Raw genomic sequence first — 456,968 nt, 5'->3', positions numbered from 1 at the left:
CGACGGCCGAGGACCCGTCGGTCGGGGAGCTCGTCGCGGTCGACGTCGACGAGCCCGTCGGGGACGAGGTCGAGGTCGACGTCGAGGTGGGCGAGCTCGTCGCCGTCGGCTGCGCGGCGACGACGAGGTTGACGACGCTGCCGACGTCGACCTTCGTCTGCGCCGGCAGGTCCTGCTCGACGACGGTGCCCGGCTCGGCGTCGCCGGTGGTCCTCTCGCTGGTGTTCACCCGGAACCCCAGGTCGTTGAGCTGGTCGGTGGCCTCAGACTCGGACTTGCCGGTGACGTCGGGGACGGTGACCTGCCCGCTGGCCACCTCGATCCCGATGCTCGTCCCCTTCGGCTGCGAGGTCCCGATCGCGGGGTCGGTGGAGACGACCCTGCCCTCGCCGACGCTCGGGTCGTCGGTCGTGGTGACGTTGCCGACGGTGAACCCGGCCCCCGTCAGCGCCGACCGCGCCGCCTCCTGCGTCAGACCCGACACGTCGGGCACCGCGACGGCGTCCGGGCCGGTGGACACGACGACGTTCACGGTGCCGCCGGCCAGGACCGGCGTCCCGGCCACCGGGTCGGTGCTGACGACGTTCCCCTCGGCCACGGTGTCGTCCGCGGCCGTCGTCACCCTCGGTGCGAGGCCGGCGTCGGTGAGCGCCTTCTCGGCGTCGGCCTGCGCCTGGTCGACGACGTCCGGCACGGGGACCGTCACCGGCGTCGAGGACGTCCCGGTCGCCGAGCCGTCCCGGCCGCCGCCGTCGTTCGCCAGCGCGTAGACCGTCCCGCCGATGCCCAGCACCAGCGCGACGACGAGCACCACCCACGGCCACCGCCGGCTGCGCGCGGCCTCCGGGCCGGGGTCGTCGGTGACGCGCGGCAGCGTCCCCGTCGCCGGTCCTGCCGGGACCGCCGGGGCGACGGTCGTCGCCGCCGCGGCCGCCGCGAACCGCTGCGTCGCCTGCTGCGCGGCCGGGTCGTCCGGGAAGCTCGCCCCCCGCAGCGGGCGGCCCTCCACGGCCCGGCGCAGGTCGTCGGCGAAGTCCCCCGCGCTCTGGTAGCGGTTCTCCCGGTCCTTCGACAGGGCCATGAGCACGACCTGGTCGATCGCCGGCGTCAGGTTCGGCACGAGCGCCGACGGCGGCCGCGGCTGCTCCGAGACGTGCTGGTAGGCCACCGCGACGGGCGCGTCCCCGGTGAAGGGGGGCCGGCCGGTGAGGATCTCGTACAGCAGGCAGCCCGTGGAGTACAGGTCGCTGCGGGAGTCGACCTGCTCCCCGCGCGCCTGCTCCGGGGACAGGTACTGCGCCGTGCCCATGACCGCCGACGTCTGGGTCAGCGTCGCGGAGGAGTCGCTGACGGCGCGCGCGATCCCGAAGTCCATGACCTTGACCTCGCCCGCCGGCGTGATCATCACGTTGGCGGGCTTGATGTCGCGGTGGACGATGCCCATGCGGTGCGAGTACTCCAGCGCCCCGAGGACCCCCTCGGTGATGGACAGCGCCTCCTCGATGGCCAGCGGGTGGTCCGAGCGCAGCACGTCGCGCAGCGTCCGGCCCTCCACGTACTCCATGACGATCCACGGCAGCTCGACGCGACCGCCGCCGTGCTCGGTGATCGTCTCGGCGCCGGTGTCGTAGACCGCGACGATCGAGGGGTGGTTCAGGCCCGCCGCGGCCTGCGCCTCCCGGCGGAACCGCGCCTGGAAGGAGGGGTCGCGCGCCAGGTCCGAGCGCAGCAGCTTCACCGCCACGGTCCGCCCCAGGCGGGTGTCGCGCGCGACGTGCACCTCGGCCATGCCGCCGCGACCGAGCAGGTTGCCGACCTCGTACCGGCCGCCGAGCACGCGCGGCGCCGGCAGCCCGTGGCCAGTCGTCGTGTCCGTCACTGCTCTCCCCGTTCCTTCGGATCACCCATCGAGGGCCGCTTCCATCACCGTCTTGGCGACCGGTGCGGACAGCCGCCCCCCGTACGCGCTCTCGGTCGACCCGCCGTCCTCGATCACGACGGCGACCGCGACCTGCTTCCCGCCCTCCTCCGCGAACGACGTGAACCACGCGTAGGGCGGCAGCCCCGTGCCGTGCTGCGCCGTCCCCGTCTTCCCGCCCACCGTCGCGCCGTCGATCTGGGCGCGCGTCCCGGTGCCGTCGGAGACGACCAGCTCCATCATCCGCTGCAGCGTCTGCGCGGTGTCCGAGCTGACCGCGCGCCCCAGCTCCCGCGGCGACGGCTGGTCGATGACGTCGGCCGTCTGGTCGGCCTCGCGCACGTCCGCGACGATGTTCGGCTGCATGACGACACCGTCGTTGGCGATGGCCGCCGAGATCATCGCGACCTGCAGCGGCGTCGCCAGGTCGTTGCCCTGCCCGATCGCGGAGTACGCCAGCAGCGGGCCGGCGACCTCGTCCCCGGTGGGGAAGCTGCTCGTGGCGACCGACGTCGGGATGGACAGCGACTGCCCGAACCCGAACTTCGCGGCCTGCGCGTCGAGCGCGTCCGCGCCCAGCGTCAGCCCCAGCGACCCGAACGCCGTGTTGCAGGAGATCTTCAGCGCGTCCGCCAGCGACACCTGGTCGTTCGGCCCGCACGCCGTGCCCTCGTCGTTCTTCAGCGTGTTGCTCGTCTGCGGCAGCGTCAGCTCCTGCGGCCCGGGCAGCAGGGTGTCCGCGGTGTAGTCGCCGCTCTCCAGCGCCGCCGCCGCCGTGATCAGCTTGAACGTCGACCCCGGCGGGTACAGCTGCGACGTCGCGCGGTTCAGCATCGGCTCGTCCTCGTCGGCGTTCAGCGACGTCCAGGCCTCCTGCTCGGTCCCGCCGTCGTGGCTGGCCAGGGCGTTCGGGTCGTAGCTGGGGCTGGACACCATCGCCAGCACGTCACCCGTGGCGGGGTCCAGCGCCACGACGGCGCCCTTGCGGCCCGCCAGGGCGTCCCACGCGGCCTGCTGCACCTTCGGCTGGATCGTCAGGGTCACGTCCGCGCCCTTGGGCTGCTCACCGGTCAGCAGGCTCGACAGGTTCCGGTAGAACAGCTCGTCGGCCGAGCCGGACAGCACGTCGTTCTCGGCGCGCTCGACCGCCGACGTGCCGTAGCGCAGCGAGTAGAAGCCCGTCAGCGGCGCGTACAGCGGCCCCGCCGGGTACTGCCGCTGGAACTGGTAGGCGTCGCCCGACTCCGCGCTCGTCGCGACCGCCGCGCCGCCCTGCACGAGGATCGCGCCGCGCTCGCGGCCGAACTCGGCGTACAGCTGCCGGGAGTTGCCCGGCATGGCGTTCAGCTTGCCCGCCGACAGGAACTGCACCCACGTCGTGGAGGCGAAGAGGGCGAAGAACAGGAAGGCGACGACGAGGGACAGCCGGCGCAGGGGACGGTTCACAGCGTCCTCACCACCTGCGTCACGCCCGTGTCGCCCTCGGGGCCGTTGCGGACCTCCGCGGCGGGGCGCCGGGCCAGGTCCGAGACGCGCAGCAGCAGCGCCACCACGATCCAGTTCGACACCAGCGACGACCCGCCCGCGGCCAGGAACGGCATCGTCAGGCCCGTCAGCGGGATGACCCGGGTCACGCCGCCGACGACGACGAACACCTGCAGCGTCACCGAGAACGCCAGGCCCGCCGCGAGCAGCTTGCCGAACCCGTCCCGCACGCCGATGGCGGTCCGCAGCCCCCGCTCGACGAGCACCACGTACAGCGCGAGCACCGCGAACAGCCCGGCCAGCCCCAGCTCCTCCCCCAGGGAGGAGTAGATGAAGTCCGAGTTGGCGTACGGGACGGTCTGCGGGCGGCCCTGCCCCAGGCCCGTGCCCGTCAGCCCGCCGTTCGCCATCCCGTACAGCCCCTGCACGAGCTGGAAGCTGGCCCCGCTGCGGTTCTGCGCCGTGAACGGGTGCAGCCAGATGTCCACGCGGGCCTGGACGTGACCCATCGTCGTGGCCGCGAACACCGCCGCCGCCGAGAACATCAGCAGGCCCAGCACGATCCACGACACGCGCTCGGTGGAGACGTACAGCACCGCGACGAACAGGCCGAAGAACAGCAGCGACGTCCCCAGGTCCCGCTGCAGGACGAGGATGCCGATGCTCGCCACCCACGCCAGCAGGATCGGGCCCAGGTCCCGGGCGCGCGGCAGCTGCAGGAGCAGCACCTTGCGGCCGGTCAGGCTCAGGGCGTCGCGGTGCACCACGAGGTAGCCGGCGAAGAACACCGCCAGGCAGATCTTCGCCAGCTCCCCGGGCTGGAACGTGAACCCGGCCAGGCCGATCCAGATGCGCGCCCCGTTCACGGTGCGCCCCAGCCCCGGGACCATCGGCAGCAGCAGCAGGACCAGACCCGCCACGGCCGCCGTCCACGTGTACCGGCGCAGGATGCGGTGGTCGCGGACGAGGACCAGCACGACCCCCGCCGCGACGACCCCCAGCGCGGACCAGACGAACTGCCGGGACGCCGCCGAGGTGCCCTCGGCCAGGTCGATGCGGTGGATCATCACCAGGCCGATCCCGTTGAGCAGGGTCGCCACCGGCAGCAGCATCGGGTCGGCGTGCGGGGCCCGCCAGCGCATCAGCAGGTGCAGCACGACCGCCAGGCCGCCCAGCCCGCCGGCGTACGCGAAGAGGTTCGGCGGCAGCGACCCGTCGAGGGTCAGCCCCACGACGGCCCACGCGCCGCCGGCGATGACGACGGCCAGCACGACGAGCGCGAGCTCCACGTTGCGTCGCGTCGTGGGGTACACGGGCAGGACGGTGGCCATCAGCCGACACCTCCGCAGTCCTCGGGGGTCACGGTCCCGGTGGGGGTGGGTGTGGGGCTCGCCGTCGCGGTGGGGCTCGCGGTCGGGCTCGCGGTCGGGGCGGGGGCCGGGGTCGTCGCGGCCCGGCACGCCGCCGCGAACCCCTCCAGGTTCGTCACCAGCTGCCGCGCGTCCGCCAGGCTGCTCGACGTCACCCGCGCCCGCACCCGGCCGGCCCACGTCGTCGGCAGGTCCGCCACCTCGATCGTCGTGCTCTCCAGCACGTGCGACGTCCGCAACGGCCCCACGTCCTGCGACAGCCCCTGGTAGATCGCCACCGTGCCGCCGTCGGCGCCCACGAAGTACTGCTGCTGGCTCCAGCGCCACACCGCGAAGCCCCCGGCCGCCACCAGCAGCACCAGCAGCAGCGGGCCCGCGACCCACCGCAGCCGGCGGCGCCGGCGCTCGCGGTCGGTCAGCGACGGGCGGCCGGTGCCGTCATGGTCGTCCTCCGAGTCGTCGGACTCGTCCTGCGCGGCGCGCAGCGCGGCGGCCCGCGCGGCGGGGGTCCCCGCCGCCGACGAGCGGCGGGGCCGGTGGAAGGCGGCCGCGCCCACGACCTGCGGCGTCGTCGAGGGCGCCGACCCGCCGCCGAGCTCGACGACGTCGGCCACCAGGCACGTGATGTTGTCCGGGCCGCCGCCGCGCAGGGCCAGCTCCACGAGCCGCTGGCACGTGGTGTCCGGTTCCAGGCCCGCGGCGAGGGTCTCGGCGATCGTGTCGTGGCTGACGACGCCCGACAGGCCGTCGCTGCACAGCAGGTACCGGTCGCCCGGGCGCGCCTCGCGCACCGAGACGTCCGCCTCGTCGTCGTCGCGGCCCGTCAGCACCCGCATGATCACCGACCGCTGCGGGTGGCGCTCGGCCTCCTCGGGGCTGATCCGGCCCTCGTCGATGAGCGACTGGACGTAGCTGTGGTCCTTCGTCAGCTGCGTCAGCCGCCCGTCGCGCAGCAGGTAGCCGCGGGAGTCGCCGATGTGGGCCAGCACCAGCCGCGACCCCGCGCGCAGGACCGCCGTGACCGTGGTGCCCATGCCGGCGAGGTCCGGTTCGGAGTCCACGCGGCGGCGCAGCTGCTCGTTGGCGGCCTCGATGGCGTCGTGCAGGTGCTGCGCGGCGTCGTCGCTGCCGTGCGACTCCCCGTCCAGGACCGACAGCTCACCGACCGCGAGGGAGCTGGCGACGTCCCCGCCCGCGTGCCCGCCCATGCCGTCGGCGACGACGAGCAGGTGCGGGCCGGCGTACCCGGAGTCCTGGTTGGTGGTCCGTCCCAGCCCGACGTCCGACCGGGCCGCGTAGTTCAGGGCGATGGCCACGGGCTACCTCCGGAGCTCGAGCACGGTCTTGCCGATGCGCAACGGCGTCCCGGGCTCGAAGGGGGCGGGGGTGGTCAGGCGGTCGCGGCCGAGGAAGCTGCCGTTCGTGGACTGCAGGTCCTCCACGACCCAGCCGTCACCGGCCGGGCCCGGGGTGATGCGCACGTGCTTGGTGGAGGCGTACTCGTCGTCGAGGACCAGCGTGCAGTCGCTGCCGCGGCCGATGAGGACGGGGGCCTGCCCCAGCGTCAGCGTCGTCCCGCGCAGCGACCCCTCGGTGACGACGAGCGTCGCGCGGGGGCGGGCCGGGGCGGGGGCGGCCTCGACGGGGTCCCGCCGGGGCCGGGCCCGGTCCCGCTCGGTGCGCCGGGTCGTGACCCGGGTGCCGAGCAGGTCGGCGCGCAGGACGCCCACGATGGCCAGGACGAACAGCCAGAGCACGACGAGCAACCCCAGCCGCAGGACGGTGAGGGTCAGTTCGCTCACGAACGGGTCCCCGTCACGTCCAGGCCTCGTCCCGCCGGGCGGCGTGGAACACCAGCTTGCTGCGCCCCACGGTGATCACCGCCCCGTCGTACAGGTCGACCGAGGAGACGCGGTCCCCGTCGACGAACGTGCCGTTCGTGGAGCTGAGGTCGGACAGCCGCGCCCCCGCGGGCGCGACCCGGATCTCGGCGTGCCGGCGGGACACCCCCGGGTCGTCCAGGACGACGTCGGCGTCCGAGCCGCGACCCAGGACCGTGACCGTCTCCGTCAGGACGTACCCGCGCCCGTCGACCTCCAGGCGGGGCCGGCCGGCCTGGTCGGTGCGGGGCGTGGCTGGGGCGACCTTGCCCTTCACGGTGGAGGACAGGACCCGGAAGACGCCCGTCTCCAGGTCGTCGGCCTCGTGGAAGCCCACCCGCACCGGGCCGACGAAGCTGTACCGCTGCTTCTCGGCGTGCTGGGTGACGGCCGCGACGAGCTCGTCGCCGAGGGTGTCCTGCCAGGAGGCGATCTTCTCGTGGTCGGTCGGGCCGAGCTCCACGATGAAGCTGTTGGGGACGAGCGTGCGGCCGCGGGACAGCACCGCCGCGCGGTCGTCCAGCTCGCGGCGCAGCGCGCTGGCGACCTCCACGGGCTGCACCTCGCTGCGGAAGGCCCGCGCGAACACACCGTTGACGGCCCGTTCCACGCCACGCTCGAAGCGGTCGAGCACTCCCACGCCGAGCCTCCCTCCAAGATCGCGCTGGTCGTTCCAGCCCGGGCAATCGTAGCCGGGGACCCCCTCCGCGCCCGTGGAGCGCGGGTGCGCGGACGTGGAGGTGGCGTGAGGGCCCTCCCCGAGCTGGTACGGTTGCTCTCAGCACGCGCGAGTGGCGGAATAGGCAGACGCGCACGGTTCAGGTCCGTGTGCCCGAAAGGGCGTGGGGGTTCAACTCCCCCCTCGCGCACGTGTGGTGGAGGCCCCGGTCAGCAGACCGGGGCCTTCGTCGTTCCCGGGGCGCGGTGCGGGTGCGCGGCGGGGGTTGCCATCGTTGCGACCACGCTGCCGATCATCGGCAGCGTGGTCACAACGATCCCAACCCCCCGCGGCCCCTCAGACCTCCACGGGCAGCCGCATGGCCTTGCGCAGCGTCGCCAGGCCCCGGCTGGCGTTGACCCGCACCGAGCCCACGCTCATGTCCAGGACGTCCGCGATGCGCTCGTCGGACATCTCGTCCAGGTACCGCAGCGCCACGACCGAGCGCTGCTTGGCCGGCAGCGTCCGCACGGCCGCGAGCAGCGCGTCGCGGTCCAGCAGGCGCTGGTGGGCGTCGGCGGCCTCGGCGACGGGCAGGTCCTCCGGGGCCAGCGGGTCCTCGCGGCGCACGGCCCGCCGCCAGAACGACGTGCTCTCGTTGACCAGCATCCGGTTCACGTAGGCGACGGGGTCGTCGGCCGCCGAGACCCGGCCCCACTTCAGCAGCGCCTTGGCCAGGACGTCCTGCACGACGTCCTCGGCGTCGGCGGGGTTGCGCAGCAGACCCCGCGCGAGCCGCTGCAGCGCGGGACCCCGCGCGGCCACGAACTCCTCGTAGTCGAGCCGCTGCCTCACCCCCGCACCGCGTCCAGGCCGGCGGTGACGAGGTCGGCGACCGTCGGGGACAGGTCGTCGGGGGTCGCGCGCAGCAGGTCCGCGGACACGTCGACGACGACGCCCCGGTCCTCGACCACCCCCCGCACGCGGTAGAGGGACTGCCCGTCGCCCCCGTCCTGCACGAGCGCCCAGGCGGTGACGACGCCCGCCCCGGTGGTGCCGCCGCCGACGAGCGTCCACGGGCCGGTCTCCTCCGTCGCCGTCCCGCACGCCGTGACCTGGTCCAGGGCCGTCTGCACGTACGCCGCGGCCCCGTCGGCGGAGAACCGCCGCACCGACTGGGTCACGCCCTGGCGGGAGGCGGGGTCCATCCACTGCGTGGTCCGCCCGCCCAGCAGCGGCGCCGCCGTGAACGGCACGTCGGTGCACAACCCGGCGTCCACGTCCCCCCCTGCGGCCTCCACCCGGTCCTCCTGGCGCACCGCCCCCGGCACGACCGCCGTCACCGTGGCGTCCGGCAGCATCTGCGCCGCCCCGACCGGCGTCCCGGCCGGAGCGGGACCCGGGCCGGCGACGGTGACGGTCGGCCGCGGCGTGCCCCCCGGCAGCCCCCCGGTGACGCCGACCCCCACCGGCACCGCCACCACGACCAGCGCCAGCGCCGCCACCGCGGTGCGCCGCCGCGTCCGCAGCGTCGCCGCGCGCCGGCGCGACCCCGTGAGCAGCTGCTCGGTCCCCAGCGGGTGGTCCGCCGGGTCGTGCCGGCGCAGCGCCGCCGCGATCGGGTCCTCGTCCACTCCTCCACCTTCCCTCCGTCGACTGCCCTGGAGACGCGGCCGGGGCCCCCGGTGTTGCACGGGACCCCCACGGACCACCCGGGCGGTGACCGGCGGGAAGAAACCCCGCCGGGCCGGGGCTGACCCCGTCATGACGGACGACGCCCTCCTCGACCTCGTCGGCTCGACCCGCAACAGCGTCCTCGTGACGCTCAAGCGCGACGGCCGCCCGCAGCTGTCCAACGTCACCCACCACTACGACCCCGAGCGCCGGCTCGTGCGGGTCTCCGTGACCGCCGACCGGGCCAAGGCGAGGAACCTCGAACGCGACCCGCGGGCCAGCCTGCACGTCACGAGCGCGGACTTCTGGAGCTGGGTCGTCGTGGAGGGCGACGCCACGCTGTCGGCCGTGGCGCAGCGCGAGGACGACGAGGCCGTGGAGGAACTGGTCGACCTGTACCGGGCGCTGGCGGGGGAGCACCCGGACTGGGACGACTACCGGCGGGCGATGGTCCGCGACCGGCGGCGCGTGGTGCGGCTGCCGGTGGGCCGGGTGTACGGGCAGCTGCCGCAGTAGGTTCGCGGCATGGCCGTCATCCACCGCGCGCAGCTGAACCCCACGAAGCTCGAGGCGATCGTCGCGTGGCTGCCGTCGCAGCCGTGGAGCGGTTTCTCCGCCGGGGACGACGCCGTCGTCGCGGGCCGGTTCCGGTTCGACGACCCCGCGGGGGAGGTGGGGGTCGAGACGGTCCTCGTCCGCACCGGCGACCGGGTGCTGAACGTGCCGCTGACCTACCGGGGGGCGCCCCTGGAGGGGGCCGAGCCGTTCCTGCTGACGGAGATGGACCACTCCGTCCTCGGCCGCCGCTGGGTGTACGACGCGGCCGGCGACCCCGTCCACGCCGACGTGGTGCGCCGCGCGATCGCGACGGGCGGCCACGAGGCGGACCTGCTGAACGCCGTGGAGGGCCGGTACGAGCCGGGCACCAAGGAGGGTTTCGCCGTCGGCAGCGGGTCGGACGCCGACTCCCCGACGGTGACGTCGGTGCGGGTGCGGACGCGGGGGGCGCTGACCACCGTCAGCACCGGGCACGGGGACCTCGTGGTGCTGCGCGAGGTCGGCACCCCGGCACCGGAGGGGCGGACCCTGCTGGGGACGTGGGGCGGCGGGCAGCCGCAGGTGCTGGTCGTGCTCGTGGGCTGAGGACGCGAGGAGCGGGGCACCGTCCAGGTGGACGGTGCCCCGCTCGCGTTCGGGCTGGTGCTGCGCTCCTGGTGCTGCGGGGTCAGCGGGGCAGGGTGAAGGAGGCGACCAGGTCGTTCAGCTGGGCCGCGGCCCGGGAGACCTCACCGGCGGTGGAGGCGGTGTGGGTGGCCCCGGAGGTGGTCTGGTCGGCCGAGGCGGCGATGCCGGAGATGTTCACCGCGATCTGCTGGGAGCCGGTGGAGACCTCGGTGACGTTGCGGACCATCTCGCTGGTGGTGGCGGACTGCTCCTCCACCGCCGCGGCGATGGTGGCCTGCAGCCCGTCGATGCGGGCGATGACCTCGGTGATCTCGGTGATCGCCGCCGCCGCCGAGGCCGCGTCGGTCTGGGTGGCGTTGACCCGCCCCACGATCTCCTCCGTGGCCCGGGCGGTCTGCTGGGCCAGCTCCTTCACTTCACCGGCGACCACGGCGAAGCCCTTGCCCATCTCCCCGGCGCGGGCCGCTTCGATGGTGGCGTTCAGGGCCAGGAGGTTGGTCTGCTCGGCGATGGAGGTGATGAGCTTGACGACGTCGCCGATCTCGCGGGAGGAGGCCGAGAGGCGGTCCAGGGTCTCCCCGGCGGTGGAGGCGGCGGCCACGGCGTTGGCGGCGGTGGCCGAGGCGTCGGCGGTGGAGGTGGCGATCTCGCGGATCGCCGAGCTCATCTCGTCGCCGGCGGCGGCGACGGTGCCGATGTTGGCGGAGATCTGCTCGGTGGCGGCGGAGACGACCTGGGCCTGGGTGGCGGCTTCCTCGGCGCCGGAGGACAGCTGGGTGGCGACGGTGTTCAGTTCTTCGCTGGAGGCGGCCAGGGTGACCGCTTCGCCGGCGATGCGGCGCATGGTGTCGGTCAGGCGGTCCATGGTGGTGTCCACGGCGGCGGCCAGCTGGCCGACCTCGTCCTTGGTCTGGATGCCGACGCGCTGGTCCAGGCGCCCGTCGGCCAGGCCGCGCACGACGGTGAGGGTGCGGGCCAGGGGGGTGGAGATGGAGCGGGCGACCACGGCGGCGACCACGACGGCCACGACCAGGGCGACGGCCCCGATGACCAGCAGCAGCGTCACGGCGGCGTGGTAGTCGGCCGAACCGTCGGTGGCCATCTTGACCGCGGCGTTCTGCTCGGTCTCGCTGATCTCGTCGAGCTGGGCGAAGACCTGCTTGGTCAGCGGCGTGGTGGTGCTGGCCCGGTAGGCGATGAAGCTCTTCACGTCACCGGCCTTGGCGAAGGTGACCAGCTGCTGGCGCGCGGTGCGGTACTCCTGCACGAGGTCCTCGACCTCGCCGCGGTCGGCCGCGGAGGACGCCGGGGAGGAGTCCAGGTACGCCTTCCACGCGTCGTCGTAGGCGGTGTCGTCGGTCGCCAGCTGCTGCAGCGCCGCCTCGACGTCCTCCGGACCCTGGGCCAGCGCCGCGTTGGCGATGTCCTGCCGGATCACGCCGAAGCCGAACTTGACCGCGCTGATCGTCTGCACCGACGCGATCCCGGACGTCGACATGAGCGACAGGTTCGCCTGCGACGCGCCCAGGCGGTTGATGCCGAGCGCCACGACGGCGGCCAGCAGGACGCACACGACGCCGAAGCCGGCGAAGAGCTTGGAGGCGACGTTCAGGTCGCGGAGTCGGTTCACGGGGACCTTCCGGGGTCGGGCAGCGGACGGACCGCCCGGGCCAGGGGGTCCACCTTCTAGATCGGTCCGAACGGGTGAGGACTTGAGCCCGGGTGGCAGGGTGGGCCCATGGGTCTGATCGCCGTCACGGGAGCCACCGGTCACGTCGGGGGCCGCGTGGCCCGGGGCCTGGCCGCGGCCGGGGTCCCGCAGCGCCTCGTCGTCCGCGACCCCTCCCGCGCCCCCGACCTCGACGGCGCCGACGTCCGCGCCGCCGCCTACGGCGACGGCGAGGCCCTGCGGCACGCCCTCGACGGCACCGAGGTGCTGCTGCTCGTCTCCGCCGCCGAGGACGCCCACCGCCTCGACCAGCACCGCACGGTCGTCGAGGCCGCCGCCGCCGCGGGCGTCCGCCGCGTCGTCTACACCTCGTTCCTGGGGGCCGCGCCCGACTGCACGTTCACCTTCGCCCGCGACCACGCCGCCACCGAGGCGATGCTCACCGCGGCCCGCTTCGGGACGACGTTCCTGCGCGACTCCTTCTACCTCGACGTCCTGCCCGGGTTCGTCACCGACGGCGCCCTGCGCGGCCCCGCCGGGTCCGGGCGGGTGGGAGCCGTCGCCCGCGCCGACGTCGCCGAGGTCGCGCTCGCGGCGCTCCTGGACGACACCCACACCGGCCGCAGCTACGACCTGACCGGCCCGCGGGCGCTGACCCTCGCCGAGGTCGCCGAGACCCTCACGGCGGTCGGGGGCCGGCCCGTCACCTACGTCGAGGAGACGGTGGAGGAGGCGTACGCCTCCCGGGCGGGGTCCGGGGCCCCGTCGTGGCTGGTGGACGGGTGGGTGAGCACCTACACGGCCATCGCGAACGGCGAGCTCGACGTCGTCACCGACGTCGTCGAGACCGTCACCGGGCACCCCGCCCGCACCCTGGAGGACGTCCTGCGCGGTCGCTGAGCGGGACCGCCGGGGCCCGCGCGGGCAGCGCCTAGGGTGGCGCGGGTGCCTGACCTGCGGGAGACCCTCGAACGCCTCGACGGCGCCCCCTACGGGCGGTACCGCTCGCTGACGGGGCGGGAGTGGGCCCTGGCGCGCGAGGTGAGCGCCGTGATGCGGCACGCCCAGGCCGACCCGTTCGCGCCGCCGTCGCGGTGGGAGGTGCGCTGCACGCGGACGCCGTTCGCGGCCCTCGGCCTGGGGTCCCCGGTCCGCCGGCGGGCGCTGGCGGGGTTCCTGGCGCGGTCGGCCGCCGCGCCGCGCAGCCCGTTCCGGATCGACGCCGGTGGTCAGGAAGTGCTGCAGCGCAGCAGCTTCGAGGTGTCCGCGGACGGCTCGGCGTTGCTGCGGCTCGGGTACCACCTGCCGGGCCCGCGTCGCCGCGTCGACGGGTACGACGCCGCCGCCGACCTCACCGGCCACCTGCCCGACCTCGTCCTGGACCGGGTCCTGGGCGTCGACCTCGACGAGGCGCGGGCCTTCGCCGACGCCGTCGAGGACGCCGACCACCTGCGCTCGCTGCTGCCGGGGCTGGGCCTCGTCGCGTTCGTCGCCGACGGGTCGGTGCTGCCGCGCGCCAGCGGCGTCGACGACCGCCCCCTGCCCGGGGCCGTCCCCTTCACCTCCCCGCCGTCGCTGCGCGTCGAGGTGGACCTCCCGCACCGCGGCCGCGTCGCCGGGGCGGGCGTCCCGGCGGGCGTCACCGTCGTCGTCGGCGGCGGGTTCCACGGCAAGTCGACGCTGCTGCGCGCGCTGGAGGCCGGGGTCCACGACCACGTCCCCGGTGACGGGCGCGAGCTGGTCGTCACCGCGCCGGGCGCGGCCGCGATCCGCGCCGAGGACGGCCGGGCCGTCACCCGCGTCGACGTCGGCGCCTTCGTCACGGGCCTGCCCGGGGGGCTGGACCCGCGCGACTTCACCACCGCCGACGCCTCCGGCTCCACCTCGCAGGCCGCCGCGACCGTCGAGGCCCTGGAGGCGGGGGCGCGGCTGCTGCTCGTCGACGAGGACACCGCCGCGACGAACCTCATGGTCCGCGACGCCCGCATGCAGGAGCTCGTCGCGAAGGCGTCGGAGCCGCTGAACCCGTTCGTCGACCTCGTCCGGTCCCTCGCCGACGACCACGGCGTCTCCACCGTCCTCGTCGTCGGCTCCTCCGGCGACTACTTCGACGTCGCCGACCGCGTGCTGCTGCTGGACTCCTACCGCTGCACCGACGTCACTGACCGGGCCCGCGAGGTCGCCGCGCGGCCCACGGGCCGGGTCGCCGAGGCCGGCACCTTCCCCGCCGTCCGCGCGCGGGTGCCCGACCCCGGCGGCGTCGACGCGACCGCGAAGGGGAAGCGGCGGGTCTCGGCCGTCGGCACCGACACCCTGCGGTTCGGGGCGCACGACGTCGACGTGCGCGCCGTGCGGCAGTTCACCGACGCCGGGCAGGTCGCCGGGGCCGGCCTGGCCCTGGACCACGCCGTCGCCGCGGGGCACCTCGACGGCCGCCGCACCCTGCCCCAGGTGCTCGACCTGCTCGACGCCGACCTCGCCGGGCCCGTCGGGGACTGGACCGGCGGGGCCGCCACCGACGTCGCCGTCCCCCGCCGGCACGAGGTCGCGGCCGCGCTGAACCGGCTGCGGGCCCTGCGGGTGCGCGAGCTGCGCGCGCCCTGACCCGATCGGGCGAGCCAGTCCCCGGCCCCGCCCGCCGATGCTCCCTGGGTGTGGACCGGTCACGGACCCACCCGGCTGAGGGTGGCGGCGGTCGTCGTCGGCGTGCTCGCCGCCGGCGCCGCCACCCTGCCCTGGGGTCCGCGCGGGTCCGCGGCGCTGGTGTGCGTGGCGCAGCTGACCGCCGTGGCCGTGCTCGCCGGGGCGCACCACCGGGACGACGAGGGGGCCTCCTGGCGCTGGTGGTCCGCCGCCGTGGCGCTGCTGAGCGTCTCGCCCGTGGTCGACCTCGTCACCGGCACCACCCAGGGCCGGTTCCTCGGGTTCACGGTCCTGGCCGTGATCCCCCTGGTCTACGCCGCGCTCGTGCGGTGGAACCGCTACCGCACCTACGTCTCGGACCCCGGGGACTGGCTCAACGGCTTCAGCGCCGTCCTCGCCCTCACGGCCGCCGGTCTCCTGGCCCAGCGCTGGTTCGGGCTGCTGCCGGCCGGCTGGCCCGAGCTGCGCGTGCAGCTGAGCCTGGCCATCTTCGCCTCGCTCGTCATCCTGCTGGGCACGGCCGTGACGGTGTGCGCCATCGGCGGCCTGCTGCGCGACCCGCGGTCGTGGGTGGTCATGGCCGTCCTCGCCGGGCTCGCCGTCGTCAGCGCCACCATGCGCGGCACCGCGCACGACCTGCAGCGCGGGCAGACCGCCTGGACCCTCGCCAGCCTGGCCGTGGCGCTCGTCTCCACGGTGCCGCCGCGGTGCCGGCCGGTGCCGGCGACCAGCCAGGCGCCCGCGGTCGGGGCGCTGGTCGTGCTCGCCGTCGCCGTCGGGGCCCTGGCCGCCGACGGCCGGGACCAGGGCTGGGCGCCCACGGCCTACGCCTCGATCGCGGTCCTCGGCATCAGCGTGCGGATGGTCCGCCTCGTCCGCGAGCTCGCGCACCTGGCCGAGACCCGCGAGCAGGCCCTCACCGACGAGCTGACCGGCGCCGGGAACCGCCGCGCCCTGCTGCGCGCCCTCGACGCCGTCGCCGCCACCCGCCGGGCGGCCGCGCTGCTGCTGCTCGACGTCGACCGCTTCAAGGAGGTCAACGACCGCCAGGGCCACCACGCCGGGGACGAGCTGCTGCGGCGCGTCGTCACGGGCGCGCGCACGGCGCTGCCCCCCGAGGCGGTCCTGACCCGCATCGGCGGCGACGAGTTCGCCGTCCTGCTGCCCGGCCACGACGAGTGCGGGGCCGCGAGGGTCGGCCGCGCCGTCCACGACGCCGTCGTCCGCGGCGCCGACATCGGCCTGTCCGTCGGGGTCGGGTCGGTGCCCGCCGGGACCGTCGACCCCGACCGGCTGCTGCGGCAGGCCGACACCGCCATGTACACCGCCAAGACCGCCGGCGGCGGGGTCAGCGTCTACGACTCCGAGCTGGACGCGCAGGTGCGCGACCGCGCCCGCCTGGCCACCGACGTCCGGGAGCTGCTGACCGCCGGTGAGCAGCGCCGGGACCGCGAGGTCGTCCTGCACTACCAGCCGCAGCTGGACGTGGCCTCCGGCCGGGTCGTCGGCGTGGAGGCCCTCGTGCGCTGGCAGCACCCCGAGCGGGGGCTGCTGCCGCCGCTGGTGTTCCTCGGCCTCGTCGAGGAGCAGGGGCTCATGGAGGCCCTCACGGTGCACGTCCTGCGCCGGGCCGTCCGCGAGGCCGCCGGCTGGTCCCACGCCGGGGCGCCGCTGCGCGTCTCCGTGAACCTGTCGGCCAGCTCCCTGGCCCACCCGGACCTGCTGCCCGTCGTCGACGGCGTCCTGGCCGCCGGCGGGCTGGCCCCCGGCCGCCTCGTCCTGGAGGTCACCGAGACGACGCTCATGGCCGACCCCGACCGGGCGCTGGCCGTCGCCCGCGCCCTGACCCGCCGCGGCGTGCAGCTGAGCATCGACGACTACGGGACGGGGTACTCCTCGCTGGCGTACCTGACGGACCTGCCCGCGACGGAGCTGAAGCTCGACCGGGCCTTCACGGCGCGCGTCCTGGCCGAGCCGCGCACGGCGCAGATCGTGGAGGCCACCGTGGCGCTCGCGCACCGGCTGGGCCTGCGCGTCGTCGCCGAGGGCGTCGAGGACGAGGACACCCGGGCGGTGCTCGGCGGTCTCGACGTCGACGAGTCGCAGGGGTACCTGCACTCGCGGCCGCTGCCCCCGCAGGACTTCACCCGGTGGCTGGCGGCGCGGCCGGACCCGGCTCAGGTCGTGGGGGCCGAGCCGCGGGAGGTCTGAGCGGCGCCGGACCCGGTGGAGCCCTGCTGGTCCTGGCCGGTCTGGCCGCCGGGGACCTGCCCGCCGGGGAACTGCCCGCCGCCGGGGAACTGGCCTCCCGGGAGCTGCCCGCCGCCGGGGAACTGCTCCTGCTGCCGGCCGGTGCCGGCGGCGTCCCCGCGGGTCGCGGCGTACGCGATGCCGCCCGTCAGGCCCGTGACGACCACGACCGTGGCGATCGCGACGACGGGCCGCTGCCACCACCTGCCCGCCGCGGGCGGGGCGGTGGGGGACGGCTGGGGGACGGTCTGGCTCACGGTGGCTCCTCGGGCGCGGGGGGCACCGACCCGCGCGGACGGTGCCCCCCGACGGTCGGCGGCGTCCCTGTGAACGCGCCCGGGACGGGGTCAGACCCCGGTGGGAGTCGCGTGCCCGGGCGTCAGGTGTCGAGGGTGCGGGTGGTCTCCCCGCTCTGGCGGGCCAGCAGGTCGCGGATCTCGGTGAGGAGCAGGACGTCCTCGGCGGGGGCCTTCGGCGCCTCCACCTCGCCCTTGCGGCGCAGCGCCAGCAGGCGGTTCACGGGGGTGACGATGAAGAAGTAGACGACCGCGGCGACGATCACGAAGTTGATGACGGCGCTGACGATCGTGCCGAACTGGATGCCGACCTCGACGGGCTCCCCGTCCTCGACGATGGTGCGCAGCGGCATCACCCACGCCCCCTCCAGGTCGGGCGCGCCGCCGATGGCGGCGATGATGGGGTTGATGAGCCCGTTGACCAGCGACGTCACGATGCCGGTGAAGGCCGCCCCGATGACGACGGCGACCGCGAGGTCGATGACGTTGCCCCGCAGGATGAAGTCCTTGAACCCGTTGATGAGCTTCACTGTGGTTCCCTCCGACGACGGTTCCCGACGTGCCGAACCCTAGGGGGCGCGATCACGCGCAGCCCGTCCTCACGATCGTCGGGCTGGGCGCCGCCGGGGCCAGCCTGGCGTGGCGGCTGCTGGACGCCGGTGTCCCCTTCGAGGTCGTCGAGGTCCCCGCGGGGGCGCCCGAGCGCAGCCCGGAGCGCACCTGGAGCACCTGGGGGCCGGACGGCCCGGGGCCCTTCGGCCCCCTCGTCTCGGCCAGCTGGCCGCGCATCCGCGTCGTCGGCCGCGACGGCGGGGTCGTCACCGCCGACCTGGGGTCGTGGCGGTACCGCAGCCTGCACTCCACGGTCCTGGACCGCGCCGTCCGGCGGCGGCTGGAACGCGCGGGGGTCGCCGTCCACGAGCGCGTCCTGACCGGCCCGCCGCCGGCGCCGGCCGTCGACACCCGCCCGGTGCCGGTCCCCGCGACCGGCCGGACGCTGCTGCGGCAACACTTCCTGGGGTACCGGCTGCGCACCGCCCGCCCGGTGTTCGACGTGCGGACGGCGACGCTCATGGACTTCCGCACGCCCCAGCCGGCCGGCGGGGTGGCCTTCGGCTACGTCCTGCCGACGTCGCCGACCGAGGCCCTCGTGGAGTACACGGAGTTCTCCGAGCACCTGCTGACCCCGGCGCAGTACGCCGAGAAGCTGGGGGAGTACCTGCAGCGCAGCGGGATCGGGGCGCACGAGGTGCTGTCGACCGAGACGGGCGTCATCCCCATGACCGACGCGGTCTTCCCGGCGTCGGGGCTGCCGGGGGTGCTGCGCTGGGGGGCGGGGGCGGGGTCGGTGCGGCCTTCGACGGGGTACTCGTTCAGCACGCTGCAGCGCCAGGCCGACGCGCTGGCCGCCCAGCTGCCCGGGCCGCTGACGCTGCCGCCGCCGCACCGGCGGCGGCACCTGCTCATGGACTCGGTCGTGCTGCAGGGCCTGGCCGACGGCCGCCTGGGGGACGGGTTCTTCGTGAACCTGTTCCGCCGCAACCCCGTGCACCGGGTGCTGGGTTTCCTCGACGGGACGACGACCCCCGCGCAGGACCTGGCCCTCATGGCCACGGCCCCCCGCGCGGCCATGCTCGCCGCCGTCGCGGCCCGCGCCCTGCCCCGCTGACCCCCTCCCTCCGTGATCGAGCACTTCGGTGATCAAGCACTTCTGTCCACAAGTGCTTGATCACCGAGGGGTGGGGAGGGGAGAGGAGAGTGGGTGGGGGTGGGGTGGTGCTCAGGCTTCGAGGACGGCCTCGACGTCGAGCTCGAGGTCGACCTTGTCGCTGACGACGAGGCCGCCGTTGTCGAGGCGGGCGTCGAACTCGACGCCGAAGTCGCGGCGGTTGATCTGGCCCTTGGCCGAGAAGCCGGCGCGGGTGCCGCCGTAGGCGTCGGGGCCGAAGCCGGAGACCTCGACGGTCAGGGTCACGGGGCGGGTGACGCCCTTGAGGGTCAGCTCGCCGGCGAGGACGAAGTCGTCGCCGTCGACGCCGAGGGAGGTGGAGCGGAAGGTGGCCGTGGGGTGGGTCTCGACCTCGAAGAAGTCACCGCTCTTGACGTGGGCGTCGCGCTGGTCGTTGAACGTGGTGATCGAGGTGACGTCGATCTCGGCGGTCACCGAGGACGCCGAGGGGACCTCGCTGGTGACGATGCGGCCCGAGACCGAGCCCAGGCGTCCCCGGACCTTGCTGACGGCCATGTGGCGCACGGTGAAGGAGACCTCGGAGTGGGTCTCGTCGATCGTCCAGGTGCCGGCCCGGTAGCCGGGGACGAGCGGGAACTCCGCCGTCGCCGTCGCGGTCGTCGTCGCGTCCTTGGTCTTGCCGCCGAACCAGCCCATCGTGACCTCCGGTAGATGTTTGCAGCTTCAACTGCTTGACCCCGAAGGTACACGTATCTGTTTTAAGCTGCAAGTACCTCCTCAGACGACCGTCCCGCGCTCGAAGAACCACGTCACCGCGAGCGCCCCCGGGTCCACGACCCCGCGCACCGCGGTGCGCCGCGTGCCGTTGGCCGCGGCCCGGTACGCCGCGTTCAGCGCCGCCACCACCGGCACCTCCGCCACGTCGGCCCCCACCAGGGCCTCCGCCGCGGGGGCCATGGCGTCGACGAGGGAACCGGCCCCCGGCGCGGGTCCCCCCGCCCGCTGGACGGCCTCCAGCCCCGCCTCGGCGGCGTCGGCGAGGTCGTGCGTGGTGACGTCGCCCCCGCCGGAGCGGGCGAACTCGGCGAACCACGGCGCCATCAGCGCCGGCACGCCCGGCACCCCGGCGAACCCCTCGGCGACCGCCGCGAAGACGTCCCCGGTGGTCCGCGGCGTCGACCGCCGCAGCACCTCGTCGACCGCGGCCGCGGCCTCCTCCAGCGCCGGGCCGATGCCGTGCAGCTCCTCCCCGCGGGTGCGCAGCTGGTGCTCGTAGCCCCGCCACCACAGCAGGGCGCGCCGCACGTCGAGGTCCGCGGCCCGCGTGCCGGCGACGGGTGCGAGCCGCCGCCCGCCCTCGCGCAGCTCGAGGTCCTCCGGGGGCGCCGCCCCGCGCGCGGTCGGTGACGTCGCGGCGGACGTCGTGGTCGTCGTGGTCGTCGTCGCTCGCCGGTTCACGGCCCACCCCTCGTCGTCGAGGACCGCCGGGGAGCCCCGTGGCTGGAACTCCCGACGTCTGCGCGGGAAGCGTGGCACGCGGCCACGGTGATCGCCACACGTACGCTGGCGGCGTGACCGTGGTGCTGCACCGGCCCGTGGAGGCCGAGTGGGAACGCTGGCGCGACCTGCGGCTGCGGATGCTGGCCGACACCCCCCACGCGTTCGCCGAGACCCTCGCGGCCGCCCGCGCCCACGGCGAGGACGAGTGGCGCTGGCGGGTCCGCCGCTCGTGGCAGCCCGGGAGCCTGACGGTCGTGGCGGTGGCCCCCGACGGTCGCTGGGTCGGCACGATGGGGACGTTCACCGACCTCCGGCAGGGGGTGTTCCTCGTCTCGGTGTTCGTCGACCCCGCGCACCGGGGCGGGGACGTCGCCGACCGGTTGATGGGCGAGGTGGTGCGGTGGGCCAGGAGCCGTCCGGGGGCGGACGGGATGCTCCTGCACGTCCACGAGGACAACCCGCGCGCAGGCGTTCTACCGCCGCTGGGGCTTCACCGACACCGGGGTGCGGGTCCCGTACAACCTCGACCGGGCGCAGCGCGAGCTGGAGATGAGGCTGGCGTTCACCGGGCCCGGGCCGGCCCCGGAGGGCGCCGTGGGCGCCGCCTGGCACCTGGAGGGGCCGGGCTCCTGACGCGGCGTCGGGGCAGCGCGTCCCGGCGGGCCGGCGGGGCTCGCCCGCAGGTCGCGACGTTCTAGATTGTCACTCAGAGTAGTTTCTAGACTACACAAATGCCGCTCAAGCGTGCTCAAATCGACGCCGATGCTCGGGTAGTCGGTGACGGTCCGTCTCGACGCACGATCGAGAAGGAGCCCACCGTGACGAAGTCCCGCACGCTCGCCGCCGTCCTCGTCTCCGGCGCCCTCGTGCTCGGCGCGGCCGCCGCCGCGCCCGCCGCCTCGGCCGCCCCCACCACCAAGGTCGCCACTAAGGGCACCGGCAGCACCGGCCACCTGCGCACCGCCACCGACGGTCACCTGCGCGACACGGGCAGCGCCGGTCACCTCCGCTCCGCCACCACCGGTCACCTGCGCGTCACCCCCACCGGCCACCTGCGCTGACCTGCGGCGACCCACCGCGTGCCTGCTGCGGGCTCCGTCGCACCGGCGGGGCACGATGGGGGCATGGCCCGGATCGAGGACTACGCGCTCATCGGTGATCTGCACACCGCGGCGCTCGTGGACAGGACGGGCTCGATCGACTGGCTCTGCTTCCCGCGCTTCGACTCCCCGGCCTGCTTCGCGGCCCTGCTCGACAGCCCCGACGCCGGGCGCTGGCGCATCGGCCCCTCCGGCGGCGCCGTCGCCAGCCGCCGCCGCTACCGCGGCGGGTCCCTCGTGCTGGAGACCGAGTGGGACACCCCGGACGGCACCCTCCGGGTCACCGACTTCATGCCGCAGCGCGGCAACCACCCCGACGTCATCCGCATCGTCGAGGGCCTCGAGGGCGAGGTCCGGGTGAGCTCCGAGCTCACCCTCCGCTTCGACTACGGCTCCATCGTCCCCTGGGTCCGCCGTCGCGGCGACGAGCTGGAAGCCGTCGCCGGCCCTGACTCCGTGTGGTTCTGGACGACCGCCCCCGTCGAGGGCCGCGGCCTCAGCTCCGTGTCCGACTTCGTCGTCACCGAGGGTGAGCGCATCCCCTTCGTCCTGACGTGGGGCCGCAGCCACGAGAAGGCCCCGCACCGGCCCGACCCCTTCCACGCCCTCGAGGACACCCTTGCCTTCTGGCACGACTGGAACCGGCAGGAGACCCCCGAAGGGCACTGGGAGGAGGCCGTCACCCGCTCCCTCGTCGTCCTCAAGGCCATGACGTACGCCCCCACGGGCGGCATCGTCGCCGCCGTCACGACGTCCCTGCCCGAGGAGCTGGGCGGCACCCGCAACTGGGACTACCGGTACTGCTGGCTGCGGGACGCCACCTACACCCTCCAGGCCCTGCTGCTGTCCGGCCACGTCGACGAGGCCGCCGCCTGGCGGGAGTGGCTGCTGCGGACCGTCGCCGGCGACCCCGGCGACCTGCAGATCATGTACGCCCTCGACGGCACCCGCCGGCTGCCGGAGATGGAACTGCCGTGGCTCAAGGGCTACGAGGGCTCCTCCCCGGTCCGCACCGGCAACGAGGCCGCCGGCCAGCTCCAGCTCGACGTGTGGGGCGAGGTGCTGGACTCGCTGTTCCTGGCCCGGCAGGCCGGCCTGGAGAAGGGCCACGACTCCTGGGACCTGCAGAAGGCCCTCATGCACCACCTCGAAGCCCGCTGGCAGCAGCCCGACAACGGGCTGTGGGAGATGCGCGGCCCCCGGCGGCACTTCACCCACTCCAAGGTCATGGCCTGGGTCGCGGCCGACCGCATGGTCCGCAGCGTCGAGGAGTTCGGCCTGCCCGGGCCCGTGCAGCGCTGGCGGCGCGTGCGCGACGAGATCCGCGCCGACGTCCTGGCCCACGGCGTCTCGCCCACCACCGGCACGTTCACCCAGAGCTACGGCTCGGACAACCTCGACGCGAGCCTGCTGCTCATCCCCCGCGTCGGGTTCCTGCCCTTCGACGACCCCCGCGTCGTCGCCACCGTCGAGGCCGTCCAGCGCGACCTCACCGAGGACGGCCTCGTCCTGCGCTACCGCACGCAGGACTCCGCCGACGGCCTCGCCGGCTCCGAGGGCGTGTTCCTGGCCTGCTCGTTCTGGCTCGTCGACGCCCTGCACGGCATCGGGCGCACCGCGGAGGCCCGCGCCCTGTTCGAGCGGCTGCTGTCGCTGCGCAACGACGTGGGCCTGCTGGCCGAGGAGTACGACCCCGTCACCAAGCGGCAGCTGGGCAACTTCCCGCAGGCCTTCAGCCACTTCCCGCTCGTCGTCGCCGCCCACCACCTCACCAGCGGCGAGGGGGAGCGCAGCGACGACGCCGAACCCCACGAGGCCGAACCCCGCGGGGCCTGACCCCGCTCAGCCGACGGTCAGGTCCACCCGGTCGGGGTAGAACGCGACGTGACCGGCGATCGACGCCACGGCCGGCGACGCGTCCGGGTACCCCCACACCGCGTCGGCCTGCTCGGCGCCGCCGGCGGTCAGCGTCCAGTACGACGCCTCGCCCTTGTACGGGCACCAGGTGCGGGTGGCGCTGGGGCGCAGGAACCGCTCGTCGACGTCGGCCAGCGGCACGTACTGCACGGCCGGGTACGTCGACTCCTGCAGCGTCAGCGCCGCCGTGGTGCGGGCGACGACGTCGCCGCCGACGCGGACGACGACCTCACCGGCCGTCGGGGTGATCGTGATCGGGTGGTCCGGGCCGGGGACCCGGTGCTCGCGCTCGCTCATGAGCACCGCAACACCCCGCACCGGCCGGCGCTTCCGCGACCGGCCCGGCCCCGGCGCTTGAGGTGACCCCGATCCCGCCCGATACGCAAGCGTGAACCGTCCCGCTGCAGCCACCACCCGGCGCGCCGCCGTGCTGTGGTCGCTCAGCGCGCGGTCACCCCGCTCGGCGCGGACCGGGGCGGCCGTCGCCCTGATGGCCACGATCCTCACCAACCTCGGCGCGGGCGTCCTGACCACCGGCCACCTGCGCACGCCCAACGTCGTGGCCGCCACCACCCTCGCCGTCCTCACCGCGGTGCTGCTGCGGCTGCCCGAGGACCGGACCGCCCCGCTCGTCGTCCTCGCCCCGCTGGCCGGGGTCGGGATGATCGTCTGGCTGGACCTGCTCAGCCGCGACGCCGGCGTCACCGGCCAGGTGTTCTTCATCGTCCCGGTGATCTGGGCCGCGGCCCAGCTCCGGCTCGGCGGGGCGCTGGTGGTGGTGGTCGTGACCCTCGCCGGGGAGGCCGTCGTGGTGTTCAGCTTCCTGCCCACGCAGGCCGCCGTCGTCGACTTCGCCTACCTCACGGTCCTGCTCACGCTCGTCTGCGGGGTGCTGGCCCGCTCGGGCGTGGTGCAGGAACGGCTCGTCGAGCAGCTGCGGCACCAGGCCGGCGTCGACCCGCTCACGGGCCTGTCCACCCGCCGCGTCCTCGACGCCGCCACCACCAGCGCCGCCCGCGAGGGCGGGCAGGGCACCAGCCTGGTGATCATCGACCTCGACCGGTTCAAGACCGTCAACGACACCCACGGCCACCTCGGCGGCGACGCGGCCCTCACCCACGTCGCCGCGCTGCTGCGCACCCACTGCCGCGACCACGACGTCGTGGCCCGCATGGGCGGCGACGAGCTGGCCGTCCTCATGCGCGACTGCCCGCCGCAGGCCGCGGCCCTGCGCGCGCAGCAGCTCGTCGACGCGGTGCGGGACAGCCCGCTGCTGCTGCCCGGCGGCGTCACGGTGCCGCTGTCCATCAGCGCCGGCCTCGCGGTGTGCCCGCCGGACGGGACGCGCGCGGAAGAGCTGTACGCCCGCGCCGACGCCGCCCTGTACACGGCGAAGCGGGCCGGGCGGGGACGGCTCGCGGCCGTCTGAGGCGCCCGTGAGACGTGGGGTCCTCCGTCGTGTGCGCGTCGCCGACGAGTCTCACGTCGTACCCGCGCGTGAACGCCCCGGGCAGCGTGGAGCGGACGCACTGGTCGGACCGCACACCGCCACGACGAGCGCCCCCACACCCCGTCGGGCCCGCTCGACCAGGCTGACGATCGCGGCGACGACGCGGTCGCGGGGCGGTCCGGGAGGGTCGTCACGCGACGAACCCAGCCGCGGGGCACGCCCTCCGGGTGCCCCCCGGGCAGGATGACCGGGTGCGATCACCCGCCGCCTCCCGTGCCTGGCACGCCGCCCTCGCCCTCGTCGTCCTCGCCTCCCTGGCCGCGCAGACCGCCCTGCTGCTGGGGGCCGGCACCGACGTGAACTCCGGGGACGCCGGGGTGGCCCGCTCCACCGCGTTCGCCCGGTTCGTCAGCTTCTTCACCGTCCAGAGCAACGTCCTCGTCCTCCTCGCGGCGGTCTCCCTCGTGCTGGACCCCGCGCGCGACGGGCGGTTCTGGCGGGTCCTGCGGCTGGACGCGCTGCTGGGGATCACCGTGACGGGCCTGGTGTTCGGGACGGTCCTGGCCCCGTACCTCCACCCCACGGGCCTGGGTTGGTGGGTCAACGCGGGGTTCCACTACGTCTCCCCGGTGATGGCGCTCGCCGGGTGGCTGCTGTTCGGGCCCCGCCCGCGGGTGGACGGGGCGACGGTGGCGTGGGCGGTGGTCTGGCCGCTGGCGTGGGTCGCGTTCACGTTCGCGCGGGGCGCGGCCACCGGCTGGTACCCGTACCCGTTCCTGGACGTCACCGACGCGGGGTGGCCGGTCGCGCTGCGGAACACGGGGGTCGTGGTCGTGCTGTCGCTGCTGCTGCTGGCGCTGTTCCGCGCCCTGGACCGCAGGCTGCCGGTGCGGGGCTGACCGCTCTGCCACCATCGGGGCAGCACCGCCGCGCCCCACCTCCGCGACCCACTCCCGCGACCCACTTCCGCGACCCACCAGGAGCGACCGTGACCGCCCCCCGCCGTGCCCTCGTCGTCGTCGACGTCCAGCAGGAGTACTTCACCGGTCCCCTGCGGATCCAGCACCCCGACCCCGACCACGCGCTGGGCAACGTCGTGCGGGCCGTGGCCGCCGCGCGGGCGCACGACGTGCCGGTCGTGGTGGTCCGGCACGTCGACCCCGCCGGTGCCCCGGTCTTCGCGCAGGGCAGCCCCGGCGCCGAGCTGCACCCCGCCCTGGCCGCCGTCGTCGAACCCGGCGACGAGCGCGTCGAGAAGTCCTTCAGCAGCGTCTTCGCCGGGACCGGCCTCGCCGACCGGTTGCGTCGGCGCGGGGTCGACACCGTCGGCATCGTCGGTTTCATGACCAACAACTGCGACCTGGCCAGCGCGGTGGAGGCCGAGGGGCTGGGGTTCACCGCCGAGGTCCTCTCCGACGCCAGCGGCGCGATCGACCTCGACAACGACGCCGGCCACGTCCCGGCGCCCGTCGTGCACGCGACCCTCATGGCGCTGCTGCACTCCAACTTCGCCGCCGTCGCGACCACCGACGCCTGGATCGCCGCGGTCGGCCGCGCCGAGGCCCTGCCCAAGGACAACCTGCTCGACTCCGCCGCGCGCGGGCGGGCCCGCGTGGACGCCTGAGCCAGCGGTGCTGATCGTGCTGTGCGGGCTCCCCGCGGCCGGCAAGAGCGCCCTCGCCGAATCCCTCGCCGCGGCCCTGACCGCACCGGTGCTGTCGGTGGACCCCATCGAGGCGGCCACGTGGCGGGCCGGCGTCGACCGGGGCCAACCGACCGGCGTAGCCGCCTACGCCGTCGCGCAGGCCCTGGCCGCCGAGAACCTCCGCCTGGGGCTCACGGTGATCGTCGACGCCGTCAACGACGCCGAGGAGGCGCGCGCCGCCTGGGTCGACCTGGCCCGGGACCGGGCGGTGCCGCTGCGGTTCGTCGAGGTGGTCTGCTCCGACCCGCGCGTGCACCGGCAGCGGCTGCTGGACCGGCGCCGGGACCTGGAGGGTTTCCCCGAGCCCACCTGGGAGTCGGTGCAGGCCCGCCGCGCGGCGTTCGTCGACTGGCCGCAGGACCGGCTGGTGCTCGACTCGCTGCGGCCCCTGCCGGAACTGACCGCGCGGGCCCTGGACCACCTGGGGTCCCCGGCGGGCTGACCCCGACCCCGGTGGGGACGACTAGGGTCGGACGCCATGTCGCCGCGCCTGGCCTGGGTCACCGCACGCGCCGCCCGGGGGTACGACCTCGACGAGCCGCTGGGGCTGCGCGCGCTGTCCGACCGCGGCGCCGTCGTGGACGTCGTCGACTGGGACGACCCGGACGTCGCGTGGGACGGCTACGACCGCGTCGTGCTGCGCTCCACCTGGGACTACCACGACCGGTTGCCGGACTTCCTGGCCTGGGTCGAGGAGACCGCGCAGCGCGCCGAGGTGCTCAACCCGCCCCCGCTGGTCCGCTGGAGCACCGACAAGCACTACCTCGCCGAGCTCGCGGCAGCAGGTGTCCCGGTGCCCCCCACCACGTTCCTCGAACCCGGCGACCGGGTGGACCCGGCGCGTCTGGTGCGCGGACCCGTCGTCGTCAAACCGGCCGTCGGGGCGGGCAGCCGCGGCGTCGCCACCTACGGACCGGACCAGGGCGACCTCGCCGCGGCCCACGTCGCCGCCCTGCACGACCGCGGCCGCTCGGTGCTCGTGCAACCGCTGCTCGCCTCCGTCGCGCGGGACGGGGAACGGGCCCTCGTCCACTTCGGGGGGACCTGCAGCCACGCCGCGACCAAGCGGGTCACCCTGCCCGACCCCGGGACGCTCGACGACCTGTTCGCCGCGGAGCGCACCGCACCCCACGAGGCGACACCGGCGGAACGGGCCGTGGCCGACGCCGCGCTCGCCGTCGTCGCGCGCCGGTGGGGGACCCCCGCGTACGCGCGCGTCGACCTGGTCCACGACGACGCCGGCGACCCCTGCGTCCTGGAGCTGGAACTGGTGGAACCGTCCCTCTTCCTCACCGAGGGCGGGCCCGGGGCCGCCGACCGCCTCGCCGCGGCGCTGCTGGCACAGTGACCCGGCAGCGCTCGCGGGCACGGGCCGAGGACCGGTGGTCCGCGCCCCGCCCCGCGCTCAGACCGTGACGGCGTTCAGCGTCAGCGTGAAGCAGGACCCGCCGCCGTCGGCGTGCCGGTACGTGAGGTCCCCGCCGTTGGCGTTGACGAGCGAGCGGGCGATGAACAGCCCCAGCCCGGTGCCCTTCTTGCCCACCGCGACCCCGGTGGTGGCGCGCGCGAAGCGGTCGAACAGGTGCGGCACGAACTCCTCCGGCACCCCCTCCCCGGCGTCGGCGACCTCCAGGGCGACGTGCTCGCCGTGGCAGCGGGTCCGGACCCGCACGGGCGGCGCGCCGTACTTGAAGGCGTTGCCGAGGAGGTTGGCCAGCACCTGGTGCACGTGGCCGCGGTCGGCCAGGACGGTGACGTCCTCCACGCCGGTGGTGTCGACGAGGGAGGCGTCGCGGCCGAGGCGCTCGACGACCTCGGTGACCAGGGCGCGCAGGGCGATGCGGGCGGTGCGGGGGGCGGTGGCGCCGGCGTCGAGCTGGGCCATCGAGAGCATGTCCTCCAGCAGGTCGTTGGCCCACCGGCCGGCCTTCTGGATGCGGGTGAGGAACTGCTCCTTCTCCGCGTCGGAGAGCACCTGCCACTCGTCGAGCAGCAGCTCGGCGTACCCGGTGGTGGCCGACAGCGGCTGGCGCAGGTCGTGGCTGAGGGTCGCCACGAGGTCGTCCTTGAGGCGGTTGGCCTCGCGCAGCTGTTCGTTGGAGGTGGCCAGGGCCGCCTGCGCGCGCATCCGCTCGGACAGGTCCCGCACGAGGGTGAGGGTGGCCCGGCCCCCGGCGTCGGGCAGCGGCACGGTGGTCACCTCGACGGGGACGGTGGTGCCGTCGGCGCGGCGCAGGGCCGTCACCAGGGACGCCGAGGCGGTGACCCGGCCCGGGGCGGACGTCGTGCGGGCCACCCAGGCCTCCTGCTCGGCCTCGGGCACCAGCGACCGCGAGGAGTCCAGGGCGAGCAGGGCGGGGGCGCGGTGCCCCGTCAGGCGCGCCATGGCCTCGTTGACGTAGGTGACCTCGTCGTCGTGCTCGACGAGCACGCCCTCGCCGAGGTCGGACAGGGCCCGCAGCAGGCGGGTGGACACGTCGCGCTGGCGGCGGACGCCCTCCTCGGCGGCCACGCGGGCGCTGACGTCGACGACCTGGGTGGCCAGGTAGGCCGGTTCGCCGTCGGAGGTGCGGACCAGCGCGGTGGAGACCTGGGTGTGCACGACGTGCCCGTCGCGGTGGAGGTGCCGCAGCGGCCCGCCCACGGCGGTGGCGGGGCCGCGGCCGGCGATGACGTCGCGCACCTCCTCCAGCTGCGCCGCCCGGTCCTCGGGGTGCACGTGCCGGGTCCAGCGGTGCCCCACGAGGTCGGCGGGCGCGTACCCGAGCACCTCGGCGGCGGCGGCGTTGACGCGCAGCACGGTGCCGTCCAGCGCCAGGTGGATGTTGCCGACGACGGAGGCGTCGAAGGCGGCCTGCAGCAGCGCGGCCTGCTCACCGGCCCGCTGCCGGGCGTCCTCGAGCTCCCGGCGCAGCGCGCGGTCGGCGGTGACGTCGGTCATGGCCACGACCGCCCCCAGGGGGCTGCCGTCGGCGCGGTCCATGCGCCGCCCCGAGGCCGTGACCGCGATGGGCGCGCGCCCGGCGGGGGCGATGACCATCTCGGCGCCCTCGACGCGGCCCTCGCGCAGGACGGTGTGCAGCGGGACCTGGTCGGGGGCCAGCGCGCTGACGCCGTCGGCGGCGTGCAGGTCGTAGCTGCGGGCGTGCTGCACGGGGTCCATGCCGTGGTCGGCGTCCAGGCCGTGCCACTCCTGCGCGGCCCGGTTGAACAGGGTGAGGTGGCCGTCGGCGTCGGCGACGACGATGCCGACGTCGACGGACTCCAGGACGGCGTGGGCCAGTTCCCCGCGGGCCTCGGCCTCGGCCATCGCCTGCTCGGCCAGCGCGCGCTGGGCGGCGGCCTCGGCGGCCGAGCGCTCGGCGGCGGCGGCGGTGGCGGCCATCCGCACGAGCAGGACGTCGCGCTCGTCGCGGCCCGTGGCCAGGCCCACCCCCAGCACGGCCAGCACCACCACGTAGAGCTGGACGACGATGGCGCGGGTCGCGTCGTCGGCGATCATCGCGAAGGGGCCGCTGCCGGCCAGGGTGAGCACGACGGCCGTGACGCCCATGAGCAGGTCGTGGACCACGACGATCGTGGTGTCGAAGCGCCACGCCACCCACGTGGAGAGGGCCACCAGCGGGAACGCCACCGGCAGCCCGTGCCACACGCCGAAGATCAGCGCGTAGGCCAGGGCGGAGCACCCCAGCGCGGCGGCGAGCTCCACGGCGCGCCAGCCCCGCGGCCAGCGCACGGGCACCAGCACCACGCCCGGTCCGTCGGCGCGGCGGGCGGTGAGCAGGTAGCCGATGCGGAAGGCGACGGCGGTGAGGAGGACGACGCTGGCGGTGTTGCGCGTCATCCACACCAGCGCGGTCAGCCACGACCAGTCCCCGGTCAGCGCCCACACCGCCGCGGGCCCCAGCAGCGCGCCGGCGCCGGTGGCGAGCACCGCGGCGGCCAGCAGGCGCATGAGCTGCGCCACGCCGGTGAGCGGTTCACGCCCCCCGGCGCCCCACACGGTCGGGCACCAGCGGGAGAACAGGCGCCCGAAGGTGAGGACCTGGGCGAGGTTGGCCGCGACGAAGCAGGCGGCCAGGACGGGGGCGGCGCCGGTGGCGGCGTTGAGCGCGAACGTGGCCGCGGACAGCAGCAGCACGTCCAGCCGGCGGGTCCCCGCCGAGCGCTGCGCGCCGAACCACACGACCGCCACGCCGGCCGCCGGCCACACCAGGCTCAGGCTCGTGCCGTCCATGACGGTCCGCCGGCCCAGGAACACCGCGACGCAGAACGCGACGGCGAACGCCGCGCTGCGCAGCACGGCGGCGGCCGTGGGGCGGGGGGTCCGGCCGGGCCGGGCGGTCCGCACGGAGCGGGAGGTGGGACCGGGACGCAGGACGCCGCGTCGAGGGCCGTTGAAGAACGTGACCACCCCAGGCCTCCCGTCCGTCCCCGCCGTCGACCACCAGGCCCGGACCGACGGCGGGGGTTGCCGGTGAGGGACCTCTCAAGACGTCGGCACGCCCCGCGGGCGCCTGAAGCCCCCCACCCCCCGGTGATCAAGCACTCCGGTGATCAAGCACGGTGGACGACCGTCACGTCCCGCCCCTGCTGCTTGCCCCGGTACAGGGCCGCGTCGGCCCGGGCGACGACGTCCGCGGGCAGCTCGCCCGGTTCCCACTGCGCCACGCCGACCGTGCAGGTCTGGCCGCGCGGCACGGCGGCGCGGATCCGGTCGGCGACCGCGACGGCGTCGTCCACCGAGCACCCCGGCAGCGCCACGACGAACTCCTCCCCGCCCCAGCGGGCCAGGGTGTCCACCTCGCGCAGGCAGCCGCCGGCGGCGGTGGCGAACTCGCGCAGCAGGTCGTCCCCGCCCAGGTGGCCGTGGGTGTCGTTGTAGGTCTTGAAGTGGTCCAGGTCGAGCAGGGCCAGCGTCAGCGGCGCCCCGCCGCGGGTGGCGCGCGCCACCTCGGTGCTGATCGCCTGGTCCCAGCGCCGCCGGTTCGCCAGGCCCGTCAGGGGGTCCCGCTCGGCGGCGCGGGCCAGGCGCTGCAGCAGCTCGGCGCGCTCGGCGGCGTGCGCGAGCTCCCCCGAGAGGGTCTGCAGGACCGGCAGGACGTGGTCGGGCAGCTGCGGCACGGGGGTGCGCCAGAAGACGCCCAGGACCCCCACGGCCCGCTGCCCGGGCAGGACGACCGGGTGCCAGGCCCCCGAGACGACGCCGGAGGAGGCGACGAGACGCTGCGACGCCCCCTGGTGGGAGGCCATGTCGGCGACGAACACCGGCTGCCCGGACGCGAAGCACGTCCAGCCCAGGGACGGTTCCCCCTCGGGGTAGAACACGCGGCCCGCGGCGTACCCGGAGGTGGCGACGGCCCGCAGCCCGCGGACGTCGCCGTCGGTGTCGGGGCGCAGCAGGTACGCCGCGTCGGCGTTCGTGAGGTCGCGCACCGTCCCGCAGATGACGTCCACGGGGTCCTCCGCCGCCGCCAGCGCGCGGGAGGCGTCGGCCAGGTCCTGCACCCGGCGGCTGTGCTCGGCCAGCGCCGCGTGGGCCTGCGCGAGGGCCTGCTCGCGCTCGCGGTCGCGGGTGACGTCGCTGAGGGCGACGACCGCGCCCAGCGGGGAGCCGTCGGCGCGGCGCATCGCCCGGCCGGAGCACTCCAGGACGCGGCGGGGCCGCCCGGGGACGTCGAGGACGACCTCGGCGCCCTCGACGGTGCCGTCGCGCAGCGCGCGCAGCCACGGCAGGTCCCACCCGTCCAGGACGGTGGTGCCGTCGGCGGCGAAGTAGGTGGGGTGGGGTTGCGGCTCGTCGCCGGTCCCGTGCCACCACCGCGCGGTCCGGTTCAGCGACCGCACGTGCCCGTCGGCGTCGACGACGACGAGACCGACGTCGATGGTCTCGGCGACGACCTCGCTGAGCTCCCAGCGCGCCTCCGACTCGGCCATCGCCAGCAGCGCGAGCTCGCGGGCCTCCCCGGCGCGCTCGGTCCGGGCGTCGGCCCGGCGCGCCTGGCGGCGACGCTCGAACAGGGCGACCAGCACCCCGGCCAGGTCCCGCAGGACGTCGGCCTGCTGCTCGCTCAGCCGCCCCGGGGCGGTGTCGAAGACGCACAGGGAGCCGAGGGCGTGGCCGTCGGGGGTGAGCAGCGGCGCGGAGGCGTAGAAGCGGACCGCGCCCAGGCGCCCGTCCACCCAGGGGTTGCGGGCGTAGCGCTCGTCGAGGCTGGCGTCGGGGACGACGACGAGCTCGCCGTCCTCGAAGTGCAGGGCGCACATCGAGTCGGCGCGGGGGGAGTCCCCGCCCTCGAAGCCGACGGCGGTGAGCTGGCACTGGCGGTGCCCGTCGATGAGGTTCAGCGTGGCGTGCGGGACCCCGGCGACCGCGGCCGCGGCCCGGACGACCGCGGACAGCTCGTCGTCGGCCGGGGCGTCCAGCAGCCGGTACTCGTGCAGGGCGGCCAGCCGGGCCGTCTCGGCCGTCGTCACGGGTGCGGCGACGTGCGCCGCGGCGTCCACCCGCCCGGCTTCCTCACGCACCGTCGCCTCCGCCAGGGCGACCCAGTCCTCCCGGTCCACCTCGCAGTGATCGGCCGGTGGGGGGCGGGGCTTGACCACCCACCCGGCGGGGGAACGCGCTGCGCGACGGAAACCGTTGTGCCGCTGCACTTCTGTGAGTACCGCGTCACGGTGCGCAGTGGTCGGGAAAACCGGTCCCGCGTCGCCGCCACCGTCGCTAGGCTCCGCAGCCGGTGGGTCACCCGGAACCCCCGGCGGGCACCGCCGCGGGACCCGGCGCCGTGACCGCCTGCCGACGACCACGCACGACGCCCTGGAGAACGATCACCCCGTGAACCGCCCCCGCACCCTCACCGCCGTCGCCCTCGCCGTCGCCGCCCTCACGCTCGGCGCGTGCGGGGACCCCGTCGTGGGCACCGTCACCGCCAAGGAGCACGAGGCCGCCGAGACCGAGCGCGGCACCCGCAAGGACTGCACCACCTCGACGTCCTCCACGGGCACGAGGACGACGAAGTGCAAGACCGTGCCCACCACCTCGCACGAGCCGGAGGAGTGGGAGCTCACCGTCGCCGAGGACGACGGCGACACCGTCGAGGTCGGCGTCGACCGGGACGTGTACGACCGGGTCGAGGTGGGGGACCGCTACGACGAGGAGGCGGAGGCGGCCCGCGCCGGCTGACGCGACGCGACCCGTCCCGGCCGCCTCAGCGGCGCGGGGGGCCGGACCCGTCCGGCGGGCCCGGCGGCCGGCGGCTGCGCAGCAGGAGCAGGACCCCCGCCACGACGGCCGCGACGAGGACCAGGAAGGCGAGGACCAGGACGACGAGGACGATCACCCACGGGTGGTCGACGAGGTTCCTGAACACCCCCCGACCCTAGTGGCCGGGACGGCCCGGCGGGCGGGCGCGGCGCGGCGTCAGGACCGCCGGGCCGGCTGGGCCAGGTCCGTCGAGGCGGCGCCGGCCTCCTGGGCCTCGACGTCGGCCAGGCGCTCGCGCAGCGCGGCGTGGACGATCGCGAAGGAGTCGCTGCCGGTGATCAGGCGCAGCGGGGCCGGGGTCGTGTCGACGCTGGCGATGACGGCGGCGGCGACCCTGGCGGGGTCGCTCACCGAGGGCAGGTCGGGGTTCCGGATGCCGCGGCTCATCGCCGCCGGGGTCCCGTCGTAGGCGGCCAGGGGTTCGGGCAGGCGCGCGGAGCCGGTGCGGAAACCGGTGGCGGCGCTGCCGGGTTCGACGATCGTGACGCCGATGCCGAACGGGGCGAGGTCCTTGGCGCTGGCCTCCATGAACCCTTCCACGCCCCACTTGCTCGCGTGGTAGAGCGACGCGCCGGGGTTGGTCGCCTGCCCCCCGTAGGTGGACATCTGGACGATGCGCCCACCGCCCTGGGCCCGCAGGTGCGGGACGGCGGCGCGCAGGACCTGGATCGGGCCGACGAGGTTGGTCGCCAGCTGGTGCTCGACGAGTTCGTCGGTGAGTTCCTCGGCCGCGCCGAACAACCCGTACCCGGCGTTGTTCACCACGACGTCGACCCTGCCCAGCTCGGTGAACGCCGCGTCGACGACCTCGCGGACCCGGGCCGTGTCGGTGACGTCGAGCCGGGCGGTCCAGACCCGGTCCCCGTGGCGCTCGACGAGGTCGGACAGGGACGCGGTGTCGCGGGCGGTGGCGGCCACCCGGTCCCCTCGCTGCAGGAGCTGCTCGGTCATCAGCCGGCCGAAACCGCTGCTGGAGCCGGTGATGAACCAGGTGCGCTGAGCCATCGTCGTTCAACCTCTCGGATCTGTCGGCCCCGCAAGGGTTTCGGGGTCGGTGCGGGAACCACGTTCGGCCGGCCCCGGGAACCGGGGAAGACCCTGCGGACACTGGTAGTCGCGGGGACAGGCTGGGCACCCCGGGCCCCGCGCGCCCGCGGGTAACGTCGGGACCGTGGAACCCCGCACCCCGCTGGCCGACTTCCTGCGCGCCCGCCGCGAGCTGGTGCGCCCCGAGGACGTCGGGCTGCCTGCCGGCAGCCGGCGACGGGTCCCCGGGTTGCGGCGCGAGGAGGTGGCCCTGCTGGCCGGCATCAGCAACGAGTACTACCTGCGGCTGGAGCAGGGCCGGGACCAGCACCCCTCCGAGCAGGTCGTCGACGCCCTCGCCCGCGCGCTGCGGCTGGACGCCGAGGCCACCGCCCACGCCCTGGAACTGTCCCGCGCCCGCCCGCGCCGCCGCGCCGGCTCCACCCAGCACCGCTCCGAACGGGTTCCCGAGGGTGTGCTGCTGCTGCTGGGGACCCTCAACGTGCCCGCCTACGTCGTGGACCGCTACCGGGACGTGCTGGCGGTCAACCGGCTCGCGACCGCGCTGGAACCGTCCCTGGTGGTCGGGGCGAACCGGCTGGTGTCCCTGTTCGCCGACCCCGAGGTGCGCAGCCAGCACCCGGACTGGGAGCAGGGCGTCGCCGGTGTCGTGGCGCAGCTGCGGGCCGACATCGGCGCCGACCAGGACGACCCGCGGTTCCAGGCCCTCGTCGGCGAGCTGTCGGTCAAGAGCGAACGCTTCCGCCGGCTGTGGGCCCGCCACGACGTCAAGGCCGGTGGTCACCCCACGGGGGTCGTTCACCACCCCGTCGTCGGGGAACTCGTCCTGCGCCGGGAGAAGCTCGCCGTGGTCGGCGGCGCGTCCCTCGTCGTGGTGGTCCACCACGCCGAGCCGGGCACCCCGTCGGCGGAGGGGCTGGCGCTGCTGGCCTCGCTGGTCTGAGCGTCCCGGCGCGGGGCCCGGCGGTGTCCCGTCAGGGTTGGGCGGGCAGGTCCAGGGGCCGCTTGTAGTACCCCCAGGGGAACGTCATGGTCTTCACGAGGGTCCAGCCCTGCGCTTCGAGGCGGCGGCGGGCGCCGGGGGCCCAGGGCTGGCGGTGGTGCTCCCACTGGGTCTCGGAGGCTTCCACGACGTGGAAGAGGGTGCCGTAGTCCACGATGTGCCAGCCGTGCCGGCCCTCCTCGGCCAGGACGGCCATCTCCTCCAGGGAGGTGATGGGGGACAGCACCTTCCGTTCCGGCGCGCCCGCGTCGCCGACGTGCGGGTCGGGCCGGGTGGGGGTGGCGAAGCGTTGCTGGGCGGCCTGCTTGCTGACGCCGAGGAGGGTGCCGAGGGTGTCCCAGCGGTGCCCGGCGCTGCGGGCGCCGGCGACGGCCTCGCGCAGCAGCCGGGAGGTCTCCTCGGCGGCGACGCGGGTGGCGGCGACCAGGCGCAGGGAGGCGTCGGGGTCGTCGGCCAGGGCGTCGCGCAGGCCGACGGGGGTGGACAGCACCGCTTCGGTGACGGCTTCGCGCAGGGCCTGCACCTCGGCGTCGGTCAGGGGGGCGGGGCCGGGGGTGGTGGTGGTCACCGCTGCTCCTCGCGGGGGGCGGCCGGGCCGAGGGGTTCGAGCGCGTCGAGGACGGCCTGGTCCCGCCGGGTGCGGCGCGCGGCCCGCTGCCGCGCTCGGCGGGACCGGGTGACGAGCCACACCACCAGCAGGACGACGAGGACACCGGTGACCACTCCGGCCAGGGTGGAGAGCCAGGAGGACGCGTCACCGCCGTCGTCGGGCGTGCGGGCGGCGCCGGACACGGCGAGGCAGAGCAGGCCGGCTCCGACGAGGCCGAGGGTGAGGCGACGGTGGTGACGCCCCGGGTGGGAAGGGGTGCGTGCGGCGGTGGTCATGTCGTCAAGATTGTCTTGACGACATGAGGCTGTCAAGGAGAACTTGACGGGCTGGGTCGACCGGCTGCCGTTAGCGTGCCCCCGTGCGCCTCGGCCTGGACCACCTCGTCGACCCCTCCCTCGCGCGGTTCGTCCCGGAGTCCCGGGAGTTCTACGCGCGGCGGGGCCCGCGCCGCGGGCCCGCGGACCTCGACGAGCTGCGGGCCGCCCGCGCCGCCCTGCCCGCGCCGCGGCCCAGCGACCCGCCCGCCGAGGAGGGGACCACCTCCGAGGGGGTGCCCGTCCGCGTCCACCGGCCCCGCACGGGCCCGGTGCGCGGTGTCCACCTCGCCCTGCACGGCGGCGGTTTCGTCCTCGGCTCCGCCGCCGCCGACGACGTACACCGCCAGGAGCTGGCCGACGCGCTGGGCGTCGTGGTCGTCGGGGTCGACCACCGGCTCGCACCGGAGGACCCGTGGCCCGCGGCGCCCGACGACTGCGAGTCCGCCGCTCGCTGGGTCGTCGAGCGGTTCGGGGACGTCCCCCGCACCGTCGGGGGTTTCTCCGCCGGGGCGACGCTGGCGGTGACGACGCTGCTGCGGGTGCCGGGCGCGTTCGGGGCCGCGGTCCTGGACTCCGGCACCTACGACCTCAGCGGCACGACCCCCGCGGGCCGGCTCATCGCCGGTGAGTTCTTCCTCGACGCCTACGCCGGGCACGTCCCCGACCGCACCCACCCCGACGTCTCGCCGGTCTTCGCCGACCTGCGCGGCCTGCCGCCCGTGCTCCTCGTCGTGGGCGCCGACGACGTGCTGCTGGAGGACGGCCTGGCGATGGCCGCCCGCCTCGCCGCCGCCGGGGTCGACGTCGACGTGCGCGTCCACCCGGCCTCCCCGCACGGTTTCGCGCGCCACCCCACGTCGATGGGCCGCGCGGCGTCGGAGGCCGTGCGGGAGTGGCTGCGCACCGGGCCGCGGGGCGCGGCGTGAGCGGGGACCGGGCGCTGCGCGGGCTCACCGCGGTGCTGGGCCTCGACGCGGCGACGGTCGCGGCCCTGGGCGCGGTGGCCGCCGCGACCCGGCGGCGACCGGCCGGGCCGGGGTACGCGGCGGTCGCCGCGACGGCGGCGCTGAGCCTGGTCCCCGGTGTCGTGGCGGTGGCCCGCGAACGGCGCGCGCACCGCACCGCGCCCCCGGCGGAGCACGCGGCGACGATCACGGCGCTGCTGTTCGTCGCGGGGTCGGCGGTCTGCTCGGCCGGCACGGGTGCGGTGGCCCACCGGTACGGGTGGCCCCGGCGCGGCCGGGGTCCGCTGCCCGCCGTCAACACCGCGCTCCTCGTGGGCGGCAACCTCGTCGGGGTCCCCTACCTCGCGTTCGTGGCGGCGCTGCACCGGTGACCGGGGAACCGTCCGCCCTGCTCCTGACGGGCACCGTGGGGGCGGGGAAGACGACGACCGCGCGCGCCCTCGGGGACCTGCTGCGCGCCGACGGCGTCCCGCACGCCGTCGTCGACCTCGACGCCCTGCGCGAGGCGTGGCCGAGCCCGCCGGACGACCCGTTCCACGAGCGGCTGGCGCTGGCGAACCTGCGGGACGTGGCGCGCAACCACCTGGCGGCCGGCGCGCGCCGGCTCGTCGTCGCGGGCGTCCTGGAGGACCCCGCCCACCGGGCGCTGCACGCCGACGCCGTGGGCGTGCCGCTGACGGTGTGCCGGCTGCGCCCGGCGCTCGACGTCGTCGCCGGGCGCCTGCGCGGCCGCCACGCCGGGGACCCCGAGGGCCTGCGCTGGCACCTGCACCGCAGCGGTGAGCTCGACGCGGTCCTGCACCGGGCCGGGATCGGGGACGTCGTCGTCGACGTCGGCGCGGACGACGCCCCGGCCGACGTGGCCCGCGCCGTCCTCCGGGCTGTGCATGCACTGACGTCTTGACGGTCCCGCCCGGAGCGCGCACAGTGCACCTGTGCATGCACAACGACGTGCCGGGGCGAGCGACCGGACCTACGCGCGACTGCGCGAGGACGTCCTCGACGGCGTCCTGCCGCCCGGCGCGGTCCTGGCCGAGCTGGAGCAGAGCGCCCGGCTCGGCGTCTCCCGCACCCCCGTCCGCGAGGCCTTCGCCCGGCTCGTCCACGACGGCCTGGCCCGCCCCGTCGGCGGCCGCGGCCTCGTCGTCGCGCCGCTGGACCCCGGCGACCTGGAGCACCTCTACGACGTCCGCGAGGCGCTGGAGGTCAAGGCGGCCCGGCTCGCGGCCCGCGACGGCGCCCGCTTCACGGCCTTCGCCCACCGCTTCGCCCACGCCCCCGACCTCGTCGAGGCGGGCGAGCTGGGCCGGTACTACGCGCTGGGCGCCGAGTTCGACGCCGCCGTCGACGACGCCGTCGCCAACCCGTGGCTCGTCCGCGCGCTCGCCGACGTCCGCACCCACCTCGTCCGGATCCGCCGCCTCGCCCGCCACGACCCCGACCGGCTGCGCGCGGCCGCCTCCGAGCACCAGCTCATCGCCGAGGCCCTCGCCGCCGGCGACGCCGACCTGGCCGCGCACGCCGTCCACGTCCACCTGCACCGCAGCAGGAGCCACTTCCGGAACCACCTGAGGCACCAGGAGGAGAGCGCGTGAAGGAGCACGAGGTCCGCGTCCACCGCAGCGACGAGCCGTTCGGTCGCCACGAGGAACTCGCCTGGAAGCTCGCCGAGCTCGCCACCGACCCGGTCTCCGTCGACGACGACGTCACCGCGATGGTCGTCAACCGCGTCCTCGACAACGCCGCCGTCAGCGCCGCCTCCCTCCTGCGGGCCCCCGTCGTCGCAGCGCGCTCGCAGGCCCTGGACCACCCCGCCTCCCGCGGCGGGGACGGCGCCCGGATCGTCGGGACGACGCAGACCACCTCACCGGAGTGGGCGGCCTGGGCGAACGGCGTCGCCGTGCGCGAACTCGACTTCCACGACACGTTCCTGGCCGCCGAGTACTCCCACCCCGGCGACAACCTCCCGGCGCTGGTGGCCGTCGCGCAGCACGTCGGGTGCGACGGCGCGAGCCTGCTGCGGGGCGTCGTCACGGCCTACGAGGTGCAGGTCGACCTCGTCCGCGCGATCTCCCTGCACCGGCACAAGATCGACCACGTCGCGCACCTCGGGCCCGCCGTCGCGGCCGGGCTGGGCACCATGCTGGGGCTGTCGACCGAAGTCGTGCACCAGGCGATCGGCCAGGCCCTGCACACCACGACCGCGACCCGGCAGTCCCGCAAGGGCGCGATCTCGACGTGGAAGGCGTACGCCCCCGCGTTCGCGGGCAAGGTCGCGGTCGAGGCCGTCGACCGGGCGATGCGCGGGCAGACGAGCCCGGCCCCGGTCTACGAGGGCGAGGACGGCGTCATCGCGTGGCTGCTCGACGGCCCCGACGCCGTCTACCGGGTCCCGCTGCCCGAACCCGGTGAACCCCGCCGCGCGATCCTCGACACGTACACCAAGGAGCACTCCGCGGAGTACCAGGCGCAGGCCGTCATCGACCTCGCCCGCCGCCTGCACCGCGAGCACCCCGAACTGCGCGACCCCGCGAACGTCGAGCGGATCGTCCTGCACACCAGCCACCACACGCACGTCGTCATCGGCTCCGGCGCGAACGACCCGCAGAAGTACGACCCCACGGCCAGCCGGGAGACCCTCGACCACTCCGTGCCGTACATCTTCACGGTCGCGCTGCAGGACGGCGGCTGGCACCACGTCGACTCCTACGCCCGCGACCGCGCCGGGCGCCCCGACACCGTCGCCCTGTGGCGGAAGGTGTCGACCGTCGAGGACCCCGAGTGGACCGAGCGGTACCACGCGACCGACCCGGCCCGGAAGGCGTTCGGCGCGCGCGTCGAGGCCCGGCTCACCGACGGCACGACGGTCGTCGACGAGCTCGCCGTCGCCGACGCGCACCCCCTCGGCGCCCACCCGTTCACCCGCGCCCAGTACGAGGCGAAGCTGGCGACGCTGGCCGCCGGGGTCCTGCCCGACGAGGAGGTCGCCCGGTTCACCGGCCTCGCCGAGCGGCTGCCCGACCTGACCCCCGGCGAGGTGCGCGAGCTCCAGGTCGTCGCCCCGCCCGAACTGCTGGAGACCGTCCCCACCCCGTCCGGCCTGTTCTGACCCGAGGAACCAGGAGGCTCCCGTGCTGTACTCGTCGACGACGCCGAGCGCCCGACGCCACGCGTTCCGGCTCGCCCTCGCCGGGACCGACCTGCTGCGGTTCCCCGGCGCCTTCAACCCGTTGTCCGCCCGGCTCATCCAGCGCAAGGGCTTCGAGGGCGTCTACGTCTCGGGGGCCGTGCTGTCCGCGGACCTGGGGTTGCCGGACATCGGCCTCACGACGCTGACCGAGGTCGCCGGGCGGTCCGCGCAGATCGCCCGCGTCACCGACCTGCCCGTCCTCGTCGACGCCGACACGGGGTTCGGCGAACCCCTCAACGTCGCCCGCACCGTGCAGGCGATGGAGGACGCCGGGGTCGCCGGCCTGCACGTCGAGGACCAGGTGAACCCCAAGCGCTGCGGTCACCTGGAGGGCAAGCAGGTCGTCGACGAGCGCACCGCGGTGCGCCGCGTGCGGGCCGCGGTCGACGCCCGCCGCGACGGCGACTTCCTCGTGGTCGCCCGCACCGACGTCCGCGGCGTGGAGGGTTTCGACGCCGCCGTGCGCCGGGCCAAGGCCCTCGTCGACGCCGGGGCCGACGTCGTGTTCCCCGAGGCGATGGCCGACCTCGCCGAGTTCGAGGCCGTGTGCTCCGCGCTCGACGTCCCGGTCCTGGCGAACATGACCGAGTTCGGCCGCAGCGACCTGTTCACCCACGAGCAGCTGCGCGACGCCGGGGTGCGCATCGTCATCCACCCCGTGTCGCTGCTGCGGCTGGCGATGGGCGCGGCCGACCGCGCGCTCGACGAGCTCACCGGGACCGGGACCCTCGACGGGAAGGTCGCCGAGATGCAGACCCGCGCGCAGTTGTACGACCTCGTGGACTACGCGGCGTACGGGGAGTTCGACTCCGGGATCTACGACTTCAGCCTGGAGGGGAACCGGGGATGAGCGAGGTCCACAAGGGTCTGGCCGGTGTCGTCGCGGACACCACGGCCGTCTCCAAGGTCGACCCCGGGTCGAACTCCCTGCTGTACCGCGGGTACCCCGTGCAGGAGCTCGCGACCCGCAGCGTCGAGGAGGTCGCGCGGCTGCTGTGGGACGGGGAGCTACCCACCGCGCAGGGCCTGGAGGCCTTCCGGGAGCGTGAGCGCGCGGGCCGGGCCCTGGACGACCGCGTCCGCCGCGTCGTCGACGAACTGCCGCTGACCGCCCACCCCATGGACGTCGTCCGCACCGCCGTGAGCGTCCTGGGCGCCGTGGACGAGCAGGCCGCGGACCACTCGCGCGAGGCCGAGCTCGCCAAGGCCGAACGCCTGTTCGCCGCGCTGCCCGCCGTCGTCGGGTACGCCCAGCGCCGCCGCCACGGGCAGGACCTGCCGGCCCCGCGCGACGACCTCGGCTACGCCGCGAACTTCCTGTGGACCGTCACCGGGGAAGAACCCGACGAGGTCGCGACCCGGACGTTCGAGACGTCGCTCGTCCTGTACGCCGAGCACTCCTTCAACGCCTCGACGTTCGCCGCGCGCGTGGTGACGTCGACGTTGTCGGACCTGCACTCGGCGGTGACGGCCGCGGTCGGGGCGCTGAAGGGGCCCCTGCACGGCGGCGCGAACGAGGCCGTCTGGACGGTGTTCGAGGAGATCGGGTCCGCGCAGGGGGCCGCGGCCTGGCTCGCCGGGAACCTGGCCGCGCACCGCAGGATCATGGGTTTCGGGCACCGCGTCTACCGGCACGGCGACTCCCGCGTCCCCACCATGCACGCCGCCCTGCGGGAACTGGCGACGGCCCGCGGGCGCACCGACGTCCTGGACCTGTACGACGCCCTGGAGTCGGAGATGCTGCGGGCCAAGGACATCCGTCCCAACCTCGACTACCCGGCCGGTCCCGCGTACCACCTGCTCGGGCTGGACACCGACGTCTTCACCCCCGTGTTCGTCGCCGCCCGCGTCGTCGGCTGGACCGCCCACGTGGTCGAGCAGCGGGCGGCGAACTCCCTCATCCGCCCGCTGTCGGCGTACGACGGTCCGCCCCTGCGCCACCTCCCACCGGCGCACCCGAGCGCAGCACCTCGATGAGCGCGGCCTCCGGGCGCGGGGGGCCGTGGAGGTAACCCTGCACGGTGTCGCAGCCGTAGCGGCGCAGCAGGTCCGCCTGCTGCGGGGTCTCCACGCCCTCGGCGACCACCGACAGGCCCAGGGCCTGCCCGATGCCCAGCACCGCGCGCACCACCGCGTCGCAGCTGGGGTCGCGGCCCAGGCCCGCCACGAACGTCAGGTCGATCTTCAGCAGGTCGACGGGCAGCTCGGTCAGGTGGGCCAGGCTGGAGAAACCGGTGCCGAGGTCGTCGATGGCGATGCGGACCCCCGCGTCCCGCAGGCGCTGCAGGTCGCTGCGCAGCGACGGGGTGATCGTCGGCATCGTCGTCTCGGTCAGCTCCAGCACCAGCCGGTGTGCGGGCAGGCCGTGCCGCTGCAACGCCCCCAGGACGTCCCCGGTCAGGGAGTCGGACTCCAGGTGGCGGCCGGAGACGTTGACGTGCACCGCCGGGGCCACCGGGCCCAGCGCCGCGACCCAGGCGGCGGCCATCCGGCAGGACTCCTCCAGCACCCGCCGGCCCAGTTCCAGCACCAGGGGGCTGTCCTCGGCGACGCCGAGGAACTCCGCCGGGAACAGCAGACCCCGCTGCGGGTGCTGCCAGCGCACGAGGGTCTCCACCGCCACGGGCCGCCCCGTGGCCAGGTCCACCACGGGCTGGCCGTGCAGGACGAGCTCGTCGCGGTCCAGGGCCGTCCGCAGCTCCCGCAGCAGCCGCGCGGTGCGGGTGCGGCGGGCCTCGCCCCCGTCGCGGTCGTCGTCGAGGTGGACGCGGTTCTTGCCCGCGCGCTTGGCCTCGTACATCGCGGCGTCGGCGCGGGCCAGGGCCTGCTCGGCGCGGGCCCGCGGGTCGCGGCCCTCGCCCCCGCGGCCGGTCTCGCCCACGGTCACCAGGTGCGTGCCGATGCTGACGCCCACCACGAACGTCCCCGCCGAGACGCCCACCGGGGCGTGCAGGGCCTGCAGCAGCCGCTGGGCGATGGCGAGCAGGTCGGTGGTGCTGGTCAGGCCGGGGCAGACCGCGGCGAACTCGTCCCCGCCCAGGCGCGCCAGGGTGTCCCCCGGGCGCAGGCAGGCGCTGAACCGGGCCGCGACCTTGCGCAGCAGGTCGTCGCCCGCGCCGTGCCCGGCGGAGTCGTTGACGGCCTTGAACCCGTCGAGGTCGCAGAACAGCACCCCCACCCCGGTGCCGGTGCGGCCCGCGGCGGCCAGGGCGTGCTCCAGGCGGTCGTGCAGCAGCGTCCGGTTCGGCAGCCCCGTCAGCCCGTCGTGCAGCGCCTGGTGGCGCAGGGCCAGCTCGGCGGTCTTGCGGGCGGTGACGTCCTCGATGAGGCACAGCACCTGCGGCCCGGCGCCCGGCGCGCAGGGGACCGCGCCGGGGACCGCGCCGGGGACCGCGCCGAGGACGGGGTCGGTCATGGCGGTGGCCGACAGCAGCCCCCAGCGCACGGTGCCGTCGGCGTGGCGGAACCGCAGCTCCAGCTCGGCGTGGGTGCGTTCGCCCCGCAGCAGCGGGGCCAGGGCCAGCGAGGACTCGGCGCGGTCGTCGGGGTGGACGAGGTCGCGGACGTCGCGGCCCAGCAGGTCGGGGTCGCCGAGGCCGGTGAACCGGCACAGCGTGGAGTTCACCTGCAGGGCGCGCGCCACCTCGTCCTCGCCCCGGCCGACGATGACCATCCCGATCGGCGCGGTGTCGAACGCGAGCCGGAACCGCTGCTCGGAGGCCGCCAGCCGCTGCCGGTCCGCGCGCTTGCCGGTGACGTCCTCGACGTGGGTCACCGCGTAGCGGGGGCGGCCGTCGTCGTCGTGGATGACCGCCACGTCCAGGGCCACCCAGATCACGGCCCCGTCGGCGCGGACGTAGCGCTTCTCCAGGTGCGCGGCACCGGTCCCGGGCCCCACCGGCTCCCCGGGCGCGTCCAGGTCCTCGGGGTGGGTGATCTCGGCGGGCGTCTTCCCCAGCAGCTGCTCGCGGGAGTACCCCAGCATCCGGCACACCGCGGGGTTGACGTTGAGGAAGCGCCCCTCGGCGTGCCCGCTCAGCGCGGTGATGAGCACCCCGGTGGGGGCGTGGGTGAAGGCCAGGCTGAACCGCTGCTCGGCCTCGCGCAGCGCGGCCTGGGCCCGGCGCCGCTCCGTGGTGTCCCGGGCGGCCAGGGACGCCCCCACGACCGCGCCGGTGGCGTCGAGCACGGGGGAGACGGTGATGGAGGCCTCGACGGTGCCGCCGTCGCGGTGGCGCCCCACGGTGTCGCGGGCGGAGAGGGGGACCGGCCCGGCGTCGGCGCCGGACGTTGCCCGCGCCAGCCACTCCAGCAGCTGCCCCACCTCGGCGACCGGGGCGATGCCCTCCACGCCCCTGCCGACGACCTCCTCGGCGCGGTAGCCGTACAGCCGCTCGGCCGCGCTGTTCCAGGACGTGATGGTCCCCGCGGCGTCGACCGAGACGATCGCGTCGCGGGCCCCGGCGACGATGCCGGCCAGGGAACGGGCCTGCTGCTCCAGGCGGCGGCGGTCGGTCACGTCGCGCAGGGCGGCGTACGTGCGCCGCCGCCCCTCGACCTCCACGGGCGTCCAGGTCAGCTCCACGACCAGCGCCGTCCCGTCGCGCCGCCGCGCGGGGACCTCCACCGTGCTGGTCGCGGGGTGCGCACCGGTCGCCGAGAAGCAGGCGTAGCCGGCGCTGCGGGCGTCCTCGCCCGGCGGCACGATCGTGTCCGCCAGGGTGCGGCCGAGGGCCTCGGCGGCCGACCAGCCGAACATCCGCTCCGCGGCGGCGTTCCAGGAGGTGATGCGCCCGTCGGCGTCGACGGCGAGGAAGGCGTCGCTCGTGGCGTCCAGCACCAGGCGCAGCTCGGCGTCGCGGGCCGCCAGGAGCTGGGCCCGCGCGGCCAGCTCCTGGGCCTGCGCGACGTGCTGGAGGGCCTGGGTGGCGTGCTGGCGGGCCTCGTCGGCGTAGCCGTCGGCCAGCCGGGTCTGCCGGCGCCGCTCGAACAGCGCCACGACCACGCGCGCCAGCCGGTGCAGCCCGCTCAGCTGGGTGGCGGACAGCTCACCGGGGACGGTGTCGAAGACGCACAGCGTCCCCAGGGCGAACCCGGCGGGGTTGACCAGGGGCGCGGAGGCGTACAGCCGCACCCGGCCCAGCCGGCCGTCGACCCACGGGTTCGCGCGGTACCGCTCGTCCAGGGCGGCGTCGGGGACGTGGACGACCTCCCCGGCGGTGAAGTGCAGCGCGCACATCGAGTCGGCGCGCGCGGAGTCGGCGCCCGCGAACCCGGCGGTGACGAGCTGGCACTGGCGGTGGGCGTCGATGAGGTTCAGCGTCGCGTGCGGGACCCCGGCCAGCATCGCCGCGGTGTGCACGACGTCGTCGAGCTCGACGTCGGCCACGGTGTCCAGGACGTCGTAGGAGTGCAGCACCGCGAGCCGCTGCAGTTCCAGGGACGGCCCGCGGCGCGTGGAGAACCGGTTCGGGGACCTCGAGGCGCTCACCCCGGCGCAGATCGACGCGCGGCCGCGCGGGCTTGAGCCGCGTCGCCTGGACGGCCCAACGCCCGCCCGCTCGCGACCCCGGCCGGGCCGGTCACCCTCCGACCGCGCCCCGCGCCGGGGATCACGCCGGGGACCCGGTCCAGCGCGAGAACCGCGGTGACGGCACCCGGGCCGGCGGCTACGTTCTCCCGCGTGGACGAACGCGTCACCGAGGAACGGCTGCCCGGCGGCCGCAACGACGGCGCCACCCGGTCCGGGCAGACGGTCCGCAGGACCACCGGCGACCACACCCCGGGCGTGCACGCCCTGCTGCGCCACCTGCGCGCGGTCGGCTTCACCCGGGTCCCCGAAGTCCTCGGCATCGACGAGCGGGGCCGCGAAGTGCTCTCCCACCTCGACGGCGAGACGGTCGGGGACCAGCGGCCCTGGCCCGCGTGGGCGCACGGCGAAACCGCCCTGGTCGCCGTGGGGCGGTGGATGCGCGACTTCCACGACGCGTCCGCTTCCTTCACCCCGCCCCCCGGCGCCCGCTGGTTCGGGGACCACGACGAGCTGCGGGACGGGGAGGTCGTCGGCCACCACGACGCCGCCCCGTACAACGCCGTGTGGCGCCCCGCCCCCACCGGCACCGACCCCGCTGCCGGTGAGCTCGTCGGGTTCATCGACTGGGACCTGGCCGGGCCCGCCGCGCCCGTCCGCGACCTGGCGTTCCTGGCGCTGACGTGGGTGCCGCTGACCGCCCACGACGTCGCCCTCGCCGACGGGTTCGCGCCCGGCACCGACCGCCCCCGCCGCCTGCGCCTGCTGCTGGACGCCTACGGGTGGCGGGGCAGCACCGGGGAGGTCGTCAGCGCGGTGCGCGAACGCGCTCTGCAGCACGCGCAGGGCCTGCGCCGCGCGGCCGCGGACGGGTACGGCCCCGCCGTGGACCTCGTCGCCGAAGGGGTCGCCGACGACTTCGAGCGCGCCGTGGTGGAGCTCGACGCCCAGACCCCCGCCCTGCTCCGGGCCGACCGGCGGCGGTGAGCGGCGGCCGCCCGGCACCGCCGGTCACCGGGTGGGTTCACCGACCACCACGGGCCCAGGCCAGCAGCCGTTCACGACCGTCAGCCAGCTCGCGACGTCCCGCGGCCGTCCACCCCAGCCTCCACGTGGCCTCCAGGGTCACGATCGACCCGTCGCGCACCAGCACCAGCACCGACTCACCCAGCGTCGACGGACCGCTCTGCGGTTTTCCCGTCCGGACGTCCTCCACGTCCTGACGCCGGACGACCCGACGGCGCCAGGAGTTGCGGACCACGAGCTCGTCACCGCGGGTGCGGGCCCGCACGACGAACACCCGGCTGAACAGGAAGATCCCGAACGCCGCCATGGGCACCAGCACCAACGCTCCGGCGTCCCGCTCGCGCAGCCCGTCGAGGGCGAACGAACCCAGCAGCCCCAGCCAGACGACGGCGAACAGGGCGGAGTAGGCGCGAGACCAGCGCGGAGCCCGGACGTCCACACCGCCCGCCGGCGGGGACTCGGGGCGGTCAGGCGTCATCGACACGCCAGTGATCCTGACGCACCGCGGCAGCCGGGTGGAGCCGACCCCGTACGGTGCCCACACCCCGCGACGGAAGGGCGCACCCGGTGGCACCGCTGGAGGTCTCCACCCACGACGGCGACCCCGCGCGGGTGGCCACCGTCCTGCCCGGCCGCGGCTGCACCTGCGACGCCCCGCTGCTGCACTCCACCCGCGCACTGCTGCGCGATCGCGGGTGGACCGTGCGCACCGTCCGCTGGACCACCCCACCCGCGCCCGAGGAGTTGCTCGACCTCGCCCCCGGCCTGCTCGACGCGGTGCAGTCCCGGCAGCACCTGGTGGTGGCCAAGTCGCTGAGCACCCGGCTGCTGCCCCTGGCCCTCCAGCGGGACCTGCCGGGCACCTGGCTGACCCCGCTGCTGCGCGAACCGCAGGTGCACCGCGCCGCCGCGGCGGCCAGCGCACCGACCCTGCTCGTCGGCGGCTCGGCCGACCCGTACTGGGACGCGGCCGCCGCCCGGGGTTCGGGGCAGCGGGTGCTGGAGGTGCCCGGCGCCGACCACTCCCTGGAGGTCGCCGGGGACCTCGACGCCTCGCTGCGGGTCCTGCGGACGGTCCTCGCGGCGGTGGGCGAGTTCCTGGACGACCTGCCCTGACCGCGGGGCCCGACCACAGATCACCCGAGGTGCCCCAGGAGGAACTCTCCCCTGCCGCAGCAGGTGCACCGCGCGGACTCGGCCGTCGCCAGGTGCGGACGTTCGTCGGCGTCCTGGCCCGCTGCGGCGGTGGGTGCGGGCGCTACCACCGCGAACCCGACGGCAGACGGCGGCGACCTGCTGGCACCGGCCGGGAACGAACCGGTTCGCGGCCGCGTCCCAGCGTCGTGACCGCACGCCTCGTCGCCCCGATCGCGCTGGTGGTCCTCGTCCTGGTGAGTGCGTGCGGACAGCAGGCCGCGGCGCCCGGTGCTCCACCTGTCAGTGCCCCGTCCGCTGCGGAGCACGCGGACGTCGCACGCCCCGACCTGGTGCCCGACGGGCATCCAGGGCCCTTCGAGGCCGTCGGCTTCGTCCTGCAGGACGCCAGCCACGGCCCGCAGCTGTGCGTCGGTGGGACGGCGACCTCGCTGCCGCCGTTGTGCGGGGGCCCGGACGTGATCGGTTTCGACTTCTCCTCCCAGCCCGCCGACTCCCACGAAGCGGTCGGGGAAAGCCGGTACGGGTCGTTCGTCCTCACCGGCGTTCCGCGGGGTGAGGCGATCGAGCTGACCGCGCCCGCGCGCCCGGCCGATCCCGCCGACCTGGAGCAGGAGAGCGCACCGGAGCCGTCGTTCGCCAGCCCGTGCCCCGAACCGCTGGGCGGGTGGAAACCGTTGGACCCGGCGCGGGCCACCGAGGAAGCGCAGCAGGCTGCCTCGGCGAAGGCTCGAGCGGTGCCGGGGTTCGGGCTGGTGTGGATCGACCAGTCGATGGTGACCCCGGAGGAGGTGGCGGCCGAAGCGGTCAACGATCCGCTGCGCTACGTCTTGAACGTCTCCACCACCGGCGACCTCGCCGAGATGGAGTCCGTGGTGCGCTCGGTGTGGGGTGGCGCGTTGTGCGTCAGCGCCGCCGCGCACTCCGAGGCGGAGCTGACCGCGGCGCGGGACGCGCTCGACCAGGCCGACCGGTCCGGTGCGGGGTCGGCGCTGCTGGACCTGCAGGTGGACCCGCTCGCCGGGCAGGTCACGGCCACGGCGTTGTTGGCGCGGGAATCCGACCAGCGTCGCCTCGACGAGCGGTTCGGGTCCGGGGTGGTGCGGCTGAGCAGCCTGCTGCGTCCGCCGGCGGGCTGAGGCGCAGGCTCAGGAGGTCGCCGGTCACCGGTGCTCGAGGGGCGACCGGCGCTGGGAGCAGGACGTGGCCCGCAGCGCAGGACGACCGCGTACCCCGTCGGACCAGCGGCGACGCTTCAAGAGCACACGGCAGCGGTGACGATCGCAGTGATCAGGCAGTGCGGATCGCCCCGTGACGGGGAGATCGATCTCCGACGCGCGGTGCAGGACGGCCCAGCACCCAGTGCGGCACCGCGACTGACGTCCTCGTCCCGCGAGGTGCCCGGACGGGGAACCACTCACCTGGTGATCAGGGCGCGCCGGCCGGACAGGTCGGGCAGGGACAGCGAGGGGGTGCGGGCACGACGTCCTCCTGAGAGGTGAGGGGTGTGGACCGCGGGAGTCGAACAGGCCGGGGGGTCGACGCGCTGTGGACCGCGGTGGAGGTGGCAGCACCGGGCTCGCCCGGTGCGCGGTCACAGGGCAGCCGCGGCCTTGACCGGCGCACCGGCACCACGGCGGGCCAGGACCAGGGTGACGGCGAAGTGCAGGGCGAAGGCCGTGGTGGACACCACCTGCACCACCGCCAGGGCCGCGGGTTGATCGGCGAGGTAGAGGACGACCCGGGCGGAGAGGGTCAGCCCGGCCAGCACCAGGCCCACCAGCGTGCTGACGGTGTACAGGCGCCGCAGCAGCCGGTGGGTGCGCCATGCGCGCGGTCCACCCGAGAGGGGGTTGACGATCAGGCCCATCAGGGGGCGTCGGGCGATCAACGACCCGGCGTAAGCCGCGATGAAGAGCACCGGCAGCCCCATCGTGGGCAGGAAGAAACCTCGGGCCTCCCCGGTCAGGGCCGCGACCCCGGCGCACACCGCGGCCACGACCAGTCCCGCGACCGCGGAGCCGGGGGACTCCCGCCGGGCCAGGCGCAGCGCGCAGGCGACCACTGCCGTGACCAGCAGGGCGATCAGGGCCGGTGTGAGACCGGCGACGGCGTCGGTGACCACGAAGGCGATCGTGGGGGCGGCGGCGCAGGCCAGGCCGAACAGCCCACCCACCCGCTCGAGCGCGCGGTCCAGCGTCGTGCGGACCAGGGAGCGCTCGGTGACCTCCAGGCCCAGGAGGTGACGGACGGTGGCGCTGGGGCTCGTGGTTCGGCGGTCGGCGCGCGCGAGCGGTTCGGCGCCGGTGGCGGATCGCTGGGTCACTGTTCCTCCTGGGTCGCGGTGGTCAGAGCAGCCTCCGCCGGGACCCCCGTCGCATCCAGGGCCTCCCGATCCGCCCCAGCGGCCGCCGCCGGCTCGACGGTGGTGCGCTCGCCGGCGTCCAGGGCGGCGAAAGGGGGGACCGGCAGGTCGTGGCTGGTGGTGGGCCGAGCCGGTAGGAAGGGTGCACCACCGCACGGGGAGGACCGATGGACATCGACAGGACCGGCCTGGCGCAGTTCCTGCGGCTACGGCGTGAGGCCCTGCAACCGCAGGACGTCGGCCTGCCCCGCGGGCAGCGGCGCCGCACCAGCGGGTTGCGGCGTGAGGAGGTCGCCGCCTTGGCCCACATGTCCACCGACTACTACGCCCGGCTCGAGCGCGGGCGCGGGCCGCAGCCGTCGGTGCAGATGGTCGCCTCCATCGCCCAGGGGTTGCACCTGGGCCTGGACGAGCGTGACCACCTGTTCCGGCTGGCTGGGCACCAGCCGCCGGCGCGTGGTGCCCTCAGCGAGCACGTCAGCCCCGGCCTGCTGCGGATCCTGGACCGGTTGGAGGACACCCCGGCCGAGATCGTCACCGAGCTGGGGGTGACCTTGCGCCAGACACCGATGGGCATCGCGCTGACCGGCGACGCCACCCGGTGGAGCGGGCCGGCCCGCAGCCTGGGCTACCGCTGGTTCACCGACCCCGGGACCCGGCGGTGGTACGCGCCGGAAGACCACGCGTTCTTGTCCCGGTTGTACGCCTCGCACCTGCGTGAGGTCGTGACCCGGCGGGGGCCGGGGTCGCGGGCTGCGGAGCTGGCTGAGTTGGCGCTGGCGAGGTCGGAGGAACTGCGCCGGTTGTGGGAGCTGCACGAGGTCGGGGTCCGTCCCACTGACGTCAAGCGGTTCGTGCACCCGGCGGTGGGTCCGATCCAGTTGCACTGCCAGACGTTGCTGGATCCGCAGCAGAACCACCTGCTGCTGGTCTACACCGCGGTCCCCGGGACCGAGGACCAGGAGAAGCTGGAACTGCTCTCGGTCCTGGGGGCACCGTCCGGGAGGTGAGGCGGTGTCGACCTGGCTGAGGGACGAGGTGGCCGTTCAGGTGGACGCGGCCGCACCCACCTGACCCGCCGCTCACCTCCTGCGGTCGTCGACCTCGAACCCGGACGGACGAGAACCCCGGGACCGACGGCGCACCAGTTCCGGCCGGGGAAACCCCGGGGCCCCGTCGCGGTCCGTCCGCAGAGCGGGGCGACTGCGCGGTCAGCGCGGGAACCGCACGCCGTGAGCACCAGGCCACGGGGAGGGTGGTCAGCCGTCCGGTCCGACGGGGTACTCAGGAGGAGGGCCGGACCGGGACCTGGCCCTTCGTCTTCACCCTCCGGTAGAGCAGGGCCCACACCCCCAGGCACAGGACCGTCACGCCGGCCGAGGACCCGATGACCCACCCGGGCACGACGTCGTCCCCGCGGTTCAAGCGCATCACCGCGACGGTCGCGAGACCGAAGGAGATGGCCGCCGCCATCCACCCCCGGGTACCGCGCGTCGGGGTGTGCGGATCGGTCGTGAGGTCGAGCGGCTGGGCGCGGGCGTCTTCGTCCCTGCGCTTGCGCACCGAGCGTCGCCAGGCGTCCTTCAGCTCCGAGGTGCGCATGCGCGACAGTCTCGATCGTGCTGGGTCTGCCCGCCACACGTCGCGCCCGCGCACCGCGCCGTGACCGCGCGGTCCAGGGTCCGGCGCGCCCAGCCGCCTACGGTGTGCAGATGCTTGGCCCGAGGCACTTCGAGGCGCACGCCGAGACCTACGAACGCGCCAGACCGCCGTACCCGGCGCAGCTGTGGGCCCGCCTGGCTGAACTGGGTCTGCTGGTGCCGGGCGTCCGGGTGCTCGAGCTGGGCGCGGGGACAGGGCAGGCCACCGGGCCGATGGTCGACGCCGGTGCCCGGGTGCTGGCCGTGGAGCCCGGCGCCGAGCTGGCCGCGCGCCTGCGTCGGCGCTTCCCGCAGGTCGAGGTGCGGGTCGGCACCGCCGAAGACGTGCCGTTGCCGGCGGCGGCTTTCGAGGTGGCGGTGGCGGCCACCTCGGTGCACTGGTTCGACCTGGACGTGGTGCTGCCGAAAGTGCATCGCGCTCTGGTCCCAGGTGGTTCCTTCGCCGTGTGGCGCAACGTGTTCGGTGATCCCTCCGTGCCCCTGACGCCTTTCCGGCAGCGGGTCGTGCAGATCAAGCCCCCCGGTCGTGAGCCGCCGCGGCCCGGCCCCGGGGAGCTGGACACCACGGCCTGGGTCGAGCAGCTGACCCGCAGCGGGCACTTCAGCCTCAGCCACGTCGAGCAGTTCCCCTGGGCGATCGAGCTGAGCACCGAGCAGGTGCGGGACCTGTTCACCACCTTCAGCAACTGGGACCCGGCCGAGGTGGCGGAGGCGGCAGGGGCGGTCGAGGAGCTCGGTGGACGGGTGCTCGAGCACTACCTGACCCCGCTGATCGTGCTGCAGCGCGCTGACGGGCTCTGACGTGCCCCGCGTCACCGGCCGGTACCCGAACGGCGGGGGCACCTCGAACTCACTCCTCGTGATCGTGCGGGCGATCCCCTCGGGCAGCTCGCCCCGGTCATCGACGTGTGCGGGAGGCCCGTGGGGGGAGGGGAGCCGATGACGTCCACGTCGACGATCGCCGGGAAGATCGCGCACCTGGTGCGAGCCGTCCACGCCTCGCCGGTTCAGGACGCGTCGGTCTCGATCACGGCGTGGCCGGACGCGATCCGGGTCTCCCTCGAGGCGGAGGACCTGGACGACGACCTGCCCTTCATCGAGTCGGCGGACTTCGGGCAGGCCCTGGACGAGGCCGTCGTCCGTGCCGAGGTGGGCCTGCCCGAGGGGTACCGGAGCACGTGGGCCGAGGACTTCGAGGGTGCGGCCGGAGCGCTGGAGGTCCTGGAGGGGGAACGTGCTCGAGGGTGGAGCTACGACCTGGCGTTCATCCCGCGCTCCCGGGTGACCGGTGGGGACGCGTGGGAACTCCGAGCCGGCGCGAGTGAAGTCACTGTCTTCATCGCCGAGAGCTTGGTGGCGGTGGTGGCCGCTCACGTCGCGGAGGCGGCGGGCGACCGCCCGTCCTGAGGCCGAGGCGCGCCCGGACCGCGCCGTCACCGCGACGTCGGGCGCAGGGCGAGACGACCGTGGGCCGGGGGCAGCCGGCGTCAGATCGCCGGCGGCACCGGGCCGTCGTCCACGAACGAGACCGCTGACGCCGCGATCCGGCGCAGGTCGGGCAGGTCCAGCGTCGTGGTGGTCGGGGCCAGGGCCGGTCCCCAGGACACCTCGAGACCGAGCTCGTCGTCGGTGGGCAGACCGAAGATGCGCACGGCGCAGGACAGGCGCAGCACGTCGTGACCGCGGTAGCCGTCGTTGCGCTCACCCAGGAAGAGCCGTTGCGGCACGTGGTCGACGAAGGCGTGGACGAGGGGGTCGTTGGGCGGCCCGGGCCAGTGCTCCCACAGGGCTGACTGCACGGCGGCTTCGGCGTCGCTGCGCGGGGGCAGGACCTGGGGGATGAACGCGGCGTCGGCGCGGGCCACCAGCCAGGCGGTGAGGCGGTCGGGGTGGGCGAACAGGCAACGCAGCCCGATGGCGATGCCAGGCACCTTGGCCAGCAGCACCGGCCCGTGGACGACGGCGCCCAGGCTGCGCCAGGTCGCCTCGGAGTCCTCGACGAGCCACGGCTTCCACGGCCGCTGTCCCACCTCCCACGGCTGGGGGTAGGGGCTGGAGCCGTCGCTCGGGTCGTCGGTCGTCATCCCAGTCCCACCACCTGTTCGGCGAGGTCGTCGAGGTTCTCCAGGGCCAGGACGGTGGTGGTCACCGGTGCGCCGAGCTCGGGCCAGCCGGCCTCCAGCGGCAGGCGCGCGTCCTCGGGCAGCTTCGGCCACCACAGGTCCAGGTCGTGGACGTAGGCGGGGGTTCCGGGGGTGCCGTCGGAGTAGCCGCGGGCGGTGTGGGCTGCGCTGTCGTAGCGGTGGTGCAGGCGCAGCCACAGCTCCCCGTCGGGGGTGAGGCCGGCGGCCGAGGCGGGCACGCTCAAGCGCACGTCGCTGCGGGGCAGCCGCGGGCGGTGCCGTCGGCCGCTGCGGCTGCCGGGGTGGACGTCGGACTCGTAGGCGTCGCGGGCGGTCTGACCGACGGCTTTGACCTGGACGGACAGCAGCAGCCCGTCGAGGTGGGCGAAGACGCAGCGCAGGCCGATGCCGATGCCCGGGCCGGTGCTGAGGACCCGGGGGCCGTGGGCAAGGACTCCCAGTCCGTCGTCGAAGGAGGAGGAGATGCCGCTGGTCACCTCCTCAGCCTGTCGCACCCGGCGGGTCCGGTCACCTGCCTCGGGTGTCGATGCTCGTCCTCGGCGGGCGACGACGCCTGCTGTCACACGCCGGCGTCCTCCCGGGTTTCCTCGACGGGGAGAGCGCCCAGGCTCCCGAACACCCGTGCGGCGACGATGGCCGGCCACCAGGCCTCGAACACCGCGAACAGCACCAGGCACCCGCCCGCGATCAGCGTGGTCAGGACGCGCAGCCGCCGGGTGGGCCGCAGCCGCGACGGCACCCCGGCGCAGTCGATCACCTGGGGAACGGGTCGAGCCGGCACCCCACCCAGCCGACGCACCCGGGGTGTGAGACCTGGCCGCGACACCGCGGAGGGTCGTCGCTCAGCAGGAACGTGGCCGTGGTGGGTGTCAGTCCTCGCGGTGGAGGTCCTGCCAGGCCTGCTGGGCGAGCTCGTCGCCGGCCGCGGCACCGGCCAGCAGGTGCGCTTCGGCACCGCGCACGTCACCGCGTTCCAGCAGCAGCAGGGCCAGGTTGTGGTGGCACCAGGCGTCCCCGGCGGCGATGCCGGCCCGGTAGGCCTCTTCGGCGGCCACCTCGTCCACCAGCTCGCTCCCGCCCGCGGCCGGCTCGTGGTCGCCGAGGCCGCCGGGTCCACCGGGCGGGTCGGCACCAGCGAGGTCGTCGCCGGCCAGCAGGTTGCCCAGCGGCAGCCAGCACTCGCGTTGACCCAGCTTGGCGCCCAGCTGCAACTGCTCGAGGGCCTCACTGCGCCGGCCGCGGGCCAGCAGCAGTGCGGCCAGGTCCGCGCGAGCCGATCCGTCCACGCCGGCCCCCGCACGCAGCTGCTCCTCCAGGACCGGGTCGGTGGTGTCTCGCGTGCGTTCCCAGCGCCAGCGCGCAGCCAGCGCGACGGCTGGCAGGTACCCGCTCTCCACCGCCCGCGCCAAGGCGGCACCGGCCTGCTCCGGTTCCCCCTGCTCGTGCAGCAGGTGGGCCAGCTGCACGTACCCCTCGGGTTGTTCACCTCGGACTGCCGCGCCGCGGTAGGCGTCCATCGCCCCGGCCAGGTCGCCCAGGCCCTCCAGGACGTGCCCGAGGTTGAGCCAGGCATCGGTTTCGCCGGCGGCGATGGCCTGGTGGTAGGCCTCGACGGCTTCGGTGGGGCGCTGCAGCTCGCGCAGGGTGTTGCCCACGTTGAACCACACCCACTGACTGCCCAGCGCCACCGCGCGCTGGAAGCAGGTCAGCGCCTGCCGCTGGTGGCCGGCGTCGGCCAAGTCGCAGCCGAGCCCGACGAGCTCGTCGGTGTCGATGCCCGGGTCGGTGCCCGTGTCGGCCAGCGCGGCACGCAGGCGTGCCTCGAGGTCCTCGTCCACGAGGAGCAGTCTGCCGGGGCTCCGGTGCTGGAGCGGACCTGACTCGGCCAACTGCGCGGACGCCCGGTGGAGGCCGTGACCGTGACGTCGCCCGCGGCGGACCACGACCGCCCGCGGGGCTGTCCTGCTCCGTCGCAGCCCTGCTCCGTCGTGGTTCCTGCGGTCACGCCGGGAGCGTGCAGCGGGTGGTACGTCGCTGACCCCACCCGAAGCGGCTCTCAGCGATCCAGTCCTGCAGGTGGTCCGCCAGCCGAGCCGCGCACAGCTGCAGGTCGGGGAGGTGAGCCGGTCCTGGAACACCTCGTCGCAGGCCACCACCCGCACCCACGTGTCCCCGCTGGTCCTGTCCTGGTCCCAGTGCACGCTCAGCTGCTGCAGCTCGATCGGTGTCAGCAGGGAACTGACGACCGGCTGGGCCAAGCGGTCCCTCAGGACGCGCAGCTGCTCGTCGTCGGCGTCACTGGTGTCGCCCGGGCCCGGTGTGCCGGCAGCAGGGACGTGCGGGTCGACGTGCAGCGTCAACCCGCTGGTGCACGCCGGTTCACGACTCACGACTCCACCGTAGGTGGCGGCCACGACCGTGACGTCGCCGCGACGCGCCACGACTCCGGACGGGTCGACGAGTCCCCAGGCACCGGACGGTCAGTCGCCCGTGAGGCGGGCAGCGGCGGCCTTGATCTCGTGGGCGTCGCTGTCCAGGAGTCGCCTGTCCCGGTCCAGCGTCCCGGGGAGGTTCTCGACGGACCAGCCGTCTCCGGTGTAGCGGGGCAGGACGTGCAGGTGGAGGTGGAAGACCGTCTGGAAGGCGACCTCGCCGTCGCACAGGAAGAAGTTGATCCCCTCGGGCCGGAACGTCGAACGGCGCAGGGTGCGGGCCAGGTCGTGAGCCACTGCCCAGACGTGACCACCCGTGGTCTCGTCCAGGTCTTCCAGGCCGACCGCGTGGTGGCGCGGGACGACCAGGAGGTGCCCGGGGGTGACGGGGTGGAGGTCCATGAAGGCCACGACGGTCTCGTCCTCGTGCACCGTGCTGGCCTCGGCCTCGTGTGCGGCGATGGCGCAGAAGGTGCACCCCTGCTCCGTCGCAGTCGCGGCCCGTGTCATGGAGCGACGGTCCCAGTGCGGCGAGGCGGGGTCCACTCGATCGGTGATCAGGTGGATCCCCGGGTGGACCGCTCGTCGACGTGTGCAGACGGTCGACGACGTCCTGGCCAGCGCCGTGACCGTGAGGTCGCCCGCAGGGCGCCATGATCAGATGATGCTCGAGCTGGCGTCAGCGCGGCGCTCAAAGCTCGTCGTACTCCTCGAGTGCATGCCGTAGGCGCTGATCGAGGTTGTCGAGCGCTGCTTCCAACTCCGCGTCTCCACCATCCACCCCGACTCGACGACGCAAGCGGGCAGCCACATCGCCGTCGAGCTCGTGGCTGAGGACGTGTCCTTGCAGCACGGCCAAGACGCCGATCAGCGCTGTCGCGTCGTCTTGTGAGAGGGGACGGGGGCACAGGTCGGTAGCCGTGTCTGCCAGCATCGACCCTCTTCCGCACCGTGTCATCGACAGGAGCGGACGTCCGCAGCCAGCCGTGATCGCGCCCGCAGGGCGACGAAGTCAGATGTTGTTCACCTGCGTGCCGATCGCTGCCCGTACCGTGCATCCGTGCGCAGACAGCCGGCCAGGGCAGCAGGAGTCGGCCTGCTGACCGCCGGACTCTGCGGGTGCGCCTCGGCATCGGTGGCGACCTGGAGCCTGACCGAGGCGCCCGAGCCCTCCGACACGACGCTGTCCCTGCTCGTGAGCGAGACGGCCTGTGCCAGCGGGCAGTCACCTGAGGGCCGCATCGAGGAGCCCGAGGTGGACTACCAGCGCGAGGCGGTGGTCATCACCGTCCGAGTCCGCGCCGCTGGGATGTCCGGCCACTGCGAGGGCCACCCTGGCGCTCCCTACGTGCTGGAGCTCGCCGAGCCCCTAGGCACCCGCGCCCTCCTGGACGGCGGGCGGGAGCCGGCCGTAGCGGTGAGTCCGCCACCCTGACGACCCTCCGATCCCCGATGCACCGAAACACCCGCTACCACCGCGACGTGATCCATCCGCGGTGAAGACGGGGGCACCTTGGGTGCAAAGTCAGCGGCCTGGCGATCACTCGCTCATCGGCGAGACCGCGACGTCACCGACCCCCAGCAACAGCGCGCACAACGCGGGATGACCGTGCGCTGCGCGCACCGCGGGATGACCGCAAGGTTGCTGGCCGCGTCGATGCGCACGCAGCAGGCGTTGCTCGTTGCTCCGAGTGGGTCCCGATCCCATCACTATCTCTGTAGCTGATCGTTGGGCAGGCAGGGTGATGAGGTGCACCCGAGCGACGGCCAGCGCAGCAACAGCTTCTTCCTGCCGCCGACGCGGCGCTGGCCCCTCCTGGGGCAGATCGGGTGGTGGGTGCTTGCCGCCTTGGTCGGTGGCGTCTGCGGCTACGCCTTCGTGAGCGCGTCAGGATGGGCCGGCTCTGAGGTACCCGTCGGGACAGTGGTCGGGGGCGGCGCAGCTGTGGCCGTGGTGAGCGTGGTGGCGCACCTGGGCATCCACCCTTGGTGGGGGCCTGCGCTGGTCTGGGCGGCCTTTGTGGTGGGCACGTTGCCGCCGCTGGCCTTGGAGGACGCGCTGTGGCTGGTGGCCGCGGCCGTGCTCGGTGGCCTGGTGGCTGGGTACGTGGCAGTGGTGAACCTGGGGGTTCTGGCTGTTCGAGCTCTAGTGCGGCGGCGCGGGTGGGCTGAGAGTCGGTAGGCCTCGCACCCACGGCGGGTGGGTGCTCAGCGACGTCCTGACGCGCGGGATGACCGCGAGATCACCCACTCGGCTCATCGTCGCTAGGGAGCCGTGGCGTGCGAACGAGCAGCCGCGACGATGAGGCTGTGATCTGGATGCTGTGGCTAATGCCGGCGGCTCTGTGCTCGGGTCTGTCCGGTTGGTCCCATGCGCGGCCTGCTCCCGTTCGAGCCTCATGGGAGACAGACCACCGCCAGCACGGCTGGCCGCGACTCTTCGACTTCGCTGCTCTCCTGTTCATCACCATGGCGGGGGTGGCATCAGCTGACTCGACGCTGCCCTTCTGGGTTCGGTTGGCGATCATCTTGGTGACTGCGGTGGTGCCGTACCAAGCGATCCACGCCGTGGTGGGGCGCGGCAGGAGCAGGCCTGCGCGGGACCGATCCGATCGGTGAGGCTCACGCTGCTCTGACTCATCACCCTGATCGCGGCATAACCGTGTGGTCGCGCGGTGCGCGGGATGACCGTGCGCCCGCGCACACCGCGCCATGACCGTGCGCAGCGCGGCTCGCGCCATGCACCTGGGCATCTCCGCCGGACGCTGGCGTGCAGGGTGGGGATCGAGCTGCGCTTCCGGATGATCAGATCGTGTAGCCGACCGCCGCAGTGGCGCTGCGGACCAGGTCGTTGGTCGAAGGCCAGCTCACGCCACTGAGGTTGACCAGCAGGCTCATCGACGCCTTCCGCGGCTCAGTCCAGTCGATGTCGTCCTCCTGGGGCAAGGGGTCTCCTTCCGGCACCGGCTCTCCCACGAGGAGGTCCGCGTCAAGGTCGACGCCGTTCAGCTCGTTGTCGGCACCGTCGTCGGCGCGGAAGAGTGGGTCGAAGTCGCGGCCCAGTTTGCCGTCCACCAGGTAGCGAAAGCGCATGACGGCGTTGATGTTCCAGTACACGCTGATGTAGCGACTCGGAACGGGCGTCGATGTGCTGGGCTCAAAGTTCGACCCGGCGAAGCCGTTGGGCTCGAACACCCAGGTCCAGCCCTCATGCGTCCCGGCGAAGGCGATCTCGGGGTACTCAACCTGCTCGTCAAGACCCCAGGGCGCATCCAGCCAGTGCTCGACCTCCCGAGCGGGGGCGATGTCAGTGACCGCATCGGGCACTAGCACTTGCAGAGCCTGGACGGGTGTCAACCCCTGCACGATCGTGAAGCACCGCTCCGAGTCGTCATCCCACTCCAGCTCACGCTCCGACTGCTCCAGCATGAGGACGATCATGGCAGGACCACCCGACAGAACACCTGAATCCATCGCTCGCTCATCGACAAGACCGCGAGGTCGTCGACGTCCTGGCCAGCGCCATGACCGTGACGTCGACGGCCGGAGACAGGGTTCAGCCGGGCCCCGCGGTCACGTCTGCTCAGCGTCGTGTTCTGGGTGGTTGAGGCCGTCTTGACCGGCGGCCTCGAAGCCGGGCCAGCCAGAGCGATGCACAGCATCGGCGCGGCGCCGGTAGTCGTCCTCGTCGATCGCGACCAGCCACTCCGGCCCCATGACGCCGTCGTGCTGGAAGGTGCCCTGAACGTCGATCCAGTCCACGCAGTCGTGCTTCTCTCCGCTGCTGGTGACCCTGCCCGGGTGGCCCGGTTGCAGGACCAGCAGTTCGGCGACGTGGCCGTCGCCGATGAAGCGAACTGGAGTCCCCGCGGGGAAGGCTTCACCACCGGTGATCCAGAGGTCTTCGGACCAGGTGGCCATCGCCTGCTCGTCCTGCCAGGGGAAACCGGCCCAGCCCGAAGCCCGCAGCCGCTCGCTGGCGCGCTGGTGTTCCTGCTCGGTGATCAGTCCATCCAGTCGGGGTCGAGGCGGCCGTTGTACTGCAGGACCTCGGGCGCATCGGTCCAGTCGATGACCGCGTGGGCCTCATCGGCAGTGATGAGCAGCCCGGTGTGGCCCGGTTGCAGGTGCAGCCGGCGGGTGGCGTCGTCGGGGCCGCGCCAGCGCACGTAGCTGCTCATGGGCAGGCGGTCCAGGCGGTGGTAGGGGTGCGGCTCGGCCCGCCAGGCGGTGAGGAAGTGCCCGTCGTCGAGGGGGAAGCCGGGCCAGCCGGAGGCGCGCAACTGCTCGACGGCGTGGTGGTGCTCTCGCTCGGAGACGACCTCCAGCCAGTCGGCCTGGAGGTGACCGTGGTGCTGGCGGATGCCGCCGGTGTCCGAGGAGGCGTCGGCCCAGTTGATGAGTGTGCTCCTCGCCGCCGTAGACGAGGAAGCCGGGGTGTCCGGGTTGCAGGTGCAGCCGGTGGGCCACCTCCTCGGGGCCGCACCAGCGGACGAAGAGGTGGTGGGTCCACTCATCCAGGCGGGGGTGGGTGCGAGGGCTCGGTGTCTCGTTCACCGCTGGTCTTCTTGCCGCCTCGGCCTGGTCGGGTAGCGGGCGCTACCGCTCACCAGGTGGGCGACTTGATCGAGGTAGCGGCGATGGCAGGGAGGGACCCAGCTTGACCTCTTCGCACGCCGTGAGAAAGCCACACCGGTGAAGCTGTTGGGCAGCCGATGAGAGAGCGTCGCGCCGGGCACCTCGGCACAGCCTGGCCGGGCCGTTGCCGTGGAGGAAGTCAACGAGTAGCCGATGTCTGCCCTGTCCCTGGTGGCGCGCACCCACGGCAGGCACGGGTGAACCTGGGGGGCCTGCAGACCGCAGCCGGTTCCGCCGCGCGTGCCTGGACCGCTCCGCGTCTTCGGGCCACGACGATCGGGCTGCGGGTGCTGCTCTCCTTCAGGCCGGCACGGTCTCGGCCTTGGCCGAGATGGCTGCCGCGCTCTTCCACGTCGCCAGGCGCTGGGCGTAGAGGGGTTCGACGGTCTGCAGACCGAAGGTGCCGAAGAACACTCGCAGCGGAGCGTCTTCGGCGTCCACGACGTCGAGCAGGGCGGCTCCGACACCTGCGGGATCGGGCGAGGGGAAGGTGGCGAAGGCTGCTCCGACGGTCTCGTGGACCTGGGCGTAGTCGGGCGAGGGAGTGCTGTACGTCGCGTTGGCGCTGAAGCCGGTGTTGAAGGCTCCTGGCTCGACGATGGTGACCTTGACGCCGAACCCGGAGACTTCCTGAGCCAGGGATTCCGAGTACGCCTCGAGGGCCGCCTTGGACGCGCTGTACCCACCGGTCGTGGGGAAGGCGGCCACCCCCAGCAGGCTGGACAGCATGACGATGTGGCCGCTGCCCTGGGAGCGCAGGTGGGGCAGTGCCGCCTGGGTCACCCACAGCGGGGCGAAGACGTTCACCTCGAACTGCGCCCGCAGAGCGTCCTCGGTCAGGTCCTCGACCACCCCCATCAGTCCGGAGCCGGCGTTGTTGACGATGACGTCGAGCCGCCCGAAGTGGTCGTGGGCGTGGTTCACCGCGCGCTTCACCCCGGCGCGGTCGGTGACGTCGAGGGTCAGGGGGAGGACTGCCTCGCCGTACTGCGACGACAGGTCCGTGAGGGCGGCGCTGTCGCGGGCGGTGGCCGCGACTCGGTCGCCGCGCTGCAACGCGGCTTCGGCGAAGCGTCGGCCGAAGCCGCGGGAGGCGCCGGTGATGAACCAGGTCTTGGACATGGGAACTCCTCGGAAGGTTGCGGAACGTCATCCAGGAAAAAGACGCTACCTCTATCTGAGACGAAGTATCAAGCTGCTACCCGATGTCTTAGACTCGCTGCGTGACTCCTCGACCGCACGTCAGTCGCGAACCCTCGACCCGCCGCGCCGAGCCCCCCGCTTCGCTGCGGGACCGCACACGTCAGGCCATGCGCGAGGAGGTCAGCGCCGTGGCGTTCCGCCTCTTCGCGGAGCAGGGCTTCGACGCCACCACCGTCGAGCAGATCGCGGCGGAGGCCGGGCTGTCGCGAGCCACGTTCTTCCGCTACTTCGGCACCAAGGACGACGTCGTCCTCGACGCCTTCGCCCGCTCCGGGCACGAGGTCACCAAAGCCCTGCGCACGCGACCCGACGACGAGCACCCGTGGACGTCGCTGCGGCGCAGCTTCGACGTGATCACCGACGCCGAGCTCGACGATCCCGAGGGGACCAGGAAGTTCATGGCCCTCCTCAGCGACGCCTGCGCCCTCATGACCCGGCAGTGGGAGAAGACCCAGGGCTGGGAGAGCCAGATGGCTCCGGAGATCGCCCGCCGACTGCCCGACGGGTCTCAGCTCCGAGCGCACGTCATGGCCGCCGCAGCCATCTCCTGCCTGGACGCGGCCACCGACGCCTGGACCGCCGGCGGAGGAGAGGCGTCACTGGCCCAGCTTCTGGACCAGGCCATGACCGCACTGGGAGACCTGAACCCGGCCTGAGCGGCTCCCCTGCCATTCTCCACGGCGCCGACGAAATCATGCCCGACGGCACGACCTCGCGGGGGTACCCGCTGGTCCGTGGCAGCGACACCGAGGCCTGGCGCATCCGCCGACGCCGGCAACGGCTAGCCCCGGTGCAAGGGCGCACGGCTCTGCGTCGTGGCCCCTTCGTCGCCCGGCTGGCGCCATGACCGTGACCTCGCCCGCAGGGTGGGATGGCCGCGCGACTAGATCAGGGGCAGAGCCTGCGACAGGACGACGAGGGACATGGACACGACTCCCAGCTCATGACCTGTCGTCCACCCCTTCTCCCCGCGCCGGCACCGCCGTTTGACGTCAACGAGGGAGACGACGATCAGAGCGAGAGCACCAAGGATGAGCACGACGTTGCCCCAAGGCCGAAACACGATCGGCATCGTCGCTGGTACGACATGCAAGGGCACCTCGCGGCGCGCATGTGAGTGACCGGTCATCGGCGACATGTGCGTGATCATCGTGCTCGTTCTGCATCCGGACATCGGCAAGACCGTGAGGTCGTCGAGCACGCGGACGGCGGGATGACCGGTGGATCAGCTGTGTGCTCGTCGCGGCAAGCCAGGTCCGTGGACAGCACCTGGGATGCGGAGGCCGATGCGGTCTACATCGACTTGTCGGGCGACTGCACCGACCCTGCGCTGGAGCAAGTCATCGTGGGTACGGGGTCCAAGGAGTACGAGGTCATCCTGGACTTCAGTACCGCCGGTCGTCTGCTGGGAGTCGAGGTGCTGGGCGCTGGCACTGCTCTGGACCCGAGTCTCCTTCGGACGCTGCGTCGCATCGACGGACCAGCAGAAGCGCACTGAGCGCTACGACCGTGACGTCGTGGTCACTGTCGGACAGCGTTCCCACACGGGGACTTGGTCCGACTTAGTCCTCACCGTGGAGCCGTGACGCAGACGGTGAACGTGCACGAGGCGAAGACGCACCTGTCCCGACTGCTCGAAGCGGTCGAACGGGGCGAAGACGTGGTGATCGCCCGCTACGGCAAGCCCGTAGCCCGCCTGGTGCCCGCCCGCTCGCACGGAGCGCGCCGTCCCGGGGCGTGGAAGGGGCGAGTGGTCATCGCCGACGACTTCGACGACACCTCCGAGGACCTGGTGTCCGCCTTCGGCGACGGCGACGTCGAGCCGCACCTGTGACGGCTCTGCTGCTCGACACCCGCGTCCTGCTGTGGTGGTTGAGCGGTGACGAACGCCTGCCCGGGCGCATGCGGGTCGCCGTGGCCGACGGCGAGAACGAGGTGTTCGTCTCCGCCGCGTCGGCGTGGGAGATGTCGATCGAGGCTGCGCTCGGCGAGCTGACCGTCCCGGACGGCCTGCGCGAGGAACTGCAGCAGCGGGGGTTCAGCGAGTTGCCGGTCACCGTGGACGACGGCTTGGCCGCCGGTGCCCTACCCCGCCACCACGACGATCCCTTCGACCGGGTGCTCATCGCGCAGGCCTCCCGGCGCGGGCTGCGACTGCTCACCCTCGATCGACGCTTCGGGGACTACGACGTTCGACTCCTGTGACCCCGCGAGCATCCGCGCGAGCATCATGGCCGGATGAGCAGCGGCGTCGCTGACGCACCGGAGAGCCGACCCGTCTCCCCGGCCGCGGTGCTGGCCGTGGCCCTGCTGCTGCTGGCCGTCGGGACGTCGGCGTGGGTCGTGTGGCAGCTGACCGCTGACGGCCGCGCGCCGGTGGCCTTCCGGGAACGCTCGGCCTTGCCGCAGTGCGCCCCGATCACCGTCCCGCAAGGTCAGTCCACCCCGGTGACCCTGCAGGACTGCCTGCTCAGCCCCGGCGCCCAGCACGACGGCGCAGAGGTGCTGGTCACCTCCTCGACCACCGAAGGAGACCCGGTCAAGACCTACTACCGGGTGCTGCCCGGTGGAGCCGTGGAGGTCTTCACCGACGCCACTGCGGACGCGTTCGGATCCGAGGGGTGGAGCCACACGCGCTGCCCTGACGTCGCGGCGTTGGGGAGCGGGGAGGACTGCCGGCCGGCGTGAGCGACGTCCACGACAGCGGGACGACCGGTGGATCGCTCGGACCCGAGCTGGACCGCGGTCAGGTACCTGGTCCGCGGACCTGACTCCCGCACGACGTGAGTTCCGTGGATCGCCGAACGGGCTGGTGAGTCGGTCGATGCGCACCTGGCGCCCGTGCCCGGTCTGCGGGAGCGAGGCTCGCGTCGAGCGGGTGCAGCGTCTGGGTGGTGGTGGCGAAGTCGTCGGCGAGGAGGCCGGAGGACTGACCTGTACGTGCGAGTGCGCGGGGGACCTGGCCCGCCACTCCCGGAGGGCGGGTCCGGCCGGCTCGACCCGCAGCTGGCTCGGCAGCTCTCGACCCCGACGACTCAGTCCCCCGGAGGTCACGACCGGGCGCCCGACGTCGGCACGATCGGCGGAACGACCCGGGGCCGGGGCCGGTCACTTCACAGCTGGGAGCGCAGGTCCTCCAGCCAGGCATCGGCGGTGCGGACCTGCTGGGCGAGCTTGTCGCGGCGTTCCTGCGCGGTGGCGATGAAGGTGCGCAGCTCCTGGGTGCGCTGCTCATCGCCGGGGGCGGTGGCCAGCTGGTCCAGGACGGCGATGAGGTGGCGCATGTCGTCCAGGGAGAACCCCAGCGGCTTCATCTGCCGGATCAGCAGCAGGCGCTGGACGTCGGCCTCGGTGTAGAGGCGGAAGTTGCCGGCGCTGCGGGTGGGGGTGAGCAGGCCCTCGTCGTCGTAGTGGCGCACCGTGCGGTGCGAGAGCTGGACCCGCTCGGCGACCTCGCCGATCTGCATGAGCCGCCCGGTCCGAGGGTCGGAGGCGTCGGCGATGTCCACCGCCGTAGTCAAGCACCCCCGGGTGGGGCTCGATCGCCCGGCGCCACGTGGAGGCCGGGCGTGGGCGGAGGGTGCCGTTCACCGCCGGTCACGGTCGAGGGCGCAGGGCACGGGGGGTGCGGGTGACCCAGGCGGCGTTCTTCCACCCCAGCGCGGGCCGCTCCACCAGCAACCAGGAGGCGGTGGCGACCGCCGCGGTCACCGCCAGCCCCAGGGCGAGGAACGGCACCGCGTTCAGGGCGGCCGCGCCGAGGGCGAACAGCAGCTGGGCGATCGGCCAGTGCCAGACGTACGTGCCGTAGGACAGGTCCGCGCGCAGGTGCGGGCGCCACGGGCAGCGCACCACCGCCCACAGGCACAGGTAGGCGAACGCGGGCCCGGCCAGGGCGCGGTAGTCCGGCAGGGCGACCAGCCCGACGAGGACCAGGACCAGGCTGAGCGCGGCCACCCACCCGCGCACCGGGATCCGGTCGGCGAACAGGTGCCCGCCGGCGCCCAGCAGGAACACGAAGCTCAGCCGCAGCATCAGCTCCGAGCCCAGCGGGTTGAACCCGGCGGTCGCGGCGACGGTCAGCGCCCACAGGGCGACCAGCAGGGTCAGCACCAGCCACCGCTGCCGGCGCAGGACGCCCAGCACGCCGAGGGCCGCGACGATCGCGTAGCAGGACGCCTCGAAGAACAGCGTCCACAGCGCCCCGTTGACCACGTCCGGGGCGCCGCCGCCGGTGGGCAGCCCGGCGATGCCGAACTGCTGGATCTGCAGGAACGCGTTGCGGCTGAGGTAGTCCAGCGCCGAGGCCGGGCCGGCGAACACCGAGGCTGCCGGGCGTCCCTCGAGCACGGCCAGCAGCGGGGCGACGACCAGGGCCGTCAGCAGCAGGGACAGCCAGAACCCGGGCAGGATCCGCAGGGCCCGGTGCCAGGCGAAGCGGCGCAGGGAGCCCAGGCGCAGGTAGCTGCGGGTGACCAGGAAGCCGCTGAGGACGAAGAACGCGTCCACGGCCAGGCTGCCCAGGTCGGTGGAGCCGGTCCGGGGCTGGTGGCCGGTGCCGATGAGCAGGGTGTGCACCACCGCCACCGTGGTCGCCAGCGCCAGCCGCAGCAGGTCCAGGGCGTTGCTGCGCGGGTCGAAGGCCTCGGCCAGTGTCTGCCGGGCCTGGCTGCGCGCCCGCCCGCCGGGCCCGCTCGTCGAGGGTGCTCCGGGGGCGGGGGTCGGCCCCGGGGAGCGGCCGCCGGGACCGGACGGCCGGTCGGAGCGACGTCGCGACGGGATCGCCGGCGCAGCCGGTGACCCCCTGGTCCAGCCGTGCTGGAGCCGGACGTCGGGGTGGTGGGCGCGGCGGCCGGCGGGTCGGCCGGGATTGGTGCTCACTCGTCCTCATCTCATCGACTCGGGTGGGAACGGTTGGGGGACAACGCGGTGCGCGACGTCCACGGGTGCCCGGCGGGCACGGGGACGTCGCCTCTGCGCCGTCAGCGACCCCGACTCTACCCTTACGTTAGGGTAGAGTTGGGAGCAGGACGAGACGCCGTCGACCGATCGGGTCACCCCTTCACGAAGTCGTCGCAGTCGGCACAGGAGCCAGCACGCTCCGGCGCGGCCGACGGGTGGGTGGAGAGGGGAGCGGCCCGGCACCCGTGCGCCGCTCGACCGCCTCGAGCACCGACCCACCCACCGACCGCGGGCGCCTGCGCCCCGCACCGGTGACGTCCCCGTGAACGGAGCACCCTTGGCCTTCCCCACCGCGGCCCCGGCCGCCCCGGCGCCGGCCGCCCGGCACCACCGGCCCCCGTGGCTGTCACCCCGGGTCCTGCGCACCGAGGCCCTCGCCGGCCTCGTCGTGGCCCTGGCCCTCATCCCGGAGGCGATCTCCTTCTCCGTCATCGCCGGTGTCGACCCCCGCGTGGGGCTGTTCGCCTCCTTCACGATGGCCGTCTCCATCGCCTTCCTGGGCGGGCGGCCGGCGATGATCTCGGCGGCCACCGGCGCGGTCGCCCTGGTCATCGCGCCGGTGGTGCGTGACCACGGCCTGGGCCACCTGCTGGCCACCGTCGTCCTGGCCGGTGTGCTGCAGGTGGTGCTGGGTCTGCTGGGGGTGGCCAAGCTGATGCGGTACGTGCCGCGCAGCGTGGTGGTCGGCTTCGTCAACGCCCTGGCCATCTTGATCTTCGTCGCGCAGGTGCCGCACGTGCGCGACGTGCCGTGGATCGTCTACCCGATGATCGCCGCGGGCATCGCGCTGATGGTCTTCCTCCCCCGCCTGACCCGGGCCGTCCCGGCTCCGCTGGTCGCGATCGTGCTGCTGACCGTGGTCACCGTGGCCGCCCACCTGACCGTTCCCGACGTCGGCGACGAGGGGGAGCTGCCCGACAGCCTGCCCTTCCCGCTGCTGCCGGACGTGCCGCTGAACCTGCACACCCTGGGCGTCATCGCCCCCTACGCGCTGGGCATGGCGCTGGTCGGGCTGATGGAGTCGCTCATGACGGCCAAGCTCGTCGACGACGTCACCGGCACCCCTTCGCGCAAGGGCCGCGAGGCCTGGGGCCAGGGCGTGGCCAACGTCATCACCGGCTTCTTCGGCGGGATGGGCGGCTGCGCGATGATCGGGCAGACGATGATCAACGTGAAGGCCGGCGCCCGCACCCGCGCCTCGACGTTCCTGGCCGGGGTCTTCCTGCTGGTCCTGGTCGTCGGCCTGGGCGACGTGGTGGCCCGCATCCCGATGGCCGCCCTGGTCGCGGTGATGATCGTGGTGGCGGTCGGCACCTTCGACTGGCACTCGGTCCACCCGGCCACGCTGCGCCGCATGCCCGGGAGCGAGACCGCCGTCATGGTCGCCACCGTCATCGTCGTGGTCGCCACCGACAACCTGGCCATCGGCGTCGTCGTCGGGGTCCTGATCGCCGCCCTGCTGTTCGCTCGCCGCGTGGCGCACCTGGTCGAGGTCACCAGCGTCCTGGACCCCGCCGGGACCACCCGCGTGTACTCGGTGTCCGGCGCGCTGTTCTTCGCCTCCTCCAACGACCTGGTCACCCGGTTCGACTACCCCGGCGACCCGCAGGACGTGGTGATCGACCTGTCTGCCGCGCACGTCTGGGACGCCTCCACCGTCGCTGCGCTGGACGCGATCCGGACGAAGTACGCCGCCCGGGGCAAGACGGTGCACGTCACCGGCCTGAACGCCGACAGCTCCGCCCGCCTCGAGCGACTGGCCGGTCACCTCGGCAGCGGGCACTGACCAGCTGCCGACCAGCTGGCCGGGAGCCGGCTCCCGAGGACTCCCGCGCCGTGACCGGCGATGCCCGCGGTGACGTCCTGGAGGAGCGCATCGACGCCTCCCACCTCCTCGACACCGACGCCCTCAGGGCCGCCGTCCGCGCCACGGCGCAGGCGTCCCCGCAGAGCTTCGCCCCGCTCACCTGAGGGAGCACCAGCCCGACCCCCGCTCGGGACAGCACCCGGCTCCCGGCGCGCGCGGTGGGTCGACCCGTCGAGCCGTCGCTCGTCCCGGCAGCGACCGTCCTCAGGGGTGGTCAGCTTCGTCGGTGGGGCAGCGGGAGGGTCCACCGTCCAGCCGGTGGCAGACCACTCCGTCGGCGGACGTCGTCGCGCGGGCCGTCCAGCACGCTGGGCGGGTGCGCACCGCCTCCCAGCTCGCCCTCGCAGCCGCTTGCCTGCCGCTCCTGCTCACCGGCTGCACCTCGACAGCGCAGGCGGACGCGGACGCCGACGCCCGAGCCGCCGACGTCGGCCGCTCCCTGGACCGCACCGCGAGCGGCAGCGGCGACCTCGACGACGTCGTGGGTTTCGCCCTGCGCGACGGGCAGGGTGCGACGTGGCCGGCAGTGGAGCTGCTGGAGGTGGCGCCCGGACCCGGCGGGACGGTCGAAGGCACCGTCGTGGAGGTGCGCGTCACCGGGTACGGGGCTCCCGGTGGCGGTCGGGGTTTCGACCTCGGCCCGGACCAGGCTCCGTCGACGCGGAACTGCTACCGCTACGTGCTGCGCCCGTGGGGCGTCGACGTCCACCCGAGCACCGGGGAACCCCTCGCCGAGCGGATCGACCGAGGCTGCGAGCAGCGCGAGGTCATCGACGTGCCGGAACCGCCGCCGGTGCCGCACCTGACGGACGCGGACACCGAGGCCCTGCGGGCAGCGCTGGACCGACCCGGCGCCGCGGCGGTGCGGGCGGCGTTGGACGCTGCGCCGCGTCCCGGTGTGCGGGTCGACGTGGGGGTGCACGACGGCTGGGTGGGGGCGGCGCTGTCCGCGGCTCCCCGCGGCAGCGGTTGCGTGCTGGGTCGGCGCGGACCGGACGGGCAGGTGCAGGTGTGGGTCCCGCCCGCTGTGCTCGTCCAGCCGGGTGAGAGCAGTTGCGACGCGTGGACGGCCGCCGCAGGGGGTGCGGTGGTGCCACCGCACTAGGTCCCCGACCTGCAGCGTCGAAGCGTCACCCGGGTGCACCCTCTCACCGACGCTCTCGCCGGTCCCCGGCCGTCGACCGTCAGCCGCTGATGCTCACCGCGCCCACGGCCGTGACGCGACCCGCGCCGTAGGTGTCGAACCAGGCCTCGACGACGTCGAAGGACGACTGGTCCTCGCCCACGAGCAGCGTCGCCCGGCCCAGCGGGCCGGAGGCGAGGGCGTCGACGAGGTGACCGGTGAGGCCCGGGGCGAGGACGACGTCCTCGGCGGGCAGCCCGGCGTCCACGGCTTCCACGGCCACCGCCGCGGCCGTCCCGTAGCGGTCCTCCCCGGCGGCGCGGTGCGGGGTGGGCAGCGGGGCCAGCGCCTCGGGGAACACGCCCTCCGGTCCGCCCGCGACCGTGGTCGTCGTGACCCCCAGCGCCCGCAGCGCGTCCCCGGCGGGGATCGGGTCGTCGTCGGCGACGAGGACGAGGGGTTCGCCGAGGCGGGCGGCCGGGCCGGCGGCGGCGAGCGCGTCGACGAGGTGGGCGTCCTCGCCGGAGGCCGCCCAGCCGTGTGTGGCCGCCGGCAGGAACGCGGCGACCGCCCGGGACGTCGCGTAGCGGTCGGCCCCGGCGATGCGCTGCACGTCGGTGACCCCCAGGGTCTGCAACCGCTTCGGGGTGAGGGCCGACAGGGCGTCGTCGCCGCCGACGACCACCACGGACCGCACGGCGTGGTCGCGCAGGTAGGCGGCCGTGGCCGCCGGGACGTCGTCGCGGGTGGCGAGCAGGAGGGGCGCGGCCAGGCTGCGGGCCAGCGGCGCGGCCGACAGGGCGTCGACGAGGTGGCGGTCCTCACCGCTGACGAGGACGGCCACGTCGGCCTCGGGGAACCCGTGCTCGGCGATCGCGGCGGCCGTGGCGAACCGGTCGGCGCCGGACAGCTCGACGACCTGGTCCGGGGTTCCGCTGGGCAGCGGTGCGCCGCGGTAGGCGGTCCCGCACCCCGGGTGCTGCACCGGCGGGGCCGGGACGCACGCCGGGGTCAGCGTCTCGAACCCGGGTTCGGGGGCGGCGGACGCGGCCGCCGGCACGGCCAGCGCCAGGGCCGACAGCAGGGCGACGGGCAGGGCGCGGCGGGCGCTCGGGCGGGGCACGGTTCCTCCTGGGGTCGGCTGGGGCGCCAGTGTGGCAGCTGCGGGCCCCGCCGCGGGCGGGTTTTCCCGGGCTGCGGCGGGCGGCGGACCGGGGCAGGATCAGCCCGTGCCCAAGCGCAGCGCCGGGATCCTCCTGTTCCGCCGGACCGGGGCGGGAGTGGAACTCCTCGCGGCCCACATGGGCGGACCGTTGTGGGCGCGCAAGGACGAGCACGCTTGGTCCATCCCCAAGGGGGAACCTGAACCCGGCGAGGAACTGCTCACCGCGGCCCGCCGGGAGTTCTCCGAGGAACTGGGCCTGCCCGTGCCCGACGTCGACCTCGTCGAGCTGGGGGAGTCGACCCAGTGGAACCGGAAGGTCGTGACGATCTGGGCGGGTGAGGCCGACCTCGACCCGGCGGCCGTCGTGCCCGGCACGTTCACCATGGAGTGGCCGCCGCGCTCGGGCCGCACGGGGGAGTTCCCCGAGATCGACCGGGTCGCGTGGCTCACCCCCGACGAGGCCCGCGGCAAGCTCGTGGCGGGGCAGGCCGTGTTCGTGGACCGGTTGCTGGGGCTGCTCGGCCCGGCCGGAACGCAGTAGGTCGACGGGAGCGCGCCGCCCCCGACCGCTCCTGGCGTCGTCGGGGCCGAGGCCGCGGGGCCGGCCCGTCCCGGGGGACCGGGGAGGGAAAACCGGTGGCCTGGGCGCGGTGGACCCGCCTAGCGTGAGCAGCACGAGAACCCGCGGGACCGGGCGAGGACCCGGCCGCCGGTCACCCGCCACGACCTCCGCCGACCCGACGAGGAGTTCCCGTGCGCCCTGTTCTCCGGCCTCCCCCCGGACCCGCCGCACCGCCCTGCCCGGCCGCGTGCGCGATCTGCGCGCTGGAGGCCGCGCGGCCGCCCGCCACCCCGGTCACCGTCGCCCTGCTGCGGCGCCTCGCCGTGCGGTCGCGCCGGCGCCGCAGGGTTTCCCGCCCGCAGGGCCCGGGGCCGTGGCCGCTGTCGGCGTGGTGGGGGGAGGCCCTGGGGTGAGTTCCCTCCCGCGCCCTCCCGTGGTCGGACGTCCCCGGCCCGTGGTTCCACCCCTGGTCTGACGCCCCGCGGTGACCGCGTGCGGCAGGGTCGGCGGCGTGCTGCGAGACGTCGGGACGTGGGTCGCCGTGCTGGGTTCCCTCGGTGGTGCGCTGGTCCCCCTGCGGGGGCCGCGGGGGCGCCGGTGGGTTTCCCTGCTCGTCCCCGTCCTCGCCGTCGTCGCGGGGTTCCTGCTGAACTCCCTCGACGGGGGACCGCGGTGGCAGCTGCTGCCCCTGCTGGTCGCCGCGGTCCTGGCTGTCGCCCGGTTCGTGGCCGGGCGACGCCGGGTGAGGTTCCCGGCGGCCGCGGCCGCGGTGGTCGCGACGTTCGCGGGAACCCTCGCGGTCTGGGCTTTCCCGCCGCTGCGGGTTCCCGGACCCACCGGCCCGCACCCCGTCGGGACCACCGAGGTCTCCTGGGACGGCCCCGTCCCGGACTGCCCGGCGTCGACCGTCGTCGCGCAGGTCTGGTACCCCGCCGCCACCGCCGGGGAACCCGCGCCCCACCTGGGCCGCGACCGCGCCGAGTCCCGGCAGGTCGCCGCGGCCCTCGCCGGGACGTTCGGGGTCCCGGGGTTCCTGCTGCGCGAAGCGGTCGTGGCCCGGTCCCCGGCGGCGGACGGGACCCCCGTGGCGGCCGGGCGGTTCCCCGTGGTGCTGTTCTCCCCCGGGGACGCCTCCGTGCGTCGGCAGAACTCCGCGTGGGCCACCGCGCTGGCCGCCGGCGGCCGCGTCGTCGTCGCCCTCGACCACCCGTGCGACTCCGCGCTCGTCGTGGAACCCGACGGGGACACCGTCCCCACCCGCGTCCGCAGCACCGGCGACGACGCCCGCGACCAGGCCGCCGCGGACCGCCAGGTCGGGGTGCGGGCCCGGCAGCTGTCCTCGGCCCTGGACGAACTCACCCGCCGCAACGCCGCCGACGGGCTGCTGCGCGGCCACCTCGACCTCAGCCGCGTCGCCGCGACCGGCCACTCCCTCGGCGGGGCCGCCGCCCTGCGCGTCGCGGCGGACGACGACCGCGTCGACGCCGCCGTCGACCTCGACGGCCTGCCGCGCGGCGCCGACGGCCTCGACGTCCCCGTGCTGTTCCTCGTCGCCGGCCGCGGCACCGGGAACCCCGACGCCGACGCCGCGTACGCGCGCGCCGTCGAGGCCGTCGCGGCGCGTTCCCCGGCGGCGCGGGTCCAGCGGGTCCCCGGCGCCGCGCACCTGACGTTCACCGACGCCCCGCTGTTCCTGCCCCCGGTCCCCTCCGTCGTCGGTTCCCTCGGGCGGGAGGAGTCCGTCGCCGTGACCGTGCGGGCCACCGAGGAGTTCCTCGGGGAGTTCCTCGACCCGCGGTGAACGGGTCCCCGCCCGGCGGGATCGGTCCCGTCGATGCCGGTCATCACCGGCACGTGGTTGCGCGGTTCCCCGCGCACCGGCCACCGTGACCGGGTGAGCAGTCCGCGCGAGGAGGCGTCCCCCGGCGCCCGTCCCGTCCCCGGCCAGGTCCCCGGTCACGTTCCCGGTCAGGTGGAGGGGAAGGTCGTCCTCGTCACCGGCGCCGGCCGCGGTCAGGGAGCGGCCGAGGTCCGGGCCCTGCGCGCCGAGGGGGCCACCGTCGTCGGGGTCGACCTGACCGCCGCCCCCGACGAGGACCTCGCCGGCGCCGAGTACCGGCGCCTCGACGTCACCGACGAGGAGGGCTGGGCCGAGCTCGTCGGCGACGTCGCCGCCCGGTACGGCCGCGTCGACGGCCTGGTCAACAACGCCGGCACCACCTGGCGCGCGCGGCTGGCCGAACTGCGGGCCGCCGACGCGCACCGCGTCCACGCCGTGAACGCCGTCGGCCCGCTGCTGGGCATCCAGGCGTGCCTGCCCCACCTGCGGCCGGGTTCGTCCATCGTCAACGTCGGTTCCACGGCCGCCCTGACGGGGCACTTCCCGGTGGCGTACACCATGAGCAAGTGGTCCCTGCGGGGACTGACGAAGGCGGCCTGCCTGGAACTGGGACCCCGCGGGATCCGCGTCAACCTCGTGCACCCCGGGTACGTCGAGACCCCCATGACGGCCTCGGCCGCCCCGGCGTTCCGCGCCGCCAACGTCGCCGAGACCCCGCTGGGGCGGACCGGCACCGTCGAGGAGGTCGCCCCGCTGGTCGTCTTCCTGCTCAGCGACCGGGCCTCGTTCATCACCGGCGCCGAGATCCCCGTCGACGGCGGGCTCACGGCGCACGGCGGGGTGAAGTCGATCTCCGACGCCGTGCGGGGGGCTGGCACCCTGGGCGGGTGAGCACACCCCCCGCGCGGTCCGGGACCTGGGGCCGGCGCCTGGAGGTCACCGGCTGGGCGCTGGGGACCGTCGCGGGTGTCGTGCTCTCCGTCGGCGACGCCCTGGAACGGGACTGGTGGCGGCTGGCGGCCACGGTCGTCGTGACCGCGCTGTTCGCCCGGCGCCTGCTGCGGGCCGTGGGTCCCGGTTCGGCGGCGCGGCGCGGCGGGGAGGCCCATCGGCGGCGGGAGGCCGAGGAGGCCCGGCGCGCGATGACGCCCGCGCGCGTCCGGGCGCTGGCCGAGCAGCACCGGCTGGACCCGGGGACGTCGGCGGGCAGGGCCGAACTCGTCAGGGCGCTGCGGGCGGCGGACCCGCGCCTGGGGCTGCTGGACGCCACGGCCCTGGTGGACGGGCTGGGCCGGTAGAGCGCCGGTGGGCGCGTCCCCGTGCCGGGGGCCTCAGGCGCCCCGGGGCGCTCGCGCCGTGCTGCCGCGCGGGACGATCCGCAGCGGCAGGTCCTCGCGCGTCCCCGCGGGGCGGCGGCCGTCGAGGACGTCCAGCAGCAGCTGCACCAGCCGGTGCCCCATCTGCCGGGGGGCCAGGTCGACCGCGGTGACGTCCAGCGCCTCGATGGCGGGCCCGCCGGCGTAGGCGGCGAACAGCAGGTCCTCGGGGACCCGCAGCCCGCGCGCGCGGACGGTCTCCAGCGCGGTGACGGCGCTGCCGTCGGGCACGGCCAGCAGGGCGTCGGGCGGTTCCGGGGCGTCGAGGAGCGCGGTGACGGCCTCCCGGACGCGTTCGGGCCGGGCGGTGAGGCCGACCTCGACCGCCAGCGGGGGCACCGAGCGCTGCGCGCACCAGCGCTGGTGGGCCCGGTGCGCGTCCTGGCCGTAGGCGGTCTCCTGCCCGGGGGTGAGCACGGCGACGCGCCGGGCCCCGGCCGCCTCGAGGTGGTCCAGGAGCTCGGTGACCACCGCGGCGTGGTCGCTCTCGACGCGGCCGGCGTGCTCGGCCGACGGCGTGGGGTCCCGTTCGCACGTGACGACGGGCAGGCCGGCGCCGGCCAGGGACCGGACGACGGGGTCGTCCAGGGCGGGGTCGGCGACGACGACGCCGTCGACGTGCAGCCCGCCGCGGGAGACCTCGACGGCCGGCAGCAGGGTGAGGGCGACGCCCTGGGCGTGCGCGGCCTCGACCGCGCCCATGGCCAGCTGCATGTAGTAGGCCAGGCCCGCGGTGTGCTGCGGGGTGAGCAGCCCGACGGCGCCGGTGCGCCCGCGCCGCAGGTTCCGGGCGGTGAGGTTCGGGCGGTACCCCAGCTCGGCGGCGACGGCCGCGACGCGGCGGCGGGTGGCCTCGGGCAGGCGCCCGCGGCCGGACAGCGCGTCGGAGGCGGTGGTGGTGGACACGGCCGCGGCGCGGGCGACGTCGCGGAGCGTGGGCACGACCGCACGGTATCCCGAGTGCGCCGAACCCCTTGCAGGATCGTTCCTGCAGTGCTTTCCTCGGTGCTGCGCCCGACGCCGCGGTCGGCGTCCCCACCGAGAGGGAGAACCCGTGAGCGAACCGCCCGTCCCCGCGTCCGCCGCCCCGCCCGTGCGCCTGCGCCGGGTCCTCGGCGTGCCGTCCCTGGTGGTCTTCGGCCTGGCCTACATGGTCCCGCTGACCGTCTTCACGACGTACGGCATCGTCACCGACCTCACGGCCGGGCACCTGCCCCTGGCCTACGTCGTCACGACCGTGGCGATGCTGTTCACCGCCTACAGCTACGGGCGCATGGTCCGCGCCCGCCCCTCCGCGGGCTCGGCCTACGCCTACACCCGCACCGCCTTCGGGGCCCGCACCGGTTTCCTCGTCGGCTGGGCCCTGCTGCTGGACTACGTGTTCCTGCCGATGATCAACTACCTGGTCATCGGGATCTACCTGCACGAGGCGGTCCCCGCCGTCCCGGCGGCGGTCTGGGTGCTCCTGGCCATCGCGGTCGTCACGGGGCTCAACGTCCTCGGCATCGACACCGTCTCGCGGCTGAACGTCGTGCTGCTGGCCGTCCAGGGCGTGTTCCTGCTCGTCTTCGTCCTCGCGGCCGTGCGCGTGCTGGGCCGCACGGGCGCCCCGTCGCTGACGGCGCCGTTCTGGAGCGGTGACACGCACCTGCCCGCGATCCTGGCGGGGTCGGCGATCCTGTGCCTGTCGTTCCTGGGTTTCGACGCCGTCTCCACGCTGGCCGAGGAGGCCCGCGACCCCCGCCGCACCATCCCGCGGGCGATCCTGCTGTCCGCGCTCGTCGGCGGCGTCCTCTTCGTCGTCATCGCCTGGATCAGCCACCTCGTCCTGCCGGGCCACGCGTTCGCCGACGTCGACTCCGCCTCCCTGGACGTCATGGCCGCCGCCGGCGGGAAGTTCCTGCAGGTGTTCTTCACCGCCGCCTACGTCGCCGGCTGCTTCGCCTCCGCGATGGCCTCCCAGGCCAGCGTCTCCCGCGTCCTCTACGCGATGGGCCGCGACCGGGTCCTGCCCCGGCGGTTCTTCGGCGTCCTGCACGCCCGCTGGCGGACGCCCGTCGCGGCGGTCGTCGTGGTGGGGGTGCTGTCCTGCTCGGCGCTGCTCATCGGCCTGGAACTGGCCGCCGCGATGGTGAGCTTCGGGGCGCTGGTGGCGTTCTCCTTCGTGAACCTCTCGGTGGTCAAGCACTACGTGGTCGACCAGCACCGGCGGTCGGCGCGCGACGTCGTCCTGTTCGGCGTCCTGCCCGGGATCGGCGTCGTGCTGACCCTGTGGTTGTGGACCAGCCTGTCCGGCACCACGTTCGTCGTGGGGCTGACCTGGCTGGTCGTGGGTTTCGTCTACCTGCTGGGCCTCACGCGGGTGTTCCGCCGCCCCGTCCCCGAACTCGCCCTCGACGAGGCCGACGCCTCTCCCGCTGCGGCGGCGGCGCCCGTGGAGACCGCCCGGTGACCGCCTCCGCCGTCGGTGCGGGGACCACCGTCGCGGTGTGCCAGGTGGCGCTCGCCGTGGGCCGCCCCGAGGAGAACCTGGCCCGCGGGCTGGCGGCCCTGGACCGGGCCGCGGCCCGCGGGGCGCGCGTCGTCGTCCTGCCCGAACTGCTGCGCAGCGGGTACGTGTTCGAGTCCGCCGAGGAGGCGCGGGCGCTGGCCGAACCCCTCGACGGCCCGACCACCGCGGCCCTCACCGCCGCCGCGCGCCGGCACGGCCTCGTGGTGGCGGCCGGGCTGGCCGAGCGGGCCGACGACGGCACCCTGCGCAACAGCGCCGTCCTCGTCGACCCCACCGGGGTGCGCACCGTCTACCGCAAGGTGCACCTGTGGGACCGCGAGAGCGAGTTCTTCGTCCCCGGCGACCAGCCGCCGCAGGTCGTCGAGACCGACCTGGGGCGGCTGGCCCTGGTGATCTGCTACGACCTGGAGTTCCCCGAGTGGGTGCGCCTGGTGGGCCTGGCCGGCGCCGACCTCGTCTGCGCCCCGACGAACTGGCCCGGCCCGCGCCGCGGGGGCGGTGAACGGCCCATCGAGGTGGTGCAGGTCCAGGCCGGCGCCGCGGCCAACCGCATGTTCGTGGCCGCCTGCGACCGCACCGGCACCGAACGCGGCGTGGAGTGGGTGGCCGGTTCGGCGATCGTCGGGCCGGACGGCTACCCGCTGGCCGAGGCGGAGGCCGGGGGCGCCGAGCAGGTGCTCCTCGCCGACTGCCGGCTGGCCGAGGCCCGGGACAAGCGGGTGTCGGCGCGCAACCACGTGCACGCCGACCGCCGGCCCGCGCTGTACGGGCCGCTCACCGGCTGAGGGGCTCCATCCTGCCCTGCGCCGGGCGATGCCGACAACACTGAGAACTGGCTGGCGGACGCGGCCGGTACGGGCGTCACCGGGAGCGGTTCGCCTCGGCCGCCCGCCGTCGCAGTGACGTCGATGACCATGACATCTGCGTGCTTGAGGATGGTGTGCAGTCAAGCCGCCAGTCGCCTCACCTCCTCGGCGGCCCAACTGCACGTCTGCACCAGCGCACTTGGACGACTCAACTGTGCTCAGTTGAGCCAGACGCCGGTGGAGAGGAATTTGCGTCAGGTGCGAACCCCTACCAGTCGGAACGTGAACAGATTCCGCCCCGCTCGGAACAGCAATGGGGCAGGATCAAGCTCATGGACGACAGCGCAGACGAGGGTCTTCATCACGGCTCGACGCAGCGAAAGCGCACACACGATGCAGGCTTCAATCGCGGTGAATGGCGAAACATCGGGCTGATACTTGCCGGAGCGCTGATTGCGGTCGCGGGTTTGTGGGTTGTTCTTCCCGATTACCTCGTGGCGCGTGCGTCTTTCGAGGTGCCGTGTCCAGCCCCGACGAGTGCATCTCCAGGGGCGGCTCTTGATTGTGAGGATGCCGCCCGACGAGGTCTTGACAGGGCCGTTGACGAACAGGCCTACGAGAGTCAACTGGTGGCGGCTCGAGCGCCTGTCGGAATTGTTTCCGGGGCGCTGCTCGCCGCTGCCGCCGCCGCTATCGGTGTGATCGTGAGCAATCACAACGCGCGACTCGCTCGAGAAGCTGTGATGCAGACGAGCATTACGAATTCTCTGACGCGGGAGCGTGACCTGGCGACTCAGCGCCAGGCAGTTACCTCTCAACAAGATGCACGCTTCAGTAGTGCCATCGACCAGCTTGGTCACACCTCAGCATCAGTCCGTCTGGGAGGATTGCACTCTCTTCACAGGTTGGCACTCGAGGACACCAGATCAAGAGAAGGAGCTCGCCGGAGCCCTGTAGTGATCGAGATCTTCTGTGCGTACCTGAGGCAGCCTTACGATCATCGCAGCCGCCCTCGTGGGCCTGGGGATGCCCGTACACCGCCACTCAGGGAACGCCGCAAGTGGCAATTGCAGAGCGACAAGGACTCGAGAATCCTCGATGCCGAGGGGGAGGTCAGGCGTACCGCGTTCCGACTGATGAGGGACCTTCTCCGGTCCAGTGTCGACCTCGACCTACCTCCTCAGTCGATCGACCTGCAAGGGGCGGTCCTGGATGGAGCGGACTTCAGCGGCTGCCCCCTCGGAAAGCTGACGATGGGACGCACTTTCATCGCAGGTGACTTGAACTTGAACGATTGCCTGTTCGGTGGCGAAATCTCCCTCGGGGATGACACCACCATCAAGGGAAACATTGAACTCGGTTCTAGCCAGCCCATCCCCGGCGATGTTGCCGTCGGTTCAAGGTGCCAAATCGACGGCAACGTCGAACTTCAAGCCAAGACCATCCTCAAGGGCCAGTTTGTCGTAGGCCAGGGCTCCAGGATCGGAGGACACGTTCGAGGTGGTAGCGACCTCACGATCGAAGGCATCTTTCAGTTGCAGGCCGAGAGCAGGGTCCGTGAGATCCGTCTGGAGCGCAGCTCCTCCTTGCTGAGCGGATTGGTCGTCGCAGAGGGCGGAGCAGTTGAGCAAACCCTGAGAATCGAGCCCTCCTCTCATATCAAGAACATTGATCTGCGCGCCGGGAGCAGGATCGGGGGTAGCCTGGTCATCGCCGGGCCGGCAACCGTCAGCGGTGGTCTCCGCATCGGGGAGGCGGCAGAGATCGGTGCTGGTGTGCAACTGGGTGAGGGCACCGTCGGTGACGGGATCGTTCTTGGGCCGGGCTCTCGTGTGAGCTCTCTTTCGCTTGTAGCGACTCGAGTGACTGCTTACGTCATCGTCCGACCTGGAGCGACTTTGGGACATTTGCATCTTTCGTCCAGTGCCAGCGTCTCGAGAGGCATCCTCCTCGGGAGGGGAGCGGAAATTAGCGATGACATCGGGATCTACGACCTCAGTCGGGTCGGGAGCCGCAAGAGTGAAGGGCAGAAGGGAAGTTCCGGCTTCTCGTTAAAAGCAGGAATCTTTGCCTTCGACGGAATTCATCTCGAAGAGGACTCCCGGGTTGGCGGGTCGATCAAGTTGTGGGGCGGCGCGGCAGTTCAGGGCGACCTGGTCTTTAAAAGAGGTGTTCAGCTGGCTGAAATTCTGGATATGGAAGAAGGAAGTCGCGTCACGGGTGAGGTGACCCTTGAAGCCGGAGCGCAAGTCAAGGGGGGTGTCCATACGCCCTGGGCTGAGCCGACCGTCGCCCCGATCACGGCAAGAGAGCTGGCGCACGGCAACAAGCTCCACCTCGTGCTCGCGCATGGGTCCCACTTGCACTTCCTAATACGCAGCGAGAGCAGCTACATGATGGCTGTCTTGCCAGAAGATTCGGTTACTCAATGGGTGGATGAGCCCTATACTCTCTTCTGGAAGCGAAGCGATGATGTACGTTGATGCGACTTAATCGCCGACTGTCCGACTCAGCATTCCTGCAGCATCCGCGCGAGAAGGATGTCACCACGGCCCGGGTCGTCGAGACTGTACTGGCGGTGATGACCTCTCACCGCCGCCTGCGAACCACAGTCAGTGGCGGCCGGAGCGCAGGGCAATGACCAACGGGGCGAAGCGGACCGTTTCCCCGCCAGTTGCCGTAGCGCGACCCGGCTCCCCAACGGCACCGGCCACACAGGCGGTGAGCGTCAGGCTCCCGCTGCCGGCAGCAGCGCCGGGGCCGGTGGCCCCGTGAGCAGCTGCTGGCGCAGCAGCGTCTGCAACCGGGCGCCCAGCGGGTCGCCGGGGTTCGTCGCGTGCGGGTCGTCCAGCCCGCGCCGGGAGGCGACCCCGGGCGGCAGGACCCGGCGCAGGGACTCCAGCAGGGCGCGGGAGCAGGTGCCCGACAGCAGGCACCGGCGTGCCTCGGCCACCCCCCGCTCGTCCAGGGAGGCGTACCACTGCCACAGCAGGGTGCCGGTGTCGGCCGGGGCCGCTGCGCGCGCGACCCCGGACCCCACCGGACGGGGAGGGGAACTGAGCGTGGACATCACGCGGATCGTAAATGACCGGCGTTCACCGCCAGGGGCGTTCCGGGCGGGAACCACCCTCACGGGTGGTCGTCGAGCCAGACCGGTCGCGGTCCGCGGCCGGTGCGGTACCGGGCGGCCTCCTCCGAGGGGCTGTACGGGCCCAGCGCCAGCTGCAGCGCCCGCAGCGACCACCGCGCCCCCCGCAGCTGCCGGGCCCGCCCCCGCCCCGCGGCCCGGCCCGGCACCCCCGCCAGGTCGGCCAGGACCGGCGACAGGACCAGGCCCCCGGCCCGGGCCAGCCGTCCGTAGACGACCCGCTCGGGACGGCTCAGCCCGGCGGGGGCGGCGATGAAGGCCCGCAGGTCCTCGGGCACCGGCGCCAGGGACGGGCGCACCGCCCGCAGCGCCTCGGCGAGCTCCGCGCGCCCCGTCGGCAGGTCCCGGGCCCCCAGGGCGTGGGCGCTGCGGGCCCAGTCCCGGACGTAGACGTCGCCCCAGCCGGGGCCGAACCGGCGGGACAGGTCGTGCCCGCAGGCGTCCTGGGCGGCCAGGAAGGCGTCGGTGAAGGCCAGGTGCACCCACCGCAGCAGGTCCGGGTCGGAGGCGGAGTAGGCGCGGCCGTCCCCGGCGGTGCCGCGCACCCGCTCGTGCATCGCCCGCACCCGCGCGGCCTCGCGCCCGGCCAGCTCCGCCGACCCGAACGTCGACACGACCAGCCAGCGGGCCGTGCCCGCCAGCCGCGCCCACGGGTCGGTGCGGTAGGAGGAGTGCCGCTGCACCCCCGCCAGGGCCAGCGGGTGGGTGCCCTGGCCCAGCAGCGCGGCGATGCCGCCGACCAGGGTCGACAGGTCCCCGTGGACGCGCCAGACGACCCCGTCGGGCTCGAACCAGCCCGGGCCCCCCCCGACGGTGGCGATGTCGCGGACCCAGTCCGGAGCCCCCGTGGGGTCACCGGAGACGCGGGCCCGGAACCCCGCCCGGACCCGGTCGTGCAGCGGCGGCCGGGCGGGGAGCAGGAGGGGCACCCCGCCAGGCTCACCCGCCGCACCCGCGCCCGCACCCCGGGGCGGGGGAGGGGCGGTGGCCCTGACGGCCCTCCGGCTGCCGGTGGGGCGGCTGGCCGCGGAGGGGCGGGGCGACCGGCGGATCGCCGACCGCCTCCACCTGTCGCACCGGACGGTGGGCGTGCACCCGCACCGGGCGTTCCCGACGCTGGGCGTGGCCGGCCGCCCGCGGGTGCGTGCGGCGCTGCGGCGGCTCGGGGAGGTCCGACCCGCCCGGCCCGCCCGGCCACCGGACCGGCGCGGACCGTTGTCCCGGCGGAGTGGGTGTGTTGGAGTTGTGAGGGGTCCAGACCGCGGGCCGTGTCCAGTCGGCGTGAGCCACGACGAGCAGGGGACCGCCATGTCCGGTGACGGTGGTGCCGACGGGGAGCGGACCGCCGGGTCGGCCTGGGAGGCGGTCGCGCGGTTCGCCCTCGACGTGAGCCTGGCCCTGTCCGTGGAGGACGTCGTGCGCTCCCTGGTGGGCGTCGGCCTGCCCGCCCTGGGCGCCGCGGGCTGCGGCATCGTGACCCCCGCCGCCGACGGCGGCTGGCAGCTCGTCCTCAGCACCTCCTTCGGGCCCGACCTGCGGGCCCGCTTCGACCACGAACCCTTCGACAGCCCCCTGCCGGCGTGCCGGGCCGCCCGCGAGGGCCGCACCTTCCTCGTGCCCGACCACGACGCCGCCGCGCGCGTGCACCCCCGGATGGCCGAGGTCGTCGAGGTGACCGACCGCCCGCGCTGGGCGCTGCTGCCGCTGCGCGTGGGGGAGGACGTCGTGGGCAGCCTCGCCGTGTCGTGGACGGCGCCCGGTCCCTTCGAGGAGGCCGAGGTGGAGCGGCTGGAGGTGTTCGCCGCGCACTGCGCCCCCACCGTGCACCGCGTCCTGCTCGTCGACCAGGAGCACCGGGCCGGCGTGCGCGTGGGCCGGATGGTGCGGGCGCTGCAGCGCGGTGTCCTGACCGAGCCGCTGGACACCGACGGCCTGGAGATCGCGGTCAGCTACGTGCCCGCCGGGGACGGCGTGGACATCGGCGGCGACTTCTACGACACCTTCCCCCGCGCCCGCGGCGACGTGGTGGTCGCCGTGGGGGACGTCGCCGGGCACGACCACCTCGCGGCCGCGGCCATGACCCGCGTCCGGACCCTGCTGCGCGGGCTGGCCTGGGACAGCGACGACGGCCCGGGCCGGTTGCTGGACCGGCTCGACGCCGTCGTCGCGGCCCTGGAACCGGGCACGACGGCCACCGCGCTCGTGCTCACCTGCGCCCGCACCGACGACGGCGCCCTCGACGTGCGCTGGGCTGACGCGGGCCACCCGCCGCCCGTGCTGCGCCGCCCCGACGGCGCGGTCCGGGTGCTGCAGGGCGGCGGGGACCCGCTGCTGGGCGTGGACTGGCCCGGGGCCCGCACCGAGCACCACCGGCGGCTGCCCGTCGGCAGCGTGCTGGTCCTCGTCACCGACGGGGTCGTCGAGACCCGCACCACGGGCGTCATGACCGGCCTCGACGCCCTCGCCGCGTCGCTGCACCGCACCACGGGCACCGACGCCCACCAGGTGTGCGCGGAACTGGCCACCGCCGCCCTGCACGACGAGCCGGTCCCCGCCACCGCGGCCGACGACCGCACCCTGCTCGTCCTGCGCGCCACCCCCCTCGGCGCCCGCACCGACGAGGCCCCCGCCGCGGACGGACCCCACGACGCGACCGCCGCCGCCACCCGCGTCGCGGTGCTGCCGCCGGAACCGCGGTCGGCGTCGACGGCGCGCGCCGTCGTCCGCTCCGTCGCCGGGACCGACGGGTGGGGCGAGGACGCCGTCGACGCCGCCGAGCTGTGCGTCAGCGAACTCGTCGCCAACGCGGTCGTGCACGCCCGCAGCGACATCCGGGTCAGCGCGTCCAGCACCGCCGACCGGCTGGTCGTCGAGGTCGAGGACGAGAACGACCGGCTGCCCGAGCTGCTGCCGCCCGACGACGAGGCCCTGTCGGGGCGGGGGCTGCAGCTGGTCAGCGTCGCCGCCCACGAGTGGGGCGTGCACCCGGTGGGGGACGGCCTCGCGAGCAAGGTGGTGTGGTTCGCGCTGCACCGCGACGCGGGCTGAGCGCCGTCCCGCCGACCGGCGCGGTGGTCCCCGCGCCGCGTGAGCCGCGCCTGCCCGCGGTCCCCGTGGCGTGACGCGGTGTCACCCACATGCCAGCACCCCACCGGCGCAGCCAGTCCCCCCCGTGCCGGGACCGATACCCCAGGGAGCACACTCACCTTCTTCCCCCCAGGAGATCCCCTGTGTCCCAGCGTGTCTCGTCCACCACCCGCCGGGGGCGCCGCCCCCGCGCCGTGGCGGTCGCCGCCGCCCTCCTGACCTCCCTGGTCGCCGGCACGACCAGCGCGGCGGTCGCCCCCACCGCCCGCGCCGCCTCGCCGGTGATGAACTACGCCGGCAGCACCGTCAACAACGCCCGCATCCCCGCCGGGCCCATCAGCATCGAGACCGCCACCGCCGTCCCCTTCGACCGCGGGGTCTACTCCATCGGCACCGCCGAGGTCGGGTCCCTCGGCGGCGTCACCGCGAGCGGCGCGACCTACCGGGCCTCCGGCACGGTGGACCTGACCGGCCGCAGCGGATCGGTCACCCTCGTCGCCAAGCTGTACAAGGGCAAGTACCAGGTCCAGACCGTCTACAAGGTGCTCCGGCTGGTGCCGCCGGTCCCGCTCGGCATCCCCGCCGGCTGGCCGAACGCCGACACCACGGGGGTGCCCGCCGGAACCGTCCTCACCCCCGTCGGTGACGTCGTGGTCACCACCCCCGGCACCGTCCTGGACGGCCTCGACATGGGCTGCCTCACCGTGCGCGCAGCCGGTGTCGTCGTGCGGAACTCCCGGGTCACCTGCACCGACGGGCGGCAGGTGGCGGTCTCGGTGAGCGGCGTGAAGGACTTCGTCATGGAGGACTCCGAGATCGACGGCGGCGCGGGCGCGAGCGAGACGGCCATCGGCTGGGGCGGTTACACCCTGCGCCGCGTGGAGGTCCGCGGTTCCCAGGACGGCCCGCGCCTGGGGTACGACGTGAAGGTCCTCGACAGCTGGATCCACGGCCTGGTGCGCACCGGGGGCATCCACACCGACGCGCTGCAGTCCACCAGTGGTGAGCGGATCCTCGTGCGGCACAACACCCTCGACCCGCGCACCCCCGGCGTCGACGACTTCCTCAACGCCGCCGTCCAGCTGGGGACCGAGACCGGCACCGGGCGCCTGCGCAACGCGGTGTTCGAGAACAACTACTTCAACGGCGGCACGTACTCGGTCAACGTCAGCTGCGACGCGAACGTCGACACCAGCGTCGTCTTCCGCAACAACCGCTTCGGGCACGGCGGCAAGTACGGCCCCGTCATCGCGCCGGCCGGGGTGAAGCTGTCGGGGAACAAGTACGTCGACACCGGGGCCGCGGTGCCCGTCGCCCCGGCGTGCTGACCGTGCGCCGTCGCCCGGGAGGCGACGGCGCACGGTCGGCCCGGCTCACCCCACGGGAGTGAGCGCGCGGACCGCGATGGGCCGGGCGAGCAGGCCCTCCAGCGCCGCGGACAGCTCGGCGAACGCCGGCCCGGCCGCGTGCGCGTCGAGCGCGGCCGCGTCGGCCCACTGCTCGACCATGACGTAGGAACCGTCGCGGGGGTCGGTGTTCAGCTCGTAGCGCTCGCAGCCGGCGTCCTCGCGGCGGACGCGGGTGACGGCGGCGCGCAGGGCGCGCCCCACCTCCTCCTCGCGGCCGGGCAGGGGGGCGATGTCGGCGACGACGGTGGTGCTCACGGGTTCCTCCTCAGGGTTCGGGTCCGGGGGTCCGGGGTCCTCAGCGGGTGACGACGACCTTGCCGACGGTGCGGCCGGTCTCGACCAGGCGGTGCGCCTCGCGCAGCCCGGCGGCGGAGAAGTCCTCGATGGTGGTGGTCAGCGTCGTGCGGACCCGCCCGGCGTCGACGAGTTCGGCGGTGCGGCGCAGCAGCTCCCCCTGCTCGGCCAGGTCGGGGGTGGAGAACATCGACCGGGTGAACATGAACTCCCAGTGCCAGGCGATGCTCTTCGCCTTCAGGGGCATCAGGTCCAGACCGTCCGGGTCGTCGATCCCGACGACCTGCCCGAAGGGTTTCACGACCTCGGCGAACGCCTCCACCTGGCCCTGGGTGTTGGGCGTGAAGAGGAACTCCACTCCCTCGGGGGCCGCCGCGCGCACGGAGGCGACCAGGTCGCGGTGGTCGACGACGCCGTCGGCGCCGAGGTCGCGGACCCACTGCTCCGACGCGGGTTTCCCGGCGCTGCCCAGGACCCGCAGCCCGGTGAGCTGCTTGGCGAGCTGGATCATCACCGACCCGACGCCACCGGCGCCGGCCAGGACGAGGAGGGTGCCGGTGGAGTCGGCGGTCAGCCGCAGCCGGTCGAACAGCGCCTCCCACGCGGTGATGGTGGTCAGCGGCATCGCCGCGGCCTCGGCGAAGGTCAGGCTGGTGGGTTTGCGCGAGACGATGCGGGCGTCGACGGCCTGCAGGTGCGCGTTGGACCCCGGCCGCGTCAGGTCGCCGGCGTACCAGACCTCGTCACCGGGGGCGAAACCCTCCACGGCCTCGCCGACGGCCTGCACGACCCCGGCGGCGTCCCAGCCGAGGACCTTCGGGGTGGGCTGCTTGCCCAGGCCGGCGCGGACCTTGACGTCGACGGGGTTGACGGAGACGGCGCGGACCTCGACGAGCAGGTCGTGCGGGCGCAGCTCGGGGACGGGGACGGTGACGTCCACGAGGACGTCGGGGTCGGTGACGGGCAGGCCGTCGAGGGCGGCGACGGCGGGGACGGTGCTCACGGTTCTCTCCTGCGGGTCTCAGCGGGTCTCAGCGGGTTTCTGCGGGTTCTTCGGGCGGGTGGTCAGGCGAAGCGGCCGCCGCCGTCGACGTGCAGCGTCGTGGCGGTGAGGAACGGGTTGGTCATGGCGAACAGGGCGGCCTGCGCGAGGTCGTCGACGGTCCCGCTGCGCCGCGCCGGGTTCCGTTCCGCCGTGGCGGCCAGGAAACCCTCCTTGGCCGCGCCCAGGCCGTCCCAGGAACCGGAGTCGACGACACCGGGGGAGATCGCGTTGACGCGCACGGGCGCCAGTTCCACGGCCAGCGCCTGGGCCAGGAACGCCGTGGCGCCGTTGGCGGTGGCCATGGCGACGCGCTCGGCGGCCGGTCGCCAGGCGATGAACCCGGAGAACAGCGTCAGGGACCGGCCGATGTCCAGGCGCCCGGCGAGCAGCGCGGGGCCGAACACCTTGGCGTCGAACGCGCGCACGAGCGCGGCGTGGCCCAGGTCGCGCAGCGGCCCGTTCGCGGGGGCGGCGGCGAGGTTCACGACGTGGTCGACGCGGCCGAGCCGCCCGGCCAGCGCCGCGATCGACCCCTCGTCGGACAGGTCGACGGTCTCGGGGCGGGCCCCGGCGGCTGCGGCGGCGCTCGCGGTGCGCCCGGGGTCGCGTCCGGCGAGGACGACGTCGGCGCCGGCGTCGCGGGCCGACTGCGCGGTCCGGCGGGCGATGCCGCCGGTGCCGACGACGAGCACGCTGTGCCCGGTGAGTTCTGCGGAGGTGGTCACGGTCTCCCCAACGCGGTCGAGGCGGGTGTGCGTCCCGGTCTGCTGTGAGGGTTCCCGGACGCCGGGTTGAGGACTCCTCACGGCAGCTGCGGCGCGCCCCGCGCCAGCAGGTCGCGCAGGAACTGCCCGGCGAGGGCGTCGGCCCCGCCGGTGGGCAGCAGCGCGACGACGTCGCGCCCCAGGGGAGGGTCGAACCGCACGACGCCCGTGCCGTCACCGCCCAGGGCGCTGACCGGCACGACCGCGACCCCGGCGCCGGCGCGGGCCAGGTGGACGGCGGTCGAGGCGCTGCGGGTCCGCACCACCACGTCGAAGGCGGTCCCGGCGTCGGCCGCGAGCCCGGTCAGCCAGCGGTCCAGGCCGTTGCCGGGGGTCAGCCCGACGACGGGGTGGGCCGCGACGCCGGCCACGGTCGTCGTCCCGGTCGGGGTGGCCCCGGCCAGGGGGTGGCCCGGGGGGACGACCGCGACGACCTCCTCGTGGCCGACGAGGTGCACGTCGCCGGTCCAGCCCCGGGGCCGGGGGATCACCCCGAGGTCGGCGTCACCGGCCTCGACGTGCGCGGCGAGGGCGTCGGCGCTGGCGAACTCGGCCAGTTCCACGACGACGTCGGGGTGCTCGTGCCGCCAGCGGGCCAGGACCGGGGCGACGAGCGGGGCGGTGAGGACCTCCCCGCAGGCGACGCGCACCCGCCCCGCCGTCCCGGCCGCCACCGCCCGGCCCACGCGGGTCACGGCGGCGGCGGCCTCGACGGCCCGCCGGGCGTCGGCCTCGACGGCGCGCCCGGCCGCGGTCGCCTGCACGCCCCGCGGGAGCCGGTGCAGCAGCGGCGTCCGCAGTTCCCGTTCGAGGGCGGCGAGCTGGTGGGAGATCGCCGACGGCGTCGTGTGCAGCCGCCGGGCGGCCTCGGTGAGGGAGCCGTGGTCGAGGACCGCGACGAGGAGTTCGAGGGCGCGCAGGGTGGGCACGGCTCAGACCGGCTCAGGCACGGGGGTGCGGGCCACGAGCAGGACGGGGCCGAGGGTGAGCGCGGCGAGCACGAGCGCGGCCCACACCCCCGCGCCGGCGGGTTCGAGGACGGTCTCGTTCTCGGGCACGGTGGCTCCTCGGGTCGGCGGGTGCCGGCCGGTGGCCGGACGTCCTGGGCCGAACCTACGGGGGGACCGCTGCCCGGCGCTTCCGACGAACGACTCTCCCGCCCGGTGCTCCGCCGCCGCGCCGCCCGGTGCGGGGGCTCAGGCGGTCGCGGGGGTGTTGAAGGAGACCCCGGCCAGTTCCTGCGACACCGTCCACACCCGCTCGGCCTCGCCCTGGTCGCGCAGCGGCCGGTACAGGGCCTGCTCGCCGGGCCCGCCGCCGAGGTGCCCGGGGCCGGTGGGCCCGTACAGCCGACCACCCCGCGCGTCCGGTGCGGTGGCGGCGTGCAGGGCCGGCAGCTGAGCGGAATCCACGGTGCCGACCAGGATGCCCGCGCGGGAAAGTCGGCGGATGACGGCGATCTGGGGGGTGTTCCGTTCGCGCTGCAGTTCGGGGCGGGCGGCCAGCAGGCTGGTCGGGGCGACGCCGGGGTGGGACAGGTTGCTGGTGATGCCCCAGCCCTCGGCGCGGCTGCGGCGGTCCAGTTCCAGGCCGAACAGGCCGAAGGCGATCTTGGAGGAGCTGTAGGCGCGTATGCCGCTGTAGCTGTCCTCCCAGTTGATGTCGTTCCAGTGCACGGCGCCGCTGCGGGCGGCCACGCTGATCTGGGAGGTGATGCGGGCGCGGCCGGCGCGCAGCAGGGGCAGCAGGTGGGCGATGAGGGCGACGTGGCCGAGGTGGTTGGTGCCCAGCTGGAGTTCGAAACCGTCGGTGGTGGTCTGGCGTTGGGGTGGGGTCATGACCCCGGCGTTGTTGATGAGCAGGTGGATGGGGTGCCCTTGGGTGCGCAGGGTGTCGCCGAGGGCGGCGACCGAGCGCAGGGAGGACAGGTCCAGGTCGTGCAGGGTGACGTGGGCCTGGGGGTGTTGGGCGTGGATGCGGGCCACGGCGGCGTTGCCCTTGGTGCGGTTGCGCACGGGCAGGAGCACGTGGGCGCCGGCGGCGGCGAGTCGGCGGGCGATGCCGAAGCCGATGCCGTCGCTGGCGCCGGTGACCAGGGCGCGCCGGCCGGACAGGTCGGGCAGGGATAGCGAGGGGGTGCGGGACACGACGTCCTCCTGGGGAGCGGGACCCGCCGGGGGCGGGTCGGTCGCACCAGCCTCCGCCGGGTCCGCGGTGGCATCCAGGGCCTGCCGGTCCACCCCTGGCGACGCCGGGCACCCGTGCTGAAGGGGGGACCGGCAGGTCGTGGCTGGTGGTGGGCCGAGCCGGTAGGAAGGGTGCACCACCGCACGGGGAGGACCGATGGACATCGACAGGACCGGCCTGGCGCAGTTCCTGCGCCTGCGGCGTGAGGCCCTGCAACCGCAGGACGTCGGCCTGCCCCGCGGGCAGCGGCGCCGCACCAGCGGGTTGCGGCGTGAGGAGGTCGCCGCCTTGGCCCACATGTCCACCGACTACTACGCCCGGCTCGAGCGCGGGCGCGGGCCGCAGCCGTCGGTGCAGATGGTCGCCTCCATCGCCCAGGGGTTGCACCTGGGCCTGGACGAGCGTGACCACCTGTTCCGGCTGGCTGGGCACCAGCCGCCGGCGCGTGGTGCCCTCAGCGAGCACGTCAGCCCCGGCCTGCTGCGGATCCTGGACCGGTTGGAGGACACCCCGGCCGAGATCGTCACCGAGCTGGGGGTGACCTTGCGCCAGACACCGATGGGCATCGCGCTGACCGGCGACGCCACCCGGTGGAGCGGGCCGGCCCGCAGCCTGGGGTACCGCTGGTTCACCGACCCCGGGACCCGGCAGTGGTACGCGCCGCAGGACCACGCGTTCTTGTCCCGGTTGTACGCCTCGCACCTGCGTGAGGTCGTGACCCGGCGGGGGCCGGGGTCGCGGGCCGCGGAGCTGGCCGAGTTGGCGTTGGCGAGGTCGGAGGAACTGCGCCGGTTGTGGGAGCTGCACGAGGTGGGGGTTCGTCCCACTGACGTCAAGCGGTTCGTGCACCCGGCGGTGGGTCCGATCCAGTTGCACTGCCAGACGTTGCTGGACCCGCAGCAGAACCACCTGCTGCTGGTGTACACCGCGGTGCCCGGGACCGAGGACCAGGAGAAGCTGGAACTCCTCTCCGTCCTCGGTGCGCCCGCCGACGCGTGAGGACGGATCCGGGGATCGTCCTGCTTGGGAGCCAGGCGGTGTGCCAGGGTGGGCGCACCTCGCCCCGCGACGACTGGATCCCGCCATGACGCCTCACGTCTCCCGTGCCCGGCACCTCGCCCGCAGGTTCGCCCCCGTCGCCGCCGTCGTGACGCTCACCGCCCTGACGGCCTCCGGGGCGGTCACGTCGACGTCGGCCGAGGCCTCGACGGCCGCGGCCGCCGGGTGCGCCGAACCCGGCTCCGCGGCGCGCGTCAGCGAGGGCGCGGCCGTCGCCGAACCCGCGCTCTACGCGGCGAAGGACGCCAAGAAGTACGGCGTCATCAAACCCCACCCGATGATGACCGCGGGGTCGGTGACGGTCGAGACGGTGTTCCACGTCGTGACCGACCAGCCGACGACCCCGGCCGAGAAGTCCCGCTACGCAGCCCTCATCACGGCGCAGGTGCAGGTGCTCAACGACGCCTACGCCGGCAGGACCTCGCCCGACGCGGCCGCGTCCCCGTTCCGCTTCGCGCTCGAGCGCACGACGTACACGGTGAACCCGGCCTGGGCGTCGCTGGCGCGGGGCGAGGGGGAACGGGCGATGAAGCGGGCGCTGCACGAGGGCGACTCGGAGACCCTGAACGTCTACGTCGGTGACCTCGGCGGTGGGCTGCTCGGCTACGCCTACTTCCCCAAGGGGTACAACAACGGCCGCGACTACCTCGACGGGGTCGTGATGCTCGACGAGTCCATGCCGGGCGGAACGGCCGCGCCCTACAACGAGGGCGACACCCTGACCCACGAGGTGGGGCACTGGATGGCCCTGGAGCACACCTTCGCCGGCGCCTGCTCCGCCAGCGGTGACGGTGTCGCCGACACCCCGCGCGAGGCCGTCCCGCAGTTCGGCTGCCCCGTCGGCGCCGACACGTGCGCCGCCCCCGGGCTGGACCCCGTCCACAACTTCATGGACTACTCCGACGACAGCTGCATGGACGTGTTCACCCCGGGCCAGGTCAAGAGGATGAACGACGCCTGGATCGAGTTCCGCGCCGGCGGCAACGGCTGACCCGGCCCGCGGGGGTCCTCAGGCGGGGGCCGTCTCCCACGCCTGCCCCGCGTCCCGCGCCTGGGTGCGGTACCTGCCCGGGGTCCGGCCGTGGGCGCGGGTGAAGGCCCGCGTGAAGGCGGGCACGGAGGAGTACCCGACGTCCGAGGCGATCGACTCCACCGGTTCCCGGCCCTGCCGAAGCCGCACCGCGGCCAGGTCCATGCGCCACGACGTCAGGTAGGCGGCGGGGGTCTGGCCGATGACCGCCGGGAACCGTCGCGCCAGCGTCGCGCGCGACACCGCGGTCGCGGTGGCCAGGGAGGCCGTGGTCCAGGGTCGTCCGGGGTCGGCGTGCAGGTGCTCCAGGGCCCGGCCCACCACCGGGTCCTGGGTCATCGCCAGCCAGGTCCCCCGGCACGCGACCGGGCGCGAGGCCAGCCAGGCGCGCAGCAGCTGCACCAGGACCACGTCGATGAGGCTGTTCAGCACCGCGGTCGACGCGATCTGCGGGTCCCGCAGCTCCTGGTCGAGCATCCGCACGGTGGCGTCCAGGCCGGCCGTCCCCGTGCCGGCGGCGACGTGGACGAGGTCGGGCAGGCTCTGCACCACCTGCGTCAGGGCCGTGCTGTCGCAGGTGTAGGAGAGGGTGACGACGTGCGTCGTGGGCGGCTGCGACCCCAGCGTCAGCACCTCGCCCGTGCGGCCGCGGCGGGTCGCCGCCGCGCGGTCGCAGGCGGTGCCGGGGGTGCGGGGGTCGTCGCCGAGGACGTGCGGGATGCCGCTGCCGACCAGGACGACGTCCCCGGCGGCCAGGTGCAGCGCCTCGCGACCGGGCACGGTCAGCCACGCGCTGCCCGCGGTGACCGCGTGCAGCACGGCTTCGCCCGAGCAGTCGTCCACGGCCGTCGCCCAGGTCCCGCCGGCGGCGACGCGGTTGCCGAGGGCGCCGCGGACACCGGAGACGGTCAGGACGTCGCTCAGGGGATCCACGGCGTCACCTCACCACGCGGTGAGGCGGACGAGCAAGAAGACGAGCTGATCGAGCATCGATCCGCGCACGCCGGCTCCGTACGGTCGGAGCATGCGACTCCACGGCAGCACTGCACTGGTCACCGGCTCCAACCGCGGCATCGGGCACGCGTTCGCGACCGAGCTCCTGCGCCGCGGCGCCAAGGTCTACGCCACGGCCCGGCGCCCCGAACTCGTCGACGTCCCCGGGGCCGAGGTGCTCCGCCTCGACATCACCGACCCGGCTTCGGTCCAGGCGGCCGCCGAGGTCGCCGGCGACGTCGACGTCCTCATCAACAACGCGGCCTCCACCGCCGGCGGCAACCTCGTGGACGGTGACCTGCGCGCCATCCGCGAGGTCGTCGACTCGAACTTCTACGGGACCCTGGCGATGGTCCGCGCCTTCGCGCCGGTCCTGGCCCGCAACGGCGGCGGCGCCGTCCTGAACGTCCTGTCGGCCGTGGCGTGGGCCACCGTCGAGGGGAACACCGCCTACGCGGCGGCCAAGTCCGCGCAGTGGGGCCTGACCAACGGGATCCGGCTGGAGCTGGCCGCCCAGGGGACCCAGGTCACGGCCCTGGTGCCCGGCATGACGGCCACCGAGCCGATGAAGGCGTTCGCGGCGGAGGCCGGGCTGGACCTGCCCGAGGGCGCGATGAACGACCCCGCCGACCTCGTGGCCCTGGCGCTGGACGGGCTGGAGGCCGGGGAGGTGGAGGTCCTGGACCGGTACGGCCTGGGGACCAAGAAGCTCCTCTCCGGCCCGCCGCAGGTGTTCGACCTCGCCGGGATCGCCGGCTGACCCCGGCGGCGCGGCGCGTCGGGGCGGTGGCGGGCCCTCAGGTCGTCCCGGGCGTGAGCATCCGCTGGGCGGCCTCCAGCCGCGCCCGGGTGCGTCCGGCGGGCAGGCGTCCGCCGGCCTGGAGGGTGGCCAGGCCGTGCAGGGTCGACCAGGCCACCTCGGCGCGCACGTCGTCGGCTCCGTCGTCCCCGGTGGTGGGGAAGGCCTCGCGGATGGCGGTGAAGGCGCGGCCGAGCGGTGCGTGGGTGCTGTCGCCGAAGCGCAGCTGGGAGGGCAGGGAGAACATCGCCTCGTAGGTGCGGGGGTGGGCGACGGCGAAGTCGAGGTAGGCGCCCATCCGGGCCGGTGGCGTGGCCGGGGCGGCCTCCAGGGCCGCGCTCAGGGCGGTGAAGCCGTCCAGGGCGACGGCGTCGACGAGGTCCTGGCGGCTGGTGAAGGCGGAGTAGAGCACCGGCTGGGTGACGCCGAGCTCGCCGGCCAGGCGGCGCATGGTCACCGCGGCCCAGCCCTCGGCCTCGGCGACCTGGCGGGTCAGGTGGGTGATCTGCGCGCGTCGCGCGGTCCGGTCGGGGGCTGGTCGGGGGCTCACGGCCGCAGTCTAGCGTCGTTAGATTGCAGTGGTAGACAACGCTGACCGAGAGGTCTAACGTCGTTATCGAACGTCGTTAGATCATCTCCCGGAGGGCTGTCCGCCATGACCGTCACCACCACCGCCGCCCTGGTCGTCGCCGTCGCCGGCTGCGTCTCCATCCTCTTCATCGGTGCCCGCTTCCTCGTCGCCCCGCGGGTGGCCCTGGCCGGCTTCGGCGTCCCGCAGGACCGCCCGCGGGCCCTGACCAGCATCAAGGGCGTGCGCGACATCACCTCCGGGATCGTGCCCCTGGTCGTCCTCGCCGCGGCCGGGCAGCACGCCTTCGGCTGGGTCCTGGTCGCCGCGGCCCTCACCCCGGTCGGGGACGCGGTCGTCGTCACCCGGGACGGGGGGACCCTGCGCCACGCGGTGAGCGTGCACGCCACCACCGCCACGGCCCTCGTCGTCGCCGGGCTCCTCCTGGCCCTGTCCTGACTCGGGCGGCGGCGCCGGGACGGTCGGCGACGGCCCGCTCCTCGACGCCTCAGGACGTCGACGACGGCCCGTGACCGCGCCCGGGAGGCGCCACCACCGCGGGGGAGCCGCCGGACGGCCACCCGAAGCGGGCGGTGCAGTGCCAGACGCGCTTGAGGACCTGCTCGTCCTCGGCGCCGGCGCGGGCGGCGACCCCGACGACGCGCGGGGTCAACGTCCCGTCCGGAGCGCCCGCGGCGACGCGGGCCGCGGCCGCGACGACGTCCGCGCCGCGGTAGCCGGGGTGCTGGGCGACGGTCCGCGCGGTGGTGGCGAAGCCGGGGTGCCACTCCAGGGCCACGGCGAAGCGCCGGCTGAACCGGTGCGCGTCGTCCTCGACGTCGGTGCCGCGGTGGCTGGGATCCAGCACGAGGGCCTCGACGTCGCGCCCGAGCAGGAGACCGCCGTGGACGTGGGCCTCGACGTAGTCGTCGAGCAGGTCGCGGGTGGCGGTGTCGGGTCGCTGCCGCCGGACCCGCAGGAGGTCGAAGTGGGCGGCGGTGGCGACGTCGACGGGGTCCTCGGCGCTGTCGGGGTAGCAGAAGGTGGTGCGGGTCAGGACGTGGGCGCGCAGGCGCAGGTGCGCTGAACCGAAGCGGGGTGAGCCCCCGACGGGGTGCCGGGCGTGGTTCAGGGAGCCGTAGACGGGGCGGGCGGCGGCGGGCTCGGTGTCGTAGGCGGCGGCGAACAGGCGCGACTCCCAGGACCAGCGGTCCCCGCCGGGGTGGGCGGTCAGCCCGCCGTTGCCGGTGCCGGTCTCGAACTGGGAGCGGTAGCGCCCGTCGGCGGTCAGGGCCCGCAGGACCGTCGCGCTGCGGGGGTGGGCGTCGCCGCGGGAGCTGCGGACGGGCCTGTCGGGGTGGAAGTGCACGGTGATCGGCCAGGTGGGGTCGACCGGGCCACCACGGGCGTGCCGGTCGACGTGCGCGACGGCCCGCGCGGCGGGCGTCGCCGGCGGCGGGTGCTGGTGCACCGCAACAGCTTGCCGGTGACGGCGGCCTGCGGCCAGGCCGTCGTGGACCCCGCGTCACCGGGAGCAGCACCCCTACCCCGGCGCGCGTCCCTGTGCCACGCTGCGACCAGCGTCTCCCCCGGCGCTGCTGGGTGCAGCGGGGAGGCGGACGGAGGTGGTCCTCGTGGTCGTCCTGTTCTTCGTCGTCGCGGTCGTGGTCCTGCTGCTCGGCGCCGTCGGCCGCCTCAGGTCGGGTCGCGGTCCCCACCGGCCCGGGCACACGGGATCCTCCTGGTTCAACGACGGCGGTGCGGCCGGCGGTGCCGACTCCTTCGGCGGCGACGGCGGTGGGGGTGGCGGTTTCGGCGGCGGCTGCGGCGGTGGGGACGGCGGCGGCGGCGGCGGCGGCAGCTGCTGAGCGGTCGGGCCGGGACGGTGGCGTCGCGGTAGCTGCTGCTCCCGCGGGTCCCGGCCCCGGCCGCGTGGTCACCGCCCGTCCGTCGTCGCCCGGGTCCCCCCGCTGGTCGCCGTCGACGTCGGGAACAGGCGCCGGACCCGGACGAGGTCGTCGCGCTCCTGCGTGTCGCGTTCCCGCAGCGCCGGTTCGGCCCGGACGACGTCGCGGCGTCGGCGCACCTGCCCACCACCCCCGTGCCAGGTGATGACACGACGTGTCATCGGGTGCGACGATGACACGACGTGTCATCGACAGGGGGGCGACGCCGTGGCTGACGTGCTCGTGCTCGGAGGGACCGGACGGACCGGGCGGGGGGTCGCCGACGCGCTCGCGCGGGACGGCCTGCAGGTCGTCCTGGTCGGTCGCGACGGGAACCGGTTGCGGGAGGCGGCCGGCGGCCACGGCCACCGCACCCTGGTGGCCGCGGGGGTGCGGGAGGTGGCCGACACGGTCCGCGCGGTCCGTCCCGCCGTCGTGGTCAACACCGTCGGCCCCTTCACGGCGACGGCCGGACCGGTGGTCGACGCCTGCCTGGCGGCCGGCAGCGACTACGTCGACCTCGCCAACGACCTGGCCGCCGTGTCGCGGCTCCTGGCCCGCCACGCCGAGGCGGAGCGGGCGGGGCGGACCCTCGTGACCGGTGCCGGGTTCGGCGTGGCGGCCACCGAGGGCGTCGTGGTCCGGCTGTGCCGCGACGGCGCGCGCACCGGACGGCGGGCCGAGCGCGTCCGCGTCGACATGGTCCCCTCCCTCGCCCTGCAGGCGGGCCGGCTGGGGGACGCGCTGGCGGGCACCCTCGTGGAGGGCCTGCCGGGCGTTCCCGGCGGCCGGCGGTTCCAGGGGCGGCGGTTCGCCGGTGGGCGGCTCGTCGCCGCCCCGGTCGGCGGCGCACCGCGCGCGCTCGTCACCCCCGACGGCGACCGCGTCGTGACCGCCTCGATGCCGCTGGGGGAACTCCTCGCCGCCCACCGGGCCAGCGGTGCCCCGTTCGTGGAGGCGGCCTCCAGCGAGGTGCCCACCGGCGCGCTCGCGCGGATCGCCCTGCCGCCGGCCGCGAACCTGCTCGCCGTCGGGCCGCTGCGCCGGTTCGCGGCGCGTCGCCTCGCCGCCGTCGAGTTCCGGGCGCGGTCCGCCCCCCGGGTCTCCTCCTGGGGTCACGCCCACGTGAGGTGGCAGGACGGCACGAGCGCGGAGGGCTGGTCGCGCCTGCCGGAGGCGCAGGCCGCCACCGTCGCGGTCTGCGCGGAGACCACCCGCCGGCTCGCCCGTGGCGAGGGCCGTCCGGGGGCCCGCACCCCGGTGGCGTCGTTCGGTCCCGAGCTGATCACGAGCGTCGGCGGCGAGTTCGTCGACGGGCCGTCCCGCCCGGACGCCCGCGTCGACGTGGGAGGAGGCCGAGGCCGGCGGTGACCGTGGGCCGGCCGCACGTCCTCCGCCGGCCGCGACGGCTCAGGCCGGGACGGGCGCCTTGACCCGGGCCTCGACGAGGACGGGCAGGTGGTCCGAGCCGGCCTGCTGAAGCGTCTTGACCCGCTCGATGTGCATGCCCTCGGAGATGGCGAAGTCGAAGTGCCCGCGGAACCGCTTGCGCACGTAGGTGGGCAGGTCGCTGTGGGAGACCTCGAAGCCCTGCTCGGCCAGCCGCCGGGCCAGGGAGCTGGCGAACCACGGGTAGTTGAAGTCCCCGACGACGAGGGCCGCCGACCCGTGCGCAGCGGCGCGGATCGCGCCGAGGGCCTCGGTGATCTGGTGGCGGCGCATGGCGTTGGTCGCCGACAGCGGGGCGGTGTGGATGGAGGCGAGCGTCAGCAGGGCGCCGTCGTCGTGCAGGTCCTCGAAGCGCACGGCGAGCAGCCGCTCGTGGGCGGGGGCGAGGAACCGGTCGTGCATGGACCGGCGCAGCGGGCGCAGCTCGTGGCCGTGCACGTGCAGCCGGTCGGGGCGGTAGTAGAGGGCCAGACCGAGGCGGTTGCGCTGCGTCGCGCCCGCCAGGACCAGCGGGCCGACGGTCTCGGGCAGCCGCAGGGTGTCGCACTCCTGCAGGCACAGGGCGTCGACGTCGTGCAGTTGCGCGAGCTGGTCCAGCTCCAGCGTCGCGCGGCCCTCGTGGAGGTTGTAGCTGATCGTCTTCAGCGCGCGACCGGTCGGTGCTCCCACCCTCCGAACGTACCGCCCCCCTAGGAGAACCGCTCGGCTTCCACCGATCGCAGGAGGCGCTCGCCGATCTCCCCGAGCTGGCGGACCTGCTCGGGGGTCAGGGCGTCGAACACCACGCGCCGCACGGCCCCCACGTGCCCCGGGGCGGCGGTGACGAGCTGCTCCCAGCCGGCGTCGGTGAGCGTGGCCAGGGTCCAGCGCCCGTCCTCGGGGTCGGGGCGGCGCAGGAGCCAGCCCCTGCGCTCCAGCCGCCCGGCGACGTGGGAGAGGCGGGACAGCGAGCCGTTGGCCAGGCCGGCGAGGCAGCTCATGCGCAGCGTCCGGTCCGGGGCCTCGGACAGCGTGGACAGCACGGCGTACTCGAAGTGGGTCAGCCCGGAGTCGCGCTGGAGCTGGGCGTCGAGGGCGGCGGGCAGGGCCGAGAGCACCGCGGCGAGCCGTCGCCAGGTGGCCTGCTCGTCGGCGTCGAGCCACTGGGGGTCCATCACGCTCCTTGTTGTTGACGGTTCAAGTCAGCGCGTCTAGTGTCGATTGAAGCATCAAGTCACTCGTCCGTGGGAGGTCCGCCGTGCCGAACGCCACCCCGACCGGCCACCGGCCGGGCCCGGCGCGGGAACAGGCGGCGGTCCCCGGCAGTTCGAGGTCCGTGACGAACGACCCGCGCTCCACGACCCGCGTGCTGCCGCGGCCCCTGGACCCCGGCGCCCCCCGTGGGCACCGGACCGTCCCGTCCGGCACGCTCGGCCCGGTGACCGACGAGGCCGCCCCACCCACCGTCACCGGCGACCCCCGAGGGGGAGCGTCCACCGCTCCCCGCAGGTCGCCCGAGAGGAACCGCTCGTGACCCAGACCCCCGTCGCGACCGTCCGCACCGCCGTCGACGTCCCCCTGCGCTTCGGCGACGGGTACCGCACGACGGCCCGCGTCCACACCTTCGACGGGCTCGTCGACGGCAAGGAGCACCTGGCCCTGGCCCTGGGCAACTGGCAGGAGGGCACCCCCCTCGTGCGCCCCCACAGCGAGTGCCTCACCGGTGACGTGTTCGGCTCCGAGCGCTGCGACTGCGGCCCGCAGCTGCGCGAGGCCGTCGAGCGCATCGCCACCGCCGGCGGGGTCCTGCTGTACCTGCGCCAGGAGGGCCGCGGCATCGGCCTGTACGCCAAGCTCGACGCCTACGCCCTGCAGGACAGCGGGCTGGACACCTACGAGGCCAACCTCGCCCTCGGCCGGGGCGAGGACGAGCGCGACTACACCGCGGCCGCCCAGATGCTCGGCGCCCTCGGCGTCGGCGGGATCAACCTGCTGAGCAACAACCCCGACAAGGCCGAGCAGCTGCAGGCGCACGGCATCCGCGTCGAGCGCCGCGTCCCCACGGGCGTGCACCTGTCCGCCGCGAACGCCCGCTACCTGCGCGCCAAGCGCGACCACACCTCGCACACGCTCGACCTCGCCGGCTGATGCCCGCGCCCGACCTCGACGAGCGGCCCATGGCCCGGGCGGTGGAGCTCGCCGCCCGGGGCCTGGGGACGACGTCCCCGAACCCCGTCGTGGGGTCGGTGCTCGTGGCCCCCGACGGGACGGTCGTGGGGGAGGGCTGGCACGAACGCGCCGGCGGCCCCCACGCCGAGGTCAACGCGCTGGCCGCCGCCGGGGACCGCGCCCGCGGCGCCACCGCCTACGTGACGCTCGAACCGTGCAACCACACCGGCCGCACGGGCCCGTGCGCCCAGGCGCTGCTGCGCGCCGGGGTCGCCCGCGTCGTCTACGCCGTCCCCGACCCCGGTGCCGTCGAGGGCGGCGGGGCGGACACGCTGCGCGCCGCCGGCGTCGAGGTCCTCGCCGGGGTCCTGGCGCCGCAGGCCGAGCGCGTCAACGAGGCGTGGCTGGTCTCGGCCCGCTCGGGCCGCCCCCACGTGCTGTGGAAGTTCGCCGCCACCCTCGACGGCCGCTCGGCCGCCGCCGACGGCACCAGCCGGTGGATCTCCTCGGCGGCCTCCCGCGAGGAGGTCCACGACCTGCGCCGCCGCGTCGACGCGGTCGTCGCCGGGTCCGGGACCGTCCTGGCCGACGACCCGCACCTCACCGCGCGCGCGGCCGACGGCACCCCGTCCGGGCGGCAGCCGCTGCGCGTGGTCCTCGACCGGCGGGGCCGGGTCCCCGCCGGCGCCCGCGTGCTCGACGACGCCGCCCCCACCCTCGTCTCCCGCGCCGGGACGCCCGCGGAGCTGCTGGCGGAGCTGCGCGGGCGCGGGGTCGTGTCCGTGCTGCTGGAGGGCGGGCCCACCCTGGCCGGGGCGTTCCTCGCCGCCGGGCTCGTCGACCGCGTCGTCGCGTACGTGGCGCCCACGCTGCTGGGGGCGGGGACCGCGGCCCTGGCCGGCACGGGCGTCACGACGATCACCGACGCGATCGGCCTCGACGTCGACGACGTGAGCGTCGTCGGCGGGGACGTGCGGGTCTCGGGGCGGCCCCGGCGCTGACCGGCGCCGCGCTCAGGCGCCGGCCGCGACCTCCCGCGCCACCTCCCGCAGCGCGTCGCGGAACGCCCGCACCGCGGGCCGCCCCGCCGCCCCGCGCCGCACCCCCGTGAACAGCCGCCGCGCCGGGTGCCCGGGCAGGTCGGCGAAGCGCAGGGCGGGGCGCCGCCCCGCGTGGGACAGGTCCGGCAGCAGCGCCACCGCGTGCCCGGTCTCCACCAGGTGCACGTGCAGCAGCGCGTCGGGCGTCTGCACCCGCACGTCGGGTTCGAAACCGGCCTGCCGGCAGCGGGCCAGCACCCAGCGGCCCGGGTCGGTGTCCACGGGTTCGAGGACCCACGGCGCCCCGGCGAGGTCCTCCAGCCGCGACACCCCCGACCACGGGCCCGTCGCCGGGACCGCCAGGCGCAGCGCGTCGTGCACGAGGTCCTCCTCGTCGACGTCGGCCGCGCGCGGGTGCGGCAGCCCCGGGTACTCCTCGCCCAGCACCAGGTCGACGTCGCGGGCCGCGAGCGCGGAGAACGCCGGCTCGGCCTCCCGGTGGTCGATGACGACGCGCAGCGCCGGGTGCCGGGCCGCCAGGAGCGTCAGCGCACCGGGGACGAGCGCGAACAGGACCGTCTGGAAGCTCGCCACGCGCAGCACCCCCGACACCTCCCGGGACAGCGCCGCCAGGTCCGCCTCGGCCCGTTCGAGCTGGGACAGCACGGCGTCGGCGTGCGCGACGAGGAGCCGGGCCGCGGGGGTCAGCACGACCCCGCGGCCCCGCTTCTCCAGCAGCGGCACCCCGGCCTCGGCCTCGAGCTGGGACAGCTGCTGCGAGACCGCTGAGGGGCTGTAGCTCATGGCCGCCGCGACGGCCGCCAGCGTGCCCCGCCGGTGCAGCTCGCGCAGCAGGCGCAGCCGGTGGACGTCCAGCACGGGACCTCGATTCGTCAGCGGAGCTGAACGGTACTGCTCGGAGACGTTCGCTGGACGGCAGGTTCGCGCGGAGGAGACTGGGACGGTGGGTCCGCTCCTCCTCGTCATCGGCTCGTGCACGTCGCTGCAGTTCGGCGCCGCCCTCGCCGTCCACCTCTTCGCCCTCGGCGGCAGCACGGGCACGACCCTGCTGCGGCTGGGGCTGGCCGCGCTGCTGCTCCTGCTGGTGTTCCGCCCGCGCGTGCGGCGATGGACCGGCCCGCAGTGGCGCGCGGCCGTGCTGCTGGGGCTGAGCCTGGGCGCGATGAACGGCTGCTTCTACGCCGCGCTGTCCCGCATCGACCTCGGCACCGCCGTCACCGTGGAGTTCCTGGGCCCCCTGACGCTGGCGGCCGTCACCAGCCGCCGGGTCCGGGACCTGCTGTGGGTGGCGCTCGCGCTCGTCGGCGTCGCCGTGCTGGGGCTGGCCGGGGAGGGCGGCGGTGGTTCCCTCGACGTGCTGGGCGTCGTGTTCGCGCTCCTGGCGGGGGCCTGCTGGGCGGCGTACATCGTGGCCGGGGCCCGGCTGGGCCGGGTGACGGAGGGCCACGGGGGGCTGGCGGTCGCGACCGCGGTCGGGGCGCTGGTGCTCGTGCCGTTCGGCGCCGCCGGTGCGCTGCACGCGGTCAGCGCCCCGCACGGGCTGCTGCTGGCGCTGGGGACGGCCGTGCTCGCCTCGGTGGTGCCCTACTCCCTCGAACTGGCGGCGCTGCGCCGGTTGCCGCAGCGGACGTTCGGGGTCCTGCTCAGCCTCGAACCCGTCATCGCCTCCCTCGCCGGGTGGGCGCTGCTGGGGCAGGGCATGACGGTGCTCGGCGGTGCGGGCGTGGTGCTCGTGGTCGCGGCCAGCGCCGGCGCGACGTGGACCGCGGCCCAGGTGCGCGCGCGGGACGGTGCGCCGGCGGGGGCGCGGACCGACGGGGACGACGTGCCGCGGGTGCACCTGCCGACGTCGGCGGGCTGACGGCCCGGCGGGGCGCGGGGTCCTCTCACCCGGTCGGGCTACAGGAGCGGCCCGCGGGGGCCGAGGGGGAGGGGGAGCACGAAACCCCCCGAACGCCCCCGCCCCCCGGAGGACCCTGTGGACACCACGGCCCGCACCGCCCCCCGCACCCCCCTGCGCCGTCGCGTCCTGGGCGCCGCCGCGCTCGTCGCCGCCGCCGCGGGCGCCGTCGTCGGAGCCGGTGCGGCGCAGGCGGACGGCCCGGCCCTCACCGGTGACGGCGGCCAGGCCCAGCACGCGTACGAACTCGTCAACGCCGCCCGCGTCCAGAACGGCCTGCCCGCCCTGGGGCTGTCCGACGACGCCAACCGGGTCGCCACCGACTGGGCGTTCCGGATGGCCGGCGACGCCGAGCTCAAGCACAACCCCGACCTGTCCCGCCAGCTGTCCGGGTGGTCGCTGGTGGCCGAGAACGTCGGCGTCGGCGCCGACGCCGACCAGTTGCAGGGCGCGTTCATGGCCTCCCCGGGCCACCGGGCGAACATCCTGCGCCCGGAGGTCAGCGTCGCCGGTTTCGGTGCGGTCCGCTCCGAGGACGGTCGCCTGTGGGTCGTGCAGGTCTTCGAGCAGCCCAACGGCCCCGTCGCCGGTTTCCACCCGGCCCCGGCTCCCGCTCCGGTTCCGGCGCCACTGGCGCAGGCGCCCGCGCAGGCCCTGCCCGTTCCCGCGGCCCCCGCCGCGCCGGCCTCGGCCCCCGCGCCCGCCCTGGACCGCGTCACCCGCTCGCTGTCCTGAGCCCGGCCCGTCACGGGCCCGCGCCGTCCCGCGCCCCGCGGGTGGGCGGTCAGCGCATCCGCTTGCGCCGCCGCTGCTCGACGTAGGCCTGCAGGTTCTCCCGGTAGTGGTCGGCGACGGCCTGGGCCGCCGCCTCGCTGCGGTACCCCTCGTCCACCCGGATGGTCACGTAGACCTCCCACGCCCCGTCGCTGCGCCGCCCGAGCCGGACCTCGGTCCACTCGTCGTCCAGGTGCGGCAGGAGCATGAGCTCGGGGAAGTTCGCCGGGTTGGCCAGCAGATCGTCCGACATGGACCCACTCTGGACCGCCGGGGCCGCGCGGGGGAGGGGACGCGCGGGGAGCACCGGGCGCGGGGTCGCCGCGGCCTCCCGCCCAACGCACGGTTCGGGCCCTCCCCAGGGCCCTGGGAGGGCCCGAACCGTGCTTCGAGCGGGGAACGCGGACCTCAGGCGCGGGGGTGCTCGGTGAGCCAGCCGTACGGGGCGGCGATCGCCTCGGCCTCGGCCGGGCCCCACGTCCCCGGCTCGTAGGGGTGCAGCTGGGGACGGCAGTCCAGCATCGGGGCCGCGACGCGCCAGGCGTCCCGGAGCCCGTCGGAGGTGGTGAACAGGGCGCGGTCGCCGATGAGGACGTCGCGCAGCAGCGCCGCGTACGGCGGCAGCGGCTCGGCGTTGGGCAGGTCGGCCAGGTCCAGGTACAGGTTCCCCGGCACCAGGTCGTCGGAGACGCCGGGGCGGCGGGCGGTGACCCCGGCGAACAGGGACCCGTTGCCGGACAACGTGAACGTCAGCGTCTCGGGGGCGGCGGCGTCGTCCTTCTGCGGGGAGTTCAGCGGCCGCTTGAACACGAGGGTGACGTGCTGGTGGGACTCGGCGAGCTTCTTGCCGGTCCGCAGGACGAACGGGACGCCGCTCCAGCGCTCGGTGTCGACCCACACCCGGGCCGCGACGAAGGTGTCCGTGCTGGACCCGTCGCGCACGTCCTCCAGGTCCTGGTACCCCACGGCCTGGCCGAGGACGACCTCGTCGGGGTCGATGGGGCGGACCTTGGCCAGGACGGCCTCGCGGGCCGTCGCCAGCGCGTCGGAGGTCCAGTCCGCCGGCGGGTCGAGCGCCACCTCGGCGGCCACCTGCAGCAGGTGGGTGACGAGCATGTCGAGGGTGGCGCCGGTCTCGTCGTAGAACGTGGCGCGGTCGTCGACGCCGAGCACCTCGGGGACGTCGATCTGGACCTGGGCGACGTGCTCGTTGGACCACAGCTGCTCGATCATGCGGTTGGCGAACCGGATGACGTGCAGCTGCTGGGTGGCCTCCTTGCCCAGGAAGTGGTCGATGCGGAAGACCTGCTGCTCCTCGAAGACCGACAGGACGAGCCGGTCGAGCTCCTCGAAGGACTGCGGGGACGTCCCGTAGGGCTTCTCGTAGACGACGCGGGTGCCCTCGGCCAGCCCGTGGGCGGCGATGGCCCGGGTGTAGTCCACGAACGTCGTCGGCGGCAGCGCGAGGTAGTGCACGACCTGGGCGTCGGAGCCGATCTCGTCCTTGGCCGCGGCGATGGCGTCCAGCAGCTCGCCGGGGTCCTCGGCCGTGAAACCGCCGCCGGCGAAGCGCAGCCCCGGCAGGATCGACTCGATGACCTCGTCGGTCACGCCATTCTTGCCGCGGGCGAACTCCTGCAGACCGTCGCGGACGTGCTCGCGGTACTGCTCGACCGGGGTGGCGCGGCGGCCGGAACCGATGAGGACCCACTGGTCGGGCAGCAGACCGGCCGCGGCGAGCGCGGCGAAACCGGGCATGACCAGGCGCTTGGCGAGGTCGCCGCTGGCGCCGTACACGACGAAGACGGTGGGGCCGGCGCTCGTGGTGGCGCCCAGCGCGTTGTTCATGTCCGTCTCCAACTCGATGGGGGGGAGGGTGGTGCCCCACCTACGCTACGCGAGTGACCTACACCACTCCCTGGGTGCACCGGTTCGGTCTGGGGCTGGCCGCCGCCGGCCGGCCCGCGTACCTCACGCTGGGCCGCGGTGACGACCTCGCCTCCTCACGGTCCGTGGAGGAGATGGAAGCCCGCTGTCACCAGTTGCTCGACCTGGCCTGGGAGCGCGGGGTCCGGTACGTCGACGTCGCCCGCTCCTACGGCCACGCCGAGCGGTTCCTCGGCACCTGGCTCGCCGCCCACCCCGGGCGGCGCGACCAGCTCACCATCGGCTCCAAGTGGGGCTACGAGTACGTCGGCGACTGGTCCCTGGACGCCGCCGTCCACGAGCGCAAGGACCACTCCCTGGCCATGTTCGAGCGGCAGTGGCCCCAGACGCTCGACGCCCTCGGCGGCCCCCCGGACGTCTACCTCGTCCACTCCATCACCCCCGACAGCCCCGCCCTGGACGACGGGCCGCTGCTCGCGGCGCTGGCCGGTCTCGCCGCCACCGGCGTTCGGGTCGGCCTCTCGACGAGCGGGCCCGCGCAGGGAGCCGTCCTGGAACGCGCGCTGGGTACCGGCGCGCCGTTCAGCGCCGTGCAGGCCACGTGGAACCTGCTGGAACGCTCCGTCGGCCCGGTGCTGGCGCAGGCCCACGACGAGGGCTGGCTCGTCGTGGTGAAGGAGGGCGTCGCCAACGGCCGCCTCACCGCCCGCGGCGCGGACCCGGCCGTCGCGGCGCTCGCGCGGGTCGACGGGCAGGGCGTCGACGCCTTCGCGCTCGGCGCGGTCCTGGCCCAGCCCTTCGTCGACGTGGTCCTCAGCGGCGCGGTGACGACCGGGCAGCTGGAGCAGAACCTCGCCGCCCGGCCCCCCGCGGTCGTGCCCGACGGGGCCGCCGAGCCGCCCGAGCGGTACTGGGCCACCCGCGCCACCCTGCCCTGGACGTGAGGGGCCCGGGCGTGGACCTGCCGCTGACCGAGCAGTACGTGCACGGCGCCGTCGAGCTGGAGACGACGGCCCGCGGGGTCCTGCCGCACCGCCTGCCCGCGTGGGCGCGCCGGCAGTTCCCCGACCCCCAGCTCCTGACGGCCGAGGCGCAGCCCTCGGGGGTCCGGGTCGTGTTCCGCGGGACGGTGAGCGCCGTGGAGCTGCGCGTCGAGGCGACCCGCCAGAGCTACCCGGGCGTCCCGCCGCGGCCGCCGGGCGTCTACGACCTGCGCGTCGACGGCGAGCTCGTCGGCCTCACGACGGCCGACGAGGGCCGGGTCGTCTTCACGGGCGTGCCGGCGCGCGACCAGCTCGTGGAGGTCTGGCTGCCGCAGCACGAGAGGACGGAACTGCTGTCCTGCCGCGTCGAGGGTTCGGCCCGCCCCGTGGTGGACGAGCGGCCGGTGTGGGTGCACCACGGCAGCTCCCTGTCCCAGGGCTCCGGCGCGGCCAGCCCCAGCACGACGTGGGTCGCCCTCGCCGCCCCGCACCTGCAGCTGCGCAACCTCGGCCTGGGCGGCGGCGCGCTGCTCGACGCCTCGACCGCGCGCGCCGTCCGCGACCTGCCGGCCGACGTCGTCAGCCTGGAGCTGGGGATCAACGTCGTCAACGCGGACGCCATGCGGCTGCGGGCCTTCACCCCCGCGGTCCACGGGTTCCTCGACACCGTGCGCGAGGGGCACCCGGCGACGCCGCTGCTGGTCGTCACGCCGCTGCACTGCGCCCTGCACGAGGACACCCCCGGGCCGGGGGCGTTCGACCTGGACGCGCTGGCCCGCGGCGAGGTGCGGTTCACGGCCACGGGGACGCCCGAGCCGGGCCGCCTCACGCTGTCCTCGCTGCGCGCGGAGCTGGAACGGGTCGTGCGCCAGCGCCAGGCCGACGACCCGCACCTGCACCTGGTCGACGGCCTGGAGCTGTTCGGCGCGGCGGACGAGGCGGCGCACCCGCTGCCGGACGCCCTGCACCTCGACGCGGTCTCGCACCGCCTGGTCGCCGAGCGCTTCGCCCCGCACCTGCGCCGCGCCCTGCCGGGTCCGCCCGGCCGGTGAGGGACGCGGTCAGGCCGACCCGGTGAGGACGAGGCCGGCGACGGGGCGGCTGCCGGCGGGGACGGCCCGCGCGAGCAGCAGCGCGACGTCGTCCTCGGGGACGCCCAGGTCCGCCAGCAGGCCGTCGCACAGCTCCTCGGGGTCGTCCCCGGCGAGCGCGGCGACCCGTTCGCGCAGCCACTGGACGCCGTCGTCGATCGTGGCGCCGCGCCGTTCGACGAGGCCGTCGGTGTAGAGCACGACCGTCGCCCCGTCGGGCAGGTCGCGGCGGTGGGTCGAGCGCCCGGTGCCGGTCCGGCAGCCCAGCAGCAGCTCCGGTTCGCGGGCCAGGACCTCCACCGACCCGTCGGGCAGCAGCAGCAGCGGCGGGGGGTGGCCCGCGTTGGACCAGCGCAGGCAGCGCCCGCCGCGCCCGTCGGGGTGCACGCTCACCAGGACCGCGGTGGCCAGCGCGTCCACGCCGAGGTCGAACAGGGCCTCGTCGAGGACGCCGAGCAGGTGGCCGGGGTCGGCGGGGGTGGCGTAGGCGACGCCGCGCAGCAGGGAGCGCACCTGACCCATGAGGGCGGCGGCCGTGCCGTCGTGGCCGCTGACGTCGCCGATCGTCAGGGCCGCGGTCCCGTCGGCGTCGTGGAACACGTCGTACCAGTCCCCGCCGACCCGGGCCTGCTGGGAGGCGGGCCGGTACCGGACGGCGACGTCGAGCCCGGCGACGGCGGTGGGTCGCGGCAGCAGGCTGCGCTGCAACGTCTCCGACATGGCCAGCGCGGTCTCGGCGGCCTCCTGCTCCGCGGCCCGGTGCCGCAGCCGCAGGACGGCCTGGCCGTACTGGACGGCGACGGCCCCGACGACCTCGTGGTCGCCGGCGCCCAGGGTCCGCGGGTGGTCCCAGCCCAGGGCCAGCTCGCCGAGCTGCACGCCGTCGACGACGACGGGCGTCTGCACCAGGGACGGGCAGCCCGCCGCCGTCACCTCGGCGGCGGCGCTGCCGGGGGGGCGCTCGCCGAGCAGGGCGGCGGAGGCGGTGGCGGCGCCCAGCACGGAGCGGGCGAAGGTGCGCACGCCCTCCAGCAGCTCGTCGTGGTCACCGGCCTCGACGAGCTGCAGCGCGACGTGCGCCTGCGCGGCGACGGTGCGGGCGGCCAGCCGCTCGGCGCGGCGGGCCACCTCCACCTCGCGGTCGCGCACGAACAGCTCGGCCTCGACCTGCACCGAGCGGGCCCGCTCCAGGACGTAGTCGGTGATGTCCTCGACGCGGTGCAGGACGTAGCGGACGACGCCGTCGGCGTCGGCGAGCGGGGCGTTGACGACCGACCAGTGCCGCTGGACCAGCTCGCCGGTGGCCGGGGAGACCACGTCGTAGTGCAGCGTGGGCAGGACGTCGGTCTCCCCGGCCAGGGCGCGGCGCATGGACACCTCGGCGGGGTTGCTGCCGTCGTCGTCGAGGGTGTCCGGCGGTGGGGGGAAGGCCTCGAACACGGGCCGTCCCACGAGGTCCTCGCGACGGCGCGACAGCATGGTCGCGTAGGCGCGGTTGACCTCGACGATCACGAGGTCGCGGTCGACCACGAGGTACGCGGTGGGCAGGGCGGCGAAGACGGTGTCGAGGTCGGGCGCAGGGGCGTGCTGCATCTCCGTCCGCCTCCCGTCGGGTCGAGAACGTCCCCCGGAGTCACTCTAGGCAACCTTCTAACTACTCGCCCGCTGTTCGCCCGGATCCGGGGCCGCCCTGCCGCGGCAGTCTCAGGCGGGCAGGAAGCCGGCGTAGAACTCCCGCGGGTCCCGGGCCAGGGAAGCCTTGACCATCGCGCTCCACTCGTCGACGACGACCTCCAGCTCACCCGCCGCGACGGCGTCCAGGGTGCGCGCGGCGACCGTCGCCGGGTCGGTCTTGTCGCCGTCGTAGTCCTTCATCATGTCCGTGTCGGCCGCACCGAGGTGGACGGAGGTCACCTGCGTGCCCTGCCCGGCCAGTTCCAGGCGCAGCGCGTTGCTCATGTTCCAGTTCGCCGCCTTCGACACCGCGTAGGCCCCGGCGCCGGGGAAGGCGAACCAGGACAGCGCCGACGCCACGTTGACGACCGCGCCGCCGCCGTTGGCGGCCAGTACGGGGGCGAAGGCGCGCACCATCGCCAGGGTGCCCCAGAAGTTCACGTCCAGCTCGGTGCGCACCGGTCCCAGGTCCCCGAGCAGGGTCGCGCCGGTGGAGACGCCGGCGTTGTTGATCAGCAGGTCCACGTCGGTGGCCAGGGCGGCGGCCGCGGCGACGGCGTCGGGGTCGGTGATGTCGAGGGCGACGGGGACGGCGCCGGGCAGGTCGAGGGTCTCGGGACGGCGGGCGGCGGCGTAGACCTTGGCCCCCCGTTCCAGGAGCTGGGAGGCGAGGTGGCGGCCGATGCCGCGGTTGGCGCCGGTGACGAGTGCAGTGGTCATGCGGGTACGCTAGGACCTCACGTCGACGTGAGGGTCAAGTCGTCCCGGGGTCGATTTCGGTATCGGGACGGGTCCACCGGACGGGGGAGCAGGGGGAGCGGTGCGCATCGGCGAGGTCGCGAAGCGGTCGGGCGTCAGCGTCCGCGCGCTGCGGTACTACGAGGAGCAGGGGCTGCTGGTGGCCGAGCGCAGCCCCGGCGGGCAGCGGCACTACCCCGACTCGGCGGTCGAGCGGGTGCGCTTCATCCAGAACCTCTACGCCGCCGGCCTGGGCAGCAAGGCCGTCGTGCGGATCCTGCCGTGCATGGACCACGGCGTCCTGACCGACGAGATGCACGAGCGGCTGCTGGCCGAACGGGCCCGCGTCCAGGCCCAGCTCGAGGAGCTGACCGCCACCCGCGACAAGCTCGACGACGTCATCCGCGCCGGGCAGGCCTACCGCGCCGACCCCGCGGCCTGCGCGAGGGCCTCGTGACCCCCGGCACCCCCGCCGCCGCGGGCGGGGACGACGAGCGGTTCGCGCGGCTGCGCAAGGAGGCCGCCCGCAAGGGCTGGACCCTGCAGGCCCCCACCAACCGCCACCCCGGCTACCTGCTGACCAGCGGGAGACCGGGGGAGAAGGACGCCCGCATCGCGTTCGGCGCGGCCGGGCCGGTCCTGACGCTGGCCGAGGTCGAGCAGTGGCTGGAGGACCTGCCCCGCAGCCGGTGACGGCCCGGGTTCACGCCGCCGCCGTCTCCCGCAGGAACCGCCGGTTCGCCTCCACGTTCGCCTCCAGCACCGCGTTCCACACCCGGTCCGAGCGCCGCAGCACCGCCAGCCCGGCGCGGGCCAGCGCGGCGGCCAGCGGCACGAGCCGGTCCTGCGGGGCGGGCTCGCCCAGGCCCAGCGCCCGCCCCAGCTGCGGGCCCTGCAGGTGCCGGGCCACGACGCGCGCGGCGGCCAGCGCCGGGCCGTGCGGGATCCGGGTGAGGTCGGTGAGGCCGCCCGCCAGGGCCTCGACCCCGGCGGCCACCAGCACCCGGGAGTCCTGCGACGGCGGACCGGTCAGCGCGTCCACCCGGTGCAGCAGCTCCGCCGCCGAGCGGCGGTCGACGACCCCGGCGAGGAGTTCGGGGCGCACCCCCAGCAGCTCACCCAGGAACCGCCAGTACGTGAGGAACTGCGCGTACTCGGCGTCGGTCACGGCGAACCCCAGCCGGTGCGCCGAGCGGGGCGCGACGACGGTGAAGTCCAGCCAGGTGCGCACGTCGTCGAACTGGCTGATCGGCACCGAGCCGTCGGGCAGCGGACCGCGCCGCTGCAGGCCCCGGCGCACCAGCGCGTGCCCGAGCCGGACCCACGCCGTGGAGACCCAGCCCTCGGCGCCCCGGACCAGGCCCCCCGGCAGGGAGGCCGCCGACAGCCACCGGGCCGTGTCCGTGAGCCGGCCCTGCGTGCCGTGGACCAGGCGTCCGGTCCCGACGAGCACGGCCGCCGGGCCCGGTGGCCGGTAGGAGCTGATGAGCGCCCCGGCCCCCACGTCGAAGACGTGCACGGCCAGCGGGGCCGTGAACGTCGCCCGCGCGCCCGCGGCCAGCAGCGCGGGGTCGGCGCCGTCGGCCAGGCGTTCCAGCTCACCCACGAAAGCGCGCACCGCGGGGTGGGCCGCGCCCGCCGAACCGTCGCGCAGGGCGGTGGCGAACTGCCCCCGCACCGAGGCGTCGTCCAGCACCGCGTCGGCGACGGCGTCGGCGAGCGGGTCCCCGTGGGAACGGGCCCCCTCCAGGTCCAGGGGCGGGTCCGGGGTCGGGTTCACGGGCGTCGTCCTCGCAGTTCGTCCATCTCGCGGCGGTCCCGCTTCGTGGGGCGTCCCGCGCCGCGGTCGCGGGTCCCGAAGGCGCCGAAGAACTCGTCCCTCGGCGGGGGCGGTGGGGACTTGTCGACGTACGCGGCCTGCGCGATCGGCGCGCCCACGCGCTTGTCGAGCAGCCGCACGACCTCGAACACCTTCTCGTACCCCTCGGCCCGGATGCGCACCTCGTCCCCGACGTGCACGGCCGCAGCGGGTTTGGCCCGCTCGCCGTTGAGCCGGACGTGCCCGGCCTTGACCGCGGCGGACGCGACGGACCGGCTCTTGAAGAGCCGGACCGCCCACGTCCACTGGTCGATCCTCGTCACGGGCGGATCAACTCCCGAGGACCCCGTCCACGAGTTCCTGCGCCTCGCGCTGCACCTGCGCCAGGTGGTCGGCGCCGCGGAACGACTCGGCGTAGATCTTGTAGACGTCCTCGGTGCCGGAGGGGCGCGCGGCGAACCACGCCGACTCGGTGACGACCTTCAGCCCGCCGATCTTCGCGCCGTTGCCGGGGGCCTCGGTGAGCTTGGCGACGATCTCCTCGCCCGCCAGCTCGGTCGCGGTGACCTGCTCCGCGGACAGCTTCGACAGCGTCGCCTTCTGCTCGCGGGTGGCGGCCGCGTCGGAGCGCTTGTACTCCGGCGCCCCGAACTCCGCCGTGAGGTCGGCGTAGTGCTCGCTGGGGGTCTTGCCCGTGACCGCGGTGATCTCCGAGGCGAGCAGCGCCAGGAGGATGCCGTCCTTGTCGGTGCTCCACACCCCGCCGTCCTTGCGCAGGAACGACGCGCCCGCGCTCTCCTCGCCGCCGAAACCGACGGAGGAGTCCAGCAGGCCCGGCACGAACCACTTGAACCCGACGGGGACCTCCAGCAGCTTCCGCCCGAGCGAGGCGGCGACGCGGTCGATCATCGAGCTGGACACGAGCGTCTTGCCGATCGCGGCGCCCTGCGACCAGCCCCGGCGGTTCCCGAACAGGTACTGGATGGCGACGGCCAGGTAGTGGTTCGGGTTCATCAGCCCGTCGGCCGTCACGATGCCGTGGCGGTCGGAGTCGGCGTCGTTGCCCGTGGCGATCTGGAACTGGTCGCGCTGGGCGATGAGGGAGGCCATGGCGGAGGGGGAGGAGCAGTCCATCCGGATCTTCCCGTCCCAGTCCAGCGTCATGAACCGCCAGGTCGGGTCCACGAGCGGGTTCACGACGGTCAGGTCCAGGCGGTGCCGTTCGGCGACCGCCTGCCAGAACTCCACGCTGGCCCCGCCGAGGGGGTCGGCGCCGATGCGGATCCCGGCGTCGCGGATCGCGTCGATCTCCAGGACGTTCGGCAGGTCGTCGACGTAGGTGCCGAGGAAGTCGTAGCCCTGCGCGGCCGCGCGGGCCTTCGCGAACGCCACGCGCCGCACGCCCTCGAGCCCCTTCTCCAGGTACTCGTTGGCGCGGCCGGCGATCCAGCCCGTCGCGTCGGTGTCGGCCGGGCCGCCGTTCGGCGGGTTGTACTTGAAACCGCCGTCGCGCGGCGGGTTGTGCGAGGGCGTCACGACGATGCCGTCGGCCAGGCCCGCGCCGGTGGTGCGGATCGAGGACCCCTGCCGGTTGGCGGCGAGGATGGCGTGCGAGACCGCGGGCGTGGGGGTCCAGGAGTCGCGGTCGTCGACGAGGACGGTGACGTCGTTGGCGCCGAGGACCTCCAGCGCGGACACCCACGCCGGTTCGGACAGCGCGTGGGTGTCGCGGCCGAGGAACAGCGGGCCGTCGTAGCCCTGCTCGCGGCGGTAGTCGACGATCGCCTGGGTCGTGGCGAGGATGTGGTCCTCGTTGAAGGCCGCGTCGAGGCTGGAGCCGCGGTGCCCGGAGGTGCCGAAGGCGACGCGCTGGCCGACCTCGGCCGGGTCCGGCTTCGCGGCGTAGTACGCGGTGACGACGTGCGCGACGTCGATGAGGTCCGAGGGCTCGGCGTGCTGTCCTGCGCGGGGGTTGGTCATGGCTTCCTCGTCACTGCGGTCGCACCGGTCGCACCGGCTGGTCGGGCTGGCATCCGTCGTGCCGATGATGCTGCACCGCCCGCCGCCCCCTCGCCACCGCCCCGCCCCGCCGGGCCCGCCGGGGCCCTCGCGCCCCCGCCCCGGCCGCGTCAGCTCGCGGTCCGGGCGGCGCGCGCGGCGGGCGCCTCCTGGTCGCAGATCGCGGCGGCCTCGGGCGTGACCGAGCAGAGCGCGTGGGAGGCGCACCAGGGGTGGGTCCAGGCGCAGGCCGACGCCCACCGCGCGCGCGACCGGGAGGGGTCCACCGCCGACGGGGAGCGCGACGCGCGCCGGCTCGCCGGGCCGCCCGACTGACGCGCGCCGCGCGGGTGCGGGGCGCAGGATCGCCGCAGGGCCGCACCGGCCGGCGGTGCGCGGGACGAGGAGGACGACGTGAGCAGCGCGCGGTGGACGGCGGGCGACGTCCCGGACCAGCACGGCCGGGTGGCCGTGGTCACCGGGGCCAACACGGGCCTCGGCTTCGAGACCGCCGCGGTCCTCGCGGCCCGGGGCGCCACGGTGGTGCTGGCGGTCCGCGACGTCGGCCGGGGGGAGGCGGCCGCGGCGCGGATGGGCGGGGACGTCTCGGTCCAGCGGCTGGACCTGTCCTCGCTCGGCTCGGTCCGGGAGGCGGCGCAGGCGCTGCGGGCCGCGCACCCCCGCCTGGACCTGCTCGTCAACAACGCCGGGGTCATGTACACGCCGCGGGAGACGACGCAGGACGGCTTCGAGCGGCAGTTCGGGACCAACCACCTGGGCCACTTCACCCTGACGGGGCTGCTGCTCGACGCGCTGCTGCCCGTCCCTGGCTCGCGCGTGGTGACCGTCAGCAGCCTGGCCCACCGGTTCCGGGCCGCGATCCGCTTCGAGGACCTGCAGTGGGAGCGCTCCTACTCCCGCGCCGGCGCCTACGGGCAGTCCAAGCTGGCGAACCTGCTGTTCACCTACGAGCTGCAGCGCCGGCTCGCGGCCCGCGGCGCGGCGACGATCGCGGTGGCCGCGCACCCAGGGGTGTCGAACACCGAGCTGGTCCGCAACTCCCCGGCCCCGGTGCGGGCGGCGATGGAGCGGTTCGGGTCGCTGCTCGCGCAACCGGCGGCCGCGGGGGCGCTGCCGACGCTGCGGGCCGCCACCGACCCGGCCGTCCTGGGCGGGCAGTACTTCGGGCCGGGCGGTCCCGGTGAGTCGCGCGGCCTGCCGCGGCCGGTCGTCTCCAGCCCGCAGTCGCACGACCTCGCCGTCCAGCAGCGGCTGTGGGCCGTCTCCGAGGAGCTCACCGGGGTCCGCTTCCCCGTGTGACCCCGGGATGACCCCGGGGTCACCCCCGGGGGTGGGCCGGGGTGGGCCGGGGGTTCAGCGGGTGGCGTGCGCCCGCAGGTGGCCCAGGACGGCGGCCACGAGGGAGATGAGGGCGGCCAGGCCCAGCCCGGCGCCGACGTGCCAGCGCAGCAGCGCCGCGCCGACGGCCGCGCCGGCGAGGATGAGCACGACCGCGCCGAGGCGGCGGCGCCACCCCTCGCCGCTGCCGCCGGCGAGGCGGGAGTCGGCGGCCAGCCCCGTCAGGGTCGAGGTGACGACGACCGTGGTGACGTCCTTGACCCCCAGCCGGCGCGCGGCCGCGGCCTGACCGCCCATCGCCAGGCCCAGCACGGTGGTCACGACCAGGGCGGCCGGCGGCGGGGTGGTGCCGGGCTCGACGGGCAGCCCGGCGATGAGCGAGGCGGCCACGGCCAGGCCGGCCAGCACGACCCCGACGAGCGCGAAGACCCACGTGGAGGCGGTCGTCCACCCCGTCGCGGCGCGGCGCAGCACCCGGCCCACGACGGCGGCGCCGAGGAGGAAACCGGCCAGGGCGAGCACGGGGCCCAGGATCGGCAGGTCCTGCGACCCGGTGAGGGCCATCCCGAGGATCACGACGTTGCCGGTCATGTTGGCGGTGAAGACGCGGTCCAGCCCGAGGTAGCCGACGGCGTCGACGATCCCGGTGGAGAACGTCAGGACGAGCATGAGCGCGAGGTGCCAGGAGGCGCGGCGCGCCGGGTCCCCGGTGGTGCCGGCGGGCTTCTCGGACGTCTTCTCGGGGGGCATCGCGGTCTCCGTGCTCGGTGGGCTGGGCGACCCCGCGGTGTGAAACACGGGGGAAACACGGGAAGAGTACGGTGCCTGAATTGTATACGTTCGGCTGCCGAATCCGACCTGCGAGAGGTTCGCGATGACTGCCCGACCAGCACTGCTCACGACCGCCGCGCTCGCACCCCTGCTGGCCCTGACCGCGTGCGTGCCCGTCCAGCCCGTCGGGCAGGCGCCCGAGCGCGAGGACGTCACCGGGGTCCCGGTCGGCGACCGCCCCCTGCGCGACGGCGGCGACCTCGTCATGGCCCTGTCCGCCGAACCCGACCGGCTCGACCCCACGACGTCGTCCTCGCTCTACACGCGCTACGTCATGAACGCGATCTGCGAGAAGCTCTACGACATCGACGCCGACGGGAACCTCGTCCCCCAGCTCGCCGAGGCCCTGCCCACGACCTCGCCCGACGGCCTCACCGTGACGATCCCCGTCCGCTCCGGCATCCGGTTCGCCGACGGCACCCCGCTGGACGCCGCCGCCGTCGTCACGACGCTCGAACGCAACCTCACCCTGCCGACGAGCAGCCGCAAGAACGAGCTCGGGCCCGTCCGCGACGTCGAGGCGACCGGCCCCTCGACCGTCGTCGTCCACTACGAGACGCCGTTCGCCCCGCTCACCGCCTCCCTCGCCGACCGCGCCGGCGTGGTCATGTCACCCGCGGCGCTGGCCGAACGGGGGGAGGACTTCGGCGACCACCCCACCTGCGTGGGGCCCTTCAAGTTCGTCGACCGCGTCCCGCAGACGTCGATCACCGTCGAACGCGACCCCGGCTACTACGCGGCCGACCAGGTCCACCTCGACTCCATCACCTACCGGATCATGACCGACGCCACCATCCGCGCCGCGAACCTGCGGTCCGGGGACGTGCAGGTCGCCGACAGCCTGTCCCCGCAGGACGTCGACGCGCTGCGGCAGGAGGAGGGCACCGGCCTGCTGCAGACCGGCTCGTTCGGGTACCAGGGCGTCACCTTCAACCTCGGGAACACCGACGGCGTGGGGAAACCCCCGGGCCGCATCGACACCCCGCTGGCGACGGACCCGCGCATCCGCGAGGCGTTCTCGCTCGCCGTCGACCGGCAGGCCCTCGTGAACTCGGTGTTCAACGACTGGTACCAGCCGGCCTGCTCGTTCATCTCCCCCGACAGCGTCTACGCCACCGAGGCCTCCGACGCCTGCCCGCCGCACGACCCGGCCCGGGCCGAGGAGCTGCTCACCGAGGCCGGGGTGGAACTGCCGTACCGGATCAGGGTGTCCGCCTCGAACACCGCCGACACGCTGCGGCTCTCGCAGGCCCTGCAGGCCAGCGTCGCCGAAGCCGGTTTCCAGCTCGAGATCGAACCCGTCGAGTACTCCACGCTGCTGGACCAGCAGTCCTCCGGCGACTTCGAGGCCGTCCAGCTCGGCTGGTCCGGCCGCGTCGACCCGCACGGGAACTCCTCCAGCTTCCTGACCACCGGCGCGGGCAGCAACTACTCGGGGTACTCCGACCCCGAGGTCGACGCGCTGCTCAAGCAGGCCGCCCGCAGCACCGACCCCGCCGTCCGCGCCGACCTCTACGGGCAGGTCGTCGCGATCGTGCAGCGGGACAACCCGATCGTCTACCTCTACCGCGTGCGCAGCATCACCGGGTACGTCAGTTCCGGTGAGGACGCCGTCGCCGGGGTCGAGACCTACGCCGACGGCGTCGTCCGCCTCGGGCGGGCCGCCTTCCTCCAGGGGAGTGAGTGAGATGGGACGTTTCCTGCTGTCCCGGGTCTGGCAGAGCGTCGTGACGCTCCTGCTCGCCTCGGTGGTCGTCTTCGCCGGGGTGCGCGCGCTGCCCGGCGACCCCGCCCTCGCCGCCGCCGGGGAGGAGGCCACCCCGGAGGCGCTCGCGGCCGTGCGCGCCGACCTCGGCCTGGACCAGCCGGTCTGGGTGCAGTACTGGAGGTTCCTCACCCACGCCCTGACCGGCGACCTGGGGACCTCGGTGCGCACGGGGACGCCGGTGACCGAGCTCATCGGCGCGACGCTGCCCGTCACGGTCTGGCTGTCCGTCTACGCCATGCTCTTCGCGGTCGTGCTGGGCCTGGCGATGGGTGTCGTCGCCGCGGTCCGCCGCGGGACCTGGGCCGAGGCCGGCGTCAACGGGCTGTCGCTGCTGGGGCTGTCGGTGCCGAGCTTCTGGCTGGGGCTGCTGGCGATCCTCTACCTGGCCGTAGGGCTCGGCTGGTTCCCCGCCTCCGGGTACGTCTCCCCGGCCGAGGACCCGCTGCGGTCCCTGCACCACCTCACGCTGCCGGCGGTCATCCTCGGCGCCGGGATCGCCGCGGTCGTCATGCGCCAGACCCGGGCCTCGATGCTGCAGAACCTCTCGGCCGACTACGTCCGCACCGCCCGCGCCAAGGGCGCCTCCCGCTCGGCCGTCGTGCTGCGGTTCGCGCTGCGCAACTCCCTCGTCGTCGTCGTCACCCTCGTCGGCCTGCAGCTGGGCGGGCTGATCTCCGGCGCCGTCGTCACCGAGCGCATCTTCGGCCTGCCCGGTTTCGGCAAGCTGACGCTGGACTCGGTGTTCAGCCGCGACTACCCCGTCATCGAGGGCGTCGTCCTCGTCGTGACCCTCGCCTACGTCGTCATCAACCTCGTGGTCGACGTGCTCTACACCGTCCTCGACCCCCGCATCCGCGTCGCCGGAGGTGCCCGATGAGCCAGACCGTGCAAGCCGCCGACAGGCTCGAGGTGGACCTCGGGTCCAGCCGCGGGCTCGTCCTGAAGCGCATGCTGCGCAACCCCTCCGGCGTGGTGGGGATGGTCCTGGTGGCCCTGGTGGTGCTCGCCGCGCTGCTGGCCCCGCTGCTCGCGCCGTACCCGCCGGCGCAGGTCCACTTCGAGACCCCGTTCCAGGTGCCGCGCACCGTGGGGTTCTGGCTGGGCACCGACGACCTGGGCCGCGACGTGATGTCCCGCATCCTGTTCGGCCTGCGCGCCTCGCTGCAGGTGGCCGTCCTGGCCGTCGTGCTCTCCGTCGTCGTCGGCACCCCGCTGGGGCTGGCGGCGGGGTACTGGCGGGGGCTGGACGTCGTGGTGTCCCGGCTCACCGACGTCGTCCTGGCCTTCCCGTTTCTCGTCCTGGCCGTCGGCCTGGCCGCGATCCGGGGGGCCAGCCTGGGCAACGCGGCGATCGCCCTGGGCGTCGCGCACGTGCCGCAGGTCATCCGCGTCGTGCGCGCCGAGACGCTGCGGCTGCGCGAGGCCGAGTACGTGCTGGCCGCCCGGACGATGGACGCCTCCGGCGCGCGCGTCCTGGCCACCCACGTCCTGCCGAACGCGGTGCCCTCGATCGTCGTGCAGGCCACCGTCATCGTGCCGGCCGTCGTCATCGGCGAGGCCCTGCTGTCGTTCCTCGGCCTGGGCATCCAGCCGCCCACCCCGAGCCTGGGCATCATGCTGTCCGACGCCCAGCAGTACATCTTCCGCGCGCCGACGGCGGCGCTGTTCCCCGGCCTGGCGATCCTGCTGGTCTGCCTGGCCTTCAACCTGTTCGGCGACGCCCTGCGCGACGCCCTCGACCCGAGCGGAGCAACCCGGTGAGCGCCTTCGTCCCCCCGGCCGACCACACCACCCGGCCCACCCTGCGCGGCACCTTCGGCATGACGGCCTCGACGCACTGGCTGGCCTCGGCCACCGGGCAGTCGGTCCTGGAGCGCGGCGGCAACGCCTTCGACGCCGCCGTGGCCACCGCGTTCGTCCTGCACGTCGTCGAACCGCACCTCAACGGACCCGGCGGGGACATGACGTGCGTGTTCGCCACCGCGGACGACCCCACGCCCGTCGTCCTCAACGGGCAGGGCCCGGCGCCCGCGGGAGCCACGATCGAGCACTACCGGGCCGAGGGCCTGGACACGGTGCCCGGCGCGGGTGGGCTGGCCGCGGCCGTCCCCGGCGCGGTCGACGCCTGGGTGGTGCTGCTGCGCGACCACGGCACGTGGGAGCTCGCCGACGTCCTGGAACCGGCCATCGGGTACGCCCGCGACGGGCACCCCGTCGTCGGCCGGGTCGGCACGACCATCGCCTCGGTGGCCGGCCTGTTCCGCGAGCACTGGCCCAGCTCGGCCGCGCTGTGGATGCCGGACGGGCGCGTCCCGGCGGCCGGCGACGTCATCACCAACCCCGCGTGGGCGCGCACGCTGCAGCGCCTCCTGGACGCCGGGAAGGACGCCGGGTCCCGCGAGGAGCGGATCGAGGCGTTCCGCACCGAGTGGCGCGAGGGTTTCGTCGCCCGCGAGGCCGTGGAGTTCCTGCGCACCCCGCACCGGCACTCCTCCGGCACCGACCACGCCGCCGTCCTGGAGGTCTCGGACTGGTCCGCGTTCTCCGCCGGGTACGAACCCGCCACGACGGTCGAGTTCCGCGGCACCACCGTCGCCAAGACCGGCCCCTTCGGCCAGGGCCCGGTGCTGCTGCAGGCGCTGCGCCTGCTCGACGGGTTCGACGACGCCGACCTCGACCCCTCGACCGTCCGCGGCGCCCACACCGTCCTGGAGGCGCTGAAGCTGGCGCTGGCCGACCGCGACGCCTGGTACGGCTCGGAGGCCGACCCCGACGTCCTGCGCGAGCTGCTCTCGGAGGAGTACGCCGCGACCCGGCGCGCCCTCATCACCGACCGCGCCTCCCACGAGTTCCGTCCCGGCACCGTCGGCGGCCGGGAACCCTTCGTGCCGCCGCTGCGCACCGACGCCCCGTCCGCGGTCGGCGTGGGCGAACCCACCGTCGGTGAACCCACCGTGGAGAGCACCGGCACCACCCGCGGCGACACCTGCCACGTCGACGTCGTCGACCGCTGGGGCAACGTCGTGTCCGCGACCCCGTCGGGCGGCTGGCTGCAGTCCTCCCCGACCGTGCCGGAACTGGGGTTCTGCCTCGGGTCGCGGCTGCAGATGACCTGGCTGGAGGAGGGGGGCCCCTCCTCGCTGCGCCCGGGCGGGCGGCCCCGCACGACGCTGACCCCCACGCTGCTGCTGCGCGACGGCGAACCCGTCGAGGCGCTGGGCACCCCCGGCGGGGACCAGCAGGACCAGTGGCAGCTGCTGTACCTGCTGCGCACCCTCGTCGGCGGGTACTCCCCGCAGGAGGCCATCGACGCGCCCGCCCTGCACACGACCTCGATGCCGGGCTCGTTCTGGCCGCGCACCTGGACCCCCGGCGGCGCCGTCGTCGAGGCCCGGATCGGTGAGGACGTCATCGCCGGGCTGACCGAGCGCGGGCACGTCGTGACCCGCTCGGGGGACTGGTCGCTGGGCCGGCTGTCCTGCGCCGGGCGCGACCCGCGCACCGGGGTGCTGCACGCCGCCGCGAACTCCCGCGGCGCCCAGGGCTACGCGGTGGGGCGGTGAGCGCGGTGGACGCGACAAACCCGGTGGACCCGGTGACCAGGGGCGGGGAACTGCTGCGGGTCGAGGGGCTGCAGGTCGCCTACGGGGCGACCACCGTGCTGCACGGCGTCGACGTGAGCGTCCGCCGCGGCCACCGCGTCGCCGTCGTGGGCGCGTCCGGCTCGGGCAAGTCGACGACGGCCGCGGCCGTCCTGGGGCTGCTGCAGGGCGCGGGCCGCGTCACCGGCGGCCGGGTCGTCGTGGCCGGCGACGACGTCACCGCCGCGCTGCGCGAGCGCGACGAGAACCGGCTGCGGCGGCTGCGGGGACGGCAGGTCGGGCTCGTCCCGCAGGACCCCATGTCGAACCTCAACCCCTCGGCCCGCGTCGGCCGGCAGGTCGCCGAGACGCTGGCGATGCACGGGCTGGCCCGGGGCTCGGCCGCCCGCGACCGCGCCGTGGAACTGCTGGAGGAGGCCGGCATCCCCGACGCCGGCCGGCGCGCGCGGCAGTACCCGCACGAGTTCTCCGGCGGGATGCGCCAGCGCGTCCTCATCGCGATGGCGCTGGCCGCCGAACCGGAGCTGCTCATCGCCGACGAGCCCACCTCCGCGCTCGACGTCACCGTGCAGCGGCAGATCCTCGACCACCTCGACCGGCTCACCGCCGCCCGCGGGGCGTCGCTGCTGCTGGTGACCCACGACCTCGCCCTGGCCGCGGACCGCTGCGACGACGTCGTGGTGATGTCCGAGGGCCGGGTCGTCGAGACCGGCCCGGCCGCGCGGGTGCTGCGGGAGCCGGCCGCGGAGTACTCCCGGGCGCTGGTGGCCGCGGCCCCCGCCACGGCCGGGCGGACCGCGCCGCGCGCGCTGCCCGAACCGCCCGCCGCGGACGTCCTCGTCGTGCAGGACCTGGTGAAGGAGTACCGCGTCCGGGGCCAGCGGGAGCGGCTGCGGGCCGTGGACGGGGTGTCCTTCACCGTCCCGGCGGGCACCACGACCGCCGTCGTGGGGGAGTCCGGCTCGGGCAAGACGACCACCGCCCGGCTCGTCCTGGGACTGGAGGCCCCCACGAGCGGGCGGATCGACGTCGACGGCGGCCGCCGCGACGTCCAGCCGGTGTTCCAGGACCCCTTCGGGTCCCTGGACCCGACGAAGACGCTGGAACGGCTCATCGACGAACCGCTGCGGATCGCCCGCGTCGGGGACGCCCGCAGCCGCCGCGCCCGCGTCGGGGAGCTGCTCGACCAGGTGTCCCTGAGCCGCGCCACGGCCCAGCGCCGCCCCGTGGAGCTGTCCGGCGGGCAGCGCCAGCGCGTCGCCATCGCCCGGGCGCTGGCCCTGAACCCCAAGGTCGTCGTGCTCGACGAGGCGACCTCGGCCCTGGACGTCCTCGTGCAGCAGCAGGTGCTGGGGCTGCTGGAGCGGCTGCAGGACGAGCTGGGCCTGACGTACCTGTTCATCACCCACGACCTGGCCGTCGCGCGGCACCTGGCGCACCGCGTGCTCGTCATGCGGTCCGGCAGGGTCGTGGAACAGGGCATGATCGGGGACGTGTTCGACCACCCCCGCGAGGAGTACACCGCCCAGCTGCTGTCGGCGATCCCGGGCCGGGCCGCGGCCTGACGGGGGAGCGGGGGTGGGGGCTTCGGCCGAGCGGGTCACCGGGCAGCTGCGCCGCGACGTCCTCGGCGGGTTCTTCCCGCCGGGGGCGCGGCTGACCGAGGCGGTCCTCGTGGAGCGCTACGGCACCTCCCGGGTGCCGGTGCGGGAGGCGCTGCGGGCGCTGGCCGGGGAGGGCTTCGTGGAGCTGCGGCCCAACGCCGGGGCCCGCGTCGCGCAGGTGCCCGTCGACGACCTCGCCGACCTGTACGCCGTGCGGTGCGTCGTGGAGGAGATCACCGCCAGCCGCTGCGCCCACCGGGTCGCGGCGGGGGAGACCGCCGTGGTCGAGGAGCTGACCGGCATCGTCGAGGCCGGTTTCGCCGCCCTCGACGCCGGCGACCCGGTCCTGGGGGCGGAGCTGAACTCCCGGTTCCACGGCACGATCGCGGTGCTGTCGGGGTCGCACAGCATGGCGATGGTCCTGCGCCGCGTCAGCGAGCAGATCCAGTGGGCCTACGCCACGACCGTCCCGCAGCAGGGGCACCGCGCCTGGACCGAGCACCGGCGCATCGTCGCGGCCATCGCCAGCGGGGACGGGGCGCGGGCGGGGCGGGCGATGGTCCGCCACGTCGAGACGTCCCGGCGGGGCTTCACCCGGTCCTGAGCGACCCGGTCCGCAGGGCTGCCCGCGGGCTCAGACCTGCTCGGCCGGGCACCACCACGTCGTGCGGCCCCCGACCGTGGCGCGCACCATCTCCGCCCCGCAGCGCGGGCAGTGCCCCCCGGCCCTGCGGTGCGGGACGACCTCCCCGGTGTGGACGCCGCCGTGCTTGACGGCGTGCCGGATGCCGCCGCGCAGCTCCCGGCGCAGCCGGTCCAGGTCCTCCACGGTCAGCTCCCCCGCGGGGTGCAGGGGGCTCAGCCGGGCCCGCCACAGCACCTCGTCGGCCAGCAGGTTCCCCACCCCCGCCAGCACCGACTGGTCCATGACCCGGGCCTTGAGCGGGGCCGTGCCGCGGCCCACCCGGGCACGGAACTCCTCGCGGCCGATGAGCTCGGCGTCGGGCCCCAGGGCGTCGAGGTCGGGGTCCAGCCGCACCCGGCCCAGCCGCCGCTTGTCGAACAGCCGCAGCGACCCGCCGTCGGCGAAGACGATCGAGAAGCGGTACCACTCCTCCTTCTGCGGGCCGGTGGCCGGCCGCGGCCCGGCGTAGTCACCGCCGACGGACAGCGTCCCGTCCGGTGCGGTGACGAACACGCGGCCGCTCATGCCCAGGTGGATGCCCAGGGCCGGGCCGTCGCCGGAGGTGTCGCACCACATCGACTTCCCGCGGCGGTGCGCCGCCGTCAGCGTGCGGCCCACGAGGGCCTTGGCGATGTCGCCGGGGGCGTGCGGGCGGCACTCGTAGGTGTCGTTGTCGTCGACCTCGGCGATCTCCCGGTGCAGGCCACCGGCCTCGATGACGGCGCGGGCGGTCTCGACCTCGGGCAGTTCGGGCACGCAGGGACGCTAACCGAGGAACCGGCGGACGGCGCGCGGGTGCCCTCCCCGGTCTCCCGGCGGGTGGCCCTGCCGGGGTCAGCCTCGTGCCCGGCGGGGCGCCGGGGCGGGCGCCGCGGGCGAACTACCGTTCACCCGTGCGCAAGCTGTGCGGAGCGGTCCTCGCGGTCACGACCCTCGTCGTGGCGGGGGGCTGCTCCCGACCCGACGAACCCGCCCGCCCCGACCCGCGGCCCGTCACGATCGCCGTCGCCGGGGACACCCACTTCGAGGGGGCCAGCGCGTCCGCGCTCGAACCCGGTGGGCTGCAGGCCATCGCGCCCGTGCTGGGGGCCGCCGACCTCGCGGTCGTCAACGTCGAGACGGCCATCACCGACCGCGGGCAGGCCGCGGGGAAGAAGTACACGTTCCGGGCGCCGGCGTCCGCGCTCGGGGCGCTGGAGGCCGCGGGCGTCGACGTCGCGGCCATGGCCAACAACCACAGCCTCGACTACGGGCGCACCGGGCTCACCGACACCCTCGCCGCGGCGGAGGCCGAGGGCCTGCCGGTCATCGGCCTGGGGCGCGACGCCGACGCCGCGTTCGCCCCCCACCGCGCCACCGTCGACGACAACCGGATCGCGGTGTTCGACGCGACGCAGGTGCTCGACTCCTCCCTGGCGACGGCGTGGACCGCGACGGACACCCAGCCGGGGCTGGCCTCCGTCCAGACCGCCGCCGGCCGGCAGCGGCTCGTCGACGCGGTGGAGGCCGAGCGGTCCCGCAGCGACTCGGTCGTCGTGGTCCTGCACTGGGGCAGGGAGTCCCGGGACTGCCCCACCGACGACCAGCAGGGCCTCGCGGCCGCGCTCGTCGCCGCCGGGGCCGACGCCGTCGTCGGGTCCCACGCCCACGTCCAGCTCGGCCAGGGGTACCTGGAGTCGGGCGGGCGGAAGGGTTTCGTCGACTACGGCCTGGGCAACTTCGTGTTCTACGCCAAGAGGGGGGCCGCCGTGGAGACGGGGGTCCTGGAACTCACCCTCCCCGGCACGGGCGGGGTGTCGGCCGCGCGGTGGCGACCGGCGACGATCCGCGGCGGGGTGCCCGTGCCGCTGGAGGGCGAGGCGGCCGACGAGGCGGTGCGGCACAAGGAGTCCCTGCGCTCGTGCACCGACCTCGCGGCCTCCTGAGCCCCGGTCGGGGCAGGCGTCAGGAGCGGGGCGTCAGGAACGGGTAGTCGGTGTAACCGGCCGCGCCCTGCCCGTACGACGTCGAGGGGTCCAGCTCGTTCTCCGGGTGACCGCCGACCCAGCGCTCCAGCAGGTCCGGGTTCGCCATGACGGCCCGGCCGACGGCCACGACGTCCGCGGCGCCGTCGGCGAGGTACCCGGCGGCCTCCTCGCGGGCCGTCACCCGCGCGAACCCGCTGTTCACCATGAGCGGCCCGCCGAAGCGCTTGCGCAGCCCCTGGACGAACTCCCCCGAGGGGTCGGCGTGCAGGACGCTCAGGTACGCCAGCCCCAGCGGCTGCAGCTGCTCCACCAGGTGGGTGTAGGTGGCCTCGACGTCGGCGGGGTCGGTCTCCAGGGCGTCCTGGATGTTGTGCGCGGGGGAGATGCGGATGCCGACGCGGCCCGCGCCGATCTCGGCGGCCACCGCGCGGGTCACCTCCACGGCCAGCCGGGCCCGGTTCTGCGGGGACCCGCCGTAGGCGTCGGTGCGGTGGTTCGAGCCCGGCGCCAGGAACTGGTGCAGCAGGTACCCGTTGGCGCTGTGCACCTCCACGCCGTCCAGTCCGGCGTCCACGGCGCGGCGCGCGGCCGCCACGAACTCCGCCACGATTCCGGGGATCTCCTCCTCGGTCAGCGCGTGCGGCACGGGGTACGGCTCCTTGCCGTCGGCCGTGTGCGCCTCGCCGGAGACCGCGACCGCGCTGGGGGCCACGATCCGGTCGGTGCCGGTGATGTCGGTGTGCGAGACGCGGCCGCCGTTCATGAGCTGCACCACGATCCGGCCGCCCGCGGCGTGGACGGCGTCGGCGACGGCGCGCCAGCCCTCCTGCTGGGCGTCGGTGACCAGGCCGGGCTGGCCGGGGTAGGAGCGGGACTCGTGGCTGGGGTACGTGCCCTCGGCCACGATCAGCCCCAGCGAGGCGCGCTGGGCGTAGTGCTCGGCCACGAGCGGGCCGGGCACGCCGGCCGCGCCGGCGCGCGTGCGCGTCAGCGGTGCCATGACGAGGCGGTTGGGCAGGGCCAGGTCCCCGAGGGTGACGGGCGTGAGGAAGGGCGAGGCGGTGTCCACGCTGAGGGGCAACGAGCGGACCGCGGTCCGGATTCCCGGCGCACGTAGAGTTCACCCCCGTGTCCGGTCTCCTCGTCGCCGTCCTCAGCCTGTTGGCCCTGGTGATGGCCGGGTGGGCGGTCGTGGTCGTCGCCCGGGACCGGCGCGTCGGGCGCGCCACCCTCGCCGGCCTCGGCGTCGTCGAGCTGGCCGTGCTCGCGGTCACCGTCGACGGCTTCGCGGCGCTGGCCGGCGGGACCCGCCCCGTGGAGACCGCGACGTCCGTCGCCTACCTCGTCGTGGCGCCCTTCGTCCTGCCCGCCGCGACCCTGTGGGCCCTGACCGACCGGTCCCGGCCCAGCCCCCTCGTCCTCGTCGTGGCCTGCCTGGCCGTCGTCGTCATCGCCTACCGCGCGTTCCTGCTGTTCGCGGTCACCCAGTGAGGAAGGTCCAGTTGGCTCAGGAGCGCCGCACCACCGGGCTCGGCCGGGTCCTCGTGGCCCTCTACGCGGTCTTCGCGGTGGCGGCCGTCTCCCGCGCCGCCGTCCAGATCGCCACCGAGTTCCACGTGGCCCCCGTCGCGTACCTGCTGTCCGCGTTCGCCGGCGTCGTCTACGTCCTGGCGACCGTCGGGCTCGGGCGCTCCGGCGAGCGCTGGCGGCGCGTCGCGTGGGTGGCGTGCACCGTCGAGCTCGTCGGCGTCCTCGCCGTCGGCACCCTCAGCCTCACCGACCCCGCCGCCTTCCCCGACGCCGCCGTCTGGTCCCGCTACGGCAGCGGCTACGGGTACGTCCCCCTCGTCCTGCCCGTCCTCGGCCTCGTCTACCTGCGCCGCGAGGCCCGGGCCGCCCGCACCCGCTGACCGGCCCCCTCCCCCCGTGACCCGCCGCACCACCGCCCTCCTGCTGCTGCTCGGCCTCGTCCTGGTCGGCTGCGCCATGCGCGCCCCCCTGACCGGCGTCGGCTCCGTCCTGCCCCTGGTCACCGCCGACCTGCACCTGTCCGCCGCGGCCGCCGGCGCGCTGACCTCCCTGCCGCTGCTGGCCTTCGCCGCCAGCTCCCTGGTCGTGCCGAAGGTCGCCGGGCGCATCGGCCAGCGACCCGCCCTCGTCCTCGCGCTGCTCCTGCTGGGCGCCGGCGCCCTGCTGCGCTGGGTCCCCGGCGTCGTCCCCCTCTTCGCCGGCACCGCCGTCGTCGGCGTCGCCATCGCCGTCGCCAACGTCCTCGTGCCCGCCCTCGTGCGCACCGAGTTCCCCGGCCGCATCGCCCTCCTGACCAGCACCTACGTCGTCCTCATGCAGGTCGTCGGGAGCCTGGCCTCCGGTGTCGCCGTGCCCCTGGCCACCGTCGTCGCGGGCGGCTGGCGGACGGCGCTGGCCGTGTGGGCCGCGCCCGCGCTGCTCGCCGCCCTCCTGTGGCTGCCGCTGCTGCGCGACCACCGCGCGGCCGCCGCCCGCGGGCACGCCCCCACGCCGTGGCGCTCACCCCTGGCGTGGGCCGTGACGGCCTTCACGGGCTCGCAGTCGCTGCTGTTCTACGTCCTGCTGTCCTGGCTGGCCACCATCGCGCGCGACCGCTCCGGCGTGGACCCCACGAGCGCCGGGGTCCTGCTGTCGGTCCTGCAGGTCGCCGGGGTCGTCGGCTCCCTCGTGGCGCCCGCGGTCGCGGGCCGGTCCGTGCCGCGCGCGCGGGCCGCGGCGATCGGCTCGACCGCCTTGTCGGTGGCGGGCATCGGGCTGCTGCTGGCGGCCCCCGCGGCGGCCCACGCCGCGGTCGTGCTCGCCGGTCTCGGCGGCGGCGGGTCCGTCGTGCTGGCGCTGGCGGCCGTCTCGGCGCGCGCCGCGGACGGTCCCGGGGCGGCCGCGCTGTCGGGCATGGCGCAGGCCCTCGGGTACGCCCTCGCGGCCGTCGGGCCCATCGCCTTCGGGGCCCTGCACGCGCTCACGGGCGGCTGGACGGTGCCGCTGGCGGTCCTGACGGCGTTCGCCGTCGTGCAGTTCGTGCCGGCCTGGGCGGCGCACCGGGACGCGACGGTCTGAGGGGCGGGGACGGTCCTCCCCGTACATCGACGATCCGCTATTTTGTCGTCATGCCGGTCGTCGACTCCGCCGATGCGCTGCTGCGGGAGGCCCGCCGACGCGCCGGGCTCACCCAAGCTCAGCTGGGTCAGCGCGCCGGAGTGACCCAGAGCGTCATCAGCGCCTACGAGTCCGGCCACCGGCAGCCCTCCCTGCCGACGTTGCTGCACCTGCTGCGCGCCAGCGGACACGTGCTCGACGCCTCGTTGGTCGCCGTCGACGCCCCGCCCACCGCCCCGCTGTCCGGGCCCCTGGGGCAGCGCCTGCGCCGGCACCGACGCAGGGTCAAAGCCGTCGCCGCCGCCCACGGCGTGCACCACGTCCGCGTCTTCGGCAGCACCGCCCGCGGTACCGAACGCGCCGGCTCCGACGTGGACCTGCTCGTGGACCTTCCGGCCGGGACAGGGTTGTTCGCCCTCGGGCGCCTCCGCCGTGAACTCGAAGACCTCCTCGACGCCCCTGTCGACCTGGTCCCCGAGGACGGGCTCAAACCCGAGGTCCGCGCGAGCGTCGAAGCGGACCTGGTGGCCCTGTGAGCCGGCACGCCCACCAGCGCCTGTTGGACGTGCTGGCTGCCCTGGACGCCATCGAGGCCCACACCCGCCGCGGCGACCTGTCGGACGGTCTCGTCTTCGTCCCCCGCGAGCGGGAGGTGCCCCCAGCCGTCCGTGTTCGGCTGATCGAGATCGGCGAGGCCGTCAAAGCCGTACCGGACCAGGTGCTGGCCGACGAGCCGGACCTGCCGTGGTCGGAGATCGCCCGGATGCGCGACCACCTCGCCCACCGCTACTTCGCTCCCCCACGCTTCGCGCGGGAGGTACCCCCTCCACCCACTCCCTCGTCGCCGCCACCGTCACCCAGGACCTGCCCGGGCTCCGCCGCGCCGTGCAACGCCTGCTGGGGAACACCGGCGCTTGACGTCGGATCGGCGAGGGACCGGGTTCCGGAGGCGGGCGCGGGACACTGCCCGGGTGCAGCTCACCTCCACCGACGGCGCGACCTTCGCGCTGCGCCCCGGCGGCTACCAGTACCCGGACCTCGACGCTCCCGGCGACTGGGACGCCAACTGGCTCGTCGTGCGCGGGGAGGTGCGCACCGCGGGCGGGGAGTCGTGGACGTTCGACGACCCGAGCCTGACCACGTGGGAGGCGGGGGAGCTGGGGGAGTGGCTGCGCGCCGTCGCCGCTGGGCGGGTCGAGCCGGCTGAGGATCCCGGCGACGAGGACCTGCCGGCCTTCACCGAGCCGAACCTCGCCTTCAGCGTGGCGGCGGTGGCGGGTGAGCGGACGGTGCTGCGCGTGCACCTGTCCGCGGAGGCTGTGGCGCGCAGGCCCGGCGGGCGCGGGTGCGGCGTTCCGCTCAGCCTGGGCTGGGCCGACCTGCTCGCGGCCGCCGAGCAGTGGGGCAGGGACCTCGCCCCGTTCCCCGCGCGCTGACGACGGTCGCGGACGGCTCACGGTGCCGGCCGGGTGCTGCCCGTGCGGTTGAGGGAACCTGGCGTCCGGGCACCGACCGGCGCAGCGAGGGGAGTGGGCGTGGGCCGCGCGACAGCGATCCTGATGGTGGGCCTGCCGGGGGCGGGCAAGACCACCCGCGCCCGCGAGCTGGAGGAGCAGCGGGGGGCGCTGCGGCTGACCCCCGACGAGTGGATGATCCCCCTGTTCGGCAGCACCCAGCCCGAGGGCCGGCGGGACGTCCTGGAGGGCCGGTTGCTGTGGACGGCGTTGCGGGCCGCCGAGCGGGGGCTGGACGTCGTCGTCGACTTCGGCCTGTGGGGCCGGGACGAGCGCACCGCCCTGCGCTGGCTGTTCGCCGCGGTGGGGGCCGACTGCCGCGTCGAGTACCTGCCCGTGGACCACGAGACGCAACGGGCCCGGGTCCGGCGGCGTTCGGCCCGTACCCCGGAGCAGGCCTTCGCCATGAGCCCCGAGGAGCTGCTCGACTGGCGCCGCCGCTTCCAGGAGCCGACCGCCGGGGAGCTGAGCGGTGCGCCCCTGCCCGCGGCCCCGCACCCGCATGCGACGTGGTCCGCGTGGGCCGCTGCGCGCTGGCCCTCGCTGCCGGACGCCTACGGGCACCGAGCCCCCTGAGGCGGCGCCCGGTCAGGCCGTGGCGAGCTCGAACCAGACGGTCTTGCCCGTCGGCCCGACGGCGAGGTCGGTGCCCCAGCGGCTGGACAGCAGCTCCACCATGGCCATGCCGCGGCCGCTCTCGGCGTCGGCGCGCTGGGCGCCGATGAGGGGCATCCCGCCGCCGTCGTCGGAGACCTCCACGCGCAGGGCCGACCCGTCGACGCGGTGGACGTGCAGCTGCACCATGCCGTCGCCGTGGACGACGGCGTTCGTCACGACCTCGCTGGCCAGCAGCAGCGCGGCCTCGACGGTGTCCTCGGGGACCTCCTCGGCCGCCACCCACGGCGCGCACCACTCGGTGATGAGCCAGCGGGCGACGCCGACCGACCGTGGGCTCGGGGGGAGGACCACGTGGAACACCGGTCCTCGACCTCCCCAGCTCGCCCCCACCCGCGGTTTCTCCACGGCTGCCCAGTCCCTGTCCGTGTGAGCACTGTCATCACGGCGTGACGCACAGTCAATCACTCGACCCGCTGGTTGTCCGCACCGGTGAGGGGCCCCCACGTCCCGGGGTCTCACACCGGCAGGTCCAGACCCGCCACCTCCAGGGCCGTCAGCAGCGCCAGGACGGCGCACACGACGCCCCCGGCCCGGCTCACCGCCGCCACGCTGAGCTTGCGCACGATCGTCGCGCCGGCCACCGCGGCCAGCCCGGAGACGACCAGCAGCGCCGCCCACGCACCGGCGAACACCGAGACCGGGTCGTCGTAGCGGGCCGCGAGCCCGGCGGTGAACAGCTGCGACAGGTCGCCCCACTCGGCCAGGAAGACGACCCCGAAGCAGGCCGCCACCCCGCGCCAGCCCGACGCCCCGCCGCGCACCTTGCCCTCGTACTCGGCCAGGGCCTCCTCCTCGGCCTGCTTCGCCTTCGCGGCCCCCCGGAAGAGCGTGAACGCGCCGATCGCGAACAGCAGCGCCGCGACGGCGGCGACGGGACGGTCCGGCAGCTGGGCCAGCAACCGGCCCGCGACGACCGCGATGAGGCACTGCACGGCGAAGGCCAGCCCCACGCCGGTCCAGGCGGTCAGCGGCCTGAAGCGCGTCGCGAGCACGAGGGTGGCGACGAAGGTCTTGTCGGGCAGCTCCAGCAGCAGGATCGGCAGGAAGCTGGCAGCCAGGACGGCGAGATCCACGGGTTCCTCTCCGGGTAGGTCGCCCCATGCGACCACGGCGGGGGGTGACCGCGAAAACCCCAGCAATCGCGTTCGGCGGCCCGAACAAGTGGTTGCCGGTCACCCGCTGCCCCAGACTGGGGGCGTGCCGGAGCTCCCCGAGGTCGAAGGGCTCGCCGCGTTCCTGCGCGAGCACGCGGTCGGTCGCGTCGTCGCCGCCGTCGAGGTCGGCGCCCTCAACGTCCTCAAGACGTACGACCCGCCGCCCACGGCCCTGCACGGGCTGCTGGTCGAGGGGGTCCGGCGGCGCGGGAAGTGGCTCGACCTCGACGTCGGCGGCCTGCACCTGGCGGTCCACCTGTCCCGCGCCGGCTGGCTGCGCTGGTCCGACGCGCTGCCCAGGGCGCCGCTGCGGCCCGGCGGGAAGAACCCCGTCGCCCTGCGGGTGCGGCTGGCCCCCGAGGACGACGAGGACCCGACGGCCCCGCCCGGTTTCGACCTCACCGAGGCCGGGACGCAGAAGCGGCTCGCCGTGCACGTCGTCCGCGACGTCCGCGACGTCCCCGGCATCGCCTCGCTCGGCCCCGACCCCCTCGACGACTCCTTCGACCTCGCCGCGTTCACGGCGCTGCTCGCGGGGTCGCGGCAGCAGGTCAAGGGGCTGCTGCGCGACCAGTCGGTCCTGGCCGGTGTCGGCAACGCCTACTCCGACGAGGTCCTGCACGTCGCGAAGCTGTCGCCGTACGCCCCGTCCGGGAAACTGCCCCCCGCCGACGTCGAGCGGTTGTACGCGGCGCTGCGCACGACCCTGCGCGACGCCGTCGCGGCCGCGGGCGGACGGCCCGCGAAGGACCTCAAGGACGCCAAGCGCACCGGGATGCGGGTGCACGGCCGCACCGGCCAGCCCTGCCCGGAGTGCGGGGACGTCGTGCGCGAGGTGTCCTTCGCCGACCGGTCCACGCAGTACTGCGCGACGTGCCAGACCGGTGGCAAGCCCCTGGCGGACCGGCGGCTGTCCCGGCTGCTGAAGTGAGTTCCCCCGGAGTTCGCTGTGCCGTCGCCCTGGGCGGGCTGAGGAGCGGTTCACTGCCGGGATGACCGAGAGCAGCGCCGACCTCCGTCCCTCCCGCCGCACCCTGCTGACCGCGACCGCCGTCCTCGGCGGCCTCGCCGCGGTCCCGCTGACCGCCGGGGCCGCCTCGGCCGCCCCCGGCCACGGCTGGCCGACGCCGTTCGTCGTCGGCCACCGCGGTGCCTGCGCCTACCGCCCCGAGCACACCGTCGCGTCGTGGGAGCTGGCCGCCCGCCTGGGCGCCGACGTCATCGAGCCCGACCTCGTGCCCACGAAGGACGGGGTCCTCGTCTGCCGCCACGAACCGGAGATCTCCGGCACGACCGACGTCGCCGACCGCCCCGGGTTCGCCGGCCGCCGGACCACCAAGACCATCGACGGCGTCGAGTACACGGGCTGGTTCACCGAGGACTTCACGTACGCCGAGCTGCGCACCCTGCGCGCGGTGGAACGCCTCCCCGAGCTGCGCCCGCACAACACGGTGTTCGACGGGCTCTGGCCGGTCCCGACCTTCCGGGAGGCGCTCCAGACCCGCCGCCGGCTGTCGAAGGAGCTGGGCCGGACCATCGGGATCGTCCCCGAGATCAAGCACTCGACGTACTTCCGCTCCCTCGGGTTCGACGTCGAGGCCGCCGTCGTGGACGCCCTGGACGAGCACCGCCTGAACTCCGCCGCCGCTCCCGTCGTCGTGCAGTCCTTCGAGCTGACGAACCTGGTGACGCTGCGGACGACGTACGGGTTGCGCACGCCGACCGTGTTCCTCACCTCCGCCGAGGGAGCGCCCGCCGACCTCGTCGCCGCCGGCGACCCGCGGCAGTACGCCGACCTGCTCACCCCGTCCGCGCTGTGCGACCTGGCCCGCCACGTCGACCAGATCGGCCCGTCCCTGGCCCAGGTGACGACCGGTCTGGTCGCGGACGCCCACGCCGCCGGGCTGCAGGTCGTCCCGTACACGCTGCGGCCGGAGAACCAGTTCCTGCCCGAGGAGTTCCGCCTCGGCGACGACCCCGCGGCGTGGGGGCGGGTGCTCGACTACGCCCGGCAGCTGTTCGGGACCGGCATCGACGGCCTGTTCACCGACGCCCCCGACCTCGGCGTCCTCGCCCGGGAGCAGTCCCACGGCTGAGACTCCTCCCCCGGGAGGACCTGGCGCTTCCACCCCCGGCACGATGCGCGCGCACAGCCCCCAGGCCGATGCTCGGGGGGTCGGCTCGTGGGGTCGGCGGGCAGCAGCGGGATCGGGGGACCAGGTGGACGTCGTGGTGGGGATCGTCGGGGTGGTGGGCGCCGTGGCGCTCGTGCTGCTGACCGCCGGTGGGCGGGCCGCGCGCGAGGGCAGGGACGGGCAGGAACTGCTCGTCGCCCCGCGCGGGGCCCGGTTCGGCGACGCGTCGCGGGCCGTGCTGGCGGCGGCGCGCGCCGAGCGGGAGCGGCACGCCCCCGTCGTGCACCTGGCCGAGCACCGCGCCCGCCGACGCGGGGGCGCGCACGCCGCCTGACCGCGGGGGCCGGGGACCCCTCGTCCCCGGCCCCCGCGGCAGTACCCCTGAGCCCCGGGGCTACCGGGCCAGGGCGGAGGCGGCGTCGGCCGTCGCCTGCGACACCGACGGCTCCCCGCCGAACACCCAGCCGGTGCCGGCGTAGTCCGCCCGGTGCGCGGTCAGGTACGCCGAGGTGCCCTCGCCCACCCCGCCGTCGAAACCGGTGAACAGCAGCGGCACGCCCTGGCTGCCGGCCACGGGGGCCGCGGCGAGGGCGTCGACGGCGGTGGCGTCCGTCCCGCCGACGAGCGCCACGCTCTGCGGGTCGAAGTTCTCGTTCGCGATCGCGTCGTCGGCGACCTTCGCGGCCGTCTCCTGGCGGCTCGCCCCGGCGATGCGCTCGGTCCCGCCGAGCTGGCCGTAGACCGCGTCCGTGATGGAACCGCCGAGGACCACGCGGTTCGTCGTCCCCAGCTCCCCGAGGGCGGCGGCCGTGGCGGCGGGCACCGACGCCGGGTCGGTGAGCAGGATCGGGTAGTTCCGCGCCCACGCGACCGGCCCGGCGGCCAGGGCGTCGGCGGTCCCCGTGCCCGAGGCGATGAACACCTGCTCCGGGGCGTCCCCGGAGTCGTCGGCCTCGGCGACCAGCGCCGCGGTCTCGTACCGGTCGGCGCCGGCGATGCGGTGCACCGTCTTGCCGGCCGCGGCCCACGCGTCCTGCTGGGCCTGCGGGACCCGGTTCGTGCCGCCGACGATCCACACGTCGTCCGCGCCGAGGCGGTCGATCTCCGCGGCCGTGACGGCCGGGACGGAACCGGTGTCGGTGTAGAGGATCGGCGCCGACCTCAGCCCCGCGAGGTAGGAGGCCGTGAGCCCGTCGACGGTGGCGTAGCCGTTGACGACGACGACGTCGGTGGCCGAGCCGTCGGTGGGTTCGAGCAGCTTCGAGGCGGCGACGGCGGTGGCGAAGCGGTCGGCCCCGGAGATGCGTTGGTCGAACGCGAAACCCGGCGCGGCCTGGGCGGGCGCGGCGGTGCCCAGGCCCACGAGCAGGGCGACGGCGGCGGTGACGGTGAGGGACTTCTTCATCGGGTTCTCCTCGGATCTCAGCTGGTGGCGATCTCGCCGTTGAGGCCGGCCGGGTAGAACCCGCCCTTGGTGACGCCCGAACCCGGGGTCAGGTACACGATGTTCAGGACCTCCTGCGGGGAACGGCTGTACGCGATGGCGTTCTCGTCGGCGGCGACGAGGTTCGCGCGGCCACCGGACCCCACGGTGATGCCCTGGTCCTTGTCCGCGCCGGACCCGTCGAGGGCGTCGCGGGCGTCGGAGATGAGGTTCGTCGGGGCGCTCAACCCGTTCTCGTACAGCAGGGTCCGCACGATGCCGGAGTGGTACGCCTCGACGGCGAGGATCCCGGCGGCGGCTTCGAGGTAGGCGGGGGTGGAGATGAGCGGGGCGGCGCCCTTGTAGGCCGTGACGCCGACGTCCTCGAAGAGGAACGCGCCGAGCAGGAAGAACGCCTCGGAGGCGAACGGGTCGAACCGCTGGCCCTTCTCGATGACGCCCGCCGCGACGGCGGCCGCGGTGAAGGAGTCCTGGAGGTCGATCGCCGGCCGGGAGACGGCCGCCGAACCCAGCGCCGAGCGCAGGAACTTCACGTGCGCGATCTCGTCGTTGGCGATCTCCTCGGCGTAGTAGCGCATCGCCTTGGACTTGAAGGGCACCCGGTGCCCGCCGGTGACGCCACCCTGCGTCCCGGTCCCGGTGGCCATCGCCTCGGCCAGCCCGTGGCCGTACGCGGCGTGGCAGTAGAACTCGGCTTCGAGGTACTCGAGGTTCAGCGCGAAGTTCAGCACGCTGCCCTCGCTGGGGGTGGCGGCGCTGGCCGGGGCGGCGGTGGCGGCCCCGACCAGGCCGGCGCCGACGGCGCCGGCGGACAGCAGCCCCATCCCGCGCAGGAAGTTCCTGCGGTCGGCGGGGGTCTCGGAACTGCGGTTGATCATGTCGACGAGGAGGGACTTCTTGAACATGGGCCAGCCCTAGGAGTCTGGGCGCCGTCTGCTGGACGCCGGAACCCGACGCGACACTCGTCACGCCGTCGTGATCGGACGTCGGGTGTTCGGCGCCGGGGACTGCCCGGATGGGTCGACCTCGCCGTTCTTTCGACGAACGAGGAACAGACTGCCCCAAAGATCCCGCTGTGGCTACTCAGCGTGTTGCATGCATTACGTACCGCTTCCGGACCCGCGACGGCCGGCCGGAGTCCCCGGCTGCAGCAGGGGGGCGATCCGGTCCCAGCGGGCGATCTGGCAGCCGTCGGTGCGGTCGAAGGACGCGTCGACGTCGACCCCGTCCCAGGAACCCCTCACGGTGGCCGTCTGGGGACCGCCGTAGATCATCGTGCAGACCGCGTCCTTCGGGACGGGCGCCCACGGGCGCTTCGCCGCGGCGAGGGCCGCGCACGCGTTCTGCGCGTCGGGGTGGTCCCCGCCGACGACGCCGTCGGCCGAGCACGACAGCTGCCAGGTCAGCCGGTTCCCGCTGCCGTCGTCGACGACGACCGTGAGGGAACCGCCCGCGGCGGCCGCCGACGCCGAACCCGACGGGCTCGCGCTGCTCGTCATCCCCGGTCCTCCTGCCTGTTGCTGGCCGCACCCGCCGAGCACCGCGAGCCCCGCCACCGCGAGGGCGGCGGCGCCGGCGCGGGCGCTGCGCTGAACGGTCCTCCGAACGGTCACGGAGGTACGACGCGGTGCCCTCGGGAGCGGTTCCCCCGGTGCCGCCGCGCCCCGGGTGACAGGGGTCGAACCCCCCGGTTATGGTGAGGGTTTCGCGGGGACCGGCCTCGCCGGGTTCCACCACGGACATCCTCCCGCGAACCCCTCGCTGATCACAACGTTGTTGTCGTGCAGCGGTTCCGGCAGAATCGACCGCCGATCCCTGGAGGAACCGTGCCCGCACCCGACCCCGTCCTGACCGCCGAGCAGGCCCACCTCGACCGCGCCCGGGCCGAACTGACCCGGATGCGCGAGCACACCCTGTCCCTGGTCCCCGACGGCGGGGACGCCCTCGCCGACGAGGCCCTGGCCTGGACCCTGCACCGCCGCGCGGCCAGCCTCGTCGACGACCCGGCCAGCACCCTGTTCTTCGGCCGCACCGACCACGACGGCGGCGAGTCCCTGCACATCGGCCGCCGGCACGTCACCGACTCCGCGGGCGACCCCGTCGTCGTCGACTGGCGCGCCGACGTCTCCCGCGGGTTCTACCGCGCCACCCGCGACGCCCGCGCGGGCGTCCGGCTGCGGCGCCGCTTCGGCGTGGAGGAGGGCCGGCTGACGGCCTACGAGGACGAGCACCTCCTCGACGCCGACGAGGCCGACACCGCCAGCGCCATCCTGGCCCGCGAGATCGAGCGGCCCCGGTCGGGCCCCATGCGCGACATCGTCGCCACCATCCAGCCCGAGCAGGACGCCCTCGTGCGCGCCGACGCGCAGACGACGGTGTGCGTGCAGGGCGCCCCCGGCACGGGGAAGACGGCCGTCGGCCTGCACCGCGCGGCGTGGCTGCTCTACGCGCACCGCGAGCGCCTCACGCGCCAGGGGGTCCTCGTCATCGGCCCCAACCGCGCCTTCCTCACGCACATCTCCGCGGTCCTGCCCGCCCTGGGCGAGGTCGAGGTCGAGCAGCGCACCGTCGCCGAGCTGCTCACCGTCGCCGCCGACGGCCGCAAGGAGGTGCGCGTCCGCGCCGAGGAACCCGCCGCCGTGGCGACTCTGAAGGGCGACGGCCGGATGGCGGAGGTCCTGCGCCGCGCCGTGTGGTCGGCCGTGGGGGACCCGGCGCGGGTGCTGGAGGCCGGGGCCGTCGTCGTGACCCGGGGGTCGCGGCGCTGGCGGGTCCCGGGGTACCTCGTGCGCGAGCTCCTCGACGAGCTCACGACGCGCGGGATCCGCTACGAGGCGGCGCGCAACCTCCTGCCGCAGCGCCTCGCGCACGCCGTGCTGCAGCTGCTGGAGGCGGCCGGGGACTCGCCCGACGACGTCGTGCAGGACGCGGTCGCGCGCAGCGCGGAGGTCAAGCGGGCCGTCAAGGCGCTCATGCCCGCGCAGGACGCGGCGAAGGTGCTGTTCCGGCTGCTGTCGGACCGGGAGTTCCTCACCGCCAGCTCGCAGGACGTGCTCACCGGGGCCGAACGGGACCTGCTGCTGTGGCCGGCGCCGCCGCGCACGGCGGGGGCGGCGAAGTGGACCGCGGCCGACGCCGTGCTGCTCGACGAGGTCGCCGACCAGCTGCACCGCACGCCCTCGCGCGCGCACGTCGTGCTCGACGAGGCGCAGGACCTGTCGGCCATGCAGCTGCGGGCGGTCGGCCGCCGCTGCTCGACGGGCGCGGCCACGGTCCTGGGCGACATCGCGCAGGGGACGACGCCGTGGTCGGCGCGCAGCTGGGAGGACGTGCTCGCCCACCTCGGCAAGCCCGACGGGTCCCTGGAGGTCCTGGACCGCGGCTTCCGCGTGCCGTCGGCCGTCATCGACTACGCGGCGCGGCTGCTGCCGCGCATCGCCCCCGACCTCACGGTGCCGAGGTCGGTCCGGGAGGACCCGGGGCTGCTGGAGGTCGTCGAGGTCGCCGACCCCGTCGCGCGGGCGGCGGACGTCACGCGGCAGCTGCTGGACCTGGAGGGGTCGGTCGGGGTCGTCGTGGCGGCCGCGCACGCCGACGCGACCGCCGCCGCCCTGACCGCCGCCGGGGTCGGCTTCTCCCGGCTCGACGACCCGCAGGAGACGCAGCCGCGGGTCTCGCTCGTCCCGGCGGGCCTGGTGAAGGGGCTGGAGTTCGACCGGGTGGTCGTCGTGGAACCGGCCGCGATCGTCGCGGGGGAACCGGACGAGCGGACGGGCCTGCGGCGGCTGTACGTGAGCCTGACGCGCGCGGTCAGCGCGATGGTGGTGCTGCACGCCCGCGCGCTGCCCGCCGAGCTCACCCCCTGACCCACCCCGCCCCGCCCAACCCTCACCCTCGCCCCACCCCCCGACCCACCCCCGGTGATCAAGCACTTCGGTGATCAAGCACTCCTGTCCACAAGTGCTTGATCACCGAAGTGCTCGATCACCGCGAGGTCGGGGGAGGGGAGGAGCGGTGGCGGCGGTGGCGGGGCGGCGCGCGGCGGCGCGCCCGGCCGTAGGCTCGGCCCATGAGCGACTCGCGCACCTTCGACGTCGACGGCGTCCCCACCACGACGGTGACCGACCTCGCCGAGGACGCGGTGATCATCGACGTCCGCGAGGACGACGAGTGGGCCGCCGGGCACATCCCCTCGGCCCTGCACATCCCGATGGGTCAGGTCCCGCAGCGGCTGCAGGACCTGCCGCAGGGGGAGCTGCACATCGTGTGCCGCTCGGGCGGGCGCTCGCGGCGCACCGCCGAGTGGCTGCAGCGCAACGGGTACGACGCGGTGAACGTGGACGGCGGGATGTCGGCGTGGTCGGCGGCGGGCCGGGCCATGGTCTCGGAGTCCGGTCAGGAGCCCTTCGTCCGCTGACCCGGCCCCGCCCCGGGGTCCCGCCGGGGCGGTTCGCCCGTGCGGGTGGTCGCAGGTTTGACCTCCCGGGGCCCCGGGTACCGGTGCAGCGTCAGCGCGCTGGAGGGGAAGACTTGAAGATGCCGACGGGAGCCCGGCCGGTGCCGGCCACGCACTGGGCGACGTTCGCGCACGACGCGGCGTCCGTCCCCCGGGCCAGGCACGTGGTGCGCTCGGTCCTCGACGGGGCGGGCCTGGACGAGATGGCCACCGCCGAGATCGAGATCGTGCTGTCCGAGATCGTCGGCAACGCCGTGCGGCACGCCCGCCCGCTGGGCGACGGCGCGATCCACGTCCAGTGCGAGGTGACGCCCGAGGCGCCCCCGCACGTGGAGATCGCCGTGACCGACGGCGGCTCCCCGGGCCGGGCCGTGGCGGCCCGCACGGCGGGCAACTCGGACACCAGCGGCCGGGGGCTGCTCATCGTCGCCGGCCTCGCGGACGAGTGGGGCGTCGTGGAGAACCTCTCCGACCTCAGCCGCACCGTGTGGGCCTCCTTCGGCGGTCCCACGCGCCACCACCCCCACTGACGCCTCAGCCCTGACGCCCCCGCGCGCCGGGGTCACCCGGACGGCCCACCCCCAGCCCGCGCCCAGGCACTGCCCGCGCTCGGTCGGCTACCGTCAGGTCACCACCCGGTGACGAGCCGGTCTGGACCGAGCGGGAGGCAGTTGCGTGGACACCCCCACGTCCGCGCCGCGCGCCCTGCCCCTGGACCTGCTGCAGCGGACCGCCGCCGAACTGGCCGCCGCCCTCGACGTGCGCGACGCCGTCACCGCCGTCCTGCGCACCGGCCGCGACGTGCTGCGCACCAGCACCTGCGGCATCGCCCTGCTCGACGAGACCGGCACCGTCCTGGTCCCGCAGGTCCCCCACGAGGACGACCTCGCCGGCCTCGGCACCGGCCGGGACGTCCCGCTCGACTCCGCCACCCCCAGCGCCGAGGCCGCCCGGACCCTCACCCCGGTGCTGCTGCGCGACCGCGCCGAGCTGACCGCCCGCTTCGGCGGCCCGGCGCAGGGGCTGAACGCCAGCGTCCTCGACCTCGGCGAGCACTCCTGGGCCATGTACCCGCTGGTCGCGCGCGGCCGGCTCGTCGGCGTCCTGCGCTTCGGGTTCGGCCGCGAGGGGTCGCTCGACGCGCAGGAGCAGGTCTTCGCCGCCACCCTCGCCGGGCAGTGCGCCCTCGCCGTCGAGCGGGCCCGGCTGCTGGAGGAGGCCCGCCGCTCGGCCCGCCGCTACCGCACCCTGGCCGAGCTGGGCTCCGTCGACGTCTTCACCGCGACGCCGGGCGTGGGGATCACCAGCCCCATGCCGGGCTGGGCGGCGCTGACGGGACGGCCCTCGGTCACCGGCAAGGAGTGGCAGCGCGACGTCCACCCCGACGACCTCCCCGGCGTCCTGGAGACCTTCTACGACTCCGTCCGCGACCGGTCCGCGGCCCGCTTCCGGGTGCGCGTGCGCGGCACCACGGGCTGGCGGTGGATCTCCGCCGTCGCCGTGCCCGTGCTGGCCGACCCCACCGACCCCACCTCCGAGGTCGTCGAGTGGGTCGGCTCGCTCGACGACGTCACCGAGCGCGTCCGGGCCCGCCGTCGCACCCGGACCCTGAACGCCCTGACGGCCGCCCTGGCGACGGCGACGACGTACCCGCAGGTCCTCGACGCCGTCCTGCACGCCTGCCTGGAGGGGGCCGGGGCCGTCCGCGGCACGCTCGCGGTCGTCGAGGGCCAGGGCGACCCGGTGCTGCGGCTGCACCGGATGCTCGGCGACGGCACCCGCGAGTCCCTGGACCTGCCCGAGCTGTCCACCGACGACCTCGTCGCGGTGGCCGGGGAGCGGGGCGTCTTCCCCGTGGGCCCGGCCGGTGTCGCGGCCCTGCCCGCCCCCGTCCGGCCCTTCTTCGAGGCCGCCGCCGCGCAGGGGGAGACGTCGTGGGCCGTGCTGCCGCTGGCGTCGCGGACCCGGTGGCTGGGGGCCCTCACGCTGGGCTTCACCGAGGTCGAGGCCCAGGACGAGGAGGACCGCGAGTTCCTCCTGACGTTCGCGCGGCAGGCCACGGGCGCCCTGGACCGGGTGCAGCTGCTGCAGCAGCAGCGCGCCACCGCGACCGTGCTGGCCGAGGCGCTGCGCCCCGGGCCGCTGCCGCCCGTGGAGTGGCTGAGCGCGCACCGCGTCGCCACGACGAGCGCGGGCGTGGAGGTCGGCGGCGACTGGGCCGAGATCATCCCGCTGCCCGGCCCCGGCGGGGTGGACCGGGTGGCCGTCGTGCTCGGCGACGTCATGGGCCGCGGCGCGCGGGCCGCGACCGTCATGGGCGAGGTCCGCACCCAGGTCCGCACCCTCGCCCTCGTCGACCCCCACCCCGCGGCCGTCCTGCGCGGGCTGGACGCGCTCGCGGCGGCCGGCGGCGGGGAGGACCTCGTGACGATCTTCTACGGCGTCCTGTCCCGCGACGGCCACCTGCTGGCGGCCAGCGCCGGGCACCTGCCCCCGCTGACGTGCAGCGGGGGCCCGCACTACCTCGACGTCCCGCCCGGGCTGCCGGTCGGGGTGGGCGGCGACGCCCGCACCGACGTCCTCGACGTGCGGCTGGCCCCCGGCAGCGCCCTCGTCGTGTTCTCCGACGGCCTCGTCGAGACGCGGGAGCGGTCGCTGACGCAGGGGCTGGAGGAGGTGCTGGAGCACTTCCGCGAGAGCGCCCGCGAGGAGCCGGTGCAGGTCGTCGAGACGCTCGTGCGGCGCATGGTGGGGGACCCCGACACCGCGGTGGACGACGACGTCACGGTCCTGGGACTGCGGCTGCGCTAGCGTCGCGGCCGTGCCCGCGCTGCGCCCGTCCCCGACCGTCGCGGTCGTGATCCCGGCCAAGGACGAGCAGGAGCGCATCGCCGCGACCGTGCGGGCGGTGTCCTCGCTGCCCGTCGTGGACGTCGTCGTGGTCGTCGACGACGGTTCGGCGGACCTGACGGCGAAGGTCGCCCGCGACGCCGGGGCCCTCGTCGTCGCCCACGCCCGCAACCGGGGCAAGGCCGCCGCGATGCGGACCGGCGCGCGGGCCGTGGCCGAGCGCGAGCGCGCCCTCCCGCGCCCGGGCGTGCGGGCCCGGCCGCTGCTGTTCGTCGACGCCGACCTGGCCGACAGCGCCGTGCGGACCGAGCCCCTGACGGTGCCCGTGCTGGCCGGTGAGGCCGACATGACGATCGCGGTGCTGCCCCCGCAGGCCACCGCGGGTGGCGGGCGGGGGCTCGTGGTGGGCCTGGCCCGGCGCGGGACGGTCGCCGCGGCGGGCTGGTCCCCGCAGCAGCCGCTGTCGGGGATGCGCTGCCTGACGCGGGCCGCGTTCGAGGCCGCGCTGCCGCTGGCTCCGGGGTGGGGCGTGGAGACGGCCCTGACGATCGACCTGCTGCGCGCGGGGTTCCGCGTCGTGGAGGTGCCCTGCGACCTGCACCACCGGGTGACGGGCAAGGACCTGCGCGCCCAGCTGCACCGCGCCGCGCAGTACCGCGACGTGGCCCGCGCGCTGGGCCGCCGCCGGGTCGTGGACGCGCTGCGCCGCCTCGCCCGCTGAGCCCTTGACCGATCCCGCCGTCCGCCCGGCGCGCTGGGCCACCGCCTGCGCCGCCGCGTGCCTGCTGTGCTGGGCCGTGGTCGCGGTGCTGGGGCCCTCGGCGGCCGTGCCGGACCTGGGGGCCGGGTTCGGCTCGTTCGACCTGGGCCGGGCGCCGTCGTCGGCGACGGTCACGGCCCTGCTGGCGGTGGCGGTCCTGTCCGGCGGGGCGGCGTTGGCCGCGGGGCTGCGGGCCCTGGGCCGCGGCTGGCGTCCCCGCCGCGCCCTGCTGCTGGCCGCCGCCGGCGCGCTGGTCCTGACGTCCCTGCCGCCCGTGGGGTCGGCCGACCACCTCAGCTACGCCGCCTACGGCCGGATCGCGGCGCTGGGCGGGGACCCGTACGCCCAGGCCCCCGACGCCTTCGCGGGCGGGACCGACCCCGTCGCGTCCGCCGTCCGGGACCCGTGGCGGTCGACGACGTCGGTGTACGGCCCGGTCGGGGGGCTGCTCATGGCGGCGACGTCGCTGGTGGGCGGGACGTCGGTGCGCACGACGGTGTGGGCGTGGCAGGTCCTGCTGCTGGCGGCGTGGGCGCTCGTGGCGTGGCTGGCCCGGCGCCGGCTGGAGGGTGCGGCGCGGGCCCGGTTCGACGTGCTGTGGACGGCGAACCCGCTGCTGCTGACGGTGGGGCTGGGCGGCGCGCACGCCGACGTCCTGGCGGGGGCGGCCGCGGTCGCGGTGCTGCTGCTGGCGCGGGACCGCCCGGTCGCGGCGGGTCTGGCGCTGGCGGTGGCGGTGGGGACGAAGGCGCCCTACGGGGCGGTGGCGGTGGGGGTCGTGGTGGCGGCCGTCGCGGCGCGGCGGTGCACCCCCGGGTGGCTGCTGCGCGGCGCGGCGGGCGCGCTGGTCGTCCTGGTGCCCGCCCACGCGTGGGCCGGTGCCCACGTCTACGACCAGACGCGCACGGCGAGCCGCTACGTCTCGCTGGCCACGGTGTGGCGGCCGCTGGTGGAGGCGGGGATGCCGCGCGGGCTGCTGCTGCCGGGGATGGTCCTGGTGGTCGCCGTGGTGGCGGTGCTGTGGTGGCCGCTGCTGGTGCGCGGCGGGGAGCTGGAGCGCGCGGCGGGCGTGACGGCGGTCCTGGCGGCGGGGTACCTGCTGGGGGCGGCGTACGAGCTGCCCTGGTACGACCTGCTGCTGTGGGGGCCGCTGGCGCTCGTCCTCGTCCCGCCGCCCGCCGCGCGCGCCGGGGGTGCCGGGGGTGCCGGGGGCGGCGGGGGTGCCGCGGGTGCGCTGACGGGGGTGCTGGCGGGGCGGCTGACGCTGCTGGGGCTGGCGTACGTGCCCGGCCTGGTCGACGGCATGAGCCCGGCCGTGGAGGCGCTGACGCTGGGGTACCGGCGCGAGGTGGGTCCGTGGGTGGCGTGGGGGGCGCTGGTCCTGACGGTGGCTGTGGCGAAGTACTTTCGACGGAGGGTTGCAATCTGATCACCGTGTGGGAAACTCGGTGAAGGCTCACTCACCTGGGCCACCCCTCCGGTGCGTCCGGGCGGGGGCGCCGCCGCGAGGTGGACGTTCGTCGAGACGAGGCGACCGAGGGAGCAGCGGCAGATGGAGCGCGACGACGTGGCGATCGTGGACGGCGACAGCGTCAGGGTCCGGACCGACTGGTGGGGCGACGTCCTGCGCACCGTCGCCGAGGGTGAACGCCGCGTGATCGTCGAGGACGAGACCGGCAACCGGTTCGTCCTCGTCGCCGAGGACCGCTACCGCGCCCTGGAGGACGCCGAGCGCAGCCGCACCCCGGGGCGCCCCGACGTCACCCTCACCGCCCGCGAGCAGGAGGTCCTGCAGCTCGTCGCCGACGGCTGCCCCGGCTCCGTCGTCGCCGAGCGCCTCGGCCTGGCCGCCAACACCGTCGCCCAGCACCTGGCGGCGGTCCGCCGCAAGTACGGGGTCCGGTCCTCCGCGGCGGCCGCCTCCCTCGCGCGCCAGGACGGCCTCATCACCTGAGCACCACCTGAGCGCGGCCCTCACGGGCTGGGCATCGTGAACCCGACGACCTGGTCGGTCCCCCCGTCCGCGCCCTCCAGGGCGTGCCCGACCGTCGAGAGCCAGTGCACGCTCCCGTCCGGGTGCACGACGCGGAACCGGGAGCTCAGCGACCCGGTCCGCCGGATCGACTCGCGCGCCGCGCCGGTCAGCCGCTCCCGGTCCTCGGGGTGCACCGGGCCCAGCGCCTCCTCCCACGTCATCCGGCGCTGCCGGGCGGACAGGCCCAGCAACCCGCTGACCCGCTCGTCGACGTCGACGACCCGCAGGTCCATGCGCACCGCGAAGGCCCCCGACGGCATCCGCGGCAGCCCCCGGGTCGCGGCCCACGTCACCGCGGCCCCCGGGTCCACCGCGGCCGCCGCCAGGTCGACGCGGGCCCGCAGCTCCGCCGACAGCTCCCCGAGCACGGCGTCACCGACCGGGCTCGTCACCAGCAACCGCACCAGCAGGTGGAAGGGCAGCGCGTCCCCCTGGACCAGCAGCCCGCTGCGCCGGCCGTGCTCGTCGTCGAAGGCGACGCCGTCGACCAGCGACGTCAGCTGGGGGTCCGCACCCGGCGGTGGCCCGTCCCCCCACAGCGCCTCCAGGTCGGCCCGGACCAGCTCGGCCCGGCGGCGGGCGCGGTGCTCCCGGGACAGGCGGTCGTCAGCGGTGACGGTGCTCACCCCCTCCGGGGTCACGGTCGTGGAGCAGGTCCCCAGCATGGCGCAGGACGGGCCCCGCGCACCACGACCGCCCGCACCCACCACCGACCGCCCGGGGCGGTGGGACCATGGGAGCGCCATGACGATCACCGACCCCACCCTCCCCGACCTCCTGCCGACCGCGGGCAGCGCCGCCGCCGACGACCCCGACGCCGTCCTGGAGGCCTTCACGACGTGGGTCGCCTCCCGCGGCATCACGCTGTACCCCGCCCAGGAGGAGGCCCTCCTGGAGGTCGTCTCCGGCTCCAACGTCGTCCTCGCCACCCCCACCGGGTCCGGGAAGTCGCTCGTGGCCGCCGGGGCGCACGCCGCGGCGCTCGCCGGCGGGATCCGGTCCTTCTACACCGCCCCGCTCAAGGCGCTCGTGAGCGAGAAGTTCTTCGCCCTCATCGAGGTCTTCGGGGCGCACAACGTCGGGATGATGACGGGCGACGCGTCCGTGAACCCCGGCGCGCCGATCGTCTGCTGCACCGCCGAGGTCCTCGCCAACCTCGCCCTGCGCTCGGGGGCCTTCGCCGACGTCGGCCAGGTCGTCATGGACGAGTTCCACTTCTACGCCGACCCCGACCGCGGCTGGGCGTGGCAGGTGCCGCTGATCGAGCTGCCGCAGGCGCAGTTCCTGCTGATGTCGGCGACCCTCGGCGACGTCACCGCGCTGCGCGACGACCTGACCCGCCGCACCGGCCGCGCCACCGCCCTCGTCACCTCCGTGGAGCGGCCCGTCCCGCTGCACTACTCCTACGCCACGACCCCGTTGCAGGAGACCGTCGAGGACCTCCTGCACACCGACCGCGCCCCCGTGTACGTCGTGCACGCCACCCAGGCCGCGGCCGTGGAGCAGGCCCAGGCCCTCACGAGCGCGAAGATCGCCACCCGCGAGCAGCGCGACGCGATCGCCGAGGCCATCGGCGGTTTCCGGTTCGCCGCCGGTTTCGGCAAGGTCCTGTCCCGGCTGCTGCGGATGGGCGTCGGCGTCCACCACGCCGGGATGCTGCCGAAGTACCGCCGCCTCGTGGAGACCCTCGCCCAGGCGGGGCTGCTGAAGGTCATCTGCGGCACCGACACCCTCGGCGTCGGCATCAACGTCCCGATCCGGACCGTGCTGTTCGCGGGGCTGACGAAGTTCGACGGCCGCCGCAACCGGCACTACCGCGTGCGGGAGTTCCACCAGATCGCCGGCCGCGCCGGCCGCGCCGGGTTCGACACCGCCGGCACCGTCGTCGTGCAGGCCCCCGAGCACGAGGTGGAGAACGCGCGCCGCGTCGCCCGGGCCGGCGACGACCCGAAGAAGCTCAAGCGCGTCCAGCGCGTCAAGGCGCCGGAGGGTTTCGTGTCCTGGTCCGAGCAGACCATGGACAAGCTCGTCGGCGGCGAACCCGAGCAGCTCACCTCCCACTTCCGGGTCACCACGTCGATGCTGCTCAACGTCCTGCAGCGGCCCGGGAACCCCGTGGAGGCGATGCGGCACCTGCTGCTGGACAACCACGAACCCCGCAAGAACCAGCTCAAGCACGTCCGCCGGGCCGTGGAGCTGTTCCGCGCCCTGCTCGACGCGGGCATCGTCGAGAAGCTCCCCGAACCGCTGCCCGACGGCCGCCAGGTCCGGCTCGTCGCCGACCTGCAGCTCGACTTCGCCCTCAACCAGCCGCTGTCGCCGTTCGCGCTCGCCGTCGTCGACGACCTCCTGGACCCCGAGTCGGTGACGTACGCCCTCGACGTCGTCTCGGTCATCGAGTCGACGCTCGACGAGCCGATGAAGGTGCTGCTCGCGCAGCGCTCGAAGGCCAAGGGCGAGGCGGTGCAGCGCATGAAGGCCGACGGCATCGAGTACGAGGAGCGCATGGAACTCCTCGAGGACGTCGAGTGGCCGCAGCCGCTCGCCGAGGAGCTGCGCCGCGCCTACGAGACCTACCGCGCCGGGAACCCGTGGGTCGGGGACTACGAGGTGCGGCCCAAGTCCGTCGTGCGGGACATGTACGAGCGGGCCATGACGTTCGGCGACTACGTCGCGCACTACCAGCTCGCCCGGTCCGAGGGCCTGGTCCTGCGCTACCTGTCCGACGCCTACAAGGCGCTCAAGCAGACGGTCCCCGACGACGCCCGCACCGAGGAGCTCACCGACCTCGTCGAGTGGCTCGGGGAAGTGGTGCGCCAGACCGACTCCTCGCTGCTGGCCGAGTGGGAGGCCCTGCGCGACGGGGTCGACGTGGAGGACGTCGAGAACGTCGTCGCCCCGCAGGAGGACGAGGCCCCGCCGGTCACCGCCAACGCCCGCGCCTTCCGCGTCCTGGTCCGCAACGCGGTGTTCCGGTTCGTGGAGCTGTGCGCGCTGGACCGCCCCGAGGCCCTGGCCGCCCTGGACGGTTCCCCCGACGCGGACACCTGGGCCGACCAGCTCGACGCCTACTACGAGGAGCACGAGACCGTCGGCACCGGCACCGGCCCCGACGCCCGCGGCCCGCACCTGCTGCAGGTCGACGACGGGTCCGGGCCCGACGCCAAGGGTTCGCCCCGGCGCTGGTACGTCCGGCAGGTCCTGGAGGACCCCGCGGGGGACCGGGACTGGGGGATCGTCGCCGAGGTCGACCTCGACGCCTCCGACGAGGCCGGCACCGCCGTCCTGGAGGTCGCGGGCCTGCTCCGCCTCTGACCCGGGTCGCCCGCGCTGCGCCCCGGCGGGCTGGTTGACTGCGCCGGGTGACGCTCACCTGGGCCCTCGACCCGTCCGTCCGGCACCTCAACCACGGTTCCTTCGGCGCCGTCCCGACGGCGGCCCTGCAGGCCCAGTCCGCCTACCGCGCCCTCATGGAGGGCGCGCCGGTCAAGTGGTTCGTCGGTGTGCCGCAGCGCATCGCGCAGGCCCGCGCCCGCATCGCCCCGCACCTGGGCGTCTCGCCGGACGACCTGGCCCTCGTGCCGAACGCCAGTGCGGGCGCCAGCGTCGTGTTCTCCTCGCTGCGCGCCGACCCCGGCGGGGAGGTCGTCGTCACCGACCACGGCTACGGGGCGGTGACGGCCGGGGCCGAGCGGTTCGCCCGCCGGTGGGGCTGCACCGTCCGCACGGCCCACGTCCCGCTGGCGGCGGGACCGGCCGAGGCGGCGGCGGCCGTCACGGCGGAGTTCTCCGACCGGACGGTGCTGGTCGTCGTCGACCACGTGACCTCCCCGACGGGCCGGTTCCTGCCCGTCGACCTCGTCTGCGCCGCGGCGCGCGGGCGCGGGATCCCCGTGCTCGTCGACGGCGCGCACGTCCCGCTGATGCTCGCCGACCCGCTGGCCGGGGTCGACTGCGACGTGTGGGTCGGGAACCTGCACAAGTTCGGCTGCGCGCCCCGGGGGTCGGGGGTCCTCGTCGCCCGCGGCCCGGTGCGCGGGCAGCTGCACCCGCTCATCGACTCCTGGGGCGCGGGCAAACCCTTCCCGGCCTCCTTCGACGAGCAGGGCACCCTGGACTTCACCAGCTGGCTCGCCGCGCCCGACGCCCTCGACGCCGTGGAGCGGGAGGTCGGCTGGAAGGTGGTGCGCGAGGACGCGGCGGCCCTCGTGGCCGAGGGCGCCCGCCTGGTCGCCGACGCCTTCGCCGGGCTCACCGGCGAGGACCACCGCGTCGACGTGGGGATGCCGGCGACCCCCTTCCGCCTCGTGCGGCTGCCCGGGCGCCTGGGGCTCGGGCCCGGCGGGGGCAACGCGGTCCGCGACCGCGTCCTGGCCGCGTTCGACGTCGAAGCCGCGTTCACCGCCTTCGGCGGGCAGGGGTTCGTCCGGCTGTCGGCGCACGCGTACAACACCCTCGACGACTACGCCGACTTCGCGCGGCGGTGCGTCCCGGCCCTGGTGGGGTGGTCGCGCGAGCGCGGCTGACGGCTCGTAGGCTCCCCCCGTGCAGACGAGGACGTTGGGCAGGACGGGACGCGCCGTCGGAGTGGTCGGCATGGGCTGCTGGCAGATCGGCGGCAACTGGGGGTCGGTGGACGAGGACGCCGCCCTGGGGACGCTGCAGGCCGCGGCCGAGGCGGGGGTGACGTTCTTCGACACCGCCGACGTGTACGGCGACGGCCGCAGCGAGCGCCTCCTGGGCCGCTTCCTGCCGACCGCCCCCGAGGGGGTGTTCGTGGCGACCAAGATGGGCCGCCGCGCCGACCCGCACGTGGCGCAGGCGTACGGCCTGGACGCCTTCCGGGCCTGGAACGACCGCAGCCGGGAGAACCTCGGCGTCGACACCCTCGACCTCGTGCAGCTGCACTGCCCCCCGTCGGAGGTGCTGCACACCGACGCCGTCTTCGACGCCCTCGACACCCTCGTCGCCGAGGGCCGCACCCGCGCCTACGGCGTCTCGGTCGAGACCGTCGCCGAGGGCCTGGCGGCGGTGGCCCGGCCGAACGTCGCCAGCGTCCAGATCATCCTGAACCCGTTGCGGCTCAAGCCCGTCACCGAGTTCCTGCCCGCGGCCGCCGAGGCCGGGGTCGGGGTCGTGGTGCGCGTCCCGCTGGCCTCGGGCCTGCTGACCGGCAAGATCGACGAGAACACGACGTTCGCGGCCGACGACCACCGCAACTTCAACCGCAACGGCGAGTCCTTCGACGTGGGCGAGACGTTCGCGGGGGTCCCCCTGGAGGCCGGGGTCGCGGCGGCCCGGCGGCTGGCCACCGTCGCCGGTGACGTCCCCCTGGCCGCGTTCACGCTGCGCTGGATCGTGGAGCAGCCCGGCGTCAGCGTCGTCATCCCCGGCGCCCGCTCGCCCGAGCAGGCCCGCGCGAACGCCGCGGCCGCCGACGTGCCCGCCCCCACCGCCGAGCAGCTCGACGCCGTGCAGGAGGTGTACCGCGAGCTCGTCGCCGAGCACGTGCACGACCGCTGGTGAACGGGCCGGTCGACGGGGCTCAGGTCCGGCGCAGCGGAGGTCGATGACCCCTGGGTGATGCGGTCGGAGGTGCGCATGGGTCCCCTGCTGGAGCAGGTGCGGGCGCTCGAGCGCGCCCGCGGCCACGACCTGCCCCACCAGGGTGACCCGGCGCACGACCTCGCGCTGCGCGCCGAGGCGGCCGGCGACCGGGTCACCGCCGCCCGGGCCCGCCTCGTCCACGCCGACCTCGCCTGCTCGGCGGGCGACCTCGACACCGCCAGCGCCCTCGTGCAGGACGCCGTGCGGGTCGCCGAGGAGTGCGGCGACGACGAGCTGGCGGCCCGGGCCCACTACGTCAGCGCGATCCTGCACCTGCAGGCCGGGGACGCGGCCGAGTCCCGGTGGCACGCGGTCCGGTCGGTGGAGGTCCTGCCGCCGTCGTCGCCGGCCTGGTTGCGCGCCGAGCACCTCCTGGGGGCCAGCGTCGTGCTGGACCGCTCGACCGACTCCCTGGAGTCCGTCCTCACCGAGGTGCTGGAGATCGCCGCCGCCGAGGACGACCCCCGGCTGGAGCTGTACGCCCTCAACAACCTCACGTGGGAGCGGGCCGAGGACGGCCGCCTGGAGGAGGCGCTGCGGCTGGCCGAGCGGATGCGCCGCGCCGCCGCCCGCGGGCAGCGGCCGCTGCGCAGCGCCGACCTGGACACCGTCGCGACGGTGCAGCTGCGCTCGGGCCGGCTGGAGGAGGCGTGGACCACCATCTCCCAGGCCCTGGACCCCTCCACCCCCGACATCGGCGCCGACCACCAGGTCATCGCCCGGCTGACCGCGTTCCGCGTCCTCATCGGGCTGGGCCGGGCCACCGAGGCCCTGGAGCAGCTGGAGCTGGCCCGCCGGCTGGGGACCGAGCGTCGCCTGCCGGGACTGCTCTCCGAGGTCGAGGAGGCCGAGGCGACGTACCGGGCCGCGACGGGGGACTGGGAGGGCGCCTACCGCGCCCACGTCCGCTTCCACGCCGAGCACGTGCGGCTGCAGGCCCGGCAGAACGCCGCGCGCGCCCTGCTGGCGCAGGCGCAGTTCGAGGCCTCCGCCGCCCGCCGCGACCGGGACCGGTTCCGCACGCTCGCCTTCACCGACTCCCTCACGGGGCTGCCGAACCGCCGCGCGGTGGAGGAGCACGTCCGCGACGTCCTCCAGGGCCCCGGTCCCGTGGCCCTCGCGATCGTCGACCTCGACCACTTCAAGCGCATCAACGACGAGCGCTCCCACGACGCCGGGGACGCCGTCCTGCGCGAGCTCGGCGTGCTGCTCACCGCGTACGTCACGGGCGCGCCCGGGAAGTTCGTCGCGCGCCTGGGCGGGGAGGAGTTCGTCGTCGTGTGGGAGGGCTGGACCGCCGTCGCGGTGGGGTTGTCGGCCGAGGCGCTGCGCGCCGGCGTCGCCGCCCACGACTGGACCGCCTGCGCCGGTGGCCTGCCCGTCACGGTGAGCGCCGGTTTCGCCGTCAGCGACGAGGACGGGGCCAGCTGGCCGGACCTGCTGCGGTGCGCCGACGCCCGGCTGTACGAGGCCAAGCGCGGGGGCCGGGACCGGGTCGTCGGACCGGCCGCGGTCCGCTGACGCCGCCGCGGACGCGGTGGACGGGCCGGGCGCGGTCGGGCACGGTGACCACCGTGGCGGGCATCCACCTCGGCGGCGGCGGCAGCGAGGACGACGAAGCGGCCCTGTGGAACGAGGTGTTCACCCCCGGGCAGCGGGTGAGCCTGTGGCCCTTCGCCGTGCCGCCCGGCCCGGCCCGGGACCGCACCGTCCGGTGGTTCACCGGCGCCCTGCGCCCCCGCGGGCGCTTCACCGTCGACGCGTGGGGGGTGGACGGCAGCGACCGCAGCGACCGCGACACCGACCGCAGCGCTGAACGCCTGCGCCGCAGCGACGTCGTCGCCGTCCCCGGCGGGAACACCTTCGACCTGCTGCACCACCTGCAGCGGCACGACCTGCTCGGCGCCCTGGGCGCCTTCCTCGACGGCGGGGGCCGCGTGTACGGCGGCAGCGCCGGCGCGGTCCTGCTGGGGGCGGACACCGCCGTCGCCGCGACGCAGGACGCCGACCGCGTCGGTGTGCGGGACACCCGCGGCCTGGACCGCCTGGCGGGGGCGGTGGTGCGACCGCACCACGACCCCGCGCAGGACGCCGAGCTCCAGCGCTGGGCGACGACGCGCCGGCAGGTGGTCCTCGCCCTGCCCGAGCGCAGCGGTGTCGTCGTCGAGGGCACCGCGGCGCGCAACGTCGGTCCCGGGACCGTCCACGTCTTCGGCCCGGCCGGCCGGCGGGCCCGTCCCGCGGGCGCGACGTGGGACCTGCGCGAGCCCTGACGCGCGGCGGCCCGCGGGGTCGGCGGGGGCGGCGCGGGGTCAGCGGGGCAGGTCGAACCAGACCGTCTTGCCGCGCGCGGCCGGGCGGACGCCCCACGCCGAGGCGAGCGCGTCCACGATCGCCATCCCGCGGCCGTGGACGGCGCCGGCGTCGGCGTCCTGGACGGCCGGCAGCGCCGCGTTCTGGTCCTGGACCTCCACGTGCACGCGGCTCGGGTCCACCTCGACCGCCAGCTCGACGCGGCTGCGGGCGTGCTCGACGGCGTTCGTCACGAGTTCGCTGACCATCAGCACCGCCGCGTCGCACACGTCCTCGGCCACCCCGGCCCCCACGCACTGCTCCAGCACGTAGGAGCGCGCCCGGGAGGCGGCCCGCCGGCTGCGCTCCAGGCTCAGCGACGACGGCACCGATCGGGCGACCACACCCTGATGGTGACCCATCGGGCGGCGGACCGCGACGGAGGGGTCCCCCCGCTCAGGCGCCGCCCCGGTCGCTCGATGGACCGGTGTGGACGTCGAGCCCCGGACACCGGCTGCCGGCAGTGCCGGCGCGACCTCGCGCCCACCGAGCGGTGGTGCCCGCTGTGCTTCACCCCGGCCCCCGCGCCGGCCTCCGCCGGTCCCGTCGCCACCCACCGCGGCGACGACCCGCCGCCGCCCGCGCCGGTCGCCCACCGGTACTCGCGGTGGGCCGGCACCGCCGTCAGCTTCGGGCCCGTGGGCCGCCTCGTGCTGACGGCCCTGCTGCTCGCGGTGGGTCCGGGGATGCTCTGCCTCAGCCCCGTCGGCGGCTGGATCGGGGCCGCGCTGTGGACGTCGGTGATCCTGTCGTGGGCGCTGCGCGACGTCTGGCGCCGGGTGCGCGTGCACCGCTGAGGGGTCACGCTGGGGTGGTGGCGACCCTGCGGCTGACCGCGACCGTCCTCGACACCCCCGACCCGCCGGCGCTCGCGGCCTTCTACGGTCGCCTGCTGGGCTACGAGACGGTCGAGGAGAGCGGGGACTGGGTGGTGCTGCGCGACCCGGGGGGCGGGTCGGGGCTGTCCTTCCAGCGCGAGGAGCGGTACGTGCGCCCGGTGTGGCCGGCGTCCGCGGGGGAGCAGCAGGTGCAGGACCACCTGGACATCGCGGTGGACGACCTGCCGGGGGCCGTGGCGCACGCCGTGGCGGCCGGGGCGGTGGTGGAGGAGTTCCAGCCGCAGGAGACGGTGCGGGTGCTGCGCGACCCGCACGGGCACTTGTTCTGCCTGTACCTGCCGGAGGACTGAACCGCCGGTCGCGTCACGGCGGTGTCGACGAGAGGGGTCGAGGGGAGGGGTTCGCCTGGTGGCCGACCCCCCGGCCACCAGGCTGGCACCCCACGTCCCGCGAGTCCGGTGCGCCGCAGCGGGCCCCCCGGCCCATGACGCATCCCCCCCGACTCGCGGGGTCGTTCACCCGGTGACCGACCCCCCGGTCACCGAACGGGTACTGCAGTTCCTCCAGAGCCCGACGTGTCCTGGTCCCCCCGGACCCGAGCACGCCCCCCGGGCTCACCAGCGACATCGTGCGACCCCGCCGGGGCGTTACACACCCTCCAGTGTGGCCTGCGTCACACTCGGGTCGAGCCCTCGGTGATCGAGCACTTCCGTCCACGAGTGCTCGACCACCGCGATGCTCGATCACGCCGGGGTGGGGGTGGAGGCGGCACCAGCGCGGACCGGTCGACCGCGCGGACCCGCTCCGCCACGCTCGGCCCGTGACGGACTCCTCCCCGGGACCGGCGCCGTGGCGGGCGCTGACGGCGCACGGCGACGCCTGGCAGGTCCACGGCCGGTTGCGCGGCGGGGCCGCCGAGCTGCCCGGGGCGCGGTTGATGGCCAGCGGCCTGCCGCGCGCGCAGTGGAACAACGCCGACGTCGACGACCCCGACGCCGTGGACGTCGCGGCCGTCCGCGCCTGGTACCGCCACCGGGGCGTGCCGTGGGGAGTCCGGGTCCCCGCCGGGATGGTGTGGCCGCACGGCCGGTTCCTCTTCCGCAAGCGCCTGCTGCTGCTGGAGCGCGGTGACTTCCGCCCGCAGCCGCTGCCCGCCGGGCTCGACCTCGCGGCGGCCGGGCCGGGGGACCTGGGCACCGTCGTCGCCCTGGACCACGCCGTGTTCGGCGGGGACCCGGCGCTGACCGCGGCGTGGTGCGCGCCGCTGCTGGCCGCGCCCGAGGCCGACGTCGTGCTCGCCCGCCGCGACGGCGTCCCCGCCGCGACGGGGTACGTGCTCGCCTCCGAGGGCCGGGCCGGCCCCGCGGCGCTGCTCGGGGGCCTGACCGGTCACGTCCCGGCGCTGGGGACGTGGCTGCTGCGCCGGGCCTTCGCCGCCGGGGCCCGGTTCGCGCACACCCACCCCGGCGGCGACGCGGAGGCGCCGGCCCTGGCCCGGCTGGGTTTCGCCGAAGCCGCCGCGCTCGACGTCCACCTCCACGCCTGAGGCCCGGCCCCCCCCGCGCGGACGCACGTCGACCCCACGGCCCCGGTGGGAGGGGCCGTGGGGTCGACGTGCCGGCGACGCCGGACGGGTCAGCCGACGAGCGACGCGGCCTGCGCCGAGACCTCCGCCTCGGCGGTCCTGGCCGCCGAGCTCTTCAGCGAGTAGGTCGGGATCTGCAGGCCCAGGGCGGCGCAGATGGCGTGGAACACCTCGGTGTTGTCCAGCAGCTTCGCGAAGCGCTGCGCACCGGGGCCCGACGCGCCGATGAAGACGTCCTCGACGGTGTGGACGCAGTTCGTGTCCTCCAGCGGCAGGTTGCCGATCTGGACGACGGCGCCGGGGTCGCGCTCGGGGTTGGGGTACGCCTGCTCGGTGGCGGGGTCCTCCAGCGCCGGCTGCGCCAGGACGGCGTTGTGCGCGAAGTCGTCCGGGTGGTCGGGGTGGTTCGACCAGCCGAAGAACAGCTGCACGTCGGGGTTCGGGTCGTCCGGGAACCCGTCGCCGTTCGCGTCGACGTAGGTGGGGAACCCGGCGTCGGCGTACACGCCGTTCTTCTGGCGCGCGGGCGTCCCCTCCTTGGACAGGGTGTGGGTGCCGGCGATGCTCATGGCGTGGTTGTGGTCGGCGGTGATGACGATGAGGGTGTCCTCGTCGTTCTCCGCCACCCACTCCTTGGCCACGGCGATGGCCTGGTCCAGCTCGATCGTGTCGTACACGGCGCGGGGGCCGTCGAGCGGGTGCTCGGACTTGTCGATCGAGGCGCCCTCGACCATGAGGAAGAAGCCCTTGTCGTTCTTCTGCAGGACCTTCAGCGCGGCCCTGGTCATCTCCACCAGGCCGGGCTGGTCGTCGAACTCGCCGAGGACGTCGGGGTTCGGGGTGATCTCGCGGTCGATGTAGACGTTGAGGTTCCCGAGGGTGAACGTCCCGAGCAGCTTGTCGGGGGTGCCGGCGGCCATGACGGCGGCCAGTTCCGTCCGGCTCCCCGCGTACGCGAAGCCCTTGTCCTTGAACTCCTCGATGAGGTTGCGGTCGTCGGTGCGCTTGGAGCCCTCCTCCGACTGGGGCAGCAGGGTGGCGCGGCCACCGCCCATGAACACGTCGGGCATCTGACCCGGCTGGAGGGACTGGTCCATGATGTCCGCGTACTCGCTGCGGCGGCGGGTGTGCGCGAACACCGCGGCGGGGGTCGCGTCCTGGATCTCGGCGGTCGTGACGATGCCGATGGACATGCCCTTGGCGCGCTTGAGCACCTCGGCCATGGTCTCGACGCGCGGGCTCGCGGTCGGGTCCTCGGAGTTGCCCGCGTAGACGCCCATGGCGTTCACGGACGACTTGTGGCCGGTCATGTAGGCCGACATCGAGTTCGCCGAGTCGGTCGCGATGGAGTCGGCGCCCGAGGTGGTGACGTTCCCGCGGTAGTCCATGGTGTCCATCTCCAGGAGGCCGTCGTACTTGCCCTCCGTGATGCCCTTGGACAGGATGCGGGCGCCGGTGATGGCGGCCTGGCCCATGCCGTCACCGAGGAAGAAGATGACGTTCTTGGCCTTCTTGCCCTCCGCCTTGCTCAGGACGACCTCGTGGGTGACCTCCTGGGAGGCCGAACCCTTCGAGGAGGTCACCGCGGCGGCGATCGTGTAGGAACCCTCGGTGGGGTACACCAGGTCCTTGAAGGTGACCTCGACGGAGTCCGGGGCGGAACTGGTGCGGACCGGGGCCGGGCTCAGCAGCGGCGCGGGGCCGCGGCCGTCGCTGACCTTGATGACGATCTTCGTGGTCTCGGGGTCGACCCCGGTGGCCTCGACGCGCAGGTCGAACTTCGCGCCGACCTGGAACTTGGCGCGGCTGATGGGCAGCACCTTGACCTCGGTCCGGCCGCTGGCCGACAGGGCGGTGCGGCGGAAGGTCGTCGTGTAGTGGGCGTCCTTCACGTGCAGCTGGGCCGGCACGTAGGCGGGCGCGGCCGAGGCGGCGGAGGGATCGGCCAGGCCCTTGCCGAACACGACGGCGGTCGCGAGACCGCCCGTGCCGAGCAGGCCTCGACGGGTGAAGAAACCGCGACGCTCCTGCGGGTTCTCGTCGTTCGTGGTGGACTGGGTGTCGGACACCGGGGACCTCTCGTTCGGGCTGTCCGGCGACGCTGCGCCGGCTCCAAAGGCACGCACAACGTGACAGGGTTCGGGAAACCCCCGGAGAACTCGCCGGGAACGAGTGGTGCACGGTGCGTTGCGCCGGCTCACCCGCGCGGGTGGTCGCGCTCAGCGGAGCAGGTGGTCCATCCGGTAGCCCAGCAGCTCGCGCAGCACGATGGACGTCGACGTCCGGCGGATCCCGCGGCAGCGCATGATCCGCTGGGTGATGTCGTAGACGTGGTCGGCGTCGCGCGCGGCGATCTGGATCATCAGGTCGGAGTCGCCGGAGATCCCCAGGCACTCGACGACCTCGGGGATGCGCGCGATGTCCTCGACGAGGCCCGCGAACTCGTCCTGCTCGACACCCGCCGTGACCAGGGCCCGCATCGGCAGCCCCACCTTGGCCGGGTCCAGCCGCGTCGAGTTCGGCCGCAGCGCGCCGTCGGCGGCGAGCCGTTCGAGGCGGCTGTGGACCGTGCCGCGCGCCAGGCCCAGCGTGATCGCCAACTGGGCCACGGTGGCGCGCGGGTCGCCGTCCAGCGCCAGCAGGATGCGCCGGTCGGTGTCGTCCAGGGTGGTCACACCGCTCACTCTAGGGGCTCGGTGACCTCCCGGACCGGTCAGATCGATCAACGTCGGCGGCGACTCTTGTGCGTTCCGCCCGGCCCCCGTCTCATCGGTGCCATGGCTCCCACCGTGACCGTCGGCGCGTACCTGGCCCGCCGCCTCGAGCAGCTCGGCCTCACCCACCTCTTCGGCCTGCCCGGCGACTTCAACCTCGCCCTGCTCGACGAGGTGCTGGGCGGGTCGTCATTGCGCTGGGTCGGGTCGAGCAACGAGCTGAACGCCGGGTACGCCGCCGACGGTCACGCCCGGTTGCGGCGCGGGCCGGCCGCCCTCGTCACCACCTTCGGCGTCGGGGAGCTGTCCGCCGTCAACGCCCTCGCCGGCAGCTTCGCCGAGGACGTCCCCGTCGTCCACGTCGTGGGCCTGCCCCCGACGCGCGCGATGGCCGACGGCGCGCTGCTGCACCACTCCCTGGCCGACGGCGACTTCGGGCACTTCGTCCGCGTCGCCGGCGAGGTGTGCGCCACCGCGGTCGTCGTCCGCGCCCAGGGGGCGTGCACGGCGATCGACCGCGCCCTGCTGACGGCCGTCGGGTCGTCCAAACCCGTCTACCTCGGCATCCCCGCCGACGTCGCCGTCGCGCCCGTCCCGGCGGCGCCCCTGGAGCGGCCGCTGCGGGTCCTGCACACCGACCCGGCCGTCGCCGAGGACTTCCGCGCGGCGCTGGCGGAGTTCCTCGGGGACGCCCCCGAGGTGACGGTGCTGGCCGGGCCGGGGCTGCACCGCCGGCAGCTGGAGGAGCGGGTGCGGGCCATCGCCGCCCAGAACGGGGTGCGGATCGCGACGCAGTCGGCGTCGAAGGCCCTGCTCGACGAGTCGCACCCGGCGACGCTGGGCGTCTACGCGGGCCGGTTCACCCGCGACCCCGAGACCCGGCGCCGCGTCGACGAGGCCGCGCCCCTCGTGCTGGCCGGGGTCGTGGTGACCGACTTCCTCACGGGGTCGTTCACCCACGGCTTCGACCCCGACGCGGCCGTCGACCTGCACCTCGACCACGCGCGGATCGCCGGCGCCGCGTTCTACGGCCTCTACCTGGAGGAGTCGCTGCGGATCCTGGAGGAGGTCCTGGAGGTGCGGACCCCCCGCCCGGGACCGCTGCCGCGCCGGGCCGTCACCGAGGTCGTGCCGCACGTCCCCGCGCACCCCGACGGCCCGCTCACCCACGCCGACCTGTGGCCGCTGCTGCAGGACTGGCTGAACCCGGGGACCCTGCTGGTCGCCGAGGCCGGGACGTCGTTCTACGGGGCCCTGGAGGTGACCCTGCCCGACGGGTGCGACCTGCTGGGTCAGCCGGTGTGGAGCTCCATCGGCTACACCCTGCCCGCGACGCTCGGGGCGATGCTCGCCGCCCCCGGCCGCGAGACCGTGCTGGTCATCGGCGACGGGTCCGCGCAGCTGACGATCCAGGAGCTGGGGCGGCTGCTCACCCTCGGCCTGACGCCGACGGTGCTGCTGGTGAACAACTCCGGGTACACCGTCGAACGCGCCATCCGCAGCCCCGAGGCCGTCTACCAGGACGTCGTGGCGTGGGACTGGACGAAGCTGCCCGCCGCCCTCGGGGCCCCGGGGACCCCGGTGTTCCGCGCCGAGACCCCGGCGCAGCTGGTGAAGGTGCTGCACGAGGTGCGGGCCGACCCCGACCACGCGGCGTTCGTGGAACTGGTCCTGCCCCGCGACGACGCCCCCGACTCCCTCGTCCAGCTCGCCCGGTCCGTCCGCTGACCCCGCCTCCCCGCCCCCCCGCCTCCCCGTCCCCGCTGTCCCGCTCGAAGCACGCTAAGAGCCCTCAAGACGCGGGTTTGAGGGCTCTTCGTGTGCTTCGAGCGGGACACGAGGCGGGCGCGAGGAGGGGAGGGGCGCGAGGTGAGGAGGGGCGAGGTGGAAGGGGCGAGGAGGGGAGGGGCGAGGTGAGGTGGGAGGAGGGGAGGCCGAGGGGTCAGCGCCGGGGGCGGCGGACCCGGGCCCACAGGGCCTGCTGCACCCGCAGCGTCGCGACGGCGGCCAGGAGGATGCAGCACAGGTTCAGCACCAGCTGCCACAGGGCGCCGAGCGCCGTGCCGTACTGGGCGGTGACGACGCCGGCGGCGAAGTCGGCGGCGGCCGGGACGGTCGTGACGCTGATGAACACCCCCACCAGCGGTCCCGCCTTCGCCGACGTCAGCGACAGCGTCCCGGCGATCCCGGCCAGCACGGCGACGATGACGCTGAAGGCGTCCGGGGAGGCCACGAACGACGTCAGGGGCCGCCGCCCGGCGAGGAACTCCTCCGGGACGAGCCCCACCCGGTCCAGCAGGAGCACCGCGGCGGCCGTGACCGCCACGGCCAGCGGGAAACCCAGGCAGAGGGCCCGCACCGGCCCGCCCACCCGGTCCCGGCGCCGCCGGACGACGGCGACGGCGAGCGCGGCGAGCGGGCCGAACTCGGGGCCGAGCACCATGGCGCCCACGATGAGCACCTGGGAGTCGGTGAGCAGACCCACGGCGGCGATGAGGGTGGCCAGGACGAGGAAGGCGTAGAAGGCCGCCGAGCCCGTCGCGCCGCCGTCGGCGGCCCGTTCCACCTGTTCCCAGATGAGCGCGTCGTCCCCCTCGCCCGGCGCCGCGGCCTCGGCGCGTTCGACGTCGTGGCCCAGGGCGGTGTCGACGGTCTCCAGGACGATGCTGCCGGTGCGTTCCAGGTCGAGGGCCTGCAGCTCGTCGACGACGGTGTCGACCGCCTCCCGCGCCACGTCGGCGGCCACGAGGTCCCCCGCGGGGCGCAGGACGACGCCGCGGTGCAGGGTCACGTTGGTCACGCCGGGGTCGGCGTGCAGGGTCGCCAGCACGGCGTCCGTCGAGGCCGCCGGGCTGGTCACCCGCAGGTGCAGGACGCTCACCGCGTCATCCTGGCAGGGGCGTGCCCGCGGGGCGGGGACCCGCGCTCGGCCGCCCGGGGTCCGGCGCCCGCGGGGTCAGCCGGGCAGGTGGGCGGCGTAGGCGGCGCGCAGGTCGCGCAGGCGCAGGTTCGTCGCGGTGCCCCACGCGCTCCAGTCCACCGACCCGCCCACGAGCGCCACGTCGAGCTGCTCCAGGTGCAGGTGCCAGGCCGCGAGGGACATCGGCACCCACTCGTCCTCGCCCTCCAGGTCGTTCGTCAGCCGCAGCCGGGTGCGGGCGCGCAGCGCGCCGACGTCGAGGGGTTCCAGTTCCCAGCGCAGGAGGCCGTGCTCGGAGTTCGTGTGCTCCAGCAGCCGCGGCGGGTCGAGGGTGGTGATCTGCCCGGGCCACCACTCCAGGTCGCCGGGCGGCCCGGTGAGCCACTCCAGGTCGAACCGGCCGCCGGGGCGCAGGTCGGCGCGCAGGTCGGCCCACCACAGCCGGGTCAGGGCCGGGTCGGTCAGGGCCGTCCAGACCGTCGCCACCGAGTGCGGGTAGTCGCGGGCCAGCCGCAGCGTCGCCCGCCCACCGCCGTGCAGGACCGCGTCCCCCAGGAGTTCCACCCGCCCATCCTCCCCGACGCGCCTCAGCCGTGCGCGTCCCGCCGGGGGACCAGCGGCAGCGCGGCGAGCGGGGCCAGCGCGACGAGCGCGATCGCCCACCCGAACCCCACGGCCGTCACGAGGGCGCCGATCCCGGGGCCGACGGCGGAGGCGGCGACGAACTGCCCGGTGTTCTGCACCCCCAGCGCCCGCCCGGACCAGCGGGGCCCGGCGGCCTCGGCGACGGAGGTGAAGGCCAGGCCGTTGTCGGCCACGGACACCGTGGTCGCCACGACGAGGACGACCCCGGCGGGCACGGCCCAGCCGACGAGCCCGGTGGCGGCCAGCGCCAGGAGGACGGCGACACCGCTGACGGCGACCCAGCGCAGCACCCGGACGCGGCTGCCGACGCGGTCGCTGAGGACGCCGACGCCGATGCGGCCCAGCGCGCCGACGAACTGCGCGAGCCCGACGAGCAGCCCGGCCGCGGCGGCGCCCCAGCCCAGCCCGAGGGTGAGCCAGACCAGGCCGAACGTCGACAGCGTGAACTGCGGGACCACCAGCAGGACGGACACGGCGTGGACGCGCCAGAGGAACCCGTCGCGCCGGTAGGGGTTGGGGACGTCCTGCGCGGCCGCGGCGGGCGGGCGGGGCGGGTTGCGGATGCCGACGGCGCAGGCGACGGCCAGGACGGCGAGGACGACGGCGGCGACGAGCAGCGGCCCGGCGGTGCCGTGGCGGGCGGCCAGCGGCGGGACGAGGACGGCGGCGACGGCGACGCCCAGCGGCTGGGACACCTGCCGCAGCCCCATGGCCAGCCCGCGGCGCTCGCGGGGGAACCAGCCGACGACGACGCGGCCGCTGGCGGCGTTGGTGCTGGCCGCGGCGGCCCCGCCCAGGCCGAGCAGGACCCCGAGCGCCACCAGGCCGTGGGCGGGGACGGCGGCCGCGGCGAGGGCGGCGGTCAGGGCCAGGCCGCCGGCGATGACCCACCGCTCGCCGCGGCGGTCGGCCAGGGCGCCCCAGGCGACGAGGGTCAGGACCATGCCGAGGGTGGGGGCGGCGGCGAGGGTCCCGGCGCGGGCGAGGGACAGGCCGTCGCGGACGTGCAGGAGGGGGATGAGGTACACCGGCGTGCTCACGAGGAGGGTCCCGGCCGCCTGGGCGGCGATCCCGAGCGCGAGGACCCGCCACGCGCCGCGGGGCACGGGTGTCCCGGTGTAGGTTGTCGGCATACCAAATTGGTATACCACTCGTGGGGGGTTCGATGGGCGAGGCCGGCGTCTACGAGAAGCTGCGCACCGCGGTGCTCGCGCTCGACCTGCTCCCCGGCGAGCGCCTCAGCGAGCGCGGCCTGGAGGACCTGCTGGGCGCCTCCCGCACCCCCATCCGCGCCGCCCTCGTCCGCCTGGAGAACGAGGGGCTGACGGCCCGCAACGGCCGCGGCTGGCAGGTCGCGCCCATCGACCTCGCCGAGGTCCGCGCCGTGGGGGAGCACCGCGAGGTCGTCGAGTGCGGGGCCGTCGCGCTGGCCGTCGAGCGCGCGGACGAGGCCGAGCTGGAGGAGCTGCGGGCCCTGACCGGCACCGCCGCCGACGACGCGCAGACCGGCCTGCGCGACGGCGCGGACTTCCACGTCGCGCTGGCCCGCCTGTCCGGCAACGTCTTCCTCGCCGAAGCGGTCCAGGGGGCGCTGACCCGGCTGGCCCGCACGCGCTGGCTGGAGGTCCGCACGCCGCGCTCGCGCGAGCAGGCCCGCGCCGAGCACCTGGCGATCCTGGCGGCCGTCGCCGACCGCGACGCCGAGCGGGCCGTCGCCCTCGTGCGCGCCCACAGCCGCGGGACGCGGGACCGGCTGCTGGCCCAGCTCGACGCCGAGCGGCTCCGGCTCCGCGGGCGGGGCGTCGCGGTCGTCGGCTGAGCGGTCAGGCCGTCGGGGAGGTGCCCGGGACCCGGTCGCGGTCGTAGGTGATCGTCGTGTACCCGTGCGGCGCCGGCAGGCCGTCGGGGCCGAGGTTGACGAAGACGATCTGCTCGATCGTCAGGATGCTCTGCCGGGTGATCATGTTGCGGACCTCGGCGCGCATGGTCAGCGAGGTCCGGCCGAAGCGCGTGGCGCGCAGCCCCATCTCGATGAGGTCCCCCTGCTGGGCCGAGGACACGAAGTTGATCTCGGAGATGTACTTCGTGACGACCCTGCCGTTGCCGAGCTGGAGGATCGCGTAGATCGCGGCCTCCTCGTCGATCCAGCGCAGCAGGCTGCCGCCGAACAGCGTCCCGTTGGCGTTGAGGTCCTCGGGGCGCACCCACTTCCTCGTCCGGAAGTTCACCGACTCCTCGTCGGTCAGGGGCCGGGGGTCCGCGTTCATGCGCCCAGGGTAGCGCCCGCCGCGTTTTTGTCAGGACAAATGGAGCGTGGAGCTCAGCCCGGCCGGGTCCGCGGCCCCCGGCGGGACGGCCCGCCCTGTTCAGGTGATGTTCACCCGCACGTCACCCGGGCGTCCGTTCCCGACGACGGGGGAGGGGTTCCATGCCTGCCGTGCTGCTGACCCCCGACCTGGGCATGTCCGTCCGAGACGACGAGGACGACCCCGAGCTCCTCCTCGCCGACGGCCGCGTGGCCGACACCTGGCGCGAGGACTACCCGTACGACACCCGGCTCAGCCGCGCCGAGTACGAGCACGACAAGCGCCTGCTGCAGATCGAGCTGCTGAAGCTGCAGAAGTGGCTCAAGGCCAGCGGCGAGCGGCTCGTGGTCCTGTGCGAGGGGCGCGACGCGGCCGGCAAGGGCGGCACCATCAAGCGCTTCATGGAGCACCTGAACCCGCGCGGCGCGCGCGTCGTGGCGCTGGAGAAGCCCAGCGAGCGCGAGTCCACCCAGTGGTACTTCCAGCGCTACGTCCAGCACCTGCCCGCGGCCGGCGAGTTCGTCCTGTTCGACCGCTCCTGGTACAACCGGGCCGGCGTCGAGCGGGTCATGGGTTTCGCCACCCCCGAGGAGTACGACCGCTTCATCGCCCAGGTGCCCCTGTTCGAGCGGATGCTCACCGATGACGGCATCCACCTGGTCAAGTTCTGGTTCTCCGTGACCCGTGCCGAGCAGCGCACCCGGTTCCTCATCCGCCAGATCGACCCGGTCCGGCAGTGGAAGCTGTCACCCATGGACCTCGAGAGCCTGGACCGGTGGGACGACTACACCGCGGCCAAGGAGACGATGTTCGAGAAGACGGACACCGGCTTCGCGCCCTGGACGGTCGTGAAGACGAACGACAAGAAGCGCGCCCGGCTGGCCGCCATGCGGCACGTCCTGGCCCGCTTCGACTACGACGGCAAGGACGCCGGGGTCGTCGGGCAGCCCGACCCGCTCCTCGTCGTGCACGCCCGGACGATCCTGGAGACCGACCGCCGGCCCGAGACGACGGCCGGCGCCTGAGGTCGCACCCACCCGGCCCACCCCGGGAACACGGGGTGGGTCCGTGGTGTTCACGGGGGTGACACCGGCAGTTCCCGCGCCGCGGTGAACAGCCGGTGAACTCTTCCAGGGAGGCCCTCCAGCGGTCTCCGGACGTTCCGGCGAGGTGCACCCTTTTACCGTGGAGACCGCAACCGTCATCCTCGTGCTGGTCGTGGTGGTCGCTCTCTCGTTCGACTTCACCAACGGCTTCCACGACACCGCCAACGCGATGGCCACGTCCATCGCCACCGGAGCGCTCAAGCCCAAGACGGCCGTGGCCCTCTCCGGGATCCTCAACCTTGTGGGCGCCTTCCTGTCCGTCGAGGTCGCCCTCACCGTCTCGAACGCCGTCGTCAAGATCCAGGACAAGGACGGCTCACCGAAACCCGAACTGCTCGACGGCGGGGGCTCGGCGCTCCTGCTCATCGTCCTCGCCGGTCTCGTCGGCGCCATCGTCTGGAACCTCCTGACCTGGCTCGTCGGCCTGCCCTCGAGTTCCTCCCACGCCCTGTTCGGCGGCCTCATCGGGTCCACCGTCGCCGGCCTGGGGTGGGCGGGCGTGAACTGGAACGGCGACGGCACGAAGATCGACGGCGTCGTGGGGAAGGTCATCATCCCCGCCATCGCCTCCCCGGTCCTGGCCTGCGTCGTGGCGACCGTCGGCACCTGGGTGGTCCACAAGGTCGTCGCCGGGGTCGCCCAGCGCTACACCGACCAGGGTTTCCGCTGGGGCCAGATCGGCTCGGCCTCCCTCGTCTCCCTCGCGCACGGCACCAACGACGCGCAGAAGACCATGGGCGTCATCACCCTCGGCCTCATCGCCTCCGGGCACTGGTCCGACACCGGTTCGGTGCCGTTCTGGGTCAAGGCCGTCTGCGCCCTCGCCATCGCCTCGGGGACCTACCTCGGCGGCTGGCGCATCATCCGCACCCTGGGCAAGGGCCTCATCGAGATCACCCCGCCGCAGGGCATGGCCGCCGAGACGTCCTCCGGCGCCGTCATCCTCATCTCCAGCCACCTGGGTTTCGCCCTGTCGACCACCCACGTGACGACCGGTTCGGTGCTGGGGGCCGGCCTCGGCAAGCCCGGCGCGACCGTCCGCTGGAAGGTCGCCGGCCGCATGGTCGTGGCCTGGGTCACCACCATCCCGGCCGCCGCGCTCGTCGGCGCGCTCACCTGGTGGGTCGGGAACGTCCTCGGCGGCGGCGTCGTCGGTGCGCTGGTCATCAGCCTGCTGCTGCTGGTGTTCGCGGTCGTGGTGATGCGCCGCTCGCGCAGGAACCCGGTGCACGCCGACAACGTCAACGACGAGTGGGACGCGAGCCGGGGCGCCGAGCGCACCCCGGCCGCGGTCTGAGGGGAGCCGAACCGTGGTCCAGAACCTGACCCTCGTCGGGGAAGCCCTGTGGAAGATCCTCGTGGCCGCGCTGATCCTCGGGGCGGGCCTGCCGGTCCTGTTCTCCGCGGGCGTGCGCGCCATGGCCTACGGCGCCGGCGGGGACGCCGAGACGAACCACGCCCCGGGTCACCCGGTCGGCAAGGTCCTCGCCGTGGTCTGCTTCGCGGTCGTCGTCGCGGCCGTCGCCCTCGGCATCACGTTCATCGTCGCCAGCGGCTTCGGCAAGGCCCTGAGCTTCGAGCACGTCTACCCGACCGTCGTGGACAAGTGAGGGGAGCCGACCGATGAGCCCCAGCACCACCCTGACCGGCCGCATCGTCGACTGGCTGCGCGCCGGGTACCCCTCCGGCGTCCCGCGGCAGGACTACGTCGTGCTGCTCGGCCTGCTGCGCCGCAAGCTCACCGACGCCGAGGTCCACGAGATCGCCACCGCGGTCGTCGGCCTGGCCCAGCAGGGCGAGGTCACGACCGTCGCCGACGTCGAGCGCCTCATCAACGAGGCCACCCTCGACGAGCCGTCCGAGGCCGACATCGCCCGCGTCTCCTCCCACCTGGCCGCGGGGGGCTGGCCGCTGGCCGACCGCCCCTTCTGAGCCCACCCCCGGAGCCGCGGTCCCGCCCGGGACCGCGGCTCCGGCGCGTCCAGGCTGTGGCAGGGTGGCGCCGTGCCGTTCCGGGAGACCCTGCGCGCGTTGCCCGTCTTCGACCGCGAGCTGCCGGCGTTCGACCCCTCGACCGCCCCGGCGGACCCCCTCGACCTGTTCCGGTCCTGGTTCGCCGACGCCCTCGACGCGAGCGTGGCCGAACCGCACGCCGTCACCCTGAGCACCGTCGACGCCGACGGGCTGCCCGACGCGCGCGTGCTGATCCTCAAGGACGTCTCGGCCGACGGGTGGTCGGTGGCGACGACGACGGCCGGCTCCGCGGGCGCGCAGCTGCTCGCCTCGCCCGTGGCGGCGCTGTCGACGTACTGGACGCAGCTGGGCCGGCAGGTCCGGGTCCGCGGTCGCGTGCAGGAGGCGCCCCCGGAGGTCAGCGAGGCCGACTTCCTGGCCCGGTCGGCCTCGGCCCGGGCGCGGGTCCCCGCCGGGACGTGGCGGGTGTTCGTCGTGCGGCCCGTCTCGGTGGAGTTCTGGCAGGCCGCGGCCTCCCGCGACCACGTGCGGGTGCGGTACGTGCGCTCGGGCGAGGGGTGGACGCGGTCGTGACGGTCCCGCACCGGGACCCGCGGCTGCTGCTGCTCGTCGGTGCGGGCGGGACCGTCGGCACCCTGCTGCGCTGGGCGGCCTCCGAGGTCGTCCCGGCTCTCGGCGCGTTCCCGCTGGCGACCCTGGCCGTGAACCTCGCCGGGTCCTTCGTGCTCGGGTTCCTGCTCGAGGAGCTGCTGCGCCGCGGCGCCGAGACGCCCGCCCTGCGGCGCTGGCGGCTGGGGCTGGGGACGGGCGTGTGCGGCGGCCTGACGACGTGGTCGAGCTTCGCCGTCGAGCTCGACCGGCTCCTGCGCGGCGGGGCGGTCGGGACCGCGCTGGGGTACTCGGCCGCCTCGCTCGCCGGGGGTCTGCTGGCCGTGGCCGCGGGGACCGTGCTGGCCGCCCGGAGGACCCGGTGACCGTGCTGCTCGCGCTGTGCGGGGGCCTGGGGGCCGCGTGCCGGTTCGCCCTCGACGGGGCCGTCCGGACGCGCCGGCCCTCGCGGTTCCCGTGGGGGATCCTGCTGGTCAACGTCCTCGGCTCGCTGCTCCTGGGGTTCCTCACCGGCCTCGTGGCCGGCGGCGCGGACCCGCGCTGGCGGCTCGTGCTCGGGGTGGGCTTCTGCGGGGGCTTCACGACGTTCAGCACCGCGATGACCGACACCGCCCGGCTGGCGCGGGAGCGCGCGTGGCGGCTGGCCGCCGGGAACCTGGTGGGGACCCTGGCGACGACCGTGCCGGCCGCGGCGTGCGGGTACGGCGTCGCGGGCCTGCTCTGAGGGGGTGGACCGCTGGCCGGGCGGACCGGTTCTTGACCGGTTCCAGCCTGCCTGGGCACGATGACGCGGTGCCCACCACCCAGGACCTCGAGCGGGTGCTGCGCGGTGCGGGCCTGCGGGTGACCCGGCCGCGGCTGGCCGTCCTCGACGCGGTGCACGCCCTGCCGCACGCGGACACCGAGGCCCTGATCGACGCCGCCCGGTCCCGCGTGGACGGGGTGTCGCACCAGGCGGTGTACGACGTGCTGCGCGTCCTCACCGACAAGGGCCTGGTGCGGCGCATCCAGCCGCAGGGGTCCGTGGCCCGCTACGAGGCGCGGGTGCACGACAACCACCACCACCGGGTGTGCCGGGTGTGCGGGGACATCAGCGACGTCGACTGCGCCACCGGGCAGGCGCCGTGCCTCACGCCCGCCCCCGGCCCCACCGACGGCTTCGTCGTGGAGGAGGCCGAGGTCATCTACTGGGGCCGCTGCCGGTCCTGCGCGACGGCCCCCGACCCCTCCGCGGACCCTTCCCCCGACCCTTCCCCCGGCACCTCCGCCGGCCCCTCAGCCCCCAGCCGTCCTTCACCAGAGAGAGGCACCCCGTGACCGAGCTCGACAAGGCCCAGTCCGAGTCCACCAGCGAGAGCGAGAACCCGGCGATCAAGTCGCCGGAGCCCTCCACGAACGGCCGCCCCCGCACGGTGCAGGACTGGTGGCCGAACCAGATCGACCTGTCCGTGCTGAACAAGCCGTCGAAGGACTCCGACCCCCTAGGCGAGGACTTCGACTACGCGGCGGAGTTCGCGAAGCTCGACGTCGAGGCCCTCAAGCGCGACCTCGTCGAGGTCATGCACACCTCCCAGGACTGGTGGCCGGCGGACTGGGGCCACTACGGGCCCCTGTTCATCCGCATGTCCTGGCACGCCGCGGGCACCTACCGCATCGCCGACGGCCGCGGCGGCGGCGGCGAGGGCGGGCAGCGGTTCGCGCCGCTGAACAGCTGGCCGGACAACGCCAACCTCGACAAGGCGCGCCGCCTGCTGCTGCCGGTCAAGCAGAAGTACGGACGCAAGATCTCCTGGGCCGACCTCCTCGTCCTGGCCGGGAACGTCGCCCACGACGACATGGGCCTGAAGACCTTCGGCTTCGCCTTCGGCCGCGCCGACAACTGGCAGCCCACCGAGGTCTTCTGGGGTCCGGAGGACACCTGGCTGGGCGACGAGCGCTACTCCGGCGACCAGCCGCTGGACCTCGACGAGGGCCACCTGGCCGCCGTCACCATGGGCCTCATCTACGTCAACCCCGAGGGCCCCAAGGGCCAGCCGGACCCGCTGGGCTCCGCGCACGACATCCGCGTGACGTTCGGCCGCATGGGCATGAACGACGAGGAGACGGTCGCGCTCGTCGCGGGCGGTCACACGTTCGGCAAGACCCACGGCGCCGGGAACCCCGAACTCGTCGGCCCCGAGCCCGAGGGCTGCCCGGTCCACGGCAACGGCCTGGGCTGGAAGAACGAGTTCGGCACCGGCAAGGGCGCGGACACCACCACCAGCGGCCTCGAGGGGGCGTGGACCCCCACGCCGACGCAGTGGGACAATACCTACTTCGAGACGATGTTCTCCTACGAGTGGGAGCTCACCACGAGCCCCGCCGGGGCCAAGCAGTGGAAGCCGAAGGACCCCGCCGCGGCCGACCTCGTGCCCGACGCGCACGTCGAGGGCAAGCGCAACGCGCCGATGATGCTCACGAGCGACCTCGCGCTGATGGCCGACCCCGTCTACCACGAGATCTCCAAGAAGTTCCACGCCGACCCCGAGTACTTCGCCGACCAGTACGCCCGCGCCTGGTTCAAGCTCCTGCACCGCGACATGGGCCCGCGCAGCCGCTACCTGGGCCCGGACGTCCCGGCCGAGGAACTCATCTGGCAGGACCCGACGCCGGCCGTCGACCACGAGCTCGTGGGCGAGGCGCAGGTCGCCGACCTCAAGCAGCGCCTGCTGTCCAGTGGGCTGAGCGTCTCCCAGCTCGTGCACACCGCCTGGTCCGCGGCGGCGTCCTACCGCAGCACCGACAAGCGCGGTGGGGCCAACGGCGCGCGCCTGCGCCTGGAACCGCAGATCGGCTGGGCCGTCAACGAGGGCGTCCGCGACGTCCTGCCGGTGCTCGAGCGGGTCAAGGGCGAGTTCGAGGAGGCCACGGGCGCGAAGGTGTCGCTGGCCGACCTGATCGTCCTCGGCGGGACGGCCGCGGTGGAGAAGGCCGCGGCCGACGCGGGCGTCACCGTCACGGTGCCGTTCTCGCCCGGCCGCACCGACGCCACCCAGGAGCAGACGGACGTCGAGAACTTCCGCTGGCTCGAACCGCGCGCCGACGGGTTCCGCAACTGGATCGACCCGGCCAGCAAGCTGCAGCCCGAGACGCTGCTGCTGGACCGCGCGGCCATGCTGGAGCTGACCGCCCGGGAGATGACCGTCCTCGTCGGCGGCCTGCGGGTCCTGGGGGCGAACACCGGCGGCGTGCAGCACGGGGTGTTCACCGACACCCCCGGCGTGCTGTCGCAGGACTTCTTCCGCAACCTGCTCGACCTGGGCGTGCAGTGGCGGACGGCGCGCGAGGTGGAGGGCGTCTACGAGGGCCTGGACGCGCAGGGCACCGTCGTGCGCACGGCCACCGCCGTCGACCTGGTGTTCAACTCCAACTCCATCCTGCGCGGCATCGTGGAGGTCTACTCCGCCGACGACGCCCACGAGCTGTTCGTGCGGCACTTCGCCGCGGCGTGGCGGAAGGTCATGGAGCTCGACCGCTTCGACCTGCGCTGAGCCCCGCTCGGCACTGACGACAGGACGCCCCGGCCCGCGCGCGCGAGCCGGGGCGTCCTGCGTCGCCCGGGTCCCGCCGCACGCCGGTGAGGGGCTGCGGACGTGCCGGGGCGGTCGTCCCGGAGACCCCCCTGGACGGGATTGACTCGTGTAGACCATGCTGGTCACCGTTCGCACCCCCGACTCGCAGGAGAGTCCCCGTGAAGATCGCTGTCATCGGCACCGGCCAGTTCGCCCGCAGCTTCATCGCCCTGTGGCAACTGCACCCCGACGTCCAGGAGGTGTGGGTCACCGACCTCGTCCCCGAACGCGCCCGGCAGCACGTCGAGAACCACGGCCTGGCCGGGTCCTTCGACAGCTTCGAGGACGCCCTGGCCTCCGACGTCGACGCCGTCGCCATCATGACCCAGCGCTGGTCGCACGGTCCGCTGGTGCGCCAGGCGCTGGCCGCCGGCAAGCACGTCTACTCCGCCGTGCCGATGGCGACCACCGTCGAGGACTGCGAGGCCATCGTGGCCGCGGTGCGCGAGACGGGGCTCGTCTACATGATGGGCGAGACGAGCTACTACAACCCCGCCACCGTCTGGGCCCGCGAGCACATCGCGGCCGGGGAGTTCGGCCGGGTGTTCTACGGCGAGGGCGACTACGTCCACGACATGGACAACGGGTTCTACGCCGCGTACCAGTACTCCGGCGGGGAGGACTGGAAGGAGACGGCCAGCTACCCGCCCATGCTCTACCCGACCCACGCCGTCGGCGGCGTGCTGGGGGCCTGGCCGACCCACGCCGTCAGCGTCAGCTGCACGGGCATCAGCGACACCCGCGGCGACGGCGTGTTCGACAAGGCGGTCTCGCGGTGGGGCAACGACTTCTCCAACATGTCGGCGCTGTTCGAGCTCGCCGACGGCGGGGTCATGCGCACCAACGAGTTCCGCCGGGTCGGGTACTGGAGCGGCCCGGAGTCGCGGTTCCGCTTCTACGGCACCGAGCAGGTCATGGAGCAGTCCGTCACCAGCACGGTCGTCACGGTCAAGACCGAGGGTGAGGACTACCAGAAGGGCAAGACCCTCGACATCAGCGACGAGCTGAAGCCCGGCGAGCACTCCGACGTGCCCGAGGACCTGACCGACATCGACCCCGCCCTGCTGAGCAGCTTCCGCTCCGGCACCGCGAAGGTGCACGACCGCAGCCGGCTGCCGAAGGAGTTCGAGGGGGCGCCCAACGGCCACGAGGGGGCCCACCACTTCCTGGCCGACGACTTCGTCGTGGCGGTGCGCGACCGCGTCCACCCGCCCGTCAACGCCTGGGTCGCGGCCCGGTTCACCGTCCCGGGGATCGTCGCGAACGAGTCGGCCCAGCAGGGCGGGGTGCGGTTGCCCGTCCCCGACTTCGGCGACCCGGCCTGACCAACCCCCCCCCGGGGGCCGCCGGCCGTCCCGGGCGCGCCCGCGCCCGGGCGTCCGGCGGCGGGTAGGCTGAGCGCGGGGTGTGCCGGGAAGTCTGGTCGGCGATCACGTCGTCGACCCCGGAAGCAGGTACCCGCCCGTGCCCTCCACCGCCCCTCCCCGCCTGTTCGCCCGCGGGTCCTGGCCCGAGGCCCGGCGCATCGCCGACGTCCTGCGCAACGAGACGACCGGCGGGCTGCTCCTGCTCGCCTGCACCGTGCTGGCCCTCGTGTGGGCCAACCTCCCCGGCGACACCTACGAGCAGGTGCGGCAGTTCCACTTCGGGCCCGCCGCCCTGCACCTGGACCTGTCCGTGGAGCACTGGGCCGCCGACGGCCTGCTCGCGGTCTTCTTCTTCGTCGCCGGGCTGGAGCTGAAGAAGGAGTTCGTCGCCGGTGACCTGCGCAACCCGCGGGCCGCGGCGCTGCCCATCGCGGCGGCCGTCGGGGGGATGGCCGTCCCCGCGCTGTTCTACGTCCTCGTCAACGTGCTGCACCCCGACGCCGTGGAGGGGGCCCTCGTCGGGTGGGCCATCCCGTCGGCCACCGACATCGCCTTCGCCCTCGGCATCCTGGCCGTGGTGGGCTCCCGCCTGCCGTCGGCGCTGCGCACGTTCCTGCTGACCCTCGCCGTCGTCGACGACCTGCTGGGCATCACCGTCATCGCCGTCTTCTACACCGAGCGGGTGCAGTGGCTCCCGCTGCTGCTGGGGCTGGTCACGCTGGCGCTGTTCGCCGTCGCGGTGCAGCGCCGGGTCCGCACGTGGTGGGTCCTGCTGCCGCTGGCCGTGGCGACCTGGGCGCTCGTGCACGCCTCCGGCGTCCACGCGACGGTTGCGGGCGTCCTGCTGGGCCTCGTCGTCCCCGTGCTGCGCAGCGAGGCGAACGGCGGCCCGGAGGCGGGCCCGGGGCTCTCGGAGCACTTCGCCCACCGCTGGCAGCCGATCTCGACGGGGTTCGCCGTGCCCGTCTTCGCCCTGATGTCCGCCGGGGTCGCGATCGGCGGCGCCTCCGGTCTCGTCGAGGCGGTGCAGGACCCGGTGGCCCTCGGCGTCGTCGCCGGGCTGGTGCTCGGCAAGCCCGTGGGGATCGTCCTCACCACGTTCCTCGTCTCGCGGCTGACCCGCGCCGAGCTCGACGAGAGCCTGCACCCCGTGGACGTCCTGGGCATGGCGCTGCTCGCCGGCATGGGCTTCACGGTGTCCCTGCTCATCGGGTCCCTCGCCTTCGGCGAGGGCAGCCCGGCGGGTCAGCACGTCACGCTCGGCGTCCTCATCGGCTCGGCCCTGTCCGCCGCGCTGGCCGCCGTCGTGCTCTCGCGCCGCAACCACGTCTACCGGCGCATCGAGGCCGAGGAGGGCGTGGACGCCGACGGCAACGGGATCCCCGACGTCTACGAACGTTGAGGCGGCACCGGGGCAACCCCGCGGCCCCCGCCGTCGTCCACCAGGGTGTGGGGAAGGGGTTCGAGGAGTTCGTGAGCACCGGCAGCGACCGGCTGCTGCGCTTCGCGCTGCTGCTGACCGGCGACCGCGGCCACGCCGAGGACCTGCTGCAGGACGTCCTGGAACGCATGTACGTGTCGTGGCGCACGATCGAGGACCCGCACGCCTACGCGCGGACGGCGCTGACCCGCAAGGTCACCGACCGCTGGCGGGCCCGGCGGCGCCGGCCCCGCGAGGTCGGGCTGGAGGACTGGCACGCCGAGGTCGTCCCGGACGGGGCGGGCGAGCGGGCCGAGCGGTCGCGGATCGTCGAGGCCCTGCGCCGGTTGCCCCCGCGGCAGCGGGCGGTCATCGTCCTGCGCTACTTCGAGGACTGGTCGGAGGAGCAGATCGCCGACCAGCTCGACGTCTCGCGGGGCACGGTCAAGAGCCAGGCGTCCAAGGGGCTGAGCACCCTGCGGACGCTCGTGGGTGAGGAGGTGGGTGCGCGGTGGACGAACGGCTGAGCGGCTGGGAGGACCGGCTGCGGCACGAACTGGACGCGGCCGTCGGCGAGGTGCGCGCGGACGACGACCTCGTCGTCGCGGTGCGGGCCGGTGGGCGGCGACGGCTGCGGCGCCGGCGGGCGCTCGTGAGCCTGCCCGCCGCGGCCGTGGTGGCCGGGGGCGCGGTGTGGGCCGGGGCCGGGCGTTCCGCGCCGCCGCCCGTGGAGCCCGCGCAGTCGGCCGCCCAGGCCCCGCGGACGGCCGCGCAGGACACGCCGACGTCCCTTCCCGGCCCGGTCCCCGACGCGGGTCCCACCGCCCCCGACGCCCAGAACGACATGACCCGGGTCGACGCGTTCTTCGCCGCGGGCTACACCTACGACGACGCCGTGACCCTGGGCGAGACGTGGAACGTCGACACCTGGGAGGCGAAGGTCACCGGCGGGCAGAAGCTCATGGCCGGCGAGACCCTCCCCTTCGCGCCCTGACCCGGGGCGTCCCGGTCCTCCCGGGAGTTCCTCCCCGGCCGGGGCAACGCGGAGCCCCGCGGGGACGTCTCCCAGGGCATGAGCGAAACGCAGAAGACCCCGGCCGACCGCCGCGCCGCCCGCCTCGTCACCGCGAGCATCGTCGCCGGCGGCCTGGCCCTGGCCGGGGGGAGCGCCTACGCGAACTCCCAGGAGGCCGCACCCGTCCCCGCGGCCGCCGCTGCCGTGCCCGCCGCCGCACCCGTCCCGCCGGTCGACGCGGACCAGAGCGCCCGCGAGGTGTTCTTCGCGGCCGGTTACGACTACGACGACGCGGTCGTCCTGGGCGCCCGGTGGAACGTCGACCCCTGGGAGGCCAAGGCCGAGGGCGGCCGGGAGCTGGCCGCGGGCCGGACCCTGCCCATCGCCCCGGGGTCGGCGCCGGCCGCCCCGCTCGCGCCGTCCGACGACGGCGACGACATGGCCGCGGTCGACGCGTTCTTCGCGGCCGGGTACACCTACGACGACGCCGTGACCCTGGGCGAGACGTGGAACGTCGACCCCTGGGAGGCGAAGGTCACCGGCGGGCAGAAGCTGACCGCCGGCGAGACGCTCCCGGTCGCGCCCTGAAACCCTCGTCCGACCCCCTGTCCCGGAAGGGTTTCGAGGTCGAGCTGCTCGCCCCGCGCGGGGCGAGCAGGTCCGACCTCGCCGCCGAGCTCGCCGGCCGGTTCGCCGGTCGCGTCGTGCGCCGGTTCCACGTCGACACCGAGGGGTCGGCCACCCCCGGGGTGCGCACGTTCTGGCACCTGACGCCCGCCTTCGACGTGCTGGACGCCGCGGGGGACCTGCGCTGCTCCCTCGTCGACGACACGACGATCGTCGCCGACCTCGACGCCGCGGCGCCCGCGCGCCCCGGGTGGTACCGGATCGTCAGCGACGAACCCCGGTTGCTGCGGCTCGTGCAGCGGTACGCCGACCCGGCGGAGGGGATCGGGTCGGTGCTGGCGCCGACGGCGGGGTTGTTCGGCACGGCGGTCCGCGAGGTCGGCGGGGTCCACCGGCTCGACGACGGAGCCGGGGCGACCATCGCGATGGCGGCGCCGTTGCCGGGGGAGCGGGAACGGCCGTGCGAGGTCGTCACCCCGCCCTTCGCCGACGACCACGCGCGGCGCCTGGAGGAACTGCTCGGACCCGCCCGGGACCTGGGTTTCACGGTGCCGGCCGAGGCCGCCGTGCACGTCAACCTCGACGCCGGGCCGTTCCGCGACGTGGCGGCCTTCCGGCACGTCGTGCGGACGTTCGCCCGGCGCCGGGAGGAACTGCGCGACCTGTTCGGGACGAACCCGCGGTGCCGGCGGCTGGCGCCCCTGCCGGCGGAGCTGCTGGACGTCGTCGAGCGGGACTGGCCGGACTGGGCCGCGTTGCGCGAGGCGGCGGCCGGGACGCCGGTGACCAAGTTCAGCGACGTGAACCTGACGCGGGTCCTGGGGGTCCGGCCGGGTCCGGACGTCCTGGAGGTGCGGGTCCTGCCGGGGTCGATCGACGGGGCCGGGATCGCCCGGCAGGCCGATCAGCTCTCGGAGGTCCTGCGCGGTGCGCGACCCGCGTAGCGGCCCCTCCCCGCGGTGGGACGGGTGGAGCGGGACGGGGTCCTCAGACGGCCGGGGCGGAGCGGTTCAGGCGGAACCACACGCTCTTGCTGCGCGGCGACGTCTCCACGCCCCACTCGTCCGAGACCAGGTCGACCAGGCCCATCCCGCGCCCGGACTCGTCCTCCGGCCCGGTCTCGCGCCGCACCGGCGGGGTCGGGTCGTGGTCGCGGACCGAAACCCGCAACCCGGCGCGGCCGTCGCACTCGACGGTGAGCACGACCGGCGGCAGGCCGTGGCGCAGGCCGTTGCCGATGAGCTCGGAGACCAGCAGCTCGGCCTCGTCCTCGACCCTGCTGTGGTGGGCGGTGCACAACTGCTCGCCCAGGAAGCGGCGGGCGGCCCGCACCGCCCGCAGGTCGAGGGGCAGCTCGGCCCGCGCCGGCGGCGTCATCTCGCACACCCGTCCCACTGTGCGCGACGGGACGCGCGGTGTCGCGGCGAGCGCCCCGGGCACCCGCCGCGAGCGGGGTCTTGCCGGATCGGCAAGGAGGCTCGACGGGGCGGGTGGCGGTGCGCAGGATCGGGGGCATGGCCCGCTTCGACCCCACCGCCCGTGACGCCCGAGAGCTGTGGGAGGGGGTGTACGCCCAGCACCACGGGCACGTGTGGAGCGGGCGCCCCAACGCCGCCCTCGTCGACGCGGTCGACGACCTCACCCCCGGCACGGCCCTCGACCTCGGCTGCGGGGAGGGCGGTGACGTCCTCTTCCTGGCCCGGCGGGGCTGGACGGTCACGGGCGTCGACGTCTCCGACACCGCCCTGGCCCGCGCCCGCGAGCACGCCGCGGAGGCCGGGGTGGACGCGCGCTTCGAGCGCCACGACCTCGGCGTCTCCTTCCCCGCGGGCACCTTCGACCTCGTCACCGCCTCCTTCCTGCACTCCTACGCCTTCCTGGACCGCCTCGCCGTCCTGCGCCGCGCGGCGGCCGCCGTCGCCCCCGGCGGCACGTTCCTCGTCATCGGGCACGTCACCCGTCCCGAGCAGCTCGGCCCCCTCGTCGACCCCGCCTTCCCCGACGCGGTCGTCGACCTGCCCGGCCCGGAGGAGCTGCGCGCCGCGCTGGACCTGCCGCCGGCGGACTGGTCGCCCACCCGCAGCGCCCTCCTCGAACGCACCACGACGTTCGACGACGGGTCGACGGGGGTGTGGCAGGACGGGGTGCTGCGGCTCGCCCGCCGCTGACCCGCCCCCCGGTGATCCGCCGTCGGCCCCCGCCGATCCGTCGTTGAGCCGCAACGCCTCTGACCTGCGCGGATGCGGGGCTGTTCACCCGATCGTGGTACCACTGGCCCCATGCCGTCCCCGCGCCTGGCCCTGACCCGCACCTACCTCGCGCCGACCGCCGGGTCCGCGCCGGGCGGCGGGGAGCTGCCCGGCGTCGCCGACGTCGGCCCCGAGGTCGGGGTGACCAGCGAGGAGACGCACTACGACACGAGCGACCTGGCGCTGGCCGCGGCCGGGGTCTCGGTGCGCCGGCAGACGGCCGAGCGCACCAGCCCCGCCCCCCGCGGCTGGGTCCTGGAACTGCCCGGCCGCGGCCCCCGCACCCACGAGGTCCGGCACGCCCTCGGCCGGGCCGTGCGCACCGCTCCCGCGGCGCTGCAGCGCCTCACGTGGGCGGCCGCGCGCGGCCGGTCGCTGGGCCCGGTGCTGGCGCTGTCCACCGACGCCCACCAGCGCGACCTGCTCGACGCCGACGGGCAGGTCGTCGCGCGGCTGACCACCCGCCAGGTCCAGGCCCGGGCGCTGTCCCCGGAGGACTCCTCGGCGCAGACGTGGGGCGAGTGGCAGGTCGAGGTCGTCGACGGCCGCCGCGACCTGCTCGACGCCGTCACCGACGCCTGGGAGGCCCTGGGTGCCGAGGAGTCCGACCGCACCGCCCAGCTGCGGGCCGTGCTCGACGGCCCCGACGACGACGAGGGCCTGGACGCGGTCTCCGCCGACGACAGCGCCGGCGCCGTCGTCCTGGGCCGGCTCGCGCAGGACGTCGGCTGGTTGCTGTCGCAGGACCCGCTGGCCCGCATCGACGCCCCCGACGCGGTGCGCTCGCTGCGCGTGGCGTCCCGCCGACTGCTCGACGTCCTGGGCACGTTCGCCCCCCTGTTCACCGAGGGCGCCACCGAGGCGCTGCGCGCCGAGCTGACCTGGATCGCGGACGTCACCCGCCCCTCCCGCGACCTCGACGTCCTGGCCGAGCAGCTGCTGGAGGACCTCGACGAGGAAGCCGCCGGGCACACCGCCGGCAGCGGCACGGGCGACCCCGCCGTCGTCGCCGAGAAGGTCCGCGCGACCCTCGCCGACCGCGCCGCCGCCGCCCACGCCCAGGTCCTGGAGGCGCTGGACTCCCAGCGCTACCGCGACCTCGTCGCCGCCCTGGAGGCGTTCGTCGCCGACCCGCCCACGGTGAAGGCCGCCCGCCGCGCGGCGCGCAAGGTCCTGCTGCCGCTGGTCGCCGACACCCACCGCGCCGCCCGCGACGCCTACCGCGACGTCGACCTCGACGCCGAGGTCGAGATCGAGCACGACGTCGACCACACCCACGCCCACGCCGACACCGCCGCCCTGACCCGCCTGCGCGACGCCGTCGCCGCCTCCCGCGACGCGGCCGCGGTCGTGGCCCCCCTCGTCGGGGAGGACGCCGAGGAGTACGTCGACGTCCTGAAGGAACTGCTCGACCTGCTCGACGAGCACACCGACACGGTCGTGGCGCGCGAGTTCCTCGCCGGGCTCGTCGAGGAGTTCGGGTCCGGCGCGTTCGTGCTGGGCCGGCTGCACGCCCTGGCGGAGGTCCGTTCCGCCGTCGCGTTCCACGACGTCGAGACCGCCTGGGACGCCGCGAACCGCAAGAAACTGCGCCGCTTCCTGAAGTGAGCCCTCGGTAGGGTCACGGGGGTGAACCAGTTCGCGACCCCCGTGCCCCTGACCGGTGAGCGAGCGGCCCTCGAGCCGCTCACGGCCGACCACGCCGACGGCCTGCGCGCCGTCGTCGCCGAGGGCGACCTGCACACCACCTGGTACACGAGGATCCCGGCCCCCGCCGCCGTCGAGGCCGAGATCGAGCGCCGCCTCGACCTGCAGCGGCAGGGGCTCATGGCCCCGTGGGTGGTCCGCCGCCGCGACACCGGCGCGGTGTGCGGGGCGACGACCTACATGAACGTCCGCCCCGCCGACCGCAAGCTGGAGATCGGCTCGACGTTCCTCGCGCCCAGCGCGCAGCGCACCGGTGTCAACGCCGAGGCCAAGCTGCTGCTGCTGACCCGCGCGTTCGAGGACCTCGGCTGCCACGCGGTGGAGTTCCGCACCCACTGGCACAACCACCAGTCCCGCACCGCCATCGCCCGCCTCGGCGCCAAGCAGGACGGCGTGCTGCGCAACGACCAGGTGATGCCCGACGGGTCGCTGCGGGACACCGTCGTCTTCTCCATCACCGCCTCCGAGTGGCCCGCCGCCCGCAACGGCCTGCGGCACAGGCTGTCCCGGTGAGCGACGCCCTCGCGCTGCGGGGCCTGGTCAAGCGCTTCGGCGCGAGGACCGCCGTCGACCACCTCGACCTCGACGTCCCCGCCGGGGCCTTCTACGGCGTCGTCGGCCCCAACGGCGCGGGCAAGACGACGACGCTGTCGATGGCCACCGGCCTGCTGCGCCCCGACGCCGGCCGCGCGCGGGTCGCCGGGACCGACGTGTGGGCCGACCCCGCCGGCGCCAAACGCCTCCTGGGGGTCCTGCCCGACGGCGTCCGCCTGTTCGACCGGCTCACCGGCCTCGAACTCGTCCGGTACTCCGGCCTGCTGCGCGCGATGCCGCGCGAGGTCGTCGAGGCGCGCTCGCGCGAACTCCTCGACGCCCTCGGCCTGGCCGACGCCGCCGGCACCCTCGTCGTCGACTACTCCGCCGGCATGACGAAGAAGGTCGCGCTGGCCTGCGCCCTCGTCCACGCCCCCCGGGTCCTCGTCCTCGACGAGCCGTTCGAGGCCGTCGACCCCGTCAGCGGCGCCACGATCCGGGCCATCCTCGACGGGTACGTCCGCGGCGGCGGGACCGTCGTGCTGTCCAGCCACGTCATGGACCTCGTCGAACGGCTGTGCAGCCACGTCGCCGTCATCGCCGGCGGCCGGGTCCTGGCGGCCGGTGAGCTCGCCGCCGTCCGCGGGACCGGTTCCCTCGAGGAGCGGTTCGTCGACCTCGTCGGGGGCACCCGCGACGTCTCCGGGACCCTGGACTGGCTGCGGTGAGCGGGCCCGTCGCGGCACCGGGCGGGCCGGGTGTCGGCACGTTCGTCCGGCTCAAGCTGACGCTGCTGCGCAACGGGTTGCGCCGCAGCCCCTGGCAGGTCGTCGCCTTCGTCCTGGCCGCCGTCTGGGCCCTGGGCGTCGTCGTGCTCCTCGGCGCCGGGCTCATCGCCCTGCGGTTCAGCTCCCCCGACGTGGCCGGACCGGCCGTCGTCGGCCTCGGCACGCTCGGCGTCCTGGGCTGGGCGGTCCTGCCGCTCGTCGCCTTCGGCGTCGACGAGACCCTCGACCCCGCCCGGTTCGCCACCCTCGGCGTCCGCCGCCGGCGCCTCGTGCCCGGCTCGCTGGTCGCCGGGCTGCTCGGCCTGCCCGGCCTCGCGACCGTCCTGCTCGCCCTCGCCGCCGTCGTCGCCTCCTCGCGGACCCCCGCCGCCACGGTGTTCGCCGTGCCCGCGCTCGCCGTCGCCGTCCTGACCGCCGTCGCCGCCTCCCGCGCCACCACCACCGCCGCCGCCGCGCTGCTGCGCCGGCGCCGGACGCGCGACGCCGTCGCGATCCTCGGGGGGCTCGCCCTCGTCGGCGCCGGGCCGGGGTTCAACCTCGTCGTGGGCCGCGCCGGGGACGGGCTGCCCGAGGTGGGCCGGACCCTCGCGGGGATCGCCGGCTGGACCCCGCCGGGGTTCGCGGTCGCCGCCGCGGCCGACGCCGCCGACGGGCACTGGGCCCGCGCGCTCGTGCGCTTCGCGCTCGCCGTCGTCGTCCTCGTCCTCGTCGTCGCCGGCTGGGCCCTGGCCCTCGGCCCCGCCGGCACCGGGCCCGAGGCCCGCTCGACGTCCTCGGGCCACGCCGGCGGCCGCCGGCACCCGGTCCTGGACCGGCTGCCCGCCACCCCGGCGGTCGCGGTCGCCGTGCGCTGCAGCCGGTACTGGCGGCGCGACCCCCGCTACCTGCTCAGCGCCGCGTCGCTGGTCGTCATCCCCCTGCTGCTCGTCGTCCTGCCCCTGTCCCAGGGCGGCGACGTCGGCCGCTGGCCCCTGGCCGCCGGGCCCGCCGTCGCCTTCGTCATGGGCTGGTCGCTGCACAACGACGTCGCCTACGACCACTCCGCCTTCGCCCTGCACCTGGCCACCGGCGTCCGCGGCCGCGACGACCGCGCCGGCCGCGTGCTCGCCGCCGCGCTCTGGCAGCTCCCCGTCCTGCTCGTCGCGACCGTCGCCGGGACCCTGCTCGTCGACGCACCGGCCCTGCTGCCCGCCGTCCTCGGTGCGGCCCTGGCCCTGTTCGGCGCCTCCCTGGGGGTGTCCTGCGTCGCCAGCGCCCTCGTGCCCTACCCGGCCCCCGCGCCCGGCAGCAACCCCTTCCAGACCCCCAAGGGCGCCTCCGCCGCCACCGTCCTCGCGCAGTTCGGTACCTCCGCGGCCACGACCGTCCTGGCCCTGCCCGCCCTCGTCCCCGCCGTCGTGGCCCTGTTCGGGCCCGCGTGGGCCGGCTGGACCGCGCTGCCCCTGGGCCTGGCCGCCGTCGTGGCCTACCCGTGGGTGGGCGTCGTCCAGGGCGGTGCCGTGCTCGACCGGCGCGGCCCGGAGGTGCTGGCCCGCGTCGGCTCGTCGTGACCTCGTCCCTGCCGGACCTGCTGCCGGTCGCCGCCGCGCTCGTCGTCCTCGCCGGGATCGCCGTCGGGGTCGGGGCCCTCGGCGGCGTCCGGCAGGGCCGGGACGTCGTCGTGGTCGTCGCCCGCGCCGTCGTGCAGATCGTCCTCGTCGGGCTAGTCCTCGGGCTCGTCCTGCGGACCCCCGCCCTCGCGCCCGCCTACCTGGCCCTGGCCCTGGCCGTCGCGTCCTGGACGTCGGCCCGGCGGCTGCGGCTGGCGGGGGCCTGGCCCGTGACGGCGCTCGCGATCGGGGCGGGGGCCGCCACGGCGGCGACGGTCGTCGTGGGCGTGGGGGCGCTGGAACCGCACGTCCTGCAGGTCGTGCCCTTCACGGCCCAGCTGATCGGCGGGTCGATGAGCGCGACGACCCTCGCCGGCCGGCGCATGCTCGACGACGTCGAGGACCAGTGGGACGTCGTCGAGGGGTGGCTGGCGCTGGGGGCCACGACGGCGCGGGCGGTGGCGCCGCTGGGCCGGGGCGCGGCCGCACGGGCCCTGGCGCCGGCGCTGGACCAGACGCGGACGGTGGGTCTGGTGACGTTGCCGGGGGCGTTCGTGGGGTTGCTGCTGGGCGGGGCGAGCCCGCTGGAGGCGGCCCGGGTGCAGTTGCTGGTGCTGGTGGGCCTGGCCGCGGCCGAGACGATCGCGGTCGTCGTGGTGACGGCGGGGATCGGCCGCCGGTTGCGGGGGAAACCCGCCCGCTCGTAAAACCCTTCACGAACGACGAAGGGCCTGCGCCCCCGGTGGAGGCGCAGACCCTTCGGTGCTCACGCGGTCAGAGCGCGACGACCTGCTCGGCCTGCGGGCCCTTCTGGCCCTGGGTGACCTCGAACTCGACGCGCTGGTTCTCCTCGAGCGAGCGGTAGCCGCTGCCGCCGATGGCCGAGTAGTGGACGAAGACGTCGGGGCCGCCGCCGTCCTGCTCGATGAACCCGTAGCCCTTCTCGGCGTTGAACCACTTGACGGTGCCCTGAGCCATGCTTTCTCCAACACGTTCCAGTCGGTCAAGCCCCGCGCTTGTACGGGGCTCGGGCTGAGTGGGAACGTCACGACGGACCGGTTCCCGGTCCGCGCGACGCCCGCATCACACTCCGCGGGCGTTCAGAACGATCGAGGAGCTGCGGTGACCTGCAGCCGTGGGGAAGCTAACACGCAAGGTGCAACCGTGCGCAAGACCTTCACGACCCGCAATCGCCTGCGGAGCAGCGCTGACCCCCTCCCGGGGGCCAGCCCGTCACACCGGCGGCAGCGCGGCGACCGCCAGGACCGTCGTCGCCGCCGACCACGCCAGCGGGGCGGGCCCGGCGGGCGAACCGTCGGCCAGCACCTTCTCCGGCAGGCTGCCCCACGCGGTCCGGTGCGCGTTCAACCAGTCCAGCCACCGGCGGGCCTGGTCCACCCGCCCGGCGCACGCCGCGGCGAACGCCGCGAGCGCCGTCTCCGGCGTCCACGAAACCCCGTCCCGCCGCCAGCCGGCCCCCGGCGCCAGGCCCCCCGCGGGACGCGCGGCGGCCACCTGGTAGCGGTCGAACGCCGCCAGCACCCCCGGGTCGGCGCGGGCGGTGAACGGCGGCAGCAGGAACGTCACGGCCGCGTCGGGCTCCCCGGGGGGTTCGCCGCGGCCGGCGTACCGGGCGTACCCGCCGGGGGCGAACTCCGCGTGCACGAGCCCGGCGAGGTGCTCCCCGGCCGCCGAGACCTCCCGCGCGCGGCGGCGCTCCCCGAGGTGCACCAGGCCCGCCGCCCCCGCGCGCAGCCCCGCCAGCAGCGGGGCGACCGTCCCCAGGGTCAGGTGCCGCTCCCGCCGCTCCCAGTAGTCCGGCGACGGGTCGGGCAGCCGGTCACCCCCCGAGGTGCGTTCCAGGACGAAGTCGAGGGCGTCCTCCAGCAGCCCCCGCAGCTGCGGGGCGCGGTCGGCTGCCGTCGCCGGCTCGGCGTCCAGCACCCCGCGCAGGGCCCACAGCGCCCACCCGGCCCCGTCGTCCTGGCGCTGCCGGTCGTCGGGGGTGCCGCTGCCGTCGAGCAGGTACCGCGCCTCGAACCCGCCGTCGCGCAGCTGCACCGCGGCCAGGAAGCCCAGGACCGCCGCCGCCTCGTCGAGGTGCCCCGTGCGGGCCAGCGCCACCGCCGCGAACGCCGAGTCCCGGGGCCAGGCGTGGTTCCACGCCGCCGCGGGCCCGGCCGCCACGGCGCCGTTCGCGCCGGTCAGCGCGCGCACGTCCAGCAGCGCCTGCCGCACCATCGCCTCCCACGGGCCCCCGGTCCCCGGCACCGACCCCCGCGCCAGCCACGCCCCGTCCGCCGCCGGGTCGGGCGCGTGCCAGGTGGCGTCGGTGAGCAGGCGCGGCACCGGAGCCGCCTCCGTCCGGTCCGGCAGCAGCGCCGTGCCGGCGACGGCGGACGCCACCAGCCCCGTCCCGCCGGCCAGCAGCACGGACCGTCGACGCACCGCGCACTCCCCTCCGAGACGAGGTTCGACCGTAACCCGCGCTCGTACGGCGTGTGGAGGAGTTGCGCAGACCGGGTGCCCCTCTGACGGCCGGGCGGGTCCGGGCGCGCGGTCAGCGCGCGCGGGCGGCCGCGACCGCCGCGGCGGTCTCGGTCGCGATGAGGTCCGTGTTCACTGCGGCTCCCACCACGAGCCCCGCCCCGGCCGCGGTGACCACCTGCGCCTGCGGGTCGGTCACGTTGCCGGCCAGGTGCACGCCGGGGACGGTCGTCGCGCCGCCGGGACCCGAGGGGTACCGCTCGCCGACCTCGACCCCGTTGAGCACGACGGCCTCCTTCGCCAGCCCCAGCGCGTCCAGCACGGGGGAGTGCACCCGCACGGGGGCGCCGACGACGAGCGCCCGGCGTTCGACGAGGGTGCCGTCGGCGAGCCGGACGCCGACCAGCGCGTCGTCCTGCGTGACGACCTCGCGGACCTCGCCGTCGACGATCCGCACCCCGCGCGCCAGCAGTTCCTCCCGGCGCTCGGCGCCGAGGGCGGGGGCGGTGTGGGAGAAGTAGGTGACGTCGACGCTCCACTGCCGGAACAGCCACGCCTGGTGACCCGACAGGGCGCTCGTGGCGAGGATCCCGATCGGCTGGTCCGCGACCTCGAAACCGTGGCAGTAGGGGCAGTGCAGGACGTCGCGGCCCCAGCGCTCCCGCAGCCCGGGGACGTCGGGCAGGTCGTCGACCAGGCCGGTGGCGACGACGAGCCGGCGCGCGCGCAGCGTGCCCGCGGTGCTGTCCACGGAGAAACCCCCGTCCTCGCGCCGGGCGCCGGTCGCGGTGGCGCGCAGGACGCGGCCGCCGAACCGCCGGACCTCCTCGGCGCCCAGGCGCTGCAGTTCCCGGGGGTCCAGCCCGTCGCGGGTCAGGTAGTTGTGGACGCCGGCGGCGGGGGCGTTGCGCGGTTCCCCGGCGTCGAGGACGACGACGCTGCGGCGGGCCCGGCCCAGGGCCACGGCGGCGGACAGGCCGGCGGCGCCGCCGCCGACCACGACGACGTCGGTCGTGCTGTTCTCGTTCATGCCCGCCACGATCGGCGGCGGGGTCGCCGCGGTCCAGCGCGCTTGCCGGAACAGCAAGACGTGGGGTTCCCTGGGCACGTGGACGTCGAGGGGGTCATCGCCGGGGTCGGGCCGCGGTTGCGCCGGGTGCGGACCGGTGCGGGCCGCACGCTCGCCGACGTCTCCACGGCCACCGGCATCTCGGTGAGCACGTTGTCGCGGCTGGAGAACGGCGGCCGCAAGGCGACGCTCGACCTGCTGCTGCCGCTCGCGGAGTTCTTCGAGGTGGGCCTGGACGAACTCGTCCAGCCGGCCCCCCGGCCGGCGCCGAAGCGCCGCACGACCCGGCAGGGCATGACGTTCATCCCGTTGTCGGCGGTCCCGGGCGGGTTGCGCGCGTACAAGCAGGTCCTGGAACCCGGGGTAGGGGAGGACTCCGGCGAGCAGTACGTCCACGAGGGCCACGAGTGGGTCTACGTCATGTCGGGCCGGTTGCGGATGCGGTTGGGGGACGACGACTTCGAGGTCGCGGCGGGGGAGTCCGCGGAGTTCGACACCCGGTTGCCGCACCGGATCAGCAACCCGGGCGACACCGTCACCGAGTGCCTCGTGGTGTTCGGCCGGCAGGGTGAGCGGATCCACGTCCGCGCCCGCCCGCGGGTCAGGTCGCGGTGAGTTCCCGCACGACGATCGCGCTCAGCGGCCGGTCGGCGAACAGGAGCCGGACGGCGGTGGGGTCGGGGTTCCCCGCGTCGGGGCCGCGCCAGACGAGGTCCAGCCCGGCCCGTTCGGCGGCGGCCCGCGACCGCACGTTGTGCTCCAGCAGGTACGCGGTGATCGCCAGGTCGGGCCGGACCCGTCGCGCGGCGGCGACGGCGGCGGCGATGACCTCCTGGGCCAGGCCCTTCCCCCAGGAGTTGCGGGCCAGTCGGTAGCCGAGGTTCCAGGCCAGCCCGAGCCGCAGGTCGCAACCGCCCGTCCCCACGAGGGCGCCCCCGGTGTCGCGGACCACCCAGCTGCCCAGGCCGATGACCTGCCAGCCCTCCTCGACGTGCGCGAGCAGCCGCGCCGTCGTGTCCGGGTGGGTGTGGCGGCCGCTGGGCAGGTGCTCCCACACGGCGGGGTCGGAGTACAGGGCGAAGACGTCGTCGAGGTCGCCGGGGGTGGGGCGGCTCAGCACGAGCCGCTCGGTGCGGACCAGGTCCTCGCCCGTCCCGCGCTCACCCGCCCGCGGGGGCACGTCGTCGTGGCGGTGGGTGGTCACGGGTGCGAGGGTAGCCGTCGTGGCGCGGGGGTGACGTGGGCGTGACGTGGGCCAGGGGCGCGGCCGGGGTCGTGGAGCTGCCGTCGGGCCGGCGGGTGCGCGGCCGCGGGCTGCGCCGGCCGCTGCCCGCCGACCGCGACGACCTGCTCGACGCCCGGGCAGCGCCCCTTCGTGGCCGGCCCTCAGCCGCGGGCGTAGCGGCGGCGGAACTTCTCCACGCGGCCCTCGGTGTCCAGGACGCGGGCGGTGCCGGTCCAGAAGGGGTGGCTGGCGGCGGAGACGTCGACGTCGAACACGGGGTAGGTGGCGCCGTCGGTCCACTCGACCGTCGGCAGGTCGGTGCGGGCGACGAGGGTGGACCTCATCAGGAACGCGGTGCCGGCGGAGCGGTCGCGGAAGACGACGTCGCCGTAGGCGGGGTGGGTGTCGGGACGCACGGTGTCGGCTCCTCGTCGGGGATGCTCGTCGGGACTGATTGTCGGGAATGATTGTCGGTAACGGTAGTGTTGCACAGACCGTACGGCGACCAGAGGAGATGACGTGTCGGCTCGATGCCAGGTGACGGGAGCGGTCCCGGGGTTCGGGAAGTCCGTCTCGCACTCGCACCGCCGGACCAACCGGCGCTGGGACCCCAACCTCCAGCGCAAGAAGTACTACGTGCCCTCGCTGGGGCGCACGGTCACCCTGACCGTGTCGGCGCGGGGCATCAAGACCATCGACCTCCGCGGCATCGAGTCCGTGGTGGCCCAGATCCGAGCGCGAGGGGAACACCTCTGATGGCGAAGTCCGCCGACGTCCGTCCCGTGATCAAGCTGCGGTCGACCGCGGGGACCGGGTACACGTACGTGACCCGCAAGAACCGCCGCAACGACCCCGACCGCATGGTCGTGCGCAAGTTCGACCCCGTCGTCCGTCAGCACGTGGACTTCCGCGAGGAACGCTGATGGCGAAGACCTCGAAGATCGCCCGGAACGAGCAGCGCCGGGCGGTCGTCGAGCGCTGGGCCGCCCGGCGGTCGGACCTGAAGAGGGCCGCGGTGGACCCCGCGCTCGGCCCTGACGAGCGCGCCGCGGCGCAGCTCGCGCTGCAGCGGCTGCCGCGGGACGCGAGCCCGACGCGGCTGCGCAACCGCGACGCCACCGACGGCCGGCCGCGGGGGTTCCTGCGGAAGTTCGGGGTCTCGCGGGTCACCCTGCGGGAGATGGCCCACGCCGGGGAACTGCCCGGTGTCACGAAGTCGAGCTGGTAGGAGGTCACCCGTGAAGGTCGTGAAGTCGCTGAGGTCGCTGAAGGACAAGGACGGCTCCATCGTCGTCCGGCGGCACGGCAAGGTGTTCGTCGTGAACAAGCGCAACCCGCGGTGGAAGGCCCGGCAGGGCTGACACCCGGTCGCACGACGGCTGGGACCCGACGGCGCGAGACGCGTCGTCGGGTCCCAGCCGTTCCGCGCCCACGGTGAGCACCGAGCCGGTCCGCCCGCCCCGGCCCTCAGGCGACGGTGACGTCCGACAACTCGATGGACACCAGCAGCGGCTCGGGCAGCGGGTGGCCGTCCTCGCCGCGCACGAAGATGCGCCGCGACGTCGGGACGACGATGCCGTCGACCTCGCGGTGACCCGACAGGTAGTGCGCCGCGGGCGAACCCCCCATCACGTCCACCTGGTAGTCCCGGCGCCGCACCAGGCCGTCGTCGTCGACGTAGACGACCTGCTCGCGGCTCATCGTCGCGATCCCCGCCGGGAAGCGGACCCGCAGGCGCTGCCAGGTACCGCCCTGCTCGGACCAGGGGCCGATCTCCTCCACCTCGACCCCGGGGTACGTGAACACGTACGGCTCGGTGAGGTACGTCCACATGGCGTGCCCGCAGAAGTAGCCCAGCTGCAGGTGCGTCCACGGCGTCTCCACCCCGTGCCCGGCGAAGGAGGTGACGGGGTCGTCGAGGCTCTCGACGACCTCACCGGCGTCGGACTCGACGCTCACCCGGTCGGGCGTGAACGTGAGCCGGCGGTCCGGTCCGGTGAAGGGCCGCACCTCGACGTGCTCCTCCTGCACCCGGACGGTGATCTCCCCCTCGTCGACGATGCCGGGGACCTGCTTGAGGTCCCACAGACCCCCGCCGAAGACGCGGTGGGCGGAGATCGAGGTCACCTCCTGCCAGCGTTCCAGGCCGCCGTAGGTCTTCAGGAGCGTGTCCAGCAGAGAACTCACGGTTCCTCCTCGGGATCGGTGTCGTCGTCGGTGATCGGGGGTCAGCGGCCGAGGAAGGCGCGCACGTGCTCGCCGAACAGCCGGGGGTACTGGTCGAGGAAGCCGTGGCCGGCGTCGGGGTAGATCCGCAGCTGCGCGCCCGGGATCCGCTCGGCCAGCAGGTGGCTGTTGCGGGTGTCCATCATGGTGTCGTCGTCGCCGTTCGCGACGAGGGTCGGCTGCCGGATCGCGGACAGCCGATCCAGCTTGGCGAACTCGGGGACCCCCCACGCCATCAGGGCGGTGTACTGCGCGTCCCGGGTCGCCAGGTCGGTCGGGGCGTCGCGGTCCTCCCGGCGCGCGGTGGTCCGGGCCAGGTACTCCCACCCCAGCCGGGTGCTCTCGGTGGACCCGGAGAAGAACAGCGCGAGGAAGTCCTGGGGGGTGGTGACGTCCGCGGTGGCCAGGGCGAAGACGTCCTCGCTCCACGGGTGCAGGTTCGGGGCGCCCTGCGGGGCGGTGCCGCCCAGGACCAGCCGGCGCACCAGCCGCGGGTACCGCAGCGCCAGGTCCTGGGCGACGTGCCCGCCGAGGGAGAAACCCAGGACGTCGACGTGCCGCAGCCCCAGGGCGGCGGCGAAGGCCGCGGTGTCGGTGGCCGTGGCGGCCACGTCGTCCCGGGTGGCGCCGGTGGACGCCCCGACCCCGCGCTGGTCGACGGTGACGACCTCGCGGTCGGCGGCCAGGACGTCGAGCAGGATCGGGTCCCAGAAGTCCAGGTTCCCCCGGAAGTGCTGCAGCAGCAGCAACGGCGGCAGCGTGGCCGACGGCGTGCCGAGACGGCGGTAGGCGAAGGTGTCCTCGCCCACCTGCACGGTCCGGTTGGGCGCGGCGGCGGCGCCGGTGGGTCCGGTTCCGTCCGCCGCGGCGGTGTCGCGGAGATCGGTGGTGGTCATGGTTCGCTCCTTCTCGGGCCGGTGCGCGCCGGCTGCGTCGTGGACTCCGGGGGTGGGGTTTCGCGCGGCGGGTCGGGGGGTCAGCCGCGCAGGAAGCGCAGCACCTCGGCCCCGAACTCCTCGGCGTGCTGGAACAGGAAACCGTGCCCGGCGTCGCTGTACAGCAGGGCGCGGGCGTTCGGCAGCCGTGTCGACATCGCGTAGGTGGCGTAGCTGTTGATCATCACGTCGTGGGACCCGTTGGCGACCAGCACCGGCAGCGTCAGTTCCGGCAGGCGCGCCCAGAAACCCTCCGTGAACGTGCGGATCGCCGTGAGCTGGCCCTGCACCGCCTCCGGCGAGGCCACCGCCCCCGAGACGAGGAGCCGGTGGTCCAGCCGGCGCAGCGAGGCCAGCCCGGCCGCCCGGCCCTCAGGGGTCTCGGGGAAGAACAGGTAGAGGAAGTCCTCGTCGTCGTTGGCCCCGCGCCCGGCGACCTGCCAGACCTTCGGCTCGGGCGCGGGCTGGCCCGGGACCCCCTGCGACGTGCTGCCCGCGACGACGAGGTGGCGGAAACGCCCCGGCCCGGCCAGGACCGCGGCCTGCGCGACCATCCCGCCCAGCGACCAGCCCAGGACGTCGACCTCGGGCAGCTCCAGCGCGTCGAGCAGGTCGAGCACACCCCGGCCCATCTCCTCGATCGAGTGCGCGGGCGGGCCCGAGGTGAGGTTCAGCCCGCGGTTGTCGAACACGATCACGTCGCGCTCGTCGCTGAGGACCTGCAGGAAGGCCGGGTCCCAGTGGTCCAGCGTGCCGCGGAAGCGCAGGCACAGGACCAGCGGGGTTCCGCCGCGCGGGCCGAACCGCCGGTAGGCGTAGCGGTACCCGCCGTGCTCGGCGAACTCGGTGGGGGCCCCGTCGGAACGGTAGCCGGTGGTCGGGGTGACGGCGGTGCCGGTCGGTGCGGTCACGGGAACTCTCCGGGGACGAGGTGGGGATCGGGTGTCGTCGGGTCAGGACACAGCGCCGGCGCGGAGCGCGGCGACCACCTGCTCGGTGCGCAGGACGGTGTCGGTCAGGAAGCGGTAGTTGATCTGCGCCGCGGTGTTCCCGTCCCCGAAGTCCGGGTGGCGGGGGGCGGCGACCGCGTCGGCGGCCACCGCGACCTGGAAGCCGTTCTCCAGCAGGTCTCGCAGGTGCGACTCGACGCAGAGGTTGGCGAGCGCGCCGCCCAGCACCACGCGGGTGATCCCGCGCTTGCGCAGTTGCAGGACCAGGTCGTTCGAGGCGGGACCGAAGAGCTTGTGCGGGCTGGTGACGACGGTCCGGCCGTCCTCGATCACGGGGGCCAGGTTCTCCAGCCAGTCCGCCCCCGAGCCCGCGAAACCGTCGAGGGACAACGCCGAGGGTCGGGAGAACATCCTCTCCTCGTGCACCATCGTCTCGATCGGCCCGCCGAAGCGCCACCGCAGGTCCGCGTCGAAGGTGTAGTGCGGGGAGACGAAGACGCCGTAGCCGGACCCGGCGGCCCCCTCGAGGAGCGTCTGCAGGTTCACCACGGTGTCGTTGTCGTGCAGCGCACCGCTCAGCAGGGCCCACGCGGGGTTCGCCGGACGCAGGACGTCGTTCTGCGGATCGGTGACGACCACGGCGGTGTCGTGGGGGGAGAATCTCATGGGGCCAGTCCCTCGTGGATCGGTGGGGTTTCCGCTGCTCCATCGTCCCGGCGCGCACCGGCCCGCACCATCGGCACGATGACTGCCGCGGTTCAGGCGAGCCGGTCGAGCCGGGCGAGCACCGCCGGGTCGAGGTGGGTGCCGGCCGCGGCCACGTTCTCCTCCAGGTGCGCGACCGAGGAGGTCCCCGGGATCGGCAGGACGACGGGGGAGCTGTCCAGCAACCACGCCAGCGCCACCTGCGAGGGGGTCAGGCCCAGGGAACCCGCGAGGCGGCCCAGCGGGCCGCGCGGGTCGCTCAGCTGCCCGGTGGCCAGCGGGAACCACGGGATGAACCCGGTCCCGCGCTGCTCGCAGACCCGCAGCAGCTCCGTCGAGGAACGGTCGGCGAGGTTGTGCAGGTTCTGCACCGTGGCGATCGGTGCGATCGCCGCGGCCGCGTCGAGTTCGGCCACGCTCACCTCGCTCAACCCGAGGTGGCGGACCTTCCCCTCCCGCCGCAGGTCCGCCAGCGTCCCGACCTGGTCGGCCAGCGGCACCCGCGGGTCGATGCGGTGCAGTTGCAGCAGGTCGATGCGCTCCACCCCCAGGCGCCGCAGGCTGTCCTCCGTCGCGGCCCGCAGGTGTGCCGGGCGCCCGTCGGCGACCCAGCGTCCCGGACCCGGTCGGGTGAACCCGACCTTGGTCGCCACGACGATCCCGTCGTAGGGGTGCAGCGCGTCGTGGACGAGTTCCTCGGCGACCCCCGGCCCGTAGGCGTCGGCGGTGTCGACCAGGGTGACCCCCAGGTCCGCGGCGCGGCGCAGCACCCGCAGGGCCCCGTCGCGGTCGCGGGAGGGGCCCCAGACCCCGGGGCCGGGCAGTTGCATCGTGCCGTACCCGAGGCGGTGCACGGGCAGGTCGCCACCGATGCGGAAGGTCCCGGAGGCCGCCGCGGAGGTGGAGGGGGCGGTACCGGTGCGGTCGTCGGTCGTGGTCACGAGGATCTCCTGTTCGTCGGGTTCGTCGGGTTCGTGGGACGTCGCTCGTGGGCCGGGCGGCGCAGCATCCCCAGCGCGGCCACCGCCGCCAGCGCCACGACCGCGACGGCGTACTCCCGCGCGGTCGTCACCAACCCCCCGCCGCGGGCGACCAGGACCCCGGCGAGCACCGCCGGCAGCCCCAGGCCGAGGTAGGCCGCGACGTACACCGCGGACAGCACCCCGGCGCGTTCGGACGGTTCGGCGCGGGGCACGACCAGCCGGACGCCGCCCTGGAAACCCGCGCCGAAACCCACCCCGGCCACGGCCGTGCCGAGGAAGAACACCGTCGCCGACCTGCTGGACAGGGCCAGCAGGGTCAGCGCCATCCCGGCCGCGAGGGCCACGACGGCGACGACGACGCTGGTCCGGACCGCCACGGAGTACGTCGACGCGACGGTGACGGCGGCGACGGCGGTCTGCAGGAACAACGTCGAGGCCCCCGCGAACGGCGAGTCCCAGCCCAGGACGGTCCGCACGAGCGAGGGGGCCAGCGAGCCGTACAACCCGGCCAGCGCCCACACCGCGAACACCACCGGCGCCGCGACCGCGAACGGGGCCCGCAACCGGCGCGGCAGCCCGATGCGCGGCACCAGCGAGGACAGCGCCCGCGCCCGGGCGTCCCCGTCGCGCCGGACCGTCTCGGGGACCAGTGCCACGGCGAGCGCCTGCAGCACGTACAGGGCCAGCAGGACCAGGTAGACCAGGTGGGTCGGCCACGGCAGGAGGTCCACGACGACGGCCGACAGCACCGCCCCCGTCGCGGTGCCGACCGGCGGGGCCACGGAGTTCGCGAACGCCCCGCGCCGCGGGTCCACGTCCAGCGCCATCGCGCCCGCCGCACCCACCGCCGCGCCGGTCGAGAGGCCCTGCAGCACGCGGGCGACGAGCAGCTCGGCGACCCCGGGGGCCGTGGCCAGCACGAGCATCGCCACGACCTGCACGGCCAGCGCCGCCAGCAGCACCGGCCGGCGGCCCAGGTGGTCGGACACCCGGCCCAGCACGAGCAGGGCCAGGAGGACGGCGAGGGCGTAGACGCCGAAGACCACCGTCGTCGTGAGCGCGCCGAAACCCCAGTCGCGCTCGTAGGTGGCGTACAGCGGCGTCGGGGCGCTGGAGGAGGCCAGCACCGTGACCGTGATCGAGGCCGGCAGCAGCGTGCGGGCCGTGGTGCCGGCCCGTGGCGGCGCGGGCGGCCCACCCGGTCCCGGGCCGGGCGCCACGGGGCCCGCGGCGTCGGCGGGGGCGGTCGGGCGGTGGTCCGGGGGTGCGGGCACGGCGGGTCCTTCCGGCACGGAGCAGGGGTGGCGCCCACCGGCCGGGCCGGTAGTGCCCCGGCGGTGCGTCGCCCTCCGGACGCTAGGAGCCGCGGCGGCCCGCGGGCATCCGCACGATGACCACCTCCGGGCCGCACCCACCCGCGGGAGGCGCACCTGCCGCCCGGGAACGCGGGCCGGGAGGGCGCGAGCACGTCACCGGACGAGCCACCGGCTGCGCGCTCCCGCCCCGCCGCCGGTGCGCGTCGGCCCGGCGAAGTTGAGTCATCCGACCGGTGACGGCCGGCCCCGGCCAGACCACGATCACGGTCGAGCCGAGGAGGAACATGACCACCACCGACGACCGGACCCGGGTCGGGACCACCGCGCGTCCCCGCGGGCGGGGACGGGTGGCCGGGCCCGCCGCCGACCCCGCCGCCGGGCCCGCGGTGGTGCTCCCCGTGCCGCCACCCGAGCAGGTGCCGGGGGACGGGGTCGCTGGGGTGGACGGGGACGCGGCCCCCGCCGGTACGGGCGTCGTGGGGCGCGACGCCGAACTGGCGCACCTGCGCCGGCGGCTCACGGCGTCCCGCGACCACGGCGTGGCGGTGGTCGTGGAGGGCGAGGCGGGCATCGGCAAGACCACCCTCGTCTCGGCGCTCGTGCGCGCCGCCGGCCCCCGGACCCGGGTGCTGCGCTGCACAGGGCTGGACGCCGACACCGCCGGGGGCCTCACGGGGCTGCACGAGCTCCTGCACCCCCTGCTGCCGGACGTCGACGCGCTGCCGCCGCGACAACGCTCGGCGCTGCTGACCGCGTTCGGCCACGAGGACGGTCCCGCCCCGGACCGGCTGCTCATCGGCCTGGCCGCGCTGGGACTGCTCGAGGAGGCCGCCGCGTCGGCCCCCCTGCTCGTGGTCGTCGAGGACCTGCAGTGGCTCGACGCGGCCAGCGCCGACGTCGTGTCCTTCGCCGCCCGGCGGCTGACGACCTCCCCGGTGCTGCTCGTCGCCACCGTGCGCACCAGCGGCGGGACCTCCCCGCGGTGGCGGGCCGCGCCCTGGGAGCACCTGGAGCTGCAGCCGCTGGCCCCCGCCGCGGCGGCCACCCTGCTGGACGCGGCCGTCACGGGGCTGCGGCCCGCCGCCCGCGCCCGTGTGCTGGAGGAGGCTCGCGGCAACCCGCTGGCGCTGCGGGAACTGGGCAGCGCCCTGGCCGCCGCCGGCCACGTGCTCCCGCCCGGGCAGAGCCTGCCGACCACCCAGCGGCTGGAGCAGGCCTTCCTCGCGGACGTCGACCGGCTGCCCGCGGCCACCCGCCGGCTCCTGCTGCTCGTCGCCGCCGAGGGCGGTGAGATGCCCCTGACCCGGCTGGTCCGCGCCTCCGGCGCGCCGGAGCGCGCCGTCGCCGACCTCGACCCCGCCGAGCACGCCGACCTCGTCGGCGTGGCCCAGGGCCAGGTCCGCTTCCGCCACCCCCTGGTGCGCTCGGCCGTGTACGGCGGCGCGAGCCTGCCGGAGCGCGCGGCCGCCCACCGGGCCCTGGCCGGGGTGGCCGCCGACCCCGGCCGGGCCGTGTGGCACCGGGCGGCCGGCACCCACGCCGCCGACGAGGACGTCGCGGCTGCCCTGGAGGCGACCGCCCACCAGGCGGTGCGCCGCGGCGCGCCCGAGGAGGCGTTCGCGGCCATGGAGCGGGCCGCGGAGCTGTCCCCCGAGGTGCCCGCGCGCGTCCGCCGGCTCGCCGCCGCGGGCGAGGTCGCCCGCCGGTCCGGGCTGGTCGCCGAGGCGGCCCGCGTGGTGCGGACCGCCGTACCCCTCGCCGAGGACCCCGCGGTCGTGTGCCGCCTCGCCCTGACCTCCAGCGTGCTGTCGGTGGTCCACACCGGCGACGGCCGTGAACCCGCCGACCTGGTCCGCGGGCTCGTGGCGGTCTGCGAGCGCCTCGCCGGCCCCGACGGCGACGGTGCCGTCGAGCAGCGGCTGTCCCTGCTGTTCCGCGCGGCGGTGCAGGCCTCGGGGTTCGGGGTGGACGAGCGCGTGCGGGGGCTGGTCGCCGCGGCGCTCGGTGCCCTGCCCGTGGCCCCCGGTCACCCGCTGCTGGACGTGGCCCTGGCGGCCCTGGACCCGCACCGCCACGGCGCCCGGGTCCAGGGCCGCTTCCCGGTCCTGGCCGCGCACGCCGCCCAGCGCCAGTCCGACGGCGTGGCCCACGTCGCCCACGTCGCCGAGGCCGTCCACGACCTGGAGGGGGCGCACGAGCTGTGGGACCTGGCGGTGCGCACCGCCCACGACACCGGTGCCGTCGCCGACGAGGCGCACGCCCTGGCCGGGCGCGGGTCCCTGCGCCTGGCCACCGGCCAGGTGGAGGGGGCCGTGGCGGACCTGCAGCTGAGCCTGCGGATCGCGGTGGACTCCGAGCAGCTGCTCATGGCCGGCTACGCCGAGGCCCTGCTGGCCCGGGCGCACGCCTGGCGCGGGGAGCACCCGCAGGCCCTGGCCGCGTGCGCGCGGTCGGCCGGGCTGACCGGTCCCCGCCCGTTCGCCATCACCGTCGCCTCGCGGCGCTGGGCGGCCGGTCTCGTCGCCCTCGCCGAGCAGCGTCCCGAGGACGCCTGGACCCAGCTGCAGGGCGTCGGGGTGCACCCGCCCACCGCCGCCCTGGCCCTGGGCGACCTGGTCGAGGCGGCCGTGCGCACCGGACGGCCCGAGGTGCTCGCCGCCGCCCGGGCCGCCGCGGCCGCGGCCGAGCGCGAGGCGCAGTCCCTGCAGGCCCACCACCTGCAGGCGCTGGTGCACCGGGCCCGCGCGCTGCTGCACGCCCACGACGGCGACGCCGACGGCGCGCAGGCCGCCTTCGAGGCGGCCGGCCGGGCGGGTGCGGACGGGTCCTGCCCGCTGGAGCTGGCCCGCACCCGGTTGCTGCACGGGGAGTGGCTGCGCCGGCAGCGGCGCATCGTCGACGCCCGCGAGCTGCTCGCGGCCGCGCTGACCGGCTTCGAGGCCGCCGGGGCCCGGTCCCTGGCCCGGCGGGCCGGGGCCGAGCTGCGCGCCGCCGGGGTCGTGCCCGCGGTCGCGGTCGGCGACGGCGGCGAGGACCCGGCCGCGCTGCTGACGGCGCAGGAGCTGCAGATCGCCCGCCTGGCGGCCAGCGGCCTGACCAACAAGGAGATCGCGGACAAGGTCTACCTGTCCCACCGCACCATCGCCGCGCACCTGTACAAGGCCTTCCCCAAGCTCGGCATCACGCACCGGACCCAGCTGCGCGACGCCATCGCCGGTCCGCGCGCCCACCCCGCGGGTGTCGACGAGCCCACCCCGGCCGCTGCGCCGCCGGAATCCGCGCCCGTGCCGGAGCCCGTGCCGGTGCCGGTGGGGGCCGTGGGCGCGCGGCCCGCCGCGGGACCGTCCCCGGACGTCCCGCCCGCGCCCGCCCCCGTCGCGCTGTCGGCCCGCTTCGCGGACGTCGCCGTGGTCGCCGCCAGCGCCGACGAGGTCGCGGCGGCGGCCGCCCGGCAGCTGGTCACCGACTTCGACCCCACGCTGGTCAGCGTCGTGCTGCGCGGCCCGCGCCCGGGGGTGCTGCGGCACTGGTCGGTGCGCGGGGGCGGTCTCGACGTCGACGCCCACGGCTGGCGGACGGCGTCCCTGCCCCACGAGTCGCCGTCCCTGGCCCCCGCGCGGCGGGGGCGGGGGGACTTCCACGAGACCCTCGCCACCTTCGAGACCCGCTGCCCCCTCGTCCAGGGGGTCGTCCGCTCGGCGGGTCTGCGGGCGCTGGTGGACCTGCCGCTGACGGCGTCCGGGCGGGTCGTCGGCTTCCTCGTCCTCGGCTGGGACACCGAGCAGGACCTGCCGCCGGCCGTGCGCCGCACGCTGGAGGAGTTCGCCGCGACCTGCGCCCAGGCGCTGGAACGCGTCCTGGCCGCCGCGCGGGGGAGCTCGCTGCTGCGCTCGCTGCAGGCGGTGGTCCCCGAGCGGCTGGTCTCCACGCCCCACGTGCAGCTCGCCGGCCGTCGCCTGGCCGCCGGGCTGGCCGGGGGACCGGGCCCGCACGCCGGTGAGGAGGTCGGCGGGGACTGGTACGACGCCTTCGCCGGCGAGGGCGGTTCGACCGTCCTCATCGTCGGCGACGTCACCGGTCACGGCCCGGCGGTCGCCGCCACGGCCGCCTCGCTGCGCGCGGTCCTGGCCAGCCACGTGCTCGACCGGCCCTCCCCGGCGCACGCCCTGACCCGCCTGGACTGCGCCGTGGAGCGCCTGGCCCTGCCCGCCGGGGCCACCGCGGTGGTCCTGGAGGCGACGCCGGCCCCCTCGGGCTGCTACCGCCTGCGCTGGTCGAACGCCGGGCACCCCCCGCCGCTGGTGCTGCTGCCGGACGGCGCGGTGGAGCCGTTGCGCAGCGTCCCCGAGCTGCCGGTGGGGGTGGACGCGCAGGCCGTGCGCCGCGACCACGAGCGCGAGGTCCCCGCCGGCTCGACCCTGGTCCTGGTCACCGACGGGGTGCTGGAGACCCGCACGCAGGACGTCGTCACCGGGCTGGAGAAACTGGGCGCCGACCTGGCCCGGGGCAGGGGACTGGCTCCGCAGGCGCTCGTGGACCGGCTGCTGGCGGGTGTGGCCGCGGAGGTGGAGGACGACGTGACCGTCCTGGCCGCCCGGCTCGGCCCGCCCGCCGCAGCCAGCGCCCCCGCCCACGGCCTGCCCGTGCTGCCCGTGATGCCGGTGCTGCCCGTGCAGGCCGGCGCGCTCGCCGCCGCGGTGCCACGACCGGGAGCGCTGGCGTGACCCGCTGACCCGGGCACCGCACCGCCCCCGGCACCGCACCGACCGGACCCGACCGCCGGCCCCTGCCGTCACCGGCGCGCACTATCGTCCCTGCGACAGCCCGCCCACGACGGGCGCCGGGGGGAGGACAGCCAGGGTGATCGGCCGCGAGCGGGAGCTGGCCCGCTTCGACCAGCTCCTCACCGCCCTGCGGGCCGGCGGGGGACGCGGCGGCGCCGTGCTGGTCGAGGGGGAGGCCGGCATCGGCAAGACCACCCTCGCGACGGCCGTCGCGCGCACCGCGCAGGACGCCGGGTTCCTCGTCCTGCGCTGCCAGGGGTTCGAGAGCGAGGCCGCCACCGGCTTCACCGGCCTGCACGAGCTGCTGCACCCCGTCCTGGACCAGGTCGACGCCCTGCCCCCGCGCCAGCGCTCCGCGCTGCTGACCGCCCTCGGCCTGCAGGTCGGCCCCTCGCCGGACCGGCTCCTCATCGGCCTCGCCGTCCTGGGCCTGCTGGAGGAGGCCGCCGCGCAGCGACCGGTCCTGCTGCAGGTGGAGGACGCGCACTGGCTGGACGCCTCCACCGCGGGGGTCGTCGCCTTCGTCGCCCGCCGTCTGGGCGGTGCACCGGTGCTGCTGGTGGCCACGGCCCGCCGGGACGCCACCGCGTCGGCGTCGGCGTCGGCCCTGGAGGAGGTGGCCGAGGTGCTGCCCCTGGGGCCGCTCGACGACGACGACGCGCAGCGCCTGCTGGACTCCCTGCACCCCCTGGAGCCCGACCTCGGCGCCACGGCCCGCCGCCGGGTCCTGGACGAGGCGCACGGCAACCCGCTGGCGCTGCGCGAGTTCGCCGCCGCGCTCAGCGGCGGCACACCCCTGACCAGCGGCCCCCTGCCCACGACCCGTCGCCTGGAGCGGGCCTTCCTCGACGCCCTCGCGCCCCTGCCGGCCTCCAGCCGGACGATGCTCCTGCTGGCCGCGGCGGGGGAGGACCTCCTGGTCGCCGAGCTGCTCGACGCCGCCGCCGCGCTGGGCCTGGACCCGCAGGACCTGGACCGCCTCGGACGGGAGGGGCTGGTCACCACCACCGGTGAGCGCGCGCAGCTGCGCCACCCGCTGGTGCGCTCGGCCGTCCACGGCGCGGCCTCGTCCGCGGAGCGCTTCCGGGTGCACCAGGCCCTGGCCGCGGCCAGCCGCGACCCGGGGCGGGCCGCCTGGCACCGCGCCGCCGCCGTGCCCGACCGGGACGAGGCGGTCGCCGCCGAGCTCGAGGCGGCCGGGACCCTGGCCGCCGAGCGGGGCGCCCGCAGCGAGGCGGCCGCGGCCCTGCGGCGGGCCGCCGAGCTCACGCCCGACCCCTCCCAGCGGGCCACCCGTCTGCTCAGCGCCGCGCAGTACCTGCGCCAGGCCGGGGCGACCGTCGAGGCCGCCGCCACCCTGGACGCCGCGGCCGCCCTCGTCAGCGCACCGCAGGAACGCTTCCAGGTGGCCTACCTGCGTTCGATGCTCGGCATCGCGGCCGGTGAGGCGCCCCACGACACCGGGCGGTTCGTCCAGGAGGCCCTGCAGCTGGACGACGAGCTCGCCGCCGACCGGACCACCGATCCCGCTCAGCGCGTGGTCGTCCTGGCCAACGCCGCCTTCCACGCCGCCAACCAGGCCACGGACGCGACGTGGCGCCGCGCCGTGCACGACCGGCTCGCGGCGCTCGACGCCGGGTTCCCCCACCCGCTGCAGCAGGTGGCGCTCGCGGTCGCCGACCCGCTCGCCCACCCGCGGGTGCGGGACGGGCTGCCGCGACTGCTCGCCACGTTCGCCGACGAGCCGTACATGCTGCTGGCCCTCGGGCAGGCCGCGGAGCGGTTGCAGGACCTCCCGGTCGCGCAGGCCGCGTGGAGCCGGGCCGCCGAGGCCTTCCACCGCGCCGGTTCCCCGGGCGACGAGGGGCAGGCCCTCAACGGCCTGGCGTCCGTGCGGCTGGTCCGCGGGCAGCTGGCGGAGGCGCTGCAGGACGCGGAGAACGCCCACCGCACGGCGGTGGACGTCGGGATGGCGATGGTGGCCGCGTCGGCGAGCGCGACCGCGGCCCGTGCCCTGGCGCTGACGGGACGGCCGGGTGAGGCGGCCGAGGCGCTGGGCCGGGTCCGGGCGGTCGGTGCCGTCGACGCCGTGCCGCAGGTGCCCGCGGGCGCTTCGTGGGCGGCCGGGCTCATCGCCCTGCAGGAGCGCCGCTTCGAGGACGCGCTGGCCGAGCTGCTCGACGTCGGCACCTACCCGCTGTTCGCGGCGTGGTCGGTCGCGGACCTGGCGGAGGCCGCTGCGGGCGCGGGGGCCCCGGCGCAGGCCCTGGACGTCCTCGAACGGGTCGCGCCCGCCGCCGAGCTGTTCGGCTCCGACCACCTGCGGCTCCTGGTCCACCGGGCCCGCGCCCTCCTGCTGGACCCGGCCGCCGAGGAGCACTTCGTGGCGGCCCTGGCGGCCGCCGAGCGCGCCGAGGCGCCCGTGGAGCTGGCACGGACGCAGTTGGCGTACGGGGAGTGGCTGCGCCGCGAGCAGCGTCCCGTCGACGCCCGCCCCGTGCTGGCCGCCGCGGTGGGCGGGTTCGAGCGCCGCGGGGCCCGCTCGCTCGCCGAACGGGCGGCCCAGGAACTGCGCGCGGCCGGTGGGGCCGTGCGGGTGGGGGACGTGCGGCCGGGTTCCGGTGCCCCGCTGACGGCCCAGGAGCTGCAGATCGCCCGGCTGGCCGCGCAGGGGATGAGCAACAAGGAGATCGCCGACCAGCTGTACCTGTCCCACCGCACGGTGGGGGCGCACCTGTACAAGCTGTTCCCCAAGCTGGGGATCACCAGCCGCGCGCGGCTGCGGGCCGCGCTGGCCGACCTGGACCTCCTCGGCCCGTCGGCCGGGTGACGGCGGGTCCGGGGTTCAGCCGGCGGCCACCCGCGCGAAGTACGTGCCGCGGGCCAGGGCGAGGACGGTGCGGGCGACCAGCGCCGCGTAGCCGAGGGTCAGGACCGTCAGCACCGCGACGACCCACGCGGTCCACCCCGCCGGTGCCGTCAGGTGCAGCCAGGTGACGGCCGTGGTGGCGAGCGCGGCGTAGGAGAAGCTGAAGGACCAGAACCCCGGGCCGAACGTGGACCGCAGGTAGAGCGGGACCAGCCTCACCTGCACCAGGGCCATGAACACCGCGTACCCGGCGAGCAGGACGACGACGGTGTCGGAGCGACCCCCGTTCAGCGTGAACCAGGCGTTGCTCGCCACCACCGCCGGGGCGACCTCGATGGCCATCGTCGGCAGCAGCGGCGCCGGGAGCGTGGGCTGGGTCATGAGGCGCACGAGCAGGATCGAGCCCAGCACCAGCCAGGACACCGCGCCGTAGCCGAACGCGACGAGACCGGCGTCGTGCCAGCCCACCTTCGCCAGCGACTGCGCGGCGACCAGGCCCCCGGCGACGCTGGGCAGGAAGTACCCGGGGTGCCAGCGCTGCAGCGGTCCGGGGGAGGTGATCCAGCCGCCGGTGAGGTGCGCGCCGAGCAGCACGGTCCCGGCCACGCCGACGACCACGACGACCTGCCCGGCGCCGCGCTGGTAGCCGAACAGCCACGCGCCGAGCAGCACCACGGGCACGAACCCCAGCGCCGTGAAGGGCCCCAGGGTGGGGTCGGCCACGTCGGACGCCAGCCGCCGGTGGCGCAGCGCGTCGGTGAGGTAGGCGACGGCGACGACGACGTGCACGAGCGCGGCGGCCACCCACGACGTCGTCGCGGGCCAGGTCGGCAGGCCGGTGGCGGCCGCCGCGGCGGTCCAGGTGGCCGCGAGCCCGGCGAGCCCGAAGGAGGTGCCGAAGAGGTTGGGGGTCAGGCGGACCCGGGTGGGGACCGGCGGTGCCACCGCCGGTGCGGGTGGGGGTGCGGGGGTGAGCGGGTCGGTCGCGGTCACGGTGCCGGTCCCTTCGGGCAGGGCCCCGCGGGCCCCGGTGCGGGGCCCGCGGGGCGGGTCGGGTCAGGAGGCGGAGGTGGACAGCGCCCGCCGCAGGAAGTCGACGGCCTGGGCGATCGCGCCCTCGGCCGCGCCCGTCGCGCGCAGCGGGTTCAGCCCGACGAAGTCGTGGACGATCCCCTGGTACCGGGTGGCGGTGACGGGGACCCCGGCCCGGCGCAGCTTGTTCGCGTACGCCTCGCCCTCGTCGCGCAGGACGTCGGCCTGCCCGACGATCACGAGGGCCGGCGGCAGGCCGGTGAGTTGCTCCAGGCTGGCCCGCAGCGGGGAGGCGTACGGTTCGGCGCGCTGGGCGGGGTCGGTCGTGTACTGGTCCCAGAACCACTGCATGCCCTCGCGGTGCAGGAAGTACCCGGTGGCGAACTCGTGGGAGCTGGGGGTGTCGAACTCGGCGTCGGTGACGGGGTAGAACATCACCTGCGCCAGCAGGGGGACCCCGCCGCGCTCCTTGGCCATGAGGGCCAGCACGGCGGTCATGTTCCCGCCCACGGAGTCCCCGGCGGCGGCGACGCGGGTGGGGTCCAGGCCGTGCTCGGCGCCCTCCTTCGCGACCCACTGCGCGACGGTGAACACCTGCTCGATCGCGACGGGGTACTTCGCCTCGGGGGACAGGGCGTAGTCGGTGAAGACGACGGCCGCGCCGGTGCCGACGGCGATCTCGCGCACGAGGCGGTCGTGGGTGTCCTTGCCGCCGTAGACCCAGCCGAGGCCGTGGGTGTAGACGACGACGGGCAGCGGGCCGCTCACACCCCGCGGGCGGGTGATGCGGACCGGGACGGAACCGGTGGGGCCGCCGGGGACCTCCAGGTCCTCCTGGTCGACGGGCAGCAGGTGCGGGTACCCGGCCTGCAGGGTGGTGGCGATCTCGCGGCCCTGGGCGGGGGTGAGCTGGTACAGGAACGGCGGGGTGGAGTTGGCTTCGACGAACGCCTGGGCGGCGGGTTCGAGCACGATCTCGATCTCGGTCACGACGGGACTCCTCGGGTGGTGGGGATCGGACGGGGTCAGGCGGGGGTCAGGCGGGGACGGTGGGCCGGCCGGCCGGGGCGAGCGCCTCGGCGATGACCGCGGCCACGACGTCGGGCTGGGAGACGCCCAGGGCGTGCGAGCCCCCGGCGACCTCCTCCACGCTCACCGCGCCGGCGCGCTGGGCCATGGCGCGGTGCGCCGCCACGGGGATGTTGAGGTCCTGGTCGCCGAAGACGAACCACGACGGGACCCGTTCCCACGCGGCGGTCGCGGTCCGCAGCGGGGCGCTGAGCGCGGCCTCGGTGACGGGCCGCTGGGTCAGGGCCATCACGGTCGCCTCCGGGGCCGGGACGTCCGCGGCGAACTGGTGGTGGAAGGCGTCCGGCGCGATGCGGAACTCCACCCCGCCGGAGGAGACGGGGTAGGTCTGCAACGTCTCACCGAGGGTGCTGCCCGGGAACCGGCTCGAGAGTTCCAGCGCCGACTCCCCGGCCCGCGGGGCGAAACCGGCGACGTAGACCAGACCCACGACGGACGGCAGGTCGGCGGCCGCCGCGGTGATGACCGCCCCGCCGTAGGAGTGACCGACCAGGACGACGGGCCCGGTGAGGGAGGCGACGACGTCGCGGACGTAGCGCGCGTCGCCCTCCAGGTCGCGCAGCGGGTTCGCCACGGCCAGCACGTCGACGTCGCGGGCGCGCAGCCGCTCGACGACACCCGCCCAGCTCGCGGACTCGGCGAAGGCGCCGTGCACCAGCACGACGGTGGGGGTCTGCTCGGACACGTGGGCTCCTCGGGACGGCGGGTCGGATCGGCGGGGCCCGGTCACCCGGGCGCACCACCGACCCTCCCGGCCGCCGCCGGTCCCGGGCATCAGGAGGATGACTCACGTTCGCGCTCCCGGGCCCGCCCGCCGCTCGCTAGGCTGACGGACGGCGGCACCGAGGAGTCGTCCCGACGGGGGCGCCGGGACCGCTGAACGGGAGCACGACGCACCGCAGATGACGACGCCCACCGGCCCGCACGACCCGGCCGCCGTCCTCGTGGGACGCCTCGACGAGCTCGCGCTCCTGCGCGGCCTGCTCGGCCAGGCCGCCGCCGGCCGGGGTTCGGGTGCGCTCGTGGTGGGTGAGGCCGGCCTGGGCAAGACCGCGCTGGTCTCCGCGCTCGCCGCCGAGGCCGCGGCGGCGGGTTTCCGGGTGCTGCGGTGCCGGGGGTTCCGCGGCGGCGAGGACACCGGCTTCGCGGGGCTGCACGAACTGCTGCACCCCGTCCTGGACCGCGTCGACGCCCTCCCCGCCCGTCAGCGCCAGGCCCTGGAGGTGATCTTCGGGCGCGCGGCCGGCGGTTCGGTGGACCGGCTGGTCCTGAGCCTGGCCACCACGGGTCTGCTCGAGGAGGCGGCCCAGGACGAGCCGCTGGCGCTCGTCCTGGAGGACCTGCACTGGGTGGACCCCTCCAGCACCGAGACCCTCGTCTCGCTGCCGCAGCGGCTGGGCGGTACCCGGGCCCTGGTGCTGGCCACCACCCGTCCCGACCCGTCCCGCCCGTCCCCGGCCCGCGCCTTCCCGCACGTCGTGCGGCTGGAACCCCTGCCACCGGGTGACGCCGGGGCGCTGCTGTCCTCACGCGCCCCGGACCTGCCGGCCCGGGTCCGCGCGCGCGTGCTGGAGGAGTCCCTGGGCAACCCGCTCGCGCTCACCGAGCTGGCCACCCAGTGGGTCCGCACGGGTCGGGACGCCGACGGCGGGCACCGCATCTCCATGAGCCGGCGCCTGGAGCAGACGTTCCTGAGCGAGGTCCACGGGCTGCCGGCCGGCACCCGCCGGGCCCTGCTCGTCGTCGCCGCGGGGCAGGACGCCTCCCAGCCGGAGGTCCTGACCGCCCTGGGCCTGCTGGGGCTGGGGGCGGGTGACCTCGCACCGGCCGAGCGGGCGGGGCTGCTGGGCTCCGAGGGCGACCGGTTCCTCCTGCGCCACCCCCTGGTCGGCTCGGCCCTGTACGACGCGGCGGGTTCGGCCGAGCGTTCGCAGGTCCACACCGCCCTGGCGCAGGCCGTGCCCTCCCCGGCGCGCCGCGTCCGGCACCGCGCCGCCGCCGTGACGGGCTGGGACACGGGGGTCGCCGCCGAGCTCGCCGACGTCGCCGACCTCGTCTTCCGGCAGGGGGCGACGGCGGAGGCGTCCACCTTGTGGCGGCGCGCCAGTGCACTGACCCCGCGACCGCAGGACCGCGCGCGGCTGCTCGCCTCGGCCGCCGAGGCAGCGCGGCAGGCGGGTGCGTCGGTGGACGCGGCGGCACTGCTCACGCAGGTGCGCGCGGTCGTCGACCCGACCCAGTTCGAGGTCGTCCGCCGGTCGGCCCGCACGGACTGGCTGCTGAGCATGACGGCGGACCACCGGGGACGCAGCACCCTCGACCTGGTGGACCTGGCCCGCGACCTGCCGGAGCGCGTCGACCGGGCCGAGGTCCTCGTCTGGGCCGCGACGAAGTGCTACGTCCTGCAGGAGCCCGGGGACGTCCGGGCCGCGGTGCGTTCCGCCCTGGCCGGGGAGGACCCCGGCAGCAGCCTGCGCCGGATCGGGCTGGCCCTCGTCGACCCCGGCGCCCCCCTGGACGTCGCGACGTTCGAGCGGTTCCGCACCGAGGCGCAGGACGTGGACGGTGTCCTGCTGAACTGCCTGGCGTTCTCGGCCGAGGACGCGGGCGACCTGGTGGTCGCCGAGACGTGCTGGAGCAGCGCCGTCGACGTCTTCCACGGCTCCGGGCGCACCGGTGACGAGACCATCGCCCTGTGCGGCCGGGCCACGCCCCGGGTCACGGCGGGTGACCTGGCGGGCGGGCTGGCCGACGCCGAGCAGGCCCTGCGCCTCAGCCGCGAGCTGGACCTGCCCGTCGTGGCGGCCATGGCCGCCGCCGTCGTGGCCAGGGCGCGCGCGTGGGGCGGTGAACGGGACCGGGCCCTGGAGGCCCTGCGGCAGGCGGAGGCCCTCCCGGCGGCCGTGCCGTTCGCGCGGGTGGCGGCGAGCGCCGCGTGGGCGGCCGGGGTGGTGGCCCTCAACGACGGGCGGCACGCGGACGCGCTGCGCGAGCTGGCCGGGGCGGCCGTCAACGCCCCCGTCGCCCTGTGGGCCGGCGGCGACCTGGCCGAGGCGGCTGTCCGCACCGGCCGGCTCGACGCCGTCCACGACTGGCTCCGCACCGCGTCCGACGCCGTGCAGGTCAGCGGTTCGGCCCACCTGGGGCTGCTCCTGGAGCGCTCGCGCGCGCTGCTGGCCGGTGACGACGCGGCCGAGCAGCACTTCCGGGCCGCCCTGGAGCACGGCCGCCGCGCCGGGACCGGCTTCGACGTGGCCCGCACCCGGCTGCACTACGGCGAGTGGTTGCGCCGTCAGCGCAGGATCACCGAGGCCCGCGACCAGCTCGTCGCCGCCCTGCGCGTCTTCGACGAGCTCCTCGTCATCCCCCTGGCGGACCGGGCCCGCCAGGAACTGCGGGCCGCCGGCGGGACGGACGACGCCGGTGCGTCCGAGGGGCCGCCGCGCGACCTCGCGGTCCGGTCGCTGACCGCGCAGGAGCTCATGGTGGCCGTGCTGGCGGCGCAGGGTCTGTCCAACCGGGAGATCGCGGACCAGGTCTACCTCTCGCACCGGACGGTCGGTTCGCACCTGCACCACGCCTTCGCCAAGCTGCAGGTGAGCCGGCGCTCGCACCTGGCCGCCGCCCTCGCCGGGCGGGTGTGACCGCCCGCGCCGTCCGGCGCGAGCAGTAGTTCGACCGATGCGTGGCGCGCGCCGGTCTCCCTAGCGTCGGGGCCCATGACGACCTCCCCGACCGGCGCCTCCACCGGGCTCGGCGCGACCTTCCACACCAGCCCGTACAAGACCGTGCGCGACCCCCTGCCGAGCTGGGACCGGGCCCAGCCGGCCACCTGGCCCGCCACGACCTGCACCCTGGTCAGCGGCGAGCGCGAGGCGGTCCTCGTCGACGGTCTGGTCACCGAGGCGGAGTCGCTCGCGCTGACCGACTGGGTCGTGCGCAGCGGCAAGCGGCTCACGCGCGTCTACGTGACCCACGGCCACGGCGACCACTTCCTGGGGCTGGGCGCCACCCTGGCCGCCTTCCCCGGCGCGGACCTGGTCTGCCTGCCGCAGGTCGCCCCCGAGGCCGTGCGGCAGGCCGCCCCGGGCGGCCGGGCGGTGTGGGAGAGCATCTTCCCCGGCCAGCTGCCGGCCGAGCTGGTCGCGCCCGAACCCTTCGACGGTGAGCTGCAGGTCGAGGGCCGGCCGCTGCACGTCGTGGACGTCGGGCGCAGCGACACGACCCCCACGACCGTCGTGCACGTGCCCGACGCCGACCTCGTCCTCAGCGGGGACGTCGCCTACGACGGCATCCACCCGTACCTGGCCACCGCGGACGCCGCCGGGCGGCGCGAGTGGCTCGCGGCCCTCGACGCCCTGGAGCGGCTCGGCGCCCGGCGCGTCGTGACGGGCCACCGCGACCCCGGCGCCCCCGACGAGGACGCGGCCCGCGTCCTGGACCAGACGCGCCGGTACCTCGTCGACTACGACGAGGCCGTGGCCGCCAGCGACAGCGCGGCGGAGCTCATCGACCGGGTCGTGGCCCGGTACGGCCACCTCGGCAACCCCTACACCCTGCACATGTCGGCCGCCGGGGCGTTCCCCGCCGCGTCCGGCGCCTGACCGGCACGAGGGCGCCGAGCCACGCCGTGACCGCCTCGAACGTCGCGAACCCGGGCCGGTCGCGCAGGGCGGCCCGGGCGTCGACGGTCAGCGGCCGTCCACCCGTCGGGGCGAGGCGTGCTGCTGACGCCACTGCGTCGGTGTGCAGCCGTAGGCCTCGCGGAAGCACCTGCTGAAGTGCCCTGGGTCGGTGAACCCCCAGCGGCGCGCGAGGGCGCTGATGGGCACGGCGTGCAGGCCCGGGTCCGCCAGGGCGTCGCGGCACCCGCTCAGGCGTCGGCCGCGCAGCCAGTCCCCCAGGGTGATGCCGCAGCGGGCGAGGATGACGTAGAGGTAGCGGGTGGAGATGTGGTGGGCGGCGGCGATGCGTTCCGCCGACAGGTCGGGCTCGGTGAGGTGCGCCCGCAGGTAGGCGGTGATGCGGGCCTCCAGGCTCTCGTGGAGGGCCTCGCGGCCGGCCCCGCCGTCGGCCCCGCCGTCGGCCAGGTGCGTCATGAGAGCGGCCTTCACCAGCGACACCGTGGCCTCCTCCACCGCGCCGGCCCGCGGGTCGCTGCGCAGGTCGTCGTCGCCGGCCAGACCCCTCAGGTAGCCGGCGGCGAGGCCGGCGACCGGGTTGCCGGCCCCCACGGTCACCGCGGTGACGCCCCGCAGCGCGGCGGGGGACATCACCAGCGCGCTGCGGGGGATGCGGAAGAAGTGCTGGTCGATGCCGTCCCGGTGGACCAGGGTGTAGGGGCTGGAGGTGTCGTACACGGCGAACTCCCCCGGGCGCAGGACGGCCTCGCGGCCGTGCTGGACGACCAGGCTGGACCCCGTGACCTGCAGCCCCAGGAACACCGCCGGCTCGGAGTCGTCGCGCGTCAGGCGGGGGGGTGCGGTGCACCGTGGTGCCCGTGGCGCGCACCGAGCACACCCCGACCGTGCGGAGCCGGCTGAGCGTGAGCAGCACCTGCATGCGCTCCGGCGGCTCGTGGTGCTCGAGCTCCACCTGGACGACCCGGCTCCACACCGCCTCGCGCACCACGTCGGGACGCTCGCGCGGTGCGAGGGAGCGGGTGTCCAGCACGCCACCCGCGTCCCCCCGGTCGCTGCCTGCGCCGTCGTCGCGGGTGCCGGCCCGGTCCCGGTGATCGGACGTGTCCATCGCAGGTCCTTCCGCGCGGCCGCCGAGCGCCTCGGCGGAGCTGCCTCGGGGGCCGGCGCGGCGCCCGGGCTCTGGTGCGGGACAGCGTAGGTGCGGGCCCGGACCGTTTCCAGGGCCGCTGCGCACACCCCTGGGACGGGCGTGCACGGATCCCGGGCCGACCCGGCGGGCTGCGTTCAGCGGGCCGTGCTCACCGGTGCGTCCCGCCGGCCTCGGGGACGGTGTTCCCGCTCGCCGCGGGAGCGTGGGTGCCGATGAAGCCCAGGGCGGTCCGGGCGACCTCGCGCCAGCCGGAGTCGATGGTCAGGGAGTGGCCCCGCCCGGGGATCTCGACGATCTCGGTGAGGCCCGGGTTGCGCTTCTGGCGGACGTAGCTGGCGTGGGTGATCGCCCAGGGCACCGTGGTGTCCTCCGCGCCGGAGACGAGCAGCAGCGGCCCGCGCTCGGGGTGGTGCACGTCGACCTTCACCTCGGTGAAGGGGTTGAGGTTCGCCGCAGCCGCCTGGAACAGGGGGACGCCGGAGGCGGCGACGTGGAACTCCTCGTACAGCTCACGCGCCTCCTCCTCGGACAGGGCGTTGGCCCAGCCGTAGCGGAACTGCTCGAAGGTGAGGGCGACCGCGCGCCCGACGTTGGCCGGGTTGCCCAGGACCGCCGCCGCGGAACGCAGCGAGGACACCGGCAGCGGCAGCACGCCGCGGAACGGGGCGGGGTCGATGGCCACGGTCGCCGCGGACGCCCCCGTCCCGGCGATCCGCTGGGCGATCAGGCCGCCGAAGGAGTGCCCCACCACCGCCGGGCGGGTGCGCAGCCGCGCGATCGCCTCGAGGTAGTGGTCGGTGACCTGCCCGACCATCTTGCGGGCGAAGACGTCGGGGTTCTGGCGCGCCTCGGTGACGCTGGCGGGGTCGTCGGGCCAGCCGGGCGCGATCGTCGCGTACCCGGCGTCCTCGAACAGGGACCGCCAGCGGTCCCAGCTGCTGGAGAGCAGCCACAACCCGTGCACGAACACCACGACCTGCCGGCCGGATCCGTTCGCGCGCTCGATGTCCTGCACCTCGGTCGGGGTCAGTCCGTCCACCGTCGCCTCCTCGTCGGGTTCCCGGTCGGCAAGCTACGGGTGGATCCGCTCCGCCGTCCTCGGCCCGGTGCGCACCGACCTGTGCTGAGCGTGCACGGGCTCCAGGGGCGCGGTCGTCGAGCGTGGCGGTACCCGGGGACCGTCCCCCTGACCGGTTCCCCCCGGAACGCCGCGACCTGCGGGTGCTGAACCGCGTACGGGCCGGTAGGAAGGGCCCGTGCGCATCGACCTCACCGGGAAGACCGCCCTCGTCACCGGGTCCAGCTCCGGCATCGGCCTGGCCATCGCCCGGGGCCTGGCCGGGTGCGGGGCGTCCGTGGTGATCACGGGGCGGGACCGCGGACGGCTGGAGGCCGCGGCCGCCACGGTCGACGGGGACGTGCGGGCCGTCGCGGGGGACGTCACGACGGACGCCGGGCACGCCGACCTCGTGGCGGCCGTCCCCCACGTCGACGTCCTCGTGAACAACCTGGGGATCTTCGGCTCGGCCGACCCCCTCCAGATCAGCGACGACGAGTGGCGCCGGTACTTCGAGACGAACGTCCTCACCGCGGTGCGGCTCACCCGCCACTACCTGCCGGGCATGACGGCGAACGGGTGGGGGCGGGTCCTCTACACGTCCAGCGACTCCGCCGTCGTCACCCCCGCCGAGATGATCCACTACGGCGTCTCCAAGACCGCGCTGCTCGGCGTGCACCGGGGTTTCGCCAAGGCCGCCGCGGGGACGGGCGTCACCGTGAACTCCGTCCTGGCCGGCCCGACGCACACCGGCGGGGTCGAGGACTTCGTGCGCGAACTCGTGGGCGACGGCCCGTGGGAGGAGGCGCAGCGCGAGTTCATGACGCGGTTCCGCCCCCAGTCGCTGCTCCAGCGGCTCATCGAGCCCGAGGAGATCGCGAACATGGTCTGCTACCTCGCCTCCCCGCTGGCGTCGGCGACGACGGGGGCCGCCGTCCGGGTGGACGGCGGGTACGTGGACGCCATCCTGCCCTGACCCCCTGGTCCCTCAGAGGGTCCGGGCCAGCTCCCGCGCGGCGGTCTTCGCGGCCTCGAACTCGGCGGCGCCGCGGTCCTTCAGCTCGGCCAGGTCCGGCAGCCGGTCGGCGAGGGTCGCGCTGGTCTGCACGACGTGGACCTGCATCCCCAGGGAGTTCCCCAGCACGATCCGCAGCACCGGGACCCCGTGGTCCCAGTCCTCGGTCGGGCTGCCCGCGTCGTAGGTGGCGCCGCGGGAACTGACGACGACGGCGTGGCGGCCCTTCAGCGGCTGGGAACCCTCACCGGCGAGGGCGCCGGGGATGTGGACGTGGTCGATCCACACCTTCAGGGTGGAGGGGACCGTGTAGTTGTACAGCGGCGCCCCCACGACGACGACGTCCGCGGCGAGCAGTTCGGCGTGGATCTGAGCGGTCAGCGCGTCCTGCTCGGCGGGGACCTGCGCACCGGGCAGGCGGTCCGCGGCGGGCCAGTGCTGCTCGTTCGTCGTGAAGTGCGGCAGCGGGTCGCGGTGCAGGTCGCGGTGGGTGACGGTGAAGTCGTCCCCCCGGCTCCTCCAGGCCTCTGCGAAGGCGGCGGTGATGGCCCGCGACCGCGACGTCGCGAGGTCGGCGGAGGAGTCCAGGTGCAACAGGTGCGGCATGCGCGCAGGCTACCCGCCGGCCCGGCCCCTACCCCTGCACGGTCGGCAGCACCACGAGCTCGGCGACGTTCACCCGCGCCGGCAGCGCCGCGGCCCACGCCACGGCCTCGGCCACGTCGGAGGCGGGGATCGAGGGGACCGCTTCGCGGAACCCGGCCAGCCGTTCACGGGCCTCCTCGTCCAGCATGCCGCGGCCGAGGTCGCTGGCCGTCATGCCCGGTTCGAGGGTGCGGACCCGGACCCCGCGCGGGCCGAGTTCGACGCGCAGCCCCCTCCCCAGCGCGGCCACGGCGGCCTTGGTCGCCGAGTAGGTCGCGTACCCCGGCCAGGAGTTCGTCGAGGCGATCGACCCGATGAGCACCAGGTCGGCCGGACCGTCGGCGGCGAGCAGGTCGTCGACGAAGGCGTGCGCGGTGTCGATCAGCCCGGTGACGTTGGTGGCGACCATCGCGGACAGTTCGCGGTGCGCGGCCGTGGCGAACGGCGCCCCGAGCATGACGCCCGCGTTCGCCACGACGAGGTCGGGCCGGCCCAGCCCGTCGCGGACCCGGGCGGCGACGTCGGCCAGGTGCTCCGGCCCGGCGGTGACGTCGGCGACGACGGCCAGGCCGCCGATCTCGCCGGCGACGCGGTCGAGCTCGGCCTCGCGCCGGCCCAGGACGGCGACGCGGGCCCCGGCGGCGGCCAGGCGGCGGGCGGTGGCCTCGCCGATGCCGCCGGAGGCTCCGGTGACGACGGCGGTGCGGTGGGTCAGGTCTCGGGTCAGGTCGGTGGTCATGCCCCGAGGTTCGGCGCGCTCCCGATCCCGTTCCAGACCGTGCGGAGAGGGGTAGTCGCGGGGGCACCCCACGGACCGCGCAGCCGTCCTACCGTGGGGGCGTGAGCGAGAACCTGCTGGGCGAGTTCCTCCGGGCCCGGCGCGAACTCGTCCGGCCGGCCGAGGTGGGGCTGCCCGACGGTCCGCGCCGGCGGGTCCCCGGGCTGCGCCGCGAGGAGGTCGCGATGCTCGCGGGCGTCAGCGCCGAGTACTACGTCCGCCTCGAACGCGGCCGGGACCGCCACCCGTCCCCGCCGGTGCTCGACGCGCTGGCGCGGGTGCTGGGGCTGGACGCGGAGTCGCGCGACTACCTGGCCTCCCTCGCCGGGAACGCGCTGCCCGCCCGCGGCGCCGGTCCCGAGGTCTGCAGCCCGACCATCGCCGCCTTCGTCGAGCGGGCCCCGGCCCCGGCCTTCGTCCTGGGCCGGTTCACGGACGTCCTCGCCGCGAACGAGGCCGCCCACCGGCTGCACGGGCGGATGCCGGGCAACGTGCTGCGGCACCTGTTCCTCGACCCCGGGTCCCGCGCCCTCTACCCCGACTGGGCCGAGCTCGCGGCCGAGGCCGTCGGGTCCACCCGCGGAGCGGCGGTGCGGTACCTCGACGACCCGCGGCTGACCCGGCTCGTGGGGGAGCTCTCGCTCAAGAGCGCCGAGTTCGCGCGGCTGTGGGCCCAGCACGGCGTCCGGGCGAAGTCCGCGGGGACCAAGCGCATCGCCGTCCCGCTCGCGGACGGGGGCCGGGAGACGGTGACCGTCGGGTGGGAGGCGCTGGAGGTCGCCAGCTCGCCGGGGCAGGTCGTCGTCACCTACCACGCGGCGGGCGGCAGCCGGGCCGAACGCGTCCTGGCCGGGCTCTCCCGCTGAGGTCAGACGACCTCGGCGACGACGGCCCGCGGCGCCCCGGGCCGGGCCGGGGGACGGCGCACCCGCGCGACGACCCGGCACACCAGGTAGATCGTGAACGACACCGTCGTGACGTACGGGCTGATCGGCACGGAGGAACCCAGCGCCAGCAGCATCCCGCCGATCATCGACGTCAGCGCGAACGCCGTCGACAGCAGCGGCACCACGAACGGGGAGGAGCTGACCCGGGTCGCCGCGGCCGCGGGGGTCACGAGCAGAGCCAGGACGAGCAGCGCCCCGACGATCTGCACGCTCATCGCCACCGCCAGCCCCAGCACGAGCATGAACACCGGCGACAGCAGGCGGACGGGGACGCCGCGCGCGGCGGCCACCTCGGGGTCCAGGGAGGCGAACAGCAGCGGCCGCCACACCACCAGCAGCGCCACCAGCACGACGGTGGACAGGACCGCCAGGGAGATGAGCTGGGGGTTGTCCACGGCGACGATCTGCCCGGTGAGCAGGCCGAACTTGTTGGCCGCGCGGCCGGAGTACAGGGCGAGGAAGAGCACCCCCAGGCCCAGGCCGAAGGGCATGAGGACGCCGATGGCGGAGTTGTGCTCGCGCGCGCGGTTGCCCAGGACGCCGAACAGGACCGCCGCGAGCACCGACCCCACGAGGGACCCGAGGACGACGTTCACGCCGACGAGCAGCGCGAACGCGGCCCCGGCGAAGCTGAGCTCGGCGATGCCGTGGACGGCGAAGGGCAGGTCGCGCGCGACGATGAACACGCCCACGAGCCCGCCGACGAGCCCGAGCAGCGCCCCGGCGTACAGGGAGTTGTGGACGAGGGCGAGCAGGGCGGAGTAGTCGGAGAAGTCGAAGACCTTCTCCCAGGCGATGGTCACGAGGCCTCTTCGTGGTCGTGCGCGTGCGGGTGGTCGCTGGGGGCGGCGCCGCCGGCGACGAGGAGGCGGCCGCCGGACCGCAGCACCTCGACGGGCGAGCCGTAGAGCTCGGTGAGCGTCGCGGAGTTCATGACGGCCTCGGGGGTGCCGACCCGGAAGCGCCCGCCGGCCAGGTAGAGCACGCGGTCGGCGTAGGGCAGCACGGGGTTGACGTCGTGGGTGACGAAGACGACCGCGGCGCCGGTGCGCAGCCGGGACTCGTGGAGCAGGGCGCTGACGGCGGCGGCGTGGTGGAGGTCCAGGGACAGCAGGGGTTCGTCGGCCAGCACCAGGGCGGGGTCGCCGACGATGCTCTGCGCCACGCGCAGCCGCTGCTGCTCGCCGCCGGACAGCCGCCCGACGGGGGCGTCGGCGTAGTCGGTGGCGCCGACGGCGGCCAGGACGCGGTCGACCCGGGCGCGCGCGGCGCGGGAGGGCAGCAGCGGTCCCCACCGGTGGCCGTCGAGGCCCAGGCGCACGAGGTCGCGGGCGCGCAGCGGGGTGTCGCGGTCCAGGCCCTTCTGCTGCGGGACGTAGCCGATGCGCCGGTCGCCGCGCCGGGCGGGCCGGCCGGCGACCTCGACGCTGCCGCGTTCGAGGGGCTGCTGACCCAGGGCGACCTTGAGCAGGCTGGACTTGCCGGCCCCGTTGGCGCCGAGGACGGCGATGAACTCACCGGGGGCGACGTCGAGGTCGAGGCCGGACCACAGGCGGCGCTCGCCGTAGGCCAGCGACGCGCCCGCCAGCCGCAGGGCGGGCGTCATCCCCGCAGCGCCGTCGCGATCGCGTCGACGTTCCCGGTCATCCACGTCGTGTAGTCCTCGCCCTCGGGGAGCGTCTCGGTCACCGGCACCTGGGGGATGCCGTTGTCCCGGGCCGCCTGCAGCACCTGCTCCGTCTGCGCGCTGGTGGTCTGCTCGTTGTACACCAGCGCGCGGACCCGGTGGTCGGTGAACAGCGCCAGGGTCTGCTGGAGGACGTCGACGGGGACGTCGGTCTCCTCCTCGACGGCCTCGGAGAACTCCTCGGGGGTCGCGTCCGTCGTGCCGAGCGCCTCCAGGAGGTACCCCGGGACGGGTTCGGTGATCGCGACGGGCAGGCCCTGGGTGGTGGCCCTGGCGGCCTCGATCCTCTGGTCGAGGGTGTCCAGGCCCGCCTCGAAGGTCTCCAGGTTGGCCGCGAAGGTGGCGGCGTCGTCCGGGGCGGCCTCGGCGAGGGCCTGCTCGAGCTGCTGGGCGACCTTGCGGACCGTCGCGGTGTCGTACCAGACGTGCTCGTTGAACTCGCTGCCCTCGGGGCCCTGCAGGCCGGAGACGTCGACGGCGTTCAGGACGGTCGGGTCCGAGCCCGCGGCGTCGAGCATGGTGTCGACGAAGTCGTCGTAGCCGCCGCCGTTCTCGATGACGACGGTCGCCCGGGACAGCTCCAGCTGGGTGCGGGTGTTCGCCTCGTAGCTGTGCGGGTCGGCGCTGGGGTCGTCGATGATCGAGGTGACGGTCGCGGCGTCACCGGCGATCGAGCGCGCGATCGAGCCGTAGACGTTCGTCGAGGCGACGACGCTGAGGGTGCCGGACCCGCTGGACGCGCCGGCCCCGCCGGGGGTGGCGGCGCTGTCGCCGTCGCCGCAGGCGCCCAGGGCGAGGGTGGCGGACAGGGCGGTGACCAGGGCGAGGCACGAACGGCGCGACGGCATGCGACAGCTTCCTGACGATGGGAACGATTCGCAACAACTGTACGCCCGCGCGCGGGGCGGCCGGCACCCCCTCCCACCGCCCACCCGTCGCCGGTGGGCGCGCGGGCGCCTCAGGCCGCCGACAGGGTGCCGCGCAGGACGCTGTCGGCGGAGTGGGCCGGGTCCCCGTCCAGCGGCTCGCGCGAGACGTCGACGACGTCGAAGCGGGTCAGGTCGACGTCGCCGGGCAGGGCCACCGTCACCTCGTCCCCGGCCAGCGCCCCCAGCGAGACCAGCCCGCCGTCGGCGTCGAGCAGCCACGCCTCCAGGTAACCGTCGCGCGGGGACGCCACCCCGCGCAGCGCCAGGTGCAGGTGCACGGCCCCGTCCTCGTCGGTGACCTGCGCGGTGCCACTCGCGGCGGCGTCGCCCGCGGTGAGCGGGCGCAGCGTCGTCGAGGACACCACCACGGGCCGCACGGCCTGCGGCGCCGGGTCCGGCGCGTCCGCCCAGCGGGTCGCGCCCACCCCCACGGCCAGCCCGAGCACCGCCGCGGCCGCCAGCGGCCAGCGCCGCAGCAGCGGGGTGCGGCGCGGGCGGGCGCGCCGCGCGGCCGGCCCGGCGGGCGCGGGGTCGGGGACGACCGCGAGCGCGGGGGCGGGAGCGGGCGCGGGGGCGGGGGCGGGGGCGGTCCCGGGGTCGGTGAACCCCACCTCGGCGGCGATCCGCGCCCACGTGCCGGCGGGCGGGGCCTGCCGCTCGACGTCCTCGGCGCCGCGGGCAGCGGTCAGCCGGGCCCAGCCGGCGACCTCCTCGCGGCAGCGGGCGCAGCCCGCCAGGTGCTGCTCGGCCGCCGGGGCCAGCGGGTCGCCCAGCGCGGCCAGCACCGCGTCGTCCTCGTCCAGGTGCCCGGTGGGGGGCCCGGCGGCGGTGGGCTCAGTCACGGGCACCGTCCTCCTCCAGGCGTGTGCGCAGCCGGCGCAGGGACCGTCGCAGGTGGCTCTTCACCGTACCCAGCGGCAGTCCCGTGGCGGCCGCGACCTGCTCGTGCGTCATGTCGGCGAAGAACGCCAGCCGCACGACGGTCCGCTGCGGCTCGCCGAGCTCGTCGACCTCGGCGAGCAGCACGACCCGGTCGGTCGCGGCGTCCTGCGGGACCGGTTCGCCCAGCACCGCGGCGTCCCCGCCCTGCAGCTGGCCCGGTTCGGTGACCACCTCGGGGCGGTACCGCTGGGCCAGGGCGTCGGCGAGGCGGTGGCGGGTGATGCCGACCAGCCACGCCGCGAACGTGGACCGCTGCGGGTCGAAGCGCTCGCGCGAGCGCCAGGCCGAGACGAACACCGCCTGCACCACGTCCTGGGCGTCCTGCTCGTCCAGGCGGCGGCGGGCCAGGCCGTGGACGAGGGGGCCGAAGCGCTCGTAGGCCTCGCGCAGCCCGCGCTCGTCGCCGGCGCGCACCGCGCGCCCGACGGCCGCGTCGTCCCAGGAGGCCGGTCCGGCCCCGTCGGGCGACCGGCCGGCCCCGGCCGGCGACGGGAGCCCTGGGGACACGGCACCACCGTAGGGGGCGGGTCCCGCCGCGCCACCGGAGCGGGCCGGCCGCACCCCGACCGGACCTGCGGAGGCGTTGCGGCGCAACACCACCGCCGGAGCGCCGGACCCGTTCCCGGGGAACCCCGGCGGCACCGGGCCCCGGGAACCCCCGTCGAAACCCTCCACCCGCAGGACCACCAGCACCCACCACCGGACTCACTCAGCGGTCACGACGACGTTCTGCTCGTACCGGCTGGCCGCCCGGTCGAACGGCCCGCCGCACGTGACGAGGACCAGGCGCGCCGGCCCCTGGCGGGCGAACACGTCGGCCAGCGGGAGCTCCTCCTTGTCGACCGCCACGCGGGCGGTGACGCGGAACTCCCGGGTGGCGCCGTCGGCGCCCGTGACGCGCACGAGCGCCCCCGGTTCGACGGCGGCGAGGTCGGCCAGCGCCCCGTCCCCGGCGCTGCGGGTGTCGACGTGACCGGCCAGCACGGAGTTCCCCGCCGCCCCGGGGACCGGCCCCCACCGGTACCAGCCGACCCGCCGCGGGTCGTCGGGAACCTCCATGGCCCCGTCCCCGCGGACCCCGACGGGCACCACCTCGGCGTCGACCCCCAGGGAGGGGACCTCCAGGCGCACCGGCGCCGGTGGCCGCGGCGCGACGGTCGGGGTGGCGAGCCGCCGCCCCACCACCGGAGCCGCCACCGGGGGAGCCGCCGAGGGGGTCGCCGAGGGAGTGGGCGCGACCGTCACCGCCGCGGGCGCCGCGGCCGGCAGCTGCCCGAAACCCGGTGCCGGGCGCGCGGCCCACCACCCGGCACCCAGGCAGGTCCCGGCCACGGCCAGGCCCGCGGCGAGCAGGTTCCAGCGGCGCGCGGCGCGCTCAGGCCGCCGCACGGGCGCGACGGGCCATCAGCGCGCTGGCCCCGGCACCGACCAGGGCCACGCCCCCGACGGCCGCGACCCACGGCGCCCAGCCCGCGCCGGCGCCCCCGCCGTCCCCGGCGGGCACACCCGTCGGGGACTGCCCGCCGCCCCGCACGACCTGCGTGGCCAGGGCGAGGTTCGCGTCGGCCGCCGAACCCCACGCGTACACGATCGTCTCGGCCCCCTCGGCCAGGTCCACGTCGGCCGGGCCGAGCGCCACCTGGTCGGTGCCGGCCAGGACCACGTCGGCGCTCACCGTCCCGGCCGGGACCGTCGCGCTCGCCTCGCCCGGGTTCGTCAGCCCCCTCAGCACGGGCGTCCCGCCGGCGCGCACGTCCACGGCCGGGGCGGCCGCGACGTGGCGCACCGTCAGCTCGGCCTCACCGGCGGCCAGGTCGTCGGGGCTGTTGACGAACGGGGTCAGCTTCGGGGCGCCGTTCGCGTCAAGGTGCGCCACGACGGTGACGTTCGCCCCCGCCGGGACCTCCACGTCGTTCGCCGAGATCGCCGGCTGCGCCGTGGCCGGGTCCGCCCCGGCGGGGTAGACGGCCAGGTCGTAGCTGCCGGCGGGCAGCTGCTGCGGGTCGGTGAGGGTGCCGGGGGTGAAACCCGGCAGCAGGGGCGAACCGTTCGCCCACACGTCGACGGTCAGGCCCGGGACGGCGTGCAGCACCGAGACGGTGGCGCTGCCGCCCTGCGTGGCGGCGCTCGCCGGGGCGGCGGCCAGGGCGACCGGGACCGCCAGCGCGAGCGCGGGAGCGGCGACGAGGGCGGCGGTGCTGCGGGTGGTGCGCATCGTTCTCTCCTCCTGGTCCGCGGGCCGCTCGGCGCGGCCCGTCACCCCTCCCTTCCGGCCGGTGGCCCGTCCCGGATGCAGCCGCTCGCGGGAATTCCCGGGGAACTCCCGCGCCCGGTGTTCAAGGTGGGCCGCCGGTGCGTCGATGCCCCAGCACTGGGCCACCGCATCGAACAGCCGAGCCGGCCGCCCGACGACCCTCCAGGAGGAGAGCCATGCCCGCCGGCACCGCCGCCAGCCCCCGCCCCCGTCGCCCCCTGGCCGACCGCTCCGTCACCACCAAGATCGCCGCCGCCGTCGTGGCCGCCTCGGCCGTCGCCGTCGCCGTCGGTGCCGTCGGTGTCGCCGGCATGCAGGGCGCCGCCCACGAGGTCGAGCGGATCAGCGCCCACCACGTCGCGGGCATGCAGGACATCGCCACCGCGCGCGGGGCCATCACCGCGCAGTACCGGGCCGAGTTCCTGGCCGGCATCCCGAACGCCGACGTCCCCGCCTCCGTGCAGCTGGCGCACGACGCCGACGCCGACCTCGCCGACGCCCTCGACGCCTACGCCCAGCGCGGCCCCGGCGCCGAGGCGCTCGCCGCGGTCGAGGACCTGCGCACCTCCTACGCCGACTACGCCGCCCTGCGCGACGTCGTGGTGTTCCAGCAGAAACCGCCCGCCGGGTTCCAGATGCCCTCCGGCGACCAGATCGGGGCCCGCTTCGGCGGCGCCGAGGACGGGTTCAACGCCGCCATCGCGACCCTGCAGGAGACCGAGACCACCCAGGCCGCCGCCCGCCGGGCCGCCGCCGAGCACACCGTCGCCCGGGCCCGCACCGTCGTCGTCGCCGTCCTCGTGGGTGGGCTGCTGCTGTCCGGGATCATCGCCGCGGCCGTCCTGCGCACCATCCGCCGCCAGCTCACCACCGTGGGCACCGCGCTGGACGCCGTCGCCGCCGGCGACCTGACCGTCCCCGCGCAGGTGCACGCCGCCGACGAGCTCGGGGCCATGGCCGATGCCGTGAACCGCGCCCGCAGCGGCATCAGCTCCCTCGTCTCGCGCATGTCGTCCTCGGCCGCCGGGCTGGCCGCCTCCTCCCGGCAGCTGACGTCCGTGGCCGCCGAGCTGTCCACCGGGGCCGACGAGTCCGCCTCCCAGGCCCAGGTCGTCTCGGCGGCCACCGAGGAAATCAGCGCCAACATCGGCACCGTCGCCGCCGCCGGGGACGAGATGAGCTCGGCGATCCGCGAGATCGCCACCGCCACCGCCCAGGCCTCCTCCACCGCCAGCACCGCCGTCGCCTCCGCCGACCAGGCCAGCGCCACCATCCAGCGCCTGGGCGCCTCCTCCCGCGAGATCGGCGACGTGGTCAAGCTCATCACCTCCATCGCCGAGCAGACCAACCTGCTGGCCTTGAACGCCACCATCGAAGCGGCCCGGGCCGGGGAGATGGGCAAGGGTTTCGCCGTGGTGGCCGGGGAGGTCAAGGAGCTGGCTCAGCAGACCGCCCGGGCCACGGAGGAGATCGTGGGGCGGGTGGCCGCCACCCAGGCCGACGCCGAGGCCGCCACCGTGGTCATCGGGCAGATCGCCGAGGTCATCGCCCGCATCGACGGGTTGCAGGCCACCATCGCCGCGGCGGTGGAGGAGCAGTCGGCCACCACGGCCGAGATGGTCCGCAACGTCACCGAGGTCTCCACCGGTTCGCAGGAGATCGCCGCGAACATCTCCGGCATCGCCGCCTCGGCGGGCCGGACCACCGGCAGCGCCACCGCGACGGCCACCTCGGCCGCCGAGGTCTCCCAGGCCGCCGCCGAGCTCAACGCGCTGGTCGCGACCTTCAAGCTCTGACGGTCACGCTGTGACGGTCACGCCCTGACGGCGGGGACGTCCTCGGGGTCCCCCTCCAGCACGCGCGTCACGCACGCGATGAGGAGGGGGACCGCGAGCATCGCCCCCACCGCCGGCACCGCCGCCCCCGAGTCGTTGACGGCGAAGCCGACGGCCAGCAGCACCAGCAGGCACCCCAGCCCCGGGCGCAGGACGGGGAACCGGTCGTAGGCGCGCTGCAGCACCGAGACCCCCAGCACCTTCGGCCGGGCCAGCACGAAGGCGATGAACACCGCCGCGACGGCCAGCACCAGGCTCAGCAGCCAGTTGCCGTAGAGGATGCGCAGGTTCTGCGCGGCCTTGCGCTCCACGACCTGCCACGCGCCGCCGTCCAGGAGGCTCTGCACGAACCGCCCCAGGTGGGTCTGGTCGTCCACGGGCCGCAGCCAGTCCGCGACCGAGATCGCCGCCAGCGCCAGGACCGTCACGCCCAGCACCACGGCCACCCGCCGCGGCGTCAGGCGGACCCCCGCCACGACCAGGGCCAGGAAGCCGAACGCGGGCAGGATCGCCGGCGGGCCCCCGAAGTCCGAGCCCAGCACCCCGTCGACGTACGTCGCCAGGAGCCCGGCGACCGCGACGAGGACCACGGCCGCGCGCCGCCGCCCGTCGCGCACCAGCCGGTCCGCGACGGCGATGGTGAACAGCAGCGACCCCGTGGCGAACAGCGCGAACTGCTGGTTGCCCAGGCCGTAGAACCGGCCCGCGACGACGGGTTGCAGGCCGTTGAGGCTGGACGTGATGAGCCGCGACCCCGTCGCGCAGTCGACCGCCAGCACCGCCGCGGTCACGAACCCCACGAACCCCAGCGGGCCCAGCGCGTGCCGGCGCCACGGGCCCAGCAGCGCCAGCGCGGTGATGACGGCGACGTACAGGGCCACCGCGCCGCTGACCGCCAGCAGGTGCGAGCCGGTGGAGCTCCCGTGGCGCCACCACGGGATCGTGTTCGCCAGGAACGTCGAGGCGCAGACCGCGCCGAAGACCACGGCCAGGACCCGCAGCCCCGCGAGGATCCGGCGCCGCCCCGCCGGCCCGCCCCACGCCTTGCGCAGCGCGATCGTCGCGACCGCGTACAGCACGATCTGCGAGGCCCCCCACACGGTGAAGAAGGGCCCGACGAGCGGCTGCACGGCCTGCGCCGCCGCGTCGAGGTCGCGGACCTTCTCTTCCCGCGCCGCGGCGTCGGCCCCGGCGTCGGTCGACGTCACCGGCGCCCCGACCAGGCCCGCCGTGCCGTGGTCGGTGCCCAGGGCCAGCGCCAGGACGGTGGGGGTCAGGTCGGTCGTCTGCACGATCGCCGTCTGCCGCGTCGAGCGGGACCCCAGGAACCCCTCGTAGGAGCCCGACCCCGGCTGCGGGCCCGTCGCCGCGCCGAACTGCAGGTGCGCGGTCCGGCCCGCGTCGGCCAGGGACACCGCCAGCAGCGTCGTGGCGTCCGCGCCCGTCGAGTCCGCGACCGCCCGCTGCACCGCGGCGACCACGGCGTCGACGGCCGCGACCTGCTCGGCCCGCGAGGTCGCCGGGGCGGTCTCCCGCGACGGCAGGTCGGCGGGGTCGCGCACCACGCCGGCGTCGACGACGACGACCTGCGTGCCGGTCTCCAGCGCGTCCTGGACGTAGCCGCCGACCTCGGCGGGGGTGCCGGCGTCCACGTACGCCGGCACCGCGCCGGAGGTGCCGGCGAGCGCGACCGCCGCCCCCGGGTTCACCGCCAGCGTGCGGGTGCCGGCGTCGGCCAGGGCCTGCCCGAGGGTGCCGGGGACGGCGCTGAACGTGTCGCCGTCGGCGATCCGGCGGTACTCGGCGAACCGCGTCTGCACGCCGTCGACGGGGGCGGGCACCGCCGCGCACGGGGCGCCGGCGTGCTGCGCGGACGTCCCGTCGAAGTCGGTGGCGCGCCGGCCCGCGGACAGCCCGAGCCAGCCGTCGGCCGGGCAGGCGGCGGTGAAGACGCTGCGGACCGCGACGGTCCCGATGGCCCCGGACGTCATCGAGGCCAGCGCCGGGGTGGCCCGCGCGGACACGTCGCTCCAGCGGACGCCGCTGAAGCCGACGACGACGAGGGGCGCGCGCTGCGCCGTCGTCGAGGCCCGCGCCGCGCCCGCCCCGGGCCCGACCGCCCCGGCCAGCACGACCAGCACCCCGACCAGCACCCCGACGAGGGCGCAGAGCACACGAAGAGCCCCGGGCAAGGGCTTGCCGGGGGCGCGGGGTGTGCTTCGAGCGGGGAGGGGGAGGACGTCCGGGTGGGGCACGCCCACAGGCTAGGGGCGGCGGTGGTCGGGACCTGTGCGCCGCTGGGGGAGGATCGGGGGGTGCTGAGCCGGGAGACCTCACGGGCGGGTGCGTGGCGGTGGCTGGGGGTCCTGGTGCTCCTGGTCGCGGTCGCGCCCGTCGTCCACCGCTACCTCGTCGCCTACCCGGACGACCAGTGGCAGGTGGACCTGGAGGTCTACCGGGAGGCCGGGCGCTCGCTGCTGCTGGGGCGGCCGGTGTACCAGTTCGAGACCGAGGTCCCGCAACTGCTGCCCTTCACGTACCCGACGTTCTCGGCGGTGCTGTCGATCCCGCTGGCGCTGCTGCCGTGGGCGGTGGCGGGCTGGGTGTGGACGGCGTTCCAGCTGGCCCTGCTGTGGGTGGTGGTGGGCCTGGCGTTCGGGCCGCTGCTGGCGCGCGCGGGCCGGTTCGCCGGGCTGGCCCACGGGGTCGTGGCGGCGGCGTGCGCGTGGATCTCGCCGGTGGGGGAGAACATCCGGTTCGGGCAGGTCAACGCGATCCTCGTGACGCTGTGCCTGCTGGACCTGCTCCGGGGCGCGGACGGGCTGCGGCTGGGCCGGTTCACGCTGCGCTGGCCGCGGGGTGCGCTCGTCGGGGTCGCGGTGGCGATCAAGCTGACGCCCGGCGTCTTCCTCGTGCACTTCGCGATCACGCGGCAGTGGCGGGAGCTGCGCAACGCGGTGCTGGCCGCGGTCGGGGTGACGGTGGCGACGTTCCTCGTCGCGCCGGAGGGGTCGCTGGAGTTCTGGACGTCGGCGCTGCTGAACTCGGACCGGCTGGGGCCCAACGCGGGGTCGTCGAACCAGTCGCTGCGGGGCTTCGTCCTGCGGCTGTACCTGTCGGACGGGGCGACGACGGCCGTGTGGGGCGTGCTGGCGCTCGCGGCGGCGGTGGCGGGGTACGCGCTGGCGCGCCGGCTGCACCGGCGGGGGTCGCTGGTGGGGGAGGTCGCGGCGTGCGGGGTGGTGGCCCTGCTGGTCTCGCCGGTGTCGTGGCTGCACCACTACCTGTGGGGCGTGGTCGTGCTGGGCGCGGTCGTGGGGGACGCCCGGGTGCGCTCCCGCGCGGTGGCGGCCGTCGTGGGACTGGTGCTGCTGTGGGTGGCGTGGCCGTGGTGGGGGGCGAACCTGCTGGCCTCGCGCAGCGTGCCGACGGTGCTGGCCCGGGTCGTGCAGAACGGGGACCTGTGGTGGGCGTGCGCGTCCCTGGTGGTCATGTGGCGGCTGCTGACGAGACACACCGAAGATCAATCACGGGTAGTGACGGATTGGTCGCGTAGCGTTTAGCTTTTCTCCCCCGGGGGCAAGAGCGCTCCACGTGAACACGACCGAGGGGGGAACCACCAGTGAGTGAGACGAGCAACGGCCTGCGCCCCACGGTCGACGCCTGGGAGTGGCAGCTCTCGGGCGCCTGCCGCGACGCGGACCCCGAGCTCTTCTTCCACCCCGAGCTCGAACGGGGCGCAGCCCGCCAGCACCGCGACGCCGCGGCCCTGGCGATCTGCGCCGAGTGTCCCGTGCTGCGGCAGTGCCGCCAGCACGTCCTGACGCACCGGGAGAACTACGGGGTGTGGGGCGGGCTGACCGAGGACCAGCGCGACGCCATCTGGAGCGAGCGGACGGAGAAGCGCAAGCTGCGCCGGGCGGGCTGACCGGGCGGCCCGACCCCGACGGCTACTGTGTGCGACCGTGCTGCGCTACGCGTTCTTCGGCCCGGTCGGGACCTTCTCGGAAGCGGCCCTGCGGACCGTCGTGGGCGACGTCCCCGCGACCCCGCTGAGCAGCGTCGACGCCACCATCGAGGCCGTCCGCTCCGGGGCGGCCGACGTCGGCTGCGTGCCGATCGAGAACTCCGTCGAGGGTGGCGTGCCCGCCACCCTCGACGGCCTCGCGGTCGGTGACCCGCTCGTCGTCGTCGCCGAGGTCGTCATCCCCGTCAGCTTCGTCCTGGCCGCCCGCCCGGGCGTGGGGCTGGGCGACATCACCCGCGTCAGCACCCACTCCCACGCCTACGCCCAGGTCCGCCGCTGGCTGCACGCCAACCTGCCTGGGGCGGCCTACGTGCCGGCCACGTCGACGGCCGCCTCCGCGCAGGCGCTGGCCGACGAGCTGGCCGGGGGCGAGCCGGCCGGGTTCGAGGGCGCCATCTGCGCTCCCTTCGCCGCCGCCCGGCACGGCCTGGACGTCCTCGCCGAGCGCATCGAGGACCGCGAGGGCGCCCAGACGCGGTTCGTCCTGCTCTCCCGGCCCGGGACCGTCCCCGCGCCCACGGGCAACGACAAGACGTCCCTCGTGGTGTTCCTGCGCGAGGAGCGCCCCGGCGCGCTCGTGGAGGCCCTGGAGCAGTTCGTCACCCGCGGCATCAACCTGACCCGCATCGAGTCCCGCCCCGCCGGCGACGCCCTGGGCCGGTACTGCTTCTCCATCGACTGCGACGGGCACGTCAGCGACGCCCGCGTGGGGGAGGCCCTCATGGGGCTGCACCGCGTCTGCGAGCGCGTCCGCTTCGTCGGCAGCTACCCCCGCTCCGACGGCGGGCGGACCATCACCGGCAGCGGCCCCACCGAGGAGGGCTTCAGCGCGGCCCAGGCCTGGCTCGACGGCCTGCGCGCCGGCTCCGCCTCCTGACCCCGGCGCCCGGGACCACCCGCTCGGCGCATCGAGCGGACGGCTGGGGCCGCCGAACCTGTGGGGGTGACCACTCCCGCCCGCGCGGCCGCCGGGCTGCTCGGGCGCCTCGCCGCGCGCGCCGCCCGGCGCTGCGCCGCGCGCCGCGACGTCCCGGACCTGCCCGGCCGCCGGGGCCTGCTCGAACGCTGCGCCGCCCCCCTGCGGGCCGTCGCCGAGGACGCCGAGACCGCCTGGACCGTCAGCGTCGTGGGCTTCGACGACCTGCGGGAGCTGCGGCTGGCCCTGGGCGGCCCCGCCGCTGACGCCGTCCTGGCCGAGTCCGCCCGCCGCCTCGCCGAGCTGCCCGGCGCCGTCGTCGCCCGCCTCGGCCCGGACACCCTCGCCGTCGTGCGCCCCCTGACCACCGGCACCGCCGGCGACGCCCCGGCCACCGGCCGCCAGGAGGGCACGGCGCTGCGCAGCACCCTGCTCGAACCGGTCGAGCTGCCCGACCTGGGGCCCGGCCGCGGGCTGCGGGTGCGGCCCGAGACGTCCGTCGGCGTCGCCTGCGTCCCCGACCACGGCCGCGACCTGGAGGACCTGCTCGCCGCGGCCGACGTCGCCCACGCCCGCGCCGGGACCGCCCCCCGCCGGGTGGCCGTGGCCGAGGGCACCGCCGCCGTGGACCTCGACGCGCTCGCCCTGCACACCGAGCTGCCCGCCGCCATCGCCGACGGGCAGCTGCGCGTGCACTACCAGCCGCTCGTCACCGCCGGCACCCACCGCGTCGTGGGCGTGGAGGCCCTCGTGCGCTGGCAGCACCCCGAGCGCGGGCTGCTGGGCCCCGGCGCGTTCGTCCCCCTCGCCGAGCGCAGCCAGGCGATCGTCGCGCTGACCCGCTGGGTGCTGCGCGAGGCCGTCGCCCAGTGCGCCGCCTGGCGGGCCGACGGGCACGACGTGGGCGTCTCGGTGAACCTGTCCGCCGCCGTCGTCGGCGAGCCCACGCTCGTCGGGACCGTCCGCGACGTCCTCGCCGCCCACCGCCTCGACCCCGGCGTCCTGACCCTGGAGGTCACCGAGAGCGCCCTGCTCGCCGACCCCGCCGGGGCCGCCGCCGTCCTGGCCGCCCTGCGCGCGGCCGGGGCGCGGGTGTCCCTGGACGACTTCGGCACCGGCTACACGTCGCTGACGATGCTGCGCCAGCTCGAGGTCGACGAGCTGAAGATCGACCGGACGTTCGTCGCGGCCGCCCCGCAGGCCCCGGCCGACGCGGCCATCGTCCGCGCGCTCGTCGACCTCGCCCACCGGCTGTCCGTGGAGGTCGTCGCCGAGGGCGTCGAGGACGCCCGCACCGCCGAGGTCGTGCGCGGGCTCGGGGCCGACGTCCTGCAGGGCTTCCACTTCTCCCGGCCCGTCCCCGCCGCCGACGTCTTCGCCGCCGCACCCGCCCCCGTGCGGGAGGTCGTCCTGCCCGCCGACGAGCCGGTCCGCGCGCCCCGGCCGGTCGACGAAGCGGACCGGCTGCGGCTGGCGCACCGGGTCCTGGAGTCCGCCTCCGGCTCCCAGCGGCTGCTGCGCCGCGTCACCGCGCTCGCCGCGGCCGTCACCGGGGCCCGGTTCGCCAGCTTCAACGTCGTCACCGACGAGCACGTGCACGCCCTGGCCACGCACGGCCACGACGTCACCCGCGGACCGCGCGACGGCACCCCCTGCGCGTGGGCCGTCCTGCAGCAGGACCTCCTGGAGCTGGACTGCCGGACGGACCCGCGGGTGGCCGGCGGGGTCGCGGGCCGGGCCGGTGTGCGGCACTACGCGGGCGTGCCCGTCGTCGACGCCCACGGCCGCACGCTGGGGGTGCTGTGCGTGTACGACCTGCTGCCGATCCCCCTGGACGACGGCCGCCGCGCCCAGCTGCGGGCCCTGGCCGGTCTGGTCGCCGAGCACCTCGAGGGTGCCGAGGCCGCCGGGTTGCTGGACCGCGTCCACGCCCTGCTGCAGGCCGTGGCCGACGTCGAGCTCGCCGCGGACGCCTGCGCCGTGGGCGGCGGGTTCGCCCGCGCCGTCCACGACCTGACCCGCCCCGACTTCAGCTTCGTCCTGCGGCGCATCTCCCCGCTGGCCGAGCGGTGGGACGTCGTGGGGGTCGTCGGGGACGCCGACGCCGACGCGCTGGACGGGCACGTCGTCGACACCTCCACCCGCAGCGCCGTCTCCCGCGCCGTCGCCGGCCGGCGGCCCGTGTGGGTGCCCGACGCGGGGACCAGCTCGGTCGTCGACGCCGCGGCCGCCCGGCACCTGGGCGCGCGGTCGGTGCTCACCGTCCCCGTCGCCGACGAGCGGGGCGTCCGGCTCGTGCTGGTGCAGTGCTGGCGCGACGCCCAGGACGACCTGCCGCCCGTGCTGCGCGACGCGGCGGTGGCCGCCGCCGCCCGCGCCGCCCACGCCCTCGGCCGGCTCGAGACGGGGGTCGTGGCGCCGTGAGCGCACCGCGCCCGCGGACCGACCTCCTGTTCGCCGGCGTCCTGGTCCTCCTCGTCCCCGGCTACTTGCTGCTGCCGGCCGGGCACCCCGAGGAGCTGGGGTACGTCGCCGTCGTCGGGGCCTGCACGCTGGTCCTGCTCGTCGTGGCCGCCGCCTCCCCGGCCCGCCGGCCGTGGCTGCCGCTGGGCGCGGCCCTCACCGCGTTCTGCGCCGCGGAGGTCGAGGTCGCCCACCTGAGCTGGACCGGCGGCCGCCTCACGCCGTCCCCGGCGGACGTGCTCTTCCTGCTCGGGCAGGGGCTGCAGTTCCTCGCCGTGCTGCGGCTGCTGCCGGCCCCGCGGGGCGGCCTGCGCCGCGGCCCGCTGCTCGACGTCGTCCTCGTGACCACCAGCGTGGGCCTCCTCTTCGTCGTCTACACCGTCCTGCCCGCCCTCGGCGGCCCCGGCGACGGCCTGCTGACCCGGCTCGTCGCCGCGGCCTACCCCGTCTCCGACGTCGCGGTGGTGTTCCTGCTGGCCCGCGCGTCGGGGTGGCGCAGCGACCGCCCCGCGGCGCTGTGGTGGCTCACCGGCGGCCTGCTCGCCAGCGTCGTGGCCGACGTCACCGTCGCCGTCCTCACCGCCGCCGGCGACACCGACCCGCCGCGCGGGGTGCGGCTGCTGTGGCTGGTCTTCTACGTCTGCGTCGCGGCCGCCGGGTGCAGCCCCTCGGCGACGGCGCTCGGGCGCCGACCCGCCGCGCCCCCGCCGTCCGCGACGCTGGTCCGGATGCCGCTGCTGGCCGCCGCGGCCCTGCTGCCGCCCGTGGTGACGGTGGCCGACCACGTCGTGCCCGGCGCCGGCGACCACGGCCTGGCGCTGGGGTTCGTCTCGCTCGTGGTCGTCGCGCTCGTCCTGCTGCGGGTGGGGGACCTGCTGCGGATCGCCCGCGGGCAGGCCGCCGTCGTCGAGCGCCTCGCCGACACCGACCCCCTGACCGGGCTGCCGAACCGGCGGGCCTGGGACGCGCAGGTCGCCCGCAGCTTCGTCGCCGCCCACGCCTCCGGCGCGGCGGTCGCGGTCGCCATCGTCGACCTCGACCGCTTCAAGGCCTTCAACGACGCCCACGGCCACGACGGCGGCGACGCCCTGCTGGTCGCGGCCGCGAGCGCCTGGCGCGAGGCGCTGCCCGGCGCCTTCCTGGCGCGCTGGGGCGGGGAGGAGTTCACCGTCCTGCTGGTGGGGGCGAGCGCCGAGGAGGCCGCCGTGCGGCTGCACGCCGTGCACGCCGCCGTGCCGCACGGGCAGACGTGCTCCATCGGGGTCGCCCAGTGGGACGGCTCGGAGGTGCCCCCGGCGGCCCTGGCCCGCGCCGACCGCGCCCTGTACCGGGCCAAGGCCGACGGCCGCGACCGGACGGTCGTGGACCGGGGCCGCGGGGTCCACCCGGCCGTGCCGGTCGCCGGCTGAGCCCGGGACCGGCGGGTCGGCGCGGGGGTCGGCGCGGGGGTCGGCGCGGGGGTCGGCGCGGCGGGTCAGCGCGGGGCGGCGTGGGCGCCCGCGCGCAGCGGCGGGCAGCGGACCCGCAGGACGCCCGGGTCGACCGTCAGCGTGACCCGGTGGGCGGGCCCGATGGGGTCACCGTCCAGCTCCACCTCCTGCGGCTCCTGGCACGTCACCTCGAACCGCTTGCCCCGCAGGTGCCGCACGCGCCGCTGACCGCGCCGGTCGCGCGTCGCGATGGCCCACGCCACCTCGCCCCAGCCGATCCCGCCGCGCGGGGAGAGCACCACGGCGTCGAGGTACCCGTCGTCGATCTCGGCGTCCGGCATGAGCACCAGCTGCTTCGTCAGCTTCCCGCAGTTGCCCACGATGACCGCCCGCGTGCGCACCGGCGCCGGGGCCTGCCCGTCGACGGAGACCTGCACCTTCGCCTGCGGCCCCCACAGGGCCCGCGCGCCCGAGACCACGTACGCCCCGTACCCGAGCCGCTGCTTGAGCCGGTCCTCGACGCCGGCCATCATCGCCGCGTCGAACCCCAGCCCGGCCATGACGAGGAACAGGTGGCGCTCGGGCTCGGCGTCGCGGCCCGAGCGGTCGACCTCCAGCCAGCCCACGTCGACGCGCACGTCCTCCTCGGAGAACACCAGGTCCAGCGCCGCGGCCAGGTCGGTGTGCGGGACGTCGAGGTTGCGGGCCAGCAGGTTCCCGGTGCCGGCCGGCAGCAGCGCCATGGGCGTCGACGTGCCCGCCAGCCCCTCGGCCACCGACCGCACCGTCCCGTCCCCGCCGGCGGCCAGCACGATGTCGACGCCCTGCGCGACCGCGTCCCGCGCCTGCTGCCGGCCGTGCTCGGTGGGCGTGGTCTCCAGCCACAGCGGGTCCTCCCAGCCGTGGGAGCGGAACACGGCCGCGACGTACGCCTGCCGCCGCCGCAGCGAGTGCTCGTCGAGCCCGGTGAACTTCGTGGGGTTCACCACGATCGCGGCGCGGCGGCGGGGCGCCCCGGCCGCCGGGGCCGCCGGGGCCGCGGGCGGGACCTGCTGGGTGCGCAGCCGGCGCGTGGTGCGGCGCTCGCGGAGCAGCAGCGAGAACGCGACGAGGGCCGCGAGGGCGAGGAAGACGGCGAGGACGCCGGTGTCGAGCAGGTCGGCGACCGTCATCCGGTCACGCTACCGGCTGGTCCCCGCCGCGCGGCGCCGCAGGGCCACCGCGGGACCACCGCGGGGCGCGCACCGGTCGGTCCGGCGGGGGCCGACCCGTTAGTGTCTAGCCGTGATCGACCTGCGACTGCTGAGGGACGACCCGGACGTCGTCCGCGCCAGCCAACGGGCCCGCGGCGAGGACGAGGGCGCCGTCGACCGGGTCCTCGACCTCGACGCGCGGCGGCGCAACGCCATCGCCGAGTTCGAGCAGCTGCGGGCCGAGCAGAAGTCCCGCGGCAAGGAGGTCGCGGCCGCCAAGGGCGAGGAGAAGCAGAAGCTCCTCGCGGGCGTGAAGGAGCTGTCCGAGCGGGTCAAGGCCGCCGAGGCCGACTCCGACGCGGTCGGCGCCGAGTTCGAGGCCGCGCTGCGCACCATCCCCAACGTCGTCGAGGACGGCGTCCCGCCCGGCGGCGAGGACGACTACGTCGTGCTGGAGGAGGTCGGCGCCCCGCCGGCGCTGCCCGAGGGCCTGGACGCCTGGCGCGACCACCTGGAGCTGGGGGAGCTGCTCGGCGCCATCGACATGGAGCGCGGCGCGAAGGTGTCGGGTTCGCGGTTCTACTTCCTCACCGGCGTGGGGGCGCGGCTGGAGCTGGCGCTGCTGAACCTCGCGGTCGCCCGGGCCGTCGCCAACGGCTTCAGCCCGATGATCACCCCGACCCTGGTCAAGCCCGAGGTCATGGCCGGCACCGGTTTCCTCGGGGCGCACGCCGCGGAGGTCTACCACCTCGAGGAGGACGACCTCTACCTCACGGGGACGTCGGAGGTGGCGCTCGCCGGGTACCACGCCGACGAGATCCTCGACCTGTCGGGCGGCCCGAAGCGGTACGCGGGCTGGTCGGCGTGCTACCGCCGCGAGGCCGGTTCGTACGGCAAGGACACCCGCGGCATCATCCGCGTCCACCAGTTCCACAAGGTGGAGATGTTCTCGTACTGCCGCGCCGAGGACGCCGCCGCCGAGCACCAGCGGCTGCTGGGTTTCGAGAAGGAGGTGCTCGCCGCGATCGAGGTCCCGTACCGGGTCATCGACACCGCGGCCGGGGACCTGGGGTCCTCCGCGGCCCGCAAGTTCGACTGCGAGGCGTGGATCCCCTCCCAGGGCGCGTACCGGGAGCTGACCTCGACGTCGAACTGCACGACGTTCCAGGCCCGCCGCCTGGGGGTCCGCGAGCGCCTGGAGGAGGGGTCGGGGACCCGTCCGGTCGCGACCCTGAACGGGACGCTGGCCACGACCCGCTGGATCGTGGCGATCCTGGAGAACCACCAGCAGGCCGACGGTTCGGTCCGGGTCCCCGCTGCGCTGCAGCCGTTCCTGGGCCTGGACGTGCTGCGGCCCGTCGCGGGCTGAGGGGCGACGTGGGGCTGGAGGGCTTTCTCGTCGCCCTGGACGTCGACGGCACCGTCGTCGACCTGGACGAGTCGATGTCGGACCGGGTGCGGGCGGCGGTGCGGCGCGTCGCCGACGCCGGGGCGCACGTCGTGGTGGCCACGGGGCGTTCGCTGCACGGGACGCTGCCGGTGCTGCAGCGCCTGGACCTGCACGAGGGTTTCGCGGTGTGCTCCAACGGGGCGGTGACGGTGCAGCTGGACCGGGCCGAACCCGAGGGGTACCGGGTGGTGTCGCTGCACACGTTCGACCCGTCGGGGGTCGCCGAGCTGCTGCGGGAGCAGTTGCCGGCGGGGTTGTTCGCCGTGGAGGTGCTGGGCCGGGGGTACAAGCTGACGGCGCCGTTCCCCGACGGTGAGCTCACGGGGGAGATGGAGGTCGTTCCGTTCGACGAGCTGTTCGCCGAGCCGGTGATGCGCGTCATCATCCGCAGCCCCGAGCACACGTCCGCGGAGTTCTCCCGGCTGGTCGACGAGGTCGGGCTGAAGGGCGTGGCGTACTCGGTGGGCTGGACAGCCTGGCTGGACCTGGCCCCCGACGGGGTGACGAAGGCCAGCGCCCTGGAGGAGGTGCGCATGCGGCTGGACGTCGAGCGGGAGCGGACGCTGGCGGTCGGGGACGGGCGCAACGACATCGAGATGCTGCGCTGGGCCGGCCGGGGCGTGGCGATGGGCAACGCCCCCGCCGAGGTGCGCGCCGCCGCGGACGCGGTGACGGGGCACGTCGAGGAGGACGGGCTGGCGCAGGTCCTGGAGGACCTGGTCCCCGCGGCCCCCTGAGCCCCGCCCGGGGCGGGCGCCGCCGGGACCCTGGCGACGGTCCGGAGCGGTGCCCGTGGTGTGAGCGCTGCCGACCCGACGGAGGACCTCCATGAGCGTCGACCGGTCCGACCGTCGCCCGCCGGCGATGAGCGACGTCGCCAAGCTGGCCGGGGTGTCGCACCAGACGGTGTCGCGGGTCCTCAACGACCACCCGAACGTCAAACCCGTCACGCGGCAACGGGTCCAGGCGGCGATCGCCGAGCTCGGCTACCGCCGCAACGAGGCCGCCCGGGCGCTGGTGACCCGGCGCACGGGGGCGATCGGGGTCATCACGGAGAACTCCCCGCTGCACGGCCCGACGATGACGCTCATCGCGATCGAGAACGCGGCGCGCAGCCAGGGGACGTACGTCTCGGTGGCCACGGTGACGCGCTGGGAGGTCGCCACGGTTCGGGCGACGCTGGAGCACTTCCTGGACCAGGGCGTCGACGGGGTCGTGGTCATCGCCTCGCACGACGAGGCCGTGCGCGCGGTGGAGGACTACAGCCGGCGGCTGCCGGTGGTGATGGTGGGGCCCGGCCGGGTCAGCGGCGGGATCCACGCGGTCGCCGTGGACCAGTGGTCGGGGGCGGGGCTGGCCGTCGGTCACCTGCTGGACCTGGGGCACCGCGACGTCGTGCACGTCAGCGGCCCGCGTGAGTGGCTGGACGCGCGGGCCCGCGAGCGCGGCTGGCGGGACGCGGTGCTGCGGGCGGGGCTGGAGCCGCGCGACCCGCTGCCGGGCGACTGGACGGCGTCCGCGGGGTTCGGCGTCGGCCGCGCGCTGCTCGCGCAGCGGGACGTGCGCCCGCTGCCGACGGCCGTGTTCACCGCGAACGACCAGCTCGCGCTCGGGTTGCTGCACGCCTTCGCGGACGCGGGAGTGCGGGTGCCGCAGGAGGTCTCCGTCGTCGGTTACGACGACGTGGAGGGTTCGGAGCACTTCTTCCCGCCGCTGACGACGGTGCGCCCGGACTGGGCGGCGCTGGGGGCGCGGTGCCTGGAGCGCATGACGGCGGCCATGGAGGGGGAACCGGCCGCCGCGGTGCTCGTGGGGGCCCGGCTCGTGCCGCGCGCCAGCAGCGGGCCGGCGCGCCGCTGACCCCCCCGGGCACCGGCGCGGGTCCGGGCGCGGGGGGTGGGAGGATGGGCCGGTGACCTCCGAGGCAGCCACGCTCGACGCGGCCGAGACCGAGTTCGCCCGCACCTGGCGGCTGGTCGCCACCGACCTCGACGGCACCGTCATCCCGCGCGACCGCCCCGTCAGCGACCGCACCCTGGCCGCCTTCGCGGCCTGCGACGCCGCGGGCATCCCCGTGGTCCCCGTGACCGGCCGCCCGCCGCGCTGGGTGACGCCGCTGGCCGCCGAGGCGGGCCTGCGCGGCCAGGTCGTGTGCGCCAACGGGGCGGTCGTCTACGACCTCGACGCCGGGCGGGTCGTGCGCCAGCACGCCATCGCCGTCGACGTGGTGCGGGCGGTGGCCTCGACGCTGCGCCCGGTCCTGCCGGGCATCGGGTTCGCGCTGGAGGCGGTCGTGGGCTTCCGCCGCGAACCGCAGTACGCCACGCGCTTCGACGGGGGCCTGGAGCAGCGGGTCGCGCCCTTCGAGGAGCTGCTGGCCGACGCCCCGCCGGTGGTGAAGGTCCTCGCGAAGTGCCCCGGCGTGCTGTCCGACGAGATGGTCGCCGTCGCCGGCCGCGAGCTCGGCGGCCTGGTCAACGTGACGCACTCCAACGCCGCGGACTCCCTCATCGAGATCATGGCCGCGGGGGTCAGCAAGGCCTCGACGCTGGCCGAGGTGGCCGCCGACCGGGGCGTGGGGGCCGAGCAGGTCGTCGCGTTCGGGGACATGCCGAACGACCTGGAGATGCTGCGCTGGGCGGGGCGCTCCTACGCGATGGCCGACGGGCACCCCGAGGCCCTCGCGGCCGCCGACGCCGTCGCCCCCGACTGCGGGGACGACGGCGTGGCGCAGGTGCTGGAGAGGCTGCTGCGGGCCCGCTGACCAGGGCCCGCTGGTCAGGGCCCGCTGGTCGGGGCCCGCTGGTCGGGGCCCGCGGGTCAGAGCGCGCTGATCCGGCCGACCCCGCGGACGACGACCGGGACGCCGGAGACCTGCTCGGGCAGCTCCGGGTAGTCCTGGTCGTCGACGACGTTGACCTTCACGGCCCACGCGGGGCCGACGTGGGTCAGCCCGATGCCGTTGACCCGCGGGTCGGAACCCACGAGGTCCTGGACCTGCGACTTCGCGGCCCGTGCAGCGTCCCGGTCGCTCACACCCGACTCCCTGGTCCGGTCGGCGGCCGGTCTGCGTGTCCGCCCCGGGGAAGGGGGGAGGGCCGCGCTCAGACGACCAGTGTCGCACCCAGGGCGCTGAGCACAAGGCCGATCGGGTTGCAGAACGTCAGCCCGGCCCCGCCGGGGCCGCCGCGCTCGCTGCCGGCGAACAGCAGCCCCACGGCCTGGCGGGTGTCGGGGCGGTACACCAGGGACCCGGAGTCCCCGCCGGCGGAGAACGCGCCCGCGTCGCCCGTCACCTCGATCTGCCCGTCGAAGCTGACGACGCCGACGGGGTACTGGACGGCGACGTCGTCGAGCTCGATGGCGCTGATCCGGCCCTTCGTCCAGCCCGTCGTGCGGCCCACCTTCTCCACGGCGACCTCGTCGTCGGGTTCGGCCCAGCCGGTGAGGCGGCCCACGGGGTACTCCAGGTCCACCTCCTCGTCCTCCAGCAGGGCGATGGCGGCGTCGACGGCGTTCCCGCCGCCGGCGTCGAGGGCGACGGCCCGCGCGAGCCGCCCCACCCGGTCCGCCGCCGTGCCCCCGTCGTAGGGGCCGGGCTGGAGCACGGGGTCCTGCAGGGCGGCCTGGTCGGAGTTGGCCAGGACGTGGTTGTTCGACAGCGCGTACAGCCCGTCGGAGCCCTCGACCCGCACGAACCCGCCGAGGGTCCCGGCGGTGACGTCCCGGTGGGCGGTGGACAGGCCCGGGTGCAGGGGGCGGGTCCGGCGCCGCAGCGTCTCGGGGGCCCAGGTGCCGGGTTCGACGGGCGCCGTCAGCGCCTGCACGAGACCGATCTCGCGGATGTCGACCTCGTCCCCGGCGGTCCGGGCGGCCAGCTCGCGGGCGCTGTCGGCCAGCACCTCGCCCCGGTTGCCGGAGTAGCGCACGGCCAGGCCGTAGCGGGGGCCGCCGCCCTCGCCGGTGGGCAGGACGCTGATGCCGACGCTGGCCACCCCGGTGGGCTGCTCCAGCGAGGAGGCCTGCACGACCCCCGACAGCAGCCGGGCCTTGAGTTCACGAGCGTTGTCGATGTGCACGAGACGTCCCCCTGTGTCGTTCGTCCGTCACCCGGTGGTCCTTCGGGATGAGCACACCGTGACACCGAGCTCCGACACAAGCCCCCGGGAGCGGGGACGGGGTCGGCGCGGGCGCTCAGTCGACGCCGTAGGCCGTGACGAAGTCCTCCACGGCCCGCACCACGGCGCGGGCGGTGCCCGCGGGCAGGCCGTCCCCGCCCAGGGCCGCCGCCCGCTCGTCCTGGCCCCGCCCCGCGCTCCGGCGGGTCCAGTCGGCCTGGGCGGCGTCGGCCAGGACCTGTCGGGGGACGGCCGCCGCCGGCCCGAGCCGGTCCAGCACCAGGCCCGCCACCCAGTCGGGGTCGAGGCTGCCGAGGGGCGGGGCGAACACGCGCTCGCCCTCGACGTAGTCGCCGCTGCCGCCCCAGTGGGTCACGCGGGCACCGTAACCCCGCGCTGCAACCCCGCGCTGCCCCGCGGGCGCGTCAGTGCCCGAGGACCGACAGGTCCAGCGGGGTGGCGTCCTCGCGGGCGACGGACAGCGACAGCTCCCGCCAGCGCTCGTCCTCCTCGGCGCGGCGGCGGGCCCCGGCGGCGACGAGCTCGACGGCGTCGGCGCCCACGAGCAGGCGCAGCGGCGGTTCGTCCATCGCGGCCACGCGCAGCACGAGCTGGGCGACCTTCGCGGGGTCGCTGGCGGACCCGCCGCCGGCGAGGGACTCGTTGAGCCGGCTCACCCGGGCCATGAGCGGCGCGTAGGCCTCCCCGGCGGGGTGGGAGCCCATGGAGGCCCCGGCCCAGTCGGTCTGCATGCCGCCCGGTTCCAGGACGGTGACCTTGATCCCCAGGCCGGCGGTCTCGGCGGCCACGACCTCGGAGAACCCGCCGACGGCCCACTTGGCGGACTGGTAGGCGCTCAGGCCGGGGGTGGCCAGGCGGCCGCCGCCGGAGGAGACCTGCACGACGTGGCCGCCGCCCTGGCGGCGCAGCACGGGCAGCGCGGCCCGGGTGAGGTGGACGACCCCGAAGAAGTTCGTCTCGACCTGGGCGCGGAAGGCGTCCAGCGGGGTGTCCTCGACGGTGCCGAGGTCGGCGTACCCGGCGTTGTTGACGAGGACGTCGAGGCGGCCGAAGGCCTCCACGGCCGTGTCCACGGCGCGCTGGGCGGCGTCGGGGTCGGTGACGTCGAGCGCGGCGGCCCGGACGCGGCCCCCGGAGGCGGCGACGAGGTCGTCGAGGGCCTCGGGGCGGCGGGCGGTGGCGAGGACCCGGTGACCGGCGGCGGCCGCCGCGGTGACGATCTCGCGGCCCAGGCCGCGGGAGGCGCCGGTGACGAGGAAGACCTGGCTCACGGTCGATCCTTTCGACTAACTGTTTGGTTGACGGTGGGGACCGTACGTCGCCCCGGTGAGCGTGTCAACTGAACGGTCAGTCGTAAGATCCCCCCGTGGCGGGCGACGCGGAGGCGACCAGGGGGCGGCTGCTGGAGGCCGCGACGGCGGAGTTCTCCGCCCGGGGGCTGGCCGGGGCGCGCGTGGACCGCATCGCCGCCGCGGCCGGCTCGAACAAGGCGCAGATCTACCACTACTTCGGCAGCAAGGACGGCCTGTTCGCCGCCGTCTTCGACCGGATCGTGGCGCGCACCACCAGCGACGTCCCGATCGACGTCGACGACCTGCCCGGCTACGCCGGCCGCCTGCACGACTCCTACACCGCCCGCCCCGAGGTGCAGCGCATCGCCGCCTGGCACCGGCTGGAGCAGAGCGGGACCGGCGAGGAGGCCGGGCGCCGCCGCGTCCGCTCCATCGAGGAGTCCAACCGGGCCAAGGTCGCCGCCATCGCCGCCGCCCAGGCCGACGGGCGGCTGCCCGACCGCTGGTCGGCGGCCGAGCTGCTCGGGCTCGTCCTGCAGGTGTCCACCGTGTGGCACACCACCGTGCCCGAGCTCGACGACCTCACCCAGGGCTCACCGCGCCACCGGCGCGACGTCGTCGTCGACGCGGTCCGGCGCCTCCTGGCGGGCTGACCCGCCCGGCCGGACCCTCAGCGCAGCAGCGCCAGCTCCTCGGCCCGCACCACGGCTCGCTCCACGGCGGCCAGCCGGCCGGCGTCCGCCGTCCCCGAGACCCGCACCATCGCCGCGGCCTCGGCGACCTGCGCGCACGCCGTCGCCGTCCGCGTCAGCCGCCGGTGGACCTCCGGGTGCTCCCCGTCCGGCCCGCCGGGCACGAGCATCGCCGACGACGAGGGGGCCACCGCCTGCGCCTGCAGGCACTGGGCCCGCACGGCCCGCGCCACCAGGTCCACCCGCGGCAGGAACGCCTCCAGCGCCTCCCGCGCCGGTCCCGGCGGGGTGCCGCCCACGACCATCTCCACGCGGCGCACCGCGCGGTCCACGGCGTGGTCGGCCCGCGCCCAGACCCCCTCGCCGAGGGGGTCGGGCGCCCGGCGCCAGAACGCGAGCCTCAGAGGTACTGCCCCGTCCCCGGGCCCTGCATGCGCGGCATGCCGTCACCGCGCGGCCCGCCACCGGGCGCGGCCGCCCCCGGCAGCGCCCGGCGCATCTCCTGCAGCTGCGCCTGCGCCGCCATCTGCTGGGCCACCAGCGCCGTCTGGATGCCGTGGAACAGCCCCTCCAGCCAGCCCACGAGCTGGGCCTGGGCGATCCGCAGCTCGCTCTCCGACGGCGTCTGGCCCTCGGCGAACGGCAGCGCGATGCGGCGCAGCTCCTCCACCAGGTCCGCGGACAGGCCGTCCTCCAGCTCGCTCAGCGACCGCTCGTGGATCTCCGCCAGCCGGTTGCGGCCCGCCTCGTCCAGGGGCGCCGACCGCACCTCCTCCAGGAGCTGCTTGATCATGCTGCCGATGCGCATGACCTTCGCCGGCTGCGAGACCAGGTCGGCCGGACCCGGCTCACCGTCCTCGGGCGGCTCGGCGATGCCCATGCCCTGCGGGGTCACGACGACCACGCGGGGCTCGGGGCCGTCCTGGGTCTCGCGGGGGGCGTCGGGCGGGGTCGGGTCCTCGGCGAACCGGTCGGTGGTGTGGTGGGACATGTCCCCATCCTGCCCGCAGCCGTCCTAGCGCACCTCCCGCGGCAGGGCCCGCGCCGCGCACAGCACCGTCAGGGCCATCACGGCCCCCGCCACCAGGTACGCCGCCGTCAGCGGCACCCCACCGGCGTACACCACCACCAGCGCCGCCGCGCAGGCCAGCGGCACGACCACCGCCAGCGACACCAGCGCCCCCGCCGGGCGGCGGTCCCGGCTCGGCGCCACCTGCACCAGGCAGAACACGACCGACCCCACCAGCGCCGACGCCAGCACGTCGCTCACCCGGTGCCAGCCGTCGGCGATGACGAACGCCCCCATCGCCCCCGCCGCGGCCGCCCCCGCCAGCGCCACCGGGAACCGCAGCCACCGCGGCACCGCGACGAGCAGCCCCAGCGCCAGCCCCAGCACGGCCGCCGTGTGCCCGCTGGGCAGGCTGTTCGACGTCGACCCGTGGTCCAGCAGGGCCGGGCGCTCCAGCAGGACCAGCTTCAGCAGCTCCGTCAGGCCCAGCGTCCCCCCGGCCACCACCACGGCCCGCAGCGCCCGCCCCGGCCGGCCGCGCAGCAGGCCCACCGCGCCCACCGCCACGACCCCCACCACCAGGTGCTGCGGTTCGAGCCGGTCCACGACCGAGAACGCCCACCCCAGCCAGCCCGTCTGCGACCCCCGCGTCGCCACGGCCTCGGTGTGCAGCCGGTTCTCGTGCAGCTGACCCGTCGCCGTCCGCACGCACACGACGTACACGACGCCCAGCGCCACCAGCTGCCACCACGCCCCCGCGAGCGCCGCGAGGGACCACGTCCGCCGGGCCCCCCACGGGTGCGAGGGGGTGAACTGCTGGTGCGCGGCTGTCGTGCTCACCCCTCCACTGTGCGGCACGCGCACCGTCCGCGCGTGCCGCCGGGAGTGCAGGGAACGTGAGCTTCCTGTGCCTCCCTCAGCGCGAGGCGGCGTCCAGCGTCGCCAGCTCCTCGCCGCTCAGCTCCAGGTCCATCGAGGCCAGCAGCGCCGGCAGCTGCTCGACCGTGCGGGCGCTGGCGATGGGCGCCACGACCGTCGGCTGCTGGCGCAGCCAGGCCAGCGCCACCGAGGCGACCTGCACGCCGTGGGCGGCGGCGACGGAGTCCAGCGCCTCCAGGACCCGCGGCCCGCGGGGGTCGTCGAGGTACTTCGCGGCGCCGGCCCGGCGCTGGGACTCGGCGAGCTGCCCGGGGCGGTACTTGCCGGTGAGGAACCCCGACGCCAGCGAGTAGTAGGGCAGCGAGGCCAGGCCGTTGGCCTCCACGACGGGCAGTGCGTCCTGCTCGTACTCCGCGCGCTCGACGAGGTTGTAGTGGTTCTGCACCGCGGCGTAGCTGGCGAACCCCTCCCGGCGGGAGGTCTCCAGCGCTTCGGTGAGCCGGGCGCCGGTGTAGTTCGACGCACCGATCGCGCGGACCTTGCCGGCCGTCACGAGCTCGTCGAACGCGCCGAGGGTCTCGGCCAGCTCCACGGTGCGGTCGTCCTGGTGGGCCCAGTACAGGTCGATCCGGTCGGTCTGCAGCCGCTGCAGCGACTCGTCGACCGCCTTGGCGATGTTGTCCGCCGACAGGCCCTTGCGGTCCTCCTTGCTGGCGACCTTCGTCGCGATGACGACCTGGTCGCGCTTGCCGGTCTTGGCCAGCCAGGTGCCGATGATGGTCTCGGAGATCCCGGCGCCGCCGTCGGACCAGGCCGAGTACACGTCGGCGGTGTCGATGAAGTCGCCGCCGCCCTCGACGAAGGCGTCGAGGACGGCGTGCGAGGTGGCTTCGTCCGCGGTCCAGCCGAAGACGTTCCCGCCCAGGTTCAGCGGGCGCACGTCGAGGTCCGAGGTTCCGATGCGTGTCATGGCGTCAGGCAACCACAGGTCCCCCGACCCGGCACGGGGATCAGAAGTCGGTGCTGGTGCTCAGCTCCCGCCACACGTTGACCTCCGCGACGCGCTCCTTCAAGACGGCCTCGATCGAGGCCAGCGCGTCCGAACCCAGGAAGATCGACGACGGCGGGTTCTCCGCCTCGGCCAGGGCGATCATCGCCTCGGCCGCCTTCGCCGGGTCGCCCGGCTGCGTCCCGTGGACGGTGTCGTTCTCGATGCGCCGCTGGCCCGCCGTGTCGGCGTAGTCGGCGATGGGCTCGGGCGACTGCGTCAGCGACCGCCCCGCGAAGTCCGTCCGGAACCCGCCCGGTGCCACGATCGTCACCGAGATCCCCAGCGGCGCGAGCTCCTGGCGCAGCGACCGCGACATCGCCTCCAGGGCCGCCTTCGCGGCCGCGTAGTACCCCGACCCCGGCGGGCAGACGTGCGCGCCGATCGAGGACACGTTCAGCACGGCCCCGCTGCGCCGCGCCCGCATCCCCGGCAGCGCGGCCTTCAGGACCGACGCCGCCCCGAAGACGTGCGTCGCGAACAGGGTCTGCACGTCCGCGTCGACGCCCTCCTCCACGGCCGCGCGGTACCCGTAACCGGCGTTGTTCACGACGACGTCGATCCCGCCGAACCGCTCCTCGGCCCGGGCCACGGCCTCGGCGACCTGCGCGGGGGAGGTGACGTCGAGGGACAGCGCGAGGGCGCGGTCGGGGGCGACCTGCGCGATGTCCTCGACGCGCGAGGCGTCGCGGGCGGTGACGACGGCGTTGTGGCCGCGTTCGAGGACGGCGAGGGCCAGCGCGCGCCCCAGACCGGTCGAGCAGCCGGTGATGAACCAGGTGGACATGCCCCGACCCTGCCACCACCCCCCGTCCCTCGGGTAGACAGGGGTCGTGACCACCCTCGCCGAAGGCGGCAACGCACCGATCACCGGGACCACCGTGCGGGTGGGGGTCGACGGGCCCGTCGACGTCACCGCCCTCGTCGTGGACGCCGACGGCAAGGTCCGCGGCGACGCCGACATGGTGTTCTTCAACCAGCCTGCCGCGCCCGGCGTCCGGCTGGAGGGGCGGGCGCTGGCGGTCGACCTCGCGGCGCTGCGGCCGGGGGCCGACAAGGTCGTCGTGGTGGCCAGCCCCGAGGTGGAGGGGGCGACGTTCGCGGGCACGACCGTCCGGTTCACCCTGGAGCACGGCGGGCAGGCCGTCGGGTTCACGCCGTCGCGGCTGGGGCCCGAGACCGTCGCGGTGCTCGCCGAGCTGTACCGGCGCGGCGGCGAGTGGAAGGTGCGGGCCGTCGGGCAGGGGTACGACAACGGCCTCGGGGGGCTGGCGACCGACTTCGGGGTGGTGGTCGACGAGGGACCGGCCGCACCGCCCACCGCGCCCGAGGAACCCGCCGCGCCCGCGGCGCCGACCGTCTCCTTCACCAAGGGCGAGGAGAAGCTGCCCCCCGCGATGCGCGAGAAGCTGAACCTGCGCAAGCAGCAGGTCGCGCTCGTGCTCACCAAGCACCGCGCGGCGGGCCTGCGCTGCCGGGTCGTCGTCGTCCTCGACGTCTCCGGCAGCACCGGCGGCCTCTACCGCCGGGGCGTGTTCTCCCGCGCCGTCGAGCGCGTCGCCCCCGTCGCCGCGCAGGTCGACGACGGCGCCGAGATGCAGGCGTGGGCCATGGGTGGGCGCGCGGAACGGCTGGAGGACATCACGATCGGCGGCCTGCCGCAGTGGCTGGAGCGGTACGCGGCCCAGCGGTACACCGGGGCCGGGGGCTGGAACAACGAGAAGGCCGCCATCGAGGACGTCGCCCGGTTCGTCGCGCGCGAACCCCTCGACATCCCCACCCTCGTGCTGTTCTTCCACGACGGCGGGGTCACCGACAACAGGGGCACCGAGCAGGCGCTGCGCGCGGTCGGGCGCGCACCCGTGTTCTGGCAGTTCATCGGGATCGGCCGGTCGGACTACGGGATCCTGGAGAAGCTGGACACCCTCTCGGGCCGGGAGTTCGACAACACGGGCTTCTTCGCCCTCGACGACCTCGACGCCGTCGACGACGCGGAGCTGTACGACCGGATCCTGCGGGAGTTCCCCAGCTGGCTGCGCGCCTACTACCCGCCGGGATCGGTCGCGCTGCGGGGGCTGAGCTGAGGCCCGAGCTCGTCGTCCCGCGGCTGTCGGTCGCCGCCTCCCTGCGGGCCGCGGCCACCGCCCCGGGGTGGGACGCCCACGAGGCCTACCGCGGCGCCGCGGACCTCGACGACGAGGGGTTCGAGCGGTGGATCGCCGCGCTGCTGGCGGACACCCGGGACGGCGCCGCGCGCCCGGACGGTTTCGTCCCCTCCACGAACCTGTGGTGGGTGCAGGGCCGGGAGTACCTCGGGCGCGTGCAGGTCCGCCACCGCCTCACCCCGCACCTGCGCGAGCTCGGCGGCCACATCGGCTACTGGGTCGCCCCCGCCGTGCGCCGCCGCGGCCACGCCACGGCGATGCTCGCCGCCGCGCTGCCGGTGGCGCAGCAGCTCGGGATCGAGTGCGCGCTCGTGACGTGCGACGTCGACAACGTCGGCTCGCGCCGCGCGATCGAGCGCAACGGCGGCCTGTTCGCCGACCGGCGCGGGTCGAAGCTGCGGTTCTGGGTGCCGACGGGCTGACGCCCCGCCCCGCCCCGCGGCGCCCGATCGCGGGAGCGCTCCCGGTGGGGCCGTCTCACAGGTACGGGTCGGTGATGGTGCGCAGCTCCGTCAGCGTCGCGCGCAGCTGCTCCCAGGCGCGGGGGCCGAGGTGCTCGCGCCACTCGGCCTCCACGGCGGCCAGGGCGCGGGCGGCCACGGGCTGGGCGGCGGCGCCGCGCTCGGCGACGCGCACCAGCCGGGCCCGGGCGTCGGTGGGGTCGGGGGTGCGGCGCACGTAGCCCGTGCGCTCGAGCTGGTCGACGAGGAAACCCGCGGTCTGCTTGGTCACCTGGGCCGCTTCGGCCAGTTCGGTGAGGCGGGTGCCGTCGGGTCCGATGCGCTGCATCACCCGGGCCTGGGCGGGGGTGAAGTCGTCGAAGCCGGCCTCGGCGAGCGCCCGGAAGATCCGGGTCTCCATGGCGCGGTAGGGGATGAACAGCAGCAGGCCCACGTTGAGCGGCCCGGTCTCGTCCGGCACGTCCCAGCTCCTTGCGGAAGTCAGAGTCTCGAACTACTTTGGTCAGAGCATCGTACTTGTTCGGGCGGTGGAGCGGACGGTGGTCACGGTGGACGACGCGGTGTGGCGGATGGTCGGCCGGGAGCGGCTGAGCCTGGCCGACCTGCTGGCGGGGCTGACGGCCCGGCAGTGGGAGCAGGGGTCGCTGTGCACCCGGTGGCGGGTGAAGGACGTGGCGGCGCACCTGGTGATGACCCCCCTGCGCGAGCCGCCGGTCCGCACCCTGGCCGGGGCGCTGGTGCGCCAGCGCGGGCACCTGTGGGACGCCGGGTGGGAGGTGGTCGTCACCTACGCCGACCGTCGTCCCTGCGAGGGGATCGTCGCGGACCTGCGGTCGGAGGCCACCTCCCGGGAACGGCCCGTGTTCGTCCGGGACGCCAACATCCTGTTCGACCTGGTCGTGCACGGGCAGGACGTCGCGGTCCCGCTGGGGATCGAGCGGCCGGTGCCCGCGGACACCGCGGTGGTCGCGCTGGACCGGGCCTGGGCCACGGGCTGGCCCTTCCACGCGCGGCGCCGGCTGGGCAGGACGCGGCTGGAGGCCGAGGACTGCGCGTGGGCCGCCGGCGAGGGACCCCGCGTGACCGGCTCCGCGGGGGACCTGCTGCTGCTCGCCACGGGCCGCACCGGGGCCGCGCTGGAGCGGTTGCGCGGCCCGGGCCTGGACGCGCTGCGCAGCCTCACCCCGCGGTGACCTCGCGCAGCGTCGCGCACGCGCCGCGGTAGACCGCGACGAGGTCGGCGTCCTCCCCGGCGTCGCGCCGCCGCGCCCAGTCGTCGAGCGCCGCGCGCAGGCCGGCGCCGAGGGTCTCGGCGACGACCCGCGTCCGCAGGTCGACGGCGGGGGAGCCGGTGGCGGCGGCGATCCGGTGGAAGAAGGCCCGGGACTGCTCGGCGTCCAGGCGCAGCAGGGCGCTGCGCAGGCCCGCGTCCTCCATGACCATGCACCGCACGCGCAGCATCCGCTCGATGGACCCGACCTCGGCGGTCATCCCCCCCAGGACCCCGGCGATGGCGTCCTCGAAGTCGGCGAGGGTGGCGCCGTGCCCCACGAGGGCCTCGACCCGGGCGGCCACGGCGGCGTCGAAGGCGCGGCTCGCGCCGAGGGCGGCGTCCTCCTTGGTGGCGAAGTAGCGGAAGAAGGTGCGGGGGGAGACGCCGGCGGCGGACGCGATGTCGTCCACGGTGGTGCGTTCGGAGCCGTTGCGGGCGAAGAGGTCCAGCGCCACCTGCTCGATCTCGGCCTGCGTGGCGAGGCGGCGTCGCTCGCGCAGGTCCGGTCCGGTGGTCGTGTCGGTCACGGAACAAGGATATTCGCTGTCGAGTTGGCAGTGACTGCCACTAGGGTCCGGAGCGTCACCACCACGAGGAGTCCCACCATGTCCACGAACGAGGACGCGACCCTGGAAACCGTCGCGCCCGCCCCACCCCTCGACCGCGACCGGCTCGCCCCCGGCGACGCGACCGTGATCGGGCTGCTGCTCGTCTCGGCCTTCGTCGTCATCCTCAACGAGACGATCATGGGTGTGGCGCTGCCGCGGCTCATGGCCGACCTCGGCATCACCGCCGCCACCGGCCAGTGGCTGACGACGGGCTTCATGCTCACCATGGCCGTCGTCATCCCCGCCACCGGTTTCATCATGGAGCGGTTCCGGCTGCGGCAGGTCTTCGTCGCGGCCATGGGCCTGTTCAGTCTCGGCACCGCGATCGCCGCGGTCGCGCCCGGCTTCGAGCTGCTGCTCGTCGGCCGCGTCGTGCAGGCCAGCGGCACTGCCGTCATGATGCCGCTGCTCATGACGACGGCCATGACGCTCGTGCCCCCCGCCAGCCGCGGCAAGACCATGGGCATGATCTCCGTCGTCATCTCCGTCGCCCCCGCCATCGGGCCGACGATCTCCGGGATCATCCTCAACTCGCTGTCCTGGCGGTGGATGTTCATCATCGTGCTGCCCATCGCCCTGCTCGCCCTGGCCGCGGGCACCTGGAAGGTCCGCAACGTCACCGCACCGCGGCACGCGCGGCTGGACGTCCTGTCGCTGGTCCTGTCCGCGGTGGGTTTCGGCGGCCTCATCTACGGGCTGTCCAGCACCGGTGAGTCCGCCTCCGGGCACGCGCCGGTGGCGCCGTGGGTCCCCGTCGCCGTCGGGGTCCTGGCGCTGACCGCCTTCGTGCTGCGGCAGTTCCGGCTCAGCCGCACCGGCGGGGCCCTCATGGACCTGCGGGTCTTCGCCAACCGCTCGTTCACGGTGTCGACCGCCGTCCTCGTCACGAGCTTCATGGGCCTGTTCGGCACGCTCATCGTGCTGCCGATCTTCCTGCAGACGGTGCTGCAGCTGGGGTCCCTGGAGACGGGTCTGCTCCTGCTGCCCGGCGGGGCGGTCATGGGTGTCCTGTCGCCGTTCGTCGGCCGGCTGTTCGACCGGTTCGGCCCGCGGCCCCTCGTCACGCCGGGCGCGGTCGCGGTCAGCGCCGCCCTGTGGCTGCTGACCACGCTGCACCCGGGGACCCCCGCGGGCATGGTCGTCGTGGTCCACACGCTGCTGAGCGCCGGGCTGGCGTTCATGTTCACGCCGCTGTTCACCTCGGCGCTGGGCTCGCTGCGGGCCGAGCTGTACCCGCACGGGTCGGCGACCGTCGGCACGGTGCAGCAGCTCGCCGGTGCCGCCGGCACGGCCCTGTTCGTCACGGTGCTCTCCACGCGCTCGGCGGACAGCCTCGCCGCGGGCACCGACCCGCTGCACGCGGTGGCCGACGGGGTGCAGGGCGCGTTCGTGTGGGGCGCGGTCATCTCCCTCGTCGCGCTGGCGCTGTCGCTGCTCGTGCGGCGCCCGGCCGTGGTGCCGGGGCCGCGCACGCCGACGCACTGACCCGCGCGCCGACCCGCGCGGCACGGACGGCCGGTTCCCCGACGGGGGGCCGGCCGTTCGCCGTCCCGGGGCCGGCGGGGCACGATCGAGGGGTGACCGCACCGCTCCTCACCCCCGACGGCCGGTACCTCGTGGTCCGCGGGCGGTTGTGGCGCCGGTCGGACCCGGCCCTGCCGGAGGACCGCCGGCAGGAGCTCGTGCACGAGCTCATGGCGGCCCGGCGGGCCAAGCGCGACGCGGCCGACGACGACGCGCGCGAGCTGGCCCGGCAGCGGGTGGACGCCGCCAAGCACGCGCTGGGGGAGCGCGGGCCGGTGTGGTGGGACGACGGCGCCCCGGACCTGACCCGGCACCTGGCGCGGACGACGGAGTACGCGGACTGGTTCGCGGAGCAGCCGGACGAGTGAGGATGCACTTGACGCAAACTCTGCACTGAGTGCAAATTGGTGGGGTGACCGGTGCTGAACCCTCCCTGCGCGAACGGCGGCGCGCCGAGACGACGACCGCGGTGGCCCGTGCCGCCCTCGACCTCGCCCTCGCCGACGGCTGGGACGCCGTCACCGTCGACGACGTCGCCGCCCGGGCCGGCATCTCCCGCCGCACGTTCTTCAACTACTTCGCGACCAAGGACGAGGCGCTGTTCCACAACGCCCTGCCCTGGCGGCCGGAGGTCCTGGAGGAGTTCCAGCGCTCCACCGGCCCGCTCCTGGACGGCCTCGAGGCGCTCTTCACCGCCCAGGCCGAGCAGGAGGCGCCCGACCGGGACCGCGCGCTGCAGGTGATGGGCCTGGTCGACGCGGCCCCCGAGCTCCTGCCCGGCCTGCTCGCCCGGATCGCCGCCAGCGAGGCCGTCCTCGCCGAAGCCGTCCGCGCGCGCGAGGGCGTCGACGAGTTCACCGCCCAGGCGATCGCCGCCGTCGCCGGGGCCCTGGCCCGCGTCGGCGGCATGAGCTGGCTGTCCGGCCTGCAACCGGACCCCCTGACCTCCACGCGCGCGGCCTGGGCCGTCCTGCGCGCACTCACCACCACTCCCGGGAGCGACCGATGACCACCGCCCGACCGGCCGAGGAGCCGGGACCCCGCATCGGCTGGATCTTCGCCAGCCTCGTGCTCGTCATGCTGCTGGCCTCCCTGGACCAGACCGTCGTCGGGACGGCGCTGCCGACCATCGTCGGTGAGCTCCACGGGCTGGAGCACATGAGCTGGGCCGTCACGGCCTACACGCTCGCCCTGACCATCGCCATGCCCGTCTACGGCAAGCTCGGCGACCTCGTGGGGCGCAAGCGGCTGTTCCTCGTCGCCATCGCCCTGTTCCTGCTGGGGTCGGCCCTGGCCGGGTTCTCCCAGGACATGCTCCAGTTCATCGGGTTCCGGTTCCTGCAGGGCCTCGGCGGCTCGGGCCTGCTGATCATGTCCCAGACGATCGTCGCCGACGTCGTGCCGCCCGCCGACCGCGCGAAGTTCATGGCACCGCTGGGCGCGGTGTTCGGCGTCTCCGCCGTCGTCGGGCCGCTGCTGGGCGGCTGGCTCACCGACGCCGTCGACTGGCGGTGGGTGTTCTGGGTGAACCTCCCGCTCGGCCTCGTCGCCCTCGCCGTCGCGGCGCTGACCATCCGGCTGCCCCGGCGCCGCAACACCTCCCCGGTCGACTACGCCGGCATGGCGCTGCTGGCGCTGGCCACCACCGGCCTGGTCCTCGTCACGAGCTGGGGCGGCACGCAGTACGCGTGGTCCTCGGCCACGGTCCTGGGGCTGGCCGCCGGCACGGTCGTCGCCGCCGTCGCGTTCGTCCTCGTCGAGCGCCGCAGCCCCGAGCCCGTCATCCCGATGCGGTTCTTCCGCAACCGCACCTTCGTCGTCACCACGCTGCTCGCCCTCATCGTGGGGGCCGGCCTCATGGGGGCGCTGGCCTACCTGCCGACGTACCTGCAGATGACCTACGGCGTGGACGCGACCGAGTCGGGGTTGCTGCTGCTGCCGATGGTCGCCGGGCTGCTCGTCACCAGCATCGGCTCCGGGGCGGTCGTGACCCGGACCGGCCGGTACCGGGCGCTGCCGGTCGCGGGGACCCTCGTGGCCGCGCTCGCGATGTTCCTGCTGTCCACCCTGACGGTGGACACGTCGCTGGTCCTGGTCTGCCTCTACGTCGCCGTCCTCGGCGCCGGCATCGGCACGTTCATGCAGATCCTCGTGCTGGCCGTGCAGAACGCCGTGGGCCCGCGGGAGATCGGGACGGCCACCAGCTCGAACAACCTGTTCCGCGAACTGGGCGTCACCGTCGGGGCGGCGGCCCTGGGGACGGTGTTCTCCCATCGCCTGGCCGAGCGGCTCGGCGGGGCCCTGGGCGCCTCGCCCGACGGCGCGTCCAGCCTCACCCCGGCGGTGGTGACCTCCCTGCCGGCCGAGGTCGCGCGGGGCGTCGTGAACGCCTACGCCGACGCGCTCGTGCCGATGTTCCTCTGGCTGGTCCCGATGTTCCTGGTCGGCACGGTCATCGCGTTCTTCCTGCCCGAGGTGCCGCTGGCCACCACCACGGCGCTGGGCGAGGGGGAGGCCGACGCCGCCGCCGAGGAGGCCGGGACGGTGCCCCCGCAGGCCCCCGGCCCGGCGGGCAGCGCCGTCCCCGCCCCCTGACGCCCTCCACGAGGAGACCGGTGGCCGGTCAGGTGAGGTCGACGGGGACCGTGCGGCCCTCGCGGGCGGACAGTTCCGCGGCGTCGGCCAGCAGCAGCGCGGCGCGGCCGTCCTCGAACCCCGGGCTGGGGTTCGAGGACGTGTCCTCGCCGCGGACCGTCGCGATGAACGCGGCCAGCTCGAGCTCGTAGGCGTCCCGGTAGCGCTCCAGGAAGAACCGGCGGTACGGCTCGCCGGTGGCGCTGGAGGTGGCCGTGGAGGCGCGCACGAGCGTCGGGGTGACGTTCCCGACCTCCAGCAGCCCGCCGGGCCCGAACGCCTCGACCCGCTGGTCGTAGCCGCAGGCGGAGTGCCGGGAGTTGGTGATGGTGACGGATTCCCCGCCCGCCCCGACGAGCGTCACGACCGCGGCGTCGAAGTCGCCCGCGGCGGCGATGCCGTCGCTGAACTGCCGCAACCCCACCGCGGTGACGGACACGACGTCCGGCACGAACCAGCGGGCCGTGTCGAAGTCGTGGATCGTCATGTCGCGGAAGATCCCGCCGGAGACCGCCACGTACTCCGCCGGCGGCGGCTCGGGGTCGCGGCTGGTGATGGCCAGGTGCTCCAGGCGCCCGACCTCCCCGGCCGCCACGCGGCGGCGCAGTTCGGCGAAGTGCGGGTCGAACCGCCGGTTGAACCCCAGCACGACGGGCCGGGGCGCGGTCCGCGCCCGGTCGCGGACCGCGTCGACGCGCGTGATGTCGAGGTCGATCGGTTTCTCGCACAGCACGGCCTTGCCCGCGTCGAGGGCCGCGGTGAGCAGCTCGACGTGGGTGGGGGTGGGGGAGGCGATGACGACGGCGTCGACGTCGTCGGCGGCGATCGCCGCGAACGGGTCGGTCGTGGCGCGCCCGCCGTACCGGGCCGCGGTCCGCTCGGCGCCGGCCGCGACCGCGTCGGCGGCGACCGTCAGCACGGCGTCCTCGCTGCGGTGGATGGACGCGGCGTGGACCTGGCCGATGCGGCCGGTGCCGAGCAGGGCGAAGCGGACGGGCTGGGACATCGCTGTCCTTCCAGGAGCCGGGTCTGGACCGGTCCAAAGAGTAGGGACGCCGCCCGGCCCGGTCAACGGGCACCCCTCACGCGGCCTTCACGCGGCGCGGGTCAGCTCCACCGCCTCCGCGACCATCCCCGCCGGCCCCCGCGCCGCGGTCGTCGCCCGCTGCCAGTCGGTCCCCGTGCCCCGCTCCCACAGGGCCGCCAGCCCCTCCCTCACGACACCCTCGTCACCGTCGTCGCGCAGCGCCGCGCCCACGTGGTCCAGCAACTGCCCCACGACCTCCCGCGCCGGCGCCGGGCGCCCCGTGCGCGGGGAGACCAGGACCCCGCCGAGCCCGTCGTGCCCGGCCCGCCACGCGGCCGCGCGCAGCTCCGCGACCGACACGTCCGGCACGCCCCGCCCGTCGGCCGCCTCCCGCGCCGCGGTCTCCACCAACCCCCGCACCAGCGCCGCCAGCAGCACCGCGTCGCCGACCCGCAGGCACACGTCGGCCACCCGGACCTCCACGGTCGGCTGCGTCGCCGAGACCCGCGCGTCGTAGTACAGCTGCCCCGCGTCCAGCGGGACCCCCGTCGCCAGCAGCCGCTCCGCGGCCCGGTCGTACCCGGCCGCGTCCCCGAACGCCTCCGTCGGGCCCGCCGTCGGCCAGCGGTCCCACACCCGCGACCGGTAGGAGGCGTACCCGGACTCCTCGCCCTGCCAGTACGGGGAGTTCGACGACAGGGCCAGCAGCACCGCCGTCCACGGCCGCACCCGGTCCACCACCGCGACGGCCTCGTCCCGGTCCGGGACCTCCACGTGCACGTGGCAGCCGCACGTCAGCTGCTCGCGGGCCAGCAGCCCGTACTGCTCCACCAGCAACCCGTAGCGCTCACCCGGCGTCACCACCGGGTCGGTCGGCATCGGGTGGGTCGCCAGCGCCAGCAACCGGCTGCCGGTGCCCTCCGCCAGCCCCGCGATCCGCGCCCGCCGCGCGCCCAGGTCCGCCAGCACGTCGGCCAGGTCCGTGTGCGGGGCGGTGCCGCTCTCCACCTGCTGGCGCTGCAGCTCCGTCTGCTCCGCCGCCGCCGCCGCGACGGCGGGACCGTCCAGCCGGGCCCGTCCCGTCCCCGGGTCGACCAGCAGGAACTCCTCCTCCACACCGACGCGTCGCACACCGTGATCGTGGGACGTCCGCGCGCTCACCGCACCCCGGAGCCCGTCGCGCCCCTCACAGCAGGCGCCGCGCCGCCGCCCACCGGGTCAGCTCGTTGCGGTTGGACAGCTGCAGCTTGCGCAGCACCGCCGACACGTGCGTCTCGACGGTCTTGACGGAGATGAACAACTCCTTCGCGACCTCCTTGTACGCGTAGCCGCGCGCGATGAGCCGCATGACCTCACGCTCGCGGGCCGAGAGCCGGTCCAGCTCGTCGTCGGCCGCGGCGACCTCCCCGGCCCCCGCGCCGAACGCGTCGAGGACGAAACCCGCCAGCCGCGGGGAGAACACCGCGTCCCCGTCGGCGACGCGGCGCACGGCCGCCGCCAGCTCGTCCCCGCTGATCGTCTTCGTGACGTAACCGCGCGCGCCGCGCCGAATCACGGCGATGACGTCGTCGGCCGCGTCGGACACCGACAGCGCCAGGAACCGCACCGGGGGCGTCGCGGACAGCAGGTGCGCCGACCGCGCGAGCACCTGCGCGCCGCCCGACCCCGCACCCGGCGCCGGGTTCTCGTCCGGGCCCGCGGGCAGGTGGACGTCCAGCAGCACGACGTCGGGCCGCAACCGCTCGACCGCCGCCACGGCCCCGGCGACGTCGGCGGCCTCGCCCACGACCTCCAGGTCGCCCGCGGTGGACAGTTCCGCGCGCACCCCCGAGCGCACCATGCGGTGGTCGTCGACGACCAGGACCCTGATCAAGCGTTCCCCCCCGGAACCCGCAACGTGACCTCCGTGCCGCCGTCGGCGGGCCGGCGGATCGAGGCCGACCCCCCGGCGCGCTGCATGCGGCCGATGATGGACTCCCGCACCCCGAGGCGGTCGCCGGGGATCTGGTCAAGGTCGAAACCCCGCCCGCGGTCGCGCACGAACACCTCCACCGCCGGGCCCACCGGCTCCCCGTACAGCGACACCGTGCCCCCCGCGTGCCGCCCCGCGTTCAGCAGCGCCTCGCGCGCGGCCTGGGCCAACGCGGACAGCCCGCGGTCCAGTTCCCGGTTGTCCAGGTCGCCGACGAGGACGACCTCCACGACGGCCCCCGAGACGTCCTCCACCTCGCTGGCCGCGGCCCGCAGCGCCGCCCCCAGCGTCCCGGCCGCCGTGCCGTGGTCGCCGTACAACCACTGCCGCAGCTCACGTTCCTGGCGGCGGGCCAGCCGGGCGACCTCCCCGGGGTCCGCCGAGCGCTTCTGGATGAGGGCCAGCGTCTGCAGCACCGAGTCGTGGACGTGGGCGGCGAACTCGGCGCGCTGCTGCTCGCGGGCCAGCGCGGCCCGCTCGGCGCCCAGGTCCTGCCACAGCCGCACCACCCACGGCGCCAGGACCAGCCCCACACCGCCCAGCACGACCGCCCCGGCCAGCGTCGACTGCCAGAACGTTCCGACGTCGCCGACGAGGACCACGACGAGCCCGGCGCCCACGACGACGAGGGAGGCCCCCACCAGGACGCGCAGCACCGCCCCGCGGCCGTCGGTCGACCCCTCCACGAGCCGGCGCCGCCGCGTCGCGTCGAGCTGGCTCCAGGCCAGCACCACGCCCGCGCCGCCGATGAGCAGCGGCACCACGAAACGCGCCGAACCGTGCACGAGGTTCATCGCCGGGACGAGCCCCACCCCCACCACGAGCGCCACGCCGACCAGCGCGTTGCGGTGGGCCAGCACCCACCCGGCCGGGTCGGGGCGCTGCGCGGGCGGCAGCTCCAGGTGCTCCTCGTCGGTCAGCAGCAACCACAGGACGAGGTACAGGACGACGCCGAAACCCCCCAGGAACACCGCGGCCAGGAACGCCGCGCGGACCCGGGCCGGCGGCAGCCCGGTGTGCTCGGCGACCCCGGCGGCCACCCCCGCCACCCGCCGCTGCCCGGTCCGCCGCAGCAGCGGCGGGCGGACCACCGGCCCCGCCGGGATCGTCTGCGTGCTCACGCCCCGATCGTGGCACGCGGCCGCGCCCCCGGGGATCCCCCGGGGGTCGGGTTCAGGGTCGGCTCAGGGTCGTCCCCGATGTGCCCGGGGCACCCCGCCGAGCAGTCTGGGGACATGACCTCGACCGAGCACCTCAGCTTCGACAAGGCCGGTTCCGCGAACGGTTCCGGGCACACCACCGACCAGGAGACCCCGATGACCGAGACCACCGGCGAACCCGCCACCCGCACCGCCGCCGACCGCTTCTTCGGCGCGGTCCGCCGCACCCGCCTCGTCCGCAGCCGCGACCGCTGGATCGCCGGTGTCGCCGGCGGCGTGGCCGAGCGGGCCGGGGTGAACCCGAACGTCGTGCGCGTCGCGTTCCTCGTCCTGTCGCTGTTCGGCGGCATCGGCCTGGGCCTGTACGGGCTGGCGTGGCTGCTGCTGCCCGACGCCACCGGCCGCATCGAGGCCCAGCAGGCCGTCCAGCGCGGTGACGTCTCCGGCGCCCTCGTCCTGGCCGTCGGCCTCGTCGTGCTCGACCTCGTCGTGGGCAACGGCCTGCTCGGGCTCGGCTGGGTCTTCTGACCCCGGGCACCGGTCGCACCGAGGAGTGGGAGGGTCGACCCGTGAGCACCCCGACGCGCCAGGACGCGAAGGTCTTCGCGGCCGTCCGCTCCTGCGGCGTCCAGCGCTCGCAGGACCGGTGGTTCGCGGGCATCTGCGGGGGCCTGGCCGAACGCCTCGACGTGGACCCGCTGCTGGTCCGCGGGGTCCTCGTCGCGCTGACCGCCGTGGGCGGGCTGGGGCTGGCGCTGTACGGCGCCTGCTGGCTGCTGCTGCCCGACGGCCGCCCCGAGGCCGGGGGCCGCATCGAGGCCGAGGCCGTCCTGCGCGGCGACGTGTCCGGCGCCGCCTGGCTGTCCGGCGCGCTCGTCGTCGCCGACCTGTCCCTGCCCCGCACCCTCCTGGGGGCCTTCAACGCCGAGTGGCGCGGCCCCGGCTGGGGTTTCCTCGTCACCGGTCTGGTCGCCCTCCTCGGCTGGTGGCTGCTGCGCGGTTTCACCGTCCCCCGCCGCGTGCCGCCCACCCGGCCGGTCTCGCTCGTCAAGGAGACCGCTGCGCCGCGCGCGGTGAGCGAACCCCAGGCGGGTTTCGGCTCGCCCACCGAGCGGCGCGCCGCGGCCCGCGAGGAAGCCCGCGCCACGGCCCGCGCGGCCGCCGAGCTCGCCCGGGAGGAGGCTCACCGCAAGGCCGAGGAGGCCCGGGAGAGGGCCCGCGAGCAGGCCGAGCGCGCCCGCGCCCGGCAGCGCCCGGGCTCCCCGCTGCTGGGGGCCGCGGTGGTCGGCCTCGCGCTGCTCGCCGCCGGCGGTGTCCTCGTCGCCGGCCTGCTCACCGACCCGCCCGGCCGCACCCTGCCGCTCGCGCTGGCCGCCCCCGTCGTCGTCCTGGGCCTCGGCGCCGTCGTGGCCGGCCTGCGCGGACGGCGCACCGCCCTCGTCGGGCTGGCCTGGCCGCTGGCGCTGTGCGCCGTCGCCACCTCCGTCGTGCCGCCGTCGTCGCAGTGGACGTGGCAGGTGGACCGCGCGTGGACGCCCACCGCGACGGCCGGTGCCGAGGAGGGGCTGAGCTCGGCCGTCGGGCTGCTGACCGTCGACCCCGGCCGCCTCGACGGGGACGCGACCGCCACCGTGGCCGCCGGCCGGCTCGACGTGGTCGTCCCCCCGGACGCCACGCTGCTCGTCGACGTCACCGTCTTGGCCGGGTCCCTGCGCTGGGCCGAGGGCGACGACGTCGTCGAGGTCGGCGCGCAGGCCGGCGCGGAGCAGCGGGACGGGGCGGACGTCGTGCGGGGCGGGCTGGACGTGCGCACCGTCCTGGCCGTCGGCCCCGGCGCCCGCGCCCTCGCCGACGCCGTCCAGGTCCGCGGCGACGACCCCGACGACTGGACCGTCCCGGCCGGGACCCCCGGGCTGCGGGCCGCGACGTGGGCCGGTGAGGTCCGCGTCGGCGCAGCCGGTTCGACCACCCTGGAGCAGCCGTGAACGCCACCGGCACCACCCCCGACCCGACCCCCGACCCGACCCCCGACCCGACCCCCGACCCGACCCCCCGCACGACCCCCCGCCCGGCCGCTCCGCGCGGCCCGAACGTGGGCGCCGTCCTCGGCGGGCTCGCCCTCGCCGCCGTCGCCGTCGCCGTCGGGCTGCACGAGCTGTTCGGCCTCGCCTGGGACTGGAGGTACTGGGCCGCGGGCGTCCTCGTGCTCGCCGGTTCCGGCGTCGCCGTCAGCGCGGTCGTCCGCGCGGCCCTCCACGGCGACGGCTGCGGCCGGTCCCGGTAGCGTCCGGTCCGTGGAGCACTCCGTGGGTTCGGTGGCGGTCGAGGAGAACTGGGGCCGGCTGGAGGACGGGACACCCGTCGGGCGCTGGGTCCTGGACGACGGGACGGTGGCGGTCGGGCTCGTCGAGCACGGCGCGCGCATCCAGTCCGTGCGGGCCCCCGACCGCGACGGCGTCCGCGCCGACGTCGCGCTCGGGTTCGCCGACCTCGCCCCCTACACCGGCAAGGGCCGCTCCTTCGGGGCCACGATCGGCCGGTTCGCCAACCGCATCGCCGGCGGCGCGTTCGTCCTGGACGGGCAGGCCGTCCAGATCCCCCCGACCGACCGGGGCAACGCGATCCACGGTGGGCCGCACCCGTTCTCGGAGGCCCGGTGGAGCGCCCACCCCGTCGAGGGCGCCTGCGGCGTCCGGTTCTCGCTGCTCAGCCCCGACGGCGACAACGGGTTCCCCGGGGCGCTGTCGGTGCACGTCACGTACGTGCTGCACGGGGGGCGGCTGACGGTGGAGTACGAGGCGACCACGGACGCGACGACCGTCCTGAACCTCACCAACCACGCCTACTGGAACCTGGCGGGCGACGGGTCGGGGACGGTCGACGCCCACCTCGTGCAGGTCGCCGCCGACACGTTCCTGCCGCTGGACCCGACGGGCCTGCCGACGGGGGAGTTCCGCGCCGTCGAGGGCACGCCGTTCGACCTGCGCGAGGCCGTCCCCGTCGGGTACCGCGTCGACGCCGACGACGAGCAGCTCGTCCTCGGCAAGGGTTTCGACCACTGCTACGTGCTCGCCGACGTCCCCGGCGGCCGGCGGGGGGCGACGTTCGCGGCGCGGGTCCACGAACCCGTCTCCGGCCGCACCCTGGAGGTGTGGACCGACCAGCCGGGCGTCCAGTTCTTCACGGGCGGTTCGCTGGCCGGGACGCTCGTCGGCAAGGCGGGCGCGACGTACGGGCCGCGCGCCGGGCTCGCGCTGGAGACCCAGGCCTTCCCGGACGCCCCCAACCACCCGGAGTTCCCGACGACGGTGCTGCTGCCGGGCGAGGAGTTCAGCAGCGTCACCGAGTTCCGCTTCTCCGTCTCCTGACCCGGCCGCCGCTCAGCCCGCGCGGACGGGCAGCGTCACGGCCAGGTCGTACAGCCGCGTCGTCTGCGTGGGGCGCTCGTTGTCGTCGCTGACCAGCAGCACCGACAGCCGCCGGTCGCCCTGGTTGGCCAGGACCGTCATGCCCTCGACGTTGTCCAGCAACGGGTTCAGCTGCGGCTGCTCGGCCGTCGCGCCCAGCGCCGGGCAGGTGACGAGGTCGGCCAGCAGCGTCTTGGGCAGCGCCTCGTCCCCGGTCAGCACGGGGACCGCGCTGACGTCGGTGCCGGTCGCGGGGTCGGTGACGTACAGCCGCACGGTGTTCCCGACCTGCGCGAGGAACTCCCGCTCCAGGACCAGCAGCCGCCCGTCGGGCGTCGCGGCGACCTCGGGGACCCCCAGGCCGGGGTCCACCTGGTAGGCGTACTGCGCGCCCGGCTCGAACGGCGCGTCCAGCGCCGCGCGGTGCCAGGTCTGGAGGCGGACCTCGCGGTCGGGGTCGCCGACGAGCCCCTGCTCCAGGCCGGAGAACAGCGTCAGCCCGTCCGCCGACAGCGTCAGGCTCTCCAGGGACAGGTTCTCCTGCGCCCGGCCCCGCGGGGCGGTGCGGAAGTCGGCGGGGACCTCCAGGCTGCCCAGGACCCGCCCGTCGCGGGCGTGGTGCCGGATCGCCGGGCCCACCTCCGAGGACACCCACAGCGTGCCGTCGCGGTCGACGACGAGACCCTCGCTGTCCAGCTCACCGCCCTGCTCGTCGCGCAGCGCCACCACCCCGACCGGTTCGCGGGTCGTGCCGTCGAGGGTGAACAGCTGAGAGCGGTCCGACAGGGCCAGCAGCGACCCGTCGGAGGTGCGGCCCAGCGCGGACAGGCCCGCGACGGGCTGCCCGCCGGAGGTCGTCTCGTCGAGCCGGTCGGAGAACCCGCTGAGCGCCACGGAGGCGCTGCACCGGGCGGGGGCGGCGCGCGTGGCGGAGGGGGAGGGCGCGGCGGAGGCCGCGGTGACGGCGGTGACGGGGACCAGGACGGTGGCCGCGACGAGGGCGGCGAGGCTTCTCCTCACAGCGCACGAAACTAGGAGGGTGGCGGGGACCACCCGGTGACGCCGGGGCGAAGGGACGGCGAACTCATCCCCGGCTGGGGTCGCGGGCCCACTCCGGCACGGCCGACAGCCGCTGGAACTCCTCGTGGCGCCGGCGCAGGCCGACGGTCGCCGGCAGCGACAGCAGCGCCGCCCCCACGACCAGCGTGATCCGCAGGGGCAGCGGCCACGGCCCGCGGTCGACGTCCACCGACGCCACCGGGACCGCCCGCGGCAGCAGGGCCGTGGCCAGGGACAGGTCCGACACCGCGTACCCCCCGGCGCCCGTCGGCACCGCGAAGAACGACGACGACGCGCTCGTGCGGACGTCCGTGCGCTCGACCCGGACCAGCCCCGGCTCCCCGCCGCTCACCCCGCCCGTCGCGGCCTCGTGCACGACGACGTCACCGGACAGCCACCCGAGGACGTCGCCGCGGCCGGTCACGGGCGGGGGAGCGGACCGGCCGGGGGCGGTGGGGACGAAGTCCAGCCGCCGGCCGGCGTCGGAGACGGCGATGAGCTGCCCGTCCGGCGACCAGGCCGCCCCGCCGGACAGGGTCTCTCCGGCCGGGACGGGCAGGTCGTCCCCGGCCCCCGTGGCCGGGTCGACGACGCGCAGGACGTCCGCACCCGGCGCCTGCAGGGCCAGCCGGGAACCGTCGGGGGAGAACGCGGCCGCGGCGACGTCCCCGGCCCCCGGGACGGCCGTCGCGCGGCGGGTGCCGACGTCGAACACGAACAGCGGGCCGGCGGGGTCGGCCGTCGTGGCGTCCGCCCCCACGTAGGCCAGCCGCCTGCTGTCCGGGCTCCACGCCAGGGGCACGACGCCCGGCGCCCCGGGGACCACGTGCTCGCGGGTCTGGCCCGTGCCCACGTCGACGAGCGCGACCTCCGAACCCCCGGTGGTCGTGCGCCGCGTCCCGACCGCGACCGTGCGGCCGTCGGGGGACAGGCTCACCGGGACCGGGCGCGCCGCGCGGGCCGGCGGGCGCGTCGTGACGGTCCCGGTGGTGAGCCGGCGGACGGTGCCGCCGTCGTCGCCCACCACGACGGTGCGCGGCAGGTCGCCGACCATCGGCCCGGTCCCCTGCCGGTACAGGACGAGCGCGCGGCCCACGGGGTTGGTGGCCAGCGCGGCCGTCATCCGGCTGGGGCCGGGGAGCTCCTGCGGGACGGTCGCGCGGGCCGCCGCGCGGCGGTGCGAGGGGAGCGCCGCGAACGCCAGGACGGTGGCGACCCCGACGAGGAGGACGCAGAACGCCACGACGAGGGGTAGCCGGCGCGAGCTCATGCCTCAGCTTCACCCCACCGGTCCGGTCCAGCCAGTCGTCGGGTGGCGCTCCCCGTGCGCGGGCTCCCGCCGTCCGGCACGGTGGGCCGGTGCCCGAAGGTGACACCGTCTTCCTGCTGGCCCGCAGGCTCGACGCCCGGCTGACCGGCCTGGCGGTCCGGCGCAGCGACCTGCGCGTCCCCCGCTTCGCGACGGCCGACCTGCGGGGCGCGCGCATCGCGGGGACCGTCTCGCGCGGCAAGCACCTGCTGACGCGCTTCGACCCGGCCGACAGCGACCTGCCCGGGCCCACGACCCTGCACACCCACCTGCGCATGGACGGGGAGTGGACGGTGCTCGGGCCCGGCAAGCGGCCACCGGCCCGGTTGTGGCCGGACGTGCGGGTGCTGCTGGCCACCGACGGCCCGACCGCGCTGGCGCTGCGGATGCCCGTCGTGGAGCTCCTGCCGACCGACCGGGAGGGTGACGTGGTGGGGCACCTGGGCCCGGACCTGCTCGACGCCTCCCGCACCGTGGACGACCGGGTCGCGGCCGCCGTGGCGAACCTGGCCCGCCGTCCCGAGCGGGGGCTGAAGGCCGCGCTGCTGGACCAGCGCAACCTCGCGGGCCTGGGGAACCTGTGGGCCGACGAGCTGTGCTTCCTGCGCGGCCGGTCGCCGTGGACGCCGGTCGGGGAGATCGGCCTGGAGCCGCTCGTGCGGCTGGCCGTGAAGCTGCTGACGTTCTCCGTCGGCCCGTCCGGGGCGCCGCAGGTCACGACGGGCGACACCCGGCCGGGGCGGCAGCACTGGGTGTCGGGCCGGGCGGGCAAGCCGTGCCTGCGCTGCGGGACGACGGTGCAGGTGCGCGCGGAGGTCCCCGGGGACCCCGAGCAGCGCCGGACGTGGTGGTGCCCGCACTGCCAGCCGGGCCCGCCCGCGCCACCGGGGTGAACGCGCGGTGACGCGCACCGGCCCACCGGACGGGGCAGGTGAACAGTCGATGACGGTTGGGCCCCCGCGGGCGTGAAGTGGTCAGGAGGGGCCGGGAACCCGAACTAGGGTTCCTCCCGTCCAGCCCACTCCTTCCTGGGAGGAGGTCGCGTTGACGACCCTCCACCAGGTTCCCGCAGCGCGCCACCGGAGAACCCCGTGGACGTCGTGGGGAACCTTCCTGCTCCTCGCTGGGCCCAACGTCGCGCTCCTCGTCCTGTTCGTCTACAAACCCCTCGTCCAGAACGTGCAGTACTCGCTGCTGCACTGGAACCTGGGGTCGGACCGGGCGACCCCCGTCGGCCTGCAGAACTACGTGAACTACTTCCAGGACCCCCGGACGCCCTCGGTCCTGCTGACGACGCTCGTCTTCGCGGTCGTCACGGTCGGCGGCTGCATGGCCCTGGGGCTGGCGACGGCCCGGCTCCTGGACCGCCGGCTGCGGGGGCGCACGTTCGTCCGCGCCGTCGTCTTCGCGCCCTACGTCCTGTCCGGCGTCGCGGTCGGCATGTGCTGGCTGTTCGTGTTCGACCCGCAGTACGGGCTGGTGTCCGGCCTGCTGCGCGCGGTCGGGATCGCGTCGCCGAACTGGTACAACGACCCCGACTGGGCGCTGGCCATGGTCTGCATCGTGTACCTGTGGAAGTACGTCGGCTACGTCGCGATCATCTACCTGGCTGCGCTGCAGTCGGTCCCGGCGGACCTGCTGGAGGCCGCGCAGATCGACGGGGCCTCCCCGCTGCGGCAGTTCTGGTCGATCGTGTTCCCGCTGCTGTCGCCCACGACGTTCTTCCTGGGCGTCACGGTGTTCATCGAGTCCAACGCCGGTGGGTCCTTCGACATCATCCGCGCCATGACGAAGGGCGGGCCCCTGGAGGGCACGACCACGATGGTCTACCAGGTCTACCAGGAGGCGTTCGTGGACGGTTCCGCCGGCTACGCCTCGGCCATCGCCACCCTGCTGTTCCTCGCCCTGCTCGTCGTGACGGTCGTCCAGATGGTCGTCGTCGAACGGAAGGTGCACTACCGGTGAGCGTGGAGACGAAGACGACGTCGGGGTCGGGCCGCATCCCCGCTCCCCGTCCCTCCGGCCGGGAACCGCGGGGACCGGAGCGCCGCGTCGACGTGCTCGGGTACGCCGGCCTCGTCGTGGCCGCGCTCGTCATGGTCGTGCCGATGCTGTGGGTGCTGCTGGCGTCCTTCAAGCAGCGCGACGAGATCTACACGATCCCGGCGCGCTGGCTGCCGGGCGCCCTGCACTGGCAGAACTACGCCGACGTCTTCGCGACCGTCCCGTTCGCCCACTTCCTGCTCAACAGCGTCATCACGACGGTGCTGGGCGCGGGGCTCAAGGTCGTCCTCGGCCTGATGTGCGCGTACGCCCTGGTGTTCGTGGAGTTCCCCGCCAAGCGGATCGTGTTCCTCCTCGTGCTGGCCGCCCTCATGGTCCCCCCGCAGGTCACGCTCATCCCGAACTACACGCTCATCGCGCAGCTCGGCTGGCTGAACAGCTACCAGGGCATCGTCCTGCCGGGGCTGGCGAGCTCGCTCGGGACGTTCCTGTTCCGGCAGCACTTCCAGACCCTGCCGGTCTCGGTCCTGGAGGCCGCGACCCTCGACGGTGCGGGGCACTGGCGGCGGCTGTGGCAGTTCGTCGTGCCGCTGTCCGCGCCCACCGTCTCGGCGGTCGCCCTCGTCTCGGTCGTCAGCGAGTGGAACCAGTACCTGTGGCCGCTGCTGGTGACCGACCGCGCGGACATGATGACGCTGCCGGTGGGGCTGACCCTGCTGCAGAACAACGACGGCATCACCAACTGGGGTGTCCTCATGGCCGGCACCGTCCTGGTGATGCTGCCCGTCCTGCTCGTCTTCCTCTTCTTCCAGCGCCGCCTCGTGGCCGGTCTCGCCGCCGGCGCGCTGGCCAACTGATCCACCGAGAACCAGGAGAAACCCGTGAACAGCTCGTCCTTCGTGGTGCCCCGGCGCGGGGTCCTCGGCCTCGCCGGTCTCGGTGCCGCCGCCCTCGGCGCCGCCGCCTGCTCCGGCCCCTCGACCGCCGCCTCCGACGACGGCACCGCTGCGGCGTCCTCGACCGACTGGTCGAAGGTCACCCCCGCGGGCACCGTCACCGTCTGGACGAACCACCCGGGGTCCTCCCAGGCCGTCGAGGCGGAGTTCCTGACCCGCTGGGCGAAGGAGAACCCCGACATCGACGTCGAGTTCGTCACTGCCGGCGCGAACTACGACGAGATCTCGCAGAAGTTCCAGGCCGCCCTCACCGGCGCCGACCTGCCCGACCTGGTGCTGCTGAGCGACGTCTGGTGGTTCCGCTACGCCCTCAACGAGCAGCTCGCCCCGCTCAAGGAGCTGCTGCCCGCGGCCGGGGTGGACACGGCCAACTACCAGCAGGGCCTGTTCGCCGACTACCAGTACGACGGTGAGCAGTGGGCCGTCCCGTACTGCCGCTCCACGCCGGTCTTCTACTACAACAAGGCGCACTGGGCGGCGGCCGGGCTGCCCGACCGCGGCCCGCAGACCTGGGACGAGTTCGCGCAGTGGCTGCCGAAGCTCAAGGCCGCGGGCACGGGGGCGCAGGCCCCCTACGGGCTGGGCAAGGGCACCGGTAACGCGTCCTGGATCTTCCAGAACCTGATCTGGGGGATGGGCGGCGCCCTGTCCGACGAGTGGACCATGACCGTCGACAGCGCCGAGGTCCTCGCGGCCAGCGACTACCTGCGGAACTACGTCATCTCCGGCTGGGCCGCGGTGTCCTCCTCCGACCAGGCCTCCGACTTCGGCGCGGGCCTGTACTCCTCGGTCATCGCGTCCACCGGCTCGCTGTCGGGCATCCTCAAGGCCGCGAACTTCGAGGTCGGCAACGCCTTCCTGCCCGGCGGCACCGCCGGGCAGTTCACGCCGACCGGCGGGGCCGGGTTCGCGATCCCCGCCAAGCGCACGCCCGAGCAGCAGCTCGCCGCGGCGAAGTTCCTGGCGTTCCTCGCCGAGGACGACAACACCGCCTACTTCTCCCAGAACACCGGCTACATGCCCGTTACCACGGGCGCCGTGGACTCCGCCACGATGCAGGAGGTCTACGCGCAGACGCCGCTGTTCAAGACCGCCGTCGACCAGCTGGAGAACGTCCGCAAGCAGGACAACGCGCGCGTGTTCGTCCCCGGCGGCGACCAGTCCACGGTGACGGCGTGGGAGAAGGTCATGCTGCAGGGGACCCCCTCGAAGGACGCCTGGGGCACCGCGCAGCAGGAGGTCCAGCGGTCCTACGAGGCGGACGTCGAGCCGCTGCTGAAGTCCTGACCCGGACGACTGGGAGCCCGGAACCGTGACCCGACCGCTCGTCATCGCCCACCGCGGCTACTCCGCCGCGGCCCCGGAGAACACCCTCGCCGCGTTCGAGGCGGCCCTGCGCGCCGGCGCCGACCTCCTCGAGCTCGACGTGCGGCTCGACGCCGACGGGGTGCCCGTCGTGCTCCACGACGACACCCTCGACCGCACCTCGGACACCGCCGGTGCGGTCGGGGACCTCACCGGCGCGGCCCTGCGCTCCGTCGACGCCGGGGCGTGGTTCGCCCCGGCGTTCGCCGGGCAGCGCGTCCCGACGCTGCGCGAGGTCGTCGACGTCGTGGCCCGGTCCGGCTCCGCCGGGCTGCTGGTGGAGTTCAAGGGCGCGTGGACGCCGGCCGACGCGGCCGGAGCGGTCGCGTCCCTGCGGACGGCCGGGGTGGCCGCACGCAGCGTCGTCCAGAGCTTCGACCGCGGCACCGTGGCGGCCCTGCGCGACGTCGCCCCCGACGTCCGCCGGGCGCTGCTGGTGCTCCACCCGGGCCCGGTCGAGCCCGACGAGCTGGAGCAGTCGTTCCGGGACCTGGCGGGCGACCCGTTCACGGCGCTGTCCACCCCGACCGGGGTGGCGCGCGAGCAGGCCGCCCGCGCCGTGGCCGAGCTCGGTGTCGTCGCGGTGAACCCGTACGCCGCCGCGCTCGTCGCCAGCCCGCACGTCGTCGCCGAGTACCACGCGGCGGGGGTGGCGACGTACCCCTACACCGTCGACGAGCCCCGGTTGTGGGCCGACCTGCTCCGCCACCGGGTCGACGGGATCATCACGAACGACCCCGGGCGGCTCCGCGGGTTCCTCGACGCGCGCGAGGTCCGCGCCACGCAGGACGGGGCCCTCGAGGACCGGCAGGAGCTCACGCTGGCGGCGACCCGGCAGGGTCACGCCGCCGCGCGGCTCACCCCCGCCTGACCACCCCGCGGTGATCGAGCACGGAAGTGCTCGATCACCGGGGGTTCAGGAGGCGGTGAGGGGGGCGGGGTCGGAGAACTCCAGCGCGCCGTCCTCGCCGACGCGGGCCCGCACGACCTGCGAGTACCCCTCGGCGACGAGCGCGTCGAACAGCGGCTGCAGGCGCTTGGCCTGCTTCACGAGCGCGACCCGCGCGCCCGTCGCCCGCAGCTCCGCCTGCCGGCGCAGCAGCGCGCCGGCGTCCGCGCCCGCGGGGTGGACGAGGGCGATCGCCCCGGCCGGGTCCGCGGGCAGCGCGAGCTCGTCGATGATCCGCTCGAACCCGATGGAGAACCCCGCGGCGGGCAGGTCGCGGCCGGAGAAGCGGCCGACCATGTTGTCGTAGCGGCCGCCGCCGGCGATCGACGAGCCGCCGGTGGGCAGCGACATCTCGAAGATGGGGCCCGTGTAGTACCCCATGCCGCGCACGAGCGTGACGTCGAACTGCACGTCCAGGTCCGGGGCGGAGACCGCCAGCGCCGCGGCGATCCCCTGGAGCCGCTCGACCGACTCCGCGGGCACGGCCTCGGGCAGCGCGCCGTCGCCGAGCCGGGCCACGTCCCGCAGGGGGAGCAGACCGGTCAGCGACTTCTCCAGCGCCGCCACCGCGTCCTCGGCGAAACCCTTCGCGCGCAGCTCCGCGAGCACCCCGTCCAGGCCGATCTTGTCGTTCTTGTCGACGGTGACGAGGACGCTGCCGTGGTCGTCGGCGGCGAAACCGCAGCCCTCCAGCAGACCCGTCAGCACACCGCGGTCGTTGAGGCGCAGGGTCGTGCCGGTCAGGCCCAGCCGGGTCAGCGCCGTGTGGGTCGCCGTGACGAGCTCGACCTCGGCGAGGGAGCCGGGCTCGCCGACGATGTCGATGTCGCACTGCACGAACTGGCGGTAGCGGCCCTTCTGCGGCCGCTCGGCCCGCCACACGGGACCGATCTGCAGGGCCTTGAAGGGCATCCGCAGCGCCGCGGCGTTCGAGGCGACGTACCGGGTGAGGGGCACCGTGAGGTCGAAGCGCAGGCCCAGGTCGGCGGCGTCGGCGGGCAGCAGCGGCTCGTCGGCGGGCAGGCCCCGGCGCATGACCTTGAACAGCATCTTCTCGTTCTCCCCGCCCTGCCCGGACTCCAGGCGGGACAGCTCCTCCAGGGCCGGGGTCTCGACCTCGTCGAACCCGAAGGAGCGGTAGACCTCCCGGATCACGTGCAGCGCGTGCTCCCGGCGGGCCTTCTCGACCGGCAGGACGTCGCGCATGCCCCGTGCGGGGACCACCTTGGAAGCCATGGGTCCATCGTAGGGGCCCGGGTGGCGCCGACCTCCTCGCGATCGGGCACGGCACCCCCGCGGTCGGGCACGGCGCGGGGGTGCCGTGCCCGACCACGAGCGGCCGGTCGCCTCAGCGCCCGACGAGGTCCTCCAGCGTCGCGCGGGCGCCCTTGGCGTGCAGGGACGCCAGCGTCGAGGTGTACTCGGCGACGAACGCCTCGTCGTCGACGAGGTCGCCGAACAGGGACCGGTCGGCGATGAAGGCCGTCGGGTCCTCCCGGTTGCGCCGGGCGGTGGCGACGATCCGGTCGGCGATCCGGTCGGAGACCTCGATCGGCTCGCCCTGCTCGTCGACGCCCTCGGCGTAGCGGGCCCAGCTCGCCACGACGGCCGCGGAACGGAAGAACTCCCCGCCGGTGGCGAGCTGCTGCTTGATCACCGGGATGAGCCACTTGGGGATGCGGTCGGAGCTCTCGTTGCACAGCCGGGCGACGGTGTCGCGGACCTCGCCGTTGGAGAACCGGCTGATGAGCTCGTGCCGGTAGGCGTCGAGGTCGATGCCGGGGACGGGGGCCAGCGTGGGGGTCCCCTCGCGCTCCATGTAGCCGAGCAGGAAGCGCGCGAACAGCGGGTCCTGCGCGACGTCGTGCACGAGCCGGTAACCGGCGAGGTAGCCGAAGTAGCACAGGGCCTGGTGGCTGGCGTTGAGCAGCCGCAGCTTCATGAGCTCGTACGGCTCGACGTCGTCGACCACCTGCACCCCGGCGTCCTCGTACGGGGGCCGGCCCAGGCCGAAGTCGTCCTCCAGGACCCACTGCACGAAGGGCTCGCACACGACCGGCCAGGCGTCCTCGACGCCGAACCGCTCGGCCACCTCGGCGCGGTCGGCGTCGGTGGTGCCGGGAGTGATGCGGTCCACCATGGAGTTCGGGAACCGCACCTCCTGCGCGATCCACGCGCCGAGCTCGGCGTCCTTGGCGGTGGCGAAGGCCGTGAACACCTTCCGCGCCACGTGCCCGTTGCCCTGGATGTTGTCGCACGACATGACGGTGAACGGCGGGACCCCGCGGTCGCGGCGGCGGCGCAGGGCCTCGGTGACGAGGCCGAACGTGGTCCGCGGCGCGGCGCCCGCCGCGAGGTCGGCGGCCACCCCCGGCTCGTCGAGGACGAACTCGCCGGTGACGGCGTCGATGTTGTAGCCGCCCTCGGTGACGGTGAGGGACACGATGCGGATGCGCGGGTCGGCCATCACCTCGACCGCGGCGTCGGGGTCGTCGGGGGCGAGGGTGAAGTCGAGGATGGACCCGACCACGCGCGGTTCGCGGGACCCGTCGGGGGCCTTCAGGACGAGGGTGTAGAGCCCGCCCTGGGCGTCCATGACCTCCTTCATCCGCGCGTCGTGCGGCAGGACGCCGAGGCCGCGGATGCCCCAGTCCAGCGCCTTCCCCTCGTTCATGAGCCGGTCGAGGTACATGGCCTGGTGCGCGCGGTGGAAGCCGCCCACGCCGAGGTGGACGATCCCCGGCGTGACCTGCGTGCGGTCGTAGCCCGGGACGGGGACCTCCCGGCCGATCGCGGCGAGGTTGTCGGGGGTCAGCGGCAGGCTCACAGGAGTTCTCCGAACGTCGGGACGATCACTTGACGGCACCCATCGACAGACCCTGCACGAGCTTGTCCTGGGCGGCGAAGCCGGCGACGAGCACGGGCAGCGAGATGACCGTGGCGGCCGCGCACAGCTGGGCCAGGAACAGGCCCTGGCTGGTGACGAAGCCCGTGAGGAACACCGGCGCGGTCCCGGCGATGGTGCCGGTCAGGGTGCGGGCCAGCAGCAGCTCGTTCCAGCTGAAGATGAAGCAGATCAGCGCGGTGGCCGCGACCCCGGGCATGGCGACGGGGCGGACGATGGACCACAGCATCCGGATGAGCCCGGCGCCGTCGATGGAGGCGGCCTCGAGCATCTCCCCGGGCACCTCGGCCAGGAACGACTGCATCATCCAGACGGCGATCGGCAGGTTCATCGACGTGTAGAGGACGATGAGCAGCCAGACGTTGTCCAGCGTGCCGGTGTTCGTGGCGAACAGGTACAGCGGCAGCAGCCCGGCGACCAGCGGCATGAACTTCGTAGACAGGAAGAAGAACATGACGTCGGTCCACTTCTCGACCGGGCGGATCGACAGCGCGAACGCGGCCGGGATCGCCAGGCAGAGCACGAGGAGCGTCGAGATCAGCGAGGCCATCGCGGAGTTCAGCAGCGGCGCCACGGGGCCCGCGGACAGGAAGGACCGGTACCCGTCGAGGGTGAGGGCGGCGGCGATCGAGGGCGGGTTGGTCGCCGCGTCGGGCTCGGAGTGCAGGGACGTCAGGACCATCCACAGCACGGGCAGGACGAACAGGATCCCCACGATCCAGGCCAGGACGCCCCACAGCGGCCTGCTGCGGTTCAGCTCGCGGGCGCGCTGCTCCTTCTTCGACGTCGGGACGTTGGTGCCCGGGAGCGTCGCGGTGACGCTGGCAGTGCTCATCGGCCGGCCTCCTGCTTGAACATGCTCGACACGACGCGCAGGGCGAAGGTCGCGACGATGATGGTGGCGATGACGACGACGACGCCCATCGCCGAGGCCAGCCCGTAGTCGTGGGCCGAGAACACCGTCTGGTAGATGGTGTAGGGCAGGTTCGCGGTGCCCAGCCCGCCGGCGGTGATGGTGAAGACGGCGTCGAAGTTCTGCACGATGTAGATGGCGCCGAGCAGGCCGCCCAGTTCGAGGTACTGGCGCAGGTGCGGGAACGTGAGGTAGCGGAAGATCTGGAAGCCGGTGGCGCCGTCCATGCGGGCGGCCTCCTCGGCGTCGGCGGGCTTGGACTGCAGGCCGGCCAGCAGGATCAGCATCATGAACGGCGTCCACTGCCAGATGAGGGACACCTCGATGGCGATCTTCGGCGCGGCCGACAGCCAGTCCGGCTGCGGGGCGCTGTCGGAGCCGAAGAGCTTCCAGACCGCGTTGAGGACGCCGTTGAGCAGGCCGTAGTTCGGGTTGAACAGGGCGTGCTTCCACAGCAGGGCCGCGGCGATGGGGACGACGAGGAAGGGGGCGATCATCATCGTGCGCACGGCCCCGCGGCCGGCGAACTTCCGGTCCAGCAGCAGGGCGATGAGCATGCCCAGGACGAGGCTGACCAGGACGACGGTGACGGTGAGGACGACGGTGTTCACGACGGCCGAGCGCAGCTGCGCGTTGGTGAAGACGGAGACGTAGTTGCTGACGCCGCCGAAGCCGCGGTCCTGCGGGTAGTACGAGTTCCAGTTCATGAACGAGATGACGATGGTCGCCAGGAACGGCACCTGCGTCACGACGATCGTGAAGATCAGCGCGGGCAGCAGGGGCGCGCGGCGGGCCCAGTCGGCGGCCCGGCGCGCCGAACCGGCCCGGGCCTGAGGCCGGTCCGGGCCCACTGTCGTGTGGTTGTGGGCGGTGCTTGCACTCATGGAAGGACGTCCTTCACGCTGGCGGGAGCCGACGACGGGGGAGTCCGCAGGCCCCCGGAGGACCGGGGGCCCGCGGCGGGAGTCACTTCTTGTACTTGTCGCTGACGAGCTTGGTCGCCAGCTCCTGGCCCTGGTCGCAGGCGTCCTCGACGCTGGTCTGACCGGCGATGGCCGAGGAGACGAACTGGGACACCTGCGTCCCCAGGTCGGCGAACTCGGGGATCGCGATGAACTGGATGCCGGGGGCCGGCCGGGGCTGCACGCCGGGGTTCTCCGGGTTCGCCGCGTTGATGGCGTCCTGGGTCGCCTGGTAGAACGGCGCCGCGGACTGCTGGTAGTCGGCGTTCTCGTACGTCGAGGTGCGCTTGCCGGCGGGCACGGAGGCCCAGCCGATCTGGGACCCGACCAGCTCCTCGTACTTCTGGCTGGAGGCCCAGGAGATGAACTTCCAGGCGTTGTCCTTGCGGGTGGACTTGTTCTGCACGCCCCACGCCCAGGTGTACAGCCAGCCGGAGGAGTCGGTCTTGTTGACCGGGGCGGCGACGTAGCCCATCTTCCCGGCGACGGGGGAGCCGGCCGCGTCGAGGGACCCGGCGGCCGACGTGGCGTCGTACCACATGGCGACCTGCGACTGGGTCATGCCGTTGAGGCACTCGGTGAACCCGGCCTGCGGGGCGCCGGACTCGCCGTGGGCGCGGACGAGGTCGACGTAGAACTTCACGGCCTCGACGAACTCCGGGGCGTTGACCTGCGCGGTCCAGTCCTCGTCGAACCAGGTGCCGCCGAAGGTGTTCACGACGGTCGTCAGCGGGGCGAAGACCTGGCCCCAGCCGGGCTGGCCGCGCAGGGCGATGCCCTTCATGCCCGGCTGCGCGCCGTCGAGCTGGGCGGCGAAGTCGGCCACCTCCTGCCAGGTCGGCTTGTCCGGCATCGTCAGGCCCTTGGCCTCGAAGACGTCCTTGCGGTACATGAGGAAGGAGCTCTCGCCGTAGAACGGCTCGGCGTAGACCTTGCCGTCCTCACCGGTCAGGGCGGTGGCCAGCGGCTTGAGGATGTCGTCCTGGTTGAACTCCGAGTCCGCGGAGATGTAGTCGTCGAGCGGGGCGAGCCAGCCGTTCGTGGAGTAGAACGGGACCTCGTAGTTGGAGATCGAGGCGACGTCGTACTGACCGGCCTGGCTGGAGAACTCCTGGCTGATCTTGTCGCGGACGTCGTTCTCGGGCAGCACGGTGTACTTCACCGTGATGCCGGTCTCCTTGGTGAAGTTGTCCGCGGTGAGCTTCTGCAGGTCCACCATCTGCGGGTTGTTGACCATGATGACGTTGAGGGTCTTGTCGTCCCCGCCGCCACCGCCGCCGCCGCCCGCGCCACCGCCGCCGGCGCCCGAGCAGGCCGACAGGAGCGCCGCGCCACCTACCCCGGCGGCCCCGCCGAGCGCGGCCCTCCGGCTGATGCGCGAAGTGGTGCCGGGCAGGCTCGGGCTCTGACGTCCAGCCATCGTGTCCCCTCCAGTGTCGTCGTCGACGAGGTTCAGGTGTCCGGGGCGCCGTCCGGGCGGTGCCGCCGGTCTTCGACCGTTGCCGCCGCTCATTTGAGCGGGTTAGTCTCAGCTGTGACGATCGTGACTCCTCCACAGGTCACTGTCAACTCGCCCCGCCCCGTTCCACCCCGTCCCCGAGGAAGTGCCATGGCGAAGACGCCCGCGCGCGGTACCGCGTCCCGACGCCTGTCCACCAGCGCCCTGGCGCTGGCGGCCGCAGCGGCCCGGCGCTTCTACGTCGAGGGGCTGACCAAGGTCGAGATCGCCCGCCAGCTGGGCGTCAGCCGCTTCAAGGTCGCCCGCCTGCTCGCCGACGCCCAGGAGGCCGGCCTGGTGCAGATCCAGGTCGTCGTCCCCAGCTCCCTGGACGGCGACCTCGCCGACGCGCTGCGCGAGCGCTTCGGCGTGCGCGCCGCCTACGTCGTGCGCCCCGAGGACGACACCGTGCCCGGGCAGCGCCGCGCCGTCGCCGGGTTCACCGCCGGGCTGCTGGAGGAGAGCGCCACCGCCGACGACGTCGTCGGCCTGGCCTGGGGACGCACCATCTCCCAGCTCGCCGCGCTGCTGTCGGCCGGCCTGGGCTGCCGGTTCGTCCAGCTCTCCGGGGCGCTGCCCCGCCCCGACGTCGAGGAGAGCGCCGTCGAGCTCGTCCGCCGCGCCGCCGAGGCCACCGGGTCCTCCGCCACCACCTTCTACGCCCCCCTCGCCGTCCCCGACGCCGTCACCGCCGACGGCCTGCGCGCGCAGTCGGGCATCAGCGAGGCCCTGGCCGAGCTGGACCGGCTCACCCGGGCCGTCGTCTCGGTCGGGGCCTGGAGCCCGGGGGAGTCGACCGCCCTGGACTCCCTCGGGGACGCCGACCGGCACACCCTGTCGGCCGCCGGCGTCGTCGCCGAGATCACCGGCGTCCTCCTGGGCCGGGACGGCCGGGAGATCGACGCCCTGTCCGACCGGATCGTCGGCGTCACCGGGGCCCAGCTGCGCGCCACGCCCGACGTCGTCGCCATGGCCTGCGGGGACCTGCGCGCCGAGGCCACCGCCGCCGTCCTGCGCAGCGGGATCGTCTCCACCCTCGTGACGCACTCCTCGCTGGCGCGCGCCGTCCTCGAGACGGCCTGAGGGCGGGGCGCTCACCCGTCCGGCGCGGTTCCGCGCGCGGAACCGCGCCGGGCACGGCACGCTCAGGGGATGCGTCTAGGCACGAGCATCTTCCTGATCGCGGTCGGGGCGATCCTGACCTTCGCGGTCACCTTCTCGGTGTCCGGGGTCGACGTCCACACCGTGGGCGTCATCCTCATGCTGGTCGGCGTGCTCGGGATCATCCTCGAGTTCGCCCTGTTCCGGCCCCGCACGCGCCGGACCACGAGCACTACCACCGCCGACCCGCGCTCGGGGACCACGACCCGTCAGACCACCCAGCGCGACCTCTGAGGTCCCCGGAGCGCTCGACCACCGAAGTCCTCGACCACCGAAGTGCTTGATCACCGCGGAGCGGTAGGTCCCGTCCCGCGGTGATCGAGCACTGTCGTGATCAAGCACTGTCGTGATCGAGCACTCCTGTGCCGGAGCGGGTCAGAACCCCGCGACCTCGTGCGGGGCGTAGGGCTCCTCCAGCTCGGCGACCTCCTCGTCGGTCAGCTCCAGGTCCAGCGCCGCCAGCGCGTCGTCGAGGTGGTGCGGCTTCGTCGCGCCCACGATGGGGGCCGTCACCACCGGGTGCTGGGCGACCCACGCGAGCGCGACCTGGGCGCGGGGCACCCCGCGCCGCTCGGCGACGCGGGCCACGGCGGCCACGACGTCGGCGTCGGAGTCCTGGTAGAGCGTCTTGCCGAACTCGTCCTTGTCGGAGCGGTTCGTCGCCTCCGACCAGTCGCGCGTCAGCTTCCCGCGGGCCAGCGGGCTCCACGGGATGACGCCGATGCCCTCGTCGGCGCACAGCGGCAGCATCTCGCGCTCCTCCTCGCGGTAGAGGAGGTTGTAGTGGTTCTGCATGGTGACGAACCGGGTCCAGCCGTTGAGGTCCTGCAGGTGCAGCGCCTTGGCGAACTGCCACGCCCACATGGAGCTGGCGCCCAGGTAGCGGACCTTGCCGGCCTGGACGACGTCGTGCAGGGCCTGCAGCGTCTCCTCCAGCGGGACCGAGGGGTCGAAGCGGTGGATCTGGTAGAGGTCGACGTAGTCGGTGCCCAGGCGGCGCAGGGAGTTGTCGATCTCGGTGAGGATCGCGTGCCGCGACAGGCCCGCGCCGTTGGGCCCGGGGCGCATCCGGTTGAACACCTTGGTGGCGATGACGACCTGGTCGCGCGGCACGGCCCCCAGCAGCACCTTGCCGACGATCTCCTCGCTGGAGCCGTCGGAGTACACGTTGGCGGTGTCGAAGAAGTTGACGCCCGCGTCGAGGGCGCGGTGCAGGAAGGGGGTGCTCTCCTCCTCCGGCAGCGTCCAGGCGTGGCCGCCGCGCGCGGGGTCCCCGTAGCTCATGCAGCCGAGCACGAGCCGGGACACCTCGAGGCCGGTGTGGCCGAGCTTGACGTAGTCCATGGGGCGACTCTGCCCCACGACCGGTCCCGGGGCAGCCGGGACCACCGGTGACCGTTCGATCGGGGCGGATCGATCGATCTTGACCGGGTCGGACGGGCCACGGCACGGTGACGGCACCGAGAACGCCTCGACGACGAGGGGTTCGTGACCCTGTGGAGCCCGCATGAGGACCCGGTTCGCCGTCGTCGGGGGCGGCGTGATCGCCCGCCAGCACGGTCTCGTCCTGCACCAGCTCGCCGAGGAGGCCGAGCTCGTCGCCGTCGTGGACGTGGTGGCCGACCGCGCCCGGGAGCTGGCTGCCGAGCGCGGCGGCCGGCCGTTCACGTCCCTGGAGGAGGCCCTGCGGTCCACGCCGGTCGACGTCGTCGTCGTCTGCACCCCCACCGGGCTGCACGGCGAGGTGGCCCGGGAGGCGCTGGCGGCCGGCAAGCACGTCCTCGTCGAGAAACCCGCCGAGACGACCGTCGAGCGCATCGACGAGCTCATCGCGGCCCGCGACCGCGCCGGCACCCTCGTCGGCGTCGTCTCCCAGCACCGCTTCGACCCCTCCGCGCGGATCGTGCTGGACGCCGTGCGCGCGGGGGAGTTCGGCCGCATCACCTCCGCCGTCGCGAACGTCGACTGGTGGCGGGGGCAGACCTACTACGACTCCGGGCAGTGGCGGGGGACGTGGGCCCTGGACGGCGGGGGCGCCCTCATGAACCAGGGCGTGCACACCGTCGACCTCCTGGTGGCCGCCCTGGGCGAACCGGTCGAGGTGTCCGGGTTCACCGGGACCCTGGCCCACGAGCGCATCGAGGTCGAGGACGTCGCCGTCGGCGTCGTCCGCTTCGCCTCCGGGGCGCTGGCGACCGTCCACGCCTCGACGTCCGTCTACCCGGGGCTGAGCACCCGCCTGCAGGTCCACGGCGACCGGGGGTCGGCGGTCGTCGAGGACGACCGCCTCGTCTACTTCCACGGCACGCCCCCCGGCCAGGAGGCGCCCGAGGCGTTCATGGGCGGGCGCGGGGCCGCGAACCAGGTGCAGCGGTTCGCCGGGCCCGACGGTTCCCTGCCGGCCCCCGTCGTCTCGGTGGCCGGTGCGATGCCGGACGCGCACCTGGACCAGTACCGCGACTTCCTCGCCGCGCTGCGCGGGGAGGGGACCGTGCGGGTGGGGCTGGAGGAGAACCGCCGGGCGGTCGCCGTCATCACCGGCCTGTACGAGTCGCAGCGGACGGGACGGCCGGTGCCGCTGGCCCCCGTCCCGGTGGCGTGAGGAGGGACCGTGACCCGCAGGATCGCCGCGAACCCCATCCCGTACTGGTCGCAGGCCGGCAAGACGCGGGAGGTCTTCGAGCAGGCCTTCACCGACTTCCGGGAGATCGGCTTCACCGCCGTCAAGGCCGACGTGCCCGAGGGCATGCCCGCGGCCGAGTACGCCCGGTGGATCGACGGTTTCGGGTTGAGCCCGTCGATCAGCCTGTTCTCCAGCGCGCTGGACGAGACGGTCGACATGGCGCAGGTGCTGGACCAGGCGCGGCGGTTCGCCGCCACGCAGGCCGAGCTGGGGCTGGACCGCACCATGCTCTCCTCGATGGCGGTCCCCGCCCGGATGGCGCGCCCCGCCGTGGGGGCCGGGTTCGACCGGGGACGGTTCGACCGGGCCGTGGAGAACGCCGGGCGGGTGTGCGAGGTGCTGCTGTCGGAGGGGATCCGGCCGCTGCACCACTCCCACGTCGGCGGGGTGTTCGAGACCGAGGAGGAGGTGACGACGCTGCTGGACACCCTCGGCCCGGACCTGCTGGGTTTCGGGCCCGACACGGGCCACCTGCGCTGGGCCGGGGCCGACCCCGTCGCGCTCGTCCGCCGCTACGCCGACCGCGTCGGCGGCATCCACCTCAAGGACGTGTACCCCGACCACCTGCCGGCGCAGGACGCCACGGGCGGGTACCGGGAGCTCTCCGGCAGCGGGCGGCTGTGGGCCGAACCCGGTCGCGGCGTCCTCGACCTCGGCGCGGTCCTGGCGGCGCTGCCGGACGACTACGACGGCGACTTCATGATCGAGGTCGACCACCCGAGCGTGGGGTCCGTGGCGCTGTCGCACCGCCTCTCGTTCGAGTGGGCCAGGGAGGTGCTGGGCGCCGTGACCGTGGCGTGAGGACGGTCAGCTGAACCACCGCAGCGCGGCGTGACGCGGCGCTGCCGACCCTTCCGCCGGTGGGCGGTCCGTACCGGCGTCGACCCGCGCCACGACGGTAAGCGTTTACCCCTCGTGGTGGGCGCTCGTCGACGGGGCCCGCCCGGACCGGCGGCCGACCGTGCAGGTGACCTCGCAGGTGACATGGCAGGAGCTCGAAGGTGAGATCGAACCCGACCCGTGAGACGACCCGGGGGGCGGCCGTGGCGGCACCGCCCGGACCGGCCGTGACGACCGCGACCACCGCGGCCGCGCGCACCCGCCGCCGCCCCCGGCTGACCCGCGACCAGGCCCTCCTGGTCGTGCTCGGCCTCCCCGGCGCCCTGGCCCTCGTCGTCTTCCACTACGTCCCGCTGCTGGGCAACGTCATCGCCTGGCAGGACTACCAGCCCTACCTCGGGCTCACCGAGTCCGACTGGGTGGGCTGGCAGAACTTCTCCTTCCTCTGGGACGGGAACCCCGAGTTCCGCAACGCGCTGTGGAACACCGTGATCCTGACGATCATCCAGACCGTGCTGATCTTCCCCGTGCCGCTGGCGCTGGCCCTGGTGCTCAACAGCCTGGCGGGGGAGCGGCTCAAGCGGACCCTGCAGTCGATCCTCTACCTGCCGCACTTCCTGTCCTGGGTCATCGTCGTCGCGCTGTTCCAGCAGATGCTCGGCAACGCCGGGATGCTCAACACGTTCCTCGTCCAGCACGACCTGCCGGTCCTGCACGTCATCGGCGCCCCGGAGCTGTTCAAGGCGCTCATCACCAGCCAGGCCATCTGGAAGGACGCCGGCTGGGGGACCATCCTGTTCCTCGCCGCGATCTCCCGCATCGACCAGGAGCAGTACGAGGCGGCCGCCGTCGACGGCGCGAACGCGCGCCAGCGCCTGTGGCACATCACCCTGCCGGCGCTCAAGGGCCTCATCGTCCTGCTGCTCATCCTGCGCCTGGGCAGCAGCCTGTCCGTGGGGTTCGAGCAGATCCTCCTGCAGCAGGGTCCCGTCGGGTTGCAGGCCAGCGAGGTGCTCGACACCTGGGTCTACAACAACGGCATCCTCGGCGGGAACTGGGGCACCTCCGCCGCCGCCGGCCTCGTCAAGGGGCTCGTCGGGGTCCTGCTGGTCGTCGGCGCGAACAAACTGGCCCACGCCTTCGGTGAGAGAGGGGTGTACGAGAAGTGACCACGCTCGAGAACGCGACCATCGGCGACGACACCGTCCGCACGTTCACCAAGGACGGCCGCCGGCCCCCGTGGATGGAGAAGCCCGGGCCCGTCACCCAGGCCCTGAAGTTCATCGTCCTGGGCTTCGCCGTGGCCGTCGTCGTCATCCCGTTCTGGTCCGTCATCGCGACGTCGCTGGCCGACCAGGAGACGATCAACGACGCCGGCGGCGGCATGGTCATGTGGCCCGGCGGCGGCGTGAACCTCGACTCCTACACGGCCGTCCTGTCCGGCGGGGTCGTCACCCGCGCGGTCGTCGTCTCCGTCGGCATCACCGTCGTCGGGACCCTGCTGTCCCTGGCCGCCACGGCCGGTCTGGCGTACTGGCTGTCCCGGCCCCGGGCCTGGGGCGCCAAACCCGTCCTGATGCTCGTGCTGGGCGCCGTGCTGTTCTCCCCGGGCCTCATCCCCAGCTACCTCGTCGTCAAGGAGTTCCACCTCCTCGACTCCTGGTGGTCCCTGGTGCTGCCCGTCCTGGTCAACGCCTTCAACGTCATCGTCATGCGCGCGTTCTTCCAGGAACTGCCCAAGGAGCTGTTCGAGTCCGCCGCCATCGACGGCGTCGGGGCCGGGACGATCCTGCTGCGCATCGTGCTGCCGTTGTCGAAGGCCGTGCTGGCCGTCATCGGCCTGTTCTACGCCGTCGCCTACTGGAACGCCTTCTTCAACGCCCTGCTCTACATCCAGTCCAGCGACAAGTGGCCCATGGCCCTCGTGCTGCGGACCTACGTCGTCAACCAGACCACGATCGGCGGTGACCAGGTCGGCGGGGCGGAGGCGCTGCCGCCCCAGCTGCCCCTGCAGATGGCGATCCTCGTCATCGCGATCGTCCCCATCCTGCTCGTGTACCCGTTCCTGCAGCGGCACTTCGCGAAGGGCGTCATGATCGGCGCCGTCAAGGGCTGAGCACCCCGACCACCTGTTCCCACGGATCGAGGAGGATCCATGTCCAGCAGTGCCTTCACCCGACGTTCGCTGATCGCCGGTGCCGGGGGGACCGCAGCCCTGGTCGCGACCGGTGGGCTCGCGGGGTGCTCCAGCGGTTCCAGCGGGAGCGGTTCCGGCGACTCGGGGGAGAACACCGCCACCCTGCCCACGTACGTCCCCTACACCGGGCTGACCCCCGACCTCCCGGGCACCGAGCAGGGCGTCGACCCCGCGTGGCGGACCTTCCCGTCCGACAACCCCAAGTCGGTGGAGGACATCCCCGGCCACGGGGAGACCCTGACCGGGATGGCGAACATCTACTACGCCGTACCCCCGGGGCCGGACAGCAACACGTACTGGGCGGGCCTGAACGACCGGCTGGGCGTCGACTTCCAGCTGCAGATGGTCGGCAACGCCGACTACCCGCAGAAGTTCCCCACCGTCATCGCCGGCAACGAGCTGCCCGACCTGCTGCAGGTCCCCAACGGCTCCCCGCCGCCGGTGCCGAACATGCCGCAGCTGCTGGAGAAGCGGTTCGCGAACCTGTCCGAGCACCTGTCCGGGGACGCCGTCAAGGAGTACCCCAACCTCGCGAACATCCCGACCCGGCACTGGCTCTCCACGGTCTACAACTCCGGGATCTACGGCATCCCGATCCCGCGCGGGGCGATCGGGAACTACCACTTCATCCGCCAGGACCTGTTCGAGAAGGCCGGGGTCTCGCCCGAGCCCAAGAGCTACGACGAGTTCGTCGACGCCACCAGGGCGCTGACCGACCCCAAGCAGCGGCGCTGGGCGTTCTCGCTGGTCAACCAGCCGCGCCAGCTGCTCGGGCGGATGAACGGGGAACCGAACATCTGGGCCGAGGACGGCGGGAAGCTCACGCACGTGTACGAGACGGACGCGTACGCCCAGACCGTCACGGACCTCATCGCCATGTGGAAGTCGGGCGTCATGCACCCCGACTCCTTCAACACCGCCACCCCCTTCAAGCAGCTGTTCAACGCCGGCACCGTCGCCATCAACGCCGCGGACGGGTACCCGGGCTGGGTGCAGTACCAGCTCGACAACGCCTCCAACCCGGACTTCAAGCTGGGCCTCATGCCCGTCTACACCCGGGAGGGCGGGGAGCTGGCCGCGTGGAACCTGGGCAGCGGGTTCTTCTCCACGACCCTGCTGAAGAAGCAGGACGACCCGGAGCGGATCAAGCTGGCGCTGCGCGTCCTGAACTGGCTCGCCGCCCCGTTCGGCACCGAGGAGTACAAGTACCGGCTCTTCGGCCAGGAGGGTGTCGACCACACCGTGGACGCCGGGGGCAACCCCGTCCTGACCAAGACCGGCGCCGCGAACACCGTCATCCCGATCCGCTACCTGGCCGACAGCCCCTACAACGTCTACGTCCCCGGCCGGCCGCAGGACGCCGACGTGCAGCACGAGTACCAGTCCAGGGAGGTCCCCACCGGCATCCAGAACCCCGTCACCGGCCTGTACTCCAACACCGCCTCGAGCAAGAACGCCACGGCCGACAAGGCGTTCAACGACGGCGTCAACGACGTCATCCAGGAACGCCGGCCGTTCTCCGAGCTCAAGACGCTCGTGTCCACCTGGAAGAACTCCGTCGGCGACGCGATGCGCACCGAGTACCAGGACGCGCTGCAGAAGGCGGGGACGACCACCGCGACGAGCTGACGTCCGCCCGGGGCGAACGCGGTCCGCCCCGGGCGAACGCGGGCATCGGCGCCGCCGGGACGCCGTTGTGACCCTCGAAGGCGCCCGCACCGGGTGCCACCGAGGAGTCCCGAGGAGGACCCGTGTCCCAGCAGTTGTCCGTGTGGCGTCGCAGTTCCTTCGACACCCGCTTCGAGCAGCAGTTCGACGCCCTGGTCCGCGCCGGCTTCGGCACCGGCACCGGTTTCACGCCGGCCGCCGAGGTCAGCCGCGACGGGGACGACGCCGTCGTCACCCTCGACCTGCCGGGCGTCGTCGCCGACGACGTCACGGTCGAGGTCGAGCAGGGCCGCCTGGTCGTCCGCGGGGAGCGCCAGGACCCCCGCCCGGAGGACGCGCGCGGGCGCAGCGAGGTCCGCTACGGCGCTTTCCGCCGCAGCTTCTCGCTGCCCAGCACCGTCACCGCCGACGCCGTCAGCGCCGGCTACGAGGCGGGCGTCCTGACCGTCCGCGTCGCCGGGGCCCACGCCACGGCGCAGCCGACCCGCATCGCGGTCACCGCCGGCGCCTGATCCCCGACGCCGCACCCCGCTCGAAGCACGGTTCGGGCCCCGAGATCCCCGTCTCGAGGGGCCCGAACCGTGCTCCGGGCCCCGCCAGGGGCGTCTGCGGGGCCCGAACCGTGCCTCGAGCGGGAAGGTCGGGCGCGGGTCAGGGGGTGGGGGGTTCGGCGCCCGTGAGCAGCAGCAGCTTGCCCACGTGCGACGAGGCCTCCATCACCTCGTGGGCGCGGGCCGCGTCGGCCAGCGCGAACCGCTCGTGCACGACCGGGCGCACCCCGCCGTCGACGATCAGCGGCCACACGTGGTCGCGGACGCTGGCGACGATCGCCGCCTTCTCCTCCGCCGGGCGCGCCCGCAACGTCGTGGCGTGCACCGAGACGCGCTTGCGCATCATCGCGCCCAGGTCCAGCTCGGCCTTCGCCCCGCCCTGGGTGGCGATCACGACGAGCCGCCCGTCCACGGCGAGCACGTCGAGGTTGCGCGACAGGTACGGGGCCCCGACCACGTCGAGGACGACGTCGGCCCCCGCGGGTTCGAACGCGCGCACCCGCTCCACGAAGTCCTCGCCGCGGTAGTCGACGAGCAGCTGCGCGCCCAGCGCCGCGCACGCCTGCAGCTTCTCCGGCGACCCCGCCGTCACCGCCACGCGCGCCCCCACCTGCCGGGCCAGCTGGATCGCCATCGTCCCGATGCCGCTGGACCCGCCGTGGACGAGCAGCAGCTCGCCCGGGCGCAGCCCCGCGAGCGTGAAGACGTTGCTCCACACCGTGCTCGTCACCTCCGGCAGCGCCGCCGCGTCCTCCACCGGCACACCCTGCGGGACGGGCAGGACCTGCCCGACCGGCACCGCGACGGCCTCGGCGTACCCGCCGCCGGACAGCAGCGCGCACACCGCGTCCCCGACCTGCCAGCCCGAGACGCCCGGCCCCAGCGCCGAGACCCACCCCGACACCTCCAGCCCCGGGTACGGCGGCGCCCCCGGCGGCGAGGGGTACTTGCCCAGCCGCTGCACGACGTCGGCGCGGTTCACCCCCGCCGCGGCGACCCGCACCACCACCTCGCCGGGCCCGGCCACGGGGTCGGGCACCTCCGACAGGACGAGGGAACCGGGAGGGTCGACGATCACCGCGCGCACCCTGGCGACACTACGACCCGCCGCCCGGCCCCGCCTCCCCCACCGCAGCCCCACCCGCGAGCGCCCGTGCCCGCAGCAGGTCCGCGGGCACGTCCACGTCCAGCGCCTCCCGCGCCGTGACCGGCACCGGCCCGACCCGGCCCCGGAACAGCTCCCGCAACGGCTGCCCCGCCACCGCCGGCAGCCCGTCCAGCACCCGCAGCGCCGACCGGCGCCGGTGCGCCGACAGCAGCGGCTGCCGCCGCCCGCCGGGGTCGACGCCCACCACGGCGTCCAGCGCCGGGTCCGCGCGCAGGGCCCCCAGGAGCCGGGGCACCGCGTCCGCCGCGAACGGCTGGTCCCCGCCGAGCAGGACGACGAGGTCCTCCTCCACCGCCGCCAGCCCCGCCGCGAACCCCGCCAGCGGCCCCCCGCCGGGCGGGTCCTCCCGCACCCCGCCGGGCCCGACGACCACGACGCGCCACCCGCGCAGCCCCGCCAGCAGCGCACCCCGCACGGTCGTCGACCCCAGGGGCGCGTCGAGCTTGTCGCCGCCGCCCGCGGCCCGGAACCGCTCCCCGCCGCCCCCGGCCACCACCACGATCGCCACGTCGTCCACCCCGCAGGGATGGCACGTCGGGCCCCGTGGGTCAAGCGGCGCGCCGATCTGCCGATGGGCCGAACGAGGGTTCTCGGGACCGCGGGGTACACCCCGTGGTCCCGGGGACCGATCAACCCTGAGTCTGCTCGACCACTGGTGGGCAGTTTCGCCCGCCCACCACGCGTACGGAAGGTTGACATGCTGCGGAACCTGAGCATCCGAGCCAAGCTCGCGGTCCTCCTGGTCGTCCCCCTCGTGCTGCTCCTGGTCGCTGTCGTCGCCACGGCCGCCCAGAACACGGCCGCCACCCTGGAACGCCGCCACCTGGCCGCCTACGCGTCGTCGACCGACACCGTCAACGGGTTCTTCACGGCCCTGCAGGCCGAGCGCAAGGACAGCGTCCGGTACCTGGCCGCGCCGAGCGAGGCCGGGAAGGCGAAGCTGGCGCAGGACCGCGCCGCGACCGACGCCGCGATCGTCGCGGTCCGCGACGCGCTCGTCGCCAGCGGCGTCGACGTCACCAGCGGCAGCGCCGGCAACGTCAGCCAGGCCCTCACCCTCACCCTGGGCCAGACGCTGCCGCAGGCGCGGCGCGCCGTCGACGGGGGCACCACCACGCCCACCGCCGCGCTCAGCGTCTACAGCGAGATCAGCTCCGCCGCGACCGACCTCACGGTCGCCGTCGCCGAGGAGGCCGACGACCGCGAGATGGCGCAGGAGATCGGCGCCTTCGGGTACCTGCTCAAGCGCGTCGACTCGCTGGCCGTCGAGCAGGCCGCCGGTCTGCTGATCACCGAGGGCCAGCCCTCGCCGGCCGCCGAGGTCCTGCGCGACACCGCCATCGAGCGCGGCACCTACTTCGAGCAGCAGGCCCGCTACCGCCTCAACAGCGACGACGTCGCCGAGCTCGACGCGGCGCTGAACGACGGCGCCACCAACTCCGCGCTCGCGTTCCTCAACCAGGACCGCAACCTCTTCGCCGCCAGCAGCACCTCCCTGACGTCGCAGGCCTGGGAGGAGACCTCCGGCCAGGTCATCGCCGCCTACCAGGAGGCCATCGCCGAGCGCGCCGCCGACGCCGCCGAGGAGGCCAGCGCCGAGGCCGCCCGCTCCACGACCGGCACGGTCGTCCTGCTGACCCTCACCGCGCTGCTGCTGGCCGCCGCCGCGTGGTTCGGTTCCCGCGTCGCCCGCAGCATCGGCTCCCGCCTGCGCGACCTGGCCACCGCCGCGACCGAGGTCCGCGACGAGCTGCCCCGCATGGTCGAGCGCATGCAGACCCCCGGCGAGGGCCCGGGCGTGGAGTACACCCCGCTCGAGGTGACCAGCACCGACGAGATCGGCGAGGTCACCAAGGTCATCAACGACCTCAACGAGACCACCTTCCGCATCGCCGGTGAGCAGGCCGCCCTGCGCGCCTCCATCGCCGAGATGTTCGTCAACGTCGCCCGCCGCGACCAGACGCTGCTGGCCCGCCAGCTGTCCTTCCTGGACCAGCTGGAGCGGACCGAGGAGAACCCCGACACCCTCGAGGACCTGTTCACCCTCGACCACCTCGCGACCCGGATGCGGCGCAACGCCGAGTCCCTGCTCGTCCTGGCCGGCATCAACACCGGCCGCCGCCTGCGCCGCCCGCTGCCGCTGTCGGACGTCATCCGCACCGCGGCCGGGGAGATCGAGCACTACGACCGCGTCGACCTGGCCCTGCAGGTGGACCCGCCCGTCGTGGGCCACCTGGCCCTGTCGGCCTCGCACATGATCGCCGAGCTGCTCGAGAACGCGACGAACTTCTCCGACCCCGGCACCCGCGTCGTCGTCGGCACCGCCGAGACCGACCGCGGTGTCGAGATCACCATCGTGGACCGCGGCCTCGGCATGACCGAGGAGGAGGTCGAGACCGCCCACCAGCGCATCTCCGGTGGCCGCGCCTCCGAGTTCGTCGGCGCCCAGCGCCTCGGGTTCTACGTCGTGGGCCGCCTCGCCGGGCGCCTGGACGTCGAGGTCGAGTTCACCACCGCCGAGGGGCGGGGCACCACGGTGACGCTGGTCCTGCCGGTCGCGCTGTTCACGCCCGGCAGCGTCAAGGGCGGCGAGCCCGAGCTCGCCGCGCTCGACTCCGGCCTGGCCCTCCCGGGGGCTGAGGACGTCGCGCCGTCGGCCCTGCCCGAGGCCGCGCCGTCGGCCCGGCCCGACGCGGTCCCGCCGGCCCTGCCCGGCGCCCTGCCGACCCGCACCCCGGCGGCCCCCGCGAACGGTGCGAGCACCGTCGTGAGCAACCCGCTGGCCGCCAGCGGCCTGGGCGACGCCCTGTCCGAGACGCTGTCGAAGTCGGCCGCCGAGGCCGCGGCCAGCTCCGAGGTGGGCGTCACCGCCCCCAAGGCCAAGGTCGAGGGCCGGCAGCTGCCGACCCGCAAGCGCAGCGCGCAGGCGCAGGCCAAGGCCGACGCTCCCGCGGCCCCGGCGGCTCCCGCCCCGGCGGCTCCGGCCGCCGAGCCCGCGCAGGACTGGAAGCCCGTCGCCGCCCCCGGCGCCGCCGCGGCCGCCATGCCCAAGCGCGAGCCGAAGGCGCAGGCCCCGGCGGCCCTGGCCGCGGCGCAGGACATCCTGCCCAAGGCCGGCAAGAAGCCCCGTCAGGTCCGCGACTCCGCCACCCCGCCCAAGACCGCGGCCGAGGCCTTCTGGACCTCCCGCAAGCGCCAGGGCGAGCAGCAGGAGCTGAAGGGGTCCGCCCTCGACGCCCTCGACGCCGACCGCGCCGCCCGGGACGAGGCCCCGGCCGCCCCGGCCGCCCCGGTCGCCCCGGCCCTCGTGGCCGAGGTGCCCGCCGCCCCCGTCGCCGAGCCCGTCGCGGCCCCCGTCGCCGAACCCGTCGCCGAGCCCGTCGTCCCCGTCGCCGAGCCCGTCGCGGCCGCCCCGGTGGCCCCGGCGCCGGCCCCGGCCCCCGCGCCGGAACCGGTGGTCCCCACCGGGCCGATCGCCCTCGCCCCCGAGACCCCCGCCGCTGCCGCCACCCCGGCGCCCGCGGCCCGGGCCACCGTCGGTGAGGCCCTGCGCCAGCGCAACGCCCTCGCGGCCGAAGCGCTCACGGCCCTCACCGAGGGCCAGAACTTCACCCCCACCCGGGGTGCCGGTTCCGCGCCGCTGGTCCGCCGCCAGGCGGGCGCCACGGCGGCCGCGGCCAAGCCCGCCCCCGCCCGCGCCGCCGCCAACCGGCAGCGACGCGCCCCCGCGGACGTGCGCTCGATGCTGTCCGGCTTCCAGGCCGGCGTGTCCCGCGGCCGCTCGGCCGACGTCCCGGCCGCCCGCGAGGGCGAGACCGATGACCAGGCCTGACCAGAACCCCCGGAGGACCCTCCGGGCAGATCCCCACCGCACCACCACCACTCACCAGCAGAACGCCCCGAGAAGAGGAAACCCACTGTGACCGCGCTTAGCTCCGAGGCCGCCGACTTCAGCTGGCTCCTCGACAACTTCGTCAAGAGCGTCCCCGGCGTCACCCACACCGTCGTCGTCTCCGCCGACGGCCTGCTGATGGCGATGTCCGACAAGCTCCACCGCGAGGCCGGGGACCAGCTGTCCGCCATCGTCTCCGGCGTCTCCAGCCTCGCCCGCGGGGCCGCCAACCAGCTGCAGTCCGGCGAGGTGCGCCAGGCCATCATCGAGATGGACGACGCGTTCTTCTTCCTCGTCAACATCTCCGACGGCTCGGTCCTGGCCGTGGCCGCCGAGGCCGGCTGCGACGTCGGCCTCATCGGCTACGAGATGGCGATGCTGGTCCAGCGCGCCGAGACCGTCCTGACCCCGCAGCTGGTGTCGGAGATGAGGGCGGCCCTGCCCACCTCCGCCCCGGTCGCAGCCCGGTGGTGACCCCCCGGTGACAGCACCTGGTAGTGCGGACCTCTGGTCCGACGACGACGAGGGCACCGAGGAGTTCACCGTCCGCCCGTACACCGTGACCGGTGGACGGACCCGCCCCGCCAACGCCGACCTGCCCGTCGAGGCGCTGGTGGAGGCCACGGCCGACCCCGAGGTCGGGATGACGCCGGAACGGCGCAGGATCCTCGAGCTCACCAGGAAGTCCTACCTGTCGATCGCCGAACTGTCCGCCCACGTCCACCTGCCGGTCGGCGTCGTGCGCGTCGTGGTGAGCGACCTGTCCCAGTCGGGCAAGGTCCGCGTCCACGGGCTCACGATGACCTCCGCCCCCCAACCCGCGACCACCATCAGCGTCCTGGAGAGTGTTCTCAATGGCATTTCCTCGCTCTGACGTGAGCCCCGCCGGAGCCGGAACGCCCGCGGGAACCGACACTCAGGCACCGCCCACCGTCGTCAAGATCGTCGTCGCCGGCGGGTTCGCCGTCGGCAAGACGACCTTCATCGGCTCGATCTCCGACATCGAGCCGCTGCGCACCGAGGCCGCCATGACCGAGCACTCGGTCGGCGTCGACGACGCGGGCCTGAACTCGGCGCGCAAGACCTCCACGACGGTCGCCATGGACTTCGGCCGCATCGCGCTGCCGGGGAACCTGTGGCTGTACCTGTTCGGCACCCCCGGCCAGGACCGCTTCCTGTTCATGTGGGACGACCTGGTCAAGGGCGCCATCGGCGCCGTCGTCCTGGTCGACACCGACCGCCTCGACCAGTGCTTCCCCGCCGTGGACTACTTCGAGTCCCGCGGCATCCCGTTCGTCGTGGCCGTCAACTGCTTCGACGGCGTGGCCCAGCACGAGCTGGACTCGGTCCGCGAGGCGCTCGCGGTCCCCGACCACGTCCCGCTGGTCTACACCGACGCGCGCTCCAAGGCCGCGACGAAGCACAGTCTCATCACGCTGGTCCAGACCGCCCTCGCGCGGCTCAACGCGGGCGCCTGAGCCCCGCACCGCACCCCACGGGAGGCCGGTCCCCGACGTCGAGCGTCGGGGGCCGGCCTCCCGCGCGTTTCAGCTTCGGGACGCGGCTGCCGATGAGCAACGAGAGCAAGAGACCAAGCGGCCCCGGTCGGGGCCGGACCGTCGCGAGAAGTGGGAGCGCCACGTGGACGACATGGACGAGATCGTCCAAGAGTTCCTCGTCGAGAGCTACGAGAACCTGGACCAGCTGGACTCCGACCTCGTCGCGCTGGAGCAGCAGCCCGGCTCGCGCGAGCTGCTCGCGAGCGTCTTCCGCACCATCCACACCATCAAGGGCACCTCCGGGTTCCTGGCCTTCTCCAAGCTGGAGTCCGTCGCCCACGTCGGTGAGAACCTGCTGGCCCGCCTGCGCGACGGTCAGCTCGTCATGACGCCCACGACGACCGACGTCCTGCTGCGCATGGTCGACACGATCCGAGCGCTGCTGGCCGCGATCGAGGAGACGCACCAGGAGAACGGCGTCGAGGTCGCGCAGGTCGTGGCCGCGATCCGCGCCGTGCTCGACGGCGAGACCCCCGACCTGCCGCCGGCCGACGGTGCCGGTGTCGAGGTGGCCGCCCCCGCCGCGGCCGAGCCCGAGCCGGCCCCCGCGCCGGTCGCCGAGCCCGAGCCGGTCGTCGAGGCCGCGCCCGAGCCCGAGCCGGTCGTCGAGCCCGAGCCCGCCCCCGTCGCCGAGGTCCCGGCTCCCGCTCCCGCTCCGGCCCCCGCGCCCGCTGCTGCTCCGGCCCCCGCGCCCGCTGCTGCTCCGGCCCCTGCTCCCGCTGCTGCTCCCGCCCCGGCTGCTGCGCCCGCCCCGGCCCCCGCGGCTCCCGCGGCTCCCGCCGCCGGTGGGGAGAAGGCCTCCGCCGCCGACGCCACCATCCGCGTCGACGTCGAGCTCCTGGAGTCCCTGGTCCGCCAGGCCGGTGAGCTGGTCCTGGCCCGCAACCAGATCCTCCAGCGCGCCGGTGCCCTGCGCGACGAGGACCTGACCCGCGCCTGCCACCGCCTGAACCTCGTCGCCAGCGAGATGCAGGAGACGGTCATGCGCACCCGCATGCAGGCCATCGACCACCTGTGGTCGAAGCTGCCCCGCGTCGTCCGCGACCTCGGGAACATGCTGGGCCGCAAGATCAAGCTCGAGATGGAGGGCGGCGAGACCGAGCTCGACCGCACCCTGCTCGAGGCCGTCAAGGACCCGCTGACCCACATCGTCCGCAACGCCGTCGACCACGGGATCGAGTCCCCCGAGGTCCGCCGCGCGGCCGGCAAGAACGAGGTCGGCACCCTGAAGCTGCGCGCCGCGCACGAGGGCGGCCAGGTCGTCGTCGAGATCAAGGACGACGGCAAGGGCATCGACCCGGCCGTCATCGGGGCCAAGGCCGTCGAGAAGGGCTTGGTCTCCGAGGCCAAGCTGGACTCCCTGACCCCCAACGACATCCTGCAGTTCCTCTTCCTGCCCGGCTTCTCCACCGCCGCGAAGGTCACCAACGTCTCCGGCCGCGGCGTCGGCATGGACGTCGTGAAGACGAACATCGAGCGCATCGGCGGCTCCGTCGACGTCGAGTCCGTCACGGGCCAGGGCACCGTGTGGCGCCTGCGGATCCCGCTGACGCTGGCGATCGTCCCGGCCCTGACGGTCGAGTGCGCCGGCCAGCGGTACGCCATGCCGCAGGTCAACCTGCTGGAGCTGGTCAGCCTCGACACCGAGCGCATGAGCAAGGCCATCGAGGACGTCGGCGGCGCCAAGGTCTACCGCCTGCGCGGGGCCCTGCTGCCGCTGATCCGCCTGGAGGAGGCGCTGGAGCTCAAGCGCCCGGCCGGCACGGAGATGCCCTCCAGCCGCGTCATCGCCGTCCTGGAGTGCGACGGGCGACGGTTCGGCCTGCTGGTCGACCGCGTCCTGGACACCGAGGAGATCGTGGTCAAGCCCCTCTCGGGCGCCCTGAAGGCCATCGGCGCCTACGCCGGGGCCACCATCCTCGGCGACGGGCGGGTCTCCCTCATCCTCGACGTGCAGTCGCTGGCCCGCCGCACCATGCGCTCGGACGGCATCGAGCACGTCAACGACCAGGCCGCCACGCAGCAGGCCGCGACGGGCGACGGGCAGCGCCTGCTGGTCGTCGGCCTCGGCGACAACCGCCGGGTCGCGATCCCGCTGGACGTCGTCACGCGCCTGGAGGAGTTCCGCACGGACTCCATCGAGCGCGTCGGGCGCCGCGAGGTCGTCCGCTACCGCGGCGAGATCCTGCCGCTGGTCCGCCTCTCGCACCACCTCGGCGGCGGCTCGCGGTCGGGCTACGGCGGCCAGGAGGTCGAGTCCCTGCCGGGCGTCGTGTACTCCGCGCGCGGCCGGTCGGTCGCGATCGTCGTCGACGAGATCGTCGACATCGTCGCCGGGCAGGACGCCCACAGCGACATCGACGACGCCGGCCTGGTCGGTTCGGCGGTCATCCGCGACCGCGTGACCGAGCTGCTCGACGTCCGGTCCGCCATCCTGGCGGCCGACCCGCACTTCTTCACCGAGCAGGCTCAGAACGAGCTCGCCGAAGCTTCCAAGCGACTGGGGGTCTGACGTGTCCACGCAGTACGCCACGTTCCACCTCGCCGGGCACCTGTTCGGTGTCGAGGTGCGGCGCGTGCAGGAGGTGCTCACCGAGCAGCCCCGCACGCCCGCGCCGCTGGCCCCGCGCGCCGTCGCCGGCCTGATCAACCTGCGCGGTCAGGTCGTCACGGCCCTGGACCTGCGCCGCCGGCTGAACATGCCCGACCGCGAGGAGGGCAAGGTCGCGATGAACGTCGTCGTCCGCGCCGCCGAGGAGGTCTGGAGCCTGCTCGTCGACTCCATCGGGGGCGTCATCGAGGTCACCGACGCGACCTTCGAGCCGCCGCCGGACACGCTGTCGGGGCCGATCCGCGAGCTCATCCGCGGCGCCTACAAGCTCGACGACGCGCTGCTGCTCGTCCTCGACGTCGACAAGGCGCTCGAGATCGAGGGTGTGGAGCACGCGGCCTGACACGGGCGGCGGCGAACAGGGGCGGGACCTCCGGGTCCCGCCCCTGCTCGCGTCCAGGTCCCTGCATTCGCCACCGTGATCAAGCACTTCTGTCCCTCCGGCGCTGGGCGCCGGCTCCAGTGCTCGATCACCGGAGTGCTTGATCACCGGAGTGCTTGATCACCGGGGGGTGGGGGAGGGGGGCGTCGCCCGGCGTCACCCGGACGGCCCAGCGCCGTGGCGCCGGGTGCGCCGCACGGGCGTGCCGCGGGCTCGCGGTGCGCCCGGACGGTGGACGTCTGGTGGTCCTGGGAGTCACGCAGTGTCAGGGTGGGTCCACTCCGCTCGACCGGGCGGGGCGGACCCGGCCTGGAGGCGGCACCGTGCACTACTCCCTCGTGAGCTCCCCCGTCCTGGGGTTCGACCTGGTCCGCCTGCCGCACGGCGACTCCACGGCCGAGGTGCTGCTGCGCGCGCTGGCCTGCGGCCCGCGCGAGATCGACGTCCTGGCCGCCCGGTACGACCCCGAGGGGCGCGCCGGGGCGTGGGAGACGGTCCGGCGCGCCGCCGGGAACCTCCCGCAGATCGGCGACGTGCTGCACCAGGTCGCCAACGGCCTGGCCCACGGCGACTTCACCGACGAGGTCGCGGGCGCGCGCGTGGAGGACGGGGTGGTGCGCGTTCTGCAGACCAGCACCATCGCCGACGCCGACGCGCTGGTGCGGCTGGTCCACCACGACGTCTTCGACTGGACCTGGTCGGCCCCGCTGGCCGGTGGCCCCCGGCTGCGCACCGAGGACTCCGGCCGGGCCGCCGACGTGCTGGCCGACGCGGCCGTCTCGGCCTACCTGGGGAACCGGCTGCCCGACCACGTCCGCCGGGTGCTGGCCCACCCCTACCTGCAGGCGGCCCGGGACCTGGCGCCGCTGCCGGAGCACCCCGAGGGCCTGGGCCCGGAGCAGGCCGGCGTCGGCCGCGTCCTGGACCGGCTGCGCCGCCTCGACGGCACCGACCGGGCGTGCCTGCGGACCGTCGCCGAGACGGGCCGGCCGTCGGCGGGGGAGTGGGCCGGCGCCGTCCACGACGCCTCCTGGGCCGTGCACCTGTCCGACCGGGTCCGCACCGCGGCCGTCGCGCAGCTGCTGGCCGTGCGGGCCTTCCGCGCGGGCGGCCTGGACGCGGCCGACGGCGCGGCGGGCCTGTGGAACGTCGTGAGCGGTGTCGTGCACGCCGAGGTCGTGGCCGACCTGCTCAGCTCCGACGCCCGCGCCGTCCTGCTGCGGCCGTGGGAGGCCGCCTTCGGCGCGGCCTGAGCCGCCCTGACCCGCCCCTGAGCCGCCCCCGGGCCGTCCGGCCCGGCCGGTACGGTGGGCCGGTGCTCAGCCCGTCCCCCACGACCGGTGCCGCCGGCCCGTCGGCCGGGGCGCTGCGCCGGTGGCGCGCCGGTGCGGTGGCGGTGACGGTGCTCGGCCTCGCGGCCGGGGCGCACGTCGCGGCCGGGGGCCGGTTGCCGGGCCCGTTCCTGCTCGGGGCCGTCGCGGTCGTGCTGGTGGCGGTGTGCCTGCTGCTGGCCGGCCGCCGCTTCGGGCTGCCGGTGCTGTCGGCGCTCCTGGGCGGCGGGCAGGTCGCGCTGCACGCGGTCTTCGACGCGTGCTCGGGGCCGGTGCCGACGCTCGTCGGCGCCGGGCACCACGGCGCGCTGGTCCTGGGTGGGCCCGTCGCGGCCGGGGGCACCTCCGCCCCACCCGCGATGACGTGCGCGCACGTCGCGGCGACGGTGCTGGCCGTCCTCGCCCTGCGCCACGGCGAGGACCTGCTGTGGTCGACGTGGGCGTGGTTGCGCCCCGTCGTGCGGGTGCTGCTGGCGCTCGTGCGCTTCGTGGCCGCGCGCGTGGCCCCGGTGCCGGTGCTGCGCTCCTCGCGGCCCCGGTCGGTCGTGGCGCGCCGGGTGCGCCGACGTGGTCCGCCGGGGGTTCCCGCCCTCGCCACCACGTTCTGACACCACCCGGAGGACCCACCGTGAAGCACCCCACCCTGCCCTCGCGCGCCCTCGTCGTCGGCGCGACCGGCGCCGCCGCCGCCGTCGCCGTCGTCGTGGCGGCCGCCGCCCCGGCGTCCGCGCACGTCCACGCCGTCCCGGACACCACGGCCGCCGACGGCTACAGCGTCGTGACGTTCCGCGTGCCCAACGAGTCCGACACGGCCGCGACGACGTCGGTCGTCGTGCAGCTGCCGACCGACCACCCGCTGACGTACGTCGCGACCGAGCCCGTCGCGGGCTGGACGGCGACGGTCGCCCGCGGGGCCCTGCCCGCGCCCGTGGACGTCGACGGCGTGACCGTCACGAAGGCGCCGCTGACGATCACCTGGACCGCGGACCCGGGGACCCCCGGCCTCGGCGTCGGGCAGTTCGCCGAGTTCGCGGCGCAGGTCGGCCCGCTGCCGGAGGCGGGGACCCGCGTCGTGCTGCCGACGGTCCAGACCTACGCCGACGGCGAGGTCTCGGACTGGGCCGACGTCGCGGCCCCCGGCGCCGAGGAGCCCGAGCACCCGGCGCCGGAGTTCACCACGACGGCGCGGGCCGGTGACGACGAGCACGCCGCGACGGTCGCGTCCGCACCGGTCGCCGCACAGAGCGCCGCGGGCCCCGGGCAGGCCGCGGACCCGCTGGCCCGCGGCCTCGCCGGGGGCGGGCTCGCCCTGGGCCTGGCCGCCCTCGTGGTCGTCCTGCTGCGCCGCCGGCGGTCCTGACGACCGGCCCGGGCCCCCGCCGCGCGGGGGTCCGGGCCCTCAGGGGCGCTCGCCGAACCCCTCGACCGCCCGCACGACCGCCTCGTGGACGGCGGGGTCGCCCAGCAGGCGGAAGTGCCCCTCGAGGTCGAGCTCGACCTCGACGGCCCCGGCGAGCGGTCCCGTCGGGGGGACGTGCGGGTCGACGCGGGGCCGGAGGGCGACGATGCGCCCGTGCTGGCCGGCGTCGGCGGCCAGGGCGCGGATCTGCGGGTCGCGCGGGGACAGGCGCCGGACGGACCGGGCGGGGAACCACGTCGCGTACCGGGACCCGGCGAAGGGCGTCGCGAGCGCGACGACGCCGTCGATGCGGTCGGCGACCGCGGGCAGGGCGAGCTTGGCGACGAGCCCGCCCCGGGAGTGGGCCACGACGACCACGTGGTGCAGGTCGAGCTCGACGAGGCGGTCGCGCAGCAGCGCCGCGGACGTCCGCAGGTCCCCCGAGCCCGTCCCCAGCCCCGGCAGCACGTGGACGGGGTGCCCGGCGCGGTGCAGCGCGTCCCCGAGGTCGCGCAGGACGTGCCAGGTCTCCCAGATGCCCGGCACCAGCAGCACGGGGCAGCCCGGGCCGCCGGACCAGTCGACCCGTCCGGGGCGCAGCTGGGCGCGCACGACCCAGGCGTAGTCGGCCAGGCGCGCGCGCAGGTCCACCGCCCCAGCCGACCACCGTCCGCCCCGCTCCGCGCGGCCGGGTGCAGCGCCGACGCGGCCCCGCTCGACGTGTGACCGGTCGACGACGCAGAGTAGCTACGTAGGCACACTCACGACGTCGAGCGCCGCCGTTCAAGGTTGCGGTCACGCCGCCGATGGATAGGGAGCCGCCCGCACGGGGCGGTGTTCCACGGCGCCGGACCGCGCGCCGGCGGCAGGAAGGGCGGTGCGGCGTGGGCGAGCGCATCAAGGTGCTCACCGTGGACGACTCCGTGGTCGTCCGGCGTCTGGTGACCGACGTCCTGGCGTCCGACCCGGCCATCGAGGTGGTCGGGACGGCCCCCAACGGCAAGGTGGCGCTGGAGAAGATCGCCCAGCTCGCCCCCGACGCGGTGACGCTGGACATCGAGATGCCCGTCATGGACGGCCTCGAGACCATCAAGGAGATCCGCAAGATCGACCGGAAGCTGCCGGTCATCATGTTCTCCACCCTCACCGAGCGCGGCGCGACCGCCACGCTGGAGGCCCTGTCCTCCGGCGCCTCCGACTACGTGACCAAACCGGCCAACGTCGGCAGCGTCAGCGAGTCGATGGAGTCGGTCCGCCAGCAGCTCATCCCCAAGATCAAGGCGCTGGTGCCCGGGCACGCGGCGCTCGCCGCCCCCGTGCGGCCGGCCTTCGCCCCCGGACCCGCCGCACCCGCCGCCGGGTCCCTCGCCGGGTCCTTCGCCGGGTCCTCCGCCGGGCGCCCGCGCAGCGGTGCCCTCAAGGCGCCGCGCGCCCTCGTCGTGGGCTCCTCCACGGGCGGGCCCGAAGCGCTGTCGGCGGTCCTGGCCAAGCTGCCCGCCTCCCTCGGGGTGCCGGTCCTGGTCACCCAGCACATGCCGCCCGTCTTCACCCGGCTGTACGCCCAGCGCCTGGACAAGTCCAGCGCCCTGCGCGTCGTCGAGGCCGCCGACGGCGACGCCGTCGTGCCCGGCACCGTCTACGTCGCCCCCGGCGACTTCCACATGGAGGTCGTCCGGCGCGGGCCGCAGATGGCGATCAAGTTGAACCAGGGACCTGCCGAGAACTTCTGCAGACCCGCCGTGGACGTCATGCTCCGCTCGGCCGTCGCGGCGTACGGCGGCGAACTGCTCGCCGTGATCCTCACCGGCATGGGGTCGGACGGGAAGCTCGGCTGCAAGGCCGTCGCGGCCGCCGGCGGCCAGGTCCTGGCGCAGGACGAGGCCACCTCGGTGGTCTGGGGGATGCCCGGGGCCGTCACCCGCGAAGGCATCGCCGACGAGGTCCTGCCCCTGGGCTCCATCGCCGACGCCATCCAGCGCCGGCTGGGCCCCGCGGGCCGCGCGCCGCTGCCCCCCAGCGCCGCGCCCCGCAGCCCGGCCCTCGGCACCACCCGCCCCACCGCACCCACCAGTTCCACGCCGGCCCGTCCGCCGGCGTTCCGTCCGGCCGCACCCGCGGCCCGTCCCCCCCAAGGCAGGTGGTGACATGGCACTCACACCCACGGCCTTCGACTGGGTCTGCACCCTCGTGCGCAAGGAGAGTGCGATCGTCCTGGAGAAGGGCAAGGAGTACCTCGTCGAGTCGCGGCTCGTGCCGCTGGCCCGCGCCGCCGGTGCCAGCGACGTCTCCGCCTACGTCGACGGGATCCGGCTGCGCCCGGACCGGCGCGCGCAGACCGCCATCGTCGAGGCCCTGACGACGAACGAGACGTCGTGGTTCCGCGACGGGGCGCCGTTCCAGGCGTTCTCGACCTCGGTGCTGCCCGCCCTCAAGCAGGCGCGCGCCGCCACCCGTTCGCTGCGCATCTGGTCGGCGGCCTCGTCCACCGGCCAGGAGGCCTACAGCCTGGCCATCAGCCTGCAGGACAGCCTCGTCGCCGAGGGGTGGCGTGCCGAGATCATCGGGACCGACCTGTCGAACGAGGTCCTGGAGAAGGCCAAGGCGGGTCGCTACTCGCAGCTGGAGATGAACCGCGGCCTGCCGGCGCCCCTGCTGGTCCGGCACTTCACGCGGGTCGGGACCCAGTGGCAGGTGAACGACAACCTCAAGAAGATGGTGCGCTTCCAGCAGCTGAACCTCACCAGTTCGTACGCCGCCCTCGGGCAGTTCGACGTGGTGTTCCTGCGGAACGTGCTGATCTACTTCGACCTCGAGACCAAGCGGGACATCCTGTCCCGGGTCAGGAAGGTCCTCCGCCCCGGTGGATACATGTTCCTCGGGGGTGCAGAAACGACGCTGGGCGTCGATGAGAACTGGGACCGCGAACTCATCGGAAGGGTTTCGGTCCACCGTCCCAAGAACGGAGGTCAGGCATGAGGGCTCTTGTTGTCGACGACTCCCGCGCCATGCGGAAGATCATCGCCGGTGCACTGCGGAAGCTCGGGTACGAGACGGTCGAGGCGGCCGACGGCGCCGAGGCGCTGAAGGTCCTCGAGGCGGGCCCGCTGCCCGACCTCGCGACGGTCGACTGGAACATGCCCGTGATGGACGGGCTGACGTTCGTCACCCAGGTCCGGGCGAACCGCGAGTACCGCGCCCTGACGCTGATGATGGTCACCACCGAGGCCGAGCACGGGCAGATCGTCCGCGCGCTGGCCGCCGGTGCGCACGAGTACCTGATCAAGCCCTTCACGGTCGAGTCCCTGGAGGAGAAGCTCTCCCTGCTCGGCCTGCTGCCGGAAGGAGCCCAGGCATGACCGAACTGGTCGAGGAGTTCTACGACGAACCCACCGACTACGTCGAGGACGAGGCCCTGGGCCAGATCGTCGAGGCGATGTGGGCGTCGTACTTCGCGCACACCGAGTTCCTGCTGCCCTCCTACGAGCAGCACGACATCGAGGGCGACATCCTCGCCGCCTCGGTGACGATCTCCGGCGCCAAGCCGGGCATCGTCACCGTCAGCGTCGAGCGTCCCCTCGCCGTGCCGCTGGCCGCCGCCCTCCTGCAGGAGGACGGCGAGCTGGAGGACGAGGACGTCTACGACTCCCTCGGTGAGGTCGCCAACATCGTCGGTGGCAACATCAAGGCCCTCGTCCCCGACGCCGGTTCCCTCGGGCTGCCCGTCGTGTCGACCGCCAAGCCGCTGCACGGCGCCTCCGACCGCCTCGCGGCGCGTCTGGACGCCAACTGGCAGGGCCAGTGGCTGACGTTCGAGGTGTGGCTGGCCGGCGGCTCCGAGAACGGGCAGGGGTGACGTCGTGAAGGCCCTCGTGGTCGACGACAGCCGCGTCATGCGGCAGATCGTCATCCGCACCCTGCGCCAGGCCGGGTACGACTGGGTCGACGTCGTCCAGGCCGAGAACGGCAAGGAGGGGTTCGACGCGGTCCGCAAGGAGAACCCCGACATCGTCCTGTCCGACTGGAACATGCCCGAGGCCACCGGCTACGAGATGCTCCAGAACCTGCGCGGTTCGGGCATCGACGTGCCGTTCGGGTTCGTCACCTCCGAGGGCTCGGAGGAGATGCGGGAGAAGGCGGCGGCCGCCGGCGCCCTCTTCCTCATCGCCAAGCCCTTCACCCCCGAGGCGTTCGCGGCCGCCCTGGCCCCCGTCCTCGGCGGGGACGGCGGCAGCGGCGCGACCGAGACGTCCGTCGCGCAGGGCGAGGTGAAGTTCGAGGTCAACCCGCTGCCGTCGAACCTCGCGATCCGCAACCTGCTCTCGGACCTGCTGAACCGCGACGTCGAGCTCAGGGACGGGAAGGCCGTCCCCGTGGGCGGCGCCCCCGGTTCGCTCGTCGGGCTCTACGTGGACGACCACCTGAAGTCCAAGGCCGTCGTGGTCTTCGACTTCGCGCTGGCCGCCCACGCCGGTGCCGCGATCGGCCTGCTGCCCCCCGGGGCCAGCGAGGCCGCCATCGAGGACCGCGACCTGCCCGAGAACCTCGCCGTCAACGCGCGCGAGGTGCTGAACATCATGGCGTCGCTGTTCAACGTCGAGGGTGCCGCGCACCTGAAGCTCTACGCGTCGTACGTGCCGGGGGAGACCCTGCGCCCGGACGTCGTCGACTGGGCGACCCGCACGGGCAGCCGCCTCGACCTCGCGGTCGAGGTGACCCGCTACGGCAAGGGCTCGCTGAGCATCGTCACGTTCTGACGGCCCGTCCCCGAGGCCCCCGTCCACCCGGACGGGGGCCTCGTCGCGTCCACGGGGCAGGTTCAGGGGCGGGTTTCAGGGCAGGACGATCGCGGTCGTGTCGTCCGGCCCGGCGCCCCAGGGCGGGGTGGCCGTGGGCCGGCCCAGCAGGTACCCCTGGCCGCAGTCCACCCCCAGCTCGGTGAGCACCGTCAGCTCCCCCTCGCGCTCGACCCCCTCGGCGACCACCGTCGACCCCAGCTCGGAGGCGAACCCCACCAGGGCGCGCGCCACGGCCCGGCGGGCGGGGTCGGTGTCGATGCCGTGGACGAACGCGATGTCCAGCTTCACGATGTCCGGCGTCAGCTGCAGGACGTGCTGGAGGCTGGCGAAACCGGCCCCCGCGTCGTCGACCGCGATCCGCGCGCCGTGCCGGCGCAGGTGCGCCGTCGCCTCCCTCAGGGCGCCGTAGTCGGCGACGGGGGCGTGCTCGGTGACCTCCACCACGAGGCGGTCCGGACGGCCCGACAGGAGCAGGTCCAGGCTGCGGGGGTCCGCGAGCGCCTCCGGGGAGGCGTTGACGCTCAGGTACGCCCCCGGCGGCAGCCGCCCCAGCAGGGGCAGGGCCGAGGCGATCGCCGCCTGCTCCAGCTCGACGCCGACCCCCGCCGAGCGGGCGTCGGAGAACACCTGCTCGGGACGGCGGGCCAGGCCCGCGGGGCTGGTGAAGCGGCTCAGCGCCTCCGCGCCCACGACGCGCCCTGTGCGCAGGTCCACGACGGGCTGCACGACCGTCGTGCGGCCCGACCCGGCGACCAGCGCGTCCAGGGAGGCCAGCCGGTCGTCGCGGTCGGCGCGGCGGCGGTCCCGGTGGTGCAGGACCCCGGCGATGAGGGCGGCCACCACGTGCAGGGCCTCGAACTGGCGCGAGCCGAGCCGCTCGGGCGCCTCCCCGACCCCCACGAGCCGCCCGTCGGTCTCCCCCTCGGGGCGCGGGACGTCGACCGCCGGGGCGGTGGCGAAGTCGGTCGCCTCCAGCAGCCGGACCGTCGCGCGCGGGTCCAGGGCGCTGCTGGTCAGCTCCACGTGGTGGTCGGTGGTGTCCGTGGGGCGGGTCAGCGCGACCACGGGCGTCCCGAAGACGTCCCGGGCCAGGTCCAGGAGCTGGCCCACGGCGGCAGCGTCGGCCTCGTCGTCCGGACCCTGCGCGCGCCCACGCTCCTGCACCGGCCGACCTCCCCCGCGGACACCGCGTCGCTCGCCCTGCCCGCCGCGCACCGCCCCCGGGCTGCGCTCGGGCGACCTTCCCAGAACCCCGGGGGTCACACAACCACGAGGAGGTCACGGCGACCACCGGTGATCAGCGGGGGCGGGGGGTCGGATCGTTGTGACAGCGCTCGCGGTGACCGCGAGCGTTGTCACAACGATCCACCCCGCTGCGGCCCCGGGAGGGGTCAGCGGCGGCCGGCGGGCCCGTGCAGGCGCATCCGCACGACCGCGAGCATCGCCTCGCGGATGATCGCCCCGCTCATCTTCGACGTCCCGTGCGTCCGCTCGGTGAACAGGATCGGCACCTCGCGCACCGTCGCGCCCCGCTGCAGCGCCGCCAGCGTCGTCTGGATCTGGAACGCGTACCCGGCCGCCGTCAGCTGCGACAGGTCCAGTGACCGCAGCAGGTCCGCCCGCCACGCCTTGTAGCCGCCCGTGAGGTCGGCCACGGGAGCGCCCAGCAGCACCCGCGCGTACGCGTTCGCCCCCCGCGAGAGGGCCTTGCGGTACCAGGGCCAGGCGTCGTCCAGGGCCCCGCCGGGCACGTACCGGGCCCCCAGGACCAGGTCGGCGCCGCCGGCGACCTCGGCGAGCATCCGGGGCAGCGCCTCCACCGGGTGGGACCCGTCGGCGTCCATCTGCACGACCACGTCGTGGTCCCCGGTGGCCAGGACGTGCGCGAACCCGGCGCGGTACGCCGCGCCCAGGCCGTCCTTGGCGGTGCGCGTCAGCAGCCGCACCCGCCCCGCGGGGTGGCGCGCGGCGACCTCCTCGACGAGGGCGCCCGTCCCGTCGGGGGAGGAGTCGTCCACGACGAGGACGTCGGGGGCCGCGGGGGAGGCGAGGACCCGGTCCAGCATCCCGGCGATGTTCTCGGCCTCGTCGTACGTGGGCAGGACGACGACGCAGCGGAGGGCTTCGGGCAACGGAACTCGCTCGGGTGGTGTCTGGGGCGGACGGGTCGCCCGACGCTACACCGGCGCCCGCCGCGCCCGGGCCCGCCCCGCGGGTCCGTAGACTGGCCGGGCTTGGAGGGCTGGCCGAGTGGTTGAAGGCGGCGGTCTTGAAAACCGCTAGGGAGGTACCCACTCCTTCCTCATGGGTTCGAATCCCATGCCCTCCGCCGGTCACCGACGAGCAGGAGGCAGGACGATGGGTGCGGTCGTGGGACCGGAACTGACCCCCGAGCGGCGCGCGACGGCGCTGCGGGCGTTCCACACCCTCCCCAAGGAGGACCGCGAGGACGCCGTCGCGCTGGCCCGGCAGGGCCGCCGCCACCCCGACGAGCGGGTCGCGGCCGTCGCCTGGTGGTACGCCGCGGCCGTCCTGCAGCCGCGCTGGTACAACCGGCTGCCCGTCGCGGTCCCCGCCGTCCTCGTGCTGGTGCTGCTGGCCGCCGCGTTCCTGTTCGACAACGCCGGCTTCGCCCTGGCCGGCCTCGTGGTGCTCCTGGGCGCGGCCGCGCTGGTCCGGCAGCGGATCCTCACGGCGCCGCTGCTGCGGCTCATGCGGCCCCCCGCCGCGGGCGACATGCCGGACTGAGACGGGGCTGCGGCCGGACGGGTGACGTGGCGGGGCCGACGGGTGACACCTCGTCCAGCGCGCCCGGCCGTGTGACGATCAGCAGGACGTGGATCGCTGGAAACGCTGGCGGGACGCGCTGAGGGCCCCGGGCCGCCTCGGCGCGCACCTCGGCGTGCTCGCGGCCGCCGTGCTCGTGATCGGCCTGGTCCAGCTCCTCGTCGGCCGCGGCAGCGCGCCGGCGCTGCTGCTGTTCGGGGCCTCCGAGGCCGTCACCGCCCTGATCGCCGCGGCCAGCCTCGCCTGGACGGCCCGCACCCAGCGCGGCTGGTCGCGCAGCAGCCGGTTGCTGCTGGCCGCCGCGTGCGGGTCCTGGGGCGCGGGGCAGGTCGTCTTCGCCGTGCAGGACGTCCTGGACGTCATCGACGCCGCCACCACCTGGGCCGACGTCCCCTTCGTCGGGTTCTCCCTGCTGTCCGTCAGCGCGGTCCTGCTGCACCTGTGGGGACGCGGCCGCTCCCACCTGGGCGTCGGCGCGGTCCTCGACGGCCTGCTGCTGGGCACCGCGCTGCTGACGGCGGTGTGGGTCCTCTGGCTCTCCGGGGCCGTCGCCGCCGCGCCGTACTCCTCCGGCGACCTGGCGGTGCCCCTGCTCTACCCCGTGGTCGACGTCGTGTTCCTCACCGTCACCCTCGTCCAGCTCGTGCGGCTGGGCACGAGCCGGGTCGGGCTGCTGTGCCTGGCCGCGGCCACCGCGATGGCCGTCGCCGACGCCGTGTACGTCTTCGACGTGCTCGGCCCCGACGGTTTCCGGACCGGCGGCCTGGCCGACTTCGGCTGGCTCCTCGCGTTCGGCCTCTTCGCGGTGGGCGCCCACGAGGCGCCGAACGGCTCCACGCCCCCGCGGGCGCCGTCGCCGGGGTCGTGGGGCTGGGTCGTGCCCTGCGCGGTGATGACGCCCGCCACGGCGCTGGCCGCCGTGCGGTTGTGGGAGCGCACCGACCGCTTCGTGCTGATCACCCTGCTCGCGATGGTGCTGCTCGTCGTGCTGCGGCAGGTCATCGCCCTCGACGACCACCGCCGGCTGCTGGCCGTCGCCGAGCAGCAGCGCGGTCAGCTCGACGTCCTGGCCCACGTCGACCCCCTCACCGGCCTGGAGAACCGCCGCCGCTTCCTGGAGCGCACCGGTGAGGCCGTCCGCCGGTCGCTGGGCACGGGGGTCCCCGTCGTCGTCGCCTTCGTCGACCTCGACCGGTTCAAGGCCGTCAACGACACCCTCGGCCACGCCGCGGGCGACGAGCTGCTGCGCGAGGTCGCCGCCCGGCTGCTGGGCTGCGTCCGCGAGGCCGACTGCGCCGCCCGCTGGGGCGGCGACGAGTTCGCGGTCCTGGTCACCGACCCCGGCGCGGACGCCGGCGCGGTCACCGACCGGCTGCGCGCCGCGCTCGTCGCTCCGGTCCGGCTGGGCGGGGACCTCGTGCGGGCCACGGCCAGCATCGGCGCCGTCCGCGAGGACCCCCGGCAGCTGCTGGCGGACCTGCCCGGCGCCCCGGTGGACCCGGTGCCCGCGATCGTCGAGGCGCTGCTGGCGGCGGCCGACGCCCGGATGTACGTCGTCAAGCACTCCCGCCGCGACCCCGTGGCCGCCGACCGCTGACCCGCCCCACCCCGCCCCAGCCTCCCGTGATCAAGCACTTGTGGACAGGAGTGCTTGATCACCGAAGTGCTTGATCACGGGGGTCGGGAAAGGGGTGGACGGGGCGGCGGGGAACCGGGGCAGGATCGGGGGGTGGACCCGCGCAGCGTCGCCGCCCGGCTCGTCGAGGTCCCCGGCGTCGTCGGCGTCACCCTCGGCGGCAGCCGGGCCCGCGGCGAGCACACCCCCGACTCCGACACCGACCTCGGCGTCCACTACCGCCCGCCGCTGGACGTCGCCGCGCTGCAGGCGCTCGCCGACGAGCTGTCCGACGTCCCGGTCGTCGTGACCGGCCCGGGCGGCTGGGGGCCGTGGGTCGACGGCGGCGGCTGGCTGCGCCTGGACGGGCACGCCGTCGACTGGATCCTGCGGGACGTCGACCGCGTCCGGCGCAGCGGCCAGGACGCGCTCGCGGGCCGCTTCGACTGGCACTTCCAGGTCGGGCACCCGCTGGGGTTCCCGGGGACCACCTACGCCGGGGAGCTGTTCCACGGGGTGCTGCTCGCCGACCCGGCGGGTGAGCTGGCCGCGGCGCGGCTGACGGGGTTCCCGCCGGCGCTGCGGACCGCGGTCGTGGGGCGGCTCGACGAGGCGCGGTTCCTGCTCGGGGGCGCCGCCAAGGCCGTCCCCCGCGGCGACCGCGCGTACGTCGCGGCGTGCGTGTTCCGCGTCGTGCTGCTGTGCGTGCACGCCCTGCACGCCGACGCGGGCCGGTTCGTCCTCAACGAGAAGGGGGCGGTCGCCGCCACGGCCCGGCTGCCCCGCGCCCCGCGGGGGTTCGCCGAGCGCGCCCAGGCGCTGTTCGCCGCCGCGCCCGGGGCGGCCCTGGACGGGGCCGCGGAGCTGCTCGACGAGACGTGCTCGGTCACCGGGGCGCCCGGTCACCCGAGTGCTTGATCACCCGAGTGCTGGTCACCGGGGAGGGGTCACAGGACGGTGCGCAGGGCCCGGGGCAGGCAGCGGACGGTGACCGTCGACCCCGCCTCGACGTGGAACACCTCGCCGTCGAGCTGCAGCGGCATGGGGGTGTGGGTGCGGAACTCGTACGGCTCCGAGCGCGACCGCACCGGGTGCGCCCCGCGCAGGACGCGCGCGAACTCGGCCAGCAGCCGCAGCTTGCCGCGGTGCGGGATGAGCAGCGTCTCGTACCGGCCGTCGTCGGGGGCGGAGTCGTCGGCCAGCTGCGCGTACTTCGCCATCCGGTCGATGTTGGCGAACACGAGGCTGTCGAGCTGGATGTCGTCGCCGTCGTGGGTGATCGTCAGCGGCCGGTACTTCCAGAACGCGTGGACGACCAGGAAGGACTCCTTCACGGCGTCCAGGTCGTGCTCGTTGAGCGCCGCGGCCGCGACGGGGGAGATCCCGACACCGACGTAGGAGTGGGCGACCCGGCGCCGCCCGGCGCCGCTGACCTCCAGCAGGTCGATGCGCGTCACGGGCTCGCCGCCCACGACCGCCCGGATCGCCTCGACCAGCGGGCGGTCCTGGATGGCGGTCGCGTGGTCGTTGGCGTTGCCCGAGGGCAGGACGGCCGCCAGGCCCTGCCCGGCGTCGACGACCCCGTTGACCACCTCGTGGTAGCCGCCGTCGCCGCTGGCCGAGACGACGAGGGTCCCCGCATCGGCCCGCACCGCGTCGCGGGCCAGCTCCTCGGCGTGCCCGGCGTGCTGGGTCTCGACGAGCTCCACGGGCACCACGCCGTCCAGCTCGTCCCGCAGGGCGCGGGCGTTCGACGGCCCGTCACCGGTGCTGTTGGGGTTCAGGACGACCACGACGCGGCTGAGCTCACTCACGCGCCCACCGTAGGGGGCACCACCGGGCCCCCACACCCGGAAGCGGCCCACCGCGGTCCGCAGGCCCCTCTCGTGACCGCCGCGACGTCCCCGGCCGGTGCGGACCCGGTCTCAGCCGCGGAACGCGGCGGGCCGCTCGGGGGCGGCGGCGGCGAGGGCGGCGGTGATGCCTTCCACCCCGGCCTCCGCGCCGTACACGGGCGTGCCCGGCTGCTGCCGCCACGACTCCGCGAGGGTCCCGGCGTCGACGGCGTCGAAGCCGAGCTGGTCCACGAGTCCGCCCACGACCTGCTTGGCCTGCGCGGAGTCCCCGGCGAGCGGCAGCGCCCGGCGCCCGGGGTCGCCGGCGGGACGGCCGGCGCTGAGCAGGTGCTCGGCCTGGATGCCGTTGAAGGCCTTGACCCAGTGCAGCCGCCCGCGCGGGTCGAGGTGCCGGGCCGTCCACACCGTCTCGGGGGTCCCGTCCTCGACGTCGTCGAGGCGGCCGTCGCGCTGGGGGTAGTAGTTGCCGGTGTCCACGACGACGGAGCCGTCGGGCAGGGGGTCCAGCAGGTCCGGCGCCAGGTCCGGGACCCGGCCCTGGGGGATCGTCACGACGACGAGCTCGGCGCCCCGGGCGGCGTCGGCGGCGTGGACGGCGGTGGCGCCGGTCTCCTCGGCGAGGTCGGCGAGCGTCCCGGGGTCGCGGGAGTTGGCCACCCGGACGGTGTGGCCGAGCCGGGTGAACGCGCGCGTGAGGTTGCCGCCGATGTGGCCGGCGCCGACGATGCCGATGTCCATGCCGGTGACGGTACGGCCGGGCGGGCGGTGGCGCCCGCCCGGCCGCACCGGGCGTCGGAGGACCTCAGGAGGACCTCAGCAGGACCTCAGAGGGTCGAGGTGTCGATGACGAACCGGTACCGCACGTCGGAGGCCAGGACGCGCTCGTACGCCTCGTTGACCTGCTCCGCCGGGATGACCTCGACCTCGGAGCCGATGCCGTGCTCGGCGCAGAAGTCCAGCATCTCCTGGGTCTCGCGGATGCCGCCGATGTTGGAGCCGGCGAAGCTGCGGTTGCCCATGACGACGGAGAACATGCGCAGCGAGACCGGGTCCTCGGGCAGGCCGACGTTGACGAACGCGCCGTTGACGTCGAGCAGCGACAGGTAGGCGTCGAAGTCGAGCTGGGCGCTGACCGTGTTGATGATCAGGTCGAACGAGCCCTTGAGCTGCTCGAAGGTGTCCGGGTCGGAGGTCGCGTAGTAGTGCGAGGCGCCCAGGCGCAGCCCGTCCTCCTGCTTCTTCAGCGACTGCGACAGGACGGTCACCTCGGCGCCCATGGCGGCGGCGATCTTGACGGCCATGTGGCCCAGGCCGCCCATGCCGACGACGGCGACGTTCTTGCCGGGGCCGGCGCCCCAGTGCCGCAGCGGGGAGTAGGTGGTGATCCCGGCGCACAGCAGCGGGGCGGCGACGTCGAGCGCGATGCCGTCGGGGATGCTGCAGACGAAGCCCTCGGTCACGACGATGGCCTGCGAGTAGCCGCCGTGGGTGGGCTGGCCGTCCTTGCCGACGCTGTTGTAGGTGCCGACGTTGCCCTCGAGGCAGAACTGCTCGTTCCCGGCGAGGCAGTTCTTGCAGTGGCCGCAGGAGTCGACCATGCAGCCGACGCCGACGCGGTCGCCGACCTTGAACTTGGTCACCTCGGCGCCGACCTCGGTGACGGTCCCGGCGATCTCGTGGCCGACGACGACGGGGTAGGTCGCCGGGCCCCACTCGGAGCGGGCGGTGTGGATGTCGGAGTGGCAGATGCCGGCGAACTCGATGGCGATCGCGACGTCCTTGGGCCCCACGTCGCGGCGCTCGACCTCGAAGGGGGTCAGCGGTTCGGTGGCGGACGTGGCGGCGTAAGCCTTCACGGTGGTGGGCACGACGTCTCCCGGGGGGTCGGTGGTTCAGGGGTGTGCGCGCCGTTGCGCCACCCCGACGCTACCCCGGCCCCGGCGGGACGGCGCGGGGTGGTTGCGGCTTCTACCAGAAGCGGCCCCGCCGTCCGGGGCCCACCATGGTCGACGTGTGCGAGGTGACGCCGACGGCCGACCTCGACCTGCCCGCGGACCTGACGGCCGCGCGCCGGGCGAGGGAGTTCGTGCGCGCCCGGTGGTGCCCGGACCACGGCGGGGAGGTGCTGGAGACGACGCTGCTGGTGGTCTCCGAGCTGGCCGTCAACGCCGTCGAGCACGGCGCGCCGCCCGTGCGGGCCAGCCTGGACTGCCGTGACGGCGTCGTGCACCTGGAGGTCAGCGACGGCAGCCCGCGGCAGCCGCGGCACCTGCAGCCGGGGCCGCGCGCGGAGTCCGGGCGCGGGGTGGGGCTGGTCGCCTCGGTGTGCTCGGCGTGGGGCGTGCGCGTCGAGGACCACGGCAAGACGGTGTGGTGCGACGTGCCCGCGCGCGTCCCGGCCTGAGCGCGCCCCCTTCACACCTCGCCGGCGAGGTCCTCGGGCAGGAGCGCGGGACCGGCCCCGGCCGGGCGGGTGACGCCCTGGGGGTGCAGGCGCAGGACGAGCAGCGCCACGTCGTCCTCGCGGCCGTCCGACAGCCGCTCCAGCAGCTCGTCACACAGCTCGTCGGGGTCCCGGCCGGCGAGGTCGGCCACGGTGCGGCGCAACCGTTCCAGCCCCTCGTCGAGGTCCTCGCCGCGGCGCTCGACGAGCCCGTCGGTGTAGAGGACGACGGTGTCGCCGTCGTGCAGGACCGCGCTGTGGTCGCTGCGCCCGGTCCCCGGCGCCAGGCCCAGCAGCAGGTCCGCGGGGCGGTCGAGCAGCTCGGCGGTCCCGTCGGCGCGCAGCAGCAGCGGGGGCAGGTGCCCGGCGTTGGACCAGCGCAGGACGCGCCGGCCGGCGGCGCGGTCGGCCGGGGTCTGCTCCAGCTGGGCGAGCACGGCGGTCCCCAGCGTGCCGACGGCCAGGTCGTGCACGGCCCGGTCGAGGGCTCGCAGGACCCGGGAGGGGGGACCGTCGAGGGCGTGCGCGATGCCGCGCAGCACGTTGCGCACCTGGGCCATCGCGGCGGCGGCGCCGCGGTCGTGACCGGTGACGTCGCCGATGACCAGGCAGGTGCGGCCGTCGCCGGTGAGGAACCCGTCGTACCAGTCGCCGCCGACCTGGGCGCCGTCGGCGGCCGCGACGTACCGGGTCACGAGGTGCAGGTGGTCGGGCTGGGGCAGCTCGGTCAGCAGGCTCAGCTGCAGCTCCTCGGCCAGGCCGCGCTGCTCGGCGTGCAGGCGGCCGTTGTCCAGGCCCAGGCCGATCTGCCGGGTCAGGTCCTCCAGCTCGGTGACCTCCTCGTCGCCGAACGGGGGCCGGCCGGCGCCGCGCACGAGGGTCAGCAGCCCGCGCGTGCGGCCGCGGCCGAGCAGCGGCAGCACGAGCGTCGAGTCCGGGGCCAGTTCCCGCAGGAGGTCGTGGGCCCGGCCGGTGAGGAGCTGGCGGCCGATCACCGACGGGTCGGAGTGCTGCAGCCGGGTGGGCCTGCCCTCCAGCAGGACGGCGCGCGCGGCGGAGGACGCCGACCAGGCCCCGGCGCGGGCGCGGCGGTACTCCTCCAGCAGCCCGGCGCGGGCGGGGTCCCGGTGGACGGCGCCGACGTCGCGCAGCCGGGTGCGCCAGTCGGCCGGGCCGTCGTCGAACACCGAAGCGACCACCCAGTCCGCGTACCGCGGCACGAGCGTGCGGGCGGCCTCGACGAGGGCGTCCTCGACGTCGGGGTTCTCGGTGAACGAGGACGCCACCCGCGCCAGGACCGTCGCGCGGTCCCGGTTCGCCTCCGCCGCGGCCTGCGCCGCACGGCGTTCGGTGATGTCCAGGAAGTAGATCCCGACGCCGTCGCGGGTGGGGACGGCGCGGACCTCGAACCAGGCGTCCAGGGGGGCGGGGTAGTGCGTGTCGAAGGACACCTCGCGGCCGGTCTCGGCGACGGAGCGGTACCGCTGCTCCAGCTCGGTGCCGACGGCCGCGGGGAACGCCTCCCAGAGGCTGCGTCCGAGGAGCCCGGCGCGGGTCGGGCCCAGGACCCGCTCGGCCTCGGTGTTGACGTAGGTGAAGCGCCAGTCGCGGTCGACGGCGACGTACCCGACGGCCATGGTCTCCAGGACCGCGCCGAGGCGTTCCTCGCCCTCGCGCACGGCGGTGACGTCGGTGACGGCGCCGACCATGCGCACGGTCCGCCCGGCGGCGTCGGTCAGGGGCCGGCCGCGGGCGACGACCCAGCGCGTGGACCCGTCGGGGCGCAGGATGCGGAACTCGGCCTCGTAGAGCGAGGCGTCGCGCACGGACGCGGCGACGACCTCGGCCAGGTGGTCGCGGTCGGCGGGGTGGACGGCGCCGAAGAACCAGTCGACGGTGCCGCCGAACGTCGCGGGGGTCAGGCCGAACAGGTCCAGCAGGACGTCGTCCCACACGAGGCCGCCGGTGGTGACGTCGTAGTCCCAGGTGCCGATGCCGGCGGCGTGCGCGGCGCCTTCCAGGGCGGCGGCGCGCTGGGTGTCGCGGTACTCCTCGGCGAGGGCGGCGACCTCGAGGTGGCCGGTGGCGATGGCGGCGAGCTCGCGCAGGGTCCGGGTGTCGTGCTCGCTCCAGCCGCGCGGTCCCTGCTGGTGCACGCACAGGGACCCGACGACGTGGCCGTCGTCGGCGACCATGGGGACGCCGAGGTAGGAGCCGAGCATCCCGGCGCGCACGGCCCCGAGGTCGCGCACGCGGTCGTCGCGGTGGGCGTCGGTGACGACGAGAGGTGCGCGCTGCCGGACGACGACGTCGCACAGGGCGTCCGCACGGGCCATCGTGGTGCCGCGGCGGGACGCGGCCTCGCCGACGGCGGTGACGGTGTGCCGGACGTCGGTGAGGAGGGCGACCTCGGCGGAGGTGGCGCCCAGGAGGCGGCCGGCGAGGTCGGCGACGACCTCCAGGGTCTCGCGGGGGGCGGCCCGCAGGAGGCGGCCGGTGGCGGCGGAGCGGGATGCCTCGTCGGCCTGGTCAGTCACCCTGGTACCTCCGCGTGGTCGGGCGCTGACGGTGTGTGCGCCCGACCATCATGGACCACGGTGAGTGACCGTGCCGACGAAACTTCTACACAGCGTCGTCAGCGGGGTGGTCAGTGGAGTGGTCAGCGGGGTTCGACGCGCAGCGCCACGATCGCCACGTCGTCGTCGCTGCCCTCGGGCAGCATCCGCGCCAGCAGCGCGTCGCACAGGTCGTGCACGCCCAAGCCCCCGAGGTCCCGGGCGACCTCGCGCAGCTCGCCCAGCCGGTCGGTCATCGAGCGGTCGCGGCGCTCGACGAGCCCGTCGGTGTACAGCAGCAGCACCGACCCCACCGGCAGGGTCGACTCGTGCTGGGTGCGCACCTGCCCCGGGCCCAGGCCCAGCACGATGCCGTCGCCCTCCAGCACCCGCACGCTGCCGTCGGGGTCGACCACGACGGGCGGCAGGTGGCCGGCGGTGCACCACCGCACGTGCCGGTCGTCGTCGTCGCCTGCCACGACCTGCAGCACGACGGCCGTGGCCAGCGTCGTCATCCCCAGCCCGGCCAGCAGCCCGTCGAGCCGGCCCACGACCTCCGCCGGCTCGGCGGCGCGGTCGTAGGCCAGCGCGCGCACCAGGGTGCGGACCTGGCCCATCGCCGCGGCCGCCGACACGTCGTGGCCCATGACGTCGCCGATGACGACGACGCTCGAGCCGTCGGGCTGGGTGAAGGCGTCGTACCAGTCCCCGCCGACCTGCGCGGCCTCGGCCGCGGGCAGGTACCGCGTCGCGATCGACAGCCCCGGCGCGTCGCGCGGGTCGGTGAGCAGGCTGCGCTGCAGCGTCTCCGACGACGTCCGCTGCTGGGCGTACAGCCGCGCGTTCTCCAGCGCGACGCCCGCCCGGGCGCCCAGGTCCGTCGCGGTGGCCAGGTCGTCCTCGGTGAACGGCGGGCGGTCCGGCCCCGACAGCAGGGTCAGGGACCCGGTGACCTGGCCCCGCGCGCGCAGCGGCACGACGACGGCGCTGCCCAGGCCCAGCCGGCGCAGCACCTGCGCGATCTCCTCGGTCCGGGTGACGGCGTCGACGTGGTCGTCCTCGACGGTCACCAGGGACGGCCCGACCTCCCCGCGCAGCACCTGCATGGACAGGGAGTTGTCGCCGAGGGCGGCGTGCAGCTCCTGAAAGCGGGCCGCGTCCGACGCCCTGGCGGGGTCGGAGTGCGAGGCGCGGATGTGCCGGGTGCGGCCCGTCGCGTCGAGCAGGGTCGCGAACGCCCACTCGGCGAAGTCGGGCACCACCAGGGAGGGCAGGAGGTCCTGGGCGGCGAGGGGGTCCAGGACCTCGGACAGCTTGTCGGTGACCCCGGAGAGGAACTCCAGGCGGCGCCGGGCGTCGCGGGCCACGGCGAGCGCGGCGTCGCGCTCGCGCTCGGCCTGCACGCGCAGCGTCACGTCGGACTGGACGCCGACGAAGTGGGTGACGCGGCCCGTGGAGTCCTTGACGGGGGAGATGACGACCTCGTTCCAGAAGGCCGTCCCGTCCTTGCGGTAGTTCAGCAGCAGCTCGGTGATCGTGTCGCCCTCGCGCAGGGCCTTGCGGATGCGCCGCACGGCCTCGACGTCGGTGTCCGGCCCCTGCAGGAAGCGGCAGTTCTGCCCGACGACGTCCTTGCCGTAACCGGTGACCTTCTCGAAGGCGGGGTTGATCCAGACGAGCGGGTTGTCGGGCAGGTTGGGGTCGGAGATGGTGAACGACAGGTCGCTGGCCAGGACGGCGCGGCTGTGCAGCTGCTCGGCCGACTCCTGCGCGTCGCGGACCATGCCCTCCTCGCGCAGCGGCAGCAGGACCACCAGGGCCAGGCCGTGGAGCTGGTCGGCGGAGGCGTCCGACAGCGGCAGGCCGACGACCCACAGGGCCTCGCGGACCCCGGACATGTCCGAGGAGCGGGCGGCGGTGACGCGCTCGCCGTGGACGGGCTCGCCGTGGGCGATGCGCGACAGCGGGGAGGCGTCGTTGGCGGGGTCGGTGATGTCGTCGCCCGCCGAGCTCTCCAGCCCGGCCCGCCGGGACCACTCGTCGACGGGGCACGGCAGCGTGACGCCGGGAGCGAGCTGCTCGGCGAGGGGGTTGGCGAACAGCACGGTGCCGTCGCCCACGTGCACGAGCAGGACCGCGCCGGGGCGGCCGTGCAGCACCTCGGGCAGCTGGTCGCCGATGCCCCTGCCGGCGAGCGCCGCGTTCGTCCCGTCCATCGCAGCGACCCTAACCGCGTGGTCGGACAGCGGCGAGCCGCCGTGGTCCGCGTGGTGCCGGTGGGGTGGGCGGGACGAGTTTCCACACCTGTGCGTGAGTGAACGGAGACGTTCCGTCACCTCGCGGAGAGGAGGCCGACGGGTGTCGGGTCCGTGAACCACCGGGGTGCACACTGTTCACGTGATCGCCTCGCACGACGAGTGGCTCGCCGGACTCGACGACTCCCTCCGCGCCGAAGCACTGCACTGCCTGCTCAGCGGGACCTACTCCCGTCGGCTCCTGGAATCGCTGCGCCGGGACGGCCCGGTGATCTCCCGGCGCGAACGCGGCCTCGACGACCCCGAGAAGGCCCACGCCGGGGACCCGCTGGGCGCCAACCTGCAGACCTTCCTGCGCGAACGGCTCGTCGTGGAGTCCCCCGAGACCGTCACGCGGTAGCGGCCGGCTCCACCGGCCCCTCCACCGCCCTGAGCCCGGCCAGCTCCTGCGGCACGGGGTGGACCCGGCGCAGCTCCTCGCCCAGCAGCGCGGCCGGCACGGCCGCCGAGTACAGCCACCCCTGGCCCAGCGGCGCGCCGATGAACCGGCACACCTCGGCCTGCTCACCCGTCTCCACGCCCTCCACGACCACCGTCAGGCCCAGCCGGTTCGCCAGGTCCACCACGGCCGTCACCACCGACTGCCCGTTGACGTCCTCGGTCAGCGACTGCGTCAGCGACCGGTCCACCTTCAGCACGTGCACGGGCAGGCGCCCCAGGTACCCGAACGCCGAGTAGCCCGTGCCGAAGTCGTCGATCGCCACCCGGCACCCCAGGCCCGCGAGCTCGGTCACGACGCGCTCGGCGGGGGAGTCGGGGTCCAGGAACACCGACTCGGTCAGCTCCAGCGTCAGCAGGTGCGGGGCGAACCGGTACCGCACGATCAGCTCGCGGACGATGTCGGCGAACCCCGGCGACTGCAGCTGCACGACGGACACGTTCACGGCCAGCCCCGCCCCCGCCCGGAACACCCCCGCGGCGTCCGCGCGGTCCACCGCGGTCCGCAGCACGTGCTCACCCAGGGCGACCACGAGGTTGGACTCCTCGGCCACCGCGACGAACTCCACCGGCGAGATCCGCCCCAGCTCGGCGTCCTCCCAGCGGGCCAGCGCCTCGAACTTCTCCACCCGGCCCGTCGTGAACGAGACGATCGGCTGGAAGTGCACGTCCACCGTCCCGTCCGCGACGGCCGCCGCGAGGCGCTCGCGCAGCAGGGTGCGGCGGGCGTGCTCGGCCGCGACCGCCCCCGAGTACACCGACACCGCCCCGCCGCCGCGCGGCTTGGCGTCGCGCCGCGCGATGTCGGCGCGCGCGAACGGCCTCATGACGTCGCCGGCGTCGTGGTCGGCGTCGTGGTCGGCGCCCGACGGGCAGGCCGCGACCCCCGCCACCGCCGACAGCGGGAAGCGCCCCGCGCCGGCGACCCGGCCGGGAGCCGCCGTGAGGGCCGCCACGACCGCCCCGGCGTGGCGCACGGCCTCCCCGGGCTCCCCGGGCAGCACGACGGTGAACTCGTCGCCGCCGGTGCGGAACGACTGACCACCCAGGCGGCCCGCGACGCGGTCCACCTCCACGGCCGCGGCCGCGATGACGGCGTCGCCCGTGCCCACGCCCAGGACGTCGTTGAGGTCGTCGAGGCCGACGAGCTCGACGAGCACCAGCGACCGCGTCCCCGCCGGCGTGGACAGGGCCCGTTCCAGCAGGGCCCGGTTGCCCAGGCCCGTCAGGCCGTCGTGCAGGGCCTGGGACGTCAGGTGCGCCGTCGTGCGGTCGACCGAGCGGGCCGTCGCGGCGTGCCGGACCGTGAACGTCACCAGCACCGCCACGTACAGCCCGTACAGCACCGGGTCGGCGCGGGGGCTGACCACGAGCAGCAGCAGGTCGGCCAGCAGGATCGGGCCCGGCACCAGCGAGGCGGTCTCCAGGCGGCGCGCGGCGCGCGCGGCGGCCTCCCCGCCGCGGCGCACGACCCCGTCGCGCGGCAGCAGGACCATCCCGACCGCGCCCCCGACCAGCGCGAGCACCGCGGCGGCGACGGCGACGGCGGGCTGGTCCCGCCAGCACACCGCGGCCAGCGCCGTCCCGCTGCCGCTGACGCTCAGACCCACCGCCGCCACCCGCAGCCGGGGCTGCTCCACGGCCAGCGCGATCGCCGAGCACGCCACCAGCGACCCGGCGGCCAGCACCACGACGGTCGCCGCGACCCGGCCCGCGTCCCCGGGGTGACCCGTGCGGGCCAGCGCGTCCCACCCGGCGGTGGCCAGCGCGCTGCCCAGCATGAGCGCGTCCACGACCAGGGACGGGTCGTCGCTGCCCGCGCGGGCGCGCACCAGCAGTTGCAGCAGCACGACGACGGTCCCCAGCTCCGCGGCCGCGAACGCCAGGTGCGTCAACGGGAACGGGCCCACGTCCCGGGTCGGGAACAGCCCCGCGGTCAGCGTCCCCAGCCCCCACAGGGTGCCCGCCACGACGTACCCGTCGCAGGCGCGGCCGCGGGGCAGGAGCGCGAACGCGACCGCGGCCACGACGACGGCCGCGACCCCGGTCAGGGCGACGGGGGTGCGCACCGGCCCGGGTGCGTGCACCGCGAGCACCGTCAGCGCCGCCGCGAGCACCAGCAGCGCCAGCCCACCCGCGACACGACCCGCGGTGGGGCGCGCGGGAGCGAGCGGGGACACCATGCAGGGGGCATCGGCGGCGCGCGGTGCCGACTTGACCCGTCGTTCTAGAACACGGGCGTCGGCCACGGCTCCCGGCGTGGGGGAGGATGGGGGCTGCTCGACGTTCGTTCAGCAGGGAGTGGTGGGTCACGTGGCCAAGGGCAAGGTCCGTTCGTACGACGAGGAGCGCGGCTTCGGGTTCATCCGCAGCCCGGAGGCGCCCGACGACGTCTTCTTCCACTTCAAGGACGTCGTCGGCGGTGAGGAGGGCGACTTCGAGGGCGCGACCGTCGAGTTCACCCTCACCGACGGCGAGCGGGGGCCGAAGGCCTCCAACGTGCGGGTCGAGTCCCGCCGCTCCGGCGGCGCCCCCGCCGCCGAGCGCCGCCCGGCGTCCGCGAACCGCCCGCCGTCGCTGCGGGAGTTCCGCCGCGAGGTGACCGAGATCCTCCTCAGCGTCGACGGCATCGGCAGCACCCAGATCCGCGCCGTGCGCGACTACCTGTCCGACTACGGGCTGGACCGCGGGTTCGTGGTGGAGGACACCCGCCGCTGACGCGGTGGGACCCGGCACGTCGACCCCACGGCCCCGTCGACCGGGACGGTGGGGCCGGCGTGCGGGACCCCGCGCCCGGGAAACCGGTGGGACGGGACGTCCCGCTCCCGCGACGATGACCCCGTGCGCACCCTCACCGCCTGCCACACCGCCGACCTGCCCGACCTCGGCGCGGTCCGCGCCCTCCTCCACGACGTCTTCGACGACCTCGCCGACGAGGACGTCGAGCACGCCCTGGGCGGGTGGCACGCCCTCGTCCACGACGACGGGGTCCTCGTGGGCCACGGCTCGGTGGTGCGGCGGCAGTTCCTCGTCGGCGGCCTCGCGCTGCCCGTCGGGTACGTGGAGGCCGTGGCCGTCGCGGCCGGCCACCGCCGCCGCGGCGTCGGCACCCTCGTCATGGACGAGCTGGAGCGGGTCCTCGTCGCCGGTCACGGCGTGGGGTTCCTCGGGGCCTCCGACGAGGGCGCGCTGATGTACGCGGCCCGCGGGTGGCCCGTGTGGCGGGGTCCGCTGGCGGTCCTGGCGACGACGGGCGTGCGGGCCACCCCGGACGAGCGGGGCGGGGTGCGGGTCTTCGACCCGGCCGGGCGGCTCGACCTGGACGCGGAGCTGGTGTGCGAGTGGCGGTCGGGAGACGTGTGGTGAGGGTGGGCGGGGCGCAGCCCCTCACCACACCCCGCCCGAGACCGGGTGCTCCCGCTGCAGCTCCTCGGCGACCCGGTCGGCGGTGACGGCCGCCGAGTACAGCCAGCCCTGCCCCAGCCCGGCCTGCATCGACCGGCAGATCGCGGCCTCCTCGTCGGTCTCGACGCCCTCCACGACGACGGTCAGGCCCAGCCGGTTCGCCAGGTCCACGACGGCCGTCACGACCGACCGCCCGTTGCCGCCGGTCGTCAGGGACTGCGTCAGGGACCGGTCGATCTTCAGGACGTGCACGGGCAGCCGGTCCAGGTACCCGAACGCCGAGTAGCCGGTGCCGAAGTCGTCGATCGCGATCTGGCAGCCCAGCCGGGCCAGTTCGGTGACGACGCGCTCGGCGGGGGAGTCGGAGTCCAGGAACACCGACTCGGTCAGCTCCAGCGTCAGCAGCTCCGGCGCGATCCGGTAGGTGGACAGGATCTGCCGCACGACGTCCGCGAACCCCGGCGACTGCAGCTGCACGACGGACACGTTGACGGCCAGCCGGACCCCGGCGTCGAACACGCCCGCGGCGTGCGCGCGGTCCACCGCGGTCCGCAGGACGTGCTCGCCGAGGGCCACGACGAGGTTGGACTCCTCGGCGACGGGGACGAACTCCACGGGCGAGACGCGGCCCAGCTCGGCGTCGTCCCAGCGGGCCAGCGCCTCGAACTTCACGACCCGGCCCGTCGTGAGGTCCACGATGGGCTGGAAGTGGACGTCGACGGCGCCGTCGGCGACGGCCGCGGCGAGGCGCTCGCGGACCTTCAGCCGGCGGGCGTGCTGGGCGGCGACCTCACCGGAGAACACCGAGTACCCCTGGCCGCGGGGATTGGTGCGGGCGTCGCGCAGGGCCAGGTCGGCGTGCACGAGGGGCAGCGTCGCGCCGCCGTCGGTGGGGGTGCCGGGGTCGACGCGGGACAGGCCCGCGAGCGCGTCCACGGGGAACCGCCCGGCGCCGGGGACCTGCAGGGGCGCGGCGCTGACGGCGTCGAGCACGCCGGGCAGGTGCCGGGCCACCTTGTCGGGGGCGCCGGGCAGCAGCAGCGCGAACTCGTCGTGCCGGACCCGGTAGGTGCTGCCGCCCAGGGGGGTGACGTGCTCGCGCAGGTTCGCCGCCGCGGCCCGCAGCACCTCCTCGCCCACGGCCACGCCGAGGACGTCGGTGACGTCGTCCAGGCCCGTGACCTCCAGCAGCACCAGCGACTGCACCCGGTCGGGCTCGGTGAGGGCGTCGCGCAGCGCGGTGCGGTTCTGCAGCCCCGTCAGCGGGTCGTGCAGCGCCTGGAAGGACAGCCGGTCGCTCGTGCGGTCGACCGCGCGCGCCGTCACGGCCTGCCGCAGGGCCGCCCCGACGACCGTCCCGCCGAGGAAGACGAGCATCAGCACGTCGTCGCGGGGGGAGACGGCGAACAGCGCCACGTCGGCCAGCACGAGACCCGCGGGCACCGCACCGGCCACCCGCTGCCGGCGCACGGCCCGCGCCGCGGCCGCCCCGCCGTGCCGCACGAGCCGCGTCCGGGGCCCGCGGACCACCAGCACGAGCGCCCCGAGCAGGCCCAGGGCCGTCCCGACGTCCCCGGTGACCGGCTGCTCGGCCGACACGACGGCGCTGACCTCGGTGCCCACCGCGCCGATCGCCAGCCCGATCCCGCACAGCCGCAGCCGCGGCTGCTCGACGGCCAGCACGGTCGTGGCGGCCGCCACGAGGGAGGCCGTCACGAGGACGAGGACGGTGCCCGCGGCCCACCCCGCGTCGCCGGTGAACCCGGCGCGGGCGTACCCGTCCCAGCCGATCCCGGCCAGCACGGTCGCGAGGAAGACCGCCTCGACGAGCGGTGACCGGGCGTGGTCGCCCACGCGGGCCGTGCGCAGCTGCTGGACGACGACGGCCGCCACCGGCAGCAGGGACAGGGCCTGCACGACCGGCGGGAACGGCAGCGGCCCGAGCGCGGCGTGCGGGAACAGGCCCGCCGCGGTGGTCCCGGCCCCCCACGCCGCCGCCGCTAGCGTGTGCCGGGCGACGGTGGCGCGGCTGCCGCGGCGCCGGACGAGGGGGACGGCGGCGCTCGCGGCGAGCCAGACCAGGCCGGTGGCGACCTTGAGGTGCTGGGCGTCCGGCCACCGGGTGTGCGCGCACACCAGGAGGGCCAGGGTGACGGCGAGCACCGACGCGGACAGGGCCGCGGGCCGGGCTTGCCGGGGGAGCGTCATGGAGAGGGGTTCGGCGGCGGCGGGGGCCGGCTGGATGGGCCGAGCGCGTGACGTCGGCCGGTGTCGACGGCGCCGGTGACCACGCAGCGCAGCGGGTCGTGCGGTGGCCCGGCCCCCGGGGTCCCGGGGTCCCACCACCCTCCGTCGTCACCTGGCCCGGCGGTCGCCGGGGGAAGGTGCTCGAGGGATCCGTTCCGTGATCGTCTCCGTCACAGCCAGCGACGACGACCCGTTCGAGCCACGGAGGTCTGGTCCACCCGGAGTCCCCCACGTGAGTCACAGAGCGTGATGGTTCGTGCGTGGGTGGTGACACCATCCGTTGTGACTACTCCGCATGGGGTACCTGTGGCCGTCGGGACGGGTGAGGCTGCCCGTTACCAAACTGTAACTTTGGGCTGCGGACAGCAAAACCGCAGGTCACGCGCTGTGTGCGCCAGACGACACGCCGTAGACCCTCGTGATCTTTCGTTACTCCCCGTGTTGCAGATGTGACTCTCGTGTACGTTCGGTTCCGTCACCGAGTCACTCCGCTGAGTAGCGGAGGGCGGGGTGGCGGAGGCTCGAAATCGGGCCGGCCCCTCATGGGGGGGAACATCACTTCACATGCCTTGGAGGCAATCGTGACCGCAGCAACCTCCCGGTTGCGCCGGCGTGGTATCGGGGCTGGCGTCGCCGCTCTGGTTGGGCTTGGTTCCATCGCGGGTCTCGCGGGCGCGGCTCAGGCTGCTCCCGGCTTCGACCCTTCCGCCGCTTCTTCCCGTCTCGCCGGTGTCGACCGCTACGACACCGCCGCCAAGGCCGCGCTGGCCGGCTGGACCACCGCGTCCACCGTCATCGTCGCCAACGGCGAGGTCACGGGCATCGACGCCCTCGCCGCGTCGTACCTGGCCGGCGTCAAGGACGCGCCGATCCTTCTCACGCAGAAGGACTCGGTCCCCTCCCAGACCGCCGCCGCCATCGCCTCGCTGAACCCGACCACGGTCATCGTCCTCGGTGACACGAACGCGGTCTCGGCCAGCACCTACACCGCCCTCGTCGGTTCCAAGACCGGTCAGCGCATCGACGGCCCGAACCGCTTCCAGACTGCGGTCGACATCATGACCGAGGCTGGCGTCACGCCGCCGAAGACGGTCTTCCTCGCCCGTGGTGACCAGTACGGCGTCGGCCAGGTCGCCGCCGACGCGCTCGCCGCCGGCCCGGCCGCCTTCAAGAACAAGATCCCGGTCCTGCTGACCAACCAGGACTCGCTGCCCGCCGAGACCCTCGCCGCGCTGAACACCGCCGGTGTCACCAAGGTCTACGTCCTGGGCAACGCCAACGCGGTCTCCGACGCGGTCTACACCCAGGTCGACGGTCTTGCCAGCGTCACCGACATCGAGCGCATCCAGGGCTCGGACCGCACCGCCACCGCGGCCGCGATTGCCAACGAGACCGACTTCGGATTCAACAAGACCGGCGCCGCTCTCGCCAACGGCTTCCGCATCGACGCCCTGGCCGCCGGCCCGGTCGTCGGCAAGGCCGGCTCGCCGATCCTGCTGACCGAGGGCACCGTCGGTCTCGGTGTCGGCACCGAGGCCTACCTGACCGCGAACGCCGCGACGCTGACCAAGGCGTGGGTCTTCGGTGATGAGAACAGCGTCACCTCGACCATCGCTGCGGCAGCGACGACTGCGGCCAAGGGGGGCACGCCCACCTCGAACCAGACGATCACCGTCTCCCCGACCGAGGCGAGCACCATCTCCCTCAGCGCTGACACCACTTCGCGTCAGTACACGGCGACCGGCCTGACCGCGGACACCGAGTACACCGTCGCTCTGGTGAACGCCGACGACATCACCACGACCGCGAACGGTGTGGTGTCCTTCGCCGACGACGACGACACCGATCAGTACGAGACCGGTTCGGTCGCCGCCGCAGAGATCAACGTCATCAACGGCACGGCGGTGGCGGGCACCGACGAGCTGACCGCCGAGCCCGTCAACGGGCAGATCTCCTTCACTGTCAACGGCACTGCTTACGGTGATGTCGTGCCGGTCGTCTTCGTCGACTCCGACGAAGATGGGGACATCGCTCTCGGTGCTGACGCCGTGGACACCCCCACCGAGGCCTTCGGCCTCGGTGGCGTGCTCAGCCTGCTGCCGGCCGAGCGGGCCACCGCTGCCGCCCTCGGTGCGGACTTCGAGATCGCCGAGATCATCCCGAACGGCGATGTCACCAGCCTGGTCCTGGACAGCGACACCACCGCCGCCACCGGTACGTTCTCGATCGTCGAGATCAACGCCAACGACCGGTACTTCCTCGGTTCCACCGAGGTCGTCGCGGCAGACTTCTTCGAGCAGCTGTCCGTCGGTGACGAACTCGACACCACCACGTCGTACAACGCGACCCCGGCGCTCCAGTCGACGTTCGTGCTGACCGACCTCACGCCCGAGCCGCCGACCCTGACTGGGCTCGACACGGCTGGGCTCACGGTGGACGACGTTGCCGCTGACGACGTCACCGACACCACCGCGGACCTCGAGGTGAGCAACCTCTCGGACGACGTGTCCTCCGTCACCGTGTACTACATCGCTGACACCAACGACGACACCGTCACGGCGCTTGACACGGACACCTTTGAGTCGCGCAGCTTCACGGCCGACAGTGACACCAGCACCGACAACTGGGACATCACCCTGACCGGCCTGGACGACGACACGTCGTACGACGTGTACGTCACCCAGACCGTCGGCCAGGAGGAGTCGGAGCCCAGCGATGGGTTCGAACTCACCACTGAGGTGACGAACACCGACAACACCGCTCCGACCATTGAGGACACCGTTCTCACGGACGACAACGGCACGCTCGGTGTGCTGGACTCGGCCGACGTGGTGACGCTCACGTTCTCCGAGTCGATGGCGTCGACCCTCGGTGACGCGGGTACCTTCCTCCGCTTCAGTGACGGTGACAGCACCTACCAGGTGAGCGGTGGGTTCGCGCAGGCCACCGACACGGACACCGACGACCAGCTGGTCATCACGGTTCCTGTGGCTGGTGCGACGTTCGGCCTCGTCGCCGGCGAGGACAACGGGCTCGACGTGGCGGGCGACTCCGTCAAGGTCAGCCTCGTTTCCAGCCAGTTCGACGACGTGGCGGGCAACCAGCTCAACCTGGCTGGTTCCGCGGACGTCACGGTGGACGACGAGTCCTGACGATCACGCACTGACGCCCTTCCTGGCGTGACAACGAGGCGGGTCCCCATGACACGGTGGGGGCCCGCCTTTGTGTCGTGTGTAACGACAAGAGTTGTACCAGCGATCTTGGGGGAAGGAGCGGTCGAAACCTCTGTAGGTTCAACGCACCATGCGCCGCGCCACCCCTCCCACCGTCGTCCTCCTCACCTTCCTCTGGTTCTCCTGGCTCGGTCTGGCCCGCTGGAACGTCGGCCGCTCCGGCGCCTATGACCTCGGCGTCTTCGCCCAGTCCGCCCAGTCCTGGGCCTCGGGTCACCTGCCGTTCAGCGCGATCCGCGGCCTGCCGCTCCTCGGTGAGCACTTCAGCCCGGTGACGGTGGTGTGGGGTGCGGCGTGGTGGGTGTGGCCGGACCCGCGGGCGCTCATCGTCGTCCAGGCCGTGCCGCTGGCGCTCACGGCGGGCGTCGTCTTCTCGGTCGCGCGTCGGCACCTGAGCGCTGAGACGGCGGTCCTCCTTGCCGCGTTGTACGCCGTCTCCTACGGCGTCGTGAACGTCGCCCGCCTCGACGTGCACGAGGTCGCGTTCGCCACCCCGCTCATAGCTCTGTCGTGCGCGGCCCTGCTGGAGCGCCGTCTCGGGGCGGCGTGCTGGTGGGCGTTGCCGCTGCTGCTCGTCAAGGAGGACCAGGGGCCGACGATCGTCGCGGTGGCGTTCCTGGTGTTCTGCTTCGCGCGGGGGCGTCGCCGGTTGCTGGGGGTCGGGACCGCCCTGACAGCGGTGGTCGGGACGTTCGGTGCGTTCGCCGTCATCCGTTGGCAGAACCCGCAGCACGAGATCCCGCTGTTCGCGCTCCGCTTCGCGGGGGAGGCGGCCACGTCGGCGCCGTTCGCGTGGAGCACCGACGGGTGGCCGCGGTTGGAGCTGGTGCTCCTGCTGCTCGTCACGGGCGGGATCTTGTGGGTGCGATCGCCCCTCGCGCTGGTCGCGGTGCCGACCCTGCTGTGGCGGCTCGTCTCGCCCTACGACAGCTACTGGTCCCCACGGTTCCACTACGACGGCGTCCTCATGCCGATCGTGTTCGTGGCGCTCGTCGACGTGTTGCGCCGGTGGCGTCGTCCTGTCGCCGTCCGACGCGTCCTACCGGTGGTCGCCGCTCTCAGCCTGGCGGCGAGCACGTTCACCTACCTGACCGCGAACTACGTCGTGAACCCCTTCAGCGCCGACACATGGCGGCCGTCCGCCGCGACGCGCGACCTGCTGGCCGTCTCGGCGGTGCTCCCGGCGGGCTCGCTGGTGTCCGCCGACAACGGGGCCGGGCCGTACTTCGTGACCCGGCACACCGTCCGGATCTTCACCAACACCGACGCCGTGCAGGCCGACTGGGTCGTCGTGGACCTGCGCATCGACGGGGCGAGCGCGACGAGGGCCGGCAAGGCCGCCCTCGTCGACCGGCTGTCCCGCGACCCGTCCGTGGAGGTGGTGCGCCGCGGTGCCGCGGTCGCGCTGCGGATGCCGTGCCGGGGGACGGTGTGGCTGCCGGAGCCCACGGGGAACCCGCCGCTGCCGGAGCCGGTGTGGGAAGCGGGCTGCACCGTTGGCTGATCGGCGCCTCTTGATGGTTCGGCAACCGATCTGAGCCTCTTCACCCGTTCGGCTGAACGATCACGCAGTGTCGTCCTAGCGTTTGCGGTGCACGCACCACCCACCGACGGGAGGAACCACGTGAAGAACCGCATCCGCATCGCCCTGGTCGGCGCACTGTCGTCGTCGTTCGTCCTGATCGGCATCGAGGCCGCGCACGCCGGCCTCCGCATCAACTGACCCCACCCACCACCCAGGAGATCGCCGTGAGCCTCAAGAACCGCATCCGCCTCGCCGCCGTCACCGTCCTGTCCTCCTCCCTCGTCGTCCTGGGGGTGGAAGCAGCTCACGCCGGCTACCGCATCTGAAGCACCGCAGGAACCCCGCACCCGTGACGGTGCGGGGTTCCTCACCGGCTGACCGGCCGCACGACCTCCAGTCGGTCGTACCGCTCGACGCTCCCATCGCACTCCCGAACCCACCCTGCGAGGTCAGCTCCGGGGATGCGGTCGGCGACGGTCGGGTCGACGACGAGCGTCGCGGCGCAATCCACCGCGCCATGTCCGATCACCCGGACGTCGGGTGCTCCGCGCTGCAGCGCGGCGGTGTCGGCCCAGGACACGACCACGGAACCGGCGGGCAGAGCGCGCAGCTCGGGGGCGAGCAGGGCGTAGTCGGCGGTCCGGGTGTTCGCCACCTGCCCCAGCTGGGCGCCGGCCGCGACGAGCAGCGGGACCGCCAGGACGGCCGCCACCGGCCAGGCGCGGAAGGAGATCCGCACCAGGCCGACGGCAGTGAGCGCCACCAGCGGCGAGGCGAGGACGTCGTGGTACTGCGGCAGCTTCAACGGTGACACCACGACCGCGACGGTGAAACCCACGACTGCGGCGGCGACCACCGCGGTGGACACGCGCCGGACGAGGGCGACACCGAGCGTGGCGCTCACCCACAGCGCCACCAGCGCCACCCACCCCAGGTAGCGGGACTGGAACCACCACGCCGCCCACCACGGCGGGAACGCGTAGTTCTGCCCCGCGACGTGCTGGACGGCGCCGCGGCCGGCGTGGCCCAGCTGCCAGTCCACGACCGTCCACACCGCGTGCGGGGCCTGCGCGCCGAACGGTGCGTACGTCGCGAGGAACACCACCACGGCGGTCAGACCCGCCAGCAGAACACCACCGACCTTGCGGGGGTGCACGGCCCACGCGACGAGAACGACGACCGCCACGGCCGCTCCGGTGAGCTTCGTCGCCGTGGCCGCCCCCACGGCTGCGCCGAAGACCGCCCACCGCCACCACACCGGCTGGGCCGCGACGCCTTGTGCCGCCCACACTGCGCAGGCGGTGAAGAACAGCAGCGGCATCTCCAGGGTCGCCTGCCGGCCGACGTGCGCCTCGACGACGCCGGGGTGCAGGGGCAGGACGTACCAGAGCGTCATCGCGACCAACCCCGCCCACGGCCCCGCGACTCGGCGGGCGACGTAGAACAGGACACCACCGGTTGCGATCCCCAAAAGGGCCGACGGCAGCCGGTCCGCCGTGAGGGAACCTCCGAACACCAGGTGGCCGAGACCGATGAGGAACTTCGCCAGCGGAGGGTGCTCGAGGTTGGCGCGGAAGTCGCCGTGCACGTAGGCGGCGCCGGCGTCGCGGTACACGAGCTCATCCCCGGTAGACGACTCGACGCCCAGGCGCCAGCAGAACACGAACACCCCGACGAGGACGACGAGGAGGGTGAGCAGTCGTCGGGTTCGCGTCATGACCCGGTCACGGTACCGGGAGGGTCCTACGTGGTGGTGCTGAGCCTGCTGTAGACGTGAGGCGTGCACACCTCCGCGGGAACAGTCCTCGACGGCGCCCTGACAGGATCCTGATGCGTGACTAACGCGCCGTCGTCGCCGGCTCGTGAACGGGTGAACGGCTTCCCGAAAAGCTTCCGACCGACCGGGCGCGTCCTTACAGTGGGAGGACGAACCACCAGCGGAGGCCATCGCGCCCCGCGTCCTAGGAGAACCTCACCCATGCCCTCGCGGTCCCCGCGGTTGCGCGCCCTCGCCGCCGCGTTCGTCCTGACGTCCCTGGCGACCGCCGGTTCGGCGCTGCCCGCCGCGGCCAGCACCGGGTTCCAGCCCGACGCGCCCGATCGCCGGATCGGTGGGGTCGACCGGTTCGACACCGCGGCCCGGACCGCGCTCGACGCGTTCCCGGACGGGACGACCACGGCGATCCTCGCGAACGGCTGGCGCAACGTCGACGCGCTGACCGGCGCCTACCTCGCGGGCCTGGAGAAGGCGCCGATCCTGCTGACCGACCGCGACGCGGTCCCGGCGAGCACCCTCGCCGCGCTGCGCGCCCTGGGCGTCGAGGACGTCGTCGTGCTCGGTGACGAGAACTCGGTGGGCGACTCCGCGCTGGACCAGCTCGACGCCGCCGGCATCGGGGTCGCGGGCATCGTGGCCGGTGAGGACCGGTACGACACGGCGGTCCAGATCTACGGCTTCGGGGAGACGGCCCCGGAGACGGTGTTCATCGCCCGCGGCGACGTTCCCACCGGCACGGTCGCCGCCGATGCCCTGGCCGCCGGTCCCGCCGCGTTCAACGGCCGTCCGATCCTGCTCACCGCCGCCGACCGGCTCCCCGACGTGGTGGCCGACGCGCTCGCCGAGGGACAACCCCGGCACGTCGTGTTCCTCGGTCGGGGCATCTCGCAGGACGTCCACGACGAGGTGTCGGACCTGGTCCCGTCGGCGCTGGTCCAGACCATCGGCGGTGCGGACCGCACGCAGACGGCGGCGCTGCTGGCGAGGGCGTGGGCCCCGTACATCCTGTACGAGTGGCGCGGGCAGGTCGCCCTGGCCAACGGGTACACCGTCGACGCCCTCGGTGCCGGGGTGTGGGCGGGGCTGCGCCGCGCCCCGATCCTGCTCACCGACGGCACCGCCTCGCTGGGGTCGGGGACGACGGAGTACCTGACGAGCAACGTCATGAGCCGCGGCACCGTGTTCGGCGACGAGCGCAGCGTCCCGCAGGCGCTCGCCGTCCGCGCCCGTGAGCTCGCCCACGGCGGCCCCGCGGCGCCCCGGGCCGTGACCGCGGTGGACGTGCCGGGCGGCAAGCTGTTCGTGGGGACCCACGAGGCGGAGCTGCACCCCGACCACACCTACGTCGTCGACGAGCGCGAGGTGACCCGCACGGAGATGATCGCCGCGGCGCACGTCGGCAGCCGTCTCGTCGCGGAGTGGGAGATCCCCCGTCCCGGGACGGTGACCTGGACGTTGCTCACGACGCGGCCCGAGGACTGGACCGACGGGCAGATCGAGCGCTTCGCGGGCGGTTTCGCCCTCATCGACCCCGGTACCGGTCTGCGGTTGCGGACGTTCGCCGACGCCGACCTGCCGGTGGCCGGGACGTACTTCGTCGACGGCGCGATCAGCACCCGCAGCGGTTTCCTGGCCGACCTCAACGACTACGACCAGGTGCGCGTCACGGGGACGACGGTCGCGCTGACCAACGGCCCCATCAGTGCGACGGTCGTCGGGGTCGACGCCACCGGGTACTCCGCCCGGACCTACGGCAGCACCACGGCCCACACCTACCCGCTGCCCGGTCCGGGCGACGACGTCCAGCGCGCCGGTACGTCGATCTCCCCGGCCCAGTTCACGAGCGAACTGACGGTCGGCGACGCCGTGGAGGACTGGACCGTCGGGGGTGTGCGCCACCTCCGGATCACGAACTACGCGCCGGCGCCGTTCACCAGCGTCTACGAGGGCGGGACGCTGCCGACGGTGGACCCGGGTGACGGGACGACGAGCCCGTTCCGCGGGCACGCGGTCGACACGGGGGCGCCGCAGACGTGGTCGCTGGGGTGGGGGTGCCGGATCCACGTCGACGGCGCTCTCGCCACCCCGGAGCAGTTCAACGCCGCCGCCAAACCTGGCGCGATCGTGTACGTGCAGCCCACCGACGGGCCGGCCGGGACGGTGGGGGAGATCTGGCTCGCCACGACGCCCTGATCCCCGCCGCCTCGCACCCTCCGGACGGGGCGTCACCCGCCCCGCCGTCGCCCGCTCAGCCGATCCCGCTCACACCCCACCGGCCCGACACCTCCTCCACGGGGCCGCGCAGCGGCCCCCCGACGAGGGTGAGGCGCCGTGCGGGTGCGACGGACGATGGCGGTGGCGTGCGTGCTGGCGGGGGTGGTCGTCTCCTCGGCCGCCCCGGCGGTGGCCCAGGTGGACGGGCGCGGGACGCGGGACCGGGCCGTCGTCGGCGCGGAGGCGTCCGGGACGGAGACCGTGGGAGCGCCCCAGCGCGTCGTCGCGCCGGGGCGCACCGCGGACGTGTCCGGCACCGTCCTGCGCCTGGACGGCGACGAGGGCGAGGCGACGACGCTGCTGCGGACCGCCACCGGTTTCGTGCCGCTGACCGGCGACGCCGCCGCGCGGCTGGCCGTGGGGGCGAAGGTGGCGCTGCGGGTGTCCGCCTCGGCGACCCGGCCCGACGCCGTGCAGGTCGAGCAGGTCCTCTCGGTGTCCGCGCGCACCCTCGCGTCGTCCGCCGCCGGCGGGGTGCAGCACCTCAAAGTGGCTCTCGTCGCGCCCGCCGGGACGAAGCCCGGCGACTACTCCGCCGCCGACGTCCGCGCCGCCGTCGCCAGGGCGTCGGACTACTGGTCGGCCGTCACGAACGGGAAGGTCAGCTTCGTCGTCGACACCGTCGCCGACTGGACCACCTCCCCGTACACGTGCGCGCAGTTCACCTCCATCTGGAGCGCCGCGGCGAACGCCACCGGGTACACGGGCGCGGCCTCCGAGCACGTCCTGACGGTGTTCCCCCGCTCCGCCTACACCTCCGGCGGCTGCTCGTACGGCAAGGGGACCCTCGGCGCCGACGCGACCAGCAGCGGCGCGGCGTACGTCGCCGACATCTCCCAGTCCGTCATCGCCCACGAGCTCGGGCACAACATGGGGTACGACCACGCCAACGCCCGCTACGGCACGGCCGCTGCCCCCGACCCGGGCCACACCGGCGGCACGTACGTCGGGTACGGCGACGTGTTCGACGTCATGGGTTTCTCCGACCCGCAGGACCGGATCGGCACCGGCGCGCTGAACGTCGTGCACCGCGACCAGCAGGCCGCGCTGTTCCCGGGGCAGGTGCGGACGGTGACGTCCTCGACGAACGTCACCCTCCAGGCCGTCGGTTCCACGGCCACCCCGGCCGTCAAGGGCGCGAAGGTGGTGGACGGGTCCGACGTCTACTACCTGGAGTACCGCGCGAACGTCGGCACCGACGTCCGCGTGTTCTCCGACGGGCGCCGACCCGCTGCGGGTGTGCGGGTCCTGCGCCGTGACACCACGTCGACGTACAACGCCTCCGTCGTCCTGGACCCCACCCCGACGGGCAGCACGAGCGACTGGAACCAGGTCGTCCCCGTCGGCGGCACCTTCACCACCGCCTCGGGCCGGCTGAAGTTCACCGTCGCGTCGGCCGCGGGGGAGAACGCCACCGTCGCGGTCACCGTCGGGGGCGCCACCACCGGCACCGTCCTCGCCGCCCCGTCCGGGGTGAGCGCCACCTCCACGGCGGCCGGGACCGCGACCGTGGCCTTCACCGGGGTGAGCGGGGCCACCGGGTACGTGGTGACCCCCTACCTCGACGGGGTCGCGCAGACCGCTGCGGCGGTCACGGCGGCGACGTCCCCGGTGACGGTCAGGGGCCTGGCCACCGGCCGGTCCTACACGTTCGGGGTCACGGCGAAGAACGCGGCCGGCACCAGCGGGGAGGCCCGCTCGGCCGCCGTGACCGTCGCCGGCGCCCCCGCCCGGCCCACCGGGCTGAGCGCGACCGTCGCCGGGAACGTCGCGTCCCTGTCCTGGGCGCCCGGTGCGACCGGCACCCGGTACCGGGTGGACGTCCTGGCCGGGACGAGGGTCGTCTGGTCGGGGACGACGGACGGCGCGAGCGTCCGGACGTCGGCGCTGCCGGCGGGCAGCTACACGTTCACCGTCACCGCCACCGGCGCCTCCGGCACGACCACCTCCGCGCCGTCCGCGGCGTTCACCGTCGCGGCGCTGGCCGCGCCCGGCGCGGTGACGATCACCGGCAGCGGGGTCGGCGACCGGTCCGCGTGGGTGGCGTTCACGCCCGCCACCACCGGCGGCGCCGCCACCTCCTACCAGGTGACGATCTACTCCGGCGGTGTCGCGGTGCAGTCGGGCACCGTGCCGGCGACGACCGGGAGGGTGACGGTGTCGGGGCTGGTCAACGGCCGCGGCTACACCCTCGGCGTCAGGGCGCGCAACGGCGCCGGGACGGGTGTGGAGAGGGTCAGCGCCGTCCTGGTGCCGGGCGCCCGGCGCTGATCGCGGCGAACCCCTCGACGCGCGGCCGGGCCCGGCGCGCGGCCGGGCCCGGCGGCACCGGGCCGCGGTCGGCGGGTGGCGCGGCGACCAGGCGCGGGTCGACCCGCAGCTCCTCGACGCCGGCGGCGCGCAGCAGCGCCCGCAGCGCGCGCCGGCCGATCTCCAGGTGCGGGTGCCCGTCCCCCAGGACGGCGCGCAGGGCTTCGCGCGAGGTGAACGCCACCCCGGTGCGGTGCCCGAGGGGGTCGGTGAACGTCCGCAGGACCGCGGCGTGGGGGCCGGCGTGGACGGGGACGAACAGGCGGGCCGGTGAGGGTGCGGTGCTGGACACGTCGTGGACGCTAGGCACCCCGCGCCGCCGGGGGAACGGCCCTGACGAGGCCCTGACGCCGGGCTGACGCGCCCTTGACGAGACGCCGCGAGCGTCCCCCGGCGCTGCACCCGCTCCCGCCGTGCTCGATCACCGCCGTGCTTGATCACGGGAGTGCTTGATCACGGGAGTGCTTGATCACCTTGATCGAGCACTTCGGTGATCAAGCACTCCCGTGGCTGGGCGCTCCGCCCCACCGCCCCCCCTGGCGCCCGGGACGGGGTGACCTCCGAGGGACGAACGGCGCGCCGCGCACTACCGTGGACGGATGGAGCTCGATCCGCACTCGGTCCAGACCCAGACCCGTCCGTCCGGCCCCTCCGCGTGGGAGGCCCGGGAACGGGCTGAGGAGTTCAGACGGGACGCGCGGGAGGACCCCGCGACGGCGATCTACCCGCACGCCGACCTCAGCACCGTGGACCTGGCCACCGTCGTGGACGGCATCGTCCGTCGTCCGCTCGTCATCACCCGCGACGACCGCGAAGCGGCCGTCCTCGTCTCCGTCGACTTCTTCAACCGCGCCCACGCCGCGGTGGAGCTGCTCGAGGACGACGCGACGGCCGAGGCCGAGGACGCGTTCTCGGGCGGCTGACCCCGGCGCGGCCGGACCCACCCGCGGGTGGGTCCGGCCGCCACCGGACCGGCGGGCCGGCTCAGACGCGGACGACCATCTTGCCGGTGTTGCCGCCGCGCATCATCGTGAGGAAGGCCTCGACGGAGTTCTCGATCCCGTCCACGACGGTCTCGTCGAAGACGACCTGACCGGCGGTGAACCAGCCGGCCACCTTCTCCCCGAACTCGGCGGACAGCTCGGCGTGGTCGCCGACGATGAACCCGCGCAGGGTGAGCTTCTTGCTGACGAGGTGCCACAGGTTGTCGGGGCCGGCGGGGCGCTCGACGTCGTTGTAGCCGGAGATCGCCCCGCACAGGGCGGCGCGGCCGTGCGGGTTGAACACGTCGACGGCCGCTTCGAGGTGGTCGCCGCCGACGTTGTCGAAGAACACGTCGACGCCGTCGGGCGCGATGGCGGGCAGCTGCTCGCGGATGGGGGCGTCCTTGTAGTTCACGGCGGCGTCGTAGCCGTACCGGTCGGTGAGCAGCGCCACCTTCTCGGCCGAACCCGCCGAGCCCAGGACGCGGCCGGCGCCCAGCAGGCGGGCGATCTGGCCGACGGCGGTCCCGACGGCACCGGCGGCGCCGGAGACGAACACGGTCTCGCCCTCGCGCAGCCCGGCGATGGCGGTGAGGCCGACGTAGGCGGTGAGGCCCGTCATGCCGAGGATCCCCAGGTGCACGGAGTTCGGCGCGCCGGGCACCTCGGCGACCTGGCGGAACTGCGCCGCCGGGCCCTGGGCGACGTCGCGCCAGCCGAGGCCGTGGACGACGAGGGAACCGACGGGCAGCGCCGGGGAGGTCGACGCGGTGACGCGGCCGACGGCCCCGCCGGTCATGGTCTCGCCGAGGGCGTAGGGCGGGGCGTAGCTCTTGGCGTCGTTCATCCGGCCCCGCATGTACGGGTCGACGGAGACGAACTCGTTCTGCACGCGGACCTCGTCGGGGCCGAGGTCGGGCAGGTCGACGGTGACGGTGCGGAAGTCCTCCGGCGTCGGCCACCCGGAGGGGCGGGAGACGAGCTGGACCTGGGTGCTGGTGGTCACGGGGTTTCCTCTCGGAGGGTTTCAGAGGGCGATCGCGAGCAGGACCGCGCCGAGCAGCGCGGGCCCGGCCTGGACCAGGGCCGCGCGGGCCTTGGAGCGGTCGGAGGCGACGAGCACCAGCCCGGCGCCGGTCATCGACAGGGTCCCGGCGAGCACGAGGACGGCCCCGGCGGTGCGGTGCCCCGCGGCCAGGGCGAGGGCCCCGGCGACGACCTCGACGGCCAGGAACAGGTTGTAGAAACCCTGGTTGAACGCCAGCGGCGCGGTGGTCCGGGCGGTGGCGGCGTCCAGGCCGAACACGCGCGCGGCGCGCGGCCCGGTCCACCGGAACGACTCCAGCACGAACACGTACACGTGCACGAGCGCCGCGACGGCGGTCACGGCGAGGGCCACGGCGGTCACGGGGGCGGCTCCTGCGGTTCGCGAGATTCTGTGATGACCGTTCCACTATACTCACGGCCATGGGCAGGACGCAGACCTTCGACACCGCCGCCGTCGTGCGCGCGGCTCGGGAGCTGTTCTGGCAGCGCGGTTTCGAGGACGTCTCCGTCCCGGACCTGGAGGACGCCACGGGGGTCCGGCGCTCCAGCCTCTACCACGCGTTCGGCAGCAAGCGCGGCCTGTTCGACGCCGCCGTCGACAGCTACCTCGACGAGGTCGTCCGGCCCCGCCTGCGGCCGCTGCTGGGCCCCGACGTCCCGCCCGACGCGCTGCCGCAGTACCTGCGCGGGCTGCGGACCGCGCTCGCGGGCCGCAGCGCCGCCGCCCGCAGCGGCTGCCTGCTGCTCAACGCGGCGACCTCACCGGTGGGCCGCGACACCGCCGTCGCCGAGGTCGTGGCGGCCTACCGGGCCGAGCTGCACGAGGCGTTCCGGCGCGGGGCCGCGGCGCTCGGGGCGGCCGGGGCCCCCGGCGACGCCGACGCGGTCGCGACGCTGTGCACGTCCTCGGTCGTCACCGCGTTCGTGCTGGCGCGCGTCGACCCCGGCGCGGCGGTCGCCACGCTCGACGCCGCCCTCGCGCTGCTGCCGGCCCCGCGGTGACCGCGGGCGCCGCGGCGCGTCACACCGCCGCGGTGCGGCGCTCCTTGACCCGGTACATCGCGTGGTCGGCGTTGCGCAGCAGGTCCTCGAAGAACTCCCCGGGACCGCCCAGCGCCACCCCCACGCTGACCCCCACGGAGATCTGCCGGCCCTGCACCGGGAAGGGGTCGGCGATGCGCGCGGCGAGGTCGGCGGCGAGGTCGGCGGCCTGGTGGGCCACCGCCTGCAGGTCCGCGCCGGTCAGCGCGACGAGGAACTCGTCGCCCCCCAGCCGCGCCAGCAGCGCCCCCGCGGGCGCGTGGCGGCGCAGGCGCTGCGCGACCTCCACGAGCAGGTCGTCACCGGCCGCGTGCCCCAGCGCGTCGTTCACCACCTTGAACCCGTCCAGGTCGCAGAACAGCAGCGCCGTGGTGCGGCCGGGGGTGCTCAGGAACTCCTCGACGAGGGGCTCGACGCGCCGCCGGTTCGCCAGGCCCGTCAGGGGGTCGGTCCAGGCGAACTCCTCGATGCGGCGCACGTACTCGCGCGAGCGCTCCCGCTCCCGCGCGAGGTCCTGCTGCGCCTGCACCCGCGCCGTGACGTCGTTCTGGATCCCGACGTACTGCACCACCCGCCCCGAGGCGTCCACCACGGGGGACAGGTGCACCTCGTTCCACCACGGAGTCCGCTCGGGGCCGCGCACGTTCAGCAGCACACCCCGCCACTCCCGCCCGGCGTCGATGGCCGCGCGGATGGAGTCCACGGTCGCGCGGTCGGTGTCGGGCCCCTGCAGGATCCGGCAGTTGCGGCCCAGGACCTCCTCGGCGCGCCACCCCGACAGCTCCTCGAACGCGGAGTTGACGTAGACGAGCGGGTGGTCCGGGCGCAGCACGTCCGCGATCGAGACCCCGCTGGTCGTCGCGCTCAGGGCGCGTTCGAGGAACGCGTCGGGATCCGTGGCCGACAGGACCGGCAGGAGGGGGACGGGCGCCGCCGCCGGGACCGCGGGCTCGCGCGCGAGCACCGGCTCGGGGCGGCGGGGCACGACGCGCGCCAGCAGCGAGTGGGCGGCCGCGGCCACCGTCGTGCGCTCGTACGTCAGGGCGTACTCGAACGTCCGCTCCCGCTCGGGACCGGCGTCGCCCAGGTCGCGGGCCAGCAGGGCGGCCGCGAAGTGCGGGGCCAGCACGACGACGTCCCACTCCCCGCGGACCGGGTCGTCGGCCGAGATGGCCGCGCCGCGCACACCGGGGACGGTGACCTCCAGCTCCTCGCCGAGGGCGCACACGAACCCGACCCGCTCGGCGAGGTCCCGGTACCGGCTGCGGGTGGCCGGGGTGAAGTGCCGGGCCTCCTGGAACGTCGAGGCGACGACGCACGTGTCGCCCAGGCGCGCGGCCTCCCGCTCCAGCTGCTTGCTCAGCTCGATGAGCAGGGCCTTGGGCGCGCGCCGCAGCTTGGTGCCGGCCGGCAGCGCCGCGAACGGCGAGGACGCCGACAGCCCGGGGACGGCGGGGGCCGGCGGCAGGGGCAGCGCGGCCACCGCGACCGGCCGCGCGGGAGGGGCCGCGGGACGGCCGAACAACCAGCCCTGGCCCAGCTGCGCGCCGAGCGCGCGGGCCATCAGCAGGTGCGCCTCGTCCTCGATGCCCTCGGCGAGCACGAGCGCGCCGGACTCCTCGGCGTAGGCGTTGACGGCGTTCATGATCTGCGCGACGGCCGGGCCGGGACGGTCCTGCACGAGGCGCAGGTCGAGCTTGACGACGTCCGGGCGCAGCAGCGGCATGAAGGCCAGCGACATCGCGTCCGCGCCGACGTCGTCGAGGGCGACGGCCCACCCGATCTCCCGGATGCGCTCCACGGTGCGCAGCAGCTCCGCGGGCCGGGCCGCCAGCGCCCGCTCGGTCATCTCGACCACGACGCGCAGGCCCCCCGGGGCCCCGTCGGCGAGCTTGACGAGCTCGGTCAGCGGCGCGGAGTCGAGGATCTCGGGCTCGACGTTGACGAACAGCGTCAGCGGGGCGACGAGGCCGTGCTCGACGGCGCCCTGCAGCGCCGCGGCCCGGCAGGCGTGGTCCAGCTCGGCCAGCACGCCCTCCGCGCGGGCGGCGGCGAACAGGTGGTCCGGGCGGTGCAGCGGCCCCTGCGGCCCCCGCGCGAGGGCCTCGTACGCGACGACGGCGCCGGAGTCGAGGTCCACGATGGGCTGGAAGTGGCTGCGGACCGACCCGGCCCGGAGGACGTCGAGGATGGTTGAGCCCGTCATCACGGCTCCTCCTTCGGCATCCGGGACCCCGTCCTGAAGCCCCGTCCCAGGATCGGGCACCAGCCTGCCCCACGCCCGGCGACGGCGGGGGCGGTTCACCCGTTCCCGGGCTAGGGTCACCGCGTGAGGGGCGCCCCGTGAGTTCCGTGCTGGCCGTCGACGTCGGCGGGACCGGTCTGAAGGGGGCCGTCGTCGACGCCCGCGGGCACACGGTCGCCGTGCGGGACCGGCCCAGCCGCGCCGGTGGCCGCCCCGTCGTGGACAACCTGCGCGACCTGCTGGCCGACCTGGCCGCGCTGGCCGCCGCGGCCGGGCCCGAGCGGCCCGTGGCGGTCGGGGTCGGCACGCCCGGCACCGTCGACGAGGCCAGCGGGACCGTCGTCTACGCCTCCAACCTCGGCTGGCGCGACCTCGGGCTGCGGCGGCTGCTGGAGGAGGCGACGGGGCTGCCCGTGGCGGTCGGGCACGACGGGCGGGCGGCCGGGCGCGCCGAGCAGCTCGTCTCCGGCACGCGCGGCAACTTCGTCTTCGTCCCCATCGGGACCGGGATCTCCGCCGCCCTCGTCGTGGGCGGTGTCGCCGTCGCGGGCGTCTCCGGTGCGGCCGGGGAGTTCGGGCACGTCGTCGTCCACCCCGACGGCGAGCTGTGCCCGTGCGGGCAGCGCGGCTGCGTCGAGGCGTACGCGGCGGGGGCCGCGGTGCTGCGCCGCTACCTGGCCCGCGGGGGCCGGGCCGCCTCCACGGCGGAGGTCGTCGGCCGGCTGGGCACCGACGCGCTGGCCCGGCAGGTCTGGGCCGAGGCCGTCCACGCCCTCGCGCTGGGGCTGCAGGGGCTCACGGTGCTGCTGGACCCCGCCGAGGTCGTCCTCGGCGGGGGCGTCTCGGCGGCCGGCCCCCTGCTGCTCGAACCCCTCGAGGTGCGGCTGCGGTCGCTGCTGGCCTGGCGGGAGCCGCCCCCGCTGCGGACCGCGCGCTGGGGCACCGAGGCCGGGCGGGTGGGGGCCGCGCTGCTGGCGTTCGAGCGGGTCGGGATCGCGCCCGACCTGCGTTTCCCCCTCGGTCCCGGCGTCCCCCTCAGCCCAGGCGTCGCAGCACCATGAGCGTCAGGTCGTCGGTCGGGCCGCCGCGGACGTGCTCGGTGACGACCCGCAGGACGGTGTCGGCGAGGACCTCGGGGTCGCCGGGACCCTCCAGCGCGGCCAGCAGCGCCTCCTCCCCGAGCAGGTCCCGCTCGGGGGACTGCGCCTCCGTCACGCCGTCGGTGTAGAGGAGCAGGCAGTCCCCGGGCCCGAACGGGACGGACTGGTCGAGCACGTCGACGCGGCCGAACGGTCCCAGCAGCGTCCCGGGGTGGCCGACGAACCGCTTCGGCCCCCGCGCGGGCAGCAGCACCAGCTGCGGGTGGCCGGCGAGGGAGACGGTCACGTGGTCGGCGAGGGGGTCGTACCCGGCGAGGGCGACCGTGCCGAACCGGTCGTCGAGGGCGTCGTGGACGGCGCCGGCGACGTGCTGGAGGACCTGCGCGGGCCGGTCGGTGAACCCCGCGGCCCCGCGCACCGCCCACCGCAGCGCGGCCGTCGTCGCCGCGGCCCGCGGGCCCCGGCCCGAGACGTCCCCGATGACGGCCAGGGCCCGGCCGTCGGAGCGGGGCACCACGTCGTAGAAGTCGCCGCTGACCTCCCCGCGGGACCCGTCCGGGCGGGTCGCGGGCTGGTAGCGGACCGCGACCTGCAGGCCCGGGACCGGCGGCAGGACCGTCGGCACGAGCTGGCGCTGCAGCTGGTCGCTGAGCGCGGCGGCCTCGCGGTGGGCGGTGTCCCGGGCGCTCTCGGCCTGCGTGCGGGCCGTGACGTCGCGCTGGACGGCCACGTAGAACCGCACCCGACCGTCCGGGCCGGGCAGCGGGGACAGCGACAGCTCGTTGACGAAGACCGTCCCGTCCCGGCGGCGGTTCGGGATGAGCACCGTGCCGGCCAGCCCCTGCTCGACGAGGCGGCGGATGCGGGCGGCGGGGCCGCGGGTGTCCAGCCCGCGCTCGGCCAGGCCCTCCTGCAGGAAGCGGCAGTTGCGGCCCACGACCTCGGACAGCGGGTAGCCGGTCTCGGCGGTGAAGGCGCCGTTGGCCCACACGACGGGCTGGTCGGGCAGCGACACGTCCGAGATGCAGACGGCCTGCTGGACGGCGCGCAGGGCCCGCGGCAGGAGGTCGTCGACCCCGGTGCCGTCGGGCAGCACCCGCAGGTCCTGCATCGGTGACGGCTCCACCACGACAGCATCTCCGACGGGTGACGGGAAGGCCAATCCGCGGGGGGCCGTCCGGGGGGAGCGTCGGGGCGGGGCGTCGGGCGGGGCGTCTGGCAGGCTCCCTCCCGTGCGCCTGCTCGTGATCACCGACGGGGTCCCGCCCGAGCACCGCGGCGGCGTCGCCAGCTCCGTGCTCGTCGAGGTCGACGAGCTGGCCCGCCGCGGCCACGACGTCACCGTCCTCGTCCGCCGCCACGACCGCGACGCCCCCCTCGCCGAGCAGCGCCCCGGGTACCGGCTGCTGCGCCACCCCGCCCCCGCGCGCGGCAGCCGCGCCTACTACGCCCACCCCGCCGCGACCCTGCTGCGGGTGCCCGGCTGGTTGCGCTCCCTGGACGCCCGCGAACGCTTCGACGCGCTGTACGTGCACTCCACGTTCCACGCCGCGGCCGCGGTCCGCGCCGGGCTGGGGTCCCGCACCGTCCTGCGCTTCCACGCCCCGTCCTCGCTGGAGGTCCAGCTCGACGCCGCGGGCGGGAAGTACCCGCTGGCCCGCGCCGCCGGCGGGGTCGTCGCCGACCTCACCCGCCGCGCCGAGCTGGCGGCGGTCGACGGCACCGCCCGCACGCTGGCGACGAGCTGGTACGTGCGCCGGCTGCTGCAGCGGGTCCACCCCACGGCCCGGGCCCGCGTGGACGTGGTGCCGCTGGCCGTCGACCTCGACCGCTTCGCCCCCGGCCCCGGCGACCGCGCGCGGCTGGGGGTCACGGGCGACCCGGTGCTGCTCACGGTGCGCCGGCTCGTGCGGCGCATGGGGCTGGAGAACCTCCTCGACGCGTTCGGCGCGGTCGTGGCCGAGCACCCCCGGGCCCGGCTCGTCGTCGGCGGGACCGGGTACCTGGGCCCGCAGCTGCGCGCCCGCGCCGAGCGCCTCGGCCTGCCCGTCGACTTCCCCGGGTTCGTCGCCGAGGAGGACCTGCCGGAGCTGTACCGCGCGGCGGACCTGTTCGTCCTGCCCACCCTGGAGATGGAGGGGTTCGGGATCGTCACCGTCGAGGCGTTCGCCAGCGGCCTGCCGGTCGTCGCGACCCCCGTGGGGGCCAACCCCGAGGTGGCGGGGTCCCTGGACCCGCGGACCGTCGCGGCCTCCACGGCCCCGGCCGACCTGGCCGCGGCGATCTCGCGGGGGCTGGCGCTGCGGGGCGGGCTGGCGGCCCGCGCCCGCGCCCACGCCGAGGCGAACTACTCGCCCGCCGCCGTCGTCGCCCGCGTCGAGCAGGCGCTCGCGGAGGTCAGCAGCGCGGGGCGTGCGCGGCGAGCTCGGTGAGCTCGGCGAAGTTCCGCACGTCGGTGGCCGAGGTCCCGGCCGTGGCGCTGACGGGGACCGCGACGCCCCGCCGGACGAGCTCGGCGTTGACGTCCAGGCCGTCGTCGGTGCGGTACCAGCCGGCGCCCACGACGGCGACGGCCTGCCCCGTGGGCAGGTGGGAGAACAGGTCGTCAACGTAGGCGTCGTGGCAGCCGGGCGCCTCGGCGACCCCGGCCAGCGGGGTGGCCGAGGTCCCCTCCGGGCCCGCGACGACGGGGACGGGGCCAGCGGCGTACGCCACGACCGTCGCCGTGGCGGCCACCGCCGTCGGGGACGCGGTGGCGGTCGCGGTCAGCGACGGCGAGGCGCCCGCGGTGCCCCGGGCCCCCTCCCGCAGGGCGCGCTGGACGGCGACGGGGTCGGGGTCCGGCCCGCCGCCGCGGTGCGCCCACGTGCCCAGACCGGCCACGACGGCGAGCACCACGAGCCCGGCGGCGAGCAGGGTGCGGCGGGAGCCGCGGGTCTCGACGTGCGCGGTGCCGGGGGCCAGGAGCTCGTGGCGCTCCGGTGCGTCCTCCACGGTGTGCGCCGGGACCCACGGCGTCTCCCACCGGGCCAGCTCGCCGCTGTCGGTCATCTCCACGCGCACGGCCGCGCCGCGCGCGGAGTACCGCACGTCGAGGGCGACGACGCGCCACGGGGGGCCGTCGCGGTGGACGGCGACGACGACGGCCCGGCCGCCGTTGTGCAGGGGGCTGGAGCTGCCCCGGACCTTGACGAAGTCGCCGGGGCGCAGCGTGTCCAGCTCGGGTGCCCGCACGTGGGTCCATCGGCGGCGGCGCGCACCGCCTGAGCCGGCGCCCCGGCGGCCGGGCAGCGGTCCGCCCGGTGGCCGACCCCCTCCCGTGATCAAGCACAGCGGTGATCAAGCACTTGTGGACGAGAGTGCTTGATCACCGCAGTGCTTGATCACGGCGGGGGAGGGGTCCGTCCGGGTGGTGGTCGGGCGCCGGGCTCCAGCGGGCCGGGGCGGGGGTCGACAACGGGGGCAGCGGTCACCGACGGGGCGACCCTGAAACCCGGGAGAACGCATGTCCACCCTCGACGACACCCCGGCCGCGCGCGGGGCGCAGACGGTCGCGCCCATCCAGGCGTCCGCGCTGCTGCACGCCGCGTCGATCCTCGGGGAGGCCAGCTACACCCCCGAGCAGGAGCTGCACGGCACGCTGAGCGCCACGCGCCACGAGGCGGAGACCCCCCAGCCCGTCGCGGCGCCCGCGCCCGTCGCGGAACCCGTGCCCGCGCCCGTCGCGGAGCCTGTCGCGGAGCCCGCGCCCGTCGAGGTCCCCGCGCCGGTCGAGGCGCCCGCGAAGGGCTTCTTCGCCCGCCTGCTCGACAAGCTGCTCGGCCGGGGCTGAGCTCAGGCCAGGGCGAAGTCCGCGAGCGCGCTGCGCGGCACCTCCTCGGCGGGCAGCAGCACGGCGTGCCCGCGCGCGTCGCGGGTGCCGTAGCGGCCGCGCAGCAGGAGGCGGTCGCGGGCGGTGGGCCGGGGGCGGCGGTGCAGGCCGCGGGGGTCGACGAAGACCACCGTGCCGGCCGCGCCGTCGAGGGTCGCGGTCGCCGCGGGGCCGAAGGCGCGCTCGACGTCGGCGTCGGCGATCCGGCGGCCGGAGCGTTCCAGGCGGCGCACGGCCCGGCGGCGCCGGTGGGAGGTGCGCACGTAGGACAGGGGCCCGACCCCGGCGTCGACGCCCGCCAGGTGCAGGTGGACCTCGACGGCGGGGCCGTGCGCGGAGCGGGCCCAGTCGCCGGTGCGGGTGGGCGGGGCCGCGAGCGTGAGCAGGCCGTTCATGTCCCAGATGCGGACCCCGCGGCGGCAGTAGGCCGCGGCGACGCCGACGACGTCGGGGTGCCGCAGGAAGAGGGCGTAGGGGTCCTCGGGGTCGACCGGGGGGTGGGGGCCGAGGAGCTCGACCTCGTGGGGGTCGTGCAGGGGCCCGGCCCAGCCGGTGGGCTCGCCGGCGACCAGGCGCCGGCGGCGGACGATGTCGGCGGACTGGTCGGCGATGAGGTCGTCGGTGCGGGACAGGACCTCCTCGAGCAGCTCGGTCCCGCCGGTGAGGGTGGCCAGGCTGGTGGCGGCGACGCCGTCGCGGCGCAGGTCGGTGAGAACGCGTCGTGCTTCAGGCGACAGGCGGGGGTGGGGCCGGCGCACGGGGCTCCTCTCAGCGATGTGCCGCGCACGCTATCCGTGTCTCATCGTGCAGCGCCAGTGACGCAACGTGAGACGCGCCGGGCGTCGACGCGCGCGACCCCGCGACGCGGTGGACAGTCGGGGCGTGGCTGAGGAGACGCGGGGAACCGTGCTGGTGGCGTTGCTCGCGAACGTCGGCGTCGGCATCGCGAAGGCGGTCGGCGGGGTGGTCACCGGCTCCAGCGCCCTGCTCGCCGAGGCCGCCCACTCCGTGGCCGACACCCTCAACGAGGCGTTCCTGCTGCTCTCCCTCAGCCGCGCCGACCGGCCCGCCGACCGCACCCACCCCTTCGGCTACGGCAAGGAGCGGTTCTTCTGGTCGCTGCTGGCGGCCGTCGGGATCTTCGTGTCCGGGGCGGTCTTCTCCATCGCCGAGGGCGTCTCGGCCCTGACCGGCGACCCCGAGCCCACGTCGACGGAGCACTTCGTCGTGATCTACGCGATCCTCGGCGTCTCCGTCGTGCTGGAGGGCGGGTCCCTGCTCAAGGCGCTGCGCCAGGTCGTGCGCGAGGCCGCGAGCGCCCACCGCCGGCTGCTCACCTACGTCGTGCGCAGCCCCGACCCCACCGTCAAGACCGTCGCCAGCGAGGACAGCATCGCGGTGCTGGGGGTCCTGGTGGCGCTCGCGGGCACCGTGCTGCACCAGGTCACGGGGTCGGGGGTGTGGGACGGCGTGAGCTCCATCGTCATCGGCGCGCTGCTGGCCGTCGTGGCGTTCCTGCTCGGCCGCGACACCAAGGAGCTGCTCATCGGCGAGGCCGCCGACCCCGCGGTGCGGCTGGAGGCGGTCCGGGTGCTGGCGGCCGAGCGCGCGATCGTGCGCGTGCAGGAGGTGCTGACGATGCAGCTGGGCCCCGACGGCGTGCTCGTCGCCGGGCGCGTGCAGTTCGACGAGGCCCTCACGGCGCTCCAGGTCGAGGAGGCCTGCACGCGCGCGGAGGAGGAGATGCGCCGGCGGGTGCCGACGATCACCCAGGTGTTCCTGGACCCCAGCTCGGTCTCGGCGTCGGCCGACGCCGCCGCGCGGGAGCGGTGGGCCGTCACCGAGCGGGAGGCCCAGCAGCTGCTCGACCCCGACGCGCCGGCGCCGGCGGTCCCGCAGGCCCGCACGCGCGTGGGGCGCGGCCTGCGGGCGGGCGCGGGCTCGGGCCGCTGACCCCCGGGGGTCACCGACCCCCGAGGACGAGTTCCGCCAGGGCGTCCAGGCCCGGGGCCGTGAGGTCCGGCGGGGTCGCGTGCCGGGGGAACGGCGCGCCGTCGCGGTCCAGCCAGGCGGTGCGCATCCCGGCGGCGGCCGCCCCGTCGAGGTCCCACGGGTGGACGGCCACGAAGAGGACCTCGCCGGGGTCGCGCGCCAGCAGGTCCAGGACGTGGCCGTAGGCGGCGGCGTGCGGCTTCCAACGCCCGACGTCGTCGACGGACAGGACGTGCCGGACGTCACCGCGCACCCCCGAGCCCGTCAGCAGCGCCTCGCAGGACGCCGCCGAGCCGTTGGTGAACGCGACGGTGACGACCCCGTGCTCGTGGAAGCGGCGCAGGCCTGCGGGCACGTCGGGGTGGGTGCGCAGCTCCCCGAAGGCGGCGAGGACGAACTCGACGGCCTCCTCCAGGGGCCGGTCCAGCGCGGCGGTGCCCAGGTCGGTCCGCAGGACGTCGGCGGCGACGTCGGCGAAGGGCAGCGGGGCCGCGCGCAGGGTGCGGGCGAAGCCGTCGCGCAGGACCGAGGGCAGGAACCGGGCCGCGACGTGCGGTCCGGCGCCGACCGCGGCGAGGCGCTCGGCGAGGGGGGTGGTGTCGGACAGGGTCTCGTTGACGTCCAGGACGACGGCGGTGGGTCGCGGCTCGGGGGACACGGACGACCGTAGGGCCGCGGGTGGGCCGGGGCGAGCGGGAGCGAGCGCGGCGGTCGTGGCAGGCTGTTCGGTTCCGACCACTGAGAGTTCTGCACCAGGAGTCACCGTGAGGCGCGCACCCCAGGACCCGCTGGCGGCCGCGATCAGCCGCCCCCGCTGGCGGCGGTGGGCGGCCCGGCTCCCCCCGCGCTGGCTCGCCGGCGGCCCCGCCGTCCGGGCCGGCCGCGGCCTGGTCCTCCTCACCGGCCTCCTCGTCCTGCTCACCGTCCCGCTGCTGGCACCCCCCGCCGGCGACTGGCTCGTCGTCCTCGGCCTCGCCGCCGCCGACCTCGCCCTGCTCGCCGCCAGCACGGCCGTCCCCTGGGACCGGCTGCCCGCGCGCACCCTCCTCGCCTTCCCGCTGGCGCAGATGGCCGGGCTGGCCGTCCTGGGGTCGGCGACCCGCACCGTCACCGGCGCCTACGTGCCCCTGTTCGTCCTGTTCTTCGTCTACGTCGGGCTGCACCTGCCCCCGCGCACCGCCTACTGGCTGCTGCCCGCCGCCCTGCCGCTGTACCTGCTCACCTCCGAGCCCCTCGACGTCCAGGTCGTCGTGCGGACCCTCGTCGTCGCCTGCGTCTGGGTCGTCGTCGCCGAGGTCCTCGCCGGCACGGTCCGCCGGCAGCGCGCCGCCGCCGACCTCCTCGTCCGCGACGCCCGCACCGACCCCCTCACCACCATCGGCAACCGCCGCGACCTGGAGGACCGCATGACCCTCCTGGCCCCCGGGGACACCGTCGTCGTCTGCGACCTCGACCACTTCAAGCAGCTCAACGACACCCGCGGCCACGCCTTCGGCGACCAGGTCCTGCGCGAGTTCGGCGCGATGCTCGCCGGGTCCCTGCGCCGCGGCGACCACGCCGCCCGCTTCGGCGGCGAGGAGTTCGTCCTCCTCCTGCACGGCAGCGGCACCGGCCCGGCCCTCGACGTCGTCGAGCGGCTGCGGCAGACGTGGGCCGAGCGCGGCGGCGCGACGACGTTCTCCGCCGGCTGCGCCACCCTCGACGACGTCACCACCGCCCAGCAGGCCCTCGTCGCCGCCGACGCCGCCCTCTACGCCGCCAAGCGCGCCGGCCGCAACCGCACCCGCAGCGCCGAGGCGGCCGACGGGTGGGGTCCTAGGGTGGAGGCGGAAACCCCCCTCGAACCCTGAAGGAGCGCCCGTGCCCACCCCCGCCGTGCACATCGGACCCGGGAACGACCCCCTGCTGACGGAGGCCGTGGAGCGCGGTGGCGGGGAGGTCGTGGCGCTCGCGGACGCCGAGGCGCTCGTCGTCGTGGGCGGGCACGGGGACCTGCCGGAGCTGCACGACGGGATCCGCTGGGTGCAGCTGCCCTCGGCGGGCATCGAGTCCTGGGTCGAGGCCGGGGTCCTGGACGCCGGTCGCACCTGGACGTCGGCGACCGGGGCGTACTCCTCCTCCGTGGCCGAGGGCGCCGTGGCGCTGCTGCTGGCCGGTGTGCGCGGGATCGGGCGCGCGGCCCGGGCGACGTCGTGGGACAACGAGGCGCTCGACGGGGTGCAGTCGACGCTGCGCGGGTCGACGATCGCGATCGTCGGCGCGGGCGGCATCGGGCGGGCGATGGTCCCGGCGTTCCTGGGGCTGGGCGCGCGCGTGCTGGCCGTCACGCGGCGCGGGCTGCCGGTGGAGGGGGCCTACGAGACGTGGGCCGCCGACCGGGTCGGGGAGGTGTTCGCCGAGGCCGACCACGTGGTGCTGGCGGCGCCGGCGACGTCGGAGACGAAGGCGCTCGTGGGGGCCGCGGAACTGGCGGCGCTGGGCCCGCGGGGGTGGCTGGTGAACATCGCCCGCGGTTCGCTGGTGGACACCGGTGCGCTGGTGGAGGCGTTGCGGGACGGGACGATCGCCGGGGCCGCCCTCGACGTGACCGACCCCGAGCCGCTGCCCGACGGGCACCCGCTGTGGAGCGCGCCGAACGCGATCGTCACGCCGCACTCGACGAACCCCTCGACGCTGCGCGTGCCGCTGCTGGCCGAGCGGGTCACCGAGAACGTGCGCCGGTTCGCGGCCGGGGAGGAACTGCTGGGGCTCGTGGACCTGTCGCGCGGGTACTGAGGGCCCCGGGGGCCCTGGGGGCACCGGGGGCGCGGGGACCGGGGCGGGGCCCTTCGGCGTGCGGCCGGGCGCCGTGCGCGCGACGGTGGGGACGTGCAGACGTTCCTCCCGTACGCCGACTTCGCCCGGTCCGCGGCCGTCCTCGACGGCCCGCGGCTGGGCAAGCAGCGGGTCGAGACGCTGCAGGTCCTGCGGGCCCTGGAACTGCCCGACTACGGCTGGGCGAACCACCCCGCGGTGCGGATGTGGCAGGGTTTCACCCCCGCCCTGGTGGCGTACGGCCTCGCGGTCGTGGCCGAGTGGACGCGCACGGGCCGGGCGGACTCCACGGGCCCGCAGATCGCCGAGTTCGCCCCGGAGGTCGCCTCCCCGGACGGCCCGCCGGGCGGTCCGCCGCTGCCGCCGTGGCTGGGCGACGAGGCGCTGCACCGCAGCCACCGGTCCGCGCTGCTGCGCAAGGACCCCGCGTTCTACCGCCCCCTGTTCGGCGACGAACCCGACGACCTGCCGTACGTGTGGCCCGAGCCGGCGCCGTTCGAGGTGCCCCAGCGCCCGCCGGGGCGGCTCGTGTGGATCGTGCGACCCGCTGCGCCGCAAGCGCTCGCGGAGTTCCTCACCGACGGCGTCGTCGGGCTGGGGACCGAGTCGGGGATCGACGTGGACGTGCGCGGGGCCGCCGAGGGCGCCACGCTGCGGTCCCTGCTGAAGGAGGTCGCGCCGGGGCGCCGGCCCGGCAAGGCGCTGCGCGTCCTGGACACCTTCGTGCACGAACTCGCCCCCGGTGACGAGGTCGCCGTGCCCATCGAGGGGGAGCGGGCGCTGCTGATGGGGGAGGTCGTGGGGGACTACGGGTTCTCCGCGGCCAAGGGGGCGGCGGTGCGCCACCGGCGGCCGGTCCGCTGGGGCGGGCGGGCCGCGCGCTCGGACGTGCGCCCGCCCGCCATGCTCCAGGACCCGCGGACCCTGTTCTGCGTCGACCTGGCCGTCTGAGACCACCACCCGAGGGGGAGCACCGTGCCCGACACCGCAGTCCTCGACGTCGACGGGACGCTCGTCGACACGAACTACCAGCACGCCCTGGCGTGGTTCCGCGCGTTCCGGCGCTTCGACCTCACGCTGCCCGTGTGGCGGCTGCACCGCGCCATCGGGATGGGCGGGGACCAGCTCGTGCGGGCCGTGGCGGGGGAGGAGTTCGACGCCGAGCACGGCGACGACGCCCGCGACGCCTGGACCGAGGAGTTCGCCCCGCTGCTGCCGGAGGTGCAGCCCTTCGCCGGGGCGCGCGACCTGCTGGCGGAGCTGCGCTCGCGCGGCTGGAAGGTCGTCCTGGCCTCCTCGGGCAAGGCCGACCAGGTCGACGCCTACCTGGACCTGCTCGACGCGCGGGAGCTGTGCGACGGCTGGACGACGTCGGAGGACGCCGAGGCCACCAAACCCGCCCCGGACCTGCTGCAGAGCGCGCTGGGGAAGGTCTCGGGCCGGGCCGGGGTGCTGCTGGGGGACTCCACCTGGGACTGCGAGGCGGCCGGGAACGCCGGGATGCCGAGCCTGGCGGTCCGCACCGGCGGGTTCTCGGTGGAGGAGCTCACCGGTGCCGGGGCGGCGGCGGTGTTCGACTCGCTGCCCGCGCTGCTCGACGGCCTGGACCGGACGGCGTTCGCCCGGCCGGACTGACCGGTCAGGCGGTGCGCACCACGGGCTCCGGTCGCAGGGTGCGGGTGCGGCGGGGCACCGTCACGGGCGCCCCGGCGGTGGTGGCGGCCCGCGCGGTCGCCACGGCGGCCGCGACGTCCAGCATGCCCGTGCCGTACCCCGCCGCCCACGGTTGCGGGGCCGCGCTGCCCCGCAGCCACGCCTCGACGGTCGCGACGTCGGCCTGCGGGGCCACCGCCGTCAGCAGGGCTGCGGCCGCGGAGACCATGGGCGCGGAGAACGAGGTCCCCGTCGCCAGCGCGTAGGGGTGGGCGCCGCCGGTGAGCGGTTCCCCCACGGGGATGTCCTCACCGGGGGCGCTGAGGTCGACGAGGGGGTTGTGCTGGGCCCAGGGGGCCGCCGCCCCCGAGGTCGTCGAGGCCGACACGGAGACCACGCCGTCGTAGGAGGCCGGGTACTCCAGCGGGTTGCCGGTGTCGCCGGAGTTGCCGGCCGAGGCGACCACGACGACGCCCCGCGAGATCGCCCACTGCACGACCGCCGCCGTGGTGCGGTTGGACGTCTCACCGCCCAGGGACAGGTTCACCACGTCGGCGCCCGCCTCCACCGCGGCCGTGATGCCCTCGACGACGGCGTCGCTGGGGCAGCCCTGCGCGGTGCAGACCTTCCCGGCCAGGACGGTCACCCCGGGCGCGACCCCGGCGGCGCCCACGGAGTTCTGGTAGGCCCCGGCGAGGACGGTCGCGACCTCGGTGCCGTGCTCCCCGATCTCGGTGGCGGGTTCGGCGGTGAAGTTGCCCAGGGGCTCGACGCGGCCGACGAGGTCCGGGTGCCCGGCGTCGACGCCGGTGTCCAGGACGGCGACCCGCACCCCCGTCCCCCGGGTGCGGTCCCACGCGGCGTAGGCGTCCACGGACGTCAGGTGGTAGGCGTACCGCAGGTAGGGGTCGGAGCCGAGGGTGGTGCGCCGGGGCAGCGGCCGGGTCGTCGCCGGGGCCGGCGCCCACGTGGTGCGGGCCCCGGCGTCACTGACCCCGGGCAGCCGGTCCAGGGCCGTGACGAGCGCGGCCGCGGCGGCCGGGTCCGCCGCCGTGCGCGTCTCCAGGTGCGGCCGGCCGTCGACCCAGCGCAGCGCGTCGACCGCGACCGGTGCGGCGGGGGCGACCGCGGTGGGGGTGGGCCCGGCGGGGGCGACCGGCGCGGCCCCGGCGGCCGGCAGGGGGGCCAGGGCCACCGCGAGCAGGGCGGCGCAGACCGCGGCGGTACGGGCGGGGGTGGGCACGGCAGCTCCCTGGATCGATGGCTCCCGGGTTCCCTCGGACGGCCGGGGCCCGGCCTTGAGGGCCCTTGTGCAACGGCACCGGGGCGGGCTAACTTGTCGAACCGCATCGACGATGCGTATCGACGCCCAGGCGGACGCGGTGGTCCGCTCGACCCGACGGCACGACCGCCCCACGACCCGACGACCGACCAGCACCCGCGGACGGCCCGCCCCCGGACCCCCGCACCCATCGTCGATACGCATCGACGAACCAGCGCCCACGACGCCGTGGGCACGAGGAGAGGAACGACATGGCTCGACACTCGATCCGACGGGGCACGTCCGGCCGCACCCGCGCCGGGCTGGCCGCACTGCTCGTCCTGCCCCTGGCGCTCGGCGCCTGCGGCGGCGGCGCGAAGGGTGGGAGCGCGGCGGGGTCGAGCTCGGACACCCTGCGCGTCCTCGACTACTACAACTCCGAACCCAACGCGAGCCTGTGGAACGAGGCCATCGAGGCCTGCGGCAAGACCGTCGGCATGAAGATCTCCCGCGAGGCCGTCCCCGGCGAGACGCTCATCCAGAAGGTGCTGCAGCAGAGCTCCTCCCGGACGCTGCCCGACGTCCTCATGCTCGACAACCCCGACGTCCAGCAGATCGCCGCCTCCGGTGCGCTGGCCCCGCTGGACGACCTGGGCGTCGACTCCTCCGGCGTCGCCGAGGGCGTCCTGAAGGCCTCCACCTACGAGGGCAAGCTCTACGGCCTGCAGCCGGTCACCAACACGATCGCGCTGTTCTACAACAAGAAGCTCCTCGACGCGGCCGGTGTCACCCCGCCCGCCACGTGGGACGAGCTGAAGGCTGCCGCCGCCAAGCTCACCTCCGGCGACCAGTACGGGTTCGCCATGTCGAACGTCAACACCTACGAGGGCACCTGGCAGTTCCTGCCCTTCATGTGGTCCAACGGCGGGGACGAGAAGGACATCGCCACCCCACAGGTCGCGGCCGCGCTCCAGCTCGACAAGGACCTGCTGACCTCCGGGTCGATGTCGCAGTCGTCGGTGAACTGGACGCAGGCCGACGTCGCCGACCAGTTCGCCGCCGGCAAGGCCGCCATGATGATCAACGGTCCGTGGAACTTCGGGACTCTCGACGAGGCCGAGGGCCTGGAGTACGGCATCGTCCCCATCCCCGTGCCGCAGGCCGGAGGCAAGGCCGTCTCGCCCTTCGGCGGCGAGGCGTGGACCGTCCCGCAGACCGGTGACGAGGCCAAGCAGAAGAAGGCCGCCGAGCTCGTGCAGTGCCTCAACAGCGACGAGAACGAGGTCAAGATCTCGCTCGGCACCGGCACCGTGCCCACCAAACCCGCCCTCGCCGGCCAGGTCACCTCCCAGAACCCCAACCTCACGGCGTTCGCCGACCAGGTCCCCGAGCTGCGCGCCCGCACCGGTGAGCTCGGGCCGGACTGGCCGAAGGCCGCCACGAAGATCTACACGGCCGTCCAGAACGCCCTCGTCGGCGGGATGACGCCGGAGGAAGCGCTCAAGCAGGCTCAGGATGGCTGAGGTCGCCGCCTTCCAGCGGACCACCTCCCCGTCGGTCGTCGAACCGGCGGGGCGGGGGTCCCGGCACCGGCTGCGGACGCGGCTCGTCGAGGTCGCCTTCATCGTCCCGGCCGTGGTGTACCTGGTCCTCTTCTTCGGGTACCCCGTCGTCAAGAACGTCGTCATGGGCTTCCAGGAGTACACGACGAAGACGTTCTACACCGGTGAGGCCCCCTGGGTCGGGCTGGAGAACTACCGCAACGTCCTGGGCAACGCCATCTTCGACCGGTCCCTGCTGAACACGCTGCTGTTCACGGCCGGCTCGATCGCCGGGCAGTTCGTCCTCGGGCTGGCCATCGCGCTGTTCTTCCACAAGCGGTTCGCGCTGTCGGGGGTGCTGCGCTCACTCATCCTGCTGCCGTGGCTCATCCCGATGATCGCCGGGACGGCCGTGTGGCGGTGGATCCTCGACACCGACAACGGGGCGCTGAACCGCATCCTGTCCGCCGTCCCCGGCCTCGACGTCCACCCGGACTGGCTGACCTCGACGTCGCTGGCGCTCGTGGCGGTCATCGGCGTGAACATCTGGCTGGGCATCCCGTTCAACATGACGATCCTCTACGGCGGCCTGCAGGAGATCCCCGAGGAGCTGTACGAGGCCGGGGCCCTCGACGGGGCGACGGGCTGGCGGGCGTTCCGGCACATCACCTGGCCCATGCTGCGCCCGGTCGTCACGGTCGTCCTGGTGCTCGGGGTCGTCTACACGCTGAAGGTCCTCGACGTCATCCTCGGGCTCACCAACGGCGGGCCGGCGAACTCGACGCAGACCATCTCGACGTTCTCCTACGACATGTCCTTCAGGCAGTTCGACTTCGGTGCGGGTGCGGCCCTGGGCAACGTCCTCATCGTCATCTCCCTCGTCTTCGCCGTGGTCTACCTGCGGCTGAACCGGAAGGCGGTCGACGAATGAGCGCGGTGGTCCCCACTCGCACCCGGCCGGCCGGGCGGTCGCCGGAGAAGGTCAAGGCCCCGCGACGGCCCGTGTACACCGTCGTCGGGATCCTCATCCTGGCCTTCATGCTGTTCCCGCTGTACTGGATGGTCAACGTCTCCCTGCAGCCGGCCGGCAACGCCGTCGCCACCCCGTGGCTGCCGTTCGACTTCACCCTCCGCGGGTACACCACGGCCATCTCCGAGCAGGGCCGCAACCTCGTGACGTCGCTGCTCATCAGCCTCGGCTCGGTCGTGTTCAGCCTCCTCGTCGCCACCCCCGCGGCCTACGCCATGGCGCACTTCAAGCTGGGCCGCTGGGCGACCGTGATCCTCTTCGGGATCCTCATCACCCAGATGGTCCCCGGCATCGTCGTCGCCAACGCGCTGTACTCCGCCTACAGCGACCTCGGGCTGCTCAACACCCTGCCGGGCCTCGTCCTGGCCGACTCCGCCGCCGGCATCCCGTTCTCCATCATCCTCATGCGGGCCTTCATGGGCGGCATCCCCGCCTCCATCGTCGAGGCCGCCTACGTCGACGGCGCCGGGCACGTCCGGGCCTTCTTCTCGATCGTCCTGCCCATGAGCCGCAACGCCCTCATCACCGCGGGCCTGTTCACGTTCCTGTTCGCCTGGGGCGACTTCCTGTTCGCCCTGACCCTCACGACGACGGCCGACCTGCGGCCCATCACCCTGGGGCTGTACACCTACGTCGGGAGCTTCGTCGCCGACTGGTCCCCGATCATGGCCACGGCCGTCCTGTCGTCCCTGCCCGCCATCGCCCTGCTCGTCCTGGCCCAGCGGTACGTCGCTGCCGGGGTCACGGGCGGGGCCGTCAAGTCCTAGGAGGACTCCGCATGACCAGCAGCGCCATCAAGGTCACCGTGTGGGGCGAGAACCGCCACGAGCAGCTCGAGCCCGACGTCGCCAAGCGCTACCCGAACGGCATGCACGGTGCCGTCGCCGAGGGCATCGAGGCCAACCTCGGCGAGGGGGTCACCGTCCGCACCGCGACGCTGGACGACCCCGAGCACGGGCTCACCGAGGAGGTCCTGCAGAACACCGACGTCCTCACCTGGTGGGGGCACGCCGCGCACGACGAGGTCTCCGACGAGGTCGTCGACCGCGTCCAGCGGCACGTCCTGGCCGGGATGGGCCTCATCGTCCTGCACTCCGGGCACTGGTCGAAGGTGTTCCAGCGCCTCATGGGCACGAGCTGCACGCTGCGCTGGCGCTCCGAGCACGACCGGGAACTGCTGTGGACGGTCGACCCGACCCACCCCATCGCCCAGGGCGTCCCGCACCCCCTCATCATCGAGGAGGACGAGATGTACGGGGAGTTCTTCGACATCCCCGCCCCCGACGAGATCGTCTTCATCTCCTCCTTCACCGGCGGTGAGGTGTTCCGCTCGGGCATCACGTTCAAGCGCGGCTTCGGCAAGATCTTCTACTTCCGCCCCGGCGACCAGGACTTCCCCACGTACTTCCACGAGGGGGTGCGCAAGGTCATCTCCAACGCCGTCGAGTGGGCCGTCACCGTCCGGCCCGAGCGGACCGACCCGGTCCTGCTGCGCTACGACACCGAGGACTTCTACAACGGCCAGGGCTACCAGGGCGCGCTCGACCCGGAGAAGCAGCAGTGAGGGTCGTCCTCGTCGGGGCCGGCGGCATGGGCAAGGCCTGGCTCGCGACGATCCTGGCCGACCCGGCCGTGGAACTGGCCGGGGTCGTCGACCTCGACCTCGACGTCGCCCGGTCCGCCCTGGCCGACGCGGGGGTCCCGGACCTCCCGGTCGGCACCGACGCCGTGGAGCTGGCCCGGCAGACCGGGGCCGACGCGGTCGTCAACGTCACCGTCCCGCAGGCCCACCACCCCGTCACCACCGCGGCCCTGTTCGCCGGGTACCCCGTCCTGGGGGAGAAACCCGTCGCGCCGACCGTCGCGCAGGCCCTCTCCCTCGTGGCGGCCTCCGAGGCCAGCGGGAAACCGTTCGTGGTCTCCCAGTCCCGGCGGTACAACGCCCACGCGGAGCTGTTCCAGGCCCAGGCGCGGGCGCTGGGGGACCTGGGGTCGCTGGCGACGGAGTTCTTCAAGGCCCCGCACTTCGGCGGGTTCCGCGAGGAGATGGACCACGTCCTGCTCGTCGACATGGCCATCCACCAGTTCGACCTCGCCCGGTTCCTGCTGGAGGCCGAACCCGTCTCGGTGTACTGCGAGGAGTTCAACCCGCCGTGGTCCTGGTACGCCGGGGCCGCCTCGGCGGCGGCGGTGTTCGAGATGTCCAGCGGCGCGCGGTACACGTTCACCGGCAGCTGGTGCGCCCCCGGGCTGGAGACGTCCTGGAACGGGGCCTGGCGCCTGTCCGGGGCCGCGGGGTCGGCGACCTGGGACGGCGACCACGACCCGGTCGTCGAGGGGGCGCAGGCCGGCCCGGCCGCCGACCCGGGGGAGGGGATCGCGGGGTCGCTCGCCGCCTTCACCCGGTTCCTGGCCGACGGGACCCCGCTGTGGGGCGAGGTCCACGACAACGTCCTGAGCCTGGCGATGGTCGAGGCGGCCGTGGAGTCCGCGGCGACGGGCGCGCGCGTCCGGCTCGACGACGTCCTGGACCGCGCCCACGCGCAGGCCGTCGCCGACGAGCGGCGCGACGACGTCCTCGCGGTGCTCAAGGGCTGGGGCTCGGCGCGGGCCGCGCTGCGCCGCTGACCCCGGACGCCCGGCGGGCACCCGCCGGGCGGCCGGGCGCACCCCGCGCCACGCCTGCCGTCCCCGCGTAACCTGGCCCCCGCGTCGAACCGCCGGCCGCCGTCCTCCACCGGAGGTGCCGCCGTGGACCTGCTGTCCCCCAGCGAGGAGCTCTCCCTCGTCATCGCCCGCACCAGCGGGGTCCTGCTGACCGGCGACGTCGTCGGTGTCCTGCTGCCGATGCTCCTCGAACTCGTCCTGGAGACCGTCCCGGGGGCCGACTCCTGCGCCGTGACCGTCGTCGACGGCGCGGGCCGCCCCGCGACCACGGCCGCCAGCGACGCCGTCGCCGCCCGGGCCGACGCCGTCCAGTACACCGCCGGGGAGGGCCCGTGCCTGGCGGCGGTCACCCGCCGCGCGCGCTCGGTGGTCCACGACACCCGCGAGGAGACCCGCTGGCCCCTGTGGGCCGGGGACGTCGCGGCGCTGGGGGTCCGGTCGGTGCTCAGCGTCCCCCTCGTCGCCGGCGACGAGGTGCTGGGGGCCGTCAAGGTGTACGGCCGCGCCCCGCACGCCTTCGACCTGCGCAGCGAGCGGGTGCTGGCCCTGACCGCCGCGCAGGCCGCGCTGCTGCTCGCCGAGGCGCGGGCCGCCGACCGGGGGCGCCACCTCAGCGCCGGGCTCAAGGCGGCCCTGCGCCACCGCGACGTCGTGAACACCGCGCGCGGGGTCCTCATCGGCCGCGACCACGTCGACGAGGAGACCGCCGTGGAGGTCCTGGCCGCCCTCGCCCAGCGCGAGGGGCGGCCCCTGCACGTCGTGGCCCGGTCCCTGGTCGACGCCGCGACCCGCCGACGACCGTGACGGGCCCGGCGACCGGCCGCGGGGCCGCCGAGGACGACCAGCGGCGCGCCCTGCGGCGGGCGCTGGCGCACCGCGACCTCACGGTGGGGGACCTGTGGGGCAGGTTCTTCGCGATGGGCGGGTCGGTCGGGCCCGGTGACGTCGAGGACTTCCTCGCGGGCGGGTCGCTGCCCGCGCTCGAGCGGACGCTGCTGGCGCTCGCCGCCAACGAGCGGCTGACCGAGCGGGTGGCCGCCCTGCGCGTCCCGCCGAGCCGGGAGCGGGCCGTGCCCCCGCCGGCCGGGCGCGCCGGGTCGGCCCTGGCCGCGGTGCTGCAAGAGGCCCGGCGCGCGGCGGCGGGCGAGCTGGGCGTCGTCGTCGACCGGGCCGGTCGCGCCCTCGGCGTCCGGGCCGTGCTGTACCTGGCCGACGACGAGCAGCGGTCCCTGGTCCCGTTCGACCCCCCGCGCGGGGAACGGGCCCGCCGCCCGCTGTCGATCGAGCGCACCCTGCCGGGCCGGGCGTTCCGGCTGGGGCGCACCCAGACCGCGCTGACCGGGCGCCCGCGCTGGTGGATCCCCGTCCTGGACGGCGCGCACCGGACCGGGGTCCTCGACGTCGCCCCGGCGAACCGGCACGACCTGCGCGACCCGTTGCTGCGCCGCGAGTTCGAGGTGCTGGCCCGGCTGATCGGGCGGATGGTGACCGCCTCGGCCACCACCGGGGACGCCGTCGAGGTGGCCCGGCAGGCGCACCCGCGCTCCCCCGCGGCGGAACTGGTGTGGCGGCTGCTGCCCCCGCTGACGGCCGACACGGGCCGCTTCAGCGTCAGCGGCCTGCTCGAACCGGCCGCCGACGTGGGCGGCGACGTCTTCGACTACGCGCTCGCGGCCGACCACGTCGACCTCGCGGTGCTCGACGCCATGGGCCACGCCCTGGGGGCCGGGCTCATGGCCTCGGCCGCGCTGGCGGCCTACCGCGCGTGCCGGCGCGCGGGCGGCGGTCTGCTGGCGCAGGCGGCCGCCGTCGACGACGTCCTCGTCACCCACTTCCCCGACGCCCTCGTCACGGGGGTGCTGCTGCACCTGGACCTGGGGACGGGCCGGCTGACGTACGTGGGGGCGGGGCACCCCGCCCCGGTCGTGCTGCGCGCCGGGCGCGCGGTCGCCGACCTCGACGGGGGCCGGCGCACGCCCTTCGGCCTGCCGGTGCCCGGCCCGGACGCGGTGGGGGAGGCGTCCCTGGAACCGGGGGACTGGATCGCCCTGCACACCGACGGGGTGGAGGAGGCGCGCGACGCGGCCGGGGAGTTCTTCGGCCGCCCCCGGCTGGTGGACTTCCTCGAACGGGCCGTGGCCGCCGACCTCGGCCCGGCGGAGACGGCCCGGCGCCTCCTGCGCGCGATCATGGAGCACCAGGGCGACGCGCTGCAGGACGACGCGACGGTCCTGCTGGCCCGCTGGCGGGGCGAGGACCCCCACCCCCGTGATCAAGCACTGCCGTGATCGAGCACTCCTGGCCACGAGTGCTCGATCACGGCGGGGTGGTTGTGGGGGGTGGGGGGAGTGGACTACCGTCGCGGCGTCGCCACGTCGATACGCATCGACACCGCGCGACGACAGGGAGGGGGCGGGGTGGCCCGGGCAGCAGCGCGGACCGTGACGAGCAAGGACGTGGCGCGCGTCGCCGGCGTCTCGCAGTCGACGGTCTCGTACGTCATGAGCGGCAAGCGGCCGATCTCGGAGAAGACCCGGCGCCTCGTCGAGGACGCCATCGAGCAGCTCACCTACCTGCCGAACGCGGGCGCGCGGGCGCTGGCCAGCCAGCGCACCCAGGTGATCGCCGTGGCCATGCCCTTCGACCCCACCTCCGGCGCGGCCGGGCTCATGGCGTTCATCGAGGAGATCACCCTCGCCGCGCGCCGGCGCGACCACGACGTCCTGCTCGTGACGGCCGCCGAGGGCGTCGACGGGCTGCGCCGGGTGGCCGGCGGGGCGCGGTGCGACGCGATCGTCGTCATGGAGGTCCGCACCGACGACCCCCGCGCCCGGATCGCCCGCGACCTGCGCGTGCCGACGATGTTCGTGGGGTTCCCGGCCGACCGCGAGGGCCTGCACTGCATCGACTTCGACTTCGAGGGCGGTGCGCGGCTGCTCGTGGCCGAACTGGCGCACCACCGGCGCGTCACCGTCCTGGGGTGGGGGCCCGAGGTCGTCGAGCGCGACCTGAACTACGTCCGGCGGTTCCGGGTGGCGGCCGAGGAGACGGCCGCGGCGCGGGGGGTGGAGCTGGACTGGGTGCCCGTGGGGCACGACCGCGTCGAGGAGCAGGTCCGCGAGGTCCTCGACGCCGGGAGCCGGGCCCTGCTCGTCACGACGCACCTGGCGCGCGTCGTCCACGCCGTCCAGGGGACCGGGTTGCGGCCCGGCACCGACCTGGACCTCGTCGCGCTGGCCACCGACGCCGACGCCACGGCCTTCCCCGTGCCGGTGACGGCGGTCTCCCAGCACCCCCGCGACGTCTCCCGGCAGGCCCTGCAGCGGCTCTTCGAACTCCTCGACGGCGGTGCCCGCGACACCGGCGTGCGGCTCGTGCCGGCCTCGCTCGTGCGCCGCTCCTCCGTCCGCCCCACCGGTTCCACGCGCTGAACCGGGTCAGTACCATCCGCAGCAGGAAGAACCACGACGCCGACGTCCGGGAGGACTCCCCAGCATGTCCGCTGACCAGAACGCACTGCCGGAGCTGGGGGTCGCCGTCGTCGGCCACTCCTTCATGGGGGCGGTGCACTCGCACGCGTGGCGCAGCGTCGACCACGTCGGGACCCCCCGGTTCCGCACCCGGCGGGTCGCCCTCGCCGGCCGTGACGCCGCCCGCGCGCAGGCCGCGGCCGTCCAGTTCGGCTGGGAGGAGGGGGTCGACGACTGGCGTTCGCTCATCGAGCGCGACGACGTCCAGGTCATCGACATCCTGACCCCCGGCGACTCCCACGCCGAGATCGCCGTCGCGGCCCTGGAGGCCGGCAAGCACGTCATCTGCGAGAAGCCGCTGGCCAAGGACGTGGCCGAGGCCCGGCGCATGACCGAGGCCGCGCAGGCCGCCGCCGCGAAGGGCGTGCGGTCGATGGTGGCGTTCAACTACCGCCAGGTCCCCGCGATCGGGCTGGCCAAGCAGCTCGTGGACGCCGGCCGCCTCGGCGAGGTCCGCCAGGTGCGCGCGGTGTACCTGCAGGACTGGATCGTCGACCCCGACTTCCCGCTGACCTGGCGGCTGCAGAAGGACCGCTCCGGCGCCGGGGCGCTGGGCGACATCGGTTCGCACATCATCGACGCGGCGCAGTTCATCACCGGCCAGCGCCTGACCGGCGTCTCCGGCACGGTCGAGACGTTCGTCAAGCGCCGCCCGCTGGAGGCGACCCGCACGGGCGCGAACACGGGCCTGGGCGCGGAGGCGTCGAGCGAGTACGGCGACGTGACCGTCGACGACGCCGCCGTGTTCTTCGGCCGCGGCGACGGCGGGGCGCTCATGACGTTCGAGGCCACCCGGATGGCGCTGGGCCGCAAGAACGGCATGCGGATCGAGGTGAACGGGTCGAAGGGCTCGGTCGCGTTCGACTTCGAGTCGATGAACGAGCTGCACTTCTTCGACGGCACCCTGCCCGCCGCCGAGAACGGTTTCCGCCGCATCCTGGCGACCGAGCCGGAGCACCCCGGGGTGTCGAACTGGTGGCCGGCCGGGCACGGCCTGGGGTACGACCACCCGTTCGTGCACGAGCTGCAGGAGTTCCTGGGCGCCATCGCCGACGAGCGCGACCCGTCCCCGAGCTTCGCCGACGGCCTGCAGGTCCAGCAGGTGCTGGAAGCGGTGCAGCGCAGCGCCGAGAACGACTCGGCCTACACGCAGATCTGAGGAGGAGAACCATGGCTGAACCGCTGAAGTCCCCCCGCCCGGTCACCCTGTTCACGGGGCAGTGGGCCGACCTGCCGTTCGAGGAGGTCTGCCGCCTGGCCTCCGAGTGGGGTTTCGACGGCCTGGAGATCGCCACCTGGGGCGACCACCTGGACTCCACCCGCGGCGCCACCGACGACGACTACATCGCCGAGAAGAAGGCGACGCTGGAGAAGTACGGCCTGAAGGTGTGGACGATCTCGGCGCACCTGTCCGGCCAGGCCGTGTGCGACCTCATCGACGAGCGCCACCAGGACATCGTGTCCGTGGACGTGTGGGGCGACGGCGACCCCGAGGGCGTGCGGCAGCGCGCGGCGGAGTACGTCAAGGACACCGCGCGCACCGCGGCCCGCCTGGGCGTGAAGACGGTCACCGGGTTCACCGGCTCGTCGGTGTGGCACACCGTGGCGATGTTCCCCCCCACCCCCGAGGCGATGGTCGAGCGCGGGTACCGGGACTTCGCGGACCGCTGGAACCCCATCATCGACGTGTTCGACGAGGTCGGCGTGAAGTTCGCCCTCGAGGTGCACCCCTCGGAGGTCGCGTACGACTACTGGACGACGAAGCGGACGCTGGAGGCCATCGGCCACCGCGAGGGTTTCGGCCTGAACTTCGACCCGTCGCACTTCGTGTGGCAGGACCTGGACCCGGTGCCGTTCCTGCGCGACTACGCCGACCGGATCTACCACGTGCACTGCAAGGACTCCCGCAAGCAGCTCGACGGCCGCAACGGCCGGCTGGGGTCGCACCTGGCGTGGGCGGACTCCCGCCGGGGGTGGGACTTCACCTCGGTCGGGCACGGTGACGTGCCGTGGGAGCTGATCTTCCGCGAGCTGAACAACATCGGCTACGCCGGGCCGACGAGCGTGGAGTGGGAGGACGCCGGCATCGACCGGCTGCACGGGGCGCCGGACGCGCTGGCCTTCGTGCGCGGTCTGGGGCAGTTGTTCCAGCCCCCGGCGGCGGCCTTCGACGCCGCCTTCAGCAGCAAGGGCTGAACCGGCCGGGACGCCGGGGGAGCGGTCGGCCCCCGGTGTCCCCGGTCCGCCGGGGAACCGCCGCGTCCCCGGCTGCGTCCCAGGTCAACCCCCTGTCGTAGCGGTCCGTGACCGCGCAGGCACAGCAGGTGTGGCACATGTCACAGAGATCACCCGCCGGGGGCACAGGCTGGTTGAGTGCGGAGCATGACGACGCTCGCCCGGCGCCCCCTCTCCACGACCCGGCTGGCCGCCCTGACGCTGGCCGCCTCCGCGACCGCTCTGACCTCCCTCGCCCTGGCCGCCCCGGCCACGGCCGTCGAGATCGGCCCCGCCGCGGTCCCCGCCCCCGACCCCGCGGCCCTGCAGGTCCTCGACCGCACCAACGCCGCCCGCAGCGCCGCCGGCTGCGCCCCCCTCCGGCTCGACCCCGCCCTCGACGAGGCCGCCGCCCGGCACACCCGCGACATGGCCGTCAACGGGGTCATGAGCCACACCGGCACCGACGGCAGCAGCCCCCGCACCCGCCTGGCCGCCCAGGGCGTCAGGCCGTGGCTCACCGCCGAGAACGTCGCCTTCGGCTACGACGCGGCCGGTGTCGTCGACGCCTGGCTGGCCAGCCCCGGCCACCGCCGCAACCTGCTCGACTGCCGCCTGCGCAGCGTCGGGATCGCCGAGCAGCGGGGCGCCACGGGCACCTACTGGACCCAGGTGCTCGCCGGCTGAGGACCGCCTCCAGCGCGCTGACCCGGCCCCGCCGGGGGCATGCTGGGGGGTGCGCGGAACCCGGCCGGCGCGCGCGGCGTCGCACGGTCGGGCGCCGCGGGGGTGCGAGGGTCGCACCCGGAGCGCCGGGAGGTCGTGGTGGCGGGAGCGCCGTGGTGGGAGGAGTTCGGCGCCGCGACGGCGCCGCCGGCCACCGGGACCGTCGAGGCCCCCGCACCGCCCGTCACCCACCACCCCGGACCGCCGCCCGCCGCCCCGGTGCCCCGGCCCCCGCGGGGGCTGCAGGTCACCGCGGCCGTGCTGTCCGTCGTCCTGCTGGCGCTGCTGGGCCTGCTCGCCGCCCGGCGCCTCGCCGCGCCCGGCCCGCCGACGGCGGCCGGGACGGGGGTCCCCACCGCCGTCTCCGCGCTGCCCTCCCCGACCGCGGCGACCGCGGCCGGGGGGTCGGGCACGCCCGGCGCGTCCGGGTCGTCCAGGTCGTCCGGGTCGTCCAGGGGCGCCGCCGCCGACGCGGCCGCCACCGCCGAGCTGCAGCGGCTGCGGCAGCAGGGGCTCACCGCCCACCCCCCGCGGGGGCAGTGGGTCGCCCAGCTCGCGGCCAAGAGCGTCGGGACCACCGACCCCGGCCAGACCGCCGCCAACGGCAGCAGCACCTTCTACGCCGCCGACATCCTCGCCCAGAGCCGCCAGATCGCCTCCGGCGTCGCCGGCGGGGACGTCTTCGTGCTGCGGACCACCGACTTCGGCGACGGCCTCGTCGACGCCCGCGGCAACCCCTACTGGGTGACGCTGGCCGCCGGGCCCTTCGCCGACGCCGACGACGTGCGCACCTGGTGCGCCAGCATGTTCGCCGACACCCCCGCCGGCGACCGCGGCAACGTGTGCCTGCCCAAGCAGCTCACCCCGCCGGGTGGGCGCTGACGGCGGCCGCCGCCCGCAGCAGCCCCAGCAGGTCCCCCTCCGGCAGCGGCCGGCTGTACAGGTAGCCCTGGACGGTGTCGCAGCCGTGACCGCGCAGCAGGTCGGCCTGCTGCGCCGTCTCGACGCCCTCGGCGACCACCGACAGGCCCAGCGCCGAGCCCAGGCTCAGCACGGCCCGCACCACCGCGTCGCAGCTGGGGTCGCGGCCCAGCCCCGCCACGAACGTCAGGTCGACCTTCAGCAGGTCCACGGGCAGCTCGGTCAGCCGCGCCAGGCTGGAGTAGCCCGTGCCGAGGTCGTCGATGGCGATGCGGACCCCCGCGTCCCGCAGCCGCTGCAGGTCCCCCCGCAGCGAGTGCGTGATGCGCGGCATCGTCGTCTCGGTCAGCTCCAGCACCAGCCGGTGCGCGGCCACGCCGTGCCGCCCCAGCGCGTCCAGGACGTCCTCGCTGAGGTTGCCCGACTCCAGCTGGCGGCCGGAGACGTTGACGTGCACGTCCGGGGCGGCCGCGCCCAGCGCCGCGCCCCACGAGGCCGCCAGCCGGCACGACTCGTCCAGCACCCGCCGGCCCAGCGCCAGCACCAGGGGGCTGTCCTCGGCCACGTCGAGGAACTCCGCCGGCGACAGCAGCCCCCGCTGCGGGTGCTGCCAGCGCACGAGGGTCTCCACCGCCACCGGGTGGCCCGTCGCCAGGTCCACCACGGGCTGGCCGTGCAGGACGAGCTCGTCGCGGGCCAGGGCCGTGCGCAGCTCGGGCAGCAGCCGCGCGGCGCGGTGGGTGCGGACGTCGGTGTCGTCGTCGAGGTGCACGCGGTTCTTGCCCGCGCGCTTGGCCTCGTACATCGCCCCGTCGGCGCGCGCCAGGGCGTGCTCGGCGCCGCTGAGGCCGCCCGTCCCCCCGCCCGGGGAGGCCAGGTGGGTCCCGATGCTGACCCCCACGTTGAACGTGCCCGCCGCCACCGTCACCGGGGCCCGCAGGGCCTCCAGCAGCCGGCGCGCGACGACCCCCAGGTCCTGCGGGCCCGACAGGTCCGGGCACACGACCGCGAACTCGTCCCCGCCCAGGCGCGCCAGGGTGTCCCCGGGGCGCAGGCACGCGCCGAACCGCGCGGCCACCTCGCGCAGCAGGTCGTCGCCCGCGCCGTGCCCGGCGGAGTCGTTGACGGCCTTGAACCCGTCGAGGTCGCAGAAGAAGACGCCCACCCCGGTGCCGGTGCGGCCCGCGGCGGCCAGCGCGTGCTCCAGGCGGTCGTGCAGCAGCGTCCGGTTCGGCAGGCCCGTCAGGGCGTCGTGCAGGGCCTGGTGGCGCAGGGCCAGCTCGGCGGCCTTGCGCGCGGTGACGTCCTCGACCAGGCACAGCAGCTGCGGTTCGCCGTCCTCGCTGGTGCTCATGGCGGTGGCCGACACCAGGCCCCAGCGCACGGTGCCGTCGGCGTGCCGGAAGCGCTGCTCGAGCTGCCCGTGGGTGCGCTCGCCCAGCAGGAAGGGCGCGAACGCCAGCAGGATGTCGGCCTGCTCGTCGGGGTGGACCAGGTCGTGGACCTCCCGGCCGACCAGCTCGGCCGTGGTCCGGCCCGTGAACCGGCGCATCGTGGAGTTGACCTGCAGGACCCGGCCGGCGTCCCGCTCGCCCAGGCCGAGGATGAGCATCCCCACGGGGGCGGTGTCGAACGCCAGCCGGAAGCGCTGCTCGGAGGCCGCCAGCCGCTGCCGGTCCGCGCGCTTGCCGGTGACGTCCTCGACGTGGGTCACCGAGAACCGGGGCACCCCGTCGCCGTCGCGGAGCACCGCGGCGTCCAGCGCGACCCAGATGACCTCGCCGTCGGCGCGCACGTACCGCTTCTCGAAGTGCAGGCTGGGCACCTCGCCGTCGACCAGCAGGCGCAGCTGCTCCCGGGACAGGTCCCGGTCCCCGGGGTGGGTGACGTCGGCGAACGTCTTGCCCAGCAGCTCCTCGCGGGAGTAGCCGAGCATCGCGCAGACGGCGGGGTTGGTGTCGGTGAACCGGCCGGCGAGCTCGCCGGTGAGGGCGGTCAGCAGCACCCCCGTGGGGGCCTGGGTGAAGGCCAGGCTGAACCGCTCCTGGGCCTCGCGCAGCTCCCGCTCCAGGCGGCGGCGGTCGGTGACGTCCCGGGCGGCGGCGTACACCCGCTGCCGCCCCCCGGCCTCGACGGGCGTCAGGGTCAGTTCGACGGTCAGCTCCCGGCCGTCGCGGTGCCGGGCCGGCACCTCGACGGTGCCGGGCAGGTGCCGGACCCCGGTGCCCAGGTAGCGGGTCAGGCCCGCGCTGTGGGCGGCGGCCGCCGACGGCGGCACGATCGTCTCGACGAGGGTGCGGCCCAGCGCCTCCGCGGCCGGCCAGCCGAACACCCGCTCGGCGGCGCCGTTCCAGGACGTGATGCGCTGGTCGGCGTCGACGGCCACGAAGGCGTCGCTCGTGGCGTCCAGGACCAGCCGCAGCTCCGCGTCGCGGGCGGCCAGCCGCTCGGCGACGCGGGCCCGGCGGCGGCGCTCGAACAGCGCGACGACGACCCGGGCCAGACCCCGCAGGGCCTCCAGCCGGTCGGCGGGCACCTCCCCCGGTGCGGTGTCGAAGACGCACAGGCTGCCCAGGGCGTGGCCGTCGGGGTCCAGCAGCGGGGCCGAGGCGTACAGCCGCACCCGGCCCAGCCGGCCGTCGACCCACGGGTTGGCCCGGAACCGCTCGTCCAGGGCGGCGTCGGGGACGTGGACGACCTCGCCGTCGGTGAAGTGCAGCGCGCACATCGAGTCGGCGCGCGCGGAGTCGGCGCCCTCGAACCCGACGGTGGTGAGCTGGCACTGGCGGTGCTCGTCGATGAGGTTCAGCGTCGCGTGCGGCACCCCCGCCACCAGGGCCGCGGCGCGCACGACGTCGTCGAGCTCGGCGTCGGCCGGCGCGTCCAGCACGCCGTAGCGGTGCAGCGCCGCCACCCGTTCGGCCTCGGCGCGGTCCGGCAGCGTCAGGGGGAGCGGGAGGAGCGTCACGCTCGCCCTCATCGGCACCCCGGGGTGGTGGCTTGAGGCCCCCACCCGGGGGTCAGCCGGCGCCGGGGCGGTCCATCCGCAACCGGCGCTCGGCGCCGACCGTGAAGTAGTCCGAGGGACCCCCGCCGCGCAGCAGCGGGTCCAGGGCCAGGGTGTCGACGACGCCGTCGACGAGGACCCGCTCGTCGAGGTGGACCGCGACGACCTCACCGAGCACCAGCCACGCGCCCACCCCGCGCTGCCCCGCGTCGGTCAGCTCCTCCACGCGGGTCACGCGGCACTCGAAGGCGGCCAGGGCCTCGCCCACGCGCGGCGGGCCGACGATCGTCGACGGCTGCGGGGTCAGCCCGGCGAGGGCGAACTCGTCGACGTCGGCCCCGACCGCCGCCGACGTCGCGTTCATGGGCTCGGCCAGCGCGACCGAGGCCAGGTTCCAGACGAACTCCCCGCTCGCCTGCGCGTTCGTCACGCTGTCCTTGCGGCCGATGCTGGAGAACCCCACGATCGGCGGGCGGTAGTTGAAGAGGTTGAAGAAGCTGTAGGGGGCCAGGTTCAGCGTCCCGTCCGGTCCCGTCGTCGAGACCCAGCCGATGGGCCGGGGCGCGACGATCGAGTTCAGCGGGTCGTGCGCGAGGCGGTGGCCCTCACGGGGCTCGTACGAGTGCACGGGCCGGGACGCTACAGCGACAGGCTGGGGTGCAGCTCGGCGACCGTCCAGGTGCGCCGGCGGTGGCAGGCCAGCACCGTGACCCCCAGCGCCAGCACCCCGAACCCGGCCAGCACCGCCGCGTCCGCCCACACCGGGCCCGCGGCGGCCCCCGCGATGAGGTGGCGCAGCCCGTCGGCCGCGTACGACATCGGCAGGAACGGGTGCAGCGCCCCGAAGAACGCCGGGGACGTGCCGACGGGGTACGTGCCGCCCGCCGACGTCAGCTGCAGGACGAGCAGCACGAGCGCCACGAGCCGCCCCACCCCGCCCAGCAGCGCGTTGAGGCACTGGTGGATCGCGGTGAACACCACCGCGACCAGCGCCGCGAACAGCACCGTCGCGACGGGGTTCGGCGAGGCGATCCCCACGGCCAGGAACAGGACCAGGCACAGCACCACGGCCTGCGCCACCCCCAGCAGCGCCCCCGGCGCCCAGCCCGCGACGGCCGCCCGGTACGAGGAGGCCGTGGAGGCCAGCGCCCGCCCGGACACCGCGCGCAGCACCATGTACGTCACCATGCCGCCGACCCACAGCGAGACCGGCACGAACAGCGGGGCCAGGCCGTCGCTGTAGCGGGGCACGGCGTGCTCCTTGACGCGCTCGGCGGCGACGGGGGAGGCCACCACACCGGCCCGCTCGGCGCCCTCGGCGCCGTAGTCGGGGACCTGCTCGCGGCCGTCGGCGAGCCGGGTCCGCAGGGTGCCCGCGCCGTCGGCGAGCTGGCGGGTCCCGTCGGCGAGCTGCGCGGCGCCGTCCTGGGCCTGCGTGGTGCCGTTGGCCAGCGCGGTGGCGCCGTCGTCGACCCGCGCCGCGCCGCCGGCCAGCTGCGCGGCCCCGTCGGCGGCCGAGCGGGCGCCCGTGGCCAGGGTGCGGGTGCCGGTGGCGAGGCCGTCGGCACCGTCGGCGGCCCGGGCGACGCCCTGCTGGAGGGCGGGGGCGGCGTCGGCGAGCTGCCGCGCGCCGCCGGAGACGGCGGCCGCGCCGTCGGACAGCTGCCGCGCCCCGGTGGCCAGGGCGTCGACCTGCTGCCGCACCTGCTGCGCGGCGCCGTCGAGGGAGCCGTCGCCGAGGGCCTGCTGGGCCTGCTCGAGCGTCGCGACGGCCTGGGCGAGGGTGGGGTCGCCGGGGTCGGCGGCGGCCAGCGCCCGGGCCTGCTCGAGCAGCTGCCCCACGAGGGGCCGCAGGTCCTGCGCGGTGCCCAGGGCGGGCAGGACGCGGTCGGCGGCGGCGGCCACGGCGTCGGCGCCGGTGGCGACCTGCGCGGCGCCCGTGGCGACCTGCGCGGCGCCGTCGGACAGCTGCGCGGTCTGCGCGGGCAGGGCCGTCGTGGCGGTGCGCAGCTGGTCCAGGCCGGTCGCCAGCTGCCCGGCGCCCGCGGCGGCGCCGTCGGCGCCCGCGGCGACCCGGGCCGTGCCGTCGGCCAGGTCGGAGGACCCGGTGCGCAGCTGCCGGGTCCCGTCGACGAGCTGCGCCGCGCCGTCGCCGAGGTCGCCCAGCCCGACGACGAGGGAGGTGGCGCCCTCGTCGGCCCGCGTCGCGCCGTCGGCGAGCTGCCCGGCGCCGTCGGCGGCCTCGCCGAGGGAGTCGTGGACCTGCGAGAACGCCACGTAGACGTTCTCCAGGTAGTCGGTCGTGGCGCCGGCGGCGACCCGCGTGCGGATCGTCGTGGCGACGGTGTTCGTGACCTGGCCGAGGATGTAGTTCTCGGCGTCGTCGGTCGTGACGGTGATCCGCGCCTGCTGCGGGTCGTCGCCGCCGGTGGAGGCCAGCGCCGCGGAGAACCCCTCCGGGATGCGCAGGACGGCGGCGTACTCGCCGTCCCGCAGCCCCTGCGCGGCCTCGGCCTCGGTGGCGGCGCGCCAGGTGAAGCCCGCCGCGGCGTCGGGCCCGGTGAGCTCGGCGACGAGGTCGCGGCCCGCGTCGACGGTGCGCGGGGAACCGTCGAGGCCCGTCACGGTGGCGGGGCGGTCGGAGTCCACGACGGCGGCCCGCAGGTGCGGCAGGCGGCTCACCGGGTCGGTGTTGGACCACAGGTACAGCCCGCCGTAGACGAGCGGGACGAGCACGACGGCCAGCACGGCCAGCCGGGTGATCGTGGTCCGCCGGAACCGGGCGAGCTCGAGGCCGGGGAGGGAGAAGCGGGGGATCACGGTCCGTCCTGTCACGGGTCGGCTCACCGGTCGGCGAGGTCGAGGAGGGTGTGGTGGTCGCCGGAGCGCCAGCGGACGTCGGAGGTGTCCGAGCAGCTGGCGACCACGGTCAGCGGGGTCGTCCCCCGCAGGGCGGCCAGCGAGGCCCACGCGCGGCGGCGGTCCTCGCCGCGGCGCAGCGAGTCCACGTCGTCGACGACGAGGACGTCGGGCCGGCCGATGAGCGCGAGCACGACCCCCAGGGTCATCCGCTCCAGCGGGTCGAGGTCGCTGACGAACTCCCTGGGCCGCAGCGCGGGGACGTCCGCGCCGGCGTCGGCGGTGCGGGCCAGGACCTGCCCGGCGCGCTCGAGCTGCTCGCCGACCTGCGCGTCGCTGACCCACGGGCGGTGCCACGGCTGGTGCAGGACGAGGCGCTCGGCGACGTGCTGCTCGACCGTCAGGGCGTCGTCGAGGTCGTTGACGCCGCGGACCTCGGCGAGGGCGACGCGGCGGCGGACCGCGCCGGCGCGGGCGGGCAGCGGTTCCCCGAGCACCGCGAGGTGCCCGGCGGTGGGCCGCATGCGCCCGGCCAGCGTCAGCAGCAGCGACGTCTTGCCCTGCCCGGCGCGCCCGCGCACGACGAGCACCGAGCCCTCGGCGACGTCGAGGTCGACGCCGGAGTAGACGGTGCGGCCGCCGGCGCGCAGCTCCAGGCCCTCGGCACGGATCACGGGCCGGTCCACGGGCTGGTCCACGGGCTGGTTCACGGGGTGACCTCCTCGGTGAACGTCTCCAGGGCGGTGGTCAGCAGGCGGGTCCCCACCCCGGGCGGTTCCCCCAGCAGGTGGGCCGTCACGAGCCCCTCGTGGGCGGTGACGAGGGCGCGGACGAGCTCGTCGGCCGCCACGGTGGGCCGGCGCCCGACCCGGGCCAGGGCGTCGAGCAGGACGGGGGCGAGCCGTTCGCGCAGCGCCGCGCGCCGCGCGGCCAGCGCGCGGGCCGCGTCGGGGTTGCGCAGGGCCTGGGCGGTGAACTCGGTGCGGACCGCGTGCCACTGCCGGTCCACGGGCAGGACCTCCACGACGTGGGCGACGACCTGCTCGAGGTCGGTGCCCGGCAGGCCGCCGGCGAGGCGTTCGGTGACGCGCTCGACGAGGGCGGCGGCCTGGTCGGCGTGCAGGGCGGCGACGACGTCGTCCATGGTCGCGAAGTTGGAGTAGAAGGCACCGCGGGTGAACCCGGCCCGCTCGCAGACGCTCTCGACGCTGCTGCGGGCCAGGCCCTGCTCGCCGAGGACGTCGAGGGCGGCGGCCAGGAGCTTGGCCCGCGTCTCGGCGCGGCGCCGGGTGGTCGTGGTCACGGGACGAGCGTACGCGAGTTCGATACGAAATGCACTGAGTACGGACTGGATCCACCCCGCTGCGTCCCGTCCCGTGATCAAGCACTCCCGTGATCAAGCACTCCCGTGATCAAGCACTCCCGTGATCAAGCACTCCCGTGATCGAGCACTCTCGTGCTTGATCACCGCCGTGCTCGATCACCGCTGTGCTCGATCACCGATCACCCGCGGGTGGCGCGCCGAGCGGCGGCCCCTCCGGCGGGCCCGGTGTGGTGGTCCTGGGAAGGTCACGTGCCCGGGCACCTCGGGCTCCTAGGCTGGGCCCGCGCGGACACGGCCTGTGCGCCGCGCACGGGGGATCGAGCGGGGGACCACAGGTGACGAACACCGACCATCCGGCGCAGCAGGAGACCGGGCGGCCGACCGGGGCCCGGCCGCGACGGTCCTGGGCCCGCCGCCCGGCCACCTGGGTCGGCCTGGGGGCCGTCGTCGTGGCCGGCGGGTACTGCGCGGCGGCGCTCGCGCTCGGCGGGCAGGCCCCGCGCGGCACGACCGTGCTGGGGCAGGACGTCGGCGGGCAGGACCGCGCCGCGCTGGACCGCACCCTGACCCGCAGCGCGCAGGAGCTGCGGGCCCGCCCCGTCGCCGTGCAGGTCACGGGGGCGGGGGCCTCGACGTCGGCGGAGGTCGTGCCGGCGCAGGCGGGGCTGTCCCTCGACGTCGACCGCACCGTCGAGCGGCTCACCGGCCCGGCGTGGGCCCCCGCCCAGCTGTGGCGGCACCTGGCCGGCGGCGAGACCGTCACCCCCGACGTCGACGTCGACACCGGTGCGCTGGAGGCCGCGCTGCGGCCGGTGGCCGACGCCGTGGCCGTCGCGCCGGTCGAGGGCGCGGTGACGTTCGACGTCCGCGCCGACGGCTCGGTCGAACCGGCCGTCACCGCCCCCGTGCCCGGCCGCGCGCTCGACGCGCGGGAGGCGGCGGGGCAGGTCGCCGACCGCTGGCTGGGCGGGGGGCCGGTCCCGCTGCGCGCCGACGTCGTGGAGACCTCGGTCGACGCCGCGGGGATCGACGCCGCGGTCGACGGCCTCGCGCGCCCGGCCGTGGCGGGCGACCTCGTCGTCGCCGGCGGGGGCCGGGAGGTCACGCTGGCGCCCGCCGCGTTCGCCCGGTCGCTGGCCGTGCGCCCCGTCGACGGGCGGGTCGCCCTCGTCGCGGACGGCGAGGGCCTGCAGGCCGCCGTCACCGCCGCCGACCCGCAGTTCGAGACCGCCCCGCAGGACGCGCGGATCGAGATCGTGGGGGACCGGCCCCAGGTCGTGCCCGCCGTGGCCGGCCGGGCCGTCCCCGCGGCGGACCTGGCGACGGCGGTGACGGGGGCGCTCACGGGCGCGGCCCCCTCGCGGCGCGCGGAGGTGGCGCTGGCGGAGTCCCAGCCGGGCCTGACGACGGAGGAGCTGAGCTCGCTGGGCATCGTCGAGCGGATCTCGACGTTCGCCACCAAGCTGACCCCCGACGCCCAGCGCACCGACAACATCCGGATCGCGGCCCGGTACGTCGACGGCACGATCCTGCGGCCGGGGGAGGAGTTCTCCCTCAACGACACCGTCGGCGAGCGCACGCCCGAGCGCGGTTTCCACAAGGCCCCCGTCATCTCGGGGGGCCGGCTCGTCGACGACTACGGCGGCGGGGTCTCGCAGCTGTCGACGACGCTGTTCAACAACGTGTTCTTCGCGGGGCTGGACGAGATCGAGCACAAGCCGCACTCGCTCTACATCTCCCGCTACCCCGAGGGCCGCGAGGCGACGCTGGACTGGCGCAGCATCGACAACCGCTTCCGCAACGACTCCGGCCACGGCGTCTACGTCCAGGCCGGGATCGTCGGCAACCAGGTCGTGGTGTCGATGTACGGGACGAAGTTCCGGGACGTGGAGTCGATCACCTCCCCGCGGCGCAACGTCCGGACCGGGCGGACGGTCTACGACACGTCGGCCGGCTGCACGCCGAACTCGACGCCGCACACGGGGTTCACGGTGGACGTCACGCGCGTCATGACGCCCGTGGGGGGCGGCCCGGAGGAGCGGGAGACGTGGACGACGGTCTACAACTCCGACAACCGGGTCGTCTGCGGCCCCGACCCCTCGACCCCGAAGCCGGCGCCCACGCCCACCGCGCCGGCCACGGCGAGCGCCCCGCCCGCGACGCCCGCGCAGTAGGCGGGGCGCGGGCGTCGCGGGCGGGTCACAGGGGCAGGACGTCCAGGTCGACGGCGCGGACGGGCCACAGGTCGAGGTCGAAGCGGACGCCGGGCAGGGCGTGGGTCAGCTCGGACTGCAGCCGGAACCCCTCGCTGGCGTAGGCCGTGCAGGAGGCGGGGGAGTCCCAGCCGCACAGGTCGACGGGGTGGTGCTCGTCGAAGTAGGCCTGCCAGCGCAGCAGCCCGGTGCGCAGCCGCTCGTCCAGGCCGAGGTCGTCGAGGTGCGTGGGGCTCAGGACGAACCCGCCCATGTCCGCAGGGGCCCACACGGGGGTCGGCACCTGGTAGTCGCTCATGAGTCGCAGACGCTCAAAAGGCACCCGACGAGGGTAGGGCCTGCGCGGGGGTGCTGTGGACCAGCGCCAGCCGTTGTGGCGCAACACCTCACGACGACACGACGTCGTAGGTGCTGTCCGACGGGTCGACCGGTCGTCGTGACGCGACCGTGACCCGCCCTGACGCACCGTCGCCGCGGCCCGTCGACAGGTGGTCCACAGGCGCGCGGCTGAACCGCCCGGGCCCCCTGCAGCGTGCTCCCCGTGCAGGCCCCGTCCCCCGACCCGCGAAGGTGAGCCCCGTGAGCAGCACCCGGACGACCGACCGACCGCCCGCCCCCGGCCGCCCCCGCCGCCGCCGGGCCCTGTGGACCACCCTCGCCGTGGTCGCCGCGCTGCTCGTCCTCGCCGCGGTCGCCGGGCCGCGCCTGTACGCGCGGCTGGAGTCCGGCAAGGCCGCCGCGCCCCTCGCGCCGTCGGCCGCGGCGCCGGCCGCCACCCCCACCGGGGCCAGCACCGACCCCACCCTCGACGGCACCTGGGCGCTGGTGCCCGGCGGCACCGCCGGCTACCGCGTCGCGGAGGTCCTCAACGGCCAGGACATCACCGTCACCGGCCGCACGTCGCAGGTGAGCGGGGACCTGACGGTCGCCGGCGGGCAGCTCACCGCCGCCACCGTCTCCGTCGACCTGGCCTCGGTCACCACCGACTCCAGCCAGCGGGACAACCAGTTCCGCACCCGCGTCCTGGACGTCGCGCAGCACCCCACGGCCGACCTCGCCCTCACCGCCCCCGTCCCCCTCGGCGGTCTCGACGTCGGCTCCCGGCTGGCCGTCACGCTCCCCGCGACCCTGACGCTGAACGGCACCACCCGCGACGTCAGCGTCCCGGCCACCGTCGAGCGGACCGCGCAGGACGCCGTCACCGTCACCGGGTCCCTGCCCCTGACCTGGTCCGACCACGGCGTGCAGGCCCCCGACCTGGGCTTCGTGAAGGTCGAGGACACCGGCACCGTCGAGTTCTCCGTCAGCGCCCGCCCCGCCTGATCCCGTCCCGTCGATCCGCTGCGGCGCCCCCCGGCGGGCGCCTACCCTGACCGCATGTCGTCCGCAGGAGCGGTGGACCCGCTGCTCCTGCGCGCGTGGCAAGAGGTCTCCGAGGGGATCATCGTGCTCGACGCGCACGAGTGGCGCGTCCTGCACGTCAACGCCGCGGGTGCGGCGGTCTACGGCCTGGCCCCCGCCGACCTCCTGGGCCGGCTCCTGTCGCAGGTCTTCCCCGGTGCCGTCGGCAGCGACTTCCACGCCCAGCTGCGGCGCACCCGCGCCGAGGGCGGCCTGGTCACCTGGACCGGGCCCGTCCCCGGCACCGACCGCTGGATCGCCGTGCGCGCCCAGCGCGTCGACGAGCAGGTCCTGTGCTCCTTCCGCGACGTCACCGCCGAACGGCGCCTGGAGCTCGAGCGCGACCAGCTGACCCGCTCCCTGCAGCGGTCCCTGGACCACACCACCGTGCTCCTGCGCCTGTCCGAGGCCCTCACCGCCACCCGCACCGTCACCGACGTCGCCCGCGCCGCCGTCGAGGCCGCCCGCGAGGGCTTCGGCGCCGCCTACGCCGCGCTGTCCGTCGTCGACCACGAGCGCCAGCTGCTGCGCACCCCCTTCACCGGCGAGTACGCCCCCGGCGCGCAGGAGGAGTGGGCGGACCTGCCGCTGGACGGCCCCGGCCCGGGCACCCTGGCCCTGCGCGAGGGGCGCCCCCGGTTCGACGACGCCGCGAGCCTGCGGACGGGCTTCCCCGAGCTCGCCCACCGCTGGGAGGTCGCCCACGTCCGCTACCTGGCGACCGTGCCCCTCGTCGCCGCGGGCCGCACCGTGGGGCTGCTGACGATGGTCTGGCACGAGGACCTGGAGCTGTCCGAGAACCAGCGCGCCCTGCTGCGCTCCCTGGCCTCCTACACGACCCAGGCGCTGCAGCGGGCCCTGCTGCTGGCCGAGCGGACCGCCGCCGCCCGCACCCTGCAGACCTCGATGCTCACCACGGACCTGCCGCAGGTCGGCGACCTCGAGCTCGTCGCCCGCTACGTGCCCGCCCACGCCGGGGACCAGGTCGGCGGCGACTGGTACGACGGCGTCGTGCTGCCCGACGGCACGACCCTGCTGGTCATCGGCGACGTCACCGGCCACGACGTCACCGCGGCCGCCGAGATGGGGCAGCTGCGGATCGCGCTGCGCGCCCTGGCCGTCGACCGCGACGACCCGCCCGCCGAGCTCCTGGACCGGCTGGAGTCCGTCGTCAGCTCCCTGCGCGCCGACGCGATCCTCGCCAGCTGCCTCGTCGCCCGCGTCGAGCAGACCCCCCGGGCGCGGGCCGCCGGGGTGCGGACGGTGCGCTGGGCCAACGCCGGGCACCCCCCGCCCGTGCTCGTCCTGGCCGACGGCACCGCGCGCGTCCTGGACGCCGAGCCGGACCTGCTGCTGGGCGTGGGGGCCGGCCGGCGCACCGACCACGTCGTCGACGTCCCCGTCGGGGCCACCCTGCTGCTCTACACCGACGGCCTCGTCGAACGCCGCGACGAGGACCTCGACGCGGGCATCGAGCGGCTGCGCGCCAAGGCCTCCGGGCTGGCCGGCGCGGACCTCGCCGCCGGGCTGGACCAGCTGCTGGCCGAGACCGGCGGGGCCGTGGGGGACGACGTCGCGCTGCTCGCGGTCCGGTTCCACGCCCAGGGCTGACCTACGATCTCCGCGTGAGTGAGCACAGCGTGACGCCCGAACCCGCCGAGGACGTCGTCTTCGAGGGGCGGACCGGGGTCGCGCACCCCATCACCCGCTACCACACGCCCGTGCTGCACCACCCCTGCACGCCCGTGACGGTCTTCGACGACGACCTCGTCCAGCTCGTGGCCGACATGTTCGCCTCCATGGCCGCCGCCGACGGCGTGGGCCTGGCCGCCAACCAGATCGGCGTCGACGCGCGCGTCTTCGTCGTCGACTGCCCCGACGACGACACCGAGACCACCGGGGAGAACGTCGTCGCGCACGTCGTGAACCCCGTCCTGCACCTGCCCACGGGCCGCAAGCGCCGCCTCGACCTCGACGGCGAGGGCTGCCTGTCGGTGCCGGGCGAGTACGCCGAGCTGGCCCGCCCGGACCGGGCGGAGGTGACGGGCGTGGACGTCCACGGCGACCCCGTGCGGATCGTCGGGACGGGTCTGCTGGCCCGCTGCCTGCAGCACGAGGCCGACCACCTCGAGGGCGTCGTCTACGTCGACCGGCTCCCCGCCGCGCAGCGCGAGGAGATCCTCGCCGCCGCCGGCCTGGCCGCTCCCGCGGGGGACGGCGCGTGATCGTCCTGGGGATCGAGTCGTCGTGCGACGAGACCGGCGTCGGTCTCGTCTCCGAGGGCGTCCTGCTCGGTGACGCCCTCGCCTCCAGCATGGACGCCCACGCCCGCTTCGGCGGGGTCGTGCCCGAGGTCGCGGCCCGCGCGCACCTGGAGTCGATGCTGCCGGTGCTGCACGAGGCGCTGGGGAAGGCCTCGCTGGGGCTCGGGGACGTCGACGCCGTCGCCGTCACCGCCGGGCCCGGGCTGTCCACGGCCGTGCAGGTCGGGCTCGCCTCGGCCAAGGCCCTCGCGTTCGCCCTCGGCAAGCCGCTGTACGGCGTGCACCACCTCGCCGGGCACGCCGCCGTCGACGTCCTGGAGCACGGGCCGCTGCCCTCGTGCTGCGTCGCGCTCGTCGTCTCCGGCGGCCACACGTCGCTGCTGCTGCTCGGCGACCTCGGCAAGGACCCGATCGTGCACCTGGGCGACACCGTCGACGACGCCGCGGGGGAGGCCTTCGACAAGGTCGCCCGCGTCCTCGGCCTCGGCTACCCCGGCGGGCCCGTCGTCGACCGGGTCGCCCGCGACGGCGACCCGCACGCCATCGCCTTCCCCCGCGCCCTGTCCCGCCCCTCCGACCCGGCGTACGGGTTCTCCTTCTCCGGGGTGAAGACGGCCGTCGCGCGCTGGGTCGAGGCCCGCGTCGACGCCGGCGGGGAGGTGCCCGTCGCCGACGTCGCGGCCAGCTTCCAGGAGGCCGTCGCCGACGTCCTGACCCGCAAGGCGCTCGCCGCGTGCCGCGAGCACGGCGTGGACACGCTGCTGCTCGTCGGCGGGGTCGCGGCGAACTCGCGCGTGCGGGCGCTGGCCGAGGAGCGGTGCGCGGCGGCGGGGATCGAGCTGCGGGTGCCGCCGATCCGGCTGTGCACCGACAACGGCGCGATGATCGCCGCGGTGGGGGACCTGCTCGTGCGCGCGGGGGCCCCGGCGTCGGGGCTGGACCTGGGCGCGGACCCGTCGGCGCCGCTGACGGGCGCGCTGCTGCACGGCCCCTGGACCTGACGGCACTTCCCCGCCCGTGCGTACGTTGGGTGCTTGGAAGCTCCCCGGACGAAAGGCGTCGGACCCGTGGCCATCGACTACTCGAAGAAGGCGAACGAGCCTGAACCCCCCCGCCCGGGGGGTGTCTCGCTGTCGAAGGTGACGCTGACCAAGTCAGCCCCGAAGGTGTCGCTGTCCAAGACGGGGGCGACCGGCGGGACCCTGCGCGTGCACCTGGCCTGGAACGCCCGCCCGGCCGCCGCGGCCCCCGCCTCCGGCGGGTTCTTCTCCAAGCTCAAGGCCGCCGCCGCCCCGCAGAGCGGCATCGACCTCGACCTGGGCGCCCTGTACGAGTTCACCGACGGCTCCAAGGGCGTCGTGCAGGCCCTGGGCAACGCGTTCCGCGACCGCGGCGCGGGGGACCCGCTCGTGTGGCTCGACGGGGACGACCGCACCGGCGGCGGCGGGGAGAACCTCTTCGTCGACCTGCGCGACGCGGCCCGCCTCAAGCGGGTCCTCGTCTTCGCGTTCATCTACGAGGGCGTCCCGAACTGGGCCGCCGCCGACGGCGTCGTGACGCTGCACCCGGTGTCCGGGCCCGAGATCGAGGTGCGCCTCGACGAGCACGACGACCGCTCGCCCATGTGCGCCATCGCCCAGATCGTCTCCGACGGCCGGGAGGTGTCGGTGCAGCGCGAGGTGCGGTACGTGCAGGGCGGTCAGCAGGCCCTCGACGAGGCCTTCGGGTGGGGCATGAAGTGGCGGACCGGGCGCAAGTAGCCGCGCGGTCCGGATCGTTGTGACAACGCTCGCAGTCATCGGCAGCGTTGTCACAACGATCCGCCCCCCTCCCCGGCCCCGGGCCGCTCAGCCCGGGGTCGGCCCCTCGAACCGGGTGCGACCCGAGCGCGGGGCGGCCGACGACAGCGGGTCGGTGATGTCCTCCAGGCCCTTGCCCTCGGCGTCGACGCCGAAGAACCAGGCGATGACGCCACCGGCGAGCATGATGGCCGCCCCGACGAAGTAGCCGACCGTCAGCGGCCCGCGGTCGGTGCCGTCGCCGATCAGGGCACCGAACAGCGACGGCGCGGCGACCCCGCCGACGAGCTGGGAGATGGCGAAGAAGTACGAGATCGCCTGCCCGCGCAGTTCGAGCGGGAAGATCTCGCTGACCGTCAGGTACGCCGACGACGCGCCCGCGGAGGCGAAGAAGAAGATGACGCACCAGAACACCGTGTGCGTCGTCGCCGACAGCGTCCCGGCGTGGAAGAGCACGGCGCTGACGGCCAGCAGCACCGCGGAGACGCCGTAGGTCGCGAAGATCATCTTGCGCCGCCCGACGGTGTCGAACAGCTTGCCCAGCAGGAGCGGACCGGCGAGGTTGCCCGCGGCGAACGGGAAGAAGAACCACCCGATCGAGCTGGACCCGACGCCGTAGAAGTGGTTCAGCACCAGCGCGTAGGTGAAGAAGATGGCGTTGTAGAGGAACGCCTGCGTCACCATCATCGAGAAGCCCAGGAATGACCGGCCCCGGTACCGGCTGAGCATGACGCGGGTGATCTCCCGGTAGCTCACCGAGGCGTGCGGGTGGATCGTCAGCGCCTTCTCCGGCGGGACGTCCTCCAGCTCCCGGCCCTGGGCCCGGATGCCGCCCTCGATCTCGTCGACGGTCTCCTCGGCCCGCTGCTCGTACCCGTGGGTCATCAGCCAGCGGGGGCTCTCGGGGATGTGCCGGCGCAACCCGATGATCGCCAGCCCGATGACCGGCCCGATGAAGAAGCCGATCCGCCAGCCCCAGTCGATGTCGATGAGGTCCGGGTCGAGCAGCAGGATGCTGGCGGCGGCCCCGACCATGGCACCGGCCCAGTAGGTGCCGTTGACGGCGATGTCGACGCGGCCGCGGTAGCGGGCGGGGATGAGCTCGTCGATGGCCGAGTTGATGGCCGAGTACTCCCCGCCGATGCCGACCCCGGCGATGAAGCGGAAGACCAGCAGGAACCACAGGCTGAACGACAGGCCCGCGATGCCGCTGGCCACCAGGTAGATGGCCAGGGTCAGCATGAAGATCTTGCGCCGGCCGACCTTGTCGGTGATGCGCCCGAAGACGAGGGCGCCCACGACCTGGCCGAGCAGGTAGATCGACCCCATCAGGCCCACGTCGGTGGCGGTCAGGTGCAGGGTCGCCCGGTCCTGCAGGACCGTGCCGACGCTGGAGACGATCTGGATCTCCAGCCCGTCGAGGATCCAGGACACCCCCAGGCCGACGATGATCATCCAGTGGAAGCGGGTCCACGGCAGCCGGTCCATGCGGGCCGGGACGAGACTGCGGACGACCAGGCGGCCGTCACTGTCGGTGGTGGCGCTCACAGCACCTTCCTTCGTTCGGCGTCGTCGCCGGGGACAGCGGGGGTCACTCCTCTGGGCCACCGCCCTGCGGCCCGGCGAAGCTACGCCCGCCGCCACCGGTTCGCTCGGCGAACCGTGTCCCGAGGCACCCGTCCGACGGGTCAGGCGCGGGGCAGCGGGAGGGTGAGGACCGTCGCCCCGGCCTCGTCGAGCACCTCGAACCCCGTCGCGTCGGCGCGCAGGACCGCGGCCTGCATGTCGCAGGTCAGCTCCTCCGCGCCCACCCCGAGGAACTCGCCCGCGGGACGGGTGGCGCCGTCGGCGGTGCGCACGACGGCGCGGTAGGTCCGGCCGGCGGCGAAGCCCGAGGCCTCGAAGGTCACCTCCACCCCCCACGTGTGCGGCACGACGACGGCGGGGGCCTCGGCCCGCACCCCCGCGGCCACGACGGTCAGCGGCAGCTCCTCGACGGCCACCACCGGCGCGGGGTCGCGGCCCGCGACCTGCCACGTGACGCCCGTGGCGACCCCGGCCGCCACGACCGCGGCGGCCGCCGGGACGAGGACCGAGCGCAGCCGCCGCGTCCGGGCCCGGCGCCGTTCCCGCCGGTCGCGCAGCACCGACTCCTCGCGCACGGCGGCCAGGACGCGCTCGCCCAGCTCCCGCGGCGGGGCGGACGGGCCCGGCAGCCGGTCGGGGTCGACGAGGCGCAGGTCGGCGCGCAGCGGCTCCAGCTCGGCGAGCTCGGCGCGGCAGTCCGCGCAGCCGTCGAGGTGGGCCTGGACCCGAGCCGCGTCCGCCGGCGGCGTCAGGCCGAGGGCGTGCAGGCCCAGCAGCTCCCGCAGCTCCCTGTGCTCCCGGTCCGGGTCGGTCACGGCTCCACCCCCATCTCGTCCATCGCCACCCGCAACGCCTTCAGCCCGTAGAACACGCGGCTGCGGACCGTCCCCACCGGGACCCCCAGCTCCGCGGCCACCTCGGCCGGCGGACGGTCCCGCAGGTACGTCTCGACCACCGCGGTCCGGTGCTCCGGGGACAGCCGCCGCAACGCCTCCTCGACCACCCACCCCCGCAGGACGTCCTCGCCGGGGTCCTCGCCCACGGCGCCCGGGGCCCTGTCGGTGAGGTCGGTGACGTCCGCCACCAGAGCACCCTGCCAGGGGCGCGCCCCGGCCGCCCGCACGTGGTCGAGCAGGGTGTTGCGGGCGATGGCGAACAGCCAGACCCGCAGGCTCGCGAGCGCCGGGTCGTAGCGGTCGGCCGCGCGCCAGGCGCGCAGGAACGTCTCCTGCACGACGTCCTGCGCGGCCGCCGCGTCCCCGAGCCCGCGCAGCGCGAACCGGTACAGCTCGCCCCCGTGCGCCGCGTAGGCGCGCGCGACGTCGGCCTCGTCGCGCAACCCGTCGGGGCGTCCCGCGCCGTCCTGCAGCGCCGAGCCCCCGCGCCGTCCGTGGCGCCGTCCCATGCTCCTCCGTCCGTCCTGCCCACGGCCCCGCTCCGGGCCGGGCCCGGCGGTCCCCCTCAGCCCGCCGGACCCGGCGTCGGTGCGCCTCAGGACAACCGCAGCGCCAGGTCGGTGACCTCCGCGTCGAGCGTCCCGACCTCCGTCGCCGCGCCCGTCAGGAGCGAGACCCGGTACAGCACGGACCCCCCGCCGCTGGGGACGACGAGGTGGCCGGTGGTGCCCGTGACGTCGAAGCCGACGCTGCCGGAGACGTCGACGCCGAGCTTCCCGGTGGGTGCGAGCGTGCCCGAGTTCGCCGGGGACTGCACCGCGACGACGTCGTCGCCCGTGCCGATGACGAACAGCGTCGTCGCCGTGGCGGGGTCGGTGTCGTCGTTCGTGTACCCCGCCGCCGTGACGCCGGTGGTGGTACCGACCGCGGGCGGCGTCGTCAGCGGGGTGTCGGCGACGGTGGCGGGGTAACCGGCGTCGGTGCCGGCGAAGGACTGCCGCAGGTTCTGCCCGCTGTCGGACACGATGCGCAGGGCGTTGGCGACGGGGTTGAAGTCGACGCCGAACGCGCTGCCCTGCAGCGGGACGGTCAGCCGCAGCACCTCCGTGGCCGTGGCGGCGTGCACGTCGAGGCGGTAGACGCCGCCCCGGTCGCCGACGCCGTAGACCTGCCCGTCCTGGACGCGGGCGTCGATGCCGACGAGCTCCGCGTCGCCGGTCAGGCCCTCCAGGGGGCCGGTGGTCCTCACCGCACCCGCGCGGGCCGTGGAGAACGTCACGAGGCGGGTGCCGTCGACGAGGCCGACGGCGCGGGGTGCGTCACCGCGGCCCGGGGAGCCGTGGGAGGGGGCGTGGGAGGGGGCGTGGGAGGGCCCGCCGGCGCTCGCGGCGGTGGCCGAGCCCAGGCCGACGAGGGTGAGGGCGGCGGCTGCGGCGGCGGCGGTGATCGCGGTACGGGGTCGCACGGGGTTCCTCCTGCTGGTCCGGTGGGGTGTTCCGGTGCCCGGCGGTCGCCGGTCGGGGGTGTGTACGCGCCCCACCGCCCCCGCGTTCAGCGCCCCTCCGGAGCGACGGCTAACCTCGTCGCGTACCCGCGAGAGCAGGCTGTCGAGGAGGACGACCGTGACCACGCCGCAGGACCAGTCGACGACATCCACGGTGCCGCCGAGCCCGGAGTTCGCGGCGCAGGCCGTCGCGCAGGCCGACCTGTACGAGCGGGCCGCGGCCGACCGGCTGGGCTTCTGGGCCGAGCAGGCCCGTGAGCACGTCACCTGGGACACCGACTTCACGCAGACCCTGGACTGGTCGAACCCGCCGTTCGCGAAGTGGTTCGTCGGCGGGAAGCTGAACGTCGCGGTGAACTGCGTCGACCGGCACGTCGCGGCCGGCCACGGCGACCGCGTCGCCTTCCACTTCGAGGGCGAACCGGGCGACACCCGCACCGTCACCTACGCCGAGCTGCACGAGCAGGTCCAGCGCGCCGCCAACGCCCTGGCCGCCCTGGGCGTGGGGGCCGGGGACCGGGTCGCGATCTACCTGCCGATGCTCGTCGAGTCGGTCGTGGCGATGCTCGCGTGCGCCCGCCTCGGCGCGGCGCACTCGGTGGTGTTCGGGGGTTTCTCCGCCGACGCGCTGAACTCCCGCATCAACGACGCCGAGTGCAAGGTCGTCATCACCTGCGACGGGTCCTACCGGCGCGGCAAGCCCACCACGCTCAAACCCGCCGTCGACGCGGCCCTGGCCAAGGGCGCCCCCAGCGTCACCCACGTCCTGGTCGTCCAGCGCAACGGCGAGGCCGTCGACTGGACCGAGGGCCGCGACGTGTGGTGGCACGAGGCGCTGGGAGCCGCTGCGCCGCACCACGAGGCGGAGGCCTTCGACGCCGAGAACCCGCTGTTCATCCTCTACACCTCCGGCACCACGGGGAAGCCCAAGGGCATCCTGCACACCTCCGGCGGGTACCTCGTGCAGACGGCGTACACGACGCGGAACGTCTTCGACGTCCGGCCCGAGCGCGACGTGTACTGGTGCACCGCCGACATCGGCTGGGTCACCGGGCACTCCTACGTCGTCTACGGCCCGCTGGCCAACGGCATGACCCAAGTGCTCTACGAGGGCACGCCCGACACCCCCGGCAAGGACCGCTGGTGGTCCATCGTCGAGAAGTACGGCGTGACGGTCCTCTACACCGCGCCCACCGCGATCCGCACCTGCATGAAGTGGGGCGAGGAGCACCCCGCCGGGCACGACCTGTCCTCCCTGCGGGTCCTGGGCAGCGTGGGGGAGAACATCAACCCCGAGGCGTGGAACTGGTACCGGCGGGTCGTCGGCGGCGGCCGCACGCCCATCGCCGACACCTGGTGGCAGACCGAGACCGGCGCGCACATGATCGCCCCGCTGCCCGGGGTGACCGCGCTGAAGCCGGGCTCGGCGCAGGTGCCCGTGCCCGGGATCGTCGCCGAGGTCGTCGACGACGCCGGTGAGCCCGTCCCGCACGGCCAGCCCGGGTACCTCGTGCTCACCGAGCCGTGGCCGGCGATGCTGCGCGGCATCTGGGGCGACGAGCAGCGGTTCAAGGACACCTACTGGGCGCGGTTCCCGGGCCGGTACTTCGCCGGGGACGGCGCCAAGCGCGACGAGGACGGCGACATCTGGCTGCTGGGCCGCGTCGACGACGTCATGAACGTCTCCGGGCACCGCCTGTCGACCGCCGAGATCGAGTCCGCGCTCGTCTCGCACCCCGACGTCGCCGAGGCCGCGGTCGTCGGCGCCACCGACGAGACGACGGGCCAGGCCGTCGTCGCGTTCGTCATCCTGCGCGGCGGTCACGAGCAGGGCCCGGGCACCGTGGCGGACCTGCGCGACCACGTCGCCAAGGAGATCGGGCCCATCGCCAAGCCGAAGTCGATCATGGTCGTGGCCGAGCTGCCCAAGACGCGCTCGGGCAAGATCATGCGCCGGCTGCTGCGCGACGTCGCCGAGCACCGCCAGCCCGGCGACGTCACGACCCTGACCGACTCCTCGGTCATGGACGCCATCACGCAGGGCATGAGCGCCACCCCCGCCGACTGACCCGCCGACCGACCCGCCACCGAACCTCCACCGCACCCCCTCCCACCGGGACGACACCGGGGGAGGGGGTGCGCCAGGGTGGGGGCGTGGAAGCGCGCCCTCGCCGATCGCTCACCGGGACCGTCGTCGCGACGGGGGTCGTCGCCGCCGGGGCCGCCGTCGTCGGCGCCCCGGACTGGTTCGGGCTCGCCGGGGAACGGCCCTTCGTGTGGACCGTCCCCTTCCGCGTGCCCACCGGCGTCGGCCTGGCCGGGCTGGCCCTGGCCACCGGGCTGGCCGGCCTGCGCTGGCGGCGGGCCCTGCCGGCGGCCACGGCCCTGGCCCTGGCCGCCGCCGGGTCGCTGGGGGCCACCGCCGCGCGCGGCGTCTCCGCCGGCGACCTGCCCCCCGCCCGCGCCGGGGACGTGACGTTCCTGGCCGCCAACGTGCTCATGGCCCGCGCCGACCCCGCCGGCGTCGCCCGCCTGGCCACCGACGCCGGCGCCGACGCGGTGTCCCTGCCGGAGTCGACGCAGGCCTACGCCGACGACGTCGCCGCCCGCATCCGGGACCGCACCGGCACCGGCGTGCAGGTCTTCTACCTGCCCGACCGCGAGGGCGGCTACGGCACCGCGCTGCTGGTGTCCCAGCGCCTGGGGGAGTACCGGCCCACCGGGGAGCTCACCGGCGGCGTCAAGGCCGTCGTCACCGCCGCCCCCGTCTCCGGCGAGGGCCCCGTCCTGGCCGCCGCGCACACCGCCGCCCCCGTCCCCCGGCTCGTGGACGACTGGGGCGTGGAGGTGCGGGCCGTCGCCGACTGGTGCGCCCGCACCCCCGGGGCGCTGCTGGCCGGTGACCTCAACGCCACGCTGGACCACCCCGGGCTGCACCTGCGCGGGTCGTGCGTCGACGCCGGGGAGCAGACCGGCACGGGCGCGCGCGGCACCTGGCCGGCGAAGTACCCCGCCGTCGTGGGCGCCACCATCGACCACTCCCTGGCCGACGGGGAGCGCTGGCGCGCAGTGGGTTCGCGCGTCGACACCATCCCCGGCAGCGACCACCGCGCCCTCACCGCGCGGTGGCGGCCCGTGCACTGACCGCGCGCGGCGCTGCTCCGCCCGGCTGAAGCCCCGACGAGATCACCGGATCGGGCCCGCGGGGAGGTTGAGAGTCGTAGGGTCGTCCTGGTCGTCGCTCGTCCCCCCTGTGCGAGAGCGACCCCTGCGTCGCCGTCGGTCCCCCCGCCGACGGCGACGCGCTCACCCGGCGGTGCACGCGCTGGACCCAGCTCCTAGGCTCTGCCCGGCGCCCCGACTCCCGTGCGGGGGCGCGACCGGCCTAGGAGGATCTCGATGACCACCCTGAACGACCGTCCCGTCGGGGCTCCCGAACGCACGATCGGTCAGCTCGTGGCCGACGCGACGAAGGACGTGAGCGAGCTCGTCCGCTACGAGATCGCCCTGGCGAAGGCCGAGATCACGGCCGACGTCAAGAACGGCGCCATCGGCGGCGGCCTGTTCGCCGTCGCCGGCGTCCTCGGCTTCGTCGCCTTCGTCTTCCTCGGCGTCACCGTCGCCTTCGCCCTGCACGAGGGCGCCGGCTGGGACGTCTGGCTGAGCTTCCTCGTCGTGGCCGCCGCGATGCTCGTCGTCGCCGGCGTGGCCGCGGCGATCGGCTTCGGCCGCGTCAAGCAGGTCCGCCCGCCCGAGCGCACCATCCGCACCACCAAGGACAGCGTCGCGGCCATCAAGGCCGCCGCGACCGGCAAGCCCGTCGCCAAGACCATCACCGGTGGGCCCACCTCGGGGGCGACCAGCGCCCGCAGCATCGGGCACTGACCGTCCCGCGCTGACCGTCCCCACCGGTGCCCCCCGCTGCCACGGACGTCTCGGCCGTCCTCGTCGAGGGTCCGTGGCGGCACCGGCTCGTGGCCGCTCACGGCGCCCGGTTCCACGTCGCCGAGCTCGGTGAGGGGCCGCTGGTCCTGCTGCTGCACGACTTCCCGCAGTTCTGGTGGGCGTGGCGGCACCAGCTCGTGGCGCTGGCCGCGGCCGGCTACCGCGCCGTCGCGATGGACCTGCGCGGGTACGGCGCCTCGGACAAGCCCCCGCGCGGGTACGACACCCCGACGTCGGCGGCCGACGTGGCCGCCGTCGTGCGGGCCCTCGGCGAGCGCGACGCCGTCGTGGTGGGCCTGGGCATCGGCGGCCGGACGGCGTGGGCGCTGCCGTCCCTGCACCCAGAGCAGGTCCGCGGCGTCGTCGTCGTCGGCGCCGGGCACCCGCTGCTGAGCGCGCGCGTCCTGCGCGACCGCGTGCGCCAGCCCTCGGGGGCCGACACGACCCGCACCGCCTTCTGGCGGCAGGTGCCGGCCCTGCCCGAACGGTCCCTCGTCCACGGCGACGGCGTCGAGCGGGTCCTGCGCGAGCGCGCCGGACCCGGCTGGCCCGGGGCCGGGGAGGTCGCCCGGTACGCCGAGGCGGTCCGCGTCCCCTTCGTGGCCCACTCCGCGTTGGAGTACCACCGGTGGATCGCGCGGTCGGCCCTGCGCGCCGACGGCCGCCGGCTCGCCGCGGCCCTGCGCGACGGCGTCGACGTCCCCGTCCTGCAGGTGCGCGGGGCGCTGGACCCCACGGTCTCGGCCGGGACGCTGGAGGCCGCCGCCCGCTACGCCCGCGGCCCGCACCGCCTGCACGAGGTCCCCGGCGTCGGCCACTACGTGCCCGAGGAGGACCCCGAACGGTTCGGGGCCCTGCTGGCCGGGTGGCTGGCCCGCTGGTGACCGCGCCGGCGGCCCCCGGGCGCGTCAGTCGGCGGTGCAGGCCCCCGTGCCCACCGCGGCCGTGCTCGACCCCGCCGCGGCCAGCACGGCGTCCAGCTCCGCGGGGGCCAGCGCGTAGCCGGTCCCGGCGTCGTCGAGGGACTTGGCGAACACGACGCCCGCGACCCGCCCGTCCTCGGTGAGCAGCGGGCCGCCGGAGTTGCCCGCCTGGACCGTCGCGGAGACCGAGTAGACCTCCCGCACGACGTCGCGCGCGTCGTGGATGTCGCGGCCCTGGGCGTTCAGGAGCTGGCGGACCCGCGCCGGCACCGCCGAGTAGCCGCCGTCCAGGGGGAACCCGGCGACGACGGCCGCGTCACCGGGCGCGAGCTGCCCGCTGCGCGGCAGCGGCTGCACCGCCAGCCCCGGCACGTCCAGCACCGCCAGGTCCCGGTCGGGGTCGAACGCCACGACCGTCGCCGGGTACTGCCGGCCCCGCCCGCCGGGCTGGACCAGCGGATCGGCGACCCCGGCCACGACGTGCGCGTTGGTCACCACCCGGGCCGCCCCGCCGGTGCGCGCGGCGACGAACCCGCTGCCCTCCAGGCCCCGGCGGCAGCTGTCCGCGACGCCGGTGACCTTCACGACGGCCTCCAGCGGCTGCCGCAGCGCCTCCGGCGCCTGCGCGGGCGGGTCGGCCACGGGGACGATGGGCTCGGGGGACAGGCCCGTGAAGACGCGCGGGAACCCGTTGGCCTGGGCCGCGGACCAGAAGCCGCCCAGGACGTCGCCGGCCGCGGCGGGGACGGCCGCGTCGACGGCCGTGACGACGCGGGACCCGGTCACCGCCTGCACGACCCGCGGCAGCGGCGCCTGCCGGGCCGCCCCCGCCACGACCCACACCACCAGCAGCGTCGCGACCCCACCGGCCACGGCCCCCAGGAGGGCGTCGAGGAACCGCGCCGGGGCCCACCGCACGTGCGCGCGCAGCCGGGCCGCGACCAGGCCCAGCAGCACGCGCCCCAGCCCGGCCAGCACGACCGTGCCCGCGACGACGGCCAGCGTGCGCGCCAGCCCCGCGTCCCAGCCGGTCACGAGGCGCGGCAGGACGACGACGCCCACGGCCGCGCCGCCGACGAGCCCGGCCAGCCCGGCCAGCCCCACGAGCAGGCCCTCGCGGTACCCGGCGACGACCTGCGCGAGCAGCACGAGGAGCAGCACGACGTCCAGGACGTCCGACGCGCTCACCGCCGGCCCCCGGCCCACTCCAGCGCCTCGGCCAGCGACAGCGGCGCGGGGTCCTCCCGCGGCGGCGGCAGCAGGCCCCCCAGGTCCAGGACCCGCACGAGCACCTCGGCCGTGAAGCCCCACACCAGCAGCCCCCGCACGGCGAACGCGGGACCGGTGTAGCCGCCGGGCCCGCGCACCCGCCGGGCGCCGGCGAACAGCTCGCCCAGCGCCACGCGCTCCACGCGGGCCACCTCCGAGGGGTCCACGACCCCCACCGGGCACGGCGCGCGCCAGTACCCCACGACGGGGGTGACGTGGTGCCCTGAGTGGGCCAGCGCCAGCGGCGGCAGCTCGCCCACGACGTCCACCCCGGCGGGCACCAGCCCCGTCTCCTCGGCCGCCTCCCGCAGCGCCGTGGCGGCCGCGTCGGCGTCACCGGGGTCGGACCGGCCCCCCGGGAAGGCGACCTGCCCGGAGTGCTGGCGCAGCGTGGCGGCCCGCTCGGTGAGCAGCACCTCCGGCCCCGCGGGGCCGTCGGCGAACAGCACGAGGACCGCCGCGGGCCGGGCCCGGCCCCGCACGGCGCGGTCCTCGCGCCAGCGCAGGTCGGCCGCGGTGACGTCGGGCAGGCGGGCGGCCAGCGGTCGCAGCCACGGTGGCAGGCTCACGCGGGGACCGGGCCCTTGACCAGCGCCGCCGCCCGCACCGGGTCGGTCTCCCCGATCCCCGCCGACGGGCACAGCCGCAGCACGGGGCACGCCCCGCACGCCGGGCGCCGGCTGTGGCAGGTGCGCCGGCCGTGGAAGATCACCCGGTGGTTGAACATCGTCCAGTCCCGGCGCGGGATGAGCGCGGCCAGGTCGGTCTCCACCTTCACGGGGTCCTCGTGCGTCGTGAAGCCCAGCCGCCGCGACAACCGCCCCACGTGGGTGTCCACCGTCAGGCCGGGCACCCCGAACGCGTCGCCGAGCACGACGTTCGCCGTCTTGCGCCCCACCCCGGCCAGCCGGACGAGGTCGCGCTGGCGGGGCGGGACCTGCCCGCCGTGGTCGGCGACGAGCTGCGCGGCCAGCTCCAGCAGGTTGGCGGCCTTGGCCCGGAAGAACCCCGTCGGGCGGATCAGCTCCTCCAGCCGGGCCCGGTCCGCGGCCGCGAGCGCGGTGGCCGTGGGGTAGGCCGCGAACAGCGCCGGCGTGACCTGGTTGACCCGCGCGTCGGTGCACTGGGCCGACAGGACCGTCGCCACGAGCAGCTCGAACGGGGTGGTGAAGTCCAGCTCGCAGTGGGCGTCGGGGTAGTGCTGCGCGAGGAGCCGGTGGACGCGCCGGGCACGGCGGGTGCGGGCCAGCTGCGTCTCCACCCCGGGGAGCCTACGACCCGCCCGCGGGGCCGGTGACGGGCCTGCCTCCGGGAGGGTGACACCCCGTCAAGCGCGCGGCGGCGCGCGACGACACCGGACCCATGCACCCGCGCGACGCCGACCCGGTTGACCGTCCCCTCGACCGCGACGACCCCGGGGTCCCGCTCGGGTCGTCCTTCGTCCCGGTGCTGTCCGGCGTGCTGGAGGCCGCCGACGACCTCACGTGCCGCCGGGCGGTCCGCGTGGAGCTGGCCGAGCTGCCGCTGCCGGCCCTGCGCCGCCGCCGCGCCCTGCTGCAGGAGGAGGTCCGCCGCGTCCAGCACTGGCACCGGCTCGTCCGCGCCCGCCGGGACCTGCTGGTCGCCACCGCCTGCGGGCCCGAGGAGCTGCAGGTGCCGGTGGAGGCCGCCAGCCACGGCGGGCCGCTGGACCAGCACCTCGACCACCCGGGACACCCCCTGGAGCAGCACCTCGAGCGCCGGATCGACCTCGACGCCGGCACCGGGCGGTCCCTGGACCCGGCCCGCGGGCTGCGCGGCCTGCTGCTGCTGGACCGGCCCATCCGCGGGGGCGGCCTGCCCGACCAGCTGCAGGAGCTGTCCGGGGCCCAGCAGCGGCTGGCCGGGTACGAGGACGCGCTGCTGGCCGAGCTGGCGGTGGCCACCGACGTCCTCGCCGAGCGCTGCCGCGCCCTGTTCCGGCCCGCGGGGGCCTGACCGGGGGGTGTGCGGCAGACTGGTCCTGGAGGCGCCGGCGTGACGGGCGTCACGAGACGGTCGACCAAGCAGCGGGTCGCGTACGGGAGGTCCTTCGGTGGAGCACGGGGTCGAGCACGGGGTGGACGACGATCGTCCCTCCGAGCGGGTCGCCGAGCGTTTCGGGGACCGCGGCGGTGAGCGGCCCGGGGACGTGGTGCGCCGGGCCCCGCTGTTCGCCGCCCTCGACGACGAGGCGGCCGCCGAGCTGCTGGAGTCGATGGAGCCGGTCCACCTGGACCGCGGTCAGCAGCTCTTCGGCGAGGGCGAGCCCGGGGAGCGCGTCTTCGTCGTGCGCACCGGCAAGATCAAGCTCGTGCGCAGCTGGCCCGACGGCCGCGAGAACCTCCTCGCCGTCCTGGGCCCGGGGGAGATGTTCGGCGAGCTGTCCCTGTTCGACCCCGGACCGCGCACCAGCTCCGCCCGCGCCGTGTCCGAGGCCGAGCTCATCGCCCTGGGCCACGACGAGATGATGCGCTGGCTGGCCCGGCGCCCCGAGGTCGCCAAGCACCTGCTGCGGGCCCTGGCCCAGCGCCTGCGCCGCACCAACGTCGCCCTGGCCGACCTCGTCTTCACCGACGTCCCCGGCCGCGTCGCCAAGGCCCTGCTGGACCTGTCCCGCCGCTTCGGCCGGCCCATCGCCGACGGCCTGCTCGTGGCCCACGACCTGACCCAGGAGGAGCTGGCGCAGCTCGTCGGCGCCTCCCGGGAGACGGTGAACAAGGCGCTGGCGGACTTCGCCTCCCGCGGGTGGCTGCGGCTGGAGGCCCGCGCGGTCGTCCTGCACGACGTCGAGCGGCTGGCCAAGCGCGCCCGCTGACCCGGCCCCACCCCACCGTGATCGAGCACTGCGGTGATCGAGCACGTGCTCGATCACCGCAGTGCTCGATCACCGTGGGGGAGGGGTGCCGTCGAGGTGGCGCAGCTGGGCCGCGATCGACTGCCCCGCGGCCGCCCGCAACGCCCCCTCCAGGCCCGGGTGGACGGCCTCGACGACCTCCTCCACGGTCCGGTGCCCCGTCGCGAGCGCCGCGCGGACCTGCTCCAGCCGGGCCAGCCGGTGCGCGCGCAGCGTCGTCAGCGCCCCGGCGACGTCGGGGCGGGCCGGCCCGTGACCGGGCAGCAGCACCGAGGCGTCCAGCGTCAGCAGCAGGTCCAGGGACGCCAGGTGGTCGCCCACGTCGCCGTCGGCGGCGACCACGGTGCTGCCGCGGCCCAGGACGGTGTCGCCCGTCAGCAGCTCCCCCGTCCCCAGCAGCACGCACACCGAGTCGGCCGTGTGCCCGGGCGTGGCCAGGACCCGCAGGTCCAGGCCGGCCGCGCGGTGGGTCCCCGGGCCCCGCACGACGGGGGCGGGGTGCTCGGCGACGAAGGCGCCGAGCCCGCCGACGTGGTCGTGGTGGTGGTGCGTGCCGACGACGAGGGCGACGCGCCGGCCCCCCAGCGCGCGCCGCAGCGCGGCCCGGTGGGCGGCGTCGTCCTCCCCGGGGTCGACCACCACGACGTCGGGGGAGCCGGGCGCGGCCAGCAGCCACGTGTTGGTCCCCTCCAGGGTCATGGGCCCGGGGTTGGGCGCCAGGACGCAGGTGGCCCGCGGTGTGACCGGGCCACCCGCCCACGCCTCAGCTGCGGACACGCACCGTGATCTCGACCTCGACGGGGGAGTCCAGCGGCAGGACGGCCACGCCGACCGCGCTGCGCGCGTGCACCCCGGCGTCGCCGAAGACCTCCTGGAGCAGGTTCGAGGCGCCGTTGACGACGGCGGGCTGCCCGGTGAACGACGGGTCGCTCGCGACGAAGCCGACGACCTTGACGACGCGCTCGATGGCGTCGACGCCCCCGGCGACGGCCGCGGCCGCGGCGACGGCGTTCAGCGCGCACGTCGCGGCGAGCTGCTGGGCCGTGTCGGGGTCGACCTCGGCGCCGACCTTGCCGGTGACGGCGAGCGCGCCGTCGACGAAGGGCAGCTGGCCGGAGGTGAGGACGAGGTCGCCGTCGCGGGTGGCGGGCACGTAGCTCGCCACGGGCGGGACGACCTCGGGCAGCGTGAGCCCGAGCTCGCGCAGCCGCTCGGAGGCGCTCACGCCTTCGGCCGCTTCAGGTAGGCGACGAGCCCGTTGCCGTCGGGACCGGTGACGACTTGCACCAGCTCCCAGCCGTCGGCGCCCCACTGGTCGAGGATCTGCTTCGTCGCGTGGACGATCAGCGGGACGGTGGCGTACTCCCAGGTGGTCATGGCGGCCACCGTAGTGGCCGCCCCCACCGGCGGGTCAGACCGCTGCGACCTCGACGTCGGCCTGGACGTCGAGGGCGGCCGGGACCGTGGTGCCCGAGCCGGTGACCTGACCGGCCGCCGCGCCCAGGGCCGCGTCGCGCGCGGTCTCCAGGAGGCGCCGCCAGGACTGCACGTTCGGCCGGCGCTTGAGCAGCGCGCGGCGCTCGCGCTCGGTCATGCCGCCCCAGACGCCGAACTCGACGCGGCTGTCCAGCGCGTCGGCGAGGCACTCGGTGCGCACGGGGCACCCGCCGCAGATCTGCTTCGCGCGGTTCTGCGCCGAACCCTGCACGAACAGGTCGTCCGCGCTGCTGGCCTTGCAGGCCCCGCGGCTCGCCCACTCCAACGTCCACGCCATCGACGGCCCCTCCCGTCAGGCCCTCCCCGGCCGGGTGCCCCGCTGGGCACCGGTTCCCCCCGGTTCGAGCGTTCCCTGTGAATTGCCCGGTGTGCCCACGAGCGGGCACCTCGGCAGCGTATGGTCGGGGGCGCACCCGCCCCAGAGCACTTGTGACGAACATGGGTAGTCACTTCGGGCTAGTGACCCGTTCGGCGGTTGCGTCACTCCCGGTCGCGGCCCGGTCACGATCCTGCGTGCAGAACGCGGAGGACGTGTGGACCTGACCGACCTCCCCCGCTGTCCGCTTACCCTGGCGACATGGCTCCTCGCTCCCCGCACGCCCGGCGCCCGGTCTTCCGACTGCTGGCGGCCTTCGCCGCGGTCAGCGCCGCCGGCGGGGTGCTCAGCGCCGGGCTCGTCGTCCCGGCCGTGGCCGCGACGGGCAGCCTCACGAGCGAGGGCGTCGACATCTTCAACGAGCTGCCGGGGGACCTGGGCGACAAGACCCTGTCGGAGGCCTCGACGATCACGTACTCCGACGGCTCGGTCATGGCCAAGGTGTACGACCAGAACCGCACGGTCATCGCCTTCGACCAGATCGCGCCCGTCATGCGCGATGCCATCGTCTCCATCGAGGACGACCGCTTCTACCAGCACGGCGCCGTGGACGCGAAGGGCATCGTCCGCGCCCTCGTCTCCAACGCCGGCGGCGGCAGCACCCAGGGCGCCTCGACCCTCACGCAGCAGTTCGTCAAGAACGTCCTCGTCCAGCAGGCCGTGCAGGAGGGCGACTCCCAGGCCGCGGCGGCCGCCGTCGAGGCCGACGGCGTCGAGGGGTACGCCCGCAAGCTGCGCGAGATGAAGCTCGCCATCGGCGTCGAGAAGGAGATGTCGAAGGACGACATCCTCGCCGGCTACCTCAACGTCTCCTACTTCCAGAACAACGTCTACGGCATCGAGGCCGCGGCGCAGTTCTACTTCTCCAAGTCCGCGGCCGACCTGAACCTGCCGGAGTCGGCGCTACTGGCGGGCATGGTGCAGAACCCGGCGGCCTACAACCCGCTGAAGTACCCCGACGCGGCCGTCAGCCGCCGCAACGTGGTCCTGAACCGGATGCTGGAGCTGGGCCGCATCGACCAGGCCACCCACGACGCGGCCGTCGCGACGCCGCTGACGCTGACCCGCAACCCCAGCCGCCAGGGCTGCCTCGCGGCCGGGTCCGCGGCGTACTTCTGCGACTACGTCGTGCACGTCGTCGAGTCCGACCCGGCGTTCGGGGCCAGCGCCGAGGACCGGCGCAACCTGCTGCGCCGCGGCGGCCTGACGATCAAGACGACGCTGAGCCCGGTGGTCCAGGCCACGACTCAGCAGGCCGTCAACGACGGCGTGAACCCCGGCCAGGAGGTGCGGTCGGCGGCCTCGATCGTCGAGCCCGGCACGGGCAACATCCTCGCCATGGCGCAGGACACCACGTACTCACCGGACGACGACCAGATCGGCGTCACGACCCTGAACTACAACGTGGGCCAGGCCATGGGCGGGACCGCCGGGTTCCAGCAGGGGTCGACGTTCAAGGCGTTCACGCTCGCCACCTGGCTGAAGCAGGGCAAGTCGCTCGACTCCACGGTCGCCTCGCCCAGCTCCGGCAGCGACCCCTTCAGCGCCTTCACCGCCTGCGGGCAGAAGCTGCGCGGGCCCACGTACAAGTACAGCAACTCCGAGAGCAGCAGCAGCGGCTCGATGTCGGTCCGCACCGCCACCGCCCAGTCGGTGAACACGGCGTTCGTGTCGATGGAGAAGCAGCTCGACATCTGCGACATCACCGCGACCGCGCAGTCCCTCGGCGTCTACAAGGCCGCGCCGACGAAGAACTTCCTCACGGGCGAGACGAACCTGGACCTGGACCAGAACCCGTCGATGACGCTGGGCACCAACCTGGTGTACCCGCTGGAGGTCGCCGGGGCGTACGCGGCGTTCGCCGCCGAGGGCAAGTTCTGCAAGCCGACCGCGATCCTGGAGACCCTCGACACCGACGGCAAGCCGCTGCAGGTCCCCTCGGCGAACTGCCAGCAGGTCCTCGACGTCAACGTCGCCCGCAACGTCACCGAGGCCCTGCGCGGCGGCTGGACGGGCGGGACGGCCAAGGGCGTGGGCAAGGCCGTCATGGCCGGCCGCCAGGTCGCCTCCAAGACGGGGACCACGAACGACAGCCAGAACACCTGGTTCGCGGCGTACACCCCCCAGATGGCCGGGGCCGTCTGGGTCGGTCACCACAAGGGCGTGAAGTCCCTCAACGGTGAGCGGATCAACGGCAAGCGCGTCGGCCGGGTCTTCGGGGCGACCATCGCCGGGCCCATCTGGGCCAACGCCGTGGGCACTTCGCTGACCCAGCTGAACGCCCCGAAGCTGACGTTCACCGACGGCACCAGCGCGGGCCTGAAGACGACCACCGTCGACGGCAGGGTCAGGGTGCCCAGCGTCGTCGGGCGCAGCGTCTCCTCCGCCCGGGCCGCCCTGCAGGCCGCCGGGTTCCAGGTGAAGGTCGGCGGGTCCGTGACGTCCTCGGTGGCCAAGGGGCTGGTGGCCTCGCAGAGCGCCCGTTCCGCGGCCGCCGGCGCGACCATCACGATCACCACGAGCTCCGGTGCGCCGCCCGTCCGGACCCCCACCCAGGAGCCGTCGGCGCCGGCCACGCCGGCCCCGCCCGCGGGCGGGGACAACCCCGGGGTCCAGCTGCCGACGCCCGCCGCGGCCCAGCAGCAGGACGAGGGCCAGGGTCAGGGCCAGAACGAGGGGCAGGGCGAGGGGCAGGGCCAGGGGCAGCCCACTCCCTGAGTCGGGCGCAGGGGCCGGGACCCGGTGCGGGTGCTCGACGCCTCCCCGGCCGGTGACGAGGTCCTCGACCGCGCCCCGCGCCGCCCGGGGACCCGCCGCCGGGCCGCGGCGGCGGTCACGACCCCCGCCGCGGGTGCCTCAGGAGTGCAGGCTCAAGCCCGCAGGTTCAGGACTGCAGGCGGGCCCGGACGGCGCCGGACAGGCGCTTGCCGTCGGCGCGGCCGGCGACCTCGCCCTTGAGGCGGGCCATGACGGCCCCCATGGCGCCCATGCCCGTCAGGCCCTCGGAGGAGGCGGCGATCACGGCCTCGTCGACCAGCCCGGCCAGCTCCTCGTCGGTCAGCGGCGTCGGCAGGTAGGTCTCCACGACGCCCAGCTCGTCGCGCTCGCGGGCGGCCTGCTCGGTGCGGCCGGCGCCGTCGTAGGCCTCGGCGGCCTCGCGGCGCTTCTTCGCCTCCCGCTGCAGGACGGTGACGACCTCCTCGTCGCTCAGCACCCGCGCGGTCTTCCCGGCGACCTCCTCGGAGCGGATCGCCGTCAGGACCATCCGCAGGGTGGCCGACCGGAGCTCGTCGCGGGCCTTCATCGCGGTGGTCAGGTCGGCCTGCAGGGAGTCCTTGAGGGTGTCGCTCATGCGCCGATCCTCCCACCCCCGTCGAACCGGTCCCCCGGACGCGGGCAGGATGGCGGGATGCCGAGCGTCCTGAAGGCCACCGCCGCGACCGTCGGCCTCACCGCCCTGGCCGGGGCGGCCGGGGTCGGGTACGCCGCCGGGTACGAGGTGCGGGCGTTCGCGCTGCGGCACGCCGTCGTCCCCGTCCTTCCGGTGGGGTCGGCGCCGCTGCGGGTGCTGCACCTGTCCGACCTGCACCTGGTGCCGCGCCAGCACCGCAAGCGGGCGTGGGTGGCGGCCCTGGCCGACCTCGAACCGGACCTGGTCGTCACGACGGGCGACAACCTCGCCGCCCAGGACGCCGTCCCGGCGGTGCTGGAGACGTACGCGGGGCTGCTGCGCCGCCCCGGGGTGTTCGTCCTGGGCTCCAACGACTACTGGGCCCCCAAACCGCGGAACTGGTCGAAGTACCTGCGCGGCCCCTCGCAGGTGAAGGCCGGGGACAAGGCCCTGCCGCTGCCGACCGCGGACCTGGTGCGCGGGTTCACCGACGCCGGCTGGGTCGACCTCGACAACGTCCGGACGCGGCTGCGGGTCGGCGGACTGGACCTGGAGCTCGTGGGGGTCGACGACCCGCACCTGCGCTACGACCGCTACGACGACGTCGCCGGGCCCGCCGCGCCCGACGCCGACCTGACCGTCGGCGTCACCCACGCCCCCTACCGCCGGACGCTGGACGCCATGACGGCCGACGGGGCCGGGCTGGTCCTGGCCGGGCACACCCACGGCGGTCAGCTGTGCGTGCCCGGCTACGGGGCGCTGGTGACGAACTGCGACCTGCCCCGGTCGCAGGCGTCGGGGCTCTCGACCTGGTCGGCCGCCGGCCACGAGGCGTGGCTGCACGTCTCGGCGGGCCTGGGGACCTCCCCGTACGCCCCGCTGCGCTTCGCCTGCCGACCCGAGGCGACGCTGCTGGAGCTCGTCCCGCGCCGGTGAGGGCGCCGGGCGGGGGCCTGGTCCGGAGCACCCCCACCGGTGGGCTACTCTTGTCGAGGCCGTTCAGGCGGCCGCGCACGATCAGCAGCAAGGCCTCGGGGTGTGGCGCAGCTTGGTAGCGCGCCTCGTTCGGGACGAGGAGGCCGCAGGTTCAAATCCTGTCACCCCGACCAGCAGGACCGTCAGGCCCGGCACCGCGAGAGCGGGGCCGGGCCTTTCGTCGTGCGAACACCGGTCGCGGGCTCCCGCGGCGCGGGCGGCCGGAGCAGGCGGTCGGGTCCAGCACGTGCCGGTGGGCGGCGCGGTCCCTCGGACGACGGGAGCAGCACGTGGCGGAGGCTCAGCACGACCTGGCCGCGATCTTCGACGTCATCCCCACCTCCTACGCGGTGCTCGACACCGGCCTGCGGTTCGTGGCGGTCAACCGGGCCTTCCTGGACTCGTCCGGGCGCACGCGCGAGCAGCTCCTCGGCCGCTCGATCCTCGACGTCTTCCCCGACAACCCGCAGGACCCGCAGGCGCGCGGGACGGTCAACCTGGAGGCCTCGCTGCGCCGGGTGCTGACCACGGGCCGCCAGGACACGATGCCGCTGCAGCGGTACGACGTCGCCGACGCCGGCGGCGTCTTCCGCGCGCGCTGGTGGAGCTCGGTGAACGCCCCGGTGCTCGACGAGGCCGGTGACGTGGCGCTGCTGCTGCACCGCGCCGAGGAGGTCACCGACTACGTCAGGGAGCGCCACCGGCGGTCCGGGACCGGTGCGGACCCCGACGGCGCGGGTCACCGCGACGTCGACCTCCAGCACGTCGACCCCTACGACGTCGAACCCCACGACGGCGATCCCCACGACGGGCCCCACGACGGGCCCCACGACGGTGATCCCCACGACGGGGCCGGGGTCCGGGTCAGGTCCGAGGCGGACCTGTACGTGCGCGGCCAGGAGCTGCGCACGGCCCTGACCACCGAGGCCGCGGAGGCGCGACGGCTGGCCGGCATGGTGCGGGTGGCGCTGCGGCTCAGCGGCGCGCAGAGCGTGGACCAGCTGACCGACATCGTCATCGGCACGGGCCTGAGCGCGCTCGGCGCCGAGGGCGGGGCCGTCGCCGTCCGCACCGACTCCGGCGGCCCCGGCGGCCCCGCGGTGCTGGAGCTGTCCCTGACCGGCTCCCTGGGGGAGCGGGCCCGCCGCACGTTCGCCCGGGTGCCCGTGGACAGCCCGCTGCCGGTGGCCGTGGCGGCCGCCACGGGCGAGGTCGTGGTGCTGCCGGACCGCGAGGCGTGCCTGAGGTTCACGCCGCAGATGGAGGAGGCCGTCACCAGCACCGGGCTGGGCACGTGGGTGTCGCTGCCGCTGCGGGCGGCGGGCCGGGCGGTCGGCGGGCTGACGATCGGGTGGCGCGACCCGCAGGACTTCACCGCCCGCGACTTCGAGCTGATGAGCGCCTTCGCCGCGCAGTGCGCGCAGAGCCTGGCCGCGCTGCAGGCCCGGGAGCAGGAGCGCCGGGTGGCCGGTGAGCAGCGGCGCCTGTCGGAGACGTTGCAGCGCAGCCTGCTCACCGCCCCGTTCGAGCCGGACCACCTGCAGATCGCCGTCCGGTACCTGCCCGCCGCGAGCGAGGCGCAGATCGGCGGCGACTGGTACGACTGCTTCGTGGCCCCCACGGGCGCGACGACGGTCGTCGTCGGTGACGTGGCCGGGCACGACCGGGACGCGGCCGCCGCCATGGCGCAGGTGCGCAACCTGCTGCGGGGGGTCTCGATCACCCTCGGCGAGCCGCCCGCGGCGGTGCTGTCGGGTCTGGACCGGGCCATGCACCACCTGGGCGTCGGGGTGATCGCCACGGCCGTGCTGGCGCAGGTGGAGCAGGGACCCGACCAGGTGGCCGCCGGCCTGCGGACCCTGCGCTGGTCCAACGCCGGGCACCCCCCGCCGGTGCTCCTGGCCCCCGACGGCCGCGCGACGCTCCAGCAGACCGCCGCGGACCTGCTGCTGGGGCTGGTCCCCGACGCCGAGCGTCACGACCACGCGCTCACCCTGGAGCCGGGCGCCACCGTCGTCCTCTACACCGACGGGCTCGTCGAGCGCCGGGACGCCCCCGTGCAGGACGGGCTGGAGTGGTTGCGCGCCACCGTCGAGCGGTTGCACGACCTGCCCGTCGAGGAGCTGTGCGACGCGCTGCTGGCCCAGCTCGAGGGCCCGCCCGAGGACGACGTCGCGCTGCTGGTGCTGCGCGCCCACCCCCAGGACGGCCCCCGCCCGCGGGGGGCCGGGCCGCGGGTCGTGCCGCCGGCGTCCCCCGGGGCGGGGCGGGCCCGGGACGCGCGGTAGCGGGACGGCGCGGGCGCACCCGCGCCGTCCCGCGCCTCAGGCGCGCGCGGCCTTGACCCGCCCCTCCACGATCCCCAGCACGACGTCGGACAGCTTGCCCAGCACCGCGAGCAGCACGATCGCCAGCAGCACCTGGTCGGTGCGGGAGGTGTTCTGCCCGTTGGTCATCTGGAAACCCAGCCCGATCGAGGACGAGATCAGCTCGGCCGCCACGAGGAACAGCCAGCTCTGCGCGAGCGCCAGCCGCAGCCCGGACAGCAGCGCCGGGGCGGTCGCGGGCAGCAGGACCGTGCCGAACAGCCCCAGCCCGCGGCGGCCGTAGGCGCGGCCCACCTCCACGAGGGCGGGGTCGAGGTGGGTGAGGGCGGAGAAGACGGTCGTGTAGACGGGGAAGAACGCGCCGATCGCGACGAGCACGATCTTCGGGGTCTCCCCGATGCCGATCCACAGGCCCAGCAGCGGCACCCACGCCAGCGACGGCACGGCCCGCAAGGCCCCCAGGGTGGGGGACAGCAGCCGGTCCAGGACCCGCGAGGACCCCGTCAGCCCGCCCAGGACGAGCCCGGCCACGGCGCCGCAGCAGAACCCGACGAGGACCCGCTGCACGCTGATGGCGATGTTCAGCTGCAGCTGCCCCGTGGCCCACAGCTGCTGGGCGGCGTGGAACACGTCCACCGGCGACGGCAGCTGGCTGGGCAGGAACACCCCGGCCGCCGTGGTGGCCCACCACGCCGCGACCAGCAGCACGGGCACGACCGCGCCGAGCCACCAGCCCGGCCGGCGGCGCGGCGCGCGGCCGGCCGGTGCGGCCGGGGCGGACGTGGTGGGCGCGCTCACGCGGCGGTGGCCTTGCGGGCGAAGTCGGGCACCAGCAGCGTGTCCAGCGCCTTCGTGGCGGCGTCCTCGGAGGGGACGTCGCCGGTGGCGGCCATGAGCGGCACGATCCCGGCCAGCACGGTCCGCTGCGCGTCGCCGGGCACGCCGTCGAGGTCGAGCGTCGTGCGCTCCAGGACGCGGGCGGCGACCTCGGGCGACAGCTGCGCGGCGGTCGCGTAGAGGGTCGCCAGGTCGGCGGGGTTCGCCAGCGCCCACGCGCGGGCCGTGGCGTACGCGTCGACGACCTGCTGGACGAGGTCGGGGGAGTCCTGGACGAACTGCTCGCGGGCGTTGAGGACGCCGTAGGTGCAGAAGTCGACGTTGCGGTACAGCAGCTTCGACCCGGCCTGCAGCTCCGAGGCGGCCATGTTCGGGTCCAGGCCGGCCCAGGCGTCGACGTCACCGCGCTCGAGGGCGGCGCGGCCGTCGGCGTGCTGGAGGTTGGTGATCTCGACGTCGGTGCCGGACAGCCCGGCGCCGGCGAGCGCCTGCTGGAGGAAGAAGTACGGGTCGGTGCCGGTGGTGGCGGCGATCCGCTTGCCGCGCAACCCCGCCACGTCGGTGAGGGTGGAGTCCTTCCCGACGACCAGCGCGGTCCACTCCGGCTGGGAGTACACCGCGACCGTCTGCACGGGCGAGCCGTTCGTGCGGGCCTGCAGCACGGCCGACCCGGCGGTGGAGGCCAGGTCCAGGTTGTCGTTGCGCAGGAACTCGTTGGCCTTGTTGCTGCCCGCCGACTGCTCCCACTGCACGGTGAGCCCGGCGTCCTCGAGCAGCTTCTGCTCGCGCACGACGAGGCTGAGGGGGTTGTAGAGGGCGTAGTCGAGGCGGACCCGGTCGCCGCCGGATCCGCCGGAACCGGCGGAAGCGCCGGAACTGGCGGGGGCCGAGCCGGTGGACGACTCGCCCCTGACGCAGCCGGCCGCGGTCAGGGCCAGGGAACCCAGACCAAGGCCGAGCAGGGCGCGACGGGTGGTGGTGGGGGGCAGCGTGGACACAGTTCTCCCGTGGAGGTGGGTGGGGCGGGTTCTCGGGGTGCCCCCGGAGGGGGCGGTCAGGCGGAGCGGGGGACGCCGAGCAGGTCGAGCAGCTCGACGCGCAGCCGGGCGGTGGCGGCGTCGGCGCGGTCGCGGGGACGGGGCGCACCGACCCGCAGGTCCCGGACGATCCCGGCGCCCTGCCCGCTGCCGGTGTCGCCGAGGACGAGCACCCGGTCGGCCAGGTGCAGGGCCTCGTCGACGTCGTGGGTGACGAACACGACGGTGGCGCCCGTGCCGCGCTGCACCTCGTCGAGCAGGTCCTGCATGCGCAGGCGGGTCAGGGCGTCGAGCGCGGCGAACGGCTCGTCGAGCAGCAGCACGCCGGGGCGGCGGACGAGGGCGCGGGCCAGGGCCGCGCGCTGGGCCATGCCGCCGGAGACCCGGCGCGGCCGGTGCCCGGCGAAGTCGGCCAGCCCCACGACGTCCAGCCAGCGCAGCACCTCGGCCCGGCCCTGCGCGCGGGCCGTGCCGCGCGGCAGGCCGAAGGCGACGTTGCCGGCCAGGTCCCGCCACGGCAGCAGCCGCGGTTCCTGGAACACCACCGCGGTGCGGGGGTGCACCCCGCGCACGGGCTGCCCGGCGACCTCCACCGTCCCGGTGGAGGGGGTGTCCAGCCCGGCGAGGAGCCGCAGCAGCGTCGACTTGCCGCTGCCGGAGGCCCCCACGAGGGCGACGGTGCCGCCCGCGTCGAGCTCGAGGTCCAGGGGGGCCAGCACCCGGTGCTCGCCGAAGCTGCGCCCGACGCCGCGCAGGCGCACCCCGGCGGCCTCGACGCGGTCGGCGGCCCGGGGGCTGGCGGTGGGGGCGGTCGTCACGGTCTCCTCCATCGGTCCCGGCATGAGCACCACACCCCCGTGGGGGCGGTTGCTGCGGCGTCGACGAGCCAGGTCTCTCGGCCGCTCTGGATGGTGCGCACACTCTAAGCCAGCCGCGGGGGTGCCGCCGCCACCCGGTGCGCCGCAGGTGCGCGGCGGGTGCGCGGCGGGTGCGCTGCGGTTGCCGAGCGGCGCCGCTGCGGCACGCTGACCGGGTGGTCACCGCCCCGCCCCTGCCCCGGCCCGTGATGATGCACCAGCACTGGGACGACGTCGCCTTCCTGCACTGGGAGGTCGACCCCGACGAGGTCGCCCCGCACCTGCCGCCCGGCACCCGCCCCGACCTGTTCGCCGGCCGCGCCTACGTCGGCCTCATCCCCTTCACCCTGCGCGGGGCCGGACCCGGGGGCCGGGCCGCCGTGCCGTACCTGGGGACGTTCCTGGAGACGAACGTGCGGACGTACTCCGTCGACGAGCAGGGGCGGCACGGCGTGGTGTTCGCCAGCCTGGACGCCTCCCGGCTGGCCGTCGTCCTGGGCGCGCAGACCGCGTTCGGGCTGCCGTACCGGTGGTCGACGCTGCGGCACGCGGTGCGGGTCCGCGACGGCGCGCGGGAGCTGCTGTGGACGTGCCGCACCCGCGACGGCGTCACGAGCCGCGTCGCGGTCCGCGAGGGCGCGACCCGGCGGGTGGAGCCGGCCCGGGACGACCTCGGCGACTTCCTCACGGCCCGCTTCGGCCTGCACGTGGAGCACCTGGGCCGCACGTGGTGGATCGCCAACGAGCACGAGCCGTGGCCATTGCGGGACGCGCAGGTGCTGGAGCTGGACGACGGTCTCGTCGCGGCCGCCGGGTTCACCGTGACCGGCGCACCGGCGCACGTGGCGTTCGCGCGGCGGGTCACGACGCGGTTCACCACGCCCCGCCCGGCGGCGGGGGAACCGTCCCGCGCGCTCGTGCGTTGACCGGGAACACGTCCCCGGGGCACCGTCCCCCAGACCAGGAGAGGACCGCCGCCGCCGATGCGCGACGACGATCGCCCTTCAAGTACCTCGAGCACGCCCGGCCACGGTGAGGTGCTCCCGTGACGGACGTGCTCGCCCTGCTCCTCGGTGTCGTGGTGGTGTTCGCCATCACCGTCGCCACGGCCTGGTTCGTGGCCCAGGAGTTCGCCTTCATGTCGGTGGACCGGTCGGCGCTGGGCGCCCGCGCCGAGGCCGGCGACCCCGCGGCGCGCCGGGCCCTGCAGGTCACCCGCCGCACCTCGTTCATGCTGTCCGGCGCGCAGCTGGGCATCACCGTCACGGGCCTGCTCGTCGGGTACGTCGCCGAACCCCTCATCGGGGAGTCCCTCGGGGCGCTGCTGGGCGGGGTCGGGGTCCCCGCCGCGGTGAGCGTCGGCGTCGGGGCCGTCGTGGCGCTGCTGTTCTCGACGTTCGTGCAGATGCTGTTCGGGGAGCTGTTCCCCAAGAACCTGGCCATCGCGCGGCCCGAACCGCTGGCGGTGCGGCTGAGCCGGTCCACGCTGGTCTACCTGCGGGTGTTCGGCTGGCTCGTGCGGTTCTTCGACCAGGCCTCCAACGCGCTGCTGCGGGCGCTGCGCATCGAACCCGTCCACGACGTCGAGCACGCCGCGACGGCCAGGGACCTGGAGGCCATCGTGGAGGAGTCCCGCGAGAGCGGTGACCTGCCGCCGGACCTGGCGGTGCTGCTGGACCGGATCCTGGACTTCCCCCAGCGCGACGTCGAGCACGCCATGGTGCCGCGCTCGCGCGTCGACACCGTCGACGAGTCCGCCGACCTGGGCCTGGTGCGCGCCCTCATGGCCGTGGGGCACTCCCGGTACCCGGTGCTGGCCACCGGTTCCGGCGACGTCCTGGGGGTCGTGCACCTGACCGACCTGCTCGCGACGGCCGAGGACGACACGGCGCACGTCACGCGCATCATGCGGGTCCCGCTCGTGGTGTCGACCCTCACCCCGCTGCCGCAGGTGCTGCGGCAGCTGGCCGGGACGAAGAACCAGCTCGCCTGCGTCGTCGACGAGTACGGCGGTTTCACGGGGGTCGTGACGGTCGAGGACCTCGCCGAGGAACTCGTCGGGGAGATCACCGACGAGCACGACGACGAGGACCCGACGTACGTCCCCGTGGAGGGTGACGGGGTGTGGGAGGTGTCGGGGGAGGTCCACGTCGACGAGGTCGAGCGGTCCCTGGGCGTGGACCTGCCGCGCGGCGACTACGAGACGGTCGCCGGTCTGGTCATCGCCGCCCACGGCGGCCTGCCCGAGCAGGGCACCGAACTCGTGCTGGACCTGCCGGCCGACCCCGGCGACCTGGAGGCGCGGCCGCGGACGCTGACCGTGCGGGTGCTGGCCGTGGCCCGCCACGTGCCGGCCCGGGTCCGGCTGGAACTGCCGCAGGGGGGTGAGCCGCGTGAGTGACGACCCGTTCGTCGTCGTCCCCGTGACGGCGCTGATCGTGGCGCTGAGCGCGTTCTTCGTCGCCGTCGAGTTCGCCCTGCTGGGCGCCAAGCGGCACCGGCTGGAGGACGCCGCCGGCACCTACGCCGGCCGGGCCGCGCTGCGCAGCTCCCACGAGCTGACGGTGCTGCTGGCCGGGTCCCAGCTGGGCATCACGGCCTGCGTCCTGGCGCTGGGGGCGATCTCGAAACCGGCGGTCCACCACTGGCTGACCCCCGGGTTCGAGGCCCTCGGCGTCCCCGCGGTCGCGGCCGACGCCCTCGGTTTCGTGCTCGCGCTGTTCATCGTGACGTTCGTCCACCTCGTCGTGGGGGAGATGGCGCCGAAGTCGTGGGCCATCGCGCACCCCGAGCGGTCCGCGCTGCTGCTGGCGGTGCCGATGCGCGGGTTCACCTGGGTGTTCCGGCCCGTGCTGAAGCTGCTGAACTCCGCCGCGAACGCCTTGGTCCGCGCGGTCGGGGCCGAACCGACCGAGGAGGTCGTCGTCGGGCACAGCCCCGACTCGCTGCGGCACCTGCTGGAGCACTCCACGAACGTGGGGGCGCTCGACGCCCGGTTCTCGGCGCAGCTGTCGGGGGCGCTGGACCTGCGGCGCACGACGATCCGCGACCTGCTGCGGCCGGGGAACGTCCCGGCGTGCGTCCCGGCCGGCGCGTCCGTCGAGGCCGTCCAGGACCTGTCCCGCACCAGCGGCCACCTGCGGATCCTCGTCGGGGCCCCCGACCGGGTCACCGGGGTCGTGCACGTGCGGGACACGCTGACCGAACCGGCCGACGCGCCGGCCGAGCCGTTCGTGCGGCCCGTGTTCACCCTGGAGGCGGGCACGACGCTGCACGTGGCGCTGGCGCGGATGCGGGAGACGAGCAACCACCTGGCGCTCGTCACCGACGGCGGGCGGGTCGAGGGGGTCGTCACCCTGTCCGACGTCCTGCGCCGGTTGTTCCCCGGCGCGGCCGGCCCCTGAGGGCAGTGGCACGATCGGTCGGGTGAGCGAACCTGAGGTGCCCGTCTGGGAGAAGCGGTTCCGCGCCGGCCGGGTCGGCCTGCCGGAGTGGGCGGAGGACGCCCCGGACCGCTGCGTCGTCGAGGCGACCGTCGCGGGCGTGCTGGAGGTGCACTCCTTCGACGCCGCCACGGGGGAGCTGCACCGGCTGACCGACCGGCCCGAGGGCACCTCCAGCGCCACGATCGACCCCGCCGGGGAGTTCGTCTGGTGGTTCGACGACACCGCCGGCGACGAGTACGGCGTGTGGCGGCGGCAGCCCTTCGGGTCGGCCCCCGGGGTCGGGGTCGAGGACCCGCTGGGGTTGCCGGCCGCCTACCCGGCCGGGTTGTCGCTGGGCCGCAGCGGCCTCGTCGTCGTGGGGTCGCAGGACGACGAGTACGGCACCCGGGTCGACGTCGTGTCCGGCGGGTCGGCGCGGCGGCTGTACGAGCACCGCGAGGACGCCTGGGCGGGGGACCTGTCCCCCGACGAGCAGTGGGTCGCGATCTCCCACTCCGAGCACGGCGACTCCCGCCACCCCGACCTGCGGGTGCTGTCGCTGGCCGACGGTTCCACGGTCGCGGAGGTCTCCGACGGGCCCGGCAAGGGCGTGGCGCCGCTGGGTTTCTCCCCGGTGCGGGGGGACGCGCGGCTGCTCGTCGAGCACGAGCGCGCCGGTCGCCCCGAACTGCTCGTCCTGGACCTGCTGACCGGTCGCGAGGTGCAGATCGCCCTGGACGCCCCCGGGGAGGTCGCGGGCGCGGAGTGGACCCGCGACGCCACCGGGCTGCTCGTCCTGCTCGACCACGAGGCCCGCACCCTGGCCTACCGGGTGGACCTGGGCACCGGTGCGGTGCAGCAGGTCGGGCCGACCTCGGGGACGATCTCGGGCGCCACGGCCCGCCCCGACGGGGACGTGTGGATGACGTGGTCGTCCTCGGCGCAGCCCTCGACGGTGCGCCGGCTCGACGGCTCGGTCCTGCTGCGCGCGCCGGGGGAACCGGCGCCGCCGTCGGTCGACGTGCGCGACGTGCGGGTCGACGGGCCGGGTGGGCGCGTCCACGCGCTGCTGCGGGTCCCGGCGGGTTCGACCGGTCCGTGGCCGACGGTCGTGGAGGTCCACGGCGGGCCGACGGCCCACGACACCGACGCGTTCCGGCCGTACTGCGCGACGTGGGTCGACGAGGGTTTCGCGGTCGTGCAGGTGAACTACCGCGGGTCCACGGGGTACGGGTCGGCGTGGCGGGACGCGCTGGAGGCCCGCGTGGGGCACGTGGAGCTGGAGGACGTCGTGGCCGTGGCCGACCACCTCGTGGCCACCGGCGTCGCGGACGGTTCCCGGCTGGTCCTGGCGGGGGCCTCCTGGGGCGGTTTCCTCACCCTGCTGGGGGTGGGCACCCAGCCGCAGCGGTGGGCCGTGGGGCTGGCGGGGGTCCCCGTCGCGGACTACGTCGCGGCGTACGAGGACGAGATGGAGGGGCTGAAGGCGTTCGACCGCTCGCTGTTCGGGGGGTCCCCGGAGCAGGTCCCGGACAAGTACGCCGACTCCTCCCCGATCACGTACGTCGACGCCGTCACCGCGCCGGTCCTGGTGCTGGCCGGCCGCAACGACCCGCGCTGCCCGATCCGGCAGATCGACAACTACCTGGAGCGGCTGGCCGCGCGCGGCGCGGTGCACGAGGTGTACCGGTACGACGCCGGGCACGGGTCGCTGCTGGACGACGAGCGGGTGCGGCAGATGCGGGTCGAGCTGGACTTCGTCCGCCGGCACCTGCCCTGACGCCACCCCCTCACCCCCCTCGCGGTGATCGATCACTCCTGTCCACGAGTGCTCGACCACCGCGAGGGGGGAGGTTGGGGGTCAGGGGCGGTGGCGCAGGCCGTCGAGGAGCAGGTCGACGACGCGCTCGGTGTAGTCCTGGTCCGGCGTGGAGAGCCGGGACAGCGTGACGAGCAGTTCGTCGGGGGTCAGGACGGGGCGGATGTCGCCGGTCTCCACCGCGGCGTCGAGCAGCGCGCCGAGGGCGGGCTCGAAGCGGCTGGAGAAGTAGGCGGGCAGGGTCTCGAAGGCGGGGTCGCCGGAGTGCAGGGCGGCGGCGAGGCCGCGCTTGGCGGCGACGAAACCGGTGAAGCGGAGCAGCCACCGGTGCAGCGCCTCGACCGGGGGGTGCTGCGCGGCGAGCAGGGGGGCCTGCTCGGCGCAGGCGTCGACCTCGTGGCGGAACACGGCGGTCACGAGGTCCGAGCGCTGCGGGAAGTGCCGGTAGACGGTGCCGACGCCGACGCCGGCCTTCGCGGCGATCTCGCGGACGGGGGCGTCGACCCCGGAGACGGCGAAGACGTCGCGGGCGGCGACGAGCAGCGCGTCGAGGTTGCGTTGCGCGTCGGCGCGGACCTTGCGTTCAGCCATCGGTGGGACCCCCTTGCGTAACCGGAACAATGTTCCGTACAGTTCCGGACAAGCGTTCCGCTTCATCGTCCCACGGAGGCTCCCCGTGCACTACCGACCCCTCGGCCGCACCGGCATCAAGGTCAGCCCCTTCGCCCTCGGCGCCATGATGTTCGGCGCCGTCGGCAACCCCGACCACGACGAGTCGATCGCCATGGTCCACCGCGCCCTCGACGCCGGGATCAACCTCGTCGACACGGCCGACTTCTACTCCCACGGCGAGTCCGAGGAGATCGTCGGCAAGGCGATCGCCGGCCGCCGCGACGACGTCGTGCTCGCCACGAAGTTCCACCTGCCCATGGGGACCGACCCCAACGCCCGCGGGAACTCCCGGCGCTGGGTCGTGCGCGCCCTCGAGGACTCCCTGCGGCGCCTGGGCACCGACCACGTCGACCTCTACCAGGTCCACCGCCCCGACCCCGACACCGACGTCGAGGAGACGCTGTCCGCGCTGACCGACCTCGTCCGGGCGGGCAAGGTGCGCGCCATCGGCACCTCCAGCTTCCCCGCCAGCGAGGTCGTCGAGGCCCAGTGGGTCTCCGAGCGCCGCGGGCTGGAACGCTTCCGCACCGAGCAGCCGACCTACTCGATCCTCAACCGCGGCATCGAGAACGAGCTCCTGCCCGTCGCCCAGCGGTACGGGATGGGCACCCTCGTCTACTCCCCGCTGTCCGGCGGGATGCTCACCGGCCGCTACCGCAAGGGCGCCCCCGTCGACTCGATGCGTGCCGGCATGTTCCGCTACTTCTCCGACGAGCGGCGCCTCGACGCCGTCGAGCAGCTCGTCGTCCTGGCCGACGAGGTCGGCGTCAAGCTCACCCACCTCGCGCTGGCCTTCGTCGTCGCCCACCCCGGCGTCACGTCCGCGATCCTCGGCCCGCGCACGCCGGAGCAGCTCGACGACCTGCTCGCCGGCGCCGACGTCGTGCTCGACGACGCCGTCCTGGACCGGATCGACGCGATCGTGCCGCCGGGCGAGGACGTCGGGCTGCTCGACATGCAGTACCGGACGCCCCCGATCACCGACGCCTCGCTGCGCCGGCGGGCGACCGCGGTGCGCGCGGCGGCCTGACCGGGCGCGGGGGTCCGGCACCTCAGCCGAAGAACGTCAGGTAGAGCAGCGCCACGTTCAGCGCCACGACCAGCACGACGGCCACGGTGGCCAGCGCCCGCGTGGAGACCCGGTTCACGTGCTCGCCCATGAGGCCCGGCGAGCTCGTGAGCCGGACCAGGGGGATCAGCGCGAAGGGGATCCCGAAGCTCAGCACGACCTGGGACACGACCAGCGCGCGGGTCGGGTCCACCCCGATCCCCAGGCACACCAGCGCCGGGACGAGGGTGACGACCCGGCGCACCAGCAGCGGGACGTCGACGCGCAGCAGCCCCTGCATGATCACCGCACCGGCGTAGGCGCCGACCGACGTCGAGGCCAGCCCCGAGGCCAGCAGGCCGATCGCGAACAGCAGGGCCGCGCCGGTCCCCAGGTGGGTCGCGACGGCCGCGTGGGCGCCCTCCAGCGTGTCGGTGCCCGCCACGCCCCGCAGCGCCGAGGCGGCCAGCAGCAGCATCGAGATGTTCACCAGCCCGGCCACGAGCAGCGCCGAGACGACGTCGACGCGGGTCGCGCGCAGCACCCGGCGGCGCTGCGCGGGCTCGACGGTCCCGTGGTGGTCGCGGGCCATCGCCGAGTGCAGGTAGACGGCGTGCGGCATGACGGTCGCGCCGAGCATGCTCGCGGCCAGCAGGACCGTCTCGGCCCCGGCGAACCGCGGGACCAGACCGGCCGCCGCCTCGGCCGCGTCCGGTGGCGCCAGCACCACCCCGGAGACGAACCCCACGACGATGACGAGCAGCAGGCCGACGATGACGGCCTCGAACCGCCGCACCCCGCGGTGGTTGTGCAGGGCCAGCAGGCCCACGGAGACCAGCCCGACGACGATCCCGCCGACGAGCAGCGGGGTGCCGAACAGCAGGTTCAGCGCGACGGCCCCGCCGATGACCTCGGCGAGGTCGGTCGCGACCGCCACCAGCTCGGCCTGGGCCCAGTACGCCAGGCGGGCGGGGCGGCCCAGCCGGTCGCGCAGCACCTCCGGCAGGGTCCGGCCGCTGACGACGGCGAGCTTGGCCGACAGGTACTGCACGAGGACGGCCATGGCGTTGGCGGCGACGAGCACCCACAGCAGCAGGTACCCGTACCCGGCGCCGGCGGTGAGGTTGGCGGCGACGTTGCCGGGGTCGACGTAGGCGATGGCCGCGACGAACGCGGGCCCCAGCAGGCGCAGCAGCGAGCGCCGGCCGGCGCGGGCGGGCGCGGAGGTGGGGGCGTCCGTCGTCATGGGGACATCATGCCCGAGAGTTCGGTGCGCCGAACTCTGGACTTCCGGATCCCCCACCTCGGCGGTCGAGGCGCGCGCGGGGGGTCGGCATCGTTGCGACCACGCTGCCGATCATCGGCAGCGTTGTCACAACGATGCCAACCCCGACCGGTCAGCTCAGCGACTTGGTGTAGCAGACCGACAGCGGGCTGTCCGCCCACGGGCCGAAGTTCTCCGGCGAGCGGACGTAGCCCACCGCCTCGTACAGCGCCATCGCCTCCGGCTGCCGGGTCCCGGTCTCCAGCCGCACCCGCCGCGCCCCGGCCGCGCGCGCCTCCTGCTCGAAGCGGGTCACCAGCGCGCGCGCCACCCCCCGGCCGCGGAACCCCTCCGCGACGAAGACCCGCTTCATCTCCACGCAGCCCTCCCAGCCCGGCTCGTCGACGTCGACGCGGGCCAGGCACCCGGCCGGCGCGCCGTCGACGTAGGCGACGTGGCACACGGCGTCCGTCTCCAGGGGGTACTCCTCCTCGGGTTCCCCCGGCTCGCGGTAGCGGCGGTTCAGCTCGGCGACCGCCGCCTCGACGAGTCCGTCGAGGTCGGGGTCGCCCAGCGGTCGTTCGTGGATCTGCAGGCTCACCCCTCGACCGTGTCACGCACCCGCCGGCGCCGCTGCGCCGGGAGGGCGGGCACCGCCGGGTCGATCGGGGCGCGGCCGTTCTTGTCGACGCGCGTGGCCTCGACGAGGACCACCAGCCCGAGCAGGGCCAGGACGAGCGCGACGAGCGCGGTCGAGGCGTACCCGAACCCCGCGTCGATCGCGGCGCCGCCGAGGAAGGCGCCCATCGCGTTGCCGATGTTGAACGCGGCCTGCATGGCCGCGGAGGCCATCGACGCGCCCCCGCCGGCGGCCAGGATCCCGCGGGTCTGGATCGGGGCGGACATGACGAACCCGATGAAGGCGAAGAGGAAGACCCCGGCGGCCGCGGCGACCTTGCTCCCCGAGAACAGGAACAGCCCCCCGAACACGACGACCTGACCGACGAACCCGGCGGCCAGCGTCCGGTACGGGCGCCAGTCGGCCAGCCGCCCGCCGACGAGGTTGCCCAGGGTCGCGCCGAGGCCGAAGAGGACCAGCACCCAGCTGACCGAGCCCTCGGAGAACCCGGCGACGTCGGTCAGCAGCGGCGAGACGTAGCTGAGGACCGTGAACAGGCTGGCGAAACCGACCGTCGTGATGAGCAGCGTCCACCAGACCTGCCGGCGGCGGAAGGCGGCGAACTCCGTGCGCAGCGGGCCCGAGCGGGTCTCGACCTCGGGCACGATCGCGAGGATCGCGCCGATCGTCACCAGGCCGATGAGGCCCACGAGGGAGAACGTGAGCCGCCAGCCCAGCTGCTGCCCGACGTAGGTGCCGACCGGGACGCCGACGACGTTCGCGACGGTCAGCCCCGTGAACACCAGGGCCAGCGCCTGCCCCTGCCGCCCGGGCGGGGCGATCTTGCGGGCGACGACGGCCGAGGCGCCGAAGAACGCGCCGTGCGACAGGCCCGAGAGGAACCGGGCGCCGATGAGCAGGTGGAAGGTCGGCGCGAGCGCCGTCGCGGCGTGGCCGACGACGAACAGCCCCATGAGACCCGCCAGGACCTTCTTGCGGGGCAGGGAGTGCGTGAGGGCCGTGAGCGTGGGGGCGCCCACCACGACGCCGAGCGCGTAGGCCGAGATGAGCCAGCCGGCGGCGGCGATGGAGACGTGGAAGGTGGCGGCCATCTGGGGCAGCAGTCCCATGGCCACGAACTCGGTCGTTCCGATGCCGAAGGCACCGATGGCGAGAGCCAGGATGGCGAGGGGCACGGGCGGTTCCTTCTCAGGCGAGGTGTGCAGGGTCTTCGATCAGCGCTCCGTCGGCCTGTCGACACCCCGATCATCGCCGCCACCCGGGGCCGGTGTTCCCGCCGATCGGGACGCCGTCCCGGAAAGGCTGCGCCGCAGGACGTCCCGGGCGTGGCGGGAACACCTCACGAAGACCTCAGCGCGGGCTCACAGCTCCCGGACCCGCCCGTCCTCGACGACGAGGCGGCGGGTCACCTCGACGGCCTCCAGCAGCCTGCGGTCGTGGCTGACGAGCAGCAGCGTCCCGGCGTAGCTCGCCAGCGCCTCCTCCAGCTGCTCGATCGCGGGCAGGTCCAGGTGGTTGGTGGGTTCGTCCAGGACGAGCAGGTTCACCCCGCGGGCCTGCAGCAGCGCCAGGGCGGCGCGGGTGCGCTCACCCGGCGACAGGCTCGCGGCGGTGCGGCCCACGTGGTGCGCGCCGAGCCCGAACTTCGCCAGCAGCGTCCGCACCTCCGCGTCGGGCCACGCGGGGACCTCGTCGCCGAAGGCGCGGGCCAGCGTGCGGTCGTCGAGGAACGCCCCGCGCGCCTGGTCGATCTCGCCGACCTCGACGCCCGAACCGGTCGCCGCCGTCCCGGCGTCCGGTTCCAGCCGGCCCAGCAGCAGGTTCAGCAGCGTCGACTTCCCCGCGCCGTTCGGGCCGGTGACCGCGACCCGGTCCCCGGCGTCGACCGACAGCGTGACGGGGCCGAGGGTGAACGCGCCGCGCCGCACGACGGCCTCGCGCAGCGTCGCCACGACGGACCCCGAGCGGGGGGCCGCCGCGATCGACATCTGCAGCTTCCACTCCTTGCGGGGTTCCTCCACGACCTCCAGCCGCTCGATCATCCGGTCGGTCTGCCGGGCCTTGGCGGCCTGCTTCTCGCTGCCCTCGCGCATCTTGGCGCGGATGTTCTTGTCGGGGTCGCCCTTGCGGACGGCGTTGCGCACGCCCTGGGCCATCCAGCCGCGCTGCATCCGGGCGCGCGCCTCCAGCCCCGACCTCGTCTCGGCGTACTCGTCGTAGGCCTCGCGGGCGTGCCGGCGCTGCACCTCCCGCTCGGCCAGGAACGCCTCGTACCCGCCACCGACGACGCGGACGAGCTGCTGGGCCAGGTCCAGCTCCACGACGCGGTCGACGGTGCGGGCCAGGAACTCCCGGTCGTGGCTGACGACGACGGCGGGGGAGCGCAGCCCGGTGACGAACCGCTCCAGCCGGGCCAGGCCCTCCAGGTCGAGGTCGTTGGTGGGCTCGTCGAGCAAGAACACGTCGTAGCGGGACAGCAGCAGCGCCGCCAGCCCCGCGCGCGCGGCCTGCCCGCCGGACAGCGACGTCATGGGAGCCTCGGCCGAGGGGGTGAACCCGACGTCGGCCAGGACCTCGTCGCGGCGCTCGTCGAGGTCGGCGCCGCCGAGGGCCAGCCAGCGGTCCAGGGCGTCGGCGTAGCGGTCGTCCGCGCCCGCGGCCCCCTCGGCCAGGGCGGCCGCGGCGGCGTCCATCTCCTCCTGCGCGGCGGTGACGCCGGTGCGGCGGCCCAGGAACCGCGCGACGGTCTCGCCCGGGCGGCGGTCCGGTTCCTGCGGCAGGTAGCCGACGGTCGCCGTCGGCGGGGACAGCGAGACGGTGCCCGTCCCGGGCCGGTCCACCCCGGCCAGGAGCCGCAGCAGCGTCGACTTGCCCGCCCCGTTCGCGCCGACGAGGCCGACGACGTCCCCGGGGGCGACGACGAGGTCCAGGCCGGAGAACAGCGCGCGGGTCCCGTGGGCGGCGCTGAGGTCCTTGGCGACGAGGGTGGCACTCACCGCGCCATCCTCCCCGATCCCCCCGGCGGTCGAGCACCCGTGATCGAGCACGTGCTCGATCTCCGGCGCTGGGCGCCGGCTCCACGGAGTGCTCGATCACGCGGGGGTGGGGAGGATGGGCCCGTGGAGTCCCCGGAGTTCGACAGCGCCGCCCACGCCCGCTCCTTCGGTGCCGCCGCGGGCGAGTACGCCCGCGCCCGCCCGGGGTACCCCGACGACGCCGTCGGCTTCCTCGTCGGCGACGCCCGCCGCGTCCTGGACCTGGGCGCCGGGACGGGCAAGTTCACCGCGTCCCTGGTCGCCCGGGGGCTCGACGTCGTCGCGGTGGAACCGTCCTCGCGGATGCTGGCGCAGTTGCGGGCGGGCCTGGACGTGGAGGCGCACGAGGGCACCGCGGAGGCGACGGGCCTGCCCGGCGCCTCCGTCGACGCCGTCGTCGTCGCCCAGGCGTGGCACTGGGTCGACCCCGGCCGGGCCGTGCCGGAGGTGGCACGCGTGCTGCGGCCCGGCGGGACGCTCGGCCTGGTCTGGAACGTGCGGGACGAGTCGGTGCCGTGGGTCCGGCGTGTGTGGGCGGTCGCCCAGCAGGGCACCGAGCACGAGCTGCGGGCCAGCGCCGCGACCGTCGGCGCCCCGTTCGGGGACCCGGAGACGTTCACGACGCGGTTCGAGCACGTCACCGACCGCGCCGGGATCCTCGACCTCGTCGCCTCCCGCAGCTACGTCATCGTGCTGCCCGAGGACCGCCGGGCCGCGCTGCTCGCCGAGGTGGGCCGCCTGCTCGACGCCGAGTTCCCCGACGGCGGCCCGGTCCGCCTGCCCTACCTGACCCACTGCACGCGCTTCACGCTCGGCTGAGCGCCGTCCGCAGCTCGTGGTCCCCGGTGGGCGTGCGGGCCTCGAAGAACAGCCGGCGCGAACCGTCGGGCAGGTCCAGGACGTCGAGGTAGCGGACGTCGGTCACGGGGGCGTCCGGCACGCGGGTCCCGTCCGGGTGCGCCCACCCCGTCCGCTCGAACCAGTTCTCCGCGGCGCTGGCCCGGCCGTCGTAGGCCAGGAGCCCGTCGACGACCGCGGTCACCCGGGCCCCGCGCGCGTCCCACGTCCCGGGGCGGCCGGTGAGCACCGTCACCGGTGACGACCAGTCCCACCCGTCCGCGCTGGTGCACGTCGCGCTCGACATCCGGTCCTCCTGCCCCGGGACGGACAGGTCGTGCGCGCACACCCACAGGCGCCACGACCCGTCGCCGTCGCGCCGCACGACGGGGTCCTTGTAGCCGACCGAGGCGTCGCCGCGCAGGACGGGGACCACCGCGGCGTCGGCCAGGCCCTCGAACGTCGCGGCCTCCACGGCGCCCACCCACCAGTGCGGGCCGCCGGGGGTGGCGAACCCCGCGAACAGCCGCCACCCGTCCCCGGTCCGCACCAGCGCGGGCCGCTCGACCATCGCGGCCCCGGCGGGCCCCGGCCTGAACCGGGCGACCTCGCGCACGCTGGCCCCGCCGTCGTCGGACCGGGACAGCACGACGGCGTCGGTGCCGGCGCGCTCGCGGTGGGCCAGGACGACCGACCCGTCGGCGTCCAGGGCGGCGCTGGGGGCCCCCGCCCAGCGCTGGGCGCCGGTCGCGGGGGCGGGGACGAGGACCGCGGAGGCGGTGGGGATCTCGACGGGGACCCGGGTGGCGGTGGGGGAGGCGGTCGTGAGCACCCTCCGAGCGTGCGCGGGGCGGTGCCGCCGGGCCAGTGGCAGGACTGTCGCGGGACCGGACGTTCCTGCCACCCTGGGGCCGTGCGCCCCGCCCGTGTCGTCGCCGCCCTCGTCGGGGACCGCGTCGCGGCCTTCGAGCTCGGCACCGCCGCGCAGGTCTTCGGCCTCGACCGGTCCGGGGAGGGTTTCCCCGTGACGGGTTTCCTGCTGTGCGGGCCGCGGCCGGGCCCGGTCCCCACGACGACGGGTTTCGACGTCCACGTGCCGCACGGGCTCGACGCGCTGGAGCGGGCCGACCTCGTCGTGGTCCCGGCCTGGCCCGACCTCGACGCCCCGCTGCCGCCGGGGGTGGCCGAGGGGGTGCGGGCCGCCGTGGACCGCGGCGCCGACGTCCTGACGATCTGCTCGGGGGCCTTCGTCCCGGCCGCGGCCGGGCTGCTCGACGGGCGGGCCGCGACGACCCACTGGCAGTTCGCGGACCGGTTCGCGCGCAGCTTCCCGCGCGTGCGGCTCCAGCGCGACGTCCTGTACGCCGAGGACGGGCCGTTCGTCACCAGCGCGGGCGCGGCCGCCGGGCTGGACGCGTGCCTGCACGTGGTGCGGCGCGACCGCGGGGCCGCCCACGCCAACGCCCTGGCCCGGCGGCTGGTGACGGCCGCGCACCGCGAGGGCGGGCAGGCGCAGTTCGTCGACCACCCGGTCCCGGAGGCCGGGGACGAGCTGGCCGCCGTCCTGGACTGGGCGCGGGACCACCTGGACCGGGAGCTGACCGTGGCCGAGCTGGCCCGCCGGGCCCTGACGTCCCCGCGCACGTTCGCCCGCCGGTTCCGCGCCGCGACGGGGACGACCCCGCACCGCTGGCTCGTCGAGGAGCGGCTGCGCCGGGCCGAGGAGCTGCTCGAGCGCACCGACCTGACGGTCGAGGCGGTGGCGCGCCGGTGCGGCGCGGGCACCGCCGACGCCCTGCGCCGGCAGTTCGCGGCCCGCCGGGGCGTGGGCCCGGCCACCCACCGCCGCACGTTCCGCGACCCGCTCGCCGGTCCCACCCGGCCACCTTCGGCGACGCTGAGTGGTGAACCGGTCGACGTTCCGTGAGGACACGCGCGGATCCGGGTGAACCCGCCCCCGGAACCGCACCGCCCCGGCAGACTGCTCCCGGGCGCCGGGGGGCGCCGCAGCGGCCGGCAGCAGCCCGCCGCGGGTCGGACGAGCCGGGGGGCGAGTGACGTGACCGTCGTGGAGTGGGAAGACCTCGAACGGCAGCGGGCGGCGGGGACCGCGGTGCCCGTGCACCGCCGGGCGCTCGCCGCGGCCGCGCTGTCGGTGCTGTGGCCCGGGTTCGGGCACGCCTACCTGGGGCGCACCCCGGCCGCCGTCGGGCTGATCGCGGCGATGGTCGTGCTCGTGGTGCTCACGGTGTTCCCGGGCGCCTGGCGCGCCACGGTCCCCGCGTGGGCCGGGCTCGTCGTCCTGGCGGCCGTCGCGGCCTGGCGCTCCGGCGCCGCGCGCCCCGCCCGAACCTGACCCCGGCAGGGTCTGGCCCGGACGGCGGCGAACGCCTAACGTCCCGCTCGTGGCGGCTCCCGAGGAACGACGACCGGTCCTGCTCACGGTGGACGACGACCCCGCCGTCTCCCGCGCCGTCGCGCGCGACCTGCGCCGCCGCTACGGCCAGGAGTACCGCGTCCTGCGCGCCGAGTCCGGCGCGGACGCCCTCGGGGCGCTGCGCGAGGTCAAGCTGCGCGGGGAGGCCGTCGCGGCCGTCCTGGCGGACTACCGCATGCCGCAGATGGACGGCGTCGAGCTGCTCGAGGCCGCCGTGGACCTCTTCCCGTCCGCCCGGCGCGTCCTGCTGACCGCCTACGCCGACACCTCCGCGGCCATCCGCGCCATCAACGACGTCGACCTCGACCACTACCTGCTCAAACCGTGGAACCCGCCGGAGGAGAAGCTCTACCCCGTCCTCGACGGCCTGCTGGAACGCTGGCGGTCCGAACCCGTGCGGCCCCCCGACGAGGTCGTCGTCATCGGCGACCGCTGGTCGGCGCGGTCCTTCGCCGTGCGGGACTTCCTGGGCCGCAACGAGGTCCCCTACCGCTGGCTGCTCGCCGACCAGCCCGAGGCGGGCCGGCTGCTGAGCGCGGCCGGCGTCCGCGGCGCCCCGCGGCTGCCCGTCGTGCTCGCCCCCGCCGGCGGCGGGCGCCCGGAGGTCCTGCTCGACCCCGACGACGTGACGCTCGCCGACCACGTCGGCCTCACGACCCGCCCGCAGCGGGAGTTCTACGACCTCGCCATCGTCGGCGGCGGGCCCGCCGGGCTCGGCGCCGCGGTCTACGGCGCCTCGGAGGGGCTGCGGACCGTCCTCGTCGAGCAGCACGCCACGGGCGGGCAGGCCGGGCAGAGCTCGCGCATCGAGAACTACCTCGGGTTCCCCGACGGGCTCTCGGGGGCGCAGCTGGCCGACCGGGCGCGGCGGCAGGTCGCGAAGTTCGGCGCCGAGACGCTCACGGCGCGGACGGTCACCGGCCTGGAGACCGCCGGCGGGGCCCGCGTCGTGCGGTTCTCCGACGGGTCCAGCGTCGCCGCGCACACCGTCCTGCTCGCCACGGGTGTCTCCTACCGCACGCTGGAGGGCCCCGGGCTCGCCGAGTTCACCGGCCGCGGCGTCTACTACGGCGCCGCCCTCAGCGAGGTGAGCGCCTGCGCGGACGAGGACGTGTACGTCGTGGGCGCGGCGAACTCCGCGGGGCAGTCGGCGGTGAACCTGGCGCGCTCGGCGCGCAGCGTCACGCTGCTCGTGCGCGGCACGGGGCTGGAGGCGTCGATGTCGGCCTACCTCATCGACCAGATCCGCGCCCTGCCCAACGTCCGGATCCTCACCTGCACCGAGGTCGTGGCCGCCGCCGGTTCGGACCGCCTCGAACGCATCACCCTGCGGGACAAGGAGTCCGGGATCGAGACCGAGGTGCCCGCGCACCACGTGTTCGTCTTCATCGGCGCCGCCCCCCGCACCGCGTGGCTCGACGGCTCGGTCCGCCGCGACGACCACGGGTTCGTCCTGGCCGGTCCCGACCTCGTCGTCGACGGGCGGCGGCCACCCGGGTGGGTCCCGGCCCGCGACCCCTACCACCTCGAGACCTCGATGCCGGGGGTGTTCGTCGCCGGCGACGCCCGCGCCGACTCGGTCAAGCGCGTGGCCTCCGCCGTCGGCGAGGGCGCCATGGCCGTCATGCTCGTCCACCGCTACCTGGCCCAGCAGTGAACCCGGCGGCGAACCCGGCGGTCACCCCGGACGTGAGCCCGGCGGTGAGCCCGAAGGCGGGCCGGGCGGCGGCCCCGGAGGAGCTGCGGACGCTGTTCCTCTTCGCGGACCTGTCACCGGCGCAGCTGGGGGAGCTCTCGGACGCCGGCGAGGTCGTCACGGCCGACCCCGGCTGGCTGTACCGCGAGGGCGACGCCGCCACCTGCTTCTACGTCCTGCTCGACGGGCACGTGAGCCTGCACCACCACGGCGCCGGCGACGACCTGGAGATCGGCCGCACCCGCCAGCGCGGCGTGTACGCCGGGGCCTGGGAGGCCTACCTCGGCGAGGGCGCCCCCGCCGGGTACACCTCCTCGCTGCGCGTCCTGGAACCCTCGTCGTTCTTCGTGCTGCCCGCCACGACGTTCGGGCGGGTCGTGCGCGAGTGGTTCCCGATGGCCGTCCACCTCCTGGAGGGCCTGCGCATCGGGCTCACGGAGCAGCAGCAGCTCACCAGCGCCCGCGAACGGCTGCTCGCCCTGGGGTCCCTGACGGCCGGGCTCACCCACGAGCTCGGCAACCCCGCCGCGGCCCTGGCCCGCACCCTCGCCCAGCTCCAGGACGAGCTGCGGGAGCTGGAGACCTCCGTGGCCCGGCTGGTCCCCGGGCTGCCCGCCGTCCCCCCGCGCGGGACGGCGGACGTCCCCACCGACCCGTTGCGCCGCAACGAGGCCGAGGACGAGCTCGTCGACGCCCTCGACGAGCTGGGCGTCACCGAGCCCGAGGACCTCGCCCCCGTCCTCGTCGAGCACGGCCTCGGCGCCGCCGACCTGCCCGCCGACCCCGACACGGTGTCGTGGTTCGCGCGGACCGTCGGCGTCCGCTCCCTGGTCGCCGAGGCCGGTGCCGCCTCGGCCCGCATCAGCGCCCTGCTCGCCTCGGCCGGGAACTACGCCCAGCTCGACCGGGCCGCCGAGCGCTGGGTCGACGTCCGCGAACTGCTCGACTCCGCGATCTCCATGCTCGGCGCCGGGGCCGGCCGCGCCGTCGGGAACTCCCGCGTCAGCACCGACTACGCCGACGTCCCGCAGGTCCTCGGGCACACCGGGGAACTGACCCAGGTCTGGACGAACCTGCTCGACAACGCCCTCGACGCCCTCGGGCCGGCCGGCGGGGACGTCACCGTCCGCGTCCGCCCCGACGGCGGCGGGGTGTGCGTCGAGGTCGCCGACGACGGACCCGGCGTCCCGCCGGAGGTCCTGCCGCGCATCTTCGAGCCGTTCGTCACGACGAAGGACGTGGGGGAGGGGACCGGGCTCGGCCTGGACATCGCGTGGCGCGTCGTCGTCCACCGCCACCACGGCCGGCTCACCGTCGAGAGCGTCCCCGGGAACACCGTCTTCCGGGTCTGGCTGCCCAGCGATCCCCACGAGGAGACCCCGTGACCGACCAGATCGACCCCACCGCCGCCCCCAGCGGCCCCGGCTGCGCCGACTGCGAGGCGTCGCAGCCGCAGGGCTGGTGGTTCCACCTGCGCCGCTGCGCCGCCTGCGGGCACGTCGGGTGCTGCGACTCCTCGCCCGGGCAGCACGCCCGCGGCCACGCCGCCGCCAGCGGCCACGGCGTCGTGCGCAGCTACGAACCGGGGGAGGAGTGGTTCTACGACTTCGCCACCGACCAGACGTACGCCGGCGGACCCGACCTCGCACCGCCGCTGGCCCACCCCGAGGACCAGCCCGCCCCCGGGCCCGCGGGCCGGGTCCCGGCGCGCTGGACGTCGCTGCTGCACTGACCCGCGCCCACCCCGGCCGAGCCGGTGGTGCGGGGCCTCCGCCGTCCGGTGGGCTGAGCCGGGGGACCCCCACCGCCGCCCCCCGGTCACGCGCCCAGCGCGGCCCCTCCTGCTGCGGGAGGGTCGACGGCCGCGGGAGGGTCGGCGCGCGGCCGGGCGGGCCGGGCGAGGCGGGGTAGGAGCACCAGGACGGCCAGCGCGACGGCCGAACCGCTCGTCCCCAGGACCATGTCGCCCAGGGTGTCCTCGTAGGCGGTGTCGAGCTCGGTGCCGTGCCGGATGAACGTCCACCACTCCCCGACCTCCCACAGCAGCGCCAGCAGGGCGCCGCCGCCGACCGTCGCGGCGGCCCGGGCCCAGCGCGGCCGGACGTCGACGACCCGCAGCACGGTCCCCAGCCCCAGCGTCAGCAGGCACCAGTTGAGGAAGTGCAGCAGGTCGTCCCACCACACGACGGTGTCGTAGAGGTCCAGCGTGTTCCCGCTGACGTCGACCAGGAACGGCGCCATGACCAGCGTGAACCCCGCCCACGGCGGCCGCCGCCCACCGCGGTGGAGGAGGAACCACACCACCGGGACGAACAGCATGAGCAGCGGGTAGAACACCAGCCGCGCCCCGAACGCCTTGCCCGAGAACTGCGGCAGGTCGGGGGCCAGCGTCGCCACCAGCAGCTGCCCGACCGTCGCGGCCAGCACGAGGGCCGCACCGGCCCAGCGGGGGGAGCGTGATCCGTGCACCGCCCGACCCTACGGTCCGGCCCCCGCCCGCGGGGCCGGTTCCACCCCTCCGCAGCAGCGGGCACGTAGGGTCGGGGGCGTGAAGTACCTGCTGGTCGTCGTCGTGCTCGCCGTCGTGGCGTTCCTGGCCTACCGCCGTCTCCGGGGGTCCGGCTCGGCCCTGCGCGACGCCGACCCCCGCACGCTGCGCGAGGAGTTCCGGGACGGCGAGAACGGGGACCGCCGGGACCGCCCGGAGTAGCCGCACCGCCCCGCCGCGGTCGCCCGGTTCCGCTGCTGACCCCGTCCCCGCCGCGCGCGGCCCCCGGGGGCCCGCGCCGGCGGATACCCTTCCCGACGGTCCGGCGGTCGCCGGGTCGGGGACGGGCGGGAGGAACGCGCGTGGCGGGAACGGGTTGGCGGCTGCACGGTGACGGACGGGCGGTGTCACCGGGTGAGGTGGTCGCCCCCGACGAACGGCTCGCGTGGCCACGGACGGTGGGCATCGGCCTGCAGCACGTCGTGGCGATGTTCGGCTCGACCGTCCTGGTACCGGCCCTCACGGGTTTCCCGGTCGCGACGACGCTGTTCTTCTCCGCGGTCGGCACCGCGCTGTTCCTGCTGATCACCCGGAACCGGCTGCCCAGCTACCTCGGGTCCTCCTTCGCGTTCATCGCCCCGATCCTCGGCAGCTCGGCCGGCTCGGCGACCGGCGGCATCCTCGTCACGGGGCTGCTGCTGGCCGTCGTGGGTGTCGTCGTGCACGTCGCGGGGGCGCGGTGGATCGACGTCGTCATGCCGCCCGTCGTGACGGGCACGATCGTCGCGCTCATCGGGCTGAACCTGGCCCCCGCGGCGTGGGGGACCACCGAGGACTCCGGGTTCCGGGCCGACCCCGTGACCGCCGTCATCACGCTGCTCGCCATCGCGGTGACCAGCGTGTTCTTCCGCGGCCTGCTGGGGCGCCTGGCGATCCTCGTCGGCGTCGTCGTCGGCTACGTCGTGGCCGCGGTGCGCGGGCTGGTGTCCTTCGACGCCGTCGAGAGCGCGTCCTGGGTGGGGCTGCCGACGTTCAGCGCCCCGCACGTGCGCCTCGGCGACCTGGCGCTGTTCCTGCCCGTCGTGTTCGTCCTCGTCGCCGAGAACGTCGGCCACGTGAAGTCGGTGGCGGCCATGACGGGCCGCGACATGGACCCCCTGGCCGGGCGGGCGCTGCTGGCCGACGGCCTGGCCACGACCCTGGCCGGTCTGGGCGGGGGGTCGGGGACGACGACGTACGCGGAGAACATCGGCGTCATGGCCGCCACGAAGGTCTACTCCACGGCGGCGTACTGGGTGGCCGCCGCGGCCGCCCTCGCCCTGTCGTTCTCCCCGAAGTTCGGCGCCCTCGTCGGCTCCATCCCCGCGGGGGTGCTGGGCGGGGCCACGACGCTGCTGTACGGGATGATCGGCGTCCTGGGCGCGCGGATCTGGGTGCAGAACAAGGTCGACTTCTCCGACCCGGTGAACCTCACCACGGCCGCCGTCGCGCTCGTCGTGGGCATCGCGAACTACACGTTCACGACGTCGGGCGGGCTGACGTTCGCCGGGATCGCGCTCGGCACGGTCGCCGCGATCGGGCTGTACCACCTGATGCGCCTCGTCGGCCGGGCCCGCGGGACCGTCACGACCGCCTGAGCCGTCAGCCCCCGGTGACCTGCAGCACCCGGTCGCCGTCCTGCAGGGCCGCCACCTCGTGGAACCGCAGGACGCGGCCGGCGCGCAGCACCGCCAGGACGGGGGTGTCCAGGTCGCCGGGGCGGCACCCCACCTCCCCGGCCGCCACGGGCCGCTCCACCAGGTCCAGGCCCGTGCCGAACGAGACGAGGTCCTCCACGACCTCCACCGCGGCCGGGCTGCCCGCGGCCAGCCCCAGCAGCCGGCCCGTCGTCTCCGACGTCACCACGACCGAGTTCGCCCCGGACTGGCGCAGCAGGTCGACGTGCTCGGTCTCGCGGGCGGTGGCGACGACGGTGGCGCGGGGGTTGAGCCGGCGCACCGCGAGCGTGGCCAGGATGGCCGTGTCGTCGCGGTCCACCGCGACCACCACCGTGCGGGCCCGCTCCGCCAGCGCCGTGACGAAGGTGTCCGAGCGCGTGACGTCCCCGGTGACGCACAGGTACCCGTCGCGGGCGGCGTCCGCGGTGGCCAGGCCGCTGCGGTCCACGACGACGATCCGGTCGACCGGGACCCCCGTCGACCGCAGCTCCCGGACCGCGTTGCGGCCCTTCGTGCCGTAGCCGAGGACGATGACGTGGTCGCGCATGCGGGCCCTCCACCGCGCGAGGCGGATCTCCTTGCGGGAGCGCTCGGTGAGCGCCTGGATGGTCGTGCCGACGAGGATGACGACGAAGAGGATCCGCACCGGGGTGACGAACAGCGCGTTCACCAGCCGGGCGCTGTCGGTGACCGGGACGATGTCCCCGTAGCCCGTCGTCGACAGCGTCACCGTCGTGTAGTAGAGGGCGTCCAGCGTCGACAGCGACCCGTCGGCCCCGTCGCGGTACCCGTCGCGCTCGAGGACGACGACCACCCAGCACACGACGACGAGGAGCAGGGCCAGCGACAGCCGCAGGGCGATGGCGCCCAGCGGGGACCTCGGCCGCCCGGCGGGCAGGCGCAGGCGTGCTTCGTGGTCGGCCACCTTCCGCAGTCTGGCGCACGACCCGCCTCCCCACCCCTCCGACCCCCCTCCCGGTGATCAAGCACTTCGGTGATCGAGCACTTGTGCACGGAAGTGCTTGATCACCGCGGGTCGGAGGGGTGGGTGGAGAGGGGAGGGGCGGGGACGACGGAGGGCCCGTCCGCGGGTGCGGACGGGCCCTCCGGGGTGCGCGGGTGGGGCTCAGGCGGACAGCTCGGCCGCCACCAGCTCGGCGATCTGCGCGGTGTTCAGCGCGGCGCCCTTGCGGAGGTTGTCGCCGCAGACGAACAGGTCGAGGGTGTTCGGGAAGTCCAGCGCCTGCCGGAGGCGGCCCACGACCGTCGGGTCCCCGCCGACCGTGGCCGCCGGGGTCGGGAACACGCCCTGGGCGAGGTCGTCGCGGACCTCCACGCTCGGGGCGGCCTCCAGCTTCGCGGTCGCCTCGGCCACCGTCACCGGACGCGCGAACGTCGCGTGCACGGCCAGGGAGTGGGTCGTCTGCACCGGGACGCGGACGCAGGTCGCGGAGACCTTCAGGTCCGGGATGCCCAGGATCTTGCGGGACTCGTTGCGGACCTTCAGCTCCTCGCTGGTCCAGCCGCCGTCCTTCAGCGACCCCGCGACGGGGATGACGTTGAGGGCGAGGTGGGTCGGGAACGGGGAGTCGTCACCCAGCTTCTCCGAGACGACCTTCGCGGTGTCGCCGGCCGTGGAGCCCAGGGTCCGGTCGCCCGCGACGACCTCCAGCTCGTCGTACAGCCGGTCCACGCCGGGCTGGCCGGCGCCCGAGGCCGCCTGGTAGCTGGCCACGACCAGCTCGGTGAGCTGCCACTCGTCGTGCAGGGCGCCGAGGGCGTCCATCATCGTCAGCGTCGTGCAGTTCGGGTTGGCGATGATGCCCTTGGGGCGGTTGCGCGCGGCGGCGCCGTTGACCTCGGGCACGACGAGGGGGACCTCGTCGTCCATCCGGAACGCGCCGGAGTTGTCGACGGCCACCGCGCCGCGCTCGGCGGCGATCGGCGCCCACACCGCGGAGACCTCGTCGGGGACGTCGAACATCGCGACGTCGACGCCGTCGAAGACCTCCGGCGTCAGCTCCCGCACGACGACGTCCTCGCCGCGGACCCGCAGGACCTTGCCGGCCGAGCGGGCCGAGGCCACCAGGCGGATCTCACCCCACACGTCGGGGCGCTCGGACAGGATCCCCAGCATCACGGTGCCGACGGCGCCGGTGGCGCCGACGACGGCCAGGGTGGGCTTGCGGTTCTCGTTGCCGTCGTGCGTCATCGTCCGGTCCCTCCGTAGACCACAGCTTCTGCTTCACCGTCGAGCCCGAAGGCGGTGTGCACCGCGCGCACGGCGTCGTCGAGCTGGTCGCCGCGCGTCACGACCGAGATGCGGATCTCCGAGGTGGAGATCATCTCGAGGTTGATGTGCTTCTGGGCGAGCGCGTCGAAGAACGTCGCCGAGACGCCGGGGTGCGAGCGCATCCCGACGCCGATGAGCGAGACCTTGCCGATCTGGTCGTCGTACTCGGTGCGCTCGAAGCCGATCGCCGGCTTGACCTTCTCCAGCGCGTTGATCGCCGTCGTGCCCTCGGCCTTGGGCAGCGTGAAGGAGACGTCGGTGCGGCCCGAGGCGCCCACCGAGACGTTCTGGACGATCATGTCGATGTTGATCTCGGCCTCGGCGACGGCCTTGAAGATGGCGGCCGCGGTGCCCGGGCTGTCGGGGACCCCGACGACGGTGATCTTGGCCTCGCTGCGGTCGTGCGCGACACCGGAGATGATCGGCTGTTCCACGGGTTCCTCCCCGGTCGGGTTGCTGGCGAAGGCGGCGGGGACGGGGGAGTCGGTCACCCAGGTCCCCTCGTGCGGGCTGAACGAGCTGCGGACGTGGATCGGCAGGTCGTAGTTCCGGGCGTACTCGACGCAGCGGAGCATGAGGATCTTCGCGCCGTTGGCGGCCATCTCCAGCATCTCCTCGCTGGAGATGCGGTTGATCTTCCGCGCGGCCGGGACGATGCGCGGGTCGGCCGTGAACACGCCGTCGACGTCGGTGTAGATCTCGCAGACGTCGGCCTTCAGGGCCGCGGCCAGGGCCACGGCCGTCGTGTCCGAGCCGCCGCGCCCGAGGGTCGTGATGTCCTTCGTGTCCTGGCTGACGCCCTGGAAACCGGCGACGATCGCGATCGCGCCCTCGTCGAGGGCGGAGCGGATGCGCCCGGGGGTGACGTCGATGATGCGCGCCCGCCCGTGCGCGGAGTCGGTGATGACCCCGGCCTGGGAACCGGTGAAGGAGCGCGCCTCCAGCCCGAGGTTGGAGATGGCCATCGCCAGGACCGCCATCGAGATCCGCTCGCCGGAGGTCAGCAGCATGTCCAGCTCGCGCGCCGGCGGCAGGGGGCTGACCTGCTCGGCGAGGTCGATGAGCTCGTCGGTCGTGTCGCCCATCGCCGAGACCACGACGACGACCTCGTGGCCGGCGCGCTTGGTCGCGGCGATGCGCTTCGCCACGCGCTTGACGCCATCGGCGTCAGCGACCGAGGAACCGCCGAACTTCTGCACCACGAGAGCCACGACGAGCGATTCTACGGAACCGCCCGAGGTGCTCCGGGCCGTGCTCAGCCGGGCCGGGACCGGCTGTGCAGTGTGCTCAGCCTCAGGGGTGCAGAGCGTCGAACTCCGCGTCCGAAGCGGTCTCGGCGTCGACGTCGAGGCGCAGGTGGGCCAGCAGCGACTGCAGGACGCGCAGCGCCGCGGTGGCCCGCGGGCCCCAGGAGGACAGGTAGGAGAACTGCCACCACCACAGGGCCTCGGTGATGTCGCCGTGCTCGTGGTGGCGCAGGCCGTGCTCGAGGTCGACCGCCACCGAGGTCAGGTCGTCCGACAGGGCCCCGCGCACCAGTTCGGCGTTCGTCAGCGGGTCGACGACCTCGGCGTAGTCGTCCAGGCCCTCCAGGACGTTGGCGAGGCTGGCCCGCACGGCGTCCACGTCGGCGTCCGGGCCGGCGTCCGGCTCGAAGCGGCGGGCCGGGACGACGTCGTCGAGGGCGCCGAGGCGGGCGCCGGTGACGAGGACCTGGCTGACGGCCAGGAGCAGGACGGACAGGGCCGTGGAGTCCATCCGGCCCGTGGCGACCTCGGTCACGGTCGCCAGGTAGGTGCGGACCTCCGCGGCCGTCGCGGCCGCCAGGTCGGCGACCTCCCGGCCCACCGCCTCGACGCCCGCCTCGACGCCCGCAGCCTCGACGCCCGCCGCGTCGTCCCGCGCCTCACCCATCGAGGGACCTCCGCCCCGCGAACGCCCGCCCGAGGGTGACCTCGTCGGCGTACTCCAGGTCGCCCCCGACCGGCAGGCCCGAGGCCAGGCGCGTCACCTTCAGCCCCATGGGCTTGAGCAGCCGCGCCAGGTACGTCGCGGTGGCCTCGCCCTCGAGGTTGGGGTCGGTCGCGATGATCGTCTCGGTGACCTCGCCGTCGGACAGGCGCGCCAGCAGCTCGCGCATCCGCAGGTCGTCCGGGCCGACGCCCTCCATGGGGCTGATCGCGCCGCCGAGCACGTGGTAGCGGCCGCGGAACTCGCGCGTCTTCTCGATCGCGACGACGTCCTTGGACTCCTCCACGACGCAGATGACGCTCGGGTCCCGGCGCGGGTCGCGGCAGACCCGGCACAGCTCCTCCTGCGCCACGTTCCCGCACACCCGGCAGAACCGCACGCGGCTCTTGACCTCGGTGAGGACGTCGGCGAGGCGCCTGACGTCGGCGGCGTCGGCGGCGAGCAGGTGGAAGGCGATGCGCTGCGCGCTCTTGGGCCCCACGCCCGGCAGCCGACCGAGCTCGTCGATCAGGTCCTGGACGACTCCTTCGTACACGCTCCGAGACTACGTGCCCGCTCCGACACGGAGCGCCGCTACTTGTCGTCGGTCGACAGGACCTTCCCGCCGAGGATCTGCTCGACGACCGCGATGCCCGACAGGGCCGACTCCTCGGCGTCCTCGTCGTCGAGGCTGGGGGTGTCCTCCTCGGGCGGGGTCGCGGGAGCGGCCACGGGAGCGGCCTGCGGGGCCGGGGCCTGCGGCGGGCCGGGGCGGCGGCTGGGCCGCGACAGCTGCTCCTCCCCGGGGTCGTCGATGGGTTCCTCCGGCGGGGGGACGTCGGCGTAGTAGTCGTTCCCCGCCGGGGCGGGGGCCGGCGCCGGCCGGGCGGCGGGGGCCTGGACGGAAGCGCGGGCGGAGGCCTGGGCGGCGGGGACCTCGCGCTGCGGCCGGGCCGGCCGCTGCTCGGCCGGGGCCTGCTGGGCCTGCTGCACCTGCTGGGCCGGCTGCGACCAGCCGCCGCGGGAGGGGCGGGAGGGGGCGGCCCGGCCCGCGGAGGGGTCGCCGCCGCCGGCGGCCTGGACCTTCGCCTCGATGCCGGTGACCTGGAACAGCGCCTCGGCGACGAACCCCGCGTCGTTGCCGCGCGCGAACCGGGCCGCGAGCTGCGGGGAGCGGAACTGCAGGGTCAGGACGCCGCCGCGGAAGTCGGCGACGGTGGCGTTCTCGGCGACCAGGGACCACGTCAGGCGCTTGAGGGTGAACAGCTTGCCCAGGACCTCGGTCCACAACCGGCGCACCGTCTCGGCGTCGCCGCCGGCCGCGGGCGCCGACGGCGGGGGCGCGTCGACCTGGACCGGCTGCGCGGCGGCGTCCTCGCGCGGCGGGCGCGTCTCGACGCCCGGCGTGCGGGCCGCGGGCCACCCGGCGGGCGCCGCCACCGGCTGCGCGGCGGCGGGGGCGTCCGCGGCAGGCGCGTCGACCGCGGGTGCGGTGACCGGGGCGGCGGTGACCGGGGCTACGGGGGCGGCGGCGACCGCCGCCGGAGCGGGCACCGCGGCGGGAGCGGGCACCCCGCCCGTGCTGACGCGGCGCTCCAGCCGTTCCAGGCGCGCCCCCAGCCCGCCGTCGCCGTCGGCCGCGGGCAGCAGCAGCCGCGCGCACAGCAGCTCCAGCTGCAGCCGCGGCGAGGTGGCCCCGGTCATCTGCTCCAGCCCCGCGGCGACGACGTCGGCCGCCCGCGACAGCTCGGCCCGGCCGAGGTGGGCGGCCTGCGCCGTCAGCCGCGCCAGGGCGTCCTCGGGCAGGGCCAGGGCGTCGCCCGCGCCCTCGCCGACGGCGGCGACGATGACGAGGTCGCGCAGCCGCTGGAGCAGGTCGTCGGCGAACCGGCGCGGTTCCTGGCCGGTGTCCACGACGCGCTCGACGGCCCGGAAGACCGTCGCGCCGTCACCGGCCGCGATGGCCTCCACGACGTCGTCGAGCAGCGAGGCGTGCGTGTAGCCCAGGAGGGACACGGCGATGTCGTACGTCACGCCCTCGTCGCCGGCGCCGGCGATGAGCTGGTCCAGGACCGAGAGGGTGTCGCGGACCGACCCGCCGCCGGCCCGGACGACCAGCGGCAGGACGCCCTTGCCGATGCGCACGCCCTCGCGCTCGGCCAGCTCCGCCAGGTACGCCGTGAGCCGGGCCGGCGGGACGAGCCGGAAGGGGTAGTGGTGGGTGCGGGAGCGGATGGTCGTGAGGACCTTGTCCGGCTCGGTCGTGGCGAAGACGAACTTCACGTGCGGGGGCGGCTCCTCGACGGTCTTCAGCAGGGCGTTGAAGCCCGCGGCCGTGACCATGTGCGCCTCGTCGAGGATGTAGACCTTGAAGCGGTCGCGCGCGGGGGCGAAGGAGACGCGCTCGCGCAGGTCGCGGGCGTCGTCGACGCCGTTGTGGCTGGCCGCGTCGATCTCGACGACGTCGATGCTGCCGGGGCCGCCGTTGGCCAGGTCGCGGCAGGAGTCGCAGACCCCGCACGGCGTGGGCGTGGGCCCCTGCTCGCAGTTCAGGCAGCGGGCCAGGATGCGCGCGCTCGTGGTCTTGCCGCACCCGCGCGGGCCGGAGAAGAGGTAGGCGTGCGTGACGCGCCCCTTGGACAGGGCCTGCGTGAGCGGGGTGGTGACGTGCTCCTGGCCGATGACCTCGGCGAAGGACTCGGGCCGGTAGCGGCGGTACAGGGCGGTCGTCACGGGGACGAGGCTAACCCGCTCGTCGGACAGGGCGTCCGGCCTGCGCGGGGAGACGAAGGACCCCCCGCACACCCGCCAGAGCCCATCTACCCTTGCTGCCTTCCGGCCCTGGGGGGGTTTGACGGGGTGACGCCGCACGAGGGGTCTGACGCCACCGTACGACACGGGTGGGCCCCGGGTCCAACCGCCGCCCGGCGCCACCCGTGGTGCGGAGCACTGGTCACGGCGCGCTACGCTGGTGGCACTGGAGGATTCGCCTAGTGGCCTATGGCGCACGCTTGGAAAGCGTGTTGGGTTAACGCCCTCAGGGGTTCAAATCCCCTATCCTCCGCCGCACCAGGCCCGTCCCGGACACGTCCGGGGCGGGCCTGCGTCGTCCCCGGGGCGCTCGCGCCGCCGTCCGCCCGGCGCGGTTCCCCCTGCGCGGCGCGGTGCCGCGCCTAGACTCTCGCGTTGTGATCTTCCAGGCCGTGGGTGAGGGACGCCCGTACCCCGACCACGGGTACGAGACGGTCGGCCAGTGGTCCGAGGTGCCGCCCCGGCAGGTCCGGCTCGACGAGCTGACGACGACGAAGCGGAACCTGGACCTCGACGCGCTGCTGGCGGAGGACTCGACGTTCTTCGGCGACCTCTTCGCGCACGTGGTGTCCTGGCGGGGCCGGCTGTACCTGGAGGACGGCCTGCACCGGGCGGTGCGGGCCGCGCTGCACCAGCGGCAGGTGCTGCACGCGCGCGTGCTCACGCTCCCCGACTGAGGGCGGCGCCGTCCGCGCGGGGGTCGGGGGATCGAGGGGATCGAGGGGATCGAGGGGGAACGGTGGCAGGACAGCAGGACCTGGACGGACCGGGGGACGAGCACGTCCTGCCCGACGTCGCGGACGACCTCGACGAGGAGTCGTACCGGCGGCTGACGGGCAAGCGGCGCGCCCGCCTGCTGCGCCAGCGCATCGCGTTCGCCGTCGTGGTGCTCCTGGTGCTCGCGGTGGGCGGCGGGGCGTACCTGGTGTGGACCGACCGCTGGCACCCCGGCGGGGAGCCGACGGCGGCGACGGCGACCCCGACGTGCGTCCCGGCGACCGCCCCGGCGCTGCTGGGCCCGCCGGAGGTGACCGTCGACGTGCTCAACGGCACGACGCGCCGGGGGCTGGCCGGTACGGTCTCCGCCGAGCTGCGGGCGCGCGGTTTCGTCGTGGCGAACGTCGGCAACGCGCCGCAGGCGACGGGCCCGGCGACGGCCGTCGTGACGTACCCGCCGGCCGCGCTCGCGCAGGCCGCCACGGTGGGGGCCCGCTTCCCGGACGTGCAGCTCGTCGAGGACCCCGCGGCCGCCGTGGTCTCGGTGAGCCTGGGCGACGGGTACCAGCAGCTGCTGGCCGAGGACGCCCTGGCGGCTCCCGTCCCGGCCGCGCCGGCCGGCGCCTGCTGAGGTCACGGGGCGCCCCTCGGGACGTGGACCGCCCCGCACGACGAAGGGCCCCGGAACGCGAGTTCCGGGGCCCTTCGGCCACTGCGGTGACGGTGGGATTTGAACCCACGGAGGAGTTGCCCCCTCACACGCTTTCGAGGCGTGCTCCTTAGGCCGCTCGGACACATCACCTTGGTGCCCGTCCAGCCTACACGCCGCGGCGGGTGCTCCGTTCACGCGCGCCGGGCGGCGAAGAAGTCGTCCAGCAGGGCGCGGCACTCGGCCTCGCGCACGCCGCCGGCGACCTCCACGACGTGGTTGAGCCGGGGGTCGCGCACCACGTCGCGCAGCGAGCCCGCCGCCCCGAACCGCTCGTCCCAGGCGCCGAACACCAGCCGGTCCACCCGGGACAGGACGGTCGCCCCCGCGCACATCACGCACGGTTCCAGCGTCACGACGAGCGTGCAGCCGTTCAGCCGCCACTGCCCGCGGGCCGCCGCCGCGGCCCGCAGCGCCAGGACCTCCGCGTGGGCGGTGGGGTCGTGGGCGGCCTCGCGCTCGTTGCGCCCCACGCCCAGCACCGTCCCGGACCCGTCGACGACGACCGCGCCCACCGGCACGTCCCCGGTGGCCAGGCAGTCGCGGGCCTGCGCCAGCGCCGCCGTCATCCACGCCGACCAGCGCGGCGGGACGGCCAGCCCGCTCAGCGCAGCGATTCCAGGACGTCGGCGAACCCGAGGAGCTCGGCGACCTCCACCGTCGCCGCGGACGGGTCGGCACCCGAGCCCGACAGCCGCAGCAGCACCGCCGCGGGGCACCCCAGGTCGGCCACCAGCTCGGGGTCCCCGGCCCAGACGTCCTCGGCGACCACGGGCTCGGGACGCGCCGCGTCCTGCCCCTCGTCGTCCTCGTCGTCGGTGTCGTCGCCCTCGTCCCCGTCGTCGTCCCGGGGGCTCCCCGGGTTCTCCGACGCGGTGGGCAGTTCGGCGAACAACGGGGCGTAGGCGCTGTCGGCCGCGGCCACCGCGTCGGAGACGAACACCCGCACGTCGAGGGAGCCGTCGGTGCGCACGAGGGCGAACCACTCGTCCTCGCGCTCCAGGACCGCCAGGACGGGGGAGTCGTCGTCGACGGCCCCGCGCAGGGCGTCCCCGAGCTCGTCGGGGGAACCCGCCTCGAGGTCCACGTCGATCGTCTGCCACGTGCGGCCCTCGCCGGGACCGTCGGGGGTCAGGACTGCGGTGAAGTACGCCACGGGCCCATCGTGTCAGGTCCGGCGCGCGGGGGGCAGGTCGTGGGGCGGCGCGGGTGCCGCCGCACCCACCGGACCCCCCACACTGGAACCATGCGCCTGTCCGTCATCGACCACCCGCTCGTCGCCCACAAACTGACCGCCCTGCGCGACCGGGGGACCGATTCCCCGACGTTCCGGCGCCTCGCCGACGAACTCGTCACGCTGCTCGCCTACGAGGCCACCCGCGACGTCGCGGTCGAACCGCACCCGATCACCACGCCCGTCGGGCCGACGACGGGGGTGCGCATCCGTTCCCCCAAACCGATCGTCGTCCCGATCCTGCGCGCCGGCCTGGGCATGCTCGACGGCATGGTGCGGTTGCTGCCCACCGCCGAGGTCGGCTTCCTGGGGATGCTGCGCGACGAGGAGACCCTGCAGGCGAAGACGTACGCCAACCGGCTGCCCGACGACCTCACCGGCCGGCACTGCTTCGTCCTGGACCCCATGCTCGCCACGGGCGGGACGCTCGTCTCGTCCATCACGTACCTGCTCGACCGCGGCGCCCGGGACGTCACCGCGCTGTGCCTGCTGGCCGCGCCCGAGGGCCTGGAGGTCGTCCGCCGGGCCTTCGACGAGCACGCGCAGGTGACGGTCGTGACGGCCGCCGTCGACGAGCGCCTCGACGAGAACGGCTACATCGTCCCCGGCCTGGGTGACGCCGGCGACCGCCTGTACGGCGTCGTCTGAGCCTGTCCAGCGCACGGCCCCCCAGCCCCGCCCCGCGGTGACCCGCGGCGCGGGGCTTCGTGCTGAGGGGCGGTTTCCGGCAGGATGACCCCCGTTCAGCGCAATTCCGTGCACAGGCCGTGAGGGCAACGGGCGTTCGGGGAACGCCGGGGAGGAGGTCGGCCCGTGAAGTGGCGCCGAGTTCTGTGGTGGGTCGTCGTCGTCTTCGCCCTCTACGCGGTGTACCGCTCACCGGAGCAGGCGGCGAGCTTCGTCCGCACCGTCGGCGAGTGGTTGAGCACGGCCGTGAACAGCGTGAAGGACTTCTTCGACGGGCTGCTGAGCTGAGCCGCGAGCCCCACCCCGAGGACCCGGTCCCCGAGGACGAGGGCCGGGACCTCGTCATGTTCTCCGGTACCCGGCTGCGGAAATCGCGCCGGGACGGTACCTGGCGGGTCGTCGAACCCGACCCCGAGCCCGCCCTCGGCGTGCCGGACGACGAGCCGGGCGAGCCGCTGGACGGGCCGCTGGACGCGGACGTGGACGACCCGGACCTCCTGTCCGGGCTGGGCGCCGAGGACGACCTGGCGGCCGTGGTGCCCGGGTCGGCCCAGGACCCCCTGTGGGAACGCCCACCGGCGAGCGTGCGGCGGTACGTCCTGGGCAGCGAGAAGCGCCTGGTGTGCCTGCGCCGGCACCTCGTCGTCCTCGCCGAACCCGTCGGCAGCTGCGTCGCCGGGCTGGGGCTCGTGCTGTACCTGGCCGAGCGGACGGGCCAGGTGCCCCACCTGCCGAACGTGCTGTTCCTGGCCTGGCTCGTGCTCCTCACGCGCGCCTTCTGGAAGTGGCTGCAGTGGCGCGGGGACTGGTTCATCGCGACCGACAAGCGCCTGTTGCTGACGTACGGCGTGGTGAAGCGTCGGGTGGCGATGATGCCGTTGTCGAAGGTGACCGACATGAGTTACAACCGCACGTTGCTCGGCCGGTTCCTCGGCTACGGCGAGCTGGTCATGGAATCCGCCGGGCAGACCCAGCCCCTCAGCGACGTGAACCGGCTCCCGATGCCGGACCAGGTGTACGTGCGCCTGTGCGAGCAGTTGTTCGGCGAGGTGGGGACCGCCGACGCGCCCTCGCGGGTGGGGGCCCGGATCCGGCGGCTGGCGCGGCGCGCGCTGCCGCCGCGCTCGCGCTGAGCGGGGCAGGACCGGACGGGCCGGCAGGGCCGGAGCAGAACGGGCCGGCAGGGCCCGGGCACGCGGAAGGGGCGTGGTCCGTGCGGACCACGCCCCTTCCGGCGGGAGCGGTGCTCAGCTCACTGAGCGGCCTTGAAGGCGTCGATGATGGAGGAGGAGATCGGGCCGCGCGGCGCGACGGCGACCCCGTTGGCGGCGGCCCACTCGCGCACGGCGCGGGCGTCCACGGCGGCGGCGGGGGAGGCGGCGGACTTCTTGGCCGTCGTCTTCTTCGCGGTGGTCTTGGCGGGGGTCGTCGCGGTCTTCTTCGCGGCCGTCTTCGCCGTGCTCTTCGCGGTGGTCTTCTTGGCCGGGGCGGCGGCGGGGGCCGGGGTCTCCTCGGGCGCCGGGGTCTCGGCGGGAGCCGGGGTTTCCTCCGCGGCCGGGGCGGGGGCCGGAGCCGGGGCCGCCTTCTTCGCGGTGGTCTTCTTGGCCGGGGCGGCCTTCTTGGCCGGAGCGGCCTTCTTCGCCGGGGCGGCAGCAGCCGGGGCGGTGGCGGTGGCGGAGGCCAGCGCGGCGGGGAGCTCTTCCCACGTCACGTTGGTGGCGGCCTTGGCGGTCGCCGGGTTCCACGAGACACCGTTCGCGTTCACCGTGAAGGTGCCGATCTTGCGACCGTTGCGCTTGACGGGGATCTCGAGGTCGACGGCACCGACGGGCAGTTCGGTGGCCACCTTCAGTGCGACGTCGTGACTTGCCATGCTGGGCTCCCGGGGAAGTGGCTGGATAATGCTGAACCAATGAAACCACAGTTCCGCGGGAGTTCGCGCACTGAAGAGCGCATTCTCGGGCGGGTTCACCTGTTCTCCGGGTATGACGCGCGGGAACTCCTCGCGGAACGGGCGCCGGAACCGTCACCGGAACTGCCCGGGAACTGCCCAGAAGGTGTTCTGCGGGTGCGGCGGCGTTCTGGACCGGAGTTCCCGCGGTACCGCGGCGGGGTTCCGCAGTTCGGCCGGGACCTGTTCCCCGGACCGGCCGGGAGTTCACCGGGTTCGGGGGTTCGCGGTCGCCGGGTTCACCGGCCCGGGGTTCGCGGGCGTCGGCACCGGGGGTCGAGACCGGCGTTGTGATCGCGAGTCGGGGGCGGGACCGGGGGTCGGGATCGGGAGAGGAGGGCCGGGGGCGGTGGACGCGTCCGGCCCGTCCCGCTCGGGCCCGGTCGCCCCGAGCCGGTCCCCGTCCCGTCACCGACCCGTCGCGGCTCCGGTTCCCCGCCGGGCCGGCGGAGCGTCTCGCGGGGCCTGGCGCGGAGGCCGGCCCCGCGCCCGGGGGCGGGGACGGGCCCCGCGGTGCGACGAGCGGTGCGGAGTGCGGGCGCCGGGAGCGCCGGGGCATCAGGGCGCGGGGCCTGGAACGACGAAGGCCCCCGGCGTACCGGGGGCCTTCGTCCTGCTGTGTGCGCCCGAAGGGATTCGAACCCCTAACCTTCTGATCCGTAGTCAGATGCTCTATCCGTTGAGCTACGGGCGCGTCCGGCGCACCGCGGCGCGCCGTTCGAGGACTACTGTAGCGGGCTTCGGCCGTCGCCACCAATCGGTTGCCCCGCAAGGGTTCTGGTGCCCCGGCCGGACCCGCCCCGGACGACGGGAGGGCCCCGGTCGCAGTGTGCGACCGGGGCCCTCGTCCGGCGGAGGCGGCGGGATTTGAACCCGCGAGGGGGTGTTAACCCCCAACCCGCTTAGCAGGCGGGCGCACTAGGCCACTATGCGACGCCTCCAACGCACTGCAGGCTAGCAGCCCGTGACGTGCGAGCATCACCGTCGATGACCGACAACGCTGACGACCCCTCGAACCCGTCGCCCGCGCCCGAGGGACCCGGCGCCGCGGACGGCCCCGGACAGCCCGCTGACCTGCGAGGACGCCTGCGCCGCCGGACGCTCGTGGCGAGCTCGGCGGTCGTGGCCGCCGGCGTCGGGGGCGGGGTGTGGTGGTGGGCCTCGCGCCCGGACCCGGCCGACGGGGCCCCCGCCGCGGCCCGCGCCCTCGCGGCGGCGTGGTCGGCCGGGCGCCTGGGCGAGGTCCGCTTCACGGCCGCCCCGGGTGCCTCCGCGGCCCGGCCGCCGGCCGACCCGGCCGCCGAGTACGCCCGGCTGGCCGGGGGCCTGGCCGCCGCCCCGCCCGCGGTCCGGGTCGTCTCCGTCGACACCTCCGGGGCCGCGCGCGGGACCGCGAGCGCCGCCCTCGAGGTGGTCTTCGACCTCGCCGCGCACCACGGCGCCCCGCAGGGTGCGCGCTTCGGCTACACCACCACGGCCCGGCTGCTGCGCCAGGAGGACGGTTCGTGGCGGGCCGCGTGGGAACCGGCGCTGGTGCACCCGGCGCTCGGCTCCGGCGCGACGCTCGCGCTCGAGCGGCAGACGCCGGGGCGGGCCGACGTCCTGGGGCGCGACGGTTCCCCGGTCGTCACCGCGACGCCCGTGGTGCAGGTGGGGGTCCAGCCGTCCCGGACCACCGACGCGGTGGCCACGGCCGACGCGCTGGGCGCGGCGCTGGGGGTGGACCCGGTGGCCCTGGCCGCCCGCGTGCAGCAGGCCTCACCCGACGCGTTCGTGAACGTCATCACGTTGCGGCGCACCGACTACGAAGCCCAGCGAGCGGTGCTGCAACCCATCCCCGGCGCCGTCTTCGCCGAGTCCACGCGGCCGCTGGCCCCCACCCGGGGTTTCGCGCGGGCGCTGCTGGGCGGGGTGGGCGAGGTGACCGCGGAGGTCGTCCAGGCCTCCGGCGGCCGCTACGCGGCGGGGGACCTGGCGGGGCTGTCGGGCCTGCAGCGGACGTTCGACGAACGCCTGGCCGGGCGGGTGGGCGTCGTCGTTCGGGCCCAGGGCGGTCCGGCGGCGACGTCGGTGGAACTGTTCCGGGTCGCCGCCGAACCGGGCCGCACCGTCACGACGACCCTGGACGCGGCCGTGCAGAACGCCGCCGACGACGCCCTGGCCGCCGGCCCGTCACCGGCCGCGCTGGTGGCCGTCGACGTCGCGACCGGGGACGTCGTCGCCGCGTCGAACTCCCCGGTGGACGGCGGCGACCGGGCGCTGACCGGGCGGTTCCCCCCGGGGTCGACGTTCAAGGTCGTGACGACCCTGGCGCTGCTGCGCGACGGCCTGGACGTCGAGGAGGACGTCCCGTGCACCCCGACGTACACCGTCGAGGGCAGGTCGTTCAGCAACTTCGAGGACGAGGCGTTCGGGGCCGTGCCCTTCCGCACGGACTTCGCGCGCTCGTGCAACACGGCCTTCGCCAGCCTCAGCCCCCGGCTGGGCGACGACGACCTCACGACGGCCGCCGCCGAGCTGGGCGTGGGGGCGGACTGGGCGACGGGGGTCGACGCGTTCGCCGGGGACGTCCCGGCGGCCGAGTCGGCGGTCGACCTCGCGGCGGCGAGCTTCGGGCAGGGGCGCACGCTCGTGTCGCCGCTGGCGATGGCCGTCGCGGCGGCCTCGGTCGCGGCGGGGCAGCTGCGCCGCCCCACGGTGGTCTCCGACCCCGCGCAGCCGGTGCCGTCGGCCCCGGCGACCGCCGCCGACCCGGCGGCCCTGGCCACCCTGGACGGGCTCATGCGCGACGTCGTCACGGCCGGGACGGCCACCGTGCTGGCGGGAGTGCCGGGGGCGCCGGTGCACGCCAAGACGGGCACGGCCGAGTACGGCCAGGCCGAGCCCCCGGCCACCCACGCGTGGACGATCGGCTACCAGGACGGGCTGGCCTTCGCGGTCTTCGTCACCGACGGGGTGAGCGGGGGGACGGTAGCGGCCCCGGTCGCGGCGGACTTCCTGCGGCGCATCGCCGCCGGGGGCGGGTACGCGGGGGGTTCGGCGGCCACCGGCTGACCGGTCACGGGGGCTTTTCAAGGCGTCCGCTGTGCAGGTCCCGTGCAGGGTGCGCCGCGGCGGGCCCCGATCGGCACGAAATCTCCTGTTGACCGCCCGAAGGAATTGCCAAGTCACCCCGCCAGGGGTGAGGATGCAGCAGTACGCCCTGTGGGCTACACGCGGGCCGGCTCATCCCCCCCGAGCCGGACCGTCGACGGCCCCCGCTCCCCCCCAGCGGGGGCCGTCTCTCTTCTCCGGCGGCCCAGGCGTTCCCGCCCCCTCCGCACCTGCGCTCCGTGCCCGAGCTCCGTCCCCGCGACGTCGGCCCCGCGGCCGCCGCGGTGTCCACAGGCCCCGGGTGCGGCGCGTCGTCCACAGGACGGCGCACGTCAGCGGCGGCGAGCGCGCCGGTGAGCCCACGGTGGTCCCCCAGACCACCGTGAGGAGCCGCGACCGTGCCCGTCCACCCCCCGAACCGGACCCCCGGGCGCCACCCCCGGCGCCCGTCCGCCGCCCCCGCGACCCCCGGGTCCGGTCCCGGGCCCGCGAACGCCCCCGGCACCGTCGTGCTGCTCACCGGCGACGAGGAGCTCGCCGCCGCTGTGACCAGGTTGACGGCCGTGGCTGGGTGCGTGCTGCGGCGCACCTGTGCACCGCCGGAGCACGCCGTCCCCCTCGTCCTGGCCGGGGTCGACGCCGACCCCGCGGACGCGGCGGCCGCCCGCCGGGCCGGCGCCCAGCTCGTCGTCGTGGGCCGGGCGCCGCTGCCCCCGCAGTGGTGGCAGGACGCGGCCACCGCCGCCCCCGACCACGCCGTGGTGCTGCCCGAGGCCCAGGACTGGCTGCTGGAACGGCTCGCCGACGTCGCCGACGGCGGCGGGCGCGGGCGCGTCCTCGGCGTCGTCGGCGGCACCGGCGGGGCCGGGGCCAGCGTCCTGGCCGCCGGGCTGGCCCGGGCCGTGGCCGACACCGTGGGCGAGGCGCTCCTGGTCGACGGCGACCCGCGCTCCGGCGGGCTGGACCTGCTCGTGGGCGCCGACGCGCTGCCCGGGCTGCGCTGGGGCGACCTGGCCGGGGTGCGGGGGCGGCTGGGGCCGCAGGCCCTGCGCTCGGCCGTCGACCTCGGCGGCGGGCTGCGGGTCCTGGCCACCGACCGCGGCGGCTCCCGCGCCCCGGACCCGGCGCAGCTGTGGACCGTCGTCGACGCCGCCCGCCGCGCCTTCCCCGCCACCGTCCTGGACCTGCCCCGCGCCGGCCTGGACGCCCTCGGCCCCGTCCTCGGCGCCTGCGACGAGCTGCTCGTCGTCACCCCCGGCACCACCCGCGGCGCCGCCGCGGCCTGCGTCGTCGTCGACGACCTGCGCCGCACGAGCACCACCGGTGTCCGGCTCGTCGTGCGGGACGTGGGCGCCGGGCCGGACCCCGAGGACGTCGCCGACACCGTCGGGGCCCCGCTGGCCGCCGTCGTGCGCCCCGACCGCGACCTCGACGCCGCCCTGGAACGCGGCGAGGGCGTCCCCGGTGGCCGGCGCAGCAGCCTGCGCGGGGTCGCCGTGGCGTGCGCGCGGGACTGGGCGGGGCTGGCGTGAGGCTCACCGAGGACGAGTTCACGCGCATGGTCGAGCGCGTGCGCGACCGCCTGGCCCGCACCGCCGCCACCCCCGAACCGCACGCCGTGGCCGCCGCCGCCCGCGACGAGGGCGTCGTCCTGGGCGCGGCCGACCTGCTGCGGCTGCTCGACGGGGTCCGGGCCGCCCTCGCCGGTGCGGGGCGCCTGCAGCCGCTGCTGTCGGCCCCGGGGACCACCGACGTCCTCGTCAACGGCGGCGGGCAGGTCTGGGTCGACGACGGCGCCGGGTTGCGGCGCAGCGACCTCGTCCTGGCGGGGGAGGAGGAGGTCCGCGCGCTCGCGGTCCGGCTGGCCGCCGGGGCGGGACGGCGGCTGGACGAGGCCAGCCCCTTCGTCGACGCCCGGCTGCCCGACGGCACCCGGCTGCACGCCGTGCTGCCCCCGCTGGCCCCGGAGGGGACCCACCTGAGCCTGCGGGTGCCGGCCGTGCGCCGGTTCGGGCTGGCCGAGCTGGAGGCCTCCGGGGCCGTCCCCGGCGCCCTGGGGGCCGTGCTGCGGGCCGTCGTCGCGCGGCGGCTGTCGTTCCTCGTCAGCGGCGGCACGGGCAGCGGCAAGACGACGCTGCTGCAGGCCCTGCTGGGGCTGGTCCCGGTGGCCGAGCGCATCGTCGTCGTGGAGGACTCCGGGGAGCTGCGCCCGGACCACCCGCACGTGGTGCGCCTGGAGGCCCGCCACGGCAACGTCGAGGGGCGCGGCGCGGTGGGCCTGGACGACCTCGTGCGCCAGGCGCTGCGGATGCGCCCGGACCGCCTCGTCGTCGGGGAGTGCCGCGGCGCGGAGGTGCGGGACCTGCTGGGGGCGCTGAACACCGGCCACGCCGGGGGCGCCGGGACGCTGCACGCCAACGCGGCCGCCGACGTGCCCGTCCGGCTGCACGCCCTGGCCGCGACGGCGGGCGTGGCGCCGGCCGTCGTCGACGCCCAGCTGCTCGCGGGCGTCGACGTCGTGGTGCACGTGGACCGCGTCGCGCGGCGGCGGGGGGTGGCCGAGGTGGGGGTCGTGGCCGACGACCGGGGCCGGGCCGTGGTCCTGCCCGCGCTGACCCGCGACGCCTCCGGGGTGCGCACCGGCCCGGGGCTGGACCGGCTCTCCCGGCGGGTGGGGCCCGACGTCCTGGCCGGGCTCGACGTCCTGGCCGGAACCCCGTGAGCCCCGCGAGCCCGGGCGCCGGCCTGCTGGTGGCGGCCCTGCTGCTGGCGGCGGCCGCGGTCCGGCCCCGCCCGGGCCCACCGCGCGCGGCGGGACGCCGGCCGCGGCTGCGGCGGCGCCGGCCGCCGGTCGCGGCGCCCGACGACCTCACCGGCGCCCGCACGGCCGAGCGGGCGGCCGCGCTCCTGCGCGCCGGCGTGCCGCCCGCGACGGCCTGGGAGCACGCCGCGGACGGCGCCGAGGTCCCCCCGCCCGTGCGCGCCGTCTGGCGGCTCGTCACGGCCACCGGGGCGCCGGCCGCCGAGGCCCTCGACGCGTGCGCCGCCGGTGTGCGCGCCGACGCCGCCGCCCGCGCCGCGGTCCGCACGGCCCTGGCCGGGGCCCGCGTCAGCGCCCGCACGGTCTCCCTCCTGCCGCTGCTCGGCCTCGTCCTCGGCGCGGCCCTGGGAGCACCCCCGTGGACCGCGCTGGCCGGTTCGGCGGCCGGCCGCGCGTGCGCCGTGGCCGGTACCGCCCTGCTGCTGGCCGGGCGGTGGTGGAGCGGACGGCTCGTGGCCGCCGCCGAGCGGGCGGCCGGGTGAGCGCGGCGGGACCCGGGGTCCTCGTCGGCGCGCTGCTCGCGGCGGCCGTGCTCGTCGCGGGCGGAGCCCGGCCACCCCGGGTCCCCCGGGTCCCCGGGGTCCGGGCGGTCCTCGGCGCCCGTGGGCTCCCGGGGCGCCGGCGGCGCGGGGCGCCCGGCCCACCGGCCCCCGACGTCGCCCTCGTCTGCGACCTCGTCGCGGCCGCCGTCGAGGCCGGGCTGCCGCCCGGGCGCGCCCTGGAGGCCTGCCTCGACGCGCTCGCGGCCGAGGGCTTCCGCGAGGACCCCGAGCTGCGGCGCGCCGCGGTGCGGCTGTCCTGGGGGGCCGACGCCGGGGAGTCCGCTGCCGCCCTGCGGGCCGGGGGCACCTGGGACGACCTCGCCGAGCCCCTGCTGCTGTCCGCGCGGACCGGCGCGGGGGTCGCGACGCTGCTGGGCTCGGCGGCCACCTCGCGCCGCGCCCGCCGGCGCTGGGAGGCCGAGGCCGCCGCGGGGCGGCTGGCCGCCTCCCTGGTGCTGCCCCTGGGGCTGTGCACCCTGCCGGCGTTCCTGCTGCTCGGGGTGGTCCCCGTCGTGCTGACGCTGGCGGGGCAGGTGCTGTCGTGACGCCCGCGCGAGGCCCTGCGCGAGCCCCCGGTGTCCACAGGGCTGCGCGGGCGGCGTGTCGTCCACAGCCCCGGCCCGGTGGCCCGCCGGACCGGCCCGGGCAGGCCCAGAGTGCTCGCGGGCCGGGGTTCCCCGGCCCGCCGACGAGGAGGAGGAACGGTGCACCAGACGGTCTCGGAAGAGGACGGCGGGACGACCCCGGACGGCGGGACGATCCCGGACGCGGGGATGGCCCCGGACGCCGGGATGGCCACGGCCGAGTACGCCATGGCGACCCTGGCCGCGTGCGGTTTCGCGGGGCTGCTCATCGCGGTCCTGCGCAGCGACGAGGTCCGCGGGATGCTGCTCGGCATCGTCCAGCGGGCGCTGTCGCTGGGGTGAACGCGCAGCCTTACCGGGACCGGGACCGGGACCGGGACCGGGACCGGGGCTCGGCGACGGCGGAGTTCGCCCTGCTCCTGCCCGCGGTCGTCGTCCTGCTCGCCACCGCCCTGGGGGGCGTGCGGGTCGCCGTGACCCAGGTCCAGTGCGTCGACGCGGCCCGCGCCGCGGCCCGGGCGGCCGCCCGCGGGGAGAGCCCCGACGTCGTCCGGCAGGTGGCGCGCGCCGCCGCCCCCGACGGCGCGCAGGTCTCCGTGGACGTCACCGCCTCGACCGTCACGGTCGAGGTCGGCGCCCACCGGCGCCTCGCCGGGCCGCTCGGCGGGGCCGTGCACGCCCGCGGCTCGGCGAGCGCGGCCGTGGAGGCGGCGGGGGAAGCCGCGGGGGAGGCCGCGCAGGTGCAGGTGGGCCCGTGAGGGGCGGGGACGGGGGGAGCGGCAGCGTGCTCGCCGTGGGGGTCTGCGCGGCCACCCTCTCGGCGCTGCTGCTCGCCCTCGCGCTGACCTCCGCCGTCGTGGCCCGGCACCGGGCCGAGGCCGTCGCCGACCTCGCGGCGCTCGCGGCCGCCGACGTCGTCGTGGGCCGGGCCGCGGGGCAGCCGTGCGCCCGGGCCGCGGCGCTGGCCCGGGGCCAGGGCGCGGACCTCCTGGCGTGCGCCGTGGCCGCTGACGGGTCGGTCGTGGTGACGGCCGCCGTGCGCCCGGCCGGGCTCGCGGGGCGCCTCGGGCCGGCGCGGGCCTCGGCCCGGGCCGGTCAGGCGACCGAGGGGTGAGCGTCGTCGGCGCCTCCCGGGTCCCCGGTGGCTCCGGTGGCTCCGACGGCCTCCACGAGCACGTCGAGCAGGCCCAGCGCCCCGGCCTTGTCGAGGGGTTCGTTGCCGTTGCCGCACTTGGGCGACTGCACGCACGCCGGGCAGCCGTCCTCGCAGCCGCACGAGCGCACGGCGTCCCGGGTCGCAGTGAGCCACTGCGCGAACCGGGCGTGGCCGCGGTCGGCGAACCCCGCCCCGCCGGGCACGGCGTCGTGGACGAACACCGTCGGCCGCTCCGTGTCGGGGTGCAGCGCCGTGGAGAGCCCGCCGAGGTCCCACCGGTCGCACGTCGCCAGCAGCGGCAGCAGCCCGATCGAGGCGTGCTCGGCGGCGTGCAGCGCGCCGGGCAGCCGCGCCGGGTCGCCGAGGACCGCCTCGGCGACGTCCGCCTCGACGGTCCACCACACCGACCGGGTCCGCAGCCGCCGCTCGGGCAGGTCCAGGGGCTGCTCGCCCAGGACCACCCCGGAACCGACCTCGCGCCGCAGGAAACCCGTCACCCGGCTGGTCACCTCCACGACCCCGGAGGCGACCCGCACCGGCCCGTGCCGGACGGTCGAGTCGACGGCGAGCACCCGCACGTCGGAGCTGGAGCGGGCGTGCGTGGTGAACCCCGGGTCGGGTTCGGGGTGGACGACCGCCAGGAACTCCTCCAGGTCGAGCCGGTCGACGAGGTAGGTCCGCCCCTGGTGCACGTGCACGGCGCCCTCGTGCACGGTGGAGTCGGCCGAACCGGCCTCGACCGTGCCCAGGACCCGGCCCGTGACGCCCTCGACGATCCGCACGCTGCCCCCGGCGCCGCGCAGGTCGGTGAGGTCGGCGGCCCGTTCCCGTCGTGTCCAGTACCAGCCGTTCGTTCTGCGCCGCAGCGTGTTCCGCCGCACCAGCAGGTCGACGACGTCGGCGGCGACCGGGCCGAACAGTTCCAGGTCGGCCTCGGTCAGGGGCAGTTCCTGCGCCGCGGCGGCCAGGTGCGGGGCCAGGACGTACGCGTTGTCGGGGTCCAGGACGGTCGCCTCCACCCCGGCGCCGAACAACGCCCCGGGGTGGTGCACCAGGTACGTGTCCAGCGGGTCGTCCCGCGACACGAACACCCCCAGCGCCGGGGTCCCGCGGCGCCCCGCGCGCCCGACCTGCTGCCAGAACGAGGCGCGGGTCCCCGGCCAGCCGGCCACCAGCACGGCGTCCAGACCGGCCACGTCGACCCCCAGCTCCAGGGCGTTCGTCGTGGCCATCCCGGCGACCCGGCCCGTGCGCAGCCCCTCCTCCAGCGCCCGGCGGTCCTCCGGCAGGTACCCGCCGCGGTAGGCCACCACCCGGCCGGCCAGGTCGGGGTCGACGTCGGACAGCCGCCGCCGGGCCCCCGCGGCGACCGACTCCGCGGCCGTGCGGCTGCGGACGAACGCCAGCGTCCGGACCCCCTCCAGGACGAGGTCGCCCAGCAGGTCGGCCGCCTCGGCCGTCGCGCTGCGGCGCTCGCCGCGGCCCGTCGCGCCGTCGGGGCCGGCCGGGCGCGGCGGGGGTTCCCACAGCGCGACCGACACCGCGGGGCGGGCCGAGGCGTCCTCGGTGACGGCGTGCACGTCCACGCCCGTCAGGCGGCGGGCGGTGGTGGCCGGGTCGGCGACGGTGGCCGAGGCCAGCACGAAGACGGGGTCGGAGCCGTAGCGGGCGGCCAGCCGCCGCAGCCGGCGCAGGACGGCCGCCGCGTGCGAGCCGAACACGCCGCGGTAGGTGTGCAGCTCGTCGACCACGACGAACCGCAGGCGGCGCAGGAAGCTGGCCCAGCGCTCGTGGCCGGGCAGCACCGACCGGTGCAGCATGTCGACGTTCGTCAGGACGAGCGCGGCGTGCTCGCGGATCCAGCGCCGCACCTCCGGCGGGGTGTCGCCGTCGTAGGTGCTGGTGAGGGGGGCGTCCAGCCCCAGCGCCCGCAGCCGGTCGTCCTGGTCGGCGGCCAGCGCCTTGGTGGGCGACAGGTACAGCGCCGTGGCGCCCTTGCCGTTGGGGGAGGTGCGGGCGGTGGCGCGCAGCGCCGTCAGGACCGGCAGCTGGAAGGCCAGCGACTTGCCCGAGGCGGTGCCCGCGGACAGCACGGTGGAGCGGCCGGCGTGCACGGCGTCGGCGGCCCGCACCTGGTGCCGCCACGGCAGCCCGCCCGTCCCGCGCTCCAGCGCCGCCACGACCTCGGGGTCGGCCCAGCCGGGCCACGGCAGCCGGTCCCCAGGGCGCGCGGGCAGGTGCTCGACGTGCCGGACGCGGTCGCCGCGCACCCCGGCCTCGAGCACCTCCCGCCAGCGCGGGCCGTGTCCGTCGGGAACCACGCCGCACAGTCTCCCCCCTGCGCGCGCCCCCTCCGGTCACGCTCCGGTCGCCCTCCAGCACCCCTCCCGCCGCCCTCCCGCAGGGGCGACGCCGCGGAGCTGGACAGGCCGCTCACGCAGCGCGATGGTTGAATGCCAGGGAGGGCGCCGCGAGGGACCCTCGTGAACGCCAGTGAAGAAGTCACTGCACGTACCTGCGCGCAACCGCGAGCAGCAGACCAGCAGCGAGGAGGGGTCCCAGTGGACCTGTCGGTGACCAGCCGTGAGGAGAGCGGCCGGACCGTCGTCGAGGTGTCCGGCGAGATCGACGTGTACACCGCGCCCACCCTGCGCGAACGGCTCAACGAGCTCGTCGGCGCCGGCCACCACCACCTGGTCGTCGACATGGAGGGCGTCGAGTTCCTCGACTCCACCGGCCTGGGCGTCCTGGTCGGTGGCCTCAAGCGGGTGCGCTCGCACGACGGTTCGCTGCACCTGGTGTGCCAGCGGGAGAAGATCCTCAAGGTCTTCCGCATCACGGGCCTGACGAAGGTCTTCCCGATCCACGACACCGTGGCCGACGCCATCGCGGCCTCGGCGTCGTCCGACGAGGCCAACGCCCCGTCCTGATCCCCACCCGGAACGAGGAACACCCCACCGTGCCCACCGTCACCCTGCGGTTCTCCCCGCTGGCCGAGCACGTGCGCACCGCGCGGCTCGTCGCCGTGTCGGTGGCGCGGCGGGCCGGTTTCGGGGAGGACCAGCTCGACGAGATCCGCATCGCGATCGGCGAGGCCTGCGCGCGGGCCGTGGCCGGCGGGGCGCTGCGGACGACCACGGGCCCGGCCGTCGGGCTCGTCGACATGCGGTTGTGCGACGACCGCGACGGGCTCGACGTGACGGTCGTGCAGTGCGACGTCCACGGCGACCCGCTGCCCGAGACCGGGCCCGGCCCGCTGGCGACCGAGGACCCGCTGTCCCTGGCGCTCATGGCGGGGATGTCCGACACCAGCGGTCAGGCGGGCGCCTCCGGCGGCCTCAGCCTCACCTGGAAGCTCGCCCCCGAGGACGTCGCGGGGGCCCGCAACTCCTGAACCCCTCCCGTCCCCGACGGGTGATCGCGAGTCTGGTGGTGCCGGGAGCGCTGTCCTAGGCTGCAAGACAAGGTCATCACTCGTCGAGGAGGACGCGTGCCAGTGTCCGGGGGTCTGTCGGGTTCCGCGCAGGGCATCGCCGTCGCGGTCGTGGTCGTCGCCGTCCTGGCCCTGGTGGCCGCCTTCGTGTTCCGACGACAGGTCCTCGCCGCCGGCGAGGGCACCGAGCGGATGCAGGCCATCGCCGGGGCCGTCCAGAACGGCGCCTCGGCCTACCTGCGCCGGCAGTTCCGCACCCTCGCCTGGTTCGCGGTCGCCGTCCTCGTCCTGCTGCTGGCGCTGCCCGCCGACGGGTGGGACCTGCGCGCCGCGCGCAGCGTCGCGTTCGTCGTGGGGGCCGTGTTCTCCGCCGCCATCGGGTACCTGGGCATGTCGCTGGCCGTGCGGGCCAACGTCCGCGTCGCGGCCGCCGCGCGCAGCGGGGCCGGGGGGCGCGAGGCCGGCATGCGGGTCGCGTTCCGCACCGGCGGCGTCGTCGGCATGACGACCGTCGGGCTCGGGCTGCTGGGGGCCGCGGCCGCCGTCCTCGCCTACGGCGACGACGCCCCCACCGTCCTGGAGGGCTTCGGCTTCGGGGCCGCCCTGCTGGCCATGTTCATGCGCGTCGGCGGCGGCATCTTCACCAAGGCCGCCGACGTCGGGGCCGACCTCGTCGGCAAGATCGAGCAGGGCATCCCCGAGGACGACCCGCGCAACCCCGCGACGATCGCCGACAACGTCGGCGACAACGTCGGCGACTGCGCGGGCATGGCCGCGGACCTGTTCGAGTCGTACGCCGTGACGATCGTCGCGGCCGTCATCCTGGGTAGCGCCGCGATCGGTCAGGACGGGCTGGTCCTGCCGCTGCTCATCCCCGCCATCGGCGCGGTCACCGCGGCCCTGGGCGTCGTGCTGGTCCGCGCGAAACCGGGCGTCAGCGGGCTGACGTCCATCCAGAACGGCTTCTACCTGTCGGCGGTGGTCGCCCTGGCCGGCACCGCGGTCGCCTGCTACGCGTACCTGCCGGGGTCGTTCGCGGAGTTCACCGGGGCCGGGGAGACGGTGGCGACCCTCAACGGCGACCCGCGCCTCATCGCGTTCGCCGCGGTGTTCCTGGGGATCCTGCTGGCCGTCCTCATCCTGTTCCTCACCGGCCACTACACCGGGACCGAGGCCAGACCCACGCGGGACGTCGCCGGGTCCTCCCTCACGGGCGCCGCCACGGTCGTGCTGTCCGGCATCGGGCTGGGCCTGGAGTCGGCGGTCTACACGACGCTCGTCATCGCCGGGGCGGTGTTCCTGGCGTTCGTCCTGGCCGGGGGCGTGCTGGCGCTGGCGATGTTCCTCGTGGCGCTGGCCGGGTGCGGTCTGCTGACGACCGTCGGGGTCATCGTCGCCATGGACACCTTCGGGCCCGTCAGCGACAACGCGCAGGGCATCGCCGAGATGAGCGGCGACGTCGACGGGGAGGGGGCCGCGGTCCTCACCGAGCTCGACGCCGTCGGGAACACCACGAAGGCCGTGACGAAGGGCATCGCGATCGCGACGGCCGTCCTGGCGGCGACGGCGCTGTTCGGGTCCTACCAGGACGCCGTGACGAGCCGGATCTCCGAGGTCGCGGTGGGGGTCGAGCGCCCGGCGGCGTACGTGCTGGCCACCCTGACCGACTTCCAGGTCTCCACCCCCACGACGCTGGTCGGGGTGCTGCTCGGGGCCGCGGTGGTGTTCCTCTTCGCGGGCCTGGCGATCAACGCCGTCGGCCGCTCCGCGGGGGCCGTCGTCCTGGAGGTGCGCCGGCAGTTCGCCGACCACCCCGGGATCATGGACGGCACCGAGCAGCCCGACCACGGCCGGGTCGTGGACCTGTGCACGCGCGACGCGCTGCGCGAGCTCGCCACCCCGGGCCTGCTGGCCGCGTTCTCGCCCATCGCCGTCGGCTTCGGCTTGGGCGTGGCGCCGCTGGCGGGTTTCCTGGGCGGGGCGATCGGGGCCGGGGTGCTCATGGCGGTGTTCCTGGCGAACTCCGGCGGGGCGTGGGACAACGCCAAGAAGCTCGTCGAGGACGGCCTGCACGGCGGCAAGGGGTCCGAGGCGCACGCGGCGACCGTCATCGGCGACACCGTCGGCGACCCGTTCAAGGACACCGCCGGGCCGGCCATCAACCCGCTCATCAAGGTCATGAACCTCGTCGCGCTGCTGGTGGCCCCGGCCGTCGTCACCCTGACCGTCGGCGCGGACGAGAACCCGTGGCTGCGGTACGGGATCGCCGTCGTCGCGGCCGCGGTGATCGTCGCGGCCGTCGCCGCCAGCAAGCTGCGGCGGGTCGACATGGCGGCCCCCACCGGGCCCGCAGACGTCGACGTGCGCACCGTCCCGCGCACCGACCAGGGAGCCGAGCAGCTGCCCTGAGCTGGCAGACTCGCGCCACGTGACCGATCCCAGAGAACTCCTCGCCGGCCTGCGCGAGGACCTGCGTGCCGCGAACTACACCGTCGACGGGGTCGGGGAACTCGTCGGGGACGTCGCCTCGGCGGCCCTGGACCGCGAGCAGCCGCTGCCGGCGCTGCGGGCCACGGCCGGGTCCCGCGAGCCGGCCGCGGTGCTGCTGCGCTGCGCCACGCTGGGCCGGACCGTGACCCGCGCCGAGCTCGACGCGGCCCTGCCGCGCACGGGGACCGACGGGGCCGCCGCGCTCGGGCTCGTCGCCGCCGCCGGGTCCGCGCCCGGGGACGAGGTGCGGCCCCTGGTGGACCTGCGGCCCTACGCCGTCGACGACGCCTCCGGGACCGCGCAGTGGTGGCTGGTCAGCGACCTCGGCGAGCTGGCCACCGGGGAGGCGCTGTCGGCCGACCACGTCCTGGGCGTCGGGGGCGCCTCGCTGACCCTGGCCTCGGCGACCGTGCGCACCCCGGTGGACCGCGTCCTGGACGTCGGCACCGGCTGCGGCATCCAGGCCCTGCACGCCGCCCGGCACGCGCGCCGCGTCACCGCCACGGACACCTCCGAGCGCGCCCTGGACCTCGCGGCCGTCAACGCCGCCCTCAACGAGACGGCCCTGGACCTGCGGCAGGGGTCGCTGCTGGAGCCCGTGGAGGAGGGCGAGCGGTTCGGCCTGGTGGTGTCCAACCCGCCGTTCGTCATCACCCCCCGCACCGGCGCCGTGCCCACGTACGAGTACCGCGACGGCGGGATGCCCGGCGACTCCCTCGTCGCGCGGCTCGTCGGGCAGGTCGGGTCGGTGCTCGAACCCGGGGGCGTGGCGCAGCTGCTGGGCAACTGGGAGCTGCACGACGGGCAGAGCTGGTCGCAGCGCCTGGAGGGCTGGCTGGAGGGCACGGGCCTGGACGCGTGGGTCGTCCAGCGCGAGGTCGCCGACCCGGCCCTGTACGCCGAGACGTGGATCCGCGACGGGGGGCAGAAGCCCGGGCCCCGCTTCGACGAGCTGTACACCGCGTGGCTGGACGACTTCGCCGCGCGCGGCGTCAGCGGCGTCGGCTTCGGCGTCGTCACGCTGCGCAAGCCGCTGCGGGCGGGCGCGCCGCTGCGCCGGTTCGAGGAGAACCTGGCCGCGCTGAGCGACCCGCTGGGGGAGGTCTTCGCGACCGGCCTGGCCGTCCACGACGCGCTGGCCGGGCTGGAGGACCTGGGGGACCTGGCCCTGCGGGTGGCCCCCGACGTCACCGACGAGCGGTACCACACCCCCGGCGACCCCGACCCCCGCATCGTGCTGCTGCGCCAGGGCGGCGGGCTGCGCCGCGTCGCCCAGGTCGACGGCGACCTCGCCGGGCTCGTCGGGGCCTGCGACGGGGAGCTGACCGTCGGGCAGGTCACCGCGGGCCTGGCGGTGCTGGGGGAGGAGCCCGTCGGTGACGTGCGGCAGCGGCTGTACCCGCGGGTGCGCTCCCTCGTGCAGGACGGGTTCCTGCTCCTGCCCTGACCGCGGGGACGCGCCGACCCCCGCCGGTTGCACGACCGGCGGCGGGACGTGTCACATTGAGGCGCGCTCCGGGTGCACGTCCGGGGCGTGCGGCGTGCGAGAGTGCACAGCGGGGCGTGACGGTCGGGGGACCACGAGCCGCCGCCCCCGGGTGCACAGCGAACCGAAGGTGAGAGGCAGGACCAGTGGCGGGCAAGTCCGGAGCAACCACGTCGTCCGGTGACGGACTGCGCCGACTGGTGATCGTCGAGTCGCCGAACAAGGTCAAGAACATCTCCAACTACCTCGGCCCCGGCTACGTCGTGGAGGCCTCGGTCGGTCACATCCGCGACCTGCCGCAGCCCTCCCAGCTGCCCGAGGACATGAAGAAGGGCCCGTTCGGCAAGTTCGCGGTCGACGTCGAGCACGGCTTCGAGCCGTACTACGTCGTCGACAGCGACAAGAAGAAGAAGGTCTCCGAGCTCAAGCGCGCCCTCAAGGACGCCGACGAGCTCATCCTCGCCACCGACCGCGACCGCGAGGGTGAAGCCATCGCCTGGCACCTCGTGCAGGCCCTCGAACCGCGCATCCCGTACCGCCGCATGGTCTTCGGCGAGATCACCCGCGAGGCCATCCAGCAGGCCGTGCAGGAGCTGCGCGACATCGACGACCGCCTCGTCGACGCCCAGGAGACCCGCCGCATCCTGGACCGCCTCTACGGCTACGAGCTGTCCCCGGTGCTGTGGCGCAAGGTCCGCGCGGGCCTGTCCGCCGGGCGCGTGCAGTCGGTGGCGACGCGCCTGTGCGTCGAGCGCGAGCGGGAGCGGATGGCGTTCGTCGCCGCCGGCTACGCCGACATCACCGGCACCTTCCAGCCCGAGGGCGACAGCGCCTTCTCCGCGAAGCTGTCGCAGGTCGAGGGCCGTCGCGTGGCCTCGGGCCGCGACTTCCACGACGACGGCACGCTGAAGACGCAGAACGTCGCGCACCTCGACGTCGCGGCCGCCGAGGCCATCGTCGCGGGGCTGCAGGACGCGCAGTTCGCCGTCCGCGGGGTCGAGGAGAAGCCGTACACCCGCCGCCCGGCGGCGCCGTTCATCACCTCCACGCTCCAGCAGGAGGCCTCCCGCAAGCTGCGGCTGAACGCCCGGCAGACGATGCGGACCGCACAGGGCCTGTACGAGCGCGGCTACATCACGTACATGCGCACCGACTCGATCCAGCTGTCGGCGCAGGCGCTGGCCGCGGCCCGCTCGCAGGCCCGGGAGCTGTACGGGCCCGAGTACGTGCCGGACTCCCCGCGCAACTACACCTCGAAGGCGAAGAACGCGCAGGAGGGCCACGAGGCGATCCGCCCGGCGGGGGAGAACTTCCGCACCCCCGCGCAGGTCTCCGGGGAGCTGCGCGGCGACGAGTTCCGCCTGTACGACCTCATCTGGAAGCGGACCGTCGCCTCCCAGATGCACGACGCGCGCGGCACCACCGCGACCGTCCGCCTGGGCGCGACGACGGCCGACGGCCGCGACGTCGAGTTCTCCGCCTCCGGCACCATCATCACGTTCCGCGGGTTCCTCGCCGCCTACGAGGAGGGCCGCGACGCCACCCGCGACGACGAGGGCTCCGGCGACGACGACCGCCGCCTGCCGCAGGTCGCCGCGGGCGACCGGCTCACCGCGCGGGACCTGGCCGCCGACGGCCACGAGACGACCCCGCCGGCCCGCTACACCGAGGCCAGCCTCATCAAGACGTTGGAGGAGAAGGGGATCGGGCGCCCCTCGACGTTCCAGTCGATCATCTCGACCATCGTCGACCGCGGGTACGTCTGGTACAAGGGCTCGGCCCTGGTCCCGAGCTGGCTGGCGTTCGCGGTGACGCGGCTGCTGGAGGAGCACTTCCCCAAGCTCGTCGACTACGACTTCACCGCCGAGATGGAGAACGACCTCGACGCGATCAGCCGCGGTGAGGCCGAGCGCGTCGACTGGCTGACGCGGTTCTACTTCGGCGCCGACGGCCCGGCCAACGGTTCCGCGCCCGCCGCGCCGGACGCCTCCGGCCCCGCCGGGGGCGCGGCCGCCGAGCTCGACGGCATCAAGGGCCTGGCCGACGACCTCGGCGCCATCGACGCGCGGGAGATCTCCACGGTCCCCATCGGCGAGGGCATCGTCCTGCGGGTGGGCCGGTACGGCCCGTACCTGGAGGGCCCGGACGCCGAGACGGGGGAGCTGCTCAAGGCCTCGGTGCCCGAGGACGTCGCCCCCGACGAGATGACCGTCGCCAAGGCGCGCGAGCTGCTGACCTCCCAGTCCGACGGGGACCGCGTGCTGGGGCAGGACCCCGCGTCGGGCCGCACGGTCGTCGCGCGGGTGGGCCGGTACGGCCCGTACGTCACCGAGCTGATCGAGGACGAGCCGGCGCCCGAGCCGGCCGCCGAGGGGGCGCCGAAGAAGCGCACCGCGAAGAAGGCGGCGAAGGCCAAGCCGCGCACGGGGTCGCTGTTCAAGGACATGTCGGTCGAGACCGTCACCCTGGAGCAGGCCCTGCAGCTGCTGTCCCTGCCGCGCGTCGTGGGCGCCGACCCCGAGTCCGGCGACGAGATCACCGCGCAGAACGGCCGCTACGGTCCGTACCTGAAGAAGGGCACGGACTCGCGGTCCCTGGAGAACGAGGACCAGCTCCTCACCATCACGCTGCCGGAGGCGCTGGCGATCTACGCCCAGCCCAAGACGCGGCGCGGTGCGGTGGCCAAGCCCCCGCTCAAGGAGCTCGGTCCCGACCCCGAGTCCGGACAGCCGATCGTCGTCAAGGACGGCCGCTTCGGCCCGTACGCGACGGACGGCACGACCAACGCCACGCTGCGCAAGGACGACGACCCCGAGACGCTGACGCTGGAGCGCGCCGCCGAGCTGCTCGCCGAGAAGCGGGCCAAGGGGCCGGTGAAGAAGACGGCCAAGAAGGCCGCCGCGAAGAGGACGACGCCCGCGAAGAAGACCGCGGCGAAGAAGACGGCCGCGAAGAAGACGGCCGCCGCCGCGGAGTCCTGACCGACCCCGGGGCCGCCGCGCGCGGCCCCGGGGCCCGCTGCGGGAGCGGGGGGCTGTCGGCACCGGCAACTACCCTGACGTCGTGACTCCCCCCGCAGCCGCCCCCACCCCGACCCCGGAGGCGGCCGCACCCGACCACGACGTGCGGACCCTGCTGCGCGAGCACCCCGACTTCCGCCGCATGTGGCTCTCGCTCATGCTCTCCAGCTTCGGGGACTGGCTGGGGATGCTCGCCAAGCTGGGCACCGCGGCGAGCCTGACCCTGGGGGACTCGACGCGGACCAGCGTCGCGGTCTCCACCGTCTTCGTCCTGCAGCTGGCCCCGGCCGCGCTCCTGGGCCCGCTCGCCGGCGCCCTGGCCGACCGGCTGGACCGCCGGCTGACGATGGTCGTCGGCGACGTGCTCCGCTTCGCGCTGTTCGCCTCGATCCCGCTGGTCGGGAACCTCACGTGGCTGTTCGTGGCGACGCTGCTCATCGAGCTCGTCACCCTCTTCTGGGGCCCCGCCAAGGACGCCACCGTCCCGAACCTGGTCCCGGCGAACCGGCTGGAGGCCGCCAACCAGGTCAGCCTCGTCGCCACCTACGGCTCCGCGCCCGTCGCGGGCCTGGCATTCATCCTGCTGACCCTGCTCACGGGGGTCCTCGACAACGTCCTGCCCTTCCTGGCCGGTGGCCAGTCCGACCTGGCGATGTACGTCAACGCCCTGACCTTCCTCGTCGCCGCGGCCGTCATCTGGCGCCTGGACATCCCCCCGCGCCGGGCCGCGCCGCGCGAGGGCGGGCTCGCCCCGACGCTGGGGCGCGACATCGTCGAGGGCTGGCGGTTCGTCGGGAGGACGCCGCTGCTGCGCGGGCTCGTCCTGGGGATGCTCACGGCCTTCGCCGCCGGCGGGGTCGTGCTGGGGCTCGGCCGCGCCTTCGTCACGAGCCTGGGCGCGGGGGACCCCGGGTACGGCGTCGTCGTCATGGCCGTCTTCGCGGGGGTCGCCCTCGGTGTGTGGCAGGGGCCGCGCTGGCTCAGCGGGTTCAGCCGGCGCCGCACGTTCGGGCTGGCGCTGTCCCTGGCCGGGGTCTCCCTCGTGCTCGTCGCGCTGGTCGGCGACATCGTCGTCGCGGCCCTGTTCGTCGTGGCGCTGGGCCTGTTCACGGGGCTGGCGTACGTCTCGGCGTACACGCTGCTGGGCCTGGAGGTCGACGACGACGTCCGCGGCCGCACCTTCTCCTTCGTGGGCTCCAGCACCCGCGTCGTCGTCATCGCCGTCGTCCTCGTCGCCCCCTGGGTGGCGAACGCCCTGGGCGACCGGACGTTCGCGCCCAGCCCGCACTGGTCGGTCACCTACGCCGGGTCGGCCCTGACGATGGTCCTGGCGGGGGTCGTCACGACCGCCGCGGGCGTCGTGGCGTTCCGGCAGATGGACGACCGGCCCGGCACGAGCCTGCGCGCCGACCTCGTCCGGGCGTGGAAGCAGCGCGGGGAACCCGCCGCGCCCGCCGGGGAGCCGGCCGTCCGCGGCGGGGGCGGGTTCTTCCTGGCCCTGGAGGGCGGGGACGGGTCCGGCAAGACCACCCAGGCCCGGCTGCTCGCGGCCTGGCTGGAGGAGCTCGGGCACGAGGCCGTCGTGACCCGCGAACCCGGCGGGACGGCGACGGGCCGCGACGTGCGCGCGCTCCTGCTGGAGCACCGCGACGGGCCGCCGCTGAGCCCCCGCGCCGAGGCGCTGCTGTTCGCCGCCGACCGCGCCCAGCACGTCGCCGAGGTCGTCCGCCCCGGGCTGCGGCGCGGCGCGGTCGTGCTCACCGACCGGTACGTCGACTCCTCCCTGGCCTACCAGGGCGCCGGGCGCGACCTGCCCGCGAGCGAGGTCGAGACGCTGTCGCGCTGGGCCACCCAGGGGCTGCTGCCGGACCTGACCGTCGTCCTCGACGTCGACCCCACCACCGCCGCGCAGCGCCGCGCCGGCCGGGCCGCCGAGGACCGCGTGGAGGCCGAGCCCGGGGCCTTCCACGCCCGCGTGCGCGAGCAGTTCCTGCTGCTGGCGGCCCGCGCCCCCGAGCGCTACCTCGTCCTGGACGCCACGACGTCCCCGGAGGTCGTGCAGGCGAAGCTGCGCGAGCACCTGGCCCCGCTGCTGCCGGTCCCCACCGCGACGCGGGCGGCGGCCCGGTGAGCGTCTGGGACGACGTCGTCGGCCAGGGCCCGGCCGTGGAGGTCCTGACCCGGGCCGCGCGCGCCGCCCGCCACGGCACCCCCGGCATGACCCACGCCTGGCTGCTCACGGGCCCGCCGGGGTCGGGGCGTTCCACCGCGGCGCGCGCGTTCGCGGCGGCGCTGGCCTGCGAGGACCCCGCCGAGGTCGGCTGCGGGCGCTGCGGCGGCTGCCGGACCGCGGCCGCCGGGTCCCACGCCGACGTCACCGTCTTCACGACCGAGCACATGCAGATCCGCCGCGAGGACGTCGAGCCGCTCATCGCCACGGCCCAGCGGCGCCCGTCGGTGGCGCGGTGGCGGGTCGTGGTGATCGAGGACGCCGACCGCCTCAACCCCACCTCGGGGAACGTGCTGCTGAAGACCATCGAGGAACCGCCCGCGCAGACGGTCTGGCTGCTGTGCGCGCCCGCCGTCGACGACGTCCTGCCGACGATCCGCTCCCGGGCCCGGCACGTCCCGCTGCGCGTGCCGCCGGCCGACGCCGTCGCCGAGCTGCTCGTGCGCCGCGACGGCGTCGACCCCGTGATGGCGGCCTTCGCCGCCCGCGCCGCGCAGTCCCACGTGGGGCTGGCGCGCCGCCTGGCCCGCGACGAGGGGGCCCGCATCCGCCGCCGGGAGGTGCTGCGGCTGCCGCAGCGGGTCCGCGGCGTGGGGGAGGCGGTCATCGCCGCCGGTGAGCTCGTGGAGGTCGCGGCCGAGGAGGCCGGGTCGTCCACGTCCGAGCGCGACGCCCGGGAGAAGGCCGAGCTGCTGCGCGCGCTGGGGGCCGACGGCTCCGCGACCGTGCCGCCGGCGGTCCGGGCCCAGGTCCGGCAGCTGGAGGAGGACCAGAAGCGGCGCGCGCGCCGGCACCAGACCGACGTGCTGGACCGCGCCCTCGTGGACCTGCTGGGGCTGCTGCGCGACGTCCTCGTCGTGCAGCTGGCGGCGCCGGTCGACCTCGTGAACGCGGACATGACGGCCGAGGTGCGGGCCATGGCCGAGCGGTCCACCCCGCAGGAGACGCTGCGGCGCACCGACGCGGTCCAGCTCGCCCGCGAACGGCTGGCGCAGAACGTCGCGCCGCTGCTGGCCGTCGAGGCGCTGGCCCTCAGCCTGCGGCCCCCCGGCCCGGAGCAGTGACCTCACGTAACGTGACCCGCA

General features: G+C 75.3%; 447 protein-coding genes, 7 tRNA genes, 1 other RNA gene, 2 pseudogenes and 1 riboswitch (1 of these 458 running past the window's edge). Of the genes and pseudogenes, 265 read left to right on the top strand and 192 right to left on the bottom strand.

The features are described from left to right. The 6 genes in view from pknB to BJ968_RS26595 are tightly spaced (at most 21 nt apart) and all read right to left on the bottom strand, a layout consistent with a single transcriptional unit that may run on beyond the window. Positions 1-1,879, bottom strand: partial view of a Stk1 family PASTA domain-containing Ser/Thr kinase gene (gene pknB, locus BJ968_RS11105; protein ID WP_218884993.1) — the 5' portion only. 110 nt of this gene lie to the left of the window's left edge; only the first 1,879 of its 1,989 coding nucleotides appear in the window; it begins with the start codon at positions 1,877-1,879; its stop codon lies beyond the left edge, outside the window. A 21-nt stretch (positions 1,880-1,900) separates the two neighbouring features. Then, on the bottom strand, positions 1,901-3,364 hold the full coding sequence (locus tag BJ968_RS11100) for a penicillin-binding transpeptidase domain-containing protein (protein WP_179751807.1): 1,464 nt from the start codon (positions 3,362-3,364) through the stop codon (positions 1,901-1,903). Then, on the bottom strand, positions 3,361-4,734 hold the full coding sequence (locus BJ968_RS11095) for an FtsW/RodA/SpoVE family cell cycle protein (RefSeq protein ID WP_179751804.1): 1,374 nt from the start codon (positions 4,732-4,734) through the stop codon (positions 3,361-3,363). The genes BJ968_RS11100 and BJ968_RS11095 overlap by 4 nt, the downstream gene beginning before the upstream one ends. Then, positions 4,734-6,089, bottom strand: coding sequence for a Stp1/IreP family PP2C-type Ser/Thr phosphatase (locus BJ968_RS11090; protein WP_179751802.1), 1,356 nt, complete (start codon positions 6,087-6,089; stop codon positions 4,734-4,736). Before BJ968_RS11090 ends, BJ968_RS11095 begins: the two co-directional genes overlap by 1 nt. Before the next feature lie 3 nt (positions 6,090-6,092). Further along, on the bottom strand, positions 6,093-6,575 hold the full coding sequence (locus tag BJ968_RS11085; RefSeq protein WP_179751800.1) for an FHA domain-containing protein FhaB/FipA: 483 nt from the start codon (positions 6,573-6,575) through the stop codon (positions 6,093-6,095). Positions 6,576-6,588: 13 nt separating this feature from the next. Further along, complete coding sequence (locus BJ968_RS26595) at positions 6,589-7,293, bottom strand: FhaA domain-containing protein (protein WP_179751798.1); 705 nt, start codon at positions 7,291-7,293, stop codon at positions 6,589-6,591. 145 nt (positions 7,294-7,438) lie between these two features. On the opposite strand from BJ968_RS26595, the gene BJ968_RS11075 reads away from it, so the two are divergent. Further along, a tRNA-Leu gene (locus tag BJ968_RS11075) sits at positions 7,439-7,522 on the top strand. Between the two features lie 146 nt (positions 7,523-7,668). Here BJ968_RS11075 and BJ968_RS11070 read toward each other — a convergent pair. Together BJ968_RS11070 and BJ968_RS11065 are read right to left on the bottom strand one after the other, a co-directional pair. After that, on the bottom strand, positions 7,669-8,166 hold the full coding sequence (locus BJ968_RS11070) for a SigE family RNA polymerase sigma factor (protein WP_179751796.1): 498 nt from the start codon (positions 8,164-8,166) through the stop codon (positions 7,669-7,671). Further along, entirely contained in the window at positions 8,163-8,945 is a 783-nt protein-coding gene (locus BJ968_RS11065) for a sensor domain-containing protein (RefSeq protein ID WP_179751794.1), read from the bottom strand. The genes BJ968_RS11070 and BJ968_RS11065 overlap by 4 nt, the downstream gene beginning before the upstream one ends. 130 nt (positions 8,946-9,075) lie before the next feature. On the opposite strand from BJ968_RS11065, the gene BJ968_RS11060 reads away from it, so the two are divergent. Together BJ968_RS11060 and BJ968_RS11055 are read left to right on the top strand one after the other, a co-directional pair. Further along, positions 9,076-9,501 (top strand): PPOX class F420-dependent oxidoreductase, encoded by a 426-nt coding sequence (locus BJ968_RS11060; RefSeq protein WP_179756544.1) that lies wholly within the window; start codon positions 9,076-9,078, stop codon positions 9,499-9,501. A 9-nt stretch (positions 9,502-9,510) separates the two neighbouring features. Further along, positions 9,511-10,128, top strand: a complete 618-nt coding sequence (locus BJ968_RS11055; RefSeq protein WP_179751792.1) for a maltokinase N-terminal cap-like domain-containing protein — start codon at positions 9,511-9,513, stop codon at positions 10,126-10,128. A gap of 82 nt (positions 10,129-10,210) precedes the next feature. On the opposite strand, the gene BJ968_RS11050 is transcribed toward BJ968_RS11055, so the two are convergent. After that, complete coding sequence (locus tag BJ968_RS11050) at positions 10,211-11,800, bottom strand: methyl-accepting chemotaxis protein (protein ID WP_179751790.1); 1,590 nt, start codon at positions 11,798-11,800, stop codon at positions 10,211-10,213. A gap of 108 nt (positions 11,801-11,908) precedes the next feature. Between BJ968_RS11050 and BJ968_RS11045 the strand changes: the two genes are divergently transcribed. The 3 genes from BJ968_RS11045 to BJ968_RS26590 are packed head-to-tail and all read left to right on the top strand — an operon-like array spanning position 11,909 to position 16,693. Continuing rightward, on the top strand, positions 11,909-12,739 hold the full coding sequence (locus BJ968_RS11045) for an NAD(P)H-binding protein (RefSeq protein WP_179751788.1): 831 nt from the start codon (positions 11,909-11,911) through the stop codon (positions 12,737-12,739). 45 nt (positions 12,740-12,784) lie between these two features. Then, positions 12,785-14,443 (top strand): P-loop domain-containing protein, encoded by a 1,659-nt coding sequence (locus tag BJ968_RS11040; RefSeq protein WP_179751786.1) that lies wholly within the window; start codon positions 12,785-12,787, stop codon positions 14,441-14,443. A 48-nt stretch (positions 14,444-14,491) separates the two neighbouring features. Further along, positions 14,492-16,693 carry an EAL domain-containing protein gene (locus BJ968_RS26590; protein ID WP_179751783.1) on the top strand — a complete coding sequence of 734 codons (2,202 nt, stop codon included), beginning with the start codon at positions 14,492-14,494 and terminating at the stop codon, positions 16,691-16,693. Here BJ968_RS26590 and BJ968_RS11030 read toward each other — a convergent pair. Both BJ968_RS11030 and mscL read right to left on the bottom strand, forming a co-directional pair. After that, the gene (locus BJ968_RS11030; protein WP_179751781.1) at positions 16,660-16,989 is read right to left on the bottom strand and encodes a hypothetical protein; all 330 of its coding nucleotides are present in this window, start codon (positions 16,987-16,989) and stop codon (positions 16,660-16,662) included. The genes BJ968_RS26590 and BJ968_RS11030 overlap by 34 nt on opposite strands. Before the next feature lie 122 nt (positions 16,990-17,111). Then, positions 17,112-17,558 (bottom strand): large conductance mechanosensitive channel protein MscL, encoded by a 447-nt coding sequence (gene mscL, locus BJ968_RS11025; RefSeq protein ID WP_179751779.1) that lies wholly within the window; start codon positions 17,556-17,558, stop codon positions 17,112-17,114. Positions 17,559-17,587: 29 nt separating this feature from the next. On the opposite strand from mscL, the gene BJ968_RS11020 reads away from it, so the two are divergent. After that, a complete protein-coding gene (locus BJ968_RS11020; protein WP_179751777.1) occupies positions 17,588-18,697 on the top strand; it encodes a lycopene cyclase family protein in 1,110 nt (369 codons plus the stop codon). Positions 18,698-18,808: 111 nt separating this feature from the next. Here BJ968_RS11020 and BJ968_RS11015 read toward each other — a convergent pair whose 3' ends face one another. Together BJ968_RS11015 and BJ968_RS24520 are read right to left on the bottom strand one after the other, a co-directional pair. After that, positions 18,809-19,414: a YceI family protein gene (locus BJ968_RS11015; RefSeq protein WP_179751776.1), complete on the bottom strand. Its 606-nt coding sequence runs from the start codon at positions 19,412-19,414 to the stop codon at positions 18,809-18,811. An 81-nt stretch (positions 19,415-19,495) separates the two neighbouring features. Continuing rightward, positions 19,496-20,176: a DAK2 domain-containing protein gene (locus BJ968_RS24520; RefSeq protein WP_179751773.1), complete on the bottom strand. Its 681-nt coding sequence runs from the start codon at positions 20,174-20,176 to the stop codon at positions 19,496-19,498. Positions 20,177-20,289: 113 nt separating this feature from the next. On the opposite strand from BJ968_RS24520, the gene BJ968_RS11005 reads away from it, so the two are divergent. The 3 genes from BJ968_RS11005 (at position 20,290) to BJ968_RS10995 (ending at position 23,154) form a co-directional block, all read left to right on the top strand. Next, complete coding sequence (locus BJ968_RS11005) at positions 20,290-20,916, top strand: GNAT family N-acetyltransferase (protein ID WP_218884992.1); 627 nt, start codon at positions 20,290-20,292, stop codon at positions 20,914-20,916. 120 nt (positions 20,917-21,036) lie between these two features. Further along, positions 21,037-21,279, top strand: a complete 243-nt coding sequence (locus BJ968_RS11000; protein WP_179751771.1) for a hypothetical protein — start codon at positions 21,037-21,039, stop codon at positions 21,277-21,279. Between the two features lie 63 nt (positions 21,280-21,342). Next, positions 21,343-23,154 (top strand): glycoside hydrolase family 15 protein, encoded by a 1,812-nt coding sequence (locus BJ968_RS10995; protein ID WP_179751769.1) that lies wholly within the window; start codon positions 21,343-21,345, stop codon positions 23,152-23,154. A gap of 6 nt (positions 23,155-23,160) precedes the next feature. Here BJ968_RS10995 and BJ968_RS10990 read toward each other — a convergent pair whose 3' ends face one another. Beyond that, a complete protein-coding gene (locus BJ968_RS10990) occupies positions 23,161-23,532 on the bottom strand; it encodes a DUF427 domain-containing protein (protein WP_179751767.1) in 372 nt (123 codons plus the stop codon). A gap of 91 nt (positions 23,533-23,623) precedes the next feature. On the opposite strand from BJ968_RS10990, the gene BJ968_RS23755 reads away from it, so the two are divergent. The 5 genes from BJ968_RS23755 to BJ968_RS10965 all read left to right on the top strand — a co-directional run bounded on the left by BJ968_RS23755 (position 23,624) and on the right by BJ968_RS10965 (position 27,738). Then, positions 23,624-24,664, top strand: coding sequence for a diguanylate cyclase (locus BJ968_RS23755; protein ID WP_218884991.1), 1,041 nt, complete (start codon positions 23,624-23,626; stop codon positions 24,662-24,664). Positions 24,665-24,936: 272 nt separating this feature from the next. Next, a complete protein-coding gene (locus BJ968_RS10980) occupies positions 24,937-25,584 on the top strand; it encodes a Pr6Pr family membrane protein (RefSeq protein WP_179751763.1) in 648 nt (215 codons plus the stop codon). A gap of 89 nt (positions 25,585-25,673) precedes the next feature. Then, a complete protein-coding gene (locus BJ968_RS10975) occupies positions 25,674-26,309 on the top strand; it encodes an isochorismatase family protein (RefSeq protein ID WP_179751761.1) in 636 nt (211 codons plus the stop codon). 7 nt (positions 26,310-26,316) lie between these two features. Continuing rightward, positions 26,317-26,832 carry an AAA family ATPase gene (locus tag BJ968_RS10970; RefSeq protein ID WP_179751759.1) on the top strand — a complete coding sequence of 172 codons (516 nt, stop codon included), beginning with the start codon at positions 26,317-26,319 and terminating at the stop codon, positions 26,830-26,832. Positions 26,833-26,868: 36 nt separating this feature from the next. After that, positions 26,869-27,738, top strand: a complete 870-nt coding sequence (locus tag BJ968_RS10965) for an ATP-grasp domain-containing protein (protein ID WP_179751757.1) — start codon at positions 26,869-26,871, stop codon at positions 27,736-27,738. 57 nt (positions 27,739-27,795) lie between these two features. Here BJ968_RS10965 and BJ968_RS26580 read toward each other — a convergent pair whose 3' ends face one another. After that, positions 27,796-30,804, bottom strand: coding sequence for a PAS domain S-box protein (locus BJ968_RS26580; RefSeq protein ID WP_179751755.1), 3,009 nt, complete (start codon positions 30,802-30,804; stop codon positions 27,796-27,798). 143 nt (positions 30,805-30,947) lie between these two features. Next, entirely contained in the window at positions 30,948-32,957 is a 2,010-nt protein-coding gene (locus BJ968_RS10955) for a diguanylate cyclase domain-containing protein (protein ID WP_179751753.1), read from the bottom strand. Between the two features lie 271 nt (positions 32,958-33,228). On the opposite strand from BJ968_RS10955, the gene BJ968_RS10950 reads away from it, so the two are divergent. Beyond that, on the top strand, positions 33,229-33,576 hold the full coding sequence (locus BJ968_RS10950) for a DUF7489 domain-containing protein (protein ID WP_179751751.1): 348 nt from the start codon (positions 33,229-33,231) through the stop codon (positions 33,574-33,576). 25 nt (positions 33,577-33,601) lie between these two features. Here BJ968_RS10950 and BJ968_RS10945 read toward each other — a convergent pair whose 3' ends face one another. Both BJ968_RS10945 and BJ968_RS10940 read right to left on the bottom strand, forming a co-directional pair. Continuing rightward, positions 33,602-33,763, bottom strand: a complete 162-nt coding sequence (locus BJ968_RS10945) for a hypothetical protein (RefSeq protein WP_179751749.1) — start codon at positions 33,761-33,763, stop codon at positions 33,602-33,604. 50 nt (positions 33,764-33,813) lie between these two features. Continuing rightward, on the bottom strand, positions 33,814-34,662 hold the full coding sequence (locus BJ968_RS10940; RefSeq protein ID WP_179751747.1) for an SDR family oxidoreductase: 849 nt from the start codon (positions 34,660-34,662) through the stop codon (positions 33,814-33,816). A gap of 166 nt (positions 34,663-34,828) precedes the next feature. Here BJ968_RS10940 and BJ968_RS10935 point away from each other — a divergent pair, with 166 nt between their 5' ends. Then, on the top strand, positions 34,829-35,647 hold the full coding sequence (locus BJ968_RS10935; protein ID WP_179751745.1) for an MmyB family transcriptional regulator: 819 nt from the start codon (positions 34,829-34,831) through the stop codon (positions 35,645-35,647). A gap of 31 nt (positions 35,648-35,678) precedes the next feature. Here the strand turns inward: BJ968_RS10935 and BJ968_RS25660 are convergent, their stop codons facing one another. Both BJ968_RS25660 and BJ968_RS10925 read right to left on the bottom strand, forming a co-directional pair. Beyond that, positions 35,679-36,275: a hypothetical protein gene (locus BJ968_RS25660; RefSeq protein WP_179751743.1), complete on the bottom strand. Its 597-nt coding sequence runs from the start codon at positions 36,273-36,275 to the stop codon at positions 35,679-35,681. After that, positions 36,272-36,592 carry a hypothetical protein gene (locus BJ968_RS10925; RefSeq protein WP_179751741.1) on the bottom strand — a complete coding sequence of 107 codons (321 nt, stop codon included), beginning with the start codon at positions 36,590-36,592 and terminating at the stop codon, positions 36,272-36,274. The genes BJ968_RS25660 and BJ968_RS10925 overlap by 4 nt, the downstream gene beginning before the upstream one ends. 83 nt (positions 36,593-36,675) lie before the next feature. Here BJ968_RS10925 and BJ968_RS10920 point away from each other — a divergent pair, with 83 nt between their 5' ends. From BJ968_RS10920 to BJ968_RS10890, 7 genes are read left to right on the top strand one after another with little or no spacing between them, the layout of a single operon-like run. Continuing rightward, complete coding sequence (locus BJ968_RS10920) at positions 36,676-37,560, top strand: alpha/beta hydrolase fold domain-containing protein (protein WP_179751739.1); 885 nt, start codon at positions 36,676-36,678, stop codon at positions 37,558-37,560. Then, positions 37,557-37,970, top strand: coding sequence for a hypothetical protein (locus tag BJ968_RS26575; RefSeq protein ID WP_179751737.1), 414 nt, complete (start codon positions 37,557-37,559; stop codon positions 37,968-37,970). The genes BJ968_RS10920 and BJ968_RS26575 overlap by 4 nt, the downstream gene beginning before the upstream one ends. Beyond that, positions 37,967-38,503, top strand: coding sequence for a zeta toxin family protein (locus BJ968_RS10910; RefSeq protein WP_179751735.1), 537 nt, complete (start codon positions 37,967-37,969; stop codon positions 38,501-38,503). The genes BJ968_RS26575 and BJ968_RS10910 overlap by 4 nt, the downstream gene beginning before the upstream one ends. A gap of 31 nt (positions 38,504-38,534) precedes the next feature. Continuing rightward, positions 38,535-39,194 (top strand): FCD domain-containing protein, encoded by a 660-nt coding sequence (locus BJ968_RS26570; RefSeq protein WP_179751733.1) that lies wholly within the window; start codon positions 38,535-38,537, stop codon positions 39,192-39,194. Beyond that, positions 39,191-40,708: an MmgE/PrpD family protein gene (locus tag BJ968_RS26565; protein ID WP_179751731.1), complete on the top strand. Its 1,518-nt coding sequence runs from the start codon at positions 39,191-39,193 to the stop codon at positions 40,706-40,708. The genes BJ968_RS26570 and BJ968_RS26565 overlap by 4 nt, the downstream gene beginning before the upstream one ends. Positions 40,709-40,730: 22 nt before the next feature. Continuing rightward, positions 40,731-41,639, top strand: a complete 909-nt coding sequence (gene prpB / locus BJ968_RS10895; protein ID WP_179751728.1) for a methylisocitrate lyase — start codon at positions 40,731-40,733, stop codon at positions 41,637-41,639. Beyond that, positions 41,636-42,766, top strand: a complete 1,131-nt coding sequence (locus tag BJ968_RS10890) for a bifunctional 2-methylcitrate synthase/citrate synthase (RefSeq protein ID WP_179751726.1) — start codon at positions 41,636-41,638, stop codon at positions 42,764-42,766. The genes prpB and BJ968_RS10890 overlap by 4 nt, the downstream gene beginning before the upstream one ends. On the opposite strand, the gene BJ968_RS10885 is transcribed toward BJ968_RS10890, so the two are convergent. Continuing rightward, positions 42,687-46,280, bottom strand: coding sequence for a PAS domain S-box protein (locus tag BJ968_RS10885; RefSeq protein ID WP_179751724.1), 3,594 nt, complete (start codon positions 46,278-46,280; stop codon positions 42,687-42,689). The two genes, BJ968_RS10890 and BJ968_RS10885, sit on opposite strands and share 80 nt — an antisense overlap. Positions 46,281-46,472: 192 nt before the next feature. On the opposite strand from BJ968_RS10885, the gene BJ968_RS10880 reads away from it, so the two are divergent. Beyond that, complete coding sequence (locus BJ968_RS10880) at positions 46,473-47,306, top strand: phosphotransferase (RefSeq protein ID WP_179751722.1); 834 nt, start codon at positions 46,473-46,475, stop codon at positions 47,304-47,306. Between the two features lie 37 nt (positions 47,307-47,343). Here the strand turns inward: BJ968_RS10880 and BJ968_RS10875 are convergent, their stop codons facing one another. Further along, the gene (locus BJ968_RS10875; protein WP_179751720.1) at positions 47,344-47,829 is read right to left on the bottom strand and encodes a hypothetical protein; all 486 of its coding nucleotides are present in this window, start codon (positions 47,827-47,829) and stop codon (positions 47,344-47,346) included. 83 nt (positions 47,830-47,912) lie between these two features. Between BJ968_RS10875 and BJ968_RS10870 the strand changes: the two genes are divergently transcribed. Together BJ968_RS10870 and BJ968_RS10865 are read left to right on the top strand one after the other, a co-directional pair. After that, a complete protein-coding gene (locus tag BJ968_RS10870) occupies positions 47,913-48,461 on the top strand; it encodes an alpha/beta hydrolase (protein ID WP_179751718.1) in 549 nt (182 codons plus the stop codon). Between the two features lie 371 nt (positions 48,462-48,832). After that, positions 48,833-49,639: a hypothetical protein gene (locus tag BJ968_RS10865; protein ID WP_179751716.1), complete on the top strand. Its 807-nt coding sequence runs from the start codon at positions 48,833-48,835 to the stop codon at positions 49,637-49,639. A gap of 455 nt (positions 49,640-50,094) precedes the next feature. Here the strand turns inward: BJ968_RS10865 and BJ968_RS10860 are convergent, their stop codons facing one another. Further along, the gene (locus tag BJ968_RS10860; protein WP_179751713.1) at positions 50,095-50,826 is read right to left on the bottom strand and encodes a DUF3159 domain-containing protein; all 732 of its coding nucleotides are present in this window, start codon (positions 50,824-50,826) and stop codon (positions 50,095-50,097) included. A 206-nt stretch (positions 50,827-51,032) separates the two neighbouring features. Between BJ968_RS10860 and BJ968_RS10855 the strand changes: the two genes are divergently transcribed. Further along, positions 51,033-51,875, top strand: coding sequence for a helix-turn-helix transcriptional regulator (locus BJ968_RS10855; RefSeq protein ID WP_179751711.1), 843 nt, complete (start codon positions 51,033-51,035; stop codon positions 51,873-51,875). Between the two features lie 274 nt (positions 51,876-52,149). Here the strand turns inward: BJ968_RS10855 and BJ968_RS10850 are convergent, their stop codons facing one another. Beyond that, complete coding sequence (locus tag BJ968_RS10850) at positions 52,150-52,467, bottom strand: hypothetical protein (protein ID WP_179751709.1); 318 nt, start codon at positions 52,465-52,467, stop codon at positions 52,150-52,152. 110 nt (positions 52,468-52,577) lie between these two features. Here BJ968_RS10850 and BJ968_RS10845 point away from each other — a divergent pair, with 110 nt between their 5' ends. Together BJ968_RS10845 and BJ968_RS10840 are read left to right on the top strand one after the other, a co-directional pair. Beyond that, positions 52,578-53,327: a class I SAM-dependent methyltransferase gene (locus BJ968_RS10845; RefSeq protein ID WP_179751707.1), complete on the top strand. Its 750-nt coding sequence runs from the start codon at positions 52,578-52,580 to the stop codon at positions 53,325-53,327. A gap of 138 nt (positions 53,328-53,465) precedes the next feature. Beyond that, complete coding sequence (locus BJ968_RS10840; protein ID WP_179751705.1) at positions 53,466-53,933, top strand: hypothetical protein; 468 nt, start codon at positions 53,466-53,468, stop codon at positions 53,931-53,933. An 80-nt stretch (positions 53,934-54,013) separates the two neighbouring features. Here the strand turns inward: BJ968_RS10840 and BJ968_RS10835 are convergent, their stop codons facing one another. The 6 genes from BJ968_RS10835 to BJ968_RS10810 form a co-directional block, all read right to left on the bottom strand. Then, on the bottom strand, positions 54,014-54,610 hold the full coding sequence (locus BJ968_RS10835; RefSeq protein WP_179751703.1) for a hypothetical protein: 597 nt from the start codon (positions 54,608-54,610) through the stop codon (positions 54,014-54,016). Continuing rightward, positions 54,607-55,146, bottom strand: a complete 540-nt coding sequence (locus BJ968_RS10830; protein WP_179751701.1) for a hypothetical protein — start codon at positions 55,144-55,146, stop codon at positions 54,607-54,609. Before BJ968_RS10830 ends, BJ968_RS10835 begins: the two co-directional genes overlap by 4 nt. Before the next feature lie 83 nt (positions 55,147-55,229). After that, entirely contained in the window at positions 55,230-55,427 is a 198-nt protein-coding gene (locus BJ968_RS10825) for a hypothetical protein (RefSeq protein ID WP_179751699.1), read from the bottom strand. 112 nt (positions 55,428-55,539) lie between these two features. Then, positions 55,540-56,508, bottom strand: a complete 969-nt coding sequence (locus tag BJ968_RS10820) for a tetratricopeptide repeat protein (RefSeq protein WP_179751697.1) — start codon at positions 56,506-56,508, stop codon at positions 55,540-55,542. 642 nt (positions 56,509-57,150) lie between these two features. After that, positions 57,151-57,612: an HIT family protein gene (locus tag BJ968_RS10815; RefSeq protein WP_179751695.1), complete on the bottom strand. Its 462-nt coding sequence runs from the start codon at positions 57,610-57,612 to the stop codon at positions 57,151-57,153. A gap of 181 nt (positions 57,613-57,793) precedes the next feature. Further along, positions 57,794-58,036 carry a hypothetical protein gene (locus BJ968_RS10810; RefSeq protein WP_179751693.1) on the bottom strand — a complete coding sequence of 81 codons (243 nt, stop codon included), beginning with the start codon at positions 58,034-58,036 and terminating at the stop codon, positions 57,794-57,796. Positions 58,037-58,162: 126 nt separating this feature from the next. Here BJ968_RS10810 and BJ968_RS10805 point away from each other — a divergent pair, with 126 nt between their 5' ends. Both BJ968_RS10805 and BJ968_RS10800 read left to right on the top strand, forming a co-directional pair. Beyond that, positions 58,163-58,537, top strand: coding sequence for a hypothetical protein (locus BJ968_RS10805; RefSeq protein WP_179751691.1), 375 nt, complete (start codon positions 58,163-58,165; stop codon positions 58,535-58,537). 315 nt (positions 58,538-58,852) lie between these two features. Further along, positions 58,853-59,284: a hypothetical protein gene (locus tag BJ968_RS10800; RefSeq protein ID WP_179751689.1), complete on the top strand. Its 432-nt coding sequence runs from the start codon at positions 58,853-58,855 to the stop codon at positions 59,282-59,284. A gap of 623 nt (positions 59,285-59,907) precedes the next feature. On the opposite strand, the gene BJ968_RS10795 is transcribed toward BJ968_RS10800, so the two are convergent. The 4 genes from BJ968_RS10795 to BJ968_RS10780 form a co-directional block, all read right to left on the bottom strand. Beyond that, positions 59,908-60,531: a DUF6461 domain-containing protein gene (locus BJ968_RS10795; RefSeq protein ID WP_179751687.1), complete on the bottom strand. Its 624-nt coding sequence runs from the start codon at positions 60,529-60,531 to the stop codon at positions 59,908-59,910. A 144-nt stretch (positions 60,532-60,675) separates the two neighbouring features. Next, complete coding sequence (locus BJ968_RS10790) at positions 60,676-61,023, bottom strand: hypothetical protein (protein WP_179751685.1); 348 nt, start codon at positions 61,021-61,023, stop codon at positions 60,676-60,678. Positions 61,024-61,106: 83 nt separating this feature from the next. Then, positions 61,107-61,619, bottom strand: a complete 513-nt coding sequence (locus BJ968_RS10785) for a hypothetical protein (protein WP_179751683.1) — start codon at positions 61,617-61,619, stop codon at positions 61,107-61,109. A 421-nt stretch (positions 61,620-62,040) separates the two neighbouring features. Continuing rightward, entirely contained in the window at positions 62,041-62,862 is an 822-nt protein-coding gene (locus BJ968_RS10780) for an SDR family NAD(P)-dependent oxidoreductase (RefSeq protein ID WP_179751681.1), read from the bottom strand. Positions 62,863-62,963: 101 nt separating this feature from the next. On the opposite strand from BJ968_RS10780, the gene BJ968_RS10775 reads away from it, so the two are divergent. From BJ968_RS10775 to BJ968_RS10755, 5 genes are all read left to right on the top strand, one after another. Beyond that, positions 62,964-63,599: a TetR family transcriptional regulator gene (locus BJ968_RS10775; protein WP_218884990.1), complete on the top strand. Its 636-nt coding sequence runs from the start codon at positions 62,964-62,966 to the stop codon at positions 63,597-63,599. Positions 63,600-64,201: 602 nt separating this feature from the next. Beyond that, on the top strand, positions 64,202-64,441 hold the full coding sequence (locus BJ968_RS10770; RefSeq protein WP_179751679.1) for a DUF2283 domain-containing protein: 240 nt from the start codon (positions 64,202-64,204) through the stop codon (positions 64,439-64,441). A gap of 84 nt (positions 64,442-64,525) precedes the next feature. After that, positions 64,526-64,777, top strand: coding sequence for a type II toxin-antitoxin system prevent-host-death family antitoxin (locus BJ968_RS10765; RefSeq protein ID WP_179751677.1), 252 nt, complete (start codon positions 64,526-64,528; stop codon positions 64,775-64,777). Next, a complete protein-coding gene (locus tag BJ968_RS10760) occupies positions 64,774-65,148 on the top strand; it encodes a PIN domain-containing protein (protein WP_179751675.1) in 375 nt (124 codons plus the stop codon). The genes BJ968_RS10765 and BJ968_RS10760 overlap by 4 nt, the downstream gene beginning before the upstream one ends. A gap of 33 nt (positions 65,149-65,181) precedes the next feature. Beyond that, complete coding sequence (locus BJ968_RS10755) at positions 65,182-65,631, top strand: hypothetical protein (protein ID WP_179751673.1); 450 nt, start codon at positions 65,182-65,184, stop codon at positions 65,629-65,631. Between the two features lie 425 nt (positions 65,632-66,056). Here the strand turns inward: BJ968_RS10755 and BJ968_RS10750 are convergent, their stop codons facing one another. After that, the gene (locus BJ968_RS10750) at positions 66,057-66,410 is read right to left on the bottom strand and encodes a MerR family transcriptional regulator (protein WP_179756540.1); all 354 of its coding nucleotides are present in this window, start codon (positions 66,408-66,410) and stop codon (positions 66,057-66,059) included. A gap of 130 nt (positions 66,411-66,540) precedes the next feature. Further along, complete coding sequence (locus tag BJ968_RS10745; protein ID WP_218884988.1) at positions 66,541-67,824, bottom strand: acyltransferase family protein; 1,284 nt, start codon at positions 67,822-67,824, stop codon at positions 66,541-66,543. Between the two features lie 358 nt (positions 67,825-68,182). On the opposite strand from BJ968_RS10745, the gene BJ968_RS10740 reads away from it, so the two are divergent. The 3 genes from BJ968_RS10740 (at position 68,183) to BJ968_RS10735 (ending at position 70,877) form a co-directional block, all read left to right on the top strand. Beyond that, positions 68,183-69,691, top strand: coding sequence for a SulP family inorganic anion transporter (locus BJ968_RS10740; RefSeq protein WP_179751671.1), 1,509 nt, complete (start codon positions 68,183-68,185; stop codon positions 69,689-69,691). 50 nt (positions 69,692-69,741) lie between these two features. Beyond that, entirely contained in the window at positions 69,742-69,876 is a 135-nt protein-coding gene (locus BJ968_RS25650; RefSeq protein WP_281372703.1) for a hypothetical protein, read from the top strand. A gap of 212 nt (positions 69,877-70,088) precedes the next feature. After that, positions 70,089-70,877, top strand: a complete 789-nt coding sequence (locus BJ968_RS10735) for a hypothetical protein (RefSeq protein ID WP_179751669.1) — start codon at positions 70,089-70,091, stop codon at positions 70,875-70,877. 79 nt (positions 70,878-70,956) lie between these two features. Here BJ968_RS10735 and BJ968_RS10730 read toward each other — a convergent pair whose 3' ends face one another. Beyond that, positions 70,957-72,018: a cell wall-binding repeat-containing protein gene (locus BJ968_RS10730; RefSeq protein ID WP_179751667.1), complete on the bottom strand. Its 1,062-nt coding sequence runs from the start codon at positions 72,016-72,018 to the stop codon at positions 70,957-70,959. Between the two features lie 106 nt (positions 72,019-72,124). Between BJ968_RS10730 and BJ968_RS10725 the strand changes: the two genes are divergently transcribed. From BJ968_RS10725 to BJ968_RS10705, 5 genes are all read left to right on the top strand, one after another. Beyond that, positions 72,125-72,601: an NUDIX domain-containing protein gene (locus BJ968_RS10725; RefSeq protein ID WP_179751666.1), complete on the top strand. Its 477-nt coding sequence runs from the start codon at positions 72,125-72,127 to the stop codon at positions 72,599-72,601. Between the two features lie 212 nt (positions 72,602-72,813). Next, positions 72,814-73,035, top strand: coding sequence for a hypothetical protein (locus BJ968_RS10720; RefSeq protein ID WP_179751664.1), 222 nt, complete (start codon positions 72,814-72,816; stop codon positions 73,033-73,035). A gap of 98 nt (positions 73,036-73,133) precedes the next feature. Further along, a complete protein-coding gene (locus BJ968_RS10715) occupies positions 73,134-74,423 on the top strand; it encodes an alpha/beta hydrolase (protein WP_179751662.1) in 1,290 nt (429 codons plus the stop codon). A 171-nt stretch (positions 74,424-74,594) separates the two neighbouring features. Beyond that, positions 74,595-75,353, top strand: coding sequence for an SDR family NAD(P)-dependent oxidoreductase (locus BJ968_RS10710; protein WP_343078252.1), 759 nt, complete (start codon positions 74,595-74,597; stop codon positions 75,351-75,353). Then, complete coding sequence (locus BJ968_RS10705) at positions 75,350-75,760, top strand: hypothetical protein (protein WP_179751659.1); 411 nt, start codon at positions 75,350-75,352, stop codon at positions 75,758-75,760. The genes BJ968_RS10710 and BJ968_RS10705 overlap by 4 nt, the downstream gene beginning before the upstream one ends. A gap of 33 nt (positions 75,761-75,793) precedes the next feature. On the opposite strand, the gene BJ968_RS10700 is transcribed toward BJ968_RS10705, so the two are convergent. After that, entirely contained in the window at positions 75,794-76,780 is a 987-nt protein-coding gene (locus tag BJ968_RS10700) for a substrate-binding domain-containing protein (protein ID WP_179751657.1), read from the bottom strand. 112 nt (positions 76,781-76,892) lie between these two features. On the opposite strand from BJ968_RS10700, the gene BJ968_RS10695 reads away from it, so the two are divergent. Both BJ968_RS10695 and BJ968_RS10690 read left to right on the top strand, forming a co-directional pair. Continuing rightward, a complete protein-coding gene (locus tag BJ968_RS10695) occupies positions 76,893-78,290 on the top strand; it encodes an amino acid permease (protein ID WP_218884986.1) in 1,398 nt (465 codons plus the stop codon). Further along, on the top strand, positions 78,287-79,135 hold the full coding sequence (locus tag BJ968_RS10690) for a nitrilase-related carbon-nitrogen hydrolase (RefSeq protein WP_218884985.1): 849 nt from the start codon (positions 78,287-78,289) through the stop codon (positions 79,133-79,135). The genes BJ968_RS10695 and BJ968_RS10690 overlap by 4 nt, the downstream gene beginning before the upstream one ends. Positions 79,136-79,410: 275 nt before the next feature. Here the strand turns inward: BJ968_RS10690 and BJ968_RS10685 are convergent, their stop codons facing one another. Beyond that, positions 79,411-80,016, bottom strand: coding sequence for a hypothetical protein (locus tag BJ968_RS10685; protein ID WP_179751655.1), 606 nt, complete (start codon positions 80,014-80,016; stop codon positions 79,411-79,413). A 96-nt stretch (positions 80,017-80,112) separates the two neighbouring features. Between BJ968_RS10685 and BJ968_RS10680 the strand changes: the two genes are divergently transcribed. Next, positions 80,113-81,639, top strand: a complete 1,527-nt coding sequence (locus BJ968_RS10680; protein WP_179751653.1) for a hypothetical protein — start codon at positions 80,113-80,115, stop codon at positions 81,637-81,639. Between the two features lie 245 nt (positions 81,640-81,884). Here BJ968_RS10680 and BJ968_RS10675 read toward each other — a convergent pair whose 3' ends face one another. Then, on the bottom strand, positions 81,885-82,226 hold the full coding sequence (locus BJ968_RS10675) for a hypothetical protein (RefSeq protein WP_179751651.1): 342 nt from the start codon (positions 82,224-82,226) through the stop codon (positions 81,885-81,887). A gap of 59 nt (positions 82,227-82,285) precedes the next feature. Next, a complete protein-coding gene (locus tag BJ968_RS10670; protein ID WP_343077958.1) occupies positions 82,286-83,233 on the bottom strand; it encodes an oxygenase MpaB family protein in 948 nt (315 codons plus the stop codon). A 352-nt stretch (positions 83,234-83,585) separates the two neighbouring features. Between BJ968_RS10670 and BJ968_RS10665 the strand changes: the two genes are divergently transcribed. After that, positions 83,586-85,352, top strand: coding sequence for a SpoIIE family protein phosphatase (locus BJ968_RS10665; RefSeq protein ID WP_179751647.1), 1,767 nt, complete (start codon positions 83,586-83,588; stop codon positions 85,350-85,352). Between the two features lie 182 nt (positions 85,353-85,534). Then, a complete protein-coding gene (locus tag BJ968_RS10660; protein ID WP_179751645.1) occupies positions 85,535-86,719 on the top strand; it encodes a hypothetical protein in 1,185 nt (394 codons plus the stop codon). 45 nt (positions 86,720-86,764) lie between these two features. On the opposite strand, the gene BJ968_RS10655 is transcribed toward BJ968_RS10660, so the two are convergent. From BJ968_RS10655 to BJ968_RS10635, 6 genes are all read right to left on the bottom strand, one after another. Continuing rightward, positions 86,765-87,055 (bottom strand): antibiotic biosynthesis monooxygenase, encoded by a 291-nt coding sequence (locus tag BJ968_RS10655; RefSeq protein WP_179751642.1) that lies wholly within the window; start codon positions 87,053-87,055, stop codon positions 86,765-86,767. Positions 87,056-87,095: 40 nt separating this feature from the next. After that, positions 87,096-88,097: a zinc-binding alcohol dehydrogenase family protein gene (locus BJ968_RS10650; RefSeq protein ID WP_179751640.1), complete on the bottom strand. Its 1,002-nt coding sequence runs from the start codon at positions 88,095-88,097 to the stop codon at positions 87,096-87,098. 62 nt (positions 88,098-88,159) lie between these two features. After that, positions 88,160-88,864: an SDR family oxidoreductase gene (locus BJ968_RS10645; RefSeq protein ID WP_179751637.1), complete on the bottom strand. Its 705-nt coding sequence runs from the start codon at positions 88,862-88,864 to the stop codon at positions 88,160-88,162. A gap of 77 nt (positions 88,865-88,941) precedes the next feature. Next, a complete protein-coding gene (locus tag BJ968_RS10640; protein WP_179751635.1) occupies positions 88,942-89,832 on the bottom strand; it encodes a LysR substrate-binding domain-containing protein in 891 nt (296 codons plus the stop codon). Positions 89,833-89,835: 3 nt separating this feature from the next. Continuing rightward, positions 89,836-89,961 (bottom strand): hypothetical protein, encoded by a 126-nt coding sequence (locus BJ968_RS25640; RefSeq protein WP_281372702.1) that lies wholly within the window; start codon positions 89,959-89,961, stop codon positions 89,836-89,838. A 138-nt stretch (positions 89,962-90,099) separates the two neighbouring features. Beyond that, entirely contained in the window at positions 90,100-91,050 is a 951-nt protein-coding gene (locus BJ968_RS10635; protein WP_179751633.1) for an SDR family oxidoreductase, read from the bottom strand. 196 nt (positions 91,051-91,246) lie between these two features. Between BJ968_RS10635 and BJ968_RS10630 the strand changes: the two genes are divergently transcribed. Both BJ968_RS10630 and BJ968_RS10625 read left to right on the top strand, forming a co-directional pair. After that, a complete protein-coding gene (locus tag BJ968_RS10630; RefSeq protein WP_179751631.1) occupies positions 91,247-92,089 on the top strand; it encodes a helix-turn-helix transcriptional regulator in 843 nt (280 codons plus the stop codon). Between the two features lie 85 nt (positions 92,090-92,174). After that, positions 92,175-93,140 carry a zinc metalloprotease gene (locus BJ968_RS10625; protein ID WP_179751629.1) on the top strand — a complete coding sequence of 322 codons (966 nt, stop codon included), beginning with the start codon at positions 92,175-92,177 and terminating at the stop codon, positions 93,138-93,140. An 18-nt stretch (positions 93,141-93,158) separates the two neighbouring features. Here the strand turns inward: BJ968_RS10625 and BJ968_RS10620 are convergent, their stop codons facing one another. Then, a complete protein-coding gene (locus BJ968_RS10620; protein WP_179751627.1) occupies positions 93,159-94,112 on the bottom strand; it encodes a cupin domain-containing protein in 954 nt (317 codons plus the stop codon). 91 nt (positions 94,113-94,203) lie between these two features. Here BJ968_RS10620 and BJ968_RS10615 point away from each other — a divergent pair, with 91 nt between their 5' ends. After that, a complete protein-coding gene (locus tag BJ968_RS10615; protein ID WP_179751625.1) occupies positions 94,204-94,932 on the top strand; it encodes an SDR family NAD(P)-dependent oxidoreductase in 729 nt (242 codons plus the stop codon). Between the two features lie 37 nt (positions 94,933-94,969). Here BJ968_RS10615 and BJ968_RS10610 read toward each other — a convergent pair whose 3' ends face one another. Then, positions 94,970-95,521: a WHG domain-containing protein gene (locus BJ968_RS10610; RefSeq protein WP_179751623.1), complete on the bottom strand. Its 552-nt coding sequence runs from the start codon at positions 95,519-95,521 to the stop codon at positions 94,970-94,972. A gap of 105 nt (positions 95,522-95,626) precedes the next feature. Here BJ968_RS10610 and BJ968_RS10605 point away from each other — a divergent pair, with 105 nt between their 5' ends. Further along, positions 95,627-95,998 (top strand): DUF4267 domain-containing protein, encoded by a 372-nt coding sequence (locus BJ968_RS10605; RefSeq protein WP_179751621.1) that lies wholly within the window; start codon positions 95,627-95,629, stop codon positions 95,996-95,998. A gap of 49 nt (positions 95,999-96,047) precedes the next feature. Here the strand turns inward: BJ968_RS10605 and BJ968_RS10600 are convergent, their stop codons facing one another. Next, positions 96,048-97,010 (bottom strand): DUF3626 domain-containing protein, encoded by a 963-nt coding sequence (locus BJ968_RS10600; protein ID WP_179751619.1) that lies wholly within the window; start codon positions 97,008-97,010, stop codon positions 96,048-96,050. 154 nt (positions 97,011-97,164) lie between these two features. On the opposite strand from BJ968_RS10600, the gene BJ968_RS10595 reads away from it, so the two are divergent. Further along, a complete protein-coding gene (locus BJ968_RS10595) occupies positions 97,165-97,407 on the top strand; it encodes a hypothetical protein (RefSeq protein WP_218884984.1) in 243 nt (80 codons plus the stop codon). Between the two features lie 68 nt (positions 97,408-97,475). Here the strand turns inward: BJ968_RS10595 and BJ968_RS10590 are convergent, their stop codons facing one another. Beyond that, positions 97,476-97,667 (bottom strand): hypothetical protein, encoded by a 192-nt coding sequence (locus tag BJ968_RS10590; RefSeq protein WP_179748104.1) that lies wholly within the window; start codon positions 97,665-97,667, stop codon positions 97,476-97,478. 46 nt (positions 97,668-97,713) lie between these two features. On the opposite strand from BJ968_RS10590, the gene BJ968_RS10585 reads away from it, so the two are divergent. After that, entirely contained in the window at positions 97,714-98,856 is a 1,143-nt protein-coding gene (locus BJ968_RS10585) for a saccharopine dehydrogenase NADP-binding domain-containing protein (RefSeq protein ID WP_218884983.1), read from the top strand. Positions 98,857-98,895: 39 nt separating this feature from the next. On the opposite strand, the gene BJ968_RS10580 is transcribed toward BJ968_RS10585, so the two are convergent. Together BJ968_RS10580 and BJ968_RS10575 are read right to left on the bottom strand one after the other, a co-directional pair. Then, positions 98,896-99,603: an endonuclease/exonuclease/phosphatase family protein gene (locus BJ968_RS10580; protein ID WP_179751615.1), complete on the bottom strand. Its 708-nt coding sequence runs from the start codon at positions 99,601-99,603 to the stop codon at positions 98,896-98,898. A gap of 20 nt (positions 99,604-99,623) precedes the next feature. Continuing rightward, positions 99,624-100,088, bottom strand: a complete 465-nt coding sequence (locus BJ968_RS10575; protein WP_179751613.1) for a MarR family winged helix-turn-helix transcriptional regulator — start codon at positions 100,086-100,088, stop codon at positions 99,624-99,626. Between the two features lie 355 nt (positions 100,089-100,443). Between BJ968_RS10575 and BJ968_RS25635 the strand changes: the two genes are divergently transcribed. Next, on the top strand, positions 100,444-101,061 hold the full coding sequence (locus tag BJ968_RS25635; protein ID WP_179751610.1) for a GTP cyclohydrolase II RibA: 618 nt from the start codon (positions 100,444-100,446) through the stop codon (positions 101,059-101,061). Then, a complete protein-coding gene (gene ribD / locus BJ968_RS10565) occupies positions 101,061-102,083 on the top strand; it encodes a bifunctional diaminohydroxyphosphoribosylaminopyrimidine deaminase/5-amino-6-(5-phosphoribosylamino)uracil reductase RibD (protein ID WP_179751608.1) in 1,023 nt (340 codons plus the stop codon). The genes BJ968_RS25635 and ribD overlap by 1 nt, the downstream gene beginning before the upstream one ends. A 12-nt stretch (positions 102,084-102,095) precedes the next feature. Here the strand turns inward: ribD and BJ968_RS10560 are convergent, their stop codons facing one another. Then, positions 102,096-103,001 (bottom strand): LysR substrate-binding domain-containing protein, encoded by a 906-nt coding sequence (locus BJ968_RS10560; RefSeq protein WP_179751607.1) that lies wholly within the window; start codon positions 102,999-103,001, stop codon positions 102,096-102,098. An 85-nt stretch (positions 103,002-103,086) separates the two neighbouring features. Here BJ968_RS10560 and BJ968_RS10555 point away from each other — a divergent pair, with 85 nt between their 5' ends. After that, positions 103,087-104,004 carry an EamA family transporter gene (locus tag BJ968_RS10555; protein WP_343077956.1) on the top strand — a complete coding sequence of 306 codons (918 nt, stop codon included), beginning with the start codon at positions 103,087-103,089 and terminating at the stop codon, positions 104,002-104,004. Between the two features lie 117 nt (positions 104,005-104,121). Further along, the gene (locus BJ968_RS25630; RefSeq protein WP_179751602.1) at positions 104,122-104,778 is read left to right on the top strand and encodes a CAP domain-containing protein; all 657 of its coding nucleotides are present in this window, start codon (positions 104,122-104,124) and stop codon (positions 104,776-104,778) included. A 49-nt stretch (positions 104,779-104,827) separates the two neighbouring features. On the opposite strand, the gene BJ968_RS10545 is transcribed toward BJ968_RS25630, so the two are convergent. Further along, a complete protein-coding gene (locus tag BJ968_RS10545) occupies positions 104,828-105,070 on the bottom strand; it encodes a hypothetical protein (protein WP_179751601.1) in 243 nt (80 codons plus the stop codon). A gap of 155 nt (positions 105,071-105,225) precedes the next feature. Then, positions 105,226-106,665, bottom strand: a complete 1,440-nt coding sequence (locus BJ968_RS10540) for a glucose-6-phosphate dehydrogenase (RefSeq protein ID WP_179751599.1) — start codon at positions 106,663-106,665, stop codon at positions 105,226-105,228. Between the two features lie 53 nt (positions 106,666-106,718). On the opposite strand from BJ968_RS10540, the gene BJ968_RS10535 reads away from it, so the two are divergent. Together BJ968_RS10535 and BJ968_RS10530 are read left to right on the top strand one after the other, a co-directional pair. Next, positions 106,719-107,648 (top strand): aldo/keto reductase, encoded by a 930-nt coding sequence (locus BJ968_RS10535; RefSeq protein ID WP_343077954.1) that lies wholly within the window; start codon positions 106,719-106,721, stop codon positions 107,646-107,648. Further along, complete coding sequence (locus BJ968_RS10530; protein ID WP_179756528.1) at positions 107,639-108,739, top strand: SGNH/GDSL hydrolase family protein; 1,101 nt, start codon at positions 107,639-107,641, stop codon at positions 108,737-108,739. The genes BJ968_RS10535 and BJ968_RS10530 overlap by 10 nt, the downstream gene beginning before the upstream one ends. A 9-nt stretch (positions 108,740-108,748) precedes the next feature. On the opposite strand, the gene BJ968_RS10525 is transcribed toward BJ968_RS10530, so the two are convergent. Further along, the gene (locus tag BJ968_RS10525; RefSeq protein WP_179751597.1) at positions 108,749-110,371 is read right to left on the bottom strand and encodes a SpoIIE family protein phosphatase; all 1,623 of its coding nucleotides are present in this window, start codon (positions 110,369-110,371) and stop codon (positions 108,749-108,751) included. A 111-nt stretch (positions 110,372-110,482) separates the two neighbouring features. Continuing rightward, positions 110,483-111,172 carry an SDR family oxidoreductase gene (locus BJ968_RS10520; protein ID WP_179751595.1) on the bottom strand — a complete coding sequence of 230 codons (690 nt, stop codon included), beginning with the start codon at positions 111,170-111,172 and terminating at the stop codon, positions 110,483-110,485. A 100-nt stretch (positions 111,173-111,272) separates the two neighbouring features. On the opposite strand from BJ968_RS10520, the gene BJ968_RS10515 reads away from it, so the two are divergent. Both BJ968_RS10515 and BJ968_RS10510 read left to right on the top strand, forming a co-directional pair. Further along, positions 111,273-111,647 carry a MerR family transcriptional regulator gene (locus BJ968_RS10515; protein WP_179751593.1) on the top strand — a complete coding sequence of 125 codons (375 nt, stop codon included), beginning with the start codon at positions 111,273-111,275 and terminating at the stop codon, positions 111,645-111,647. After that, on the top strand, positions 111,644-111,883 hold the full coding sequence (locus tag BJ968_RS10510; RefSeq protein WP_179751591.1) for a hypothetical protein: 240 nt from the start codon (positions 111,644-111,646) through the stop codon (positions 111,881-111,883). The genes BJ968_RS10515 and BJ968_RS10510 overlap by 4 nt, the downstream gene beginning before the upstream one ends. A gap of 10 nt (positions 111,884-111,893) precedes the next feature. Here BJ968_RS10510 and BJ968_RS10505 read toward each other — a convergent pair whose 3' ends face one another. Genes BJ968_RS10505 through pgm form a run of 3 tightly spaced genes read right to left on the bottom strand, consistent with a single transcriptional unit; the run spans position 111,894 to position 114,989 of the window. Continuing rightward, positions 111,894-112,970: an oxygenase MpaB family protein gene (locus tag BJ968_RS10505; RefSeq protein ID WP_179751589.1), complete on the bottom strand. Its 1,077-nt coding sequence runs from the start codon at positions 112,968-112,970 to the stop codon at positions 111,894-111,896. Next, on the bottom strand, positions 112,967-113,332 hold the full coding sequence (locus BJ968_RS10500) for a S4 domain-containing protein (RefSeq protein ID WP_179751587.1): 366 nt from the start codon (positions 113,330-113,332) through the stop codon (positions 112,967-112,969). The genes BJ968_RS10505 and BJ968_RS10500 overlap by 4 nt, the downstream gene beginning before the upstream one ends. Positions 113,333-113,339: 7 nt before the next feature. Further along, complete coding sequence (gene pgm, locus BJ968_RS10495; protein WP_179751585.1) at positions 113,340-114,989, bottom strand: phosphoglucomutase (alpha-D-glucose-1,6-bisphosphate-dependent); 1,650 nt, start codon at positions 114,987-114,989, stop codon at positions 113,340-113,342. A gap of 216 nt (positions 114,990-115,205) precedes the next feature. Here pgm and BJ968_RS10490 point away from each other — a divergent pair, with 216 nt between their 5' ends. Together BJ968_RS10490 and BJ968_RS10485 are read left to right on the top strand one after the other, a co-directional pair. Continuing rightward, positions 115,206-115,343: a hypothetical protein gene (locus BJ968_RS10490; RefSeq protein WP_179751583.1), complete on the top strand. Its 138-nt coding sequence runs from the start codon at positions 115,206-115,208 to the stop codon at positions 115,341-115,343. A gap of 78 nt (positions 115,344-115,421) precedes the next feature. Beyond that, a complete protein-coding gene (locus BJ968_RS10485) occupies positions 115,422-116,327 on the top strand; it encodes an oxidoreductase (protein WP_179751581.1) in 906 nt (301 codons plus the stop codon). Positions 116,328-116,381: 54 nt separating this feature from the next. Here the strand turns inward: BJ968_RS10485 and BJ968_RS10480 are convergent, their stop codons facing one another. Further along, positions 116,382-117,116, bottom strand: a complete 735-nt coding sequence (locus tag BJ968_RS10480) for a YoaK family protein (RefSeq protein ID WP_179751579.1) — start codon at positions 117,114-117,116, stop codon at positions 116,382-116,384. 124 nt (positions 117,117-117,240) lie between these two features. Here BJ968_RS10480 and BJ968_RS10475 point away from each other — a divergent pair, with 124 nt between their 5' ends. Genes BJ968_RS10475 through BJ968_RS26560 form a run of 6 tightly spaced genes read left to right on the top strand, consistent with a single transcriptional unit; the run spans position 117,241 to position 124,775 of the window. Beyond that, on the top strand, positions 117,241-118,884 hold the full coding sequence (locus BJ968_RS10475) for an ABC transporter substrate-binding protein (RefSeq protein WP_179751577.1): 1,644 nt from the start codon (positions 117,241-117,243) through the stop codon (positions 118,882-118,884). A gap of 1 nt (position 118,885) precedes the next feature. Next, the gene (locus BJ968_RS10470; protein ID WP_179751574.1) at positions 118,886-119,842 is read left to right on the top strand and encodes an ABC transporter permease; all 957 of its coding nucleotides are present in this window, start codon (positions 118,886-118,888) and stop codon (positions 119,840-119,842) included. After that, a complete protein-coding gene (locus tag BJ968_RS10465) occupies positions 119,839-120,726 on the top strand; it encodes an ABC transporter permease (protein WP_179751572.1) in 888 nt (295 codons plus the stop codon). Before BJ968_RS10470 ends, BJ968_RS10465 begins: the two co-directional genes overlap by 4 nt. A gap of 59 nt (positions 120,727-120,785) precedes the next feature. Then, positions 120,786-122,528, top strand: coding sequence for a gamma-glutamyltransferase family protein (locus tag BJ968_RS10460; RefSeq protein WP_343078251.1), 1,743 nt, complete (start codon positions 120,786-120,788; stop codon positions 122,526-122,528). A gap of 5 nt (positions 122,529-122,533) precedes the next feature. Further along, positions 122,534-124,132: a dipeptide ABC transporter ATP-binding protein gene (locus BJ968_RS10455; protein WP_343077952.1), complete on the top strand. Its 1,599-nt coding sequence runs from the start codon at positions 122,534-122,536 to the stop codon at positions 124,130-124,132. A gap of 13 nt (positions 124,133-124,145) precedes the next feature. Then, on the top strand, positions 124,146-124,775 hold the full coding sequence (locus tag BJ968_RS26560) for an FCD domain-containing protein (RefSeq protein WP_179751568.1): 630 nt from the start codon (positions 124,146-124,148) through the stop codon (positions 124,773-124,775). Between the two features lie 30 nt (positions 124,776-124,805). Here the strand turns inward: BJ968_RS26560 and BJ968_RS10445 are convergent, their stop codons facing one another. Further along, positions 124,806-125,612: a DNA-formamidopyrimidine glycosylase family protein gene (locus BJ968_RS10445; protein ID WP_179751566.1), complete on the bottom strand. Its 807-nt coding sequence runs from the start codon at positions 125,610-125,612 to the stop codon at positions 124,806-124,808. A 137-nt stretch (positions 125,613-125,749) separates the two neighbouring features. Here BJ968_RS10445 and BJ968_RS10440 point away from each other — a divergent pair, with 137 nt between their 5' ends. Then, entirely contained in the window at positions 125,750-126,781 is a 1,032-nt protein-coding gene (locus BJ968_RS10440; RefSeq protein WP_343077950.1) for a CapA family protein, read from the top strand. Between the two features lie 19 nt (positions 126,782-126,800). On the opposite strand, the gene BJ968_RS10435 is transcribed toward BJ968_RS10440, so the two are convergent. Then, positions 126,801-127,892 carry an alkene reductase gene (locus tag BJ968_RS10435; RefSeq protein ID WP_343077949.1) on the bottom strand — a complete coding sequence of 364 codons (1,092 nt, stop codon included), beginning with the start codon at positions 127,890-127,892 and terminating at the stop codon, positions 126,801-126,803. Between the two features lie 59 nt (positions 127,893-127,951). Here BJ968_RS10435 and BJ968_RS10430 point away from each other — a divergent pair, with 59 nt between their 5' ends. The 7 genes and pseudogenes from BJ968_RS10430 to BJ968_RS10400 all read left to right on the top strand — a co-directional run bounded on the left by BJ968_RS10430 (position 127,952) and on the right by BJ968_RS10400 (position 132,039). Continuing rightward, positions 127,952-128,314 (top strand): hypothetical protein, encoded by a 363-nt coding sequence (locus tag BJ968_RS10430; protein ID WP_179751562.1) that lies wholly within the window; start codon positions 127,952-127,954, stop codon positions 128,312-128,314. Between the two features lie 11 nt (positions 128,315-128,325). Then, positions 128,326-128,733, top strand: coding sequence for a hypothetical protein (locus tag BJ968_RS10425; RefSeq protein ID WP_179751560.1), 408 nt, complete (start codon positions 128,326-128,328; stop codon positions 128,731-128,733). A gap of 16 nt (positions 128,734-128,749) precedes the next feature. Further along, on the top strand, positions 128,750-129,910 hold the full coding sequence (locus BJ968_RS10420) for an MFS transporter (RefSeq protein WP_179751557.1): 1,161 nt from the start codon (positions 128,750-128,752) through the stop codon (positions 129,908-129,910). A 50-nt stretch (positions 129,911-129,960) separates the two neighbouring features. Next, positions 129,961-130,485: a helix-turn-helix domain-containing protein gene (locus BJ968_RS10415; RefSeq protein ID WP_179751555.1), complete on the top strand. Its 525-nt coding sequence runs from the start codon at positions 129,961-129,963 to the stop codon at positions 130,483-130,485. Then, positions 130,482-130,682 (top strand): annotated as a pseudogene (locus tag BJ968_RS26555) (ribonuclease HepT family protein); the annotation flags it as partial. The gene BJ968_RS10415 and the pseudogene BJ968_RS26555, both read left to right, overlap by 4 nt. Before the next feature lie 238 nt (positions 130,683-130,920). Further along, positions 130,921-131,385, top strand: coding sequence for a WapI family immunity protein (locus BJ968_RS10405; RefSeq protein WP_179751553.1), 465 nt, complete (start codon positions 130,921-130,923; stop codon positions 131,383-131,385). A gap of 99 nt (positions 131,386-131,484) precedes the next feature. After that, positions 131,485-132,039, top strand: coding sequence for an AAA family ATPase (locus tag BJ968_RS10400; RefSeq protein WP_218884980.1), 555 nt, complete (start codon positions 131,485-131,487; stop codon positions 132,037-132,039). A gap of 12 nt (positions 132,040-132,051) precedes the next feature. On the opposite strand, the gene BJ968_RS10395 is transcribed toward BJ968_RS10400, so the two are convergent. Next, positions 132,052-132,432, bottom strand: coding sequence for an ATP-binding protein (locus BJ968_RS10395; RefSeq protein WP_179751551.1), 381 nt, complete (start codon positions 132,430-132,432; stop codon positions 132,052-132,054). A gap of 164 nt (positions 132,433-132,596) precedes the next feature. After that, positions 132,597-133,214: a TMEM165/GDT1 family protein gene (locus BJ968_RS10390; RefSeq protein ID WP_179751549.1), complete on the bottom strand. Its 618-nt coding sequence runs from the start codon at positions 133,212-133,214 to the stop codon at positions 132,597-132,599. A 124-nt stretch (positions 133,215-133,338) separates the two neighbouring features. Here BJ968_RS10390 and BJ968_RS10385 point away from each other — a divergent pair, with 124 nt between their 5' ends. The 3 genes from BJ968_RS10385 to BJ968_RS10375 all read left to right on the top strand — a co-directional run bounded on the left by BJ968_RS10385 (position 133,339) and on the right by BJ968_RS10375 (position 135,764). Next, positions 133,339-134,226 carry an Fpg/Nei family DNA glycosylase gene (locus BJ968_RS10385; RefSeq protein ID WP_179751547.1) on the top strand — a complete coding sequence of 296 codons (888 nt, stop codon included), beginning with the start codon at positions 133,339-133,341 and terminating at the stop codon, positions 134,224-134,226. A 61-nt stretch (positions 134,227-134,287) separates the two neighbouring features. Continuing rightward, positions 134,288-135,391: a glycerophosphodiester phosphodiesterase family protein gene (locus BJ968_RS10380; RefSeq protein WP_179751545.1), complete on the top strand. Its 1,104-nt coding sequence runs from the start codon at positions 134,288-134,290 to the stop codon at positions 135,389-135,391. A gap of 124 nt (positions 135,392-135,515) precedes the next feature. Further along, the gene (locus tag BJ968_RS10375) at positions 135,516-135,764 is read left to right on the top strand and encodes a hypothetical protein (protein ID WP_179751543.1); all 249 of its coding nucleotides are present in this window, start codon (positions 135,516-135,518) and stop codon (positions 135,762-135,764) included. Positions 135,765-135,824: 60 nt separating this feature from the next. On the opposite strand, the gene BJ968_RS10370 is transcribed toward BJ968_RS10375, so the two are convergent. The 3 genes from BJ968_RS10370 to BJ968_RS10360 all read right to left on the bottom strand — a co-directional run bounded on the left by BJ968_RS10370 (position 135,825) and on the right by BJ968_RS10360 (position 138,373). Beyond that, positions 135,825-136,835 (bottom strand): cell wall-binding repeat-containing protein, encoded by a 1,011-nt coding sequence (locus BJ968_RS10370; protein WP_179751541.1) that lies wholly within the window; start codon positions 136,833-136,835, stop codon positions 135,825-135,827. Positions 136,836-136,852: 17 nt separating this feature from the next. Further along, positions 136,853-137,779, bottom strand: coding sequence for a ferritin-like domain-containing protein (locus BJ968_RS10365; RefSeq protein WP_179751539.1), 927 nt, complete (start codon positions 137,777-137,779; stop codon positions 136,853-136,855). A 195-nt stretch (positions 137,780-137,974) separates the two neighbouring features. After that, on the bottom strand, positions 137,975-138,373 hold the full coding sequence (locus BJ968_RS10360) for an SSI family serine proteinase inhibitor (protein WP_179751537.1): 399 nt from the start codon (positions 138,371-138,373) through the stop codon (positions 137,975-137,977). Between the two features lie 327 nt (positions 138,374-138,700). Here BJ968_RS10360 and BJ968_RS10355 point away from each other — a divergent pair, with 327 nt between their 5' ends. From BJ968_RS10355 to BJ968_RS10325, 7 genes are all read left to right on the top strand, one after another. Further along, positions 138,701-140,740, top strand: a complete 2,040-nt coding sequence (locus BJ968_RS10355) for a helicase domain-containing protein (RefSeq protein WP_179751535.1) — start codon at positions 138,701-138,703, stop codon at positions 140,738-140,740. Positions 140,741-140,943: 203 nt separating this feature from the next. Then, complete coding sequence (locus BJ968_RS10350) at positions 140,944-141,291, top strand: rhodanese-like domain-containing protein (RefSeq protein WP_179751533.1); 348 nt, start codon at positions 140,944-140,946, stop codon at positions 141,289-141,291. Between the two features lie 119 nt (positions 141,292-141,410). Then, on the top strand, positions 141,411-141,860 hold the full coding sequence (locus tag BJ968_RS10345) for an ATP-binding protein (RefSeq protein ID WP_246315101.1): 450 nt from the start codon (positions 141,411-141,413) through the stop codon (positions 141,858-141,860). Positions 141,861-142,005: 145 nt separating this feature from the next. Continuing rightward, positions 142,006-144,141 (top strand): SpoIIE family protein phosphatase, encoded by a 2,136-nt coding sequence (locus BJ968_RS10340; RefSeq protein ID WP_179751528.1) that lies wholly within the window; start codon positions 142,006-142,008, stop codon positions 144,139-144,141. A gap of 10 nt (positions 144,142-144,151) precedes the next feature. Then, entirely contained in the window at positions 144,152-144,901 is a 750-nt protein-coding gene (locus BJ968_RS10335; RefSeq protein ID WP_179751526.1) for a glycosyltransferase, read from the top strand. 4 nt (positions 144,902-144,905) lie between these two features. Next, positions 144,906-146,369, top strand: coding sequence for an MptA/MptB family glycosyltransferase (locus tag BJ968_RS10330; RefSeq protein WP_179751524.1), 1,464 nt, complete (start codon positions 144,906-144,908; stop codon positions 146,367-146,369). A gap of 123 nt (positions 146,370-146,492) precedes the next feature. Next, on the top strand, positions 146,493-146,894 hold the full coding sequence (locus tag BJ968_RS10325) for a response regulator transcription factor (RefSeq protein WP_179751522.1): 402 nt from the start codon (positions 146,493-146,495) through the stop codon (positions 146,892-146,894). A 20-nt stretch (positions 146,895-146,914) separates the two neighbouring features. Here the strand turns inward: BJ968_RS10325 and BJ968_RS26550 are convergent, their stop codons facing one another. Beyond that, entirely contained in the window at positions 146,915-147,601 is a 687-nt protein-coding gene (locus BJ968_RS26550) for a PAS domain-containing protein (RefSeq protein ID WP_179751520.1), read from the bottom strand. 118 nt (positions 147,602-147,719) lie between these two features. Between BJ968_RS26550 and BJ968_RS10315 the strand changes: the two genes are divergently transcribed. The 5 genes from BJ968_RS10315 to BJ968_RS24480 all read left to right on the top strand — a co-directional run bounded on the left by BJ968_RS10315 (position 147,720) and on the right by BJ968_RS24480 (position 154,855). Beyond that, positions 147,720-150,290 carry a DEAD/DEAH box helicase gene (locus BJ968_RS10315; RefSeq protein ID WP_246314099.1) on the top strand — a complete coding sequence of 857 codons (2,571 nt, stop codon included), beginning with the start codon at positions 147,720-147,722 and terminating at the stop codon, positions 150,288-150,290. A gap of 47 nt (positions 150,291-150,337) precedes the next feature. Next, a complete protein-coding gene (locus BJ968_RS10310; protein WP_343077944.1) occupies positions 150,338-151,501 on the top strand; it encodes an aminotransferase class V-fold PLP-dependent enzyme in 1,164 nt (387 codons plus the stop codon). 19 nt (positions 151,502-151,520) lie between these two features. Continuing rightward, positions 151,521-152,501, top strand: coding sequence for an aldo/keto reductase (locus BJ968_RS10305; RefSeq protein WP_179751518.1), 981 nt, complete (start codon positions 151,521-151,523; stop codon positions 152,499-152,501). Positions 152,502-152,576: 75 nt separating this feature from the next. Beyond that, complete coding sequence (locus tag BJ968_RS10300) at positions 152,577-154,103, top strand: GGDEF domain-containing protein (protein WP_179751516.1); 1,527 nt, start codon at positions 152,577-152,579, stop codon at positions 154,101-154,103. A gap of 53 nt (positions 154,104-154,156) precedes the next feature. Next, entirely contained in the window at positions 154,157-154,855 is a 699-nt protein-coding gene (locus BJ968_RS24480) for a Type 1 glutamine amidotransferase-like domain-containing protein (RefSeq protein WP_179751514.1), read from the top strand. A gap of 39 nt (positions 154,856-154,894) precedes the next feature. Here BJ968_RS24480 and BJ968_RS10290 read toward each other — a convergent pair whose 3' ends face one another. Next, entirely contained in the window at positions 154,895-155,278 is a 384-nt protein-coding gene (locus BJ968_RS10290; RefSeq protein WP_179751512.1) for an ATP-binding protein, read from the bottom strand. A 75-nt stretch (positions 155,279-155,353) separates the two neighbouring features. Between BJ968_RS10290 and BJ968_RS10285 the strand changes: the two genes are divergently transcribed. The 3 genes from BJ968_RS10285 to BJ968_RS10275 all read left to right on the top strand — a co-directional run bounded on the left by BJ968_RS10285 (position 155,354) and on the right by BJ968_RS10275 (position 157,319). Next, entirely contained in the window at positions 155,354-155,731 is a 378-nt protein-coding gene (locus BJ968_RS10285; protein WP_179751511.1) for a hypothetical protein, read from the top strand. A gap of 17 nt (positions 155,732-155,748) precedes the next feature. Then, entirely contained in the window at positions 155,749-156,123 is a 375-nt protein-coding gene (locus BJ968_RS10280; protein ID WP_218884979.1) for a VOC family protein, read from the top strand. Positions 156,124-156,593: 470 nt separating this feature from the next. Continuing rightward, positions 156,594-157,319: a hypothetical protein gene (locus BJ968_RS10275; protein WP_179751508.1), complete on the top strand. Its 726-nt coding sequence runs from the start codon at positions 156,594-156,596 to the stop codon at positions 157,317-157,319. A gap of 89 nt (positions 157,320-157,408) precedes the next feature. Here the strand turns inward: BJ968_RS10275 and BJ968_RS10270 are convergent, their stop codons facing one another. Together BJ968_RS10270 and BJ968_RS10265 are read right to left on the bottom strand one after the other, a co-directional pair. After that, positions 157,409-159,427, bottom strand: coding sequence for an alkaline phosphatase (locus BJ968_RS10270; RefSeq protein ID WP_218884978.1), 2,019 nt, complete (start codon positions 159,425-159,427; stop codon positions 157,409-157,411). A 150-nt stretch (positions 159,428-159,577) separates the two neighbouring features. After that, entirely contained in the window at positions 159,578-160,033 is a 456-nt protein-coding gene (locus BJ968_RS10265) for an Lrp/AsnC ligand binding domain-containing protein (RefSeq protein WP_179751506.1), read from the bottom strand. Positions 160,034-160,135: 102 nt separating this feature from the next. On the opposite strand from BJ968_RS10265, the gene BJ968_RS10260 reads away from it, so the two are divergent. Next, on the top strand, positions 160,136-161,800 hold the full coding sequence (locus BJ968_RS10260; RefSeq protein WP_179751504.1) for an alpha-keto acid decarboxylase family protein: 1,665 nt from the start codon (positions 160,136-160,138) through the stop codon (positions 161,798-161,800). Between the two features lie 214 nt (positions 161,801-162,014). Here the strand turns inward: BJ968_RS10260 and BJ968_RS10255 are convergent, their stop codons facing one another. The 3 genes from BJ968_RS10255 to BJ968_RS10245 all read right to left on the bottom strand — a co-directional run bounded on the left by BJ968_RS10255 (position 162,015) and on the right by BJ968_RS10245 (position 164,770). Continuing rightward, a complete protein-coding gene (locus BJ968_RS10255) occupies positions 162,015-162,953 on the bottom strand; it encodes a DUF389 domain-containing protein (protein WP_179751502.1) in 939 nt (312 codons plus the stop codon). 75 nt (positions 162,954-163,028) lie between these two features. Further along, a complete protein-coding gene (locus tag BJ968_RS10250; RefSeq protein ID WP_179751500.1) occupies positions 163,029-163,556 on the bottom strand; it encodes an SRPBCC domain-containing protein in 528 nt (175 codons plus the stop codon). Between the two features lie 23 nt (positions 163,557-163,579). Further along, on the bottom strand, positions 163,580-164,770 hold the full coding sequence (locus BJ968_RS10245) for an MFS transporter (protein ID WP_179751498.1): 1,191 nt from the start codon (positions 164,768-164,770) through the stop codon (positions 163,580-163,582). Between the two features lie 20 nt (positions 164,771-164,790). Between BJ968_RS10245 and BJ968_RS10240 the strand changes: the two genes are divergently transcribed. Further along, entirely contained in the window at positions 164,791-165,456 is a 666-nt protein-coding gene (locus BJ968_RS10240) for a GntR family transcriptional regulator (protein ID WP_425491487.1), read from the top strand. A 4-nt stretch (positions 165,457-165,460) separates the two neighbouring features. Here BJ968_RS10240 and BJ968_RS10235 read toward each other — a convergent pair whose 3' ends face one another. Next, a complete protein-coding gene (locus BJ968_RS10235) occupies positions 165,461-165,904 on the bottom strand; it encodes an acyl-CoA thioesterase (RefSeq protein ID WP_179751494.1) in 444 nt (147 codons plus the stop codon). Positions 165,905-166,065: 161 nt separating this feature from the next. Here BJ968_RS10235 and ppk2 point away from each other — a divergent pair, with 161 nt between their 5' ends. The 15 genes from ppk2 to BJ968_RS10160 all read left to right on the top strand — a co-directional run bounded on the left by ppk2 (position 166,066) and on the right by BJ968_RS10160 (position 178,616). Next, complete coding sequence (gene ppk2 / locus BJ968_RS10230) at positions 166,066-166,968, top strand: polyphosphate kinase 2 (RefSeq protein WP_179751492.1); 903 nt, start codon at positions 166,066-166,068, stop codon at positions 166,966-166,968. Between the two features lie 160 nt (positions 166,969-167,128). Beyond that, on the top strand, positions 167,129-168,346 hold the full coding sequence (locus BJ968_RS10225) for an inorganic phosphate transporter (RefSeq protein WP_179751490.1): 1,218 nt from the start codon (positions 167,129-167,131) through the stop codon (positions 168,344-168,346). 13 nt (positions 168,347-168,359) lie between these two features. Beyond that, on the top strand, positions 168,360-168,659 hold the full coding sequence (locus tag BJ968_RS10220) for a hypothetical protein (protein ID WP_179751488.1): 300 nt from the start codon (positions 168,360-168,362) through the stop codon (positions 168,657-168,659). A 13-nt stretch (positions 168,660-168,672) separates the two neighbouring features. After that, positions 168,673-168,981, top strand: a complete 309-nt coding sequence (locus BJ968_RS10215; RefSeq protein ID WP_179751486.1) for a DUF3349 domain-containing protein — start codon at positions 168,673-168,675, stop codon at positions 168,979-168,981. A gap of 72 nt (positions 168,982-169,053) precedes the next feature. Further along, positions 169,054-169,596 carry a pyridoxamine 5'-phosphate oxidase family protein gene (locus tag BJ968_RS10210; protein WP_179751484.1) on the top strand — a complete coding sequence of 181 codons (543 nt, stop codon included), beginning with the start codon at positions 169,054-169,056 and terminating at the stop codon, positions 169,594-169,596. Next, complete coding sequence (locus BJ968_RS10205) at positions 169,593-169,997, top strand: fluoride efflux transporter FluC (RefSeq protein WP_343077942.1); 405 nt, start codon at positions 169,593-169,595, stop codon at positions 169,995-169,997. Before BJ968_RS10210 ends, BJ968_RS10205 begins: the two co-directional genes overlap by 4 nt. Next, entirely contained in the window at positions 169,994-170,356 is a 363-nt protein-coding gene (locus tag BJ968_RS10200; protein WP_179751480.1) for a CrcB family protein, read from the top strand. Before BJ968_RS10205 ends, BJ968_RS10200 begins: the two co-directional genes overlap by 4 nt. A 68-nt stretch (positions 170,357-170,424) precedes the next feature. Beyond that, positions 170,425-170,949: a transcriptional repressor gene (locus BJ968_RS10195; RefSeq protein ID WP_179751478.1), complete on the top strand. Its 525-nt coding sequence runs from the start codon at positions 170,425-170,427 to the stop codon at positions 170,947-170,949. Then, positions 170,946-173,162, top strand: coding sequence for a catalase/peroxidase HPI (katG, locus tag BJ968_RS10190; protein WP_179751476.1), 2,217 nt, complete (start codon positions 170,946-170,948; stop codon positions 173,160-173,162). The genes BJ968_RS10195 and katG overlap by 4 nt, the downstream gene beginning before the upstream one ends. Positions 173,163-173,362: 200 nt before the next feature. After that, on the top strand, positions 173,363-174,568 hold the full coding sequence (locus BJ968_RS10185) for a Gfo/Idh/MocA family oxidoreductase (RefSeq protein ID WP_179751473.1): 1,206 nt from the start codon (positions 173,363-173,365) through the stop codon (positions 174,566-174,568). Between the two features lie 139 nt (positions 174,569-174,707). After that, complete coding sequence (gene nhaA, locus BJ968_RS10180) at positions 174,708-176,012, top strand: Na+/H+ antiporter NhaA (RefSeq protein ID WP_179751471.1); 1,305 nt, start codon at positions 174,708-174,710, stop codon at positions 176,010-176,012. A gap of 47 nt (positions 176,013-176,059) precedes the next feature. Further along, positions 176,060-176,557, top strand: coding sequence for a SigE family RNA polymerase sigma factor (locus BJ968_RS10175; RefSeq protein ID WP_179756512.1), 498 nt, complete (start codon positions 176,060-176,062; stop codon positions 176,555-176,557). After that, a complete protein-coding gene (locus BJ968_RS10170; protein ID WP_179751469.1) occupies positions 176,542-177,024 on the top strand; it encodes a hypothetical protein in 483 nt (160 codons plus the stop codon). Before BJ968_RS10175 ends, BJ968_RS10170 begins: the two co-directional genes overlap by 16 nt. A 78-nt stretch (positions 177,025-177,102) precedes the next feature. Further along, positions 177,103-177,633: a hypothetical protein gene (locus BJ968_RS10165; RefSeq protein ID WP_179751466.1), complete on the top strand. Its 531-nt coding sequence runs from the start codon at positions 177,103-177,105 to the stop codon at positions 177,631-177,633. Then, complete coding sequence (locus tag BJ968_RS10160; protein WP_343077940.1) at positions 177,552-178,616, top strand: amidoligase family protein; 1,065 nt, start codon at positions 177,552-177,554, stop codon at positions 178,614-178,616. The genes BJ968_RS10165 and BJ968_RS10160 overlap by 82 nt, the downstream gene beginning before the upstream one ends. Before the next feature lie 43 nt (positions 178,617-178,659). Here BJ968_RS10160 and BJ968_RS10155 read toward each other — a convergent pair whose 3' ends face one another. Next, positions 178,660-179,049: an ATP-binding protein gene (locus BJ968_RS10155; protein WP_179756507.1), complete on the bottom strand. Its 390-nt coding sequence runs from the start codon at positions 179,047-179,049 to the stop codon at positions 178,660-178,662. A gap of 137 nt (positions 179,050-179,186) precedes the next feature. On the opposite strand from BJ968_RS10155, the gene BJ968_RS10150 reads away from it, so the two are divergent. The 6 genes from BJ968_RS10150 (at position 179,187) to BJ968_RS10125 (ending at position 185,246) form a co-directional block, all read left to right on the top strand. Beyond that, on the top strand, positions 179,187-179,840 hold the full coding sequence (locus BJ968_RS10150) for a class I SAM-dependent methyltransferase (protein WP_179751464.1): 654 nt from the start codon (positions 179,187-179,189) through the stop codon (positions 179,838-179,840). A 111-nt stretch (positions 179,841-179,951) separates the two neighbouring features. Further along, positions 179,952-181,529: a CYTH and CHAD domain-containing protein gene (locus BJ968_RS10145; protein WP_179751462.1), complete on the top strand. Its 1,578-nt coding sequence runs from the start codon at positions 179,952-179,954 to the stop codon at positions 181,527-181,529. A gap of 21 nt (positions 181,530-181,550) precedes the next feature. Beyond that, entirely contained in the window at positions 181,551-182,141 is a 591-nt protein-coding gene (locus tag BJ968_RS10140; protein ID WP_179751461.1) for a GNAT family N-acetyltransferase, read from the top strand. Next, on the top strand, positions 182,096-182,890 hold the full coding sequence (locus BJ968_RS10135) for an ATP-binding cassette domain-containing protein (protein ID WP_179751459.1): 795 nt from the start codon (positions 182,096-182,098) through the stop codon (positions 182,888-182,890). Before BJ968_RS10140 ends, BJ968_RS10135 begins: the two co-directional genes overlap by 46 nt. After that, entirely contained in the window at positions 182,887-184,500 is a 1,614-nt protein-coding gene (locus BJ968_RS10130; RefSeq protein ID WP_179751456.1) for a hypothetical protein, read from the top strand. The genes BJ968_RS10135 and BJ968_RS10130 overlap by 4 nt, the downstream gene beginning before the upstream one ends. Further along, complete coding sequence (locus tag BJ968_RS10125) at positions 184,497-185,246, top strand: ABC transporter permease (RefSeq protein WP_218884975.1); 750 nt, start codon at positions 184,497-184,499, stop codon at positions 185,244-185,246. The genes BJ968_RS10130 and BJ968_RS10125 overlap by 4 nt, the downstream gene beginning before the upstream one ends. A 67-nt stretch (positions 185,247-185,313) precedes the next feature. Here the strand turns inward: BJ968_RS10125 and BJ968_RS10120 are convergent, their stop codons facing one another. The 3 genes from BJ968_RS10120 to BJ968_RS10110 all read right to left on the bottom strand — a co-directional run bounded on the left by BJ968_RS10120 (position 185,314) and on the right by BJ968_RS10110 (position 188,056). After that, the gene (locus tag BJ968_RS10120; RefSeq protein ID WP_179751454.1) at positions 185,314-185,517 is read right to left on the bottom strand and encodes a cold-shock protein; all 204 of its coding nucleotides are present in this window, start codon (positions 185,515-185,517) and stop codon (positions 185,314-185,316) included. A 255-nt stretch (positions 185,518-185,772) separates the two neighbouring features. Further along, complete coding sequence (locus tag BJ968_RS10115; protein ID WP_218884974.1) at positions 185,773-186,987, bottom strand: glycoside hydrolase family 15 protein; 1,215 nt, start codon at positions 186,985-186,987, stop codon at positions 185,773-185,775. A gap of 112 nt (positions 186,988-187,099) precedes the next feature. Then, the gene (locus BJ968_RS10110) at positions 187,100-188,056 is read right to left on the bottom strand and encodes an NAD(P)/FAD-dependent oxidoreductase (protein ID WP_179751452.1); all 957 of its coding nucleotides are present in this window, start codon (positions 188,054-188,056) and stop codon (positions 187,100-187,102) included. Positions 188,057-188,134: 78 nt separating this feature from the next. Here BJ968_RS10110 and BJ968_RS10105 point away from each other — a divergent pair, with 78 nt between their 5' ends. Continuing rightward, positions 188,135-188,710 carry a helix-turn-helix domain-containing protein gene (locus tag BJ968_RS10105; RefSeq protein ID WP_343077938.1) on the top strand — a complete coding sequence of 192 codons (576 nt, stop codon included), beginning with the start codon at positions 188,135-188,137 and terminating at the stop codon, positions 188,708-188,710. On the opposite strand, the gene BJ968_RS10100 is transcribed toward BJ968_RS10105, so the two are convergent. Both BJ968_RS10100 and BJ968_RS26545 read right to left on the bottom strand, forming a co-directional pair. Further along, the gene (locus BJ968_RS10100; protein WP_218884972.1) at positions 188,697-189,299 is read right to left on the bottom strand and encodes a GNAT family N-acetyltransferase; all 603 of its coding nucleotides are present in this window, start codon (positions 189,297-189,299) and stop codon (positions 188,697-188,699) included. The genes BJ968_RS10105 and BJ968_RS10100 overlap by 14 nt on opposite strands. A 182-nt stretch (positions 189,300-189,481) precedes the next feature. Next, positions 189,482-189,736 (bottom strand): type B 50S ribosomal protein L31, encoded by a 255-nt coding sequence (locus BJ968_RS26545; protein ID WP_179751448.1) that lies wholly within the window; start codon positions 189,734-189,736, stop codon positions 189,482-189,484. A gap of 103 nt (positions 189,737-189,839) precedes the next feature. Between BJ968_RS26545 and rpmB the strand changes: the two genes are divergently transcribed. The 4 genes from rpmB to BJ968_RS10075 are packed head-to-tail and all read left to right on the top strand — an operon-like array spanning position 189,840 to position 190,681. After that, positions 189,840-190,076, top strand: a complete 237-nt coding sequence (gene rpmB, locus BJ968_RS10090) for a 50S ribosomal protein L28 (RefSeq protein ID WP_179751446.1) — start codon at positions 189,840-189,842, stop codon at positions 190,074-190,076. Then, positions 190,076-190,243, top strand: a complete 168-nt coding sequence (gene rpmG / locus BJ968_RS10085; protein WP_179751444.1) for a 50S ribosomal protein L33 — start codon at positions 190,076-190,078, stop codon at positions 190,241-190,243. Before rpmB ends, rpmG begins: the two co-directional genes overlap by 1 nt. Beyond that, a complete protein-coding gene (gene rpsN, locus BJ968_RS10080; protein ID WP_179751442.1) occupies positions 190,243-190,548 on the top strand; it encodes a 30S ribosomal protein S14 in 306 nt (101 codons plus the stop codon). Before rpmG ends, rpsN begins: the two co-directional genes overlap by 1 nt. Positions 190,549-190,558: 10 nt before the next feature. After that, complete coding sequence (locus tag BJ968_RS10075; protein ID WP_106211817.1) at positions 190,559-190,681, top strand: ribosomal protein bL36; 123 nt, start codon at positions 190,559-190,561, stop codon at positions 190,679-190,681. A gap of 106 nt (positions 190,682-190,787) precedes the next feature. Here the strand turns inward: BJ968_RS10075 and BJ968_RS10070 are convergent, their stop codons facing one another. The 6 genes from BJ968_RS10070 to BJ968_RS10045 form a co-directional block, all read right to left on the bottom strand. Beyond that, positions 190,788-191,507: a hypothetical protein gene (locus BJ968_RS10070; RefSeq protein WP_179751440.1), complete on the bottom strand. Its 720-nt coding sequence runs from the start codon at positions 191,505-191,507 to the stop codon at positions 190,788-190,790. A 41-nt stretch (positions 191,508-191,548) separates the two neighbouring features. Next, positions 191,549-192,442: an alpha/beta fold hydrolase gene (locus BJ968_RS10065; protein WP_179751438.1), complete on the bottom strand. Its 894-nt coding sequence runs from the start codon at positions 192,440-192,442 to the stop codon at positions 191,549-191,551. An 80-nt stretch (positions 192,443-192,522) separates the two neighbouring features. Beyond that, positions 192,523-193,392, bottom strand: a complete 870-nt coding sequence (locus tag BJ968_RS10060) for an alpha/beta fold hydrolase (protein WP_179751436.1) — start codon at positions 193,390-193,392, stop codon at positions 192,523-192,525. A gap of 42 nt (positions 193,393-193,434) precedes the next feature. Further along, positions 193,435-194,097 (bottom strand): isochorismatase family protein, encoded by a 663-nt coding sequence (locus BJ968_RS10055; RefSeq protein ID WP_179751433.1) that lies wholly within the window; start codon positions 194,095-194,097, stop codon positions 193,435-193,437. Between the two features lie 92 nt (positions 194,098-194,189). Then, positions 194,190-195,077 carry an aldo/keto reductase gene (locus BJ968_RS10050; RefSeq protein ID WP_343077937.1) on the bottom strand — a complete coding sequence of 296 codons (888 nt, stop codon included), beginning with the start codon at positions 195,075-195,077 and terminating at the stop codon, positions 194,190-194,192. Further along, positions 195,074-196,393 carry an MFS transporter gene (locus tag BJ968_RS10045; protein ID WP_218884971.1) on the bottom strand — a complete coding sequence of 440 codons (1,320 nt, stop codon included), beginning with the start codon at positions 196,391-196,393 and terminating at the stop codon, positions 195,074-195,076. Before BJ968_RS10045 ends, BJ968_RS10050 begins: the two co-directional genes overlap by 4 nt. A gap of 326 nt (positions 196,394-196,719) precedes the next feature. Here BJ968_RS10045 and BJ968_RS10040 point away from each other — a divergent pair, with 326 nt between their 5' ends. Both BJ968_RS10040 and BJ968_RS25620 read left to right on the top strand, forming a co-directional pair. After that, positions 196,720-201,159 carry a SpoIIE family protein phosphatase gene (locus BJ968_RS10040; protein ID WP_179751429.1) on the top strand — a complete coding sequence of 1,480 codons (4,440 nt, stop codon included), beginning with the start codon at positions 196,720-196,722 and terminating at the stop codon, positions 201,157-201,159. A 136-nt stretch (positions 201,160-201,295) separates the two neighbouring features. Next, the gene (locus tag BJ968_RS25620; RefSeq protein ID WP_179751427.1) at positions 201,296-204,049 is read left to right on the top strand and encodes an AAA family ATPase; all 2,754 of its coding nucleotides are present in this window, start codon (positions 201,296-201,298) and stop codon (positions 204,047-204,049) included. Between the two features lie 15 nt (positions 204,050-204,064). On the opposite strand, the gene BJ968_RS10030 is transcribed toward BJ968_RS25620, so the two are convergent. From BJ968_RS10030 to BJ968_RS10020, 3 genes are all read right to left on the bottom strand, one after another. After that, positions 204,065-205,081, bottom strand: coding sequence for an SLAC1 family transporter (locus BJ968_RS10030; RefSeq protein WP_179751425.1), 1,017 nt, complete (start codon positions 205,079-205,081; stop codon positions 204,065-204,067). 63 nt (positions 205,082-205,144) lie between these two features. After that, entirely contained in the window at positions 205,145-206,110 is a 966-nt protein-coding gene (locus BJ968_RS10025; protein WP_179751423.1) for an alpha/beta hydrolase fold domain-containing protein, read from the bottom strand. Between the two features lie 46 nt (positions 206,111-206,156). Further along, on the bottom strand, positions 206,157-206,894 hold the full coding sequence (locus tag BJ968_RS10020) for an alpha/beta fold hydrolase (protein ID WP_179751421.1): 738 nt from the start codon (positions 206,892-206,894) through the stop codon (positions 206,157-206,159). Between the two features lie 217 nt (positions 206,895-207,111). Between BJ968_RS10020 and BJ968_RS25615 the strand changes: the two genes are divergently transcribed. Together BJ968_RS25615 and BJ968_RS10010 are read left to right on the top strand one after the other, a co-directional pair. Beyond that, the gene (locus BJ968_RS25615) at positions 207,112-209,853 is read left to right on the top strand and encodes an ATP-binding protein (RefSeq protein ID WP_179751419.1); all 2,742 of its coding nucleotides are present in this window, start codon (positions 207,112-207,114) and stop codon (positions 209,851-209,853) included. Between the two features lie 75 nt (positions 209,854-209,928). After that, on the top strand, positions 209,929-210,813 hold the full coding sequence (locus BJ968_RS10010) for an MBL fold metallo-hydrolase (RefSeq protein ID WP_179751417.1): 885 nt from the start codon (positions 209,929-209,931) through the stop codon (positions 210,811-210,813). Between the two features lie 87 nt (positions 210,814-210,900). Here BJ968_RS10010 and BJ968_RS10005 read toward each other — a convergent pair whose 3' ends face one another. Together BJ968_RS10005 and BJ968_RS10000 are read right to left on the bottom strand one after the other, a co-directional pair. Continuing rightward, a complete protein-coding gene (locus BJ968_RS10005; protein WP_218884969.1) occupies positions 210,901-211,887 on the bottom strand; it encodes a helix-turn-helix domain-containing protein in 987 nt (328 codons plus the stop codon). 263 nt (positions 211,888-212,150) lie between these two features. Then, entirely contained in the window at positions 212,151-213,041 is an 891-nt protein-coding gene (locus BJ968_RS10000; RefSeq protein WP_179751415.1) for an alpha/beta fold hydrolase, read from the bottom strand. Between the two features lie 217 nt (positions 213,042-213,258). Here BJ968_RS10000 and BJ968_RS09995 point away from each other — a divergent pair, with 217 nt between their 5' ends. Further along, positions 213,259-214,035, top strand: a complete 777-nt coding sequence (locus BJ968_RS09995; protein WP_179751413.1) for an SDR family oxidoreductase — start codon at positions 213,259-213,261, stop codon at positions 214,033-214,035. 12 nt (positions 214,036-214,047) lie between these two features. On the opposite strand, the gene BJ968_RS09990 is transcribed toward BJ968_RS09995, so the two are convergent. Continuing rightward, positions 214,048-214,680, bottom strand: a complete 633-nt coding sequence (locus BJ968_RS09990; RefSeq protein WP_179751411.1) for an FMN-dependent NADH-azoreductase — start codon at positions 214,678-214,680, stop codon at positions 214,048-214,050. A 28-nt stretch (positions 214,681-214,708) separates the two neighbouring features. Continuing rightward, positions 214,709-215,458, bottom strand: a complete 750-nt coding sequence (locus BJ968_RS09985) for an SDR family oxidoreductase (RefSeq protein ID WP_179751409.1) — start codon at positions 215,456-215,458, stop codon at positions 214,709-214,711. A 101-nt stretch (positions 215,459-215,559) separates the two neighbouring features. On the opposite strand from BJ968_RS09985, the gene BJ968_RS09980 reads away from it, so the two are divergent. Next, positions 215,560-216,363 carry an MmyB family transcriptional regulator gene (locus tag BJ968_RS09980; protein ID WP_179751407.1) on the top strand — a complete coding sequence of 268 codons (804 nt, stop codon included), beginning with the start codon at positions 215,560-215,562 and terminating at the stop codon, positions 216,361-216,363. Between the two features lie 2 nt (positions 216,364-216,365). On the opposite strand, the gene BJ968_RS09975 is transcribed toward BJ968_RS09980, so the two are convergent. From BJ968_RS09975 to BJ968_RS09945, 7 genes are all read right to left on the bottom strand, one after another. Further along, the gene (locus BJ968_RS09975; protein WP_179751405.1) at positions 216,366-217,247 is read right to left on the bottom strand and encodes a metal ABC transporter permease; all 882 of its coding nucleotides are present in this window, start codon (positions 217,245-217,247) and stop codon (positions 216,366-216,368) included. Then, positions 217,244-218,050 (bottom strand): metal ABC transporter ATP-binding protein, encoded by an 807-nt coding sequence (locus BJ968_RS09970; protein WP_179751403.1) that lies wholly within the window; start codon positions 218,048-218,050, stop codon positions 217,244-217,246. Before BJ968_RS09970 ends, BJ968_RS09975 begins: the two co-directional genes overlap by 4 nt. Continuing rightward, positions 218,047-218,979 carry a metal ABC transporter solute-binding protein, Zn/Mn family gene (locus tag BJ968_RS09965; RefSeq protein ID WP_179751401.1) on the bottom strand — a complete coding sequence of 311 codons (933 nt, stop codon included), beginning with the start codon at positions 218,977-218,979 and terminating at the stop codon, positions 218,047-218,049. The genes BJ968_RS09970 and BJ968_RS09965 overlap by 4 nt, the downstream gene beginning before the upstream one ends. Positions 218,980-219,089: 110 nt before the next feature. Then, positions 219,090-219,902 carry an anti-sigma factor domain-containing protein gene (locus BJ968_RS09960; RefSeq protein WP_179751399.1) on the bottom strand — a complete coding sequence of 271 codons (813 nt, stop codon included), beginning with the start codon at positions 219,900-219,902 and terminating at the stop codon, positions 219,090-219,092. Beyond that, positions 219,895-220,509 carry a sigma-70 family RNA polymerase sigma factor gene (locus BJ968_RS09955; RefSeq protein WP_179751397.1) on the bottom strand — a complete coding sequence of 205 codons (615 nt, stop codon included), beginning with the start codon at positions 220,507-220,509 and terminating at the stop codon, positions 219,895-219,897. Before BJ968_RS09955 ends, BJ968_RS09960 begins: the two co-directional genes overlap by 8 nt. A 198-nt stretch (positions 220,510-220,707) precedes the next feature. Further along, complete coding sequence (locus BJ968_RS26540; RefSeq protein ID WP_179751395.1) at positions 220,708-221,391, bottom strand: sortase domain-containing protein; 684 nt, start codon at positions 221,389-221,391, stop codon at positions 220,708-220,710. Continuing rightward, positions 221,378-222,217, bottom strand: coding sequence for a DUF4397 domain-containing protein (locus BJ968_RS09945; RefSeq protein ID WP_179751393.1), 840 nt, complete (start codon positions 222,215-222,217; stop codon positions 221,378-221,380). Before BJ968_RS09945 ends, BJ968_RS26540 begins: the two co-directional genes overlap by 14 nt. 215 nt (positions 222,218-222,432) lie before the next feature. Between BJ968_RS09945 and BJ968_RS09940 the strand changes: the two genes are divergently transcribed. Next, positions 222,433-224,052, top strand: coding sequence for a methyl-accepting chemotaxis protein (locus BJ968_RS09940; protein ID WP_281372695.1), 1,620 nt, complete (start codon positions 222,433-222,435; stop codon positions 224,050-224,052). A gap of 17 nt (positions 224,053-224,069) precedes the next feature. Here the strand turns inward: BJ968_RS09940 and BJ968_RS09935 are convergent, their stop codons facing one another. Then, the gene (locus tag BJ968_RS09935) at positions 224,070-226,265 is read right to left on the bottom strand and encodes a hypothetical protein (protein WP_179751391.1); all 2,196 of its coding nucleotides are present in this window, start codon (positions 226,263-226,265) and stop codon (positions 224,070-224,072) included. A 141-nt stretch (positions 226,266-226,406) separates the two neighbouring features. Here BJ968_RS09935 and BJ968_RS09930 point away from each other — a divergent pair, with 141 nt between their 5' ends. The 5 genes from BJ968_RS09930 to BJ968_RS26535 all read left to right on the top strand — a co-directional run bounded on the left by BJ968_RS09930 (position 226,407) and on the right by BJ968_RS26535 (position 232,906). Beyond that, positions 226,407-227,654: a glycosyltransferase 87 family protein gene (locus tag BJ968_RS09930; RefSeq protein ID WP_179751388.1), complete on the top strand. Its 1,248-nt coding sequence runs from the start codon at positions 226,407-226,409 to the stop codon at positions 227,652-227,654. A 59-nt stretch (positions 227,655-227,713) separates the two neighbouring features. After that, positions 227,714-228,019, top strand: a complete 306-nt coding sequence (locus BJ968_RS09925) for a WhiB family transcriptional regulator (RefSeq protein ID WP_179751386.1) — start codon at positions 227,714-227,716, stop codon at positions 228,017-228,019. A gap of 37 nt (positions 228,020-228,056) precedes the next feature. Then, entirely contained in the window at positions 228,057-228,995 is a 939-nt protein-coding gene (gene pheA, locus BJ968_RS09920) for a prephenate dehydratase (protein ID WP_179751383.1), read from the top strand. 66 nt (positions 228,996-229,061) lie between these two features. Beyond that, positions 229,062-231,458, top strand: coding sequence for an EAL domain-containing protein (locus tag BJ968_RS09915; protein ID WP_179751380.1), 2,397 nt, complete (start codon positions 229,062-229,064; stop codon positions 231,456-231,458). Then, positions 231,455-232,906 carry a diguanylate cyclase domain-containing protein gene (locus BJ968_RS26535; RefSeq protein WP_179751378.1) on the top strand — a complete coding sequence of 484 codons (1,452 nt, stop codon included), beginning with the start codon at positions 231,455-231,457 and terminating at the stop codon, positions 232,904-232,906. Before BJ968_RS09915 ends, BJ968_RS26535 begins: the two co-directional genes overlap by 4 nt. Positions 232,907-232,971: 65 nt before the next feature. Here the strand turns inward: BJ968_RS26535 and BJ968_RS09905 are convergent, their stop codons facing one another. Continuing rightward, positions 232,972-234,099 carry a diacylglycerol/lipid kinase family protein gene (locus BJ968_RS09905; protein WP_179751376.1) on the bottom strand — a complete coding sequence of 376 codons (1,128 nt, stop codon included), beginning with the start codon at positions 234,097-234,099 and terminating at the stop codon, positions 232,972-232,974. A 112-nt stretch (positions 234,100-234,211) separates the two neighbouring features. Between BJ968_RS09905 and serS the strand changes: the two genes are divergently transcribed. From serS to BJ968_RS09885, 4 genes are all read left to right on the top strand, one after another. Next, positions 234,212-235,489, top strand: a complete 1,278-nt coding sequence (gene serS / locus BJ968_RS09900; protein ID WP_179751374.1) for a serine--tRNA ligase — start codon at positions 234,212-234,214, stop codon at positions 235,487-235,489. Between the two features lie 8 nt (positions 235,490-235,497). Further along, complete coding sequence (locus tag BJ968_RS09895) at positions 235,498-236,307, top strand: HAD family hydrolase (RefSeq protein ID WP_343077934.1); 810 nt, start codon at positions 235,498-235,500, stop codon at positions 236,305-236,307. Between the two features lie 91 nt (positions 236,308-236,398). Next, a complete protein-coding gene (locus BJ968_RS09890; protein WP_218884968.1) occupies positions 236,399-237,430 on the top strand; it encodes a LacI family DNA-binding transcriptional regulator in 1,032 nt (343 codons plus the stop codon). Between the two features lie 52 nt (positions 237,431-237,482). Then, complete coding sequence (locus BJ968_RS09885) at positions 237,483-238,334, top strand: HAD-IIB family hydrolase (protein WP_179751372.1); 852 nt, start codon at positions 237,483-237,485, stop codon at positions 238,332-238,334. A gap of 56 nt (positions 238,335-238,390) precedes the next feature. Here the strand turns inward: BJ968_RS09885 and BJ968_RS09880 are convergent, their stop codons facing one another. The 4 genes from BJ968_RS09880 to BJ968_RS09865 all read right to left on the bottom strand — a co-directional run bounded on the left by BJ968_RS09880 (position 238,391) and on the right by BJ968_RS09865 (position 240,980). Next, on the bottom strand, positions 238,391-238,606 hold the full coding sequence (locus BJ968_RS09880; protein ID WP_179751370.1) for a hypothetical protein: 216 nt from the start codon (positions 238,604-238,606) through the stop codon (positions 238,391-238,393). Positions 238,607-238,674: 68 nt separating this feature from the next. Continuing rightward, on the bottom strand, positions 238,675-239,649 hold the full coding sequence (locus BJ968_RS09875; RefSeq protein WP_179751368.1) for a chymotrypsin family serine protease: 975 nt from the start codon (positions 239,647-239,649) through the stop codon (positions 238,675-238,677). A gap of 115 nt (positions 239,650-239,764) precedes the next feature. Beyond that, complete coding sequence (locus tag BJ968_RS09870) at positions 239,765-240,064, bottom strand: hypothetical protein (RefSeq protein WP_179751366.1); 300 nt, start codon at positions 240,062-240,064, stop codon at positions 239,765-239,767. A 49-nt stretch (positions 240,065-240,113) separates the two neighbouring features. Then, complete coding sequence (locus BJ968_RS09865) at positions 240,114-240,980, bottom strand: SDR family NAD(P)-dependent oxidoreductase (RefSeq protein ID WP_179751364.1); 867 nt, start codon at positions 240,978-240,980, stop codon at positions 240,114-240,116. Positions 240,981-241,075: 95 nt separating this feature from the next. On the opposite strand from BJ968_RS09865, the gene BJ968_RS09860 reads away from it, so the two are divergent. Then, on the top strand, positions 241,076-241,654 hold the full coding sequence (locus BJ968_RS09860) for a TetR family transcriptional regulator (protein WP_179751362.1): 579 nt from the start codon (positions 241,076-241,078) through the stop codon (positions 241,652-241,654). A gap of 17 nt (positions 241,655-241,671) precedes the next feature. Here the strand turns inward: BJ968_RS09860 and BJ968_RS09855 are convergent, their stop codons facing one another. The 5 genes from BJ968_RS09855 to BJ968_RS09835 all read right to left on the bottom strand — a co-directional run bounded on the left by BJ968_RS09855 (position 241,672) and on the right by BJ968_RS09835 (position 245,416). Then, positions 241,672-242,013, bottom strand: coding sequence for a hypothetical protein (locus BJ968_RS09855; protein WP_179751360.1), 342 nt, complete (start codon positions 242,011-242,013; stop codon positions 241,672-241,674). A gap of 80 nt (positions 242,014-242,093) precedes the next feature. Next, positions 242,094-242,684 (bottom strand): bacterial proteasome activator family protein, encoded by a 591-nt coding sequence (locus tag BJ968_RS09850; protein ID WP_281372694.1) that lies wholly within the window; start codon positions 242,682-242,684, stop codon positions 242,094-242,096. A 24-nt stretch (positions 242,685-242,708) separates the two neighbouring features. Further along, entirely contained in the window at positions 242,709-243,542 is an 834-nt protein-coding gene (locus tag BJ968_RS26530) for a phosphatase PAP2 family protein (RefSeq protein WP_179751358.1), read from the bottom strand. A gap of 76 nt (positions 243,543-243,618) precedes the next feature. Next, positions 243,619-244,551, bottom strand: coding sequence for an aldo/keto reductase (locus BJ968_RS09840; protein WP_179751356.1), 933 nt, complete (start codon positions 244,549-244,551; stop codon positions 243,619-243,621). Positions 244,552-244,591: 40 nt separating this feature from the next. Then, a complete protein-coding gene (locus BJ968_RS09835; RefSeq protein WP_179751354.1) occupies positions 244,592-245,416 on the bottom strand; it encodes an oxidoreductase in 825 nt (274 codons plus the stop codon). Between the two features lie 46 nt (positions 245,417-245,462). On the opposite strand from BJ968_RS09835, the gene BJ968_RS26525 reads away from it, so the two are divergent. Both BJ968_RS26525 and BJ968_RS09825 read left to right on the top strand, forming a co-directional pair. After that, positions 245,463-246,713 carry a VWA domain-containing protein gene (locus tag BJ968_RS26525; RefSeq protein WP_179751352.1) on the top strand — a complete coding sequence of 417 codons (1,251 nt, stop codon included), beginning with the start codon at positions 245,463-245,465 and terminating at the stop codon, positions 246,711-246,713. Continuing rightward, positions 246,710-247,216: a GNAT family N-acetyltransferase gene (locus BJ968_RS09825; protein ID WP_179756487.1), complete on the top strand. Its 507-nt coding sequence runs from the start codon at positions 246,710-246,712 to the stop codon at positions 247,214-247,216. Before BJ968_RS26525 ends, BJ968_RS09825 begins: the two co-directional genes overlap by 4 nt. Before the next feature lie 55 nt (positions 247,217-247,271). Here BJ968_RS09825 and BJ968_RS25600 read toward each other — a convergent pair whose 3' ends face one another. Beyond that, entirely contained in the window at positions 247,272-247,655 is a 384-nt protein-coding gene (locus BJ968_RS25600; RefSeq protein ID WP_179756485.1) for a MarR family winged helix-turn-helix transcriptional regulator, read from the bottom strand. 139 nt (positions 247,656-247,794) lie between these two features. Between BJ968_RS25600 and BJ968_RS09815 the strand changes: the two genes are divergently transcribed. Continuing rightward, positions 247,795-248,448: a maleylpyruvate isomerase family mycothiol-dependent enzyme gene (locus BJ968_RS09815; protein WP_179751350.1), complete on the top strand. Its 654-nt coding sequence runs from the start codon at positions 247,795-247,797 to the stop codon at positions 248,446-248,448. Here the strand turns inward: BJ968_RS09815 and BJ968_RS23745 are convergent. Continuing rightward, positions 248,435-249,055: a TetR family transcriptional regulator gene (locus BJ968_RS23745; RefSeq protein WP_218884965.1), complete on the bottom strand. Its 621-nt coding sequence runs from the start codon at positions 249,053-249,055 to the stop codon at positions 248,435-248,437. The genes BJ968_RS09815 and BJ968_RS23745 overlap by 14 nt on opposite strands. 78 nt (positions 249,056-249,133) lie before the next feature. Here BJ968_RS23745 and BJ968_RS09805 point away from each other — a divergent pair, with 78 nt between their 5' ends. The 4 genes from BJ968_RS09805 to BJ968_RS09790 all read left to right on the top strand — a co-directional run bounded on the left by BJ968_RS09805 (position 249,134) and on the right by BJ968_RS09790 (position 253,255). Continuing rightward, positions 249,134-250,621 (top strand): MDR family MFS transporter, encoded by a 1,488-nt coding sequence (locus tag BJ968_RS09805; protein ID WP_179751348.1) that lies wholly within the window; start codon positions 249,134-249,136, stop codon positions 250,619-250,621. A gap of 92 nt (positions 250,622-250,713) precedes the next feature. Beyond that, positions 250,714-251,028, top strand: a complete 315-nt coding sequence (locus BJ968_RS09800) for a hypothetical protein (RefSeq protein WP_179751346.1) — start codon at positions 250,714-250,716, stop codon at positions 251,026-251,028. Positions 251,029-251,072: 44 nt separating this feature from the next. Then, positions 251,073-251,669: a TetR family transcriptional regulator gene (locus tag BJ968_RS09795; RefSeq protein ID WP_179751344.1), complete on the top strand. Its 597-nt coding sequence runs from the start codon at positions 251,073-251,075 to the stop codon at positions 251,667-251,669. Then, entirely contained in the window at positions 251,666-253,255 is a 1,590-nt protein-coding gene (locus tag BJ968_RS09790; RefSeq protein ID WP_179751342.1) for an MDR family MFS transporter, read from the top strand. The genes BJ968_RS09795 and BJ968_RS09790 overlap by 4 nt, the downstream gene beginning before the upstream one ends. A 28-nt stretch (positions 253,256-253,283) precedes the next feature. On the opposite strand, the gene BJ968_RS09785 is transcribed toward BJ968_RS09790, so the two are convergent. The 4 genes from BJ968_RS09785 to BJ968_RS09770 all read right to left on the bottom strand — a co-directional run bounded on the left by BJ968_RS09785 (position 253,284) and on the right by BJ968_RS09770 (position 257,414). Then, positions 253,284-254,300, bottom strand: coding sequence for a Gfo/Idh/MocA family protein (locus BJ968_RS09785; protein WP_179751340.1), 1,017 nt, complete (start codon positions 254,298-254,300; stop codon positions 253,284-253,286). 87 nt (positions 254,301-254,387) lie between these two features. Further along, a complete protein-coding gene (locus BJ968_RS09780; protein WP_179751338.1) occupies positions 254,388-255,452 on the bottom strand; it encodes a glutamate--cysteine ligase in 1,065 nt (354 codons plus the stop codon). Between the two features lie 55 nt (positions 255,453-255,507). Next, positions 255,508-256,194, bottom strand: a complete 687-nt coding sequence (locus BJ968_RS09775) for a LuxR C-terminal-related transcriptional regulator (protein WP_179751336.1) — start codon at positions 256,192-256,194, stop codon at positions 255,508-255,510. Then, positions 256,191-257,414 (bottom strand): PspC domain-containing protein, encoded by a 1,224-nt coding sequence (locus BJ968_RS09770; RefSeq protein WP_218884964.1) that lies wholly within the window; start codon positions 257,412-257,414, stop codon positions 256,191-256,193. The genes BJ968_RS09775 and BJ968_RS09770 overlap by 4 nt, the downstream gene beginning before the upstream one ends. A 114-nt stretch (positions 257,415-257,528) precedes the next feature. Here BJ968_RS09770 and BJ968_RS09765 point away from each other — a divergent pair, with 114 nt between their 5' ends. The 4 genes from BJ968_RS09765 to BJ968_RS09750 are packed head-to-tail and all read left to right on the top strand — an operon-like array spanning position 257,529 to position 260,821. Further along, positions 257,529-257,981, top strand: coding sequence for a PspC domain-containing protein (locus BJ968_RS09765; RefSeq protein WP_179751333.1), 453 nt, complete (start codon positions 257,529-257,531; stop codon positions 257,979-257,981). A 41-nt stretch (positions 257,982-258,022) separates the two neighbouring features. Next, positions 258,023-259,438 (top strand): PspC domain-containing protein, encoded by a 1,416-nt coding sequence (locus BJ968_RS09760; protein WP_179751331.1) that lies wholly within the window; start codon positions 258,023-258,025, stop codon positions 259,436-259,438. Next, positions 259,435-259,737: a hypothetical protein gene (locus BJ968_RS09755; RefSeq protein ID WP_179751329.1), complete on the top strand. Its 303-nt coding sequence runs from the start codon at positions 259,435-259,437 to the stop codon at positions 259,735-259,737. Before BJ968_RS09760 ends, BJ968_RS09755 begins: the two co-directional genes overlap by 4 nt. 10 nt (positions 259,738-259,747) lie before the next feature. Beyond that, positions 259,748-260,821 (top strand): galactose-1-epimerase, encoded by a 1,074-nt coding sequence (locus tag BJ968_RS09750; protein WP_179751327.1) that lies wholly within the window; start codon positions 259,748-259,750, stop codon positions 260,819-260,821. Positions 260,822-260,833: 12 nt separating this feature from the next. Here the strand turns inward: BJ968_RS09750 and BJ968_RS09745 are convergent, their stop codons facing one another. Continuing rightward, positions 260,834-261,880 carry an esterase-like activity of phytase family protein gene (locus BJ968_RS09745; RefSeq protein ID WP_179751325.1) on the bottom strand — a complete coding sequence of 349 codons (1,047 nt, stop codon included), beginning with the start codon at positions 261,878-261,880 and terminating at the stop codon, positions 260,834-260,836. Positions 261,881-261,944: 64 nt separating this feature from the next. Beyond that, positions 261,945-263,189 carry a WD40 repeat domain-containing protein gene (locus BJ968_RS09740; RefSeq protein WP_179751323.1) on the bottom strand — a complete coding sequence of 415 codons (1,245 nt, stop codon included), beginning with the start codon at positions 263,187-263,189 and terminating at the stop codon, positions 261,945-261,947. An 89-nt stretch (positions 263,190-263,278) separates the two neighbouring features. On the opposite strand from BJ968_RS09740, the gene BJ968_RS25595 reads away from it, so the two are divergent. The 5 genes from BJ968_RS25595 to BJ968_RS09715 all read left to right on the top strand — a co-directional run bounded on the left by BJ968_RS25595 (position 263,279) and on the right by BJ968_RS09715 (position 268,424). Beyond that, positions 263,279-264,121 (top strand): DNA-formamidopyrimidine glycosylase family protein, encoded by an 843-nt coding sequence (locus tag BJ968_RS25595; protein WP_179751321.1) that lies wholly within the window; start codon positions 263,279-263,281, stop codon positions 264,119-264,121. Positions 264,122-264,272: 151 nt separating this feature from the next. Continuing rightward, on the top strand, positions 264,273-265,193 hold the full coding sequence (locus BJ968_RS09730) for a carbohydrate ABC transporter permease (protein WP_179751319.1): 921 nt from the start codon (positions 264,273-264,275) through the stop codon (positions 265,191-265,193). Continuing rightward, positions 265,190-266,089 (top strand): carbohydrate ABC transporter permease, encoded by a 900-nt coding sequence (locus BJ968_RS24425; RefSeq protein ID WP_425491486.1) that lies wholly within the window; start codon positions 265,190-265,192, stop codon positions 266,087-266,089. The genes BJ968_RS09730 and BJ968_RS24425 overlap by 4 nt, the downstream gene beginning before the upstream one ends. Positions 266,090-266,113: 24 nt before the next feature. Beyond that, positions 266,114-267,475, top strand: a complete 1,362-nt coding sequence (locus BJ968_RS09720; protein WP_179751317.1) for an extracellular solute-binding protein — start codon at positions 266,114-266,116, stop codon at positions 267,473-267,475. A 25-nt stretch (positions 267,476-267,500) separates the two neighbouring features. Then, entirely contained in the window at positions 267,501-268,424 is a 924-nt protein-coding gene (locus BJ968_RS09715; RefSeq protein WP_179751315.1) for a glycerophosphodiester phosphodiesterase family protein, read from the top strand. 45 nt (positions 268,425-268,469) lie between these two features. Here the strand turns inward: BJ968_RS09715 and hisS are convergent, their stop codons facing one another. The 5 genes from hisS to BJ968_RS09690 form a co-directional block, all read right to left on the bottom strand. Further along, positions 268,470-269,738 carry a histidine--tRNA ligase gene (gene hisS / locus BJ968_RS09710; RefSeq protein WP_179751313.1) on the bottom strand — a complete coding sequence of 423 codons (1,269 nt, stop codon included), beginning with the start codon at positions 269,736-269,738 and terminating at the stop codon, positions 268,470-268,472. A 112-nt stretch (positions 269,739-269,850) separates the two neighbouring features. Continuing rightward, on the bottom strand, positions 269,851-271,329 hold the full coding sequence (locus tag BJ968_RS09705; protein WP_343077930.1) for a mannitol dehydrogenase family protein: 1,479 nt from the start codon (positions 271,327-271,329) through the stop codon (positions 269,851-269,853). Positions 271,330-271,354: 25 nt separating this feature from the next. After that, positions 271,355-272,242: a carbohydrate ABC transporter permease gene (locus tag BJ968_RS09700; RefSeq protein ID WP_179751311.1), complete on the bottom strand. Its 888-nt coding sequence runs from the start codon at positions 272,240-272,242 to the stop codon at positions 271,355-271,357. Continuing rightward, positions 272,239-273,204 carry a carbohydrate ABC transporter permease gene (locus BJ968_RS09695; RefSeq protein WP_218884963.1) on the bottom strand — a complete coding sequence of 322 codons (966 nt, stop codon included), beginning with the start codon at positions 273,202-273,204 and terminating at the stop codon, positions 272,239-272,241. Before BJ968_RS09695 ends, BJ968_RS09700 begins: the two co-directional genes overlap by 4 nt. Before the next feature lie 82 nt (positions 273,205-273,286). Continuing rightward, complete coding sequence (locus BJ968_RS09690; protein WP_218884962.1) at positions 273,287-274,702, bottom strand: ABC transporter substrate-binding protein; 1,416 nt, start codon at positions 274,700-274,702, stop codon at positions 273,287-273,289. A gap of 189 nt (positions 274,703-274,891) precedes the next feature. On the opposite strand from BJ968_RS09690, the gene BJ968_RS09685 reads away from it, so the two are divergent. Together BJ968_RS09685 and BJ968_RS09680 are read left to right on the top strand one after the other, a co-directional pair. Continuing rightward, positions 274,892-275,863: a sugar-binding transcriptional regulator gene (locus tag BJ968_RS09685; RefSeq protein ID WP_179751309.1), complete on the top strand. Its 972-nt coding sequence runs from the start codon at positions 274,892-274,894 to the stop codon at positions 275,861-275,863. 69 nt (positions 275,864-275,932) lie between these two features. Further along, positions 275,933-276,175 (top strand): DUF6458 family protein, encoded by a 243-nt coding sequence (locus BJ968_RS09680; RefSeq protein ID WP_179751307.1) that lies wholly within the window; start codon positions 275,933-275,935, stop codon positions 276,173-276,175. Between the two features lie 141 nt (positions 276,176-276,316). Here BJ968_RS09680 and BJ968_RS09675 read toward each other — a convergent pair whose 3' ends face one another. Further along, on the bottom strand, positions 276,317-277,285 hold the full coding sequence (locus BJ968_RS09675) for an aldo/keto reductase (RefSeq protein WP_179751305.1): 969 nt from the start codon (positions 277,283-277,285) through the stop codon (positions 276,317-276,319). Positions 277,286-277,448: 163 nt separating this feature from the next. Here BJ968_RS09675 and BJ968_RS09670 point away from each other — a divergent pair, with 163 nt between their 5' ends. The 6 genes from BJ968_RS09670 (at position 277,449) to BJ968_RS09645 (ending at position 283,841) form a co-directional block, all read left to right on the top strand. After that, positions 277,449-278,543 (top strand): Gfo/Idh/MocA family protein, encoded by a 1,095-nt coding sequence (locus BJ968_RS09670; RefSeq protein WP_179751303.1) that lies wholly within the window; start codon positions 277,449-277,451, stop codon positions 278,541-278,543. Between the two features lie 9 nt (positions 278,544-278,552). After that, positions 278,553-279,425, top strand: coding sequence for a TIM barrel protein (locus tag BJ968_RS09665; protein WP_179751301.1), 873 nt, complete (start codon positions 278,553-278,555; stop codon positions 279,423-279,425). A 266-nt stretch (positions 279,426-279,691) separates the two neighbouring features. Next, positions 279,692-280,633, top strand: coding sequence for an ABC transporter permease subunit (locus tag BJ968_RS24420; RefSeq protein WP_218884961.1), 942 nt, complete (start codon positions 279,692-279,694; stop codon positions 280,631-280,633). Positions 280,634-280,707: 74 nt separating this feature from the next. Beyond that, positions 280,708-281,580 (top strand): ABC transporter permease subunit, encoded by an 873-nt coding sequence (locus BJ968_RS26520; RefSeq protein ID WP_179756470.1) that lies wholly within the window; start codon positions 280,708-280,710, stop codon positions 281,578-281,580. A gap of 39 nt (positions 281,581-281,619) precedes the next feature. Beyond that, positions 281,620-283,290 carry an extracellular solute-binding protein gene (locus tag BJ968_RS09650; RefSeq protein WP_179751299.1) on the top strand — a complete coding sequence of 557 codons (1,671 nt, stop codon included), beginning with the start codon at positions 281,620-281,622 and terminating at the stop codon, positions 283,288-283,290. Positions 283,291-283,412: 122 nt separating this feature from the next. Continuing rightward, positions 283,413-283,841 carry an Hsp20/alpha crystallin family protein gene (locus BJ968_RS09645; protein WP_343077926.1) on the top strand — a complete coding sequence of 143 codons (429 nt, stop codon included), beginning with the start codon at positions 283,413-283,415 and terminating at the stop codon, positions 283,839-283,841. Positions 283,842-283,980: 139 nt separating this feature from the next. On the opposite strand, the gene BJ968_RS09640 is transcribed toward BJ968_RS09645, so the two are convergent. Continuing rightward, positions 283,981-284,967: a zinc-binding dehydrogenase gene (locus BJ968_RS09640; protein ID WP_179751297.1), complete on the bottom strand. Its 987-nt coding sequence runs from the start codon at positions 284,965-284,967 to the stop codon at positions 283,981-283,983. A gap of 10 nt (positions 284,968-284,977) precedes the next feature. Then, positions 284,978-285,565 carry an NTP transferase domain-containing protein gene (mobA, locus tag BJ968_RS09635; RefSeq protein WP_179751295.1) on the bottom strand — a complete coding sequence of 196 codons (588 nt, stop codon included), beginning with the start codon at positions 285,563-285,565 and terminating at the stop codon, positions 284,978-284,980. A gap of 180 nt (positions 285,566-285,745) precedes the next feature. Between mobA and BJ968_RS09630 the strand changes: the two genes are divergently transcribed. The 9 genes from BJ968_RS09630 (at position 285,746) to BJ968_RS09590 (ending at position 296,183) form a co-directional block, all read left to right on the top strand. Next, complete coding sequence (locus tag BJ968_RS09630) at positions 285,746-288,880, top strand: sensor histidine kinase (protein WP_179751293.1); 3,135 nt, start codon at positions 285,746-285,748, stop codon at positions 288,878-288,880. Between the two features lie 87 nt (positions 288,881-288,967). Further along, on the top strand, positions 288,968-289,414 hold the full coding sequence (locus BJ968_RS09625; protein ID WP_179751291.1) for a roadblock/LC7 domain-containing protein: 447 nt from the start codon (positions 288,968-288,970) through the stop codon (positions 289,412-289,414). Between the two features lie 7 nt (positions 289,415-289,421). Continuing rightward, the gene (locus tag BJ968_RS09620; RefSeq protein WP_179751289.1) at positions 289,422-289,814 is read left to right on the top strand and encodes a DUF742 domain-containing protein; all 393 of its coding nucleotides are present in this window, start codon (positions 289,422-289,424) and stop codon (positions 289,812-289,814) included. Then, positions 289,795-290,418 (top strand): GTP-binding protein, encoded by a 624-nt coding sequence (locus BJ968_RS09615; protein ID WP_179751287.1) that lies wholly within the window; start codon positions 289,795-289,797, stop codon positions 290,416-290,418. The genes BJ968_RS09620 and BJ968_RS09615 overlap by 20 nt, the downstream gene beginning before the upstream one ends. A gap of 163 nt (positions 290,419-290,581) precedes the next feature. Continuing rightward, the gene (locus BJ968_RS09610) at positions 290,582-293,011 is read left to right on the top strand and encodes a chemotaxis protein CheW (protein ID WP_179751285.1); all 2,430 of its coding nucleotides are present in this window, start codon (positions 290,582-290,584) and stop codon (positions 293,009-293,011) included. A 1-nt stretch (position 293,012) separates the two neighbouring features. Beyond that, positions 293,013-293,453, top strand: coding sequence for a chemotaxis protein CheW (locus tag BJ968_RS09605; protein WP_179751283.1), 441 nt, complete (start codon positions 293,013-293,015; stop codon positions 293,451-293,453). Positions 293,454-293,830: 377 nt separating this feature from the next. Continuing rightward, the gene (locus tag BJ968_RS09600) at positions 293,831-294,745 is read left to right on the top strand and encodes a hypothetical protein (protein ID WP_218884959.1); all 915 of its coding nucleotides are present in this window, start codon (positions 293,831-293,833) and stop codon (positions 294,743-294,745) included. A gap of 62 nt (positions 294,746-294,807) precedes the next feature. Continuing rightward, a complete protein-coding gene (locus tag BJ968_RS09595) occupies positions 294,808-295,431 on the top strand; it encodes a hypothetical protein (protein ID WP_179751279.1) in 624 nt (207 codons plus the stop codon). 20 nt (positions 295,432-295,451) lie between these two features. Next, positions 295,452-296,183 carry a DUF1775 domain-containing protein gene (locus tag BJ968_RS09590; RefSeq protein WP_218884958.1) on the top strand — a complete coding sequence of 244 codons (732 nt, stop codon included), beginning with the start codon at positions 295,452-295,454 and terminating at the stop codon, positions 296,181-296,183. 39 nt (positions 296,184-296,222) lie between these two features. Here the strand turns inward: BJ968_RS09590 and BJ968_RS09585 are convergent, their stop codons facing one another. Further along, a complete protein-coding gene (locus BJ968_RS09585) occupies positions 296,223-296,873 on the bottom strand; it encodes an alpha/beta hydrolase (RefSeq protein ID WP_179751277.1) in 651 nt (216 codons plus the stop codon). Positions 296,874-297,106: 233 nt separating this feature from the next. Here BJ968_RS09585 and BJ968_RS09580 point away from each other — a divergent pair, with 233 nt between their 5' ends. The 5 genes and pseudogenes from BJ968_RS09580 to BJ968_RS26515 form a co-directional block, all read left to right on the top strand. Beyond that, positions 297,107-298,366 carry a protein-glutamate methylesterase/protein-glutamine glutaminase gene (locus tag BJ968_RS09580; RefSeq protein ID WP_343077925.1) on the top strand — a complete coding sequence of 420 codons (1,260 nt, stop codon included), beginning with the start codon at positions 297,107-297,109 and terminating at the stop codon, positions 298,364-298,366. Between the two features lies 1 nt (position 298,367). Next, on the top strand, positions 298,368-299,198 hold the full coding sequence (locus BJ968_RS09575; RefSeq protein WP_179751273.1) for a CheR family methyltransferase: 831 nt from the start codon (positions 298,368-298,370) through the stop codon (positions 299,196-299,198). Next, positions 299,195-299,578: a response regulator gene (locus tag BJ968_RS09570; protein WP_179751271.1), complete on the top strand. Its 384-nt coding sequence runs from the start codon at positions 299,195-299,197 to the stop codon at positions 299,576-299,578. Before BJ968_RS09575 ends, BJ968_RS09570 begins: the two co-directional genes overlap by 4 nt. Further along, positions 299,575-300,075, top strand: a complete 501-nt coding sequence (locus BJ968_RS09565) for a chemotaxis protein CheX (protein WP_179751269.1) — start codon at positions 299,575-299,577, stop codon at positions 300,073-300,075. The genes BJ968_RS09570 and BJ968_RS09565 overlap by 4 nt, the downstream gene beginning before the upstream one ends. A 4-nt stretch (positions 300,076-300,079) precedes the next feature. Next, a pseudogene (locus tag BJ968_RS26515) lies at positions 300,080-300,436 on the top strand (response regulator); the annotation flags it as partial. 615 nt (positions 300,437-301,051) lie between these two features. Here the strand turns inward: BJ968_RS26515 and BJ968_RS24410 are convergent. Then, entirely contained in the window at positions 301,052-302,128 is a 1,077-nt protein-coding gene (locus tag BJ968_RS24410) for an EAL domain-containing protein (protein ID WP_179751268.1), read from the bottom strand. A gap of 281 nt (positions 302,129-302,409) precedes the next feature. Beyond that, a complete protein-coding gene (locus tag BJ968_RS09550) occupies positions 302,410-303,150 on the bottom strand; it encodes a polyprenol monophosphomannose synthase (RefSeq protein WP_179751266.1) in 741 nt (246 codons plus the stop codon). A gap of 104 nt (positions 303,151-303,254) precedes the next feature. Here BJ968_RS09550 and BJ968_RS09545 point away from each other — a divergent pair. From BJ968_RS09545 to BJ968_RS09530, 4 genes are all read left to right on the top strand, one after another. Next, positions 303,255-303,347: transfer RNA gene (locus BJ968_RS09545), tRNA-Ser, on the top strand. Positions 303,348-303,376: 29 nt separating this feature from the next. Beyond that, the gene (locus BJ968_RS09540) at positions 303,377-303,766 is read left to right on the top strand and encodes a hypothetical protein (protein WP_179751264.1); all 390 of its coding nucleotides are present in this window, start codon (positions 303,377-303,379) and stop codon (positions 303,764-303,766) included. An 88-nt stretch (positions 303,767-303,854) separates the two neighbouring features. Further along, on the top strand, positions 303,855-305,402 hold the full coding sequence (locus BJ968_RS26510; RefSeq protein ID WP_179751260.1) for a diguanylate cyclase domain-containing protein: 1,548 nt from the start codon (positions 303,855-303,857) through the stop codon (positions 305,400-305,402). 132 nt (positions 305,403-305,534) lie between these two features. Beyond that, positions 305,535-306,338, top strand: coding sequence for a nucleotidyltransferase domain-containing protein (locus BJ968_RS09530; protein ID WP_179751258.1), 804 nt, complete (start codon positions 305,535-305,537; stop codon positions 306,336-306,338). 29 nt (positions 306,339-306,367) lie between these two features. Here BJ968_RS09530 and BJ968_RS09525 read toward each other — a convergent pair whose 3' ends face one another. From BJ968_RS09525 to BJ968_RS09515, 3 genes are all read right to left on the bottom strand, one after another. After that, positions 306,368-307,234 carry a diacylglycerol kinase family protein gene (locus tag BJ968_RS09525; RefSeq protein WP_179751256.1) on the bottom strand — a complete coding sequence of 289 codons (867 nt, stop codon included), beginning with the start codon at positions 307,232-307,234 and terminating at the stop codon, positions 306,368-306,370. 111 nt (positions 307,235-307,345) lie between these two features. Further along, the gene (locus BJ968_RS09520; protein ID WP_343077924.1) at positions 307,346-308,062 is read right to left on the bottom strand and encodes an NADPH-dependent F420 reductase; all 717 of its coding nucleotides are present in this window, start codon (positions 308,060-308,062) and stop codon (positions 307,346-307,348) included. A gap of 38 nt (positions 308,063-308,100) precedes the next feature. Continuing rightward, complete coding sequence (locus BJ968_RS09515) at positions 308,101-309,144, bottom strand: alcohol dehydrogenase catalytic domain-containing protein (RefSeq protein WP_179751252.1); 1,044 nt, start codon at positions 309,142-309,144, stop codon at positions 308,101-308,103. 143 nt (positions 309,145-309,287) lie between these two features. On the opposite strand from BJ968_RS09515, the gene BJ968_RS09510 reads away from it, so the two are divergent. After that, entirely contained in the window at positions 309,288-309,680 is a 393-nt protein-coding gene (locus BJ968_RS09510; protein ID WP_425491485.1) for an ATP-binding protein, read from the top strand. Between the two features lie 11 nt (positions 309,681-309,691). Here BJ968_RS09510 and BJ968_RS09505 read toward each other — a convergent pair whose 3' ends face one another. Then, entirely contained in the window at positions 309,692-312,256 is a 2,565-nt protein-coding gene (locus tag BJ968_RS09505) for a SpoIIE family protein phosphatase (RefSeq protein WP_179751248.1), read from the bottom strand. Between the two features lie 122 nt (positions 312,257-312,378). Continuing rightward, on the bottom strand, positions 312,379-314,490 hold the full coding sequence (locus BJ968_RS09500) for a SpoIIE family protein phosphatase (RefSeq protein ID WP_179751246.1): 2,112 nt from the start codon (positions 314,488-314,490) through the stop codon (positions 312,379-312,381). Positions 314,491-314,671: 181 nt separating this feature from the next. Here BJ968_RS09500 and BJ968_RS09495 point away from each other — a divergent pair, with 181 nt between their 5' ends. Beyond that, the gene (locus tag BJ968_RS09495; RefSeq protein ID WP_179751244.1) at positions 314,672-314,929 is read left to right on the top strand and encodes a hypothetical protein; all 258 of its coding nucleotides are present in this window, start codon (positions 314,672-314,674) and stop codon (positions 314,927-314,929) included. On the opposite strand, the gene BJ968_RS09490 is transcribed toward BJ968_RS09495, so the two are convergent. Further along, positions 314,919-317,210 carry a putative bifunctional diguanylate cyclase/phosphodiesterase gene (locus tag BJ968_RS09490; RefSeq protein ID WP_179751242.1) on the bottom strand — a complete coding sequence of 764 codons (2,292 nt, stop codon included), beginning with the start codon at positions 317,208-317,210 and terminating at the stop codon, positions 314,919-314,921. The genes BJ968_RS09495 and BJ968_RS09490 overlap by 11 nt on opposite strands. Positions 317,211-317,331: 121 nt before the next feature. Here BJ968_RS09490 and BJ968_RS09485 point away from each other — a divergent pair, with 121 nt between their 5' ends. Together BJ968_RS09485 and BJ968_RS09480 are read left to right on the top strand one after the other, a co-directional pair. After that, positions 317,332-317,745, top strand: a complete 414-nt coding sequence (locus tag BJ968_RS09485; RefSeq protein ID WP_179751240.1) for a cold shock domain-containing protein — start codon at positions 317,332-317,334, stop codon at positions 317,743-317,745. A 123-nt stretch (positions 317,746-317,868) separates the two neighbouring features. Beyond that, a complete protein-coding gene (locus BJ968_RS09480; protein ID WP_179751238.1) occupies positions 317,869-318,393 on the top strand; it encodes a GNAT family N-acetyltransferase in 525 nt (174 codons plus the stop codon). Between the two features lie 21 nt (positions 318,394-318,414). Here BJ968_RS09480 and BJ968_RS09475 read toward each other — a convergent pair whose 3' ends face one another. After that, positions 318,415-320,640 carry a putative bifunctional diguanylate cyclase/phosphodiesterase gene (locus BJ968_RS09475; RefSeq protein ID WP_179751236.1) on the bottom strand — a complete coding sequence of 742 codons (2,226 nt, stop codon included), beginning with the start codon at positions 320,638-320,640 and terminating at the stop codon, positions 318,415-318,417. A gap of 620 nt (positions 320,641-321,260) precedes the next feature. Here BJ968_RS09475 and BJ968_RS09470 point away from each other — a divergent pair. Further along, a complete protein-coding gene (locus tag BJ968_RS09470; protein ID WP_179751234.1) occupies positions 321,261-323,831 on the top strand; it encodes a cell wall-binding repeat-containing protein in 2,571 nt (856 codons plus the stop codon). 151 nt (positions 323,832-323,982) lie between these two features. Further along, positions 323,983-325,416, top strand: a complete 1,434-nt coding sequence (locus BJ968_RS09465; RefSeq protein WP_179751232.1) for a DUF2079 domain-containing protein — start codon at positions 323,983-323,985, stop codon at positions 325,414-325,416. A gap of 388 nt (positions 325,417-325,804) precedes the next feature. Here the strand turns inward: BJ968_RS09465 and BJ968_RS09460 are convergent, their stop codons facing one another. Then, entirely contained in the window at positions 325,805-327,154 is a 1,350-nt protein-coding gene (locus tag BJ968_RS09460; protein ID WP_179751230.1) for an ArnT family glycosyltransferase, read from the bottom strand. 261 nt (positions 327,155-327,415) lie between these two features. On the opposite strand from BJ968_RS09460, the gene BJ968_RS09455 reads away from it, so the two are divergent. Next, on the top strand, positions 327,416-329,407 hold the full coding sequence (locus tag BJ968_RS09455) for a cell wall-binding repeat-containing protein (RefSeq protein ID WP_179751228.1): 1,992 nt from the start codon (positions 327,416-327,418) through the stop codon (positions 329,405-329,407). Positions 329,408-329,545: 138 nt separating this feature from the next. Then, on the top strand, positions 329,546-331,759 hold the full coding sequence (locus BJ968_RS09450) for a fibronectin type III domain-containing protein (RefSeq protein ID WP_179751226.1): 2,214 nt from the start codon (positions 329,546-329,548) through the stop codon (positions 331,757-331,759). Here the strand turns inward: BJ968_RS09450 and BJ968_RS09445 are convergent. Further along, complete coding sequence (locus tag BJ968_RS09445; RefSeq protein WP_179751223.1) at positions 331,725-332,090, bottom strand: SAV_915 family protein; 366 nt, start codon at positions 332,088-332,090, stop codon at positions 331,725-331,727. The two genes, BJ968_RS09450 and BJ968_RS09445, sit on opposite strands and share 35 nt — an antisense overlap. Positions 332,091-332,397: 307 nt before the next feature. Between BJ968_RS09445 and BJ968_RS09440 the strand changes: the two genes are divergently transcribed. Continuing rightward, positions 332,398-332,721 carry a type II toxin-antitoxin system Phd/YefM family antitoxin gene (locus tag BJ968_RS09440; RefSeq protein WP_179751221.1) on the top strand — a complete coding sequence of 108 codons (324 nt, stop codon included), beginning with the start codon at positions 332,398-332,400 and terminating at the stop codon, positions 332,719-332,721. 61 nt (positions 332,722-332,782) lie between these two features. Here BJ968_RS09440 and BJ968_RS26505 read toward each other — a convergent pair whose 3' ends face one another. Further along, positions 332,783-333,787 carry a zinc-binding dehydrogenase gene (locus BJ968_RS26505; RefSeq protein ID WP_179751219.1) on the bottom strand — a complete coding sequence of 335 codons (1,005 nt, stop codon included), beginning with the start codon at positions 333,785-333,787 and terminating at the stop codon, positions 332,783-332,785. 21 nt (positions 333,788-333,808) lie between these two features. Beyond that, positions 333,809-334,189, bottom strand: coding sequence for a DUF1304 family protein (locus BJ968_RS09430; RefSeq protein ID WP_179751217.1), 381 nt, complete (start codon positions 334,187-334,189; stop codon positions 333,809-333,811). 59 nt (positions 334,190-334,248) lie between these two features. Between BJ968_RS09430 and BJ968_RS09425 the strand changes: the two genes are divergently transcribed. Then, complete coding sequence (locus BJ968_RS09425; RefSeq protein WP_179751215.1) at positions 334,249-334,830, top strand: TetR/AcrR family transcriptional regulator; 582 nt, start codon at positions 334,249-334,251, stop codon at positions 334,828-334,830. 19 nt (positions 334,831-334,849) lie between these two features. On the opposite strand, the gene BJ968_RS09420 is transcribed toward BJ968_RS09425, so the two are convergent. Continuing rightward, positions 334,850-337,075, bottom strand: coding sequence for an EAL domain-containing protein (locus BJ968_RS09420; protein WP_179751213.1), 2,226 nt, complete (start codon positions 337,073-337,075; stop codon positions 334,850-334,852). A 137-nt stretch (positions 337,076-337,212) separates the two neighbouring features. Between BJ968_RS09420 and BJ968_RS09415 the strand changes: the two genes are divergently transcribed. Further along, the gene (locus BJ968_RS09415) at positions 337,213-338,175 is read left to right on the top strand and encodes an ROK family protein (RefSeq protein WP_179751211.1); all 963 of its coding nucleotides are present in this window, start codon (positions 337,213-337,215) and stop codon (positions 338,173-338,175) included. Here the strand turns inward: BJ968_RS09415 and BJ968_RS09410 are convergent. Beyond that, a complete protein-coding gene (locus BJ968_RS09410) occupies positions 338,150-339,340 on the bottom strand; it encodes a SpoIIE family protein phosphatase (RefSeq protein WP_179751209.1) in 1,191 nt (396 codons plus the stop codon). The genes BJ968_RS09415 and BJ968_RS09410 overlap by 26 nt on opposite strands. Before the next feature lie 106 nt (positions 339,341-339,446). Between BJ968_RS09410 and BJ968_RS09405 the strand changes: the two genes are divergently transcribed. Then, positions 339,447-340,646, top strand: a complete 1,200-nt coding sequence (locus tag BJ968_RS09405) for a glycosyltransferase (RefSeq protein WP_179751207.1) — start codon at positions 339,447-339,449, stop codon at positions 340,644-340,646. Here the strand turns inward: BJ968_RS09405 and BJ968_RS09400 are convergent. Further along, positions 340,612-341,448: a hypothetical protein gene (locus BJ968_RS09400; protein WP_179751205.1), complete on the bottom strand. Its 837-nt coding sequence runs from the start codon at positions 341,446-341,448 to the stop codon at positions 340,612-340,614. The genes BJ968_RS09405 and BJ968_RS09400 overlap by 35 nt on opposite strands. Before the next feature lie 271 nt (positions 341,449-341,719). On the opposite strand from BJ968_RS09400, the gene BJ968_RS09395 reads away from it, so the two are divergent. Continuing rightward, a complete protein-coding gene (locus tag BJ968_RS09395) occupies positions 341,720-342,046 on the top strand; it encodes a hypothetical protein (protein WP_179751202.1) in 327 nt (108 codons plus the stop codon). A gap of 2 nt (positions 342,047-342,048) precedes the next feature. Here the strand turns inward: BJ968_RS09395 and BJ968_RS09390 are convergent, their stop codons facing one another. Further along, a complete protein-coding gene (locus BJ968_RS09390) occupies positions 342,049-342,843 on the bottom strand; it encodes a phytanoyl-CoA dioxygenase family protein (RefSeq protein ID WP_179751200.1) in 795 nt (264 codons plus the stop codon). Between the two features lie 124 nt (positions 342,844-342,967). On the opposite strand from BJ968_RS09390, the gene BJ968_RS09385 reads away from it, so the two are divergent. Beyond that, positions 342,968-344,038, top strand: a complete 1,071-nt coding sequence (locus BJ968_RS09385; RefSeq protein WP_179751198.1) for a cation diffusion facilitator family transporter — start codon at positions 342,968-342,970, stop codon at positions 344,036-344,038. A 10-nt stretch (positions 344,039-344,048) separates the two neighbouring features. On the opposite strand, the gene BJ968_RS09380 is transcribed toward BJ968_RS09385, so the two are convergent. Then, the gene (locus BJ968_RS09380; RefSeq protein WP_179751196.1) at positions 344,049-344,735 is read right to left on the bottom strand and encodes a haloacid dehalogenase type II; all 687 of its coding nucleotides are present in this window, start codon (positions 344,733-344,735) and stop codon (positions 344,049-344,051) included. Positions 344,736-344,841: 106 nt separating this feature from the next. Here BJ968_RS09380 and BJ968_RS25590 point away from each other — a divergent pair, with 106 nt between their 5' ends. The 4 genes from BJ968_RS25590 (at position 344,842) to BJ968_RS09360 (ending at position 348,526) form a co-directional block, all read left to right on the top strand. Next, positions 344,842-345,927 carry a diguanylate cyclase gene (locus tag BJ968_RS25590; RefSeq protein WP_179751194.1) on the top strand — a complete coding sequence of 362 codons (1,086 nt, stop codon included), beginning with the start codon at positions 344,842-344,844 and terminating at the stop codon, positions 345,925-345,927. 10 nt (positions 345,928-345,937) lie between these two features. Beyond that, the gene (locus tag BJ968_RS09370; RefSeq protein WP_179751192.1) at positions 345,938-346,852 is read left to right on the top strand and encodes an NAD(P)-dependent oxidoreductase; all 915 of its coding nucleotides are present in this window, start codon (positions 345,938-345,940) and stop codon (positions 346,850-346,852) included. Between the two features lie 93 nt (positions 346,853-346,945). Further along, positions 346,946-347,842, top strand: a complete 897-nt coding sequence (locus BJ968_RS09365) for an MSMEG_6728 family protein (protein WP_179751190.1) — start codon at positions 346,946-346,948, stop codon at positions 347,840-347,842. A 24-nt stretch (positions 347,843-347,866) separates the two neighbouring features. Then, on the top strand, positions 347,867-348,526 hold the full coding sequence (locus BJ968_RS09360) for an HAD hydrolase-like protein (RefSeq protein ID WP_179751188.1): 660 nt from the start codon (positions 347,867-347,869) through the stop codon (positions 348,524-348,526). Between the two features lie 4 nt (positions 348,527-348,530). On the opposite strand, the gene BJ968_RS09355 is transcribed toward BJ968_RS09360, so the two are convergent. After that, complete coding sequence (locus tag BJ968_RS09355; RefSeq protein ID WP_179751186.1) at positions 348,531-349,787, bottom strand: S8 family serine peptidase; 1,257 nt, start codon at positions 349,785-349,787, stop codon at positions 348,531-348,533. Between the two features lie 290 nt (positions 349,788-350,077). On the opposite strand from BJ968_RS09355, the gene BJ968_RS09350 reads away from it, so the two are divergent. The 12 genes from BJ968_RS09350 (at position 350,078) to BJ968_RS09295 (ending at position 362,395) form a co-directional block, all read left to right on the top strand. Next, positions 350,078-351,328 carry a sugar ABC transporter substrate-binding protein gene (locus BJ968_RS09350; protein WP_179751184.1) on the top strand — a complete coding sequence of 417 codons (1,251 nt, stop codon included), beginning with the start codon at positions 350,078-350,080 and terminating at the stop codon, positions 351,326-351,328. Beyond that, positions 351,321-352,277 (top strand): carbohydrate ABC transporter permease, encoded by a 957-nt coding sequence (locus BJ968_RS09345; RefSeq protein ID WP_179751182.1) that lies wholly within the window; start codon positions 351,321-351,323, stop codon positions 352,275-352,277. Before BJ968_RS09350 ends, BJ968_RS09345 begins: the two co-directional genes overlap by 8 nt. Further along, complete coding sequence (locus BJ968_RS09340) at positions 352,274-353,143, top strand: carbohydrate ABC transporter permease (RefSeq protein WP_179751180.1); 870 nt, start codon at positions 352,274-352,276, stop codon at positions 353,141-353,143. The genes BJ968_RS09345 and BJ968_RS09340 overlap by 4 nt, the downstream gene beginning before the upstream one ends. Before the next feature lie 11 nt (positions 353,144-353,154). Next, positions 353,155-353,940, top strand: coding sequence for a ThuA domain-containing protein (locus BJ968_RS09335; RefSeq protein WP_179751178.1), 786 nt, complete (start codon positions 353,155-353,157; stop codon positions 353,938-353,940). Beyond that, positions 353,937-355,004: a Gfo/Idh/MocA family protein gene (locus tag BJ968_RS09330; protein ID WP_179751176.1), complete on the top strand. Its 1,068-nt coding sequence runs from the start codon at positions 353,937-353,939 to the stop codon at positions 355,002-355,004. Before BJ968_RS09335 ends, BJ968_RS09330 begins: the two co-directional genes overlap by 4 nt. A 123-nt stretch (positions 355,005-355,127) precedes the next feature. Then, a complete protein-coding gene (locus BJ968_RS09325) occupies positions 355,128-355,847 on the top strand; it encodes a GAF domain-containing protein (protein WP_179751174.1) in 720 nt (239 codons plus the stop codon). After that, entirely contained in the window at positions 355,844-357,331 is a 1,488-nt protein-coding gene (locus tag BJ968_RS26500; RefSeq protein ID WP_218884955.1) for a SpoIIE family protein phosphatase, read from the top strand. The genes BJ968_RS09325 and BJ968_RS26500 overlap by 4 nt, the downstream gene beginning before the upstream one ends. A 153-nt stretch (positions 357,332-357,484) precedes the next feature. Further along, the gene (locus BJ968_RS09315) at positions 357,485-358,474 is read left to right on the top strand and encodes a LacI family DNA-binding transcriptional regulator (protein ID WP_179751172.1); all 990 of its coding nucleotides are present in this window, start codon (positions 357,485-357,487) and stop codon (positions 358,472-358,474) included. A gap of 64 nt (positions 358,475-358,538) precedes the next feature. Continuing rightward, positions 358,539-359,732, top strand: coding sequence for a Gfo/Idh/MocA family protein (locus BJ968_RS09310; protein WP_179751170.1), 1,194 nt, complete (start codon positions 358,539-358,541; stop codon positions 359,730-359,732). Positions 359,733-359,743: 11 nt separating this feature from the next. Beyond that, positions 359,744-360,769: a sugar phosphate isomerase/epimerase family protein gene (locus BJ968_RS09305; protein ID WP_179751169.1), complete on the top strand. Its 1,026-nt coding sequence runs from the start codon at positions 359,744-359,746 to the stop codon at positions 360,767-360,769. Positions 360,770-360,955: 186 nt separating this feature from the next. Then, positions 360,956-361,474, top strand: a complete 519-nt coding sequence (locus BJ968_RS09300) for a CAP domain-containing protein (protein WP_179751167.1) — start codon at positions 360,956-360,958, stop codon at positions 361,472-361,474. 102 nt (positions 361,475-361,576) lie between these two features. Then, a complete protein-coding gene (locus BJ968_RS09295; protein ID WP_218884954.1) occupies positions 361,577-362,395 on the top strand; it encodes a hypothetical protein in 819 nt (272 codons plus the stop codon). Here BJ968_RS09295 and BJ968_RS09290 read toward each other — a convergent pair. From BJ968_RS09290 to BJ968_RS09270, 5 genes are read right to left on the bottom strand one after another with little or no spacing between them, the layout of a single operon-like run. Then, positions 362,373-365,402, bottom strand: coding sequence for a PAS domain S-box protein (locus BJ968_RS09290; protein WP_179751163.1), 3,030 nt, complete (start codon positions 365,400-365,402; stop codon positions 362,373-362,375). The two genes, BJ968_RS09295 and BJ968_RS09290, sit on opposite strands and share 23 nt — an antisense overlap. A gap of 52 nt (positions 365,403-365,454) precedes the next feature. After that, a complete protein-coding gene (locus BJ968_RS09285; RefSeq protein WP_179751161.1) occupies positions 365,455-366,069 on the bottom strand; it encodes a flavin reductase in 615 nt (204 codons plus the stop codon). A gap of 11 nt (positions 366,070-366,080) precedes the next feature. Continuing rightward, positions 366,081-368,261, bottom strand: a complete 2,181-nt coding sequence (locus BJ968_RS09280) for a YhgE/Pip family protein (RefSeq protein WP_179751159.1) — start codon at positions 368,259-368,261, stop codon at positions 366,081-366,083. 23 nt (positions 368,262-368,284) lie between these two features. Further along, on the bottom strand, positions 368,285-369,010 hold the full coding sequence (locus tag BJ968_RS09275) for an ATP-binding cassette domain-containing protein (protein WP_179751157.1): 726 nt from the start codon (positions 369,008-369,010) through the stop codon (positions 368,285-368,287). Then, a complete protein-coding gene (locus BJ968_RS09270; protein ID WP_179751155.1) occupies positions 369,007-369,603 on the bottom strand; it encodes a TetR family transcriptional regulator in 597 nt (198 codons plus the stop codon). The genes BJ968_RS09275 and BJ968_RS09270 overlap by 4 nt, the downstream gene beginning before the upstream one ends. Before the next feature lie 356 nt (positions 369,604-369,959). On the opposite strand from BJ968_RS09270, the gene BJ968_RS26495 reads away from it, so the two are divergent. Next, a complete protein-coding gene (locus BJ968_RS26495; RefSeq protein WP_179751153.1) occupies positions 369,960-371,798 on the top strand; it encodes a VanW family protein in 1,839 nt (612 codons plus the stop codon). 25 nt (positions 371,799-371,823) lie between these two features. Here the strand turns inward: BJ968_RS26495 and BJ968_RS09260 are convergent, their stop codons facing one another. Beyond that, entirely contained in the window at positions 371,824-372,159 is a 336-nt protein-coding gene (locus tag BJ968_RS09260) for a hypothetical protein (protein WP_179751151.1), read from the bottom strand. A 257-nt stretch (positions 372,160-372,416) separates the two neighbouring features. Between BJ968_RS09260 and BJ968_RS24370 the strand changes: the two genes are divergently transcribed. The 5 genes from BJ968_RS24370 (at position 372,417) to BJ968_RS09235 (ending at position 377,262) form a co-directional block, all read left to right on the top strand. Further along, positions 372,417-373,160 (top strand): YceI family protein, encoded by a 744-nt coding sequence (locus tag BJ968_RS24370; RefSeq protein WP_218884953.1) that lies wholly within the window; start codon positions 372,417-372,419, stop codon positions 373,158-373,160. 54 nt (positions 373,161-373,214) lie between these two features. After that, the gene (locus BJ968_RS09250) at positions 373,215-374,849 is read left to right on the top strand and encodes a SpoIIE family protein phosphatase (RefSeq protein ID WP_179751150.1); all 1,635 of its coding nucleotides are present in this window, start codon (positions 373,215-373,217) and stop codon (positions 374,847-374,849) included. 14 nt (positions 374,850-374,863) lie between these two features. Beyond that, positions 374,864-375,463, top strand: coding sequence for a peptide deformylase (gene def / locus BJ968_RS09245; RefSeq protein WP_343077922.1), 600 nt, complete (start codon positions 374,864-374,866; stop codon positions 375,461-375,463). Then, entirely contained in the window at positions 375,460-376,503 is a 1,044-nt protein-coding gene (gene tsaD / locus BJ968_RS09240; RefSeq protein WP_179751148.1) for a tRNA (adenosine(37)-N6)-threonylcarbamoyltransferase complex transferase subunit TsaD, read from the top strand. Before def ends, tsaD begins: the two co-directional genes overlap by 4 nt. Before the next feature lie 66 nt (positions 376,504-376,569). Next, the gene (locus BJ968_RS09235; protein WP_179751146.1) at positions 376,570-377,262 is read left to right on the top strand and encodes a tellurium resistance protein; all 693 of its coding nucleotides are present in this window, start codon (positions 376,570-376,572) and stop codon (positions 377,260-377,262) included. Positions 377,263-377,349: 87 nt separating this feature from the next. On the opposite strand, the gene BJ968_RS09230 is transcribed toward BJ968_RS09235, so the two are convergent. The 4 genes from BJ968_RS09230 to BJ968_RS09215 all read right to left on the bottom strand — a co-directional run bounded on the left by BJ968_RS09230 (position 377,350) and on the right by BJ968_RS09215 (position 381,249). Continuing rightward, positions 377,350-378,789 carry an MFS transporter gene (locus tag BJ968_RS09230; RefSeq protein ID WP_179756458.1) on the bottom strand — a complete coding sequence of 480 codons (1,440 nt, stop codon included), beginning with the start codon at positions 378,787-378,789 and terminating at the stop codon, positions 377,350-377,352. A gap of 200 nt (positions 378,790-378,989) precedes the next feature. Further along, complete coding sequence (locus BJ968_RS09225) at positions 378,990-379,703, bottom strand: zf-HC2 domain-containing protein (RefSeq protein WP_179751144.1); 714 nt, start codon at positions 379,701-379,703, stop codon at positions 378,990-378,992. Further along, a complete protein-coding gene (locus BJ968_RS09220; RefSeq protein ID WP_179751142.1) occupies positions 379,700-380,293 on the bottom strand; it encodes a sigma-70 family RNA polymerase sigma factor in 594 nt (197 codons plus the stop codon). Before BJ968_RS09220 ends, BJ968_RS09225 begins: the two co-directional genes overlap by 4 nt. An 86-nt stretch (positions 380,294-380,379) precedes the next feature. Then, a complete protein-coding gene (locus tag BJ968_RS09215; protein ID WP_218884950.1) occupies positions 380,380-381,249 on the bottom strand; it encodes a DUF4394 domain-containing protein in 870 nt (289 codons plus the stop codon). A 157-nt stretch (positions 381,250-381,406) separates the two neighbouring features. Between BJ968_RS09215 and acs the strand changes: the two genes are divergently transcribed. The 4 genes from acs to BJ968_RS09195 all read left to right on the top strand — a co-directional run bounded on the left by acs (position 381,407) and on the right by BJ968_RS09195 (position 386,117). Next, positions 381,407-383,356 carry an acetate--CoA ligase gene (acs, locus tag BJ968_RS09210; protein WP_179751140.1) on the top strand — a complete coding sequence of 650 codons (1,950 nt, stop codon included), beginning with the start codon at positions 381,407-381,409 and terminating at the stop codon, positions 383,354-383,356. Between the two features lie 86 nt (positions 383,357-383,442). Further along, the gene (locus BJ968_RS09205) at positions 383,443-384,432 is read left to right on the top strand and encodes an endonuclease/exonuclease/phosphatase family protein (RefSeq protein WP_179751138.1); all 990 of its coding nucleotides are present in this window, start codon (positions 383,443-383,445) and stop codon (positions 384,430-384,432) included. A gap of 255 nt (positions 384,433-384,687) precedes the next feature. Beyond that, the gene (locus tag BJ968_RS09200; protein ID WP_179751136.1) at positions 384,688-385,173 is read left to right on the top strand and encodes a phage holin family protein; all 486 of its coding nucleotides are present in this window, start codon (positions 384,688-384,690) and stop codon (positions 385,171-385,173) included. 26 nt (positions 385,174-385,199) lie between these two features. Continuing rightward, positions 385,200-386,117 carry an alpha/beta fold hydrolase gene (locus tag BJ968_RS09195; RefSeq protein WP_179751134.1) on the top strand — a complete coding sequence of 306 codons (918 nt, stop codon included), beginning with the start codon at positions 385,200-385,202 and terminating at the stop codon, positions 386,115-386,117. Positions 386,118-386,141: 24 nt separating this feature from the next. Here BJ968_RS09195 and BJ968_RS09190 read toward each other — a convergent pair whose 3' ends face one another. From BJ968_RS09190 to nth, 3 genes are read right to left on the bottom strand one after another with little or no spacing between them, the layout of a single operon-like run. Continuing rightward, positions 386,142-387,344, bottom strand: a complete 1,203-nt coding sequence (locus BJ968_RS09190) for a MarP family serine protease (RefSeq protein WP_179751132.1) — start codon at positions 387,342-387,344, stop codon at positions 386,142-386,144. Continuing rightward, entirely contained in the window at positions 387,341-387,994 is a 654-nt protein-coding gene (locus BJ968_RS09185) for an NUDIX domain-containing protein (protein ID WP_179751130.1), read from the bottom strand. The genes BJ968_RS09190 and BJ968_RS09185 overlap by 4 nt, the downstream gene beginning before the upstream one ends. Further along, positions 387,991-388,686: an endonuclease III gene (nth, locus tag BJ968_RS09180; protein ID WP_179751128.1), complete on the bottom strand. Its 696-nt coding sequence runs from the start codon at positions 388,684-388,686 to the stop codon at positions 387,991-387,993. Before nth ends, BJ968_RS09185 begins: the two co-directional genes overlap by 4 nt. 101 nt (positions 388,687-388,787) lie before the next feature. Between nth and BJ968_RS09175 the strand changes: the two genes are divergently transcribed. Both BJ968_RS09175 and BJ968_RS09170 read left to right on the top strand, forming a co-directional pair. Continuing rightward, positions 388,788-389,402, top strand: a complete 615-nt coding sequence (locus tag BJ968_RS09175; protein ID WP_179751126.1) for a hypothetical protein — start codon at positions 388,788-388,790, stop codon at positions 389,400-389,402. 193 nt (positions 389,403-389,595) lie between these two features. Beyond that, positions 389,596-390,261: a cyclic nucleotide-binding domain-containing protein gene (locus BJ968_RS09170; RefSeq protein WP_179756453.1), complete on the top strand. Its 666-nt coding sequence runs from the start codon at positions 389,596-389,598 to the stop codon at positions 390,259-390,261. A gap of 69 nt (positions 390,262-390,330) precedes the next feature. On the opposite strand, the gene BJ968_RS09165 is transcribed toward BJ968_RS09170, so the two are convergent. Genes BJ968_RS09165 through BJ968_RS09150 form a run of 4 tightly spaced genes read right to left on the bottom strand, consistent with a single transcriptional unit; the run spans position 390,331 to position 392,074 of the window. Next, positions 390,331-391,077 carry an MBL fold metallo-hydrolase gene (locus tag BJ968_RS09165; RefSeq protein ID WP_218884949.1) on the bottom strand — a complete coding sequence of 249 codons (747 nt, stop codon included), beginning with the start codon at positions 391,075-391,077 and terminating at the stop codon, positions 390,331-390,333. After that, a complete protein-coding gene (locus tag BJ968_RS09160; protein ID WP_179751124.1) occupies positions 391,064-391,525 on the bottom strand; it encodes an Atu1372/SO_1960 family protein in 462 nt (153 codons plus the stop codon). The genes BJ968_RS09165 and BJ968_RS09160 overlap by 14 nt, the downstream gene beginning before the upstream one ends. Next, the gene (gene sp36 / locus BJ968_RS09155; RefSeq protein WP_179751122.1) at positions 391,522-391,677 is read right to left on the bottom strand and encodes a Sp36 family protein; all 156 of its coding nucleotides are present in this window, start codon (positions 391,675-391,677) and stop codon (positions 391,522-391,524) included. The genes BJ968_RS09160 and sp36 overlap by 4 nt, the downstream gene beginning before the upstream one ends. Before the next feature lie 34 nt (positions 391,678-391,711). After that, on the bottom strand, positions 391,712-392,074 hold the full coding sequence (locus BJ968_RS09150) for a WhiB family transcriptional regulator (RefSeq protein ID WP_179751120.1): 363 nt from the start codon (positions 392,072-392,074) through the stop codon (positions 391,712-391,714). 300 nt (positions 392,075-392,374) lie between these two features. Here BJ968_RS09150 and BJ968_RS09145 point away from each other — a divergent pair, with 300 nt between their 5' ends. After that, positions 392,375-394,891, top strand: coding sequence for a penicillin-binding protein (locus BJ968_RS09145; RefSeq protein WP_179751118.1), 2,517 nt, complete (start codon positions 392,375-392,377; stop codon positions 394,889-394,891). Between the two features lie 166 nt (positions 394,892-395,057). Here BJ968_RS09145 and BJ968_RS09140 read toward each other — a convergent pair whose 3' ends face one another. Next, positions 395,058-395,525, bottom strand: coding sequence for a GatB/YqeY domain-containing protein (locus BJ968_RS09140; RefSeq protein WP_179751116.1), 468 nt, complete (start codon positions 395,523-395,525; stop codon positions 395,058-395,060). A gap of 57 nt (positions 395,526-395,582) precedes the next feature. Between BJ968_RS09140 and BJ968_RS09135 the strand changes: the two genes are divergently transcribed. From BJ968_RS09135 to BJ968_RS09125, 3 genes are all read left to right on the top strand, one after another. Next, entirely contained in the window at positions 395,583-396,500 is a 918-nt protein-coding gene (locus BJ968_RS09135) for a metallophosphoesterase (protein WP_179751114.1), read from the top strand. Positions 396,501-396,596: 96 nt separating this feature from the next. Continuing rightward, positions 396,597-396,673: transfer RNA gene (locus BJ968_RS09130), tRNA-Pro, on the top strand. A 156-nt stretch (positions 396,674-396,829) separates the two neighbouring features. Further along, positions 396,830-398,827: a SpoIIE family protein phosphatase gene (locus tag BJ968_RS09125; RefSeq protein ID WP_179751112.1), complete on the top strand. Its 1,998-nt coding sequence runs from the start codon at positions 396,830-396,832 to the stop codon at positions 398,825-398,827. Positions 398,828-398,863: 36 nt separating this feature from the next. On the opposite strand, the gene BJ968_RS09120 is transcribed toward BJ968_RS09125, so the two are convergent. The 3 genes from BJ968_RS09120 to BJ968_RS09110 are packed head-to-tail and all read right to left on the bottom strand — an operon-like array spanning position 398,864 to position 401,501. Then, positions 398,864-399,664 carry an ABC transporter permease subunit gene (locus tag BJ968_RS09120; RefSeq protein ID WP_179751109.1) on the bottom strand — a complete coding sequence of 267 codons (801 nt, stop codon included), beginning with the start codon at positions 399,662-399,664 and terminating at the stop codon, positions 398,864-398,866. Next, entirely contained in the window at positions 399,661-400,701 is a 1,041-nt protein-coding gene (locus tag BJ968_RS09115; RefSeq protein WP_179751107.1) for an aliphatic sulfonate ABC transporter substrate-binding protein, read from the bottom strand. The genes BJ968_RS09120 and BJ968_RS09115 overlap by 4 nt, the downstream gene beginning before the upstream one ends. A 56-nt stretch (positions 400,702-400,757) precedes the next feature. Beyond that, positions 400,758-401,501 (bottom strand): ATP-binding cassette domain-containing protein, encoded by a 744-nt coding sequence (locus BJ968_RS09110; protein ID WP_179756449.1) that lies wholly within the window; start codon positions 401,499-401,501, stop codon positions 400,758-400,760. A gap of 62 nt (positions 401,502-401,563) precedes the next feature. Next, positions 401,564-401,655, bottom strand: a riboswitch (SAM riboswitch). A 118-nt stretch (positions 401,656-401,773) separates the two neighbouring features. Here BJ968_RS09110 and BJ968_RS09105 point away from each other — a divergent pair. From BJ968_RS09105 to BJ968_RS09090, 4 genes are all read left to right on the top strand, one after another. Further along, entirely contained in the window at positions 401,774-402,523 is a 750-nt protein-coding gene (locus BJ968_RS09105) for a YqjF family protein (RefSeq protein ID WP_343077919.1), read from the top strand. Between the two features lie 119 nt (positions 402,524-402,642). Further along, positions 402,643-403,998, top strand: coding sequence for a CNNM domain-containing protein (locus BJ968_RS09100; protein ID WP_179751105.1), 1,356 nt, complete (start codon positions 402,643-402,645; stop codon positions 403,996-403,998). Next, positions 403,991-405,001 (top strand): CNNM domain-containing protein, encoded by a 1,011-nt coding sequence (locus BJ968_RS09095; protein ID WP_179751103.1) that lies wholly within the window; start codon positions 403,991-403,993, stop codon positions 404,999-405,001. The genes BJ968_RS09100 and BJ968_RS09095 overlap by 8 nt, the downstream gene beginning before the upstream one ends. Positions 405,002-405,014: 13 nt before the next feature. Next, positions 405,015-406,802, top strand: coding sequence for a S9 family peptidase (locus BJ968_RS09090; protein WP_179756445.1), 1,788 nt, complete (start codon positions 405,015-405,017; stop codon positions 406,800-406,802). Positions 406,803-406,883: 81 nt separating this feature from the next. Here the strand turns inward: BJ968_RS09090 and BJ968_RS09085 are convergent, their stop codons facing one another. Next, positions 406,884-407,432, bottom strand: coding sequence for a TetR/AcrR family transcriptional regulator (locus BJ968_RS09085; protein ID WP_179751101.1), 549 nt, complete (start codon positions 407,430-407,432; stop codon positions 406,884-406,886). 85 nt (positions 407,433-407,517) lie between these two features. On the opposite strand from BJ968_RS09085, the gene BJ968_RS09080 reads away from it, so the two are divergent. Then, positions 407,518-408,543 (top strand): aldo/keto reductase, encoded by a 1,026-nt coding sequence (locus tag BJ968_RS09080; RefSeq protein WP_179751099.1) that lies wholly within the window; start codon positions 407,518-407,520, stop codon positions 408,541-408,543. A gap of 22 nt (positions 408,544-408,565) precedes the next feature. Here BJ968_RS09080 and BJ968_RS09075 read toward each other — a convergent pair whose 3' ends face one another. The 4 genes from BJ968_RS09075 to BJ968_RS09060 form a co-directional block, all read right to left on the bottom strand. Beyond that, on the bottom strand, positions 408,566-409,807 hold the full coding sequence (locus BJ968_RS09075) for an Nramp family divalent metal transporter (protein WP_179751097.1): 1,242 nt from the start codon (positions 409,805-409,807) through the stop codon (positions 408,566-408,568). Positions 409,808-409,958: 151 nt separating this feature from the next. After that, entirely contained in the window at positions 409,959-410,426 is a 468-nt protein-coding gene (locus BJ968_RS09070; protein WP_179751095.1) for a GNAT family N-acetyltransferase, read from the bottom strand. After that, a complete protein-coding gene (locus BJ968_RS09065) occupies positions 410,423-411,640 on the bottom strand; it encodes an MFS transporter (protein WP_179751093.1) in 1,218 nt (405 codons plus the stop codon). The genes BJ968_RS09070 and BJ968_RS09065 overlap by 4 nt, the downstream gene beginning before the upstream one ends. Positions 411,641-411,826: 186 nt before the next feature. Then, positions 411,827-413,461: an ATP-binding cassette domain-containing protein gene (locus tag BJ968_RS09060; protein ID WP_179751090.1), complete on the bottom strand. Its 1,635-nt coding sequence runs from the start codon at positions 413,459-413,461 to the stop codon at positions 411,827-411,829. Between the two features lie 123 nt (positions 413,462-413,584). On the opposite strand from BJ968_RS09060, the gene BJ968_RS09055 reads away from it, so the two are divergent. Next, positions 413,585-414,319: a methyltransferase domain-containing protein gene (locus BJ968_RS09055; RefSeq protein WP_179751088.1), complete on the top strand. Its 735-nt coding sequence runs from the start codon at positions 413,585-413,587 to the stop codon at positions 414,317-414,319. On the opposite strand, the gene BJ968_RS09050 is transcribed toward BJ968_RS09055, so the two are convergent. After that, the gene (locus BJ968_RS09050; RefSeq protein WP_179751086.1) at positions 414,306-415,169 is read right to left on the bottom strand and encodes a hypothetical protein; all 864 of its coding nucleotides are present in this window, start codon (positions 415,167-415,169) and stop codon (positions 414,306-414,308) included. The two genes, BJ968_RS09055 and BJ968_RS09050, sit on opposite strands and share 14 nt — an antisense overlap. Before the next feature lie 81 nt (positions 415,170-415,250). Between BJ968_RS09050 and BJ968_RS09045 the strand changes: the two genes are divergently transcribed. From BJ968_RS09045 to BJ968_RS09025, 5 genes are all read left to right on the top strand, one after another. Then, on the top strand, positions 415,251-416,264 hold the full coding sequence (locus tag BJ968_RS09045; protein WP_179751084.1) for a helix-turn-helix domain-containing protein: 1,014 nt from the start codon (positions 415,251-415,253) through the stop codon (positions 416,262-416,264). Positions 416,265-416,396: 132 nt separating this feature from the next. Next, entirely contained in the window at positions 416,397-416,693 is a 297-nt protein-coding gene (locus tag BJ968_RS09040; protein ID WP_179751082.1) for a hypothetical protein, read from the top strand. Positions 416,694-416,742: 49 nt separating this feature from the next. After that, positions 416,743-418,431 carry an FAD-dependent oxidoreductase gene (locus BJ968_RS09035; protein WP_179751079.1) on the top strand — a complete coding sequence of 563 codons (1,689 nt, stop codon included), beginning with the start codon at positions 416,743-416,745 and terminating at the stop codon, positions 418,429-418,431. 44 nt (positions 418,432-418,475) lie between these two features. Continuing rightward, the gene (locus BJ968_RS09030; protein WP_179751077.1) at positions 418,476-419,855 is read left to right on the top strand and encodes an ATP-binding protein; all 1,380 of its coding nucleotides are present in this window, start codon (positions 418,476-418,478) and stop codon (positions 419,853-419,855) included. Then, the gene (locus tag BJ968_RS09025) at positions 419,852-420,202 is read left to right on the top strand and encodes a UBP-type zinc finger domain-containing protein (protein ID WP_179751075.1); all 351 of its coding nucleotides are present in this window, start codon (positions 419,852-419,854) and stop codon (positions 420,200-420,202) included. Before BJ968_RS09030 ends, BJ968_RS09025 begins: the two co-directional genes overlap by 4 nt. A gap of 86 nt (positions 420,203-420,288) precedes the next feature. Here BJ968_RS09025 and BJ968_RS09020 read toward each other — a convergent pair whose 3' ends face one another. Then, positions 420,289-420,939: a DUF2238 domain-containing protein gene (locus tag BJ968_RS09020; RefSeq protein WP_218884947.1), complete on the bottom strand. Its 651-nt coding sequence runs from the start codon at positions 420,937-420,939 to the stop codon at positions 420,289-420,291. 79 nt (positions 420,940-421,018) lie between these two features. Between BJ968_RS09020 and BJ968_RS09015 the strand changes: the two genes are divergently transcribed. Both BJ968_RS09015 and BJ968_RS09010 read left to right on the top strand, forming a co-directional pair. Further along, a complete protein-coding gene (locus BJ968_RS09015) occupies positions 421,019-421,180 on the top strand; it encodes a hypothetical protein (protein ID WP_179751073.1) in 162 nt (53 codons plus the stop codon). A 140-nt stretch (positions 421,181-421,320) separates the two neighbouring features. Then, on the top strand, positions 421,321-422,595 hold the full coding sequence (locus BJ968_RS09010; RefSeq protein ID WP_179751071.1) for a solute carrier family 23 protein: 1,275 nt from the start codon (positions 421,321-421,323) through the stop codon (positions 422,593-422,595). 4 nt (positions 422,596-422,599) lie between these two features. Here the strand turns inward: BJ968_RS09010 and BJ968_RS09005 are convergent, their stop codons facing one another. The 7 genes from BJ968_RS09005 to ffs form a co-directional block, all read right to left on the bottom strand. Further along, entirely contained in the window at positions 422,600-423,601 is a 1,002-nt protein-coding gene (locus BJ968_RS09005) for an NAD-binding protein (RefSeq protein WP_179751069.1), read from the bottom strand. 201 nt (positions 423,602-423,802) lie between these two features. Then, a complete protein-coding gene (locus BJ968_RS09000; protein WP_179751067.1) occupies positions 423,803-424,888 on the bottom strand; it encodes an aspartate-semialdehyde dehydrogenase in 1,086 nt (361 codons plus the stop codon). Beyond that, entirely contained in the window at positions 424,885-426,180 is a 1,296-nt protein-coding gene (locus BJ968_RS08995) for an aspartate kinase (RefSeq protein WP_179751065.1), read from the bottom strand. Before BJ968_RS08995 ends, BJ968_RS09000 begins: the two co-directional genes overlap by 4 nt. 82 nt (positions 426,181-426,262) lie before the next feature. Then, positions 426,263-426,883 carry a DUF5063 domain-containing protein gene (locus BJ968_RS08990; RefSeq protein ID WP_179751064.1) on the bottom strand — a complete coding sequence of 207 codons (621 nt, stop codon included), beginning with the start codon at positions 426,881-426,883 and terminating at the stop codon, positions 426,263-426,265. Then, complete coding sequence (recR, locus tag BJ968_RS08985) at positions 426,876-427,475, bottom strand: recombination mediator RecR (protein ID WP_179751063.1); 600 nt, start codon at positions 427,473-427,475, stop codon at positions 426,876-426,878. Before recR ends, BJ968_RS08990 begins: the two co-directional genes overlap by 8 nt. 38 nt (positions 427,476-427,513) lie before the next feature. Further along, positions 427,514-429,652: a DNA polymerase III subunit gamma and tau gene (locus BJ968_RS08980; protein WP_179751062.1), complete on the bottom strand. Its 2,139-nt coding sequence runs from the start codon at positions 429,650-429,652 to the stop codon at positions 427,514-427,516. Positions 429,653-429,704: 52 nt separating this feature from the next. After that, positions 429,705-429,801, bottom strand: an RNA gene (gene ffs, locus BJ968_RS08975) — signal recognition particle sRNA small type. Positions 429,802-429,898: 97 nt separating this feature from the next. Here ffs and BJ968_RS08970 point away from each other — a divergent pair. The 3 genes from BJ968_RS08970 (at position 429,899) to BJ968_RS26490 (ending at position 431,078) form a co-directional block, all read left to right on the top strand. Then, a tRNA-Ser gene (locus BJ968_RS08970) sits at positions 429,899-429,983 on the top strand. 124 nt (positions 429,984-430,107) lie between these two features. Next, a complete protein-coding gene (locus BJ968_RS08965) occupies positions 430,108-430,407 on the top strand; it encodes a type II toxin-antitoxin system VapB family antitoxin (protein WP_179751061.1) in 300 nt (99 codons plus the stop codon). A 62-nt stretch (positions 430,408-430,469) separates the two neighbouring features. After that, positions 430,470-431,078, top strand: coding sequence for a LytR C-terminal domain-containing protein (locus BJ968_RS26490; RefSeq protein ID WP_179751060.1), 609 nt, complete (start codon positions 430,470-430,472; stop codon positions 431,076-431,078). 84 nt (positions 431,079-431,162) lie between these two features. Here the strand turns inward: BJ968_RS26490 and BJ968_RS08955 are convergent. The 3 genes from BJ968_RS08955 to BJ968_RS08945 form a co-directional block, all read right to left on the bottom strand. Further along, positions 431,163-431,249, bottom strand: a tRNA-Ser gene (locus tag BJ968_RS08955). Between the two features lie 41 nt (positions 431,250-431,290). After that, a complete protein-coding gene (gene tadA / locus BJ968_RS08950; RefSeq protein WP_179751058.1) occupies positions 431,291-431,725 on the bottom strand; it encodes a tRNA adenosine(34) deaminase TadA in 435 nt (144 codons plus the stop codon). Between the two features lie 35 nt (positions 431,726-431,760). Then, a complete protein-coding gene (locus BJ968_RS08945; RefSeq protein WP_179751056.1) occupies positions 431,761-432,312 on the bottom strand; it encodes a tRNA adenosine deaminase-associated protein in 552 nt (183 codons plus the stop codon). A 90-nt stretch (positions 432,313-432,402) separates the two neighbouring features. On the opposite strand from BJ968_RS08945, the gene upp reads away from it, so the two are divergent. The 3 genes from upp (at position 432,403) to BJ968_RS08930 (ending at position 434,210) form a co-directional block, all read left to right on the top strand. Next, positions 432,403-433,038, top strand: coding sequence for a uracil phosphoribosyltransferase (upp, locus tag BJ968_RS08940; RefSeq protein ID WP_179751054.1), 636 nt, complete (start codon positions 432,403-432,405; stop codon positions 433,036-433,038). Positions 433,039-433,203: 165 nt separating this feature from the next. Further along, a complete protein-coding gene (locus BJ968_RS08935; protein WP_179751052.1) occupies positions 433,204-433,365 on the top strand; it encodes a hypothetical protein in 162 nt (53 codons plus the stop codon). 56 nt (positions 433,366-433,421) lie between these two features. Further along, a complete protein-coding gene (locus BJ968_RS08930) occupies positions 433,422-434,210 on the top strand; it encodes a PH domain-containing protein (RefSeq protein WP_179751050.1) in 789 nt (262 codons plus the stop codon). Between the two features lie 119 nt (positions 434,211-434,329). Here the strand turns inward: BJ968_RS08930 and BJ968_RS25585 are convergent, their stop codons facing one another. The 3 genes from BJ968_RS25585 to BJ968_RS08915 form a co-directional block, all read right to left on the bottom strand. Continuing rightward, positions 434,330-434,950 carry an Lsr2 family DNA-binding protein gene (locus tag BJ968_RS25585; RefSeq protein ID WP_179751048.1) on the bottom strand — a complete coding sequence of 207 codons (621 nt, stop codon included), beginning with the start codon at positions 434,948-434,950 and terminating at the stop codon, positions 434,330-434,332. Between the two features lie 699 nt (positions 434,951-435,649). Continuing rightward, a tRNA-Arg gene (locus BJ968_RS08920) sits at positions 435,650-435,722 on the bottom strand. A gap of 158 nt (positions 435,723-435,880) precedes the next feature. After that, positions 435,881-435,969, bottom strand: a tRNA-Ser gene (locus BJ968_RS08915). Positions 435,970-436,015: 46 nt separating this feature from the next. Here BJ968_RS08915 and BJ968_RS08910 point away from each other — a divergent pair. The 8 genes from BJ968_RS08910 (at position 436,016) to BJ968_RS08875 (ending at position 443,182) form a co-directional block, all read left to right on the top strand. Then, on the top strand, positions 436,016-438,082 hold the full coding sequence (locus BJ968_RS08910) for a penicillin-binding transpeptidase domain-containing protein (protein ID WP_179751046.1): 2,067 nt from the start codon (positions 436,016-436,018) through the stop codon (positions 438,080-438,082). A 437-nt stretch (positions 438,083-438,519) separates the two neighbouring features. Then, positions 438,520-439,653 carry a septum site-determining protein Ssd gene (gene ssd, locus BJ968_RS08905; RefSeq protein ID WP_179751044.1) on the top strand — a complete coding sequence of 378 codons (1,134 nt, stop codon included), beginning with the start codon at positions 438,520-438,522 and terminating at the stop codon, positions 439,651-439,653. Further along, a complete protein-coding gene (locus BJ968_RS08900) occupies positions 439,650-440,843 on the top strand; it encodes a TadA family conjugal transfer-associated ATPase (RefSeq protein WP_425491484.1) in 1,194 nt (397 codons plus the stop codon). The genes ssd and BJ968_RS08900 overlap by 4 nt, the downstream gene beginning before the upstream one ends. Next, positions 440,840-441,424 carry a type II secretion system F family protein gene (locus BJ968_RS08895; RefSeq protein ID WP_179751042.1) on the top strand — a complete coding sequence of 195 codons (585 nt, stop codon included), beginning with the start codon at positions 440,840-440,842 and terminating at the stop codon, positions 441,422-441,424. The genes BJ968_RS08900 and BJ968_RS08895 overlap by 4 nt, the downstream gene beginning before the upstream one ends. After that, positions 441,421-442,029, top strand: coding sequence for a type II secretion system F family protein (locus BJ968_RS25580; RefSeq protein WP_179751040.1), 609 nt, complete (start codon positions 441,421-441,423; stop codon positions 442,027-442,029). Before BJ968_RS08895 ends, BJ968_RS25580 begins: the two co-directional genes overlap by 4 nt. Positions 442,030-442,188: 159 nt before the next feature. Continuing rightward, positions 442,189-442,410: a DUF4244 domain-containing protein gene (locus BJ968_RS08885; RefSeq protein ID WP_343077917.1), complete on the top strand. Its 222-nt coding sequence runs from the start codon at positions 442,189-442,191 to the stop codon at positions 442,408-442,410. Then, positions 442,407-442,826 (top strand): TadE family type IV pilus minor pilin, encoded by a 420-nt coding sequence (locus tag BJ968_RS08880; RefSeq protein ID WP_179751037.1) that lies wholly within the window; start codon positions 442,407-442,409, stop codon positions 442,824-442,826. Before BJ968_RS08885 ends, BJ968_RS08880 begins: the two co-directional genes overlap by 4 nt. Before the next feature lie 26 nt (positions 442,827-442,852). Beyond that, a complete protein-coding gene (locus tag BJ968_RS08875) occupies positions 442,853-443,182 on the top strand; it encodes an Rv3654c family TadE-like protein (RefSeq protein ID WP_343077916.1) in 330 nt (109 codons plus the stop codon). Here the strand turns inward: BJ968_RS08875 and BJ968_RS08870 are convergent. Beyond that, the gene (locus tag BJ968_RS08870; RefSeq protein ID WP_179751033.1) at positions 443,164-445,545 is read right to left on the bottom strand and encodes a DEAD/DEAH box helicase; all 2,382 of its coding nucleotides are present in this window, start codon (positions 445,543-445,545) and stop codon (positions 443,164-443,166) included. The two genes, BJ968_RS08875 and BJ968_RS08870, sit on opposite strands and share 19 nt — an antisense overlap. 240 nt (positions 445,546-445,785) lie before the next feature. On the opposite strand from BJ968_RS08870, the gene BJ968_RS08865 reads away from it, so the two are divergent. The 7 genes from BJ968_RS08865 to BJ968_RS08835 all read left to right on the top strand — a co-directional run bounded on the left by BJ968_RS08865 (position 445,786) and on the right by BJ968_RS08835 (position 456,947). After that, the gene (locus BJ968_RS08865; RefSeq protein WP_179751031.1) at positions 445,786-446,154 is read left to right on the top strand and encodes an anti-sigma factor antagonist; all 369 of its coding nucleotides are present in this window, start codon (positions 445,786-445,788) and stop codon (positions 446,152-446,154) included. A gap of 29 nt (positions 446,155-446,183) precedes the next feature. Beyond that, on the top strand, positions 446,184-446,618 hold the full coding sequence (locus BJ968_RS08860; protein WP_179751029.1) for an ATP-binding protein: 435 nt from the start codon (positions 446,184-446,186) through the stop codon (positions 446,616-446,618). A 96-nt stretch (positions 446,619-446,714) separates the two neighbouring features. Beyond that, a complete protein-coding gene (locus tag BJ968_RS08855) occupies positions 446,715-449,066 on the top strand; it encodes a sodium-translocating pyrophosphatase (RefSeq protein ID WP_343077915.1) in 2,352 nt (783 codons plus the stop codon). Between the two features lie 19 nt (positions 449,067-449,085). Then, positions 449,086-450,594: a DUF7059 domain-containing protein gene (locus BJ968_RS08850; protein ID WP_343077914.1), complete on the top strand. Its 1,509-nt coding sequence runs from the start codon at positions 449,086-449,088 to the stop codon at positions 450,592-450,594. 239 nt (positions 450,595-450,833) lie between these two features. Next, on the top strand, positions 450,834-453,614 hold the full coding sequence (topA, locus tag BJ968_RS08845) for a type I DNA topoisomerase (RefSeq protein ID WP_343077913.1): 2,781 nt from the start codon (positions 450,834-450,836) through the stop codon (positions 453,612-453,614). Positions 453,615-453,696: 82 nt separating this feature from the next. Then, entirely contained in the window at positions 453,697-455,784 is a 2,088-nt protein-coding gene (tmk, locus tag BJ968_RS08840; RefSeq protein ID WP_343077912.1) for a dTMP kinase, read from the top strand. Beyond that, the gene (locus BJ968_RS08835; RefSeq protein ID WP_179751025.1) at positions 455,781-456,947 is read left to right on the top strand and encodes a DNA polymerase III subunit delta'; all 1,167 of its coding nucleotides are present in this window, start codon (positions 455,781-455,783) and stop codon (positions 456,945-456,947) included. The genes tmk and BJ968_RS08835 overlap by 4 nt, the downstream gene beginning before the upstream one ends. Positions 456,948-456,968: the final 21 nt, after the last annotated feature.

Source organism: Kineococcus aurantiacus (assembly GCF_013409345.1).
In the GTDB taxonomy this organism is placed as follows: domain Bacteria; phylum Actinomycetota; class Actinomycetes; order Actinomycetales; family Kineococcaceae; genus Kineococcus; species Kineococcus aurantiacus.
Note: the sequence above shows the minus strand (reverse complement) of the source record. Positions and strands in the feature narration are given on the sequence as shown.

Bases quoted from the DNA above. Each gene is read 5' to 3' on its own strand.
- BJ968_RS11095 (WP_179751804.1), bottom strand. From the start codon at position 4,734: ATGGCCACCGTCCTGCCCGTGTACCCCACGACGCGACGCAACGTGGAG.
- BJ968_RS11060 (WP_179756544.1), top strand. From the start codon at position 9,076: ATGACGGACGACGCCCTCCTCGACCTCGTCGGCTCGACCCGCAACAGC.
- BJ968_RS11055 (WP_179751792.1), top strand. From the start codon at position 9,511: ATGGCCGTCATCCACCGCGCGCAGCTGAACCCCACGAAGCTCGAGGCG.
- BJ968_RS11045 (WP_179751788.1), top strand. From the start codon at position 11,909: ATGGGTCTGATCGCCGTCACGGGAGCCACCGGTCACGTCGGGGGCCGC.
- BJ968_RS11015 (WP_179751776.1), bottom strand. From the start codon at position 19,414: ATGGGCTGGTTCGGCGGCAAGACCAAGGACGCGACGACGACCGCGACG.
- BJ968_RS10995 (WP_179751769.1), top strand. From the start codon at position 21,343: ATGGCCCGGATCGAGGACTACGCGCTCATCGGTGATCTGCACACCGCG.
- BJ968_RS10990 (WP_179751767.1), bottom strand. From the start codon at position 23,532: ATGAGCGAGCGCGAGCACCGGGTCCCCGGCCCGGACCACCCGATCACG.
- BJ968_RS10965 (WP_179751757.1), top strand. From the start codon at position 26,869: ATGTCGCCGCGCCTGGCCTGGGTCACCGCACGCGCCGCCCGGGGGTAC.
- BJ968_RS10940 (WP_179751747.1), bottom strand. From the start codon at position 34,662: ATGGCTCAGCGCACCTGGTTCATCACCGGCTCCAGCAGCGGTTTCGGC.
- BJ968_RS10925 (WP_179751741.1), bottom strand. From the start codon at position 36,592: ATGACCACCGCCGCACGCACCCCTTCCCACCCGGGGCGTCACCACCGT.
- BJ968_RS10890 (WP_179751726.1), top strand. From the start codon at position 41,636: ATGAGCGAGGTCCACAAGGGTCTGGCCGGTGTCGTCGCGGACACCACG.
- BJ968_RS10855 (WP_179751711.1), top strand. From the start codon at position 51,033: ATGGACATCGACAGGACCGGCCTGGCGCAGTTCCTGCGGCTACGGCGT.
- BJ968_RS10850 (WP_179751709.1), bottom strand. From the start codon at position 52,467: ATGCGCACCTCGGAGCTGAAGGACGCCTGGCGACGCTCGGTGCGCAAG.
- BJ968_RS10845 (WP_179751707.1), top strand. From the start codon at position 52,578: ATGCTTGGCCCGAGGCACTTCGAGGCGCACGCCGAGACCTACGAACGC.
- BJ968_RS10840 (WP_179751705.1), top strand. From the start codon at position 53,466: ATGACGTCCACGTCGACGATCGCCGGGAAGATCGCGCACCTGGTGCGA.
- BJ968_RS10835 (WP_179751703.1), bottom strand. From the start codon at position 54,610: ATGACGACCGACGACCCGAGCGACGGCTCCAGCCCCTACCCCCAGCCG.
- BJ968_RS10815 (WP_179751695.1), bottom strand. From the start codon at position 57,612: ATGACACGGGCCGCGACTGCGACGGAGCAGGGGTGCACCTTCTGCGCC.
- BJ968_RS10810 (WP_179751693.1), bottom strand. From the start codon at position 58,036: ATGCTGGCAGACACGGCTACCGACCTGTGCCCCCGTCCCCTCTCACAA.
- BJ968_RS10795 (WP_179751687.1), bottom strand. From the start codon at position 60,531: ATGCTGGAGCAGTCGGAGCGTGAGCTGGAGTGGGATGACGACTCGGAG.
- BJ968_RS10790 (WP_179751685.1), bottom strand. From the start codon at position 61,023: ATGGCCACCTGGTCCGAAGACCTCTGGATCACCGGTGGTGAAGCCTTC.
- BJ968_RS10785 (WP_179751683.1), bottom strand. From the start codon at position 61,619: ATGAGTGGACCCACCACCTCTTCGTCCGCTGGTGCGGCCCCGAGGAGG.
- BJ968_RS10780 (WP_179751681.1), bottom strand. From the start codon at position 62,862: ATGTCCAAGACCTGGTTCATCACCGGCGCCTCCCGCGGCTTCGGCCGA.
- BJ968_RS10755 (WP_179751673.1), top strand. From the start codon at position 65,182: ATGAGCAGCGGCGTCGCTGACGCACCGGAGAGCCGACCCGTCTCCCCG.
- BJ968_RS10750 (WP_179756540.1), bottom strand. From the start codon at position 66,410: ATGCAGATCGGCGAGGTCGCCGAGCGGGTCCAGCTCTCGCACCGCACG.
- BJ968_RS10675 (WP_179751651.1), bottom strand. From the start codon at position 82,226: ATGTCCACGCTCAGTTCCCCTCCCCGTCCGGTGGGGTCCGGGGTCGCG.
- BJ968_RS10630 (WP_179751631.1), top strand. From the start codon at position 91,247: ATGGACATCGACAGGACCGGCCTGGCGCAGTTCCTGCGCCTGCGGCGT.
- BJ968_RS10625 (WP_179751629.1), top strand. From the start codon at position 92,175: ATGACGCCTCACGTCTCCCGTGCCCGGCACCTCGCCCGCAGGTTCGCC.
- BJ968_RS10615 (WP_179751625.1), top strand. From the start codon at position 94,204: ATGCGACTCCACGGCAGCACTGCACTGGTCACCGGCTCCAACCGCGGC.
- BJ968_RS10605 (WP_179751621.1), top strand. From the start codon at position 95,627: ATGACCGTCACCACCACCGCCGCCCTGGTCGTCGCCGTCGCCGGCTGC.
- BJ968_RS10590 (WP_179748104.1), bottom strand. From the start codon at position 97,667: ATGACACGTCGTGTCATCACCTGGCACGGGGGTGGTGGGCAGGTGCGC.
- BJ968_RS10575 (WP_179751613.1), bottom strand. From the start codon at position 100,088: ATGGACCCCCAGTGGCTCGACGCCGACGAGCAGGCCACCTGGCGACGG.
- ribD (WP_179751608.1), top strand. From the start codon at position 101,061: ATGCCCGCGCCCGACCTCGACGAGCGGCCCATGGCCCGGGCGGTGGAG.
- BJ968_RS10545 (WP_179751601.1), bottom strand. From the start codon at position 105,070: ATGTCGGACGATCTGCTGGCCAACCCGGCGAACTTCCCCGAGCTCATG.
- BJ968_RS10540 (WP_179751599.1), bottom strand. From the start codon at position 106,665: ATGAACAACGCGCTGGGCGCCACCACGAGCGCCGGCCCCACCGTCTTC.
- BJ968_RS10525 (WP_179751597.1), bottom strand. From the start codon at position 110,371: ATGCAGCACGCCCCTGCGCCCGACCTCGACACCGTCTTCGCCGCCCTG.
- BJ968_RS10520 (WP_179751595.1), bottom strand. From the start codon at position 111,172: ATGACCACTGCACTCGTCACCGGCGCCAACCGCGGCATCGGCCGCCAC.
- pgm (WP_179751585.1), bottom strand. From the start codon at position 114,989: ATGACCAACCCCCGCGCAGGACAGCACGCCGAGCCCTCGGACCTCATC.
- BJ968_RS10480 (WP_179751579.1), bottom strand. From the start codon at position 117,116: ATGCCCCCCGAGAAGACGTCCGAGAAGCCCGCCGGCACCACCGGGGAC.
- BJ968_RS10475 (WP_179751577.1), top strand. From the start codon at position 117,241: ATGACTGCCCGACCAGCACTGCTCACGACCGCCGCGCTCGCACCCCTG.
- BJ968_RS10470 (WP_179751574.1), top strand. From the start codon at position 118,886: ATGGGACGTTTCCTGCTGTCCCGGGTCTGGCAGAGCGTCGTGACGCTC.
- BJ968_RS10465 (WP_179751572.1), top strand. From the start codon at position 119,839: ATGAGCCAGACCGTGCAAGCCGCCGACAGGCTCGAGGTGGACCTCGGG.
- BJ968_RS10460 (WP_343078251.1), top strand. From the start codon at position 120,786: ATGACGGCCTCGACGCACTGGCTGGCCTCGGCCACCGGGCAGTCGGTC.
- BJ968_RS10415 (WP_179751555.1), top strand. From the start codon at position 129,961: ATGCCGGTCGTCGACTCCGCCGATGCGCTGCTGCGGGAGGCCCGCCGA.
- BJ968_RS10380 (WP_179751545.1), top strand. From the start codon at position 134,288: ATGACCGAGAGCAGCGCCGACCTCCGTCCCTCCCGCCGCACCCTGCTG.
- BJ968_RS10370 (WP_179751541.1), bottom strand. From the start codon at position 136,835: ATGAAGAAGTCCCTCACCGTCACCGCCGCCGTCGCCCTGCTCGTGGGC.
- BJ968_RS10365 (WP_179751539.1), bottom strand. From the start codon at position 137,779: ATGTTCAAGAAGTCCCTCCTCGTCGACATGATCAACCGCAGTTCCGAG.
- BJ968_RS10360 (WP_179751537.1), bottom strand. From the start codon at position 138,373: ATGACGAGCAGCGCGAGCCCGTCGGGTTCGGCGTCGGCGGCCGCCGCG.
- BJ968_RS10350 (WP_179751533.1), top strand. From the start codon at position 140,944: ATGAGCGACTCGCGCACCTTCGACGTCGACGGCGTCCCCACCACGACG.
- BJ968_RS10345 (WP_246315101.1), top strand. From the start codon at position 141,411: ATGCCGACGGGAGCCCGGCCGGTGCCGGCCACGCACTGGGCGACGTTC.
- BJ968_RS10325 (WP_179751522.1), top strand. From the start codon at position 146,493: ATGGAGCGCGACGACGTGGCGATCGTGGACGGCGACAGCGTCAGGGTC.
- BJ968_RS10315 (WP_246314099.1), top strand. From the start codon at position 147,720: ATGACGATCACCGACCCCACCCTCCCCGACCTCCTGCCGACCGCGGGC.
- BJ968_RS10300 (WP_179751516.1), top strand. From the start codon at position 152,577: ATGGGTCCCCTGCTGGAGCAGGTGCGGGCGCTCGAGCGCGCCCGCGGC.
- BJ968_RS10285 (WP_179751511.1), top strand. From the start codon at position 155,354: ATGGACCGGTGTGGACGTCGAGCCCCGGACACCGGCTGCCGGCAGTGC.
- BJ968_RS10260 (WP_179751504.1), top strand. From the start codon at position 160,136: ATGGCTCCCACCGTGACCGTCGGCGCGTACCTGGCCCGCCGCCTCGAG.
- BJ968_RS10245 (WP_179751498.1), bottom strand. From the start codon at position 164,770: ATGCCGACAACCTACACCGGGACACCCGTGCCCCGCGGCGCGTGGCGG.
- BJ968_RS10235 (WP_179751494.1), bottom strand. From the start codon at position 165,904: ATGAACGCGGACCCCCGGCCCCTGACCGACGAGGAGTCGGTGAACTTC.
- ppk2 (WP_179751492.1), top strand. From the start codon at position 166,066: ATGCCTGCCGTGCTGCTGACCCCCGACCTGGGCATGTCCGTCCGAGAC.
- BJ968_RS10215 (WP_179751486.1), top strand. From the start codon at position 168,673: ATGAGCCCCAGCACCACCCTGACCGGCCGCATCGTCGACTGGCTGCGC.
- BJ968_RS10165 (WP_179751466.1), top strand. From the start codon at position 177,103: ATGAGCGAAACGCAGAAGACCCCGGCCGACCGCCGCGCCGCCCGCCTC.
- BJ968_RS10155 (WP_179756507.1), bottom strand. From the start codon at position 179,049: ATGACGCCGCCGGCGCGGGCCGAGCTGCCCCTCGACCTGCGGGCGGTG.
- BJ968_RS10150 (WP_179751464.1), top strand. From the start codon at position 179,187: ATGGCCCGCTTCGACCCCACCGCCCGTGACGCCCGAGAGCTGTGGGAG.
- BJ968_RS10145 (WP_179751462.1), top strand. From the start codon at position 179,952: ATGCCGTCCCCGCGCCTGGCCCTGACCCGCACCTACCTCGCGCCGACC.
- BJ968_RS10120 (WP_179751454.1), bottom strand. From the start codon at position 185,517: ATGGCTCAGGGCACCGTCAAGTGGTTCAACGCCGAGAAGGGCTACGGG.
- BJ968_RS10110 (WP_179751452.1), bottom strand. From the start codon at position 188,056: ATGAACGAGAACAGCACGACCGACGTCGTCGTGGTCGGCGGCGGCGCC.
- rpmG (WP_179751444.1), top strand. From the start codon at position 190,076: ATGGCGAAGTCCGCCGACGTCCGTCCCGTGATCAAGCTGCGGTCGACC.
- rpsN (WP_179751442.1), top strand. From the start codon at position 190,243: ATGGCGAAGACCTCGAAGATCGCCCGGAACGAGCAGCGCCGGGCGGTC.
- BJ968_RS10065 (WP_179751438.1), bottom strand. From the start codon at position 192,442: ATGACCACCACCGATCTCCGCGACACCGCCGCGGCGGACGGAACCGGA.
- BJ968_RS10055 (WP_179751433.1), bottom strand. From the start codon at position 194,097: ATGAGATTCTCCCCCCACGACACCGCCGTGGTCGTCACCGATCCGCAG.
- BJ968_RS10040 (WP_179751429.1), top strand. From the start codon at position 196,720: ATGACCACCACCGACGACCGGACCCGGGTCGGGACCACCGCGCGTCCC.
- BJ968_RS25615 (WP_179751419.1), top strand. From the start codon at position 207,112: ATGACGACGCCCACCGGCCCGCACGACCCGGCCGCCGTCCTCGTGGGA.
- BJ968_RS10010 (WP_179751417.1), top strand. From the start codon at position 209,929: ATGACGACCTCCCCGACCGGCGCCTCCACCGGGCTCGGCGCGACCTTC.
- BJ968_RS09990 (WP_179751411.1), bottom strand. From the start codon at position 214,680: ATGCCGCACCTGTTGCACCTGGACTCCTCCGCCGACCTCGCGACGTCG.
- BJ968_RS09985 (WP_179751409.1), bottom strand. From the start codon at position 215,458: ATGACCACCGACCTGACCCGAGACCTGACCCACCGCACCGCCGTCGTC.
- BJ968_RS09970 (WP_179751403.1), bottom strand. From the start codon at position 218,050: ATGACGCCCGCCCTGCGGCTGGCGGGCGCGTCGCTGGCCTACGGCGAG.
- BJ968_RS09965 (WP_179751401.1), bottom strand. From the start codon at position 218,979: ATGCCGTCGCGCCGTTCGTGCCTCGCCCTGGTCACCGCCCTGTCCGCC.
- BJ968_RS09945 (WP_179751393.1), bottom strand. From the start codon at position 222,217: ATGCGCACCACCCGCAGCACCGCCGCCCTCGTCGCCGCTCCCGCGCTC.
- BJ968_RS09940 (WP_281372695.1), top strand. From the start codon at position 222,433: ATGCCCGCCGGCACCGCCGCCAGCCCCCGCCCCCGTCGCCCCCTGGCC.
- BJ968_RS09905 (WP_179751376.1), bottom strand. From the start codon at position 234,099: ATGACGGTCGCCGACCTGCTCGACACCGGCGTCCTCGCCGTCTTCCTC.
- BJ968_RS09890 (WP_218884968.1), top strand. From the start codon at position 236,399: ATGAGCGTCGACCGGTCCGACCGTCGCCCGCCGGCGATGAGCGACGTC.
- BJ968_RS09850 (WP_281372694.1), bottom strand. From the start codon at position 242,684: ATGTCCCACCACACCACCGACCGGTTCGCCGAGGACCCGACCCCGCCC.
- BJ968_RS09840 (WP_179751356.1), bottom strand. From the start codon at position 244,551: ATGACACGCATCGGAACCTCGGACCTCGACGTGCGCCCGCTGAACCTG.
- BJ968_RS09835 (WP_179751354.1), bottom strand. From the start codon at position 245,416: ATGTCCACCTGGTTCATCACCGGCTGCTCGACCGGTCTGGGGCGCGCG.
- BJ968_RS25600 (WP_179756485.1), bottom strand. From the start codon at position 247,655: ATGGAGACCCGGATCTTCCGGGCGCTCGCCGAGGCCGGCTTCGACGAC.
- BJ968_RS09805 (WP_179751348.1), top strand. From the start codon at position 249,134: ATGTCCACGAACGAGGACGCGACCCTGGAAACCGTCGCGCCCGCCCCA.
- BJ968_RS09790 (WP_179751342.1), top strand. From the start codon at position 251,666: ATGACCACCGCCCGACCGGCCGAGGAGCCGGGACCCCGCATCGGCTGG.
- BJ968_RS09785 (WP_179751340.1), bottom strand. From the start codon at position 254,300: ATGTCCCAGCCCGTCCGCTTCGCCCTGCTCGGCACCGGCCGCATCGGC.
- BJ968_RS09765 (WP_179751333.1), top strand. From the start codon at position 257,529: ATGACCTCGACCGAGCACCTCAGCTTCGACAAGGCCGGTTCCGCGAAC.
- BJ968_RS09740 (WP_179751323.1), bottom strand. From the start codon at position 263,189: ATGAGCTCGCGCCGGCTACCCCTCGTCGTGGCGTTCTGCGTCCTCCTC.
- hisS (WP_179751313.1), bottom strand. From the start codon at position 269,738: ATGGCTTCCAAGGTGGTCCCCGCACGGGGCATGCGCGACGTCCTGCCG.
- BJ968_RS09700 (WP_179751311.1), bottom strand. From the start codon at position 272,242: ATGAGCACTGCCAGCGTCACCGCGACGCTCCCGGGCACCAACGTCCCG.
- BJ968_RS09695 (WP_218884963.1), bottom strand. From the start codon at position 273,204: ATGAGTGCAAGCACCGCCCACAACCACACGACAGTGGGCCCGGACCGG.
- BJ968_RS09690 (WP_218884962.1), bottom strand. From the start codon at position 274,702: ATGGCTGGACGTCAGAGCCCGAGCCTGCCCGGCACCACTTCGCGCATC.
- BJ968_RS09685 (WP_179751309.1), top strand. From the start codon at position 274,892: ATGGCGAAGACGCCCGCGCGCGGTACCGCGTCCCGACGCCTGTCCACC.
- BJ968_RS09680 (WP_179751307.1), top strand. From the start codon at position 275,933: ATGCGTCTAGGCACGAGCATCTTCCTGATCGCGGTCGGGGCGATCCTG.
- BJ968_RS09675 (WP_179751305.1), bottom strand. From the start codon at position 277,285: ATGGACTACGTCAAGCTCGGCCACACCGGCCTCGAGGTGTCCCGGCTC.
- BJ968_RS09670 (WP_179751303.1), top strand. From the start codon at position 277,449: ATGAGGACCCGGTTCGCCGTCGTCGGGGGCGGCGTGATCGCCCGCCAG.
- BJ968_RS26520 (WP_179756470.1), top strand. From the start codon at position 280,708: ATGGAGAAGCCCGGGCCCGTCACCCAGGCCCTGAAGTTCATCGTCCTG.
- BJ968_RS09650 (WP_179751299.1), top strand. From the start codon at position 281,620: ATGTCCAGCAGTGCCTTCACCCGACGTTCGCTGATCGCCGGTGCCGGG.
- BJ968_RS09630 (WP_179751293.1), top strand. From the start codon at position 285,746: ATGCTGCGGAACCTGAGCATCCGAGCCAAGCTCGCGGTCCTCCTGGTC.
- BJ968_RS09615 (WP_179751287.1), top strand. From the start codon at position 289,795: ATGGCATTTCCTCGCTCTGACGTGAGCCCCGCCGGAGCCGGAACGCCC.
- BJ968_RS09575 (WP_179751273.1), top strand. From the start codon at position 298,368: ATGGCACTCACACCCACGGCCTTCGACTGGGTCTGCACCCTCGTGCGC.
- BJ968_RS09570 (WP_179751271.1), top strand. From the start codon at position 299,195: ATGAGGGCTCTTGTTGTCGACGACTCCCGCGCCATGCGGAAGATCATC.
- BJ968_RS09565 (WP_179751269.1), top strand. From the start codon at position 299,575: ATGACCGAACTGGTCGAGGAGTTCTACGACGAACCCACCGACTACGTC.
- BJ968_RS09540 (WP_179751264.1), top strand. From the start codon at position 303,377: ATGGGTGCGGTCGTGGGACCGGAACTGACCCCCGAGCGGCGCGCGACG.
- BJ968_RS09500 (WP_179751246.1), bottom strand. From the start codon at position 314,490: ATGGACGGGACGAACGCGGCGCTCGCCGGCAGGGGCATCGGCGACCAG.
- BJ968_RS09490 (WP_179751242.1), bottom strand. From the start codon at position 317,210: ATGGTGTCCCCGCTCGCTCCCGCGCGCCCCACCGCGGGTCGTGTCGCG.
- BJ968_RS09475 (WP_179751236.1), bottom strand. From the start codon at position 320,640: ATGACGCTCCCCCGGCAAGCCCGGCCCGCGGCCCTGTCCGCGTCGGTG.
- BJ968_RS09465 (WP_179751232.1), top strand. From the start codon at position 323,983: ATGCGCCGCGCCACCCCTCCCACCGTCGTCCTCCTCACCTTCCTCTGG.
- BJ968_RS09460 (WP_179751230.1), bottom strand. From the start codon at position 327,154: ATGACGCGAACCCGACGACTGCTCACCCTCCTCGTCGTCCTCGTCGGG.
- BJ968_RS09455 (WP_179751228.1), top strand. From the start codon at position 327,416: ATGCCCTCGCGGTCCCCGCGGTTGCGCGCCCTCGCCGCCGCGTTCGTC.
- BJ968_RS09440 (WP_179751221.1), top strand. From the start codon at position 332,398: ATGGAGCTCGATCCGCACTCGGTCCAGACCCAGACCCGTCCGTCCGGC.
- BJ968_RS09425 (WP_179751215.1), top strand. From the start codon at position 334,249: ATGGGCAGGACGCAGACCTTCGACACCGCCGCCGTCGTGCGCGCGGCT.
- BJ968_RS09420 (WP_179751213.1), bottom strand. From the start codon at position 337,075: ATGACGGGCTCAACCATCCTCGACGTCCTCCGGGCCGGGTCGGTCCGC.
- BJ968_RS09395 (WP_179751202.1), top strand. From the start codon at position 341,720: ATGTCCACCCTCGACGACACCCCGGCCGCGCGCGGGGCGCAGACGGTC.
- BJ968_RS09350 (WP_179751184.1), top strand. From the start codon at position 350,078: ATGGCTCGACACTCGATCCGACGGGGCACGTCCGGCCGCACCCGCGCC.
- BJ968_RS09345 (WP_179751182.1), top strand. From the start codon at position 351,321: ATGGCTGAGGTCGCCGCCTTCCAGCGGACCACCTCCCCGTCGGTCGTC.
- BJ968_RS09340 (WP_179751180.1), top strand. From the start codon at position 352,274: ATGAGCGCGGTGGTCCCCACTCGCACCCGGCCGGCCGGGCGGTCGCCG.
- BJ968_RS09335 (WP_179751178.1), top strand. From the start codon at position 353,155: ATGACCAGCAGCGCCATCAAGGTCACCGTGTGGGGCGAGAACCGCCAC.
- BJ968_RS09310 (WP_179751170.1), top strand. From the start codon at position 358,539: ATGTCCGCTGACCAGAACGCACTGCCGGAGCTGGGGGTCGCCGTCGTC.
- BJ968_RS09305 (WP_179751169.1), top strand. From the start codon at position 359,744: ATGGCTGAACCGCTGAAGTCCCCCCGCCCGGTCACCCTGTTCACGGGG.
- BJ968_RS09300 (WP_179751167.1), top strand. From the start codon at position 360,956: ATGACGACGCTCGCCCGGCGCCCCCTCTCCACGACCCGGCTGGCCGCC.
- BJ968_RS09250 (WP_179751150.1), top strand. From the start codon at position 373,215: ATGTCGTCCGCAGGAGCGGTGGACCCGCTGCTCCTGCGCGCGTGGCAA.
- BJ968_RS09230 (WP_179756458.1), bottom strand. From the start codon at position 378,789: ATGGACCGGCTGCCGTGGACCCGCTTCCACTGGATGATCATCGTCGGC.
- BJ968_RS09220 (WP_179751142.1), bottom strand. From the start codon at position 380,293: ATGGGACGGCGCCACGGACGGCGCGGGGGCTCGGCGCTGCAGGACGGC.
- BJ968_RS09200 (WP_179751136.1), top strand. From the start codon at position 384,688: ATGACCACCCTGAACGACCGTCCCGTCGGGGCTCCCGAACGCACGATC.
- BJ968_RS09175 (WP_179751126.1), top strand. From the start codon at position 388,788: ATGCACCCGCGCGACGCCGACCCGGTTGACCGTCCCCTCGACCGCGAC.
- sp36 (WP_179751122.1), bottom strand. From the start codon at position 391,677: ATGACCACCTGGGAGTACGCCACCGTCCCGCTGATCGTCCACGCGACG.
- BJ968_RS09150 (WP_179751120.1), bottom strand. From the start codon at position 392,074: ATGGCGTGGACGTTGGAGTGGGCGAGCCGCGGGGCCTGCAAGGCCAGC.
- BJ968_RS09145 (WP_179751118.1), top strand. From the start codon at position 392,375: ATGGCTCCTCGCTCCCCGCACGCCCGGCGCCCGGTCTTCCGACTGCTG.
- BJ968_RS09140 (WP_179751116.1), bottom strand. From the start codon at position 395,525: ATGAGCGACACCCTCAAGGACTCCCTGCAGGCCGACCTGACCACCGCG.
- BJ968_RS09135 (WP_179751114.1), top strand. From the start codon at position 395,583: ATGCCGAGCGTCCTGAAGGCCACCGCCGCGACCGTCGGCCTCACCGCC.
- BJ968_RS09085 (WP_179751101.1), bottom strand. From the start codon at position 407,432: ATGGCTGAACGCAAGGTCCGCGCCGACGCGCAACGCAACCTCGACGCG.
- BJ968_RS09075 (WP_179751097.1), bottom strand. From the start codon at position 409,807: ATGACGACGGACGCCCCCACCTCCGCGCCCGCCCGCGCCGGCCGGCGC.
- BJ968_RS09000 (WP_179751067.1), bottom strand. From the start codon at position 424,888: ATGACGCACGACGGCAACGAGAACCGCAAGCCCACCCTGGCCGTCGTC.
- BJ968_RS08990 (WP_179751064.1), bottom strand. From the start codon at position 426,883: ATGGGTGAGGCGCGGGACGACGCGGCGGGCGTCGAGGCTGCGGGCGTC.
- tadA (WP_179751058.1), bottom strand. From the start codon at position 431,725: ATGACGGCGGCGCTGGCGCAGGCCCGCGACTGCCTGGCCACCGGGGAC.
- upp (WP_179751054.1), top strand. From the start codon at position 432,403: ATGCGCCTGTCCGTCATCGACCACCCGCTCGTCGCCCACAAACTGACC.
- BJ968_RS08930 (WP_179751050.1), top strand. From the start codon at position 433,422: ATGTTCTCCGGTACCCGGCTGCGGAAATCGCGCCGGGACGGTACCTGG.
- BJ968_RS25585 (WP_179751048.1), bottom strand. From the start codon at position 434,950: ATGGCAAGTCACGACGTCGCACTGAAGGTGGCCACCGAACTGCCCGTC.
- BJ968_RS08910 (WP_179751046.1), top strand. From the start codon at position 436,016: ATGACCGACAACGCTGACGACCCCTCGAACCCGTCGCCCGCGCCCGAG.